This window comes from Reichenbachiella sp. (genome assembly GCF_039944555.1).
GTDB lineage: Bacteria > Bacteroidota > Bacteroidia > Cytophagales > Cyclobacteriaceae > Reichenbachiella.
This window is the reverse complement of the sequence record NZ_JBDUYN010000012.1, coordinates 1-461,373: the sequence shown is the minus strand read 5'-3', so window position 1 is coordinate 461,373 and position 461,373 is coordinate 1. Positions and strand designations below refer to the sequence as shown.

The following is a 461,373-nucleotide window of genomic DNA, read 5'->3' as shown; positions in this document are numbered from 1 at the left end:
CCGAGTATGATATTCAATCAAACGAACGGCGGGAGGTATCTAGATAACCAAGGCCGAGAAGTTGTCTTCAAATATGATTCTCTTTCGGACCGGATATTAAGTTTTAACCTCATCAATCCTTTTGACACACTAGAATCTATAGAGATTTATTATTCTCAATGGGAAAATGTAGAAGGACTTGAATTGCCTATGCAAGTCCAAATCATTCAGGGAGGTAAGGACAACTTCTTTTTTGAATTTTATGAAGTAAAAATTGATGACCCCACCTTTGCCAAAATAGACTTTTAATACGAGTTACCTCATGAGTATTTGCATTCGGTGAGAGTCCAATTTGATAAGAATGAACAAAAGGATGGTAAATGACCAAAGCGATGAGCCACCGTAGCTAAAAAAGGGTAATGGAATGCCAATCACTGGGAAAAAGCCTATGGTCATAGCAATATTCACGGCAAAATGAAAGAAGAAAATACTAAGCACACCGTATCCATAAATTCTTGCGAATTTTGATTTTTGTCTTTCGGCTATTAGCGATATTCTAAACAATAGGGTCACAAACAGAGCAATCAAAATCAGGCTGCCTAGCCAACCTTGTTCTTCTCCAATAGTACAAAAAATAAAATCTGTGCTTTGTTCAGGTACAAAATCGAACTTAGTCTGAGTCCCTTGCAAAAACCCTTTTCCAAAGAATCCTCCAGAACCAATTGCAATCTTAGATTGGGTAACATTCCATCCTGCTCCTAATGGGTCAGCGTCAGGATTGATCAGAGAAACTACCCGACTTCTTTGATGCGGCTTTAACACGTTAGTCATCAAGAAGTCTACACTAATTACGGTAGCAAAAACCAATGCCGTTAATACAAGTGTAGCTATGATTCTCTTGGGGTGTTTAAATGATACTCCTACAACAATGACGCATATTACGGTAGTTGCAATAAAGAGAACCGTTTTACTGACAAGAAGTGTTAGAATAAAAAGCAGAACGAACGCAAATCCTAAAACGAAATAAATAGGCGAAATCCCCTCTCTAAATAGTACGATCAAAAAAGAAGCAAAAACCATGGCTGAACCAGCATCTCCTTGCAATAAAATGAGAACCATAGGTGCACCCAAAATTGCCAATGCTAAAAGTTGGGTTTTTAAATTTTCAAATTTTACATGGACATCGCCCAGATATTTTGCTAATGCCAGGGCTGTAGCAAATTTGGCAAATTCTGCAGGTTGTAATCTGAAACTACCAATTTGAAACCAAGATTTTGACCCAGCGACAACTGTGCCAGTTGTTAAGACCGCAATCAAGAGAATGATAACCACTCCATAGATAATATAAGCTGAATAATCGTAGAATTTAAAATCCAAACTCATTACACCAATTATAATAATCACCGCCGATCCTATCCAAATCAGCTGCTTTCCGGGATTATAAACAAGGGAAAAAAGAGTTTCGGCATTTTCTTCGTCGAAAACAGCTGCATATATACTAGACCACCCAAGCAAAACCATGGCAAAATACAAACCAATGGTTGCCCAATCCACACGATCTAATATACTTTCTCCTCTCATTGTTGACCTTCTTCTTTTTTCTCTTCTTCTGACACTTCTAGAGTCGTTTCTGGTTGTACCTTTTTCTTTTTGTCCTTGAAGTCGCCAGCCAATACATAATTTTCCAACCAAGGTCTGGTATGTGCTCCTTTTAAATAACTCTCGATTAATAAACTGGCCGTAGAGGCGGCTGCTCTCCCTCCCCATCCTGCATTTTCGACAAATACTGAAATGGCAATTTTTGGATCTTCTTTAGGCGCAAAAGCCATAAATACTGAATGATCCTCTCCATGGGGGTTTTCTACAGTACCAGTCTTACCACAAATTTCTATGTCGGGAACGATAGCTCTTGGTGCAGTACCACTTAAGGCGTCGGCCATACCTTGAATTATAATAGGAAAATGTTCGTAGCCAATTCCTGTCTCTATCCGATCTTTGTATTCGGGCAATATATAATTTGATTCTCCGATTGACTTCACAATATGAGGTTTGAAGTAATACCCTTTGTTAGCCATAATTGCAGCAAGATTCGTCATTTGTATCGGGTTCATCAATATCTCCCCTTGGCCTATACTCAGTGAGGTGAGATTTGAAAATTTCCAACGACCGGTACCATACACCCTGTTATAATATTCAGGGCCTGGCATAAATCCAGATTTTTCATTAGGTAAATCAATACCCAAGGCTGTACCCAAACCAAATCTATTAACCTGTTTCTTCCAATTGGCCAATCCAATTGGTGCCTGTTCAAATTGACTCATTTCTGGGTTTTGATTGATTACCAACCTGAACACTTTAACAAAATAGTTATTGGAAGAAAGCATGATACCACGCCTCATATCGTACGCTCCAGGAGGAGCATGATCACCTATCAATGAACCGTCACAAAAAATCTTATCATATGGGCCGATCACCCCTTCTTCCAGTGCGATCAAACCCTGTACAATCTTGAAAATAGAACCAGGAGGATACATAGCCATCAATGGCCTGTTGAACAATGGCTTGAGGCTATCGGTTGTCAACGCTTTGAAATTTTTGCTAAAATTTCTTCCGGTCAATTCTGATGGATGGTAAGTGGGGGCAGATACAAATGCCAGAATTTCTCCGGTAGCGGGCTCAATAGCAACAACACTACCGATCTTGCCTTCCATCAATCTTTCGGCATAGTTTTGTAGTTCTATATCAATACTCAATGTGAGATTTTCACCGGGGACTGCCAACGTATCCAATTCGCCATTCTTAAAAGAACCTTTCTCTACACGACGCACATTCACCATCTTGTATTTTACACCTCTCTTACCTCGCAGGTATTTTTCATATGACGATTCCAGCCCGTTGATCCCCAGATAGTCTCCGCTCTTGTAGTAGTTTGTAGAGTCTTTGTCCAATTGTCGCTTGCTTACCTCTCCTATGTACCCAAAGACATTTGCCAGGCTATTGTATTCATATCCGCGAATTGTCCGGGCTTTCGGGTATATCCCTTCGTAGGCCACAAATTGATCCTGAATCTGCGCAAATACCTGATTCGGAACTTGTTTAACGATAGTTGTCGGCTGTATCGAAGAGTATCTTCTCGCCTTCTGAAGGTTTAAAACTAAATCCTCATTATCGATGCCAAGCATACTACTCAGCATCATGGTATCCCTTATATGGACTTCTTTAGGTACGACCTCCAAGTCAAAAATAGGTTCGTTGTGTACTAAGAGCCGGCCGTTTCTATCAAAAATCAAACCTCTGTAAGGGTACTCTGTGACAGCGTGAATGATGTTACTTTCTGCTGCAGCTTTATAATCGTCATCCAATACTTGGATAGAAAATAGTTTAATCAAGAAGACCAAAGCCACCAAAATGATTGCTATCCTGATTATATATTTCCTACTATCGTGCATTCTATTTCATCTTTTTATAAAATAAATACTGAATGATTAAGATTACTATCAATGTAAAAATAGAGCTGTAGAAAACTTTTGTCAAGGTCTGCCAAAACAAACTGAAACCTGCAGCTTCAATAAAAAACAATAATAAAACATGGGCAAAAATCAAGGGGTAGGAATACGTCAAAAACCATCCAAGCCCCTGAGTTCTAACGTTTATTTTAGGTCCCGAGTCATATCCCCCGCTGGGGGTCATTACCAGGGACCAATATATCCTGAAATACACCAAAAGCACACTGGCAGCTGCATGTATTCCAAGGGTATTGTAAAATGAATCTATAATTATTCCCACGACAAATCCCACCAAGAGTTGCACAATGGCGTTGGTATCCATGGGCAACATGAGAAAAATCAAAATATACCCAAAACAAAATGCACTGTCAAAAAGTACCAGATTTTTAAATAATAGCACCTGAGCCAATATCAAAAGAATCGCCCTGAATAGTCCTCCGAAAACGTTAAATCTATTCATATTGCTGTGTGAGTTCTATATTCAGCGAATCAATTTCTTCCTGACCGGACAATTCTAATAGATACACATGTGTGAGTGTATAAAAATTAGTGGATAGCTTAACTTTTACACTATAAAAGGTGGCATCTTCTTCGAGATAAACATCGCTTACAACTCCAATCATTTGATCTTCTGGATAAGTGGAATTGTACCCAGAGGTGCTTATTGAATCACCAGGAGCAATTGGTATGTGACGAGGCAAAAACTGCAGATCAGCGTACAAGGGATCTTCCCCCTTCCAAACAACTGAGCATAGCGTACGTGTGCGATTATGATGAGCGGAAATCATCGACTTGCTATGAAGAACAGAAATGACCGTTGAGTAATTCTTTGTAGTGTGAAGCACCTGGCCTACAATTCCTTCCGGCCCAACAACTCCCATTCCTGGCCGAACTCCGTGCCCTAATCCTTTGTTGAGTGTTAAATAATTATTTCTAAAAAAAAGTGAATTGTCTATAACCTTGGCCTTGATTCCCATTTGACTGGAGTCTAAGAGAAATTGAGCCATAAAAACCGAATCAGTAAGATTCAAAAGGCGTTGACGAAGTCTTGCGTTTTCTTCTGCCAGAAGTTCGTTTTGACTTGCCAGTCCAAAATAATCCCCCACCTGATCTGAGGCAGACGTTATGGAGGCAACAAGATGATTGGATGATGTAAAATATTTAGCTCCTTGGTAGCTATTGGATCTGACGATTATCCAAAAGCATATTCCTTCCAGCAAGATCAACAGGATGAATGTCCTATACTTATATAGAAACTGAAGGAGTCGTTGCATTTAACTTATTGCATTAAAACAGCACGATAACGATCCAGTTCTTTCAGAGCTTTTCCTGTTCCACGAACTACAGCTTTCAATGGGTCTTCTGCGATGTGAATGGGTAGTTTGGTCTTCATACCAAGTCTCTTATCCAATCCTCTGAGAAGAGCTCCTCCACCAGTCAAATATATACCGTTATCGTAGATATCGGCTGACAATTCGGGTGGAGCAATTTCAAGTGCTTTTAGTACAGCTTCTTCGATTTTAGAAACTGATTTATCAATGGCAAATGCTACCTCTGAATAAGATAATTTAATTACCTTGGGAATGCCTGTCATCAGATCTCTACCTCGGATATCAAAGTCCTCGGGGCCTTCATCTAATTCTGTAAGTGCCGAACCAACTTGAATTTTTACCTTCTCTGCCGTTCTTTCTCCAATCAGAAGGTTATGCTGTCTTCTCATATAATCGAGAATGTCTTTATTAAAGGCATCTCCAGCCACACGAATCGACTGGTCGCATACGATACCTGATAGGGCAATAACAGCTATCTCGGTAGTACCACCACCGATATCAACTATCATACTTCCGTCAGGTCGCTCTATATCAATTCCTATTCCTACCGCAGCAGCAATAGGCTCATGAATCATAAAAACTTCTTTGGCCCCGGCATGCTCTGCAGAATCTCGCACCGCTCTTTTTTCGACTTCGGTAATACCCGAAGGAATACAAATGATCATTCGATGGGAAGCCGGGAAAAGCCTCTTTTTATCTTTGTCGATCATTTTAATCATACCGCGTATCATGGATTCAGCTGCTTGAAAGTCGGCAATCACGCCATCTTTAAGCGGACGAATGGTTTTGATACTTTCATGGGTTTTCTCATGCATTTGCATAGCCTCACTCCCAATGGCCAGCACCTTATTTTTAGCCTTGTCAATGGCGATGATGGAAGGTTCATCTACTACAACTTCGCCTTTGCTAATGATTAAGGTATTTGCCGTACCCAAATCGATCGCAATATCACTCGAGAAAAAATCAAATATTCCCATAACTTAGTTTACTCAAATATTTTTGATGATCAAAAGATCACAAATTACGCACAAAATTTAAGGTAATCAACACTAATATCCACAGATATCCAGTTATTGATACTTAGTGTTTGAAATGACGAGTACCAGTCATGACCATCGCTATATCAGCCTCATCGCAATAATCAATAGACAACTGATCCTTAATAGACCCACCTGGTTGAATCACAGCAGATACTCCCACTTTGTTGGCTATTTCAACACAATCAGGAAAGGGAAAGAAAGCATCTGAAGCCATAACAGATCCTTTCAGGTCCATTCCAAAACTAACGGCCTTTTCAATCGCCTGATTCAAGGCATCTACCCTACTTGTCTGACCCGTTCCGCTGGATAGCATCATATCGTTGTTTGTAAATACAATCGTATTTGATTTAGTATGCTTACATATCTTAGATGCAAAAAGCAAGGCTTCAACCTGTTCGTCTGTAGGGACTTTTTTTGTAACGGTTGTTAAATCTTCCTTTGTATCCGTTTTCAGGTCAGAATCCTGCACAATCACACCATTCAATAAAGATTTAAATTGTATCGGGTTAGGAGACAGGCTCTTTATCTTAAGAATAATTCTATTCTTCTTTGATTTCAATAAAGCAAGTGCTTTTTCATCGTACTCCGGTGCAATAAGCACCTCGCAAAACAATTTGTTTATTTCTTCAGCAGCGGCCAAATCTACCTTATGATTAGTAATTAAGATACCTCCAAATGCCGATACGTTATCAGCTGACAGGGCTTTTAGATAAGCCTCTTTTACTGAGCCCCCTTTTGCTACACCGCAGGCATTGGTGTGCTTGATGATGGCAAAAGCTGTCTCGCCTTCAAATTCTCTGATAAGAGAAACTGCAGCATCAACGTCTACCAGATTATTATATGAAAGTTCCTTACCATTGAGTTGATCAAAAAGCTCTTGAAGATCCCCATAGAAACTTCCATTCTGATGTGGATTTTCTCCATACCTTAAAGACTGAGAATGTCTTGTACTCTGCTTAAATGAAGGTTCATCTTGCTCCTTGTTAAAATAATTGAAAATGGCAGTATCATAGTGAGAAGATATGTCAAAAGCCTTGCAAGCAAAGGACTTTCTTTGACCTAATGAAGTTTCACATTTTTGTGAGTCTAGCATACCTAGTACTTCCTCATATTGCTCCATCGATGACACAATAAGCACATCATCATAATTTTTGGCAGCTCCTCTTATCAATGATATTCCACCGATATCAATTTTTTCGATAATGTCGGCTTCTCCGGCTCCAGAAGCAACTGTGTCTTCAAACGGATATAAATCTACAATAACCAAATCAATATCCGGAATGCCGTGAGTTTCTTTTTCTTCCTGATCACTGGAATTATCTCTACGATTTAGAATGCCTCCAAAAATTTTTGGGTGAAGCGTCTTAACTCTTCCCGAAAATATAGAGGGATATGCTGTCAAATCCTCGACAGGAGTCACTGCTATACCCAAATCTTCAATGAATTTCTGCGTCCCGCCTGTTGAATAGATGGTCACATCATTAGCGGCTAGTACTTTTACGATATTGTCAAGATTGTCTTTATGAAAGACAGAAATAAGTGCTGAATTAATTTTTTTTGATCCCATTGTAACCTTCTGAAAAAATAAGGGGCAAAATTACTTATTTATTTAGCACAAGAGGAGGAATGCATCAAAGTTTTGCCTTAAAACTTCTAAATTTTGGTGAGATATTCTTCTATGGTCTCGGCGAAATACTTATACTCTAGTTTATGAATCTTTTCTGCCACAGTATCCGCTGTATCTGATAGTTGGACCTCACATTTTTCCTGGCGCAAAATTGCTCCGTTGTCATAAATTTCATCTACTAAATGTATGGTAATGCCTGTCTCAATTTCCTTATTTGCCACCACTGCCTGGTGCACATGTTGACCATACATACCTTTACCTCCATATTTGGGCAGTAGTGCCGGATGAATGTTGATGATTTTGTTAGGAAAGGCTGCAATAAGGTTTTTAGGTACCAACCAGAGAAATCCAGCCAGCACTATCAAATCTATATGTCTTTCATTCAATAAATTGATTATTGCATCCGAATCATAAAATGAAGCTCGATTGAACACATAGGATTCAACCCCAAGTTTTTCGGCTCTTTGCAGTACATACGCATTCGGCCTGTTGGTTAGGATTAGGTCAACGCATACTTGAAGGCTTCGATTATGAAAATGGTTGATGATTTGTTCAGCATTTGATCCACTGCCTGATGCAAATATTGCCAGTCTCTTCATTGAATACTTAAAATTTTAGAAACACCATACTCAATATACCTGCAATGATAAGCCATTTGCAGTAGCTGCTGAGATAAGCAAAGTGTTTTTTAGTATCTGCTCTTAATAATCTTATTAGAAAGTAAAAAAAGGGAATTGCCAAGGTTCCGAAATAATAAAGCAGATATTGATTTTGAACTTTCAAAAGGAAAATAACTAGGGAGGATATGATCAATGCAATAATTACAAATAAAATCACTTTAGTACGGCGTACGCCGAAGATTACGGGCAGGGTCTGACCACCATAGCTAGCGTCTCCTTCTACATCTTCAATATCTTTGATAATTTCTCGAATTAGAGTAATGCCAAAAGCAAAAAATGCATAGGTCACTACAAGCAAGTTCATCGAACGGTAAAATGCAAGCAATACCAAAAGTGTAGTCCCTGTAAGCAAAGCCACTACAAAATTCCCCACAAAAGGCCATCTCTTCAATTGATTTGAGTACCACCAGAGAAGAAAAGCGCATACCAGGTGAATAATTCCAATCCAGAGTGAAATCAGCGCTCCTAGCAAAATACCGATGGCATTGAGCGTGGTGTGAGCAATCATGACAGGGCGTCTTTTTATAGTATTACCCACTATCACTCGATCAGGCTTATTAATCAGGTCGATTTTAATGTCATAATAATCGTTGATGTAATAACCAGCGGCAGCTATTACGACAGTACTTACGACAAGAATAAAAAATCGCAAGTCCCCCAATACAAATATCAGTGGCTGGTCGGGATTGAAAAGAAATATTGCTCCTGCGTACTGGGTAAGAAAAATAATAATCAGGTTGTTGAACCTGCTTAGTTTAAGAGCATCAATGAGCAACTGAATGTGCGACCTTCTTTGCATATTGCAAAGCTACATATCCTCCCATTTTTTCCTAAGCATAGCTAAGTTATATGGAGGATCCATAAGAGCTGTAGTGTCCGTGCCAATCTCTACCGAATGAGCCTTCCAGGCATCATGAAATTTGGACAAAGTAATGCTTTGAAGTGTCAGGCCATTATCTATCAATTTGTATGCAATAAGCATCAAATCTTCTCTTTTAACTGAATCTCCATAAAAAATCGCATTTGATTCATAACCGTCGAAATCGCTCTCGGCAGGTCGCTCATGAATATAAAAGCCAAGGTCTCGCAGCTTATAGACTCGATCTTTATCTTTATTCTTTTTGTAATACCTAATCACTACATCTGCCCTTGATTCGAATTCATTTTCTGATACCCTTCGAGCATCATATGATTCTATTAAGTCTGTAAAAAATTCAGAATCACTCGGTATAATTGTATCGGCTATGGTATCCTTCACATTTGATTTTGAAGTGAGGGTATCTGCATTTTTCTTTTCCAATCCCTTATTTGGTGACTCCTTCTTACGCTTTGACTTTTTTTGAAAAGCTTTAGATTTGGTGCTTTCTATGGTTCTAATTTCCTCTTGATGATAATGTGCCGTGATTACTTCACTTATGTGTATCAAAATCAAACTTACCGTTACGGTTAGCAAATAAGCGAATGCTTTGTATGGAGAACCGTTTCCTTGTGTCATTGTTTTTGAATTTATTCTTAAAGTTAGGGCTTGTAATTTTAAAATAAATTATAACTTCCTCATTAGCAGATAATTCCATTTGGCGTGGATATTACCTAAATTTAATACAATGTTTAAGATTTGCAAAATGAGGTCGAATCATAGAAATTTTATATTTTTGGAAGGATGTACCCAATTTTTGTATTATTTTCAGTAATTAATAATGAATCCTCGATTAAACCTTAATAAATCGAACATGAAAAGAATATTTACTCTATTAATCATATTTTCACTTTCTTTCAGCGTTTTTGCCCAGGAAATGGGGTCTTTTACAGATCCCAGGGATGGAAAAACATATAAGACAACCAAATTAAAAATTGAGTTGGAAGGTGGTATTTTCATCGAAAGAGAATGGATGGCAGAAAACTTAAATTACGAAACTGAAGCTTCCGTATGCTACAAAAACTATCCGGCGTATTGCGGCAAGTTCGGAAGGCTATATAATTGGGTAGAAGCAAAATCTTCATGTCCGGATGGTTGGCACCTATCCACTCAACTTGAGTGGCAGGAAATAATGCTTAATTACGGAGGATATAAAACCGCAGCGAAAGAACTAAAAGAGGGAGGCGTAAGCAACCTCAACATACTTATGGCAGGGTTTTCTAACGTAGAGGGACAGTTTAGCGATATTGGCAAAACTGCTCACCTTTGGGATGCAGAGATCGGTGCCAAAAGATCTGCTGGATTAATCTCACTTTATGCCGATTATGATGAAGTAGCTCATGATGTTATCAGCGCCAGGAATATGAATAGTTGTCGCTGCGTAAAGGATTATTAATAGTATTCAGGAGTCAGATAATTAGGATAGATCTTTAAATGGTGATTTTTGACTTTTTCAAAAATCACTCTCCTGAACTCAGCGGTATTTGTTTTCTTCACTGCTGAAATAAATATGTTAGTCTTATTTTTTGAGGTAGTGTCAATGCCTGATACAAAATCAAATTTTTCTGCTTCATCCGGAGTGGTTAGTTGATCAATTTTGTTATAGACAACGATCATTTCTTTATCTGAAGCACCTAGTTCTTGCAATGTGTCGTTCACAACCTCCATTTGCTCTTCAAAAGAAGGGTGGGATATGTCCACCACGTGCAGCAAAATATCGGCTTCTCGTACCTCGTCCAAAGTTGACTTGAAAGATTCAATCAAGTTATGTGGCAGCTTTCTGATAAAGCCAACAGTATCCGAAAGAAGAAATGGAACTGTATTGATCACGACTTTTCTGACGGTAGAATCTACTGTCGCAAATAGTTCATCTTTGGCATAGATATCTCCCTTAGATAGCATATTCATAATGGTCGACTTGCCTACGTTGGTATATCCAACCAGTGAAACGCGTACTACATTCGACCTTGATTTTCTTCTCGTCTCCCCTTGCTTATCAATTTTTTCCAGTTTCTTTTTTAAGACTGAAATTTGATCACGAATCATCCTCCTATCCGTCTCAATTTCTTTTTCTCCTGCTCCACCTCGTGTCCCGGTTCCTCCTCTTTGTCGTTCCAAATGAGTCCACATTCTTGTAAGTCGTGGCATGAGGTATTGATACCGAGCTAATTCAACTTGTGTTTTGGCTTGTGAGGTTTGCGCCCGCTTCAGAAAAATATCAAGTATTAATAAACTTCGGTCGTAAGTTTTAACCTCTAGCTCCTTTTCTAAATTTCGAAGTTGAGAGGGGGACAAATCGTCATCGAATACGACAACATCAATTTGTTGATCTTTGACAAAGGTGATAATCTCTTCTAATTTTCCTTTGCCAACGAACGTTCTGATATCTGGTTTGTCAAGCTTTTGAATAAAAGATTTCATCGTCTCAATGCCCAAAGTTTCAGCCAAAAACTTGAGTTCATCCAAATACTCCTCAGTTTTTTCAGCAGCTTGTCTTTTAGGTGATAGTGCAACAAGTACTGCTTTTTCAATCTCCTTCTTAGTTTCGTAGTAATCTCCCATTCAATCAGATTTATGCAAAATTGTTCAATTATTAGGATTTCTATCAATGAAAATAGAATATTCGTCGATTGAAAGACTTTTGTAATAGTCAGGCTAAATATATTTGGACACAAATACGGTAAAAGACGAGCATGGGTTCATGAAGGTAGCAATTACAATTAACACATCCTGGAACGTATATAATTTTAGAATGGGGCTCATACGTGAGCTAATACTCGGTGGAAACGAAGTAATTGCAATTGCCCCAGAGGACAGATTCTCAGTAAAGTTGGAAGAAGCAGGCTGTACTTTTGTTCCTATTCAAGTAGAAAACACAGGTACTAATCCAATAAAAGATTTCTTACTATTCCTACAATTAAGGAAAATTTACCGCCAGTATCGACCCGACATTATATTCAACTTCACAGTAAAACCAAATATTTACGGCTCACTTGCTGCCCGATCTACCCGAATTCCTGTTATTAATAATGTAAGTGGGCTAGGTACTGTTTTTTTATCAAAAGGAATTTCTTCCACGATAGCCAAATGGCTTTACAGATGGTCCTTTTCGTATGCGCAACTCGTTTTCTTTCAAAATAATGATGATAGGCAAAAATTTCTATCAGAAATAAGCATACCGCAGCTTGAAACAGATCTTTTGCCGGGCTCAGGTATTAATTTGGACTCCTTTCAACCAACGGCTTATAAGCTTAATCAAGGGAAGACCTTTCTTATGATCTCAAGGCTTATTATCGAAAAAGGTGTGTTGGAATTTCTGGAGGCGGCGAAAATGACGCGTAACAAATTTCCAGACGCTAAATTTCAGTTGCTAGGTAAGCTGGACTCTTCGCACTCACGTGGAATATCGAAAGAAACCATAGACTCCGCTACAAATTCGAACATCATTGAATATTTAGGAGAGACAGATGACGTGAAGCCCTATATTGAAAACTCTGCTTGTGTAGTCTTACCGTCTTATGGTGAGGGTACTCCAAGAACTTTGTTGGAAGCTGCGGCTATGGCCAAACCAATAATCACCACCGATGTTCCAGGTTGTAGAGAGGTGGTTATTGATGGTGAAACAGGCCTTCTTTGTCAGGCACAAAACTCTGCTGATCTAGCACATAAAATGATGATAATATGGGAGATGCCAGATAATGAACTAGAGCTATGGGGAAGAAATGGAAGACACATGGTTGAAACTAAATTTGACGAGCAGATAGTGATAGATCGATATTTAAAACATGCATCAAATATTATGAATCAAATATCCTATGAATAAATTTGTTCTGTTTTATATTACCGTTTGAATGGAATTCTGCCGAAACTAGTCATAGTGAAAAGATTTAAATCTCTTATTTTTCCTATTGCAATAATAATCTTGCTAAGTAGCTGCAAAGCCTATAAGCAGGATATTATGTTCAAATTAGATGATAATTTTACTGAACAGGACTTGTCGATTGCGGTAAGCCAAGCTGAGAGAAATTACGTTATTCAAATTGATGACGTGCTATCTCTCGAAGTATTTACTAATGATGGGGAAAGAATAGTTGACCCAAACAGTGAGCTTCAACAGAATAGACAAGGCTTGCAAAACAGGCTTCAGTTTAATTATCTGGTGAAGACAGACGGAACGGCGAAATTTCCAATTATCGGACAGATTAAGCTAGACAGTCTTACCCTCGATCAGGCGGAGCTAATTCTTCAAGAGAAATACAATGAATTCTATAAGCAGTCATTTGTTAAACTGCAGTTTAACAATAAACGAGTAATTGTGCTGGGCGCAACAACAAACGGAGGGCAAATCATACCGCTAATAAATGAAAACGTATCCTTGGTGGAAGTGCTTGCTCTGGCAGGAGGATTGGATATGGGGTCAAAAACACAGAACATTAAAGTAATCAGAGGCAACCTCGCTAATCCCGAGATATACCAAATCAATTTATCTACCATAGCTGGGATGAAGCAATCGATGCTGGCTATTGAACCTGGAGATGTCATCTATATCGAACCCTGGAGAAGACCCTTCTTTGAAGCAACAAAGGACATTGCCCCAATCTTAAGTTTGATCAGTAGTTCTTTGGCTCTGGTGTTAGTGCTACAAAATTTATAGTCGTTGAATCCAAGAAACGTCCACATACCACAAGATTCTCCGCATCATCGCTTTGATGATTCAGATGATATATTAAATGACTTTGACTTCGAAAAATTAAGACAAGTATTTGTCTCAGGTTGGCCTTGGGTACTTGGCATTATACTAGCCACCATCAGCTCTGCATTTTTGTATATCAGGTATACCAAGCCTATATATAGTGCTCATTCCATATTGAAACTTGATATAAAAAATGAGGCAAACTTACTCGGACTTCAGAACCCTTTGGAGCAGGACATTAAGGGACTAGCCGGAGAAATTGAAATTCTCAGATCTCGCCTTTTCTTCAGCAAGGTTGTGGATGCGGTTGGGATGGATATCTCGTATTACCATCCGGGAAGAAGTCATTTGGTTGACGAACGATATGGTAATTCTCCTTTCAAAGTAGAATATGTCCTTAAGAACCCAAATTTGTTGGACAATAGATTCGACGTTGAAATACTCAACGATTCTGAGTTTTACTTATCCTGCCTGGCACTTGGCGGTAAGGTGGGTGATAAGCAGCAATTTGGAAGCACGATAGTAACCAACGATTTCACCTTCACCTTGGAAAAAACAAGTCATTTTGAAGATCAAAAAAGCCTGGTTGACTTTTACTTTATCCTCAACAGTAAAGCCTCACTTATTAACTATTTAGAATCTCATGTTACTGTTGAGCCAGTAAACTTTAATGCTAATACCATCAAGATTTCCCTGTCAGATTTTAACCAAATAAAAGCCAGAAACCTACTTGAAGCCATTGATACCATATATTTAGCTTTCACAAAAAATGCTAAAAATCAGGCTGTTGAGCAAAAAATCGATTTTCTCGAAACTCAAATGGCCAAAACCACCAAAGAATTGGTGGAATATGAAGAATATTTTGAAAAATTTACAATTCAAAATAGAACCACAGACCTTTCCGGAGATCTGACCAAAACCATTGCACTCCTCAATGAATTAGACTCCCAACGCTACAATATGCGAGATCACTTATCCGAGATTGACATGATTGGAGAAAACTTCAATAACGGCAAACCTGTAAGTGTTTTTAAAATACCTACCAGAATTGCAGAGCTTATAAATAATTATAATAAGCTAGTAAGTGATCGGAATCTCAAACTCAACTCTTATAATGAAAATACTCAGGTTATCAAGCAACTCGATCAACAAATCGAAATTGCAAAAAACTCGGCAACCTCAAGGCTAATTGCCTACAAAAATAATCTGATTCAAGACCTTGAAGAACTCAATAAGAAAAGAACAATACTTGAAGACAATTTCGTAGAGCTACCGTCTATGGGCACGTCCTACAACAAAAATAGAAGGCTGTATACACTCCAAGAAGAGTTTTACTTCTCTCTTATTCAAAGCAAAATAGAATTAGAAATCGCACGAGCTGGTACAGTTACAAATTTTGTCATCTTGTCTCCTGCTTCTGTTTCCAACATACCCATTCACCCTCGAAAAATATTGATTTATGGAATTGGGCTAGTAGCTGGACTGATGATCAGTGTCCTTTTTATGGCCATTCAATTTCTATTGCACGATAAAATCACAAGCCAAAAGGAGCTTGAAAAAATTATGCACGCCCCGATACTTGGCCTTATACCTCACTACAAACAGGAAAAGCTTTCCAATTCTAAGCTGATTGTCACAAACAACCCCAAATCATCTATTAGTGAATCGTTGAGGTCAATTCGTACCAACATGGAGTTCATTGCTGCAACGGGCAAAAATCAGCTCATCTCTGTCACTTCCACAGTGAGTGGTGAGGGCAAAACTTTTATTGCAGTTAATCTGGGTGCTGTCTTTGCCTATGCAGGCCAAAAAGTTGTAGTGGTGGATCTCGATATGAGAAAGCCAAAAGTTCATATTGCTTTTGAGTCTGAAAGGGTACAAAAAGGTATGAGCACCATATTGATTGGCAAAGAAAAAATAGAGGATTGCATCCAGGAATCAGAATTAGACAATTTGCACTTTATTTCCGCTGGACCGATGCCTCCTAACCCATCAGAGCTGCTTTTAAGTCCTAAGTTTGATGAATTCCTTGAAGTGTTGAGGAAGAAATATGATGTGGTCTTCCTTGATTCGCCACCGGTAGGATTAGTTACTGATGGAATATTGGTAATGAAAAAAGCTGATCTTCCTGTCTATGTAGTTCGTGCCGACTATTCCAAAAGATCATATCTCAAATCAGTACATAGCCTGATTTCAAACAATAAGTTCGAGCATTTGTCGGTGGTGTTGAATGGTGTGAAGACCGGAAAAGGGTCTTATGGGTATGGCTATGGGTATGGGTATTATGAGGATTGATGAAACTCTAAATATAATTTAACTTGAATCGTGTTTAATTGGCACAGACCGAAGACTAACTTCTTACAAACAGACCTGCATTCACATCTGATACCAGGGATAGATGATGGTGTGAACAGCTGGGAAGAAGCCATTGATATTCTCAGACAATTAAGTGAATTAGGCTATAAAAAAGTAGTTACTACTCCTCATATCATTCAATCCTACTACCCTAATACACCTAACCAAATTCGAGAAGGAGTAGTTAAACTTAATCAACTGATCAAAAATGAAAACCTCCCTATAACTATAGAAGGTGGAGCTGAGTATCTCGTGGATGAGCACTTCAGAAATAAACTTGGTCAAGATGAAGAATTACTGACATTTGGTGATAACTATATTTTGATTGAGACCCCGTTCATGAACAAACCCGCTTTTTTAGACGATGTTATCTTTTCTTTGCAATCCGATGGACTGAAACCTATTCTGGCACATCCCGAACGATATACCTATCTTCAAAATGATTTTGAGGAGGTAAAAAAACTCGTTGACAATGGTACACTGCTGCAAATTAATATCAGTTCGCTTATTGGATACTATTCGAAAGAAGCGAAAAGATTAGCCGGAGAGCTAATTAAATATAATCTAGTGAGCTTTTTGGGATCTGATATTCATAATCAAAAGCATCTCACACAGGTGCAAAAGAGTATTAATTCAAAACTATTTCAAAAGTGCAGGCAACTTGACCTACTCAATTCCTCATTATAAAGCAGATAGTGAAATAGCAAATTGAGATAATTGTACCTCACGGTTTTTAATTTGAAAATTAATCTATCTTTGCCAGTCAAAAAATTTGAATCCTGCTCGACGGAAATATGATGAAGAAAATTATTTTTGCCCTTTTTGCTAGCCTCCTGCTGAACACAGGTCTATTTGCACAAGCTCAACTAACGGAAGAAGTAAAGAAAAAAACACCTGAACTACCTGGTCAGATAATGGTCGATTTTGGATTCAATTCTGTTACTGACAATCCTTCCAATCTGCCTTATCACTGGTGGAGATCTAAATCACTCGGTGTGTATTTTATAAAGTCTTATGAGTTTTCAAAGAAGTTTGAGCTTCGGCCAGGTATCGGAATTAATTTTGAAAAATTTGGCCACTCTGACAACATGAAGGTATTTGCTTATGGTGAAGACGCCAGTGGAGCAGATACTTTAGGATTTGCAACAGTGCTTGGAGGAAGCCTAAAGAAAAACCAGTTGGCCGTGAATTATGTGGAGATTCCAGTAGAGGTTCGGTTTAACTTCAACGGCAATGAGAAAAAAGATGGTATTTTCATTGCAGTCGGCGGGTCGGCTGCCTTTCGATTGGAATCACACACAAAATTGAAATACACGGACGAATTTGGCAAAAAAATGAAAACCAAACAAAAGAATGATTTCGGTTTGAACAGAATAAGACTCGGTGCCCACGGCAAACTTGGTTACAGGAGTTTCAGCCTCTTCTACAAAACTTACTTCACCAATGTGTTTTCGGGAAGCGGTCCGATTGGTACTTCGGACATGCTGTACTCTACAATTGGTGTCTCTCTTACAGGTCTCTAAACAAACCAATACAGAGTAGCGAAGCAAATTCCAAGACCAGTCAGCATACCTACCAAAATTTCTTTTGGTGTATGGGCATTAAGCTGTAGACGTGCACTCATCACAAACCCTGCCGATATCAGCAAAATCAGTAGCGGATAAAGCGTCTGGCTCTCTGGGAATTTGATACCAAAAAAAAGAAAAAATCCAACTACTCCACTAATACTGGCAGCGTGAATACTGATTTTAAACCAAAGGGTAATAATGGTGAGTAAAATCACAAGAATACTTGTGGCTATCAAAAGTAAGGCTATGATGTCGTTTACCTGAATTTTGAATACAAAAAGGTATGTTGTCAAACCATAAAAGATAGAAACGAATGAAAAGGGCATGACCCGTTCTTCTCTATTTTCCAATCTGAAGCTAGAAATAGACCCTGAAAATTTCAACATGGATATGCTCAAGAGAGGTATTAAAAAAGTTGTAATAAACAAAAAAGGCAACGTAACTAAGGTCAAGGGCTTAATCAATTCTGGCAGAAGCCAATAGAGGATCAGAAAAGTCATTGACGGCATCAGCAGTGGATGAAAAACGTAAGAAATAACTGTATTTACCCTCTCTCTCACTACAATTCTTTTCTCAATCTGGCCACTGGTAAATTTAGCTGCTCGCGGTATTTAGCAACAGTTCTACGAGCTATATTGTAACCATCTGCCTTCAATAGTTTTTCCAATTTATCGTCAGATAGGGGCTTGGACTTGTCCTCTTCCTCGATATGTTTTTTTAGCTTTTGTTTTACCTCTCGACTACTTACGTCCTCTCCCGAATCTGTGGCAATTCCTTCTGAGAAAAAATACTTAAGGGGGTATATTCCGAATTCCGTTTGGATTGATTTACTGTTTGCAACTCTTGAAACTGTGGATATATCCATGCTAATCAGTTCTGCTATGTCTTTTAAAATCATCGGGCGAAGTTTACTTTCGTCCCCTTCCAAAAAGAAATCATACTGATACTTGATGATGGCATTCATAGTGTTAAGCAGGGTATTCTGTCGTTGTCGAATGGCATCAATAAACCATTTAGCAGAATCTAATTTTTGCTTTACAAAAGATACGGTCTCTTTGAGCTTCTTATCCTTTTTATCACTTTTATGATAGCTCTGAAACATGTCTGCATAAGACCTGCTTATTTTCAATTCAGGAGCATTTCTTGAGTTCAGAGTCAGCTCCAATTTGCCATCGTTGTTGGTAAGAATAAAATCAGGCATCAAATACTGAGTCTTTACCAATCCATCCGTAATCCCTCCTGGCTTTGGATTGAGTTTGGTGATTAGATGGACCGCACATTTAAGCTGCTCATCTGTGATATTAAGTCTCTTCAGTATTTTATCATAATGTTTCTTCGTGAACTCATCAAAACAGCTGGAAACAATTTTGTGCGCAAGTTCATTTTCCTCTGAGTGGTCTTCACGTTTTTCTAATTGAATGAGCAAACATTCTTTTAGATTTCTTGCTGCAATTCCAGGAGGATCAAAGGTTTGTATTTTATATAAAATCTCTTCAAGTTCGTCTTCCGTAGATTCAATATTCTGAGAAAAGGCCAAATCATTCATGATGGCTTCCAGGTTCCTGCGAATATATCCATCAGCTTCTATGCTACCAATAAGCTGTAATCCTATTACTGTTTGCCGCTCGTCCAACTTCTCAAATCCCAATTGCACAATTAGTTGCTCGTGTAAGGATGACCCTGATGAGATGGGCATTTCTCTCTCTTCTTCCTGCCCATTGCCGTCACCTTGCATTTTATACCCAGCGTAATCATCCTCATTCAGATAATCCTCAATGTCCAATTCGTCATTGGCTTCTTCCGTCGCCTCCTCCGCCTGCTCCTCTGCGGCTTCTTCCTTCCCTTCTTCTAATGCAGGGTTTACTTCCAGCTCCTCTTTGATCCGAGCTTCTAGTTCGGCCGTTGGCACCTGCAGCAGCTTGATAAACTGAATCTGCTGAGGAGAGAGCTTCTGACCTAGGGTCTGGATTAAACTTAGATTTTGCATCGACTATTGATTTGCACTAGATGTTTAAATTCAAATTTATTCTTTTTAGCAAAAAGAAACGCTTTCTTATTATTAATTTGATTAGCGGAATTTTATCAATCCGTTGTTTGTTGAGTTCATAATATAAATTCTATGCTGATGAAATATCTATTCTTTCTTTTTCTTTTGGCCATATCGGCTCTTACTAAAGCTCAACCGTCTCACAAGGATTTTGATCTCTTGCTAAAAAAACACGTGGATGACAAAGGCGGTGTTAATTACAAAGCCTTCAAAAACGATACCGACATACTAAACGACTATTTAGTTGAAATGATGCTCGAACCACCAAGTCGTGACTGGAACGACGATGAAAAACTCGCATATTGGATCAACGTGTATAATGCACTCACTATTCAGCTCGTTTTGAAGTATTATCCGATCAAAAGCATCAAGGACATTGGATCATCCATTCAAATTCCATTTGTGAATACACCATGGGATGTAAAATGCTTTGAAGTAAAAGATGGAGAAGAGCTTTCGCTAAACAACATAGAACATGGAATAATCAGAAAGGATTTTGAAGAGCCGCGAATACATTTTGCTTTGGTGTGTGCGGCAGTTTCGTGTCCTAAACTTCTGAATGAAGCCTACGACCCAGCCAGATTGAATGCACAGCTTACGACTCAAACGAAAGGCTTTTTGGCAAACACCAGTAAAAACAAGATAAGCATTGATCGATTAGAACTCTCCAAACTATTTAGCTGGTATGGTGGTGATTTTAGAAAGAATGGAACTCTCGTGGACTTTCTAAATCCTTACACTTCGGTGAAAATTGACTCTAAAGCCAAAACTTCCTTTTTGGATTATGATTGGAACCTAAATGAGCAATAATTGGTCATTTAATATGAACAGATCAAATACCTAATTCATTGTTGTGGATAAGAATAGATGGAATTCACCGGAAACACTAAAGAATACCTTAACCTCGCAACAGTTGAGAAAGAGAATTGCGAAATACTAACAGAATCGGTAGAAAGTAGCCTGTCCATATTATGGTTTGAATCTAATCATAACGAATTAGTGATCGACGGTCAGAAACGTAGTTTTTCAAGAAATCAGATTGTATTCCTTACCGAATTTCATCAGATTAAAATCAATCAGATTGGGCGCGTAAGATTTCTGAGGTTTAATAGACCTTTTTACTGCGTCCTGGATCATGATGCAGAGGTGGGGTGTAAAGGGATTTTATTTTTTGGCGCTTCGCAATTACCGATAATCGAAATACCTGAAGAAGAGGAAGAAAAACTGGAAATCTTGTGGAAGATGTTTACCATCGAAATGCAATCCAACGACCATCTGCAAATCGATATGCTCCAGATGATGCTCAAAAGATATCTCATTTTATGCACCAGGTTATATAAGCTTCAAGCACCATTCCCACAAATCAACGCAGATTCAGATGTTGTTCGTGAGTTTAATTTTTTGGTGGAAAGTCACTTTAAGACCAAGCATACAGTAACTGAATATGCAGAACTGATGAACAAATCCTCCAAGACAATTTCTAATATTTTCTCAAAGATCGGGTCTAAGACCCCGCTAAGGTTGATTCAGGAAAGAAAGATGCTCGAAGCTCGGCGGCTACTTTGCTACTCAGATAGGCAAATTCAGGAAATAGCTTATGAGATGGGCTATGAGGATATTCAAACATTTAGTAGGTTTTTCAAGAAACAGGAAGGTGTTTCGCCATCAGAGTTCAAAGAAAATTGTTGATCTGGGAAGAATTGTCAACTACTCGGGAATTGTTGTCTAACATAACCCTTGACACATCCCCAATCTTTGCCTTATCAAATTAATTAATACACTATTTAAATCTTAATGAAATGAAAAGGTTAATACTATTAACAACAATTTTAGTATCAGGTTGGTCAAGGGTATTGGCACAACTACCTGATCCGGGATTCACTGTAGACGCTACTACAGCCATCGTGATTACAGATCCACAGAATGACTTTCTAAGCCCAGATGGCGTGACCTGGGGTGTGGTAGGAGAAAGTGTAACGGCTAATAACACAGTGGATAATATTGAAACGCTGTTCAAAATTGCCAAGGAGAAAAACATGACCGTATTTGTTTCTCCTCACTATTATTATAAACATGACCACACCTGGCAATTTGAAGGTGCTTTAGAAGCACTTATGCATAAAATCAACATGTTTGAAAGAACCGGAGCACTAACTACAGAAGGATTCGAAGGTTCGGGTGCAGACTGGCTCGACCAGTACAAAAAGTACTTAGAAGGTGATAATGTCATTGTAAGCAGTCCGCACAAAGTATACGGACCAGAGTCGAACGATTTAGCGTTGCAGCTGAGAAAACATGGTTTTAATAAAGTAATATTAGCTGGCATGTCTGCCAATCTCTGTACAGAATCTCATATGAGGGATCTTGTTGAGAGCGGGTTCGAAGTGGCTGTGGTAAAAGATGCAACTGCAGCCGCCATAGTCCCAGGATACAACGGCTATGAAGCTGCTTTGACGAATTTTAGATTTATTGCGAGCCACGTTTTTACTACAGAAGAAGTAGTAAAAGAGATAAACAAGTAATCAACCCTATTCTAACATGATAAAAAATGCATGCCTCCGGCATGCATTTTTTATATAATCTTTACCTCAGTGCAGTGGATAAGATTTAATAATTACAACAATGTGCCGGTAAATCTAAATGATCTACCAGCAATCAGGCATTCACCACCCATCAAATAATCATTGATCTGAAGCAAAACTTTTTCTAGCTTGAATACATCTCAAACTAGAAAAACTCAACTACCATGGTCAGAAATTATTTTAAACTCGCAATAAGAAATCTATTCAAAAGTAAGTCTACTGCTTTCATCAATATCGGTGGGCTTTCGATCGGCTTCCTTTGTGCCCTTCTCATTTTTACATATATCAAAAAAGAACTGTCATTCGATAGGTTCCACACCAATATTAACAACATCTATCGAGTACTGACTATTGACGAAGCTTTAGGTGTGACGAGCAACTTGGTGGGTATTACGCTCCCTGCTTTAAGTGAGACCATGAAGGACCAGCTGACGTCTGTCGAAAACAGTGTGCGTATTAGCACTAATGGTCGAACTCTAGTGGAATACAATAAAATACCACTTTACGCTGAAAACCTTCTTTATGTAGAACCTAGTTTGTTCAAAGTTTTCGATTACGAATTGGTGGCCGGACACCGGCATACTGCACTTCAAGCGCCCAATACAGCTGTGCTTACTGAAACTATGGCGAAGAAGATTTTTTCAAAAAGCGATCCCATTGGGAAAACTATTCGAATCAACAATTCGGACGACCTCGAAGTGGTTGGAGTCATGAAAGACCCGCCACTATTTACTTCCATGGAATTTGATGTAATGGTGTCGATGGTGCCTGCCGAGAGCGACAGCAATACTGTAAACTACCTCAATAGTTGGAATAGCATTTCTATGGTTTCATATGTCTCGCTCAACCCTAGTGCAGATATAAACGAAGTAAAGTCCAAAATGGAAGATATTATTCGTCAGAACAATGTGGGGGACAATTTCAAAGTCACACTCCAACCGCTCAAGGAAGCACATTTGAGCTCCTCAGGGATTTTGTTTGATGTGTTCAATGCCAATAAAGGAGATGTCAATTACCTATACACATTGGCTATTGTAGGATTATTTGTTGTACTAATAGCAGCTTTCAATTTTATGAACTTGTCTACCGCTCGCTCTGCCAACAGGGCTAAAGAAGTAGGGATGCGTAAAGTAATGGGAGCCAATAAGCAACAACTGGCCGTTCAGTTTTTGTCGGAATCGATCGTGATATGTCTTTTTTCCTTCATTTTATCCCTTCTAGGGCTATTTTTAATGAACTCGTTTTTAAACTTTGGGATTAATCAAAACCTACTCGTGTATCTTACCGCAGACCTTGCAACTATAGTTTGGATGGTAGTGATAGTGCTCGGATTGGGAATTCTCGCTGGACTTTACCCGGCTTTTCTGTTATCTGGTTTTTCAATTCTTAAAGTTCTTAAAGGAAATTTCAAAACCGGAACTTCAGGTGTTTGGCTCAGAAAAGTCTTAGTGGTAATCCAGTTTACGGCGTCCATTGCCATGATTATTGGCACGATCACCGTTTACTATCAGCTGGATTATTTGAAGTCTTCCGACAAAGGATTCGATGATGAACAGATTCTTTCCATCAACTTAGGAGATCAAAGCCTTAGAGAAAGTGGAGAGCGGCTACGAAACCGATTAGGTCAAAATCCCAACATTGAAAAAATGGGTCTTTCGGGATCTATGCCTGGCCGAGGAGTAGGAAGAAGAGGCATGCTACCCGAAGGCGCTGATCAAGATGATGTATGGATAGTGAGTAGCATGGGCATAAATGACGAATACTTTGACCTGATGGGAATGGAAATAGTTAAGGGTAGAAATTATTCACGTGAGGTCAAGTCTGACTCAGCTTCAGCAATAGTAATGAATGAGGCAGCCTCAAAAGCCATAGGTTGGGATGACCCTATTGGTAAGAAAATCAGCCAAGGTCCAAATGAAAAAACAGTCATAGGCATCGTCAAAAATTTTCATTTTGCCAATATGAGACACCATATAGAACCCATGATTTTGCCTTATCAGCCTTCCTCATTAGGTAATGGAGTACTTTCTTTAAAAATTCGTCAGGAAAATCTAAAAGTGACACTTCAGGAAGTTGAGCAGGTATGGAGCGAAATCAACCCTAACCATCCCTTTGAATATTCCTTCTTCAATGAAGAGTTTGGGCGTCAATATGAAAATGATGAGAACTTCGCATCGCTCATTGTAAGTTTTACCTGGTTGGCCGTGTTTATTGCGTGTTTAGGACTGATTGGCTTGTCCATGTTCACTGCTGAGCAACGTATAAAAGAAATCGGTATTAGAAAGGTACTTGGTGCAAATATAAAAACCATCATTATGCTCCTGTCTACTGAGTTCACCAAGCCTGTACTGGCGGCTTGTTTAATCGCAATTCCGGTCGCTTACTACTTCCTGGATGAATGGTTGTCAGGATTTGCCTATCACGTAGAAATGCCCTGGGTTGCTTTTGTTTCAGCCTCTGTTCTAGCTTTGGTCATATCTCAATTGACTGTGAGTTTTCATGCCATTAAAGCTGCCACCTCTAACCCCGTGAATGCCTTGCGGAATGAATAACCTAATATCAGTGATGCTAAAATTTAGGTTGAGATTACTGGCTCTTGACCTGCGCATCAAGAATTCGTATACCTTCCTCAAAGGTATGAGGTTGATAGTTTAATACTTTTTTCGCTTTGTCCAGGATGAAGCCTGTTTTAGCCGGGCGCTTAGCGAGCTGGGAAAAGGTACTAGCATCCACTTTCGTAATTAATGATGCATCAAGATCGAAGTATGAAGCCGTTTTCATAGCCATATCATATGGAGTGAGCATCTCCTCTCCAGAGATGTTGAAAATTCCAGTTGCTCTATTTTTAGCTGCTAAATAACAACCCATAGCCAAATCTTCAGCCAGCGTGGGCGTTCGCCATTGGTCATCAACAATATTTAATGGCTTGCCATTCTCCAGATTTTCTTTTACCCAAAGTATAATATTTGAACGACTCATCCCAGGTGTGATACCATACACCAATACGGTCCGCAAAATTGCCCAGTGGCAGCTGGCAGCTTTCACCAATTGTTCAGCATCCAGTTTACTTTGACCATAAAAACTAATCGGGTTTGCTTTGTCATCCTCACTATACGGTCCTGCCTCACCGTCAAAAATAAAATCTGTGGAGAGATGAATAAGAAATGACTGTTGTACTTCACAAGCCTCTACCAGATTCTTCACGGCAGTTACATTCAGTAATCTGCATTCCTCTTGCTCTTTTTCACACTGATCTACATTGGTCATAGCCGCAGTATGAATCACCACATCAGGCGAATATTTCGCCATAACCTTATTGACCTCATCCTCTTCAGTAATGTCCATCTCACAATATTCGAATGGCATGGACAAATAGTTAATTCGATTTGCACCTCGACTCGTAGCCACAACTTCAACACCTTGGTCGAGCAGTAGTTTGACCAATTTTTGACCTAAAAGGCCATTTGACCCTGTAATTAATATTGTCATTTTGTTAAGTGTTAAAAATTTGTTGCTTTGATGTGAAGATGCAAACATAGAAAAAATAAATATTTTTTATCTTCGCCAGAGTATTCACAGAACGCATCATCATTTTTTGAAAAATTGTCAGATCTAATGGAAACCGAAGAAAACCAGAAATCATCAGCGTTTCAAACGCTCCTTCTCATTCTATCGATCTATGTGGTAATAGAGCTATACGTGGGTACTATTTTGACCTACCCGGACGATCTTAAGGAAATTCTAAGCTGGATAGATTTTGGCATCTGTATGCTCTTCTTATACGATTTTTTCAATGGGTTTTTTCGTGCAGATGACAAATGGAAATATTTCAAGGGAAACTGGATTGACCTGATCTCATCCATCCCGACCATCGAGGCACTACGCATGGGTCGGATAGTACGAGTTATCCGAATACTAAGAGTGCTGCGTTCTGCCAAATACATTTTTAATGCCTTTAGCAGAAAGAATTCTTTTAACACTTTTAGAAACCTAATGCTCATCAGCGGCATGATCATTTTGTTTTTTACGCTCAGTTTTTATCATCTCGAAAAAAACGCCAATCCTCACATAACTTCTATGTCAGATAGTTTATGGTGGACAACTGTAACAACAATTACCGTCGGGTTTCTGCAAGATATACCGCCGGTGACTGTAGAGGGAAAATTCTTAAGTGTTGCGTTGATCTTATTAGGTATGATTATGTTTTCTACTCTGACAGGTACGATTACTGATTATTTCATTGAGGATGAAGATATTCAGGCCAACATAGAAGAATTGAAAGGGAAAGTGGAATCTCTCGAAAGTAAAATTGACTTGATGGCTGAGAAAATCGATCAGCTAAATAAGTCGTAGCACCGTAAATCTGTATTTCGAATATGGCAGAATTTGATCTTTTTACAAATCAACCGAAACTGCCTAATATAGATTTAGATAGATATCTCTTGCGTCTTAAATGTCAAAGAGAACGAGTACCTTCTCTTAGGTACCTGAAATTGTTACACAGGTCACATTTGTTTCAAATTCCATTCGAAAATTTGGATATCCACATGGGAAATGAGATTATTCTGGATGTTCAAAAAATCTACAAAAAAATTGTCCTTCAAAAGAGAGGCGGGTTTTGCTACGAGCTAAACGGCCTGTTCTTCCATTTACTCTCTCAGCTTGGTTTTCATTGCCACTTGATTTCTGCACGAACTCATGAAAATGACCAATTGGGACCCGAATTTGATCACGCAGCCATATTGGTATATCTGGATGATCAGACCTACTTGGTAGACGTTGGATTTGGTGATCTATTTCTTGAACCCAAACTCATTCAGCCCGGCAAAGTTCAAATGGATTACAACAAGTATTTCCGATTGGACAAAAACATGGACGGAAAATATACGGTACTGGCTTCAGGAGACTCATTTGAGTACGTCGTCAAATATGTATTCACAAAAAAGGAGCGACAGTTTATCGAGTTTATAGATATGTGTCGCTATCATCAAGTGGATGAAAGGTCCCCATTTACAAAAAAGAAAATGATCACGAGAGCCACACCTCGTGGCAGAATTACTTTAACAGACACTAAGCTTGCAGCTACCATTTCTGGCAAAAAAGAGGAGATGACCATCTTAAATCATGACGAGTTTCGGGTGAAACTTTATCAGCACTTCGGCATCCGTTATGTACGAAATCACTAGACCAGGGCATCCCAAAGCACCTCTACCGGATGTTTGGCTATCTTTCCTGTCCCATCTTTGATTTGATGCCTACAACTCGTACCCGGAGCTGAAATAATCGTATCTGGCCTTGATTTTCTAACCTCGGGAAACAAAACTAGCTCTCCTACTTTCATGGATACTTCATAATGATTTTTTTCATAACCAAATGAACCGGCCATCCCACAGCAACCAGACTGAATAACTTCGACTTTGAAATTTTCTGGAATAGACAAGGCATCTTTCAGCGTATGCATCGACGACAAAGCCTTTTGATGGCAATGGCCATGCACTTTCACGTCCTGATGCTCGCGAGAGAATTTTTCCTTTTTGATATTTCCTCTTCTAAATTCTCGAGCTAAAAACTCTTCAATCGTCAGGGAGGCATCTACCAAAGACTTTGCCTTCTCTCTCCATTTATCATTTACCAAGTCCGGATACTCATCTCTTATGGTTAAAATAGTGGAGGGTTCCACACCCACGAGTGGTATTTCGTTGGAAACTAATTCAGCCAAAAGTTCGACGTTCTTGTCAGCTATGCTTTTGGCCTTTTTCACCATACCCTTTGAAATCAAAGCGCGCCCAGATTCTTCATGTTCAGGAATTATCACACAGTATCCCAATTTGTCCAGGAGTTTTATAGCGGTAATGCCAATCTCAGCATCCAAATAATTCGTGAATTCGTCACAGAGTATAAATACCTTTCTATCGGAATGTTGACTATACAGCCTTTTCTTCTCTTTTTTGAACCAGTCGTTCATGGTCTGCTTGCCCATCAGCGGCATTGATCGGTCTTGGTGTACACCCATAATCGCCTTGCCAATGGATCCGGTAAGTCTATTGCCAAACACAAAATTGTAAAGTGCCGGAATCTTAGAGGCCAATTTCATGTTGGTTGCATACTCACCCATCATCCTCGTCTGTAGGGGGATACCATTCTCGTCATAGTAGTTTTGCTGAAACTCTGCCTTCAGACGAGCCATGTCTACATTGGAAGGACATTCGGATTTACATCCCTTACACGACAAGCATAGGTCCAGTACTTCCTTTATCTCCTCACTGTCAAACTTGTTGACCTTATCGGAATGTGTCAGAATTTCGCGAAGGATATTCGCGCGAGCACGAGTAGTATCCTTTTCATTTTGTGTTGCCATGTAGCTTGGGCACATCGTACCGCCGCTTTCGGCAGACTTCCGGCAATCTCCAGAACCGTTGCATAGCTCTGCCGAGCGAAGTACACCCCTACTTTTGTCCCAATTGAAATATGTCTTGATCTCATCATCCTTCTGATCGACAGTGTATCTCAAATTGGTATCCATAGGTGGAGTCTCCGTAATTTTTCCAGGATTGAAGATTCCCTTTGGATCCCAGGTCTTTTTTATTTGCTTGAGTAATTCAAAGTTTTTCTCGCCGATTTGTTCTTGGATAAATTCGCCTCTTAACCGACCATCACCATGTTCGCCGCTGAGTGAACCTCTATATTTTTTTACAAGTCTGGATATTTCCTCAGCAACGACTCTGAACATCTTATGACCCTCCTCAGTCTTTAGGTTCAGTATAGGCCTGAGGTGCAATTCACCAGACCCGGCATGCGCATAGTGCACACAACTCATATCGTATTTCTTCAATGTTTCATTGAATTCTCTAATATACTCCGGCAAATCATTTACATCAACTGCAGTATCTTCAATTACGGGCTGAGCTTTGGCATCACCAGGAATATTGGCCAGTAGGCCTAATCCCGCTTTGCGCAAATTCCAGATTTTACCTACATCTCCGTCTTTGAGCACCGGATAGTGATAACCCAGTTTTTCTTTTTTTAGACCTGAGATAAGATCCAAACAAAGGCTGTCAAGATTTTGCTCATTTTCAGCAGCCAATTCAACTACAAGAATGGCCCCCGGATCACCTTCAATGAAGAAACGGTTTTTCTGTTGCTCTATATTTTCTTTCGTACACTCAAGAATATAATGGTCTATTAATTCACAGGCATGAGGCCCATATTTTAGGGCAATCAGATTGGCTAGTAGGGATTCATTCACGTCCTTGCAATGGATACACACTAAGGCCTTGTTTTTAGGAGGAATCGGAATGGTTTCGATTTTGATCTCTGTAATGAACATCAGTGTTCCTTCAGAGCCTGCTATTAGTTTACAAAAATTAAATTTCTCCCCTTCAAGATTAAAAGGCTGGTTGATCGCCAAAAGATCGATGGCATATCCTGTGTTTCTTCTTGGTATTGAGGGTTTCGGAAATTCCTTTTCTATTTCAACCCGATGCTCTTCGGTTGAAAGCATTTGTTGGGCATTTCTATATACCTCTCCCTCAAGTGTCTCCAATTGAAGTTTTTGCTCGAATTCATCTGCTGTAAGACTGGAAAAAGTTACTTCGCTACCATCTGCTAAAAATCCTGTGACTTCTAAAAGGTGGTCTCGTGTACTTCCGTATACAACTGAATTAGAGCCACATGAATTATTACCTACCATTCCCCCTATCATAGCTCGATTAGCAGTAGAGGTTTCAGGTCCAAAATATAGTCCGTAAGGCTTCAAGTGTCTATTGAGATCATCTCGAATCACACCGGGTTGTACATTCACCCAGTTATCTTTTTCATTAACTTCTAAAACATTTTTAAAGTGCTTTGAGACATCCACTACGATTCCGCCGCCCACCACTTGTCCGGCTAGCGAGGTGCCTGCGGTTCTTGGAATCAACGATGTGTTGTTGGTACTTGCAAATGTGATTAAGGCACGTAAGTCATTCTTGGACTTTGGGATCGCGACAGCCAAAGGCATCTCTCGGTAAGCGGACGCATCAGTTGCGTATAGCTTACGCAGCATGTCATCCCAATATAATTCTCCCTCGAGCTCTGTCTTCAATCCTTTTAGTGCACTTTCCATGACGGCAAAATTATGGATTTCATGGTATAATTCTGATGACCTGGCTGTCACATTTTCCAGAGTGCTATCATTTTTGAATTATTATAAATTTAGAACGAATATTTTATCAATATTTCACAGACATACCAAGGCTGACTCTTACCGAACTTATAAAACTGAAATTATTAATTTTAAGGCTCGGAGACAGAAGAGCCGCTTACTATTAATAGATTAAACATGGACAACGATATTTCTCATTTAAAAAAATGGCAACAAAAGATTCATGAGGTCATTTTTGGATATCATACAGTAGCTGGTAGACTATTCGATATCGCCCTATTGATTGCAATAGTTGTAAGTGTATTGGTCGTCATGTTAGAAAGTGTCAACGATGTTGAAGAACATTATGGCGTAGAGCTAAGAATGATTGAGTGGCTGTTCACTTTTCTCTTTTCAGTGGAATATCTGGCTCGTATTCTTTCCTCTCCAAGGCCAACTAAATATGTAACCAGCTTCATGGGGATCATTGATTTACTATCCTTAATCCCGACTTATCTCAGTTTCTTTATTGTTGGCACACATTCACTATCAGTCATTAGGTCATTTAGACTGATCAGGGTTTTTAGAATTTTGAAGCTTACACATTTTATGGGTGGAGCTCAACAGCTTGGCTCGGCCCTTTGGAGCAGCCGACATAAGATTGTGGTTTTCATGGGTACGGTAGTTTGCATAGTCGTAATAGCTGGAACAATGATGTACTTGATCGAAGGAGGGGAAAATGGATTTACCAGTATCCCAAAAAGTATCTACTGGGCGATTGTTACAATTACTACTGTGGGCTATGGGGATATTGCGCCTCAGACCGTTTTTGGACAGGCCACTGCATCAGCATTGATGATACTCGGTTACGCCATCATAGCAGTTCCTACTGGTATTGTAACCAGCCAAATGATGTCTGATGCCAAAAAAAGGGGAATTGTTACCTGCTCAAATTGCGGTGAGGAAGATCTACCTGACCATTCAAGGTTTTGCTTGAATTGTGGTGCTAGTTTGCATCTGCAGTAGCTAGTTCAATGATTCAATGGGTAAAGGAGATAATGATTCAATAAATCTTTGGCTCATTAAATCATTAGATCATTGCCTATCTAACTCCCTGTAGATGAACCTTCTGGCTATACCAAACCCTACGGTGTAGTTATTCTCAGCATCAAACAACAGGCCTCCGTTAATGTCAATTTGGGTTTCGGAATTGATGAGGTAAGTGATTCCTGACTGAATCTGTTTCCAATCCTGATGGTGCCAATATTCTCCTGCTACGGTAAATTTATTACTTATGCTATAAGCCAAAGTGAAATCACCAAAATAACCATCTGGAGCATAGCCGGTATTGACTATGGCCGTCAACCCATCGGTCAAGTATTTTTCTATGGCCATTCGATAGCCTAAGATTTTAAAATTTTCACCCGATTCTTCCTGGCTGCCTCCAGTTCCCATTGTTATTGAAAATCCAATTCCTGGCTTATGGCCATTGGGTTTTATCATCATCCATTTCATTTCGAGTAGTGCCAATCTATCCTCCAATGTAGGTATGAGAATTCTGACCTCAGCAAAATTTGACATGGAAATCCTCAAAAGGGCATCATAGGCCCATTCATCGCCATCAATATCCGAATACTGTGCGCCTTGCTCCCATTGGAAGCTGTGCTCAGGTAATACCATCGAACCAATGGAAAGTGTAGGTCTGGCGGTTGCGATTGATTCCTGAGCTTTCAGACCAAATGAAAAACAGATTATAACCATAATAGATAGGGTGAATCTGATTGTTAGTTTAAAATACGTCACGATGCGATGTTTTGAAGGTTTTATAATGAATTTAAAACTTCTCCGTCTATTATTAAACCCCGATGCAATTATTTCGTCCGCAATAATAAAAAGTTACTTATCTAAATAATTCTTATTTTTGAAGTGGTTTTGTCCATTAAATGGTTGCTCTTGGGCAATAATGAAACAAAGAATTCCTTTTCCGTATAGAATAGTATGAAATTGAAGAGCATGATAAAAAAAATATGGGTAGTTGCACTACTGATTCCAGTGTTGCTTTTAGGGCTTTTTTCATTTTCCAATGATGACAAGCACTTCGAAATGGCTAAAAATCTTGAGATTTTTGCTTCTCTATATTCCGAGGTGAATAAGTTTTATGTCGATGAAGTCAATCCAAATACTTTGCTGCGCACAGGAATAGATGCCATGCTGGAAAAGCTTGATCCATATACAGTCTATATACCTGAAGATGACATCGAAGATTTTCGCACCAATGCAACTGGAGAATACGGAGGACTTGGCATTCAATCAAACAAAATCAACGAAAGACATATAGTTCTCAACATATACGAAAACTCTCCTGCCATGAGTGCAGGTCTCAAAATAGGTGATGTCATAACTGAAGTTGATGGTGTACCCCTGGCCAATCTATCAGACGAACAAGCTGGAAAATTGATGAAAGGACAGTCAGGTTCAGATATTCAGGTGGAAGTACTTCGCAATGGAAAGGAAAAAATTAGAGTTACTACAACACGCGAAAAAATTGTAATCCCAAATATAAGTTACAGCACATTATTGGGTGGGTCTACTGGGTACTTGAGACTAAGTGAGTTCACAAAAGATGCAGCTGATGATGTGAAAAAAACGGTATTGGAACTTAAGGACAAAGGAGCAGAAAAACTCATTATTGATTTGCGCGAAAACCCAGGTGGATTGCTAAATGAGGCGGTAGATATTTGCAATCTTTTTGTACCGAAAGGATCTAAAATAGTTGATACCAAAGGGAAGATACAAGCGCAAAGCCATTCTTATGTAGCCAAATCAGAGCCCTTAGACTTAAATATTCCTATTGCCGTCATTATCAATAACGGTAGCGCTTCTGCCTCAGAAATTGTATCCGGTGTACTACAAGATTATGATCGTGGAGTAGTTATCGGTCAGAAATCGTATGGCAAGGGGTTAGTTCAGGTGTCAAGAAAATTGACTTTCAATTCACAATTGAAGGTGACAACAGCAAAATACTACATTCCAAGTGGACGGTGTATTCAGGCTCTCGATTATGCCCAAAGGACAGCTGATGGCAGTGCTACAAAGATGGCAGATTCACTCAAAACAGAATTTCGAACAACAAATAACCGAGTGGTATATGATGGAGGCGGCATTGATCCAGATATTTATATAGCGGCTAAAACACATTCTTCTTATGCTAAAAACCTCTCTGAAAGTGGACTAATATTTGACTACGCGACTGAATTTTACTACAAACATGATAGCATCTCCCCCCCGCAGGAATTCAGACTATCAGACGAAGATTATGATGCGTTTGTGAAATGGATGAGCACTAAAAGCTTCGACAATCCTTCTCAGGTAGAAAGCACTTTAGAACTTCTCAAAGAAGCAGCAAACCAAGACGATGTATACACTAAGCTCGTAGATGAAATAGATAATATTACGGAATCGGTAGAGCAAATCAAATCTAATGGACTTGTTACTTTTCGATCAGAGATTAAAGATCTGTTGGAAAAACAAATCATTTTAAGATACTATTATACCTCGGGCCAAGTAGAAGCAGCTCTCAATAAAGATGAGGAGATTAAAACTGCTCGTAAGATCCTTTCTGAACCTGAGGAATATGCCGCTAAACTAAACGGCTAGATATTTTCTTTTCTTTCGAATATATTGCAAGATTACTAGCACTCTATGCAAGAAAACCTTGATCATGTTGTTCTTTCTTTCAACAAGGAATCGTTGATGTTGTTAAATGCATGTATAGCCTTCATTATGTTCGGTGTGGCTTTGGATTTGAAAATTGATCACTTCAAATATCTGCTTAAAAGACCCAAAGCAATTTTGATCGGCCTCGCATCCCAGTTAGTCCTTTTACCCATGCTCACCTTTGCACTGGTCCTACTACTAAAGCCATCGCCAAGTATTGCTTTAGGAATGATCTTGGTAGCCTCCTGTCCAGGAGGAAATGTCTCGAATTTCTATACCAGTTTATCGAATGGCAATGTTGCACTTTCGGTGAGCCTAACGGCAATTACTTCATCGTTGGCCTTTCTTGCCACACCACTGAATTTTACCTTCTGGGCCAATCAATATGCTCCTACAGCTACAGTACTGAAGGCTGTCCATCTCAATGTAGTGGACGTCATTGTTACGGTCATTTTTATTCTGGTTATCCCACTCATATTAGGCATGTGGGTAAACAAAAAATACCCTACAACCACCTTTAAAATTGCCAGACCAATTAAACGTTTATCAATTATAATCTTCGCTGGATTTGTAGTTGGCGCACTGTCTTCCAATTTTGATCATTTCATCAACTACATATTCAACTTTCTCTTTGTGGTCTTAATACATAATGCCCTGGCTTTGATCACAGGATTTTCTTTAGCCAAATCCCTGGGTTTAGGGAAGGCGGAAACACGCAGTATTACTATTGAAACAGGTATCCAAAACTCAGGACTGGCACTTGTTATCATTTTTGAATATTTCAACGGGCTTGGTGGAATGGCCATAATTGCAGCTTGGTGGGGAGTTTGGCACCTGATTTCAGGTGCAATTATATCCTGGCAGTGGTCTTCTCGACCAACTCTTGCCACTCCCTAATAGCCCCGTTTTTGCCCTTGAGCCATTTTTAATAGTTCCCCAATTTTTGTACTTTTGGAATAATCAATTTGCTAATTCCACTACTATTAGATGAAAACTGAATTTATTTGGTACAATCCTTCTGAAAGAGAATATCAGTTCGGCGATAAAGAACAGTACATCGATACGATCAAAAATAGTAACCAATCACACAACTTTGTCATTCTAGATAGGTTTCCCAATCTCAGTGCAGACTTTAGAACCAAGCTCATTTCAAAGCTAAAATTCCTCAATTCCTTAAGCAAATCAGGGATAATGGAGTTTATTTAGACTTCACAGAATATTTATCCCTAATATTCAAGCACTTATCGAAGATCAGAATCATCTGGTCGAATCAACGTGTTTTTCACAGCAGTAATCGAGTCAGCCCTATAGTCTGTCGAATATAAATTTTGCGTGTCAAATTGCTTGATATACTTGTATCAAGAAAGCGCAGTTTATGAGAATCCAGGTTCCGAAATAGAATCTGGGTTTTCTTTAAACAAAAGAAATTGCCGCAAGGTCCGAATTAATTAGCTATTGGAAAGATTCGGGATAGGTTAGTATGAACTGGAAATTTGTAACACTTCTTCATTCGAGGAAGTGTTTTTTTATTTCATCAATTGAGCAGCCTCTTTGGCAAAATAGCTGAGGATTACCTTAGCTCCTGCTCTTTTCATGCTCAGCAAAGATTCCATCATAGTCTGATCATTATCCAGCCATCCTTTCTGCGCAGCTGCCTTAATCATCGCATACTCCCCTGAGACGTTATATGCAGCTATGGGCAAGTCAAAATTGTCTCGAAGTAATTTTATTACATCCAAATAGGCCAGAGCCGGCTTTACCATTAAAAAGTCTGCTCCTTCCTCCTCATCTAGCTCGGCTTCAATGATAGCTTCTCGCAAATTAGCTGGATTCATTTGGTAAGTCTTTTTATCCCCAGATTTCGGTGCGGAGTCCAATGCATCCCTGAACGGGCCATAAAAAGCACTGGCGTATTTAGCAGTATACGACATTATTGATGTGTTCTCATAGCCATTGTCATCCAAAATGTCTCGAATATATTCTACCCGCCCATCCATCATGTCGGATGGCCCAATGATGTCTATCCCCGTTTCCGCCTGGGTCAAAGCCATAGCACCCAAGATTTCCAAAGATTCGTCATTCAAAATATTGCCATCTTCATCCACCACCCCGTCGTGGCCATCGGTGCTATATGGATCCATGGCAACATCGGTCATCACACAAGCTTCAGGAAATTCCCTTTTTATCTCCTCCAATGCCTTCAGGTAAAAGAAATTCGGATCATGGCTTCTACTAGCCAGTTTGTCTTTGTCTTTTTCATCAACAACCGGAAAAATATCAAATGCTTTAATTCCCAAATTCAAGCATGATTCGATCTCCTTGAGCATAAAGTCCAATGAAAGCCGATGAATGCCAGGCATCGATTCCACTTCAACAGATTTAGACTTCCCTTCTAGCAAAAACATAGGAAACATAAGATCTTGAGTAACAAGTCTGGTCTCTTCTACCAATCCTCTTATCGCTGCTGTTTTTCTATTTCTTCTGGGTCTTCTCAACATGGTTCAATTTTAGGCAAATGTAGAAAAGATGCAACGAACATGACATTTATAATCTTTAAAATGACTACAAGGACATCTGTCGGGCGTCGTGGGTGGAAGTGATTAGAAGCTCCATTTGACACTCAGGAAGGATAATAATTATTTGAATTATCTAAAAATACGAAAGATGGTTGCCGCTCACGTAAAATGTTGTTTGAAACCGACATCTATCACAATAATCTACCGCTCATATAGCAATTCCGGATTTTTTAGAGTAAATTATTACACCTTGTAAGGGAATCTTTTGTCCCCGATTGTTCAATAAATAGACCCTGAGGCGAGAGAACAATGAAACAACTGAAATCAAATTTGATAATACTAGTCCTACTGCTTTTAGCAAGGCAAGGTATGTCTCAGCAAATTGGTTTCGATTTTCCTCCCAACGTCCACAAAGTCGTCATTCCTTTTGAGCGCTACAATAATCTGATGGTGATTCCGGTTACCATTAATCATTCACTCACGCTCAAGTTTATCTTCGATACTGGTGTTCAATATCCAATTCTTACTGAAAAAATGTTCGGCGATTACCTTGGGCTGAATTATACCAGAAATATCACCATTCAGGGCCCTGGAAAAGCAGATTCTATTAAAGCTAAAGTAGCCCAGCGTGTGACGTTGAGCCTTCCCGGAGGAATTGAGTCCGGAGTCAATCAGGCGCTATTGGTGTTGGAAAAGGATTATCTAAAGCTTAGAAATAACCTGGGTACCGATGTATTCGGTGTGCTCGGCTACGACATTTTTAGCCGATTCATAGTAGAAATCAATTATGATGAAAACCATATTATACTGCACGAACCAAGAAAGTTCAGGGCGAAAAGATCTTATAAGAAAATTCCAATGAAGGTAGTAAATACTAAGCCCTATGTAGAACTCAAAATAATGAAGAATGAAAATGAAGGGCGCAAGATGCATTTAATGGTAGATACTGGTGCCAGCCATGCCGTACTTCTTGACAATCCTGAAGACGATTCTCTGATACCCGAACAGAACATTACTTCGGTAATCGGTCGAGGACTAGGGGGTAACATTCATGGATATTTAGGTAGAATGTCCTCAATAAAAATGGGGAAATTTGAATTTGACGGTCCAATCGCCTCTTTCCCAATAGAAGGTGACTATGGTGCGGCAATTAAAAGAGGAAGCAGAAATGGTACCATTGGAGGTGAGTTGTTATCAAGGTTTAATGTCGCATTCGACTATTTTGGTGGTTACCTGTATTTAAGAAAAAGCAAGTCCTTTCACAATGGTTTTGAACATGATATGAGTGGAATGAATATCGCGGCGGACGGCTCTGATCTTGAAAATCTTAAAGTAAACAATATAAGACAGGATTCTCCAGCTTATAATGCCGGCCTTCGAGAGGGAGACCTAATAGAATCGATCAACGGTTACTCTTTGGAAAGCCTAAACTTTTCAGATTTTACATCACTGCTAAGAAATAGACCTGGGAAAAAAATAATTGTTAAGTATATCAGGAATGGGGAAGTTCAAAAAACTTCATTCAAACTGGAACGATACATTTAAGCTCACCTATTCTTATTTTTAGCGAAAATCCTCAGCTCCAGCTTAGAAACATACGCACGCGGCTGCTAATAAATGCTTAATATGTAGCCATAGCCCAATTTTTATCGAGTAATCATTACTCCATAAAAACAGCGAAAAATAATTTATTCCTTAGCTTTGCGGTCTCTAAATTTCAAAGGTATGACCCAAAACAAAATCAACCCTTATCAGCCACAAAATCACATTCGAATAGTAACGGCTGCATCGCTCTTTGATGGCCATGACGCTGCCATCAACATTATGCGTCGGATCATACAGTCCACGGGTGTGGAAGTCATTCATTTGGGTCATAACCGGTCGGTTAATGAGATCGTAAATTGTGCCATTCAAGAAGATGCACAGGCGATCGCCATTACTTCATATCAAGGTGGACATGTTGAATACTTTAAGTACATGCATGACTTACTCAGAGAAAATGGAAGTGAGCATATTAAAATTTTTGGAGGAGGAGGAGGAACCATTCTTCCAACAGAAATAGACGAACTCCACCAATATGGAATTTCTCGAATTTATTCTCCGGACGATGGACGGGCTATGGGACTACAGGGCATGATCAACGACATGGTGAAATCCAGTGATTTTGCGATTGGTGAAAATTTGAATGGCGAATTGAAAGAGTTGGATAAAAAGGATGCAAAATCTATTGCCAGAATAATTTCAGCAGCCGAAAATTTCCCTGATCAATCGGCTGCTTTACTTAAAAATATTGATAAAAAATCTGAGACCTCAGCAACACCCGTTCTAGGAATTACAGGTACCGGGGGAGCTGGAAAATCTTCTTTGGTCGATGAATTAGTCAGAAGGTTTTTGATTGACTTTGAAGACAAGAGTATCGCTATTATATCTGTAGATCCATCGAAGCGAAAAACAGGTGGAGCCCTGCTTGGAGACCGGATTCGAATGAATGCCATCAACAATTCAAGGGTCTACATGCGCTCACTTGCCACGAGACAATCTAATCTCGCACTATCCAAATACGTCCAGGAGGCGGTAAACGTGGTAAAAACGGCTGGCTACGATTTAGTGATATTGGAAACCAGTGGCATTGGCCAATCAGATACCGAGATTATTGAGCATTCAGATCTCTCATTGTATGTGATGACTCCTGAATATGGTGCGGCGACTCAGCTCGAAAAAATCGACATGCTCGACTTCGCCGATATCATCGCTCTCAATAAGTTTGACAAGAGAGGCGCACTGGATGCGCTACGCGATGTGAAAAAGCAATACCAAAGAAACCATCAACTGTTCGATACCAATGTTGATGAACTTCCCGTCTTTGGTACCATAGCCTCGCAGTTTAATGATCCAGGCATGAACAGGCTCTACCGTGTAATCATGGACACCATTGCCGACAAGACCGGAGCTGACTTGAAATCTTCTTTTCAAGCGTCTGAAGAAATGTCAGAAAAGGTGTTCATCATTCCTCCTAAAAGAACAAGGTACTTATCTGAGATTTCGGACAGCATTCGTGAATACGATCAATGGGTTGAAAAACAGCGAGAAATTGCCCAGAATTTATACGGCATCGATAAGACGATGCGGTTGTCTCAAGATGAAACGTTAAACGAAAAATTAAAGGAGCTTTACAAGGAAACTTCCCTCGATTTTGATCCGAGAAATCAACAAATCCTGGACGAGTGGCAAACAAAGTGTGATAATTACAATTCCGATGAGTTTGTCTATCAGGTAAGAGGCAAGGATATAAAAGTCCAGACCAAATCTGAATCATTATCTCACACCAAAATCCCTAAGGTATCCCTACCCAAATATGAAGCCTGGGGAGATGTCTTGAAATGGAGTCTTCAGGAAAACGTACCTGGCGAATTTCCATATACAGCCGGTGTTTTCCCATTTAAAAGACAAGGAGAAGACCCAACCAGAATGTTTGCCGGAGAAGGAGGGCCAGAAAGAACGAATAGAAGATTTCATTATGTGTCTAAAGGCTTACCGGCAGCACGGCTTTCAACCGCCTTTGACTCGGTGACCCTATATGGAGAAGACCCAGATCATAGACCTGACATCTATGGTAAGATTGGAAATTCTGGTGTAAACATTTGCTGTTTGGATGATGCCAAAAAGTTGTACTCGGGGTTCAACCTATCTAATCCTACCACTTCGGTTTCGATGACCATTAATGGCCCCGCAGCTACCATTTGTGCATTTTTCATGAATGCAGCCATTGACCAGCAATGCGAACTATATATCAAAGAAAATGGCTTGGAAAAAGCTGTAGAAAAGAAAATTGCTAATATCTACAAAGGGCGTGAAAATGAGCGTCCAAGATATAATGGAGATTTACCGGAAGGTAATGACGGACTAGGACTTATGCTCTTGGGGGTAACCGGAGATCAGGTACTAGATGCTGAAATCTACCAAAAAATAAAAGTAGACACACTCTCCAAAGTTCGAGGCACAGTACAGGCAGATATTCTCAAAGAAGACCAGGCACAAAATACATGCATCTTTTCCACAGAATTTTCTCTTCGTGTGATGGGAGATGTGCAGCAGTATTTCATTGACAACAACGTACGGAATTTTTATTCCGTGTCGATATCGGGCTACCATATTGCTGAGGCCGGTGCCAACCCAATCACACAGCTGGCGCTAACGCTTTCGAATGGCTTCACCTTTGTGGAATACTATGTCTCTCGGGGCATGGACATCAACAAATTTGCGCCTAATCTGTCATTTTTCTTTTCTAACGGAATAGACCCGGAATATGCTGTAATTGGGCGTGTAGCCAGAAGAATTTGGGCTAAAGCCATGAAATTGAAGTATGGGGCAGATAGCCGATCTCAAATGTTGAAGTACCACATCCAAACCAGTGGTCGTTCTCTGCACGCACAAGAAATTGACTTCAACGACATCCGAACAACCTTGCAGGCGCTTTATGCCATTTATGACAACTGTAATTCATTGCACACCAATGCTTATGATGAAGCCATTACTACACCTACGGAGGAATCGGTAAGGCGAGCTATGGCAATCCAGCTGATCATCAATAGAGAATTGGGTTTGGCAAAAAATGAAAACCCTATTCAAGGTTCGTTCATTATTGAGGAACTAACCGATTTAGTGGAAGAAGCAGTACTTGAAGAATTCGACAGAATCACGGAAAGAGGTGGTGTATTGGGCGCCATGGAAACCATGTATCAACGAAGTAAGATACAGGAAGAAAGCCTCTATTATGAGACCTTGAAGCACACCGGAGAATTCCCAATTATTGGTGTAAATACTTTCTTGTCATCCAAAGGTTCCCCAACCGTGATTCCTCAAGAAGTCATTAGGGCAACGACCGAAGAGAAGGAATATCAAATAGAGATGTTGAATAATCTCAAAGAGTTTAATACTGATCACTCTCAAGAGGCGCTTAAAAAGTTGCAAGAAACAGCCATCCACAACGAGAATATTTTTGAGGCGCTGATCGAAACAGTGAAACATTGCTCACTGGGTCAAATCACCAATGCCCTCTTCGAAGTTGGCGGTCAGTATAGAAGGAACATGTGACCCAATCGGGTAAGTTTTTGTATTTTTCATGCTTGATAAAATAATTGAGCATGAAAAATCTTCCCTGGACAAATTATCTGATAGAATTTGTAACCGTTGTTCTAGGAATTTTATTGGCATTCGGTTTAAACACGTACTACAATAACCTGAAAGAAGAAGAGCGAGTCAGCCACTTTTTAGAGGGCGTGCATCTTGAGATCGAAGAGAATGCTGCGGAGGTAAATGAAAAACTCACTTACCATAAAGGAATTCTCAAAGAATTATCATCCAATCCTGAGAAAGTAATTCTCCGATTGAAGGCCCCGAGAGTAAAAAAATATGCCTGGCAAATTGCCCAGGACAACTCCATCAGTCAGCATATTCCATATGAACTTTACAAGCAATTGGCTGAAATCTACGCGGTCCAGCGTGTACTTGACCAAAACTCATCGGAAGCCAGTATAATGATGTCTCATCTGAATGTGCTAAGTCCGTTCTACATAGTTGGTGTAGACGTAGGTGAAGAAGAGGCCCATGAATTTGCCAAAAATGTAAAATCCGGATGGAAACCCATCTTTGAGGATTTCATTACCTCGGAAGAAGAGCTAATTGAACTATATAACGAGGTCTTGATTAAATTTTAGGGATAAAAAAGTTTGAACATTGAGTTTTGCCATCCGTTCATCTAATACTTACTTTTCCCTATGTCCCACAAGTCATTTTTCTTCATTCCCGATATCAGCGGGTTTACTTCTTTTGTAAAGCAGGTAGAGATAGAACATAGCCAACACATCATTTCAGAGTTGTTGGAATTAATCATTGATTCGAATGAATTGGATTTATCAGTGGCAGAAGTAGAAGGCGACGCCATCTTTTTTTATCATGCCAATCGGATACATGATAGCATTGAGATACTCAGTCAAGTAGAAAAAACTTACATTGCCTTTCATGAACATCTAAAACAATACGAAACACAGAGAATATGCCCATGTGGTGCATGTTCGTCCGCTGTGAACCTTTCACTAAAATTTATTGCTGACTCAGGTGAGTCACAAATGATAACAGTAAAAGGCAAAGAAAAGCCTTTCGGCGAATCTGTAATCCGGGTACACCGACTTTTGAAGAATAGTATTTCGCAGAAAGAGTATCTCCTCTTCACAGGAGATTTGGTTGGCTCTGAAAAAACTCCAATTGAACCTCGGCAGTGGCCAGGTAGGATTTGCGGAAAAGACGAATATCAAGATCTGGGTGAAATAACCTACAAGAGTATTCCGCTGTCATTCTTGCAAGAAAAAGTGACTTACCCTCCACAGCCCAAGGCTCAGCAATTGACGGCTAAACCACTAACTCATACCATAGAAATACAAGCCAACAAATATGAGGTCTTCGAATGGCTTACTAATATGGATAAGCGAGACTTATGGAATAAGGATGTGACCTATTTCAAATATCAAAAAGGAATAGTCAATCGATCAGGTTATCAACATGTATGCGTAATTGGCAACCAAACCATAGGATTTGAAACAGTAACGCATGATTTCGGTGAAGGCAAACTGGTCTATGGCGAGAAAACGACAGAAATACCTATTTTCAAAGAGGCAAGCTCATATTTTATTCTCGAGGAAGTTGATGAGGTGACAACAATCAAAGTTGAATTTCATTATCAGGAAAAACCAGTTTTGGGTTTCTTGTTCAAGAGAATCCTCTTTAAGAAAATCTTTACCGGGCTCAAAAAAAATTTAAAAAACCTGAAGTATCTTATTGAGATAGGATAAAAAAAACAGCAGCCAACACGTTTGTTGGCTGCCTATCTATACCAAACTAAGATAAACTTAATTAAGTCACGTTAATAGTCTTTTTACCTCCCAAAGGGATGGTAATTGTCTTGTTAGCAATCATGATTCCCAACAAAATCAGGCCTGCCCCGATGATTGCTTCTATGGTCAGGATTTCATCCAGGAATATCGCTCCCAGTGCTACGCCATAAATTGGCATCAAGTAAGTCACCAAAGACAAATAAGATGCGCTGGCACTCGCTAATATTCGGTAGTAGATGACAAAGGCTAAAGCCGTCCCAAAAGAGCCCAAAATAATCAGCGAACCAATGGCTTCCCAGGATAATGAAGTCCAGACCACAGGCCCTTCTACGATCAGCGCAAATGGGATGAGATATACCGCTGAAACCAGGAGCTGCGAACTAGGTGCATATAGAGGTTTCTCCTTCATTAGATGCAATCTCGAATAAACAATGGCTATACCATAAGACAAGGCGGCCACAGCTACAGCTACTATACCCCACACTGAGGCATTCATGCCAGACACAAGGTTCGGTGATACGAGAACAAAAAGACCGATGAATCCAATGATGGTTCCAAATACTTTCTCCGGAGTCATGCGTTCATCAGCAATGGCGTAATTAGCAATGAGTACAGTACATAGTGGGGTTAATCCATTAAGTATTGATGCGATGGAGCTGTCAATGTATTGCTCACCCCAGTTGATTAACGCAAATGGTACGGCGTGAGCAAAGAACCCCGCGATGGTCACGTGCTTCCAAAATTTCCATGATCTGTTGAATTCATATCCTTTGAAAAGAAGAAATACATGAAGCAAAGCAGCAGCCAACCCTATTCTAAGGGCAGCGAGCGTAATAGGAGCAATCTCCACCACCGCTATTTTGATAAAGAGAAAAGATGGGCCCCAAAGAGTTGCCAGTAGCAATAACGAGAGTAGATTTTTTAGTTTCATTGATGTTGGTTTAATAATAAAATGAAGGCCATCGCCAACAGGTCTTCATCCCGTTGGCGATAGCACCAACGAGATCTGTCGTTGGTTACTTAATAAAAGACATTAGTCCGATATGCGGTGTCTTCACCTCCTTGAGATATTCCACAAGGTCAAACTCACTCGATGCGACAGTTCTTCTTTGTAGCTTCTCAGGCTGCTCGATCTGAATGCACCCATGTCCATTCAGCTTGGCAATTTTCAAATGTAGTGCTGATGTTTCCATATCGATAGTTTTTAGTTTTGGCGGAAAAATTCCGCCATCAAAAAATAAATTATGAGGAATGAAACGCCCGGTCATAATTTTCGTTCTATGAATTGGATGAATTGATTTTGTCAATTCCATGAATAACACTAATACCTCAAAACAAACCGATGGAACTACGACACCTTAAATTGGTACGGGAAGTTGCTGACAAAGGCAGCTTGACCAAAGCCATGGAAAACCTCTACCTATCCCAATCGGCACTAAGCCATCAGCTTAAGGAAATAGAAACCCACCTTGGGGCCCAGCTATTCCACAGAGTCAACAAAAAGTTGATTTTAACCGGTGCTGGTCAAATTGTGCTTGATTCAGCCAAAAAAATCTTACGCGAAATCGATAGGACGGAGAGCTCTGTCCAAAAATATGTGAATGGTGATAAAGGGCTGGTTCGGCTCGCTACTCAGTGTTACACCTGTTACCATTGGTTGCCTACACTCATGATCGATTTCAACAAGGAATTTCCCAAGGTGGATATTGAGATTTTTCCTGGTGTGACAGAAAATCCGGATAAACTAATTCTGGATGGAGAACTAGATCTGGCCATCACCAGTGATCACAACGACCATCCGGCCTTGACTTATACCGAATTATTTCGGGATGAAATGATGGTGGTGGTACCCAAAGATCATCCCTGGACAAAAAGATTATATGTAGAAGCCGAAGACTTTCGTGAGCAGAATGTATTCATTCATTCCTATCCGATAGAATCTGTGACTTTGTTCAATCAGGTATTGATGCCTGAGGGGGTGAAACCAAAAAAGGTGATGCCTATTCAGGTCACTGATGCTGTACTCCAGATGATAAAGGCCGGACTTGGCGTACAGGTGATGGCGAGCTGGATGGTACGCCCATACCTGACAGACAATAATCTGGAGTTGGTGCCAGTTACTAAAAAAGGACTCTATCGTACCTGGTATGCCGCTCATCTAAATCAGCCGGAAGCACCTGCTTACATCAATAATTTCATAGAACATTTGAAGTGCAATGTAGGTGGAGTATGTGAATGTGATGATTAGGATTCTCATGAAGCGCAAGTGTATACACTTGCGCTTTTTGATTTTCCATTTAGTATAGAAAAATTCCAACCATCTTAAAATTATTACGTCTTCATACAGTTCACAACATTCTTGTATGATTCAACGATCACTTTTACTAAGCTGCTACTTTTTGATTTTTTTTAGCTCGTGCAGTTCTGACGACGACATAATTTCTGTGCCATCTGATGGAATTCTACGTATTCCAGTTGTAGTTCATGTCGTCAACTATTCACCCGACCCTTTTGAAATTAGCGACAGCAAAATCAAATCACAGTTCTTGGTCTTAAATGAAGATTTTAGAAAGAAAAATGCTGACACAATAAACATTCCCTCAGAGTTTAAACACTTAGCCGCTGATATTCGAATCGAATTTTATCTGGCAACGATAGACCCGAACGGAGAGCCCACCTCCGGTATTATCAGAAATTCAAGCGATGTAACAGGATGGCTTGGCAACGAAGAGCTAACTAAGGAGGATGCCAAGTTGTACTTTACAAGTCAAGGTGGGCAAGATGCCTGGCCCAACGACCAATATCTCAATATTTGGATTGCCGATTTATCGGACAGACATGGGGCTCTTGGTCTGGCTGGATTTGCAAATCTACCTGAAGTCGACCCTTGGAGAGATGGAGTAGTGATAGACCCTAGAGTCTTTGGAACAATGCCTCCGCTAGAAGTTCCTCACACTTTGGGACGAACAGCGACGCATGAAATTGGACACTGGCTTGGTTTGCGTCACATTTTTGGACAACACGATAACTGTGAAATCGGCGACGAAGTTGACGATACACCTGTAGCATATTCACAACATAGTGGTACACCGGCTCATCCGATGCCCTCTTGCGGTAGCAACGATATGTTCATGAATTTTATGGATTATGTTGATGACAAAGTCATGTGTTTATTTACCAATGGACAAAAAGAAAGAATCTATCGGCTATTTGAAAAAAACGGTGCCCGACGCGAATTGTACCTCAATTCAATCGGCCAATAAACTATTCCGACCTAAAGGAATTAAGCGCCTAATGTTCCTTTCTGACTTTCAGATGCAAAATGGATATGTATGAAAAAGAGAGCTGGTTTATCAATAAGTAGCATACATTTAATTCTTTGTACCCCTGTTTCACCATTGGCCCCAGTTTCATCCCACCCAGTAAGTGCATATGCAGATGAAAAACACTTTGCCCTGAGTCTTCATTGGTGTTGATACTGAGCCGATAGCCTGTTTCAACAATACCATTTTCAACAGCTAGTTGTTTGGCAATAAGGTGCATCTTACCAACAACCATTGCATCACTTTCTTCTAAATCATTGATTGCTGGAATTCGCTTTTTGGGTACAATCAGATAATGCACCGGTGCCTGCTTCCTAAGTGGTGCAAAAGCAATGACATCATCATCCTCATAGACAATACTAGCAGGTAATTCACGATTGATAACTTTAGTAAATGGTGAGTCTTTGGCTAATTTCTCAGTCTTTTTTTGTTGGTATTCAGGCGACTGCGCAAAAAGTGGCAGATCAATTATTACCATTAATAATACTAATAAGTACTTCATTTTGAATTGCTTTAAATACAACTAAAACCACTACTCTCGTCCATTCTATTAGGTGCTTTAGCGCATTATTTTATATTTGTGAAAATCAAACAACCCCGCTTATCATGAAATTTTACGCAGTTGCTCTGTTACTTATCCTTTGCTTTTCTGCTCGGGCTCAAAAACAAATCACCATCGAAGATATCTACGAGAAAAAAGTCTTCGAACAAGAAACGGTATCTAGCCTCAACTGGATGAACGATGGCCAGTATTATACAGCACTTGAAGAAAATAAAATCGTTCGCTATGATGTGACCACTGGTGTTATGGATTCTGTAATTATAGACGGCAAGGCTTTAAATCTAAAATTGGATGATTATAAATTCACTTCCGATGAATCTCGCTTGCTGCTACTTACAGACAAGAAGAAGATATTTAGACGGTCATTTACGGCCGAATACTATATCTACACTTTCAAAGGCAAGGAGTTGAAGAAGCTTTCTCCAAACGGCAGGCAATCTTACGCGACCGTTTCGCCGGACAACCAAAACGTGGCCTTTGTTCGTGACAACAACTTATTTTTTGTGAAGCTGGTAAATATGTCTGAGAATCAGGTGACAAAAGATGGGAAAAAGGGTAGCGTCATCAACGGCTCTACCGACTGGGTCTATGAAGAAGAACTTTATCTGACTAAAGCTTTCTTTTGGTCTCCCAACTCTGAAAAATTGGCCTATTATCGGTTTGACGAAAGTCAGGTAAAGGAGTATAACCTACAGTACTGGGACGAAGGTGCTCTCTATCCGAGAAACTATCGATATAAGTATCCAAAAGCTGGAGAGGCCAACTCTATTGTGAACATCAAGGTTTACAATCTAAAAGACAACACAACTCAGATAGTGGATCTCGGTAAGGATACGGATATCTACATCCCCAATATACAATGGACCACAGATTCTGACATTCTTGCCGTCAAAAGGCTAAACAGATTGCAGAATCAGCAAGATATTTTTCACTACAGCACCAAGTTTAAATCAGCAACGAATATCCTAACAGATAAAACGAAAACATACATTCACGCGACTTACACGAAGGAGTGGATTTATTTGGACAATGGCACACACTTTTTAATGTCTTCGGAACGAGAAGGATACAAGCACTTTTACATTCATCGTATGGATGGTCAGCTAGAATACAAAGCTACCTCAGGCGCTTTCAATGCAGAAAAATTGATAGGCCTGGATCAGCGCACAAAAACACCAGTGCTGTATTACACCTCTACCGAAGGTTCGTCTTTGGAGCGCCAAGTATACAAGGTCGACTACAAAGGCAATGGTAAAACCCAGCTCAGTACTAAACCCGGTATCAACAAAGCCGATATGAGCAAAGATTTCAAATATTACATTAATTTCAATCATTCGGCAACCAGCCCAATGGAGGTCTCCCTGATAATGACCAAAGGCAATAAGCTTGTGAAGGTCATTCAAGACAATGCGGCCTTAAAAGAAACAACAGCTGAGTATGGGTTAGTCGAAAAGATACTCTTCCAGATAGACGCTGCTGACAAAAAATTGCTCAATGCCTATATGGTGCAGCCCAGTAATATGGACAGCACAAAAAAACACCCAGTATTGATCTATCAGTACAGCGGGCCTGGATCGCAAGATGTAAAGAATGAATGGCAGGGTCGACACTTCATGTGGCATCAGCTACTGGCTCAAAAAGGGTACATCGTGGTAGCTGTGGACTGTCGTGGTACTGGAGGTAAAAGCGTTGATTTCAAGAAAATGACCTATATGAATATGGGCAAATTAGAAGCTGAAGACCAGGTAGCTGTTGCTAAATACCTGGGGACACTTCCCTTCGTCGATAAAGATCGAATAGGTATTTGGGGCTGGAGCTATGGTGGCTATATTTCGTCGTTGGCTTTGATGACCGGACCAGAAATATTTAAGGCAGGAATTGCCATCTCTCCATTTTTATGGAAATACTATGACACTATTTATTCTGAGAGATACTTGAGAAGACCGCAAGATAATCCTGAAGGATATGCCAAGCACTCAATCATCAATAATGCTGGAAAATTGAAATCAAAGTATCTTCTTGTTCACGGTACGGGGGACGACAATGTTCATTTTCAGAATGCAGTCACCCTTCAAAACGAACTGATCAGTCAAGGTAAGCAGTTCAGGTCATTCTATTACCCAGATGAAATTCACTCATCACCTTCTTGGAAGGAAAAGAACATTACTCATCTATTCACTATGATGACAGATTTCATTTTGGAGAATCTATAAAAACCGATTAAGATGTTGACATAACTAACTTTTCTGTCATTAACAGATAGAATCATTGGTTATTTCTGAACAAATAAACACTTACATTATGATCACAATTGGAATTTTTCTTGCCGTTATTGGCTTAATTATTTATCTGCTTCGCCCTCAGCTGGCCGAAGAAAATGTGTTTGAAGGCGAGCGGAAAGTTCGCTCAAAAGCCCCTCCATTTCTTCTCATGTTTAGTCAAAAAATTGCTGCGGCCATTATGATTATAGGGACATCCATGGCGCTGCTGCCCTATCTGTTTTTTTGGGCAGACGCAACAGAGCAATACTTTCTGGTTTTCCCAACAGGAAACACAAGTGTGGTGACCAATCAGGGAATTAAATTCAGAGGATTTGCAAAAATCACTCCCTGGCAAAAGTATATTGATGTAAAAGTCGTAGATGATAAAGGAAGTACGCATGGCATTGAAGGAGTCATGTCTCCTATCCCCATTCGCTTTATTGATCAGGTAACGGCCACGGTGTATATCTCCTGTAGATTTCAATTACCCCTTGACGAGGAGAGTTTTGAGACCTTGGCCATCAAATTTAGAAGCATGTCCAATTTGGTAAACAACACGTTAATTCCGACCGTGCGTGAGCAAACCAATAATACCGGATACATGTTTGCCGCACAGGATTATATCTCTGGGGAAGCACAGAGCTTTCGCCAAACACTGGACGAACAGCTCAAAGATGGTGCTTATGCTGTTGAAAAATTGGAGAATAGAGACACTGTTTATTCTGACATCCAGCAAGCCAACAATGTACGGAAAATCAAAGAAATACAAACTTCCTATTCGGTAAACAAGATATTGTTGGAAGGTGTACCGAAAAGGATATCTCATGAAATCACAGAAAACAATATCATTGTATCTCAGGTCATTGTAGATGATGTGGTGTTGGAAGGTGCTTTTAAAGAAAGGTTGGAAGCCCAACGTGATGAATCTGCCAAAAGGCAGCTTGAGCAGCAAAAAATAGAAACGGCTAAGTCATCACAACAAAGAATATTGGCTGAAGGTGAGAGAGATAAGGCTGCCGAAAGAGTAGCTCAAGAAACCGATCAGGTCAAGAAGTTGATTGCGATTGAAACCAAACTTAAGCAGGAGAAGACAAACAAAGAACTCGCTGCTATCGCTTTAGAAACTGAGCGACTCAAATCTCAACAGCGTAAGGTAGCTGCGGATGCGCAAGCCTATGAAAATGCTAAACTGGTATCTGCGGGTCTTACCCCTCAGGAAAAGGCAGAATGGCAATACAAAACAGCTGTAGGTGTAGCACAAGAAGTTTCTAAGATTCAATTCCCTCAAACCATGATCACTGGTGGAGGCCAGAAGGGAGGGACCCCATTAGAATCTCTGATTGGAGCGGCTATGGCCAAACAGTTGCTTGATTCAAAAAGTGGATTCACTCAATAAAAAAATAAAGCTCCCTGAACTAATTCAGGGAGCTTTCTATTACCAATCGCTGATTGCTACTAGTTTTTAATTAAAAAAGGTTTGGTCTGAGTCGCTTTATCCTTGTACGCGAATTTATAGAGATAGTACCCTGTAGACAGATTTTTCACATCCAGACGGATCGTATGATGGCCAGCCTCCTTTTGCAATTCGATCTTTCTTTCAGTCCGGCCCCATAAATCAACAATTTGAATGGCAACTAAACCGGCTTCAGGTAGATCAACTTCCAAATTAGAAAAGCCATTGACAACCGGATTAGGGTAGATATTCGACAATTTAAATTCCTGATTGTCCTTCAATTGATCTCCCAATCCCAAATCACGTGTTCTTGCCGATGGTGCTGTATATGCTACATACTCCCCCTGCTTTACGTATACCGCATAACCTCTCGCCGGTGCTTCCACCCATGCACGACCACTTCCATATACTTGTGTTGTCTGTGTATTGTCAAATGCATTTACGAGAACTGTGTTGTCCCAACTAGACCAACCTGACGGTGAAATATCGACCCAAAGCCCCTTTGTTGAAGAGCTATTGTTGATTACAACAATGGCTCCATCTTTAGTTCCATTACCCGCACGCCTCGCCACATACACATCGTGTGCGTCTCCTGATGGGTAAGGGTTACCTACATCGCTAAGCACTTCCAGTGTTCCTCCCAGATAGGTAGAGCGAACAAACATCAGCTTGTTGATATCTGACTGCAGACTTGCCGGAGCAGTAACAGTAAGATTCGAATCATGATTGTCTATCAATGTTACATTGTAGTAGTGAGGGTAGAATACGCATGGACGGCCTTCGTGAGTTAAAATATACGCATAGCCCATTTTCCAGTCTTGGGTCACCCATTTGTCGTGCTCCTTGCCTGTATCATGATTATCGAGCCATGTTACAACAGAAGTGCCGGGAAGGGAATGACCATTGCCGTTTCTCACCATACCAGCATTGTTTAGCCAGCGCATATCGTAACTACTATTACCATTGCACATATCTGTCAAAGAAGACTTGAGTGGGAAATCAAAGCCATCTGCGTCAGCACCGTCTGCTGCCAGATCATTCACCCAATCGTTGATTCTAGAATCAGAGCCCCAATACTCGCCCACTATGAATCTTTGACTACCATTTAGTAAAGGTAGACTGTTGACCCAATCCGCAGCATAGTCGGCTTGAAATCCTCTTACAAAATCCAGACGATAACCATCAAACCCTATTTCATCTGATAACCACTCTCCCCAATCTTGAAAACGGGTTTTGACTGTAGCGCTGTAGGTGTTAAAATCATTGCCAAACCCTTTCGTGTTGGGAATGATCTCATCTCCTCCCCAGTCACCCAGCCAGTCGTTGCCATCCACCGGATGGAAATGTGAGTAATTCCAACTGTGATTAGCTTCTCCTGTGCCCGTATGCGTCACATAATTTATTCCTGTATTGGTGCGGGCTTCAAGAGTGGTTGATGCCAAGTTGTTCCCATTGTACCAGATTTCGCTTGGGTATAGTCCATGGTTTTGGTCCCCCCAATTCCAGCCACTAGTATTGTCTATGGCCTTCAATTTGATTACTATATCATGAGCACTTCCTACAGTCACTTTATATTCATCAATATCAGAGGAAGAGCCGATGAAACCTCTCATGATCTGCCCCGATCCCGGGAATACGTCAAATGAGCCTCCACCTCCATTAGGCTCGCTCTCCCACGTATATGTAGTGAGATCACCAGAGCCCGTCCAATCTATGGTCACTTCATACCCTCTTTTATCATAGCTTCCCCAGTCCATTTCGAAACCTTTGATCTTGATGTAATAATCTCCGGTACCAGCATTAGGTATAGTCCATTTGATTTCATTGGCTGGATAAGGTACATGTTGTGAACCGTTGGTAAATGCCTCCGCAAACATGTATGCTTTAACAGCCGGATTGGCCTCTTCATCATCATCATTTGAGTAAACATGGTTCAAAACAATGTCCGCATACACCTCAATTTTCGGTTTGCCTCCACTGGTATCGTGCATGTCTGCAATCATCGCTTCCAACTCAGCCCGGCTACCAAATCTGGTTTCTGTAGATCCTTTTTGGTTGTAGTTACCAAGGTCATAATGGTCATAAATCCCATACCCCATATCTATTATACCCCAGTTACCTTTAGCAGGAGAGGGAAGCCAAAGTCCGGTAAATCCCGCGTTTTTTAGATAGGAAGATTTATTGGACAGGTTGTCCCACCAGTCTCCGTCCAGATTTGTTTCGTCTACCGGGAGATTCCAATAGAACGCTTGCATCATCACATCATCCTGAGCTTGACTATTCGAAGCATATAGGAGTGTGCACAAAATCATTAAAGTAAGTTTTTTGATCATGTCGATTTTAATTTGAAATGAACAGCATCTTTCAATAGCTGCCTGATTAACCATTAATCAAGTCTTCAAATGTGATCTTTAGGGTAGTTAAAAACGTCCTATTTTCTAAAATCAGTCAAGAAATAAAAGATAGGATGCGTTTTGTGATTTTGATAACACCTTGTGAATAAGTCATTTACATCACAAATGTCTTGAAATACTCTCTCGGGCTTCGATTGGTAATTTTTTTGAAGGCAAGATTGAAAGTAGACTTAGAATTGAATCCCACCTCATGTGCTAACCCTAAATAGGTAAGCTTTTCCAAGCTACCTGCATTTGCCAATTCTATAAATTCTGCCACTCGATAAGCATTCACAAAATCTCTGAAACTCTGTTCATAATGTTCGTTTAACAATTTTGACAATATGTGAGATTTTGTACCAATCCTTTCTGCTAAACGGCTCAAACTTAGCTCTGCTTCGCAATATATTTTATCTTTTTCCATCAATACATTAAGTTTTGAAAGCAATTCATCAGCTGAATCAATATGATAAGATTGAGACTTTTCTTTAAAGAAGTGTGTGTCTCTCCATAATACGTATACCTCAGCCCAAACCAAGATGGAGATGACGGCAAAAATAAATTTGAACTCTACCCACTCCACGCGGGAATTCCCAATGTATTCCACAAAAAGGCTTTGGAGGACGAAAACCGCGGCGGTAAGGTTTACCAAAATAAACAGTGTGGTAAAAAAAGATAAGTCTTGTCTTCTGATCTCCGTTGTTCTTCTTTGCTCTAAGGTCAATTTGAGTACATAGGTCAACACCAAAAACGCACCGGTACCGACCATTAATAATTTATTCAAAGGCAAGCTAGCTCCCACAAATGTGGTAAGAATCATCACTTTCTCTGGAAGTAAAATCATAAGCAGAGTAAGCAAAACAGCAGTTGCTATTGGAACTAAATGGAACCAACTTAATGTCACTTTATCCTTTGACTGTAGGGATTTAAGGAATAAGTACTGCACTGGTCCCCAAATAAAAAACAAAACCTGACCGACAATGATCAGATAGGTTTGCCAAATAGGGTTCACTACATAGTAAGTCACAATCCCTGTAAACAATATGATGATCAAGCCATTAAACGTTATAAACAAACGGCTCTTGCTTATATCCTTTTGGAATATTCTTCTACTAACCAGGACGAGAATCAGCGCCAGGAAAGCAACTGCGAAGTAATAGAAAATGAGATATTCAAAACTTCGTGCTCCTCCCAAGTCTTGCCAATTTTCGACCTTAACTACCACCGTCTGATTTTGATCTGTAGCCGCAATTACACGATTTGGAATATATTCATTCTTCTTGCCTGTTTCAACTTTTAACCAGTCTCCGCGGGTAAATTTATATTCTGCTATAAGCTCAGGTATGGTCAAAGTTATGGCCAGTTGACCGTTAGGTTGTTTCTCTAGCAAATAAGCCGGGTCACTGGTATTCCAACCATTGAAAGTTCCAGTAATAAATATTGAATCCGTAGCCGGGGTGGCCTCTGGTAAAGATTCGATAACAAACCTGACCTGAGCATACAAATGGCTGTATGCTATAAAACAAAAAATCAAAAGCCCGCAATACTTTTTCACCGTTGCTTAATTGAATTTGAAAAATTCTCTTAGTATATCATTTGATCCGTAAGGCACCTGGCTCACTGCAATCCAATGACATTCAAATCGAAATAATACGTGCTTTTTGAAGCTTCAATTTACACAGAAAATAAAGAATTACCATAACCGAAATGTGCTACCAGCTGCGAAAATTAGTTGCGTAGGGATTTTGATTAATTGAAGGAAAGGCTGAATTTAGAACATGGTCAGTTTTCAAAAGGAAATATCGCTAGACCCCCGACCCAGAGGTTTTCATTTGGTCACAGATGAGATATTGAATGCAATACCCGAATTGCAGAAAATTTCAATTGGAATCCTACAGGTTTTCATCAAACGCACGTCTGCCAGTCTTACTATCAACGAAAATGCAGACCCAACTGTACGAGAAGATTTTGAGAGTCACTTCAATACGTTCGTGCCTGAAAGTGCACCATATTATCGACACACCTACGAAGGATCTGATGATATGCCTGCTCACATTAAATCATCCCTATTAGGCTGTTCGGTATCCATTCCCGTAAGCCACGGAAAACTGAATTTAGGTACCTGGCAAGGAATATATCTTTGTGAACATAGAAATTACGGTGGGTCCAGAAAAGTTGTAATCACCATTCTGGGTAGCTAAAGATCAATAAAAAAAACAGCAGGATATCGAAAACCCTGCTGCTTCGTCATTATAAGGATAGTACTCTTTTCTGGCTACCGTGATTACACCATTGCTTTTACCATGTTCTCAGAACTCTTCAACCCTTTCAAGAGATCTGAAGAATTGTCCGACAACAGATGCTTTTCAAAAAATTCCGCCAATGGTTGAATATGGATAGGAAGTTCATCCCATCTATTTTCAAAGTCCTCAATGATATGGTGCTCTGCCACCTGTCTGCCTTTGTATATTTTTCGAATTATCGGATGTAAAAAAGCGCTCTTGTGTGCGTTTTTTATGTCATTTCGATGTACTCTACTAATGTTGAACGGGTTAGGCGACTTCTCAAATATTTCGTTGCCATATTCTAATGTAATGGTATAATATTCGTCCAAATTTGGCATGGCTTGCTTGTGCAGATAATCAACCGGAATAGACTTAAGATACTTGGCTTCGTTTCCATCTATTAGAATGGCATCACAAATGAATCCAAATTGTTGCCACAATGCTGAGGTCCTATTTACATTTTTAATAATCAAATCGGTCATTTCCTTGGACTCTGCCTTCAAGGTCGTAAATGGCCAGTCTTTTCCTTTTATTTTCTTATGTAAAATGTGAAAGAGGCATTCACAATTGTATCTAAATCCATGAACAAACCCAGAAGTGGATTTTTTAAAATCTCTCATTTGCGTAATCACTCCGGCAAAGAACATACCTTTCACGTTTACCGACTCCCATCTTTCGTTTTGATCCGGAAACCTGTCATCTATAGCCAACTGTGGTTTTGCTTGATCATCAAATATGGAGGTGTCGAATCTAAAACCGGTACACGCAATCACCGAATCATAAATCAATTGCTCAACCTCTCCGTCCGCATTACCATACTTTATTGTCACTGCAAATGTTCCGTCTTCTAATTTCTCGATCATATCAATATCTCCATCAATCAAAGCATTCTGAGATTTCAGTTGATAAGTGTCCAAGAAGTTATTATTAACAGCCCTCACATGACCAACAAAGTGAGTCTTCCAAGCCATTTTAACTGTATTTGGACTGCAGACGTGAATCTTTGATGCACTAGCTATTAAATGATCGGCCGTTTCTAATGCTGAGTTCCCTTTTCCCAAAATAAGAACTCTTTTGTTTTCAAAATCTTTTGTGTCAATTGAGCATTCAGTATATGGGACAGCAAACTCAATGCCTTTGATATCTGGTAAATAGGGAAGTGACGTACCAGTAGCGACTACTACATTTGGGGAGACATAAGAATGGCCATTACCTAAATCAACATGGAACTCTTCGTCAACCTTAGATATCTTCTTAACATTCGCATTGAATTCAACCTTCAGTTCATGTTTCGCTCTGAAATTATCCAGGTACTCGACGAATGCGTCTGCATCGGGAAAATATTCTTTAGTCAGATCTTTAAATAGCGGTTCATACTCATCGCTCAAAAGAGAGTTCCAATCAAACCGCATGTTAATTTCCTTATCCTCAAACCCGGTGTGTACCTTGTTGATGGAAATCAATTTACGATGGCGAGGGAATTTTTTGAAGAAAGCTCCTGCCTGCTGAGCCTTTTCAAGGATGACATAGTCTAATCCGTTTTTTTCTAGATAATAACCAAGCTGAAGCCCTGCAGGGCCAGCACCAATTACAACAACTTCTTTGTTTATTGAATTCATGTAGCATTATGTTTAAGTACCTGATTTATTAAAATAATTTTTCTCACATAATACTGCGCTGATTGCCTGCTGGGCGTTCTTACTCATTTACAGCGTAGATACCGACTATTTCAACAGCCAGTCCTCACAATCTTTTACAGTATTAAAATTCTCAATAGTCAGATTTCCCAGCTGCACTCTGCTGTTGATGTCATCCACACTTGACCTAGTATAGATATTCTTTGATACGAGAGCAGATACCTTTCTCAATCCCACTCGCTCAACAGCAGGGAACCATTCCTTTGTCAAATAGTCCTTAAGTTCTTCGGTCACTACTTTCAAATCAAGGTGATCGCTTAGATGAAGCTTCACTCCATTCTCCTTGATGTATTTTGTCATAAATTCACTGCCTTCCTTAGCCTGATCCAATTGGATAAATCCCGACCACTTGGTGTAAAGGATTCCATTTGATTCATCCATTTCAATTTTGCAATGCTTCTTGTCGAATACTAGATTTTTCTCCATTTCTAATAAATAGTTTGATTAATAAAATGTTTGTAACAATTAAACTATTGCGATTGATAACTCGATTCTTTGACTTTCGTCTGCTCCGCAATAGTATTTTTTAATGCATCTATCCGCTGATTATTTGCTTCTTGAATAAAATGCAGGATATCCGTAGAATAGCCACCACTACCTTTATCCTGCCCAGTTTCTTCCTGATGTTTGTATGATTCTTCCGCCAGTTTTTTATGTGGCATTCTGAAGCTTTTTTGCATATTGCAAAGTTTCAAGAGTGCCTGCGCCGATTCTATGACTTGATCATTCGGATTTTCGTTCAATTTGCGAATGGCTACATCAAGTAAGCTCTCGTTACCCGCATAGAAATCATAGATGTCGCGCATGAATGACAAATTGTAGGGCAAATATTTGGTTTTGAATTCAACATATTCTTCATCCAAAATCTGTGAACTCCAGAGTAAATGGTCGTAGACAAACATGGGTAGCTCTACAGCACCCGGGCCGATAAGCTCTTCATTATTGAAAATAATCGGGTCATAGTAAAACCGTAGTTCCCTGGCAAAGAATTCTGGAGATACCGTTCTATGAGCAAAGACTATGGCGTCAATTACGTGTTTAAAATTTGCCCCAGCCTTTTCACAGAGCTCTTTGTAATAGGGGGATTCCATGGGAGTATGATGCAATTTGATCAAGTGGTCAATAGCCCCTTCCATAGCAGGAAAGGATTCAACCACACTCTTCATCAAATCAATTTCATCTTTTACCGCAGTGTACCTTCTCTTGCGGTCGCCATCCGGATTCCATACTGTGTAGTGCAATAGGGTATCTCTTGGTGGGAGGTTTGTCTTTATACTGAGTTCATCCAGAATATATTCTAATTGTGGTATAGCCTCGATAGGTTCGACATCGTGCCTTTTGATTGACCCTAGGAAAATACCAATATCACGCATGCAGGCGAGAGAGGTATAAAAGTCATAGGCATCGAGTTGCTTAGGTGTAGGAAGCTTACTTTGAAGTAGTTTGACCAAACCCGGCACATTTCCTTCGGCGTTGTACTCAGTGATCAAACTCAAATGCGGATCTATTTTCAACGGATCCAATTTCTTTACCTCCTCATCTACCTTCAACATCTGAAAGGCAGATATTTTATTAACCAATTGTTGGTTTTCATCAATTGGTGAACGACTTACCTTGAGCCAATTCAAGCAGTCCTTCTCAAGTCCAAAGGTGAAAATTTCAAGACCTCCTTTTCCGAGGTAGCTATTGTTTACCTTGTCCATTGCTGCCTTTACATATGGGTCGAAAGAGACAAGCACTGCGATTCGTTCGAGTCCAATCTTTTCTACAGAAGGAAACCAATCCGAGACTAAATAATTCTGAACCTCCTTAGAAAGAACTTTGAGGTTCAATTGGTTACTATAGTGATGCTTGACCTGGTTTTCGAGAATAAAGTTGCTCATGAATTCGCAACTTTCTCTCACCTGCTCTACGTTGGGGAAACCCTGCCAGTTGGCACCTATGGCATTCAATTCAGAGTCGTACCATATATGGCACCACTTGCTTTTTATTTGGTTAGTTTGGCTCATGTCTAAAAGAATTAATGTGAATATCTCTAATCCTCCAATGCTGAGATTAATATAATTAGGAGGTATGCCTTTAACAAATACTTAAAGGAATATACCTATAATAACATGTAAAATAGGCTTATGTACCTAATTGCAGTCTAGGTATAAAAGCCTAGTAGACGCAGGCGAATCTATTAGATGGCTACTAATTTATAACCAAAAAAGCTTGATAACGGATCGAATTTTAAGCGGGGCAATTTACTTAAAATGATAGATGTGATATAATAGATCAAATTATGAATAAATCACACCACAACATAACTTCAAGAATTCGTTGCGACTCATGACGTATATGTGGTATGAAATAGGTCTGGCAAAACTTATCTAACCCGAACCCTTGCAATGAGTTTGATACTAATCCCTAAACAATTAATCTTTAATGCGCTTGTAACCAGTTTTCACCAATACCCATGCCTACCTCCATAGGTACATCCAGCGGAATCGCATGCTTCATCAGTTCTTCAACTTTCTTTTGGAGCATCGCCAATTCGTCTTGATGAGCATCAAAAACCAATTCATCATGCACTTGCATAATCATTTTGGATTGAAGGTTTTCCTTCTTCATCCATTCATGGATATTGATCATAGCCACTTTGATGATGTCTGCGGCACTACCCTGAATAGGAGCATTCACGGCATTTCTCTCTGCAAATCCACGCACAGTAGCGTTTCTGGAATTAATGTCACGTAGATATCTACGACGTCCCAAAATGGTCTCCACATATTCATGCTCCTTGGCAAAATTGACCTGATCATCCATGTACCTCTTAATATTAGGGAACTGGGTGAAGTAGGAATCAATGATTTCGGCCGCTTCAGTTCTGGATATTCCGATATTCTGAGACAAGCCAAAGGCCGATATACCATAAATCAATCCAAAGTTGACTTCTTTAGCCTTACGTCGAATGTCAGGAGTCATATCTGCCATGGGTACGTTGAACACTTTTGAAGCCGTAGTAGAGTGAATATCCTGGCCATTTTTGAAGGCCTCAATCATATGCTCATCTTTGGCGAAAGCCGCAATGATTCTCAACTCAATTTGTGAATAATCTGCAGCGAAAATCGTATAATTCTTGTCCCTCGGCACAAAGGCCTTACGAATCTCACGGCCTTTGGCCGTACGAATTGGGATATTTTGGAGATTTGGATTATTCGAACTAAGTCTTCCTGTGGCAGCTACGGCCTGACGATAATCCGTATGAATCAATCCGTCCTTTTTACTGATCAAAAGCGGTAGGGCATCCACATAGGTCGACTTCAGTTTTTGATATTCCCTGAATTCAAGAATTCGCTCCGCTATTTCATGTTCTGGCGCCAGTTTGGACAATATTTCCTCACCTGTTGCATACTGACCTGTTTTGGTTTTCTTTGGTTTGTCTACGAGCTGCATTTTCTCAAATAGAACCTCTCCCATTTGTTTTGGCGAGTTGATGTTGAATTCCTGGCCGGCCAATTCAAATATTTTATCCTGTGCAATTACACTTAGGTCATTCAACTCTTTGGACATCACACCCAGCACATCTGTATCTATTTTCACTCCGGCATACTCCACATCAGCCAAAACAATACTCAGCGGCTCCTCTACTTCATGAAGTAGCTTTCCTAAGTCACGCTCTTCGATTTCTTCAGCCAGTTTGTGTTTGAGCTGTAAAGTGATATCAGCATCTTCAGCAGCATATTCCACTACTTCACTTACAGCAATATCACGCATGTTTTTTTGCCCCTTACCCTTTCCAATCAGATCCTCAATTGGGATTGCTGTATAGTTCAAATAGTTTTCTGCCAGCACGTCCATTTTATGCCTTGATTCAGGATCTATGAGATAATGAGCCAGCATAGTATCAAACATCTTACCTTTCACCTCAACACCATAATTTTTCATCACCTGAATGTCATATTTCAGGTTCTGGCCGACTTTTCGAATATCTTCATTTTCTAATACGGCTCGAAATTCTTCCACGATGGTTTGTGCCTCCTTTTGATCCGAAGGAATCGGCACATAATAGGCCTCTCCTGCCACATAGGCAAAAGCTATTCCCACCAATTCGGCTTCTTCCGGATTTACACTGGTAGTCTCAGTATCAAAGCAATATTCCTCTTGTAGCGATAAGTACTTGACCAATGATTTTCTTAGCGCCGGTGTATCTACACAATGGTATTCGTGCTTGTGGTTCTTCGCATCTTTTTTTTCTTGAGTAATGACACTGGATTGTACTTCCACGGGTGCATCGCCAAATAAACCCAATTGCGAAGGAGCTACAGCCTTCTTTTTGACAGGTGCTTTTGATGTAGCAGCCGGCGCATCATCTACATCAAAAATTCTTTTCAGCATGGTACGGAACTCCAGTTCGCCAAAGATCTCTTTGACCTTGGCTTCATTGGGTTCTACATGAACTAATGCCTCCTCGTCAAACTCGAGCGGAACATCTATTTTGATGGTGGCCAGCTCTTTGGACAAAATTCCCTGCTGACCAAACTCCTCCACCTTTTCCTTCATTTTGCCTTTTAGATCAGCTGTGTTTTCAAGCAATCCTTCAACCGTTCCATAAGCCTGCAAGTATTTGATAGCCGTTTTCTTTCCTACGCCGGGAATTCCCGGGATATTATCCGCTGCATCTCCTTCCAAACCCAGTATGTCTCGCACCTGGTCCACTTTTTCTATTTCGAACTTAGCAAGGACCTCAGGTATGCCTAGCACATCTACGCCATTACCCATATAGGCTGGTTTATACAGATAAATATGCTCTTCCACCAGTTGTGCATAATCCTTGTCTGGCGTCATCATAAAAACTTCAAAGCCCTTTCGTGCCGCCGCTTTGGCGAAGGTACCTATGACATCGTCGGCCTCAAATCCGTCCAACTGGAGTATTGGAATATTGAATGCCTTCAATATGTCTTTGATGATTGGTGTGGCGGTTCGAATATCTTCAGGGGTCTCCTCCCGATGCGCCTTATATTCAGGAAACTGAATATGTCTGAATGTCGGTGCACTAGTATCAAATGCAACACCAATATGTGTTGGTTTTTCTTTTCGAAGGATTTCCAGAAGTGAGTTGACAAATCCAAAGACCGCACTTGTATTCATGCCTTTGGAGTTGATTCTTGGATTTTTGCTAAATGCAAAATGTGCACGATAAATCAATGCAAATGCATCTAGTAGGAATAGTTTCTTCTCAGGTTTACTCATGTGAATCAGCTGTATCTGGGCACGCCCATCAGGTATGAATTGGCTAAAATTTTATTTATTCGACGTAAACGTCAGGGTATTAAATCCCACTTAGTGGGTAAAGGTAAGAAAATGAATAAAAGATTGCCTTTATGGAATCAAATTACTGCCCATTAAGATTGAGGAATGGCAGTAAATGCCCTGCAAATTTCACGGCCCATGTCATGGGGTATCCCCAAAAAATACTGCTGATCCACATATACTTAATAATGTCCTTTCTCCGTCCGCCAAAGGCATTGACCAAAATTGCTCCACCAAGTGGTGACAATAGTACTGGCGTAAGAAACGACATGCCAGGCACTCCATACTTCAACCACAGCCGCACATACCTCCTGTTCTTTTTGGTAAATATCTTTTTATCTTTCGAAGTAAAAACTCGCTGGCTGAAATGTCTGATCCTGGTCCCGAAGAAGGTAAAGACATACACAGTAGTCATCATACCCAGGATAGTCAGTGTACCAGTAAAAAAAACGCTATAGCCAAATGAAGCACCGAATACAGGACCAAAAATAAATTTGACACCGCTGGAGCTGTAGATTAGCAAGTACTTCAAAATTTCCTGAATCATGTATTTGTAGAATTGAACTGTAAAATTAGTTGCACCTATTTGATTTAGACGAAAAACTGTGATTTTTGTGCTTCAATTTTCAAAAGAATATATGCAGCCTACGGATATTGAATTATTAAAAACCCTTTGTGGCATATTCGCGCCATCAGGAAATGAGTCTGCCTTAACTGAATTTCTGATTGACTATGTCAAAACCAATCAAAGCAAATGGAAGGTTAGGCCAGAACTTATCTACGGTGATGAATTCCAGGATTGCCTTATTCTTAAGTTTGGAAAACCAAGAGCCTCCATATTTGCACATATTGACACTATAGGTTTTTCCGTAAGGTATGAAAATCAACTCGTACCTATTGGAGGTCCTGAAGCAGAAACTGGTTATAAACTTGTAGGATATGATGCCATGGGTCCTATCGAATGTAAATTAAAGGAAGAAGAGGGGCATCTGTTTTATGATTTTGGACGGGGAATAGAATCAGGCACTGACCTGGTGTTCAAGTCTGATTTTAGGGAAAGTGATGAATTCGTTCAATCTTGCTACTTAGATAACCGCCTTGGCGTATTTAGCGCACTCAAAGTAGCAGAGACTCTAGAAGATGGACTGATTATCTTTTCTTGCTGGGAAGAGCATGGAGGAGGTACTGTTCCGTATTTATGTAAGTGGATGTATGAACATTACCAAGTCAAACAAGCCTTAGTTTCAGATATTACCTGGATTACAGAAGGAGTATCCCATGGCAATGGCGTGGTCGTGTCCTTGCGTGACTCTAGTGTTCCAAGACGAACTTTCGTAAACAAAATTCTCGCTTTGGCAGAAGAATCTGGCGTACCTTATCAGATAGAGGTGGAGAGAAGTGGCGGAAGCGACGGACGTGAAATCCAACTCTCTCCCTATCCTATTGATTGGTGCTTTGTGGGAGCACCAGAGGATCATGTCCATTCGCCAGATGAAAAAGTACATAAGGACGATATCAAAGCTATGGTGAGTCTCTATCAACACCTGATGAAAAAATTATGATTCAAATAAGAGATAAGCATTTTGAGGAGTTCCTGACAGAAAAAGATATTCAAGCCTATATCAAAACCCTTGCACAAAAAATTGACGAAGATTACAAAGACCAAGAACTATTAATTCTCGGCATTCTGAATGGCTCCTTTTTATTTGTTGCAGATCTGGCCAGATTTCTCACAATCGATCCGGAAATTAGTTTTCTGAAATTTGCTTCTTACGAAGGGACCTCCTCAAGTGGCAAGGTGAATGACCTTATCGGACTGAATGAGGACCTGACCGGAAAACATGTTTTGATAGTAGAAGATATTGTTGATAGCGGCACTACTCTCGCGCACATCATGAGCCTACTGAAAAATAAAGGTGTAGGGTCAGTAAAAGTGGCTACACTTTTTTTTAAGCCCGAAGCTTACAAGCAAAACATACCCCTAGACTATGTAGGAAAAGAAATACCTAAACTGTTTGTCGTGGGATATGGGATGGACTACCAGGGAAAGGGCAGAAATCTTACCGGATTGTATCAATTAAAGGCCTAATTGTACCCCGATTTATTTATTATATTTGCCCCCTTTTTGATTGAATACTAACAAACTCACTAATATATTAAATCATGCTAAACATCGTATTATTCGGTCCTCCCGGTGCTGGTAAGGGTACTCAGAGTGAAAAAATAATAGATCAATACCAACTGGTACACCTTTCGACAGGTGATTTGTTTCGAAAGCATTTGGGTGAAGGAACAGAGCTCGGCAAGATGGCTCAGAAATACATGGATGAAGGCAATCTTGTGCCTGATGAAGTAGTGATAGGAATGGTGAAAGACAAAATTGCCACAACAGTAGACCCTCAGGGTTTTATTTTTGATGGCTTTCCCAGGACCGTAGCACAAGCCATTGCACTAGAAGACATGCTCAATGAATTTGACACTTCTATTAGTGGAATGATTGGACTGGATGTACCCGACGCAGAATTAAAAACCAGATTACTCGAAAGAGGTAAGACATCTGGCCGATCTGACGACCAGGATGAGGCCAAAATAGATAACCGAATTCAGGTTTACAAAAATGAGACTCTACCAGTGGCAGAGTTTTATGATAAGCAAGGCAAATACAACAGGATACATGGCGTGGGCGCTATCGAAGAAATCTATCTCGCGATTCGTCGCGTGATGGACGGATTATAAAATTTAAACTTTTAAATCAATGACAAAATTCAAGAATGCAAGTGCACTTGGGTTTTGTCATTTCTTTTTTGAACTTTAGCTAAGTGGCATCTTCAAACTTTATAGATCACGTAAAATTCTGTTCTCGCTCGGGAAGTGGTGGACCTGGTTCCGTGCATTTCCGTAGGGAAAAACATGTACCAAAAGGCGGGCCTGATGGTGGCAATGGGGGAAGAGGTGGACATATCATTTTGCGTGGCAATCGTCAACTCTGGACACTCCTTCACCTTCGTTATAAAAAGCACGCCATTGCCGAAAATGGTAAACCAGGTGAAGGTGGTAACCGGAGCGGGTCTGAAGGTCAAGATATCATCCTGGAGGTGCCATTAGGTACAATAGCTAAAGATGCCGAAACCGGTGAAAAGAGAGTAGAAATTTTAGAGGAGGGCCAGGAAATTATTCTTACTGCTGGCGGTCGTGGTGGGCTAGGTAATGACAATTTCAAAACTGCCACCAATCAAACACCTCACTATGCACAACCAGGTGAACCTGGCATAGAAGAATGGATTGTTCTTGAACTTAAAGTCCTGGCTGATGTAGGACTAGTAGGATTTCCCAACGCTGGTAAATCCACCCTGCTTTCTGTACTTTCAGAGGCCAAACCTGAAATAGCCAATTACCCTTTTACTACGCTTGTGCCTAACCTTGGCGTAGTAGCCTACCGAGATCATAAGTCATTCGTCATGGCGGACATACCCGGAATCATAGAGGGGGCTGCTGAAGGCAAAGGACTTGGCATTCGATTTTTGAGGCACATTGAGCGCAACTCCATTCTGCTCTTTATGGTTCCAGCGGATTCAGATGATATTAAAAAGGAGTATGAAATACTTCTCAAGGAATTGACCAAATACAATCCCGAATTATTGGACAAGCAAAGAATGTTGGCCATTACCAAATCGGATATGCTTGATGAAGAATTATTAAACGAGATGAAACTGGAAGTACCGAATGAGCTTCCTTCCATATTTATTTCCAGCGTAGCCCAAAAAAATCTGGATCAATTGAAGGATATGATCTGGGAAAATATCAATGCCTAGCCTGACAACACATTAGATTAAACGAAAATATTAGGACAATCTGTCACAAAAAATCCATTGGCAAAGTAATTGTCAATCAAGTGGAGCATTTAATTGTGAATACAAATGGCAAAAAATAGTAAAAAAGCTGACAAGAAGTCGGAGGATACTGTAGTGGAAGAAAAGCAGGTGAAGAGCGAAGAGACAACTTCCGAAAAAGAAGAAAAGCAAGAAGAACCAAAAGTAGAGCTGAGCGCTGAAGAAAAACTTCAGGCTGAGGTAAATGAATCTAAGGATAAGTACCTCAGACTTTATTCTGAATTTGAAAACTTCAGGAGAAGAACCTCTAAAGAAAAGCTTGAACTAATAAATTCTGCAAACGAAAGTTTGATTCAGTCCCTTTTACCAGTATTAGATGATTTTGAAAGAGCAGATCAGTCTATGACAGAAGAAGCAGATATCAAATCTGTTAAAGAAGGGGTTGATCTTATATACAACAAATTCAAAGGCATCCTGGAGCAAAAAGGAGTCAAGAAAATCGAAGCAAACAAAGGTTCTGATTTTGATGTCGAATATCACGAAGCCATCACACAAATTCCTGCCCCAGAAGAGGAGCTCAAGGGAAAGATCGTTGATGTGGTAGAAAAGGGGTATCAGCTTAATGATAAGGTGATCAGATTTGCGAAAGTAGTAACCGGGGCATAGTTATGGCAAAAAGAGATTATTACGAAGTACTGGGAGTATCCAAATCTGCATCCGCAGATGAAATCAAGAAAGCCTATCGAAAGCTGGCTATTAAATATCATCCGGACAAAAATCCTGATGACAAGCAGGCCGAAGAAAACTTTAAAGAAGCTGCAGAGGCCTATGAAGTTTTAAGCGACTCTCAGAAAAAGCAACGTTACGACCAATTCGGTCATGCAGGCATGGGCGGTGCAGCCGGCGGTGGATTCGGTGGCGGCGGGATGTCTATGGACGATATCTTCTCCCAGTTTGGCGACATCTTCGGTGGCGGTGGAGGTAGTCCATTCGACAGTTTCTTTGGTGGCGGTGGTGGTCGTGGCAGAGCCAGAAAAGGCACCAATCTTCGTATTAAACTCAAACTAACGCTTGAAGACATTGCTCATGGCGTAGAAAAGAAAATAAAAGTCAATCGCTTGGTGGTTGCAGAAGGCGTCACGTTCAAAAATTGCCCCTCCTGTAATGGAAGTGGTCAGGTGAAAAAGGTTGTGAATACTATGCTGGGTCAAATGGTTTCCGCATCTACTTGCCCTACTTGTAATGGTGCGGGCCAAAGCATTGATAAAAAACCAAATGGAGTTGACAATTCCGGCTTGACTTATAAAGACGAGGTCATACCGGTGAAAATACCTGCTGGTGTAGTAGATGGCATGCAGCTGTCTATGTCTGGCAAAGGAAATGAAGCTCCAGGCGGAGGCATGCCTGGCGATTTACTTATTGTAATAGAAGAAGAAGAAGGTGATGAGCTCAAAAGAGAAGGCAACAACATTGTCTATGATCTTTATCTGAACTTTGTTGATGCAGTACTTGGAACTTCTGTGGAAGTCCCCACTATTGATGGAAAGGTTAAAATTAAAATTGACCAAGGCACTCAAAGTGGTAAGATATTAAGACTACGTGGTAAAGGAATCAAAGACATCAATGGATATGGAAAAGGAGACCAATTGATCCATGTAAATATCTGGACACCCAAAACTTTATCGAAGGATGAAAAAGAGAAGCTTGAAAGCATGAGAGACTCCGACAATTTCACTCCTAACCCTGGCAAAGGGGAAAAAGGCTTCTTCGAGAAGATTAAAGAATTCTTCTAGAATAAACATTTGAGCCTACAAAAAAGATCTCTTATTGCTGCATTGTAGTAAGAGATCTTTTTTTTCAACCAACATCTTTTGCAAATACATCCATTCTAAAATTTTTGATTTCCACCTATTCATTCTATTTTCGACGATTGAATGGTGGCTATCGTCGAACTAATCCAACCAGAATGATCAAAATTCCGTACGAAGGGACATGCTAAGGGTTTATCTTGTTGTAATAGTGATTTTGGGTTTTGGATTGAAGGGGCACTCCCAACTGAAGAAGTTTTATACTGTAAAGGCGGAAGACTCCTTTGATACGGTAGCTTTTTCTTTAAAAGCTACGTCAGGCACTTGTTTTATCAATCCATCAGACAACGAAAATCCACTCACGATCTACGGAAATCCGTCTTTTTCTGAAGTCAACCCAACCTTTCATTCAGAAATAAATAATAATACCAATTCCGTCAACCTTTTTCTTGAAGATTATAATCAAAAAGGACTCAGTCAGGCTATATCTTATAGCGTGTTCGGAAATGAGAAATCTGAGAAAAACTTCTGGAAGGTATTCTTGACCGAACAAAAAATATATAATCTCGATTTAAAATACGGAATCGGAGATGCGTTCGTAAATCTGTCTGACCTTTATGTGTCCAGATTCAAAATCGAATCTGGAAGTGCCAACGTAAAAGTAGTGTACGACGACAATTCGATTAATAAATGTCCAATGGACACATTTTATGTGAATGTAGATGTTGGAAATCTGATTACAAAAAATGTGAGTAAATCTAAAGCAAAAGTGGTAATCGCTGAAGTGGGATTTGGAACAGCAATTCTGGATTTTAGCGAAGGAGTCACTGAATATTGTCAGGTCAACGTGAGTGTGGGTGCAGGCAAATTAAAAATAATAATTCCTGAAGAAAACTATCCCGCAATTCTTTATTTTAAAAGTTCTCCTCTTTGTAATATTTCTCTCAACCAAGTCTTTGAGGAAGTAGATGATCATGTTTACGTAAATCGGAGCTATTCCGCACATGCTGAAAATCTCTTGGAATTCAACCTCGATGTTGCGCTTGGTAATGTCGTCTTTGAGTACGTCAAGTAATTAATCCACCACAATTGTAATATTTTCTTACCTTTAGCAACTCATGTTGCAATAATAAAATCAATCGACTTGGACATAATTAAAATTGATGGTATCTCTAAATCCTATGGAGATCATCTGGCACTGAACAATATAGGTTTCAGCATCCCTCAGAATAGTGTTTTCGGTCTATTAGGTCCTAATGGTGCAGGAAAGACCACACTTATTAGGATCATTACACAAATCATTATGCCTAATAGCGGCCAGGTTTTGTTTAGAGGTAGTCCCATGACCGCTGAAGACGTCAGAAAAATAGGCTATCTCCCGGAAGAGCGAGGTCTATACAAGAAGATGAAAGTCTCTGAGCAGCTCATTTTTCTGGCCCGTCTGAAGGGCATGAGCAGACCTGATGCCGTGAAGTCTATCAAACACTGGATGGAAAAGCTGGATATCATGACCTGGCACAATAAAAACGTGGAAGACCTTTCCAAAGGCATGCAACAAAAAATCCAATTCATCGCAACAGTGGTGCACAATCCAGCACTGATAATTTTGGATGAGCCCTTTTCTGGTTTTGATCCGGTGAATGCCAATTTGATTAAAGATGAAATTTTGGAATTAAAGGAAAAAGGGGCAACAATAATTTTTTCCACTCACAGAATGGAATCAGTGGAAGAACTTTGCGATCAGATTACGCTAATCCATCATTCAAAAATTCTGTTGCACGGTGCAAAAAAGGAAATTAAAAACCAATACAGAAACAACACTTTTATTGCTGAATACATCGGTCAGATTCCTATTTCCGACAATGGTTTTGAAGTACTGGAAACTGTCGCGCTGGAAGATGAAATAGTCCGTTCTGAAATTCGCATTTCCGACGATTATTCCGTGAATGATTTGGTAAATTTTATCACTTCGAAAACAAGAATTCTATCACTCAATGAAAAAATACCTTCTATCAACGACATTTTTATTTCAACAGTAAAACCTGCCAATCATGAATAAAATAGGCCTCATCATCGCTCGAGAATATGTCGCACGAGTAAAAAAGAAGTCATTCATTATCATGACTATTTTAGGACCCATCTTATTTGCCGGAATGATGGCATTGGTGTTTTGGTCAGCGACAAGAGAGGGAGATCAAAAACTGATACAAGTAATAGATGAGTCAGGTTTGTTCGAGAACAAGATCGAAAACACAGAAACCATTACCTATCAATTTATATTGGCGGATGTAGAACAAACTAAACAGGATCTCATCGAGAGCGACGCCATTTTCGGTTTATTGCACATCCCTAAAATCAATCTGGATAATCCGGAGGGAATTAAATTTTACTCCCTACAAAGCCCTGGTATCGCCATAGAAGGAGGAATTGAAAAAAGAATTCGAGGGATTATTGAGGATGAAAAACTTGTTAATTCTGGATTAGATCAAACTCTAATTGACAATCTAAGAGCCCATGTTGACATTCAAACCATCAATCTTTCAGATTCCGGGGATGAGAGCGAAAGCAACTCAGGTGTTGCCTTTGGTGTAGGTTATGTCTCTTCCTTTTTGCTATACATGTTCATATTCATTTATGGTATGCAGATCATGCGAGGAGTAACACAAGAAAAAACAAGCAGAATAATCGAGGTGATGATTGCGTCAGTCCGTCCTTTCCAACTCATGATGGGTAAAATCATTGGAATTGCCGCTGTGGGGCTAACCCAGTTTGTCCTTTGGGCAGTAATGACTACAGCACTGACCTCAGTGACTTCGTCCCTGATTCTTGATCAACCTAGTACTACGGAGCAATTGGCCATGCAAGCTGGAGGAGAGCTTGATGCAGAACAGATCGAGGAACAAAATAAAGCCTTTGATCTTATGAGCATTACGGACAAAATTGATATCCCAACGATACTCGGAAGCTTCCTGATTTACTTTCTGGGAGGATACCTACTATACGGTGCTTTGCTCGCGGCCATAGGGTCCGCTGTAGATAGTGAAGCTGATTCTCAACAATTTATGCTGCCCATTACACTACCTCTTATTTTTTCCATGATGATGATATCCATTGTGATTCAAGAACCTCATGGTTCTATGGCCTTCTGGTTGTCAATCATACCATTTACATCGCCAGTTATTATGATGATGAGATTGCCATTTGATGTACCGGCCTGGGAGCTGGCTCTTTCGATCGCACTGTTGGTAGCTGGATTTTGCGGAACCACATGGATGGCAGGAAGAATATATCGTATCGGCATATTTATGCACGGCACCAAGGTCAATTACAAAACGCTGGCAAAATGGTTTGTGATGAAAATTTAAGAAGATGCAGGGTTTAAGGGGTCAAAGAATACTGATAGAAGGAATTACTTGACCCCTTCTCGCTTCACCACCTCGTTTACAATCTGGGCCAGGTGTTCAGGGCTTACGATCGGTTTCATTACAAACTTTGCCGCACCGGCTTCAAGCAACTCTTTCTCATGCTCCCAATGCGAAGAAACCATAACAATTATGGGCTTGTGTTCCAGGGCATCAATAGTTGTAAAGCCATTGATTTCCGGCATATCCACATCCAAAAAAAGAATGTCAGGTTTAAGTTTGTCGATGGCCATTACACCTTCTATGGGATTGCTATAGGCGCCTAAAAACTCAAGAAAGTCCACATGTTTGATGTATTGTTCAAGAATTTCGTTGAACATCTTGTCGTCATCAATACAAACGCAACTATATTTCATATTGTACCTTTTCAATAGGCCTATAAAGATAAGCTGTATTGATCGAAAAAATAATACCCACAGTCTTCTTAATAGAAAAATAATAAACATTCTTATTGTCTTATAAATTGGTCAATTTTGTAAAAAAAGAAATCCATGATGAAGGTTTATTTAGACAACTCAGCTACCACACCGGTAGATCCGGAAGTATTTGAGGCTATGGCTCCATATTTTATGGAAAATTTTGGCAACCCTTCATCTATTCATTCTCATGGGCGGCAAGCAAGGTCAACCATTGAAAAATGCAGAAAGAATATAGCTGACATGTTGAACACCTCACCTGCTGAAATATTTTTCACGTCTGGTGGTACTGAGGCCGACAATACAGCCATTTGTAGTTCTATTGAAAGTCTGGGTATTAAAACAGCTATCACCTCCAGGTTAGAGCATCATGCAGTTCTCCATACTTTAGAGTATTTGGCCAAAGAAAGAGGCATTGCATTAAAATATGTTGATATCGATCAATCTGGTCGGATTAACTTGGTCCACCTAACTTCATTATTGGAAGAGTCCCCTTCATTTGTAAGCCTGATGCATGCTAACAATGAGATTGGAAATCTGAATGACATTCGGACCATAAGCGAACTTGTAAAATCAAACAGTGGTTTTTTCCATTCGGATACAGTGCAGGCCGTTGGAAAATACAAGCATAATCTTGCTAACATGAAAGCTGATTTTATCGTTGGAGCTGCCCACAAAATTCACGGACCAAAAGGTGCGGGCTTTCTCTATGTCAATCATGAAACGAAAATACAGCCTTTCATTCATGGAGGAGCGCAAGAACGAAACATGCGTGGAGGCACAGAAAATGTAGCTGGCATTGTTGGATTAGCAAAGGCACTTGAAATTTCCTATCGGGATATGGAGGAAAATCGTCAACACATTTCCGGCTTGAAGAAACAAATGCTGGAAGGACTTATGTCCCAAATATCTGATGTTTCATTCAACGGTCTATCCGGTGACATGGAGGAAAGCCTGTATTCGGTAATAAATGTGAGTCTACCGGCCACGGATGAAAATGATATGCTCCTCTTTAATATGGACATTAAGGGAGTATCTGCATCTGGTGGGAGTGCATGTGCCAGTGGTTCTGATATTGGATCACACGTACTAACTGCATTAGGTGTAGATCCCGCACGCGGGGCTGTTCGTTTCTCCTTTTCGAAATATACCAAACCAGAAGAGGTTGACTATGCAGTAGATGCCTTGACTGAATTGATCAATTAGCTCTTAACTAAATCACAAACACAATCAACCCAGGCCGGATGAACGTTGAGGCTTTCAACCAGGTCCCAGCGTTCGCCTCCTAATTCAATAAATTCTTCTTTATACGTCTCACCAACTTCAAGTGTAGTCTCCAGGCAATCCGCAACAAAGGCTGGAGAGAAAGCTAGCACATTCTTTTTCCCTTCACTAGCCAAGCTTTTGAGCTTATCTTCTGCATAGGGTTGTATCCATGGATCCTTACCCAGGCGTGACTGAAATACGGTGGTCACTTTATCCATAGATAGGCCCATTTCTTTTACCAAAAGCCTGGTAGTCTCAAAGCACTGTGCTCTATAGCAAAAATGATTATTGCTGTCACATACATTGCAGCAGTCGCCTAATTCACAAACTTCTATTTTCGCTTTCCGTATTTGTCTTTCAGGCAAACCATGGTAGCTGAATAAATAATGATCGTAATCGTGTTGAGATATCCACTTTTTTGCGTTATCAGCAATAGCTTCCAACATTTTTGGGTGATTGAAAAAGGGGCCTTCAAAAGACATCTTCGGAATGACCTGCCTGTCTTTAACTACATCCATAACTTTATCGACCACTGAACCGCTGGTAGCTGACGCATATTGTGGGAAGAGAGATATCACCTTGATTTCTTCAACATTGCTATTTAGCAGCTTTTCAATGGCTTGCTGAATCGATGGGTTCTGATAACGCATGCCTAGTTCTACCAAGTATTCATCCCCCAGTTTTTTCTGAACTGCCTTGCTCAAATCCTCTCCATAAAATTTAAGTGGGGATCCTCTGTCCTCCCATAGTTTTTGATATTCCTTGGCAGACTTTGGAGCCCGAAAAGTAGTGATAATTAGATTTACCAAAAGCCAGCGAGACAGAAAAGGAATATCAATCACCCTCTTATCCATAAGAAATTCTCTCAAATACTTTCGGACATCTTTGACTGACGGACTATCTGGGGTACCCAGATTGACGAGTAAAATTCCTTTCTTTGTCATGTTCCTTTTTTGATTGGCACAAAGAAAGATGAGAACTGGCATATCGCCAAATAATAAAAAAGCTCCAGATGGAGAACACCTGGAGCCAGCAGCATTTTGAGAAAAATTAATTATTATGTACTGGCTAAAGTAGCGTCCACTCATTTACAGATATTGCCAATTGTATTAAACATCCTGCCAAAGCATGACATGATTACAAAAAATTATGTTTTAAGCAAATTTTGGATAAATATCAGAGCGGCCTCAAGTCAACAATTCAGTGAAATGAATGAACCAATGCGGGCTGGTTTACATTTCGGAGTTGCGCCCAACCAACCTGACCTCTTTAAAAATGACTAAGACATCATTCAGGGATAGCTTGCAGTCTTCGTATTGAGGATTCAAACTTTGAGCAATTATTAAACCTGAATTTACATCATGGGTTGTTATTCGTTTAATCATCACTCCTTCCTCTCGATGCACAATTATTAAATTGTTGTTTACATTTAATCCAGTGGACCACTGTTGTTTCTGCAATTCCCGAGTAAGAATAATATCTCCTGTTACGCGGCTTTCAAAGGTACCGTTGGACATGCCATCCCCGCTCACTTCAAAGCACAGATAGTTACCCTTTGGCAACTGATCCACAAGCACAGGATATATGGGAAGACTTTTTAAGTATTCTTCGCTATTATAGGCTGACAAATAATCTGAATGCGCAAATTTATGGACAAGTGGTATCTCTCCTACATTTTTAGCTAAGCTGTAAGCAGGAGGCGGCTCACTAGAATGCAACAACTCCAGATTATTAGACTCACTATACAATCTAGCTATTGGAATATCCAGAATATCGGATAATGTCTTCAGGGTATCCGCAGGGATTGAAGTTTTGCCAGAAAGATAGTTGTAGAATGTGGAGCGCGTGATATTAGCCATCTCTGCTAGATCGTCAAGTTTAATGTTTTTACTAATCGCAACTATCTTGACTAACTTCAAGTCCATAATTATATATATTAGTACAATAAATTGTACTTATTTTTTGATCGTGTAATATATTATACTTAGGTTTGTGACCCTGTCGTAAATATAATAACGTGACCGAACAAACCATGAGGTTCCTCGTCCGGCGACTCAAGAATTGCCCGAGCCTTTAAGGCTCTGCAGCAATCAGCACGAGTTAGATTCACTTTGTTTAACGAATTATTATCAACACACAATGAATAAAAACGATAAAGCGAGTATCATTGATAATCTAAACAAACTTATTGCATCCAATAGTTTACTCGCGGAGGCCAATCATAAAGCGCTGAGTATTGTAGAAAGAAGCCTTAAGGAAAAAGATGAATTGGTATCCACATGTCGGGAAATTTACGAAGCTTTGGGTTACAAGCAACAGAGGAGTTTGGCAGAGGAAAGTTTTTTTCAGGGCCTTAATAAAATACTCCGGAAGTAAATTCACATTTTATATTCTTTCAATCTCTAATTCAATCAGTCTCACAAGCTTTGCGGCTTGTTGTTTGATCTGTTCGACCTTTTGTTTGTTGCTTCTAAATCTACCTTTTGCCAAATAGACCAGAAATTCGAATGCTTGGTGAGTACTGGATTCTTTGTCTTCGATCCATTTTATATGAGTGTCATTATTCTTCTTTCTTACAGCCAGCCAATAGTCATTGAGTGTTGGCTGATCCATATGAAATCTGATTCGCTCATGTCCATTTTCTATGTAGCTCTCATTACGATCCAGATTAGTATAGTACTGAGTAATGCTAGAGCTCAGACCAATATTTGATAACGTATAGAGTTTACCGCTATTTTTCATTTCTTCGAAAGCCGCGGTGGATGGATTAAGCGAAAAAAAACGAATAAAGTCATACCTAATTATTGTACTTCTTTGTGGGTCAGAATCTGAGAGTTCAAGCCGAGAAATTATAGAATCGCATCTTGCAGTATTTTTATGATATTCCGCATGCAAAAAAGAAAGCCGTGCCGAATCTTTTTTTAAGTCGCTAAGCAATCCTAACAAAGAAGCTTTTGTTGCCTGCCGGTCACTTCTCTCTTTGTTCCAGTTGTTTATACTTACTGCTATAAGTATACCTATCACTACAAGGAATATCTCACCTAATGCGTAGAGTGCTATTCTTCTAAAATTGCTGTTGACGATGGCACTTTTTCTTATTTTTTTGAAAAAACTGATCATTTCCTGTTTTATATTCTTTGAGCCAATTTTGCAGATTAAATATAAAACCAATTGAACTCATATTTGAATATGGAAGCTTAAATCAGGATGATACCATAGAGCAGAGTAGTATTGAAATATCAATCGAGTACTTCAATTTTCATTCAAATCCAGCTTCTCAGCCCATCTCAAACCATTCGGTAGCTCCGGATAATTGAATTCCAAGTGAATTACCCTTCGGTTCTTATTGTTGGTGGTGCTTTATGACTTGATGCCATTTCCGAGATTTTCGTTGGAAAATACAATCCGATTATTAAGGAAATAATTTCAGGAAGGAAAGTATCTTGCGATCAGTTTAAAGTTACTCAGAAGCTTCTTTGGATTCCATTGCTGGGACTTCTGGCTTGGCAAATTTTTGGAGATATCTTGACGATGCTGTAATTAAATTATACATGTAATAAACAAATAATTTCTCAGAATGGTAGATGCAATTATGGTTCTGGTTTTGCTGGGTGTGTTGTTTTATTTCATCTTGAAAAAGAAAACAAATACGCCCAAAACACTTATCAAAACACCAAAAAAATGGAAGCATATCCTTCTGGAAAAGGTTAATTTCTACAAAAACTTAAATAGCATTCAAAAACTTCAATTTGAAACCGACGTTCAACATTTTTTGAATGAAATCATCGTCACTGGTGTCCAACTCAATGTGACCTTGGAAGACAGACTATTGGTAGCCAGCAGCGCAGTTATTCCCCTGTTTGGATTTCCAGCATGGAGTTATAGCCATTTGGATGAAGTAATTCTTTATCCTGACTCATTCGATCGAGACTTTAACATAGGTAGCCAATCGGAAATCATAACAGGCATGGTGGGTAGCGGAACTATGGAAGGAAAAATGATCCTTTCCCTACCCTCACTTCATCATGGCTTCGACATATCCAATGATAAAAAGAATGTAGGGATTCATGAATTTGTACACTTATTTGACAAGGAGTCTGGAGCAGTAGATGGAATCCCTCCTGGATATTCTGATAAACCATATACACTCCCATGGTTGGATTTTGTAAATCAGAAGACTAATGAGATCATTGCGAATAGGTCAGACATTAATGACTATGGGGCTACAAACAAACAAGAATTTTTTGCGGTAGCTAGTGAATATTTTTTTGAAAGGCCTCATTTATTGAAGAAGAGGCATCCTGAATTATATAAGAGATTATCTGAAGTCTTTAATCAAAATATGACTGAGGTAATCGATCAGTCCTCATTCAAAAAACAAAAAGATATTGGAAGAAATGACCCTTGTCCATGTGGAAGTGGAGAAAAATACAAGAAGTGCTGTATGGTCTAGTGGGTATTTACATTCGGGTGTTGGCACAAAACTTGTCTTTTCGTGGAAAACAAGCTTTCTATGTACAAGTCCTGCTTTAAAACCTTCCCCTTGTTATTTGTTTTACTCTCTTTTAATGAATACTCGCTCTTGGCTCAATCTTGTGACAACGATAGCGGTATCATTGATTTATTATTCAGCATAGTTGATGATATTAATTTAGAAGAAGAGGGTCAAGAGGGTCCTTCAGAGCCAATGATCAGAACTGAAGATACGGAATTTAAATATGGGGTTAGTTTTATGTTTCCGAAACGGGAGATTGATTTTCGATCCATAGGCCTTGATCTAGCCATATATCAGCGAATTTCAGGATCAGAGAATACCTATATAGGTGCCGGTTTCTCAGTACATAACTATGGCACCAATACATATGACACTTTACTCAATGACTATGACCGTATTGAAACAAACCATACGGTTTATGGTGCCAATTTCCTCGCAAAATATAAGGTGGCTGATTTTAAATTCATTCAGGCCTACATCGGGATGCACGCAGGATTGTTATTTTTTGCCACAAAAAGTCATGCGATTGATGATCTGGATCCTTGTGAGGGAGGTGAAGAGTCCAGAAAATTACACGGACACACAACGATCAGTGGAAACGTTGGGGCCACTCTTGGGCTTCAAATCCCACTCAAATCTTACTTTGACAAAATTTCTATTGACATTGGGTATCAGATACCCGGGCTCACTACCTATGTGCGCAACGACGATGTTGATATCAGCCCCCATCGCATTGATTACAATTACTCTATCGACAATCTTAATATGCTGACCTTTCAAATCGGATTGAGTCACTATTTTTAGAGATCATTAATCAGCAGGCCTGTAAATCGGCTCAACTATCTTTTTATAGCCGTCTACTCTTTGCATTAGTACAGGCTCGCTATTATCTGTATCCAGATGAATTTTTTCTCCGTTGTCTAACCGAATGAAAGCCTTGTATACCTTGTTCCTGACATCAAATTTTGCTCCTGTTCTTGTGGTTGCCAGCGCCTTCTCCGTGACCTGATTTATATAGAATTTTTCTATGTAGTTGAATGATTCTGGCTTTCCTATCTTGAACCCCAGTAGTAAAGTATAAACCGTATATGTTTTATACTTTACATTGATTTTTAATCCATAGCGCATGGATATAATAACTATACCAAACCCTAAAAGTGCAAAAAAAGCTATCACTCTGACCAAAGAGAATACTTCAGCTGTACCAAGTGTAAGAAAGGCTCCAAAAATGAGAAGGCCACCAAAAAATTTGAAGTTTTGGGGAAAGTATGATTCCTGTTTGATATCAAGTTCGTGCATAAGGTCAAAGAAGTTTTATGTTTATGAATTAAAATTTTCAGAAGCTCATTCTTTCTGATCGAGACCAATAGACGTTGTCAGCCAGCGTACCAATCAATTTTTTATACTTTAATCCAGATCTTATTTCGACCGAAGATTTTAACTCGTATGTCGAGTATTTGATTTCATAATATCCAAAAATTTTATGCTCAAAGCCAGTCTTAATTGTACTCGCCTCAATTTCGATCTCTTCACCCAGTTTGGCTACTATAGCCAAGAACTCTAAGAATTCAACCTCATCCATTTCAAGATATCTGACAATTGATGAGGGCACTTGACTGGCTACCACATTGTTCATAGCATACACCCAATTTTCCTCATGAATAATTGATGTTTCCCGTTTGAGTATTAGAATGTGCTCATCTATGGTATCATCGTTTGGCTTTCTGAAATTCTGACTACCTCCATCAAATCTAGAAAAATGAATATCCGCAGGATTCATGGCCTCATGCACCAATGGGTGTTTTATTCTTATGTCATAATCTTTTGACCAGGGATAATATCTTATAGAAATCATCTTATTTCTTCGGGCATCAATTGTTTCAAAAAGTTGAGTTAAATGAGACATTTCTGTCTGGTACAATTCGCTGAACCCTTTGGCTTCAAATTGAATTTTTAGATATTTTTCAAAGTGCTCCTGAATAAAAAAAGTCCAAATTAGTGAGATCGCTAATACGCTCAGAACAGTCCGTTTCAGAATTTTATAAAAGCGGGTTTGATAAAAGGGTTTATAGCTGTGCTTTTCGTATGACACTGAACCAAGCGGTCTGGTGGTAGTCGCGGAATTTGGGCCTACCAGCTTTTGCCCATACATTTCCTTAAGTTTAGTAAAGACTTTTTTTGGCTTACGAGTGTAAACCTCCTTTCTCATTCCAAAACCCATGTATCCCATAACTCCCACTTTTTAGTAAATAATAGTTTGAGTAAGGGTCTCAGTTAGGCATGTAAAACTTTCAACTCTACTTGTTAGAAGACCCTTTAGGAGTTAATACCTGAAGTTCATCATCCGTCAACCAATTTGTCCTTTTTATACTTTTCTTTTTTTTCAAGTTTGCCCTCTACGGTATAGTACTTCCAGGTACCTTCTTTGAGATCATTTTTGTATTTGCCCCTGACTTTTAGTTCTCCAGTGGGGTGATACTCAAAGTAATTACCATGTTTGAGCCCATCTTTAATTTCAAGCTCATATTTAGGAGTTCCCTCCTCATAGGTTTCAGATTGCTTTTTGGCTGCCAGATCTTCTATTTCAATTTCTTCTATTATGATTTGCTCTCCGGGATCTAATTGAAAGAGACTGTCATAGTTGATGTTCAGGGAAGGAAAAGGGATGGCATTGTCGAATATATTTGCCGCATCCACTCTCTCGATGGATAAAAGTAATTTGGTCTCAAACATTTTACCGGAAGGGGATATATTGAATCCAAATTGTGGAAAGTGAGAAATCATATTGCTTTTAGACTGCAGAAAGCTGACAGTCTCAGGGTCAATCAATCCATCTTTACTCTTGCCCAATAATTCCAGCTGTATGTATAATAAGGCGCTGTGATCACTACCCAGGATTTCTGTGAAGTTCTGATAAGCCGGGAGGCTCGCCAAGGTGGATTCATTTCGCCATTCGTCAATCATTCTTCTCAATACCTCAGGACTGTCGGAGAAAATGACAAATTCATTAATTATGGTATAATAGGGCCTGTCGAATTTTGTGAAGAGTTTTCCGAGTATGAGGTTGAACAATCCCTTGACGGCCATATAGTTGATTTCGTAATCGCGATAACTTACCGTTTTAAATCTGACTGGCGTTTTTCGTTTGATTTGATGGCTCAAAAATGACATCTTTTCTTTAGCGAGATTAGCACTTTTTGCTTTGATGATCAGTGCTGTTTCTGACTCTTTTTTTGATTCGAATTGGATCAGCGCAATTTCATCATCTACCCATCCGGCTAAATCTTCTTCCAACTCTATTCCTAGAAATTTCTCGGTCTTGGCCACATACGATTTATAGGCTTCTCCTGATTCCGGGTCTTTTGACAATTGATCGACTAGTGAAATATAGAACTGCTTGAACGAATCAAATCCAAAGCTCATGTAGACAGATGTATTAGCTGGAACCACTTGAGCAATATCAGTTCCCCCTTTTCCAGCAGCCGGAAACAGATTTAAGTAGGTGAAAAGACTATCACTGTAATTCGAATAACCTTCTAGCAGAAGGTATTCTTGATCCACATCCAAATAGAAACCACTATACTTGAATGGAAGGCTCTCACTTAGGTCTTTGATTTCTTCAGTACTTATAATAGAGCTGAGGTGGGAATAGAGCGACTTGTAATTTACATAGATACGAACCAAACCTTCACCCAGTACTTTTTTCTTTATATCAATAAAATCGAATGAACGGGTCAGAGTAGCTTGATTCTTAGATAAAATCGATGCCTCGACCAGGGTGTGCGTATATGACGCAATCAAGTAATTATCTTCAAATGAAAAGTATAGGGTTTCTTTTGAATCAACCTCTAATTTTTCGTAGATGATATTTTCACCAAAGGTTCGTTTGGTTACATGATCGAGGCTGGTCATCCATGTTTGGATAACTCCCAGTCCTTCTAAATCAAAAACAAAAAGTAAATCGGACTCTTTGGATCGATAGGGATGTCCAGAGATGTAAATAGTTCTGTTAGTGAGGATATCCAACGCTTGATCAAAATCTGAAAGTGTGTTTTCCAATTCGCTCATCATATGACCATATTCCTCCCATTCTTCATCGTTTTGCAGTAATGCCCAAATGCTGGTTTGGCTTATTTCAGACCAGAGCTTATAGGGTCGATCAGTTTCTACAATGTAGAGCGCATTTTCTGGAACAAGACCTAGAGGATGTATTCTTGGTCCAGCTACATCCGGATTGATAAGCTTATAAACCTGCCAGGCACCTAAGATCAGGAGGACAATGAACAATAACCAAACCAGTCTGGTTTTTGTTTTCTTTCTCGCCGATGGCTGATTTAGTTCGTCTGTAGATCGTTGGTTTTCAGATGAAGCTTGCGAGTGACTTTTTTCTGAACCTTCAGAGAGTTGCTCATTGTCTTGATTCATCTGTTATCGAAGATTAGAATTGAAAAAGTAACTCAATGTCGGATATCATCTCCATACCCAACATTGAGTATTTATGAGGTTGCATTGCCCTCAAATGTTCTATTTATCAAATGGAATCGGTTGCTTGTTCTTCGATTGAAACTTCTTCTTCTACTTCTTCCGCCTCAGTGGGCATTGTAAGTTCAGAAAGGTGAGATTCCAACTCAGCAATGAATCTGGAACCAGCTAAATCACCGTTGTTGATAATTTCGGTTAATGCTGTTGCTCGCTCGGTCTCATCTTCGATGGCTAATGCTTCCAGTGCAAATTTGGCTCCAGCAATATCCACCGCATCAAAGGAAATGTTGCCGGATTTTACCCATCCTTCGTCCATCCATTTTGCTCCGGATCTTCTTCCTTTTATTTTCATCCAGTCTCCCTGTGCTTCAATGCTCGCAATGATATCCATCATTTTGAATATTTTGTCAGATTTGGTCAATAGGTCGGGACGAGAGTACAGACTGATATCAGAAAGTACAACAGCTGGTTTAGCATCATTAACAATAAAACTTTTCAAAGCCCAGCCTTCCTTACCATCATTGAGTAGCACATTTGCGTACGTTTTCTCCTCGATTGTGGAGTCCTTGCTCAAATAGGACAGAGATTCGCCTACACTCAAAGAAGTTACGTATTTTCCTTTGGCACCTGCAGTTTCACGGACCGAGATTTTATCCCAAATACAAACTGCCGGAACCTGAACCGGCTCAGCAACTTCAGCAATTACTTCAGCTTGTGAAGTTTCATCTGTATTTTCTTTATTTGATGAGCACGCGGAAATCAAAATGAAAGTTCCTGCGATCAGGCTAGTTAAAATATTTTTAGTCATGGTTCAAGTAATATGATGGTGTACAAGCCCCAAATATATATAGACTCTCTTATTATGCAATTATTGATGAAAAGGAGTTGAGTGTTTCGGTGTTTGTGGTGAGAATTAGTGAAGCAGTAGCACTTTTCTAACTCGATAGGATTTAGCGCAAAAGACATGTATTAATCAATTAAGAATCACAGAAAATTCCACCTGATCTTTGTTACCCTCATTATCGATTACGGTAAGCTGATGACGACCGCAACGACAAGCTCATGGTCATAATTAGAGCCTGGTCGCATGCATCAATTTATAATAACCCCCTTTTCTTGATTTCCAGATACTTATTGATAGAGTTGACTGTTAAGTCCTGAGGAGAAGTTAGAATGGTGTCTATACCATGTTTGTTCAATTCTTTCACAATCAACTGCTTTTCAAGTTGAAATTTCGTTGCAATCGTTTTGGTATAAATGTCTTCCAAATCTTCTGATTGATGATTCACCAAGCTATCGAGTTCTACATTTTTGAACAATACAACTATCAATCGCTGATACCTTGCCATGGTTTTGAGATGCTCTATTTCTCTTTCCAAACTGACAAGTCCTTCGAAGTTGGTATAAAGAAAAATCAGCGCTCGTTTTTTTATTTTCTTACGTACCCAATAAGTCAGCTTCGAATAATCGGCCTCTGAAAAATCCGTTTCCTGATTATACAATGTTTCAAGCACAGTCGTAATTTGTGTTTTCTTCTTAGACGCGGGCACCATGGCGGCCACCTCTTTGTTAAAAGTGATTAATCCGGGATGGTCATCTTTTGCGAATGCAGTATTGAGCATCACCAGCGATGAGTTGATGGCATAATCCAGCAGGGTCAAACCTTCAAAAGGCATCTGCATGACTCTGCCTTTGTTGATGATTGTATATACATCCTGAGACTTTTCATCTTGATATTGATTGACCATCAATTGAGAACTCCTCGCAGTGGCTTTCCAATTGATGGATCGCACATCGTCGCCGGTAACAAATTCACGGATTTGGTCAAATTCATAATTATGCCCAATCTTTCTTATTTTTTTGATCCCTGCATCTTGTAAATGATCTGAAATAGCTAAGAATGAATACTTTTTTACTTGTATAATAGATGGGTAGACCTTGACCATTTCTCCAGCTTCGGACTGATATCGGCGTTGTATCATATGAGTAAGTGTGGATATATAGATATTAATATTTCCAAAGCTGTACTCACCCCGGTCTACCGGCCTGATAATATACTGAATGGTTTTTTCGGTGCCTGAGCCTAATAGTCCGGAGAAGGTTTTGTCCCGGCTCTGAAACTGAACAGGTAGTTCATCAATAAGCTCAAACCTGCAATCGTACGGCAGATCACTTTTTAATAAAATATAGATGTGATTCTCATCGCCATTAGACAATCGAGCCGGTGCATTCCTTGCAGAAATGATTCCATCATTGACTCTGTACAATTGCACTGATTCTGCGATCACAATTAATACATAAAGTGCCATCAAAACGCGAGCTATTCCAAGCACAAAGGGAGACATACTTCCTAGCACAAAGGCAAGTATCAAAATCCCCAGCGCCCAAAAGAAGTTTTTTGACAGATATATTGACCCTATGATCTTCACGAAAGGCATATGATCAACTCGGAACTGCCACTTTATCAATAATAAACTTTAACGCAGTTTGATTGGTCATTCCCTCCATTTCTTTCTCGGGATTGAGTGCAATTCGATGATTGATGACCGGTATGATCATTTCTTTAACATCATCCGGAATTACAAAATCGCGACCCAGTGTGGCAGCCAATGTCTTGGCGCTTTGAAGCAAGCTAAGGCTTGCTCTCGGTGAAGCGCCTAAATATATGTTTGGATTATTTCTTGTTTCGTGGATAATACTGGAGATATAGCTTAATATCTCAGGCTTAACTTTCACCTTGCTAATGGTATCTTGAATTGACTTCAGCTTTTTATTGTCAATCACTTTTTGAATATCAACAAGATCCAGCCGATGACCAATGTTTTGATGCAATTCAAGGATTTTTTGTTCATTTTCAAGTGTCGGGTATTCAACATTAAGCTTAAACATAAATCGATCTAGCTGTGCTTCAGGAAGCCTGTAAGTGCCTTCATGGTCAACAGGGTTTTGAGTACCTATGACCATAAACGGAGAATCCAATGGATGGGAGATGCCATCTACGGTCACCTGACGCTCTTCCATACATTCAAACAGGGCCGCTTGCGTTTTGGCAGGTGATCGATTAATCTCATCTATGAGGACAACATTCGAAAAAATAGGCCCTGATTTGAAACTAAACTCACTGGATTTTGGATTATAGATCATAGTACCTACCACGTCACTCGGCATTAGATCCGGAGTAAATTGAATCCTACTAAATCCGGCATCTACTGTTTTGGCCAAACATTTGGCTGTAAGGGTTTTAGCTACTCCAGGGAGACCTTCAATCAAAACATGTCCTTCGCATAGCAGGGCTATGCACAATTGCTCTACAATTTTCTCCTGACCTAGTACAACTTTACTAATTTCTACCTGAATAGCTTCAAATGTGCTTTTGACTTCTGAAAGATCTACTCTCGACTCAAACAGTTCCTCATTTTCCATATGCTCTCTCTTTATTGTAAAAGTTTTCTATCAATTTATCTTGTTGGACAATTCGATCCTGTAAAACAACATCTACCGCTTTTATGACATTAAAATTTGTAATGAGCTGATTTATGTCCTCTATGGGTACACCGGACAACGAAGAAAGCTTCTGGACAAAGCCTTCATCTAGTGCAGCTGTATCGATTCTATGCCTCTCTCTGATATCGGCTAAAAAGTAGTTCACTCGCTTCAATCCAATATCCTTGTGATCACTTTCATTGTAATATAGCTGCCCCATAGTTTCCACAAATTCTACCGTAGCATTTGTTCTGGTGGACAGGACCGGTATGATACGTTGTCTCCTTTTGGAAGCGAATATCATATAAACAAAGGTTGCTAAAAGTATCAGGTACAGTGCCTGACGTAATCCATCGGTGGTTAGAACCTGCTGAAACGGACTAGCCTGTTTGACATATTGTTTTCTGGCTTTGTAGTATTCATCCCATATGGTGGTCTGATCAGGCAAGTACGACAAAACACTACTGATATACCTATCATTGTGACCAGTCAGGATAAACGCGTTTGTAAATGCGCTGGGTAAGACGTGAAGGAATAATTGCCCGCTTCCAAACTTCAGACCCACAAAATTTGGCAAACTGTCTGATCTGTAACCTAGTGGTTGTGCTGTCGAGAGGCTATCAAAATAGGCTCGAAATAAAATGTTGTAGGTTGGGCCATTAAACTTCGTGGTATCATTGAGCAAACCATAGCTAACCTCTGATTCTTGGCTAAAATCAAAATTGGTGCTTAGACCTAGCGTATCCAAGAGTAGGTCCGTGATCTGTCGACTGATGATCATGGCTTGATTTCCGTTGTTTACGAAATTCAAGAGCGCATCAACCTCGTTTTGTTCAGCTTCGAAAGAATTGTTGATTATGATCAGATTAGTGTTCGATAGAGTGTCATTGAGTGTAGCCTTCAAAGGCTCAAATGAAGGTTTAGGTGCTTCATTAAACAGATTTCCGAGTTGTTTGTACAAGATGTAATTTCCATATGGAACCTTATCAAATTTAGAATATGATTCCAGCCACAAGGTTTCCTTTGGCTTCATGGCTTCCAATGCTCCAAGGGCTGCCATAGCCAACCCTGACAAGATGAAATACTTGTATTTACTCCACATTGAGACTCGAGTTAAAAGAATTAAATTCGTCTTGCATTTGGTTGAAATGAGACTCATCTATTTGTACATCTCCAAACCATGAATATTGATAATATCTTGCCAGTGCGACGAAGCCCTGATTGTATTGAGCTGAAAGCTCACGTTGGTAATCCCTTATTGACTTCGATTTGTTCCATTCAATTTGATTGACTGAATTAAGTGATTGCAAAAGCTGAAGGAAATGTAGCCTGATCGCTACATTAAATTGCTGATTGGCTACGGCTTTGCCAATCAATTGCTGCCAATCGGTCTCTAACACTTGGTCTTCTAACTCGCTAAATGAAAGATCAAGTGCCTGCCTCTTTCGGCCTATCACTCCAAACACACCGTTTTTATATAAACTATAGGCCAGCAAGCCTATAGCAAGTATCATCAACGTCCACAATGCAATTTTGGTAACTATGTACAAGAGACCCCCTATTGCTACCGAATCCTTGTCCTCAAACCAATCGCTCAGGAAATTAACCAACCACTCATAAATTCCATCCCACCAATGTATGGTCTGACTTTCGTGGATATAAGAGAAATCCGGATTAGACCTGTATGCCTCCAGCTCAATTTGATCAAAGTTTCTATTCGACTCTACATAGATGGAGTCTATGGCTCCAAAAGAAGTCGTCATTGAACATGCAAGAAACAAAATGGTTAATACGGATTTCAACAGTACTAATTCGTTTGTCTAGATCTGGTCTATAAGTTCCTTTTCACCGGTACCGTCTTTTATCTCAACCAAAGAATAATATCTTAAGGAAGATACCACCGCAAACAACAGCATCATGACTAATGCGATCAAGTAATAAAAAGGCATAATGTACGACATGGTGGTTGACATCGTATTCATCATCTGAGCCGGATCATTTTCTTTAGCTGCTGAAAAGAGTTCCATGGCCATTATAGAATAGGTAGGAATATAAACCACAATCATGATTCCAATTGCGATCAAATAGGTGACAATGTACAACCCAAAAGAAGACCACCAATTATCCTTTATGAGGAAAAATGATCTCTTCCATGTAGCGCCAAATCCGCTTTCTTCTATTATTGAAATCACGAAGAAATGTGCAAATACAACGCCCAAATATATGCCTGGTATTAGACAAAGAAACATGCCTACATACATGAGGATCACAAGTGCAATCCAGGAAAAAGTAAGAGAAAGTGCTTTTGACTTTAGTATCGGGGTTAGATCACTCAATGTGATATCTTCCTGTCCCGCCGCGTAGAGCTTGATATATGCGATGAACATGATATAGGCTACGACATAGGCAATCATGATGAGAAAATAGGCAGGAACCATACCGGCCATATTTGAGTACATCTCCAGTGGGTCTGACATAGCCCCGATATCGCTGTACATAGTTTGCATGGCGGTTACCATAAAGAATGTACCTATCAGCATGGGAATAATGGCGACAATCAAAGTCGGCTTCATGATTTTCACGAAATTTTGCTTGATAAAAGTCGAAGCGTCTTGCAACGTCGCTCCCAGGTCACGTTCCTGTTTGAAGTTGATTCTGTTCATTGAGGTGAAGTTTATAAGGGTAGTATATGAAGTAAAAAAATAAAAATGCCAGTGAAAAAATAATAATAAAAATAGCTGGTACCGTAGACACATTGGAGTACCGCGTGACGAAACCCTCTAAGAAACCTGCTATTATGAATAAAGGAACCAACCCTGCGATGATTTTGACACTTTCTTTTGCAGCGGTCTGAAAACTGTACAGTCTGGAGTAAGTTCCAGGAAACATAATGCTATTGCCTAACGCCATGCCGGCTCCGCCGGCTATTACGATTGACGCAATCTCCAAGGTGCCATGCACCCAAATAGTGAGGGCAGAAATGTACAAGAGCTTCTTAGTATAGAAGAAATATTGAAAACAACCGAGCATCACCCCGTTTTTAAACAACAGGAATCCTGTCAGAACCGAAAAGAAAATACCTGCGGCGAATACCAAAAAAGATACTCGAACATTGTTGAAGGTGATATAAAAAAACATAGATACCGGATCCATACTTTCATACACCCCCATAGGATTACCGTTCTCAATGTTTTCTATGGTCATGTCTACATACTGGTCGCCCATTATCAGTCGGGGGAATTTCTCATCTATGTGGGTCGAAAAGGCGCCAATCAAACATGCCAGCATGAATACAGCTAACGAGGCAAACAAAGACTTCCGGTGTTTGTAAATGATCATCGGGAACTCGTTTTTGAAGAACAACAAGATCCTTGATTGAGAGCTTTTTTTATTTTTATAAATTCGTTGATGAACTCTAGTGGCAAGTAAGTTCAGATAAGATTCGGTTTTACTTCCCGGATAATTCGTTTGTACAAATGCCAAATCGTCCGTCACTCTTATGTAAAATTCAGAAAGCTCATCCGCAGAAATGGAAGCAGAAGCAGAAAGATTACGATCAATTTCTCCCCATTTCTTTTCATTTTTGTTGAAGAAGCTGATTTCTCGCATTTATTATCTTACGCTTTACAAATTTTACGAATGGCAATATACATCAACACCAATCAGAATGTCCAGATAAATTTTGAAATTTCAAGTATAGGCGATCGCCTATTGGCCTACCTGATCGACGCACTTGTAATTGGTGGAATCGCCATAGGAGTATTGTTTATTGGAGCGGCAACTGAATTTGCGCTGGGCATGTTCTTAATGTTTATACCTATCTTCTTCTATCACTTGATCTGCGAGCTTTTTATGAATGGCCAAAGTGTGGGCAAACGAAGTCGCGGCATTCGAGTCATGAAAAAGGATGGAAATCCAGCTTCATTCAGTTCATATTTTCTGCGATTTTTGCTTCGCCCGATTGATAGCTTTTATGGCTTGGGTCTTGCTGTAATTTTCTTCACCAATAACAACCAAAGGTTAGGGGACTTAGCTGCAGGAACAGTGGTTGTGAATATCAAATCTGAGGACGATCTAAAACAACAAATCAGGCAGGAAATGAACATCAATCCACATGAAGGAATTAAGTATCCTGAAGTGGCTCAACTCACAGAAAAGGATATTGAAATAATCAGAACAATACTTCACAATCGTGTAGAATCAAAAGAACACCACGTAGTACATGAATTGGCTAAAAAAATAGCTGAGAAAATCAATGTCGAATATGACAAAGATTGGGCTTATTACTTTCTGCAGCGCTTAGTTCAAGATTACTATAAAACTCACATGGAGGAATGATTGGTGTTCAGTCTTTTCTGTTCTTTTTTAAATTCGATCCAGTGTCGGATCATTAGCAAACCAAGCACCGGGAGTACCACAAAAATAAGAGCGTTGGCTTCATAGGCTTGATGAATTTCGAGCTTAACTAAGTGTGTGGCAGCTGTTGTCAGACCACATCCATAACAGCTATGTCCAGTGCAGTATTTTATTAGACAAGGCATGGTGAAATCGGTGCCGGTAATGCTCTTAAGCACAGTAGTACAGGCCAGGTAAGTAAAAAAAGCAACTGTTAACCAATAGGTTCTAAGGTAGCGCAAGATCATTCCAATGGTTATTAACAGTGAAGCGAGTGTATTACTATAACAATATTAATGAATATAGGATAAACCTTAAAGTGATGAAATGGAAATCACCCTGATCAAAATGTGTCACAATTTAATCCCCATTCCGAAACTTAATTGAGAATTAAACTGTGCTCGGATTTCAGGAGTTATGTTATCATGATAGTAATTAAATAGTGTGAACATGGATGTTTTTTTACTTATTTCAACATCTACTTTTAATTGTTCAAGAACGGTGAAGTCATCAAAACAAGTGTAAAGTGGCTGAAAATAAATAGTATTGATTATTTCTAATTTACTATTCGGTGTGGTCACAGATAAAGACAAATATGTACTATTCCTATGGTTCAGAAAGTGTTCATTAAGTGTATTGCTATTTTCAATTTCATACATGTAAGCATTCCCTATATGCATGCTTAAGTATTCTTTTGAGATCACCTTCAATCGCAAACCAGCGCCAAATAAATTTCTTGTTGTTACATCCAATAATTCATTGTACTGATTTTGAATAAAAAGTTCTGTTTGAAGTCTTTTTGAAATTTGATAGTTGTGGCGCAGATGAAAGAACCAGGTATTATTAAAATCTTGTTCTTCCGCTCGGATTATTCCATAGTTACCTATAAAAAAAAAGATTGACTTTTGATCTTTAGACCTGTATTGAGAAACCACATTACTTTTTATATTAATAATGTAGTTTCCATCATTGTTGACATAGCTAGTTGAAAGATCTCCTCTAAACTTAATCCTTGAAGAGTCCGTTTGCATTCGTTTTGACTCAACATTTACAATTTGAGCCAGTAGATTGTTACTCACAAGTAAGGCTATCACGACCAAAATTGAATTTTTCATGCTTATCTATATCAACAACAACTGCAAGATTGATGTACGAATATTAAGAATTTAACCTTTTGATCAAAGTCTATCTCAAGACTTGAAATGTGCTTAGGCGTCTGCATTTTGTATTTTTGGACATAATCACTAATAAGGGAAAATATACATATTATTGTAGAAGAATGTAATATGAATATTATTACCCGCCAGAGTTGAGTAATTATTGGTTCAACCTAATGTAGATACCAGTGGACTCCTCTTTATCAAAATTGGCATAGGTGGTCAAAATTGCGATATTGCGAGATTATAAATGATATGAAATGAAAAAAATTATTGTACAATTCAGCTATATATTCTTCCTCTTAGTCTCAATGAGCTATTTGGATATTAATGCGCAGAATATTAATTATCAAACGGTAAAACCTCTTTCGGAAACGGTCAGTCCAAATCTTAGGTCTATCAAGAGTTCCTCCACAATAAAACTCCCTTTGATAACCTGGGGGGGTGATGTAGCAACGGTATTGGCAGACATGGATGGCACTTTTAAGAACGAGGGGTTAAATGTGAGTTTGTTTCGTGAAGACGATTTTAAGAAGCAAGTTCAAATGTGTGTTTCTGGTGAAACACCCTATTTAAGAGGTACTATGGGCATGATCAATGCCGCTTCTGATGCTTTCAGAAATAGCGGAACTGAATTAGTTGTTATCTATCAACTCACCTGGTCAGTCGGTGGCGATGCAATGGTTGTCAGGTCTGGCAAGAATTTGAAAAATATAAAAACTGTTGGCTTGCAACTTTATGGACCTCACATGGATTATGCAGCCAATCTCTTTGCTAAATCTAACAGGCTGAATGCTGTCACATTTAAGTGGTTGCCACAGTTGACAATAACTGATTTGGAGGGCGGTAAGATTGTTGATCCTGTAACGGCATTTCAGGAAAGTTCATCACTAGATGCCGTTATGTCCATTATTCCCGATGCCCTTTTATTAACCTCTAATGGTACAGTTGGCACCGGTTCAGAAGGATCTGTAAAAGGATCTAAAATCTTGCTTTCTACAAAAACGGCTAGTAGAGTAATTGCGGATGTATATGCAGTAAGAAAGGATTATTTCGATGCCAACAAAAGAGAAGTTCAAAAACTGGTGAAATCATTAATGATATCTGAGGAGAACTTAAAAAATTTGATAAAGAATAAATCAAGTAACCAGTCAAAATACAGGCAGTTGATGAGCAAGTCGGCAGAGGTATTATTAGGGTCTTCTCAATTTACTTCAGATGCAGAAGCCTTATTAGGTGATTGTGAATTTGTCGGTTACAACGGTAATGTCTCTTTTTTTACCGGAGTCGGAACAAACCGTAATTTTAAATCACTGAACAGGGAGATTCAAAGATCTTTTAAAACTATTGGTTTGATGCCAGCGAGTACCACCATTCATTCAGCGAATTGGGATTACCCCGGATTGGCATCTGGATTAAAGTACGCAAAAAGCTCAACCAACGTGGTGAAACCGAAATTTGACCAGAAAAAAACGGCAAAAATCATCGAGAATCAAATTAAGGCTGAATCTACAAACTGGGAAGATGAAGGAACACTATTCGTAGTCGAAATCAATTTCGAACCCAATCAAAGTGATTTTACCGTATCACAATATGCTAAAGATTTTGCCCTGGCATTGGATATCGCAGAGACCAATGGGGGTGCGCTTGTAATTATCGAAGGCCATTCAGATCCTTTAGGAATTTTAAAGGCAGAAAAAGATGTGAGAGATGGTAAACCGGGTAGCAAATCCAAAGCTGAAATTGGACAAATGAAGCAACGGGTTAAGACTTTATCGCTTGAACGCTCGCAAACAGTTAGAAAGAATTTTTTAAAATATTGTAAAAATAAAGGAATAAACATTGATGAATCGCAGTTCTTGGCGGTTGGTATCGGTGTTCAAAACCCCAAATATAACCCACCGAGAACCAAAGCTGAGTGGGCGGCAAACCGCAGAGTGGTTTTTAGAATCAAGCAGGTAGAAGCTGAATTAGAAGAATTTGTTCCTCTTGATTAAATCATTATGAAAATTACGAATAGCACAATCATAGTTATCGCTACTATGTCTCTCTTTCAAGCTTGTGATTCAAACAGAAATAGCCAAGTTCAATATGTGACTTCAGACGTTGAGGAGTCTATGTATGAAGAGGAGGAAATTTTTTTCGATGAAGAAAAAGGAGAAGCCGCCCAAACAAGGAATTTTTATTTTTTATTCGATGGCAGCGGGAGCATGAATGAAGTATGTTCAGGTGAAAAAAAAATAAAGGGAGCCCAAAAAGCAGTATTAAAATTTATTGAAAAGGTCCCCAATGACGTAAATTTAGGTTTAGCCATATTTGGAGTAGAAAATTCGAAAGGTGTTGAAGAAGTGGTTGCCATAGGACCCGACAATCGTGAAGTATTCAATCAAGCCATTCTGGATACTCAACCGGGTGGTGGCACACCCTTAGGTACAGCAACCTCACTCGCTTTTGCTAAATTGTTGGACCAATATAAAAAACAACTTGGTTATGGAGAATTTCGCCTGATTATAGTAACTGACGGGCTTGCATCAAACCCAGATGTCTTTGAAAAAGCACTTGGCTTATCTTTCCGTTATCCTTTTATTTCAATTTATGGAATTGGACTATGCATGGATGGCGGCAATATCTTAAGAAGATATGCGCTGTCATATACCGATGCACATAACTATGAAGAGCTTGAAGGTGCACTTCAGGAGACAATAGCTGAGTTACCAGATTTTGATATCATTGATTTTAATCCCGACGACTATATTATTGAGCAATAAAAATATTGGCAATAAGTATTTAATCTACTGAAGTAATACCTTTTTTATGAGCAAACTGAAAGGACCATTTATTCTTTTTCTTGTCATTACTTTATTAGTGATAGCTGGCTATTATGGTAAAGAAATACTATTTAATCAGCAGATAGCTGATACGTCAGATGCCTCAGGATCCACTACCACATTTCGCTGGGCAGGTGATGGCTATCTGGGCTACTCCTTTCTCGAAACTCTTGAAATGAAAAAGCAGTTGGCCAGAAATGAAATGGCCCTCAAATTCACCGATGACGGAGGAGATTACAAATCGAGACTCGAGAAATTTGCCGACAAAGAATATGATTTTATTGTACTCCCTGTCAACTCCTATTTGGAGCATGGGGGGGAGCACAAGTATCCTGGCGTAATAGTAGCTGCAATTGCTGAATCTAAAGGTGCAGATGCCATCGTGGGTTTTGATGATGTGCTTCCATCTAATAAGATCAACGAACTAAATAATTCTGATTTAAGGATTTATTATACACCGGCATCACCCAGCTCTTTTTTACTGGATTTGACGATTACAGATTTCGCATTGGATGAATTAAGCAATGATCAGGCTTGGAGAAGAGAAGTAAACGGATCTGAAGAGGTCTTTGCAATGGCTGAAAAGGCTGTGAAAGATCGATCCAAAGGAGATGCATTTGTCATGTGGGAGCCAGAAGTAAGTAAAGCGATCAATGAGCTAGGATTGAAAAAGTTATGGGGCTCAGATCAGTTCAGCGGCTATATCATTGATGTTTTTGTATTTAGAAGAGAAGTTGTTTCGAAAAGTCCAGAGAAAATCAAGGCATTTCTGAAAACGTATTTCAGAGTTCTTAATTATTACAATTCCCGTGATGAAGAAATGGTCAAAGAATTTAGCCGAATCACCGGACTGAAAAAGAATGTTGTGAGCGGGATGATCGAAAATATCGATTGGTATAACCTCAATGAGAATTGTACCCAAATGTTTGATATACCGCTCGAACTTGGATTTCCGTCTCGCGATGGTATGATAAATTCAATCTATGCTTGCTCGGATATTATGATACAAACCGGTAGGATGCAAGAAGACATAGAAGACCCATATCAATTGATCAACACTAATTTTCTGGAAGATTTAAATAATTCTAATATAAAGAGCATCGGTGAGAATGGAAATTCAGATGATCAACAATTTGGAAGCCTAACTCCATCACAATGGGAGAATCTTCAGGAAATAGGAACCATGAGAGTAGAACCCATTACATTCCAGAGCGGTACAAGTCATTTAGATTATCAGGGGGAAGAAATTGTAGACAAGGTGGCCAACATGCTCGTAAATAACTACCCGGAGTATAGGATAGCAATTAGGGGTCATACTGGAAGAGGCGATCAAAAGGCCAATATGACATTGTCTCAAAAAAGGGCTGAAGTAGTTAGACAACGCCTAATAGCCGTGCACGGAATTGACGAAAATCGGATGAACCCTCAAGGACTCGGAGCTTCGAGCCCTCCCAAAAAGAAATCAGGAGAAAATTCAAGGGCCTACAGATTAAGATGGGCCAGGGTTGAATTTGCTTTGCTTAGTGACGATAATATATGAATGAAGATGCCGGCTATGCCAAATGAGAAAATCAGTCTTGATACACCACAAGTAAAAACTCCGGTTGCCAGGGATTTCTCAAAACCTGCTATCAGGAGTGCGCTGATGAGGCATGTCAACAACCATTGGACAGTGAGGTATGCCATTCCCATGTTTGCAGGTACGATTGTGGCAGGTGGAATATTTGGATTTAGCTATCCCATATATTTGTCCATGCTTGCAGTATCTGGAATGGGTATAACATCTTGGGTGTATAATTTTTTTGTGGATGGGCATCGTTTTGAAAAAAAGTATGTTGTCAAACTCAGAGAAATCATCGCACAAAAAACAGCACTTAAAAGAAAAGATCTAAGTGAGGACTTAGCCAAATTCGGAAGTACCAGGGGATTACAACAGTTAGAACTATTTCAAAAAAAATTTGATAATCTGATTGAGGTTTTGAATTCCAAGTTTGATGAGACACAGCTGACCTATAGCAGATATTATGGTATCGCACAGGAAGTGTTTCTTTCCGGAATAGATAATTTATCCGATTTGGTGACAGCTCTAAAGACCATTGACACTATGGACATTGACTACTTAAATGCACAATTGATGGAGTTGGAAAAAATTGAGAAATTGAGTCCGGCACGGAACAAGGAATTTGACGCCTTGAAAAGGCGGTTAAACTCATCTAGAGAACAAAAAAACAAAGTTCATGACCTACTAGCTGAAAACGAGGAAGCGCTTGCACAATTTGATGAAACCGCTATAGCCATTTCGGAAATTGAAAGGACCCGAAATAAGGAAGCAACCATCGGTATGGAAAAGGCCATGAGTGATTTACAAGAGTTGATTAGTAGGACAAAGTATTTTTCGCAATAGAATTAAACAGCAAATTATGACAACTGAAAAAGATGCATTGCAACCAAAGGTTGCCGAAATTGTTAAAGACGGAAATCTTGAATTTAATGAAAAGGAACCGAACCTAGAATTAAAAAGGATTCCTACGCAATCAGAATTGGAAAAGGAGTTGGGCCTTACGAAAACTGAGAAATCTGAACTTGATCCAGAAATTGACCAAAAAACAAATGATCTAATTGATGATTTATTAGGGGATAAAATTGATGACTTTACTAAAAAAAGGTACGTCAATGAAATGGGAATGAAATTCCAAAAGACTTTATCGAACCAAAGTAAAATATTGGACCAATCCATAAAGACATTAGGCAAAACCCAGGACGGAGGTGCTGTTGCTACCGGCCTTTTGGATCTGAGAAATCAAGTAGAGGAATTGAATCCCAGAAGATACAATTTGGATAGCACACCAGGTGTAATTGCCAAATTGTTTAGAAACATATTTGGAAGCAAAAATCCAATAAGCAGATACTTCGAGCGCTATGAATCTGCACAGCACGTAATTACTGCGATTATCGATAGCTTAGTTGTAGGCAAAGAGCATCTCATTGATGATAACAAAACACTAGAGTTTGATAAAAAGGCGCTAAGGGATTCATTGGATGGACTAAACAGAGCCATAATGATAGGGCAAGTGCTCTACAGCAAATTGGAAAACAAATTGAAAGAAGAGTCTGGTCTTGATCAGGATCGGGTCAGATTTATTCAAGAAGAGCTATTATTCCCGCTGAATCAAAGAGTAATCGACCTTCAAACGACTCTGGCCGTTAACCAGCAAGGAGTGATTTCCTATGATCTCTTGATTAGAAACAATAACGAGCTAATCACTGGAGTGAACAGGACTATTACAATTACAGCAAGTGCCTTAAGAATTGCCGTAACCACAAGATTGGCTTTGAATAAGCAAAGGCAAGTATTGGATGCGAAGAAGAAAGTAGATGAAACTACTGCCGATCTTATTCAAGGGAATGCTGAAGTACTTCAAACTCAAGGCGTAGAAATTCAAAAACAGGCCGCTGAGTCTACGATTAACGTAGAAAAATTGACGCTCGCGTTCGAATCTCTCAATCAGGCAATTGATGAACTATCTAATTTTAGAAGAGAAGCATTACCCGAAATGAAAGATACTGTCAATAAATTCAAATCCTTAACCGATCAGGCCTCGGAAACTATTTCTCGCATGGAAAAAGGTCAGGCCGCTCAAGAAGGTGTAATACTTGATATTACTTCAATAGATTAAAAAAATACACTTAAATCAACAAAGATGAAAACGATAAAAATTATAGCACTAGGTGCCTTGTTTTTACTAGCACTTAGTATTCCTTCACAAGCCCAGAAGAAAAATGAATTTAAAGTGGGCTGGTCTATTTATGCCGGATGGAACCCATGGGATTACGCAAAGCAATCGGGCATACTTAAAAAATGGGCAAATAAGTATGATATCAAAATCAATTTGGTGAAAATGGATTACATACCGTCTATTGAAGCCTATACCAGTGGTGAGTTAGATGCCTGCGTTATGACCAACATGGATGCACTTACCATCCCTGTAGCTTCGGGTATCGCCAGCACTGCAATTATTTTAGGGGACTTTTCTAATGGAAATGATGCCTTATTAGTCAGAAACAATCTGGATGTAAGTGGGCTAAAGGGCAAGAAAGTGAGCTTAGTAGAATACTCAGTCTCTCATTACTTACTATCAAGGGCACTGGACAAAAATAATCTTAAGGATTCAGATGTAAAGGTTATCAACGTTAGTGATAGTGATATTGCTCCAGCGTATGTTTCTAACTCGGATCAGGAAGCAGTAGTTACCTGGAATCCACTTGTAATGGAAATTATGAAAACACCAGGCGTATCTAACATCTTCGATTCTTCACAGATTCCAGGTGAAATACTGGATATGATGATGATGAATTCCAAAACGCTGGAAAGCAACCCCCAACTGGCCAAAGCCCTCAATGGAGCATGGTTTGAAGTAATGAGTGTAATGTCTACTCGTGGTGCAAAGGCCGATAATGCACTGAAAGCAATGGCCGAAGCCGGAGGTTCAAGTTTAACTGAATATAAAGCACAATTGAAGACTACAGCGATGTTTTACAAGCCAGTTGATGCGGTTGACTATATGTCCGGAGATGAAATTCAAACCAAAATGCGCAGAGTCAGAAATTTTTGTTTTAAATATGGACTGCTAGGTGATAGAGTGCAGAGTGCAGATGACTTAGGAATAGAATTTCCAAGCGGCGTGGTTATTGGAGATCAAAATAATGTCTACTTTAAATTTGATGCTTCTTATATGCAAATGGCTAGTGAAAATAAACTTTAGATATCAAATGAATATTGATCTAATTCAAAATTTACTATGAAATTGTTTGGATTAAGAACGAAGTTTTCCAGACCGGCTGCTCTTGCGCTAAGCACAATTCTTTTTGGCTTAACGCTGTGGATTTATGGCGACTATTCATCAGACAGGCATGCGGAAAACCCCAGGGATAAATTAATGCCAACAGCTGGACAAATGCTGACAAGTATGGGCAAGGCCATTTTCAGGCCTAACGTGATAAAAGAGTATGATGACGATGGTGAATTAATTCCTAGTAATGAACCAGAAACACTTCGTGAAGCCTATGAGCAAGGCAAGCTCTGGAACATGCTTAAAAATGGAGAGTGGCAACTTTGGGAGGATACCATGGCCACAGGATACAGAGTTTTCATCGCCATGATCTTCATTCTGTTCGGAATATTTGTTGGATTATATATGGGCTTGTTTCCTGTTTTTGATCATTTGCTATATAGGTTCGTCCTCTTTTTTGACAAAATACCAGCACTCGCCCTTCTTCCTATTTTGTTTATTGTTTTTGGTCTGGGAGAGACAGCAAAAATTGCTTTAATAGTAATTGGAGTAGCCCCTACAATTATTTTGGATACCTATCTTAGAGTCAAAGAAATTCCAAATGAACATCTAACAAAAGGTATGACATTGAGAGCCAACAGTCAGGAAATTGTTTACAAGATTGTCTTACCTCAAATTATGCCCAAGGTACTGGATACAATAAGGTTAAATTTCAAGGCTGTTATTCTTTTTCTCATAGCAGGTGAGGCTCTTGCGGCCGAAGCGGGGCTTGGTTATAGAATATTTGTTGTTAGAAGATATATGGATATGGCCACAATCATTCCGTATGTACTTTGGATAAGTCTTCTGGCATTTTTGATCGACTATTTCCTTAGAAAATGGATTCAAAAAAAGTATGTATGGCTTCACCAGTGATCAAATGAAAAACGAAGAAAAAAATTATATTTTAAGTCTTGAACGTGCATTCCAAAACTATGGTGAAAAAAACATACTCAATGGGATCAATTTGAAGATAAGACCAGGAGAGTTTGTGACCGTAGTAGGTCCTACAGGGTGTGGTAAATCTACAACACTCAGGCTCTTTCTAGGATCTGAATTTCCTACCTCAGGAAAGGCACTTTATGAAAATAGAGACATTACTAACTGTGATCGAAACAGAGGTGTAGTATTTCAAAAATATTCAATCTTTCCTCATAAGACAGTCCGTGAAAATGTAATGTTCGGATTGGAACTGGAGACTTTCGGACTTTTTGAGCCCATTTTGAATCCTTTTAATTTCAGAAGAAAAAGAAAGGAATTCGTAGAAGAGGCCGATCAATATTTGGAACGAGTCAGATTATTGGAACATGCTGATAAATATCCTAATCAGTTATCCGGCGGGCAAAGGCAACGGACGGCCATTGCCCAGGCGATGATAATGAAACCGAAGATATTACTCATGGATGAGCCCTTTGGAGCCCTTGATGAGGGAACAAGGGAAGAAATGCAGGTATTTACACTTGAGCAATGGGAAGAACACAGACAGACTGTAATATTTATTACGCACAGCCTTGAGGAAGCAATTTTTATGGGAAGCCGTTTAATTGTGGTCTCACAATTTTACAAAAAAGAAAATGGTGAGGAGGGTTCTAAAATTGTGAAAGATGTAAGCATTCCATGGATGCATCCTCGTTCAACCGAAATTAAAGGCACCAAAGAATTTGTGCAACTCACAGAAGAAATTAAATATGAAGGTCTTGATCCAAATTATCTTCAGGAAATTGGAGATTTTGACTTATCTCATAAAGATTCTGTGAAAAAGTTGAGCAAAATGTAAAATTCAAATGTTCCCTTTCAGATATTATTGTCGCTTAATAAAATGTTAGAAAATATACTTACTCTACTGATGCTAATCCTCTTACAGGCTGTACTGGGATTTGACAATTTACTGTACATCTCTATTGAATCAAAAAGAGCTCCGCTTGACAAGCAAAAAATGGTAAGAACAACAGGAATTGGTATTGCCATAGTGCTTAGAATAGTCCTACTTTTCGTTTTGGTCAATCTTATCAAATACTTTCAAGATCCAATCATGCATATTGATTTATGGTCTTGGATAAGCGGAACTTTCAATATTCATAGTCTTATTGTATTATTTGGAGGAGCATTCATTATGTATACCGCTGTGAAAGAGATTTGGCATTTGGTTTATTTAGAAGAGCATGGGATGGACGAAAAGGAAGTTGCTTCGACTTCAAAAGTCATCACGATGATTGTATTTATGAACTTGATTTTTTCTTTCGATTCCATCTTAAGTGCCATGGCCTTAAGTGATGTTTTTTGGGTAATGGCTACTGCCATAATCATCAGCGGTGTATTGATGATCTGGCTTTCTGATAAAGTTTCCGTTTTCCTGGCCAAGAATAGACTGTATGAGGTTTTAGGACTTTTTATTCTATTTCTGGTAGGAGTCATGTTATTGTCCGAAGGAGGCCACCTGGCCCACTTGGAATTATTTGGGAGCGAAATCACTCCTATGAGCAAAGCCACTTTCTATTTCATCATATTTATTTTGGTCATCATTGATATTGTCCAAGGTAAGTATCAAAAACAATTGATTAAGGCCAGAGAGCAAGCAAACAACAAATAGTGAAAACAAGACTAAAACCCGTTGAAGGTCTAAAACTATTTCTTCATGATCTGTTTGATCTACATGAAGATAAACAGCGCGAAAGCAAAACAATTGATGATATAAGTAAAGGTGTAGAGTTTAAAGGGACCAATCTGTGGATATTAATTTTCGCCATAATTATAGCATCAATAGGCCTTAATGTTAATTCTACAGCCATAATAATTGGTGCCATGTTGATTTCTCCACTAATGGGGCCCATCATGGGTATTGGTTTAGGTGCAGGAATAAATGATTTTGATCTCATTAAAAAAGCATTTTGGAACATAGGTGTTGCGGTGGTGATTAGCGTTTTGACCTCAGCCTTGTATTTTTGGATTACCCCACTTCATGAGGCACAGTCCGAATTGCTTGCGCGCACCAACCCAACCCTTTGGGATGTAATGATAGGATTCTTTGGAGGGCTGGCAGGTATTGTAGCCGGTTCAAGAAAAGAAAAATCAAACGCAATTCCCGGAGTGGCCATTGCTACTGCACTGATGCCACCGCTCTGCACTGCTGGATATGCGCTGGCAAATCTGAATTGGTACTTTTTTGTAGGAGCGTTTTATCTCTTTTTCATTAATAGCGTATTTATCTCGGTTGCTACTTTTTTGATCGTAAGATTTTTGCGATACCCTAAGAGAAAATTCGAAGATCCAAGTACTGAAACCCGTGTTAAAAGATCGATCGCCCTGTTCGTGATCATCACAATTATTCCTAGCATTTATTTGGCTTATCACTTGGTGCAACGCACCTTATTTGAGCAGAACGCCAAGCTCTTTGTTTCTTCAGAATTTGATTTTGAAGAAACAGAAGTAATCAATAAAGACTTTTATTATACGGCTGACAGTAGTAGTATTGAAGTTACCCTTTATGGCAAGCCATTGGACACTATTCAAGTAGAAAGTATCAGGAGACAACTCCCAATTTTTAAGCTCGATGAAACACATTTGATCCTGCATCAAGGGTACCGCGAAGATCCAAACTTTGATCAGGAGTTTGAGCTGATGAGCACAAAACTTAAAGTCGATATCATAGAGGATCTATATATAAAAAATGAAGCGTTGATTGAGACTAAGGAAGAACAAATTACTTTGCTCGAAACTGAGTTGCTCAAACAAAAACAGCATCAATATCCAGTAGAAGATATATCGGCAGAACTTCAAATTCACTACTCCCATTTACTTGAATTTGCCTTGAGTGATGTGGTAAAACAGAATATATCAAATCAGCAAATGGACACTACTTGCTTCGCTCTGGTTAAATTTTCAAGAACTCCCAAAAATTCCGAACTAAAGAAAATTAAACTTTGGTTGGAACAGCGATTAAAATTGGAAAAAGTGGAAGTTGTTTTGTTGTAGCAAGGACCTAAAAAACCAGAACCTCCGGCAATTATGATTTTTCTCTTACGCATTTTCAGAAACTGCTTTTATATGAGTCAATACTCTATTGTGAATAGAATGGATGATGTATTCTGACCAAATTTTCCAGTAGACTACCGGCTTTATTTTGTGATAATACCAAGTGGTCCCTTCTAGGAGCACTTCGTTTTTCCCTAATTCAGTAAGTCTGAATTGCCCCTTATTGGAGACGAAGTATTTGTACATATTTCCTGGCACATTTGTCTTTTCATGGATCATTCGCCTCAAAGGGATCGGCTGTTCTCTGACAGAAAATTGTAAAAGATTGGGCTCGTCCCAAATTTCAATAGGTTCGACAAAGCTTCCGGTGGTGAATTCACAATATCGGACTGCACCTTTACCCGATCCTATGATCTCCGAAGAAGTAGGGTAGGCAATACCAGTCTTAAATATCCACTCTGTGGGCGCTGGGATATCGGGAAACTTAACGACATTGTCCCATACGGTTTCTTTAGATGCATTGATTACAATCGAAGTTTTTACTTCTATTTCACCACCTTCACGTTCAAAGCATTCACTTTCGGCGACCATTAATATTGGGATGACTAACAGGTTAAAAGAAAAGAATTTAATGACCTGACCTTTATCTCGTTTCTGGACTTTGTAGCCAATCCATGTGCCCATAAACACAAATACAGCAGCGAAAGGAGCAGCCATAAGTACGCATACGATGCCTTCGATATTGAACAATATCAAAATACCACAGGCCAGCAGCAAAGTGTAAAAACTAATTCGAGCTGATTCCTTCAGACTGCGTGGCCTGAAGTACCCATAGATAGAAGTGCTCAGTACCCCAAGCGCTAACGGGACCAAAGTAAATAGCACTGCTCCATACTCCTGGAGTACATTCACCGAAAAGGCTATTAACGATACGATCGCGATGGAAGTGGTACCAATAGCCACCCCTATGGCTATCCATTTTTGGTTTGATTCTGATACTTGCATGGCCTAATTGTTAGTTATTGGTTTTTCACCGCTGACGAGATAGTACCCAAAGTCACGCTGAGCCAGGCCGACCACCATGGTGAGTAAGGGAGATTTTAAATTGTTCCATCGTTCTTCAGACATTTTCTTTTTGCCAAATAATAGTTCTTTGATCAGAAATGAAATGACGGTAAACGGAACATGAGCTACTGATGGGGCTACACGATACGAAATGTTTTGAACATCGATATGCTTAAAACCTATGGTTTTCAGGCTTGAGGAGACTTCTCCAATATCTCCAAGCTCATCCAGTGCCCAGGAGTGACACAATTGCCGATACGCTGAGGTAACCAATTTATTCAACGGTCGCTGATGTTTTCTAAATCCGTCTGCAATTACAAATTTTCCACCAGGTCTAAGCACTCGATAAATTTCCCTGAGCAGATTAGACTTGTTGGCACCATCCGCATAGCAGCTACTCTCGATGGCCCAGATTCCATCTACAGAATTATCCTCATATGGCGTTTGACTGTAATCGCCTTCGATGATATGAATGTTCTTTGAAACGCCTTCATTCCTATTGAGAAGCTCGGCTTGTTGGACCTGCCACGGTACCAGCGTAATTCCGGAATAGTTTAATTGTGGATATTGCTGATGTGCATAGCGTAATGTCGCACCAAGACCGCAACCAAAATCGGCTATTGTTCCATTTTGAAGTCGACCAAGATCAAGTTTGTCTAACATTTTCTGATTCATATTATTGAGCATGGATTCGCGGTTGAACGGATTGAGTGTCCAATTGTAGTATCCAAAATGCATATTGAAGCCAGGACTCCAGGCGGCATAATCAGGCCCGGCCTCTTCATAATATGCTCTCAATCTTTCATTTTTACTTCGCTCTTCTTGATCTTGCGCCAGAGACCGAATGGCTAGTGCATCGTATTGTATTTTCAATTCTTTCATATCTTTCAATTATTACTGAAACTTAAACCCATAAAAAAAATACTACAACTTGAGTAGCAATTTGTAAAACCAGTTCTGATCAGATTTGGTGAACTTATCGAGTACTCCATCTACCTTTAGGGAAAAGTCTTTAAGCTCACCAGTGACCTTCTTAAATTCTTTTATTTGATCATCTTCGCCACTGACCGATTGCACCTGATCAAGCACTTTGATGATCGGCTCAATTTCTCTTCTTCTTCGTTCTTTTGATACTTGCCTGGCCAATTCCCAGATATCCTTACCAGCCACAAAGAATTCCTTCCTCTCACCAATCTTGTATTCCTTTTGTACAATTCCCCAATCTATAAGGGCACGAAGATTCATATTGACATTACCTCTGGACATCTTAAGTTCTTCCATAATATCTTCTGTGGATAAGGCCTCTGTAGATATTAGAAGCAAAGCATGAATTTGGGCCATGGCTTTATTAATACCCCAACTCGAGCCCAACGTTCCCCAAGCCTGTATGTACTTATGTTTTGCTTCTGCGTAATCCATAGGAAACACAAACGTAAATAAACTTATCGAAGTTTCAAATATTATTGAAAATTAAATAAAATGAGGAGTCCTGCAATGAGAGCAGCCGCACTTATGAGCAGTACAGCGCCAGCGGCTATATCCTTGATTGCACCGATCTCTTTGTCGTATCCGGGTTCAATTTTGTCGGCTAATTTTTCCAATGCCGTATTGAAAGCTTCTGCCATCAATACCACACCGATCAAAACGATAAAAACAGTCCAGGCCAAGATGGGAATTTGATAGATTATTCCGATAGCTATAACCAGAAAAGCACAAATCAGTTGAATCCTGAAATTGTTTTCGAATCGGATCAGGTACCTTATGCCCTTTATGGCGAAACGGTAGCTTTGCAAATTTTTTTTAAATCTCATGTTATTTTCTTTCATGGTTCAGAGAGGAATGGATGACTAGATACACCAAAATTAGCATTGATGAATAAGCAAAGGTCATTTGTATAGCCATGGGGTTAGTTGACTGACTAATTGCGTCTCTAATCAACGACATAGGCTTAGTTATGATATCCCAGCTATTCCAACGCTGTACTCTTCCCAGATAGATTCCATAACCTGATATGAACATGGCCAGTGTCAGACAAAACCAGGTCAGAAAATGGGTGAAGTAAGAAGCCAGTTGTTGATGAACAACTCTAAGCGAGTAAAGCCCAAGGATCAGACCAGTAAAAGCATAAGTGAAAAGGATTAGCGGATCAATCCAACTTGTCACAAGTCTTTTGTTAAGATGAATCAGGTCGGTGATGATATAAGGGGCATTCGGAAAAAACAACAACCAGGCGAAAAAGAATAGGATTGAATACGATTTTAGAGGGTTAGTTGTAACCGAATATCTCACCCAAACTTTGACAATCATCAATGGTATCCAGGCAAGAAATAGATTCCAATTTAGAAATAGATAGACCATGTTGTCATGCTGAATAGAGCGAATGGCTGTAGCAAGTAGACAAAATGCAGAAAGCAATACCAATCGTCCAAGCGGATGCCTTATTATTTTTGAAATGTTGTTCATCGGTGAATAAATTAGGTTATGGACAGATTTAATTTTTCGGTTGACTTTTCATTGGATTGTTTTGTTTTAACTCTGGAAAGTATAGATTCCAGCAAGGGAAGCATTTGATTCAGTTGCCTGGATTTGATAATGAAGTTCCAAAGTGGCTCGAATTTTTTCCAGCCTCCTGCATACAAAAGGTGTTTAGCCACATGCTTGATCGATTCATGCTGAAAAGAGGCTTTTGCTATGTTTGCCCATGAGTAAAATTCCTTGTATGCCCAATGATATCCTTCTTCCAATTCACTAGCGGTAAGTTTTTTGGTTTTAAAAACAACATGCCTTGTGTCATATAGGTCCCAATTATGAGAGACAAGCCGGTTCTCCTGTTTCATGTTTTCATAAAGTTTTGTTCCGGGATATGGAGTTAGAATGTGGTAAGTGGAAGTGGTGATTCCATTTTTCACTCCCCAATCCACTGTTCTTTTAAAAACATCTGGGCCATCGTCATCCAGACCAAAGACAAAACTACCATTGATCATTATTCCCAAGCTGTGCAAACGACTCACCGCCTCTTCATAATTTTTTAGAAGATTTTGCTTCTTGTTGCTCTGCCGTAGGTTTTCAGGAGAGAAGGTTTCAAATCCCACAAAAATACTTCTGAGACCCGCTTTTGCTGCTTTTTCGATCAGGTTTCCTCGTAAAATTGAATCCACAGTTGCGGCTCCTTGAAATACACGATCCATACCTTCAAGGCCTGCAAATAATTCTGTGGCAAATTTGGCATTACCGAGTAAATGATCATCTAGAAAATATAAATGACTTCCCGGCAATCGGTCGATTTCCGCTAAGGCATCATCAACCAACTGCGTATAGAAGGACTTCCCTCCTTGGAAAAAGGCATCCTTGTAGCAGAAATCGCAGTGATGAGGGCAACCTCTAGTTACTACTATTGAATTGGGGACTAAATAGCGATTACGTTTTATGAGATCTCTCCGCACCGGAGGTATCTTTTCTAATGACCTTTTTGAAGAAAAATAAGTTCTTCTAGGGGTACCACCCCTAAAATCCTTAAGAAACTCTGGAAATGTTTCTTCTCCGGGGCCGAGAAAGATACTGTCTCCATGTGGTCTCGCCTCTTCAGGTAGGGAGGTCACATGCAATCCTCCCAAGACAACGTAAACGCCTTTTGATTTGTAATGATCTGCAATCTGATAGGCACGGTAAGCATTGGTGATGTAAACCTGTAGAACTACCAAATCAGGCTCATCACCTAATTGCAACTTCTCTACATGCTGATCTACAATTTCAACCTGATCCTCAGTATCTGTGTACGCTGCTAATGTAGCCAAACCCAATGGTGGAAAAAGAGAATACTTAATAGGTCTCCAGAAAGGGCTTTCAGCTTCTGTTAAAGCCGGAAGGATCATTTTTATTTTAAGATTACTTTTCATATAAAAGTACTTTGAATTACAAAGTTAACGAAGAATATGATTCCGGGTTACATTAACTATTTTGAAATTCAAGTGAACGGCAGGACACAAATGTCCTGCCTATTAATCAACTTGGTATACAGCCCTTTTTCTTATCCCCTACTTTCAATTCATTTTCTAGAAAATCAATATATGGTGAGTCATAACTTTCAGAAATGGCCTCATTTGAACATTTCAAGCTTGCCTATATTCTTTCATCAATTCATAAATCAACGCCTTTAATCTAAGTAGTTCAAAAGAGCTCAAACCTAGGTTTTCCACTATGGTTCAATTATCCTTTGTCCATTCTCACCATTTTAGGAGCAAATTTTCCAATGATGTCCACCAAATCTTTTTGACTCGCCATCACCTCGTTCAGGTCCTTATAGGCAATAGGTGCTTCATCTACCCCGCCTCCTATTAGAGTGACGCCTTGACTATTTAGTACTTTTTTCAAAGCACTGTTCGTATAATTATTTCTAGCCTGAGACCGAGACATTTTACGACCAGCACCATGCGCAGCACTGAATAAACCAGAGGATTCTCCTTTGCCTCTCACGATGTATCCATCTGTGGCCATTGATCCAGGGATAATTCCCAATTCACCTTTGGCCGCAGGTGTAGCCCCCTTTCTATGCACAATCAATTCTTCGCCAGCCAAACCCGTTTCTTTCCAAGCGAAATTGTGATGGTTCTCAATCTTGACCACAGACTCAATACCCAGATGCCTGCATAAGTTTGCATGAATTTGATCATGACATGCTTTTGCATAATCGCCAGCCAGATTCATTGAAAGCCAATATTCCTGACCCTCTTCAGAATTCATATCCAACCAGGCAAAATGTTGCGCCTGGCGTGGTAGCAAACATTGATTTTTGGCCACGTCCGTATAATGCCGAGCAATAGCTGCACCAAAACCTCTGGATCCTGAATGTGACAAAAGACCGAGATAATTGCCTTCCGGCATTCCCAGGTCATTTCCGCTATGCAACTCAACTTCACCGAATTCAACAAAATGATTGCCCGATCCAGAAGTACCCAACTGATGCACGGCCTTGCTATGCAATTGCCTGAGCAGAGAAGTTGCTTCAAACTCTTTGCGATCCAACACCTCGTGTTCCTGATTGATATTCAGCTTACCGCCCGATCCAAAATTGGTCTTCTCCTGAAGTGCCAATTTGAATTGATAGCCATTGCGCTTCAGATATTCCGGCTGAGTATCAAAAACACTTAAGCTCATTCTACAGCCAATATCAACACCGACTCCATAGGGAATAACCGCATTTTTGGTAGCTAATACACCTCCAATAGGAAGACCATAACCCATGTGCGCATCAGGCATCAAAGCGCCTCGTTCTACAATGGGTAGGCTCATGGCCAATTCCATTTGCTGATAAGCATTGCTGGAAATGTGTTTTCTGCCGAAGACCTTAAAGTCACCCAATTCTCTTAAAAGTTGAACCTCCTCTCTGACTTTCAACTGTTGTTTCTCAGAAAATTCGTCTGCCAGCACACCTAAAATTGGATCGTCCAGATACTCATCAGGGTTTTCCTTGACTGCCTTTAATATATTCAGTCTTTCCTTTTTAGAAATATGTTTATAGTGCATCGACATGATATCGATGGCTAGGCTTTTAGCCCTATTCGTTTTGTAATTAATGATTTTGAGGTCTTTGCCTCGTAACTTATGATTGCCCATTTTGCAATTGTTTTGTCCATATAGATGCCTAGGCAAATACATGATGGCGATAAACCCATTGTCCATTGCACATTAGGTTTATCTGTTTAGAAATATTGATTGAAGATTGGGATGTTGTTTATGCTCAAAAAATCTGGACATAAAAAAACCCGACCCTTTTTTAAATTTGGGACCGGGCAGAATATAAAGTCAGCTTCTGACTACTTGCGCCCGGGACTTGGTTCGATATGTATATTCTGCACCATCATAGTTTTCCTGTTCTTAGGATTCAATGTAGGCCAAAGGTATAGCAATTGTTTTAGCGTATGCAAATCGCAGTTGGAATTGGGGCTTATTTAGAATTATTCTTGAATGAATTTGCCGAGATCACCGTTGCGTAAATGAAAATAAAAAAGGCCGTTTCCTATCGAAAACGGCCTTTTAAATGCTCCTCTTGTTGGACTCGAACCAACGACCCTCTGATTAACAGTCAGATGCTCTAACCAACTGAGCTAAAGAGGAATTTTGTGAATTAGTTACTCACTTTCGAATAACTCCCTGATTTTGGGACTGCAATATTAGCGGCTTCTTTTTAATTCTACAATACACAGTTCAAAAAAAGTTTTTTATCAAATTATTGCTCAAGAGGAATTCAAAAACCTCATAACCAAATTGTATTCGGTTCTAAAAGAAATTAAGACATTATGTCATTATAATATTACAGTTTTCATACATTTCAGCCATTCTGTCATAGTTTTTTTGATTTATTCCCACTGGCACAGCATTCGCAATAGGCCTTTCAGATTATTTAATGTAGAACAAAAACTAAAATAAAATGTCATTGATTAAGTATAACCCCAGAAACCTTAGAACATTCACCACAAATAACTTGTTTGATGATTTGTTCAATGATCGCTTTTTTAACAGCGATGTGACTGTTGGTAAATCATTTACCCCACAGGTAGATATTTCTGAGACAGAAAAAGCATTCGAATTGAGCTTTGCTATTCCAGGTATCAAAAAAGAGGAGATCAAGATTGACTTGAATGAGGGTCACCTTGCTGTAAGCGGAGAACGAAAGTTTGAAGAAAAGAAAGAAGAGAAAAACTTCCACTCTGTAGAAACCAGATACGGCTCATTTAGCAGATCTTTCCAGTTGCCAGACAATATCAATACTGACAAGGTCGAAGCAAAATATGAAGACGGTCTTTTAAATATCGTTATTCCTAAGGATGAAAAAAAGATCCAGAAGAAGACTATAGCTATCAAATAACAAGTAGTAAGTTGAGGTTGGTTTTACCCTGACAAGCGACCTCCGGTTGTTTTGTCAGGGTTTTTTGTTAAATGTTGTTAACAACAATACCCATTAAATTTATATAACGTTAATTGGTTCGATGAAAGTTATAAAGACTTAAAGTATGGATAAGAAACAATTTTTTTTAGGGATGATATTCGCCTCGTTAATTGGTGGTGTAGTGGCCCTAGGTGGATATCAATTGATCAAAGAGGAACAACCTGCAAGCATTATTCAATCGTCAAATCAGCCGGTAAGATTTTCCAACTATGCCTTTGACTCTTCGGCCATGGTTGTCCCGGAAGGGTTGAATTTCGTATATGCAGCCAAAGCTGTAACCCCCGGTGTAGTTCATATTAGAAGTACATTCAGTGGCACAGCATCCAACTCTGGGGGATCAAGCCCTTTTGACCAGTATTTCAGAGAGTTTTTTGGGGACCCGAATCGAGGAGGACAGGGCCAACAGCGTCCGTCCATGGGATCTGGCAGTGGGGTGATTATTTCCGAGGATGGCTACATCGCAACAAACAATCACGTAATAGAAAACGCCACTGAAATCGAAGTACTCCTAAACGATAACAGAGCATATAAGGCCGAGATAGTAGGCACAGATCCCACAACTGATTTAGCCCTGCTAAAAGTGGATGCTAGCGGACTTCCTTTTATAAAGGTGGGTAATTCTGATCAAATACAAGTAGGAGAATGGGTACTTGCGGTAGGCAATCCATTTGAATTTAGATCAACCGTAACGGCAGGTATCATAAGTGCCAAAGGTAGAAATATTAACATCCTTCGAAATCGAAATAACCTGCAGATAGAATCCTTTCTACAAACGGACGCGGCAGTTAACCCGGGTAATTCCGGAGGTGCTTTGGTAAACCTCAGAGGAGAATTGGTGGGCATCAATACAGCCATTGCTACTCCAACTGGCACCTATGCTGGCTACTCTTTTGCCGTTCCGTCAAACCTTGCAGACAAGGTTTTGGCTGACCTCAAGGAGTTTGGCGTGGTACAAAGGGCACTACTAGGAATCAACATCAGAGATGTTAATTCCCAATTAGCCGAGGAAGAAAACCTCGGAGTCCTTGAAGGCGTCTACGTGATTAACGTAAATCCAAACAGCGGAGCAGATAAAGCCGGCATCCAAAATGGCGATGTAATTGTTGCTATCGGTGGAGAAAAAGTCACTAAAACTTCTGAATTGCAAGAAAAGGTAGCATTAAACAGGCCAGGTGATAAAGTGGAGGTGACGCTAATTAGAGATGGTAAGAAAAAAACGGTAACCGCAACTCTACAAAACACACTCGGGACTACGGCAACAGTAGCCTCCGCCAACAACATGACTATTCAGGGAGGTACCTTTACTGATCTCACAGATGAGGAGAAAGAAAAATTAAATTTAGAAGGCGGAGCCAAACTTTTAAAAGTGGAAGAAGGTAAATGGAGAGAAGCTGGAATCAAGGAAGGGTTCATCGTGACCCGAGTAGATAAGGGACAGATTCTTTCAGTAGAAGACCTGTCCAGAGCTTTGACCAGAACCAACGACGGATCCGGTCTTCTGATAGAAGGTATGTATGAGGATGGAGAAAAAGCTTATTATGGTATTGGCTGGTAATCTCAGGTCATTCTGATACGATTTTAACATAATCCCCGCTAGTTCGGGGATTTTTTATGTATCAATCCTATTAATCAGAAGGATAACTTATTTTTGCGCAAAAGTTAAATTAACACCAAAATGGCAGACAAATTCGGTATCGAACAAGCACTTAAGAACCTCGGCATCGAGGAACTAAACATGGGATCCAGCACAGGATCTAATTGGATCAAATCCAATGGTGCAGTAATTGAATCCTATTCTCCAGCTGATGGAAAGCTGATAGGAAAAGTGACTTCTGGCACAGAAGAAACTTATGAAGAAATCATTCAAACAGCCACAGAGGCATTCAAATCCTGGAGATTGGTCCCCGGACCAAAAAGAGGAGAAATTGTAAGGCAAGTAGGTGAAGCCCTGCGTGAAAAGAAAGAAGATCTGGGCAAGCTGGTCTCTTATGAGATGGGTAAGTCATATCAGGAAGGACTCGGCGAAGTACAAGAAATGATCGACATCTGTGATTTTGCAGTAGGGCTATCTCGTCAGATGTACGGTTTGACCATGCATTCTGAAAGACCAAGTCACAGAATGTACGAACAATATCACCCATTAGGTATTGTAGGGATTATTTCAGCCTTTAATTTCCCAGTAGCCGTATGGGCATGGAATAGTGCTTTAGCTTGGGTATGTGGTGACGTTTGTCTATGGAAACCAAGTGAAAAAACACCAATTACGGCTATTGCCTGCCAGCACATTACAGATACTGTCTTTAGAGCTAATGGAATCGCTGAAGGTGTAAACAACCTGATCATTGGTGATGCCAAAATTGGCCAGTTGATGTCGAATGACAAACGCGTGCCTCTAGTGTCTGCAACAGGCTCTACTCGCATGGGTAAGGCTGTAGGTGAGGCTGTCGGATCTCGTTTGGGAAGAGCTTTGCTGGAACTCGGAGGAAACAACGCCATCATCATTTCGAAGCACGCTGATTTGGATATGTCATTGATTGGTGCGGTGTTTGGCGCAGTGGGAACTGCCGGGCAAAGATGTACTTCAACAAGAAGGTTGATCATCCAGGAAGATATTTATGAAGATGTAAAAGCCAAATTGAAAAGCGCTTACAGCCAATTGAAAATTGGTAACCCACTCGACGAATCCAACCATGTCGGACCATTAATCGACAAGATGGCGGTGGACATGTATAGCCAAGCCATTGAGAAAGGGAAGGCAGAAGGATCGAAAACTGTTGTAGAAGGCGAGGTGCTTTCCGGAGAAGGATACGAGTCTGGGTGTTATGTGAAGCCAGCCATTTACGAAGTAGAGAATAGCTTCGAAATCGTGCAGCACGAAACTTTCGCTCCTATCTTGTACTTGATTAAGTATAAGAATATTGAAGACGCAATTGCCATTCAGAATGACGTACCACAAGGTTTGTCATCAGCAATCATGACGCAAGACATGAGAGAATCAGAAATGTTTTTGTCCCAAATGGGCTCTGATTGTGGAATCGCCAATGTGAATATAGGTACTTCGGGTGCCGAGATTGGTGGAGCCTTTGGTGGTGAAAAAGAAACCGGTGGTGGACGTGAATCTGGCTCAGATGCTTGGAAAGTATACATGAGACGACAGACTAATACCATCAATTATGGCAGAGATCTTCCATTAGCACAAGGAATTAAATTTGAATTCTAGTTATATACCATTCGGACTTTAAACTATTAAATAGGTCAGGGTTTAAGTCCTGACCTATTTTTTTTCGGACTGCAGAAAGGTAATTGTTCAGTATATTTAGTTTATGAAAAGACTGTCTATTCTCCTATCGTTTGCTGTTTTGATGGCTTGTGAGCCAATCAATCAAAAGCAAAAAACTGAAGTTATACCTGAGTTCACCCTGCCCACCACTCACAAACACAACAAGTGGAGCCGAACGATTGCTCCTGTTCTATCTGTACCTAGTGGAGCAATTGTGGAAGTTTTCACCGAGGAAGCCACAGATGCACAACTAACCATTGATTCAAATCTTGAAGATTTGGTCAATGTCTCCTTCGAGCCTATTCATCCACTCACTGGCCCCATCTATGTAGAAGAAGCTCAGCCCGGAGATGTATTGGCAGTCACCATGCACAAAATTGATGTTGGCAACTGGGGATGGTCTGCCATTTTCCCTGGTTTTGGCTTTCTGGCTGACACTTTTACTGAACCCTATCTAAGGACTTTTAAGATTGATAGTGTTGATAAGACTATTCACTTTTCGGATAAGATTAAAATACCAGCACGTCCGTTTGCCGGGGTAATGGGTGTAGCTCCTGATACCGACTCATTGTTATCAACCATTCCGCCCAGGGCCAATGGCGGCAACATGGACGACCCCAACATAATAGAAGGAACCACTGTGTATTTTCCGGTTTTTGTGGAAGGCGCATTATTCTCTATTGGAGATGCTCACTCTGTTCAAGGATTGGGAGAAGTATGTGGCACTGCTGTCGAATCCCCCATGCGATTTGTCTTCGAGCTTAAACTATTGAAGGGGCAAAAGTCATTCATCAAAGAGCCACAATACGAAACCGACGATTACTATGCGGTAACAGCTTTTGGTACAAGCATCGATCAGGCCACACGTAAAGCCATCGAATTCATGATAGAATACCTTGTGAGTGAACACGGGCTAACCAGAGAGGATGCTTACATGCTGTGCTCTCTAGCCGGAGATCTAAAAATTGCGGAAGTCGTAGACGTTCCGCATATGCTAGTGACCATGCATATGTCTAAAGAAGTGCTGGGAGTGAGGTAGCAAATTCCTTGAGACGTATAATTAGTTACCCGTTAATCGCCTCTACTTCTTGAACTTCTGGTACCATTCTCTTCAAAAGGTTTTCAATACCTGCTTTTAAGGTAAGTGTAGAAGAAGGGCAACCACTGCATGCACCTTGCAATACCACCTTTACTTTGCCATCTTCGAAAGAGTGGAAGTCAATGGCTCCACCATCCTGCTCTACAGCTGGACGAATATATTCATCGAGGATACCTTTTATGTTTTCATCCAGATCGGAAACGGGTGCTTTGGCCACTTCTGCTTTTTTCTCCTCTGCATAGGGCTGCGAAAGATTTACGGCCAACTTACCAGACTCTAAGTAAGCCTTGATGTGTTCTTTGATACCATCTCTTACTTCTTCCCAATCGGTAGCCTCGTCTTTCGATACGGTGATGAAGTTGCTCATCACGAAAACTCCTTTCACAAATGGAAAGGTGAATAGTTCCTGAGCCAGCTCTGAGTTAGTCGCTCTTTCAGGTGCGGGGTAGTCAAAATTGGTGCCTTCGGGTACCAACATGAAATTAACCACAAACTTGAGTGTATTGGGATTCGGGTTAGACTCGAAATATATATTTACCGGGGTGTTTGTTACTGCTTCAGCCATCTTCTTTTCTTCTTGTATCAAGTTACAAAGATACGAAACACTGGCATTCTTTGTTTAGTTCGAAATGAGAATAAAAGAGACGGGCAGAAAGCTCCCGTCTCTTCGAGGTCTGTTATTCTTTTATAATCCTTTCTGAGAATACCTTTTGATCAGCACGGTATCCAATCAAAAGATAAACCCCTTGCTGTAAATCATCCAGCTCTAGGGTCGTTTCCGTTTGATGACTAGGAATATTTGCAATCTCCGAAATTACCCTCCCGGACAAGTCGTGGATACTTATTTTGTCAACCGCGTAATTGTTCCCATGAGTAATAGATAAAGTTTTGCCAAAGGGGTTGGGATATATCATCAAGTTTCTTTCCTCCGGCAAATCATCCGCGTTAGAACTTTCTTTTGCTACCTCCCTTTGCCTGGTATATGTCGCGATATCCCAAACAGTCCCTTCAAAGTTTTGAACTATAGGCAAAGCATTAAAATAATGATTAGCACTTTCTGCACGAAAAGAAAACCCATTTTGCATCTTGACATATACGTCCTCGACGGTATAGGTAACTTCCGAGGTCAAGTCGGTATTCAAAATAGTGGTTGACCCTATAAACGGTGGGAACGAATACTTAGCTGAGGTTGACACATCATATTCAGCAGAGTTGCCTGACTTTGATCTTATGTCAAGACGGTAGGTCCAATTCGGAGATAACCCCGATGCGGTATGGCTATTTTGCTCTTTTGTGACAAAATCGTTGCCTAGCTTATGTTTTATAATAAACTTATCATTTGCCGATATGCCATCCCATGTGATCAAGACTTGGCCTACTCCTGTAGTAAATACCCGGATGTTTCTCGGCTTGTATGCATCAAGACCACCTGTTTGACCTCCCGAACTGGTCACATCAGTAATTAAAACCTCGCTTACTATCAATTCAGGAACGATAGCAGAGCCAAAAGAAATCGGGGTCGAATATATCCATAGAGATTGATAATTTTTGGTAGGCTCAAAGATTTTTGTGATGCGCTCAGGCTGTCCTATGTTTTCTGTGAATACAATGGACGGAGGCAAAATTTCGGCCTTGTCACTTACCGTAACGATAGCTCCTTCGCTACAGTCATTGACATTTGTTTTGGGCGACATTCCGTTGGCTGCATAGCTCCCAAGCTCGATACTTCCTACAAATGCAGACTGTTCCACCCTGGCATAGAAGACAATTTCATATTTGTGATTCGCTTCAAAGTTAAAGCCAATATAAAGTCCTTCACCTTTAGGGGTGGTTTCATATTTTGCTTTCAATACGACACCTTCCCGGTTTATTCCATAAATACCCGGCGATCCATGAGACACCTGCCAATTGGTTCTGATAGCGCCGGAATTTTGGCAAAAATTACTTCCCGAAGCAAATGGACTACACTTGCTTATATCATAGCTTGTACAATCGAATTTTAAGGAAACCGGAACCTGGGAATAGGAATTGCAAGTACAAAATCCTGTTATAAGTAGGAAAAGAAATATTTTTTTCATCGTTTGTTGGTTTCGAGGTTTTCGATTCTGTTTTTCATGTTTTTATTCTCTTCCTTCATCTCAATCAAATGCAGTGTCAACTCCTCAATTTTCTTGAGTAGCAGCATGTTAATTTCGCCAAGGTTTACTCCGTTGGCTTCAATTTCTGCTGCCGAAGGAATTTCCGGGAGGTGCTGATTTTCTTTGATAAATGAAGCAGTTTCTTCAAGAGTAGAAAGCTTATAATCATTTGCAAAAACATAGTCAGGCCAGGGAGAGGCTTCAACTTTGATCTCTTTAGAACGGATAGTTCCATTGACCTCAAGTTCGTGTGCCGGTGAAGTGGTACCTATACCCACATTACCATTTGACTGGATTCTCATTAATTCGTTGCCATTGGATACAAAAGCCAGTCCCATACCCGTTGCCCATCCGTTGGTTATAATGCCTCTAATTTCAGAGCTATAGTCCAGGGAGGTATTTCCGGCGTTGAAATTATTGAACTTAATTCTTCCTATTACTTGATTATTGTGCTGACCGCTACCTCCATAATAGCTTTCTGAGGACAGCCGGATAGTTGCGTCATTTTTCTTCAAATGCAAGAGTTCTTCAGGATCGTTTGTACCGATACCAACATTGCCATTATGCATAATCCTCATTCTTTCCACTTGACTTCCTCCGGAATTAGTGGTAAAACTTAGACCAACATATTCTGCCCAGCTTCCTGTCAGTATACCTCTTATTTCAGCCCTAAAATTATGATTGTCATCCCTATTACTGAATTTGATAGTCCCTAGAACTGAATTCCATGCATTACCCGAGCCTCCAAAATATGAATTGCTGGACAGCCTTATTGTTGCATTATCATTTCTAATATGAATGTCATCTTGTGGAGTCGTGCCTATTCCCAAGTTACCCGTATGGTCAATGATCACCTGGCTATCTCCATCTGCACAAAACAGATGCTTACCCGTTCCATTGATATTGTACCTGATGTTTCGATTAGATGAGGTATGGCCTATAAACCCTGATAGTGCATCATTGTTATATGGATTTACTCCCATGATAATCCCTGCTCCGGAACTTTCCGCAAATCGTGCTGAATATCCGCTGGCCCCAGAGAGTCTAACATCCAAATTATTAGCCGGAGCAGAGACTCCAATGCCAACGTTCCCTCCATTGTAATATATGCTACCAGAGCCCGACCATTGTCCATAGGAATAAGTAGTAATAAGGCTAAGAAATAAAATTGCAACTTTATTTTTCATGATTTGACAGACTTATTTATTTTCAAGTTTTTCTATTCTCTCTACTAGAGTTGTATTAATTTTTTGCTGCTGTTTGAATTGCTCATCCTTCTCAATCAGGTGTAAAGTCAACTCCTCAATTTTCTTGAGAAGCAGCATATTCATCTCACCCAGATTCACTCCATTGGCTTCAATTTCCGAGGCAGAGGGGATTTCAGGTAAATGGTGATTTTCTTTGATGTATGAAGCTGTTTCTTCTAAGGTTGCAAGGTTGTAGTCATCGGCGAAGACGTAATCAGGTGCTCCTGCTCCTATCTCCACTTTAACTTCGCGAGCATCCATAGTTCCCGCTACTGATAGTAATGATGTTGGAGTCTCTGTGCCAATACCGACCTGGCCAGCGGCCGAAATAACCAAACGGTCAATATCTGCATGCTTGTCCTTAATAAAAAATGCGGCCGATGTGCTAATACCCATCGTAAATCTCCTGGCTGTTACCTGGGAAGCCTGGAAAGTTAACGCGTCTCCAGCTGCTCCCGTATTCAGGTGAAGTTTAGTGCTCGGTGCCGTCGTGCCTATACCAAGATATCCGGTATTGCTAAGTGCCATATACTCGGTACCAGTAGAACTTCCTGCTTGAGCATTGGCTCGAAATGACAACCTATCAGCAGCTTTCAGAATAGAAAAACTGTTACTTAGTTCACCGAGATTTTGAAAAAACAAGCGGCCGCTGTGCCTGTTAGCTCCGTCACTTCCCTGACTGATCACAACTCCCGTAGCTGAGTTTCCTTCTGAAGTATGAATATCCAAATAGGAGGCGGGAAAATACGTCCCAATTCCTACCCGTCCATTATTTACAATAAAATCGCCACCAGATTTAAAATTATAATTGACAACGTTGTCCTGTCGAATCTTTAACCCATCACTTTCTAGTTGAAATTGGTACTCTTGATTTGGGCTATAGTGCGTATCTTTAAGAGTTATCAAAGAGCTCCTCCAAGTGTTGGTTTCAATGAGCAAATTGCCCGATTTTATTTCCGCATTTCCATTGACCGGAAAAGAATTCTGCCCCAATAACCGAGTGGAGGCTAAAATAATAACAATGCTCAAACTGAATTTTCTCATAGTCTTTTATTTATTTTCAATTTTATTTAGTCTCTGAACCACGTCATTCAGCTGCTTATCTTTCTCAATTAAATGCAAAGTCAACTCCTCGATCTTCTTGAGCAAGAGCATGTTCATCTCTCCCAGATTTACGCCATCAGCTTCAATTTGCGAAGCAGAAGGAATTTCTGGTAAATGATGATTTTCTTTGATGAATGTAGCCGTTTCTTCAAGAGTAGAAAGGTGGTAGTCGTCGGCGAAGACATAGTCTGGTGCACCTGCACCTATCTCTACTTTTACTTCTCGAGCGTCTATAGTTCCCGCCACCGATAGTAATGAAGTTGGCGTCGTGGTTCCAATACCTACCTTCTTTGCATGCTCATCAACATGAATAGTTGATTGAGGAAGAATTAATCCGTCTGGTGCACCAATTTCTTCAAGTTCAATCAGAGTGTCCTCATTCTCTAGTTCCTTGATCGTAAAACCTTGAACGCTGGTAGTAGAAAGGGGCACCGTTTTAATTGCCAAATATCTGGATGCACCCGAACCCACGTAGCCCCAAATGACATCCATTGTCATATGATCATAGTTGTATTCAGCTACTGTAGTGACCTCTGCTGTATTCCAAATCCCGGAAATTAAAAAGACCACAGATCTATGCTCAGCATATGAGCCTTTTGTAGTAATTGTACACAAGTGTTGTTTCCTTGTCTTGATTTTATACCATGTGTTACCCTTAGGGGCTGTGTTATAAATTTGCGCTTTCAAACAAATCGACATGGAGATCAACACTGTTAGCAAAAGAAATTTCTTCATCATTATTGGTTTTCAAGTTGGTCAATTCGTTTAGTCAAAACTTCTAATTGTTTACTTTGGTAAGCATTCAATTGTATTTCTTTGGACAACTGCTTCTCCTTATGGATCAGATACAAAGTCAGTTCCTCAATCTTCTTTAAGAGCAACATATTCATTTCGCCTAGATTCACTCCATTGACTTCTATTTCTTTGGCCGAGGGCATTTCAGGAAGATGTTGGTTTTCTTTGATGTAAGAGTCTGTTTCTTCAAGGGTTGGGAGTTCATAACCCTCAGCGAATACGTAATCTGGCCAGGGAGAAGCTTCTACTTTGATTTCTTTGGAGCGGATAGTGCCATTGACTTCGAGTTTGTGGGCAGGACTGGCTGTGCCTATACCAACATTACCTAACGAGTTAATTCTCATTTTTTCAGTTACTCCGGACAAATCCGTCCGTGTATGAAAAACCAAATCTCCTTTCCAGCTTCCGCCATTCATTTGAACATATCCTATTTTGGCCATAGCCTGGTGTCCATTTCCGTTTTCATTTCGGCCAAATTCTAGGGCTATTCCTGAATCATTATTGGAACTGAGGTTGTAATGAGAAAATATTGCAACTGATTGTAATGAATTATTTCCAGGATTTGAATCGTAAATATGGAGTTTAGCAAAAGGATTTGCTGTTCCCAGTCCCAAATTGCCAATCCTATCCAACCACATTTTGTCCAATAGCTCCTTGTCATATCTCTCCTTGGTTGCAAAAGCCATTGTGCCGTAGCTAGACTCATTATTAGCATCATAGACACTAATAGCTCCCAATGAAGAGCTGGTTCCTCCGGCGACATTTCCGTATTTATTTAGAGAGAAATTAATTCTTGCCCCGAAACCAGTTTGCCTTTGTCCACTTGTATTTGCCTGGATTCTTAGTACATCATGTACCTGACCATTGGCCAGACTTCTTTTGAAGATATGAAGAGCGTCTTGTGGTGTACTGACTCCGATTCCTACATTTCCAGTTACAGGATCTTCAGTTACCTGGCCATTGACAATACCCGTCAAACAGAGTAGGTTCAAAAATATTATTACCTTTTTCATACCTATTTAAATTTTAGATCGTCGATTTCTTCTTGTTGTTGTTCTAGCAACCGCATTACCTTTTTCATCTGGGAGTCCTTTTCAATCAAATGCAATGTCAACTCTTCGATTTTCTTTAGGAGCAGCATATTCATTTCTCCTAAATTCACCCCATCAGTTTCCATTTCTTTGGCAGAAGGGATTTCAGGAAGATGATGATATTCTTGGATATAAGAAGCTGTTTCTTCCAGAGTAGACAGTTTGTAGTTATCGGCGAAGACATAGTCTGGAACATCCATTACTTCTACTTTCACCTCTTCACATTCCACTCTTCCATCAACTATGGCATGACCCTGTGGTACCGTTATGTTTCCATTGTTTTCAACACGAAACAAATCCCGTTTACCACTGCTTGAGCCTCTAGCAAAAACATAGGACCCTCCCCAGTTTCGCACATACCAGTCTACAATTGGAGAACCTTCATTAGTATCAATGGTCAAGTCAACATCAGCGCCATTATTGTTGGTTGATTTATCAAATTTGATGTTTAAACCGGCATTATCCGCATCCGCGTTGTTGATGTATAAATTGCCGTCGCGAAACCTAAAGTAATCCTCTGTAATAGAAAACCTCGAGGCACCGTCAGAATTAAAAGTAATTTCATTATTGTTTGTACCTATGCTTATGGATTCTCCGTTTTTCCCTGCTACATTCCCTCCTGCCACATAAACATTTCCGGAATTATTAATTTCAAACAATTTGGTTTTTCCATTGCTTGATCCACGATTAAAGGTATAAGAACCACCCCAGTTGCGAACATACCAGTCAACTATTGGAGAACCCGAATTGGTGTTGATGATTAAGTCTACGTCCGCTCCATTGTTGTTGGTCGATTTGTCAAACAGTATTCTAAACCCAGCATTATCTACATCTGTGGCATTAAAATAAGCACTCCCATCGCCCACCTGCAAAAGTGCACTGGGATTCGTCACTCCTATGCCCACATTGGCACCACTGAGTACTATGGCTCCGCCTCCTTCTTTGGTAATTCGAAAATCGTCACCATTCGACAAGCCCATCCATGTTTTCCTTACTCCGCTTCTCTTGAATTGAAAATATTGCCAGGAATCGTCTGAATTGTTAAAAGATAGTACAGCATCACTGTTGGAGTCAACCGTGATTGGTTCTGTGAAATTTTGTGCTTGTATTAAGGAACAAGACAAGAATAGTGTGAGTAATAGGCCGTTAGTTTTCATTTGCTGATTGGTTTAAGTTAGTTGGAGGCTTGAGCAGGAATTATACCTTTGCTATATTTCTTTGCGTCTGTTTTCTGAATTTTCTATTTCCAGTAGTTTCATTCTGTTGTTCATTTCAATGATGTGTAGAGTCAATTCCTCAATTTTTTTAAGCAGCAGCATATTCATCTCTCCTAGGTTCACCCCATTAGCTTCAATTTCCTCGGCTGAGGGGATTTCCGAAAGGTGATGATTTTCTTTAATGTAGGAGGCAGTCTCTTCAAGGGTAGAGAGCTGATATTCATCCGTAAATACGTAGTCGGGCCATGGTGAAGCTTCGACTTTTATTTCCTGAGCTCGAATGGTGCCGTTAACTTCAAGCTTATTTGTGGGAGTAGTGGTACCAATACCGATGTTGCCATCACGATCTATTCTAAGTCTTTCAATCGATGGTCCCCAGCTATTGCCTGTAGCAACTGGAGATGTCCAGAATGAAATCCTTGAGCCTCCATTCCAAGAGTCAGACCATTCGTTGGCTCCAAGGTTCAGACTTCTTACATTATCTGAACCACTCAATTGATAGGCAATAAATCCACCTTGAAAAGCTGTAGAAATATCGGTGCTTCCATCTATTCTGCCAGCAATTGTTAGTGGGCCGCCGCTACTGACTTCAGTACCCAACTGAAGTTTGACATCTTTTTTGCTATAGGATTCAATATGTAAATTTGCACTAGGCGTAGAAGTTCCCACTCCCATAAGCCCAGGAGAAATTACCAAATTAGGAATTCCCAATGCTCCTCCTCCTTTTGTGCCGAATTCTAAAGTAGATGTTGGCGTATTGTAGTAAGATTGAGTTGTTTTAACTCGGATATAGGCTATTTGTCTGTGTGCATCAGACTGACCGTTGGGCTTGGTGAATGCTATACCTCCAAGAATACCATTTGAAATGTTGGAACCAGCGGAAATCCAACCCATATTACTTCCTCCCTGCACATCCAAAACCCGATCGTTAGAGTTGTAAATCTGATAAGAGGCATTTGAATTGTAACTACCCGCGTTGGACGTGCCTATACCTACATTCCCTCCGTTATAGTGAATTGCACCTGTTTCATTGCCACTTGGGTCTTGCCATTGAGCATAGGAAACTGTTGATATTATAGTAAGAAATAAGGTCGCAATATATCTCTTCATGATTGTGTATATGGTTTATTCATTCCTGCATATAGATTAATGTCTATTTATTGAAATAGTCAACACCAATTGATACCGAATATCAAAATGTGTTAAAAATTATACCTGAAATGACGTGATTGGTAGAGGGTCAGTTGGTTCATTATTGTATATCAAAATTACTAATCAAATGCTTTGAATGAGAACATAAAAAAATCCTCATTACTCATCTAGTAATTCTTCTCAAAATGCTGGAGCAAGTATAAACCAAAAGTTTGGAGTATTAAATAATGGACTCAATACTTGCTCAATTCACCTTCACTCTTTGCAATCAACGTAGAAACGGTAGCATCACCGGTGACATTCACCACCGTGCGACACATGTCAAGAATACGATCTACCGGGAAAATAATGGCCACCCAGGCTGGGTTGAGACCGACAGATTGCAAAACAATAATCATCATGACCAATCCAGCACTAGGCGTTGCTGCCGCTCCTATAGATGCTAAAGTGGCTGTAAGTACAATCACCAATTGCTGAGTGAAGGTAAGATCTACCATATGTAACTGAGCCAGGAAGACTACGGCTACGGCTTGGTACAGGCTAGTGCCATCCATGTTGACTGTAGCTCCTACCGGTAGCACAAAACTTGATATGTTTTTGGAAACACCCATGTTGTCTTCCACGCACTCCATCGTTACAGGTAGTGTCGCTGCACTGGAGCTCGTTGAGAATGCCAGAAACTGAGCAGGACTCATATTCTTAAAAAATTCCTTGTAGGTCAGTTTTGGTACGAAAATCTTTAATACCAAAGGATAGAATGCAAATACCAAAAAGAATAATCCCGCAACCAGCGTTAATGAATAGGACCCCAGCCCGAGGAAAATTTCAAACACTTCTGCTGGTGTATCGGCCATCTTGGCGATGACTCCAGCCAGTAAAGCAAACACAAAAAAAGGTGCTGCATTCATCACCATGTTTACCATCTTTAAGAAGACTTCGTTGATGCTTTGGATAAAATCTACCACAGGCTTCTTCTTTTCCTCAGGTACCATGACAAGGGTAATACCAAAAAAGATGGAAAAGAAAATGACTTGAAGCATCAGTCCGTTATTCGAGATAGAAAGCACTACATTCTCAGGCACCATGTCCACTATGAACTGGAGGGGGCTCACTTCTTTTTGCTTTTGGGCACTGGCCATTCGTTTGGCTACTTCTGCCTTGTCTTTTTCAGATAATTGATTGGCCTTTTGCGCATCTGTGATCAGATGTTGATATTGTGGGTCGCTCAGATAGGACTGGCCATCCTGTGGTAATCCCATGCCTTCGCCCTCCAACCAAAGTTCGAAGGATATTCTATTTTTTACACGCTGGTCTTTTTCTACAAAATCTCCAGGCTTCACCAGGTTTACTAGTAACAAGCCAAGACCCACAGCAGTCACTGTGGTGATAAGATAGGCTCCAAGAGTTTTGCCTCCCAATCTCCCCAGTTTGGATACATCACTCAACCCCGACACCCCACTGATGATTGAAAACAAAACCAGCGGTACGGCAATAAACTTCAGCAGTCTAATGAAAATTACTCCAAACGGATCAATCCATGTAATAGTAAATGTGTTCCAGCCTAGTGCACTGGATATAAAGGCCCAAACAATACCTAGAACAAGACCAATTACTATTTTGACATGTAGGGGTAAATTTTTCATTCTGCGACTAATTATTGTTTCATTAATCCGGCCAAGATACTAGGTTTTTTTCAGACCACCTTGTCATGGCAAAGTGGTCTGAAAAAAAGTCCGCTGGCACGAGTTCATAGTCCTAAAGTGAGGCTTGCACCAATTTACCTAGTTAAAAAGATGTTTTCTTTAAATTAACTTTTAAGTGTTGTGGATTGATTCAAAAGATAAAAATCAAGAATTGTCAAAGCGGCCATGGCTTCTACTATAGGCACGGCCCTTGGTACCACACATGGGTCGTGTCTACCTTTACCGGACACGGTAATTACGTTTCCGTCCTGATCTACGGATTCCTGATCGCGCATAATCGTAGCCACAGGTTTAAAAGCTACGTTGTAATAAATATCCTCTCCGTTTGATATGCCGCCCTGAATACCTCCTGATAAATTAGTACGTGTTTTTATGTCATCTCCCTTTTTCTCGAAGATGTCATTGTGCTCAGAACCTTTCATTTTGGCGCCATCAAACCCGCTTCCATATTCGAAACCTTTCACGGCATTGATGCCAAGCATAGCACCACCCAATCGGGCGTGTAGCTTGTCAAACACCGGTTCACCAAGTCCAACCGGAACACCTGTAATCACACCGGTGACAATTCCGCCAACCGTGTCCCCGTTTTTTCGAATGCCATCAATAAAAGCAATCATCTCTTCGGCTACAGCTTCATCCGGACAACGGACGATATTGTTTTCAGTTTTGGATAAATCCAATTGTCGATGATTCTTCTCTGTCTTCAAATCACCAACCTGTGAAACGTAAGCATAAACTTCAATGCCTAATTGGCGTAAAGCCAGCTTGGCCAAAGCACCGGCTGCTACTCTTGCAGCTGTCTCCCGTGCAGAACTTCTTCCCCCTCCACGATAGTCTCTTATTCCATATTTTTCTTGATAGGTAAAATCGGCATGCGAAGGTCGAAAGGACTTTGCTATATGAGCATAATCCTTGCTTTTCTGGTCTGTATTATGAATGACCATGGCCAATGGCGTGCCAGTAGTTTTACCTTCGAATACCCCTGAAAGAATTTCGAAACTGTCCGGCTCTTTTCGTTGCGTCGTAATCTTTGATTGGCCAGGCTTTCTCTTTTCCAACTCTGATTGGATAAATACTTCATCAACATCGATCCCTGCAGGGCAGCCATCTATAGTGACTCCGATGGCTTTGCCGTGTGATTCTCCAAAAGTAGTGATCTTGAACAAAGACCCGAATGAGTTACTCATCAAAAATGTGTTTGAATTTCAATACCGTAGAACGAGATCAAAATTAATTGAAAATACTTTGGGGAGTGTTGTTTTCTTGGCAGGAAGTCCTATTTTTTGAACATTACCAAGGTTACCATGCCAATCATTACAAATATTACAATGTTGGCAAGGCTTCTCATCCTGTCCTTGGCTGCTAAAGAAACCAATTGATTATCCTGGATATCAATCGCATCGTAGAAGGATCCCATATCGCTGGATAGAATATATTCATTTTTCTTGCTTTCTCCAGTTACATTCAAAATAATTTCAGACTTCAGCGTATCATATGTCTCCGTCTTCACATTGAAATATATGAACTGCAAGTAGTCTCCCATAGCATAAGCGCCAGGTTCGTTGGGGATACCATAATAGCCGAATGATTTAGTCCCACGCACCTTACCATGCCCCCGGCTTATGTCTTGACGAATATTAGGTGAATAGATATCGAAATTGTCATCTTTGTTGAGTCGTGGTTCTCCAATTGCAGAAATATTTCCCTCACCTGTAATATCAAAAGAATAATTGAAGCTTTCGCCGGTGCGGAGTGACTCGCTTGAGATTTTTTCTTTGAGCCTGTAATTACCAACAGTTACGCTCTCTTTGAGTGGGTGTGGAGGCAGATTTCTAATAGTTACTTTTTTAGGTTTTGTATGAAAAGTCACTATCTCTTCCTGCTTATTTCTTCCGAAAAAAGTCGGATTTTTGGCTACTTTGTACTTAATAAGGTCTAATCCCACTTTTGGAAAATTAATCGTCTCATCGTTGAGTGGATAATAGGCTGCCTGATAGATTTTGAATTGCGTATAGCTTTTCCCATTGATCTCTACAGGTTCTCCTGAAATATTTTCGATATTGAAATTCTCCTCCCAGCAGTTAGCAGGTTTGATCTTTTTGACGATATCTGGTATTTGCTTGCTTAGTTCATAGAATCTCATATCTGCCCGATTGTTACCTGCCACATAAAAAGCCAAAGTAAGCGTAAAACCTTCGCCCGGATAAACTGAAGATTTATCTGTAGTTAATGCCAAAAATGCATCAGCTTTTACATCTACAAATTCCTGAGGGGTATTTTGTCTCCCGAAGAAATCCTGAAACGGGTCGCTGCCAAATGGGTCATTTCTTTGTCTTCTTTGCGCTGGTGGGCCTACTTTAATTTTCTTGCCCTGCACACTATAGGTCTGACCGTTTACTTCCATTGTAAATGACTTTAGCAGGTATTCTCCTTCAGCGGTTGCAACATAATTCTGAATGATACTTTGAGATGAGCTGCGTCGACCATTGATAAAGTTGGTTGAAGAGGAGGAAGATGTCCCTCTTTTTACGAAACCGGGTATTTCAGGAAAGGGAGAGTAGTTTCCCAGCCTAGCATTATGAATGGTGAGGGTAATGGTAAATGCCTGGTTGCTGGCAATTTGATCTGGCCCCAGCTCGATATTAACCTGCTGTCCCAGTACATCCAGTCCAGCTAACATAAAAATACTGACAAATAAAAAACCTACTTTTCGCATGCTCGTAAGAGTAAATAAAATTGCAAATCTAACTGATATTTATTATTTTATGGTGCAATTTATATGGACGACAGAACGTGTCGTCAGGTTTAATGTTTAATATTTTTTAACAAACCACTTGTACATGCTGGAATATTCAAAGACAATTCTTTCAAAAGTAAGTTTTGACAAAAATTTGTTTGATAAAGAACTAGCAAAAGCAATCAGGCTAGTAGGAAAAGAGCTAGACGCTCTAAAAAAATGGTGTTACGACAAATTCGGCCATTTGTACCGCAGTATTCTAAATAAACATTTTAATTTGAGTTAATCAGAAAATATAAGCTCCGAAACCGGAGCTTTTTTGTTTACCCTTCTCACTAATTAATGATTTCACAAAATAATATAGCAGGCATGACATTCATGGCCTGCATGCTCCATTCTTTCTTATTGCAGGCACAGAATAATGCAGAACTCAAAAGAATCTTTTACACCAGTACGGCCGATCAATCTGAGAGAGAATTTTTGCTCTTTTTGCCAAAAGGCTATGGAGATGACCCAAAAAAGGAATGGCCAGTCTTACTCTTTCTTCACGGAAACGGCGAACGAGGTAATGGTACCACGGAGCTTGATTTTGTAATGGTGCATGGTCCTCTCTATGAAGCCTGGATTCAAAAGAGGAATTTACCATTTATTATTATTGGCCCTCAACTACATATGTTTGGCATGGACGCCCATGCTAAGTATATAGCCGATCGAACGCTGGATCAATTGCCTAAACAATTGAATGAAGGCACGCCCGAGAGGGAGGCTAAATGGAAATCAGACGTGCAAGTAAACGGAAGTATTTCAGACATCAATTATCCTTATAAGGCTTGGGGGCCACCAATGGGCTGGGAAAAAGTGGAAAGAGATCTTATCAACATCCTAGACAGCGTAAATGAAAACTATCAGGCAGATCCCTCAAGAACCTACCTGACCGGATTGAGTTATGGTGGATTTGGCACATGGTATATGGCCAGTAAGTATCCCGAAAAATTTGCTGCCATAAGTCCAGTTGTAGGCTGGGGGCATGTCGAATTGATGAAGCCGCTGGCCGAGAGCAAAATGCCAATTTGGTGCTTTGCCGGAGGTAGAGATCAGGTCATTGAGGTGAAATATTTCTATCCTGGACTAAATGAACTGGAACGACTCGGTCATGAGGTCCGGTTTACCATTCAATCTGATATGGGCCATGACACCTGGAAGCGTGTATATGCCGGAGAGGATATTTATAATTGGTTTTTGAGTTATAGCCGATAAATTTGCCACTCGAAAAAACGAAAACCATGCGATCCATAATCTTTTATGTATTGATTTTATCCTCCTTCAGCCTTCTTGGTCAATCGCAGGATACGCTATCAATTCGGTTGGAAACACCTTATCTGGCATTAAAAACATTTATTGTCAACACTTCAGCCGACAACTATAACCCCGAAAAGGCTTGTATCCTTTTTAATGGCCCGGGAATGTCCGTTGAGCAAAAAGTAGGATATGTAAAGCGCCTTGAGCGTGTATTTGAAGGAGCTGGTATTTTTATCTTCTTTGACAAGGTTCCTACAAATCCCAATTATTTCGACTCGTTGAGCAATGAACATCGCTACGTGATTAACAATCGGTATCCGGAAATTTATCTTCAAAAAATTCGCAAACGCTGGCAGTTTCAGCCTGAAGTGCTGACATCAATAGATCAGGTGCACAAAGAGCTATACAAATTCGACCCCAAAAGTTGGATTGGACTGGAGCTTGAGAAAACCGGACTCAATGCTAATTTTATTGGGCTCAAGCTTTGGCAATGGCTAGGCATTGTGATATTTCTAGGTGCTTGTTTTTTCATCCGATATATTTTTACATTGATATTTGGACGTCTACTCATTCAGTTATTAGATAACATAGATGACCGAAAAATAGGAAGTAGATATATACTGCCGGTAGCCCGTCCTGTGGGTATGTTGATGGTTTTCTTTTTCGTTGGCGCACTGTATCCAAGCTTAGAATTACCCCAACTGGTAGGGTTTTATGTGGTTTTGGCGCTGAAGGCTTTGATACCCTTGTTTGGGATGATTGCCCTGTATCAACTGACTAATATTGTTGACGTCTATCTCAATCGGTTTGTAGGAAGAACCGAAAGTACACTCGATGATCAGCTGGTCCCTCTTGTAAGAAAAGTTTTAAGAGTTGGCATAGTTGTGATTGGTGGCCTGGTCATTTTGGACAGTCTTGATGTGCCCATACTACCCTTGCTGACAGGTCTTTCAATTGGCGGTCTGGCGTTTGCCCTAGCTGCGCAGGACACAATCAAAAACTTCTTTGGCTCGCTGATGATTTTCATTGACAAACCTTTTCAGATTGGCGACTGGATCGTATCTGGTGAGATAGACGGCACTGTGGAAGAAGTAGGTTTTCGATCAACGCGTATTCGAACTTTTAGAAATTCTGTGGTCTATGTACCTAACGGTCAACTGGCAGATAGCACAATTGACAATAATGGCCTTCGTCAAATGAGGCGATTCAGAACAATTATACAAATCAAGTACGATACACCTCCTAATTTAATTGAAGCTTATGTGGAGGGTCTCAAAAAAGTGATGTTGCGGCACCCAAAAACCAATAAAGAAAAATACGAGATTCATTTCACAGAGCTGGGGGCTCATTCCCTTGATATCTTATTCTACATTTTTTTCGAAGCCCCAACTTGGTCTGATGAACTGAAATTCAGACAAGAAATATTGTTAGAAATATTACGACTGGCGGAATATTTCGGTGTTGAGTTTGCTTATCCTACACAGACACTTCATGTCGAAAATTTGCCCGGCCATGAGGCTCACGGCCCCAATTATGCAAGTAACAAAAAGGATTTGGAAAGCAAATTGGATCAATATTTTAGCGCCTAACGCTAAGTGTTTTATACAGGGCAAGGATGCCAATTGCACTCAACACAACAAACCATGGTAAGTAATCCTGGGTCTGCAACGCCCGGATAAGCTGAGAAGTTTGTGAACCTAGCCATATGAAAAATAAAGTGCGCGGTAGCATACCTACTAATCCTCCCAAAAAGAAAGGGAGCAACCTGACTCCGGAAACGGCTAGAACAACATTCATTAGGCCAAAGGGTAATGCTGGTGAGATTCTGGCCAAAAAGGTTGTTACCCATTGTTTTCTCTCTACATTGTGAAATATAGGGGCTGATTTTGGAAATTTTTGCCGAATCCAATCTAATGTATGATCGTCCATTTTTTGAGCCAGTGTGTATCCGATCAGCGATGCGAATTGATAGCATAATATAACCGGCAAAATGGCATGCCACCCCAAAAAATACCCACATATAAGAGAGATAAAAGTAGTCGGGGTAATTGCCAATCCCATACTGAGAATACTTGCCAGAAAAAAGAAAAGCCAGGAGTACGCTGAGAAGTCTTTGACCCAAAGCTCATTCTCTATAGCCAGATAAGTCACTACAGCTGTAGATACCCAGGGGACTACGGTCATCCAGCCCATTAAGAAGAATACCCCTTTGTGGTTATTGAAAAATGAAGAATATCTATTGTTATTCAAGTATTAAAATAGTCTAGAGGAAAAAACATGGCGAATATGCGATATTGATTACATTTGTCGCTCAAAATCACAGGAGAATTATTTAAATTAAACGGGCGCCCATCGAAAACTCATTTTTTTGACTAAACAGGTGTCTTCGTAAATAAAAATAAGAAAATATGAAATTTGGTACTAAGGCCATTCATGCGGGAGTAGAACCGGACCCAACCACAGGGGCTATCATGACCCCAATCTATCAAACCTCCACTTATGTCCAACCTTCACCTGGTCAACACAAAGGATATGAATACTCCAGAACTCAAAACCCGACAAGAGATGCATTGCAAGCCAATTTGGCTGCTCTTGAAAGTGCTAAGCACGGGTTGTGTTTTGCTTCCGGACTTGCGGCTACAGATGCTATATTGAAGTTACTTAAGCCTGGAGACGAGGTATTGGCTTCAAATGATCTGTATGGGGGGACGTACAGGATATTTACCAAGATATATCAGGACTTTGGAATCAAATTCAAGTTCATCGATATGCGTGATCTGAACAGGATTTCTGAGCATTTTTCAAATAAAATAAAGATGGTTTGGGCGGAGACTCCTTCCAATCCAATGATGAACATTATTGATATCAAAGGACTTTCCGGAGTGTGTAAGAAATTTGGTGCTATGTTTTGCGTCGACAACACATTTGCTACGCCGTACCTTCAAAACCCACTAGGCCTGGGAGCCGATGTAGTCATTCACTCTGTAACTAAATATTTGGCTGGACATTCTGATGTAGTCATGGGTTGTCTGATGACCAACAATGATGTATTGAAAGAAAAACTTGCTTTTATACAAAATTCGAGCGGTGCGGTGACCGGTCCTATGGATTGTTTTCTTGCCCTAAGAGGAATTAAAACTCTGCATATTAGAATGCAACGTCATTGTGAGAATGGCCGGAGGATCGCTCACTTTCTTAAGTCACATCCAAAGGTCGGAGAAGTTTATTGGCCTGGATTTGACGAACACAAAAATCACGACATCGCTAAGAAGCAAATGAAAGATTTCGGTGGTATGATTTCATTCGTACTAAAAAACGATAAAATTGATGACGCGATCAAAGTAATGGAAAAACTGAAACTTTTTGCTTTGGCGGAATCGTTGGGAGGGGTTGAATCTCTTTGCGGGCACCCTGCGAGTATGACTCATGCTGCTATACCGAGAGAAGAACGGCTTAATGCCGGATTGAAAGATTCCTTGATCCGACTTAGCGTAGGCATTGAGGACGTAGAAGACTTGATTGCAGATTTAGAAAAGGCCTTAGTGTAAAACGAATCCTAGAAAACAACAAAAGCCTGACGGAAGATATCCATCAGGCTTTTTCTATTTTGTGAACATACTTTTTTTATGTAAGTATCCATATTTCATTGCGGCGGGTGACTTTGACAAAGATCTTTGAAATGCCATTCGGTAATATTTGGAAGCCTTTTTCTTCTGGCCCAGGTACTCACATATCTCACCAAGAGTTCCGGGGATATCAGCAGAATTAGGGTATAGATCAACTCCATACTTAAGAAGTTCTATGGCTTCATCAGACTTTTCTTCCTGTATTAGTATTCCTGCCGATTCCATGAGAGCACCTTCTGGAATACGAGTATGAAAATTGTATCGTCCATTTATTGACTTATAATAGTTGATAATTGAGTCCGCTCCCTCTAGTACAATTGTGTCCGAAATGTAGAATTCTGCAAACACGAACCGAAGTCCTCTGTAAATACCATCCGCAATTACATTAACATGTGAGGAGGAGTCCATCAACTCAAATTTCCACACAAGGCCTTCGGGGCTAAGATCGTTTATCAAGTTTTGATATTTTTTTAGCCCAACTGGTCTGAGTCCAGTGCCTTCCGTATTGGCATATAAATACGCATTCTTATAACTGTTATTAACTAGATGCTTCGAAAGAAAATTAGCCGTTTTAGTGCCTATACCTGTGCCGGATTGAATGTGTGCATCAAAAAGATTCGGATTTTTGGCTAAAAATTGCATATTGATGTTGGAGGCAGAGGACCAACCATAGAGCATATCAAAGTTGTTGGTACAGTACATTTGGTTAACGAATTCCATTAATTCGGTCTCTATGAACTTCAAAAAATTTGTATAAGAGTCATTTGGATTGTGTGTAACATTCATATCCCTACCTCGATCAATGTTTGGCACACCTACAATTATTAATGGTGGCACATATCCAAAAGCATTAGACAAAAAATCTACCGCACCCTCTGCAAACCCAAAGGTGTATTCCGCATCTAGTACATATAATACTCCGTAATTGTTATTACCTAATTCATAGTCTTCAGGAAGACTTATGATGATTTGCCTATCTTCAGAAAGGGCATTAGAATATATTAGATGACTTTGCCTCGTTCGGCTTTGACTGTTCGCAAACAGTGAACTGAGCAGAAATAGAAAAATAAAAGGAAATCGATTCATTAGCCAGTTTGTCAGAAGACAAATATTCACATCGAAACTAATATTTGCTACTGAACCTAACAATGACCTCAGACCAGACTCCCTCTTCTTATGACTGGAAATCACACAGCTAGCCCTAAAGACTCAACTTGCATAGAGCTTGGTTACTAAAGTCTGGTCTGTAGATCCAGATTCATCGACTGTTAGAAAATATTGAAGCTGCCAATGTTGAGTCGCGCAAGCTTGCTTGCTTTTAGGCTCATCCCAGGATGGATACACCCGAATGCCTCGTTTGCCTTCTTTGGCTGTTGTTGAGAAAATACCTTTTTGACAAAGGACCGATTTAGGGAACACAAATTGGCCTAATTCATCACCCTTTTGCACATTGATTATGATTAAATCAATTGGGTCAGCATAATCAAAAGGAGCTATGGGGCCATCTTCCGTTCTTTTCCAAATAGTCACGAATTGCCCTATTTTGGTTGGAGTGATTTTAGCATTCCTGGAAACGACAATTAAACCGTTTATTTCAAATCTACAGGCGCCGTATTCCTGACTTTCCTCTTCAATAAGATAATTGGTTAGCTCAAACCCGTAGGGCTCATAAATCGCGGAATTGATTTTGGTATGTAGTTCGTTCATTTTACTTCTTCGGAAGCAAGAAACTTTTTGGAGATTCTGATAAACTCATCTTTGTTCTCTCCAGTATGGGCGTAATGTCCGGTGTCAGGAATAATCCACAAGGCCGAATGAGCAAGTTTTTCATGCAGATCCATAACAGATTGTATCGTAATTTGCTCTCGATCTCCAAGTATCAGCAAGGTCCTGGCTGTAATTTTCCGAAGCTCATCATCTGACATTTTGAAGTTGTAGTTCGCCAGCTGTTCAATAATTAATTTAATTTGCTCTTCTCCTCCGGAGTGGAAGTCCCTGATCCAGGCAAATTCTTCAATGTTATTATAGGTAAAAGTTTCGAGCATATCCGGATAATCCTGTGCATTCCAATTCGCATTTGAGCCTATAACCGCCATCGTTTCCACAGTTTCCGGACTGAGGCTGCTTAATTGCAGTAAGACATCTCCTCCAAAACTAAAGCCGATGCCCTTGATTTTTTCAAGTTTCAGTTCGGTAATCAATGCCAAAATATCCTTGGCGGCTGCCCGCACTGAGAATGGTTCATTGAATGGACTGGATTGACCATGTCCCCGTAAATCTATTAAGTAGACAGTGTAATCTTTAGAGTAGGCATCAACAAAATCTTTCCAGGCCAATGAAGACTGCGTATAGCCATGCAGTAAGAGCAGCGGTTCTCCCTTACCATAGGTTTCATAATGGAGGTCTACTCCATTGACATTTATCATTTCAGATTTTACTGGGGTTTGAGAAAAGGTGATTCGTGTGAGTCCAAAAAGGACAATGAAAGAGAAAATTGGTTTCATCAATAGCTAAAATACTTTGGGTTAATATGGTCCTGCGAATTAAATGAAATTATATGACTATTTCTCTAGAGAATCTAATCGTGGCTTAAAGGCTGAAAATTGGCTAATACAATTATTTCAATTGCTTAAATAGAATAGAGTTTTTGTCTGGGTCATAAATGCCAATACTCCAGGTATACTCATCTTCATTTTTTTCACCCATCGGACTGCCTCCATACTTCGAAGTTATTTTTATAACCTCTTCTAAATCCGTTACGACCACATCAAACTGGTGTCTGTTTTGGGTAGCGGTATTCCCGGCTAATTCAGCTGGGCAAAACAAAAGGTTCATACCACCCCATACCCCGGAGTATAGTCTAAAGTCTTCCATCTTTCGCTCTTTGAATCGAATGCCAAATGTATTCGAATAGAAATCCAGCATCTGCTCCATATTGGTAACGGCCATGGTCATCCCTTCTATTTGATAGTCGGGTTTTTCCATTTTTTGGCTAAATAGATTCGACATTGTAAATCCAAACAATAAGATCAACACGAATTGTTTCATTTCTCTTCGCCCTAGTTAGTCAAATAAAGTTAGTAAATACCGTTGACTAGTTCTATTTCGAGTTCGAAACAAAAATGGAACTAAATGTCCCTTTTTTCGAAATGAAAGACTTCAGTAGAAATCTTTCCGCCGCGATTTAGCTTGAGTCTTATTTCCATTTTATCCTTTTCGACCAATTCATAGCTAAGCCCTTTAAATTCTATTTTAGTCGAAGTAGCACTTACAAATGGGAATTTCACCATGTCATCTTTTTCTTCCCATCCGGTCAGGTCAGCATTAAAGTGCTTCAGTGTGAGGTTGAATTTCCCATCGCTTTTAGATATATGCAATATTTCATAGAATGTTACCTTATCCTCTTTGTAATGCTTATAAGTTCCGATCATACTCCCGGCGCTTGGCTCAGTCCAGGCTTCTTGTGAAACACCACCAAAACCATCTCCTACCCAGTTGCCAGCCAGCCAGCCAAAGTCCGAGATTTCAGGATTTTCAATTACCTGTCCAAATCCTGTATGACAGGATAGGAATAACAATATAAGTGCGGCATACTGACAAGTTGACTTTTTCATGAGATTCAATTTTATAAAGTTCGTTTGAATATAATTAATTTCTATCTGAAAGCTTTATCAACTCAACCCTCCCACCATACTTGATGTGAGGGGAGGACATGGCTATTTTTTCTGCCTCCTGCCTGTCTTCAACATCAATGATGAAGTACCCGGAGATTTTGTCTTTGCCGATATCAACAACCGCTTCACTTTCTGGGCTCAGCCAGGTCGTAGACTCCGGGGACAACTCTTTCCCGGTAATGCTCACTCCGTTCATCATCATTTTACCCATCCAGCTGGCATACTCTGTGAAAATCTCCATATCACTACCTTCTGGCGAAAACCTCTCGTCTTCATGCAACAACAAGATATAGCCTGACGATATTTCTGATGATCCGTCCGATCCTGTATTTCCCACGAAATAGCCCCCAATAAAAAACAAGATTGAGGCAGCTACTCCGGTCATCCAAAGTTTTGTTTTGTTCGTTTTCATAACGTTTTCATTTATCAATTTTTTCTTTTTCAATTCAGCAATAATTCTATCCTCTAAACTTGATGGAGGAAGTGTTTCTCTTGACAATGAGTCAAAGAGTGCCTGCTCTTCTTTCGTTAGTTTATCTTCCATCACTCATTGGGTTTTATAATTGTCAAACAATTGTTTTCTTAAAATACTCCTGGCCTGGAACAGCTGACTTTTACTTGTTCCCGATGATATATCCAGGAGTTCGCCAATTTCCTTATGCGTGTAGCCTTCTATGTCATGCAAGACCAAGATTTGTCTATAACCGGGTGATAGGGACTTAATGGCTTCTTCTAAATCCATCGTAACCAAACTGGTCGAAGTTTCTGACACCAGGTCTACGGCGGTCTCTTCTGCGGTTTTTTTTTGCTTTATTTCCTTTCTAACCTGCTCCTTAAGCAAATTGATCAGGATTCCTGTCAGCCAGGTTTTAAGTGTAGATCTTCTTCGGAAATGCTGAATCTTTTCGATGGCTACCACCCAGGTACGTTGTACAAGCTCCTCAGCATCTAATTGGTCTGAGGTCAGTCGAAGTGCCATCTGATATAAGGCCGGTGTCTTATTCCGATAAAGCTGCCGAAAGGCGCTTTCGCTTCTTTCCGACAAAAAGGTATCTATAAGAAAGTTGTCGTCTTGCATGTGTCCAATTTACTACTTAGTGTCATGAGGTAGCAAAAAGGTTGTATGGACAAAAATATTTTTGAAAATGCGGAGTGCGATTCAGCCAAGGTTAATCTTTTCGCTTTTTTGTTTTCTTCAGTGCCTTTTCAATAGCACTTTCTACCAATGGTTCCATAATAGCATATCCTAATGCGTTGGGATGCACACCATCATCTCCAAGTTCTTTTTTCAATCCCGGACGGCTATCTGCCATGGGAGTAAAATAATCCACATACACATGACCTTCGTTTTCAGCATAGGCTTTCAACCAGGCATTTAGAGCCACCACTTTTTCTGAAGGCTCAAGCCCTGGGCGCCATGGAAAGTCAAATGCAGGAAGCACAGAACAAAGCACTACTTTTATTTTGTTGGCCTTGGCCAGTTGGGCCATGGAGGCCATGTTATCTTGAATCATTTCGATACTCGAAGGGCCCGTGTTGCCAGCTATGTCATTGATTCCGGCTAAAATGACCACGACCGTAGCATTCAGATCCATGACGTCCTGCCTAAAGCGTAAAAGCATCTGAGGTGTCGTTTGTCCACCAATACCACGATTTATATACGGTTTATCAGAAAAAAATTCAGGTCGCATACCAATCCAACCTTCAGTAATAGAATTACCCATAAAAACAATTCTCGGTTGTTTAGCGTCGGACTCGACAAGCATAGCATTTTCCTTTTGATATCTTTTTAGATTGGCCCAATCTTGCGCGTTGGAAAAGTCTAACATGGTTAGTACTAATAAGGTGGTTAAAACAAATCGTAAGTTTTTCATGACTGTAATGTAATCTACAAGAACGATATTTTAAACAGTGCACAATGCTCTACCGCGCACGAACTAACTAAAAAAACCTCGATACCTAACCAACCGGTACCGAGGTTTTAATCCAACAAATGACTTCCAAATCCAGTTTGAAGTCCGTTCCAACTTCTATATGAGAAAACTACTTAGCATACTCTTTAGATTTATCATTTTTATACGGTTAGAAATTTGTTGATTGAATAAGCTGCTTTGCGACCTTCGCTGATGGCCCAAACCACCAGGGATTGCCCTCTTCGACAATCACCAGCTGCAAATACATTTTCTTTATTGGTGCGGTACATGTCGTCTTTGATGTTGCCGCGCTGATCTGTTTCGATTCCCAATTGCTCTAGCAACCCTTCTTTCTGCGGATGCATAAAGCCAATCGCCAAATAAGCTCTTTCGCAAGGCAACACTCTTTCCGTGCCTTCGATTTCTTCAAATTTGAAAGAAGCCTTATCAGTCCACTCTACGTCTACAACTCTCAATCCAGTTACCTCTCCCTTGTCATTGCCGATAAACTCCTTGGTCAAGACTGACCAATTTCGTTCACAACCTTCTTTTTGTGAAGTAGAGGTTCTAAGTACCATCGGCCATTCGGGCCAGGGGTTATCTTCGGTTCTTGATTCTGAGGGCTGATCCAGCAATTCGATCTGCGTAACGCTTTTTGCTCCCTGGCGGATAGAAGTACCCACGCAGTCAGAGCCAGTATCACCACCACCGATCACAATGACGTGCTTGTCTTTGGCATTCATTTCAGCTACGACTTCGGTGTCTTCACCAGAAACTACCTTATTTGAGTTTTTCAGAAACTTCATCGCAAGATGTATACCTTCTAATTCTCTACCGGGTATGGGAAGATCACGGGCAATAGTGCTGCCAGTACAAATAGCAATGGCATCAAACTTATCTTCTATTTCCTTAGTCGTAATGTCTTTGCCAATCTCCACACCGCACTCGAACGTTATCCCAGATTCCTTCATCAAGTTCACACGTCTTTCGACAACTGATTTTTCTAGTTTAAAATCAGGAATCCCAAATCTCAGTAGACCACCAGGTTGTGTGTCTCTTTCGAATACAGTTACCTCATGGCCTTGTTTGCAAAGTTGATCGGCCGCAGCCAAGCCTGCAGGACCTGATCCAATCACAGCGGCTGACTTACCTGATTTGATTTGCGCCGTGTGTGAAGTTTCCCATCCCTGCGCGAATGCTTCTTCTGCAATGGTCTTCTCAATGTGCTCTATGCTCACCGGATCATTGTTCAAGCCCAGGACACATGAGCCCTCACAGGGTGCCGGGCAAATTCTTCCGGTAAACTCAGGGAAGTTGTTAGTACTTTTAAGAATGCTCCAAGCCTCTTTGAATTCATTGCGGTAAACTGCATCGTTGAAATCTGGAATTTTATTACCCAACGGACAGCCACTATGACAAAAAGGAATGCCGCAATCCATACATCGAGCCGCTTGCTCATTTGTTTCTTCTGCTGAAACAGGCTTTGCAAACTCCTTGTAATGTTTCGTTCGCTCTTTCACTTCCTCGTATTTGAGGCTGTGTCTTTTATAAGTCAAAAATCCATCTACCTGTCCCATATTAAGCGATCTTTTCTTTTTCTAATTTTTGCTTTTCCAATATTTGCTTGTATTCGGTTGGTATCACCTTTACAAATTTATTTTTAGCACTCTCCCATTGGTCCAGGATATCGAATGCCTTATTGCTCTTGGTGTATCTAGAGTGCCTGTTGATCTGGTCAAGTAGGTAATCGAAATCTTCGCTACTTGGCGATTCAAGTTCTACCAGTTCCATGTTACACTTGGAGGCGAAATCAAAATTGTCTACGTAGATATAGGCAATACCTCCACTCATACCTGCAGCGAAGTTCTTACCCGTTTCGCCAAGTACAATGACACGGCCCCCTGTCATGTATTCGCAACCATGATCTCCCAGTCCTTCGGTCACTGCCTGCGCTCCTGAGTTCCTTACCGCAAATCTTTCACCGGCCTTCCCGTTCACATATAACTCGCCTGAGGTGGCACCATACAAGCAAACATTACCTACCAGTATATTTTCTTCCGGTACAATGTCTGAAGCTCTGTGTGGGTGACAAACAACTTTTCCTCCTGACAAGCCTTTTCCAACGTAATCATTGGCTTCGCCTTCTAAATTAAATGTGATACCATGAGCCAGAAAAGCGGCAAAACTTTGCCCGGCTGATCCGGTAAATTTCACTTTAACTGTATTTCTACTCAACCCCTCAGGCCCGTGCAACGCTGCCAATTCTCCTGAAAGCATAGCTCCGGTAGTTCTGTTCTGGCTATTTATGGATAAGTCTAGTCTTACCTTTTCCTTCTTTGTCAGTGCCGGTTGAGACTCTTCGATCAATGTTTGATCTAGCACCTTCTCCAATTCGTGGTCCTGATCTTCCAGCTTGCAGGACAAGTGGTCTTTTGGCTTAAAAGGATTTTGAAGTAAGGCCTCCAAATCGATATTTCCCGCATGCTCTTTTGCTTTCTTTCTATCGAATGTCAACAGGTCTGTTCGGCCAACCAACTCAGCTACAGTCCTTACACCTAACTCGGCCATAATCTCTCGAAGCTCTTCACCCAGGAAGTTGAAGAAATTCACGATGTGCTCCACCTTGCCAGAGAAAAGTTTTCTCAATTCCGGATTTTGTGTGGCCACTCCGACTGGACAAGTGTTCAAATGGCATTTCCTCATCATGATACAACCTTCTACTACCAGTACCGCAGTAGACACACCCCATTCTTCTGCACCCAATATAGCCGCTATGGCTAAATCTCTTCCTGTCCGCATCTGGCCATCAGCTTGAAGCTTTACCTTCTTACGCAAGTCATTTTTTTCCAGCGTTTGATGCGTTTCGGCCAATCCGATCTCCCAAGGAATACCGGCGTGGTGCACTGAGCTAATCGGCGATGCTCCTGTTCCCCCGTCGTGTCCGGCAATCAGAATGTTATCTGCCTTGGCTTTCGCAACACCCGCTGCGATAGTACCTACACCAGCTTCAGCCACCAACTTCACATTGATGTCTGCTTTCTGATTTGTATTTTTCAAATCATAGATCAACTGTGCCAAATCCTCGATAGAATAAATATCGTGGTGAGGAGGAGGTGAGATCAAAGACACGCCAGGTGTGGAGTGCCTGATTCTTCCGATGGTTTCATCCACCTTTTTTCCAGGCAATTGGCCTCCCTCTCCCGGCTTCGCTCCTTGCGCTATTTTTATTTGAATTTCATCTGCATTAACTAAGTAGTGTGCCGTTACTCCGAACCTTCCGGAAGCCACTTGTTTAATAGCTGACCTGGACAAAGTGCCATCCGGATTTGGCTTATATCTTATGGCATCTTCTCCGCCTTCTCCGCTGTTCGATTTTCCACCGATCAAATTCATTGCCTTGGCAATGGTCGTGTGGGCCTCTTCTGAAATAGACCCGAAGGACATCGCACCCGTTGCAAATCTCTTGACGATCTCCGACACTGGCTCTACTTCCTCCAAGGGAATTGATCCTTTGGAATTGAATTCGAACATGCTTCTAAGTGTAATGTTCTTTTCCGCCTGGTCATTGATAGCCTGGCTATAAGTTTTGAACAATTGATAGTTGCCACTTCTGGTTGATTTTTGCAAGGCATGAATCACCTCTGGGGTGAACAAATGTCTTACTCCATCTCTTTTCCATTGGTAAAGACCTCCCGTTTCTAGGCCAGCTTTTTCGTTAGCCGGTATGAAAGCAGCATGATGATTTTCTAAAATCTCTTTTTCAATTTGCTTGAAGTCTTTTCCGGAAATTCGGGAAGGTGTGCCTCTAAAGCAGAGGTCTGTTACTTCCAAATCCAGTCCGATGATTTCAAATATCTGAGCTGACTCATAGGACTGAATGGTAGAAATTCCCATTTTGGAAAGAATCTTTCGCAGTCCGTAGCCTATCGATTTTCTGTATTGTTCGAAAAGCTCATTGCCAGATTGGCTAAGGGAAGCACCCTGATGCAAAATAGTCTCAACGGTCAAATATGGATAAACAGCAGTTGCTCCAAATCCAACCAAAGTGGCAATGTGATGCGTCTCTACAATGTCTCCACCTTCAATGACCAAGCTTGTTTGAGCTCGGAGTTTTTTCTTTAATAAGTACTGATGTACGGCACCAGTTGCTAGCAAACTTGGAATTCTAGCCCTATCTGCAGTGATATCTTTATTCGAAAGAATCAAAATATTTGCCCCTGCCTCTACTGCGTCTGCTGCCTTTCTTGAAAGCTGCTTCAAAGACTCCTGAAGGCTCGTATTTTTGGAATCGTAGGTAGCATCAATCACCTCGGAAGTGAATCCGTTGAATTTCACATTTCTAATGAATTCAAATTCGTGATAAGATAGAAGTGGGTTCTCTATCCTTATTTTCTGAGCATGCTCGGCCTTGTGCATCAGGATGTTCTCGCTATTGCCAAGGTAATTAATCAAAGACATCACCGATCGCTCTCTGATTGGATCAATCGGAGGGTTGCTCACTTGTGCGAAAATCTGTTTCACATATTGAGAAAGGTGCGTTGGATTTTCTCTGAAAACTGCAAGTGCGGTATCGTTGCCCATCGAACCTAGTGGCTCAGTGCCATTTTTGATCATTGGCTCCAGAATAAACTTGATGTCCTCTTGGGTGAAACCATTTGCAATTTGTTTCTGCAGCAAATCATCAGCCTGCAACGATTGATCTAATGGTTTGTCTTTGATGAAATCCGAAAGGTGAATTAGATTTTTTTTGACCCATTCCTGATAGGGTTGATCATTTGCTAAGTTTTCTTTGATCTCCTGATTGAAGGAGATGTTGCCAGTTGTCAAATCTACCATGATCATTTGGCCAGGGCCCAATCTTTCATTTTTCTTGATCAGTTCAGGCGCAATATGTACAGCACCTACTTCAGAGCTCAATACCAAGCGATCGTCTTTGGTTGCGATGATCCTGGAAGGTCTCAATCCGTTTCGGTCTAAACTTGCACCGATTGTGTAGCCGTCAGTATAAACCAAAGAAGCAGGACCATCCCATGGCTCGAAAATGGTAGAGTGGAATTCGTAGAAAGCTCTTTTTTCGGGGCTAATTTCAGTCTCCTCTTGCCAAGCCTCCGGAACCAGCATGGCCATGGTGTGTTGCAAGCTTCTGCCTCCCATGATGAGCAGCTCCAGGATTCCGTCAAGGTTGGCAGAATCCGAGAATTGCGAATTGCAAATTGGTGTCAACACGTTAATTTCATCTTCTGTAAAATCCGTTGAAGTAAGCAAGGCCTCTCTGGATACCATCTTGTTGATATTACCTTTGATGGTGTTGATCTCTCCATTGTGTGCCAGAAAGCGGAAAGGTTGAGCCAGCCTCCATTCCGGAAAGGTGTTAGTAGAAAAACGAGAGTGTACCATAGCTGTTGCCGAAGTATATCGCTCATCGTTCAAATCCAGGTAGTACTGGTTTACTTGCCAGGTTCTTAGCTCACCTTTGTAAGTGATGGTCGAGCAAGAGAAAGAAGCAATATAAAAGTCGGAGACAGGATAGGTTTCTCTTACTTTATGTTCGATGTATTTTCTGAGCACATATAATTTTCTATTCAACTCCTTGCCTTCATATTCTCCCTTCTTCACAAACAGGTGATAAATTGAAGGTTCGGACTGCTTGGCTATTTTTCCAATTTTTTTGGAATCAACTGGCACTCTTCTTAGCCAAATGTTGTCAAATTGAAGTGTCTCTAATGCAGCCTCTACTATTTCTAAAATTCCCTTTTTATCGTGCCCTTTGGGTACAAAAAGTACTCCGACACCGTATTTACTTTTGGCTGGCAGGTTTATTTTACTTTCTTTGGCAACTGCCTTAAAGAAATCGTGAGGTAGTTGTGTGAGTACGCCGGCACCATCTCCCGTTTCACCATCTGCTGCCACACCTCCTCTATGCTCCATTTTCTGCAACATAGTGAGGCCATCCTGCACAATTTGATGAGAAGGCACATTTTTTATTTGGGCGATGAACCCTATTCCACACGAGTCCCTTTCGAAGTCCGGAGAGTATAATCCCGTGGTTTTCTGATAATTTTCCATATAGATCAAATGCTTACATGGATCACCTCTCTCATTTTGGGAATGTCGTTGCTTGGGTTGCTAACAAGAGGTTTTCCAATTTTGAAGGAGTAAAACTATATTTTTTATATATTGCAAAACCTAAGTATCCCGAAACGATATGAAGTCCAACATTAGCCCAATGATGTTTAATGAATTGATTATCAAACTTTTATGTACTTAGAATATACAATGGCCAAAACTTCAAACGCACAGCCACTTTTTCAGTTGATTCATGCTTTGACCAAGTCTGAAAAGCGAAGTTTCAAATTATACGCAGGAAAAGTAAGCGATCCTACAGAAGCCAAATTCGTCCAACTCTTCGATGTTTTAGAAGGAATGGAGCTCTATAATGAGGATCAAATCTTCAAAAAAATGCCGGATCTGAAAAGGTCACAGTTGGCGAATTTAAAGTCACATTTGTTCAAACAAGTCCTGATGGTACTGCGTCAGAGTCATATGAAGACTGACGTAGATATCATGTTGCGCGAAAACCTGGATTATGTGCGTTTGTTATTCAAAAAAGGGCTCTATGAGCAAAGCATGAAGATGCTGACTAAAACCAAGGTCACTGCCAATAGCTATAAAAAGAACATATTCAAGCTGGCCTTGCTCAACTACGAAAAGAATATTGAGAACCAGCAAATGCTTTCCTTAGACCAAACAACGTGTTTGAAATTGGATAAGGATACCAAAAGCCTGTTGCGTAAAATCAACGTAGCGCAGGCTTTTTTCTCCTTAGCGTTGAGAATGAAAGCTCACTTCCTGAGAAGTGGTATGGCCCGAAACGAGGACGAACTGGAAAAGATCAACAAGATATTTTATGCCAATCTGCCTGAACACGACAAGACTCATCTGTCTTTCAGCGAGCAGTACAACATGTGTCGAGCTTATTATTGGTTCTCTTACATCACTCAGGATTTCCAGTCATGTGTGAAGTACACAGAAATGTGGGTAAGTATTTTCAAAGAAAGCAATCTGACACATTTGCGTCATTCCGAATTTTTAAGAGGGCTCAATAGACTGTTGCAGTCTCTTTTTAGAATCAATGATGTGGACCGATTCAGTATTTACTATGAGGAGCTACTTGAGTTTGAAAAGCTATATGCCAAAGCCATAGACAGCAACAGTAAGCAGCTGATGGTTCGTTGTCTTACCGTGCAGACTTTGAACAAGTGCTTTCTGGAGGGTGACTTCAAAAATTATGGAGCGAAGCTTGAACGCTATCTGGCTAAGTTAGAAGAGTCGATCGAATACATAGACAACAACAACCAACTGGTGGTGTTCTACAAATCGGCTATTCTTTATTTCGGCTTGGGCAAGTATGAAAAAAGCCTGTTCTATCTGGACCGGGTGATCAACAACAAGAACGATCAGCTTCGTGAGGACCTCAAAAGTTTTGCTTACATCCTTTATCTCATTGTGCTCTACGATATGCGTGATCTGGATCAGCTCAAAACTATGCGAAACCGTGCTTTTGTTTACCTACGTCAGCGAAATATTTTGGGACAGTTTCACCATATTATCCTTCAGTTTTTGAAAAAGACTGAGGACATCATGCCGCTGGATTTGAAGGGTGAAATGATCACTTTAAGAACCAGCTTGCAGGGGCTGCTGGAAAACAAATTCGAGGCCAAGCCACTGCTCTATTTCGATATCATGAGCTGGCTGGAAAGTAAGATTACCAGCCGACCTTTCCATGAGGTAGTGAAGGAATTGGCGGAGAGTAAGCATTAAGGGATGATAAGAAAGTTGCGTTTATCCCATGAGAAATGGGATAGATGCTCTTTTTTATTTTAAATTGGAGAATACATCAGGTGTGCTGAATCATTCCTGTCTTTTGATCAATCCATCCACAAACTTTTCGTCATGAAAAAAATCCGATTGTCACAATTTGTCTCTTTTACGTTTATTGTTCTCATTTCAATCGGCTGTCAATCCAAGTCCAGGCTAACCCCCGGTGAAGGTTTTTTAGAAGTGACCGGCGGAAAGGTCTGGTACAGGATCGTTGGTGAAGGTGAAGGCACCCCACTTCTGCTGTTGCACGGTGGACCAGGTTTTACCAGTCATTATCTCAATCCCATGAGTGCACTGGGTAAAGACAGACCGGTCATATTTGTGGACCAGTTGGGTGCTGGAAGATCTGACCACGCGATCGATCAGTCTATGATGACCATCGCCAGTTTTGTGGACCAAATCAATGAGGTGAAGGTCGCACTCGGTTTGGATCAATACTATATTTACGGTCATTCTTGGGGCACTATGCTAGGGATGGATTACTATTCAGAACATCCTGAAGGCATCAAAGGTTTGATCTTGGCAAGTCCGCTACTTAGTACAAAAATGTGGTCCGATGATGCTGAAAAACTCATCAGTCTTTTACCTGATTCGATTCAGCGTGCCATCGATATCAACACAAAAAATGAAACTTTTGAATCTCCAGAATTTTTACAAGCCATGGATGTTTATTACCAAGCCTATGTAGCCAGAAAACTTCCATGGGATGCCAATATGGACAGTACATTTTCCCAGATGAATCCCGAGGTCTATAATCACATGTGGGGGCCCAGTGAATTCAGAGCCATGGGTAACCTTAAGAATTTTGACCGATTGGATACAGCTAAAAAAATCGCTGTTCCTACCTTGTTCCTATGCGGTGAATATGACGAAGCCCAACCCGCTACAGTTAAGTACTATCAGAGTCTAGTGCCAAATTCGAGGTTTACTATAATCGAAAATTCGGCACACGCCCTAACACATGATAATCCAGAAAAGCATAATGCGGTCGTTGGCCAATTCCTATTAGGATTGGATGAGAGACGGTAGTTAAAAGCATACTGATGTTGCCGACAGAAGGGTTGTAGAAGTATGGGCAAGTATTTTCCAGGGTTTAGGACTCCTTGATTAGCCAAAGGACGTTGCCGTCTTCAAATGCAATAACACCACGACCGATAGAAAAGTAATATTTCTTACCCAGATCATTTTTAGATTCATAAACCTTTGAAAAGGTTCTGTCTTCGAAACTTAATTCATCGTAATAATTTTGATAAACTTCATCATGCTCTTGAGCAGCCTCCGAATCTGGGATAAGAGCTAGTCTTCGGCTCCCACGTTCGTCCTCAACTCTATATAATGTCAAATTTTCATAGGGTTTGTGCCAATAATACCCATTTTCCCCAATATATTTTAAATCTACATTGAACTGATCACTAGTTGAAGTAAATGTGATTCTCATGATCTCGCTGTCATAATATTTTATGCTGGAATGATTTCCTGCCTTAGTACATATTAGCTGATTTCTCAAGACTAAGTTGCCTGAGTCAATATCAACACTAAACACCTGTTCAATACCATCAGCATTCATGTAAACTTTATCTTGCTCAATGTCCTCAGGAAGATAGCTCAAGAGTGTTGGGCTTAATTCCAATGACGCTATGAGTTGGTTAGGGCCACAGCCACCATTTTCTTCTAAAAGACCACAACTTAGGCATGTCAACATCAAATAATAAGAGAATGCACTTACCATATGATTTTTAAAAGCTATAATTTTCATCTTTAGGTTAATTTTAGATAAAGACAAAAAGACAACCTGTCTCCCCCAAAATCTCATATGAATTGGATTCTTGGCTCTAATAAAATGCGCTGTCAGAGGCAGTCAACAAAAAGTTTAAAAACTCTGCTCCCTCCCCGCCACATTCAATCGAATAGCGATCGAGCTAAAATTGGTAGTTGAAGTCAAAGCAGGATCAGCACTATCACGCTTGCGATAAACGTGTCGAAGATCAATGAACAAGTTGTGCTTTAGCATGTAGCTCGCAGTGAGATCGGCAAATAGCTGATCATTGGATATGCCTTGTCCCAGCGTATTGCCATACTCTTGTGTTCGGGTAGTATAATCCTTCAAGACATCTGCCCCAAGATTTTGGCCGATCGGGTCGGTACCGTATTGACTAGCAATGAATTTTCCAGTCAGGTATAATTTAGGTACGGGCTGATATCGGGCAATGAATACCGCCTCTTTGAAGTTGGCACCAAGCGGATGAGCCAACGGCTGACGATAGTGCGAGTAATTGGTAAATATGGACTCGTGTGAGTAGGTGAATGGCCTAGACAAATTGTATTCCACTTGCACGTCGAGGTTGCTAATGCCGAAGGCGTTATAGTACTTTCCTCCCAACTGTATAGAAAATTTGTTTCCCCACCAGCCATTACCCGCTTTGAGTTCGCTAATCACCATTTCGTCTAGCAATCCCTGACCATAGAATTGAACACCTTTTGTGAGGTTCCATTTCCAGTCAAAACCAAATAAGGCATTGTCTGGACTGCCGGTATATTGCTCAATCGAGCGGTAGAAGATAATCGGATTTAAATAATTCCACTCGAAAGCTGTGCCAGTACTATCTCCACGATTAAAAATAATAGCCTCGAAAATGCCTACATTAAAATTGTTCGTGACATTTACGCTCAGGTGATGTGCGGTCAAAAATTTCTTTGGAAACTCCGCTGTACCGTTCGAACCAAAAGAGGAAAATGGAGCATCAGCCACTAACTCCGTATAAAGGTTAGTGTATTGAATTCGCCAGACTTTGGTTTGAATCTTCAAGAACGTACTTGGCGCGCTGAAATCGGAAAGCAGCAGTGAGCGATAGCCATTGCCTACAAAGTTTTTGTCATAACCAAATTGTAGCGCAATATGCTTGCTGGCATTGAAAGTAAAATAACCTCGCGCGGTAAAGAAGTCCACACCATGATCTCCAAACTTTTTCCAAAAGGCCTCATTGGGTACTACACCTCCTTCAGTCGTATAGTCCTGAACATACTTAGGAAAAACTGCCTGTGACTCCTCGATAGAAGAATAGAAACCAATTTTTTCATCGATCGACCCCCGAATCTGTGCTCCTCTCGTGTTGATAAAAGGTGAAGAACCACTATTGCTATCTCGGCCGGCACTCAAATAAAGTATTGGGTTCACTCTGAGTTTAAATTCCTTGGTCTTGACATGCAAAAAGTCTGCTCTCGTCCTGTATAATTTTTTCAAAAATGGTTTTTTGCTAAAAACAGCATCTTCGCCAAAGTATTCCCAATGATCTGTTTTGATATAAGATTTGTTGAATTGATCTTGAGTAGAGTTTAGAAAACCTGCAGAATCTATCGTTGCTACTACATCTACCGCGCGGTACGGTTTATAGCTTGTATGTATGCTTTCGCTAAAATTCTTATTTAGCACGTCTGCGCGATCAATCAGATGATAATAGTCAGCATTGAGGGGAGCATAAATACTTTGGGCAGAGGCCCACGAGGCTATTAGGCTTAGCCCTAAGAGGAATATAATTTTGTTCATTGACACGCTTGCTTTCAATCCAAATTTGTGGAACATAAAATAAGAAGTGGCGCAATGGCTAAATTATTGTTTATCAAAGGGAAAAACATCTCTAAGCATTTTTTATTTACATCCTTCCCACGAGATAATACTATGGGTCATACTCAAATTCATGTATTTAATGAGCATATGCTAAGATTATAGCCTTTTCCCCAGGCAGACTTTATACAATAGTTTTGTGATTGTTCACAGTTTACGTACTTTTGCAGTCCTTTTCGTTAATAGGCGAAAGATTTAACAGAAAAGCACTATGGCAAAAACCATGGCGCACAAAAGATAAAAACATGAAAAAAGACATTCATCCAGAGTACAAGGAAGTAGTATTCTTCGATACGTCAAGTGATTTCAAATTCTTGACAAAGTCTACTATGGGTTCTGACGAGACAATCAAGTGGGAAGATGGAAATGAGTACCCTTTGATTAAAATTGAAGTGAGCTCTGCCTCACATCCTTTCTACACAGGTAAGAAACTTTTTGTGGATACTGCTGGTAGAGTTGAGAAATTCAACAAAAGGTACAAGAAAAAATAATCCTTCTTTTAGGATAAAAAGATTGAAGTCTTCAGGATATTTGTTCCTGAAGACTTTTTTATTTCTAACCCATGAAACCTAGGGGGTTTATTTAATTGAAAGGCCTAAGCTTTTCAATGATCTAAATTCTCAGAGGTGACATCTGGCTATTACACGAAATACATACAGATGAGAATTGCTCTTGCGGACCTATCTCAGCATAGGACTAAGTTATTTCCTTTTACGCTTACCAGACCTATCGGCGACTTACGTGTCGGTATACTTACCATCAAAGAAAAGTGGGAGAAATACCTGGATCAACCAGTTGAGTTTCTGACCGTGGCTGAGCTAACACCCAAATTTGCACCTCAGAATCAGACAATCGACCTCGTCATCAATGGTACCCTTTGTCCAAATAAAGATTTGGTTCTCGCGATCAATGAGCTTGATGAAAACCAAACGTTATATTATGGTGATGAGTTCTTAGCCGCACGAGGCGCTATCCATTCTTTAGATGCGGCCCATGAGGCCGCAACATTTGCAAGAGTCTCATTTGAAGGCCCTTGTACCAGCATCCAAAGGAGTTGGGATTTATTCACGCACAACAAAGAGCAACTACGTTCAGATTTTGAATTACTCACGGAAAACAGAATCTCTCAAAAAATTGAAGACCCACACACCATTGTTTATGGTGAAGAAAATGTGTTTATCGAAGAAGGTGTTGATATCAAAGCGGCCATTTTGAATGCGGAGGACGGGCCTATTTATCTGGCAAAGAACAGCGTGATTCAAGAAGGAGCTACGATACGCGGGCCATTTGCCCTGGGTGAAAACTCAAGAATCAACATGAATGCCAAGATTAGAGAAGGAGTCACCATCGGACCCAACTGTAAAATAGGAGGCGAGGTATCGAACTCCATTGTGTATGGCAATTCCAACAAAGCCCACGATGGATATCTTGGCATGTCTGTAGTAGGAGAATGGTGCAACCTGGGGGCGGACACCAATAACTCGAACCTTAAGAATAACTATGATACGGTAAAGGTTTGGGATTTTGAAACCGGTGATTTTATCAATACCGGGCTTCAGTTTTGTGGCCTATTTATGGGAGACCATTCTAAGACCGCAATCAACACCATGCTGAATACAGGTACCACAATTGGCGTCTGTTCCAGCGTTTTTGGCAGCGGCTTTCCCCCTACCTATATCCCCTCATTTTCCTGGGGAGGTGTAGGGCAGATGACCACACACAGAATTGATAAAGCGATAGAGACCGCACAGAAAGTATGGGCAAGAAAGAATATCAAGCAGACTGAGGTTGACGAAAAGATATTAAAAACTATCTTTGAGTGCTCGACCAAAAATCAGTCATGAGATTCTCCGAAATTCCCGGACTTAGTGAAACCAAAAGGCAATTGATCCATGCGATCAAAGGTAATCACGTAGCCCATGCCCAGCTTTTTTACGGTCAGGAAGGTTCGGCTAATCTCGCTTTGGCACTGGCCTATGCCACTTATATCAACTGCCAAAATCCGACCGATTCAGACTCTTGTGGCACTTGTGAATCATGTACGAAAATGGATCGGCTGATTCACCCGGATTTGCAATTTGTATTTCCAGTCAGCTCCACTAAAAGCATTGCCGGCAAGAATGTAGTCAGCTCTAGCTACCTTAATGAATGGCGCACCTTTTTGAACGGCAACAAATATGGAAGCTTAGAAGACTGGAGTGCACACTATGGTGCTGAAAACAAGCAAGCCAACATCTCGAAAGAAGAAAGTCGGAATATTATAAAATCATTGACTTTGAAATCTTTCGAGGCTGAATACAAAGTATTAATTATTTGGTTACCCGAATATATGAATGCCTTTGCAGCTAATGGCATCTTGAAAATACTTGAAGAGCCATCCGAGAAGACATTATTTTTGCTGGTAACCTGCAATTACGAAAGATTACTGACTACGATCCTTTCTCGTTGCCAGCTATTTAAAGTCCCCTCTTTTTCAGATGCTGAATTGGAGCAATACCTGATTGCCGACAAAGAATTAGCTCAGGAAAAGGCTCAAAAAATTGCTGTGCTTGCGGAAGGAAGTCTGAAGGCTGCAGTAGAGCATATTGATAGTACTGAAGATGATGCACACGTGATGTTCAGAGATTGGATGCGCCAATGTTGGGTCAAAGATTTTACCTCACTCAATAGCACGAATGAGCTTTTCAACAAGCTGAGTAAAACAGGACAAAAGCTCTTTCTTCAGTATGCTTTAAACATGATGCGTCAGGCATTGATCAGTGAATATCTATTGACCGAGAAAGAAAAACTCAATGAGCAAGAAAAGGATTTTGCAGTTAAGTTTGGTAAAGCCTTATCAACACAAAAGCTTGAAAAAATAAGCGAAGAGTTCAGCCGGGCACATTATCACCTTGAGCGCAATGCGAATGTTAGAATCTTATTTATGGACTTGTCAATTTCTGTTGGCAGAATAATGACGGCTGCATGACAATAAAAATTGGGACACGGGGCAGTCAATTGGCTCTTTGGCAAGCCTACCATGTGCAGGATTTGCTAAAGCAAAATGGGGCAGAAGCAGAAATTGTCACTATTGAAACCAAGGGTGACAAAATCCTTGATGTCACGATAGCAAAAATTGGGAGTAAAGGCGTATTCACAGAAGAGATAGAAGAACAACTCAAAGATGGGAGAATTGATATTGCAGTACATAGTGCCAAAGACATGCAATCCACATTACCTGAAGGCTTTGAGCTAATTGCTTTTGGCGAAAGAGAAAAATCTCATGACGTATTAGTCAGTCATAAAACCATAGGGCTCGACCAAAGGGATTTGGTGCTAGGAACCTCCTCTACCCGTCGTCTAGCCTTCCTTCAAAAGCACTATCCCCACGTTAAGACAGTTCCGGTTCGAGGTAATTTGCAAACTCGAATTAAGAAAATGAAAGATGGCGCTTGCGATGCGCTGTGGTTAGCTTATGCAGGTGCTCACCGAATGGCATTCGATGACATGATCGTCCACGAATTTGATCCAACACAATTTGTCCCCGCAGTAGGACAAGGAAGTATCGCTATTGAAGTCTATGAATCACTTGATCAGACCAAACGAAATTTGGTTCGGAAAGCGGTCAACCATGTCCAGACTGAAAAATGTCTAATTGCTGAGCGTTCCTTTCTTAAAAAAATGAATGGGGGATGCAGTATTCCAGTGTTTGGTCTAGCCACCATTGAAAACGACGTGCTCACACTCTCTGGAGGTATTATTAGCCTAGACGGCAAAACCACAATCGAAAAGTCCTGCTGTTCTACCACAAATGCCGCCCAAAAGGTGGGAGAAACCTTGGGTGAATATATATTGGAAAATGGCGGTCGCGAAATATTAGAAGAAATCAGAATACATCAATCAAATTGAAAATAGTCACTATGAAAAAACACTTTCTCTTAATTCTATCTACTTTGTTCGTACTCTCTTCATGCGCCAAAGACAAGAAAGACGTCGTAATCACTGTGAAAACTTCTTTTGGAGATATGAAAGTAATCCTATTCGAGGAGACACCGCTTCACAAAGCTAATTTCATCAAACTGGCAGAAGAGGGTCAATATGATAGTACAGTCTTTCATCGTATCATCAAGGAATTTATGGTTCAGGGCGGAAATGTGGATGAGAAGAATGGAACCAACTCGAACAATACCATTGCAGCGGAAATCGTAGATGGATTTTATCATCATAAAGGCGCCTTGGCTGCCGCCCGACAAGGTGATCGAGTGAATCCGGAAAAGGCATCCAGCTGGTGTCAATTTTACATTGTACACGGCAAAACGTTTACCGAGGCTGAGCTGACAGTAGACCAACGAAAGTTAAATCAAGCCATCAGCCAACTGATGCAATATGAGAGTCACGCAGAAATTCGCAATCAATTTATGGAATTACAAAACAAGCAAGACTACGAGGCAATGAATCAACTCGCACTGCAGTATGTGGATTTGGCAGAAAAAGAGCTTAATGTTACTCTCAAGAAGGAAATCGCTCCGGAAAGACTGAAACTATATACTGAAATAGGAGGGTCACCACATCTGGACGGAGCCTATACCGTCTTTGGCAAGGTGGTTGAAGGTCTGGACATAGTTGACAAAATAGCAGCAGTAGAAACTGGAAGAGCCGATAGACCAACTGAACCTATCCATTTGACCGTGACGGTTGAGCGACTATCTAAGAAGAAAATTACAAAACTATACGGATACGAGTATCCTGAGTAGGAGTTGATCAGCAAATACCAACTCCTTCGTTCTTTCAGCTATTAGGTGCAATTAACAGTCTTAAGAAGTAATATCTGATTCATTTGCCCTAAAATTAACTACTTTTAAGGGTTAAACCCATTAAAATGATTTGTTGTGCCCATCATTGGAGAACAGAAATTAGTTAAAAAACTAAGGAAAGGCTGTCATCAGTCATTCACTACATTATTTCATTTATACGGACAAAAGCTGTATAACTTCTCTTATAAATATACTGATTCTCATGCCGAAGCAGAGGAGATTGTGCAAGAGGTCTTTCTAAAAGTGTGGAAAAAAAGAGAGAGCATAAATTCAAAATTATCCTTCAATGCCTTTCTGATAACCATCGCAAAAAATCACATTTTTAATAGAATAAAAAAAGAAGCTAGTCGGAAGAAGTATAGAGGGCAAATTACAACTTCAGACCTTGTAACCAATGAGACAGAAAATAAGGTTATCTTTGCAGATTTGGCAGAAATTGCCAGAACTAAAGTAGATAATCTTCCACCTAAGCGTAAACAGATATTTTTGTTGCGAAGAGATTCAGGACTATCCGTAAAGGAAATTGCCAGCAAACTGGGAATTGCCGAAAGCACAGTTGAGAATCAGATGAACAAAGCTATCAAGACATTAAAATCTAACCTTTCGAATTTTTCATAATAATAAGAAGACTAGAGTAGGTGCTAATGACACCTTATCTGTATTAATACTGTAAACTATTAAGCGATTGGATTTTTATAATAGATATAAAGCTTTCAAAGCGGGCCAGCTATCTCAGGAGGAGATTGAGGAGTTTGTCTCATGGATGAGCTCTAAAGAGGGAGAGGAAGTCATACTGGAGGAGATTGAGGATGATTGGAATTTGTTGGAAGCTAAGCAAGCAACCGATGAAACGAGATTGGAATCTATATTCACTCAAATTGAAGCCCAGACGAGGGAAGACAATCCTATCAGTGCTCATGGAAATTATTTTTCTAAAATAGCCGCAGCAGTAGCTCTACTCGTTGTTTTCGCAGCACTTTCCTACTTGATTTTTCCAGAACTTCAGTCTCTGAACCAGCCTCAGCATATTGTGAAATCAAATCCCAGTGGTCAGAAGTCTACTCACTTCTTGCCTGATGGAAGCAAGGTTTATCTAAATGCCGAAAGTTCTGTGAGTTACATTGAGGATTTTGAGGGAGATCTGAGAGAGATTGAGTTGAATGGAGAAGCCTACTTTGAGGTGGCAAAAAACCCAGAGAAACCATTTGTTGTACGATCTCGCAATTTGTCTACAACTGCCTTGGGTACTGCCTTTAATGTACGCGCCTTCTCAAAAGAAAATGAATTAGAAATTGCCTTAACCTCGGGTAAAGTGCAGGTAGAATCACGAGACTTAATTGATAAAATCTACTTGGAACCAGGAGAAAGAGTAACCTACTCATCCAAGGACCGCACAGCGTCCAAATCTGCATTCGATTTAGATAAAGTAATTGGATGGAAAGACGGCTTGATCAAATTCCAAGACGCGAACTATGAAGAGGTCAAAAATCGCTTGGAAAGATGGTATGGTGTACGAATCAAGAGCAACAAAAACCCTTCGCACGACTGGACTTATTCTGGTTCTTTTGAAAATCAATCGCTTGAAATGATATTAGAGGGAATGAAGTTGACTAAAAATTTTGAATACAAATTGGAAAGAAAATCGGTGGAAATCATGTTCAAATAAGCGTTAGCCTATGCTAAATCCCTCTACCAGATTAACCTTGATTTTAATATTAATTGCTCATCAGGTACTCTCAAATAGCCTGATAAAAAAGAGTTATGACAATATAAAAAACACTAAGGTAAGCTTGCGTCTGGAGGAGGTATCTATTGAAGACACATTCAAAGAAATTGAAAAAAATACAAAATTCAGATTTGCATATGACAGGCGTGATATTGACGCAGAAGTTAGAATAAATCATTCTGGCGAGGTCGTCTTTCTCTCTGAGTTGCTATTACAAATTTCAAAAAAAACCAACCTGAAGTTCAAGCAAATCAATCACACGATTAACGTTTATAGAAGCGTGATCGCTAATAATCAGGCTAAAGAACCAAAAAGGCACTTCAAGATAGCTGGTCGAATCGTTAATGAAGAAGATGAATTGCCTTTGATAGGCGTATCGGTACGTGTAGGAAACTCAAATATTGGAATAATTTCAGACAACGATGGAAGATTCGAACTTACGATTCCCGGACAATCAGCCAGATTAATTATTTCTTATGTGGGCTTTGAAACTATCAAGGTTGATGTGGAGTCTTCGTTGAAAACCTTGAAAATAGGAATGAAGCAGGACCTCCGAAATCTGAATGATGTAGTGGTAGTGGGTAGCAGATTCAATCCACGTTCTGTACTAGATTCACCTGTGCCTATAGATAATATATCCAGCCAGGAACTGGAGGCGACGGGTCAGCTCACGCTAGATCAAATGATTAATTTCAAAATGCAGTCCTTCAACGCCTCTCAGCAAACAGTTTCAGACGCAACGGCTCATTTTAACCCCGCAGACCTCCGTGGATTAGGCCCAAGCAGAACACTGGTACTTATCAACGGGAAAAGAAAAAACCCAAGTGCTCTGGTATACATCAATGATACTCCGGGGAAAGGTGAGGTAGGAGTTGATATGCAAAGCATTCCAATAGGAGCTGTGGAACGAGTTGAAGTGCTAAGAGATGGGGCATCGGCTCAGTATGGATCCGATGCGATCGCCGGAGTAATAAATATAATCTTAAAAGAGGAAGCCGAAACCACAACCGTTAATTCATTCTCCGGGATTACAACAAAGGGAGATGGTTTCAATTATGGCTTCGGCGCAAATACAGGGTTTGAGCTTTTTGATACCGGTTTTTTAAACGTGACTACCTCATATAAGGAACAAGAATACACCAATCGTGCAGGGAATCCGGGCACTGATGAATTTTTGAATGCAGAGGGTTCAGAAGAATGGATCGCGGCTAATCCTGATTTAGGAATGATTGTTGGCCAGCCGGACATGACCACTTTTGATGTTTTCTATAATGCAGAAATACCCCTAAACAACCAATCGGAGTTCTACTCATTTGGTGGGATCACTCTCAGACAGGGTACGAGTTTTGCACTGTACAGAACGCCTTACTGGGTGCCAGATCCAAATAACGTCTTTCATAAAGATAATGAGATATATAACGGCTTTCACCCTACGTTCGAAACAGATATTAACGACCGAACACTTGGTCTCGGAATTAAGAGTCAGATCAGAGACTGGGCTGTTGACATCAGTGCTGTCTCTGGAACTAACACCGTAGCCTATCATATAGGTGAAACAATGAACCCCGATCTCGGAAGACAGAGTCCCACACGTTTCGACGCAGGAGGATACCGTTTTCAAAACTTCGTAAACAATATCGATATCTTCAAGAAAGTCGACAATTTTAGCATCGGTTTTGGATCAGAATTTAGGACAGAAAGATTTCAGGCATTTGCTGGTGAAGAAGCCTCATACCAAGGAAATGGCTCAATATCATTTCCGGGAATCAGACCAAACGATGAGGTGGATGAAAATCGAAATAATGTAGGCCTCTATACGGACATAGAATTCGACAATGATATCATATTAGTCGGAGGTGCAGCCCGGTTTGAAAATTACGATGATTTCGGAAAAAATTTCACCTGGAAGTTTAACACACGCTACAAACCGTTTGGCGAAATACTAGCATTTCGGGCCTCGGCAAGTACCGGTTTTAGAGCCCCATCACTTCACCAAATATATCTGAGTAACGTTCAGACGTTAGTGTCAGATGGCAGTATTTCCAACCAAGGCACTTTCAACAACCATAGCCCGGTCATAAGAGAACTTGAAGTTCCGGAATTAGCACAGGAAAATGCCATCAACTTCTCGGCGGGAATTACATTACAACTCTTCAGAAAATTAGAATTGACATTCGATTATTACAATATAAAAGTGAATGATAGAATTCTTTTTACAAATGAAATCGGCTCAGACGGAGATCCCAACACTGTAACGGCACTAGAGGATACGCTGAGAGCTTATAACGTAACGAGTCTGAAATTTTTTACTAATGCAGCGGATACCCGAACGAAAGGAGCTGATTTGGTGGCCACCTACAAGCAAATTTCGCTTGGAAGCGGTTTTCTTGATATAAGTTTTGCAGCCAATATGACATCCACAGCCATAGAAAGTGCTATTCGCACGCCCGCACCGATAGCCACAGCTGGCAATGAAATATTCAATCGGAAAGAACAAGCCCGGATCATTTCTGCCAGACCAGAAGATAAATATTTGATAGCATTCAACTATGGTTTGAACAAATTCACGGGTGGATTGAGTTTCACCAGATTTGGTGAAGTGACCTGGAAACACGCAACAGATCCGATTAAAGACCAAACCTTTTCAGCAAAAATTATCACCGATATAAACCTGGGCTACAAAATTAGTCCTACCGCCACCTTTGGGCTCACTGTTCAAAACCTGTTGGATATTTATCCCGACGAAGTAAATGCCAAGGGAGATCCCATTACAAATTTAGGTGGGCGGTTCAAATATGCTTGGGAGGTAAACCAATTTGGATATCTCGGCACAGTGATTTCAGCAAGAATCAGTCTTAAATTCTCCTAGAATTAGAACTTTATTTGGTTTTTTCTTTTAATGACCAGAGAAAATATCAAGTCCAATCACCCTTATTTTTATACTTTATTTTTTCCTTTTTTTTATACAAAAGGTAAGGTATCGACAATTCATATAGTTGATAATCATATAGTTAATGGCATGGTTTAGACTAATTGTTTCTAAATACTAACAGGCGTTAGTCTGTTAACAAACAATTTTTTACACTCTAAAACCAAACTTTATGAAAAAAGTTTACTCAGCATTGACCGTTATGCTAATGTTAACGGTCTCTGTAGCCTATGCCCAAAGGACTATATCGGGCATGGTCACAGATGGTTCATCCGGCGAAGCACTCGTCGGAGTGAATGTGATTGAAAAAGGGAGCGCCAATGGTGCTCTTACGGATCTTGATGGCAATTTCAAAATTGAAGTAGCCGATGGAGCCGTTCTACTATTTTCCTATATCGGATATAGCTCTTCTGAAGTAACCGTTGGTTCACAATCTCAGATTGACATATCCCTTAATGAAGATGTAACAAATCTTGAAGAAGTCGTCGTTACCGGGTTAGCTACATCAGTGAAGCGCTCCAATCTGGCGAATGCTGTTGCTTCAGTATCTGGAGAAGACCTTGCTGGTAAAACCAACATACAGACGCTGGATGGTGGTTTGCAAGGTAAAGTGGCCGGAGCCAATATTCTAAATAATTCTGGAGCTCCCGGAGGAGGAATATCCATGAAGTTAAGGGGTATTACTACCATCACAGGCTCTTCCGAACCACTTTATATCGTAGACGGTGTTTACATAGACAATTCGGCCATTTCTAATGGATCAAATACTGTGACAGCAGCTTCCACGAATGGAGCCATGACTACCAATCAGGATAATGCCGCAAACAGGATTGCTGATTTGGATCCTTCTGATATCGAAAGTATTGAAATATTGAAAGGAGCATCCGCCTCTGCCATCTATGGCTCTAGGGCCAATGCTGGAGTGGTCATCATTACTACCAAAAGAGGCAGTGAGGGTAAAACACAAATTACGTTTAAACAAGATGTAGGAATCACAAAAATTTTGAATCCATTGGGGACTCGTCCTTTTACTTCAGCATCTGTTTTAGCTGACTTCGGTTCAGCAGCCCAGGCACAATATGATGCAGCTGCAGCGTCCGGACAGCTTTACAATTATGAAGACGAGCTATATGGCGAGACAGGACTATTGACCAATTCGAAAATTACCTTTGCCGGTGGCAATGAAAAGACCAAATTCTATCTTTCTGCTGGCAGAAAAGACGAAGAAGGGATTATCAAAAACACTGGATTTGAGAGGAACTCGATTAGGGCCAATGTGGACCATAAAATCTCGAAATTCGTGGATGTCAATTTATCTACAAACTATATTCTTTCTAAAACGCAAAGAGGTTTAACAAACAACGACAATGCGGGTGTTTCTTACGGTGTGGCCCTTTCGGGTACTTTACCGTGGCATGACTTGTTTCCAAATGAAAATGGAATCTATCCTAATCACCCGGCAAACCCGTCTAATCCACTTGCTACAAGGGATAAGTCAACTGTCGCTGATGAGACTAACCGATTTGTTATCGGCTCAGGGATCAACTTCAACTTGTTGAGAAGAGAAAATTCATTCTTGCAGTTGAAATTGCAGGGTGGAATGGATTATTATAATAACGAGTCAACGTTGCATTTTCCTGAAGATCTACAGTTTACTATTGGTAATCAAAACGGAGTATATTCAAGAGGTAACAATGTGACGTTCAATACCAACTTGTCTGCCTTTTTGATTTACAACACTACCGTTGGTGACATTGATTTGACATCGTCTGCTGGAGTTAACAGACTGGATCAGTCTAAGGAACTGCTTACCGTTCAAGCACAACAGCTAACGGCAGGTCAGCAAAATTTACAGCAAGGAGGATCTTTGACTGCCTTTCACAGACAATTGGAATCGCAAGATTTAGGTTATGCTGTACAGCAGGAAGCCAATTGGGATGACAAGCTCATCGCTACCGCCAGTGTGAGACTTGATAAATCCACCCTGAATGGAGATGCAAATAAACTTTACGCTTATCCAAAAGTTTCCCTCGCGGCAAACCTGACAAATTTCGATTTTTGGAATGTTGGTCTTATTAGTCAATTGAAACTAAGAGGTGCTTACGGTGAAGCGGGAGGCGTTCCCAATCCAAATGCGGTGACATTCGTTCAGCCAAAGTTTACCGCTCTGGGACCATTGAATACAGGTGGTAATACAGGTGCAGTGGTAGGAACAGCATTTGGAGACCCAAATGTAGAGCCAGAAAGATCAAAAGAATTAGAACTGGGTATTGACCTTGGTCTTCTTGACGGCAGAATTGGATATTCCTTTACTTGGTACAACAAGAAAGTGGAAGATCTTATTTTGGTAGCTGCTATGCCACCATCTTCAGGCTTTCTAAATCAACAAACAAATTTGGGAGCACTTGAGAACAAGGGGATAGAAATGTCTTTGAATGCCTTGGTTGTTAATAACTCTGCAATCAAATGGAATACAACCGTTAATTGGTGGACCAACGAATCAGAGATGACAAGGTTGGATGTACCTGCATTTAATCCACCTGGAGGCGGATTCGGCGCAGGTCTAGGGACGATTAGACTTGAAGAAGGAAAATCTCTAACGCAAATTGTGGGAACTGCCGGATCGAGTGATGTGGTACAGTTAGGAGATGCTGCCCCAGATTTCCAATTGGGATGGAGCAACGATATCACCTTTCTGAAAAACTTCACTTTCTCCATGCTGTGGCATTGGAAAAAAGGAGGGCAAAATGTAAACCTAACCGGTTTGCTAACTGACTTTGGCGGTACTTCTTACAACTATGACGATGTACTCGATGATGGACAGAGATTAGGTGATGCAAGAGTTGCTGCATTTTTTAGCGGTGAAAACTCAACTCTTTTTGTGGAAGACGCTGATTACATCAAACTTAGAGAAGTGTCACTATACTATTCGATTCCCAAGTCAGTTTTGGGCAATGCCTTTAACGGTGTGGTGGATAGAGTCAGAGTCGGTATCTCAGGAAACAACCTGTTTATGGACACTCCATATTCCAGTTACGATCCAGAAGTATCAAACTTTGGAAGCGGTGGCGTATTGCAGGGTATAGAGGTAACTCCTTTCCCTTCTTCCAAAAGAATGTTTTTTCACCTAGAAGTTGGATTCTAAAAATCAATTGAATTATGAAAAAAGTAAATCAATATATAATTGCTTTAGTAGCAGTGTTCACATTTTCATGTGAATTGGATGAACCGGTTGATCTTAATAACCCCAGTTTCGGTGGTGTATTAACTGATGCGAACATCGGTCAGTTAAATGAACTAGTGACCGGAATTCTCGCAAGGGCGAGTACAGGCATGGGAGTTTACCATGATGTCGCTGGTGTAATAGGACGGGATATCTATCGCATCGATGTATCTGACCCAAGATGGGTAGGTGATGTTATGGGTACCGGTAGCCTTGATAATAGTGCATTCTACACAGGTACCAACTTCAACACCAGGTACAATGGTGTTAAGACAGCAAATACGTTGATAGGTGCTGCTGAAAATACCACTGTGTTAACCACAGAAGAGGCTCAAGGGTATTTAGCATTTGCGAAAACATTTAAAGCTCACGCTTTGTTGTTTGCTTTAAATCATCAATACAACAATGGAATCAGAATTGATGTAGAAGACCCAAATGCACTTGGCCCATATACCAGCAATGCCGCAGAGGGTTATGATGCCATAGCTGCTCTATTAGTAGAAGCAGCTACTCATGCAACAGCTGCAGGAAGTAGTTTTGCTTTTGGACTTACCACAGGGTTCACGGACTTTGATACACCGGCAACCTTTGGTACATTCATTAAAGCCTTGCAGGCCAGGGTGGCTCTTTATCAGGCAAATTATGCTAACGCGGCTACATTTGTAGATCAATCATTTCTTGATGAAACTGGCAATTTTGGAGTGGGTGTTTATAGGGTATTTGCTAATGCGTCTGGAGACAGAGTAAACCCACTTTTCTTTCCAAACAATACTAATGGAACGACCAGGTTGGCTCATAATGATTGGGTACCAGACGCTGAAGTGGGCGATTTGCGATTAGCGAAAGCCTCACTTCGAACCACTCCTCAGGATGTGATTTCAGGACAATTGGTTGCGACTTATGATGCTTGGGCGGTAACCAGTCAAACTCAGCCCATGGCGTTTATCAGAAATGAAGAATTAATTCTGATCAAAGCTGAGGCCTTAATTCAAGAGGGCTCTGCAGCATCTTTGGCTGCAGCCGTCACCTTAATTGACGTCATTCGAGTTCAATCAGGAGGTCTGCCAGCTTATTCAGGAGCTGTCACTCAAACTGCTTTGATCAACGAAATGCTACATCAAAGAAGATATTCCTTGTTTGATGAAGGGCACAGATGGATTGATATGAGGAGATATAATAAGCTGGATGAGCTTACGCTAGATCTTACCGGTCATTCTGTAATTATTCAAATACCAAGGCCATTCAATGAAGTTGGCGTGCAGGGTGGTTGATCACCTAGATAATTAGTAAAATAAAAAAATGCCATTCAGAATCTGAATGGCATTTTTTTATTGCGTCTGATGAGTCATTCTTCATCTAGCATATCAATATCCTGAATAAGAACCCTTTTCGAAATCGCCTGCCCTGTTTTGGTAGCTGCCAATCCACCCATCGCTGTTTCCTTATATCGAGTTTCCATACTTTGTCCTACTTCGCCCATAGCTTCAGCACACTCATCTACAGGAATTACGCTGTCAACATCTGATAGTGCAATTTGAGCGGAAGAGTTGGCAATGGCCGCTGCACTGGCATTTCTCACTACGCAGGGTACTTCAACCAGTCCGGCCACCGGATCGCACACCAAACCCAACATGCATTGCAAAGTAATTGCTGCTGCATTGAAGACCTGATCAATCGTACCTCCCAGGCAATAAACGATGCTCCCAGAGGCCATAGCCGCAGCACTACCGGTTTCGGCCTGACATCCGCCTACGGCACCCGCCAAGGAGGCCTTTTGCTCTAATATCAATGCAATACCAGCACTAACCAACAGTGCCTCATGAACTTTTCTATCATCAATCTTATGAATGGCCTGCATTGTAGTCAAAACTCCTGGTAAAATGCCAGAAGCACCGGCTGTAGGTGCAGCCACTACCCTTCCCATACATGAATTTACTTCTTTGGCGGATAGCGCACTGGACACAAGTATTTGGAATTCCTTAGATAAAACCACCGTTTTGTTCTGTGCTACTTTTTTGGCACCATTCTTTATCATGCCAGAGTGAGAAGACATGTCTTCGGTCAAACCAGTTTGAACGGCTTCTTTCATGACTTGGTAAGCTTTGGCCAAACCGGCCCAAATCGCCTGCTCAGTGGCTCCTTTTTGCTCAATTTCGTATTGTAGCACAGGCTCAAAAAGCTGGGTGCTTTCTTCTTCACAAAGGGCTTTCCAACCTTTGAAATCGTTAAATAGAAATGACATGATGTTTTGGATTAATTGTCTTTCAAAATTACTCAGATTCTTGGCCAATGCTGTATTGCATTAGGCAATAAGAGGTCATCCCTCTTAAAACTCCGCGTTACCTGGAGTCCTTGGAAAAGGAATTACATCTCTGATATTGGTCATTCCCGTTACAAAAAGGATCATTCGTTCAAACCCGAGACCATAGCCGCTATGCGGAGCCGAACCAAATTTTCGTGTATCCAAATACCACCATAACTCGTCTTTGGGTACGCCCATTTCATCCATACGCTGCTCTAGTTTATCCAGCCGCTCTTCGCGCTGGGAGCCTCCTATAATCTCCCCTATGCCAGGAAATAAAATATCCATGGCGGCTACCGTTTTTCCGTCATCATTCTGACGCATATAAAACGCCTTAATGTCCTTTGGGTAATCAGAAAGTATCACCGGCTTTTTGAAATGCTTCTCTACCAGATATCTTTCATGCTCGGACTGCAAGTCTGCTCCCCATTCCTCAATCAAATAATTAAACTTCTTCTTCTTGTTTGGTTTGGAGTTTCTTAAGATGTCTATGGCCTCTGTATAAGTCACTCTTTCAAATTTGTTGTCCACTACAAATTTGAGGCGATCCATCAGATACATATCAGGACGCTCGATTTCTTTCTTGTTTTTGTTTTCTTCCACCTCACGTTCGTGAAGAAATCTTAAGTCGTCTGCACAGTTTTCGAGTGCATACTGCACCAAATACTGCAGCATCTCCTCTGCAAGATCCGCATTGTCATCAGCATCGAAGAAGGCCATCTCAGGCTCTATCATCCAAAACTCTGCCAGATGGCGGGTGGTGTTTGAGTTTTCAGCCCTGAACGTGGGCCCGAAGGTATATATCTGACCAAGTGCCATCGCAGCCAACTCCCCCTCGAGCTGGCCTGAAACGGTAAGGTTTGTTTCTTTACCAAAGAAGTCTTGCTTGTAATCTATCTCTCCTTCTTCCGTTTTGGGAGGATTCTCCATGTCGAGAGCCGTTACCCTAAATGTTTCTCCAGCTCCTTCAGCATCTGATGCTGTTACAATTGGAGTATGAATATTTAAGAACCCCTTGTCATTGAAAAATTTGTGAACAGCATAGATCATGGCATGGCGAATTCTGTAGACCGCACCGAATGTATTAGTACGAGGCCTCAGATATGCAATCTCTCGAAGAAACTCCAATGAGTGCCTTTTGGGTTGCAATGGATACTTTTCGGGATCTGCCTCTCCAAGCACTTCCATTTCTTTCACGTGCATCTCAACAGACTGACCAGAGCCCTGAGATTCAACGATCTCACCTTTGGCCGCAATACACGCTCCAGTTGTTATTTTCTTGAGCAAATCTTCGGAAATCAAAGTAGGGTCTGCCACCAATTGTAGATTGTTAATCGTGGAGCCATCATTTAAGGCAATAAAGGCGACATTTTTGTTCTGTCGCTTTGTTCTAACCCAACCCTTTACGAGCAAGACGCTACCTACTTTTGCCGATTGTAAGACCTCTAATACTTTGATTCTTCGTTCCGTACTCACTTCTCTCTGATTTTAATTCAATAATTGCCTGATAATGAAGGCAGAGCGCAAAAAAAAAGTATTTTAAGTTCCTGTGCAATTAATTGAAATTTCATTCTCTTTGCGCCTAGCAAAAACCGATCTTTAATCAGGTCACTTAAAAATAAATAATCATGCCGGCTTGACCGGTGCTCATTAAGAATGCACAATTAGATTAGAATTTTGTGCAAAATCACCTTTCAGGATAAAAAATAAACAAATGGAAAAATACGATGTATATGGTATTGGCAACGCCTTGGTAGATTTGGTCTTTGAAGTAGACGAAAAGTTTCTTTCGGATCATCAGGTAGAAAAAGGATTGATGACTCTTGTGGAAGAAGATCGTCAAAATCAACTGATTAGTGCCATCGACATTCACGAGAACATGATGAAGGGTGGTGGTTCAGCGGCTAATACTGTGGTTGCCACAAATCAGTTCGGGGGTAAATGCTACTATTCTTGTAAGGTGTCCAATGATCAGTTTGGTCAATTTTACCTCAAAGATCTCGCTGAAAATGGTGTTGATACAAAATTGACAAATGCAAGCGCACCTGATGGAATAACTGGAAAATGCCTGGTGATGGTGACACCAGATGCTGAACGAACAATGAACACCTTTTTAGGGATCACTTCGGATTTTTCAGTGAAAGAAATAGATGAAGAGGCCATCAAAAATTCAACCTACATTTATTCAGAAGGGTATTTGGTGCCTTCTCCTTCCGGAAGAGAGGCAATGAAAAAAGGTATGGAAGTAGCCAGAGCCAATGAGGTGAAAGTTGCCATGTCGTTTTCAGACCCAAGCATGGTAAAGTTTTTCAAAAAAGAAATGGTGGAGGTTGTTGGAGAGGGTGTAGATCTCTTATTCTGTAACGAAGAGGAAGCCATGCTTTATACAGAAAAGGACAATCTTCTGGAGGCACGCGAAGCACTCAAGTATGTGGCAAAGCGTTTTGCTATTACTTTAGGAAAAAATGGAGCTACCATTTTTGATGGTGACACTTTCATAGATATTGAATCTTATAAGGTAGATGCCATAGATACCAACGGTGCCGGAGACATGTTCGCTGGCGCATTTATGTTTGGTATCACCAATGGCCATACCTACGCCGAGGCAGGCAAAATAGCTAGTTTGGCTTCATCTAAGGTAGTTTCTCAGTTTGGACCACGTTTGGATAAGAAGCAAGCACAGGAAATTCTCAATCACCTGCTTGAAAGCAACTGATCCTAATCATAAATCTGAACTTAATAGCCTTAGCAAGGGTTTCGTATTGACTATTGACGATACCTTTGTTTTGGTTAAAATTAATGAAGTACTTTGAGCATGACATCCACACTTATTTACAAAGCAGACAACGAATTCGAAGCTACGAATCAGGTCGGCAATGCTGTCGCTATCGACATGTATCCACAGGCTGATAAAAAAGACCAGTCTCCGATGGACTTGCTGCTTTCTGCAGTAGCTGCATGCGCGGCTGTAGATATCGTTTCGATGATCAAAAAGAAGCGGCGAACATTTGTGGATTTGAAGGCCGAAACCACTGGTGAAAGAGCCGAATCTCATCCTAAAAAGTTTACTAAAATCCACATCAAGTACATTATCACCTCACCGGATTTGACTGACAAGGAGGCGGAAAAAGTAATAGATTTGGCAGTAAACAATTATTGTAGCGTGGCGTCTTCTTTAGACCCTGATATTGAGCTCACCCATAGTGTCGAGATCATTCGATAGTAGAAGGCTCATTCGGTGATAACTACTTTGGACATTGAGTATCCTGCAAAAATACCCAAGCCATTTTCAACATTGCTATGAACAAATACTGGTTCAGAAAAAGTATCCCCGAAGATCAGTGCCTGTTCGTCCAATGTGACTTCATACAGGTATTGCGCTCTCGTAATGTGCTGTAGGACAACAAATAAGGTGTAATCATGATAACCCTTGCGATTTTCTTCATCAAAAATTGTAAGACCCGGCCTTAGGCTCTCCTCATGAAACTGCATATAGAAATCTAAAGTATGCAGCTCTCCATTAAAGAATTCATCGCTAAAAATAATTTTATCTTGAAATGTATAAGGATTCTCTTCAGTGACATTTTCGCCTCTCGATATTTTAGCTCTTATTCCTGTCGTAGATAAATTTGATCCCACATAACGCATACTATCCCCGTTATAGAAGTAGGATGTATAATCAAAATCTATCTTGCTAAGGCACTGTATTTTGTAATAATTCTCTGTATCAGGTGAGTCCTGAAAGGTAATTGAAAATGGAGCACCATTAAACGTGTGACTTCCACCCCATGGATCAAAATCAATATCGACTACTTCAGTCTTCCAACTGTATTGCACATCATGAATTGGAACACTTTTGGGGATTAAAGTACTCGCAACGGTCTCCTGATAACCCTCTGCGTTAATAACAATTTTGTATTCTATTCCTTCTTGAGCGCTGAAATTAGTCGTGCTTCGGTACCTGCTGTGGCCTGGTGAAAACCAGAATACATTCTCCAATTCTTCAGGTGTTGGAACTACAAACTCTAGTCGGTCTACCAACTCATCTTCTGCATAGACAATCACTTCTGCATTTTCTACGGCTATATCAACATTGACGCGATTGCTATCCAGAGGTAGGTTTCGAGTCAGGGTTACCTGCATGACACTATCGGCAAAGAAGATTCCCCCTACCACCAGCTTAGATCCACTGCTCGATACTTTTATTTCTTTGTCTTCGCACGAAAAGAACGTAATCGCGAAGAGCATAAATAAATAGGTCAATAGATTTATTAATAAACGCTTCATTTCTTAAAATTTAAATCTGTAGCTGATAGAAGGAATTATGGGGAACAGTTTTTTCTCCACAAGTTTCGTATGTTCGTCCACGGTGTGGTAAATCCCATCGCGATTCTCTAATTCTATGTGATGTTTTTCCTCAACGAAATATGGGTTTCTTCGACTATAGACATTGTATATGCCAATCACCCATTGTCTCTCACCCCATTTTTTTTCCTTGGTAAAACTCACACTCAAATCCAGCCGATGGTAAGGTCGCATGCGATAACCATTCCGGCTGGTATATTCGAATACCTGACCGGCGAAATAAGAGTCGTTTGTGTAATAGATAGACTCAGGCAATGTAATTGTAGTGCCAGATCCAAAAACCCAATTAGCGTTCAAAGTAATGTTGTCGCTGATTTTATGATTGAGTACTGCACTGATGTCATGGCGTCGGTCATACTTGAAGGGAAAGGTCTTTCCTTCATTGAGATTGGGAAAAAATCTATCCGAACGAGAAAGGGTGTACCCGATCCACCCATCTGTACGACCAAATGATTTTTTTACATAAAGCTCAATGCCATAACTGGAGCCTTCTCCAATTTCAACCTTGTTTTCCCAATGTTCGCTGAGATCAAGGAATCCTGCACCCTCTTTGTAAGCGATCATACCGTCCATTTGTTTGTAGTAGGCCTCGGCGCTAAATTCCAGATTTGTTGATGCATTGGAATGAAACCATCCCAATGAAAACTGATCAGCTCGTTGGGGTGGGATCTGTTCTGTGGCCGGCACCCAAAAATCAGTGGGCAGCCCTACACCCGCATTAGTCAGCATATGCAGGTACTGAGCCATATGTGTATAAGAAGCCTTGACGGAGTTGTTAGTGTTTAATAAATACCTGAGTGAAATCCTTGGTTGAATAGAATGATAAAATTTATCATTGACCTCATAGCCAGATACATGAACGCCTATGTTGCTTCTGATTTTTTCTGACCATTTGATATCATCTTCCAAATAAGCAAAATATTCTTTTGTCTCAATATTGTTCGTGTTGATGGTGACGTCCTTTTTTTTATCCTCATTGAGAGCCACCGTATTGGGTGAAAAAGTATGTTTTATGCCTGAAATACCAAACTTCATGTTGTGATTGGGATTGGGGAAGAAATCAAAATCAATCCTTGCCGTCCAGTCTTCTATACCTGAGGTGGTAGTAAAATTCTCATAAGTGGTGCGCCGATCGTCGCCAAAATTTAGCTCCAGAAAATTTTCATCTTCTGAAAAAAAGTCATACCTGCTATATGAAATACTGGTGTTAGCAAAAAGTTTGGGTGCAAACACGTGATTCCATCGAAACAGGCTAATCGTGCTGCCCCAATGCAATCCCTTAGCGTCGTCATTGAACCTATAATAGTCGGTTTGACTATTTTCTTCGGTGATCTTTTCTCCGCTCGACCCTTTATCCTTGCCATGATAAATACTGAAGAAAACTCTATCTCGATCAGAAAATTTGTGATTGATTTTGCCAGTGACGTCATAGAAATAATAGCCTACACTTGACCCGGTGGTAGTGGTATTTCCGGTTTGAGGATCTGTTGAGGATTTGTCCTTAAAAAATGGTTTCGCAAATACATCGAGATAGGTTCTACGCCCAGAAATGGCATAGGAGGTCTTTCCTTTTATGATTGGGCCTTCTAGCAAGAGTTTGGCGGCAATCAGTCCTACAGAACCCTCTCCATGAAACTCTTGATTGTTTCCTTCCTTCATGGAAATATCAACTACCGATGAAAGCCGTCCGCCATATCGAGCAGGGTATGCCCCTTTGATGAGATCGACTTTATTTATTGCATCGGCATTGAACACCGACATGAAGCCGAAGAGATGGTTTACATTATATATCGGAACACCATCCAACAATATGAGATTTTGATCTGGGCCTCCTCCACGAATATAAAGTCCTGATGACCCCTCGCTGCCTGATTGTACACCTGGCAATAGATGTAATGCCTTTACCACATCTACCTCGCCACCAATGGCTGGACGGCTTTTTATCTCTTTACTAGTGACCGTGAAAGTTCCCATAGCTGTAGTTTCCTGAATCGGAACTTCTTTATCCGCATTGATAATGATCTCATTGAGTGTAGCAATGGACAAATCAACACTGATAGTCGTATCCTTTTGGACATTAAGTTGTTTGACTTGCGCTTCGTAGCCAACGTAAGAATACTTCAAAGTAATTGGACCAGCTGGAAGGGTAAGACTGTAAAATCCGTAGTAATTAGAGATGGTTCCAGCCAGCGTCTCTAGATTCATGGCTGTTGACCCGATAAGAGCTTCACCAGAGTCCGCATCCCTTAGGTAACCCTTAATGGTTACCTTCTTTCCTTTTATCCCTTTGCCCGAACTTCCCTTTTTCACTTTAATAATGATGGCATTTTTTTGCTCCATAAACTGGACGGCTTGCTCCTTAAAGAGGAGGTTGAGCAGGTTTCTCACTGTCATTTTTCTTTCGGAAATTTTTACCTTCTGACTTACATCAACCTTTGAGTTGTCGTAATAAAACTCTGCATTTGCCTGTTTTTTAATGGTTTCAAGAAAATGAGAAATCGATCCGGAAGATTCATTCAACTGGATCACAATATCCATTTTGGATGATTGCGCCCAAGTCGTTTGAGCATAAAGAATTATGATAGCGAGTATTGTGAGTTTGAATCGCATGACCTTAGACTATTGAGTGATGTTGATTTTTTCTTCTGTAATTACCTCAATCAAGCTGAGGATATATTCAAGCGATTGATTGTCAAAGCTGGCTGTCAGGTGCGCCTCTGACTGCTTGTTTTCAATAGTAAGCGAGTTTTCAAAGTGCTTTTCTAAGTCTGCTATAACCTCTTGAATGGGAGTGTTTTCAAAGGAAAGTATCCCTGTTTTCCACGAAAAGGCATTGCGTATTCCCCCTACTTTCTCGTCCAGTCTTCTGGTATTAAAATCATAACTGACAGCCATTCCCTGTGTTAATAAAATGGACTGCTTGTCTTCGTAAACCTTAACTTTTCCTGACTCTACCGAAACTATGACCTTTTCTTTGGCCTGATCAATATTAAAAGCTGTTCCAACAACTTGTGTTTTTAGACTTCCCGTACTTATAATAAAGGGAGTATTGGCATCATGAGCCACCTCAAAAAAGGCCTCCCCTTCCAACTCAACCAATCGACGACCATCGTCTTGTTTGTAATTGATTTTGGTGTTTTTATTTAACCATACGACAGATCCATCCTGAAGCGTATAGGAGGTGACCTGATTTGCACTAGACTCATAAGTAGTCCCCTGCGACATCACGAACACAAAGCGAATGAGGACACCCATAAGGAGAAAGGAAGCTGCCAGACCCATCCATTTTATATAGTAACTTTTGGGTGATGCCTGTTGATATTGAAGGAACTGATTCCAATCCATGATTGGTTCTATCTCTACTTCGGGTCTCAGGTTGGCCGAGTTAAACCAAATGTGATGGTATTGGGCGTGTAGTTTTGCATTAAACTTATCCTTAGATTTCCAGCTTTCAATTGCCGCTAAGTCTTCACTAGAAGCTTCATTCCTTAGTTCCCTACCTATCAGTTCGTGAATATCCATTGGCATTTCTCATTAATCATCTACAAGACTGATAGCAGACAATAAATACCCAAGAGGAATTGTGATAAATTTGTAACGTTCTGATTTACAGAGACAAAAGTTTGACAAAATTAGCTGGAAAGCAAGAAAGCGAAATGTAGTCACTCAAATCTTCTCGTAATTTCTTTAGGGCTATTCCAATCTGATTGTCTACCGTCTTTTTACTCACCTGGAGATATTCTGCAATCTCTTTTCCAGACATTCCCTGAAACCTGCTCAGTGAAAAAATAAGTCGACATTGCTTTGGTAGACGCTCCAGCGCCAACTCCAATTTTATTTGCAATTCAGTGAGCCTCACCTGATTTTCAGTGTCGAGCGAATTTTGATCGTTTTGAGTAAAAGATTTGGACAACCTCATTTTTTTACTGGAAAGATGATCATAGCATGCATTTATGACCGATCTGGTCAGATATGACTTTAATTCTTTATCGATTTTTAGTTTGTCCTTTTTATTCCAGATTTTGATAAAGACGTCCTGAACACAGTCCTCAGCCTGAGAAATATCTCCTAAAACCTTGTAGGCCATATTGGTTAAAAACAAGTAGTATTCCTTGAAGGCTTTTTCAAGATGATTATGTTTCTGTTTTTCTTCCAAATGCTAGTTAATTATTTGACTGACGATTTCAATATTCTTATTGAGGATTATATGAACTAATGACTAAAAGCTCATATCCGTTGTGTCATCGAAATTGATGCCATCAAGAATTTTGCTCAGATGGTTTCTTCTTAGTGTTTTAAAGGCTCATTTAAGAGAATAGCAGATCACCAGTCAAATGAATTCATACATTTTTGGGCCAAAGTATTTCCCAATCAATACTGTAACGTGCCGTTTCCTTGTCATCGATTGGCTTCATATCTACAGTATAAGGACCTCCAGGTTGGTCTGGCACAATATAGGCTGTACCTAGCAAATCGTTAGGAGACAGCACATCGTGATCCCAAACTTCAATGGCTACTTGTTCGTTGGGCGTGAGGTCAGGGATTTCCACACTAAGGTCATGTTTGGTATTCACCCCAACATCTTCATGCTTTTTATCCTTAGGCCAAATTCTTTTCCCATTGAATTTTAGAAATATATCGTCAAATTTTTCTTCGTCATTTTGAAAACAATGCAGCGTTTTTAGATTGACGGTTAGTTTTTCGCTCATGCTAGAAGTAATTTAGTAGGTGATTGAATACTTTCTTGGTTGCTATACTAAAATAACAAATTCCAGACGGAAACAAATTGTCATTGAGACTATTATATATTCATCAGTATTTCAAAATTCCTTCCGAGGGAGGTAGTCTGAGGTCCTATTATCTGGCCAAAGAATTAGTTAAAATTGGTCATGAGGTGATAATGATCACAGCGCATAATCATACCCATCGCATCAGCAAAACCCTCGATGGCATTGAAGTAATATATCTTCCTGTTAGCTATTCTAATTATATGAGCCTCCCACGTCGAGGGTTGGCTTTTTTGAAGTTCATGATATTAGCGATGTTCGAGTCCATGCGCTATCGAAATATTGATTGCTGCTATGTCATGACGACACCGCTGTCTACGGGTGTAGTCGCCTTATTCAACAAGTACTTTTTGCGGAGGCCATATATTTTTGAGGTGGGAGATCTTTGGCCTAAGGTGCCAATTGACATGGGTCTAATAAGTTCAAGCTGGAAACAGAAATTGCTAGAATGGGCAGAGCGGGCTTTCTATAAAAAAGCTGGTGGATTAGTTGGGCTTTCCGAACCTATCACCCAACATCTAACCAAAGTGGCTCCAAATGTACCGGCCGAAACGATCTTTAATATTTCAGATTGTGAGCAATTCAAACCATCAAAAAAGAACGATTTGTGGGTTGAAAAATTCAAGGTCATAGATAAATTTGTAGTAAGCTATACTGGCACATTCGGCAGGGCTAACGATTTGGGTCGTGTGATTGCATGGGCCAACAGCGCAAAAGATCTGCCAATCCACTTCCTATTAGTAGGTGATGGCGTTGAAAAGAAAAAAGTTAACACTCAAATTGAAAATTGCGGATTGACAAACATCACTACCTATGGTTCAATGAGCAAAACCGAAATTAAACAAATCATCAATATATCAGATGCCATGCTAGTGTCCTTTGCTAATGTTGAATCATTGCATACTGGAAGCCCAAACAAGTTTTTCGATGCGTTGGCAGCTGGAAAATTGGTAATCACAAATTTCGGAGGATGGGCAGGAGATTTAATTAAAACAGAAAATTGCGGATTTGTAGCCGAAACTCCGCTTCATTTTAGGGAAAGAATAGCAGGGTTTCTCAATGACGAAACCTTGCTTAAAACCTATCAGGAAAATGCCAGAAAATTAGCAGAATATCGATTTGAGTTAATTGCTCAATCCAAAAAACAAGAAGATTTTATTTTAAAAACCCTCAGTTAGACTCGTTTCTCGGCTTGTAATTGGACCGTTGAAAAATTTTATGCGCATCCGTTTCGGCCATCAAATCTGTAAATGAAACTTCCGGGTTTTCATCCATGTATTTTCTCACTATTTGCCAGCCTATCCAGGCGCCAACTCTACCCGGACAGTTCTCGCTGATCTCGGCTACGTTAGGACGTTCACCGATAAATTTATTTTTAAGAAAATGACTGGTTTCATACAGCATCTCATTTTCAATAATATTGGCCCAAATGATTTCCTGATTCTCTATCACTGCCTTCACTTCTTCGGATGTGTATCCAATGATCAAAGAGTCAGCTTTACAGGGTAGTGCCTGCTCTACAAAATAATAGGACTTACCCAGGTTTATCATATCAGCCAACAAAGTACCATGAGACTGATCCGGTAGATTGAAATCATTGGAAACAAAGCTTAACACAATCGGAGCAAGGCTTTCCTTCATATATCTTTTTACTATATACCTGGGAATATCATTGGGATAGTATCTCCCATTTTCACCGGCAAAATAATCGAGTCCCAAGACTATGAGTGAGTCCGAAATGTACATGTCATTGTAAAATCCTGTAATTATGGTTTGAAATTTCGGTGGATCCACCTCAGGGTAATGGAGAAGAATAAATTGATAAGCTGAAGTCAATTCATTGATGTTCTGATCAAGGTTATTAAAATAGGCCTTTGTATCCCATACCAACGTGTCTATTGAAGGTTGTTGCAGAAGACGAAACAATCGCTTGGCAAGGATGGTATCATTCGGGTATTGATTAGCATCAAGAAAATAGTCGGCCATCGTGCGATGCTTAGCAAACAACTCCAACACCTGCTCTACAGTTTCGAGATTGGCAAGTTTATCTTCGAGCCTTTCTACTTTAAGGTTCACAGATATTTCGTCGTATCTCTTCTGTTCGCTGCAATTATTAGGTTCGCACGACGATAGTCCCAGAATTCCGATTAAGACCACACATTTTATAATAATTAATTGATAAATTGTTAGTTGCTTCAACAGTATGGACTTTAGATTTGTAACGGCTAGTACCTCCACTCGGAGGTCGTATTTAATGAATGACAAAACTATTTATTTATTTTAATTTCTCATGAAGAAAATTGTCCTTGCCTCCTTTCTTATTTTGGTTTCATTTTTTATCCACGCTCAGCCTCAGCTAGGTTTGGTGGTAGGGCCGAGTATATCGATGAACCGTGTAAAGTACAAAGCAGACCCAGCTGTGGATTTAACAAATGATGGATCAAAACTCAAGTTCAAATTTGGCCTGGAAGCAGATTTTATGTTGTCTGAGACTTACGCTTTTAGTACCGGACTAATCTTTGCCCCTAAAAGAGCCGGTTATACCATTCAGCCTACGGATGGGTCTGCCGAATCTACTGAGGACTACAAGGTGCATTATCTTCAAATACCTCTCACCCTGAAATTATTCACAACAGAAATTCAGCCGGATATAAAGGCCTTTTTTCAATTGGGCTTCAAAGGGGAAGTCAAATTATTCGATGAGCCCTTTGAGGAAGACTACGGGCTTATCGAAGAATTTCATGTATTAGACTGTTCTTTTACCGGTGGAGTAGGTGTAGAATACGGTGCCGGGGTAAACACTGTTTTTTATGGGGGGATTTTTTACGACCGAGGATTGGTGGATATCGTGAAATCCTCATCGGCTGATAATACCCTGACCACCAAAATGGACATGCTGGATTTAAAAATCGGACTTAAATTTTAAGCAAAAAAAAGATCGAACTTAAAGTTCGATCTCTTCTCCTAATCCGTTAAGGAAATTATATTGTGTAACTGGTATTGAGGAGTCCTCTACCAAATTGATCCATCTTCGATACTTGAAATACCATTTCCATTGTTTGGAAATAAAGCCTTTAGTGAAAAAAGCAAACAGGTACGGATGTACAGCAATAGTCAGCTTCTTCTCATTTTGCTTCAACAACAAGTGATCAATATCCTTTTCAACCTGATCTGCCACCAGTATTGAAGCGGTGATTTTACCCGTACCATTACAGGCCGGACAAACTTCCCTTGTTTTTATATCTACTTCAGGTCTGACTCGCTGCCTAGTGATTTGCATCAACCCAAACTTCGATAAAGGCAAAACGGTAAACTTCGAACGGTCATTCTTCATCTCGTCCTTCATTCTCTGAAAAAGCAGCTTCTTGTTCTCTGCTTTTCTCATGTCTATGAAGTCGATCACGATGATGCCTCCCATATCACGAAGTCTCAACTGTCGGGCTATTTCCTTCGCAGCATCAAGGTTTACCTTAAGCGCTGTGTTTTCCTGATTATCTTCAGCATTCGATTTGTTGCCACTATTCACATCAATGACATGTAGTGCCTCTGTGTGTTCGATGATCAAATAGCCTCCGCCATCTATACTTACAGATTGTCCAAACAGACCTTTTAGCTGTTTTTCAATACCGTAAGACTCAAACATTTTGACCCTACCGGTATATAGCTTTACAATTTTTTCCTTGTCGGGAGCGATGTCATGAATAAAGCTTTTTACATCCTTGTATAATGCTTTGTCATCTACAACAATACTGTCGAACGACTCATTCAATACATCTCGAAGAATAGAATTGGCGCGATTCATTTCGCCAATGACTTTTTCGTTTGGTTTAGCTTTCTTCAGTTTTTGCATGCCTGAAGACCACTTTTCCACCAATCCACTTAAGTCTCTGTCCAGCTCAGCTACGTCCTTACCAGAGGCAACCGTTCTGATTATTACGCCGAAATTCTCCGGCTTGATAGAGGTGATTAGTCGAAGCAACCGCTTCCTTTCATTACTGTCTCCAATTTTTTTGGAAACACTGACAGCATCGGAAAATGGTACGAGTACCAAGTATCTTCCGGCTATCGACAACTCACTGGATAATCTGGGCCCTTTTGTTGATATAGGTTCTTTTACTACCTGTACAAGAACACGTTGGTTTTTTGTTAAAACCTGGTTCATTTTCCCCAACTTATTGATATCGGGCAATCTCTTAAATCCATTCAGATTCTTTCCGGAAATCTTACCGGAAATCACCTGTTTGGTGCATTTCATCAATGATTGCAATTGGGGGCCGAGATCTAAATAATGTAGGAAGGCATCTTTTTCATATCCAATGTCTACAAAAGCGGCATTAAGCCCGGGAACAACCTTTTTCACTGATCCCAAGTATATGTCGCCTACATTAAATTGATGTCCATCATTGTCTTGATGAAACTCGGCTAATTTTTTATCTTTTAATAGGGCTATTCGACATCCGTTCTGAGTTGAATTTATGATTAATTCGTTACTCAAAATTGATACGTTTTATAGGTTCAAATATTAATTCAAACAACCCAAGAAAGCACAATTATTTTTTCTTGTGTCTGTTCTTTCTTAGCCTCTTTTTTCTTTTGTGGGTAGATATCTTATGTCTTTTTCTTTTCTTACCGCAAGGCATAATCTAAATTCTTTAAATGTTCTAAATTCCTTTAATTTTTTGTGCGTCAAGATCAAATTTTATTTGATCATCTCTGCCTATTTATATTTTCTAATCACCTTCTTTCAGTCGCCCTCATTAAGATGATCTTTCAATCGTTCCAATTCGCAATTCGGCTTTTGATAAAATATCAAATCTCGTTAATAGAGAATACCTCTTCAAATAGTCCGCAAAGATAGTACTTTTTTTAATCTTAAAAAGAATTAGTCCTATTTCGATAGAACCGCAAAGATCAAATCCCTATATATAAAGGTCTATGGCGTGTGAGCATCTGGATTTGGAAAGCAAAGACTATCCAATCTTCTTGCTACTTTTTATTTTTTCAATGAAAACCTTAGAGGGTTTAAAACTTGGAATATAGTGCTCATCAATAATGATAGCAGTATTTTTTGAAATGTTTCTAGCAATCTTTTTTGCTCTTTTCTTATTGATAAAACTTCCGAAGCCACGAACGTAGATGTTTTCGCCGTCAGCCATTGAATTTTTTACTACAGAAAAAAAAGCTTCTACTGATGCCTGAACGTCCAATCGGTCAATTCCTGTCTTTTCTGCTATCTCGTTGATCACATCTGCTTTTGTCACCTCTAATTTTTTAGATATAAATAATAGGATAAATAAATTACAAACTAATTTAGTTGCCTGAAATTCAACGATTTCAGAGGGCAAATAAACACAAAAAATCAATTATTGAGAAATATTAACACGGCTTTCAAAGCAGGTTTAGATGATACCAAGCTAGAATGGTTTTCAACACAACTTTTGGAATGGTATCAAATCAATAAACGGCACCTTCCATGGAGAGAAACCCGGGACCCCTTCAAGGTATGGTTATCGGAAGTCATTTTACAACAGACTCGAGTAAATCAAGGCTTGCCCTATTACCTAAAGTTTACTGAATCATTTAATACAGTCAATGACTTTGCGTCAGCCGATCTGGATGAGATCCTTAAGCTTTGGCAAGGGTTAGGCTATTATTCAAGAGCGAGAAACATGCATCAATGCGCTAAAACCATTGTAGAGCAGTATGCAGGAGAGTTCCCAAATAATTATGTGGAGCTGCAAAAACTCAAGGGAGTGGGTAAATACACTGCGGCGGCTTTAGCGTCGATTTGCTATAATGAGGCTGTACCTACTATTGATGGCAATGTATTCCGAGTGCTTTCCAGATTATTTGGCATATCGGATGATATTGCAAAAGCTAGCAGCTTTCAAATTTTTTTCGCAAAAGCATCTGAGCTAATTCCGGCTAAGAATCCTGGTGATTTTAATCAAGCTATGATGGAATTCGGGGCTACAGAATGTACACCTAAATCTCCAAATTGTGAAGGTTGCATGTTTTCTACTCATTGCTTTGCAAAGCAAAAAGACATGATTGGCATATTGCCCATTAAGTCGAAAAATATAAAAATAAAGCACCGATATTTCAACTATCAGATTTTCACTTTCAACCATCAGGTCCTAGTACAACAGAGAGAAGATGGAGACATATGGGCCGGTCTTTTCGAATTCGATTTACAAGAGACTAAAAAGAGCTTAAAAAGCAGTAACTTTGAAAACACAAAATTACAATATTCATCAGAAGAAATAGTTCATCAATTGACACATCAAAAACTACACATTAAATTTCATGTGTATGAAACGGTTGATAAACGAACATATGATAATATAGGTAAGGACAAAGAAATGCGATCTGTATCAATTAATCAGCTAAGCAATCATGCAGTACCTAAACCCATTGAATCGTTTTTGAATAACGTGTTTTGTCAGTAAATTAAACTTACGAATCAACCTTTTAAAAGTAAAAAATGGCAGGAGTAAATAAGGTAATTTTATTAGGGAATTTGGGTAAAGACCCAGAGGTAAGACATCTTGAAAATGGCCGCGCGGTAGCCAATTTTTCAATAGCCACCAGTGAAACTTACAAAAATAAGCAGGGTGAAAAAGTAACTAATACTGAATGGCACAATGTGGTTCTATGGACGCCGCTTGCCGAGATTGCCGAAAAATATTTAAATAAAGGGAATCAAGTCTATATAGAAGGTAAACTAACGTCGCGTTCCTACGAGGACAAAGATGGAGTCACCAAGTATATTACTGAAGTTGTAGGACGTGAAATGACATTATTGGGCGGGCCATCAAGACCCGAAGGAGCTGGAGCGCCAGCTACGAGTACGCAGTCTACCAGTAGCCCAGCGGCAGAAACTGCGCCTATAGAAGAATCGAACGAAATTGATGATCTGCCGTTTTAATCTGAAACTGTAACACACACCAATGGACGACCCACTCCCGGGAAATTTAATATTGACTGCACTTCTTACCAGTGGCCAAGTTTATCTACTGATTTTCAGTATTATTGGCGTTAGTCTCTTATTTCTGGGGTCTGCGCTAGTGTCAGGATCAGAAGTGGCCTATTTTTCTTTAACTCATGATCAACTGCTAGAAGCGGAGCAAACCAAAGGTAACGCAAGAAAGAAAATAGCAGCTTTATTGAAGCATCCGAAGCAACTTCTGGCTACTATATTGATATTAAACAATTTTATCAATATTTCAATAGTCATGCTTTCGACTTATGTCACAGCAGCCATCCTGGGAGATGTTTTGTCCGGAGGAGCGATCATTGTGGCCCTAACGATTGTCATCACTTTTCTCATGGTCTTCCTCGGAGAAATTGTACCTAAAGTTTACGCCAATCAAAACAACATGGCATTTGCCAAAAGGACAGCTACTCTATTATCCATTTCCTTTAAAGTGTTTCAACCTTTGGCCTGGTTACTCATAAAGGTCAGCAATGTTATCGAGCGAAGAATTGAAAGAAGGGGTTATGTAGTTTCAGTAGATGATCTCAACCAAGCGCTGGATCTGGCCGCCGAAGATGAAACTACCGAAGAGGAAAAAGGAATCTTAAAAGGAATCGTAAATTTTGGCACATTGTCAGTGAAACAGGTAATGAAGTCCAGAATGGATATTACTGCCATCGACCTGGAAACAGATTTTCATGAATTGATGAATCAAATAAATAAGACCGGCTACTCCAGAATCCCCGTTTACAAAGAAACTATAGATAAAATTGAAGGTATTTTATATATCAAAGATTTACTTCCGCATGTCAACGAAGAAGATAGCTTTAAATGGCAAGAGCTTCTAAGGCCAGGCTTTTTTGTACCAGAAACAAAAAAAATTGACACGCTCTTCAAAGACTTTCAGGAAAAGAGAATTCACATAGCCATAGTAGTAGATGAATATGGAGGTACATCAGGACTTATAACCATGGAAGACGTGATCGAAGAAATTGTTGGTGAAATCAACGATGAATTCGATGAAGATTCGGATGTGGCATATAGTAAGCTGGACAATAACACCTTCATTTTCGAAGGCAAAACCTCATTAATGGATTTTTGTAAGCTCGCTGGAGTGGATCACAAGACCTTTGATGCAGTAAAAGGAGAAAGCGAATCTTTAGGAGGGCTGTTACTTGAAATACATGCCATGTTGCCAAACGCAGGTGAAAAAATTGCCTTTGACAATTTCCTTTTCACGGCTGTGGCCGTCAATGACAAGAGAATTAAGAAAGTAAGAGTACATATTACAAGATGATGAGGAAGTGGTTTTGCATATTGGCGGTAGTAATAATGAGTTGTGGAGAAAAAAACTTCAACCCAAAACCAAAAGGCTTCAACAGAATAGACCTAACCCCAGCCAAATACCAAATGTTAGCCGACTCATTCCCGTTTCGTCTCGAGTATTCAACTCAAGCAACCATTCTCAAAGACAGCTCATGGATTGCTGAACGTTATTGGTTCGATCTCTACTATGAACAGCTAGGAGCAAACATACAAGTAACCTACAAGCCTGTCAACAACCGTCAGACACTTGAAGAATATCTTAGTGATTCTTATCGATTGACTTCCGAACATCGAGTGAAGGCATATGCCATTGATGAGAGCGTAATTTCATTGAACAATGGTATCAAGGCCACAGTTATGGAGCTTTCAGGTGAGGTGCCTACTCAGTTTCAATTTCATGTCACCGATTCTACCAAACACTTTCTTCGTTGCGCACTCTATTTTAAAACAGCCACACAAAATGACTCACTTCGCCCTGTGATCAACTACGTCAAAATGGATATGCTTCACATGCTCAACACTTTAAGTTGGGATCAATAAGCTTAGGGCATGTCGAGCTTCATGGATACAAAAATTGAGTTTCTGAAAGGTGTAGGTCCGGCCAAGGCCAAACTACTCAACGAAGAGCTCGGCATTCAAACTTATCTCGATCTCATTTATCATTTTCCCTTTCGATACGAGGATCGGTCACATTTTCAGACCATCAGCCAAATTATTCCTGAAATTGACAATGTCCAGATAAAAGGAGTAATTCGCAAAGTAGAAGTAGTAGGTGCAGCGAGAAAACAAAGGCTTACCGCATCATTTCAGGACAAAACAGGACAAATAGAACTGGTTTGGTTTAAAGGTGTCAATTGGATGAAAGGTAAACTGAAGCCTGGCGTTCCCTATATTGTTTATGGCAAACCCTCCTTATTCCAAACCAAGTATTCAATCAGTCATCCTGAAATCGAAGTCCTTACCCCTGCCAATGAAGCCGGTAAAAAAAGTTTGCTCCCCATATATGCCACAACAGAAAAGCTTAAAAAAAGATACTTAGATAGCAAGGCGATTGTTAAAATAATGCAAGAGCTTTTTAAGTCTCAAGGCTTTGCACTTACCGAAACAGTAGACCATGATGTGTTGAGCAAAATGCATTTAGTCGATCTAAAAACAGCACTCAAGCACACTCACTTTCCACCGGATGCGGAGGCAAAAAACCGAGCCCTAGAGCGATTGAAGTTTGATGAACTGTTTTTTATCCAGTTGAAAATATTCAGGGAAAAATCTGACAAGAAAGAAGTGCACAAAGGGATCGTTTTCCAAAAGAGCCATTTGGTTCACGACTTCTACACCAATCATAAACCCTTTGAGCTGACTGACTCTCAGAAGCAGGTGATCAAGGAAATCTATACAGACCTGCAGTCTGGTTATCAGATGAATCGATTGCTGCAGGGAGATGTGGGAAGCGGCAAGACCATTACAGCATTCGTCTGTATGTTGATTGCCATTGGGAGTGGTTTTCAAACGGCCATCATGGCGCCTACTGAAATTCTGGCCATTCAGCATTATCAAGGTCTAGCCGAATATTGCGAAAAGCTTGGACTTAAGATTCGTTTAATTACCGGCTCTACCAAAAAAAGTGCTCGTAAAAAGTACCTGGAAGAATTGGCTTCCGGTGAGATGAATATTCTGGTAGGCACTCATGCATTGATTGAAAACGATGTCCAATTCAATCGACTGGGTCTGGTTGTGATCGACGAGCAACATCGATTTGGAGTTGCGCAACGTGCGAAGCTCTGGCAAAAAAACAAGCACGTATATCCTCATGTACTTGTAATGACTGCAACTCCTATTCCGAGGACGCTGGCCATGACCCTCTATGGTGATTTGGAGATATCAACCATTCGAGAACTACCAAAGGGAAGAAAACCAATTAAAACTTCTCATTTGTATGACTCGTCGAGGTTGAAATTATTTGGTTTTATCAGGCGTGAGATAGACTTAGGTAGGCAAGTGTATATTGTCTACCCGCTGATAGAAGAGTCCAGCACACTTGACTACAAAGATTTGATGGATGGGTATGAAAGTATTTCACGAGCTTTTCCCAATACTCCATTGAGCATCCTGCACGGCAAGATGAAATCTAAGGACAAGGACTTCGAGATGGATCGTTTTGTTAGGGGCGAAACCAAGATCATGGTCGCTACCACAGTAATAGAAGTAGGGGTAAATGTGCCCAATGCTTCAGTAATGGTGATAGAAAATTCTGAGCGATTTGGTTTGTCGCAGTTGCACCAGTTGAGAGGTCGAGTAGGACGCGGGGCTGACCAGTCTTACTGTATCTTGATGACGGGCAGCAAAATCTCCAGGGAAGCACGTGAACGCATCGGCTGCATGGTGGCCACTACGGATGGTTTTGAGATCGCTGAAAAAGATCTGGAATTACGTGGCCCCGGTGACTTGATGGGTACGCAACAAAGTGGATTGCTGGACCTAAAAGTCGCTGATCTGACTACGGATGGAGAGTTGTTGAAAAAGGCCAGGTTATTGGCTGAGCAAATCATTGACGACGATCCGGAATTGACCTCACCATCTCATACTCGGATAGCCAAACATCTGAGTAAGGATCAAATCGCTTCGTTGAAGTGGAGTGCTATTTCTTAGAAAGAAAAAAACCACTCAGTTGAGTGGTTTTTGATTTCTTTACAACAAGGGTTTGTTAACCTGCCTCTGTTGGAGCCTTCAATTTAGCGATGGTAAAGGATTTTTTCTCTTTGTGACCACAGTAGCCACACGTAAAATATTTCACCAGCTCTCCATCCGCCTCTGCCGTGGCAGATTGAACAATTTCTTCTTTATTTACTTTTAGCGTCTGATAGTTGCATTCATTGCACTTCAATGCATGAAGTCTACCATTGTACTTTTCTATCTTAGTAAACCCTGATTCCTCGTCTATCCACACATCATAGTCAACTGAAAAAGCATCTTCTTCGGCCTGCATTCCTTCGTCCAAATAAACATCTTCTTCCTCCTCACTCAAAAGTTTCATGGGCCGTCCTTCGGGAGACATTCTAGGAGCGAATCGCAATAACTTCAGTCTCTTTTCAATGTAAAATGGATAGTAAAATTTGAGTATGTTCTGAACAATTACTCCTGCTATTATGGCAAACATCGTGCTCACAAATAGTCGGACGAAAAACCACATCATCCCTGACTCTGATACCAGAGTATTTGCATATACAGCCAAGGCAATGATAACCAACAAAGCACTATACCAGAGCAAGTTAATCTCATACATGTTGATGTAATCATATTTTGCCTTGTAGTCCTTAGTGATCATTAACTTGAATAGATGACCGAGAAGGATCAACACACCGACAGTCGCAATTATGTATGAAACATAGTTTCCATACAAATTCCAAGTATCCAGTAGGCTTTGATCAATTTTGTTCATAGCGTTAAGCTTAAGTAAAGTGGATTCTAATAATGTTTTGCTCCAAATCTCAACAAATGTTTCTATTCATGAGCTGGTGCAGCTTATTTCCAAATATAGATAAAATGAACTAGTGTATCTGATAAGCCGAATTAAATTTATAAAAAAAAATAGTCACTTCAAATCAAACCTGACGGGTTCTGATATGTTAGAATATTCTAACTTAGACTGTATAAAATGCAAAAAACCATTCCGACAATTTGGAATGGCTTTCTTATTAATATTATCTAACGGTTTTATCCGTTCATTGACACCAAAAATTCCTGGTTGTTTCTTGTGCCTTTCATCTTGCCAAGTAAGAATTCCATGGCCTCGTTTGAGTTCATGTCGTCCATGAATTTTCTCAATATCCAGATTCTTGCCAATTCTTCCTTATCGATCAACAAATCCTCTCTTCTCGTACCAGAAGCTGGAATATCGATAGCAGGGTAAACTCGTTTGTTGGATAGTTTTCTGTCCAACTGAAGTTCCATGTTACCTGTACCTTTGAATTCTTCAAAGATTACCTCATCCATCTTAGAGCCAGTCTCAATCAGTGCAGTTGCCAAGATTGTTAATGAACCTCCATTCTCTACATTTCTAGCTGCCCCAAAGAACCTTTTCGGTTTGTGCAATGCATTTGCATCTACACCACCAGAAAGAATCTTGCCGCTGGAGGGTACTACCGTGTTGTGCGCTCTAGCCAATCGTGTGATAGAATCCAAGAGTATCACGACATCGTGTCCACATTCTACCATTCTTTTTGCTTTTTCAAGCACGATGTTAGCCACTTTCACGTGTCTCTCTGCTTGCTCATCAAAGGTAGAAGCAATTACTTCTGCCTTTACACTTCTGGCCATATCGGTAACTTCCTCAGGCCTTTCATCAATCAACAAGATCATTAAGTATACCTCAGGATGGTTTTCTGCTATGGCATTAGCTACATTCTTAAGCAAGACCGTTTTACCCGTCTTAGGTTGTGCAACGATCATACCCCTTTGTCCTTTTCCAATTGGAGAGAACATATCCATTACTCTCGTTGAGTAATCACTTGGCTTATAGCTTAGGTTTAATTTTTCTTCCGGGAATAGTGGAGTAAGGTATTCGAACGGTACTCGGTCTCTTATTTCTTCAGTGGTCTTTCCGTTTACAGAACTTACTCTCAACAACGCAAAGTACTTCTCTCCGTCTTTTGGAGGACGAATCTGTCCTAAAACTGAATCTCCTGTTTTCAGACCAAATAACTTGATTTGAGACGGTGACACGTAAATATCATCCGGGCTGGCCAGATAGTTGTAGTCTCCTGATCTTAGGAAACCATAGCCATCCTGCATGATCTCCAGTACACCTCCGTTTTCAATAACCCCATCAAACTCCTTTATTTTTTCGTTGTATTCAGCCTTTTTGGATTTTTGATCTGGTCTTCTTTCTTTTTTCTCTCCACGATCATTACGGTCTCCACGATCTTTTCTTTCTTCCTTCTCGCGAGGAGTTCTGTCTCCTGATTCTGATTTTACCTCGTCCTTATTTTGTTCTTTGGTTTCTGCTGCCGGTTTTTCAGATTTTTCCTTAGAATCTCCATTCCTTGGCTTTGATTCTGCTTCTAAATTGAATGATCCTAATAAGTCATCTGCAGATTTTGATTTCTTATTGTCAGACTTTGCTTCTTTTTTGTTTTCAGTTTTTTCGCTTGTCTTCTCCTTCTTTTGCTCCTCCGCCTTTTTTTCAGCTGCAGGCTGTGGATTGATAGCTTGCTCGTCCAGAATTTTGTAGATCAAATCCTTTTTCGCTGCCTTTTTGTAGTTTTTGATGCCCAGACTATCCGCAATTTCCTTTAGCTCAGAAAGCAGTCTGTCATTCAATTCTTCAATTTTATACATGATAATTAATTAGTAGAAATTGTGCTTAATGATATAAGCGTCTTGAAATGAAATATTTTTGAAATATTATAGTAATGAAGATTGGCCTATTTTGATTGCCGGATAGCTATCTAAGCCCAAATGCATATAAGTGCCACAATTATATGACAACTAATATTATAACACAAATTTACTCAAAAATATTTGTAACGCCTCTATTCTGCTGAAATCTGATTATTTCTTACTTGATTCTTTGATCTTATATAGCGTACGTGTCGGATGATCATATAAATTTGCCTTTCAAAAATTAGAACCCTATGTTAATTGTTTCAGACATTAGAGAAAACAAAGCCGAATTCATTGCTGGATTAGAAAAAAGGGGTATTGCAAATGCCTCAGAAATACTTCAAGAAGTGTTGGTTTTGGACGAAAAGAGAAAAAGCACACAGACACGATTGGATGAAATACTTGCTGAATCCAACAAAATCTCGAAGTCAATCGGTTTACTAATGAAAGAAGGTAAGCAAGATGAAGCGAATGAAGCAAAAAACAAAACGTCAGAGCTAAAGGCACAAAGTAAGGAATTGGGTCAGGTGTTAGATGAAACCAAAACATCACTTGATGAAAAGCTTTATCAAATTCCAAACATTCCAAATGATGAAGTGCCTGCCGGAAATAGTGAAGATGACAATGAAGTAATGTTCACAGTAGATCAATTACCAGAAGTGGGTGATGATGCTCTTCCGCACTGGGAACTGATAAAGAAATATGACATTATAGATTTTGATCTCGGTATTAAAATCACAGGCGCAGGTTTCCCGGTTTACAAGGGTAAAGGGGCTAAACTCCAGCGTGCATTGGTCAATTTTTTTCTGGATGAGGCGGAGAAAGCTGGCTACAATGAAGTGCAACCACCAGTGGTGGTCAATGAGGCCTCCGGACGTGGAACTGGACAATTGCCAGATAAGGAAGGCCAGATGTATCATATTTCAGATTCTGACTTATATCTGATACCTACAGCCGAAGTCCCGATTACTAATTTATATCGTGATGTGATACTCGATGAAAAGGATTTGCCAATTAAAAATGTTGGGTTTACTCCTTGCTTTAGAAGAGAGGCCGGCTCTTGGGGAGCGCACGTAAGAGGGCTCAACAGATTACATCAATTTGACAAAGTGGAGATTGTACAGATTCAGCATCCGGACAAGTCTTTTGATACTCTAAAGGACATGGTATCTCATGTTGAAAGTCTTCTAAAGAAGTTAGAGTTACCTTACCGAATTCTGAAACTATGTGCCGGAGACCTCGGATTTACATCAAACATCACCTATGACTTCGAAGTATATTCTGCTGCACAGAATAGATGGTTGGAAGTAAGTTCTGTGAGTAATTTCAAGGCTTATCAGACGAACCGATTGAAGTTGCGATATAGAGATGAAAACAACGGCAAACATTTATTACACTCGCTGAACGGAAGTGCTCTGGCATTGCCAAGAATAATTGCCGCCATTCTAGAAAATGGCCAAACCTCTTCGGGCATCAATTTACCCGCTGTCTTGCATCCTTACACCAGATTCGAAACCATATCGTAGAAAATACGATCAATAGGCATGAATCTAAGAAAAGGAACTGAAGAAGACCTACCACGATTGCTTGAACTCATTAGAGAATTAGCAATTTATGAGAATGGGGAGCACAACGTATCAAACACTGTAGAACGAATGAAAATAGAGGGTTTCGGGCCTTCTGCTGTGTTTGGTTTTTTTGTAGTCGAACTGGATGGTGAGATAGTTGGAGCTGCGGTGTACTACTGGCGATATTCTACCTGGAAAGGAAAACGATTGTATCTGGAAGACTTGATCGTAACAGAAGCCCTTCGTGGAAAAGGCGCAGGAAAAATTCTATTCGATGAAATGATCCGATTTGGTAAAGAGAAGGGAGCCAGCGGTATGATGTGGCAGGTGCTCGACTGGAACGAGCCTGCTATCAACTTTTACAAAAAATACGAGACATCATTTGACGAAGAATGGCTCAATTGCCATATTGATTTTGAGTAGGTCTTAATAATAAAGGCCGTTTTTTTTTATTTGATTGATAGCCTTTATCTCGTGCTTCTTTAGTGAATCTAATTCGGACTGGGACAATTTACTGGTGGTTCCTACGTACATGAGATTGGGATGAATTAGAATCTCATCGAAAATTAATCGCGCCCTATCTAAATGATAATCAGATGTTATAACTGTAATGCTATCAAATTTAAGCTTTGATATGATTTCCTTTGTTTTGACAGCGTCTTGTACCGTATTCTGAGATAGCGCAAATTCCAAAATATCACTTCTTAGTACTCCCTTTGGAGACAAATATCTTTTGGCATATTCAGCATGAGGTTCTTTGGCTAGGTTAAAATGTTCACCCCAACCTCCCGTGCACAAAATGCTACACCTTTGTTCATGATACATTTTAGCACAACAATCCAGCCTCTCCATGGCAGTAGTGCTCAACTCGCCGATCGAAGAGTTTGGCGAACCCAATACAACGAGAAGCTTTTCATGATACATGGTTTAGAAAGTAAAAACTATTTCGACTAATCTATATGTTCTAACATGGTTCGAAAAGCTACAAATTTGTCCTTGAACTTCTCTGTATGTTCCGACTGCAAAGCCTCGGCATGCTTTTCCTGATATTGGTTGATATGATTGATACTATCAGCAAAATATTGAATGGCATAGGTGATCGCGCCTTCTTGCTCATGTGATAGCAACTTGAAAATTTTTCTTTCGACAAAAAAACCCGTGTCCATTACTCTAGGAATGTGGTCCGTTTTCATCCAAAGAAGCCAATCTGCTTCTATACTTTCATCGACGCTTACCGTAACATTATATAATATCATGAGGGCAAAATTAAAACAAACCTTCAATCGTACCATCGTCTGTGATGTCAATCTTTTCTGAAGCGGGGTGCTCAGGCAATCCAGGCATACGCATAATGGATCCTGTTATTGGAACTAAAAATCCTGCTCCTGCGGCAATCTCAATTTCGCGAACCGTTACGACGAAATCTTTTGGGCGACCAAGCAATGCCGGATTATCCGATAAAGATTTTTGCGTTTTTGCAATGCAAACCGGTAAGCCGGATAAGCCCAATCGATCTATTTTCTTAAGGTTTGCCTTAGCCTTAGCAGTGTAATCAATAGCTTTTGCACCGTAAATTTTCTTCGCCAGGATGTCAATCTTTTCTTCTACAGATTGAGACCAGTCGTACATAGGGGTGAATTTAACATTATTGGCCTCTACCGTGGCTACCACATCCTTGGCCAGTTCGATAGCTCCATTGCCTCCCTGACCCCAAACATCAGCTATCTCTACCTTCACACCAAGTTCCAGGCATCTGGTTCGGATAAGATCAATCTCTGCATCGGTATCGGAGGTAAACTTATTGATGGCAACTACCGGATGGATATTGAAAAGATCAATATTTTCTACATGTTTTTCCAGATTGGCCAGCCCTTTGTCCAATGCTTCCAAATTTTCTTTTTGTAAATCAGCAACAGCAACTCCGCCGTGGTACTTCAATGCCCGAACAGTTGCCACCAAGACGACAGCCTTCGGGGACAGACCAGCAGACACACACTTAATATCAAAGAACTTTTCAGCTCCAAGGTCGAAACCAAAGCCTGCCTCGGTAACTACGTATTCTGATAACGAAAGCCCTGTCTTGGTTGCAATTATTGAATTTGTTCCTTGCGCGATATTCGCAAATGGGCCTCCATGAATAATGGCAGGGTTGCCTTCCATGGTTTGCACCAAATTGGGCATGATTGCATCCTTGAGAAGAGCAGCCATGGCTCCATGTGCCTTCAAGTCACGAGCATAAATAGGCTCTTTGGTGTATGTGAAACCAATAAAGATATTTCCCAGTCTTTTCTTGAGATCAGAGAAGTTTTCGGCCATACATAAAATAGCCATAATTTCTGAGGCGGCGGTGATGTCAAAACCTGTTTCTCGCGGAACTCCGGAGGTCGTTCCTCCCAAACCGACGATAAGGTTCCGAAGTGACCGATCATTCATGTCCATAACTCTCTTCCAGGTAACCGTCCTCGGGTCGATGCCTAGTGAGTTTTTCTTGTTCTGTATGTTGTTATCGATCAGTGCAGCGAGTAGATTATTCGACTTTTCGATCGCAGAAAAATCTCCTGTAAAGTGTAGGTTGATATCCTCCATAGGCAATACCTGCGAATATCCGCCTCCTGTGGCTCCTCCTTTAATCCCAAAAACCGGGCCCAACGATGGTTCTCTGAGCACTACTGTCGTTTTCTTCCCAATTTTATTTAATGCCTCAGTCAGCCCTATCGACATGGTAGTTTTTCCCTCACCGGCAGGTGTAGGTGAAATCGCGGATACCAAAATCAGATTATTCTCGCTGTATTTTTCTTTGTCAATATACGAAAGGGGGATTTTGGCCTTGGTCTTTCCGTATGGAATCAAATCATCTTCAAGTATATCAAGCTTCTTACCTATTTCAGTTATGGGTAATAGCTTGGCTTCTTTAGAAATTTCTAAATCAGAATTCATGGGTTGATGTGTTTAATTGGGGGCAAAATAAGTCTAATTCGGAAGAAACAAAAAAGGCTTTGTCTTACCAATAATCCAAGTTATCATATTTTTCGGGAGGTTCATCGAACTTTTTTACAAATGGGTTTGGTGGTTCATACTTTTACTGAAGTAAATCTTAAATCCACCGCATTATGGCCGCACACAAAATCGAACGTATTGCTGAGGTCTGGAAAACTATTTCAGGTTTTGCCAACTACGAAGTATCCAACTTGGGAAAGATTAGAAGAAAAACGCGTAAAACATTTCACACCGGTTCCAATAAAGACATAACTCTGAAAGAGAAAGTGATGAAGCAGCGCTGGAACAAAACGTGCAAGTGCTTTTTTATGGACCTGCTTAACGATGAAGGTAAAAGAAAGACGGTTTACCCGCATAGAGAAGTTGCACATGCTTTTTGTATTAATGTGTTGCCTGACGAATACACCATGATCGTACACTTGGACAACAACTCAAAAAACAACAATAGCACCAATCTGGAGTGGGTGTCTCCATCAGAGCATATGGCATTCCAATTCGAAGTGGGCAACAAAAACAACTTCAAAGTTTGGCGCACGCGTAAGCAGAAATACAAAAATGGTTTCAAGGAAGGGACTATCTTCAAAGGCAGACCCAGGAAGTTAGCATAATCTCCTTATTTCCCAATTAGTACAAATGGTGACCAATAGTATGGATGCGCAAATTTGCCTCCTTTTTCAATCATGCTGACTTTTGCTTTTTTCAAAGCATAAGCGTAGCTAAGGCTTTCGTGCAAATCTGCTGGAACTTCATGTGGCAGAAAATTATCGTAGTAGTCAATCATTAACTGCTTGGTAGATTCATCTGAGACTTTCCAGAGTGAAACAGTAATATTCTTTGCTCCCGCATAGATCAGGGCACGAGTCAGTCCAATAATGCCTTCTCCATTGGAAATTTTACCGAGTCCTGTTTCACAAGCAGACAGTGAGACCAACTCCGCGTTGAGGTTGATATTATAGACCTCTCCGGAAAAAAGAATACCATCCTCAGCTTTGGTAAGTGTATCCCTGGTCATAAAAATTCCCGAAAACTCCGGTTCTTCCTGATTTACAAAACCGTGAGAGGCTATATGGATATACCTATATTGATCCATCGTACCAGACTTTGCTATTTCTTCCTGTGCATTGTAATACATGTATTTGTCCGCCACCTTTTGATTTTTTGAAAACAGGGTATCAATTTGTTGCACTTCCACTTCCGTTCCGGGTAAAGACTTCAGCTCTTCAGCCGAAATTGAAATTCCTTTTCGCAGATTCTTTGCTCTATCTGCCTTTTCATAAGAAAGTTTTTTGGCCTCTTTTAGAGCTTCTAGCGAATGGTCAAAATCAACGGGTGCAATGACCATTCCTTCTTTAGGGGCTTTTGGCCTGGCAATTTTGTCATTCATAAAAGTTTTATAAATCAGGTTGGCTGAGAATGTGTAGGAGATGTTGTAATCCTTAACCAAATAGGGCAGTGTCTCATAATCGACATTCCTGTAGTCAACATCCTCAGTCAATAGCACCTCAAAAGGTATAGTAGACATAATGCCATCCTGTACAACTATGATATTCTTAATTCGATCTGGTATTTCCATTGGAAATAATTGCTCGTGCAACATTCTGGCATAGCTGGTATAGATTTTATCACTCTTGTAGAGTACACCTTTTCTTACCGCCTTTACGGCTTTTTCATAATCCCTTTTCTTGTAGACTTTATCAATCTTCATTCCTGAATTATCAATCTGAGTCACATAGATACTATCGGAAGTCAGAAAATAGGACAACATCATGGTGGAGTCATTTAAGAATTCCTGAATGTCATCCAGTTTGGTGATATGTACATCATACTTGAGGTCATAGTACTTTGGATAGTCTGACTCAAACTTCTCAATCAATTGCTCATATTCTCTATTGGCTTTAAATAATTCTCGCTGGTAAAATTCCACCATTTCCGGATCAGGATTAGCGGCAAGCTCCTGTGTGTAGCTATTGATAATGGTCTTCAGCTCTTTTTCTCGACTCAACAATGTATCTGGTATGCCACCAAACGAAATAGCATTGGATTCTGCCAAAGAGGAGAAAAGTATAGCACCTTTATTTTTTTCAGTGAAAAAGAAAAAACGATCTTCGTATTCTCTTTTCTTACCTTCGTATGTAGCCTCTGCGCCAAGATATTTTACATTTTCTTCGTTGATCAGATTGATGAGTGAGTAGGCCGCATTGACAGAGGACTCGTAGATTCTGCCAGACATTTCACTCAATTCAATTTGATCTCTTCTATCTGTATATGACTGCCTGATTTGCTCCACCAAGCTATCACTCAAAACAAAACTGTGAAGTGAAATATCCAATCCTTTTACATTCTCACTCCTACGGAAACCTTCTTCGAGTAATTGGCCCTTGAATTGCAAATACCACAGCAAGTCTTTATTATCAAAGAAATTGACAAGAACCGGATTCATGAAAACGTTTTTGTCATCGAAGTCGATAATACTTGCATTGATCGCTTCCTGACAGTATTCAAGGGCTGTTCGTATTTCACCTTTTTCACCATATACTCTCGAAAGGTTATAGTAACCATTGGCCACATTTGGATGTTCGTGTCCATGAATGTTTTTATCGATGGCCAGCGCCTTCTTAAAATATCGTACCGCTAATTCAAAGTCTCCAAAGAAATAGTAAATACTACCCAGGTTGTTGTTTGCTGCTGATGAATTCACATGATTTTCACCAACCAGGTTGAAGTTGATATCCATCACTTTGTTGTAATAGTCAAGTGCATCTCTAAATTTCTCCTGGTACATATAGGTATTGCCCACGCCAAGGAAACTACGGACACTGTTTTGATGCTCCAATCCGATTGTCTGTTCAAAGAGGTCCAAAGCTTTTTGATAATACTCAAGCGCCTTGTCATAATTACCCTGGTTCTTATAGACATCAGCAAAGCCTAAATAGATTGCGCCAAATTTCGGATTCTTCTCATGAAGGAACTCCTGATAGATCACCAGAGCCTGGCGGTAATATTGCATGGCCAAATCATAGGCACTTTTGTTTTTGTAGATGTCTCCTATACCCACATAGGTGGTAGCAACATCAGGATGGTTTTCCCCAAAGACGGTGATATTGATTTGCAGCGCCTTGTCGTAATACTCGGTTGCCAGATTGTATGAGCCTTTGTTTCTATATAGGTTGCCTAAACTCAAATATGAATTAGCCACATAGGGGTGATTTTCACCCAGGATTTTGCGATTGGCTTCAAGCGCAGTCTTGAAATGCTTAAATGCCTCTTCATATTGATGCTTACCAAAATACACATTGCCAATGCCCAGACTTGTAGGCGCTGAAAACAAAACCTCTTCATGCACTTCATGATTGGCCAACTCCAAAGCCCTTTCATATTCTTCGAGTGCTAGCTCATGCTGGCCAGTGAGATAATGAATATTGCCAATGTTGTTCATGGCAGTGGCCTTCTCGATGTCCCACTCACCTAGTTTTTCATGCGCCATGTCATAGGCCTCTTTTGCAATTACCATGGCCCTCTTGAGTTCGAACGTACCACAAAGGTTTTCGGCAATCTTATTGTCACTGGCCACTACACCTCTCCAGTATTGGTCATTAAGGTATAATTCCTTGGCTTTCTCGAAGTGCATGATCGAACTATCATGCCGATTGAATAGCAAAAACGTATCTCCCTGATGGTAGTGAAGATCTCCAAGCTCTTTTTGAGCAATTGAAGGTTGAACTAGCAAATTCAGCAGGCAGGTTAGAACTATTACAATATTGAATTTCATTATTTGTATATTTCGATGAAATGGAGGTCTAATCTGCTATTTTAATAGAATTTATTTGATATTGCACGCGCAAAGTATTTAATTGACTTAGTTATTTAATAAAAATATTTTAATACCTGTTGCTATGAGAAAGGCGCTTTTCCTGCTAATTCTATGTCCACTTGCGGCCTATTCCCAACAAAAGCCAAATGTCCAACAAAAGTATTACATCAGTGAGGATGGAAAGCTTTATTGGCACGGTAAAAACCCGGTTTACTTATTCATATCAGAATCTCCTGATGGCAAGGATCTCCATCAGCTAAAAAGTGAGGTGCATAAAGATTATACAAATCCTATGTATTTGGATACTGAAGGGGTCAATTACATCAGATCGAATTGGGCGGCTGACTCTGCGTTGAAACAAATTCAACCTAAGTTTGAGCTTTTGTTTGAAGTATATCGAGATAGTGAGGCCCCTAAAACGACCGTTGCATTTGATGAGTCGCCAGAATATAAAAATGCCGATGGCAAGCAATATTATGGCAAGGGTCTAAAGTTTAAAAGTACGGCATCGGACAATCAGTCCGGCGTACAGAAAACATTCTATTCTATAGACAACAATAACTTCCTTGCCTTCTCTAAGGATCAGGATCTGAATCAAGATAAGGAGTACGATGTGAAAATATACTCCGCTGATAACACGGGTAATGTAGAGCCTATTCAGATGTATCAGTTCAGAGTTGACCTGACCAGTCCGGTTTCGGAGTATACAGTTCATAACGATCGTAGCGGAATGATCTTCGCGCCGCGAACCTATATCAAATTGCAATCCGTAGACGCAACATCAGGATTGAATCGAATTGGCTATCAAATAGATGATGGACCGGAAAAGATATTTACCGATCAGATCAACCTATCCGATTTGGAAGACGGGCCTCATACGATCAAATACTACGGGTATGACAATGTGAAGAATAAGGAAGATGATAAAATTATTGAGTTTTATCTGGACAGTACGGTACCTGTTGTCGAAGCGACTATAGTAGGTGATCAGTATCAAAATCGAGGCCGCGTGTTTGTTTCAACGCGTACCAAAGTAAAATTGACAGCAGAGGATAATAAAGCTGGCGTGAAAACCATCAAATATTCTATTGACGGTGCTGATCCAGAGACCTATTACGAACCTTTTATCATGGACAAAACCGGCGGAAATCATGTCATTACTTACTTTGCTACGGACAAAGTGAATAACCGATTTGACGGAAAGTTGGAAGAGGCCAATCTGAGCCGATCTTCTCTTGATATCGATATGGAAGCTCCTGAAATCAAATATGAGTTTACAGGCAATCAGTACCATTCCAGAGATACAGCCTTCGTTACCAGCAATTCTGAAATTGCCCTGGCGGCCATTGACGCAGAAAGTGGTGTGAAAGATTTAGGCTATAAGATTAATGGCGGGACTGGTCAGACTTACGATGGAGCCATCAAGCTCGAAGAAGAAGGTTTCTACACGATTGACTTCTATGGTACTGACCAAGTTAACAACAGAAATACCAAATCATTCTTCTTTGTGGTGGACAACACAGGACCCAAAGTGGAGCACATCCTGAGTATGGAGCCAGTGGGTAAGATCATATTGGATGAAAAAGATGGCCAACCCATTAATGTCTATTCTAAAGGCGTGAAACTCTTCCTTGCCGCTACAGACAAAACCGTTGACACTGATAAGGTCTATTACACCCTCAACGGTGAAGCAGAATTGGAGTACGCTAAACCGGTAAAAATAAATACCCGAGGTCTGGTGACCTATCAAGTGAGAGCCGTAGACAAGTTGGGTAACATAACCACTTCAGAAGAGATTGAAATCTTCGTTAAGTAGACCTAGTTACAACTGGAAGAAATTGAAACCGAAGGGCCATGCTCTTCGGTTTTTTTATACTTTAACTTCAACCCAGGAAGCCAGCTATGTCTAATGCAGTATAAATAAGTGCTAGTGAGAGCAACACATTGATGCCAAATTTGATCTTTTGGTTCCTCATATACTTTTGAATAAGAGCGCCAAAAAGTGCCCAGGTAGAAGTACACGCAAAACAAACCAAAGCCAGAAAAATCACCCACGATATCAAGACCAGATAATCACCATTGGTGCCTGCCAAAAAGGTAGTGAATATGGTCAGGCCATAGACCAATCCCTTTGGATTAACCACCTGTAGGGTGAGGCCACGTGTGTATGAAGCCAACTGCTGACCTGCGGCATCCGCGGCATAGCTGGCCGATAGTGTCTTCCAAGCCAACCAGATGATATAGCTGGCACCCACATATTTCAGATATTGTTGCGCTGAAGGTGCATAATGCAATAGAGAAGTCGATAACAATGAGCAGACCAACATCAACAGAAAGAAACCCGTGGAAATACCCAAAAGATAATTCAGCGTCTTTCGATAACCCAGCAACATTCCCATGGAAGCGCTGGATATATTGTTTGGCCCTGGGGTAATGGAGGTAATCATGATAAAGGACAGAAAAGAAATGCTTGCAAACTCCATAAGATCTACTTGAGCTAATGGTAGTAATTTACATAACCAAGCCATCAGCAGCCTTTGACAATTGCTGAATAGTTTTGATCAATTGGATGAATGGTATTCATGGGTGGATTTGTTCGCCATAGGGTCTCAGCTTTGTTCATGAATAATCTGCAGTCTATCTCCTAACTCTTTGAGGATGAAAACAGCTCTTTCCATTTCCTTTCTCGTGACGCTTCCCGAATCAACATAATGGAGCAGGCAAATAATCAAGTGCAAGTCGCTTTTCATGTCCAGCGCATTACCTGAATAAACGAGATTGATCAATTCTGCTATGGGTTTGAGGTCGTCTGAGCGTATTTCCATGAGATGGTCAATTATATCAGAAGCTGAAAGATAATACAGAATTACCAAATAGTGACACATTGGCTGTTGACTTATAAGTCACATAGCTGCTTATTTACTTCTGTGGATGATGTACTAAAACGTTTCGGGCAGCAGGTAAAAAAATTTAGAGATCAAAAGGGGTGGAGTCAGGAGGAGTTGGCTTTTAGGTCCGGATTTCACCGAACCTATATTGGCCGTGTTGAACGAGGCGAAAGAAATCTGTCCTTAAAAAATGTAGATCAAATAGCCAGTACATTGGATGTCAGTCTTTCTGATATTTTCAATGAAATATGAGTTCGGTAATCACTAATGTAACACCGCGCTTTGGGCGAATTCCCTTTTCATTAATTACTAGTTATCTTTAGTCAAAGTATTTACTATTTGACAGATACCAGAAAAACCGATCTTCTTCAAAAGTATACCATTCTCAATCTGGGTATTGGATTTCTTGTCCCTCCTGTTGTCCTCTTGATTAGTCAGTTCTATCCGAAGCTGTTTTACAACCAATTGGTGATATGGGTTTCGTTTGTCCTGGCAGTATTTGTGATCATCTGGATGCTGCTCAATATGGCAAAGGCTTCAAATAGCAAGTTCATCAGACTTCCCGGTCTGATTCTCTGGGGAATCGCCAGTCCACTCTGTAGTATTTTTCTGTTTGCCGCCGTATATTTTGGTTCTACCAGCCACCACAATTTGTCATTCATTCATGCACTAGAGTTCAGCTTCTCGGCCTTTATCAGGAAAACGAGCAACTACTCTGACATATGCGACTGCAAATTGTTTGAGATCACTCAAAACTACCTGGGCTATTTGTTATTTGCCTACGTAATTGCCGTCACGATTCAGGGTATTAATATCAGGTTGAAGGCAAACGAGGAGTAAATTATTTTCAACTCAACTAAGAGAATGGTAGTATTTTGACTCAATCGAGAATCATTCTTCAACTCTCACTTCTTGTACTCCTTCTATAATTTTCTCCGGAAAACAAAAAAGCCATTGCTGTTTGCAATGGCTTTCGTAGTTGTGGGCGCTGAGGGATTCGAACCCCCGACCCCCTCGGTGTAAACGAGGTGCTCTGAACCAGCTGAGCTAAGCGCCCTTGATTTGGGTGTGCAAAAATAGATTATGAATGTATATTTCCAAATCTTTTGACACAAATTTTTAACTAATTGCTTCTTTTAAATATTTGTTGAATTCATGCGCCTTTTTGTAGGTTGAAATCAGTGTTTCAAAAAAGCCATCAGCGGTCAGTTCTTTCTCACTGAATTCTTTGATCACATAGAAACTTTTAAGTCTCAACAGGTCGATATTGGGATGATCTTTGGGGTATCCTTTTGGTGCTGTTTTGAGTTTGTCACCTTTGATATCAACAAATGTCTCTTTAAAGTCTTTCGATTGAATCAATTTATTCAGGGTGCCAGGATTGTAATCAATCTCCTGCCGGATAGCTGCTAAAGTATCGGCCGGCGGCATATATATACCTCCTCCCGCAAAATTTTGTCCCTGAGCAAAATGAACGTAAAATCCTGTTCCCTCGGTTTTCTTTCCATTGGCTCCCATCAAGGCACCAAAATTGGTCTTATAGGGTGTCTTGTCCTTACTAAATCGAATGTCTCTATTGATTCGGAATACACATTTCTTTGGGTCTACATCAGTCAAATCAGGGTCGAACTTGGCGATTTCTCCAATAACAGAGGAGACTAAGGTCAAGAACTCCTTTCTGCAAGATTCATAAGTCTTTCTGTTCGTATCGAACCATTCTTTATTGTTATTAGCAGACAGTTCTTTAAGAAATTTTACGGTAGGTTTTAAGTCCATAAGTCTGAGCGTTCTGTGAGCTGTTCCATTCGCATGCTTCTCGAGCCTTTGATCAATACTGTAGCGGCTGAGAGCGGATGCTCCTGGAGTTGCATAATTAGTTCATTAATTCCTTTGAAAGCTGTTGAATTTGAATGGTCATGTGCTTTCACAAAATCATTCCCTACCAAATACACTTGATCAAGTCCTAAGGTTTCAGCATAGTCAATTATTTTTTTGTGCTCGTCGTAAGAATAGATGCCCAACTCTTTCATATCACCAAGAATTGCCACTTTCTGGTTACTCCTTATCACTGATAGGTTGTCCAGAGCCACACGGATTGAGTCTGGGTTTGCATTGTAAGCATCGAGGATTATGGTATTGGAACCGAGTTCGGTCATTTGCGATCGATTGTTGTCTGGCATATAGCCGTCAATTGCCTTGTAGGGCTCTTCTACACCAAAATGTTTGCCTATGGTCACGGCTGCGGAGATATTCAGAAAGTTATAGGCTCCAATCATCTCAGTTGTGTGAGACTCGGCGCGTTCGTCTTTATAGTGCACAAAAGGAGCAGCTGATTCCAGCATACAAAGTTCGTTGGGATAGGTGACTGCGTTAGAAAATCTTTTGGACATATTTTGCAATACGCGATCATCAACATTGATAAACGGAATCCCATTGTTTTTTCTTAAGTAGTCGAAAAGCTCACTTTTTGCTCTTATTATAGCGTCTTGTCCGCCAAACTCTCCAATATGTGCGGTACCGATATTAGTAATAAGCCCATGTGTGGGTTTAGCAATTTCGCATAGCTGGGCAATTTCGCCTATATGATTGGCACCCATTTCGATAATTGCAAATTCAGTATCCTTTGAAATATTCAGCAAAGTCAACGGTACTCCAATATGATTGTTCAGATTGCCTTTTGTGAATTGGACTTTTCGGTCGGATCTCATCACTCTCGCTGTAAGTTCCTTGGTCGAGGTCTTTCCATTTGATCCGGTGATCCCGAAAAATGGAATATCAAACTGGTCTCGGTGATGGCTTGCCAGCTCCTGAAGGCAGGTCAACACATCATTGACCAATAAGCATTTATCATTTATCTGGAATTCATTCTCGTCAACTACCACCATCAGTGCCCCTGCAGACAAGGCTTGAGACGTATAAGTATTCCCATTAAAGCTTTCGCCTTTGAGGGCAAAGAAGATTTGATTTTTTTGTAAGGATCGAGTGTCTGTACAAACGCCGTCGCTTGCTAAGAATTTTTCGTAAAGGAATGAAATGGTTTGGTCCAAGTTTGTTGTTATTTGTATGGCAACTCACAAATATATTTATCAGCACTCAATATTTTTGATTATTATAAGTTTGATTGTCCATGAGCCAGAAGGATCGTAATTAATGATGATTAGAATTACCCATGTTTTATTGTTCTTACTTTGTAGGACAGGCTCTCTTTTTGGGCAAGTGGAGTTGGAATTTATTCAACCTACAATTACCACCAATGAAACTGAGCTTATTCTTGCTTTTGCCGGAGGTATAAACAGTGCACAATTTCAAACTATTGATGTGGATGGTGATAATGACCTCGATTTGATTTTGTTCGATCGCTCATCGGATAAGATAAATTGCTTCGAGAATACAGGTGAGACTTATACTTACAAGCCTGAGTTTGAATATTTATTTCCTTATGGCATTCAGCACTGGCTTGTTCTTGCCGACTATGATTGCGATGGAAAAAAAGATCTCTTTACATATACCGGGCAAGGCATTAGAGTATTTAGAAATACTTCATCCGGAGCGGGTCTAACCTGGGATTTAGTGGTTGACCCTTTAAAGACTCAGGGTTCCAGTTCTCAAATTAATCTCTTGTTCAATCCAACAGATATTCCATCCATTTCCGACCTGGACAGCGATGGTGATCTGGACATTTTGGTTTTTGATTTTGCCTCAAGTAATCAGATTGAATTTCATCAAAATCACACCATTGAAAATACCGGTACTTGTGGTTTAGAATTCGTACGAGAGACCAGAACTTACGGCGAAATCAGGGATTGTGATTGTGATGATTTTACCGTTGACGAGCCCTGTAGTGCTTCGGGCCGAATACTTCACGCCGGAGGCAAGGCCATACTTTCTTTAGATTACAATATGGATGGATTGTTAGATATCGTGCTTAGCCAGGAGGCTTGCAACAATCTTAGTTTTGCGGAAAATAATGGCGCAACAGCCAATGCTTCATTTGATTCCTTTGACAATAATTTCCCTAACTTCAGTACTCCTATAAATTTCAGTTCATTTCCGGCTGCATTCTATGAGGATGTGACCTTTGATGGCAAGAAAGATCTGCTGATATCTAGTAATGAGCGATCAAATGACGATCAAAACATAGACTTCAAATCCTCAAGCCTCCTCTATGAGAACGTGGGCCAATTAAACACCAATTTGTTTAGCTCAGCTACACCTTTTCTGCAGGACAAAATGATTGATGTGGGTGAATTTGCCTACCCTGCCATAGCAGACGTTGACGGTGATGGCAACAATGATTTAATCATTGGCAATGCAGGAAATCCAACTGGTTCCGAATATGTGAGTTCTATGTCCTACTTCAAATCGACTACAACGGGAATGGTATGGCAGACTGACGATTTATTTGGATTATCCACTTTAGGCCTTACTTTTATTAAGCCTCAATTCATTGACCTGAATAATGACCAACTGGTTGATCTTGTTTTTTCAGCTCGTGATGCCGTCAATTCGACAGGTATACATTACCTAATTAATCAGGGAAATGCTCAGATGTTATTCGACCTGGCTCAATTAAAGACTATGAATGTAAACTTAACATCCTTAGACGATTTTCATTTGACTGCTATCAATGAAGATGGTCTACCCGATTTACTGTTGGGACTATCAAGTGGTAGACTAGAGTATCATACAAATACTGGTATTATCGGTGACCCTACCTTTACTCTTGAGAGTTCAGAGTTTCTGGGGATTATGGATTCAGGAGATAGGAGCAACATATCCATAACAACCGGCGATATTAATGGTGACGATGTTCCCGATTTGATCACCACCGACCGATCTGGTCAATTAGTCATTTATTCCAATTTTCGGTCGGCTAGTGTAGCTAAGCAAGAATCTTTCATCAGAACAGATGAGGGTTCAGCTCTCGTCCCCACTCGTTTTGGTAGAGTTTCAAAGCCAGCTGCGGGACAATTGTTCGGCCAGAGTACTTTGGCTATAGGAAGCATTCAAGGTGGTGTCAGGCTATTGGCCAATTCCGGAGAATCGGTAGAAAACGGTCTTACACTCCAAGCCTTCCCTGTCCCTTCATCCGAAGATCACATAGTTAACTTTTTGACCAACCAATCCAATACACGATTAGAAATTTACACCTTAACAGGTAGGAAAATCCTAGAGACCTTTCTTTCGGCCTATAACATATCAAGCCTAAATTTGAGCCATCTTGAAAGTGGTCTCTATTTGGCAAAAGCAACAAACGGGGGGCAAAGTTGTACTTCAAAAATTGTACTTAGTGAATGATGCTAAACTTCTATTGCAGAGAAGGAAGTGTAGAAATAATCTTCTCTACTCAAAGCCAAATAGCTTATTGAGAACAGGTCGTTCACAATTGATTATTGACAAATTTCTACTGTGAAATTACCATTCACAGACGATGTATTATCATGCCCATCCCGAACATCGATTCGTCCTTTCACTTCATTATCTGTAATACTCAATATTTCTATTGCTCCTTCCACAGCAATAATGTTTAGACCAAACTCCCCATCGTCAGGATCATAAAAAGTTGCTGTTTTTCCATCAAAGTTCTCCAGGTCGAAGAAAAGCTCAGTCAGCGCTACTTTGTTGTCCACGGTGAAAAATATTTTTAATCCTGCAAAACTGAATGCCTCACAAGGAACGGCGTCACTGTCGGCGGCTAAGTCAATACTTAGCTGTTCCTCAGATATAGATGCTCTGCCTGATACAAATGTCCAGCTTTGGCCATTTATGCTGCCTTGAGCCACTTGATCTTTAAAATCATATGATGGGCCGTCTGTGTCGTCATCTCCGCAACCAAAACTCAAAATGGCAATACACAGAAAAAGTGCTTTAGATGTCAATTTCATTGTTAGTTTGTTTGATTGAAAAAATTAGATATTAATAGTGAAGTCATCACTATCAGCTACAAAAGGATACTTAGTTCTAAACTCTTCTTGCGGTGACTTTTGAAGTTTTTGGATGATAATCTCTTCGTGATTATCTGCAAAACTGAGCTGCTCACCCAAGTAATCATAAGCAGCACTGTGGCCCACGTACTCATATCCATTGCCATCCTTTCCTACTCGATTGCAACCCAATGTATAAGCTTGATTTTCAATGGCACGTGCCTTTAGCAAGGTATCCCAGGCGCTTATCCTTGGCTTTGGCCAACTGGCCACATACATGAGCAGATCGTATTCGAACCTACCCGTTTTTTTATCCATTCGATTTTTCGTCCATGCCGGAAAGCGTAAGTCATAGCAAACTTGCGGACAGATTTTCCAGTCTTTATATTCTATGATAAGACGCTCTTTCCCACCATTGAAAAACTGTTCTTCTTTGGCCAAAGTAAAAAGATGGCGTTTGTCATAAGTTTGGAATGAGCCATCAGGAAAAGCCGCAAAGAATCGATTGAAGTAATTGGAGCCTTCTTTTAAGATGTAGCTTCCTCCCACCAAGGCGTCCCTCTGATTGGCCATCTGAAGCAACCATTTGTGAGTTTTAAGGCCAGAAACTTCTGCCAGGCGACCTGCTGCCATCGAAAAACCTGTGTTAAACATTTCCGGAAGAATGATAACATCAACGGGTTCTGTAATACTCCAAATCTTTTCTTCGAATGAGGCCAGATTGGCATCAATATTTTCCCAATGAAGGTCCGACTGTATAATTGCTACTGTTAAATCTGACATAATTTTTTTGCGGCTTGTCTCAGGGTTTCTTCTCCTTTGGCAAAACAAAGACGAATCTGTTTATTGTCCGAACCATCTGTATAAAATGGAGACAAAGGTATAGACGCCACACCATGAGTTTTGGTTATCCACTCTGCCATTTCTCGATCAGGCAGGTCACTGATTCCAGCATACGAATAAGTCTGAAAATAAGTGCCATGACACTTGATAGGCTCGAACCTGGATGGCTCCATAAAAGCTAGAAGCATATCTCTCTTCTTCTGAAAAAAATCCGGCAAATAGTTGTAATTATTTGGCTCCTTCAAGTAATCTGCCAACGCACATTGAGTTGCCGTATTGACACTGAAAACCATGAACTGGTGGATTTTTCGTATCTCATCGGTCAGAAATCCCGGTGCTACTGTATAGCCCATTTTCCAACCTGTCGCATGAAAGGTCTTACCAAAGGAATATATGGCTACACTCTTCTTCCTAAGCTCCTCATTTTTCAGCACAGAGCAGTGCTCAGCTCCATCATAAATGAGATGTTCGTAAACTTCATCGCTAATGACATAAATTTCCTTATCTCTCGTGAGTCGCGCCAATTCCTGGATATCATCAGCCGATAAAATGGCACCACTTGGATTATGCGGTGTATTGATAATGATTAGCTTAGTCCTATTGGTAATCTTTTGTTCTACCTCTTTCCAGGGAATGAAAAAGTCTTTCTTGTCCAAGTTAATATTAATAGGTATCCCCCCACAAAGTTGAATAGTAGGAAGATAGCTATCATACGCCGGATCAAAGAAAATAACCTCATCACCTGCATGCACAATAGCCGTAATTGCTGCAAATAACGCCTGAGTCGCTCCGGAGGTTATGGTTACTTCATCCGGCGATACATCTACATGGTATGTGCTGTCTATTTTCTTGGCAATTACTTCCCTCAAGGCAGGTACACCTGGCATGGGGGCATATTGATTCCACCCTTGCTGCATGTAATGATGAATACGATCAATCAGATCTGGAGCGACGTCGAAATCGGGAAATCCCTGTGCCAAATTAATCGCATTATTCTCATTTGCCATCTTCGACATTACAGCGAAGATGGAGGTTTGGGCATTGGGTAGTTTAGAGGTCATTCTATTTTTTTGATGGGACTTTAATTTTATAGTCGGCATCGCACTTCCCCTTGCTGATATTGTTCAACTTACCTTTTAATACACGTTTTTTGAAGGGTGTCAGGTAGTCTGTAAATAAGATGCCATCAATATGATCGTATTCATGTTGAATTATTCTGGCCTTCATTCCATCAAATTCTTCTTCGTGCTCCTCAAAATTTTCATCAAGGTAGTTGACGCGGATTTGAGCATGCCTTGATATCTCTTCACGAATGCCTGGGATACTTAAACAGCCTTCTTCAAAATTCCATTTGTCCCCTTTTTCCCAAACGATTTCCGGGTTGATAAAGACCTTTTTAAAATTTTCCATTCCTTCTTCGTCCAATGGACTTCCGTCAACTATGAACATACGAATGGACTTGCCTATTTGAGGTGCAGCAAGACCGATTCCACTGGCTTCGTACATCGTCTCAAACATGTCGTCTCTGAGCTTAATCACATCGATACTGCCTTCCTCTATCTCATCAGCCTCCCTTTTCAAAACAGGGTCGCCATATACTACAATGGGGTAAATCATAACCTTGATTCTAAATATGATTGTAAAATGATCGCCGCGCTCACCTTGTCCACATTTTCCTTTTTCTGTCGATCTTTCTTTTTCATTCCTCCTCTTATCATCGCATCCATAGCCAATTTGCTGGTGAATCTTTCGTCAATCGGATGGATGTCGTGATCCGGAAAGTTTTTCTTTAGCAAATTTATAAAAGACCTAACAGAAGCAGTACTGTCCGTGTCTTTATTCATCAAATCCTTCGGCATGCCTATGACAAATTCCTCAATGCCCTCTGTCTGATGATAGTTTTTTAGAAAATCTATGGCTTGAAAAGTTCGTACAGTTTCCAAAGGAGAGGCAATAATTTTGAGTGGATCAGTGACGGCCAGACCAGTTCTTTTTGTTCCAAAGTCAATGGCTAGAATTCTGCCCATTTAGTTTAGGCTGTAGGTATTACTTAGTTTTTCTTTTGCCTGTTTTTCCAAGTTTAAGGCTTTAGGAAATAATATGTAATTTTCGATATGCGCATGCTTGTTCAACTCATCATCAAAAGCTTGCAGCTCTTTAAAAATTACCTTCAACTGAATATCCTCAATATTCCGTGTATTATAGTGATTGGTAATACCTCGAATTCCTCTCATTTCATCGTCCGAATCCCCATGATGAAGAGCAAATTCCTGTATGGAAAAAGAGTCTATATTGGCAAGCATTTTGGAAGAGGCGCTCTTTCCTATTACAAAGCGCTCCAAGTCGCTGATATACGTAAAAAGTCTGTCTTCTTCTTCATAAATGTGATGAATGAAGTCATCCACAAACATGGGCAAGACCATTTTAAGATCACCTATAAGCTCCTGATCCAAGCTTGTATTCAATGCATTAATTTGTCTTAGAATGAATGGCAATCGATCCTTAATGAACAACTCATGTGTGTGTTTTAGATATCCAATAATTAGGCGAGCGGGATATCTTTTAAACTCCTGAGAATTGACACCTTTACGTTGCTGCGCACCTTCGAATACTTCAAGCAAATGATTGGGGTCAATCTTATGACTTTTACAAACCTCTTGGAGTGTCTGGTTTCTAGACTTGTAATATTCTACGCCGAAATAATCTAAAACCTTCGCATATACAAAGTTCTCATTAACTAATATTTCAATTGACTTCTCTTTCATCACTATAGGTACACAACCACAAATATAAAAAAATTGGCGGACAGGCGAGGTTCACGCAATGTCTTCAGGTTGAAATTATTTACAATAATTCAGCAATAATATGACTTAAGGATACGCCTTCAGCTTCAGCCTTGAAGTTTCGCACTATTCTGTGTCTGAGAATTGGCTCTGCTACGGCCTGTACGTCTTCTATATCGGGAGAATACTTGCCATTCAGGAGGGCATTGCATTTTGCTCCTTTAATAAGAAACTGTGAGGCCCTTGGCCCAGCCCCCCATTCTAGGTAAGACTTTGCATTCTCTGAGGCCCGATCTGAATTCGGTCTCGTTTTATGCACAAGATTCACTGCGTATTCTACAACATTGTCTGCTACTGGCACTTTGTCTACCAGAGCCTGAAATTCCAAAATCTGTTTGCCATCTAATACCCCTTTGATATCCTTGATTGCTGCTGCCGACTCATTTTTAACTATATCAATTTCTGATTCGTAGGATGGGTAGTCCAGATTGATCATAAACATGAATCTGTCTAGCTGAGCTTCAGGAAGAGGATAGGTCCCCTCTTGTTCGATCGGATTTTGCGTAGCTAATACAAAAAATGGCTCATCAAGTTTCATATGCTTTCCCGCCACCGTTACTGAATATTCTTGCATAGACTCCAATAGGGCAGCTTGAGTTTTCGGGGGGGTTCTATTGATTTCATCGGCCAGGATGATATTGGAAAAAATAGGTCCCTTAATGAACTGAAAATTTCTGTCCTTGTCCAAGGTCTCTGCTCCCAAAATATCTGAAGGCATCAGATCTGGAGTGAACTGTATTCTATTAAAATCTAAGTGCAATGCGGAAGAAATTGTGCGAATCAACAGTGTTTTTGCCAAGCCTGGAACTCCCACCAATAGCGCATGGCCTTGACAAAAAATAGACGTAATCAATAGTTTGACTACCTCATCCTGGCCCACAATTACTTTAGATATTTCTTTTTTTAATTTTGAATAAGCCTGATGCAAGGCATCTGCGGCTTCTACTTCGGTTGCATATTTGCTCATAGACGTTAATTTACCAAAATTCGGCAACTTTCAAATTCAGGGTCAATGTTGATGTAAACCTCTCCCTGCGCTTCCTTAAACCATTTTGACATAATTTGGTTGCGCTTACTCGCGACAGTTGCTGCTCTTATCTTTTGGTAATCCTGAAGTAAATTGGCCTGGTGTGGCGCTGTTTTTTCTTTGTACATGATGATGCGAACTGCATCTGTGCCATCTGCCATTCTAAATTCCATAGGTCTGGTAATACTGCCTACAGCCATTGTATCTATAGTAAAGAATAAAGTGGGGTCAATTTCTTCCACTGATACTTTCATCGCACCAGTAGCATCACTAAAGAACCCGCCATTACCGCTGGTTTGCTGATCATCCGAATGTTCCTTCGCGAGCACTTCGAAACGTAAGCTATCATCTATAACAGCACTTCTCAGACTATCCAGAAAGTCTTTTGCGTCCTGAACATCACCTTCTGTAGATTTAGGAATTGTCAGTATGTGCCTTGAGTTATAAGTATTTCCTCGTCGCTCTATGAGTTGTATCAGGTGAAAACCAAATTGAGACTCAACTGGTTTAGATATTTCGCCAGGCTTCATGCTTAATGCGGCGGCCTCATATTCGGGAGCTAGTTCTCCTCGCTTAAAAAAGCCAAGCTCACCCCCAGCCGATGCTGATCCCGGATCCATTGAGTACTTCCTTGCCAATTGGCCAAAATCCTCTCCATCTTCTATTCTCTTTTTATATTCGTACATCTGCTTCTTTATTTCAGCTTTACGATTTTCATTGACATCCGGAATCTTTACAATTTGTCCAATTGTAACTTCAGTAGAAAAGTATGGCAAACTATCTGCCGGAATTTTACCAAAGAATTTTTTAACTTCTGCTGGAGTGACTTCTACATCTTCACCAATCGTTCCTTGCATTTTTTGAACGATCATCTGTTCTTTGATCTGATCAAACAAGTCTTCTTTGAACTCTTCGATAGACTTATTATAGATTTCTTCCATCCGTTCTTCGGACCCAATTTGTTGAATGAAGTAGGACATTCTTCTATTTAAGTTGCTTTCAACTTCTACATCCAACACGTAAATGGAATCGATCTCTGCCTTTGCAACCATCATTTTATTAATGACCAGATTTTCCAATATCTGACATTTGGCATTTCCCTGGGACAACTCACCCCGCGATAAAAACTCCAAATAAGCTCGATCCAACTCTGATTTGAGTACAATATAGTCGTCTACTTTTGCAATGATTTTGTCTATCACTACTCCCTTGCCATCTGCGGATTGGGCCTGGGCATCACTGATAATCCCAATCAGAAGGGCAACTATTCCTAACTTAATAAATTTCAAATTCATTGTTTTCCTTGGCTACTTTATAAACCTCTTCTTCTAATTCTTTTCTTAACTCCACTTTTTTCTTATTAATCAAAATGCTTTCAATATCATCCTTGATATAAGCCAATGGTGCGATTTGATTCGATATTTTATAATCTAACACTCTTATGAAATAGTAATATTTTTCATCTGATGTCTCCACAAAACTGTTGTTCTTTAAAAAACCAGCCTTTTCCTGAACATTGACCAATGGTGTATTGCTGATGACCTCATCAAAGTTGATCCAAAGTTCGGTTTCCAAAGAGGACTTGGAGGCAAAACGATAGCAATAAGACTGAATCTCTTCAAGATTTGAGTCAGGATAGGTTCTAATAAGTTTCCTGAAGTTTTCTATTTGTGGGGCTTCGACGGGTACTTGGGCAAATAGACATCGCAATATATTTTGGCGAAGTACAAAGTTTTCAAACTTCTCATTGTAATATTTTTCTACCTCCTCATCAGATATTTCCTTGTCCAGATGTTGATTAATGTAGTGCATCTCAAATTCATGAACCATCAGCGCATATCTGTAATCTAAAATCTTACGTTCGATCTTCGCCTCATCAAAATCAAGCTCTGTTGATGCTCTTTCAATTGTAAGCTGTTTTTTGACCCATGAGTCGACATACTTAGACACGATCATGCCGCTGTCTGCTGATTGATTTCCCCTTGGCACTAAACTGCTAATATCTTCATCATATAGATAAATATCATTCACTCGAGCTATTTTGACTCTTTCATCAACCTCCTCTGCCGTATCTACATAATAGAGTTGCTCACAAGCAACTGCCGAGAGCATAATTAATATTGCTATATATGCTTTACTTCTCAAATTTTTCAATGTATGCTTTAAGCGCTGGTTTGTTTAGTTTCAGTGGATACTTTTTTCTCATCGCTTTCAACCATTGTTTTTCCAGTTCGTTTTGATAATCAGAGATTACCATTCCTTTAATCTCCTTTAAAGCTTTATACCCATCAGGTCGTATTTCTCGAATATTCCAAAGTACAAAATAGTTTTCTCCTTTTTGAATTGAAGTCCCAACCTCCCAACGGTCATCTAGCCATGGCTTCTTTCCTTGTTCGATTTTTTCATCAAAAGTCTGCAAAGTTAATGGTTCTTCCTTATTGAATAGACTATCCAATTCGGAATTTGATTTATCCAACTGAGATCCAACCTTTTGGAGTATCAGAGAGTCTTTTGAAACAAACCTTCGAACAACGGCGTGTTCGGCGAGTTTGTAATTTTTTTTCTTGTTTTTTTCATAAAATACCTGAAGCCCAACGCTATCTACAATGGCCTTATTCCAAACTTCTTCTTCCATTTGATTAAATAGAAGAATCCCACTTCGATATTCGTCCAGCACCATTTGGTAGTCATAATTATTGACTTCTATTAATTTTAGTTCTTCATCGAAAATGCTCTTTTCTTCGAATTGGTTGTATAGTTGATCTATATATAATTCAAGTGATGTCAATTTCCTCTCCTTTTGTTTTTCATGAGCAAATTTTAGGAAATCTTCAAGTGAATAATTGGTACCGCTAGTAGTAAACAATGTATTCGACAATTCTGGATTGGAAGGATCATAATTCCATTTGGCTTCTAGCAAGGTAGAATCAAATGAGTCAATTAAATTCTGCCAAACCTCATCATTCATTCTAAATTGCTGTGATGATTTGAGCTTTCTAAGGGTAGTCGATTTTTTATCCTTGGCTCTGCTGTCTCTAGATATTTTACTTTCCAGGTCGGCCTTCATTTCCTCAAAAGAAGCCATGCCTCTTTTATCAAGTAACTTTATTATGTGCCAACCAAAACGTGTTTGTACCGGTTCGGATATATCCCCGATTTTTTGCAGACTAAATGCAGCATTTTCAAATTCGGGAACCAGATTTCCTGTTCCAAACCATTGAAGTTCGCCACTATTTGACTTTGTTCTAATATCATCAGAATAAAGTTTGCATTGTTCTTTCCAATCGGCTCCATTTTTTATGTTACCATAAATAGACTGTGCCTTATTTTTCGAATTAGAAATTGAGATGGTGTCTGGCTTTGATCTTATCATAATATGTGCTGCCAAAACCTGACCTCTGGCTTGGCGCTTGTTGTTGATCTTAATGATATGATAACCAAATCGAGTTTTAACAGGCCCAACGATCTCACCAACTTCGTTCTTATAGACTGCATTCTCAAAAGGGTATACCATTTGAAGTGCAGAAAAGTATCCGAGATTTCCGCCGTTCTGTTTGGCACTAGGATCGTCTGACTCCTGAGCGGCTACTGCTTCAAAGTCCTCGCCTGAAGCGACTTTCTTTTTTATTTCGACAGCTTTCTGGTAAGCTCTCAAAGTATCTTCCGGATTAGTATCATTATCTGACTTTACTAAAATATGTGACGCCGATACTTCGAAGGTCATTCGATTATAGGCTTCTTGTACCATTTCTTCATTCACTTTGGTTTGCATCAAGTAAGGCTCAGCCAACTGCTTTTTGTATCCTTCAAATTCTTCCTTGAAATCCGGCAATTGATCTTTGCCTTGAGTCACGGCTTCTTTCACTTTAAGTCGAAAGTTTACGTACAGGTCGAGATATTCGTTAATTTTAATTTTCGCACTGTCCGCGGATGGCTCTTCCGAATTCTTAAGAAAGTAGTAGTTGAACTCTTTTAGTGAGTATGGCTCATCTCCGAGTTGGAACAATATGTCTTTATCATTGCTTAACTGAGCAATAGATAAAAGAGGAAATACAAAAAGTATGAAAAAGGGTAATAATCGGCTGGTTTGGATCATTTGGTTCTGGTAAACTTTTTAATCATTCTGCAAATATTCTTATTTTCTTCATTTTTGAACTCTACGGTGTCCATTATATTTTTTACCAACATGATTCCAAGGCCACCTTTTTTTCTTTTGCGAATAATCTCTTCCAGATTGGGTTCTTTGTAGTTGTTGTAATTGAATCCAATACCATAATCGATGATTTCAAAAAGCACGCCCTCAGCACCGTGATCCTCAATAAATAGTTCCAGGCATTCAGAAGGGTTACACTTATTGGAGTGAATGATTAGGTTAGCGCAGACCTCATCCACGGCCAGGATGACCTTATGAGCGTCAATTTCAGACAAACCAATATCCGCGAGTACTTCCGCCACAAAGTGTCGAATTTCCTTGAGTCTCTCTCGTTTACAATTGGTCTTGAACTGATGCATTTTATTTTATGGCCTCAAGTGCCTCTTCTTTGCCTTTTTTTATGGTAATCAATTGATTCAATCCTAATATTTCAAACACCTCGTAGACTTTGGGGGACATACCGTAGATAACAAATTTTATTGCCTGATTGTCCAATTCTTGAATAATCGACATAAAAACGCCCAGACCGGCTGATGATATATATTCCAGTTCAGTCAAATCCACAATGATTTTTTTACTTGCAGTCATAGCTTCTTTCAAACCTTCTTCAAGGTGAATAGACGATGAGGCATCTATCTCTCCGCCAACTGAAAGCTGATAGTATTCCGGGTCATCATTAATATGATTATCTATTTTTATCATTCTAATTAAATTTCACAATTAATAGGGTATAGTCATCATTCAATGACTCCTTCCCACAAAACTCATATAGATCGTCGATTATGCCTTGTTGAATAGTATCAGGTGATTGGTCGGCATGCTTGGTCAGAGCACTCTGTAGTCTCTCGAAGCCAAACTGCTCTTTTTTATTATTACAGGCTTCGGTAATTCCGTCGGTATACAATACCAGCACGTCCTTGGCCTGGTATTCAAACTCGTTGACTTGTACGTATTTATGGAAATTGAAGTTTCTCAATATTCCGAGACCAAGGCCTCTGTTCTTAAAATATTGGGTTTCTCTAGTCTTTGCGCTATAGTAAAGCGAAGGGCAATGTCCAGCGCGAGCAAAGTTCACTTTCCTCGATTTACTATCTATTACAAAAAATGATACGGTAATGAATGATGTGCTTTCAAGACATCTGCTCAAGGCATTATTTGCATGTACTAAAAATTCTTTGGGGTCCAAATCCAGCTGAACCAAACTCTGGAACACGCCTTTCATCTGCGCCATATGGAAGGCCGCTGAAGTTCCCTTACCGGAAACATCACCGATGATCAAAGCCGTTCGTTCTTCATCTAGATGATAGACATCGTAGTAGTCGCCACCGACTTCGTCCGCCGCCTTGGTAAATGCATGAATATCATAGGCCCCGCAGGGTTCTAATTTATCGGGAAGCAACTTATTCTGTACCCGATTGGCAATTTTCAGCTCTTCCTTATACCGCTCATTGGTTATGGCTTCATTGAGCAATCTGAAGTTCTCTACCGAAATGCTTGCCTGATTCACGAAAGTGTCGATGATATCTATCATTTCCCTATTGAACCCATCGTTTACCTCTTTGAGCAGTGCCAGAACACCTATTTTTTCTCCTTTTACCGTTACCGGAAACTGAAGGATGGAACGGAAGTTGACCTCCTTAAGATTAGCAGATATTTTAAGCGATTTAGGGTTTCTCTCAAAGTCAGAATTCAAAATCTTTTTGAAGCGACTATTGTTGACTGCCTTGGTGATTTTTGGAATCAGTTCCTTATCCAGGTTGTGGGTCAGGGTAACCTCCACTTTCTTATTGGGATCTGAAATCTGCAACCATGCAGCCTCAGAATAGACCGCGCTGACCGAGCTGTCAAGCAGGATTTCATATACCTTTTCTTCACTTTCTCCGGCAGGAATGGATTGGCTGAGCCGCTGAAAATTGACAGCCTCTTCCAGTTTTTTTTCAAATACCGATGTGGTAGGAAGGTTGAACAGAATCACAAGCAAAGCAATCGCACAGTAGATGACAATAAAAGTGATCAGAGCAAGGATAAAGACACTATCTAGTAAGTCCCGAACGAGGTGGACCTTTTCAGAGAAGTACATCAATGTTTTGAAGAAGTACCAGATGTAAATAATCACCAGCAGCACAAATAATATACTTCTCCACTTTTGCTTAAAATTTAGATAAGCAATCCATTTTAGATTGAACGATAGTGCCAGCCCAATAATGACCAATATGGAATAGACGGCAAGAAATGCCGGATCCTGATAATCGTGAGAGAACAAATCGAATATCAGTGTACCAAATAGTGCGTATTCGTAAAGCTGCCAGGCCGCTAAAAGTGATTTGGATTTTTGATATAAAATCAGTCTTTTCCAAACGATGAAGGTAGAGACCAGAAAGGCAATCACTAACCCTATATTGATGTGATATAAAAAATTGATGATCAGTGTGTTGCTGCCTACTTTGCTGGTAGCGAAGATGGTAAAGAAAAATTCTATACTTAGTGTCACCACTGTGGCTATCAAACCTGAAACAAAGACGCGCCACAGTAGGTCTACGAAATTGACGCTCTCTGCCTGCTCAATGTTGAATCGATAGAAGAGAATAAGAGCTATGATGAAAAAAGTCAATAAGGCATTTGAGATGAAAGCTGGGAAACCAAAAGCAATGTTGTTGAGCTCGCTAAATAGCGCCATCAGATCGACTATAGTAAATAGCGACCAGAAGATAATCCCAAGGATTACACTTAATCTAATTATGCCTTTTTGTGAGAGCATTCAGTTGATTCAATTAATCGTGGCAATTTAGCAAAAGTTGCGGAATGGGAGACATAAGATGTTTAGCCGTTGATACGGCAGACCCAAAGCATAGGCACTCAGTCTCCAAACTATAAAAACGAAAAAGCCATTGCGATTTGCAATGGCCTTTGAATACTCTTTTGCCAGCAAGCAAACACAGCTACCTACTATAGTTCGGTGCCTCCCTGGTAATCTGAATATCGTGCGGGTGAGACTCGGCCATTCCAGCTCCGGTAATTTTCACGAATTTTCCCTTTTTCAAATCTTCTACAGTGGCTGCGCCGCAGTATCCCATTCCGGCTTTCAACCCACCACTGAGTTGATACAGTACCTCTGATACTTTGCCTTTGTAAGGTACTCGGCCTACTATGCCCTCGGGTACCAATTTTTTTACATCATCTTCGGCATCCTGAAAATACCGGTCTTTAGAACCGTCTTCCATTGCTTCTACGGAACCCATGCCTCTGTAAGTCTTAAATTTTCTGCCCTCGTAGATAATAACCTCGCCAGGAGCTTCTTCTGTTCCTCCAAGTAACGAACCAATCATGATGCAGTTGGCCCCGGCCACAAGCGCTTTCACAAAATCACCGGAGAACCTGATTCCACCATCAGCGATAATCGGAATATTCCTTCCTTCTACAGCCTTTGCTGCTTCGTAGACGGCGGATAGCTGCGGAACACCAACACCTGCTATAATTCTCGTTGTACAAATACTTCCAGGCCCTACGCCAACTTTAATGGCATCTGCACCTGCATCTGCAAGTGCTACAGCCGCTTCAGCTGTGGCTATGTTTCCTACTATTACATCTAGATCCGGATATGCTTTTTTAATGGTTTTGCAAGTATCTATTACACCCTTGGAATGTCCATGAGCCGTGTCGATAGAGACAACATCCACTCCAGCTTCGATCAATTTTTGAATTCTGTCTTTAATATCAGGAGTGACGCCCACTGCAGCACCTACTCGCAATCTGCCAAATTCATCCTTACAAGCATTTGGTTTGTCCTTATTTTTTAGAATATCCTTATAAGTAATAAGTCCGGTCATTTTCCCAGCATCATTAACAATCGGGAGTTTTTCAATTTTATACTCTTGTAGGATTTCTTCGGCACCCTCAAGTCCAATTCCATCTTTGGCGGTGATCAGATTATCTTTTGTCATGATTTCGCTAATCAAAAGTTTCTTATTCTTTTGAAATCTAAGATCACGGTTGGTAATGATACCTACTAAGGTCTTATCCTTTTCTACCACAGGAATACCACCAATTTTAAATTCTTTCATCGCTGCCAAGGCATCTCCAACTGTAGCATTTCCAGGCAAAGTAACAGGATCAATAATCATCCCACTCTGAGATCTTTTGACCTTGCGAACCTGCGCAGCCTGCTGCTCAATAGTCATATTTTTATGAATAAAACCTATACCCCCTTCAAGCGCCATAGAAATCGCCAACTCGTATTCGGTCACGGTATCCATAGCGGCGGAAACCAGCGGAATATTTAGTTTAATGTTTTTTGTGAGATAAGTACTCGTATCCGTATCTCTTGGTAATACTTCTGAATAACCTGGGAGTAGAAGCACGTCATCGTAGGTGAGTGCCTCAAAAACCAATTTAGAACTGTCGAAATGCATGTGCAAATAAGTGTTTTTATTTGCCGCACAAAGCTAGGGTCAAAAAAGTTAGGAATAAGCATGAACGATTAGAATAATTTTCTAGCTTATTAAATTATTTATAATAATTCTAAATAAGGCAGCGTATGATCCATGTCATGTAAACTTTTCGTTTTTAAGTTAATTTTGCTCTTTTGGAAATAATAAGCCATGCATAATCAATTCAAAGCAGTAAGTTTATCCTATAAAAGTGCCCCGGTAGAGGTAAGGGAGATGGTGGCTTTCGATGAGACGCTGTGTAAGCGCTTACTCGAAATGATAGAGGACTACTCAGATATCTCCGAGGCGTTGATTATTTCTACCTGTAATCGCACTGAGGTCTACTATTCTTCTTCAGCTGACCACTATGACACTATTGTTAAGCTGATAGGAGTTGTAAAGGGACTGGATCACATTTCCAAATACAGAAAATATTTCTCAAACCTAAACGAGCACGGTCGGGCAGTAGAACACTTATTCAACGTTTCGATCGGGCTGGAAGCACAAGTGGTTGGAGATTTGCAGATCATCAATCAGGTAAAAACCTCCTATCAATGGGCAGCTGACCAAAATGTAGTTGGCCCCTTTTTACATAGACTGTTGCATACGATATTCTTCACTAACAAACGAGTGGTTCAGGAGACTGCCTTCAGAGATGGTGCAGCCTCAGTATCTTATGCTACTGTAGAATTGATTGACGAATTGACAATGGCCCATGAAAGGCCAAATATTCTGGTGTTGGGTTTAGGAGAAATAGGTGAGGATGTAGCTCGCAATCTGGAGCACATAGCAGATAAAGAAGTGTTTATTTGCAACCGAAGCATTGAAAAGGCTCAGGCACTTTCCGAAGAACTGGGTTATGCCGTGGTTCCGTTCGAAGATTATGAGCGTGCCATATTAGATGCGGATGTAGTAATTTCTTCCTTGCGGGTGGATAACCCACTGATTACCAAAGGAACCTTCTCCAACGATAAAATTTTAAGTCATAAATACTTGTTCGACCTTTCCATTCCAAGAAGTATTGCTCAGGATATAGAAGAAATCAATGGGCTTTTACTGTATAATGTCGATAGTATTCAGGCAAAAGCTACACAGGCTCTGGAGAACAGGCTGGCAGCCATTCCGGATGTAAAAGCTATTATCACAGAAGCCATTGAGGAATTTGGCAATTGGTCTAAGGAAATGGAAGTTTCACCGGTAATTAACAAGCTGAAAAATGCGCTTGAAGAGATTCGCCAAAACGAAATCGCCCGTTATTTAAAAAAGGCAAATGATAGTGAAACTGAGCTGCTTGACAAGGTGACTAAAAATATGATGCAAAAGATTATCAAGTTGCCCGTGTTACAACTCAAAGCTGCTTGTCAGCGAGGAGAAGCAGATTCATTGATAGAAGTGCTCAATGATCTATTCAATCTCGAGGAGCAATCTGAAAAAATCAAATCCAAGGAGTGAGAATTTTCGCTTACTCTTTCCATTTAAATACCTTCCTCCTCTTAGTTCTACTGCAATTTCAAACAGAAATTGGGCTAAGTCAGTCCTCAATTCAATTTTATAAGGAGAACGCAAAAGTTGGCCTAAAAGACCAAACAGGTGAAGTTATTGTTCCCGCGATTTATGATCAACTGGGTTGGAGCAAAGGGTTCAATTTACCTGTGGATGACGTAATAGGTTACTATGCTAAGGAATGGGGTCTTCTTTCCATAAAAAACAAAGTCATCACCAGTCCCAAGTATTACTCCCTCGAGGCGCATCATAAGAATCTTATTATTGCTTCAAAAAAAGGGAGATTTTCTAATGAGTTGTTTTATGGTGTTATCAACTCTAAAGGTAATCTGGTTGTTGATTTTAAATACCACTCATTAAAACCTGTCCATGATTTGATCATGGTATCAGAAAGAAGGGAGGGTAAATCATATTTTGGCCTGCTCAGTCAGAACGGCCAATCCTTATTGGCCACTCAGTTTTCAAATATATCCTATTTCAAGAATGATCTCTTTATTTTCACTACGGCTGACAGTAAAAAAGGAATTATACATAAAAATGGAAACGTTAAAATCAAAGCCACACTAGACAGTATTGCTCCGGCATCTGAAAGTCATTCATTGATATTCAAATCAGGCAAGGTTGGTGCCATCGATTCTTCCGGACTAATTATACACAATCCTGAGTTTAAACATATCAATTCTGCGAAAGCATCAGAGTACTTCATGCAATATCAAATATTCAATGCTTCACATAAGCGCATAAAAAGTTTTTATTGTGATTCTCTATTTGAGCTATCGACAGACTTGTTGGTTGTGGTTCGAAATGGATTTTATGAAGTTTTGACCAACAGTTTTGAATCAATATTCCGAGGCCAATCGCTCAGAGGATTATCTGCCTATCGAAAAAATTTAATCTTTAAAAAAGGTAATAAATTTCATATTATAAAATTCAATGGAGAGCCCGTCAATCAAACCGGGTTTGATTCACTACAATTTGATCAAAATTACATTTATGGCCTAAACAGCAATCAGTGGCAGGTGTTCAATAAATTTGGTACAAACATCTCAAAGCGAGCCTTTGATAGCCTAATTATAGGAAGTAATAATCTTATACCGGTAAAAAGAAACGGCTACTGGGGATATATCGATCACTCCGGAGGAATTGCCATTCCGATAAAATTTGATCAGGCCGGTGCGTTCATAGGTAATATGGCGGAGGTAAACTATTTAGGCTCTCGCCGTATAATTAATCAATTTGGCGAGTTTATTGGTCAGTCCGAATACGATCGGGTGACCATAGAAAAAGTTAATTCTGCCCTGGTGACCAAACATGGAAGAACTGACCTTATCAACTATAGAGGTAAAATTCTCTTCCAAACATTCAATACGCTCAAACCAAATTTCTTTGGATACATGGAATCTACAGTTGAAGGGAAATGTGGATTGGTATCGCATTTGGGAGAAGTAATTCTTCATCCGATATACGATAGCATTTCTTCACCAATAAATCGACGCTATGTGATCGTAAGGCAGGGTAATCAAACCGGTTTGGTCAATTTTAAGGGATTCTGGATCCTGCCTCTCTCTGAAGAAACGCAGGATATTTGCCATGTAAGTGATGGGTTAATCAGCATAAAGAAAAATGGTCAATACGGCTATGTCGACTTTGGAAGAAAGCTTCTCATAGCCAATAGGTACGAAAAAACAAAGCCATTTATTTCTGAATCCGCTGCGGTAAAACTCAACGACAAGTGGGGCTTTATAGACAAAAAAGAAAAGCTGATCATTCAACCCACTTATGATGATGTCACCCCTTTTCGAAATGGTATCTCACTGGTGTGGCGGAATGGTAAGGTTGGAGCTATAAGCCCTGATGGATCAGAAAAAATTAAGATAGAATATGACTTCATTTCTACCATAACGCACGATTTCTTATTGGCCAAAAAAAAGAACAAGTTCGGTCTATTTAATCAATTTGGAGATCCACTTCTTCAGCCGTTATACTCAGATATTCGGCCTACTATGGACAATCACTTTATTGTAGAAAGAAGGAGTCTCTATGGCCTAATAGACTCATCAGGAAGATATAGTATTCCTCTTAAGTATTCCGATATTAGAGAGATTTCAAATGGACGATATATTTGTCTCGATAGGGGATTGAGAGAATTAGAGTAGTATTCAAGCACATTCTTACACTTAAGAAAAATGTCAATTGAAAACTGAATATCTGAGTCAAAACGCGTGAACGAAGCTCAAAAAAATCCTCAAAACGAATCTACCAGCATGAATACCTTGATATCAGTGATTTAAACCAACGATTGTCTTGTAAGCCTCATCTAATTTAAAATACTTTTCAATTGCATACTTAACATCGTTTTCCTTAGTTGTCCTTAAGGCGCTAAAATATCTATCATAATAAGAGATGTCCAGCCCTGCCTCATGCGCCTTTTTAAACTTACCCATTAGCTGAAAAGGAGTATTTATAGAAGCCAAAAAAGACCCTGCCATGTAATTAGTTAGTACATCGATCTCTTCTACATCGATAGGGTCGTTCAATAACTTTTCGATTTCTTTCTCGATTTCTGAAAATGTATCCAAAGTATGCGATGCCACAACATCTGCTGCGATTAAGCCAAATGAACTGTGTTTAAGATGAACAGGATAGGCATGTATGCCATAAGTGTACCCCTTCTCTTCACGGATATTTTTCATCAGTCGTGATCCAAAATATCCTCCAAGCAAGCTATTAGCGATCTGATAGTCAAAATAATCTTTATGACTCTTATCTGGAATTAGCCATGCCATTCGAATTGAAGATTGGAGGCTATTTTCTCTTTCGACGTAAATACTTTTATCTACAGACTTGAATTCTATTTTTTTTCCAACTGAATCAACTGCTGATGGTAAGGACAAATGATCTTCAATTGAGCGAATCAGTGAATTGTCCAAATTCCCACACAAATAAATCTGAGGTTTGAAAAAAAGACGATCTTGATAATACTCCTTTACGTCATTCAGGCATACTGCTTCAATATCTTCAGGTGTCAGAGCCTGGCCGTAAGGGAAAACCGGGCCATATATCGCTTCTCTCAGTTTTTTGGAAGCGTATAGATTACTTTTGTTGTCATTGAGGTTGATTTGATCCTTTCGATTTGATTTAAGAATCTCAAATTCCTGCTCTGGAAAGGTAGATTCATTTACCATCTCATTTAACAAGCCTATTACTTGGTCGAAATTTCTTTTCAGACCATAGATTGAAACGGATACATCATCAAAGCCCGGGCTTATCTCAAGGAAAGCACCCAACTTCTCGAAACCCTCAGTAATTTGCTTGGCGGATTTACTTTTGGTGCCTTCAACCAGCATTTTTGCTGTCAGCCAGGAAATTGCTTTTTTTTGCTCATACCAGATGCCAGATTGAAAGACAATCTCAACTTTGACTACAGGTTGATCACCGGCGTTTAGCCAAAAAAGCGATGCACCTTGTTCAAGAATTTTCTCATTCACCTGGGGAAGACCTTCAAATGCAATTTCTCCTGCTGGTGGCGCTAAAGTTCTATCGAGCATTAATTAAGCGTGGTATCTTGTACTTCTGCCTTATCGAAGTTAAACAACAATGAAAATCTGATTGTTTCTGCCAATGGGTGATTGTTGTCTCCAGGCACCAAATATGAGAAGTCAACCCCAAATTTTTGATACCTAAACCCTAATCCTAGGGTGAGATATTGTCTTCCTCCTTTATCCTTGTTTTCATAGAAATAGCCCAGTCGAGCGGCAAACAGCTCCTTATACCAATATTCCACTCCTGTGGCGATCATGATTTCTTGCATCTCTTCAGAAAACCCGTTTGGCGCGTCCGAGAATGAACCGAACATACCTCCGATTAAGTTTCTGTTGGGATCTTTGCCTTTGAAAATAATCTGATCTCCATTATTGTCAACCGCAGGTTCTCCAGTATCCGGATCTTCTGCATAGATCGGTGGAGTAGGCACCATGAGCTTGTTCAAGTCCAATGCAAAAGTCAATGAGTTGTATGCATCCAGTCCTACTTTTAAGGCCGTTCCTACGCGAAGATTGATAGGAATAAAATCTGCCTCGCTTTCGCTACTATAGGTTACTTTCTGCCCAATATTAGTAATCGCTGCTCCAAAAGAAATCTCAGAGTCTTTACCGCTAATTACAATAGGATTGGTATAGTAGAAGCCTAAGTCTACCGCGAAACTTTTGCCGGGTTTGGCTGCACCTGTGACACTACCGATCAAGTTAGACCAGATATATCGTGCCGTTACGCCGATGCCAATCTTTTCCGTCAATTTTCTTGAATAGGTTCCGTCGAAGGCCATCTCGCGAGGATTCTCAATTCCTAAAGGATTGCCTCCATCATCTGTTAATTGAATTTCGCCCAAATCAAAATAGCGCATGGATAGTCCTACAGTCTGAATGCGATCTATTTTATAATATCCTGATAAATAAGACAGAGACATGTCGTCTACTATCTTTCCCAGCCATGGGGAATAAGAGAGTGAGGCTCCAAAATTATGATCTATGAAGGCGAGCTTACCATTGTTCCAATGAACACTGTTCGCATCCGGCGAGGTAGCCACTCCTACGTCTCCCATTCCAGATGCTCTGGAATCAGGGGCAAAACTTATAAATGGTACGGCGGTTGTGATCACACGAGACCCCTCTTGTCCTGCTAAATCGTCCAAGCTAATTTGTCCAAACACAACGAAGCCGGGTAGTGAAAGGATGATCACTAAAGTGATCCTTCTAATTGTTGTTGTTGTCATAGATTAAAAAATTAAGGCACAAAGATAGCTAATTCAGTATTACTACTCTTCTAAATGCATCCCCCGCAGAATTGTCTACCTTGCTTTGCACTTTGAGCCTATAAATATATATCCCTTTTCTTATTCTACCTGCACCAGAACTGGCCAAGTTCCATACTATTTGTAGCGTATTTTCAGAGACATTATCAAAACGGTAGGTTTCAGTTAATATTTTATTCCCTTGCATGTCTGTGATTGTAAGAAAGGCCTGCAAGTCCTCGCCCAATCTATCATGTTTAAATGAAATTGTAGTTTCATTAATACCTGGCATAATGGGGTTCGGATAGGACATGACTTCCGTCAGCTTAATGCTGTTTTCCTCGGTAATAAAAAATTCGACGGTTTGCTGAACGGAGTTGTTGAAAATGTCTGAGGCATCGATTGTCGCCTGGTAACGACCAGGTTCAAGATTATCCAAAGGATATGAGACCCAACCTTCCTGATAGGTGTCAAGTGAAGCTGAATAATAATTATTCAAAACTATTGGCTCGGTGTCATTTAGAGTAAGTATGAGTTCATTTCCAAATCCGGCATTTGATGTATTGATGCCACTCTCATCAGTAAGTCTAACAAGTAATATAGGAGATGGTCCAACAACCTGACCTGATATGAAAGTGGTATCATTAAGAAATATGTCTATATCAGGAGCTGATCGATCGGGATTAACCACTTTCTCCGACCCTCCAACAATAATTTCTGAAAATTCGCCATGTGCATCAACTGTCGTAGTATTATTTACAGCATAGAAATTGAGCTTCCCTTCTCCGAATGAATAGTCTATATTTTTGGGTACTACAAATTCAATATCAAACTTGCCCTCCGTAACTGTCGCCTGACCTTGGAACAACAGTACATCTCTTTGTTCATAGACTTCTTTGACACTTTCATCTCCTAAGGTTTGAAACTTTGACGGTTTGTCAAAAACGGTCATTGAAACAACGCCACTAAACTTCGAATCTAAATTATTCTCCGCTTGCACCTCTCCACTGACTTTATATTTACCAAATGTTTTTAGTGTATCCAATTGATCAAGAGGTTTTCCATTAATGGCTGTCAAAACTACTTCTTGTCTTGGAAAGGCAATTCTCAACATTGGATCCCCAAGTAGTGCGTAATTCCTGTTGCCGGCACCAGCCAGGCTGTTGTTTTTAGTCTCACGCATAATATCTCCAAGTCTCTTGTATTCGCCATTCTCTTTTTGCATTGCGGAAAAATAGAATGCTTCATTGAGCTGATAGTTGGTATTAGAGAAAACCGGTCGGGTTGCAGTAATTAGTGCAACTGCTCCCCCGTAGGGTAATAAAACCATCTGTTCACCTCCTGAAACTTGATTTGGATTGTCATAATTTCCGAATTGACAGGTTGCCGTGATAAATAGTGGCATTAGAATGTTGTTGTTCAAATCAGAGATCATGAGCTCATTAAAAATATCTTCATGTGTCAATTGACCTTCATTCCCGTGGCCTGTGAAGTTTACGATCAGGTTGCCTCTTGAGATGGCATCAAGAAAAGCACTTGATGCTTGTGGTGATTTGTTTTGATCCTGCTCATAAGCGTCTAAAAAAAGTTTATTCACGTTCAACTCTTTGCGAGTGGTGTCCACATAGGTCGCCATCATATTTGCATCCTGCTGATGAATATTGTTATCGCCATCATCGGCTATGAAAGTGATCTTATTTCTCCAGTTACCATACCCTAACCTATTTGTTTGATAGCGTATAATTTTATTGACGACTGCCTCTCCGTCTTCTTCGGTCTGAATAGGAATACGACCAATCCCAATTTCCATTGTATGATCTCCCGCTTGTGTTTCCGTCCAATCACCCTCTTCGGCGTCCATAAATCCAAAATAGTCATCGGACGAATAACTCCATAGTGGATGCAGTGAGTTTCTTGACTCATACACTGGAACGAAATTCGTTGATCGTAAGCTTCGGTCTTTATAGTCAAAGGAGCAATCGCCAAAAAACAACACATATTGGAGTTGACTGTATTTTTCATACTGCAGTTTGATAAAATCTCGAATGGCGGTCACGTCCTGAGCGCCACTTGAAAACTCATTGAAAATTTGATCCACTGTTACCACCTCAACCAGTAACCCATCATGAGCTGCTCGAAAGTCTGCCAAACGCTGAGCAGGGGCAAGGAAATTACCATGGGTAATAATTATTCCATCGGCGGCAGCTAATCCATGCAAATTTTGGTTGGCAATCTTTTTCACAAAAATGGGAATTGACTCTTGTCCTTCATTTAGGGCTACGTATTTGGTCGATTCCAATGTGGATCCAAAAAGCAGATCATTTCCCAAAGTTTCGGGCTGTATGCTTATTACAGACAAGGGATCAGATATATTCCAAATCCACGTTGTTTCAGCGCCCCCAGAAATTTTATAGGATTCTTCGCCGTCTCTCTTATACCAGATTAATTCACCATTGACTAAATCCAAGCTTTTCTCCGTAACTAGGTGTGCATAGTCCACATAACCATCGCTAAAACCGGATTCATTAAACTGAAAACTAAGCCTAAGCCCATTAGCCAAGTCAACCGTAGAACTATTCAAGTTGAAGGTATCCTTTTTTACATCTGCTTGTGTCACATAAGTACCGGATGAAATGGGATTCATGTTGATAGAACCCAAAGACAATCCATTGGCACTAATATCGAATGAAGAAGTGCCAGTTGACCTTGAGAGAACATTTAAATAAACTCTGATGTCTGAATTTTTTACTACTCCGGCTGTAGTATAAGTAATTTGGTGACTACGGTTGGTCGTAGTAAATCTTTCGCCATACCAGTGTCTTCCAGATCTGATAATGGCGTTATCTTCAAGTTCGTGTGCATCAAATGACTTATAGGTAGTGGTGAGTGTGGCGCTGGCAGGTTGAGCGACTGAGGTCATTCTTTTACCCCCGGTATCTTTTAAGGTTAAAAAATAGAATGCTGTGTCACTATAGACATTCCTTTCAAAAAGAAAATTATCTATTGCCGGATCATAGCTTAAGTGATCCAAAGATTTTCCATAGAATAAGAGATAATCGCCAACGTCAAAATTACCGTCCGATTCACCTGAGACGAATATCGCATTTTCTGCAAGATCGTCTGGTCTTTCAGCATCATTACGCTGGGTCAACATACCATTGTGAGCATTGCCATAAATAGCCAATTGGGTAGGGTTCAAACCGTCTATATCTAAACCTACTTCGGATAGAAAGGCATAGTCAATTTTGTGGACACCATCATTTAGTACAGCAATTTTATACCAATCTCCTTCGGACAATACAGATGTTGAGATTTGAGAATATCCATCCAAAACCAAAAGCCATATCAGACTAAAACCCCAAACGATATGTAATTTTCTACTCACTCTATTTTAAACCTGATTTACTAACGTGGCAATTCGGCTAATATTCGGGTTCCACTATAATTTGAGTGAAAACACGTAAGCCAAGACAGAACCTGTTATGTACAAGACGATTATCAATGGAACGGCCACAAGTTGAAGTGTTAACGCCATTATTATCGTTATAATCAAAAATATGTACTTCAGCTCATTTCCCTTCCAACCATATTGTTTGAATTTGAACGCCATCATAGGAATATCTATTACTAACAATATTGACGTGATCAAAGTAATACCAACAAGCACTTGCCAGTTATTAACCACCTCCCACAAGATACCATCAGTGGCCAAATGGGCCAATGAAATAATAAGAAAGGCATTAGCAGGCGTAGGCAAACCAAAAAAACGATCTGATTGACGCTCATCGTTATTGAATTTTGCCAGCCTCAATCCTGACATTACTACTATCAAAACCGCCAGATAAGGCCAATAAGTTCCTGGCGCACTAATTTGTAATAATTGATACATTACCAATGCAGGCACCACACCAAATGATACCATGTCTGCTAGAGAGTCCAAATCTTTACCAATGTTCGATGCAGACTTTAGCAATCGTGCTAAGAAACCGTCAAAAAAATCTACTATACCAGATAATACAGTGTAGTAGATAACATTTTCTAATCTTCCCTCAAAGATTTCTATTATAGCCAGACAACCGAAAACCAAATTGAAACTGGTAAAAGCATTTGGTATGACATTTCGTATGCTCATTTTGATAATGCGCAAAATGGGTTTGACACTTTTTCTTTACCCACAGTGGTGGTCCCGCCATGTCCCGGGTATACTACTACTTCATCACCAAGTGTAAATATTTTTTCATGAATGCTTTTAATCAAAGTATCAAAATCACCCCCAGGTAAGTCCGTCCTGCCAATACTTCCATCGAATAATACATCTCCACCTATGCAAATATTCTGTTCCTCATTTACAAGTACCACATGACCAGGTGCGTGACCAGGAGTAAAAAGAATATCCAAAACTGAGTTTCCAAATTTGACTTGATCGCCCTCTTCGTAAAATTCGTCCGCTTCTGTTTTCTCAAAACTCTGAAATCCATAAGCCGGCGCATAGACTTCCACTGAACGCAACGTAGCCTCGTCTTCTCTATGAATGACCAGGGAAACTCCATATTTCTTTTTAATGAATGAATTACCAAATACATGGTCGATATGACAATGTGTGTTTATTAGTCGAACTACCTTTAGCCCATTGCTTTCAATAAAGTCTGTCAACTCATCTTTTTCTGCCTGTTCATAACATCCTGGATCAAGTATTATGGCCTCCTTGCTTTCATCATAAAGCACATATGTGTTCTCCATGAAAGGATTGAAAACAAAATTCTGAATTTGGATCATAATTATTTATTGTAAGTCTGCAATTTTGTTGGATTATTGCTCATTCGCAAATATAAGCACAAGCATGTACGACTACTTAATTATAGGCCATGGATTAGCCGGAGCCATTATCTCACAACGGTTGCTTGAAAGAGGTCAGAAAATAATGGTTCTTGATCAGCCTGATTCCAACCATTCTTCAGTGGTCGCTGCAGGTCTTTTCAACCCAATCACTGGAAGAAAAATGTTTAAAACATGGAATGCGGACAGTCTGTTTCCTGAAGTAATCAAATTTTACCCTCGACTAGAGCAAATTTTGGGTGCAAAATTCTTCCATCCCATCGGCATCTATCGTCCCTATGCGGCCATAGAAGATCAAAATGATTGGGAAGCCAAAAGGTCTGACCCAAAATTCAATCCTTATATTGATAGAACTTCAACATCTCGTATTACTTCTCATAAACTCAACGACCCCTCTGGTGGCCTTTTTTTGAAACAGGCAGGTTATGTAAATATTGTGAAACTTTTGAATGCTAATAAAAAGCTACTTATTGATAAGGGTAGTTACCAGGAAATAATGTTTTATGAAAAGGATTTGATGTTCCATAAAGAACACCTTTCTTTCGGTGATCTGAAGTTCAAGAAAATTATATTTTGTAACGGTATTATGGCTCAAAAATCTCAATGGTTTAGTTGGCTTCCATTTCATCCCGTAAAGGGCGAGATTATGGACATCGAATTAGACAGACGCCCCGAGACTATTTACAATCGTGGCGTTTTCATATTGCCATTTGATGACCAGAGTGTAAGAGTAGGATCTACCTATCAAAAGAATTTCGAAAACTTGGAACCAACCGAAGCCGGTGAAAATGAATTAAAAGAAAAGCTAAGCGGATTATTGAACGAAGCGTATACGATAAAAGGAAGTAGGGCCGGAATACGACCAGCCACAAAAGATCGTCGTCCTTTCATTGGAAAACATCCAGATAATGAACATATTTATGTTTTTAATGGTTTTGGATCCAAAGGGGTATCGCTAATTCCTCAATGTTCGAAACTGTTGACTGCACATCTGTTGGACGGCGCGGCACTGGATACAGAAATTAGCATCAGTCGTTATTACTCAAATTATCCAACGGAGTTAAAAAAATGATCGCATGCATTTGAGAGTACAACTTATTAGTCTGCTTCTTTTCTCTGCTTTGACTTCTTTTGGCCAAGAGCATAGAAAGGTATTTGGACAAAATAGGGTTCAGTACAAAAGTTACGATTGGTACTACTACAGTACTGACGACTATGATGTTCATTATTACAATTTGGGAGAAGAATATGCAAAGCTTACACTTGATTATCTCGACGAGGAATACGATAAGTTAACAGACCTTTTGGGCTATGCCCCTTTCTCTAAAACCAAAATTTTTCTATACAACTCACCAGTAGATCTGAAACAAAGCAATATCGGCGTGGACGGAGCGACGTTCACCATTGCCGGACAGACGAAATTCGTTAAACTTCAGGTCGAGATTGCCTATCCCGGTAGTATTATAGAGTTCAAAAAGGAGCTTAAATTTAGATTAACCAAAATGCTACTGGACGATATGATGTTTGGAGGTAGTTTGGCTGAAATGTTTCAAAGTGCATATCTCCTTCATTTGCCCGAATGGTTTATCGGTGGAGCTGCTAATTATGCTGCGTATGGATGGAGTGTAGAAATGGACGACTACATGCGTGACTTCCTTATAAAGAAAAAAACCAAGAAGCTTTCGAGACTTGAAGATGTAAGAGCTCAGATGGTAGGGCAATCAGTTTGGAACTACATTGCAATCAAGTATGGTAAGAGCAATCTTTCTAACATACTTAACCTTACTCGTATAATCAGAAATCCTGAGCACAGTATCGCTAGTTCGTTGGGAATCTCATTCAAGCAATTCAAATATGAATGGGCCGAATATTATAGAAATGCCAATGCATCTTTGGATGCGGCATATGATTCTCCAGAAAAAGATAATAAACTTATCGGTAAAACCGGGAAAGTCGCCAAGCTTACCAAAGTTCGTGTAAGTCCTGATGGAAAACACCTTGCCTATGTAAATAACTACAGAGGAAAATACACTGTGAATGTACGGAATTTAGAAACTGGTAATGAAAAAACGGCGCTTCGAGGCGGCTATCATGTTATCAATCAGGAAGTGACTTTAGAGCTTCCAATCATCGAGTGGGTTTCTGAGTCCCAATTGGGTATTGTGCAAAACTGGTACGGAACTAATTACCTGGTGACTTATGATCTACCCACCAGATCGAAGCAACGCAAATCGTTACTTCGTTTCAATCAAATTCAAGGTATAGGCTTCAATGACAATGGAAAACTCGCCGTATTAAGTGCAGATATCCAAGGACAGAACGACCTCTATCTGATTAGTATGAGAAGAAACGCTGTAAAACGGCTGACCAAAGATAAATATGATGATCTCAATCCCAAGTTCATTCCAGGTACAGATGCAATAGTATTTAGCTCCAACCGACCCAGTGATACACTCAACTTAGCACTTGACAACATTAATGATGCCCCCAATGCCTTAAACCTTTTCGCATACGATTTAGATACAACAACTAATGTAGTCTTTCGAATGACCAATACACTAAGCAACGACTACTATCCTGTGCCTGTCGATCGCGAAAATGTATTCTATTTAAGCGATCAAAAAGGTATATACAATCTATACAAATACGATTTTTCTAACGGTATATATAATCAGGTCTCTAATTTCAGAACCAGTCTTCAGGAATACGACATAAATAAACAGACGCATGACTTGGCTTTTTTGATGCTAAACAAAGGAAAATCAAGAATTTACCTTCAGGAAAACTATAATCTGAATCAATCCACGTTTACGCCACCAACACTCAGAAACCAATTGGAACAAGTGGAATTTATTAGAAAAAGAAGGGTTGAAAACGCTGCCAGCGACCTTCCACAAGAAGAGTTTGAATTGGGCGAAGGATTATTCGACATTGAACAAGAAGGTGAAGGTCAAGAAATTGAGCAAGAAGAAGACAGAGATGATGTTTTTATAGATACAGATGACTACAAGTTTGAAGATGATGTAGAAGAAGAAGATTCTGAAGAAGAAGCGTTTTCTTTTCTTACTACCTATCAAAAAATGCAACGAGAGCCAAGCGTGACTGGTCCGCATGAATATGAGACTGCCTTTTCCTCAAATAACGTAATTACCACCTTCAAAATAGATCCTATAAGAGGGTTTGGAATATTGATGGAGTATGAAATGAATGACGTGTTGGAAAACCACAAGTTCTATGGTGGATTTCTCGCCATTACTGATTTAAAATCAGGTGACTTTTTTGCTGAATATAGATTTCTAAAATATACAATTGACCTAATGGCTCGATTTGATAGAAATGTATACTTGGAGGAGCGATTTGATTTCACCGGCGCAACCGATGAAATTATTCAGAAGTACAAGAAAAATACCTTTACACTAGGTGCTTCATTACCCTTAACCGTTGCGACCCGATTCGACATTCAACCCTTCATGACATTCACTCATTTTTACAATCTCAATCCTGATATTCTTGCCGGCAACTATTCATTGCAAAGTGATCCTGCAGTCGAGTCAAAAAACACTTTTGGAGGAATTAAAGCACACTGGGTTTATGATAATACACTAGCCAATGGTCTTAATCTATACGAGGGAAGCAGAGCTAAAATTTCGTTCGAACATTATCAAGGTTTAAATAACAGCGCACTAAGCTTTAGCAACTTCTCAGTAGATCTGAGGCGATACCAAAAAATTTCGAGAGAACTTATCATTGCTGTACGTGGGTATTTTGGCAGATCATTTGGCAAGCACCCAAAAACTTATATGTTGGGGGGGATGGATAACTGGGTCGCCAATCAAAGTGAAAATACTGATCAGGTTGATTCTCCTTTACACTTTAGCAATACCAAGGACAATACAGACATACTCTTCACTGAATTCGTAAACCTACGAGGATTTGATTACAATGAATTCAGCGGATCAAATGTTCTTACCTTCAACGCAGAGCTTCGCTTCCCTATTATCAAATATTTCTCTAGAGGATCTATCAAGTCAAATTTCCTTAGGAATTTGCAATTGATTAGTTTCTATGATGTTGGGTCGGCCTGGACTGGGAAATCGCCCTTCAATGATGATCATGAGGTAAACTCAAGACTCGTTAGAAGAGATGGCTCTCCGTTTGAGGCTGTCATTCGATCATCCAACAACCCTTGGTTAGCCAGTTATGGATTCGGCGTTCGTACGGTCATGCTTGGTTATTACGCTCGGTTTGATTTTGCCAAACCAATGGCGGATTATGAGATTGGTGACCTAAAATTCTACCTGAGCCTTGGGTATGACTTTTAAGTCGTAAACACTACAATTCTTTTTATACTTAGCATAATTGACGATTATTGCAAATGCTTAAATCTATGACCGGGTATGGTTATGCGGCATTCGAAAATGATCAATTGAGTATTGATGTGGAGATTAAATCCTTGAACTCTAAATTTTTGGATATCTCAACCAAATTACCCAAAGAAGTTTCCTTGTACGAAAATGAAATAAAAAAAATCCTTACTGAAAAAATTGTAAGGGGCAAGGTTAATTTTAGTATCGAGATTTCTTTGAAAAATGGAATTGGTAGCGCTGGCAAACTTAATCAAGCTCTTTTTGATCATTATAAAAAGGAATTGCGCACTGCCATAAAACAAGATGAAATGTCTGATGCTGAGATAGCAAAAGAAGTACTACGTTTACCTGATGTTTTTGAGTATTCTGAAACCTCAAATGATCAGATAACACGAGAACTGTTATTCGAGTTGATAGCCCGAGCGCTTGCAGAATGTGAAAAATTTCGAGCTCAAGAAGGAAATGCAGCAGAATCCGCACTTGGCACTTTCGCCAAGAACATCGACGAGAAACTTGCACTAATTAAGCAAAAAGACCCTGATCGAATTGAAGCTATCAAAGTGCGCATAAATGAAAGCCTCTTAGAACTGTCTTCGTCTGACAAAACAGACCCTAATCGCTTTGAACAAGAGCTCATATACTACATAGAGAAATTGGATATTGCTGAAGAAATCATTCGTTTGCAAAATCACATATCCTACTTTCATGAGACACTTGCCGAAAAAGAGTCACAGGGTAAAAAACTTGGATTTATTAGTCAGGAAATGGGCAGAGAGATCAACACAATTGGCTCTAAGGCCAATAATTCTGATATTCAAAAGCTCGTGGTCGATATGAAAGATGAATTGGAGAAGATTAAGGAGCAAGTACTAAATGTTGTATAGTTGCTTCCTGCTTAGAAGATTCGACCTATAAAAAAGAAATATTGAGAGCATAAAAAAAACCGATCAGATATCTGATCGGTTTTTTTATTTCTTTTCTTTCGATATTGCTTAACTCAACTTAAATGTGATAGGCAAAATCATTCTTACTTTCACAGGTCGTCCTCGCTGCTTACCAGGGGTCCACTTTGGAGCATTCTTCAATACTCTTACCGCTTCTTCATCGCATCCAGCTCCGATTCCTTTAATTGCTCTTACTTCAGTAAGATTTCCGGTTTTATCAACTACGAACTGAACGAACACTCTTCCCTCGATACCCATTCTTCTTGCTTGATTTGGGTATTTCATGGTTTTCCCCACATACTTATAGAATGCTGCCATTCCTCCCGGAGGTCCTGGCTGATCTTCTACGATATCAAAAATCTCATCAGCTACTTCCTCTTCAGGAGCCTCATCGAATACGATATCTTCAATTACTGTTTCTTCTGTGATCTCAACATCCAAGTCAACTTCTATCTCTTCTTCTATCTCCTCCTCATCTGGGATTTCGATAATTTTTGGAAGCTCGATCTTTGGTGGAGGTGGAGGTGGTTGCTCGGTTGGAGGAATCTCCATGATATCCTCAAAGTCATCATCCACTTGACCTAAATCAACTAATCCTCCATCATCATAAAATCTCCACTCAAAGGCAGTGATGACTAGTAATAAACTGATAGCAAGGCCGATGTTAAAAAACATCCCTGTTTTTCTCTCAAGAGATATTTTCGGGTCTTTTTTTAGCTCCATGCTTATTTAATTAAAATTTCTTTTCTAATAGCAACTTCAAATATACAAAAGTCCGCTTTATATCTACAGTTATTCATTTTTTTTAATGAAATAAATGCTCAACAGTCCGATAGCCGTCCCTGCGACATCTGCGAGTAAATCCAACCAGTCTGATTGCCGTCCAGGGACATAGGATTGAAGCATTTCGGTTGATCCGGCTAACGCCAACCCAAGCATCAATGGTATCAGAATCCAGCGTTTTGATGCAACAGAAGCAGATACTAAAAAAGAATGTACACAGAAAAGTCCAAAGTGCACTATTTTATCAAAGTGCGGAATTGGAATTTCAAACTGAGAAATCTCGTCTGAAGGGGATAGGGTAGCAAAAAGGATGGCTCCTGTCCACCCTATTGCTAATTTTTTGAATATGGATTTGGAAAGTACTATTTTCCGATCAATTCCTTATATGCGTCTGCCGACAATAAACCATCCTTTTCACTTTCGTCTGACATTTTTATCTTGATCATCCAACCGTCACCATAAGCATCGGAATTCACAATCTCAGGTTCAGACTCTAACTCTTCATTGAATTCTGCAACTTCTCCAGACATGGGCATGAACAAATCAGATACTGTCTTCACAGCTTCGATGGTTCCGAAGAGCTCACCTTTTGCAATGGTTTCACCTTCGGTTTCAATTTCTACATATACAATATCACCCAATTCGCCTTGAGCAAAATCAGTAATACCAACAGTGGCAATATCTCCTTCGATTTTCACCCACTCGTGGTCTTCTGTGTATAGTAAGTTTTCAGGAATATTCATCTTGAATCTCTTTTGTTTAATTTAAGTGAGCCAAAAATACGTCGATTTTCTTAATTCAATTCAGATTCTTATAAGATTATTATATCCGGATATATGCAAAATTTATTGTGCTAGACTGAAGCGCATCTGAATACCAAATGCCGAAGAAGAACGATTGAATTGGCTGGAGACTTTTGGCTGATTAATGTTCTTCTCAAAGTACATAGTGATGTTGAGTTTTTGATTGGCAACATAGCTCAATGTAGGGCGAATTTGGTAATTGATGTTGCCATTCGTCACAGTTTGTACATCGTCAATTTTTCGTTGAACGGTTTTAGTATCCCTTACCGTAAAGGTAAATCTGAATTGAATGTCGTTGTCTATTGTGACCGTCCGTCCTTTTATCTTAAATGGGATTTTCATTTTGCTCTTAGTAAGTCCAAAATCGAAGGCAACATCATTGCTTTTGATCTCGGTTATCTGAGAATTCGACAAATTTAATGAGAGACTTCGTTCCTTTTTGTATTCAATTTTCGACGTTAGCTTGCTTTTTGTTCTAATATTGATGCCGATCAAGGGAGAAAATCGTTCGGTTACATCCACTTGGTTGATTACATAGACGGGTGTCAATGAGCCATTTTCGCCTTCCTGCGAAGCCATTGGATAATCGAGTATGCTGTTGGTCAGTTCAAGCGCCGATTGGTCCGAATAAAGTAAGGAGTTGGTATAATTGGTAATACTGAAGGTGGAAACATAAGCATGAGTCAGGTTAATCGAGGAAAAGACCTCTTTGAGCGCAGGTATCTTGCCGAGTCCGGCGTAGTCGACTCTCCAGTTAGGTAATGGTGTTTTAGGAAAAGGCGTGAGTTTCACTGTCCCAGCATTCTGTCCTGTATAGGCAGCTATAAATGCCGGAATCAATACGTCTTGCGAATTGATGCCATATTCCCCATTTGAATTGATTAAATTCAAGCGACTTCGGATGATGTCTCGATTTGCGACAAATTTTTCGAAGGTCGATGAAATATTCTCTCCATTGTCTTTTGCAAATGCCGTTTTGATTGGCAAAAAAGTAACAGTGTAACTTCCTGATCTAGAGGGAGTAAGTGATCTAAATTCGTTGGCAATTGTATCATACCTGTATATTTCCTGATACGCACTCATTTCTGATCGTTTCGCATCCAACTGTATTTTGAGATCTTTGAAAGGTTCGACACTGGCCCGGACACTAAAATCATTAGAAAGGCTCTGAACGAATGGTGTCGTTAACCTTCCGTTTTCCACGAGCCATCCACTCTCCGCAGCCTTGAATCGAATGTTGGGATCCTGACTACCAAATAAAAAGGCCGCTCCTGGGGCATCAAAATCACTATCCATTCCAAAAAGATAGGGCACCGGAACAAATCCAGGTAGCTTCGTTGCCTCTCGCTGACCGAGTGTGATGTTAATGGACCGAAGTGACATTAACAAGCGCATAAAACCCTTGACCCCTTTCCCTCCACCAGATGACCGAGTTGTGTCCACCTTGGCAGGAGTTCTCGATCGAGTCGAGCTACTTCTGGAGCGCGAAGGTGTATTGATTGATTTTAAATATTTCGATTTGTTATACAATTTTACCAGGTCAAATTTCCCATTTAAATCTCTGGTTCGATTATTTTCAACCAAATTACCAAATTCCTCAACCTGACCAATATTACCTCCTGTCCAGCTGTAATTAACATTATAGCGATAATCTGCACTTACCCAGTCCGTAATAGGAATTTTATCAAGTGGTAGTCGATAATTAGCGCCAAGGCTCTGATCGAACCGTTTCATTCTACCCAGTTTTTTGATGTTGGTCCATATAGAATCTCTTTTAGCTTGGGTATCAATATCTCCTTCAGGTTCATCAATGATCGCATTAGCCGTAGCATTATAATTCAGACTCAAACTTTTAAATATGCTCCACCGCAGATTATACGTGCGGTTGAATGTAAAGTATTTTTCGTAGTTAGGATCAATTCCATCAGTAGTCAAATCAGCATTCCTTAATTGTCTTTTTCTAAAGACTCGATTCATAGAAGCGCGAACTGAAAAATTGTTCGGCAAAGGAGACAAGTTTATATCTTTAATCAGCTTCAGGTAAGGGCTGGACATTGACTCAACATTTTTGAACGGTTCAATCGATGGTGGCTGTGGGCTATAATTATACGAGACATTCCCATCGTATTCCTTTCTAAAATCCTTTTCAGTATTAACGTTACTTGACTTTTGTTCGGAATAGGCGTAGCTGAAAGAGAAGTTTTCTATGTCATAAATATGACTTTTAGCATCGGGTTTTACCTTCTCTTTATGTACGTCGATGAAATTGATGCTTTTATTGACCGTTTGTGAGATAACTTTCTCTTTGTATTCCTCGCGTTCACTCTGATCGTCAAATTTCAAAATAGAAGCTTCAAGCGGGATATCAGGATCAAGCGGGTCATACTTCGGTGTTTGTCTGGATTTAGAGTAGCTAACAAACATCGGAATTTTGATTCCAGTATTCCACGGTATCAACTTATCAATGTTCATGTTCATTGACAAGTCATAATCGATGGACTGCTCCCTGGTTCGTTGGGAGATATTATCCTGAATGCCACCGAATCCAACGCTAGTGTACCGTGTTGCTGCATTTATGGTGGCAAAATCGGCCAGTTTTAAGCTCACTCGTGCATTCGCAGCCCAACCCTTCTCATCATCATAATCTGTCACACGCATTTCATTGGCCCAAATACATAAAGAGTGTGGCTCCGCACTATCTTCTGATTTTGGATTCCTAATACCAATCATCATCGTAGTGATATTATTCAGTTTTGGATTTCCAACTATCGTCAACCCATACTTGCCATCTGATGACTGCCTTTTGAATTCATCCTCTACGTTGACATCACTGCCATTTCTTGCAGCCTTTACCCCATACAGTTCATTGAGTGCGATGTTTATTTCATTTGCCTCAGGCCAAATATCGGTATCTGAATAGGGTGCGGCATCGTTATAGGTTACCTCAAGTGGTACCTCTATTTCATAGTAGTTGGATGTTTGATCCAATCCCAATCTGATAAAACCGGTCATCTCACCGTGATCGACAAAATCGTCTCCATTCAGTTCAGCATGAAAAAACATTTTAATTCTACCATAATTGACCAGGTCTTGCGATACCTCTTTATATACTGCTCTTGCATCTCCATCTTCCAAATTTTCAACACAGATTTTGAGTGATTGTTCGTTCACTTGGCGGGAAATAGTTGTCGTATTGTCCCGATCCCGTGAGATACCGGGTGGCAGGACATACGGCGGTTTACCATCTGATGGCAAACTATTTTCTTCAATATTGACTACTGACACTTCGAAATCAGAAGTTCCAGTTTCAGGTAGTACATCAAACCCCTTGTCCTTGAGGTTTTCGACAGACTTTCTCCATTGACTAGCCACCAGTTGAAATTTGGCCATTCGAAGTACAACAGGCTGACGCCAGCCAGTCATATACATTCTGATAAAGCGATTTGATTCTTCTGAATAATCACCAACGGTTCTAGTGGGCTGATTGATTGGAATCCTAAAGAGGTACCAAGTCGCCTCTCCTGTGGCATCCACTACCTTGTCCACAATATTATGTTTTCCAACCTCCAAGTCATTGAAATTCAAATCAACTTCGAATTCTCGGTAAGCGTCGAGTGTGTTGATATAATTATCGTCGTTCAGATCTTCGTTTTCAGGAGTGTTAGTAGCCGATGCTGTAAAGTTTCCCGACCCCGCGCCAATTGGAGAATTCCCTTCTATTCCATTGAATTTCTTGTATCGCTCCAGAACTTTAGCATTGGCTTGGTCATAGTTATCGCTCAGGAAATACTCAAAATCGTCAGCAGCCACGTCGTCCCTGGTTCTTTGTTGTCCAGCTGCGTTCATACCGTCCAAGCCTATCATCGAACCAAATAGTTGTAGTTCTTCTTCGGATTTTATTCCGTCGAGCCCCACGTCCTGATTGGGTCTTGCAGAAGCCGAATTGTCAAAGAATTCGGTTAGATATTGATTGGTTGTCACTCGGCCGTAATTCGTCGGTTCTGTGTTTTCCAGACTGCCATCAGGTGGCAAGCCATTTTCAAACTCGTGCTTTCCTTCTTGTAAAAGGTTTTCAGATACATCGCCAAGGTTAAATATCAATTTACCTCCGGTAGTATTGTTGGTATTCTTAATTCCATCTTGCACCACACCTCTCTCCCCTTGAATAAATGGATCCATCATCCAGAATTCGATATACTCCATATTGTTTTGACGAAAATTGACCTCTCCACTAATCGGGCGAGTAATAGCGCCAAAATTATTTTGAGCCTGATCATTTGTAAACAAGCCGTCTTGCCCAATCGTTGGATTGTAGTTATAGGGCCCTCTTTCATTTGGGTAATAGGCTATATCAAATACTGGCAAATTGGTATTGACCACTTGTCGGTCTTGCTGTTTGTATATTTCCTGAGGTAAGACAGCACGCACATAGTGATTTTCCATGTCGTCATCGGTGATGTTATCAGGCTTATTACCTCCGCTTAGATAAAATGCGGAACGATCAACGATGTACCAGGCCATTCTGGCTCTTCTATAATTATCTCCAAGTAGACTGGAACCATCCAAAAAACTTGATGGTGTAGAACCCAATTTCCATGGCAGGTGACCACCTCCTATGTTGTATGGAGTTACCGCACTCTCAAAGTCGTCTATATATGAGGCACTTTCTCCATTTACTTTGTTAGACGTACCTGGAAGCAATTGAGCAAATTCTCCATTGAAAGTTACAGTTGATTTTTCTTTGGTACTAAGTAGTGGCAAGGCATCAACCATCTTAGTGAGAATGCGTGATTCATCCTGGAAGTTTACATCAAAACCATATTTAGTATTTTTTATTGGCTCGTTCCCTGCGGTATATCTACTCACTCCACCAGGTCTCTCGCTTAAATGAAATACGGTTGCTCCTACATTTATATTATCGGTGAAACGATAGTCAAATCGTGCTCCCGTCAGCCACCTGGACCGAAAGCTAAACAGGTCGTCTACTTCATAAGAAATATTGATTTGTTTGCCAGAGGCTATAATTCCTTGGTTGAGGATGGTTACCGTCCCACCGGTATTATAATTGACTTGATAATCTACTCCTTCTGCAAGCAACTGACTCCCGGCTGTTACTTTTACGGACCCCTTTGCAATATTGAAGGCATTCAAAGGATATACCCCTGCTGCGCTTGAAGAGTAGGTGCCATTGATAAAGAATTTGTTCTTAGCAATGTTCTGTTGTGCATCAATTTTGGAGACGTCATAGAGCTCCTGAAAAACATATTGATCCTTGAGGCGCTGCTCATTACTTTCAAACTTGGATTCGAGTGTAGTACCGAATGGCTCCAGTACAGGAAAAATAACGTACCCATTGTCGGTGTCGAAGGTAACCTCTGGGATAAAGTCGAACTTTCCATCTTTTTGGTTGTCCCCGTTCACATTCAATTGATCTAAGGCTAATAACTCAATCAAGGGGACATTGTTGGTATTTGCTCCTTCATTCAAGTTCGGTGAGTCATAGTTTTTAGTATCATCCCGATAGTTGATTCTTAGCTCAAAACCTTCTTCGTTAATCCTTGGTGAATTAAGAGAATAGACATTTTTCATCATCAAATCCCAAGTATTAATGTCAGTGTTGATGCGGCCTGGACGAAGCATTTTCAGCAAAATGAGGTCATCGTCGGGGCGACCTGAATAGGACTCTGATAATTCTCCAACCACAAAAGGTCCTTGGCCATTATAGGTATATTCATAAGCCACAGCGAGAACTTCATCGTTTTGCAACTTACGTTGCAAGCTGATATACCCTAGTTTTGGGTGCCATTTGAATTCTCTTGCATCGAGTTTTCTAGCCGTAGGACGCACTTCGAATTCTGCACCAATCTCGAGACCATATCCGGCCAGAACACTTTCAACCGTAGCTGTATTTCTTACAGCGTCATCGTTACTTATCGTATTCCACAAAAGGTTTGCATCATTGTCTGCTTCGTTACCTGCAATTTGATTGTCCCATGTAGAATTTTGAAGTACATCATTTTCTCCTAAATCAGTAAAAGCGACAAAGTTTCTGACGTTGGCAGTCTCATTATTGGTATTCACTACGTACACTTCAACACGGGTTATGTTAACACCTGAAGTAACCTGTGGTATATCTCTTAACCAGGTTTGGTAATTGTCTCTGAAAAAATGTCCAAGAAAAAAGTGCCTTCGTTCGTCATAGTCTGCCGCTCTCAGACTAAAGGGTTGTCCTTCTGCACCAAACTGGAACGATTTGCTCTGCGACTTGCCTTGTTGCCTCGAGGCCAGGGCTGTTACATAGAGTTTTCCGAATTGCAATTGAGTTTTAATCCCGAACAAACTTTGTCCTCCTGTCATCAATGAGTTGGACACATCCATACTGACGTTGCCAATTTCAATCTTCTTGATGATATCTTCTTCATATCCGGTGTATTCAACTTTCATGTTGTTTTGAAAGTCGAAGGAATTGTTGTTGTCAAAGTTCGCGGTGATGGCCAACTTTTCCCCAACCTTTCCCACCACATTCATAGAAATTTGCTGATTGTAGTTAAAGCCTCCATTACGCTGCTGATTGATTGGAATGGCTGGGTTTTCTATGCGTTGCCAGCGACCTCCAAAGTCTAGATTGACAAAACCATTGGGTTCAATGTCTACATAGCTTCCACCAAAAATCCGATCGAATACCGGGCTGATGTACAGCTTCGGAATCAATCGTCTCCCACTTACGGCACTTTCTCCATCCAATCCTGAAGATCTGCTCTGCCAGTATTCTTTTTTCATCTCAGCATCTTGGTACCGATTGAACTCTTCGAAAGTCATGGTTGATCGTGGACGATAATTGAGTGCACCAACTCTTTCATAAATGGTATAATTCATACCTGTGTCAATCTCCAAATCCAATTGCATAGAAGCAGGGTCTTCGAGTAAGAGGGGAGACGGGCTTTGGGTATTTGAAAATGGATCACCGAATCGATCCTGCTGTCTAAAAGTAGGGCGATAGGAAGGTTCATATTTTGGGATGATCACAGAATCAGCAGCTACGGTATCAACCGGCGTTTGAGCTTGTTGCAAGCGAAAGGACGCAAAAGCCTGCGGCATTCCCGTGAGGAGAATGAGAAGTAGGATAGGTGTTATGTGGAATTTGATCGCTGTCAAACTCTGTTGCTGCTGATTCAGGCCCTTTTGAGCGCTAATTTAATTAATTCCTCCAGACTCATTTGCTCCGCGGTTTCGTTCATAATTTTATCTATTGTTTTTTCTGCTGCTACTTTATTTATTCCCAATGTTGTTAGTGCGGATAACGCCTCTGACTTAAGTGTATTGCCTGAAGACAATGATATCACCGGCAGTTGTCCTTCGAGCTCTTCCTTACTCATTTTATCTTTGAGCTCAAGAATAATCCGCTGAGCCGTTTTCTGACCGATTCCCTTTACTCCGCTGATTGTTTTCACATCTCCATTGATGATAGCTGAATGAATTTCCTCTGGTGACAATGAGGATAAAATCATCAGGCCAGTTGAGGGGCCAACACCCGAGATCGATATCAGCTGCAAAAATCTTTTTCGCTCAGACTCCTCAAAAAAACCGTACAAGGTATGTGCATCTTCCTTCACATGAAGATGCGTATGAATTTTACATTCATTCAGATTTTTTATCTGAGAAAAAGTATTGAGGGTAATTTTTACATGGTAGCCAATTCCCCCCACGTCAACCAAGACATAAGTGGGGTCCTTTTCCGCTAGTTTTCCATCAAGGTATGCAATCATTTATTTCTTCTTATTGGCTGTGGCCTGTGCATCTACCACAGCAATAGCAGCCATATTGTAAATTTCTCTAACAGAACTCCCAGTTTGCAATACGTGCACAGGTTTTTTCATGCCCATTAGAATTGGACCAATTGCTTCGCTTGCTCCGATCTCCATTAATAACTTGTAGGCAATATTTCCGGACGACAAATTAGGGAAAATTAATGTGTTAACCTGATGACCTGCCAAATCACTGAACGGATAGTTTTTTTTCAACAACTTTTTGTTCATCGCGAAATTCGCTTGAATGTCACCGTCGATAATCATCTCTGGCCATTTTTCCTTTGCTATCTGAACGGCCTTGGCTGTTTTTGTGGGTACATCTCCTTTGGCAGAACCAAAGTTAGAATAGGAAAGCATAGCCATTTTTGGTTCGAACCCAAAAAACTTTACCGCCCTGTGGGTCAATTCAATAATGTTGACAAGTCCTTCAACATCAGGATTTACGTTTACGGTGGTATCGGCTAGGAAGAAGGTCCCTTTTTTGTTTCTGACTATGTACATACCGGCTACACGGTTCAACCCTTCTTCTACCCCTATGATTTGTAATGCTGGCCTAATCGTATTTGGGTAGTCACTGTTCAGACCGGAAATAAGAGCGTCCGCTTCACCGGTCTCTACCATCATTGCTCCATAGTAATTTCGATCGAGCATCTGATGACGGCCCTCTTGTACCGTGGCGCCTTTTCTTTTTCTCTTTTCAAAATGGATTTTGGCAAAAGACTCCACTTTTTCTGTTTGATAGAATGGGTCGATAATCTGGCAATCCAGGTCGAGTTCCAATTCTTCAATCAAACGATTGATTTTTTTCTCATTGCCCAATAGAATTGGGATTCCAACTCCTTCATCAGCAATAAGTTGAGCTGCCTTCAAAATCTTTTCCTCATCCGCTTCTGAGAAAACAATTCGTTTGGGGTTCTTTTTGGCTGCAGAAATGATTCTGGAAATGATACGCTTTTCGGCCCCTACTCTTTCTTCAAGCTCAATTTTGTACTCTTCCCAATTGTCTATACTAGCCTTGGCAACGCCGGAATCCATTGCGGCTTTTGCCACTGCAGATGAAACGTTCGCGATTAATCTTGGGTCTAACGGTTTTGGAATCAAATAATCCTTACCAAACTTAATTAACTTTTCACCATAAGCCTTGGATACAATCTCAGGAACAGGCTGCTTTGTCAGTTCTGCGAGAGCCTTAACAGCCGCCAATTTCATTTCTTCGTTGATAGATGTAGCCCTCACATCTAGTGCACCTCTGAAAATGTAAGGGAATCCCAGTACGTTATTCACTTGATTAGGATGATCAGAGCGACCTGTGGCCATTACAATATCGTCACGTGTGTCCATCGCCAGATCATAAGCAATCTCGGGGTCAGGATTGGCAAGCGCGAAAACAATCGGTTGATCAGCCATAGATAACAAATCTTTCGGCGTTAAGACATTTCCGGTAGAAAGGCCCAAAAACATATCTGCATCAGACACGGCTTCGGGCAAAGTTGAAATATCACGATCAGTAGCATACTGGGCCTTCATTGCATCAAGGTTTTCACGATCCTTTCGAATCACACCTTTGCTATCAAGCATTACAATATTTGCTCTTGTGGCACCCATTTTCACATAAAGATCCGTGCATGCAATAGCAGCTCCCCCAGCACCGTTGACTACGATTTTGAGTTCTTTTATTTTTTTCCCTACTACCTCGAGAGCATTGAGCAATGCTGCACTCGAAATAATAGCCGTACCATGCTGATCATCATGCATAACCGGAATGTTCATTTGCTCACGAAGTGCTCCCTCAACCTTGAAGCTTTCCGGAGCTTTAATGTCTTCCAGATTGATGCCACCGAAAGTGGGCTCCAGGGATTTGACAATTTTTATAAATTCATCAGGGTCTTCTTCTTCGATCTCAATGTCAAATACATCGATGCCGGCAAATTTTTTAAAGAGCACACCTTTACCCTCCATTACAGGTTTTGACGCTTCAGGTCCAATATTTCCCAAACCTAAAACAGCAGTGCCGTTTGAGATTACACCTACAAGGTTTCCTTTGGCAGTATATTTATAGACTTTCTCTTTGTCTTCAGCAATTTCAAGACAGGGTTCGGCAACTCCTGGAGAATAGGCGAGGGCTAAATCATGTTGAGTGGCCAATGGCTTGGTCGGAGTAACCTCAATTTTGCCGGGGGTTGGCTCTGAATGGAAATCTAGTGCGTCTTTTTTTCTTATTTTAAAACTCATATAGAATTTGTGGATTATTATGTTACTGGTTTTTGGGCATAGGGGGTATGCCGAAACGGCAAAAACCAAGTTTCAAAATTGGGCAAATTCTATGAGAAATTGGGTAGGAATAGGCAATACTTTGAATCCAATCTAAGCGGTTCAAGGTTTAGCCAAAGTAACTATTTAGCATTTAGCAAATCCTCCCCTGATCTGAAGGTATTTACGATGACCTCCATCTCCTGCATAAATTCTCGTTTGTCTTTTGAAGGAGCATATACATAACCCTCCAGGTAGTAGAGTCTCTTTTGAGATTCATCGACAAATACATAACTCACGAAAGGCCCACCACCAGAGATATCACTAAGTTTCCACAATCCCCTGGTCTCTTTGGCGTACCTACCTTTAAAGTTGACCTCCCTGATATTCCTATTTTCGTTTTGTAGCGTCATATAAATCTCAGGTTTTTGAATATCACGCATATAAGACGAAGTGACTTCTTCTCGGAATGCCATCACATCATCAAACGGCTCTCTTGAATTGAAAGGTCTGTAGTGTACGAAAATATTTTTTTCATATTCTGGGTCCAACAATCTAATCCAAATAAAGTCTCGCTGATTTTTTGCTAAATCATATCCATAGGGTACCTGAATATCGAAACCATGGGTTTCTCTTAAAGTTTTTTCTATCTGCTTTTCTCTAACCTTAAAGATCGCCTTGTTGATTCGCTGGTTTTCTATATTCAAAAAATAATTTCGCAATAAATCCTTGTCTCTTTTTAGGTGTGCGATGAGTTGCCTCTCTGTTTGGCCAAATAAATGTACAATTTCCTGACCCCGTGCAAATTGATTCTTCTGAGTCAATCTGTAAAGTGAAGTGTCTTTCTGTATTTTCTCTAATGAAGAGGTGGTGAAGTAATTCTGCATCGCTCTACTTTGTGCACCGTTGTTATCTATGGTACTTACAAAAATCATAGATTTTGCCGTTTTAAGTATGTTGTTCATCTTGAGGGGATTGATATTTCTAAGTTTGAAATACGGCTCATCTTGAGGCAATCCGGGAACATAATCTGAAAAAATATCTCGCAATGCTTCTCCTAGCGGACCATTCCATTGCGTTGTATCCATTACCGCCAGCACAGCATTAGCTTCACCTCGAGCAACTGGCAAATGTGACTTACTGCTATCGCCATTTTGTTCTGACCCGCAGCTTACTGCAATAGTTAAGGTCAATGCAAAGAGCAAACCCTTAAGGTTTTGTAATGTCCGTTTCATTTTAATTTTTTTATAAGAATCCAGGTTCTTGCTAAAGTCACATATTAATTAACAACTTTTGACCTGGTTTGATATTTGAAGATGTGAGGTTGTTTAGTTTTTTGATCTTTTCGATACTCAAGTCTTCGTAAAGTTTAGAGATACTCCAAAGTGACTCTCCAGATTTCACAAGATGATAGGTTCCTCCGGTAACTACTGGAACCGGCCTAGGTACGTTTTTTACCACATACCTTTCTTTAGTTTTTGATGAGTAATGTGGTAAAGTCCAAATATTGAGTCGCTGACCTACCCGAATCATATGGCTTCTTAAATTATTCCATCTTTTTAGATCGGATACTCGCACATGATATCTCTGTGCAATTGTCCCTAACACATCGCCGCTCCTTACCCGATAAACTTGTCTAGTGCGGCCATAGGTACTACCAGGCGAGTTTCTTGCTAGATATTCGAGCTCCTTTCGGCCTACCTTGCTAGCTGAATCCAAAATAGTACTTCGGTTTGATCTGACTTCCTCTGCAAGATCGGCTGGAATTCGTAGCGCAAAATTTGAAGTTCCATCGGGAGTTGCACCTCTTATCAAATGTGGGTTAAGTAAGATCAGATCGTCTACGCAAAGATTGACCTGAGAGGCAAATGTTTCCATATGCATGTAACCATTCACGTGAACCGTATCATGTTCAATCTGGTAATTCTGTTCAATCTCATCGAGGTTAAAATTGTGTTCGTCCAAATAATTGAGCGTATAGATCATGGCAACAAACTGCGGAACATAGGAGCGGGTTTCTCTTGGCAAGTACCTGTAAATTTCCCAGAAGGTCTTTTTGTAGCCAGATCGTCTGATTGCTTTTCGAACGTTTCCCGGACCGGTATTGTATGCTGCCAGGGCCAGCTCCCAATCTCCGAACATGTTGTATAGTGATTTCAAATAACGACAAGCCGCATCGGTGGCTTCCCAGGGATCCATTCGCTCATCTATATACCAAGATTGACTAAGGCCAAAAGACCGACCCGTCGCTGGCATAAATTGCCACAACCCAGCGGCTCCTACTCTGGACATCGCATTCGGCCGTAAACCCGACTCCACAATTGAGAGGTATTTTAACTCATCAGGCATCCCCCTTTTTGCTAAAGCTTTTTCGAAAATAGGAAAGAAGAGTTGCTGATTTGCAAGGACAGATTTAGTGTACTCGCGGTCTCGAATGGTAAAATAATCTATGAATGACTTGATTCTGGCATTAAACTCTAATGGTATATTTCCCTCAACACACTTGAGCCTATCCTCCATCAGCTCATAATGAACTTCCGGGAACTGATCCAAGGTATAATCCTTTTGCGCAATGGCCTGAAAAGTGGCAAGAAGCCCTAATAAGATGAAAAATCGCTTAACCATAAATTATTTAGCAAGTACCTGGTCGACCAAATACTTCGAAAAAGATAACAGTTTTTCTTCTTCAAAAGTATTAGCAATTACTTGAATTCCAATAGGCATACCATTTTTGTCCGTCCCGTTAGGTAAAGATATCGCCGGAAGTCCTGCTAGTGAGGCCTGTACGGTGAATATATCCTCAAGATACATTTCCAAAGGATCGCGGTTGTGGCTATTCAATTCAAACGCTGTAGTAGGTGCAGTCGGAAGAATAATAAAGTCATGATTCTCAAATATGCTATGAGTCTCTTCCTTTATGAGTCTTCTTACTTTTTGCGCTTTAGTGAAATAGGCATCGTAGAATCCTTCGCTTAAAACGTAAGTCCCAAGCAATATTCTCTTCTTGACCTCTATTCCAAAGCCTTCAGAGCGCGTTTTTTTATACATAGACTCAAGATCATGGGCGTTCTCGCTTCTATATCCGAAGCGCACACCATCATATCTCGATAGGTTGGTACTAGCTTCTGCGGTGGTTAAGATATAATAGGTGGGTAGTACGTAATCCAAGTATTCAAATCCAAGGTGGTCTAAGCTGTGACCTTGTTCTTGAAGGCTCTTATAGGTTTGTTCGGTAGCTGATCTTACTTCTTCATGTAGCCCTTCATGCTTCAAAATATTGTCGAAACAAACTACTTTCGCTTTGCCTTCCCAGCTTACATGATTTGAGTACACCGGTACTTTAGTCTGTGAAACAGTGGTATCATATTCGTCAGGGCCAGCCATAATTTCTAAGGTAATGGCTGTATCTTCTACGGACCGCGCTAAAATGCCAACGCTGTCAAACGAGCTTGCGTAGGCAGACAAACCATGCCTGGAAATTCTGCCATAATTTGGCTTCAGGCCAATTATACCACAATAAGCCGCAGGTTGGCGTACGGACCCGCCTGTATCGGAACCAATAGAAACCAGGCACATATTGGATTGAACAGCGACTGCAGATCCTCCAGAGGATCCTCCGGGTACTTTGTTTTCGCCAGCTGCATTGATCGCCGGGCCAAAAATCGAATTCTCATTGGATGAACCCATAGCAAACTCGTCGCAGTTATTTCTACCAATAAGGATAGCATCTTCGTCCAACAATCGCTGAACACAGGTGGCTGTAAACTGAGACTCGAATCCCTCCAGAATTTTACTTCCACACTGAAGTGCATGTCCTGTATGACAGTAGACATCTTTTATGGTAAAAACCATGCCTGCTAATCTGCCTGCTGTTCCATTATCTATTTTGGCTTGTACCTTTTTTGCCTTAGCCAAGGCGTCTCTCTCATAGACAGCGGTGAGCGCATTGAGATGCTTGTACTTGTGGATATTGGAAAGGTAGTAATTCACTAACCCAACACAATCTATAGCTCCCGAATCAATGTCTGATTGGATTCGAGACAGTGAATCGTATGTGCTCAAAATTATTCTTTGTCGTCCTTGATTCCTTCTTGGATCTCGTCTTTGATTTCCTTAGAAGCATCTTTGAATTCTCTTATTCCCTTACCCAATCCTTTTGCCAGCTCAGGTATTTTTTTTGCACCGAAAAGGAGTATGATAACCAAAACTATAATTACAAGTTCCCATCCGCCAGGCATCCCAAATGCTAATACTGTATTCGTCATTTTGTTTTGATCTAGTGTGTACTGTTATTAGTCGGCAAAGATAAGCCAATTTGAATCAACTATACGATCGTCATATTCAAATAGTTGTCGGTGAGTTCTTTATTAGGTAATTCTGAAAATGACCCCGCTCATTTTAAAAATATCAAAAAATTATTCAAAAACTTAAACCAAAATATGGAAGCTCCGTTATATTTGTAATTACAAATTTTGTATAGACATATAATTTACTAAACTATTATCAAACATGTTAAACGTATTATTATTAACTATTGGACTAACATTGGGTCCTGTTGAATCAAATTCAACTTATAAGGCCAATGTTGAGGAAAGTAGCGTAGTCTGGACTGCGACTAAAGTTGTGAGTGGAGGCCATAGCGGGACAGTCAATATTTCCGAAGGTACTTTGGAAATCGATGGTTCTAAATTAACCGGAGGGTCTTTCGTGATTGACATGACTTCTATCAACAACACAGATCAAGAAGGCGAGTGGAAAGGAAAATTGGAAGGCCATCTCAAATCTGACGATTTCTTTGCTGTGGAAACCTACAAAACTGCGACACTTACCATTACTGAGGTAAAAAGTACAGCCAAAGACAAGTACAGTGTAACAGGTGATTTAACTATCAAGGGCAAAACGGAGTCTATTACATTTCCTGCGGATGTCAACGTGAAAGGTGGTAAGGCAACCGCAACGGCCAAAATAACTGTGGACAGATCTAAGTTTGACGTTAGATACGGTTCAAATAGCTTTTTTGACAATTTGGGTGATAAAGCCATTTCAGATGAATTCACTCTTGATGTAAGCTTAGTAGCTTCTAAGTAAGAATTGATAATATCTTTTCTAAGATATTAAATTTTGGGAATGATGCTAAATAGCGAAGGCCATTGGTCTTCGCTATTTTTTTTATCTTGTCGGAAAAAAGTCATGAATAGTCGAGATAAACGTTCTGTACTTGGTGGTCTGTTCATATTGATAGGTATTCTTTTTTTACTCGACAATTTACGCATTCTTCCAGTTGAAATTCCTTACTACTTTTTTACCTGGCAAATGGTGCTTGTGCTAATCGGTATTTATCAATTGCTGTCAGGCGAGACTAATGGTGGGCTCTTCTTTATCGTCTTAGGATTAATTTTTTGGCTTCCTGAATACTTCAATATAAGGTTCAGGGACTACTGGCCTGTGGTTCTTATTGCAGTTGGCATCGGTTTTCTTCTCGATAAAAGACGGAACTAGAGTCTGTTGATAATTATCTTAATCGGTATCTTCAAACTCCACATTTCGGCATTCTGACGTCTTAAACTGTCCATACAATGTATATAGAATTTAGATCCTCTTCCAATTGGGTATGTATACAAAACGGTCTTGTTGTCCAATTTTTGAATTGAATGGGTAAGTACTAAATCGTTCTCAAGATTATACTGATACGCCTCTAGTAATTGAGACTCAAGCTCTTCCGAATTCTTATTTGTTTTTCCCATCAGGCGTATTTCAGTATTGTAAGTTGTTGCCAGCGAATCCATTTTAAGCGACTTACCGGTTTTACATGTTGTACTATCAGTTTCAATTATTTTTTCTATTAGTAATCTGATTTCATCCCCTAGAATTGTTCCTCCCTGCAATATTTCTGCCTCAGTTACTTTTTTGATTTCCCGCGATTTCACTAACTCGGCAGGAGAAATCTTGTTCTTGTTTTGTTCATGACAGGCCAAAAATGGCAGCATTAAGATTAACCAGAAGTATCGCATTAGGGTGTTTTATAGTGCTCTTCCAAAATTATTCAATTCATTTCACTTTTTATGAAATTCCTGATGGATGTAAATTATTCTTCTTTCAAATCTTATTGGATAATCTCCTTCCATTTCTCTAACTATCCTACATACCGAGTGTTTAGATTTAAAAACAGTTTTAATAGCAATTGACCACTACAAAATAAATTGAAGTAGTTTTTTTGTACTCGCAATTAGGAACTTACTCTGCTTATCATTAATTTTTGATTTCTATGTTGCAAAAGGTCGAAGAAGAAGAAATTAACCCCCATATACTCACAAGAGAACTTCCTGTACTCGTGACAGGTGGTGCTGGCTATATGGCTTCTTGGCTCGTTAAATTTTTGCTTGAAGATGGATATAAGGTACGTATCACTGTTCGAGATTTAAATAAGGAAGATAAATACAAACACCTTCAAAAAATAGCAGAGAATGCACGTGGCTCATTAGACATTCTGGAAGCTGATCTGATGGACCCAGATGGGTTTAAGGCTGCCATGTATGGGTGTAATATCGTTTTTCATACTGCTTCTCCCTATTTACTAAGTGGAATCAGCAATCCTCAAAAGCAATTGATTGACCCATCATTTGAAGGCACGAGAAATGTGCTGGAAATGGTAAACAAGTCGCACTCGGTCAAAAAAGTTATTTTCACAAGTGCGATATCAGCTATTTATGGCGATATATCTGACATCTCAATAACCAAAAACAAGGCTTTTACAGAAGAATATTGGAACAAGACAAGCAATCTCAAGCACCAACCACTTGCATTTTCAAAAACTGTGGCCGAACGAGAAGCTTGGAGAATTCATGACGAACAAGAGCGTTGGAAAATGGTGGCGCTAAATCCGGCTATTATATTAGGCCCTTCCCTAACTACAAATAGTCGCTCGGGGAGTTTCGACTTTATTAAAAAAATAGCCAACGGCACGTTTAAAGCAGGTGTACCCAACGTCCAGTACGGTTTTGTTGATGTAAGGGATGTAGCACAAGCTCATATTTTTGCAGCACAAGATCAATATGCAGAAGGAAGGTTTATGCTTGTGAGTGAGTCCAAGTCTATGTTGGAGATTGCCAATATTCTACACAAAAAATTCGGTGAATCTTTTCCTTTTCCGAGAAAGGTATTTCCAAGAAAGATGCTTTACTTCTTCGGGTTTACGAAGGGCTTTTCAAGGAAATTCGTTGTGGAAAATGTTGATCAAACACTCAAATTTGATAATACCAAAAGTCGTCATGAAATTGGCGTTTATTACAAGCCAATTGATGAGGCTGCTACCGAATTACTTCAGTTTATTTTAGATAATAATTTGCTGGACTAAACTAATGACTTACTGATGCAGCGTACTTACTCGCTCTCCTCGCAATGTCATATATTCTTTCATCAAATTGGCCGTGAGGCAAGAGTGAACTGGTAGTATTCCAAATAGATCCCCTACTTTTATCTTTTCTATCTGGCCCTTCGGGACCGTAATCTTTCCATGCTCCTGAGAAAGAGATACCACTACAAAGTCATCCAGGGGCTCGCTCCATGTTTTACCATTGAGGGATACCACTTTACCGAAATATGCCTGACTCTTATCATCTTTCAGATAGTCCTTGCTCAAATGAACAGCTCCTCCATGAACTATGATTTCTGATCGCTCAGGATAGACGGCCACAACAGGTACAGCCAGGCAGACAGCAATATCGCCATAGTGACAAGATTCAATTTCGGCCTGCATTACATCATAAAATATCAAATTTCCAGGTCGGATTTCATCTACGTCTTCAAAGGACTCTACTAAACTACAAGACGGTGTATCTCCAATGGAGATCATCATGTCAGTACCTAATTGATCTCTGAGCTGATTCAATGCACTTACCTCGGTCTTGTATATTGAAAGAATCTTGTTTATCTCTGTTTGCTGATAGGTATGTCCAAAGTGAGCCAACAATCCCATGAACTGATGATGTTTCGCAATTGTAGTGATCAATTCTTTAATTTCAACTGCATTCTCATGCCAAATCCCAGCTCTGTGGTAGCCAGTATCAATTTTAATATAAACATCCACAGGATCTGAAATGCCTTGATTGATGTGGCCCATAGCATCGGAAGATTCCACAACCAAGCCCAGTTTTACTTGTCTTGCCAAATGTTGTAAGACATCTATTTGCAATATATTGACCGGAAAGGCAATAGTAATATCGTTCCAGCCATGGCCAGCAAAATACACAGCCATGTCAATAGAAGAAACCGTTATACTTTTTACCCCTTCTTCACGATACCATTCTCCAATCTCTTTTGAGAAATGAGTTTTGAAGTGTGGACGATAATTAACTCCGGAATCCCTTGCCTTCTCTACCATTCGTTTGATGTTTTGAATGGCCTTTTTTTTATCTAATAATAAGGTGGGCTTGGTGACTTTATACATATCTGGTGACGTTAAGACGCCAACAGACGTCTATGATAGTTGATCTGACCCAGGTGGTACATGAGATGGCCTGATAAATGAATCAGAAAATAGGAAAAAGTCATGGGTTTGCCAAATACTTCTAAAGGATATCTTTCTTCCAGCTTGTCATCGGTTAGTTTATCTAACGCCTTTTCAATAGCTGCTTTTGTAGTTCTGATTTCAGTTAGTATTTCTGAAACTGTAACATTTTTTTTCGCGAATTCTTCCTCTCTTTTCCTGATATACCCATCCTGCCCAACAATTGCTCCAATAAAGTGCTGTAGGTTGCCACATATATGCAAAGCTAAATTTCCTGCTGAATTTTTAATCTCTCCCCGGACTAGCCAAATTTCTTCTTCATTTGCGTACCCTGCTATTTCCTTTTCAAGATTAGAAAGATCTCGCAACAATATTTCTTTTATCGAAGAGGTATTGGTCTTGTTCATATGCTCGCGGGTGTGTTGATATAATTAAGAAATTCTTTCTTGGTGTCCTCATTCGTGAATTTGCCACTGAAATGAGCTGTTCCTGTTTTGCTATTCGTGTCGCCAACTCCTCTAGAAGAAACACACATGTGATTGGCATCAATAACAACTCCAACATCTTCGGTTTTGAGCACTCTTTTTAATTCGTTAGCTATCTGAACTGTCATGCGCTCTTGCACTTGTGGCCGCTTCGCATAATACTGCACAATGCGATTGATCTTGGATAAGCCAATCACCTTACCACTGGAAATATAAGCTACATGGGCTTTCCCGTAAATAGGAACAAAATGATGCTCACAATGAGAGTAGAATGTGATCTCCTTCTCTACCAACATCTGGTCATAGCCAAACTTATTTTCGAAGAGACGTGCATGGGGTTTGTTCTTTGGATTGAGTCCACTAAAAACTTCTTGAACGTACATTTTAGCCACACGATTGGGTGTGCCCTGTAGGCTGTCGTCGGTCAGGTCCAATCCAAGCACCTGCATGATCTCCTTGAAATGCTTTGCAATCAATTCAATTTTGAGCTCATCATCCATTTCAAACGCATCTGCACGAAGTGGTGTGTCAAAAGAGGTAGCCACATGATCCAGCTCATCGATTACATCATTCGATTGGGAATTCGACATAGTTTCTTTCTGTTTCATATAGCTTTATTTTCAAATCGTATTTTTCGTCAATTTCGCTTCTTAGCAAGTTGTGAATTACTACAACTATATTTTCGGCAGTAGGGTTCAGGTCTTTAAATTCCTCAACATCCAAATTCAAATTTTTGTGATCAAAGCGATTCAAAATTTTCTCTTCAATCAGGTCACTTAGCAACTTCAAATCATAAACATATCCGGTTTTAGGATCAACCTCGCCCAATACACCAACTTCCAAATTATAATTGTGCCCGTGGTAATTGGGGTTGTTGCACTTTCCAAATACTGTTTGGTTCATCTCTTCGCTCCATTCAGGATTGTGCAAGCGATGTGCCGCATTGAAATGCTCTACTCTATAGACGGCTGCTCTCATAATGCAATGTTACGCCATTCTGTCTAAATGGTTATTTTATAAATATTTAAACTTCGGCCTATAAAAAATGTAAAGGTCGCAACCTTGATTCGTTGAAAGGTGTTAAGTATAAGCTTTAGAGTTCTGTTTATGGAATTCGATTATCTTCGCGTGTTCAATCTAAAATATCTATTTCGATGGATTTTGATGAAATAAAAAGTCACATTATTAAATATCAAGAGGACGGTAAAAAACTTTTTACCACTTCTTCGTTTCAAACCCACAGTATCGTACTGCTTCATTTACTTAGCCGTATTGATCAATCGATTCCTGTGTATTGTTTGAATACAGGCTTTTTGTTTCCCGAAACAATGGCATATAAGGACCAACTGGCAGATGAGTTTGGACTTAATATGATAGAGATTAAGCCTGATGTACCTAAGAGCCTTCAAAAAGATAGCGAAGGCAAATTGTTGTTTGCTTCGGATCCGGATAGATGTTGTTATTACAACAAAGTCCAGCCAATGGATCGATTGCTGTCAGATTACGACATCTGGATCAATGGTATTCGTCGAGACCAAAATGCCAATCGGGCGAAAATGAGAGTGGAAGAAAAATCAAAATTCGATACTGTTCGGTTTCACCCGATGCTGGAATGGACGAACAAGATGATCTTCGATTATATCAAAGAATATGAGTTGCCTAAGCATCCGCTAGATGCTGATGGGTATACTAGTATTGGTTGTGAACCATGTACTCGTAAACCAAGCCTTGAAATGATGGAACGTGAGGCTCGCTGGTATGGAATGAACAAAACTGAGTGTGGACTACACACCGAATTAGTAAGTAAATAACCACCTGTTTTTTTGTATAAGCAATGAAAGTATTAATTACCGGCGGGGCCGGATATATTGGCACCAGATTAGTAAAACACCTGAGCAGCAATAAGGCTGTAGAAAAAATTGTGATTTACGACAATTTGATGCGAGGCAATTACAACTTGTTTTTAGGTGACAAGTTTATCAATCCTTTTGCCCTAGAATTTATAAAAGGTGATTTACTTGATTCCAGAAGTTTGAAGAAAGCGATGGAAGGTATCGATGTGGTGGTTCACTTGGCTGCCAAGGTCACTTCTCCGTTTGCCAATGTCAATCTCCACTTCTATGAGCAGATAAACAATTGGGGTACGGCAGAGTTGACTTACGCTATCGAAGAAAGTGAGGTTAAAAAAGTGATCTATCTCAGCAGCATGGGCGTATATGGTTTCGATGATGAGCCCATCTCCGATGATCATGAAGTTAACCCGTCCTCATTCTATGCCATTTCCAAACAAAGAGGAGAGGAACATATTCAACGACTGGGAAAAGAAAGAAATCCAATTGTATTGCGATGTGGAAATGTGTACGGCTACAGCAGAAGTATGAGGTTTGATGCCGTTATCAACAAGTTTGTTTTCGAGTGCAATTTCAATGGCCGACTACAAATCAATGGCAATGGAAACCAAAAAAGGGCTTTCATACATGTGAATTCATTAGCCAATATCATACAAGACGTCATTCAGGAAAATGTGCCTGCCGGTGCTTACAACACATCAGAAAGAAACCTCTCGGTACTTGATATTGTAGATGTGTTGAAAGAGCTCAAACCGGAGTTAGAGTTTTTGTTTGTAAATCAAAATACAGAACTGCAACAACAAATGGCTGCTACGGATCAAAAACTCATGCAGTATGTCAGCTACGGCAAGGACCTGCCTGAATTCAAAGATGAGATGATAGAGTTCTTGAATAGTTTTAGTTACTAGCCTTACTTACTACAAATTTTCCTCCTCCATAGCAAAGCAGAAAGAAGGAGATTGTCAAAAGGTGTATGGCCGGAGCCGTATTGATGTAACTGTCACCGATATGCACCATCAATATAGCAATTACAAAATTCGCTACCATGACCAAAGCAGACTCACGAACCCAAACTCCAAGAACCCAACAAATCCCCGCGGCGAATTGTAAATAGACAGATGCAAATGCTGACGTGATAGGAAATGGAAAACCATTCGCTCCCAGAAAGTCAGCGAATTCCATCATGCGATCATAACTAATGATATTGTCGAGGGTACCCCAAATGAGACGAATACCAAAACCGATTCTCAAAAACAATAAGGACAGATCGGCGTATTTGGAGAAGATTTTTTGCAGGTTCATGCTTTCAATTTAATCGAAAACAATCATTCACTCAAATTCCTGTATAGAATACAATTTGATCATCTGACGATTGGTCATAGCAGGCGGTACCATTCGCATGAGAAAATTGCGAATTGATCTCCCATATTCGATGTGTGCCAATCTTCCAACGTTTCTTGAACCACTGACAATTTGGTTTACCTTCTTTTTTCTTGTTTTCTCAAAAATTTGAAAGGACCTAACTGGGTCTGATTCTCTCTTTATTATTTGGCCCAAATAATAAGCATCTTCAACTCCTTGTGCGCCTCCCTGACCCATGTTCGGTGTAGTAGCATGTCCAGCATCACCGATTAGCACCACTCGACGGTCACTCCAGGCATCAAGTGGTTTCAGATCTGATATATCGCTTCTTATGATCTTTTCTGAAGGTGTCGCTTCAAGTATTGATTGCACAGGCTCAGCAAAATCTTTGAACATTTGCTTCAGTTTACTCTTTAGATTCTTCTGATTGTCTTTACCCCCAGAGGCAGCCTCGGCGACGGCAAACCAATAAACTTCATTTTCTCCAATTACAGAAATGCCAAACCTCACCCGATTTCCCCAGGTTTCTACACACGACCGTGAAAGCTTTTCTGGGAGTTCAAGCTTAGCGATGCCTCGCCAACAAGTCTGCCCTGAATAGCGCAACACTGAATGGGGAAACAATTGATTTCTGACCACAGAATGGATTCCATCTGCCGCAATTAGAGCATTGGAAATAACAGTCGATCCATCCTTAAAGTTGGCTGTTACCTTTTCATCCTCCTGATCAATCGATTCCAGAGCCATCCCCAAATGAATCTTTTCAGCAGGCAGTTGATTAAAAAGAATTTTCTGAAGCCTTGCCCGATGGATAGATACGATTGAATAGCCCAGTGCATCCACGATTATCTGCTGGTCCGTAGTATTTATGGTCCTAAAGCTTTGATCAGCTACCTCTACATGTTCAAGACTCATACCTTGGCCTTGTACTTCATCTGCAATTCCGAGCCATCCAAAAACCTGCATAGCATTAGACGCCATCCAAATACCGGCACCTAATTCATTAAGAGCTGGGGCAGCTTCGTACAGTTCATATTCCACTCCCAGTTTTTCAAAAGCAAGCGCCGTGGTAAGACCAGAAATACCTCCTCCAACGATCGTAAATTTCATATCAACAAGATAATTTTGACTCAATTATTTTCATTAAGGACTCTAGATATTTTTGGTCCTCTCCGTTGAAATCAGACAATCGGTCGCTATCTACATCTAAAATTAATTTTACCTCGCCATCTATAAGAGCAGGCACAACAATCTCAGATTTGGAGGCACTGCTACAGGCAATATGCCCAGGAAATTGATCAACGTCTTCAACAATCACTGTTCGTTTTTCCTCCCAGGCCTTACCACAAACTCCTTTGCCCTTTTGAATGCGTGTACATGCAATCGGGCCTTGAAATGGGCCCAAGACCAATTCGCCCTCTTTGACCAAGTAAAAACCAACCCAAAAGAAATCTAACCCTGCTTTTAATGCTGCAGTAATGTTAGCCAAATTTGCCATCAGGTCAGATTCAGAGGAGATTAAAGCTTCTATCTGCGGCAGTAAAGCTTCATACTTTTCTGTTCTACTATCAGTCTCCGGAAGGAATAGGTTTTCTGCCATTGTAATGATGTTTAAAATGCAATTTTACGATCTATGGCCTTAATAGTTCATCATTTCTAAGGATATTTATCACATGTACGATGTCATAGTAGTCGGTGGTGGTATAGCCGGTTTAGTCAACTCTATTTTGCTGAGTCGCTCTGGACTTAAGGTAGCACTTTTTGAAAAAAAATCGTACCCTTTTCATCGTGTATGCGGAGAGTACATTTCTAATGAGGTAAAACCCTTTTTGGTGCGTAATGAGTTATTTCCGGAAGAGCTCAATCCAACTGAGATTGCTAATTTCAGACTTACTTCCATTAATGGCAAACAAGCTCAACTATCCCTGAAAATGGGCGGCTTTGGTATTAGTCGTTTTTCATTTGATCATTATCTCTTCCAACAAGCCGAAAGTGCCGGGGTCGAGGTTTACCAAAATTCGGTAGTCATTGATGTCCGCATGACAGATGATTTCTTTTATGTGGCAACAAAAAGTCAGGTTTATGAAACAAGACTTGTGATTGGAGCTCATGGCAAGCGGTCTGTCCTCGATAAAACCCGTAAATTCATGCAAAAGAAGTCTCCTTATCTTGGAGTAAAATATCACATAAAAACAACTTTCCCTGACGATGAGATTGCGCTCCACAATTTCCAGGATGGATATTGTGGCATCAGTCAGGTGGAGGGAGGAATTTCCAATTTGTGCTATTTGTCCCACCGAGACAACCTCCGAAAGCATAAAACCATCACTGAAATGGAGCAAGCTGTTCTTCATCAAAATCCATTTCTAAAAAGGATTTGGAATGACTCAGAATTTTTGTTCGATGAACCCTTGGTAATAAATGAAATATCGTTTGAAAAAAAAGAACTTGTTCACAATCATATTTTAATGTGTGGAGACACGGCTGGCATGATTACTCCATTATGCGGAAATGGCATGGCCATGGCTATTCGTTCGGCTAACTTGCTTTCCGAATTGATACTGGAATCATGGAAGAATGGCAGATTTGATCGCCAAAAGCTGGAAACCGCCTACATTAAAAAATGGAGCCAGACATTTGCTTTCAGATTATGGTCGGGAAGAGAAATTCAAAAATTATTTGGATCCAAATCGTCCTCTAATTTAGGGGTTAGTTTGGCTAACGTCAGACCTCTGGGTCAAGCCATAGTAGGACTAACACATGGGAAAGTTTTTTGACTTCAAAAATGCTTGTCCATTTTTCGGTTGAATCATATTTCATCTTCCTCTAATTTAGCAAACTAATACCTAATTTTATGACTATGCAACTTTCGATTTTGCCAGATATCGACATCATGTATGATGCCCTAGTTCGTAAGGACAGTTCTTTTGAAGGGGTCTTCTTTGCAGCGGTCAAAACCACAGGAATATTTTGTCGTCCTACTTGTCATGCACGTAAACCTAAGGCAGAAAATGTTGAGTACTTTGGCAACTCAAAAGAAGCTCTGGATCACGGCTATCGCCCGTGTAAAGTTTGTCATCCTATGGAAATGAAGGGCGTTAGTCCTATTTGGCTCAAGTCACTCTTGGACAACATTGAAACAACACCGAATATTAGAATAAATGATCAGAACCTAAGAGACAGAGGACTTGACCCGACTCGCGTACGACGCTGGTTCAAAAAAAATCACGGCATGACTTTCCAGGCTTATCTCCGATCGCTTCGCATAAACAACGCCTTCGGACAAATTAGGCAAGGAGATCGTGTTATTCAGTCTGCATATAGCAATGGCTTCGAATCGCTGAGTGGGTTTCTTGACAGTTTTAAAAACTCAACAGGGTTTAGTCCAAAAGAAAGCAAATACAAAAATGTAATTTCAGTGACTAGAGTCCCTACACCTTTGGGTCCAATGATAGCTGGTGCTACAGATAAAGGCATTTGCCTATTGGAATTTACAGATCGTCGAATGATCGAGACGCAAGTGGAACGCTTAAGAAAATACTTAAAGGCAGAACTCATTCCTGGACAAAACCCCTACTTTGAATTACTCACAAACGAACTCAATCAATATTTTGAAGGCTCATTAAAAAAATTCACCGTACCGTTGGAGATTCCTGGTACTGCCTTTCAGCAAAAAGTCTGGAAGGAACTGCAGGGAATACCTTATGGGAAAACCCGAAGCTATAAGGATCAGGCAGTAGCTATCAATAATCTGGGAGCCATCCGAGCCGTAGCCAAAACCAATGGTGACAACCGCATTGCCATCATTATTCCTTGTCATCGCGTCATAGGTTCTGACGGTTCGATGACGGGATATGGAGGAGGAGTATGGAGGAAACAATGGATGCTAGATTTGGAGGTTAAAAATAGTCTCACTAGCTAGTATCCTAATTATTGAATTATCTTCGCTCAAAAATGATCTGAAGTGAAACCTCCAAAGGCCTTTCCTGAAAACAGCAAATTCAAGAATCTCAAAAAATTTCAGGCCTCTCCCATTATTTACATGAAGGAGGCCACACAGAAATACGGTTCACCAGTTGACCTAAACTTACCAATTGGTAAATTTGCACTCATTTCAGATCCCAATCACGCACAGCATGTACTTGCCAATAACCATGAAAACTATACCAAAAGTAATGGTTACAAGCAGGTTGCCTTAGTTCTTGGTAATGGACTATTGACCGCTGAAGGAGACGACTGGCACAAGAATAGAAAAATTCTTCAGCCGTCTTTCCACAAAGCGGAGCTAAGAAAATTACTACCTGCAGTTTGGCAAACAGGAGCACAATATTTGGAGAATCTTCATGATAAAGAAAGTGTTAGAATCGATACCGAAATGAATGGGCTCACGCTTACCATTCTGTTGAATTCTCTTATTTATTCCTCCGATGAGGCAATTCTTGCTAAAATGTCTGAACACATTACCTTCGGGCAAGAATTTATTGTTAGCCGCATCCGCAATCCTATCAAATGGCCGCTTTGGATTCCTTCTAAAAAGAATCGACGTTATCACACGATGATGGAGGATTCGCACAACCTCATTCAGCGTACCATTGACGAACGAAGTAGTCCGAACGTAAATGAGGTTAAAGACCTACTGTCTGTTTTGCTTAAAAATTTTGACTCAAATAAGGAATTTGCACAAATCCGAGATGAGATACTCACTTTCCTCGTAGCGGGACACGAGACATCATCTTTAGGAATGACCTGGACATTACATCTCTTGGCTCATCATCCCGAAATCCAAGACAGGCTGCATCAAGAGGTTCAAAACTTGGATAAGTTGGAGAAACTTGACGTCATGAATTTTACTAATCTTAAATTTACAAGTCAGGTCGTCAAAGAGTCCATGCGCATGTATCCACCAGTTTGGAATATTGTGCGTAAATCAAGAGCCGAGGACAAAATCGGTAACTTTGAAATTGAAAAGGGCTATCAGCTGATGACTAGCATTTATGAGCTACACCATCATCCTTCGTACTGGGATCATCCAAATGTCTTCAACCCTGATAGGTTCGAAGGTTATAACCTAAAGCATAAGTTTCAGTACCTACCATTTGGTGGAGGGCCCAGATTTTGTATAGGCAATAATTTTGCTATGTTCGAAATGATTCTTTTACTCGTACAATTTGTAAAGAAGTTTGAGATTAAGCCACTATCACCAAGAACAATCGAATTCAACCCGTTGTTGACTCTTCGGCCAAATCAACCAATGAACGTTCGGCTCCTAAAGAGATAGTTCTTCTTTCGTTTATTCGAATTCTAAAATCGTATTATTTTCAACTCTAAATAATTTCATAGTATCAAACTTATCCTGCAACAAATTTCTCGTACGTTCCTCCCTTGCGTCAGTCACAAACACCTGTCCAAAGTTTTCTGAGCCTATGATGGTCATTAGTTCTCGGATTCTAGAGTCATCCAGTTTATCGAAGATGTCATCGAGTAGCAAAATAGGTGTAATCCCAAGGTGCGACTTTACAAACTCAAACTGTGCCAACTTCAAGCTAATAAGCAGCGACTTCTGTTGACCCTGGGAGCCAAATTTTTTAATTGGCATCCCATCAATTTCGAAAAGATATTCGTCTCTGTGTATTCCCAAATTTGTACGTTGAGTGATAATATCTTTTTGAATCCCTTTGTGATAATTTTCAGTAAAATTGGTATCCAGCACCTTAGTATTATAACCAATAAACACCATTTCTCTCTTCTCAGCTATTTTGTCATAATTCGATTGGAAATGAGGAAGAAACTCCTCAATAAAAACTTTTCTTTTTTTTGCAACCTTCTGACTTGCTTGTATAAGAGGTTTATTGTAAGTCTCTAGCATGACCTGGTCGACCTTTCCGGACTCCGCCATGGATTTGAGCAATGCATTGCGTTGTTTGAGGTATTGATTGTACCTTATTAAAGACTGTAAATAACCGGAGTCATACTGAGAAATAATACTATCAAAGAATTTTCTACGTGTTTCATTGCTTTCACGAATCAGCTCATCGTCATTTGGAGCTATTAAGACCAGCGGAAATTTGCCAATATGCTCACTAAGTTTTTCATATTCTAAATCATCTACCCTGAAGGTTTTTCTGCTGTTTTTCTTCAAACTGCAATGAACCCTACTTTCCTTATCAACTGATGAGAACTTTCCATTTATCACAAAATATTGACTACCATGAGTGATACTTTGAGAATCCAAAGCATGAAAGGCACTTTTGGTGGTCGATAAATAGTGGATGGCATCTAGAATATTAGTTTTTCCACTCCCGTTCATTCCAACCAGGCAATTGAAGTGCTCGCAAAATGAAACCTCAGCCTTTTCATAATTTTTAAAATATTGCAAGGAGAGTGATTGAAGGAACATAATGCTTTGCTGTGACTACTAATTTAACTAATTTCGCAGTTCGTAAAAACGAGCGAAACGACAATCCCAAAGTACTTAATTCAGTCAAACCGCTTAAATAACTTTTGAAATGGCAAGTGTAAAAGAAAAAAAGAAATCAAAAGCAACATCTAAAAACGAATTCTCAAAATCGACATACATTACATGGTATGAGACCATGTTGATGATGAGAAAATTTGAGGAGAAAGCGGGTCAACTTTATGGTCAACAAAAAATCAAGGGATTCTGTCACCTTTACATTGGTCAGGAAGCCTGTGTAGCTGGAGCAGTAAGTGCGCTTGAAGAAGGAGATAAGTACATTACCGCCTATAGAGATCACGCACATCCAATCGCTTTAGGTACTGATCCTAAACGAATTATGGCTGAACTTTTCGCAAAAGAAACTGGAATTTCAAAAGGGAAAGGCGGCTCTATGCACATTTTCGATAAAGAACATAACTTCTTTGGTGGGCATGGGATTGTCGGTGGCCAGGTACCTCTAGGAGCAGGAATCGCTTTCGCCGAAAAATATAATAACACTGGCAAACTTTGTATTTGCTACATGGGAGATGGTGCTGTAAGACAAGGTGCTTTTCACGAGGCATTAAATATCGCCATGACGATGAAAATACCTGTAATTTTTGTCATTGAGAACAATGGTTATGCCATGGGAACCTCAGTTCAAAGAACATCTAATGTAACAGGACTGGATCAATTGGGAGCTGCCTATGAAATGCCTTCGGAGTCAGTAGATGGTATGTCCGTTATCGACGTTCACCATGCTGTGGCTCGAGCGGCTGAAAGAGCAAGAAAAGGTGATGGCCCTACCTTGCTTGAATTCAGGACTTACAGATACAAAGGTCACTCCATGTCCGATCCTGCTAAATATAGGACGAAAGAAGAAGTTGAGACCTACAAAGCCAAAGACCCTGTAGAAATGGTGAGAAAAGAAATTCTCAGCAAGAAATTAGCAACAGAAAACGAATTAACAACAATAGACCAGAAAGTAAAGGAAGAAGTAAGCCTTTGCGTGAAATTCGCTGAGGAATCGGCATATCCAGCACCGGAAAATGCCTACACAGATGTGTATGCTGATCCAGCCTATCCATTCTTGGAAGACTAAAAACGGATATAAATGATGGCAATCACAGATGATTTTAAAATATTGCTACATTTGCGGTCAGAATTTTTGAAATAGAATGACAAAGAAGAAAAAAAGTACGGAAAGTCACGATCACGATTTGTTTGAGAATCCGGAAGCAATAGCAGAACAATTTTCAAGAACTGAGCAGTTTATTGAAAAAAATAAAACAGCCGTTTCAGTGGTGGCAGGAATCATACTTGTTGCAATACTAGGCTACATGTTCAGCAATTATTACATCAAGGGTCAGAATGACAATGCACAAAGAGACATGTTTCAGGCAGTCTATTACTTTGAAGCAGATAGTCTGGGCAAGGCTTTGAATGGGGATGGCAACAATTATGGTTTCTTAGAAATCATAAGTGAGTATGGTATGACTGATGCTGCCAACATGGCCAATTACTACTCAGGTGCAATTTATCTGAAGTTGGGGGATTTCGAAAATGCTGTCAGATATCTTAGTGCTTTTAGTGCGAACGACTATGTAATTCAGGCACGTGCTTATGCACTGATTGGAGATGCCAAAATGGAGCTGGGAGATTTTGCCGAAGCTGCCGGTCTATATGAAAAAGCAGCAGATTACAATTCGAACAAACAGTTCAGCCCTACATATCTTGTAAAGGCAGCCATTGCCAATGAGCAAGCAGGTAATTTAAATGCAGCTAAAGATAACTATCAAACAATCGTTGATGATTTCTATGGTGTCTTAGAATATCAAGAATCTGTGAAACATTTAGCTCGATTAGAAGGACTGGCTAACTAAGCTCATGCATAAAACATTTAAAAAGGGATGAGTTTTTTACTCCTCCCTTTTTTATTTTAACTCCAAGAATAGGACTTATGGCTAGCAATCTTAAAAATCTCAGTGAATACAGCGTCAAGAACGTATTAGACATTTCTAATAAAACCTTCGCCATTGTAGTTTCAGAGTGGAATGAAGAGGTTACAGAATCACTCTTCAACGGCGCCTTGGAAACACTTAAGCAGCATGGTGCTTTACCAAATAACATAGTAAGGGTTGATGTGCCTGGAAGTTTTGAATTAAGCCTCGGTGCTCAAAAACTTGCACAGCGAGATGATGTGGATGCCGTTATCTGCCTTGGGTGTGTTATTCAAGGGGAAACTCGCCACTTCGATTTCATATGCGATGCAGTTGCCCACGGTATAACCAATGTTTCTCTGAAATATGACAAACCGGTAATTTTTGGTGTCCTCACTCCTGAGACTCAGAAACAAGCAACAGATCGTGCAGGAGGCAAACATGGAAATAAAGGAGACGAGGCGGCTATTACGGCCATTAAAATGCTCTCGATCTAATCAACTTCTTCTTTACAAGATTCCCCAGTAGAAGAATATCAGCCATACAAGTACGAATAGAGGCAGCAGAATTGGGATGGAAAATCTAATGATGTAGCCAAAAAACGAAGGCATTTTTATACCCACTTGCTCAGCTATCGATTTAACCATAAAATTTGGCCCGTTTCCAATATATGTCATAGAACCGAAGAAGACGGCTGCTATTGATATAGCCTTCAGAGACAAAATAGAATTGACAAATTCTCCATCAGAGAACGCGACAACATCTGTTATTGAGTTGATTGAGCCTCCTTGCGAAGCAAGTGCAGCCGTAAGGAAATTTATATAAGTTGGTGCATTATCCAAAAAGCCAGATAGCACTCCAGTTCCCCAATACAATGTATTATGAGTGATCATTGCTGCACCAGCATCTGATTGGGCAAAATTGCCAACCAATTCCAGTGCAGGCATCATTGTTCCAAAAATCCCAATGAAAATAAAAGCTACTTCTCGAATCGGTTCGAAATTAAACTCGTTCCATTGGAGTGCTTCCTTATTGGCAAACTTATAAGAGAGAAATCCAGCTGTAAGCATGATTATTTCTCTTAAATAAGAAAATTTCTGGCCATCATAATGAATAGCTGGTACCCAATCCAAAACATTTGGGTCTAAAAATACCGCACCAACTATAACAGCCAACCATAGAAAATTCTTTGTGCCAACAAAAGTAACCGTGTTTGATGGAGTATGGGTGCTTTCTCCAAAACTGTAATCTGCTTTGTTCTTTTTATCGGTGAAATAGAATACCACAGCTAAAGCAAGACAAGCAAAAATCCAGGGAATGATATTGTATTTGAGCGTCCAAAAGAAAGGTACTCCTTTGAGAAAGCCCAAAAATAGAGGTGGGTCTCCAATTGGAGTAAGTGAGCCACCAATATTACTTACCATGAAAATGAAGAATATGATATGGTAAGGTTTTATTCTGTTTTTATTCAGTCTGATAAAGGGTCTGATCAAAAGCATGGAAGCTCCTGTAGTACCAATAACGTTTGAAATCAATGCACCAATCAAAAGAATGATCACGTTTGTAACTGGTTTGGCCTCCTTATCCACCTCAATCATAATACCTCCTGAGGCTATAAATAATCCACTTAACAAAGCGATAAATTGTACGTATTCTGCCAGTGCATGAACAGGTGCATGAACGTTGTGCAAGCCAAATAAATAGTACAAAACGACCATCGATGCTAATGCACAGGCTACTATTGGATAATTTTTGTGCCAAAAGTGCTCATAGAATAGAGGTCCGGTGGCAATCATTATCAGTAAGAGAGCAAATGGAATAACCGACCAACCTGGTGCATGATGGTGTTCATCTTCGTCAGGCTCCTCAGCAACACTGGTTTCAACAACCGTTTGCTTTGCAAACACCTCTTCATTGGCCTTTATATTGCCGGCATACCCTTTCAGGCCGATACTCAACAAAATAAAAAGAACCAAATATTTATACATACTGCTTAAGAATAAATGAGGGCAATTATATGAAATCTGAACCGATCATTTTAGTTTCCAGTTGGAATTTTTTTAATCTTCTCATAGCAGGTCTTGATTGATGTAATAAAGATATTATCTGTAGGGATAAAACCAAACGTGAGGTATTAATATTTTACAATTTTTGTGTGTATTAAGTTCTCCCATTAATTTCACAGTATAGAAAAAGTACAATAAACTCATCTCTAATCAGTGTCAAATATATCAATAAATATTGCTATCGACATGGGCAACTCCTCCTCTAAAATTGGCCTCTTCATTAACTCTGAGTTAAAAAGAGATTGGGTTTGCCAGTCTTTAGATGAAATTGTTTCCATTGTCAATCAAAGTCAGGCTAAACGAATAATCATTTGCTCGGTTGCCATAGATGGTCAAGACCTTGCCAAACATTTGAAGAAATTCAACATAAATATTTTAACTGCCAGCACACCTATTCCTTTTAAAAATCATTATAAAACAAAAAACACCTTGGGATTAGACAGAATTGCTGCTTTAGCTGGAGCTGAAAAAATCAATAGAGGGAAGAACAATTTGGTTATAGACATTGGATCGTGTATTACCTATGATTTTTTAGACAAGGACAACGTCTACCATGGGGGAAGTATTTCTCCAGGCATGGACATACGTTTTAAAGCCATGCATGACTATACAAAGAGGCTACCATTAATCACCGAATTTAAGAAAGCAAACCTTATCGGAGAATCAACAAAAGACGCAATGGTAAGTGGTGTAATCAATGGTATTGCAGCCGAGCTGGATGGCATAATTAGTCGCTATCAGCTGAAATGGCCTGATTTAGAAGTGATTATGTGTGGCAGAGGACTAAATAGTTTTGAATCTAAATTAAAAGCACACATCTTTGCATCCCCTAAATTGGTGTTGATCGGATTGAACAGGATATTGGAATACAATGAGTAGAGTTAAATGGATAATGATTCTTGCAGCTTTTTTGAGCTGCAAATTTGTTTTAGCGCAGCACACCTATTCACCTTATACGGTTATTGGTATTGGGGACTTGAATGGAATGGGTCTGGCAAATAATGCGGCTATGGGTAATGTAGGAATTGCTACGCCATCAGTTTGGAACATCAACAACATAAACCCTGCCCTCCTCACGTACAACACACTTACTGTATTTGAAATTGGCGTAGAGGGAGAGAATCGAAAAGTGTCCAACAATTTTAATTCTGTAAAAGTGGGCACCGGTGGCTTCAAGTATCTCACTTTCGCATTTCCAATAATCTCCAGCAAATGGACCTCCAATATCGGACTAATGCCTTATAGTACAGTGAACTATAATTTCTCTGCAACACAGGCTATATCAGGGACTAATGTAGATGCTGTCATAGACTTTGAGGGAAGCGGCGGTCTAAATCAAGTTTATTTTTCCAATGGTGTTCAAGTAGCTCGAGGCATTTCATTGGGACTAAGAGTCTCTTATATATTTGGCCTGATTGAAGAAATCACTTCCACCCGCCTTGAAGGAGGAGGTCTTACTCAACAATTTCCTACGGGATATTATGGAAAAACTAACTATTCTGGTTTTAACGCCGGCCTGGGGGCCTCACTAAGAAAGTCACTTAACGAAAGAGATGTTCTAAACTTTGGAATGACATTTGATCTAGGCAACAACATAAAGGGTACAAGGCTAGAACGTATTCAGTTTGAGACCGGAACAGGAAATACTGTACCTGGAGATACTTTAGTCAATGATCTGAAAAGCGGATACCAGCTTCCTGCAGACATTGGAATAGGATTTTCGTGGCAAAAGCTGAACAAGCTGACTCTTGGCTTAGATATTAAGCGATCGTTTTGGGATGAGCAAGCCGGTTTTGCCAATGATACTGAAGAATACCGAAGTGTCTGGATGATTGCTCTTGGGTTTGAGATTGTACCTAAGTACAATGATGTAAATAGCTACATAAAAAGGATTAGATACCGACTTGGGTTAGACTACAAACAGGCTCCATTTGTTATCAACGGAGAAACACTCAGTGATTTTGGCATCAATTTTGGCTGGTCACTTCCAGTAAAAGGCGTTTCTGCACTCAATATGTCCTTTAAATATGGACAGCGAGGCAAAGTATCTGGCACTCAGGTAAAAGAACAGTACTTCAAATTTGCGCTAGGTGCCACTATCAATGACCGCTGGTTTGTTAGAAGAAAATATAATTAATTATTATGTTGCGCTTTCTTTTGCAAAACATACGCTGTTTTGCCTCAGAAAATAAGAAAGCAAGAGACTATTAAAATATGAAAATATGAAAAAGCTAGTACTATTCGGATTATTTATTGCGATAAATACAATCTCAATTGCACAGCAGGGATGGAAGTGGCCTGAAGATGTCGAAATGGCCAAAGAAAAAAATGCCCTTTATGTGGATGCCGTGAAAAGCAAACAATTTGCAACAGCAGTTGAACCACATCAATGGTTACTAGATAACGCTCCCGACCTCAACGAGTCACTTTACATTAATGGAGCTAAAATATATGAAGGCCTGGTTGATGCTGAGTCTGATGCAGCTAAAAAAGTTACGCTTCAGGAGAAGGCACTAAAAATGTACGATGATAGAATCAAATACTTTGGTAAAGAGGGCAAAGTTTTGAACAGAAAAGCTTTTACAGCTTACAAATACTATAAAGGTAATAAGTCAAAATATCAGGAGTTGATGACACTCTTCGACAAAACTTTCGAATTAAACCAAGCAAAAACACTTGATAATAATCTTATGGCATATATGGATGTTGTCAGAAGATACAAGCTCAGCGGAGGTGAAATCACTGATGAAGAGGTTATCGACAGATATGGTATGATCTCCGATGTTATCGATGGAAAAATTGCGAGCAAAAGAAATGTACCTAGACTTGAGAAGATTCAGGCTAACGTGGATAAACTCTTGACAAGTACGGTTACTGTGGATTGTCCATTCGTTGAAGACAAGCTTGCTCCAAAGATGAGGGAAAGCCAAGATCCGAAGATGGCAAAGAAGGTCTTCCAGTTGATGTTGACTGCAAAATGTTCGGAAAGCCCAACTTTTGTAGAAGCAGCTGAAATCGTATATAAAAGTGAACCCGCTTTCGGTCTGGCAAAAGTAATCGCACTCAAGCATGCTTCTACTGGAGATTTGGGGAAAGCCAATGAGTATTATACAGAGTCACTAGAATTGACTGATGACAACCTTAAAAAATCAGAAATCTATTTAAGCATGGCTCAAATGTACGCATCTAGTGGAAACAAGTCTGCCGCAAGAACTAATGCAAGAAAGGCCTTGGCAAATGACCCTTCAGCAAAAAAAGCGTATTCTTTGATTGGAAATCTATATATGCAGAGCTACAATGACTGTAGAGCCGGGGAAAGTAAAGTAGATGATCGATTGGTTTTCATTGCTGCTTACAATCAATACAAGAGGGCGGGAGATCAAAGTGCTATGAGCAAGGCCAAGGAACAGTTCCCTTCCATAGAAGAAATTTTCGAATTGGGACTCACTGAAGGTCAGTCTATGACAGTTGGATGTTGGATTAATGAGACGGTTGTTTTGGAAAGAAGACCATAAGGTTTTCAAAAGAAAAGTATAACGGCACTCCGGGTAGTAACTCTCCCGGAGTGCTTTTTTATTTTTATATAAATGTTCACTTTTGATTAGATGAATAGAATCAGCATTCTTGTTTTTATGGTGACTTTTCTCTTTGCGTGCAAGGAGCAAAAAAATGTCGATCATGAACTTTATGATGGCCCAGAGGTTACGATGCGCAATATTGACATGCTTGTCTCTGATTCTACAATTGTTAAACTACGCCTGGTGGCGCGAACGCAACTAATATTATCCAACCAGGACCGAGATTTTCCAGATGGTATTTATCTACGGTTTTACAATCCATTTGGCCTAGTTACTTCTACATTGGTCGCAGATAAAGGCTATTACTTTTCTGAAGAAGATTATTACAAAGCTGAAGGTAATGTAATTATGCGAAGTCTTTTTACAGGTGACGAGCTCTCAACCGAACTACTAAACTGGAATCCAAAAGACGAACAGATTTATACTGACAATTTCGTAACTATAAAGACTGAAGATGAAGTGCTGACAGGAGAAGGACTTGAGGCTAGTCAAGATTTTGAAGAATATACTATACTTAAACCCAGTGGGACAATGTCCATCATGCCAGCAAATGAAGGCCAATAACCAGATATGAATAATTTAATACAAATAATAATTCTTACATTTTCTGCAGCACTTTTCCTAATTGGCTTACATCAAACCATGACCATGGGCTTTATGCATTCTTACTGGATTTTTATGTTAAGTATATCTCTTATACTTTTATACAAGCTAAAAAAGGACAAGCAATCGTAATATGGATCCAACCCTAATTGGTGTAATTATTATTTGTGTGATTTTTTCCGCCCTGTTTTCGGGTTTGGAAATTGCGTTTATTACCACCAATAAATTGCATATAGAACTTCAGGGCAAACAAGGAAGTAGACCCGCCAAAGTCCTCTCTAAATTTGCTCGTAAACCTTCCAGTTTTATTGCCACTACACTAATAGGTAATAACCTGACACTAGTAATTTATGGCATATTCATGGCCATGCTACTTGATCCTTGGCTTGTAGAAATATTGCCAGTACGATTCAACAATGATTTGATCATCCTACTCTTGCAAACAGTAATTTCAACTGTTATTGTTCTTTTTACAGCAGAATACATCCCTAAAAGTATTTTTTTGGTCAACCCATACAGACTCCTTTCTTTATTGGCCGTACCATTCTTAGCGATTTATTATATCCTAAGGCCAGCAGTTTTCCTCATTGTTTTTGCCAGCAAGTTCTTCATCATTAGGATTCTTGGTCTCAACTACTCGGATGAAATTCCGGTTTTTGGACTTACCGACCTCAACAATTACATTAAGAAAATTGCTGATGATGGGATTGATCAGAAAGATCAAGATGTTGATACTAAGTACTTCAACAACGCACTTGATTTTAAAATGATTAAAGTTCGAGAATGTATGATTCCAAGGACAGAGATTGTGGCAGTTGATGTTAACGCCACTATCGATGAACTCAACAATCAATTTATTGAAAGTGGTCATTCAAAAATCATCATATATGATGAGTCCATTGACGATGTCATTGGATATTGTCATTCGTTGGAACTATTCAAAAAACCTGTTGACATAAAAAGCATTCTTTCCAAGATTATTATTGTTCCCGAAACTATGGCAGCGAATGAACTATTGCTGCAGATGATTACCGATCATAAAACCCTTGCATTAGTGGTTGATGAATATGGTGGTACTTCGGGTATCGTGAGTATTGAAGATATTATTGAGGAGATTTTTGGAGAGATTCACGATGAACATGATGAGTCTGATCTACTTGAAGAAAAGCTTAACGACCAAGAATATATCCTTAGTGCCAGACAAGAAATTGACTATCTCAATGAAAATTACCAATGGACACTACCCAAAGGAGATTTTGACACTCTAGGAGGTCTCATTTTATCCGTAAATGAAAATCTTCCAAAAAAAGGCCAAATCATCGAAATTGAGGGTTTTTCCATTGAAATCTTACACATGGAGGAAGCAAGAATTGAAAAGGTTCGTCTCAAAATAAACTCTTCAAACTTAAGTCCGTGACAATCAATTTCCTAAGCATAGGAAAATTTTGATATTAACAACAGTCTTGCTTATTTTGCGCTTCGTTTTAAACAATTTTATACAATGGCAGCAATAAATACGCTAAGAGAAAAGGGGGGTAAGATTATTGTTTTCCTGATCGGTTTTTCAATTGTGGCTTTCGTAGGTGCAGACCTATTAGGCCCTAATTCTACTTTGCTTGGAAGTGGAAAAACTAATGTAGGAGAAATCGCAGGCTCTAAAATTTCCTATCAGGATTTTTTGGCCAAACAAGACGAAATAGAATACAATTGGTCTCAGTCTAATAGACGTACTCCAACATCAAATGACCTGGTAGGCATAAGAAATTTAACTTGGGACGCCCTTGTTGCCGAATATGCATTTAAAAATGAATTCAATGCGATAGGACTAGATGTCTCAGATGAAGAAATTGTAGACATGGTGCAGGGGGACAACATAAGTCCTGAAATAAGACAAGCCTTTACTGATCCCGAAACAGGTGAATTCAGTAAAGATAACGTGGTAGCCTTTCTTAAAAACTTAGGCGAGCAGACTCCCGATCAACGTGCCAACTGGTATAACTTTGAGAAAAATCTTGGACCAGGTCGTTTGAGATTAAAATTTGATAATCTAATTATCAAAACCAATTATGCTACTGAAGCAGAAGCTGAGTATAAGTACAAAAGCGAATCAAACACTTCAGACATAAACTATATCTACATTCCGTTTTTATCAATGGCAGACAGTGCTGTTGAAGTTACAGATAGTGAGCTAAGAGCTTATTTAGAAGATAACGAGAAGGAATATCAAAAAGAAGAGGCCAAAACCATCAAATATATATCCTTTGATGTCGTTCCATCGGCAGAAGACACGGCACTTGTGGTTGAAGAAATCGAAAGACTAAAAGCCGAACTTATTGAGTCAGACAACGATTCTACATTTGCAGTTGTAAATTCAGATGCTTCTGATGCTTTTAGAAATTATACACCTGGTCAACTTCCTACTGTTTTCCTAGGAGAAGACGTAGTCATGGGAGAAGGTGCTTTTGTAGGGCCGGTGGTAGAAAACGGCAACTATGCAATTTACAAAGTTACAAGTATGTCCCCTAGTGACACCTATTCGGCACGTGCCAGTCACATTCTTTTCAAATGGGCCAGTGACAGTGATACCGACAAGGCAAAAGCAAAGAAAGAGGCTAGAAATATTTTAAGACAAATCCGTAATGGCGCTGATTTCGCTGAAATGGCAAGATTGCATGGAACTGACGGTACAGCTTCTAAAGGTGGAGACCTTGGTTGGTTTTCAGATGGTGCTATGGTAGCACCCTTTCAGGAGGCAGTTTACGCTGCATCAAGAAAAGGTGTCCTTAAGGATGTGGTAGAGACGCAATTTGGTTATCACATCATTGATGTGACGGAGACAAAAACTAACGTTGTTTATAAGGTTGCTAAAGTATCTCTCGAAATCTTTGTTAGCGATGAGACAAGAAACAAATATTTCAGAGATGCAGAAGGCTTTGCTTTGAATGCCTCAAATATTGAGGAATTCGAAAATGCTGCTAAAGAAAATGGACTTGCTGTCAAAACAGCGGCCCGAGTTCGCAAAAATGACCGTAGAATTACTGGAATCTCTGAAGGAAGAAGCGTTGCTTACTGGGCGTACAACAATGCAAGCCTTGGTGATGTATCCGAAGTTTTCGAAATCGATAACCAATATGTTGTAGCCGTGATCACTGAGGAGCAAGAAGAGGGTGTTGCAGAACTTGAGTCAGTAAGGTTTGAGGTAACTAAGAAAGTAAGGGATCAAAAGAAGGCCAATATCATTATAGAAAAGCTTACAGGCTTAGCAGGCAGCTTAGATGAAATCGCTTCAGGTTATGGTGAGGGTGCCAAAGTTTATAACATGCCTGCCCTAAAGTTAAGCAGCAATTCTTTAACAAGTGTCGGGCTTGCACCCGAAGCTGTTGGAGTAGCTTTCTCAATGGAAAACGGAGAGACAACTTTACCTTTTGCTGTTGACAATGGTGTACTAATTATAGAAATGGTAAACAAGCTGGAAGCGCCGGAGATTTCTGATTACGAATCTTATCGTACCCAGGTACTTCAGCAACGACAAGGCAGAATCGCGTACAACGTTGACCAAACCGTCAAAGAATTAGCAGACATCAAAGACGAGAGATACAAGTTCTTTTAGTCAATAAAATCTTAAATTAGAGTCACGCCTTAAAGGTGTGACTTTTTTGTTTCTATGGATCCATCTACAGACTCATTCAAAGAAAAGCTTGACAATACACATAGTTTTCCAACATTGTATGTCTTTAAATTTATTGTTAAACCCGAACAGGTCGAGGAAATAGAAAAACTATTTCCAAAGCACGAGGTGCTATTAAAACCTTCTAGTGGGGGTAAGTATGTTAGCACAACCATTAAGATCATGGCCTCTTCGAGTCAGGAAATTATTGAACACTACAAGGAGGCCTCAAAAATCGAAGGTATAATTTCCCTCTAGCCAACTACCTTGTTTGCGTATCAGTTTATATCTTGTCGAATTAAACGATATATTCAAAGAATGAAATCCGTTTGTTTTCTGATACTTGCTTATTTGCTAATTAGCGTTGGTGCGTCTGATGCCTTGGCACAAAATCCATTAGAGGAAGACTTACCTACGCGAAAGGTTGATAAGAAAGTTAAGGAGAATAAACCAGGCAATTTTCCCAAACAAAAGAGGGTTCGATACATTTATGTAAAAGATGGCAAAAAGGTTCTATATGGAAATCCCTGCGCGCTCCAGGTCACACATAGAATGGGTTTCGAGTACGGGATAGAGCACAGGCCTGAACCAGGCTTCGTACCTTGGTGGAGACGCATTAAAACCAACACCACTACTAAAATTATTCTATTCTTTACGAAAGGCCCGTGGTGGAGATCTACTGTCAATAAAAAACTCAAAAGGTGCATCCAATCCAGTGGAGACCGCCGAGGCTAACTTAACGGATTGATACCTGTATAGTTAAACGGTGTAATGGCTTTTAATTGAGATTTCAGATCTTCAGAGATATCGAGTGTATCTACAAAATCCTTAATCGCTTGATGTGTAATTTCCTGATTCCCCCGAGTCAAAGCCTTTAATGCTTCATATGGCTCAGGATAAGCTTCTCTTCTTAAAATGGTCTGAATGGCTTCTGAAACAACTGCCCAGTTTTGATCAAGATCATATTCAATAGCATGTTGATTCAACTCTAGTTTACCAATCCCCTTTTCCAGCGATTTCAATGCAATGAAACTATGGCAAATCGGCACACCAACATTTCTTAGTACAGTTGAATCTGTCAGATCTCTTTGCAATCTCGAAATTGGCAACTTTCCGGCAAGAAAGTCATAATTAGCGTTGGCTATGCCCAAATTTCCTTCAGCATTCTCAAAATCAATTGGATTCACTTTATGAGGCATGGCCGAAGAGCCAACTTCACCTTTCACAATTTTTTGCTTGAAATAGCCCATTGAGATATACTGCCAAATGTCTCTGCCAAAATCAATCAGAATCGTGTTGATTCTTTTCAAATTATCGAATAGAGCAGCCATGTCATCATAGTGCTCAATTTGTGTTGTAGGATAGCTTCTGCGAAGGCCTAGTGTATTATCAACAAAGTTGTTGGCAAACTTAATCCAGTCGATTTCCGGATAGGCTATGTGATGAGCATTCATATTACCAGTAGCACCACCGAATTTTGCGCCATATCTAACACCATCAAGCATATTGATCTGCTGGGTCAGGCGCTCATGAAATACTAAAATTTCTTTGCCTAGCAAAGTAGGAGACGCTGGCTGTCCGTGAGTTTTTGCGAGCATTGGTATATCCTTCCATGTCTCCGCCAACTCCATTAAAGTACCAGTAATTTGATTTACAAGCGGGAGAAATTCATTTTCAACTGCATGCTTCAGTTGCAATGGAATCGCCGTGTTGTTAATATCTTGTGAAGTCAAACCAAAATGAATGAACTCTTTGAAATCAGCAATCCCTAAATCATCAAACTTGCCTTTGATAAAATACTCGACGGCCTTCACATCATGATTAGTTGTTTTCTCAATGTCTTTTATGGCTTGAGCATCAGCTTCAGAAAATTCTACCACCAGCTGTCTTAACTTTCCAAAAACTGAAGTTTCTACGTCTTTCAATTGCGGTAATGGGTGCTGACAAAGAGCAATGAAATACTCCACTTCGACGTGTACTCTGTATTTAATCAGGCCAAATTCCGAAAAATATTCTGCTAATTGAGCTGTGTGTCTTCTATATCTTCCATCTACTGGCGAGATCGCCGTTAGTGCATTCAATTCCATCTTTTGCTTACTTTTATGAAAGGCTTTGTGCCCGATCAATTGGATGGCAAAATTAGTCAAATCGCACAAGAAGAAGAACTGAATTAGTCCGTGATCAACTTTATAGTTTAGTTATATATTACAGTACTAAAGTTAACCGATGAAAAAATCCCTTAAAGACCCAGGCATTGGTCAAAAATTCGAACAAGCAACTAATCGTGCCATTAACAAGGACGGGTCGTTCAATATCAAAAGGATCAATTTTGGATATCACTTTAAGAACACGTATCAATGGCTCATTCGTACCAGTTGGCCCATATTTTTGATTATTGTTGTTCTTTTCATTGTTGACACTAATCTGATATTCGCAAGTATTTATTTTTTTATAGAGCCCAATGAGTTAGCAGGTCTGATTCAGGGTGATCAATACTCCCGGTTCCTTCAGTGTCTTTATTTTAGTTTTCAATCCTTTACCACTGTAGGATATGGAGCCATATCTCCGGTAGGACATACCACCGGTATTATCTCTTCTTTTGAATCTGTCTTTGGCCTCATCTCATTTGCCTTTATCACAGGCTTACTTTATGGTCGATTCTCTAGGCCAAATGCCCTATTTCAATACAGTAAAAATGCCCTGATTGCTCCTTTTCAGGATGGATGGAGTTTGCAGTTCAGGTTTGTAAATGGGCGAAGTAGTACAATTATTGAATTAGAGGCTAACGTCATGATCAGCTACACTAAAGTAGTGGAGGGTAATTTTGAACGTATGTTCTATAATTTGAAATTGGAAAGAAAAAATTTGCTGTTTCTCCCGCTGAATTGGACGCTCGTTCATAAAATAGACAAAAGCTCCCCACTCTTCGAAATGGGTCAAGACGATTTCAAAAACGGAACTGCCGAAATCATGATTCTCATTAAAGGCTTTGATGATACGTTTAGCCAAATTGTACATTCCAGATATTCATACACCTGGGACGAAATTGTTTGGGGAGCTCGATTCATCAAACCCTATTTTACAGATGAAAATGGTGATACTTATCTTGATGCAGAGCAGATAGATAAGTACGAACCTCTTCATTTTGAGGCATTTAATTCCTTCGACTCCAATAGCTGACGTTATTTTACGATCACTCTCTCAGATCTTGTTGCTGTTTTTATGAGATAAGTCCCAGGTTTTAGACTGCCTAGATAAATTTCTAAACTTCCGCTTGTTCGACTAGACTGAGGTGCCTCGATTTCATTTCCATTCAGGTCAAAAATATTGAACTGTTGGAGTTCATCTTCATTTAGTAATATTGTTACGAAATCATCTGTTGGATTTGGGTAAACATCTAATCCCGGATTGGAAGGAACGTTCGAATACAATCGCACAGGGTCAAACGTTTCGGACTCACCATCAAAGTCCGTCTGACTAAGACGATAGTACGAAATACCCATAATGGGTTCTTTATCAAAAGCTACATATTTCAATTTTTCATCGCTTGTTCCGGCACCTGCTATCGTCTGTATGGTATAGAAGTCTATTCCGTCTTCCGATCTTTCAAGTGAGAAATAGTCATTGTTGGATTCCCATGCGGTGACCCATTCAATATTGACACTTTTGTCGACTGAATAGGCTAAAAAGCTCAATAGCTTAACCGGCAAAGCACCATCCGTGGTAGTTTCGTCCATTGTCCCCTCAACGGTGATATCTCCGTCACTGCCATCCCAAGTTTCATTGGTGCCAATTGTAATTGTAATCTCGGGTCCCGTTGAGGTCCCAACAGTATTGGCTTCAATTTGCGCCCCTGATTCAACAACTATAGTGGAGTTGAGGCTTAAAGTCAATGAAGAGGTGTTCCCATTATTGGAGCCGAACCTAAGCGTTCCGCCGGATTCTATCGTAATCGTAAGATCGCAGGCTGACAAATCGATATCTGTATTCCTAATAATCATTGTGACGCCATTTGGAATAACGATATCAGTATGCGATCCACAAGCCGGCTGGCCATTGTCCCAATTCGTTCCGTCAGTCCAGAGATCAGCACCTGTGTCATTCTCCCCTATTGTCGTCTGAGCCATCACGTTGAAAGGAAACCCTAGCCCTATTAAAAACAGAATTTGCATTAAAGATAATTTCAACTTTATTCCTTGTTTGCTTTTTGTTTCATCTTTCATTAAAAGGTTTACTTGGTCTTCTTTATAAAACGAGCAAGTCTCAGTACACCCCACCTCTAAAGCATATTTATCCAAAAGGCAAATCTGATTTGGTGTGAGATCAGCCCATGACAAAAGTGACATATGACTTGTACCCACCTCTTACATTCCTACTATCTTGAATATTTCATTCATTCAAAATATGAGAACACTTTTACTGATTGTATTATTGGCTTCTACTTCATGTGATAGCCCGAAAAGCACCTGGGTCAATCTACTGGATAATGAACTTTCACAATGGGACACCTACTTGAGCTACAAGCATCAGGTGGGTTACAAAGGAGAAGAACCAAAAGACAAAGACGGAAACATAATTGAGCCCATTGGACTAAATCCTGACGGATATGATGTCTTTACAGTTATCGAAGACAATGGTGAGCCCGTTCTAAAAGTAAGCGGAGAAATCTACGGTTGTGTCTTTACCAAAAAAGATTACGCCAATTATCACCTTAGATTGAAAATGAAATGGGGTGAAAAGAAATGGTCGCCAAGAGAAGACCTCTTGAAAGATTCAGGCATTTTATATCATTCAATTGGCCCGCTGGGTGCCGAGCATTGGAGAACCTGGATGCTTTCACAGGAGTTTCAGATCATGGAAGGGCACATGGGAGACTACTGGAATCAAGCCGCGTCTGCTATTGATATTCGCGCCTTTATTCCCGAATACATTATGAACCCTGTGGCGGATCAGAGTCAGCCATTTTTGCCTTTAGGTATGGGAGAGGAAATACAAGGTTTTTGCCTGCGGAACGGTAATCACGAAGACCCTTCAGGAGAATGGAACACACTAGAATTGATCTGTTTTGAGGGTAAAAGTCTGCACATCGTCAATGGAGAAGTGGTGATGATTCTCAAAAACTCGAGGTATGTCATTGATGGTAAATCCATTCCATTGACCAAAGGAAAAATCCAATTGCAAAGCGAAGCGGCCGAAGTCTATTTCAAAGACATTGAGATACGCACATTGGACACTATGCCAAATGTTTATGATCAGTATTTTTAGAGGCTCTCTCGCTTGCGTCCTAATTATTGCCTAATATTATCCTATGGAGCAGTGGATGTCCTGGCCTTGGGTAGAAATGTTAGTCGCCTGTACTTTTTTGACTGGTATTGGTCTTTCATTTTTTTTGTTGCTCAACAAGTATCCGACTAGCAGATTTCTCGGGCAGTTGGTTTTAGCCTATTTGATATTTGTCTCGCTGTTGGCAATAGAAGTGACAAGATCATGGTCCGTCCTGGCTCTTGCATTTGTTGGGCTCTCGCTGAATTGGTATTCCTCCTCGTTTTTCACTCAAAATTCCAGAATTAAGAACAAACATATTTGGTTCGTCTTGCTCCTGCTGTTAGTTGTCATATCGGGATATTTCGTGCAACAATTATGGTTGATCAAAAGTATTTCGATTGGAGGTACTTTGGGACTTCTGGTTGAGTCCATTCAAGGAATCAAAAAGGAGACTAAAAGTCGTGGTGTCTTTTGGTTTCAAAACCCAGGCCCCAGGCTAATCTGGTTCAGAAATTATTTCACGCTGAATGTACTCATCATTCTTACGTTTGTCATTTTCGGCTCCTTCTTAAATCTATGGCATGTCGTGTTGATTGTACTGCTCAACGTCTCATTTGTCTATTATCAAATATTTCAGGAATCCGGATTTCTTTCCCCGATACCTGTAGCAAACAAATACAAGAAATCGACGCTGTCTGCAGCGCAAAAGTCTGCTATTCTTGAAAAACTAGATCAACTGATCATAGAATCCAAATTCTATTTGAGAGATGATGCATCTCTAAGTAATCTTGCCGAACAACTTCACACCACTACTCATCATCTCTCTCAAGTACTCAATGAATCGAAGGGCATCAGCTTTCAAGAGCTGATAAGCCAAAACAGAATAAGGGAGGCTCGCCATTTACTCAAGGATCCAAGCTTGAAACAAACCAAGGTAGAGAATATTGCTGCCATGGTGGGGTATAACTCTAAGTCGGCCTTCAACACTGCTTTTAAACGTCATACCGCTGTGACACCCTCCGAATATCGAGAGGCGAAAGACGTTCGATCTTATCGGGAAGAACGGCTACCCGATCGGAAAAGACCCTATTCAGGATCCGAGTCCTTTAGTTTGAGTCATCTTTTTACCAATAAACTCAAACGCACTATGGTAGCCAATTTTTTTAAAACATTCATCCGGGCACTTAATCGAAATAAGGTTTTTACACTGATAAACCTTTTCGGTTTGACAGTGGGTTTCGCGTGCAGCATATTGATTTATATGTTCATTCAAGACGAGTTGTCCTACGACCGTACACTTCCTGACTATAAAAATATCTATCGAATCAGCTGGCTTGGCGACCCTCCACAAACCCGAACGCCGCATCCCATGGCGCAAGCCATGAGGAGAGATTTTCCGGAAGTAACAGCCGCAGTAAGTCTATCGCCCTGGTATGGTACGGGTCTGACCAAACAAGAGATTACGGTAAAGAACATAGAAACCAATATCACGTTCGAAGAACCCGATTTCTTTTTCGCAGACTCTACTTTTTTCGATGTCTTTAAGTTGGAAATCTTAGCCGGCGATAAAAATGCGCTTAAAGTTCCTAACACACTGGTGATTACAGATGTGCTTGCTAAAAAATATTTTGGTGATGAAAACCCCATCGGAAAATCGCTGAACGTTAGTGATATGCCTATTGAGGTCTCCGCAGTCGTCCGTGGCATGCCCAAAAATTCACATTTTCATTTTAACGCCATCATCTCTTATGTAACCGTCAAAGAAATAGACCCGGAAAGTCACTGGATGACCTGGGAAGACTTTGGCCATTTTAATTATATCGTTCTAAACGATAAGACTTCGGCTAAAAATGTAGAGGCTAAAATTGCGGACTGGGCCCTTGGCTATCTGAATTGGGGAGAGGACGCAAAGGTGGCTTTCGACAATGGTAGTATGGCTTTTGAGCTACAGGCCATAGCCGACATACATCTACATTCTCACCTGAGATGGGAACTGGAGAACAATGGGAACATACTTTATGTTTATATTCTGATAGGCACCATGATTTTCATTTTGATCATTGCAGCCATCAACTACGTCAATCTCACCACAGCTAAATCTGTCGAAAGAGCGAAGGAAATAGGTGTAAGAAAAACCTTGGGAGCGGTCTCTGCCAACCTAACTTTCCAATTTTATCTGGAATCGATCTTCTTCTGTTTTTTTGCCATGATATTGGCCATAGGTCTTACGGCACTTTCGTTGGCTCCATTTAACGATTTAAGCTCAAAATCATTCGAAGTGGCAGATCTGATCAGTTTAGCCTTTATCGGAAGGGCCATGTTGCTTTGTCTCATTATAGGTTTGGTTGCTGGATTTTATCCAGCCTTGTTCTTGTCTTCATTTGCCCCTTCGGACGTTTTAAAAGGTAAATTAACAGCAAGTGGGGGTAGTAATAGATTAAGGAGTTTACTTGTTGTCTGTCAGTTTATTGTATCGGCCATTTTGATTGCGTCAAGTTTGATCATATTGAAACAAATTGACTACATGCGATCGAAGGAATTGGGCTTCGATCAGGAAGCAGTCATCTCCGTCCCCATTCCGTCGAGTGTTGAGCACGGTGGGATAAATTTATCTGAAGCTCGGGCCATTCAAAATGAATTGAGAGCCATTCCGGGCATCAAACAAGTTTCTGCGGCCTCCAATTTACCTGGGTCACAATTCAACAACCATCCGATAGCTACAAAGGATAACCCCTCACATAGAGTCGGTTCTTCTGAAATGTTTGTCGATTTCGAATTGGTTGAATTGTTAGGTTTTGAGGTGTCAGATGGTCGAACCTTTGATAAAAGTTATGCCGCTGATTCGGTAGGGACAAACGTATTAATTAATCTGGAGACTGTTAAATCATTAAATCTTGTCGAACCTATCGGTAAAAAACTAATTTGGGCCCTGGACGGATATAATCTTGAAGTCACCATAATAGGTGTGGTGAAGGATTTTCATTACAAGTCACTTCACCAGTCTATCAATCCGTTGGTTATTCAATTCCGACCACTTGACTTTAATCATACCATTATTAAACTTGAAGGAAATAGTTTTCACGAGTCAATCGCGGCAGTTGAGAGTGTTTATGCGGAATTTAATCCTGAACAAGCTTTTGAGTATCACTTTCTGGATGAGCAACTGGCTGACTTATATCAAAGTGAAATACGAACCCTCAGCATTTTTTCCATCTTCGCAGCCATCGCACTTTTTCTTGCCTGTCTTGGCCTGCTTGGAATAGCTCTGGCCATGTTGAGTCAAAAAGTAAAAGAGGTGGGAATTCGTAAAATTCTCGGTGCTCGACCGCTTCAAATTGTGCAAATGATCTTCTTGCAGTTCGCCAGGTTGATTGGCATTGCCCTCCTATTAGGATTACCGCTAGCCTATGTCATCATGCAAGAATGGTTGAATGAATTTCCGTATCAGGCCACATTGGGTTTTATGCCATTTGTGTGGTCGGCCATTCTGTTACTTTTAGTTGCCATCGGTAGTGTAAGCCTGGTAGTCACTAAAATTGCCTCTACGAATCCGGTAAGGGCTTTGAGGTACGAATAAGTTCAATGTTCTTTAGGGGAAAGTGGTTTAGGGCATGTCATAGCAGTAGCAGCCTAAACCCATTTCCCATGAAAAGTATCGCTTTAGTGCTTTGGTCTCTCATCGCTTGCCACTCAATATCTTCATGTACAAAAAAAACACCTTGTCCCGATTTTGAATCCTTCTTTTTGGATTATTACCCAAATGGAGAAGAAGAAGTAATTTTCAAAAACATAGCCAATTCGAATAAAATAAAGGTGATTATCGGCAAGATGCGAATCGACCATGTTTCGGCTATTAAACAAAATGTAATTAACGGCAAGAGTACTTGCTATTGTTGGAGCAAGGTCAGCATTGGCTTTAATCTTATAGATTCAAATCTGGAATATCATATAACCATGCCTAAGAGTGACGGAAGAACAGTTGACTATATGCAGATAGAGATCGAAGATTCTAATGGATTTACTCATGTCGATTATTCTTTAGCTGACCGTGCTGAAATTGAATCGGTCATTGAAACAGAGTCTTTGCCATTCGACAATTATCTTATTTTCTCCAATGAGGATGCTGGCCTTGTCTATGAAAAAGAAGTAGGTTTAGTATTGATCAAATTTGATAACGGGGACATTTGGACAAAAGACGAACTGCCTGACAAAAGGGCCTTTACATGGGGCAATGTCCATTTTGAAGACTTTGTAAACGGCTGTTGATGGCATATAGTTTAATTAGCCAAAATAAAAAAACCCGGACCTTCTGCCCGGGTTTTCTCAATCGAACTAAACTGCAATTTCTTATTCCTCTTTGGGCACTTGACTGATATCAAGCCTGTTGCCATTTCCTTCAACGGAGGACATGCAAAAGAAACCTACCACCAACTCATCTGAAGTTGTGTTTTCAATGTTCGTCGGAATGTTGCTCAATGGCGTATCGAACAGTGCGGCAAAACCACCAGGCCTATCTGTTTGAATCCGTAATTCGCTTAGGAAACTATGGGCGGCAGGCGTTATAGAATGTACCTCCACATATAGCGAGTCACCGTCGGCAAACGGGGAATAGAATTCTCCTTCCGTATCTTCCTTTTCATCGAATGGATTCACTGCATCACGAATAGGAGGAATAAATATCAACCCATCTATGGCACCTCCCTCAGAGAACCCTGCGTCCCAGGCAATGTTTATTTCAGAGGGTTTGCCCAGATACTCTTCATTCTTGAAGGACTTGATCCAGTAGGTATCTCCAAAGCCTTCCAAATCTCTAGACCAAAACTCACCCAGGTAGTATTCATCTTCCTGGCCAAAATCAATCTTGTTTTCAAACTTGAAAGTCACGCTGTCTACAGTAGGGACTCTGTTTTTAACCGATGTGGCCGTAAATGTTTCTCCACCCGTGTTCACTGTCAGCCTATATGAGTTGCCAGTGGTGCCGAATACTTCAGTTGTGTATGACCAGACGTAATCCCCACTTCCTGAATCTACAAAGTCAAATCTTGTACCTTCATTGTCAGTCAGGTATACCTCAGCTCCACTTACTCCATTGCTTTCCGAATTGTCAAAATAGGGCTGTGTACGAGTCAACCTTATCACCTGATCCTCAGGTTTGTCATTGACCCAAGCATCCACGACTAGGATTTCGGGCGCGTCATTCAATTCCGGATAGATTTGATCATCGCAAGATGATACTAGTATGATCGCGGTAAGAATATTTATATATTTTAAAACTTGCATGGTCATTAGAATTTGAAATTATAGGAAACGGCGGGTATCATATTACCAATGATGGAAACTTGTCTGGCCTGTGTATTGACCAAATCGCCTGGTGCTGGTCTGGTGTCTTCCTGAGTAAAGTAGATAGAAAATGGATTCTTTCTTCCATAGAGATTATATACAGAAAACACCCAATAGCTCTCGTTTTTTCTTCGCTCCCCATTCCGCTTGAACCGTTTGCCCTGCAACGTGGCCGAAAAGTCAAGTCTATGATAGACCGGTATTCTAAAGTTGTTTCTTCCATCTCCATAATTGTAAGGAACCACATAATCGCCTACCTGATACCTCGAGGTAGGGAAAGTGGTCGGTGTACCAGTCAAGAAAGTGAAATTCGTAGAAAAGCTCCATCTGTCATTCACATCATAGAAGGCTGCTAACTTTACATTGTGACGTTGATCATATCTGGTTGGATACCAGTTGCCATTATTAATGCCATCAGTTTTCAACTCAGTTTTTGCCAACGTATAGCTGACCCATCCTGTGAACCTTCCAGTATTTTTCTTGGCGTAAAGCTCCAATCCATAGGCTCGTCCTTCTCCAATCAAAAGATCTCCTTCAATTAATTCATTGATTAATAAATCCGCCCCATCGATATAGTCGATCTGATTCTCTGTTTTTCTATAATAGACTTCGGCCGAAAATTCGACATTGTTGTCTGGTCCAAAATTCCTGAACCAACCCAAGGCAACCTGATGTCCAATCTGCGGCTTGATATTGTTGCTACTCGGCGTCCAAACGTCCAGTGGGTTAGAGGCGGTAGTATTAGAGATCAAATGAAGGTATTGACTCGTTTTATTATAGCTGGCTTTGAATGAGTTGTACTTATTCAACTGATACTTCACAGAAATCCGAGGTTCAAAATTGTCGTAGCTTTTGATGGTCTCTCTGCTGTCATATTCTACTTGTCCTATTACAGGCTTTCTTATTCCTGGAATCGTATCGCCATACATGTAGGCCGTACCAGAACCTAGTAGACTAAAGTGAGAATACCTGATGCCATACTGTAGCTGAATGTCATTGCCAATCTTCTGATCGTTCGAAACATAAATGGCTGACTCTAGTGCATTTTTTGATGGCAAACTAATATCACGTGCTTCACCGTTGCTTACCCCTATGGCGTTCGCTGGTTCGAACTCGAGGAAAAGTAATTCACCTCCAAAGGAGAACTCGTTGTTGGGGTTAATGAAATAGGTGAACTCCGGTTTGAAATCATAATTTCTAATTCTGGAGTTCCAATCGAACTGATCCATTTCGTCTTCCCCAAAGGCAAGCACGTAATCATAGTCACTAAAAAAGGCCGTGAAATTGGCAAAAATTCTATCTGTGAAAATATGATTCCACCTCAAAGTGGCGGTCTTGTTTCCCCAATTGAATCCCTGATTGGCATCAAACTTGAAATTGTCTCTACCAAAATACCCTGATAAGAAAACTCTGTTTTTCTTGTTGATATTCCAGTTGGTCTTCATGGTGAGATCGTAGAAATTAAGCGCTGCTCCATCACTAAGTGCATCGGTAAATAGTTTGGCAAAAACATCAATGTATGATCTCCTTGCTGCAATAATGAAAGAGGCTTTGTCTTTTACAATCGGGGCTTCTACGGCCACTCGGCTAAAGATGGTACCAACACCTCCTTGAGCCGCAAATTCCTTGCTGTTGCCTTCCTTCATCCGGATGTCCAATACGGATGAGATTCTCCCTCCATATCTCGCAGGAATACCCCCTTTGATCAAATTGACATCTTTTACCGCATCTGGATTAAAAACCGAAAAGAATCCCAGCATATGAGAAGAATTATAAACTGGTGCCTCATCTAATAGGACCATGTTCTGACCTACACTTCCGCCTCGCACATTAAACCCCGAGGCTCCTTCACCTACCGTCGCAACACCGGGTACCATTTGGATACTTCGGAGCACATCGGCTTCTCCAAGAAAGGATGGTATCTTTGTGATGGTCTCAATATCCAACTTGTTGGTGGACATTTGAATACCCGATACATTTACATCCTCTGGCTCAGCTGAAATCACAATTTCTTCAAGCTGCTGGCTTTCCGAAGGTAGTTCCACATCGATCCTTTTGTTTTCTGTCAATTCAACCTTATGAACTACACTGAGAAAACCGATGTATCTGTATTCGATTTCATAAGTTTCCTCTGGTAGTGTGATTGAATAAAATCCATAAGCGTTTGTAATTACGCCCTGAGAAGTTCCTTTGATAAGTACAGTTGCACCGATCAGAGTCTCTCCGTTGCTTGCATCTTTTACGTAGCCACTAATCGTATTTTGTGCCTGAGAATAAAATGTCAGACAAACCAATAGTTTGGCCAATAGTAATTTGTTCATTGAGTTTAGAGTAATTTTTATTTATTAGCTGTTCTTAACTTTTGTGAAGACGAACCTCATTCTACAATCACTTAGAATATTCTTAAGTTTAGATTCAAAGTTTCCTCTTCACGTTTTGAGTTAGCGTATGTCAATATGCTGACTTACAGAAAGACAGCTTTTAGACGCAAATGGTTACCAACTCACTGGAAAAATTCAATTTCTAGAGTCAAGAAAACCAAACTTTAATCTACCCCTACAAAAATTTGAAAAAAGTCTAAACGGGATTATCTTATTTCTTTTTATGCCCTTTGGTGATTAGCACAAAAGTTTCCATGTCAATGGCTCCGATCGCCTTACCGATTACATCTAATGGAAGGTTTTCCAATTTCCGGAATCGGACGCAACTTTTTCCCATATCCATTTTCTTTCCACTGGCTCGATATTCATTTTCAAAATTCATTCTTAAAGTTTCATCACAATAAATCCCGCTTAGATATACCGCCATATGGTTTTTTTGTGACGCCAGTGCAGCAAACATCAGTGGCTTCTTATTGTAGGTATCCGGATAAACTTCGAGCGGCACTTCGTAGCTGATCATCCCGTAGTTCATAGTTTCTTCGATGCCCTTTGGGAGATTTTTGAGAATAACATCGCGAACTGAACTAATGGCCCGAGCGCGATCTTCCGGAAGTGTTTCAATATATTCTTGTACTGAAGTAGCTGAGCTTTGCATGGCTTTTTATTTGATAGCAGCTAAAATTAGCACATTCATAAGAGAACCACCAGAGATAAAATATGCTTTTAATGTATAAGGGTATGCTTTAAATGGCCTAAATCGAGGATTTAGACACAAAATAGTTCCCCTATCATCACCGTCTTCAAACCTCTTATCACGGAATTTGCCGTCTATCACAAAATCTCCTCCCCCATAAAGGATACACGTTTATCTACTTGTTAAAAATTCAAATACCATAACCATTTATATTATGAAGACAAAAACTAACATGCAAGCACTTTTTACAGCAGCGCTTGTCGCTTTGCTGTGTTGGGAGGTAAGTGCCCAAAACGTAACCACACCAAGGGCCGTTGTCCCTGCGAGTGAAATGACACAAACGATTGGCATCTCGACGGTGAAGGTCAATTATAGCAGACCTCGAGTCACGCTTAGAGGAACTGATCGTACAGGGCAGATTTGGGGTACATTGGTGCCTTATGGATTCGACGCTACAACGTTTGTAGACGGAAGCAATATTCCATGGAGAGCCGGTGCGAATGAAAATACCACTGTTACTTTCTCGGATGATGTAAAAATTGAAGGCAAAGATTTGAAAGCCGGAACTTATGGCTTGCATATGGCCATTTATGAGGATGGAAAAGCAACCGTAATTTTCTCAAACAATAGCTCTTCCTGGGGAAGTTTCTATTACAAAGAAGCAGAAGACGCACTTAGAGTAGACGTACAAACTATGGATATCGCTCATACGGAGGTTCTGACTTACGATGTAGTTGCTATGGATAATACGAGTGCAACAGTGGCATTAAAATGGGAGAAAAAAGCAATCCCATTCAAAGTTGAGTATGATGTACACGAAATCGTGCTAGCTAATTTTAGAGATGAGTTGAGATCTATTCCTGGATTCGGATGGCAAGGACCTAATCAAGCGGCACAATATTGTGCACAAAACAACATCAATCACGAAGAGGCCATTCAGTGGGTGGACCGATCCATTGCTAATACTAAAAATTTCAACAACCTAGCCACTAAGGCACAATTGCTAACTCAGCAAAATAAAACAGCAGAGGCTCAGAAGCTCAGAGACGAATCTGTAGCCTTAGCTAATGTAGGTCAACTGAACTTCTTAGGATATCAAATGCTGGGGCAGCAGAATTACGATAAGGCTATTGAGTATTTCACACTAAACGCGAAAAGAAACCCTAAAAATGCTAACTGCTGGGATAGTTTAGGTGAAGCCTATAAAACAAAAGGAGATAACAAGAATGCCATCAAGCATTTGAAGAAGTCTCTATCCCTCAACCCCGCAGCCAACGTAAAAGCTAACTCCATCAAACTTTTGAAAGAGATGGGCGTAGACACGAGCGCATACGGATCTTAAGATTTTTCCAATTTGGATAATGTTTGGGGCCAGCAAATTGCTGGCCCTTTTTTATTACTCAGATCTTAGAATCTCAGCCGGATTTACTTTGGTGACGTTTAGAATTTGACCTGTCACGGTCAGTCCAACTGTAATTGCCATTAGAGCGATGGACAGTATAAATGGAATCGCGGTGATCTGCAAAGGGTCTTGATACATCAGATTTAACAATTTGTCCATTAACAGGTATCCCAATGGAGCTCCAAGAAAGAAGGACACAACCATAACCCACAAGTATTCTTTGTTGGCTAGCTTAATTAAAGTTCCTCTCTCAGCGCCAAGTACTTTTCTAACTCCAAATTCCTTCATTCTTCGCTGAAGATTGAATGACAACAATCCAAATAGGCCCATACATCCAAGTATGATGGCAAAAAAGGAAACTACACCCATGAGCGCGATATTGGCGTCGTTGGATTGATAGAATCCATCAAAAGCAAACATCTGAAATTTTCTATTGAATGGGTCATTGGGAGCTATATCAAACCATGCTTCACGTACCTGGTCGTCGATATCAAACATTTGATCTTCGGGAACCTTGAATGTAAAGTATAAGAAATCTTTTGGGTCAGTGAGTGTGAAGAAGGCCGGTGTCTTTTCGGAATGAAAACCGTATAGATAAAAACTCTCTACCACCCCAATAACTGTAAAGGTACTGCTGTCATGGGTGAACGTTTGATTTAATGGCTCCAACCAGCCCATCTTTTTAACAAATACATCGTCAATTATTGCCAAGTTGGATGCTTCTGCGTTCTGTCTTTCATCAAAGTATTTACCTTCCATCAGCCTTAAGTTCATAGTCTGAGGATAGTTTGGTGCACATCGATAATGATTAGATTTGATTTCCACTCCGAGGTTTTCTACAGTAGTAAGTGGGTCATAAGAATTGATATGTGCATTAGAAGCAGTGAACATCTCAACTGCCGGAATCTGTTGAGCCAATTTTGACAGTTCATTATATTGATGCTCGTTTTGAATGACAACAGTAAAGAGACCGTTTGGATTATATCCCCAATCTTTAGCATTAAAATGCCTGCCATTTTCTGAGAAAACAAAACAGGCAACCACTGTCATAAATGCCAGTATTAATTGCATGGACAAAAGGACCTTGCTAAATAAATTCTTTCCACCTAGTTTTTGGTTTCCTTTAAAAATGCTCACCGGCTGAAATTTGGAAATATAAAAGGCAGGATATGAGCCTGAAGCCAGGCCAATAACCACCAATAGGCCTCCAAAAAAAAGTACACCTAACCTAAAGGAAGAAAATGTAAATGGCATGGCAAATGGAAGCATCATATTAAATCCAGGTACAAAAAGGTAGTAACTCAGGAGAGTTCCGAGGGCCATGGAAAATGCGCATAGTATGACGTTTTCGGTCATGAATTGATGCACTATATGCGTTCTGTTGCCTCCCATCACTTTGCGCAGTGCTATTTCTTTCAAACGTTTGGCTGCAGAAGCCACTGCAATATTCATATAATTGAAACAGGCTAATGCCAGCAATATGAATGAAATTATTCCTATGGTTAATCTTCCGGCTGGATGTCCTCCCATGGCAATGCTTCTACGGATTTCATAAGAACGTAACGCAAACTGGTCTAATGGAACAAATTCGAATTTCTCAATCTTCCAATCGGATGTAGCCTCATTGTGCAAAGTGATGTATTTGTCCATTTGAGCGTCTAATTCGGATGGAGAATGTCCTTCATTCAATTGGACAAAAGTGGCTGAAGTCAGCCAATCCCAAGAAACATTTTCATCTCTTAACTCTCTTATGTTGGACACAGGAACAAGAACGTCAAATCTAAAACTGGTATTGGCAGAATACTTTTCCAGTACGCCGGCGATGGCATAAGACTGGGTGCGATTTCCATTAAATTTGATGGAAATAACCTGCCCAATTGGGTCCTCCTCACCAAAGTATTTTTCAGCTATCAATGAGCTGATGACCATGTTCTGTTTTTCGCTAAGAGCATTTCTTGCTCCAGATGCTAGCTGGAAGTCAAACATATTAAATATGGAAGAGTCCACATAAGTAATTGTTTCCCTAAACACCTTGTTTTCATAGCGCATATTTCCATAATCGAACTTTGCTCGTACCACGTTCTCTACTATGGTGTGATTGTCCTTGAGGTCCGGCCCTAATAGGAAGGGATTTGTTGCCCAAAATTCCGTTCCGTTTTCGTCTGTCACATGATTGATTAGTGCATATATGCGATCTTTTTTCGAATGAAAGGAGTCCATATTGTGTTGCAAATCCACAAATATGAATACTGTGATTGCCGAGCCTACGGCCAGGGCAAGTCCGAAGATATTAATAATGGAAATCACCCAATTCTTGGAGAGATTTCGAAATCCGATTTTTAAATAACTGTTAAACATAATGAGTGAGTTTATTTTGAGTTTGTTTGACTTTTTCAGATTAGACCACCTAAAGAATCTGATTACATCCCAGATATATTTGCGTTTGGCCTTCTTTTCTCCTTCTTCTGCAGCCCGACGATAAAATAGTTCCTCCGTATCTCCTTGAATTTCTTCCAGAAGATCAGGGTGACAATACCATCGTAAAAACCGATCAGCCCATTTGGGAGGAATAAGGTTCACTATTGAGAAAAATTAAAAGTGAGTTTTGGTATGGCATTGTAGAGTTCATTGCGCAAGCCAATAGATTGATCCAAAGCAGTTTTTCCTTCGAATGTGAGTGTGAAATATCGCTTGCGTCTACCTCCTCTCTCGTTGGTGGCACCGCCCATTCTGGATTGTACGAATCCTTTCTTTTCCAATCTCTTGAGTACCTCATGAACGGCACTAATGTTCACACTTCTTCCGGTCCTAGAAGCAATCTCATCCATGACTGCCACTCCATAGGCCTCATCAAAAAGGGCTCCAACAGTGAGCAACGTCAATTCTTCAAATTCTCCTAAATGATTTCCTTTCGTATTTCCCATTCGATAATGATTTGTTATACAAACGTGAATTTAATGTATTAGTTTCAGTTTTGTATAATTTCAGTTGCCTAATTTTCAATACACCGATGATCCTATAAGATTGAAGAATTATTTAACTTGACGGAAACTTCCGAGCTATGAAATCTACCTTACCCCTCATCATGACCGCTCTCCTTTTGGCTTCCGCCCAATGCGAAGAGCCCAGTTCTTCACAACCATGTATCGATGAATCCAAAATCGACCCCGATGGTATCTGTACAATGGAATATAGTCCAGTTTGTGGCTGTGACAATAAGACCTATAGCAACGCATGTAATGCCTTAAATTCTGGTGTGACGCTTTGGGAAAGTGGCGAATGTGAATAGCAGGTTTATACAAGCATTACTATCTAAACCCATCCACCTTTGTAAGAAAAAATGAAGTTCAATCTAAAAATGCCCGTTGACCTAAAACCCTATTATGAAAAAGAAGTCGTGGACTATCGTAAAGCACTGACCAGAGACCATCAAGATCAAGTTTGGTATCACTTGGAGCGTGCTCATATTATCGCGCAGGCCTATCCCTGGCCACATACCAAAGTGCATTGGAAAATGCTTCGCCAGGGGGTTCGTGAAAAAAGTTTTCGAGAAATTTTTGGACAGGTGATTCGACTATCGTTGGGTGGCCCGTTTTCATTTATCAACCAAATACCCAAGGGGAACATCGGTAGCACAAAGGTTTCAATGACCAAACCTCAGCAAATACCTGCAGACATAATGAAGATGTTTTCAGAACTGGAAAATAATTGAAGTTCCTACATCCCCATGAAAGAAAACTTCGTTTCATTCATCAAACAGAATTGCACCTATGAATCTACAAACAGACTGGAGCAAAATCCGGAAGCATTTCAATCAAAGTTTTAAATCTAATCTTCACGTTTCGATAGCCTCAGTTGGTTCAGACGATAGGCCAACAGTCACACCTATTGGCTCTCTCTTTTTGAATGATAACCAGGCTGGTTTTTATTTTGAAATGTTTCCATCCAAACTCCCTGCACACGCAAGTATCAACAAGAACGTATGCGTGCTTGGTGTGAACAGTAGTCGATTATTTTGGATCAAGTCCTTGTTCAAAGGAAGGTTTGAACACTATCCGGCAGTAAAGCTTTATGGCCAACTCGGTGAGAAGAGAAAAGCGACGGACCGGGAAATCGCCAGACTCAAAAGACGAATGAGATCTACAAAAGGTCTGAAGGGTCATAAATACCTCTGGGGACAAATGGAGTCCGTACGTGAAATTTATTTTCAGCAGGCAGAAACTATTAATCTGGCCAAGATGACACAGGAACTTTAAAAGGGTAAATAGATATTCACCCTTTTACGTTTTCATTTCCTACTCACCCAGATGAAATAATAGGCTCACATTAATCACATTGTTGATGAGTTGTTTGTACGGTTCATCCAGTGGCAAATTTAGTGTAAGTCCAGGCTCGAAATTTCTGGTTAGATAGCTCAATCCCAGAGCAAACAAAAAAGAAGAACTGTCATCTTCTGCATATTTAGAATCATCACCAATGCCCGTTCTACCGCTGATACCGGCCAATATGCCTATTCCATTTTCTGTTCTTACCCCTATTTGTCCCGAATAGTCCAGGTATAATGCTGAAAGTTCAGCATCCGAATCACGGAGATAAACCAGGCCACCTCTAAACCTATAGTATGCTCCCGCATCATTTATGTTCTTTTCCGCTATCGCTCTGGCGGAAAGTCCCCAAACATTAATAAAGAATTTTTCTTCTCTGTTGGGTACAGAAAACGCACCAATGGAACTCGCAAACAATTTGTCGTCGGCAGTGGTCGGCAGATAAACTCCAAACTCTCCCCTAATTCTTTTAGACCGATCTCCTGTCCGAAGGCCTAGATACAGGTTTCCCACCGTTGTCTCGGATACAGATCCAAAGAAATCATCTGTTGCCTTAAAGTGTGCTATGGGCAAATCGACAATTAATTCACTTTTCTCCCCGATGGAAAAACCGCCGGACAAATCATAAGTACCTGTCAAAAATCCCAGGTCACTATCTCCTTTTAAACTGACTTTTGAAAATTCAAAAGCCACAAATCCTGGTTTATTATTATTGAGCCAAGGACTTTGCGCCAAGGAGTTGAACGAAAAAAGGAATATACCAATGAGGGTCGTGAGTTTAGTTTTTTGTAGTATCATGATTTTGTTGACATTATTTATTAAAAGTAATGTCTAAATAATGCAAAACGTCAACACTTCTCCGTGAATTTATCCGATGGCAACGGATTACTACCCTACCATTCCTTTTAACAAGGCTCTTACAGCCTCAAATCCATTGACGCTAAACTTAGCTGCCGAATTCGAGCTTCCTACTTTGATGGTGTAGGCGTCTTTCGGCATGGCTTTGAAGGTATCTTCGTCAGTCCAGTCATCGCCAACTGCCATAATGAAATCAGCTCCTTCGTAGCGCTTCATCCAATTTCGTGCGGCGCGGCCTTTATTGATCTCTGTACTTTTTATTTCCACTACCATATCACCTTCAAGTACCTGAAGATTCTGATTCGATGCCAGGTACTTTAGATGACTGGTCAGTTCTCGGGTTCTGAGCTCACCAAGCCCGGTTTCTACCTTTCGATAGTGCCAAACCAAAGAATAGTCCTTTTCCTCCACGAAGGAACCCGGTGTTCGTGCTACATAGCCTTCTAGTACTTCCCTGGTGCTTGCCTTCCACACATCGGTAAGGTTGGTAATCGTGTGCCATTCTTCTTTATGAGCCCTAAGCCAAACGCCGTGCTCTCCAATGAGGTCTACTTTCGATGACTTAAACCATTCTCCCAAGGTTTCCTTGTCTCTGCCACTTATGATCACCACATGGGCTCTTTTGGTTAGTCCGTTTACTATATCATACAACTCTGGATCTGGTCTGGCTGCCTGTGGGTCGCCGTAAAACCCTTTGAGGGTTCCATCATAATCAAGAAATATCAACGGCTTCTTAGACTTTTTATAAGTCGTGTTCAAGGCCTGGCTAGACTGGTCATCAAGCAATTTTGTGGTGAGAGAACGTTGGGCTTTTTTCACGATTTCAAGCCGATTCATAAAAAGATCAACCCAACTGTAGATGTTGTATCTTTTGATTGTGTTCTGCATGACCGTCATTCGCTGGACTTGTTCACTTTCTTCCATTTCAAGCGCTTCTCGAATGGCTTCAACCATTTGCTCACTATTATTGGGGTTGACCAATAAGGCATCTGACAATTCCTTAGAGGCACCTGCCATTTCACTTAGAACCAGCACGCCTTTTTTGTCGAGTTTACTGGCAATAAATTCTTTACAAACGAGGTTCATTCCATCTCGCATAGGACTGACTAGGCAGACATGCGCCATTCGGTAAAAAGCAGACAGGGCATGTAGCGGATATGATCGGTAGAAGTAATGAATAGGTGTCCAACTCAAACGAGAATACTGACCGTTGATCCGACCAACCAGTAGGTCAATCTCTTCCTTCAGCTCTTTGTATTTACCCACCTGATCACGCGAGGGGACAACCACCATTAGCATGGACACCTTTTCCAGGTACTCAGGATGACGGTCCAGCAACTTTTGAAAGGCCCTGAGCCGTTGAGGTATCCCTTTCGAATAATCCAATCTATCAATGGACAGAATTAGTTTCTCTGTCCCAATACTGGTTCGATAACGGACTTCTCTTTCTAGCGTCTCTGGTGCAGCGGCCGTTTCAGCATACTTGTCATAGTCGATCCCCATAGGCAAGGCATCGGCCATAATCTGGCGGTTGTTGTAGTTGATATTACCATGTTCATTACCAACCCCAGCCAATCGACTCACTGAAGAAAGGAAATGTCTGGTATCGTCATAGGTATGAAAGCCTAAGAAATCGGCTCCAAGCATTCCAACTAGCAATTCACGTCGCCAGGGTAACAATCGAAATGATTCATAAGAGGGAAAAGGGATGTGAAGAAAGAATCCAATTGAAATATCCGGCCGTTCTGCTCTGATCATCGCAGGCAACAATAGCAATTGATAATCATGTATCCAGATGATATCATTCGGATTGGCGTTTTTCAATATTTGGTCAGCAAATTTTTGATTTACTTTTTTATACGACTCCCAATATTCTTCCTTGAATTCTGAGAATTGGTTGAAGTAATGAAAATTGGGCCATAATGTTTCATTGGAAAACCCTTCGTAATAAAGCTCTATATCTTCATCTGTCAGAAAAACAGGCGCCATGTTCTGCTCCTTGAGTTCATTCTCCGTCTTGGTCTCTTCCTTTTTGTTTGACAGAACAGCGCCAGGCCAACCCAGCCAAATATTATCGCCTTGTTTGTATATAGAACCCAGACCAGTAGCCAGGCCTCCTTCACTGGGCATAAAGGTGAGTTTGTCTTCTTCTTTTACAATTCTTACCGGTAGTCGATTAGATACAATGATTGTTTTGGATTTTTGCAATGTAGCCATGATTTAATTTTGAAATTAAGATTACTTATCAAAATCGTAAAACGGGATCATTTCACGACATTGGTACAACGTTGTACTTAAAGAGTCAAGTACACCAATCAGTTCTGGGTCAACTGTAGTTTAAATGTAAGTATAAATATTGAGCTAAGATTGAGTAATAACACAATCTGCATGATTCTCTAATAATTTTTGATGCCTGATGTGTGATCATAGTATCATTTTAGATCAACATAGTATCTGATAAAATCCTGATTGGATTTGCTTCTCAAAAGACTGCACCTATTCTTTGCACAGATTGAATTAGTCGAAGATAATCAACTATCAGCATCCCATGACCAAAAGAAAAACGTTACTTTTTCACCTTATAATAACTACATTCTCCTTCATGACTCTTGCAATGCTAGCAAGTTGCAGTGAAGATGAAGAGAACTCGATAACTCTTCCTGAGCTTTTCGCGGAAGGCAATACACAAATTGAGGTAGATGTCAACGATACAATCTACCTGGAATTTTCAAATGTTTTCAGAGGGTTTGATTCGACTTACTATGTCACGTCAAACCAATCTTACTATCAGGCAAGGTTGATCTCTATTTCTTTAGGTGATCTGGCCTTCGACTCCTCAATTGTTGCTACAGACCGAATGGAGATCTGGAGTAAAGAATTGTTGCCATCAAGCTCAATGGTTGATTTAGTTATTGAGATTCAATGGCTGGATGAAAGTGGGGTATTGATAGAAACAACTACAAAACAATATGAAATCAGTACAACTTCGGTGTCTTTTCCAACCGAAGTAATCATAGGTACTTACCCTGTGAATAGACAATATTACTTTCTAAAGAGTGAATATGACAAGGCCTTTTTCTTTTTGGAAAGACTTCCAACAGATATTTCGAAGCTCTCGGTCTCCTGGCTGAATACAAGTGGCGAGGTTTTTCACGCTTCTGGCGTAACTAAAAACCAGGAAAAGAACAGACTAGACTTTGATCTGCCCACGCTAGAAAACGAAACCATTTATGCAGTTGAGCTATATGATAACAGCACTCTCCTCAAAAGGATTGATTTTCGAACCAGTAAATATGACAAGTTTGAGCAAAAAATAGAAAACCTTGCGCATGAGCAAAAAGCTAACATTTCATATAAATTCAGGACTGTGTATGGCCTCAATCAGACAGCTTCAATTATTGATGAGGGGTTCGATCTGGCAGAAGCGGGTTCTGGCCTGGCAAGTTTTATCGGGCAAGACTCTTATGTTCACCCTTATTGCACTGGTTTGGTTCAACTGGCATTTAACCCTGAAGGGAATGATTGGTTCAATCTGTATATTAAATCGCTAATTTATGCTCCCTTTTCTAATTTTGAATACGAATTTACCGGTCCCAAAGAACTTGGTGACTCGCTATTTTTAAATATGAATTTTGAATTTGAAGACGAGTTATCTGGTTTGACTGATACAGAGATACAAACTGGATTGGCAAACCCTATATCAACAACAACGTTCAAAATAGGCAACTACATTTCATTTTCAACTTGGTACGAATTTGGCAACCTTAGGTACGAAGTAATAAATAGCGATCTTCCTCCAACTCCCCGCATGGAGCTAATATCAGATCATCTTTTAAAACCTGTAAGCCCAGATGCCTATAAGTATGACATGAATTACCGCTTACCTGATGGAACTATAACATCAAGCCGCACCTATGAGATGCTGTATGAATAGGCTCTCATAAAAAAGAGCTTTGGACTAATACAGCAAAATTTCATCGCGCCAGTGTAGATAATCCGACATTCCAAGGTTTTCGAGTTTTTTTAGCTCCTCAATAGAGCCGTTCCTTTCCACCCATTTTCGAACTTGATCTGTACCATTCAAAATGTCGATGGGAAGTAGTTTTTCTTCATACTCATAAGGCGGCTGCTTCCACTGAAAATCATGATCTAGATGGTGATAAAATTCACGGCATAAAACCTGACCAACTGCCCATGGAGTAAACGCTTCAAAGTCTGTCACATGAACCTGATAACCATGGCACACTTTTCCGGCATGTTTTTGAAAGGTCGGTATATACGAAACCGGACGAAGGACAAATCCCTTCAAATCAGAGGCCGCAAATATGTTGTTTAGGTGTTCGAGCAATTTGTAATTTGCCATTGCCGGATGGCCAACCGTCTCAAGGCTTTTGGTGGTACCTCGTCCTTCCGAAATATTAGTTCCTTCAAACAATACTGTACCTACAAAAGAAAAGGCTGTTTCAGGATTAGGGAGGTTAGGGGATGGAAGTACCCAGGGCAATTGGGTGTCTCCGAAGAACATCTCGCGATTCCAGCCCTGCATTTCAATAACGGTAAGTTCACAGTCAATCCCCCAATGCTTTTTGGCCATTAAAGCGACCTCACCAATAGTCATTCCATGGCGCATGGGTAACTCGTGCCGTCCTACAAATGACTGGTAAGACAAATCCAGCATATTTCCTTCAACCTTTATTCCTCCAATCGGATTGGGGCGATCCAAAATAATCACCTCCACACCATTTTCGGCACAAGCCTCCATCATATAGGTCACCGTGTAGATATAGGTATAGACTCTGGTACCTACATCTTGTAGGTCTATAAGTACATGGTCGAGCCCCTGAAGCATTTCTGCTGTTGGTTTCCTTGTTTCTGAATAGAGGCTATAAACGGGTAAGTCGTAATGTTCATGGTGGAAATGACCGGACTCTACCATATTATCCTGTACATCTGCAAAAAGACCATGTTGAGGAGAAAAGAGTTTTTTAAGTCTAGAACCAAATACTGACTTAACCACATCAATGCCATGGACGTAGTTTGTATCTACAGAGGCCGCATGGCAGAGGTAGCCAATGTTGCCTTTTAGGTCTAATCCATTCTTTTTTAACGTTTCTAATCCTGTAATGACCATTAGTTGATTTTCTCCCGAAGATACTTTGCCGTGTGGTTATTTTCCAACTTGACCATCTCGTCCGGTGTACCGGCAAAACATAAACTCCCTCCGCCATCACCACCATCCGGGCCAAGATCAATGATCCAATCGGCTGATTTTATGATCTCCATATTATGCTCTATGATCACTACAGAGTTACCTTGATCAACTAAAGCATTGATACTGTCAAGAAGCTTTTCTATGTCTTTAAAATGAAGGCCAGTGGTTGGCTCATCAAATATGAAAAGGATTTTTTCTTTGTTCTGACCTTGTCCTTTACCAAGGAATGAAGCCAGCTTCACACGCTGTGCCTCTCCTCCGCTGAGCGAGTTTGAAGATTGGCCGAGCTTGACATATCCTAATCCCACATCGTCCAATGGCTGGAGCTTAGAGACAATTGATCTTTGATCTCTAAAGAAGTCCAGGCTTTCCTCAATGCTCATATCCAAAATATCAGCGATGTGCTTATCCTTATAGGTCACTTCCAGAATGTCGTCTTTGAAGCGCTTGCCTTTGCATTCATCACATGTAAGGTGCAAATCGGCCATAAACTGCATTTCTATTTTCACCTCTCCTTCTCCCTGGCAAGTTTCGCATCGTCCGCCATCCACATTAAAGGAAAAATGTGCTGGCTTCAAATTTCTTTGTTTTGCGGTGGGCTGATCTGAATAAAGTTGTCGGATGGCATCGTAGGCCTTCACATAGGTAACAGGATTTGATCTGGAGCTGCGCCCTAATGGATTCTGATCAATCATCTCCATGCGTTGGATCATTTTGTAGTCACCATCCAAGCCGCCAAACTTACCTGTTTCCTCACCGGTCACCCCCACAATTTTGCCCAAGGCCGGATAGAGTATTTTTCTGATTAAAGTCGACTTGCCCGATCCACTCACACCCGTCACCACAGTAAGCACGCCCAGGGGAATGGACACATCTATTCTTTTCAGGTTATTTTCTCTCGCCTCCAGAATATCAATGCTATGCTTCCAAGGTCTCCTTCTGGTCGGTGTTGGAATGAATTCAATCCCATTTAAAAAGCGAGCGGTAACGGACTCTTTTTCCTCGAGTATGGCATCCCAATCTCCCTGGAATACCAATTCTCCGCCATGAATTCCCGCAGCCGGACCGATATCAATAATTTGGTCGGCGCGCTTCATTACTTCTTCTTCGTGCTCAACTACGATCACTGTATTTCCCAAATTTCTTAGTGTGTTGAGTACGTTGCCCAAGCGAGCAGTGTCTCTGGGATGCAAACCGATACTTGGTTCATCCAGGATATACATGGAGCCGACCAGGGCGCTACCTAATGAAGTTGCTAATTTAATTCTCTGATATTCTCCTCCCGATAGGCTAGAGGTCAAACGATTGAGAGTGAGGTAACCAAGCCCCACTTCCTTCATATAACTCAGTCGATTTTGAATTTCCTTCAAAATTCTCTTTGCCACCTGCCTGTCAAAATCGCTTAGTTCTAAGCTTTCAAAAAAGTTTAGTGCCTGATCGATAGGCATCAGTACCAATTCAGAAATGGGCTTTCCACCTACTTTTACATAAAAGGAATCCTTGCGGAGTCGTGTGCCTTTACAATCCGGGCACGTAGTCTTGCCTCGGTATCGTGAGAGCATCACGCGATACTGAATCTTGTGTAATTGGGACTCAATAAAGGCGTAAAAGGCATGAAGTCCTTCAAAATTACCTTGACCTTCCCAGAGCAGGTTATACTCTTGCTCTGTCAAGTCCTTGACCGGTCGGTGCAAAGGAAAATCTATTTCATGTGCCATTTGCAGCAAGGGCTGCAACCATTTTTTCATGGTTTCGCTTCTCCAGGGAACTATGGCTCCTTCATATACCGAAAGGTTCTTGTCCGCTATTACCAAGTCCGGATCTATGCCCAGCACTTTACCAAACCCCTCACACTTACGGCAGGCACCGTAAGGGTTATTGAAACTAAACAGGTTTACAGAAGGTTCTTCAAACAGCATCCCATCCAGCTCGAATCTATCAGAGAACCTTCTAACCTCTCCATTTGTAAATTGAATATGACAATCGCCATGGCCTTCGAAAAAAGCCGTTTGGATAGAATCAGAAAGACGAAAGTTTGCATCCTCATCCTCGCGATTTACACTCAATCGATCAATCAAGATTTCAACGCTATTAGGATCCACTTGCTCGACATCCAAATCCTCAATTTGCTCCACTCCTCCATCAATCAGCACTCGAGTGAAACCTTTGCTCAGCAGAATATTAAACTCTATTTCTAAGGTTCGGCCTTCTGTCAGGGTCAGGGGAGCACTCACCATAAATTTGGATCCATTGTCAAATGTGTTGATGGTATTGACTACAGAAGATACGGTATCTCTTTTAACTGGCTGACCACTGATAGGCGAAATGGTTTGACCTATTCTTGCATAAAGCAATTTGATATAGTCATAAATCTCTGTGGTGGTACCCACTGTAGATCGAGGGTTTCTGGTGTTTACTTTTTGCTCAATAGCCACTGCAGGAGAAACACCTTTGATATAATCCACCTCTGGTTTTTCCATCCTTCCGAGAAACTGGCGGGCATAAGAGCTCAGGCTCTCTACATACTTTCTTTGTCCTTCGGCAAACAAGGTGTCAAAAGCCAGCGAAGACTTACCTGACCCTGATAACCCGGTCACCACCACTAACTTGTTCCTGGGAATGGCCACACTCAGATTTTTAAGGTTATTCACCCTGGCACCTTTGATGATGATATAGTCCCTGGGGTCTAATTGGTCAATGTTTTTAGCTACCTTATTTTCTAATGTTTCTGCCATCGAGAGAGAGAATTTAACAATCCGCAAAGATAGAGATACGAGAGTCAAAAAGCATAAGATCGAAAAATATTGATTTTTTTAGCGAACTTTGTCACAAATAAGGATTCATACTGTCCTTGTATATGCAAACAAACAATTGAAATGGAAATATTAATCTTTATGTTGGTGATGTGGTACGGAGGTTTGTTCTTTCAAACTTTCTTCTTGCATCGATATTCTGCTCATCAGAGTTTTACAATGTCCAGATTCGGGGAGAAGCTTTGTTACTTCCTTACCTGGGTTTTTCAAGGCTCAAACTACCTGAGTGCTTACGGCTATGGAATCATGCATCGTATGCATCATGCCTATGCGGATACAGAAAAAGATCCTCACTCACCGAAATACGATGATAACTTGTTTGCGATGATGTGGCGAACCAAGACCACGTACTCTGCGATTACAAGCAAAAAAATGGAAGTTGATAAGAGATTTACGGACAACGTACCCGAATGGACTGCATTCGACAAGTTTGCCAGATCTTGGGTCTCAAGGATTGCCTGGGGAGCAGCTTATAGCTTTTTCTTTTTAGCTTTTGCTACGGCCTGGTGGCAATGGTTGTTTTTACCTGCTGCCTTTCTAATGGCCCCAATTCATGGCGCAATTATCAACTGGTTTGCACATGTCTATGGTTATGTAAATTTCAAAGTAGGGGATACTTCTAAGAACTTGCTACCATTTGATTTTCTAATGATGGGCGAAAGCTATCACAACAATCACCACAAACATGGCAACAGAGCCAATTTTGGCGGTGTGCGTTGGCACGAAATTGACCCTACTTACTTAATTATGTGGGTGATGGATAAAATTGGAATCATTCATATCAATAAGCTGGAGGTTTCAGTAAAAAGAGAGAGCTTCAAAAAGGCAGCCTAAGGTAATTTGATTGCATCTCAAAAGATTTAAACCCTGATCGCTTGGTCAGGGTTTTTTTATGCCGTCACTTCGACCAGCGGCGGTTCGCCGACGCGAAGAAGTCCCCAACAGTACTGCAAGGGTAGGAGTTTCCGACTTCAGTTGTACAACGGGAGACTTCTTACCTCACTCCGTTTCGTATCGAAGTGACGTACTTACCGAAACTACTCCTTCTGCCTCAGGGTATTTTTCATCTCTTCTTTCTCCTTTCGGAAAAGGTCGAGCAGATAGATCATCTCATTTTGGCTTTTGATATGAGACAGGGCCAACTCCGGCGAGCGATAGCTGTAGATGCGATAAAGTTTTAAGGTGAGCAGGACTGCCAGAAAAATAAAAGCGACTGCACAACTCATGGTCCAGGCCAACCTCAGTCTATCCTCTTGTCTTTTGACTTTGTTGAAGTAGTTGGAAGTAATAAGCTGAACTTTATATTTTTCACCCGCCGCAATTAGGTCATGTTGACGCTTAAGAAAAGATTCATTTTCAGAAACATATTGATCTCTATATTTAAATGCTTCTTCCGGTTGAGAAGCTTGAAGACATTTTGACAAGATGTGATACAAATCATAATGTTCTGGAGTTCGCGGTACTTCGTCAAGAAGTGATTTTGCCTTTTCGGAATATATTTTACAAAGATCAATACTGTTCTCTAGAAGCGCCAATTCAGCCAAATCGCGGTATGCAAGAAAAAAATCTCGTGAATTGCCCAGACCTTCATAAGCCTCAATTGATCTTTCATAGTAAGCCCTGGCTTTGTTGTAATTCTTTTGTTCTTTGTAGGAAGATGCGATATTATGAAAGGCTCGTCCCCTATACAGAGAAGGTACATCAGAATCCAATTGAATCATTTTATCGAACCACCTTCTTGCCTGATCATATTCTTGAAGGTCATTATAAATTAACCCGAGTTGATTATAGGTCTTGTGTTTTGCCTCTATGTTAGACTCGGGAATAATATCAATCAACTCTACTAACAGCTTAGTTGATTCCGCCATTTTTCCAATTCTACGCAATGACATTGCTTTGTTTTGAATGAGCTTCACAATTGCTTCATTGTCATCTGCTCTTTGAGCTAAAGCAATCCCTTTATCATAAAACTCAATTGCAGCATCATGACTATGATGATACCAATAAATCTGACCCAGTGTGATACAAATATTGGCTTGATCTATAAGAGATTCTCGAGTATTAATTGGCAAATAAAGGTCAAGGGCATCTAAAAAGTGAGGTATGGATTTACCGAGGTAGCCTTGCTTATATGTAATATAAGCTATGGCGAATTCTCCCTTAGCTTGTCCCAGACTATAATTTGCTTCCTTCGACTTATTAAGTATCATTTGCGCAAGGAGTGCTGCGCTATCAAGATCAGTACTATAGTACGCTTTCATCTGCTCCTTAATTGCGATGATTTCTTGTACGGCCTTGTTCTTTGGACTGAAAAAAGAAGATACGACCACAGATATGACGACTAAAAGTTTCATAATTAAATTAGGTTTGGCGCTTTAAAGGTAACATATGGATGTTAGAAAGTATTGATAATTATTATAAATGGTGCGTTTTAGCTTTATTCAATTTGAGTAATAAAGGCAGACATCTTGCAATGCCTGCCTTCAGAAGCTAGGTTCCAAATAAAAAATTAACCCGGACCGTTTCCACTGTTGGGCTCATCATTATTGGGACGACTGGTATCTTCAATCTCATCAATCTGAATTTCGTCCACTTGATCTTCACAAGCAGAGAATCCGAACATTGAAACAAAAACTAGCGAGAAAATTACAATTACTCTTTTCATAATAATAAATTTTAGATGTTTGAAAAATTTTGAAAAAGAGTAAATATCGGAGATAAATTTGATGCATTCGGGAAGGGCATTTTACTAGGTCCCTTTAAGGTCGCTTCTACCGCTCACAGCCATTGTCCTCCGCTCGTTCATTTGTACCTTGGTGAATTGCTTTGGCATTGATTAGGTTGCATACAAATCCACTAAATCCAAAAAATGAGAAAAATACTAGGGTTATTATTGATTGCTCTGCCTTTGTTTACACAAGGCCAAACGGATGCTCGACCTGATGACTTGTTGAAAAGTGATTTCCATAAGCAAAAGCGTGCCGAGCTTCGTGCCAAAATGCCTGACAATTCTGTCGCCATCTTCTTTGCCAATGCCATTCGCAATCGGGCAAACGATGTTGATTTCCTTTATCACCAGGATCCCAATTTCTACTACCTAACAGGCCACAAAGAGCCTCACGCCGTTTTGTTGGTTTTTAAAGACAAGCAGGAAGTAAACAATGAGCGTTTCGATGAAGTCATATTTGTAAGAGGACACGATGCCCTCAGAGAGTTGTATGATGGTCCTAGATTGGGAAAAGACGGAGCTGAAAAGACACTAGACATCGAAGTCAATTTTGAAAACCCAAGTTTTAAAGGCTTCAATCTCGACTTTTCTAAATTCGATCAGGTGCTATTTTATGATTTTCAGAATGATGTGCGCAACACAGAAGAAGAGGGTGATTTGTTTGACCTCATTGAGCAATTCAAGCAAAAGGCCGGATACAAACAAGGTGATCTGGCGATCGAACCACAAAAAAATAACCTGGACGTGGTGAGCCTCGATACGCTGATGCGTGAATTGAGAGGAATAAAAACAAAAGAAGAGTTGGACTTGGTCAGGAAGGCGGTAGATATTTCTACCATTGGTCAGCGAGAAGTCATGAAAGCCATGCGACCAGGCATGTCGGAAGCTGAAATCCAGGGCATTCACGAATTTGTGTTCAAGAAATATGGAGCCGAATTTGAAGGCTATCCGAGCATAGTAGGAGCGGGGAATCACGGTTGTATTTTACACTATATTGACAACTACAAGCCCGCAATTGAAGATGGAGAACTAATCTTGATGGACCTCGGGGCAGAATATCATGGCTATACAGCGGACGTAACTCGAACTGTGCCCGTCAATGGAAAGTTCACCAAAGAACAAAAGTTGATTTACGATTTGGTATATGAAGCCCAGCAAGCTGCCGCTGATACTTGCAAGGCAGGCCTGCCCTTCCCTGTATTATATGAGACCACGGCAAAAATTGTAAATGAAGGACTTGTAGAATTAGGCCTTTATGAAAGTTTGAAAGACGAAGACATTATTAATCCCGAAACCGGAAGAAACCGATACTACCCACATGGGTGTTGTCATCACATCGGTTTGGATGTGCATGACAAAGGTCTGTACGGTACACTTGAGGAGAACATGACCATTACTATTGAACCTGGTATTTATATTTCAAATGGAAGCCCGGCTGATAAAAAGTGGTGGGACATTCCGGTCAGAATTGAAGACGACTATTTGATTACTAAGGATGGCTGTATTTTGTTGTCTGACAAGGCTCCACGTAAGTCGGACGAGATCGAAAAATTAATGAAAGAACCCAGCATTTTTAGCGATTACCGTTTACCAGAATTGAAGGCTGGAGAATAATTACAAGCAAATAAATAGCTGACCGCTTTCCCAATCGGTGCGAAATGTTCTTAACATTTTGCACCGATTTTCACATTCCTCTCCGGTCCCCAGATTAAACCGGTAGCTGTGCCACGGGCAAATAACTTCACCCGATGAATTAATCGTCCCTCTACTTAAATCTTCACCCAAATGAGGACACTTGTTTTCAAATGCGATGAAGCCTTGACCTGTGTTGGCAAGACATAATACCATTTGGTTTAACCTAATCTTTTTGATTTGGTTTAGTGGAATAACCTTCTCAGCCTGTTCTTTAGATTCAAAAACAAGATATTTATCCATCCAATTCGGCTTTATTCTCTAATATTAAACTTTCGACACAACAATACCTTATGAATTGTCAAAGAAAGAAATTCAATCTCAATAAAAAATTTGCCTACCTCAATTGTGCTTACATGGCGCCCTTATTGAAGAAAGTAGAGAAAGCGGGCGTGAGTGGAATCAAAGCCAAACGCCAACCCAACAAAGTTACTGCCGGGGATTTCTTCAAAGACGCAGACACCCTACGCCATTTGTATTCAGACCTGATCAACAATCCTGAACCCAATCGGATTGTAATGATCCCATCCGTTTCCTATGGGATTGGCAATGTGGTCAATAATATCTCCATAAAAAAGGGTGAAAACATTGTGTTGACAGAAGGTCAGTTTCCAAGTAATGTGTACCCATGGAAAAATCTTTGTGATAAATATGGCGCAGAAGTGATTTTAGTGGCAGCCCCTGATACGGAAGAACGAAGAGGTCAAAAATGGAATGAGGAAATTTTAGCGGCGATAACCGAAAAGACAAAAGCAGTAAGCTTAGGCCATGTGCATTGGGCAGATGGAACCGTATTCCAACTCAAAGAGATTCGCAAAAAATGTGACCAGGTAGGAGCAGCCTTAATCATTGATGGCACGCAGTCGATAGGAGCTTACTCTTTTGATATTCAGGAGATTAAACCCGATGCACTTATTGTTGCCGGATATAAATGGCTTCTTGGGCCATATACCAGTGGACTTGCTTACTATGGTCCGCGATTCGATCAAGGTGAGCCCATTGAACACAACTGGATTAATCGGCTGCACAGCGAAGACTTCGCTAACCTGGTCAACTACCAGGACGAATATGAAGAAGGCTCCATGCGGTTTGGGATGGGCCAGCAAAGTAATTTTATTGCCAATCCGATGCTGATCACCGCTATTAAACAAATTAGCTCCTGGGGAACCGAAAACATTCAAAATTACTGCTCATCACTGATTGAACCAATATTGAACGAAGTCAGGGATATGGGATTATATGTAGAAGATATTGATACCAGAGGGTCACACTTGTTTGGCATTAAGTTTCCCCAGGAAAAAATGGAGACACTAAACACGACACTCAAGGTCAATCGCGTCAGTGTTTCTACTCGTGGAGAATTTATCCGTGTCTCTCCTCATGTGTACAACGACGAACGTGATATGAAAAAATTAATGCGGGCGTTAAAAGAAGCTATATAAATGATATTGAAAAAAAACTTATTACTGCTAGTTGTTTGTCTTAGCGCCCTGTTTAGTGCCAGATCACAAGATCTTCTCAATTTGCCATCATCTATCAAGTGGCAACAAATCAAAAGTGAACATTTTAAGATCATTTATCCGAAAGGCTTAGATGAGGAGGCGCAGCGTACGACCAATATTTTAGAAAACATCTACGAGCCCGCGAGTAATTCCCTGGATACTCGCCCCAGAAAATTTCCGGTCATTTTACAAAATCAACATGCCGTTTCCAATGGTTTTGTTACTGTAGCTCCCTATCGATCCGAATTCTACATGTTCGAACCTCAAAATTACCGTCATCAAGGCAACGACAGGTGGCTCGAAAGGCTGGCTGTTCATGAGTACCGACACATAGTACAATTCGAAAAGGCCATTACTCCCTTTAATAAAGCCATGTACTTTTTGATGGGAGAATTCGGCCCATTCTTATCTGCTGCCATGGCAGCTCCACAGTGGTTTTACGAAGGAGATGCCGTAGGTATTGAAACGTCATTCGGAAGATCGGGTCGAGGAAGAATACCTTCATTTCTGATGGCGTTCAAGGCCAACCTAATTGACAAGGATGGATTCAATTACTATAAGCAGCATTTGAAATCTTTTAGGGACTTTGTTCCGAATCACTATGTGACCGGATATTTAATGACTACCCATCTCAAAAACAAAAGTGGTGTAGATGTATGGGGCAAAATCGTAGGGAGATCATTCCGTATCCCCTTTGTTCCTTTCACCTTCTCAAATTCCATGAAAAAGGAAACGGGAAAATATTTATTACCAACGTACGATGAGATGCTGGAGCAACAAAAAGAGCTCTATACTGAGCAGTTGAATCAAATCAAGCCAACCCAGTTCACCGCCATTGAACATGAACGAAATAAGAACTTCACGAATTATTATTTTCCAAGACGTGTTCTTGACGATCAGATTTTAGTTGTTAAAACAGGCTTTTCTCTAATACCGGCACTGGTACTCATCGATCCATCAGGAAATGAAAAGAAAATTCATGAGTTAGGTGCCTGGCAAAACCCTGACGGACTGAGTTCGAATAATTCTTCTGTGGTTTGGGCCGAGCTCGAACTAGACCCAAGGTGGCAAAGACGAACTTATTCCGTGATTAAAAAGCTTGATCTAAGAACTAAAGAATTAACCCGATTAGGTAAAAAAACAAAATACATGGCTCCTACCATCTCCAACAATGGAAAATGGGTAGCGGCCATTCATCAATCGGAAGATCACCGTTTTGAAATCCACTTGCTCGATGCGAATACGGGAGAACTGGTTCGAGCCTTTGAGAATAAAGAGAACTTCCAATACTCGGTTCCTCAATTTGATCAACAAGACGAAAACCTAATCCTATTGAAAAACAAAGATGACGGCAAGGAGATTATTCGAAAAAATGTAGCTACCGGACAAGAGGAAAGTCTCTATTGGTCCGATACTGAAAACCTTGGAAACCCGATTGTTAGGAATGGTTGGTTGTACTATGCTTCTGACAGAAACGGGATTGATAATATTTTCGCCATGAATATGGAAAGTCGGGTCAACTATCAAGTGACAAGTTCGAGATTTGGTGCTTTCAGCCCGCGAGTATCTTCAAAAGGAGAATTGCTTTACAACGACTATACGGCGGATGGGTTTGAAATAGCCTCCGCTACAGGTGATTCAAAAACGTGGGTTCCTTCAGAAAAAGCAAAATATGTTGGATTCAATTTTCAAAAACAGATGGTGGAAGAAGAAGGGTTTGAAGATGTTCTTTATAATTACCCAGACTCATCATACCAAACTTCCAGATACCCAAAAGTTGGACGAATACTGCGTCCGCACAGCTGGGGGTTAGATGCTATTCCCAATAAAAACAATTATTCTTTTGGCGTTTTCTCTAAAGACTTATTGCAAACGACTACACTATCCGCCAGTGGTATATACAATAACAATGAACGAAAATGGAGATTTGTCACACGAGGAAGTTATCAGGGTTTCTACCCAATCGTTGATGCAAGTTTTGGCTTTGGTGTCCGTACAGTCGATGTCATAGGCCCGCAGAGGACACAAACTTATGGTTGGGATGAAAATAACCTTAAGATTGGACTTCGTGTACCTCTTTATTTGACCAATTCGAAATACACAAGAAAAGCAGAAGCCAGGGTTAGTACGCAGTACATTGCCGTAGAAAAATATGATGTCCCAGTGGTCGAACTAACACATGTCCGAAACGGAGAATTGATTGCCATGGAGTATGAGGCCTCTTTTCAGCGGCTGCTTAAGAAAAGCTTTCTGGATTTAAACAGTCGATGGGGACAAACGCTGGAAGTGAACTATAAGCATACGCCTTTTGTAGGTGATTATAATGGGGAACAGTTTTCGGTTGAATCCAGCTTGTATTTCCCCGGAGTTTTCAAACACCATTCCGTTAGACTGAAAGGAGCCTATCAGTTCAATGAGAACTCAGAGTATGAATTTTCAAGCCCTATCACATTTACGCGAGGTTTCAGCTATATTTCATTTGATCAATTCACAAATCTTTCATTCAACTATAAACTACCGGTTCTATATACCGATTTGCATCTAGGTCCCATTTTCAATTTGCAGCGCATTTATGTCAATGGGTTCTATGACTATGGAATAGGAAAGAATGATAATGAGACCAGTGTGGACATCAAGTCCTTCGGCGCAGAGGTTTCTTTCAACTTTAACGTATTCAGGCTTTTACCACTTTTTGATATGGGAGTAAGATATAGTTATCGCCCGGACTTCGAAGATGAAGTAATCGAAGTCATATTCGGTGGAGTTACCTTCTGATAGCTGGTCAACCGGCAACAACTAACAACATCAAAAGTGTATACGATATCAGGCTAATTGCAATCCGGACATATTTTTTACCTGTCATATTTAAGCGGATTGCATGATATCAGAGATTGTTTCGTAGACTTCAAGCCAGGCAGCTTCTACCTCCTCGTTCCAATTCTCCTTAAGTTCTTCTTTGAGCGAGTATAAGAGGGCAGCGGCGGCCATGTGATAATGTTCTGATTTTACGCCATAGCTTATATGTCTCCTTCCCATGTTTCTGACCAATGGTGCGAGGACATCGAGTGTATTCAGTCCTCTCACCACCGTGGCCAGCATTTCGATCATTTTTCTCCCCTGATCTTTCATGTCACCTTTGAACAAAGGCCTTAGTTCCGGGCTTATTTCAAACAATTTGTTATAAAAACTTCTGGCTGCCTCATCAGCTTTGGGCTCTACCATCCAGAATGTAGCACGGACCAGTCGTTTGTGATAAGGGGTAATGGAAAGCGTATTAGTCATCGTTATAAAATTTTAGTGATGAAAATTCAGGGTATCGGCATCTCCGATACCCCGATGTAAGCATTTTCTCATATTAAAATTGTATGACAAATCTATTGGCCTCTTGATTCGATTACTATGACTGATGGCAACGGGACGTGTTTTTTATAGCAGAAACAAACCTGTCAATTGACAGATTTCAAGAAAGGAATCGGGTGCTCAAGTAAAGTTTAGACATAAAAAAAACCGGCTTTTGCCAGTTCAGCTGAGGCTTCTTGTTGATAAAACCCCTTTCGCGACGATCTACTTTTACTTGGTCATCCCCGCTGTGTCTTTGGTAGCTGCACGATTGCAACTATTTTCTAATACAAAGAACGCAACTTTTGTTATCAAGGTTATGATGAGAATGTTAAGTCTGAGTTAAATATTTAACCTCCTGATCATGAATCACGTAATATGGACTCTGCCAAACCAATACTCATGATTCCAATCAACATATTTACCACCGTGCTAATGGCCGGGTTCTTACACGGCATCATTCTTGTCATCGCCTTACAAAGGGTAAAGAAAGCCAATAAAAGAGCTAATAAATTTCTTAGTTTGATGATCGGGCTCATCTCCCTGGCACTCATATGTAGATTATCCTACGAACCCCAAATCTTACAAATTAGTATGAAACTCGGCATGCTGCCTGACTTCATTCTCTTTTTGTTTGGCCCACTACTGCTGCTATACATCAAAAACCTGCTAGCTAAGTCAGGTGAGCTTACAAAAATAAATTGGTGGCATTTTACCCCAGCTGCCATCCACTTTCTTTATATGCTTGGGATTCTATTGATGGACAGAGAGCGGCATCTGGAAATGATACTTTCCGGACAATTCTATCTACCCATTCATATTGTACTGATCCTGTCTCTGACCCATAATGTTATTTATTGGTTTGCCTGTCTGAAAGTACTGAACGCTTATCAAAAAGAAAGTAAAAATGATGTCTCCTATGAGCCACAGCTGAAGTATCTCTATACACTGTTGTCTCTAACCGGTCTTTGCCTGGTCGTTTGGTTGATAAGTGAATCGCTGACTATTGGTGGATTTGGGCGACCAGATTTCAAGACTTATGGATACGTCTGGATTTCTCTCACGTTTATCATTTATGCCCTAGGGTTCTTCGCCATGAATCAGCCCGAGCTTTTCAAAGTTTCCCTAAGTACGGAAAAATATCAAAATTCCAGATTGTCAGAATCAAAAATAAAAGATGAGGCAAATCGGCTCAATGATATCATGCTTGCCGAACAGCTATACAAAAATCCAAAACTCTCGCGCCAGGATCTTGAACAGGAAACTAATATGAATGCTGCTGATTTATCCCGGGTTATCAATCAGGGATTTGGCAAAAACTTCTTTGATTTTGTCAACAGCTACCGCATTGAGGAATTTACTCGTCTTGTGCACTCTGGAGAATATCAAAATTATACGCTTTTGGCTATAGCCAACGAGGCCGGCTTCAATTCAAAAACAACTTTCAATACGGCATTCAAAAAACTGACTGGAAAAACGCCAAAAAGTTTTCTCGAGGAAACTACCACAAAAGCGGTTGCCAACTAGGTTTTATCAGCAACTGCGTTCGGCTTCATAAAGTCGAACCTTATATCACCAACTTTTGTCATCCTTTCATTTCTCAGCGCGTTGAGGTGGTTTCTTAATTTATAACAAAACTTTAAATCATGAAACAGTTTAAAAACCTTGTACTCGCCGGAACCCTACTACTAGTCAGTATTTCCTGCTCAGCCAAAAACGGCGAAGATGACGGTTCAAAAGTCAGTGACTTTTCTACCAAGACAGCCGAAATCTGGAGAGCCCAAAAGGGCTACGCCCTGAGCCTTATTGATCAAATGCCAGAGAGTAAGCTAGGCTTTTCTCCTGCTGATTCCACACGTAGCTTTGCTCAGTTGTTTAAACACATCGGAACTTCATCGCTCATTTTGAAAACAGTATTCTCTCAGGAGCCATTACCGCCCATCTTTCCAAAACTTGGAGAAGCAGAAGCCATCCCGATGGATAAATCAGAACTGAAAGCATATGTAAGTTCAAAGTACGATGAGGCCATTGCTACTTTTGAAAATCTGACCGATAAGCAATTGGACCAAACTTATACTTTTGACTTCTTTCCTGGTCAACCACCGGTGAAAGACTTTAGAGAAGTAATCACCGCATTAGGTGCTCATATTGTCCACCATCGTGGCCAGGCAACCATCTATTTAAGAATGAATGGTATCAAACCTGTACAATACACACATTACTGGTAGAGTAGTGATTGTTAGTTTACAAAGGCATCCCTGTGGATGCCTTTTTTGTTTTTGTAAAATTCCCTATGGCATTGATCCAACTTTCCCAAACATTAGCTAAGAAAATCGGAAGGTATCAATAGAATTTATTTTTAGGTCGAGTGGGTGCTACCTGTCAGATAGCTGTATACCTAGATAAGCGCAGTCAAACTACGCCTATATCTATATCAACTAAAATAAATTTAACATGAAAAAATCATTACAGATTTTAATGTTGCTGGTCATGCCATTTTTGGTTCATGCACAGCAAATCAGTGGAACCATTTCTGACAAGAATGGTCCGGTCATTGGAGCTACCGTAAGTATCTCCAGTAGCAATGGTACCATTACCAACGTGAATGGTAACTATGAGCTAAAAGTACCTGCCGGTACGCACGAAGTATCCGTCAGTTTCGTGGGTTATGTTACCAAAAAGGTTTCTACAACAGTGGCAGCAGGTGAAAAAAAATCACTCAATGTGACTATTGAAGAAAATGTGGAGCTTCTTAATGAATTAGTAGTAGTAGGAACAAGAAGTAGACCAAGATCCTCCATTGACACAGCGGTGCCAGTCGATATTCTGGACGCTAAAGACTTGACAAGTACAGGTCAAAATAGCTTTGACAAGGCATTGACCTATCGGGTACCTTCGTTCAACTCTGTTCAGACTCCGGTAAACGATGCGACAGCTCTTCTCGATCCATACGAAATCAGAAACATGGGACCTAGCCGTACCTTGATTTTGGTCAACGGTAAAAGAAAAAACCTGAGTGCCTTATTGTATACTCAAACTTCTCCGGGTAGAGGGGAAAGTGGAGCGGATATTTCAGCTATTCCTCAAGATGCAATCGAACGTGTAGAAATCTTAAGAGATGGTGCATCCGCTCAGTATGGGTCTGATGCGATCGCTGGTGTAATGAACATCATCCTAAAAGATGACGCAGACTATGGTTCTGTAACTATGAGAGCCGGTATCACAGGTGAAGGAGACGGTGAGTCAGTTGGGATTAGTCTAAACAATGGCAGTAGCCTTGGAGATGGTGGTTTCATCAACTATACAGTTGACTTCTCCAAAACAGAATTGGCCAATCGTCCTGGTACGGTGAGTGCCGTCGGCGAAGCGGGTGATTTCGGTGCTCCAATAGCTGAAGTAGAAGAATTCTTGTCCAGACATCCGGATGCCGGAAATATTAACGGATCGCCAGCAACTACCGCAGCCAAGTTCTTGGTGAATGGCGGGTTTAAAATCAATGGAAATACGGAAGGGTATTTCAATGGTGCCTATGTTTATAAAAACGTAAACAGTTATGCTAACTACAGAACGCCATACTGGAGAACAGTAGCAAGCATGCCTTACCTCGCTGATTTCTTCCCAGGCAACCACCCAACAAATGCAGGTGGCTATGATGGATATGTACCTACATTCGATGGGTTGCTCAACGACTACAATGGTACGCTTGGGTTTAAATCTGAAAAGAACGGCTGGTTATATGATGGAAGTTTTACAGTAGGAGGAAACACTCAGACCTATACGGTAAGAAATTCTCATAACAGAAACTTCGTTTACTCTCCATCTACCTGGCTTGATGCCAACACCAATGGAGCGGTAGATGCTGGAGAGCTTACAGAAGGTTCTTTATTATACAGAGAAAATAGCCCAATTAGTTTTGACCCGGGAGGAACAAGATTTTCTCACATCGTTGGTAACATAGACGTGTCGAAAGAAATTTCTTCCAATTTGGGAATGGCCTTTGGTGCGGAATTCAGAAATGAAACTTTTACTGTAATAGAAGGAGAGCTTGCTTCTTATGATGGTGGTGGAGCGGATTCATTCGCTGGAAACACACCTGAGAACTCAGGGAAATTCAACCGATACAATATTGGTGGATACTTTGATTTGGCTTGGGATGTAACTGATGATTTCTTAATCAACGGTACTGCTCGTTTAGAAAACTATAGTGACTTTGGCCAGGCATTTGTTTGGAAATTGAGTTCAAGGTATAAATTGATGGATGATAAAATGACGGTCAGAGCCTCAGCATCTACAGGATTCAGAGCACCTACCTTGCATCAAATTTATACCCAAAAAGCACAGTACAGCTTTATTCCAGGATCCGGAATCCAGGTGGGTGGACTAGTTAGTAATGTATCTCCTCAAGCGAAGTTTTTAGGAATTCCTCAATTAGACGCTGAAGAGTCATTCAACTTTACCATTGGCTTAGGTATGAGACCAAGTGAGAACTTTAATATCACGGTTGACTACTATGACATTGCTGTGAAAGACAGAATCATTTTGAGTAATGAAATTGGCGGTACTACTTCTGGAACTACTGCTTTGGATCAAGTACTTAGCGCTAATAACCTAAGTGATGTGAGTTTCTTCGTGAACGCATTGGATACCAAAACTGCAGGTATTGACTTTGTGGCCAACTACAAAGATTTAGGTGTAGGTAATGGTACTTTAGGCTTCTCTCTTTCTGGTAACTATACCATCAAAAATGAAAGAGATGGCAATGTGAAGAACCCGGCGTTAGTTGCTGGAGCTGGTCAGTCCGTTGTAGACGATACACAGGAATCATTGTTCTTTACTTCAAGACCTAAAACAAAGTGGATTTTGGGTGTAAACTATGAGATAGGCAAATTCAGATTGTCTCTGAACAATACTTACTTCGGAAAAACAGAGTTTACTCAGCAGGGCCTAGCCACACATACGGTTACAACACCGGATTTTTCTACGGCAGATCCTTATACCGTGCATGATATAGGTACCGAGTTCAAAGCTAAAATTGTAACTGATTTGGGAATCAATTTTGCCGCTTCTGACAAAGTGAATCTTTCATTCAATGTCAACAACCTATTCAACGTATTACCAGAGTGGGGTTTTGTGGCCTTGACTCCTGAGGGTGCAGCTATTCTAAGCGACCCTACTCAAGTTGAGTCTCAGTCAAACCTGATTACTTTCAACCAAAGATATTCTCAAATGACCTACGATGGCTATCACTTTAGTCAGCTGGGGTCATTGTATAATATGACTATAAACGTCAGATTTTAAGAACCGAGTAAAGTTGAGTAATTAGTTAGTAGAGCGAGGCCATGTATGTGGCCTCGCTTTTTTCCTAATCACATTCAACTTTTCTAAAGTTTAAGGCTTTAGAAAAGTTATTGATAAAACATTATCTCAATTTCCTTTCCCAGAAATTGGCCTCTCGATTGGCATCGATTCTGGATTTGTTCTTTTTGATTAGGTCACTGATCTCTCCTTGTGAAGTGAAATGGTATTGGCCACAATCTCTACACTCATATACATTGATCGGTCCGCTATTGTCATTATGATAGTGCCGAGTCCGGTGTTCAATCAAGGCCTCCTCTGCCAGCTCTTTGGTATCATAGCAGATTTTGTTTGTGACGCACTTCATCCGTTTATTTGACTTATAAAGTCTCCTCTAGCCAACGAAAAAACTCACGCTGCCATACAATTCCGTTTTGAGCAGACAATACCCAGTGGTTTTCATTGGGCAAGAAAACCAACCGGCTCTTAATGCCTTGCAGCTGTGCGGCCTGGTAAGCTTCTAGCCCCTGCCCGATCGGTACTCGATAATCTTTACCTCCCTGCACAATCATGATGGGAGTATCCCAGTTTTGTACGTAGTCTATTGGATTGAACTGCGAGTACGATTTTTGTGCCGCGACGTTTTCCTTATCCCAATAAGCTCCACCAATATCCCAATTGACGAAAAACATTTCTTCAGTAGTACCATACATACTTCGCCAATTGAAAATACCATCATGAGAGATAAAAGTCTTAAATCGTTTGTTGTGCATTCCTGCCAAATAGAAAACAGAATATCCGCCATAGCTGGCCCCAACAGCTCCAAGTCTAGTCTCATCTGCGAAGGGCTCTTTTGCCAATGCATCAATAGCAGATAAATAATCCTGCATGTTTTGCCCGCCATAATCCTTACTGATCTGAGCATTCCATTCTACACCATGGCCGGGCATGCCCCTACGATTTGGGGCCACCACGATATAACCCTGAGCAGCCATCACCTGAAAATTCCACCTATACGAATAAAATTGTGACAACGCCCCTTGTGGACCTCCCTGACAATAAAGTAGGGTTGGATATTTTTTGGTTGCGTCAAAGTTTGGAGGATAAATGACCCAGGTCACCATCTGCTTATTGTCGGTGGTGGTTATCATTCTTTTTTCAATTTTACTTAGATCTATCGACTGATAGATACTGTCATTCACATGTGTCAATTGAGACATGCTGCCATCCGACAGGTCAACCGTAAATAATTCAGCTGCATGATTCATGTCTGTCCTTGATACCACTAATGTTTTACCATTTTGACCTACGATACCGGTCACATCAAACGGGCCTTTGGTAACTTGTTTTACTATGGGCTCTTTCTTCGACTTACCCGGATAGTTCACAGCAAACAGGTGTTTCTCTCCTCCAGATGCTGCAATAAAGTAGATCTGCTTGCCATCTTCTGACCATTTAAATTCATCTACGGTTCCGTCCCAGTTTTCGGTCAGATTCTTTTTGCCGTAGCGATCCATGATAATTAAATCCTTCTTGTCCGCCTCGTATCCATCGGTCGACATACTGAGCCAGGCTAGAATTCCGTACCTTGAGTAGGCCGGGCTATTGTCATAGCCCATGATCCCCTTAGTCAAATTTGTAGTGGTCAGTGTATTGAGGTCGTAGGAGAAGATGTCGGTATTCGTGCTGGTAGCATATGCCGCGCCAGCCTTTGCTTTGGTTACATATAAAATCCTTTTTCCCTTTGGACTCCAGGTGTAATCTGTCTCATCACCGAATGGTTTGGTAGGACTGTGAAAGGTCTTGTTTTTCATAATGTCAATCTCCCCTGAGCCATCTACTTTGGTCATGAAAACATGGTTGAAGCTACCGTCTGACCAGGTGTCCCAATGCCTATACATCAGATCATTGTATATCTGGACTTCTGACTTGTCCATATCCGGATAATAGTCTTTTCCATAAGTACTATGAATCTTTACAGGCTTATGCGAAAGTTTGTACTCCCCATTCGGTGAAAGGCTCGGGTCCGCCACAATTTTATAGGGATCATCAATTTTCGTTGCCTTGCCTCCTTCCAGGGGAATAGAAAAGTATGAGGTGCTACTTTCATTAGATGCTGCATCATATTTGGTGACACCGTATACGACTGACTTGCCATCCATAGATACACCGACTCCAGCTACTCTTCCCAAACTCCAGAGTAATTCCGGGGTCATTACGTTTTGACTAAAAGCTGATTTTACAAAAAAGAAAAGGCAGATTACTGCTACAGTTTTTTTCATGATATTCCTTGGGTTTTGCCGGCAATTTACAAAATAGAATATCAATTGGGGGTGGGAGCTTTAAAATTTGTCATAAGATAGAATGTCGCTTCGCGGTATGTTTATTTGATGTTCGAAACGAATTAGTATGATGAAGTCCACTTTCTGGTTAGTAGCAATTTCCGTATCCTTTTCTCTGAGCTTTACCGACCCAAGCAAAATGGCCGTGGACCAGAAAGTAAAGCAAGTTTTCGAAGTTGCAAGAAACATTGAATCACTCAAGTATGAGTTGATCCGCTCAGAGCGTATCGATGGGGCATACGTGGAAAACCACTTTTCTATTAAAATGCACCGTCGACCTTACAAAATCTATCTCAAAGAGCTTTCTCCTAATACTGGAGTAGAAGTCTTATACCCACATCCAATGGATGAGAAAAAGGCCCTGGTAAATCCAAATGGTTTTCCCTGGGTCAATTTAAAACTCGATCCTAATGGAGAATTGATGCGAAAAGACCAGCATCACACAATTTTGGAAGGTGGTTATGATTATGTAGTCTCTGTAATGGAATACCTGTTTTACAAACATAAAGATGGAATTTCTGATCTTTTGCAGGATCATGGAAGAGGAAAACTAAACGGTGTATCGTGCGAGATTATATCTATGATCAATCCCGGTTTTGGCTATTCAAATCACATAGTAAAGAAAGGAGAGAGCATCTCCAGTATAGCACTAAAAAACAGGCTTAGTGAATACATGATCTATGAAAAAAATAGTGACCTTGGGATATTTGGTCAGATTAAAGAAGGAGATGTAATCAAACTTCCTTCAGACTACGCAGCCAAAATGGTACTGTATATAGATCAGGACAGACAAATTCCGTTAAAGCTCGAAATCTATGACGAGCTCGGTCTGTTCGAAAAATATGAGTTTAGAAATGTAGAGATTAATCCGGCGCTAGGCGAAGAAGAGTTTTCGCACGGATTTACAGCTTACGGTTTCTAGTTGAACTTAATGGGCTATCTCCCTAAAACTAAAAAACTTTCCAGTCTGCTATTTGCTGAATAAAGCTTCCAAGTACGCGAGGCTCCATTATCACACTAAATACCAAACCAAAAACCGCACCTATCAAATGAGCGTCGTGGTTGACATTGTCCGAAAGTTGTTTGCCCTTGGTATAAGAGTAGATCAAGTAAAGAGCTCCGAGAATAAAACCGGGAATCGGAATGGCTGCAAATAAATAAATATATTCGGTTGGGAAAAACAGGATGCTACAAAACACCACTGCTGCTACGCCCCCAGAGGCTCCCAACGAATTGTAATGCGGATGATCCTTATGTTTGATCAGCGAGGGTAAATCTGAAATGACAATGCCGAGGAGATAAAATGCTACAAAATAAATTCCTCCCAGGTCCCCTTTGAGTGCACCGAATATTTGCTCGACTAGTCGTCCGAAAAAATAAAAGGTAAACATATTGAATGCCAGATGCGACCAGTTGGAGTGAATAAAGCCTGAAGTAAGTACGCGATACCACTGTCGGCCTTGAAGAATTGCCACCGGATTCATGGTGAGTTTGTATTGCAGGCTGGGATTTTGAAAGCCCATATAACTCACAATTACATTGGCAATAATGATAACTACTGTCCAGGACATGTTTTACTTCGTTTCTGTTGCTAAGGTTTTTTTTGCAATATCTGCTAAATACTTTTATGATTTGAATTTAGGCCGATTTTCTGCCGGATAACCTCACTATTTGACAATATTTTATGAGGGATAGTGCACGTATTCTTGTCTTCTAGGAAACACAATACGATGACTAAATCTATAAAACTCTTAATGTTGGCAACCACATATTTACTATGTGGTAATGCCAAAGGACAAGACGAAACTCCTGCAAAAAGTGCCGTGGAGTTTGGTCTCCAGCACAGCATCAATTTTACCCATATGCTGGGTGATGGAGGGCCAATTGTTTACAGCAATCGGGTAGAAAATTATGAACTTTTAAGAAGTCGGCTAACCTTTGATTTGGGCATGTTCGCTATCATTCATATTTCGGACCACTTTGCTATTCAGCCGGAAGCCGTGTACACCTATATGGGTGGGCATTTCCAGAAAAGGACCACTTATCTGCACGACTTGGGTGCTTTTGAAGGCACGGAAAACGAATCTTTTGCTTCTGATTATTTGAAATTTGCCTTATCTACAAATATCAAGTTCAACGAAAGAATCTTTTTTCAATTCGGGGGCTACGGCTCTTCCCTGCTCTCTGCTGAGAAATTTTACCCTTGGTGGGAAGCAGATATAGACAGTGACAACACAAGAACCAGCCTGTCGGGAATCAGAAAATTTGATGCCGGCGTTTTGGGTGGGTTTGGTATGAGCACAAAAGTTGTAAACATTACTTTCAGATATAACTACGGATTGCTAGACGTATTTGAAAAAGGGGAACTGGGAGATCTGAATCTAAGCCATGGTGTATTCCAGTTTGTCCTGCAATGGAAATTATACTCAGACCTTAAATAAGACCTAATTATGAAAAACGCACTATATATATTCTTGGCCCTTTTTCTATTCTCTTGCGATGCTGGCGATTTTTTCAACATCCCAACAGAGGTAGGAAATGGCAGTTATGATTACGATTCGTCTTCCGTTTATTATGACGATCGGGGAGATCAATCTGAACGTGGTACCAACAGCGGCACATTCGATATACTTGATTTGGGTAGTGAATCGACCTTAACCATTTATCCCAGGCTAGGCTGGTCTTATCAACTTACCATAGACAACAAACAAGACCACACGCTTACCGATGGATCCATGGTAACTTCCTTTCGCATTCAGAGAAGTTCTCAATATATCTCGAATTCCTTTAGCTCTGGCGATGACGAATTCAGAGTTGATGGTACGACTAACATTTCGTTGGTGGACTCCGATGGCTCTGCTATTGGCACATTTGACGGGCTTATTCGGGACAATGGCGAAATAAATTTAGAATTCGAATCGGTCAATATTCGAAGTGGCGAATACGTAATCACCACATTGGATGGTTATCCGGAAAACTAATACTTAATGATCTCGGGCGATTAAGGCCTCTGTAAATTGTTTCAGCGGTTTCAAATTGTATGACCCTTCCTCAAGGGCTTTGAGTTGCTCAAAGCCTTTTTCGAAGTGGTCATTCATGGCCTTTTCGGCAATGGTTTCAATATTAAGATCCTTGTAAATCTCCTTCATTTTTCTGACTTTGACGTCCGGGTCAATAGCTTTATCAGCCATCAGATTGTGCAAATCCAGTTTCTGCTTGCCTTCGGCAAGCTCTATTGCTTTGATCAAGAGCAAGGTCTTTTTATTGGCGATAATGTCACCACCTACCTGCTTACCAAATTTCTGAGCATCTCCATACACATCCAGGAGATCATCTTTCAGCTGAAACCCGATGCCAATATTGACACCAAAATCCCGTACGTGTGCAGCCTCTTCTTTGCTCATTCCACCCAACAACCCTCCAAGTTCAAGGCTAAAGCCTAAGAGCACAGCTGTTTTCAACCGAATCATCTCCAGATAGTCCCCCTCACTTACTGAATATTTCTCTTCAAAATTCATGTCGAGTTGCTGGCCTTCACATACTTCTATGGCGCACCGATTGAAAAGTCTGAGTAAGTATTTGAAATCATCGTACTCGGCTTTCATCAGCAGGTCATACGCCATCACCATGAGTACATCGCCGGAAAGAATAGCGATATCCTTATTCCATTTCTTATAGACGGTGGGTTGGCCTCTTCTCAAGGGAGCCTCATCCATAATGTCATCATGGATGAGCGTAAAATTGTGAAACAGTTCGATGGCCAAAGCCGGTTCAATAATCTTTTCCCAATCCTTCGCGCAACACTGATAGGCCATAATAGCCAAAATAGGTCGCATCCTTTTGCCTCCAAGGCTGAGCGTGTAGTGAATGGGCTGGTATAGCTCCTTCGGCTCCTTTTCTAAATCTAATTCTAATAGTCTTTCTGTCAGTTTATCCTGAAAGACTTTAATTTCATCAGTCATTGTCTACGAATTCCAAATCTATCGTTCTGCGATCGATGTCTGTGTCCACCACCATCACCGTCACTTGATCACCCAAAGTAAACATCCTTTTGTTTCGTTTGCCAATCATGCAAAAGTTCTTTTCATCAAACTCATAAAAGTCATCCGTCATAGTCGAAGTTCGGATCATGCCTTCGCACTTGGTTTCTGTGATTTCTACGAAGATGCCCCATTCCGTCACGCCGGAAATAATACCCTCGAACGGCCGCTTTTCAGCCATCTGCATAAACTCAACTTGCTTGAATTTGATGGACGCTCTTTCGGCATCAGCAGCTCTTTTTTCACGCTCCGAAGAATGGCGACAAAGTTCATTGTAAGGATCTGCATCAGGTGACTTGGCGCCATCCAGATAATGCTGCAGTAATCGATGCACCATCACATCTGGATATCTTCTAATCGGAGAGGTGAAATGCGTATAATGTGGAAAAGCCAATCCAAAGTGACCTTTGGGTTCGGTGGTATACACGGCCTTCGACATAGTACGGATGGCTAATGATTCGAGCACGTTCTGCTCCGGCTTACCATGAATGTCATCCATGAGCGTATTGAGGGTATTAGAAATATTTTCTTGCCCTACTTTTAACCTATGACCGAATTTGGCCGCGAACTTGGCAAAAGTGTTCAGCTTCTCAGGATCAGGGTCATCGTGCGTCCTGTACACAAATGTGTCTGCCCCTTTGTGCTTGTTGAAAATGAATTCAGCGACTTTTTTATTGGCCAGTAGCATGAATTCCTCCACCAGCTTGTGTGCATCTTTTCTTTCTTTTGGAAAGAGCCCTATGGGTTTGCCGTCTTCATCCAGTTTAAACTTGACCTCCACGGTTTCAAAGCCAATCGCTCCTTTTTGGAAACGTACGGCTTTCAATTTTTGCGCCAAGTCATTCAGCAAATTGATTTCTTCCTGGAAATCGCCTGTTCCGTTTTCTATTCTTTCCTGCGCCTCCTCGTAGGTAAAACGTCTATCTGAAAAGGTAACTGTTCGGCCAAACCATTGGCTTTTGATTTCCGCCTTTGGCGTAATTTCGAACATCGCTGAGAATGTTAGTTTCTCTTCTTTTGGTCGCAGAGAACAAACCCCATTCGATAATTTCTCCGGCAGCATAGGGATGGTCCGGTCTACGAGGTAAACCGACGTTGCTCGACTGATGGCTTCATCATCCAGAATACTGTCTGATTGCACGTAGTGCGAAACATCGGCGATATGCACACCGATTTCATAGTTACCATTTTTCAGATATTCCACTGAGATGGCATCATCAAAATCTTTGGCGTCTTCCGGGTCAATCGTAAATGTGGTGACGTTTCTTAAATCCTTTCTTTTCTTGATCTCTTCTTTAGAAATCTCTGTTGGGATTTTTTGAGCCACTGATTCTACATTCTTTGGAAATCGAAATGGTAGGCCAAATTCTGCCATGATCGAATGAATCTCTGCTTCGTTTTCACCAGCTTGTCCCAGCACTTCGGTCACCTGTCCTATAGGACTTTTTGCTTTCCCTCCGTGCCATTCCTTTATTTTAACTAATACCTTATCATTGGTTTTGGCCTTGCCGATTTTTTCAGGGTAGACAAAAATGTCTACATACATTTTACGATTATCGGGCACAATGAATGCATACTTTGGGCCTATGTCAATTTTACCAACAAACTCTGTGCGGCCTCTGGAGATGATTTGAGTGACCATTCCTTCGGGACGGCTACCGTGTCTGCCTCCTTTTTTGATGCGGACAGCTACTCTGTCGCCATCAACCGCATTTTTTAAATCATCTGTTTTTACCCAGATGTCTTCTTCCTGCCCTTCGCAGACCACATACGCAAATCTACGATTGACATGATCAACCACGCCTTCAAGGCCTGAAGAGGTGGCTACTTTTCTTGATCTGAAGGAGCCATTTCGCATTTGCTCTATGCTGCCTTCTTGTTCTAAGTCAAGTACAAAATTGAGACCTTCTTTTTTGGCCAGTTTGTCTCTAAGACCAGCTTTGCTAAAAATTTGCTTGACGGTGAATGCTTCACCGGGACTTTCATCGAATAGGTCTGCTACTTGTCTGCGTACTGAATCTATATTAATTACTTTTTTGGTGCGGTTGATTTTCCGCCTGTTGTCTTTTTTCTTTTTCGCCATGTATGGGAATATAATAAGATGTGATTGGAGTCTGATGCAATCCTGACAAAGATACTTGAGAAGGGTGAAATTCTACTTGATCAGAAATTATCTTCTGATTACTTATTTCGTGAATGCTTTGATCGCGTTGCTTATAGACCAGGATTGGACTGACTCGATTTGAATAATAATTTTTACAAAGGTAGGCATTTAATTTTTAGTGCTACCAATTGCTGTAACGGGGTAAGGTAGTTTTGGGTTTTTTTGAAGGGGGTATAAGGTTCAGACTTAAGTCTTTGTCCAAACTGATTTAATATTTTTTGAATTATCGGTTCCAGTTCATCTGAGATTACTACGCAATGGCAATGCCATTCATCGCCCAGATATGCCACGTGCCTCCGGGCTTTATTAATGACTACAATCTAGCTGATTTGTACTGTACTTTCAAGCGACTATCTGGAGGCATGTACCATATCATTGATTGACGATAGTATTTTCCTTTTCTAAACCTGCTCTATTCTTTCTCTTATTTCCTTCAATCTCAGTGCATTCTGATAAAACAAAGGCAGGTTAATCACATTTTCCATATACTGGAATACATACATGATCAGCGAAAAAAGCACGCCATACTGTACTATTCCATCACTTCCGGAGATTATAATGGAAGCAATCAGAAATGAAACCAATACGATCCATGAGATGGAAAAATTTACAGCTTCCAGATCAGATAATTTGATGTTCCATTGCATCATCTTCTTCAGGTGAAGTGACAGCTCTTCGTTATTGTTTTTGGATATGACATCGACCTGTTTCTCAAATTCGTCATTTGATGATTTGTTTAATCGAATCGTTTTTTTACTGCTTATCCAATAAATCTGAAAAATGATTAGTACAACAAATAAGCTACTATAGAACACATTCAAATTGAGCATAGCTATGATAATGATTACACCAAACAGCCCGATGATGTTGCTTATTAATTCGGGCAAAGAATTCTCAAGGAATTCGACCAGTTCCCTGGTCATGCTTAGGCGAGCAGATTTTACTGAGGGACGATTATTTTCTATCATAGAAATAGCCGTCGAACCCATACTTTGAAAAAGTTTGGCATAGAATCTGGAATCAAAAACCCGCCTTCCAACCCCTATGATGAGAGCGGCCAGACCAAGAAGCCCTAATTGAATAGCACCATTATAACTTCCTTTGATGGCGCCATCAATGGCATAACCAATGAAAAGCGGAAATAAGAGGGCAAGAAATGCTTCTGTTATGATTAGAAACAGGGTGAAACCAAATTTCAGTTTGTGTTTTTTTATAAGAGTTTTGAACCCCATCCCTTATTCTAATTTTTTGGTGTCCAGCCTGGGTGCTTCACTAAATAATTCCAGGCTTCTTTCAAGTTTTTGGACTTGCGTAAATCCTTGAAAATATTCATATATTCAATCAAATGCACTTTGATTGGATTTATGGTTCGGATGGGCTTTGTCAATCCATAGGTTGGGGTATGCTTTTCTTCCTGAAAGGTGCCAAACATACGATCCCAAACAGAGAATAAAGCCCCAAAGTTTTTGTCGAGATACATCTTGTCCGATCCGTGATGTACACGATGTTGTGATGGCGTCATGAAAACCAATTCGAACCAACCCAGCTTGCCTATGATTTCTGTGTGGAGCCAGAACTGGTACATCAGCACCAAAAAGAAACAAAGCAACACGATATATGGATGAAAGCCAATGAGAATCAAAGGCAGATAGAACACCCATGTGATGAGGCTGTCTATAAATGAGACCCGCATGGCTGTGGTGTAATTGTAGATAGGTGAGCTGTGGTGAATGCTGTGATACGACCACAAGATCCTGGCCTTGTGCTCAATGACGTGCTCCCAATAGTAGATGAAATCTACAAGGACAAGGCAAAGCACGGTGGTCCAGGCGTTTAATGGGATTTGCCATGGAATGAACTCACCGACCAAGAGGAATGCACCTGCAAATATCAGAGTGCTGGTTTTCTCCATGAGTTGGGCAACGATAAAAACAGAAAAACTGGCCCACATCTCGCCTAACCTCCATTTGTTGATTTTCTTTTTGTACAATTCGTAAAAGAACTCCACAATGGCCAATACAACTGAGAATCCTATGATTATATAGATCATCAGTCCTATGTTTTCTTCTATGCTTATTACTACTTCACTCATGTTTGTTGCTTTATTTTAAGAAATAGATTAGACACCAATATTTTGAGGTCTGTAGCAAAACTAGAAGAGGGAGAAGTAGCTTATGTGTCCGTTTTGGACAATTTACTTTACCGGGATGTAGACTTCAGTGAGCAGCTCACTTTCAGGGAGTTTTTCATCAAAGTTGGGATAGAATTCCAGTAAGGACAAGTCTACAAGTTCTAAGCCAACATCCAGCATCCAAAACGCATAAATTTCTTGATAAAAATCTATGCAACTCTCATGGGAGCACTGGTGAGTAAACTTGGCATATTTCTGCCTTTTGTGTGAATTGATCCGAAACAAGCCTTCTGGTTCAATGCCCAATGGTTCCTCTAAAATGAGGGCCTGGTTGTAACGAGAATTAATGTGGTCACTGATTTCAGCATCATCGATAATCTCAGTCATGAAAATGGACTGGTTCGATAGCAGTTGCTGCTCTGTTGCATAGTTCACCAATTGTCCCCATGTATGGTCGATGGAAGCAAAATCTTTGTAATCTCCACGGTACTCAAGAAATATGAATTCGAAATCTGGCAGATATTCTATTTCAAATTGAAGCCTTTGTCTTTCTGTACCTTCCGCTGGAAGTAAAGATTGTTGAATCATTTCTCGCATGGCTTCACCGCTCTTGCGAAAAGAAGAGGGAGAACAGCCATACTTATTTTTGAATGCCTTGTTGAAGGCGGCTCTTTCCTCAAAACCAATCTCATAGGCGATTTCTGCAACCCCCATGTCGGAATACTTGAGATACTGTGCGGCTTTTTCTAAGCGGAGGCGTTTGATGTACTTGCCAATGGTTTGATGGTGAATCGCCTCAAATATTCTATTGATATTTCGGTAAGAATAATGACATACTTCTTCTACTTTCTGAATGTTGATGTCTTCTTTAAGATGGTTATCAATAAAGGAAAGCAACTTTTTATATCGTGCTATTTGAGGATTCTGCCGGGTCATTTTATTCTCACCGTATCACACTTGTTTTAGTTTAATTACTGTCAATGTTTAGTACATGGCATATCTGAACTATTTTAACATCTATTATCTAGCGGATCGGTTTTAAGTAATTACTTTAAGGCATACGCCAAATCGTTTGTTGCCAGTTTTATTTGATAAAGTTGACTTGTTTGATTTTCCCATTTGAAACTTCGTAAACTGCTACGGCATCTACAAAAGATTCATTGAAACGAACCTTTTCTTTATCAATCACTTTATTGTTAATCACAATGCGGTTTTCTATTTCGCAATAAAGATTTGTAACAGATTCAAACATGCCGGCATACTGTTTTCGCATCTGATCGAGCCCTTCCATAATCAGCTCTCCAGTCTCATTGTAAATCTTAATATCATCAGAATAGGCGTCAATAAAAGCATCTATGTTTCTGGCGTTGTATGCATTCACCTGTCGCTGAACTACTTGTTCCGGGGTTTCAATAAGGATAGATTCAGGTTTAAGTGGTTTCCCCGATTTTATGATTAGGGAAATAGCGTTGAGGTTTTCTATGTCCTCAATTGGGTTTTTGTCAAGTAAAATCACATCTGCACGCTTTCCAGTCTTTATGGATCCTATTTTATCGCTAATTCCAAAGCCCTTAGCGGGGTTCAGAGTGCTATATAAAAGGAGTTCCCAGTTGGATAACCCTGCTTTCTTCATAGCAAGTAGTTCTTTAAAATAGGATGAAGCATGCATGGTTCCAATGTTGCCAGCGTCTGTTCCGGTGGCAATGGTTACCTCCACTTCAGACAAGTTCGCGAGGTTCACAAGCATGATAGAGTCCATCTGATTAAAAATAGCTGGTCTATCTTTGCCATACATGCTTTTAAGTTGTGGAGGCCATAATGTTTTAGCAATCTTATTAGGATCCAAAAGTGTATTATACGCTAATGGGTTAGCCCAAGTCAGATCTTCTTTGGTATGTTGAATTTCCCCTGTAAAAGCCTTAATGTAGCCATCCATGACGGTCAGCGTGGGTATATATGTAATCTCCTCGTCTTTGAGTTCTTTGATGAATGATTCAGGAATGATCTCATCATCTATACTATGTACCAAAATATCTGCTCCTGCCTTAACCGCAAGCTGCGCTGTTTGCAGTTCGGTGGCATGAACAGCCAATTTTAAATTATTCTCCTTACACAGTTTTGCGAGATATTCAACGAGCGGAAACGTTTTTTCGGCAGGGTTCTCTTGAGTTACTACGTACCAAACTTTGATAAAATCAGGACGGTAAGGTAGTTGTTTATTGAATAAGTTGAGTACTTCTTGTTTTGTGCTGACTTCAATAATTGGAGGATCACCAATATCTAATTTTGGACGATCTACCATAGAAAAAAGTGGGCCAGTCACTAAAACATTCGGACCTGTGATACTTTGAGCAATTGAGTCTCTTACTTGGAAATTCCACATGGGACCACCAACATCAATCACCGTAGTAATCCCATTTCTTAAATATCTTTTTAAATAGTCCCTTACGTTTGTATTGGCAAATTCAACCTCCTCTTCATAGGAAACTATCTCTCTTAAGTCTAATGCATCTGGTCTGGTATACAAGCCACCAGATTGGAAAAAATGGATGTGAGCATCGATTAGGCCTGGAATCATGAAGCGTCCTTTTCCGTCAATTACGTTATCTTTTTCCGAAATTTTTATCTTTTTAAATTTTTCAATCTTGTCAATTACTCCATCTGAGATAACAATAGAAGTGTTCTTGATAATCCTTCTACGTTCTACATCCAGCACATTCACATCTTTGATGATAGTTGTTTGTCCCAAAAGTTGAAGTGGCAGGAGTAATAGCAGAAGTAAATACGTCTTCATTTTGTATAGATTATTGCAGGTAACTAGAATATAACGAGTATTAATGACCGTTATCTAGCCTTTAATTTACAAAAAGGAGCGTTTATCCAACCAATGGCAGTAAGATAAACGCTCCATTTGATAGCAGGCAAACAGGGAGCTTCAGCACCCAATTCCCAGATATTTTAAAAAAATCCGAAATTCCAGGTGATACTTACGTACAAAAAAGAACATCCTAATAAACGACAGAGCTTATGCTAGTACTTGAGGAATCAAAAACCCAGACCCGTGAGGCCACGATCGTAAAGTGGTATGCTGAGGTTTTTCCACAGGCCGCTGCACATATACAGCGAAGAGGCGGTGATCTGGAAGCGGCTAAAGAGGTTTTCCAGGAGGCCATTATCCTTTATTATGAAAAACTTATAAGCGAGAAGTTTCAGCCTGTCATAAGTGACAGGGCCTACTTGATGGGTATCGTGAAAAATAGATGGCTGAAGCATTGTGAGCAATTCGCTCGCAACGAAAGCCTGGAACATATTGAGATCATAGAAGAAAAAGAACAAAAGCCGCTGACACAAAAGTTGCTTAATTATTTGAAACAATCTGGCGAGCGGTGCATGGATTTGTTGCAGTCTTTTTACTACGAAAAACTGACGATGAAACAAGTGGCAAATCGGTATGGCTATGGCGGTGAGCGATCTGCTACGGTGCAGAAATATAAATGCCTGGAAAAAGTCCGGGAAGAAGTCAAACAAAAATCATTGAGCTATGAGGACTTCCTTGACTGAGGTTGCGCAAATAGAAAACTGGTTGTTGCGACGGGGAGATCTCTCCGATCGTCTGGTTACAGAAGCCCGGGTGCTGTCAAGTCCCGAGATGCAAGACAAGGCACAATGGCAATCAGTAACTTATGATCTGGCCCAACTCTATGGTCGGGAAAAGCTCAGAGAAGAAATCAAAGTGGTCGAACATCGGCTTTTTCATACCTCAAAATACAGGTCATTTCAAGACAGGATACGATCCATATTTAAACGATAAAAATGAATATCCAATCCAATTTGATCCCAATGGTCATCGACCAAAGTAGCCGGGGAGAGCGGTCCTATGACATTTTTAGTCTGCTTCTCAAGGAACGCATCATCTTCCTGGGGTCGGTCATAGATGATCAGGTCGCCAATCTAATCGTGGCACAGCTCCTTTATTTGAATAGTCAGAATCAGAAGCAACAGATCGACATGTATATTCAATCTCCTGGAGGGTCGGTGTATGCAGGCATGGCTATTTATGATACGATGCAGATGATCTCAGCTCCCGTTTCCACCGTGGCGGTGGGCTTTTCGGGTAGCATGGGTACAGCCTTGCTTTCTTCCGGGACAAAGGGCAAACGCTATGCCCTGGCACAGGCGACCATCCATCAGCATCCTACTGGCGGTGGAAGCAAAGGCTACACAGAAGATGTGCAAATTGCCACGCGTGAACAAGAACGACTACAAACTCAGCTGTTTCATATCATGGGTCAAAACAGTGGGCATACCTGGCAGGAGATTGAGGAGTTTTTTCGAAGGGATCGGTTTCTAAATGCACTGGAAGCAAAGGAATATGGATTTGTAGACGAAGTACTCGGTGATACGTCCAACCTGATCAAAATGGTGAACAAGGATGCCAACGTAAGTTTCTACAAGGACAAAAAGAAGAAATAAGGTTTTTTTGAAACGTAGTGAATGGGGATTATCCCAAAGGGATTCCTATCGGAAAAAGTATTACTTTTTCGTAACCGATAAACCACATTCAAGTAGCTTGTTGTGTGGCGCTTCAATTCTATATTGTTCGGGTTCTCATCTTAAGAACTTGACTTTTGGGAAATACCTCACTGACTTTTCATTATGAATTAATAGGGTATTGTACAGAATCATAAAAATATTTAGTGCGTACATCAACGCATAAAATATAAGGTTAGAAGTTATCAGGGTACGCCATGTGGTATTTTGTGACGTAAAACCGACTATGGTTACTATCAAGCCAAAAAACAGGATCAGATTCCAGGTAATTTGAAAATTGATAACATCCCTTCCTACCTCGTCGATGCCCTTTATCTTATTACCCTTCGACCCCCAAATCATATAGGGCACCAGGATACCAAGCAGTGGAAAAAATAAAAAGGTTAGCGTAGATAAGTTCAATACTTTTAAAAACGAACTATCCTCCTTGATCGTCCAATCGATCAGTTCATCCGGATTTGCATTCAATGCATCGGCAATTTTTTTAAGCGAATCTCCCAGTGGTTCGGTTTCTCCATTTTCTATTCGTTGTACAGTACGTAAACTCAATCCAGATTTTTCGGACAACTCCTCTTGGGAGAATCCTTTCCTTCGCCTTAGTGCTTTGATTCTTGTAGCCAATTCTTTGTTCTTCATATTATTTTAAGTTTAATCAGAACAAAAGTATAAATTCATTCCATGGTCTGCCACGACATGTTTATGACATCTTTACGTCAGGGGTGTCAAAGGGCTATTTTTCATCTATGCAACACAACGACCAGATATGGTATGTGTACATAGTTTGTTTTCCTCTTTTCAGATGATAAGCTCCATTGGATACTGAAGGATTGCTTTCATTAATTAGTTATTGTAACTTGGGCAAACAATTGATTATCGGTTGATATAAATCATACGCTTCGCTCTTTCGTAGTGAATAAAAGGTCTCTTTTCGTTTGCCTTTCTGATTATTGATACACTAGCCGTCAACTTAATGCCTGATGGCCAGCAAGTAACCTATTATTAAGAACCTTATTACAGAGCCTCACTCATTTCATTAGTGATGTTTGGCTTCAATCAAAAAGAGTATCCTATGGTATTATCGACAATGGGGGTTATCGGAACTTCCAAAAAAGAGGATGAAAGACGTGTCCCTATTCATCCTGAGCATTTAAAAAGACTTCCGGAAAACATTCGCAGAAAGCTCATTTTCGAAAAAGGATATGGCAAACCGTTCAATATTGGAGATGAAGAAATCGCCAACCAAACAGGGGGCATGGCAACACGGTCAGAAATATTGTCTGACATTGGATCGGTTATCATAGCCAAACCCGTATTATCAGATTTAGATGAATTGAAAGAAGGAGGCATCCTTTGGGGTTATCCCCACTGCGCCCAGCAAATGCAGATCACACAAACAGCTATTGACAGAAAGCTGACCCTGATTGCTTTTGAGGATATGTTTGTTTGGCATCCAAGTGGGCAGATTGGAAGACATACGTTCTATAAAAACAATGAAATGGCTGGCTATTGTGCGGTCATCCATGCCTTGCAGCTGAAGGGAATAGATGGACACTATGGCAACCAGCGAAAGGTCGTCATATTTAGTTTTGGTGCTGTCAGCAGAGGGGCCATTTATGCCTTAAAGGCACATGGGTTTAGAGATATCACCATTTGCATTCAACGACCGGATCATGAAGTCAGAGAAGAAGTATTAGATGTAAACTATGTGCGAATTAAAAATGGGGAGCACGATGAACCTCGTTTAAAAATCGTGGAACATGACGGAACGGAGCGACCGCTATTGGATTTAGTCAGTGAGTCGGAAATAATCATTAATGGCACCTATCAGGACGCCAATAATCCTCTGAATTTTGTCATTGAAGAGGAAAAAAACAGCCTAAAACCAGGGACTTTGATCATAGATGTGAGTTGCGACGAAGGCATGGGTTTTTATTTTGCCAAGCCTACCACTTTTAAAGAGCCAATACTTTCGGTAGATCATGTTGACTACTATGCAGTAGATCACACGCCCAGTTATTTTTGGGAAAGTGCTTCAAGATCCATTTCTGCGGCATTGATCGTGCACCTGCAATCTGTGATCGCCGGCCGGTCGAGTTGGAAGCAAAATGCGACCATCCAAAATGCCATAAATATAGATGAGGGAGTAGTGGTGAAAGAAGCTATTCTTAGATTTCAGAACCGCGAAGCTGACTATCCCCATTTAGTGAGTTAGAGCATGGAATAGGACTGTGTTTTGGCGGTAACTATTGGCTAAAAAACACTTATGTTTGCTATTTATCTGCAGCCGAGAGCCGGTTTCAATTTACGAAAAAAAGGTGCGTCTATCCAGTCTATGATGGTACTTAAGTAAACGCACCTACGTTAACCTATCAATTTGAAACACTCAACCGATCCAAGTACAGCGAGCCCTCCACATACTTTCTATGTCCTTGGTCTGTCAGCTCTTGCAATAGATCAAGGGAGGCGGTGTAGGTGACCAAACTTCCATTGGAAGAAAAGTAGTTGCCGTCTTTGGCTACGGACACTTTGGTATCATCCTGCACTTTCAATTGTGGAAATTCTTTTTGAAGCAAATCACCTCCGGTAATATAAGTCACCACTTTCTTATCGTCAATTAGCCCGGTTGCTCCCAGCGTGAATGCTCCCGCACAGTGACTGGCCACATAATCCAGGCCGTCATATTGCGATTGGATAAATGATATCAACTTTTTGTCGGTATACTGTTTTTCCGGTTCATAGGAACTGGCTACGATTAACACATTCAATTTTGGTGTTTCCTCAAAGGTGAAATCAGGCAGAATACGCAGGCCCTCCTCGGTTTTGTATGTTTTCTGTTCTCCCGAAAGAAATACCACGTTAAAAAGTTTTTCGCCCTCAGCCGTATGTTTTGAAAACACGTCAAGAGGTGCAAGAATTTCATTGGTGATTACACCCTCAAAAATGATAATTCCGATGGTGGGCAATTCAGGATTTAGATAAACCTGAGCTTCTTGAGGTTCCTCGAGTTGTACTTTTTGGTTTTCGCAGCTTATTAATGCGCATATGATCAAAAGGCCAAACATGTATTTTTTCATTGTATAAAGTTTTGTTTGCCCTTTTGAACGCAAGACGTAACCTGATTTTCTTAATCCAGATTAAGAAATATCTAATACATCGTATTTGGATTGGCCGAGGTCGCCGGTATTTGCTGAATCGAATCCCAATGTTCTACAATCTTGCCATTGTCGTCAAAGCGGAAAAAATCCATGGTGACATACTGATCATTCCCCGGCCAGGTCTGGTGCGTGTGAAGCGCAACTAAATCTCCCTCGGCCACCGCCTGAACAAATTCGATGTTTTTCTCCGGGTATTCGTTTTGCATTCTTTCGAAGTAATCCACAAAACCTTGGGTCCCATTAGCCACGTCCGGATTGTGCTGGATATAATCATCGCCCACATAAAGGTCAATTGCCTTAGTAGGGTTTCCTTCATATGCTATTTTGTAAAAGGCAATCGCGCTTGCTTTGTTCTGTTCTAAGTTCATTTATTGTCATACGTCATTGCGAGGATCCTGTTTTGCCAAAAAGCAAAATAGGAAACGTGGCAATCCCAATATGCCTTCTACTTCATAGATATGCACAGGGAAAAAATGCTTGAGATTGCCACGATGTGCATGCGACTATCGTCGAATTGCACACCTCGCAAAGACGGTTCAAATATTGTCTGTAAATCAATTCATCTAGACTGCTTTAAAAATCGAAATGGCGTTGTGTCCACCAAAACCAAAGGTATTGCTCATCGCAACTTTCAACTCTTTCTGTCTGGCTTCTTTGATGACTATTTCCAGGTCCCCTTCTATTTCCGGATCAACGGTTTCGGTATTGATCGTTGGAGGTACAATATTGTTATTGATCGCTTGGATGGACAAAATAGCCTCAGCCACACCAGCCGCTCCGAGCATGTGACCTGTCATTGACTTGGTTCCGCTGATGACAGATTTGTTTTCATGGCCTTTCATCAGTTTATTAATGGCTGCGGGTTCACTCAAATCTCCTACTGGTGTTGAAGTAGAATGCGTATTGATATAATCTAAATCCGAGGGTGTCAAATTAGCTTCTTTTAGTGCCCACTCCATGGCTCGCAAAGCACCCAATCCTTCAGGATGTGTCGCGGTCATGTGGTAAGCATCATTGGTCATGGCCGAACCTACAATTTCAGCATAGATCTTAGCTCCCCTGGCTTTGGCGTGATCATAGTCTTCCAGGATCAAGGCTCCTCCGCCTTCTCCCATCACGAAGCCATCACGATCCACATCGTACGGGCGAGAAGCGGTTTCCGGAGAATCGTTTCTTGTCGACAATGCTTTCATCGAACCGAACCCACCAATACTGGCCTCGGTGATTGGCGCTTCCGAACCACCTGTCACAAATATTTTTGCCTTGCCCAATTTGATATAATTGAACGCATCCATGATGGCCGTGTTGGTCGTGGCGCAGGCTGAGATGGTAGTAAATCCAATGCCCATAAATCCATACTTCAGGGCGATCATTCCTCCACACATGTTTGTGAGCATTTTTGGCACAAGGAAAGGATTGAATTTTGGCTCTTTCTCTTTCTCCATGAAATACTGCACTTCCTTTTCGAGGGTTTCCAATCCGCCCTGACCGGTTCCCCAAATCACACCGACATCAAATGGATCCATTTGGCTTACATCAAAACCAGAGTCTTCAATGGCTTGCGCAGCTGCATATAATCCATATTGGCTGTAAAGGTCCGTTCGTTTGATTTCATTTCGATCGAGATAAAGCTTAGGGTCAAAGTCTTTGACCTCGCAAGCGAATTGTGTTTTGAACTTCTCGGCATTAAAGTGGGTAATTGGTCCTGCACCGCTCACGCCTTTCACGGCATTTTCCCAAAATGTTTGTACATCATTGCCAAGTGGGGTGACCGCACCCATTCCTGTTACGACTACTCTTCTTTCAGTCATTTTATTAAATTATTTATGAGATTCTACAGATTGAACTATGGTTTTAACAATCGAGTTAAATATGTCTTCCTTCATTACTTTGTCAAGCAAAACCGATGAGAGCAGCGAAGATATAATCAGTTGTGCTTTTGCCCTGGGCTCTTCCGAAAAATTAAACTCGCCGTTTTGAAGGCCTTGTTTTAACGTAAGGGTCAATCGATCCAAAATATATTCCGCCATATCGCGGAGTTTTTCTTGCATGAGAGCAGGTAGCGCATCTGTGGATGAACTAAGTGCTCCCATTAAACAGGACCATCCTTTGTCTTTACTTTTTTGATAGATATCTATAAAATCAAGCAACTGTTCTTTCTTCGTTAGTTGATCCCATTGCTCTTCCTTGTTCTCAAAAAGATGAATACTCTCCTGAATAATAGCCACGCCTAAATCTTCCTTTGTCGGAAAATGATAATGTACGGCTGCATTTTTTATGTCTAGCTTTTGACTAATGTCTTTGTAGCTAAACGCGTGAAAGCCGCGAGTGCGAATGAACTCTTCACCTAATGCCAATATTTGGTTTCTTGTACCTGACATGAGGCAAATATACTTACTAGTAAGTAAGTTGCAAGGACGAATCGTTTCTTTCCGGTAAAATATTTGCGCCAAGTGGTACTGGTTTATCGCTTTTCCGCAAAACACATTTTAAGCCAACAGGAGGCTTTATATTTACTAATCCGCCTTTAATGATTTTAAGCAGCATTAAAGAAAAAGGTTATGTTATTCTGTCCCCAAGTCAATCGATTCTTCGATACGTCAACCCGTTGTCCTCTTTTAAGGTTACTTCGATTCGCATTTATCGTTTCTTTATTACTCGTGAGTTTTTCAGCCGAAAGCACCACATACACAAGCTCTGGCGTAGCAACCTGGGATGCCAATGGAGCTCCTCCTAACCCATTGCCTAGTGGTGACATCGTGAATGTCAATCACGCAGGAATGCTCTTTGACTGGCCAAATGCTGTTACCTGGCAATCTGGCTCAACAGTCAATATTAACACAGGCGGTAATATTTCAATTCAAAGTTTGACCATAGATGCAGGAGCCAACGTAAACGTAAATGCAGGCGGAACACTGACTACTCCCGGGCATATCATTAACAACAGCAACAATCTCGTCATTGATGGGGCGATCACCGACAGTGGTAACTTCACAAATAATGGAACTATAACGGGTTCTGGCGATTTGAATTTGGGAGCTGGAAGCGCATTGAACGGAACTGGCAGTATCAATGGTACTGACATGGGAGACATTACCTATTCTCCAGGTGATGACCTTGATTTGAGTCAGCCGTTACCCATTACACTTTTGTACTTTGACGCTTCAGTAATAAAAAATTGCATTTTGTTAGAATGGTCAACAAGTGCTGAAATCAACAATGACTTTTTTACCATAGAGCGTTCGCGGAATCAGCGGGATTGGGTTGTGGTCGGCGAAACAGCAGGATCCGGGAATTCGATTGTGACAATAACCTATACCTACAAGGATAAAGTGACCGCTCCGGGAAGGTGGTATTATAGATTGAAGCAAACTGACTACGACGGTCAGTTTGAGTATTTCGAAGCGGTCGAAATATCTCTGGACTCGCGTTTTGTCGAGAGTGTAGTCTATTACAAGGAGTCCATAGTTCACCTTCGTAATTGGTCCAACTCCTTTTGGAAAATTTACGATCTCAAGGGACAAGTCATGAATGAAGGAGTTACAGATTCTTTCGACACTCACCAAATATGGGTAGACAATTTGAACGCCGGAATGTATCTTTTTCAGATCAATCAAAGTGCCTATCGTATATGGATTAGATAGGGTAAATCCTTCTCTGACAAAACACATCTACCTTTGAAAGTTTAGTACAGATCCGGTTAATTCGTAGTGACTTCACTTGCCTTCTGACTGAGGTTTTCCAACCAGACCTGGTGTTGTTTGTACATTCGGTTGGGCCAAATCTTGTGACTTAATTTACAGGCCCATCCATATTGGGTTTCCTCTGTGGTGATTTTGCAACCATTGGGTGTCTTTTCAATCAACCAGGCATGATAGACATCAACCCCCAGCCCTTTGGCAGACCAGGCAATTCGCTCATTGGGAATAAATTCTGCTACCACTGATTTCAATCGGACACCAAAGGTGGTCCAATGAAATATGGAATCGGCATTCAAATCAGCATCTCCAGTCATTACCCTCTTTGCATTAGGGTACCACCTGGGCCAATGACGAGCTTTTATTAAGCTGACCCAAACTTGATCAGGGGTGGCGCTGGTATGTAATTCATTTTTGATATGAATCGGGGCAACATCGGGATGGAATCGCCGTGGCCAGTGAATTAGGTGTTGCATGGTTGAGTTTTTGATCCTTATTAAAGTTAAGGAATTCCAATTAATCTTTCCGATCGTTTTTTCGTGTGCCATCGGACGGCTGGCTTCGACGCTTCAACCGAGTCTTAAGTAAGTGCCTTCCGAAGACTACCTATTCATTACTTGATCTGCTATCTTTTCACATTTCTTTATTTCCGATATCGGCAGTCTTTTGGATGCAAAGGTCTTGTAGGCACCTGAGCTTTGCTTTTCAAACAAAACCCTATACATGATCAATGCCGTCAAATAACTTCCTATTTCAGATGGGTGGCTACCATCATATGCATACAATTCCAGATTGGGATATTCTTTCATTGCCAAATGCCAGGCATCAGCAACTGGTGCTATTTTAGCTCTGGTGGTAGCTACAAATTTCGAAAACGTATCGTCCAATTGAACTTGAGAATCCGGATTGTTTTTTCTTGACCAGGTTTGAAAAACCAAAACTTGACCACCAGCTTCTTCCGCCAGACCAGCTAGTTTTTTACCAAAGGTCAAAGTCTTGTTGGGCTGGCGGATCGGAGTCATACTTTGATCTTGTAAAATGACTACATCGAAAGCGCCTTCCTCAATCATTCTTTTGGATTTAAGATTAGAATTCTGTTCCCAATGGTCTTTCAAAGACACTCCTCCATTTACAGAGGTCGTGATTTCACAATCCTGCCCATTAGCTTCTGCCAGGCGTTTGACCATATCGGGCATTTCGTTGTAGTAGGTATAGCTATTGCCAACAAACAAAATTGAAGTTTGTGCATAGATGGCAGCATATAAGAAAAGTCCTAATAATAATACTAACGCTTGGGCTGCTTTAATACATTTCATTTTTCTTCAGGAAAAGCCTTCTCCAGATGTTCAAGGGTAAAACCAATTTGTTTTGATAAATATTTCTCCTGAGAATATAATTCCTGTATGCTACCGTAAAGGAGGATAAATGTTCGATCAAAGTCTTCAAGAATCATTACATCTGGATCAGAAATTGAATTGAGCAAAACCTTTTGCGTGCTTTTGAGGCCTTCTTCGATGTTGACATACACAGACGATATTTTATTTATCGTTTCATAATCCATAGAGGATATGGCATGCTTTCTTTTAGCCGCCTCATAAGAAATATCCGATAATTGCGGTAAGACCAGATTTCTTTTCTTTGGGGAGAAGGTCTGTAACAGGTGCATGAAACTCTTATATTCCTTCGGGTTCTCGCCTTCTTGTTGCCGCCTTATTGTATCCATCCGATAAAGCATATCTCGATGATAATAGGCGCAGGTATCTGCTTGCATTTTGTTGGATACCATTTCAAAACGGATATTCTTAATAGCGTCAGCCAGGTTTTGTTTTTCTTTTCTATAATCTCTGTACTCGTTGACCTGGTAGGCCAGAAATACGGCAAGGAAAACCGGAACCATATCCAGCAGTAGTTTTTTAAACGTCGAAAGTGTACTCATGCGATCTGTATTGGATTACAATTCATGTTAGTTCAAATATGACACTTTTATTATTTAAAATATAAACTGTGTGCTAACCAAATAGTACAGTACCTTTGCAGCCCATTTTAGAAAATTCATAATTTTTATGTTCGAGCTGATCAAGAATAAATCCAAAAACGCCAAAAATGATATTCTTTCAGGAATTACTGTAGCATTGGCCTTAGTGCCAGAAGCTGTAGCCTTTGCCTTTGTTGCAGGGATAGACCCTATCATTGGTCTTTATGGTGCTTTTATGGTTGGTTTGATCACAGCAGTGATTGGCGGAAGGCCTGGGATGATTTCCGGTGCAACTGGCGCACTCGCCGTGGTCATGGTCGCCTTGGTAAAAGAAGGTAATGCCTTGCTACCAAATGTAGAGGGTGCGGGAGTTCAGTATCTCTTTGCCACATTGGTAGTGATGGGCCTATTGCAAATGGCCGCTGGAGTATTCAAGTTGGGTAAGTTTGTTCGACTGATTCCTCATCCGGTTATGCTCGGATTCGTGAATGGCCTGGCGATCGTTATTTTCTTGTCTCAACTTGGCATGTTCAAAGTGGAAGGACAATGGCTGGCGGGAAATGATCTATGGGTGATGTTCGGGTTGGTATTGCTTACTATGGGTATCATGTTTGGGTTACCCAAAATCACTTCTAAGATTCCAGCGGGATTGGTGGCAATTGTAACTGTTTCACTAGTCGTTGTCTTCGGAGGAATAGATACGCAAACAGTGCTGTCCTTTGTGCAATCTAATGGCGGTTCTGGAATTGAGGGCGGACTCCCATCATTTATGATTCCACAAATTCCATTGACGCTGGACACACTTGTTTTTATTTTCCCCTATGCACTTATTCTTGCTGCCATTGGTTTAATCGAATCTTTGATGACCCTGACTTTGATCGATGAAATCACTGACACCAGAGGTAGTGGTAATAGAGAATGTGTAGCACAGGGAACCGCCAATATTGTCAATGGCTTCTTTGGTGGCATGGGCGGGTGCGCCATGATTGGCCAGTCCATGATCAATGTCAACTCAGGGGGAAGAGGTCGATTGTCGGGAATTGTTGCTGCCCTTATGTTACTTTCCTTTATCCTATTCTTTTCTCCCTATATTGAGCAAGTACCAATTGCAGCACTTGTTGGAGTGATGTTCATGGTGGTAATCGGAACGTTCGCCTGGTCTAGCTTTAGAATTATTCATAAAATACCAAAGGCCGATGCTTTTGTGCTCATTCTTGTTTCGGCGGTAACCGTATTTTTCGATTTGGCCATTGCGGTTGTTTGTGGAGTCATCGTCTCTTCACTTGTATTTGCCTGGGAAAACGCCACAAAAATTAGAGCCAGAAAAACTATGAGAGAAGACGGAACAAAAGTCTATGAAATCTGGGGTCCATTATTCTTCGGTTCTATTCAAGCATTTAATAGTAAGTTCACTCCAGTGGAAGATCCGGAGCAAATAGAAATTGATTTTATTGATTCAAAAGTTTCAGATCACTCAGGAGTAGAAGCGATTAGAATTATTGTTAATAAGTATGAGGCGCTTGGAAAAAAAGTTATGCTCAAGCATCTTAGCCCGGACTGTAAAAGAGTCCTCAACAAAGCCAATGTGAAGTTTGACGAGATCATTATCTCAGACATAGATGACCCAAGGTATTATGTAATGACCGAAGCAGTTGGAATAATAGAAAAATGAAACTAAGGAATCTCCTTTTTTTCAATTAGGATATTCTGCTCATCTGTGGTGAGTTTTAAGTTTTCAATGATTGTATTTAATGTAGGTCGTTTTATCGATAACAAAATGATTGACACGATATAACCTACTATAAAAAAAGCGTTAGCCGAAATATATAAGCCACACACACAAATCATACTGGCCAGAAAAAACGCGATGAATTTTTTAACTGATTCCCTTTTATAGCTATCGAGTTTTTCTCTCAGTCTCAACATCTCTTTATTAGCATTCAAAAAGGAATTAAACGACCTGTTTGCCTGAAAGATGATAGCCGCAGAGGCCAATAGCAAACTGATAACAACTAGACTATACATCGGACCAGAAATCTGATTGATGAGTTGTCCCGATTGGCGTTGCAATAGCAGATAACCAAAGGGTATCAGTGAAATAGCAATAAATAAATTGAATAGGAGATAAATTCTATTATAAAATTCCTCTCCATTTTTGTATTTGTTAACCAAGCCTAATCTACGTCTCCAGCTTCTCGTCTTCTATCCAGTTGCTCTAGCTCTTCACGGATTTGTACCACCCTGTCAGGGTAATCTGTAATAATTCCATCAACTCCCATGTTGAGCATTTTTAGCATATCAGACCTTTCATTAACTACATAAGTATAAACCTTATATCCACGAGCGTGAAATCTGAATATTCTTCTTTGAGACAAAGTGGTGAAGTGTGGGTTGAGCGTGCCGTAGAATTCATGCATGTTTCTGTGGTCTGTAAAGTTTTTGGCATTGATATAAAAGGCCAATAAATGTGTCTCATCTTCTCCCATCATGATTTTCTTCATTTCGATAGTAGAGTCAGCTTCATATGCATCTTCAAGATATTGTTCTTCATAAGCTTGAATAATGCACCAATCCATGGCACCCTTTTCGTCAATAATCTCTACAATTCTCTTTGAAAACCCGTCATAGTATTGATGACCTTTAGATTTAATATCTATGATCAGCTCCATCTTGCCATGAATTAGGTCTATGGTCTCGCCGAGTGTCGGCACTTTTTCTCCCTCAAATTTAGGTGAGAACCAGTATCCTGCGTCTAGTTCTTTGACCTCCGCTAAGGTTAGTTCATGAATTTTGCCAGTTCCGTTTGTAGTTCTGGATACTTCCTCATCATGAAATACCACTACCTCACCATCCTTTGTATAATGGACATCCACCTCAATCATATCTGCTCCCATATCCATGGCAATTTGAAACGACGAAAGTGTGTTCTCAGGCGCATAGCCGGCAGCTCCTTTGTGGCCAACTATCTTAAAGTCTCTTTTTTTAATCTTTTCCAATTTCTCACTGGCAATATATCTTTGATAGAACCAGGGTTCGTAGAGCCACATGAGTCCCAAAAAGATCATCATGGGAAGTGCATACCAGATAAAATTGCGACTGTTCATCGACATAGGAAGTATAAATCTGTTTGTGGCATTAAAAATACAACAAGTCGCTTAACATTAAAAACTTACGGAACGCATGTGATATCATTGTGGTTGAATATAGGTAAGAGATTGGCGCGTTTTAATTAATTTCCACGTTCAACTTAATATCATGCCGATGAAATTTTTAATATATGGAGCTTATGGTTATACCGGTCAGCTCATTTCAAAATTGGCAAAAGCCAAAGGCTATTCTCCTATTCTGGCAGGACGTGATGAAATCAAAACTCAATCGCTGGCCAACGAACTGGAATTAGAGTACACGTCTTTTGATTTGTCAGATTCAATCAAGCTAGAAGCGACATTGAATAAAGTGGATATTGTGCTTCATTGCGCCGGCCCTTTTTCGGCAACGGCTAAAGTGATGATGGAAGCGTGTATCCGAACAAAAACACACTATCTGGATATTACAGGTGAGATTGAAGTGTTTGAGCTCGGTGCATCGATGGATCAAGTGGCTAAAGATGCCGGGATTTTGATTATGCCGGGCGTTGGGTTTGATGTGGTCCCTAGTGATTGCCTTGCCGCTTATTTAAAATTAAAATTGCCGGATGCGAACCATTTAGAGCTAGCCTTCATGAGTGAATCTTCAACATCGCGCGGAACAGCATTGACGATGACGCAGGGAATTGGAAAAGGCGGTGCCATCAGAAAGGATGGAAAAATTATCCCCGTTCCACATGCGTATAGATCTCGTTCGTTAAATCTTGATGGAAAAGAAAAAAGTTTTGTGTCCATTCCATGGGGAGACGTATCGACAGCCTATTACAGCACAGGAATTCCAAACATCATGGTTTATACTGCCATGCACCCGGGGCAGATCAAAAAGATAAAAATGGTAGAGAAGTGGAGGTGGTTCTTCAATCTTAGCTTTGTTCAAAACTACTTACAAAACAAGGTTCGAAAAACGGTGACTGGACCTACTGAGCAAATGAGAGAAAATAGTCGTTGTTATCTCTGGGGGGAAGTAAAAAATGATAAAGGAGAAATTAAAAGTGCTAAGTTAACCACACTTGAGGGTTACAAATTGACGGCCATAACTTCATTAATGGTAATAGAAGAAATGATTAAAGAATTGCCCAACCCTGGCTATCAGACTCCGTCAAAAGCCTTTGGAGCTGATTTCATTATTAAAGTTGAAAACACAAATCGCGAAGATATTTGATGAGAAGACTCATATTTATTCTAATTCTTTTTTGGATTACGGCTTGTCATGAAAAAAAAGTGAAGAAGGAAGTTCCGCTGTTACCGACTTCGCCATCGTCCATTGGCACTAAGGAAAAACCAAATGCGCGGTTTGAATATGAAAAAACGCTTTTGGTAGATCCAAAAACAAATAATATTCCAAGAGATATTCATAAAAAGGAATTGGCCTTTTCAAAAACCATTCAAAGCAATCAATATTCAAAACTACGAACCAGATCTCTTGACTGGTCTTTAGCAGGACCAGCTAATGTTGGTGGACGGACCCGCGCACTCGCAATTGATGTGAGAGACGAACAAATTATTTTGGCAGGCGGAGTATCAGGTGGCATGTGGCGTTCTACAAACGGTGGCCTCAGTTGGTCCAGAACCACCCAAGCTTCAATCATCAATAATGTAAGTAGTCTGGTACAAGATACCCGAATAGGAAAAAGGGATATCTGGTATTTCGGAACAGGTGAGTTAAATGGAAATTCAGCCCGCGCACCTGGTGCACGCTATCGTGGAGACGGTATTTTTAAATCTACGGATGGCGGTGAATCATGGGACGTTTTGCCATCCACAAGCACGGGTCAACCCGCCTCATTCGATAGTCCATTTAACTATACATGGAATTTGGCCATTGACCCAACAACTGATTTTGCGACCGACGAAGTGTATGCCGCAACTTATGGAAACATTGTAAAGTCAACAGACGGGGGTAAAACATGGGAAAAAGTTCTGGGCGAACCCAACTTATTGGTAGATGGCTCCGGAGATCTTAACAATTCGAATGCCTCTTTTTACACCGATATCCTAATCACACCTAAGGGCAAGATGTTCGCTTATTTAAGTACATCAACCGGCGAAGGATTTAACGGAAACAATAAAGGGATCTTCATTTCTGAGGATGGTGAAAACTGGGACAACATAACGCCATCAGGTTTTACCAGTTTTTCTGAGCGCCTGGTTATGTCTTATGCTCCCTCGGATGAAAACATTCTGTATTTTTTGGTGGAGGGTTCAACAATTCAACTTTGGAAATATGCAAATGGCATCTGGTTTAATAGATCGACTCAAATACCTGATGAAAACTCAAGTTTTGAGGCATTTGATAGTCAAGATTCATACAACATGACGATAAAAGTACACCCTGACGATCCGGACATTGTTTTTATTGGTGGAACTAATCTTTATCGATCAACAGACGGATATGCCACTGAAGTCAATGTTTCCCAAATTGGCGGATATGCCGTTGAAAACGAAAATGAGTTATATGCGAATCATCATCCGGATCAGCATGAGCTCGTTTTTTTGGATAATTCCAATGAAATGTTATCAGCGAATGATGGTGGTGTTTTCAAGACATTTGACAACCAGTCATCTTCAGTGTCATGGGTTTCGCTCAATAACGGTTATGTGACTTCTCAGTTCTATACTATCGCGTTATCAAAGGACACGGGCGGTCATGAGATTGTAGGAGGACTGCAAGACAATGGAACGTACCTTAAATCACAAGTCGAGGGAAGTTCCAATTGGAATTCCGTATTAGGCGGAGACGGGGGATATTGTGCCACTACACCTAAGGGTCTCTATTGGTACATGTCATTTCAAGAGGCGGGTATTTTCAAAATATCTTACGATTCAGAAGGAAATATCGACTCTTGGGCAAAAGTCGACCCTACCGGGGTAGATCGGGACAATCACTTATTCATTGCACCATTCGTTCTTGATCCCAATAACTATAATCGGATGTACTTAGCCGGAGACAGTGCCATCTGGAGAAATGATAATCTAACACAAATTAGATTCTTTAAACAGACCACAACCTCTACAAATTGGCAAGTAATAGAGCCGATCAGTCAGCCTCAGGATATTACAGCACTTGACGTTTCAACTACTTCGGCTCATATTCTTTATTATGGGACGAGTTCGGGAAATATTTACAGGATTACAAATGCCAATCAACCCGTGCCTTTGACCGAACAAGTATTTGCTCATGAGGGTTATGTTTCTAGTATTTGTATTGATCCGAATAATGCTGAGAATGTACTTGTCAGTTATTCCAACTACAACATAGTCAGTCTATATTACTCCAATGACGGAGGTCAGAGTTTTATTGATGTTGGTGGAAACTTAGAAGAGAACATCGATGGATCAGGAAATGGGCCAAGTATCCGTTGGGCTGAAATCATTGCTCTGAATGATGGAGGCTACAAGTACTTTGTTGGTACCAGTATTGGGCTATACAGTGCTGACGAATTGATAGAGCAAAGCACCACTTGGCAGCAGGAGGGCATTGATGATATTGGTAATTCGGTTGTGACAATGATTGACTATCGATCATCGGATGGAAAAATTGTGATAGCCACTCATGGAAATGGTGTTTTCGAATCTTCATTAGGTAACACCAAAGAAATAATACCAAATAAACAGATTGGAAATAACTTAATCGTTAATTCAGGATTTCCCAATCCTTTTGTAAATGAGTTCCACATTCGTTTTACAATACCCCAGCTTAACCCCCTGGCAATTCATGTTACTGACGTTTCGGGCAAAATCATCAGAACCATTTTGAGCACTCAACAATTCGACGGAGATGTTACAGTATCATGGGATGGTAAAAACGATAGCGGAGGGCTTGTCCAAAATGGCCTTTATCACTATATGATCATATACCAAGGAAAAACTTATGGTGGAAAAATGCTTCTTAATCGATAAATACTAAAGCAGAGGTTTTAATGCCAGGTTCACTGATTTCTCCTCCCCATTCTGCGATATCAGTAATTTGACAGACTTACCGGATTGAACCAGCATTTTTTGAATATCAGGGAAATTGACATCAGTAAGGGCTTTTTTGCCGTCAATGCTTATTAGCTCTGAGTTTACCTTGATGCCTACACCTTCAGCAACGCTACCCTCAAATACCTGATGGATAAGAACTTTCTTCTTATCTTCAGACAGCTGAATATCAATGCCACTGCAATTGACCGTGAAGTGATCATCGAAATTTTTGTTCTTCTCCAGATAGAGTAGTTTGGCGGGCAGATCAAAAATTACATTATATCTACTGAGTACTTTGTTTCCTAAAATTCCCGAGACTTTTTCATGTGCCTGGGTTCCCGTCTTTGCCTGACTAATACCAATGGGCAGGTTCTCAAATTTTTGATTTCCGAATGTGAATGACTTGACAACACCCTCATAATGTTTGGTCTCTTCTTTGGAAATGCTTTTAACGAAGTACGAATAGTGTTCACCAGTTTTGTGAATCACATCATACTGTTCAGCGTATGGCGAATTGAAATCGAGGGTTGTCCCAGCTCCAGTCATAACAAAAAAGGTCCCCGGGTGCGGTTCGCCATTGTTTAACACAACATTTCCTTCTATTGTTGGTATAGCAGTATGTAGTTTGAATGAAATTGCCTCTCCTTTTTTAGGGTGTTGACCGTGTTCATAAATTTCAAACTTTTGATTGTCGTAGTCAATACGAACCGCATGATGGTACAGAAGATCATATCCAATAATACCGTCAAAGTCTCTACCCAGGCTGATTTCCAAATGGTCCAAGTCGGTAGAATATACTTTGATATTTTTCTCTAACAGATAATCTCCTATTTCTAATTTATTATGTTTGATCAACGATCCGGTCACCGTTCCTTCGTTCAAAATCACCTTATGCTTGACCAAATGAAGGCTTTCAGCAACATCTTCGTCTATTACGGTAATACCATCACCTGAATCAAAGATAAAATCCAATGGCTCCGAACCGTCAACATTCAATTGGATTATAATGTGGTCTCCGAATAGTTCAAAAGGAATACTTTTTACAGGGGTCTGTGCCAGGGCAATGGATGAGCTTAAAAAAACAAAACTAAAAACAAGGTTCTTCATGGTAGATGGTAATTGATTTTTAGTCATAATTTAAGGAGTCTTTGTTAGGAAAGAAAGTAATTGGTCAGATATAAACATACCGTGAACAAACTATTGGAATGAGAAGGGCTATTAACTATCTACTTTTATGTCCTCTTTAAGGCTTTTAATCAAGCCTTCAAATTCTCCTAAAGTAGCCTTTTTGAAGTTGCCAATAAGAGAGGAGAGCTTTTGAGGCTCTAAATTAAAGCGCTCCTTTTCTTGATTAAGTTTTTGCTGTGCACGGCTAAGTAGCTGCCGACAATTATCAGAAGTCTTTCCAACGATCCCAGGCAAATCGGCATATTCAAAATTGAAGACCTCTTTCAAGACAAATACAGCCCTTTCTGCGGGAGCCAGTTTTTTCAGCAATATTGCCAATGAACTGGCTATCTCATGCTTGATGTCTAAGTAAGAAATATCTGTATTAATACTAAAAGAAGGTAAATTAGGAGCAAGGTTCTCAAACAGCTCGTCTTTCTTTTTCTTTAAATGATTGAGGCTTAAGTTTCGAACAGACGAAATCAAATAGGCTTTTGCGTCTTTTACTTCTTGTCGCTCATTTTTGAACCAGTTCAAAAAAGTGTCTTGTACTAAATCTTCGGCAATTACAGAGCATCCGACTATCTTATAAGCGATAGTATGAAGTAAGGGGCGATATATTGCTGCTTCTGCCTGAGACATTATATGCAAATTTAATTAAAAAAATTGTGCCATCAGGCCGAATGAGGTCTGTTAATCGTAGTTAGCATTTTCTTAATTGAGTAAAAGGTGTGCAGATGAACAATAAATTAAATATTTTTGAATTCTATATGTAGATAAAAAGTGTTAACCTCCTACTAGAACTAGACGACAATGAAGGATGTGAGGGAATAAATTGTGATTATTTTCCCTATCGTCATTTTTCTCAGTTTGTTTTAAGAAAAATTGTCTTTATTTTAGGAGCTTGAATAAAATTTGAGTTTGTTATGAAAAAATTTGTTCCTTACTTAAACGCATCAGCAATTCTTGTTGGTCTCACAGTTGGTTTATCCTCTTGTGGTTCGCTGGGCGGCGGTGGTCATGCCACTAGTAGTGATCCAGGGGGGTATAGTACCGCCACTGGTCTAGCTTACAACGAAGAAGAAGGGGATTTTCAGGTTAATGACTTTAGAGGTCAACCTGAAGGACCGAACCTAAGGTTTATCGAAGGAGGTAGAACCATTCTTGGAAGTTTCGAAGAAGATGTAGCAAACACAAGTGACAATACGGAAAGAACCGTGACTGTTGCTTCTTTCTATATGGATGAAACAGAAGTTGCCAATATTCATTGGCTGGAGTACTTGCACTATGTAAGACTAGACTCTTCTAGAGAATTTTATGAGTCAGCTCTGCCAGACACAACTGTTTGGGCGAGAAACCTTGCATACAATGATCCTTACGTAGATCATTACTTAAGATATCCTGGATTTAGATTTTTCCCTGTAGTAGGTGTTACCTGGAAGCAAGCACAGGATTATTGCTTGTGGAGATCAATTGTTGTCAATCAGAAGCTGGCTGAAGAGGCTGGTTACTACGATGAGGCAATCGAAGCAGAAAGTGATCTACCTTCTGCTGGACGTATTCCTTTGGAATCCGGGTTTGTACTACCCAACTATCGCCTACCAACAGAAGCCGAATGGGAATATGCTGCTCAGGCTTTAATTGGTACACAATGGTTAGATGAAAATCAAACGCATAGAAGACTTTATCCTTGGGATGGCCATGCTTTGAGAAACCCGTATGGTAAGCAACTCGGTACATTCCTCGCCAACTTTAAAAGAGGTAGAGGTGACTATGCGGGTATTGCCGGTAAGTTGAATGATGGTGCCATGATTACCACATACATCTATGATTACCCTCCGAATGATTTCGGGTTATACAATATGGCTGGAAATGTAAATGAGTGGGTGCAAGATGTCTATCGTCCATTGTCTTTTCAGGACTTTGATGACCTGAACCCTGTAAGGCGCGATGGTTTCCTCGATGAAGAGGATGGATATGATTTCGCAAACTACAACTCGCTTATCAATGACAGAGTTAGGGTTTATAAAGGTGGTTCTTGGGCAGATGTAGCTTACTGGATGTCTCCGGGAACGAGAAGATATTTGGAAGAGGACTCGGCAACGTCTACTATTGGGTTCAGATGTGCCATGATTAGAGCAGGTACCAACTATTAAGAAATCAATAGATAAAAATATTAGGCCGGTTTTTTAACCGGCTTTTTTTGCTTTTATTTTCCTGATGCGATACAGCCAAAATAAACCTTATTGACTCCAGATTCCGCAAGTACTTCTAAAGCTGCACATATAGTGGCCCCAGTTGTAATTACATCATCCACCAGGAATACATTTTTCCCTTCAAGGCTATTATCATCTAATAATTTGTACATAGACTGCACACTTTGCCAACGATCAACTTTTCCTTTTTTTGTTTGAGTTGATGCCTTTCTGGTTCTTGTTAGTACTTCACTAATTGATATACCCAATGCATCATTCATTCCTTGAGCTATGATTTTACTCTGATTGAATCCTCTGATACGTTCTTTATGCTTATGCAGAGGTAAGGGAATAATATAATCGATCCCGGCATCATAAAGCTCGTTCTTAATGTGTCTGCCAAACCATTGGCCTAAGGAGAAGCCGATGGATGTATTCCCTTTGTACTTTAACTCGTGCAACAGTTTCTGCGCAACTCCCTGCTTATTGAATTTCATATAACAAAACGCTCCTGAAACCTTCGGGATTCCTGAAGTTATTAGCAAAAGCGGATTATGCTCTGACAAATGATGCAAGGTCAATGGGAAGTCCCTATAACATCGAAGACAAATTTTCTCTTCGCCGTCTACGAGTGGAACGTCACAATTGTAACAGGTATTTGGATAGATCAACGAAATGAAGTCATTCCAGTACTTTTTCAACATATTAGAAAAATTAAACCACCAGCAATTCAATTTCAAACTGAAGGTAGAATATCTTTGATAATTACACCTATTATAGGTCATCAAAATAAAACTAGGCGAACTGATGCTTAAAAAAGATTTGGATCTGGATAGAAAGTGGGTAAAGCTCAGGGAAAGGCTGCATAAGGTACTGGGCAAAAAACCGGCAGACCTTAATGGTGTGTTGTTTCTGATTGGTGTGCAAGAGTTGGGTAGAGGGCATGATAACTTTTCAAAAGAAGAAAAACAAGACCTTATTCATCTTGGGATCTGTAAATGTCTGAGTCTGGCTGGATTTTATGAATTGGATGGAGTTGATGCTGATGGGTGGCCCCACTGGAACCTAAAAAAGAAGCTTCCACACTTTGATTCGCTAGAACAAGAGAAACTTCTTAAGATGCAGGTAATAGAGTACTTTTCTAAGGAAGTAGGTATTATCAAACAATGAAACAGAAAAGACCACATTTTACTTTTTCTTGCCTTGTCCTTTTGGTTCAACTAAATTTTTCATGCGAAACAAAAGCCCCATATTTAGTTGAACCCTCTGTCAATAATGATGTGACACTCAACATAAATTTTCACGATAATGTTCTCACTACAAATCCATTACAGGCCAATAGCAGGTCTGAAAAATTTATTGCAGATTTAGTTTTTGATAAGTTTTATAATGACGACGGAACAAGTGAGTTGATCAGCTCATATTCATTTGATTCTTTGCTCAAAGAACATGTTTTTACTATTATTCCCGGTAAAACATTTCATGACGGGTCACCTGTTGACTCAAAAGCAATCAAAATGATATTCCAACATCTTATTGAACACCATTTCGATAGATATGCCGTGAATTCGTTATTTACTTCGATGTCTGGGTTTGGATCAATCAATTGGTATAGAATAAACCGAAATGTTATGGATTCAATACCATCGGGCTTCAAAATATCAAGTGAAGTCAAATTTAGCATTAAACTTCAAAAAGGGCATGATCAATTACTAACATGGCTGAATGCACCTGAGTTCATCCTATTCAGCCAGAAGGACGATTTGTTCATTGGAAGTGGGCCCTTCGAATTAGTCGCTCTCAATCAAGATATTTCTGCCAAATTAGTTAAAGTAAGAAATATTACAGGCGATGTTAAAATGATCAACATGGGCTTTATTAAAAATGATCAACTGGTTTTTTCTGAATTTGTAAATGGGTCTTTAGATCTCATAATGTACAACCCATACCTGTCTCCGGATTCATCAATCACTGAACTAATCTCGAAAATAATAAATAATAAATATTCGGCCTACGAGGCTCAACTGAGTGATCAATCCGTTGTTCGCTACGCACATATTCTTAACCTAAGCGACTCTGTGACACTCAAGAATATTTTAAACTCTTTAAATGTATCAAGAACTCAAGTTTATTTCCTCACCTCCAGTAATTCTGTTTCTGACACTTTTGTGCTCGATAGTCTAAGACTGACAGACGTGAAAGATTCTTCTATGTACCAAATACCTTTGGTCCATGATATTGAACAGAATGACAAAGTCTATTTTACCGACTCAAAATCCGTAAGCTTTATTCCGACTAATTCAGAAAATATAAATCCAACTTCTCCGCATATCGTTATAAAGGAAATAGCTACCTCTATTCCGAAAATGAATGATGAAAAATTATCAATTTTGAAACTTGCAGAGAAGCAAAAAAATGAAACGAACTCGACCATACTGGTTTTGGACCGATTCCCCGAGTATGTTATTTATAACAACAGATTAAAAGGAATTGAAGCGGGTAAAAGTTTAAGTTCAATGGTAAAAGATATCTCGAATTTAGTGCCGAAAACATACTAACTCCAATTTGAAAAACTCATCAGACATATTGAAAAAGAAGATAAATGCTTTCAAAAGAAAGTATTATGTAAATATTTTAATTCGGAACGTCATTTTCTTTCTAGCGCTTATGCTAAGCGTATATCTGGTAATTACGGGTTTAGAAAACTCATTCCTACTAAGTTCTTTTGGCCGAACAATTCTATTTTTTACTACAATTATATTGTTATTATTTGTTCTTTTTAAGCTCGTAATAGTGCCATATTTGAATCTATTTCGGACAAAGCATCAAATATCTGACGAAGAAGCCGCTCATATAATTGGTCAGTTTTTTCCTGAAATCAGAGATAAATTACTGAATACCATACAGTTAGGGTCTATAGCTTCTTCCGACAGCAGTTTAATACTTGCAAGTATTGAAAAGAGAACGTTAGAAATTTCGCCATTCGAATTTAGTTCAAGTATAGACTTAAAATCGAATAAAAAATACATCCGATATGTTGCTTACCCTGGAATAATTCTGCTTTTTCTACTATTGTTATTTCCACAATACCTTACTGAAAGCACGAGCCGTATTATAAATTATGATAAGGAGTTTGAACCCGCTCGATTGTTTATAGTTACACCATTAAATAATGAGTTTTCGGCCTTCAAAAATGAAGATTTCATTCTGGATGTTAAAGTCAGCGGTTCTGCGATTCCCGATCAAATATATGTGAACTCCAAAGGCAGAAGAGCGAAGATGAAACTGCAATCAAATGGTCGTTTTCAGTACATTTTTTCAAAAGTTCAAGACAATTTCAATTTCAGGATAGAAGCTGCAGACTATCGGTCAGTATCCTATGAAGTCAATATCCTACAACGCCCAGACATCAAAGCCTTCAATGTAGCTCTTAACTACCCAAATTATACAGGTAAAAAAAATGAGATTCTCGAGAACGTAGGCAATCTCTCAATTCCAGAGGGCACTGAGGTTACATGGACCATTCAGACTATAGAGACTGAGTCTCTAAAAATTGCGTTCGTAGAGGAAAAAGAAATTATAGACCTTAAGCCTACAGGAAATCAACTGTATGAATCTAAGAAAAGGATACGAAAAAGTGACTCATATAAGCTTCACCTCGTAAATCGACACAGCAAAAACAAAGATTCAATTGCTTACCAAATTGATGTAATAAAAGATGAATACCCAAAAATTTCTTTGAATTCATATCAGGACACGACATTGTTTGCGTTTATTGTATTCAACGGATTAATTGCAGATGATTATGGCCTTTCCAAATTAGAATTTGTATATGAAAAAGACCATGAGCAAGTATCTATTCCTGTTCCGTTCAACAAAAACCTTCAATCACAAAACTATTTCTATCAGTGGAATCTGGACTCTCTTGATATTGGTCAGGGAGAAGCTGTAACATATTTTGTTCGTGTATGGGATAATGACGCTGTAAATGGAAGAAAGTTTTCTCAAACATCAACTTATAACTTTAAAGTACCAGATAAAAAAGAAATTAAAGAAAAGCTCAACAAGCAATCTGAAGGAGCTAAAAAAGAATTGGACCAATCGCTTCAAGAAGCTGAAGATCTAAACGAGCAAATTAGAGAAATTCAGAATGATCTGAAAAGCAAGGAAAACCTTGACTGGCAGGAAAATAAAAAGATCAATGATCTTATTAAGCAAAAGGAGAAGCTTGAAGATGCACTAAAAAAAATAGCCCAACAAAATAAAGATTTAGCAAAAAAACAAGAACGCTTTAATCAACCCAACGAAAAACTCCAGCAGAAAGTAGATCAGTTGCAAAAGCTGATGGACGATATACTTGATGAGGAAACCAAAAAACTCTATGATGAGCTAAAAAAGCTCCTCGAAGAACAACAAGGATCCGAAGATATTGAAGAAATCATGGATCAGCTTGAGAACAAAGAAGAGAATCTTCAGAAGGAAATAGAGAGAGCAATAGAAATGTTTAAGCGTCTCCAATTTGATTACAAGATGGACGAGATAATCAATGACCTTGATGAACTGGCACAAGAGCAAGTAGAACATTCCGAAGAAACGCTAGACAAACAAAATAACACAGAGTCTCTAAAAAAGGAGCAAGAAGACCTGAATGAGTCCTTCAATCAAATAGAGGAGCAAATAGACAAGCTTGATGAGCTCAATGAACAAATGAAACAGCCAGAGGAACTAGGTAATTTTGACCAGGAAGAATCTGAAATCAAAGAAGAACAACAGCAAAGCAAAGAAGAACTTGATCAGAACAAAAGAAAGAAATCTTCGCAGTCCCAGAAAAAAGCCTCCGACAAGATGAAGGAAATGAAGCAAAAGATGGAGGAAATGCAAGCCGGAATGGAAATGACTATGATGCAAGAAAATCTGGATCATCTTAGAGACATCGTAGACAACCTGGTCAAAGTATCTTTTGACCAAGAGAAGATAATGACTGACTTCAAAGGCGTAAATCAGAGTGATTCACGTTACGTAAGTCTTTCACAAGAACAATTAAAGCTAAAAGATGATGCTAAAATTATTGAAGACAGTCTGCTATCACTGGCCAACCGTGTCTTTCAGATTCAAAGTTTTGTGACGCGTGAGGTCGATGCAATGAATGACGAAATACAAGCGAGCTTACAAGGCCTAAAGGACAGACGTAAGGCAGAAGCAACAGCACATCAGCAATATGCAATGACTTCAATAAACAACTTGGCGTTACTTTTAGATGATGTACTCCAACAAATGCAACAGCAAATGGCAGATGCTATGGGCAAACCTCAGAAAGGGGAGAAAGGGCAGAAGCAAAACCTTCCAGGGTTATCTGAATTGCAGCAACAACTCAATAAAAAGATTGACGACTTGAAGAAAAGCGGGAAATCAGGCCGCCCTTTGTCAAAGGAACTAGCAGAATTGGCAGCCGAACAAGAAATGCTTCGCAATGAGCTTCAGAGATTACAAGATCAACTTGGTGAAAATCAAGATGGAGTTGGTAATAACCTCCAGCAAGCCATTGAAAAAATGGAAAAGACCGAACTTGATTTAGTAAACAAAAGAATTTCTCAGGAAACAATAAATAGACAGAAGGACATTCTTACACGTATGTTAAAAGCTGAAAATGCGCTTCGAGAAAGAGAGTTAGATGATGAAAGAGATGCCGAGCAAGCAGATAATATTGACAGACTTTTACCTCCCGAATTTGAAGAGTACCTTAAAGCAAAAAAACAAGAGTTAGAACTTCTAAATACCGTTCCTCCAAAAATGAATCCTTATTATAAAGAAGAAGTAAATAAATACTTTAGAAGGTTGAACGAACAATAATATATTTGTGACAAAATTGATTAACAGAAATAATGGACGCCATTAAAATTCAGATTCCGTCGCTTTCAGAGAATATCCGTATTATAGAAAGCTTCATAGACAATGCTAAAGAGCAGTATAATTTTACAGACGACATCTATGGCAACATTATGATAGCAGTGACAGAATCGGTTAACAATGCCATAGTGCATGGAAATCAATCTGACAAGTCAAAAAATGTTCATCTTTCTTTAAGTCTGGACGACAATCAGGTCAAGTTCGTAATCGAAGACGAGGGCCTAGGTTTTGACTATGATAACCTTCCTGATCCAACAGCACCTGAAAATATCGAAAAGCCGGGTGGAAGAGGTATTTTTCTTATGAAAAACTTATGCGATGAAGTATCATTTACAGATAACGGGAAAAAAGTAGAGCTCCGTTTTTACCTACCCTAATGGATCAGATTAACTTTTTTTATGAAGACACTTCCTTTGAGCTCACTCAAAAAGAATCTATCTCTTCATGGATAATGCAGACGATTGCCACCGAAGGACATAAGTTTCAAGAACTGAACTACATCTTTTGTTCCGATGAATATCTTCATCAAATAAATGTTGAATATCTCCAGCATGACTATTACACAGACATCATCACCTTTGACAATTCGGAACAGGCAAAGACAATAGAAGGTGATATTTTCGTAAGCGTAGAAAGGGTACAGGACAATGCTCAGGATCAAGGCATTCCATTTGAACTTGAGCTTAGAAGAGTCATCATTCACGGCCTTCTTCACCTTGTCGGATACAATGATAAGACAGACGAACAGCAACGCGAGATGAGAGAAAAAGAGAATGCTTATTTATCTTTGTGAAAATTTAAATTTTAAGAGACTTTAAAAGTTCCACGTGGAACACCTAGTGATAATACATCACTGTTTCACGTGGAACATTAAGATATATTTCATGTTTCCACAGTATGATGTAATAGTAGTCGGAGCAGGCCACGCCGGATGTGAAGCAGCAGCTGCAGCAGCCAATATGGGCTCGCAGGTGATGCTTGTGACAATGAATATGAATACCATTGCCCAAATGTCTTGCAATCCTGCCATGGGTGGAGTGGCCAAGGGACAAATAGTTAGAGAAATAGATGCCTTGGGAGGATACTCAGGCATCATTTCAGACAAGTCCATGATTCAGTTTCGCATGCTCAACAAGTCTAAGGGTCCAGCCATGTGGAGCCCTAGAACACAGAATGATCGTATGAGGTTTGCTGAAGAATGGAGACTTGCACTAGAGCAAACACCCAATGTAGACTTTTGGCAAGAAATGGTTTCCGGACTTGTTGTCAAAGGAAATAGAGTAGTAGGAGTAAGGACCAGTATGGGTTTAGAAATCTTAGGAAAAGCTGTCATCCTGACTAATGGAACCTTCCTTAATGGCTTGATTCATATAGGCGAAAAAAGATTTGGTGGTGGCCGTACAGGAGAAAAAGCTGCTACAGGAATAACAGAACAATTAGTACAACTCGGGTTTGAGTCCGGTAGAATGAAGACAGGAACACCCCCTCGAGTAGATGGTAGGTCTCTCAATTGGAAGGTGATGGAAGAGCAACCAGGAGATGAAATACCCGGTAAGTTTTCTTTCTCAAACACGAAACCTCTCCAACATCAAAGATCCTGTCACATCACATATACAAATGCCGAAGTTCATAATATACTAAAAACAGGCTTTGAAAAATCTCCGATGTTTACAGGACGAATAAAAGGACTCGGTCCCCGTTATTGTCCTTCCATAGAAGATAAGATCAACCGTTTCGCAGAACGTGAAAGGCATCAAATATTCGTTGAACCAGAAGGATGGAACACCGTAGAAATATATGTGAACGGATTCTCAACGAGCCTGCCAGAAGATGTTCAATATAAAGCCATAACGAAAATCCCCGGTTTTGAAAACGTAAAAATGTTTAGACCTGGCTATGCCATAGAATATGATTACTTCCCACCAACACAGCTAAAGCCTACACTCGAAACAAAATTGCTAGACAATTTATACTTCGCGGGTCAAATTAATGGTACTACAGGATATGAAGAAGCGGCGAGTCAGGGGCTTATGGCAGGTATTAATGCACATAACAAAATACGTGAAAAAGAGCCTTTTGTATTGGGACGATCAGAAGCATACATCGGTGTATTGATCGATGACCTGATTAATAAGGGTACAGATGAGCCCTATCGTATGTTCACGTCAAGGGCAGAATTCAGAATTCTATTGAGACAAGACAATGCTGACATACGCCTTACCGGAATAGGGCATCGGCTAGGACTGGCCTCAGAGGAAAGGCTTGAACGAGTAAACCAAAAGATCTCGGATACTGATGAACTTGTAGAACAACTTAACAAAATCAAAGTCAAGCCTGAAGAAATCAATGGCAAATTAGATAAAATAAATTCGGCGAAGATCAAGGAAAAAACCCCACTGATCAATTTCTTAAGAAGACCTGAGCTCGGTATTCAAGAAGTAATATCGTTTCATCCAGATGCCATTAAGATCACAGAAAATGTTCATATAGATATTCTCGAACAGGCCTCCATATTGGTAAAATATGAAACCTACATAGAGAAAGAAAAGAACCTGGCAGATCAAATGGGTAATCTTGATAATAAAAAGATTCCCCAAGATTTTAACTATAGAAATATTCCTGCATTATCCTCTGAAGCAAAAGAAAAACTTTCTAATATTAAGCCAACAAACCTTGGACAAGCATCTAGAATTAGCGGTGTGAATCCAGCAGATATTTCAGTATTGATGGTCTACATGGCTAGATAATTTATGTACGAAAAAGTAGAATCCTGCCCTTCTTGTAATTCTAAAGATTTCACTAACCACATCATTTGTGATGACCATTCTGTTACAAAGGAAAGCTTCGCAATAATGAAGTGCACAAATTGTGGGTTGCTGGTTACTTCACCAAGACCTGACAAGAATTCTATCGGATCCTATTATAAATCTGAAGACTACATTTCGCATACCAATCAAGCAAATAGTTTTATAAACCAGATTTATAAAATAGCTCGCAATTATACACTTCGAGAAAAGTTCAAGTTGATCAATAACCTTGCCTCGAAACAATCAATCCTAGATTATGGTTGCGGTACTGGGCATCTACTCAACTATATTCAGAATAAAAAAAGGTGGAAGACAATAGGAGTGGAACCAGATGAAATGGCTAGAACTATCGCCATCAGCGACTACGATCTTAATGTCGTAGGATCACTTGAAGATCTTCCTGATAAGAAGTTTGGCATCATTACTCTTTGGCATGTTCTAGAACATATTCATGATATCAACGAAACTATCCAATCACTTATTAAACATTTATCTAAAAATGGTAGATTAATCGTAGCAGTTCCAAACTTTGAGTCTCTGGACCAACAAATTTATAAACAATATTGGGCTGCATACGACGTCCCCAGGCATCTATATCACTTCAATCAATTGACTATCAAAGAGTTGATGAAGTACAACAAGCTTACACTAGAAAAAGTAATTCCTATGAAATTAGATGCCTATTACGTATGTATGCTCAGCGAAAAGCACAAATTTGGAAAGATTAATTATTTCAAATCAATACTAAATGGCTGGAAATCAAATACTTGGGCCCGTAAAAACAACAAGAACTATTCAAGCCTGATCTATATATTCAATAAAGCATGAAATTTACATTTCCACTTTTTCTTCTTTTGATTTCAATTTATGTCTATTCCTGTGCTAATCAAGGAACTCCTACAGGTGGGCCCCGCGATACTATTCCACCAATGCTTGTGCAAAGTATACCTACAAACAAAAGTATCAACTATACTGGCAAAGAATTCAAATTTACATTTGATGAAAGAATCAATGCTGACAAGCTCAAAAATCAATTACTTATTACACCTCATACTGAAAACAAGTTCAATATTAAAGTCAGAAAAAATGAAGTGACCATTGCTTTTGATGACAACTTTAATGACAGTTCTACCTATACACTAAACTTCTCTGATGGACTCGTAGATGTTACTGAAAAAAATCCAGCGGTGAATTTAAGCTTTGCGTTTTCCACAGGTCCCTATATTGACTCCATTTATGTCAACGGAAAAATCACTGATCTATATACCAATGAACCCAAAGAAGAATTTATTGTAGGGTTATATCAAATTAGTGATTCACTTAATCTACTAGAAGATAAACCTCGATATTTTGCAAAGACCAACGAACAGGGACAATTCTTGATCGAAAACATCAAAAATTCTTACTACAAAATACTTTGCTTCAAAGATGAAAATAGAAACCTGATACTAAATCCCGAATCAGAGCCTCATGGCTTCTTAGCTGATTCAATTGACCTCATCACTTCTCAGGATTCCATAAGAATCGCGGCCCAACTGATCAACGCATCAAGGTTCAAATTTATTCGATCCAAAACAACCGGCCGATACTTCGATCTTCAATACAACAAACCATTTATCTCATATGAAATAACCAAGCTAGACTCTTCACAGGTATATCCTATTCCGCCAAATAATCGTGTGAAAAGTAATAAGGTTATGAGATTCTATCCAACCGAAACATTCACATATGACGCGGATAGTCTCGGCATTCTCGTATCAGCCACGGACAGTATGTTCAATATTTCAAAAGATACTGCATATGTCAAGTTCACTGAGTCATCCAGAAAACCAGAAGACTTCAGCTACAACCTTGAACCAAAAAATGGTGCGGCAATAGATCCTATTCTCACACACATGTATAAATTCAATAAACCTATTCGAACTTTCTACCAAGACAGCATCCAGATATCTTATGATACATTAAGGACTGAAAAGATAGCAGATAGTTCATTCGTATGGAATACTAACATGACGATCCTAACATTCAAAACATTCTTTGACAAAAACTATCTAAAAAAAGAAATTGACACGTTACTGATAATATACGGAGATACAACGTTGACCGACTCTCTATCTTTATCAAAACTGCAATACTATTCCCAAGTCAAAACAAACCAAGTCTCCCTTTCATTCCCAAAAGGCACTTTTATCAGTGTTGACAATGATAGCACTGAAGAGACAAAGTATAATTACAAATTCAAGTCTTTAGAAGAGATGGGCTCTGTTAGTGGAGTTATCAACACGTCATTTACATCCTACACATTACAATTAGTAAATACCAAATATTCCGTAATAGACGAAGTGAAAAACTCTACTACTTTCAGCTTTCCATTCGTCAAACCAGGAAAATACACCATACGAGTAATGATTGACAACGATGGAAACGGTCAATGGTCTTATGGAAACATACTCCAGAATAAAGCGCCTGAAACAGTATATTTCTATCCTGAAATATTCGATGTAAGAGCTAACTGGCAACTTGAAAACATTGAGATTTCCTTTTAATAAGCGTGTGGATAAAGTGTAAGTCCAGCCTGAATAACCAGTTAACTATTGAAGAAAACCTCATACTTATCTACTAAAGAACAATACCCAAAGGATAACTTTCCCGTTCTATATATATATCAACAATTTTTACCAACTAGCAAGATTGTAAATAAGTAATTCACATATCGAAAACATCTTGTTGATAAGTCAATACTTCACTAAAAATCAATAACTTAAGATGTTAATAAAATGTAGCCAGGTCAGAGTAATGCACCAATCAATAACATAACACTGAAGAAGAAAAACTTATACACATATCTACAGTCCTAATAAAGAATAGTAATTTCTTTAATCTATATTTTTATTTTAAGGATTGAACAGAAATGTGGACAACTGAAGAATGAAGAAATTTTTTTATCTACTTATAATAATAACTCCCACACTTGCGGCGGCACAAAGTTCTAATCAGGTTCAACTTGCCAACGAATACTATATCAATGGGGAATTAGACAAGGCTCGGGATATTTATGAAAAACTGTCGGGGAATCCTCAATACATTCAGCAAATCCATAATAACTACCTGAGTATTTTGCTGACAATCGCAGATTACAAAGCGGCAGAAAAGCATTTAAAAAAGGCGAGAAAATACTATCCCGCAAACGTATATTATCAAATAGACGAAGGACTCTTGTATCAAACAATTGGTGAAGAGGAGAAGGCCGAAAATGTTTATAACGAGACCATTGATAGAGCAAAAGAAAACAAATATCTCATTCGTACAGCTGCACAATACTTTGTCAGCAAACAACTCACCCCCTATGCGCTAAAATCATATTTAGTAGGTCGAAAAAGTGACAAGGACAAAACAAGTTATGCACTAGAACTGGCTAACACTTATCGCATACTTGATCAAAAAACACAAATGATTGAAGAGTATCTTTTGTTCGCCTCTATTCGCCCTAACAATCTTCGATATGTGAAAAACATATTGCAGAACATTCTCCAAAAGGAAGAGGACATTCAGAACTTTAGAGATATACTAATTGAAAAAATTCAAAAGCAGCCGAATGAAAAAATATATCCCGAACTTTTAATTTGGGTGAGCCTACAACAAAATGACTTTCATGGTGCTTATATTCAAGCAAGAGCTGTCGACAAAAAATATAAAACGAATGGAAACAGAGTGATGGACATTGGAAATATTGCACTTGAAAATAAGGCTTACAATGATGCTATTGAAATATTCACTTATGTGACCGACAACTATCCAAATACCGGAAATTACATAAGCGCACGAAGACAAATCATAAAATCACGTGAAGAAAAAGTAAAAAATGACTTTCCAATTGAAAAGCAAGCAATCCGGGAACTCACTTACGACTACAAGCAGTTGATTTTAGATATTGGCGTAAATACTCAAACTATTGAAGCACTAAGAAGTAAAGCCTTGTTACATGCCTTTTATCTTGATGAATTGGATTCCGCTATCAATATTTTGAATGAAATCATTCGCGCGCCCAGAATAAATCTCGCACTCAAGGCTAAAAGCAAATTAGATTTAGGGGACATTTATTTGCTAACTAACGATCCTTGGGAATCAACCTTACTTTACTCTCAAGTAGAGAAGAGTAATAAAGACAGTCCAATAGGATATTCAGCCAAATTAAAAAATGCAAAACTCAACTATTATCAAGGAAATTTCGAATTAGCCAAAAGCCACTTAGATATTTTAAAACTTGCAACTACAAGAGAAATTGCTAACGATGCCATGTCCTTAAGTCTTTTAATTCAAGACAACACGGTGTTAGATTCTTCTGACTTTGTAATGAAGGAATTTGCGTCCGTCGAACTCTTACTGTTTCAAAATAAAAAGGACAGTGCTCTGATAAAGTTCGAAAGCATGCTGAAAAAATATCCTGGACATTCGCTTACTGATGAGATATATTGGAAGATGGCAAAAATCAATCTAGAACTTGGAAATTTCGAGAATTCGCTTTTAGAGTTGCAAGCCATATTATCTAGCTATCCTTCTGATATATTAGGCGATGATGCAATGTTTCTTCTGGCCGAAATCTATGAAGAATATCTTTACGATGAAGAAAGGGCGATGGAATTGTATAAGGACTTTTTGATTACTTATCCTGGAAGCGTGTATGTTGCTGAGTCTAGAAAAAGATTTAGGAAGCTAAGAGGAGACAACATCAATTGATTATAATAAATTGCAACATGCAGAATAAACTTTTATTTCTCTTTTTACTTTCATTTGCAAATGCCTCATTTGCTCAGGAAGTATTTTCAGGAACTGTCACAAGTGTTTATAATGGAGATAGCTTTAGTATGAAATCTGAAGACGGGATTCTCATGAAAATAGTGGCTATGGGCATAGATGCGCCGGAACTTCCACAGGAATATGGACTAAGATCAAAGGAGTTTGCAAGTGGACTGCTTTTGAACAAGAAAGTGAAAGCCTATTTGATGCCAGGAGAGTTTTATGGTAGAAGAGAAGCTGTGGTAGTTACAGCCGATAATATTCATTTCAATTATGAAATGGTACTAACCGGAAATGCCTGGTGGGACTACAGATATTCTAAAGACAAATATTTAGAGATCGCCCATAAGACGGCAAGATCAAGAGAGATTGGACTCTGGAAAGATGGCGGTGCTCAGCCCCCGTGGGACTGGAGTAGAAGCAAAAAAAAGAGATAGATTATTTTTTGAAAAAGAAGAGATTGCCGTTGGATTTAAATCTTTCGAACTCTTCCTTACTGTTCGCCACCTAATTGGTCAGGAATAGCACAATTCCTATAATTAGTATGCATGCATAACAAATTTTATATATCTTTGACGACAGTCGAAAGGTAATCATTAAATTTCAAAGTGTATGCGCAAAGAAGAAACAGTCGATTATCACATTAAGGTAGTGTGGCATGCTATATCCAGAATGTATAATCAAGGAGGTTCGATAAAAGGAATTACGGCCTCTTCCGGTTTCGTACTTCTAAATATTGATCAAGAAGAGGGCACTCCGGCTACAAAAATTGCACCATTGCTTGGAATGGAATCTCGCAGCCTCACACGTATGCTCAAAAATATGGAGGAAACGGGATTGATCTATAGAGAAAGAGATACCGAAGACAAGAGATCTGTTCGAATTTATTTGACAGAAGCTGGAAAGAAAAAACGTGATTTTTCGAGAAAGGCAGTCATCTTTTTTAACGAAAAAGTGAGAGATGCCGTTCCGTCCAAAAAACTTGAAGCATTCTTTGAAGTAATGACTGCAATCGACAACGTTATCGAAGAAAATAAAAATCTTGACCAAAAAATTGAGTTAATCGAAAATGAATAGAGCCATCAGAAAAGTAGCAATCCTTGGGTCCGGTATTATGGGATCAAGAATTGCCTGTCATTTTGCAAACATTGGAGTTGAAGTACTTCTCCTGGATATTGTTCCGAACGAATTGGATGATGCAGAAAAGGCGAAAGGCCTGACCTTGGAAGACAAAATTGTTCGAAACAGAATTGTAAACCTTGCATTTCAAAATACATTGAAAGCTAAGCCAGCCGCACTTTATGACAAAAAAGACGCATCGCTAATTTCACTTGGAAATTTCGAAGACGACATGTCGAAAATTTCTGACTACGACTGGATCATGGAAGTGGTAGTTGAAAAATTAGAAATTAAAAAAATTGTTTTTGATCAAGTTGAAAAATATAGAACACCGGGTACGCTTGTAACTTCTAATACCTCTGGAATTCCGATCCACTTCATGGCGGAAGGCAGAAGTGACGATTTCAAAAAACATTTCTGCGGAACACACTTTTTCAATCCGCCCAGATATTTGAGACTGTTGGAAATAATTCCTACCAAGGAGACAGATTCGGAGATCATCAAATTTCTAATGAATTATGGAGATTTGTTTCTTGGAAAAGAAACCGTTTTGTGTAAAGACACTCCGGCCTTTATTGCCAATAGAATTGGCATCTATGCGATAATGTCCGGCATGCACGCTGTTGAAAAAATTGGCTTGACTGTTGGTGAAGTTGACAAACTCACTGGGCCTATAATTGGACGTGCAAAATCGGCAACCTTCCGAACTATGGATGTGGTAGGTCTCGACACGACTGTTAATGTTGCGAATGGATTATATCATGGTTTACCAAATGATGAATCACGTGAAGCCTTCAAACTCCCTAAAATTGTACAGGAATTGTATGATAAAAAATGGTGGGGGGATAAAACCAAGCAAGGCTATTTCAAAAAGACAGTAAATGAAACTGGCAAAAAAGAAATCCTTGAGCTAAACCTCAAAACTTTCGAATACGGTCCAAGAACCAAAGGTCATTTTGATGCTATTGGCCAGGTCAAAGACATTGAAAATGTAAAAGAGCGTATTCCTATTCTGGTAAATTCTGACGGAAAAGCTGGCGAATTTTATAGAACTACATTTTACGATATGTTCAAATATTGCTCCTTGCGAATTCCCGAAATTGCAGATGAGCTATATCGCATAGATCAAGCCGTAGCTGCAGGCTTTGCCTGGGAGATCGGGCCATTTGCCACTTGGGATGTTTTGGGTGTAAAAGAAACTGCTGCCAAAATGGAAGAAGCTGGTATGAAACCAGCTGATTGGGTGACAGAAATGATATCAGCTGGTCATGAGAGTTTTTACAAATTCGAAAATGGAAAGAAACTATATTATGACATTCCATCGAAGGCTTATAAAGTAATCCCGGGAACAGAAGGTCTAATCATCCTGGATGCTTTCAAAGAAAACAACATTGTCTATCAGAATCCCGGATGTACCCTTTACGATGTCGGTGATGGCATACTCAATCTGGAATATCATACCAAAATGAATGCCATGGGTGCCGAAATTATCGAAGGCATTAATGCTTCAATCTCGAAAGCTGAAGAGAGCTATCGTGGACTGGTTATTGGCAACGAAGGACAAAACTTTTCTGCAGGTGCAAACCTGGCAATGCTATTTATGTATGCAGGAGATCAGGACTTCGATGAGATCAACATGATGATTGGCCATTTTCAAAATACCATGATGAGAGCAAGATATTCTTCAATCCCTGTGGTGGTGGCTACCTCTGGTATGGCACTCGGTGGTGGTTGTGAATTATCCTTACATTCGGATCACATTCAGGCTCACACAGAGACCTATATGGGATTAGTGGAAGTTGGTGTTGGCCTCATTCCCGGTGGTGGCGGTACTAAAGAAATGACTTTAAGAACTTCAGATGCCTATAGGGCCGGAGACCCCGAACTTAATGTGCTTCAGGAAAACTTTATGACAATTGCCACAGCTAAGGTTGCGACTTCAGCTTATGAAGCTAGAGATTTAGGCTTCATTAGAAAGTCGGATGATTTTACTTTGAACCGGGCACGACTCTTAGCTGACGCAAAGCAAAAAGCAATAGAATTGGCAGAAGCAGGATATACGCAACCGGCGCAAAGAACAGATATTAAAGTTCAGGGAAAGTCGGGACTAGCCATGTTTGAAGCGGGTGTGGCAGGTATGCGTTATGGTAATTACATTTCCGACCATGACATGAAAATCGCCAAGAAAATTTCCTGGGTGATGAATGGTGGAGATTTGTCATCACCTACTTTGGTTTCAGAGCAATATCTTTTGGATCTGGAGCGAGAGGCCTTTTTAAGTTTGACCGGTGAACCAAAAACCCTAGAACGAATTCATAGTATTTTGTTCAAAGGCAAACCCTTGAGGAACTAATTGGGTCAATCTTGAATTTTAACTTTAGACACTACAAAAATGGAAGCATATATAGTAAACGGATTTAGAACAGCAGTTGGAAAATCGAAAAAAGGCGGATTCAGATTTACTCGTCCTGATGATTTGGCTGCCGATGTAATCAAACATTTGGTCGCAAGTGTTCCAGCGCTTGATCCAAAAAGAATTGATGATTTAATTGTAGGCAATGCCATACCAGAGGCCGAGCAGGGTATGCAAATGGGAAGAATGATATCTCTTCTTTCCTTACCGATAGAAGTTCCCGGAGTAACGGTAAACAGATATTGTGGTTCTGGTTTAGAAACAATTGCAACTGCTGCTGCGCGAATTAAAGCTGGAATGGCAGATTGTATTATTGCCGGTGGTACAGAGTCAATGTCATTGGTACCCATGCTTGGTTACAAAACAGCGCTTAACTGGAAAATTGCAGAAAACCACCCAGAGTATTATTTGGGCATGGGACTAACAGCTGAAGAAATAGCGGTTGACTATGATATCAGCAGAGAGCAGGCGGATGAGTTTTCCGTAAAATCTCATGACAAAGCTTTGGCCGCCTTGAAAGATAATAAGTTCAAAAATGAAATTGTCCCCATTACCGTCAAAGAAACTTATGTGAATGATGAAGGCAAAAAGGCCGAGCGTGAATTTGTCGTTGATACAGACGAGGGGCCAAGACTGGGAACTTCTATGGAAGGCTTGGCCAGGTTGAAACCTGCCTTTAAAATGGGAGGAGTCGTGACTGCCGGAAATTCATCCCAAACTTCTGACGGTGCCGCTTTCGTAATGGTCATGTCAGAAGCTATGGTGAAAGAACTAAATCTCGAGCCAGTCGCAAGAATGGTAACTTATACTGCTGCAGGAGTCAATCCAAGAATTATGGGAATCGGCCCGGTTGCTGCTATACCGAAGGCATTGAAACAAGCAGGTTTGAAACTCAATGATATTGATCAGTTCGAATTGAATGAGGCCTTTGCCACTCAGTCTCTGGCAGTGATTAAAGAAGCTGGACTGGATCCTGAAAAAATTAATCCTAACGGTGGAGCTATCGCTTTGGGTCACCCACTTGGTTGTTCGGGGGCTAAGCTGTCCGTTCAACTGATCAACGAAATGCGAAGGAGGAAACAGAAATACGGAATGGTTACTGCTTGTGTAGGAGGAGGCCAAGGTGTAGCCGGTATCTATGAGTTTCTGAAATAGACTTTTACTTTTTATGAGAAAAATGCTGATGCATTTTAAGCTCCACTTTGTGGGGCTTTTTTTATGTTTTGTCTACAAAGACAACCTTGGCCTTATCCCCTTTGACAATGGCACGATAAAAATTTCGAAAATCATTATATGATTCTTTTGGATACCGTCCTTTGTCCCAACCTATTTTTCGTACATAGGTCAATTTATGATCTTCATAAGTATAGGCCACACTAAAATTACCAAACTCATTTGATATGGAAATATTTTCTGGCAAATGCTCAATGCTAAATTTATCGGGAATAATATAAACCAGTGAATCACTATCAAAAAATGAGTTAGAGAGAACCACATCAGTTTGCCGATTCGAGACTTTGCGTGGCACTTTTTTCCACCTGTTCATAAGATTTGGTCTCAAAAATAAGCGCTTTTCATTGACAGAGGCTATTGTCCGAACTGTCAATTCTAAATGTTCATTGATGGATGGAATCTTATTATTGTTCAAATTGAATTCAAATTCATCAATTTGAAACTCGGGAATATCAGTGTTTTCATAAATCCACTTTTTTAGTTTCTCATCACCATCATCAACTAACCAGTTCAAGTCATTGTTTTCATATTGAGTACCGGTGTACAATATGTCAACCAATGCTTTGGCATTTCCCTCTTCGGATAGTTGAATTTCGCCTTTTGTAATTTGCCGATTTTCATTTTTGGTATAAATTGGTGTATGGACCACTATTCCTCCATCTTCCGTCACGATCAGTACATCTCTGTCACTTGTGAAATCACCTAAATACCCAAATGGATTCGTTTGGCTTGTGCATTCTAACCAAATGGTGTCCTGTTGGTTCGGAACACATAAAATTATATGGTTGGAGGAAATATAGGGAAAGTCCGGATACAAGTCTGGTGGATTGTCACCCGCGTAAACTTTTGTGTAATGAGAATTAATTCCTATAGCTTTTAGCAATGAATAGGTATAATTAGATAAAGCTTTACAATCACCATATCCTAATTCATCTACTTGTGATGCTTCGAATGGCTGCCAACCTCCAATGCCAAGTTGAATACTTACATATCGAGTTTTGTTCTGCACATATTCATATACGGACCGGATCTTGTCTTCTCTGGATTCAAACTGATCGGTAATTATTCTAATTTCACGAATGGTTTCATTATTTAGGCTATCCCGGTTTTTGTTCAATTGTAATTGCCAACGTCCATAGTTTTTCCAGCTATCCATATTTCCATAAAACCCATCATAGCCCATTATAGAAGGAGCCACTATCAGTCTTGGAATAGATTCGAAAAATGCTGGCCCGAATGGCTCTCTTCTCCTTGCCTTTTGATTTTCGACAAATAATGAGACATAGTCTACTCCTTTTTCATGCTTTTCTACCAGTTGGTGGTCAGAATTAAGCATTTTGAATCTTGGCTTAAGCTCAGGAGGGCATTCTAGTTTGTAGATCGAATGAATGACAGATACGTTTTGATCAGGCAATGCATACCAATTAGGAATATAAAAAAGAGATTCATACACTACTTCACTTTTAAATTCAATAGTATATGGATAGGTAGATTGTGACAAATCCAAATATTTAATTCTGCTGTCATCATAAATACTTCCCCCTGACACATTACTCTGGTCTTTAAAATCAAAACTGTCATAAGTTTCAAGAACTTGACCATTGACATCTATGAGTCTTGCACTTATTCTTTTGATTCTCGATTTCTTATCATATCCTTCGTAAAGCGTCGCGTATTTTTTTCCTCTGTCATTCAATATGGTGATGACTTGGTGTGTTTTCTCAATAGATTTATTTTTAGAAATTATTACGAATTCGGTTTTATTCAATTGGAAAACCGCATTAGCATTTTGCTTCAAAGAGTCCGGAATGAAATGAACGGCATACCCACCCTGACTCATTGCATTAAAGCCAAAAACAACAAATAATGAGACACCAAGTATTAACCTAGTTAAGTGCATACTATCAAGTTCTTTTTAATACAATTTGTTCATTTTGTTTTTTGATAATCTGAGCAAAGAACTCTTTGAGATAAGCATATTCTTGTGGCGAAAATTGAATTTTTTTAATTGACAATTTACTATATACCATTAATTTATTGCCTTGCTGTGTAACTTGAAATTTATAGTTACCACTTTTTGCAGGAAGGCTCAGCGCCAATGGCACAGGAGATTGATCAATCATATAACCTTCTGGGATGTCAATAGTAACATAGTACGTTTCTTCTATTGGAGCTCCAAAATCTACAGGATATTTGCGTTCTTCTAATTTGAATGGATTAGACCCCTGTTTTCCATCAAGCATAGGCGACAAGTAAATTATGGAAGCAGTGCTTACATCGTCTGATTCTATTTCAAAATCATAGTTTTCAACAAAACTTTGAGATAAGTTCTTTGCGTTTTCAAGTTGCAATGAATTGATTTCCCAAGGCGAGTTATCAATTTTGTCATCGATGTAGTTCTGTTCACCACTATTCAAGAATGTTTTTCTCAACGACCGTGCTTTATATCCTTCATACGCATACTTCAGATTTCCGGTAATAGTTCCGTCGTCACTTAAATTAAGAGAGCCAGAAATTTTTGTAGATTTTTTTTCTTTCGATGTTACGTTTACCCAACCTGGCTGGTCCTTTGAAACTACCCAGCCCTGGCCATTCAGGCACCTTTCCGGCAGCGTATTGATGGGAAGATAAGCATCAGTAGCGTCTAGCAATAAGTATTGGTCTCCAACATTCACTTTGCAAATCACATAGTTGAACTGATCCATCATTGGGAACTCTTGTTTTACTATGCCATGGTTACGAGTACTAATCAATACCGGATCAGCCTTCAGGCCCGCTTTCCTCATCAACGTAGTTAAGATTAGGTTGACCTCTGCTGAATTGCCTTTTCCTTCATTCAATGGATTTTTCAATGAGTAGTCAGCTGTTTTTTTAAGTGTACACCTGTTATTACCATTCCAAGAGATCTTGTTTTTCACAAAATTATAGACAACCGTTACTTTCTCTTCTTCAGATTTCCCTTCTAATGCTAATCCTTTGATTGGGTTGGTTATTTTCCACGCCCTGTTTAGATGCGCCCCAAAATACTCTGCTTCCAAAAACCTGCGATTGAATTTGTCCCAGGTACCCATATAATCTATTTGAGGAGAATTTGGCATTTTTTTGAAAGCTAATTCATAACTCACTTTTGAAATGTAATTGTTCGAAGAGGTCATGAAATCTTCAGATTCAAACTTTGGTGCATCCTTGACAATCCAAATTCTGTTTTCTTCCATATATTTAACTGTATTCACAGATGACTCACTTCTTTGACCAGGTGCTGTGGATCTACCCGCTACAGCAATTGTTTCTGTTTGTGGAAGCATTTCGTTGGTTGCAACGTCGAACGGAAGGTATCCCTGAGGGACAACTTGATAGATGTAGTATTCAGGAATTTTAGTACGAAACTCACTCCAGACTACTGGAATAGTGGACTGGAACTTCCAATCGTCAAAGTTGAAGAGAAAATCAGATACTATAGTATAAGAGTATTCAATGATTGAACCTTCTTTCACTTCCGGCATGGTGAATTTTTTGACGTCTTGGTTGGCATTGTATTTTTCTTCAAAAATGGAAGATTTTTCTAATTTGCTCTTTACAACTTTTTTGCCGTCAAGGTTGTATGTAAAGCCTTTAAGAAAATTCAGTTTTTCCTTGTCACCAAATTGATGCCATAAATAAACCTCTCCATCAGCCCATTTATAACCATCTTTATTAAATATTTTGATTCGTCGATGGACTTCGGTGATCAATTTCCACCCTTCTCCATGTGCCCATTTAATTTTTGAAACGCCATAATCGCAAAGAATGATTGCACTGGCACTAGAATCTTTTTCATAGTATTTCATCTCTAAGTTGGCGGGATCTATCTTGCCAAATTTCATTGGTGGAGCTTGGCCGTAGATACTAGCGGAAAGAAAGAAAAAGGTTATAAAAGAAAGAGCATATAGTAATTTCATGGCATTATATTTTTCAGAAAAAATTTTCGAAATCTAACTAATATTATTTTATCATAAGTGAATCTGACCAAATTAAATGGCGGTCGCAGTTATACTATAAGCTACTTGTTTTGAATGTTCCATAATAAATTTTATAATTTAGCCAAGAACAAAATATATCAAACAAATTCATAGAATATTTAGTATAAAATTCTGAACAGTCAAAAAAACAAACCTTGTATTTCTAACTTCTTTGGTTTATCACTATTTTTAATGTCCTAGTGGACTTTTTTATTAGACTACTTAGCATACTAATCCAACAAATGACTGGCAGATGATCACCAACGATCATCTGCTTTTTTGATAAATAGCTTAAACCATAGAATTGTCAACAACTAATTAGTATATATTTTTGGCGAACAATGAAAAGATGCAATTGAAAGTTGGAGATACCTACGAATCAGAATTTACCATATCCCAGGAACAGGTCAATGCCTTCGCTGAATTGTCCGGTGATAAAAACCCGCTGCATATAGATGCCGTGTACGCCGCTACTACCAACTTCAAATCACCCATCGTCCATGGTATTTTTACTTCTGCTGTAATATCCAAAATATTAGGTATGGAGTTTCCAGGGCCGGGGACGTTTTACCTTGGCCAGAAATTGGAATTTAAAAGAGCTATCTATCCTGGTAAAAAGTATGTTGTGAAGTTTGAAATCAAAGACATTAGAGTGGGTAAGCACATTGCGGTAATTAGTACTCAATACTTTGAAACAGAATCTGGAAGAAATAGAATTGTTCTTGACGGAGAAGCTGAGGTTAAAAACATCGAACGTATTCCCTAGTCATACTATTATATATTCTGATAATCATCAGTATTTCAATTCATATGAAAACAGCATCTTTTAGAATCAATTGTTCGTAATCTGATTTGTCGGTGCCAACGACCATTGAGCAAGTCTATCTCCTGATAGAAACAGTTCATAAAAATCACCGACAAAACTCAATCGTATATGGCAACTTGCGAGAGTTGCCATTTCACTCATTACCAAACCAACAAGATGATTAAAAGACAACTCGACGCGTACATACAATCCTATCAAGGCCTTTCAAGAGAAATATGGCTGCTTGCACTCATCACATTTATCAACAGAGCGGGCACCATGGTGGTGCCTTTTTTGTCTCTATACCTTACTGCCAGTTTAGGTTATTCCCTGTCCGAAGTCGGCTGGGTAATGACTTCTTTTGGAGCAGGCTCAATTGTTGGTGCATGGATTGGTGGCAAACTGACCGATAAGATCGGATACTATAAGGTGATGCTACTCAGCTTGATTGGCGCAGGTATCATTTTTATCGTCGTGCAGTACCTCAATGATTTTTGGTATTTAGCGTCGGGCATCTTTGTTCTTATGTTGGTGGCTGATATGTTTCGACCAGCGATGTACGTATCCATTCGTGCCTATAGTAAACCTGAAAATAACACAAGGTCAGTTACATTGATCCGTTTGGCGATTAACCTTGGTTTTTCTTTTGGCCCGGCTATAGGTGGAGCCATTATTGCGACTTTGTCTTATGGCACCTTGTTTTGGATTGATGGCATTACCTGTATGTCGGCAGCCATTTTACTTTACCTCTTGATAAGTGAAAAAGACGGAGCACCTGTTCAGGAAAAAAGTGGAGTTGCTACTAAGCAGCAATCGGCCTATACCGATATTTCCTATTTGGTATTTTTAGCAGTGGTTTTTATCACGGGTGTGGTTTTTCTTCAGATGTTCGCCACGGTTCCTCTGTATTACAAGACGGTCCATCATTTGACAGAAGCCCAGATCGGATGGTTAATCTCTCTCAATGGAATGATCATATTTTTATTGGAAATGCCATTGATCAATTGGCTGGAGAAAAGCAGGATATCGAAAGCATCAATTATTTGGATTGGAACACTCTTTCTTGGCTTGGGTTTTTGGGTTTTCAACTTTTCAACCTGGGGTGGTATTTTAATTATAAGTATGGTTTTCATTACGTTGGGAGAGATGCTGGTTTTTCCTTTCGGGAATTCGTTTGCCATGGAACGCTCACAAAAAGGAAAGGCCGGAGAATACATGGCTCTCTTTCCTATTGCTTTTTCAGCCGCACATATCATTGGGCCCAATGTGGGCATGCAACTGATTGAAAAATTTGGTTATACCTTTACCTGGAGCATGGTGTTTGTCGCCACAGCAGTAGGGCTTTTGTTGTGCTACTATTTGAGATATCGCTTGAAAGCTGAAGAAGCAGGATATGGAAATACAGATCAAAAAATTTCGTCAGCTCTCCCTTGATGAGTTGTATGAGATTCTCAAGTTACGGGTTGATGTGTTTGTGGTAGAGCAGAAATGTGCTTACCCGGAACTGGATAATAAAGATCAACATGCCAACCACCTGATTGTTTCAAATGGAAATCAGGTGGTTGGCTATCTAAGAATCTACTATCCGGATCCGACACGAGCGGCTATAGGCAGGGTGCTGACTTTGGAATCCTTTCGTGGTCAGGGTCTAAGTAGAAAAATGATGGAAGAAGCGCTGAGTTTTCTTCAGGACAAGAGCAAGATTGAAACCATCTATCTGCAAGCACAAGAACATCTTTCGAATTTCTATGCATCTTTTGGTTTTGAAAAAACGTCTGATGTTTACCTCGACGATGGCATTCCTCATGTCGATATGGAAAAGATTGTCAAAACTGAAGAATGAATAATTAGGTGGAGGACATATTAAATCATTATAAACTAACTCATTGACAGATGGCCTACAACGAAGAACTTGCAGCAAGACTCCGTCAACATTTGGCCCCTTATGGTGATCATATCACGAAAAAAAAAATGTTCGGTGGGTTGTGCTATTTGTACAAAGGCAAAATGAGCGTTGGAATCGTCAAAGACGATTTATGTGTTCGCGCCATTTCTCCAAAGGATCAAGAAGAGCTGAAAAAGGAACATGTACGTCCCATGGACTTTACTGGGAAACCCATGAAAGAATTTTTTTATGTTTCTCCCGATGGTTTTCAATCAGAAACAGACCTGGCATACTGGGTGAATCTGGGCATTGAACATGCGGAGTCTAAATTGTAATTGATCAGAATAAGCCGCCATCAGATTTGCCATATTGTTCCTTTGCCTCTCATTAGGAAGTGCCGCACTAAAAAGGCCTCCTTAAGAGCGGCTAGCTAAAAACGCTGGACATATATGATTAACTTGATTAACTTCGTGGTATACCGTAAAAATCTAAAAGTAGCTTTATGAAAGGCATATCACTCTCCCTTTTACTCATTTTTAGTGTTTCATTTATTGTCGCCCAACCTAATTATTCATTAAAAACATATAAGGTACAAAAAGGCAAAAAAACCAGGTTTTATGCAAGAGAAGCCAAAGGCCTAATGAAAAGGGGTGAGTACAACAATGCTGTTCTCAACGCAGCTATGGCGCTTAAAACCGCAGAGAAAAAGAGTCATTTTTCAAATGCGCAAGAAAGACTAAATGAGACTTACCAACCGAGCCTTGAGGGTAGCTTAACTCGTATAGAAAGGCTAAACCAATCCACAGCTACTTTTGCTGGCGATCAGACCGTAACCAACGTTGCAGAATTAATCAGGATTTATACTACCATTGGTGATATTCAGCAAATTCTTGCCAGTATACCTAGAAAATCTTTTAACCCTGCCAAAAAAAGAGATGCGGGCTTTAGCTATGAACCGGTAGATTATTCAAAAGAACTCGAGGCCACGCGAACTAAGTTTGAAGAGTCGAAAAAAGAAGCAGCTGTCATGCACTATGCCAAGGGCAGAGAACTTGAGAATAGTGAAGAGAAAGTTGAGCTAAAACAGGCAGCGAAACATTTTAGATGGGCCAACCAGTACGTGCCCGACTACCGCGATGCCATGGAAAGGTATAACGGAATCAAAATTGTAGCCACGACAAGAATGGGAGTGAACAAATTTGATATGTCGGTCTCTACTAGGTATGGTGATGTTGCAGCAAGACTGACCGACGAGCTTTTAAGTAGTCTAAGTACAAAGGCAAAAACATTGGAATTCTTTGAAGTAATAGACAGGGATCAGTTGGATAAAGTGATCAAGGAACAAAAACTCTCTCTGTCCGGGCTTATGGATGAATCTACTACAGCTGAAATTGGAGAACTGAAAGGAGTAGATGTGATTTTAGTAGGAAATGTGACGGAAAATATTGTCGACCGACAAGAGTCCGGACCGTCAGAAAAAAGTTATACCAAAAACGTGGTTCTTAGAAAGGAGAAATATACCGATGAGGATGGCAAAGAAAAAACACGTGAAATCAAAGGCGATGTAAAGGCTACCGCCAAAATATTTACTAAAAGTGCTGAAGCTACAGTGGGTTGTACCTTCAAAGTAATCGATGTACAAACGGGCCAGGTACTGGAGTCGGGGTCTACCACAGGAACAGACACTTGGACATTCAGATGGATTGGCAGCTTTACCGGGGACAAAAGAGCGCTACCCGTTATACCACGTGAAGAAAGAAAATATCCTGGTTTTAGTAAAATGACAAATAGCGCTTCAAAAGAAGCTTCTGCTAAGGTGTTTAAGAGTCTTACCTCCTACATATCCACAGTGGGCAATTAGTCTCCAAATTCAAGTTTGTAAGACAGGTCATTGGCAATCATCTTCTTAGCTTTTTCGTAGGCTTTAGCATCAGCAGTGTTGTAGTCGGCTCCTCCCCCCTTCACATTGGAAACGGAGTATTTATAAATTTCTTTTCCCGTTTTCAGATCTTGCATTGAAACGGTAGCATCCAAATAGCTAAATGACGCGATGTCGTTCCTTTGACCTTCTCTTGTGGCAGCTTCTATTTCAACCACATAATCAGCACCGGCTTTAGTATCAATGAACTGATAATCTAACTCGGCCAGTTCCTTCTTTACCGAAGGAGCTAAAATAGGAATTCTCCTTTCATTACCTAAACTAAACTCTGAAGACTTTACATAGACCGTTGGTGCTATCACCTGGATTTTATTTTCTATGCTGTAAGGAGGATGATCCAATACTACCTTTTGGTAAAAACCTGAAGAAGTAGGAATATCCAGTAACGAAGCAACATCGATCATAGTAGTTAACACAAAATCACCGCTAAGTGGAAGTTGATCAGTATTTAACATTAATGATGCCTTACCGCTCTTGTCAGAAGACAGGGTAGTTTCAAATTCGACCCGCTCTTCTCGTTTAATAGTAAACGCAAGTGGAATGTCTGCTAACAGTTCTTCACCTTTAACTACGTCTACCTCAATCGGGTAATCAAAAAGGTCTACTTTCTTAATTACATAGTCTGACTTTGTATGGCTCGGTTTTATTGAGGATAGAACATCTATGTACTTAAAGTTTTTTGGCAAAAAATTCGTCGTTCCGAGATCTAATACATCCATAGGAACTTTTGTACTGATACCCATTTTGGCTGTACCGGTGGCATCTACCAGATTGACAGTTACAGTTGCTAGTTCATTGGATTCATCAAATGCGCCTTCGTAGGTCAATTGGCACTCTGATTCAGATAATTGTGCGATGCCAAGTTCTCCTAGCGTATTCAACGATTTGTTTCTTAATTCAATGGAGAAATCGCTCTCTTTACCTGAGTCTTGGAAGGTGATGGTGGCCTGACAAACATTTATGGGCTCTTCTCCCAATTGTAGCTGCAATTGATAGCTGAGATGATTTGCCAATTCACCGATCTTGAGCTTGCCGGTTGTCAAAGCTTTATCTGTTAGATCAGCCACAGAAGATCTCATTTCGCGGATCTTTGGAAAATCAATTCTATTCTCCTGAGATAATGCAAGTAAAACAATGGCGGCCTCATTAATCTGATTCAGTTTGACCTGCGACTCATACAGAAGTTCAATGACTCTGCCTTTTCTTCCTGAGGTCAGGGCCTCTTGAGACTTAACAATATTTTCATCAATTTCCGAAGTGCTGACCCGAATAATGTCCAGATTGTAATTAATCAATTCCTCAATACTCACATATGAAAATGAGAAGGCAAGTTTCTTCTTCTTGTTATAGTAATTTTCAAATTTCAAGCCTACAAGTTCTGCTTCAGAGGTAGACACTGATATTTGATCCAGTCTCTGTGTGGATTCAGTATTCACAATGGAAATATTCATTTCCGTTTCCGCCTTAACATCTACGCGGACAGATTCAATGATTTGATTTCTGGAGAGTTGATTGAGCTGACCATAGATATCTGCGAGACTTTGGTTTTTACCAACCAACTCAGAGCTTAGGCCCGTGAGGTAACTGTCAGCAGGATATTGATCCTGTCGTTGGTATGGGTCCAGCCAGCTCGGAGCGTCCTTCTGAGCATGTAGCTGCCCAATCATTAGAAATGTTAAAACAAGAGAGTAAAAGTACTTCATGTGTTTATTGATTTAAACTCGAATGATGATGAAGTTGTCTCAAAAGTAAATGTCAGCGTTATATTGAATGCAGAGAGATGTCTCCATCTGCATTGCAGCCCGGTGGGGGTTTCGGGTGTCACTTCACCGGGCAACGTTATTCCTTCGAATTGAAGGAATTCCTATTGAGACAGCCTCATCAAATAATAAATAATCCCCCTGGCAAGCGGACGGGGGAATTGGCTTATATCTTCGACCCAGAGGGGTTGAGGAATTTAATCCCATGGGCTATCGCCCAGCGATTAAAATTTCAATAGTTTCTCAAGTTTCTCATGCGCCAGACTGGTTTCTGACTCAAGTTTCTGACTCAAAGTTTTCCGAGCAACTTCCATTGCTTTTTTGGTATTGTAAGCCATTCTCACGGTTACCTCTACATTTTTATTTTTCAACGTTCTGTAAATTTCGAAAAGTGGCAAAGAACGACCCAACTCCTGAGCTATGATATTTTTTGATGCTGCTACGGTCTTAGTAACAGACGCCGCTTCTTCCGCATTTAATTGTTGGTTGGAAATGCTATTTTCAATTAGTGCAGCCACCTGTGTAGATATAGATCCGGCGAGTTCAAGTTTTGCCAGCTCGGTAGCTTGAAGCTTAGCGGCGGATTGCGTGTTGGCTACGGAATTTCCGGAAGCGACAATGTATAAAGGAAACCCTTCTTCATCCACTTCATACTGACGCATCCATGCTGTTTCTATTTGTTTCGCCATGGGTAACGCACCAGGAGCTGTAGTATATCCTTGTTTTGAGTATTTTTTAGCTTCTTTTCGAGCTTCTTTTACCGCTTTTTTCTTGATCTCCTTTTTTAGCGGTTTTTTGTTGACTTGAGCCTCTGCCGGCGTGTAAGCCATCATCGAGCAAACCAGTGCCAGCATTACAATTCTAATAGTTTTCATAATCGTCAGTTTAAATTTTTTGGATTGAGCCAAATTCGTATTATGGCTTAGTATACAAATATCAGGTGCGGAAATTACAATGATTGTGCCATAATTTAGCAAAGCGATAAGAGAAAGACAAAAGTGCGTGGCTTTAGTCAGTCCAACATTTTTAAAATCAGATCCCTTCTAGTGATTACTCTTAATCAAACCATTGAGGTTTCAAGACTATCGATACGTATCCTAATCCCTAATACATCCTTGTTAAGAACCGAGCTTGCAGAGTGGAAGTTGTCAAAACTTCCTACTTGTTGACCTTTTCAAAACTGTCATAATCAATATTATTACCCAGGGTTCCCATGAACCGTTTCCACCAGGACTCTCGATCTGTGATGGACACAAAATTTTGAACGTGTAGATCAGCGGTATCAATCTGAGGGTCTGGTAGTGTCATCTGCTCATGAATTAAATCAAAGTCGATGGGAATCAGTTTGACCTTTTTCTTGAGCTTCTTTCGAATGAATTTTTTCATCAGCTTAGACTGAAAAGGATCAGTGGCCAGCGCGATATTTTCAAACCCCAACTTTTTTGCCAGATGATAGGAGTAAAAAACATTTTCTGTGCTGTGCTCAGCGTTAGGTTCTAAGATGATTTTTTCTTCCGGAATGCCAAGTTCAACGGCATACCTTTTCATCACTTCTGCTTCTACATAGGGCGAATAAACGGAACTACCGGAATAAATAATATTTTTGGTGAGTCCGAGTTCAAAAAGGTGTACGGACCAATACACCCGCATTTTCATGACCTGATGCCAGGTCTCCCCTTCAAATGGAATTCCCGGAACGATAATCACGTCCAATGGATCACCGTTTAACACTTCCTGGTATTGGCTTTTAATATTTTTTTTAGTAATTGAGCAGGTAGTTACAATAAACCCAATCAACAGGACGGATAAACCTATCAGTATCTTTTTCCAACTAAAATAGGTTTTCACAGACATTGATTTATAGAATTTCTTTGTAGTAATATTTCTCGCTCATATCAGACCATGCACCAATTTGCTTTTTAAACGAAGAGTAATGCTCAAAGATTATTTTACTTTGTGCATCTGTTTCTACCAATTCTAATATGACCTCTTCAGCAATTTTTTTCAAGGGGTCCAAGACGTCTTTTGAAAAAGGTCGGATATCCACCTGTTCATCTTTCATTTTTTGCAAATAGATCGAATTCTTTTGCTCAAATTCGAGGAGCATCCATTGATTGAGTCTATAGATGGCAGAGTGAAGAATTTCCCGCAAGTCTTTGGGCAACTCGTTGAACTTAGATTTATTCATGATCATCTCCAGCACCGTACCTGGCTCATGCCACCCGGGATAGTAATAGTGCTTAGCCACCCTATGAAACCCCATGAGGTAATCATGATAGGGACCAATCCATTCGGTTGCGTCGATGACACCTCGCTCGAGGTTGGTAAATAATTCACCGCCAGCCACCAGCACCGCGGTACCACCGGCCCGGTTGATGATTTTACTACCCAGACCCGGCATGCGCATTTTCAATCCCTGATAATCTTCGATCGTATTGATTTCTTTGTTGTACCACCCACCGGCTTGCACACCTGTGTTTCCGCCGGGCAATGGGATGAGATTGAAAGGTTCATAAATTTCATCCCACAATTTGTTGGCCCCACCGTTGATGATCCAGGCATTCATCTGCTGAGCATTCATGCCAAATGGAACTGATGAGAAAAACTGAGCGGCCGGGATTTTCCCTGCCCAGTAGTAGCCCGAACCGCTGGCCATTTCTACTGCACCATGACTGACTGCATCGAAGCATTCCAAAGAAGGTATTAACTCTCCCCCACCGTAAACTTCTATTTTTAAACGTCCACCACTCATTTCGTCAACCCATTTGGCCAGCAACTTGCAGCCTTCACCGAGTACTGGAAAATTAGGTGGCCAGGTCGTCACCATCTTCCATTGAAAGTTTTTATTGAAGTTGATATTTGGAGTATCAATGGCAACAGTCTCTGGAGAAGAGCAAGAAGCGATGATTCCAGTAGCTCCGGCAGCAGCTACTGCACCAGCAGACTTAATGAATTTTCGACGGCCGTTTTCAGACATATTTGGTGGTTAAATAAAGTAATCCGAAAATAGAACAATAAAATCAAAACACCTAAGTGCCGTCCGGAGTTGGCACAGAACAGGATTTAATTTCGGACATAATGACTTGATAATGAGCGCTTAACACAAAAAATAGGACATAATGACCGAATTATGAGGGATTATTGAATTGGTTGGAATTTTGATCAGACCCTACCCGATGTCATTTCGACAAAAGAGGAATCTCCGGATATTTGGGCACGCCTTGTATTTGAGAACTGTTTTCTTTGGAATGATTTCAGGGCAAAAAATTTAAAATTATGAATTTCAATACATATACAGTTAAATCACAAGAGGTCATTAACAAAGCCGGGGAGTTGGTTTTGGCCAATGGCCAACAGGCCATAGAGCCAGCGCACATATTCCAGGCGATCCTGGAATCAGATGAAAACGTTATTGGTTTTGTTACTAAAAAACTGGGGATTAATAAAGAGCAATTAGCTGAGAAAATTGAAACTCAGGTGGAGACCTATGCTAAGGTGTCAGGTCAGCAGCCTTATTTGTCTAATGACTCAGCTGCTGCATTGACCAAAGCGGAATCCATTGCCAAAAAACAGGGCGATGAATTTGTGGCTATCGAACACATTATTTTGGGAATCCTTGTAGGAAAAGACAAGACGGCTAGTATTTTGAAAGAAGCAGGGTTCAATCGAAAAGATTTAGAATCTGCTATTAATGAATTAAGAGGAGGAAATAAAGTGAATAGTCAAAACGCAGAATCAAATTATCAGTCTTTGGAACGTTACTCCAAAAATTTGAATCAATTGGCCAAAGATGGTAAGATTGATCCGGTGATTGGGCGCGACGAAGAAATCAGACGAGTTTTACAAATTTTGTCCCGACGGACAAAAAACAACCCGATGCTGATCGGCGAACCCGGTGTGGGTAAGACAGCCATTATTGAAGGTATGGCCCAAAGAATCGTAGATGGTGACGTACCGGAAAACTTAAAAAGCAAAGTGCTCTACTCTTTGGATATGGGTATGCTGGTGGCGGGAGCTAAATACAAAGGGGAATTTGAAGAGCGCTTGAAGGCGGTCATCAAAGAGGTGACTGATTCTGCAGGAGAGATCATCCTATTTATTGATGAGATTCATACGCTGATAGGTGCTGGTGGCGGAGAAGGAGCAATGGATGCGGCTAACCTGCTAAAGCCTGCTTTGGCACGTGGTGAACTCCATGCGATCGGAGCGACTACGTTAAAAGAATACCAAAAATATATTGAGAAGGACAAGGCACTTGAAAGGCGATTCCAAACTGTATTAGTAGATGAACCTAGTGAAGTAGATGCAATTTCGATACTTCGAGGGATTAAAGAAAAGTACGAAGTGCACCATGGTGTTCGGGTAAAGGACGACGCAGTAATTGCTGCGGTAGAACTGTCGAGTAGATATATTTCTGATCGTCAATTGCCGGATAAGGCAATCGATTTGATGGACGAGGCTGCTGCTAAATTGAGAATTGAAATCGATTCTCTTCCAGAAGAGCTAGACGAGTTGCAGCGAAGGATCATGCAATTGGAAATCGAGCGGGAAGCTATCCGAAGAGAGAAAAACAAAAACCGTGAAAAGGTATTGTCGAAGGAAATATCCGAATTGTCAGAAAGACGTGACGAACTAAAAGCGAAATGGGAAAATGAAAAAGCCGTAATTACTGGCATTCAGACCGAAAAGGAGAATATTGAAAATTACAAGACCGAAGCCGAAAAGGCAGAGCGAGAAGGAGATTTTGGTAAAGTGGCTGAATTCAGATACGGCAAAATTCAGGAAAGTGAAAAGAAGCTTGAAGAGTTTAAAATTCAATTGACAGAGATGCAAGGTGAGAGCTCCTTACTAAAAGAAGAGGTGGACTCCGAGGATATTGCCGAGGTGGTAGCTAAATGGACTGGTATACCCGTTCAGAAAATGCTGCAGAGCGATCGAGAGAAATTGCTTCACCTGGAAGATGAGTTGGGCAAGCGGGTGGCAGGACAAGAAGAAGCGATTGAAAGTATTTCTGATGCGGTAAGAAGAAGTCGGGCTGGTTTGCAAGACCCTCATCGACCCATTGGCTCATTTATTTTTCTGGGAACAACAGGCGTTGGTAAGACCGAGTTGGCCAAGGCATTGGCAGATTATCTCTTTAATGACGAGAATGCCATGGTACGAATAGACATGTCTGAATACCAGGAAAGCCATGCCGTAAGCAGATTGATCGGCGCACCTCCAGGATATGTAGGATATGACGAAGGTGGTCAGCTCACTGAGGCCGTGAGACGAAAGCCTTATTCTGTTGTACTACTTGATGAAATAGAAAAAGCACATCCAGATGCTTTCAACGTATTGTTGCAAGTGCTTGATGATGGACGATTGACTGATAACAAAGGTCGTGTGGCCAATTTCAAGAACACGATTATCATCATGACTACTAACATTGGTTCACATTTGATTCAAGAAAATTTTGAAAGACTGGATCTACACAATAGTGAAGAGATTATTGAAAAGACCAAACGTGAGGTTTTTGAATTGATGAAACAATCTGTAAGACCCGAGTTTTTGAACCGGGTGGATGAGACAATCATGTTCAGACCTTTAACCAAGGAAAACATTCGCAAGATTGTCGGCATACAATTCAAGCACATTCAGAAGCGTTTAGCCGAAAATGGGATGAAGCTGGAAGGATCGAATCAGGTACTGGACCGGTTAGGTGAATTGGGATTTGATCCTCAGTTTGGCGCAAGACCGCTGAAGAGAGTGATGCAAAAAGTTATTCTCAATGAGTTATCTAAACAGATTTTATCGGGAGCCATCACCAACGATGCAGTAATCGGAATGACACTCAATGATCAAAATGAAATTGAGTTTATCAATCTGGATGATGTGAAAATCGAGGATTAATTAAAATGGATAGAAATAAATGGTTCCTGTTGGCATTTTAACATTTTTTAATACCGGTTGGTATTTTTTGGCACGGGAATTGAATATAAACATTTGAGTTTAGATTGATTAACAACTGATGGGCTGTCGGCCCACTCGGTTCTCAATCACAGATTGAGATTAGTTGATTGGTTATGTTTTGAGTTTTGTCCCGGGGGTGGTTCCCCGGGATTTTTTTTTGCCTTGAAAGGGTAAACCAATGGCCCAATCAATGATTGATGTACAGGAGAATCCTCCGAGAACCCAAAGGCACCAAAACTTTTTGGAATTTTCTTATCTGGTTGGTAATACGTTCCGCCTAGTAAATCTAAAAAAGGGAAAAGGTCTGCGAAATTTTTGTCCTTACCTTCGATCTGTGCTGAATGATGCCATTTGTGATAGTTTGGCGAGGACAGTATATATCTGAGTGGGAAGCCATAGTCAAAATTTACATTTGTATGAACCCACATGTTGTTAATAGTGCTAGAAATGAGAACCCATCTTAAAGCCTCCGAATCGAAACCGATTAGAAAAAGTAATAGAATAGAGAATACTCTGGCTACTATAAAGTCTACCGGGTGCACTCTAAAGTGCGTACTCGATCTGAGCTCAATCGCCGAATGATGAAATAAATGAAATGGCCAGAATATTTTTAAATGCATCATTCTGTGTCCAATGTATTGGACAAGGTCGAATAGAATTAAACCGAAAATCACCTGAATATAAATAGGCCAATTCAGATTTACCGTCAAATTAGGAAATAGACTACCTAGCCCTAAGAAGATTTGGAGTTTCAAAAGAGAAGCCAAGGGCCACAAAACGATTGCAACCATCAGGCCGCTTAAAAGTTCATGATATTGATGTTTTGAAAAAAGAGGTTGTTTTTTATTCGGATATGCGAATTCCATAAGGGTGAATAACACCCATGCTGCAAAATATGATTGAAAGAACAAGTAGAGCTGTTCCCAGACCCTGCTAATCAAATTTTGAAAATCCACTCAATCGGATTTTATGATTTCTTTGTATCGATTAATTTCTTAACTCCGAAAGCAGCTGCCAAGGCCAGCAAAACTGAGACCCCACCATCGATTGGTGTCGCTGGACCTATTTGAGCATAAATTGGAAAGGCCAACACAAAGAAGAAAACCGAAAACACAATTTTGTTTTTCATACTTGAAATCCTTTTGAAAAAGGAAAATACTATTCGCTCTGATTTTTTTTCGAATCGATGATTTTTTTTATACCAAAGGCAGCGCCAATCGCCAGCAAGATAGAAAGCCCACCATCAATAGGAGTAGTAGGAGAAGAGGCATAAGCCATAGGTGATAGAGTAATAAGACACCCGATAAGAATCAATTTATTTTTCATGGTCAATAAACATATGTTATTCTCAATTTAGTTAAATTCAAACCAAACTCCAATTTAAGCTAAAATCATTAAAGGTATGTCATTGATTGCTAACAAGTTAGCCATATCATTCATCATGAAAGCAGTAGTGATTTTCTTTATCTGGATGATATTGTATTATGGCTATATCCTACCTAATGGTTACTTCAATCCAATATTGACAAAGGCGCTTCTTGGAAGTACCGTGGGCGTGCTTAAGGCAATTGGCTATGACTCCTATAATGTCCAAAATGTGATCTATGTAGATGGAAAATCATCGGTCTTGGTCGCAGATGTTTGTAACGGTCTTGAATTGATGGTTCTATATGTAGCCTTCTTTATTTGTTTTCCTGGTCCGATAAAGCATAAGCTTATATTTATTCCTGTTGGCTTGATTGTTTTGTTTTTGATAAACGTCGTTCGTGAAGTTCTACTGGTATTGAATTACAACTACTTTCAAAAGACGTTCGAATTCAATCACAAATACACCTATGTGTTTTTTGTTTACGCTGCAGTATTTCTTATCTGGAGATATTGGTTAAACAACTATTCCATAATTGGTAAACAAATTAGTTCAAAAGGATGAAAATTTCTCAAAGAACGCTCTCTATGGCTGTTTTGGTTGCTATTCTGTGCTATGGGGTTTTGAGAATTTGGGTGCTACAATTTTATGCTGATTTCTTATCTAATTTATTGGAGGCCTTTAGTGTAGATATCAATGATTTTCGACATTTGTTTCAATCAGATGTGAACGCGTGGAAACCATATCAGTATGGTTGGGTCATATACTATCCAACATATTTCCTGTTGCATGTGCTTTTCATATTTTTTTTATTCAAAAAACAGAAAAAGGTTAGAAATTCCTTAATCATTGGTTTGACTCTACTTATTTTTATTCTGTTGGCATCAATCCTTCTGGGAAGGTTTTTAGATTTATTCTGGTTGTCCAATATGTCGTGGGTTTTGTTTAGAAAACTATTTGGCCTCCCATTCATATTGTTAGCTATTGAAGGAGGAAGAATTTTATACTCTGATTTGACAAAACGTCTGGCCGAAAAATAATTTTAACCATTTCTTATGCCCCAAATAGAACTCATAGATCTCCATTTTCAGAAGCTTGAACATGCCATAGCCTCTTATTTGCTTCCAACCTCCGACGGACCTATTTTGATTGAGACCGGCCCTCACTCCACTTTTCCACAGCTCAAAGCCGGAGTTGAGAATTTGGGCTATAAACTGGAAGACATCAAGCATGTGTTTTTAACTCACATACATTTGGATCATGCTGGAGCTGCCTGGGCTTTGGCAGAAGCAGGAGCGCATATTTACTTGCATCCTTTTGGGGCAAAAAACATGGAAGACCCGTCGCGTCTGATGGAATCCGCTAAGCGCATCTATCAGGATCGAATGGAAGAACTTTGGGGTGAAATGAAACCGATCCCAGCCAATCAATTGATACAAGTGGAAGATCAGCAGGTATTCAAAATTGGAGAACTTGCAATCAAAAGTTTGCATACGCCGGGACATGCCAAGCATCACATCGCCTGGCAGATAGAGGATATTATTTTCACAGGCGATGTAGCAGGAGTTAAAATAGATCAGGGACCTGTGGTACCTCCTTGTCCACCACCGGATATCAACCTTGAACAATGGAAAGATTCGATTGCGATTTTGCGCAAAGCGAAACCCTCGGCTCTGTATCTTACCCATTACAATAAAATTGAGTCTATTGACGATCACTTGAATGACTTGGACGACATATTAGAGGCCTGGGCAAACTGGATAAAAGAACATATGGCTAAGGGACTTACTAATAAGGAAATGGTTCCATTATTTATGAAGTATACAGCGGAACAGTTGCGCAAGGCCGGTCTAGATGAGCCCGCTATACAATTGTATGAAGCGGCTAATCCGTCCTGGATGAGCGTAGCCGGGCTGGTTCGCTATTGGACAAAAAAAGAAGCACAGTGATTTAAAAAAACTTTCTAGCAATGACTAATCTAAAAAACTTGGTTTTTCTTGATATCGAAACCGTATCAGGTCAACCCAATTTCGAATCGCTTGAACCTGGCATGCAAGCATTATGGGAAAAGAAAAGTAATTTTTTAAGGAGAGACGAAGAAATACCTCTGGACAAGTTATACTTTGATCGAGCAGCCATTTACTCAGAGTTCGGAAAGATCATTTGTATATCTGTGGGGATATTGCATTATGATAAAGAAGAACAGCTTAATATTAGAATTAAGTCAATCAAATCTGACAATGAGAGTGAATTGCTTAATGAGTTCGTAACACTACTTCACGAAAAAATGGATGAAAACAGCATTCAACTCTGTGGGCACAATGCCAAGGAGTTTGATTTTCCGTACATATGCCGACGAATGATTATCAACGGAATAGCACTGCCCCCCTACCTCCAAATAGCAGGAAAAAAACCCTGGGAAATTAAACATCTTGATACCATGGAAATGTGGAAGTTTGGTGATTACAAGAGCTATACCTCTTTGGCTCTACTCACTGAAGTATTTGAGATTCCCTCGCCTAAAGATGATATAGACGGCAGCGATGTCAACCGTGTATACTATCATGAAGAGGGTTTGGAGCGAATAGCCGAGTATTGCAATAGAGACGTATTGGCCACAGCACAGGTTTATTTAAAAATTCAAGGGCTGGAATTGATAACAGAAGATCATGTCATTTTTGTCAATTAGAAATGATTTCGTCTCTGCGGAATTTATTTTTGGCATATTGTGGATTCTGGTGAGGTTACGTTGGTAAACATGCTGTCTTCAGGTGGTAGTGCTTTCAGGTGTGGAGGCGATGCACCGCTCGATCGAGTACTCTCATGCGCACAAAATTGATGACCCAGACCGTTAGGCCTGGGTTTTTTTGTTCATTTGAATTTAGTTATTTCAGAACAACGGCCTAACTATTAAAATGTCTCGACAAATTCCGTTATTTTAAAGGTTGTGAAAAAGTAAACCAGCGTTTCTGTTATAGTTTAAGACATTCTTTACTTGGCACTCGCATTGATCTAAGCTTAATGGAAATAAAACCGAAACAAGGATTTGAAGGGCTAAAGGAGAATTGGCAGAGTGATTTGATTGCTGCTATCAGTGTCGCCTTAGTCGCCTTGCCGCTGGCTTTAGGCATAGCCCTGGCCTCCGGTGTGCCACCCGTGGCTGGATTGCTCTCCGCTATCATTGGAGGCGTGGTTACTACTTTTTTTAGAGGAAGCCATGTGGGGATCAATGGCCCTGCCGCTGCTTTGATTGTGGTGATGCTTGGCTCCATAAAGTTGTTGGACGATGGCAGCGGACAAGCCCTTAACTATGTATTTGCTGCTGTTGTGATTTCCGGTGCAATACAGACCGTCATGGGTGTGCTCAAGCTAGGGCGCTTCGCGGATATTTTCCACCCCTCCGTGATTCGAGGAATATTGGCCGCTATTGGGATCATCATAATCGCCAAACAGATCCACGTAGCCTTAGGTACCCAACTCACATCCGATGGCATTATCCAATCTTTGATAGATGCCTTCAAGCATCTGGAGCAAGCTAACCCCTTTGTTGCAGTCATAGCGGTATTAGGAATATTACTTTTAATGTACCATTCCAGGATCAGTTACAAATTTTTTCACCTACTACCAACACCTATGTGGGTACTGGTTTGTTCCATTCCTTTTGTGTATGCCTTCAACTTTTTTGAAGATCACTCGATTACATTTTTTGGTAATGAATATGCGCTTGGGCCTCATTTGTTGATCAGTGTTCCCGACAATTTGCTGGAAGCGATTGCCTTCCCCAATTTTAGTAAGATGGGCACCTTACCTTTCTGGACATCGGTGACCTCCATCACGCTGGTGGCAAGTATAGCCTCGTTGGCAAGCAGTAAGGCCGTGGATAAGTTGGACCCATACAAAAGAAAAACAAATTTGAATAAAGACCTTGTAGGCATAGGCGTAAGCACGATGGCCTGTGGATTGTTGGGCGGACTACCGATCACCACGGTCATTATTCGGAGTACCGTCAATGTACACAACAATGCCAAGACGAAATGGTCCAACTTATATCATGGCATTATTCTATTGGCTATTGTGCTCATTTTTGGTCCATTGATTCAATTGATACCTTTGAGCGCTTTAGCCACTATCTTGGTCTTTACCGGGTTTAAACTCGCATCGCCAAAAGTATTCAGCCAAGTGTATGAAAATGGAATTGAGCAGCTGATATATTTTACCGGAACCCTGCTAATCACCTTATTCACGGATATTTTAGTTGGGTTATTCGGAGGCTTATTGTTGGCTTGGGGCACGCACTTCTTATTGGTGAAAATGCCATTGACCTCATTCATAAAGATGAATTTTGATTCAAAATCTAACCTGGTTACAAAAAGTGATGGCTCGTATGTCTTGAAAGTTCGAGGAATTGCCAACTTTTTTACGATGGTTTCTATAGATAAACTCATAGCCAAAATCAAACCAGCTACGTCGGTGAAAATAGATTTTTCCAATACCAAGCTGGTAGACTATGCCATTCTGGAGAATGTTTATGATTTTCAGCGTACCCATACCTACACCGGAGGAGAAGTAACCATATCTGGATTGGATCGACACATTTCCTCGTCTACTAACAAATCGGCTCTAAAAATATTTACCAAGGCACCGAACCCACTCACCGGGCGACAAGTAAAACTGATGGAACTGGCGAAGTCGAATCAGCTTATCTTCGAGGGTAGTCACAACGATGACATTGGCTATTTTGAAACCTTCTATTATTTCAAAACACGTCCGGTCGAATACAAGTTTAATAGGATGTATACGCCAAAGGAAAATGTCTATTGGGAAATCGCTGATGTTACCTTTGAAGAGGGTGCCTATATGTCTTCTGAGGAGTTTGAAACAACATTAGGTTTGATCAAATTTCCTTTCAAAATCCCCAAATTTACCATTGAAAAGGTAAGCGTTTTTGGAAAGTACCTGGATATTTACGGGCATCGTGACATTGACTATCAATTGTACCATGAATTTTCTAATAAGTTTTTAGTGAAAGTGGAGGACGAGATTGAAATGGATCGATTCCTAAATATTGGTCTTAAAAAACTGATTGAAAATGGTAATATTAACCATATTGAAAGCAACGGAGAGGCGATTCTAATTTTTAGCGACCATCTTCGTTTGGCTCCAATGAGCGAATATTATAAAATGATTGACTTCATCGGAGAACTAAAGGCAACCGTTAAATAATTTGCGATATGGTATTTTTAGTATAGTTAGGTTCATGAAACCGCATTTTCCATGATTTAGCAGCTTCAGTGCTGATCGGCGAGGCGGATTGATTTCAACCGGGAACCCCTGATCACTAAAGAACAAATGATAAGCAGATGAAAAAACCACTTGACAGGTTTTCTATCCAGGCCGAAACCTACAAAAACCATCGACCTCATTATCCTCCCGATCTGTATGATGAAATCTTGCAGCACGTGAACCACAGACAAAAATGCTGGGACTGTGGTACAGGCAATGGACAAGTAGCCGCCGAGCTATCCAAACACTTCGAGCAGGTAGAAGCGACAGATATTAGCGAGAACCAAATGAAACAGGCTCCTCAAGGTGACAATATTAATTATTCACTACAAAGAGCTGAAAACACAAGTTTTGGTGAAAACCAGTTTGATTTGATCACAGTTGCGCAGGCCGTTCATTGGTTTGATTTTGACGCGTTCAACCAAGAAGTCAGAAGAGTCGGAAAAAACGGTGGAATTATAAGTATTTGGGGCTATGCGTTGCTCAAAGTAAATGATCAAATTGACGAATTGATCAATGAATTTGACTCAGACATTGTTGGCCCCTATTGGGATGTCGAGCGAAGACATATAGATTCCTGCTACGGCACAATCCCATTTAGTTTTGAACCTATTGTTAGCAAAAAATCATTTACCATAGAATCACACTGGAATATCGAACATCTAAGAGGTTATTTCAATTCATGGTCATGTGTTCAAAATTACATTGAGCAAAATGAAGGTGAGAGTCCGGTACCAGCTCTAATGGAAAGACTGAAAAGTGTGTGGCCTGACCATGAAACAAAAATAATCACCTTTCCAATATTTATGAAAATGGGGAGAATTGAGAAATAGTTGTGCTTTATAGGCACACATATTTAGTATTACTTTGTAGGAGTTAAGAATTGATTGATCAAAAGCGTGTCCGTTTTGACTCGGTTTAATTTCAATTCGCTCTGACGAAAAGAGTTCTTTTGTTGTTTTAATTTTTTTATGCTTCTTATTAGTCCTTTGGATGGGTTAGAAGAAAAGAGAGTTATGCCCTGAGGCTCTTTCATGTAATTTTTGAAATTGTCTAAACTGTTCATTTCAGGTACATAACCTTTCTTATATAATACGGTTGAAAAGGCTATATTATTTATCGCATTCACTTCTTCAACAGAATATTTCACCTCACGTTCGACAATTTCTCGCTTCAAGTCCTCCTCTGCTAAATAGTCGCGAATAATAATTTCTTGCATAAGGTTTTCCTTTGGTGATAAAAGGATAATCAGAGCCTGTTTACCTGAATCTGTGATCCGAACAGCATATCGGTCGAAATTTATATGTGAAAAAGTGATTGTATCACCCACTTGAAACGTAATGGAAAACAAACCGGACTGGTCCGAGACGACTTGCTCGCTTGACCCTATGACGTGGACAAAGCCAATTGGCGAATGACTTTGTTTGTCCTGTATTTGACCATATAATTTAAAGCCTGAATCTTGGGCAGTGGAATGAGTCCACTGAACAACGGCAGCGAATATGAGCAATAGTTTTTTGAGCATTTAGATGATCGGTTTTAATCATAAATGCCAAAATCACTACATCAGATGTATTTATGGAATAATGGAGGGTTTCAGTGAGTGCATCTCCAGGCCTTATCTACAGCTTTGAGCAACGTTGGGTAGACAATAAAATGTCTAAACGGTTTAATGATCAGCATATAAAGTTGCCCAAAATAGCCGTTAGGTTTGACATAAATAGTCATTTGCGCACTATAGTTATTTTCACTTTTCACCTTTCCGAAATGAACAGCCGCCTGTACAGTTTTGTTCTCTATTTCTAATAGCGATTCGGTGGGGAGCTGATAGACCAGATTAAAATGATCAAAACCACCTTTTGGTAAATTTTCTGGCGCAATTTTTTCCAGCTTCGCATAGCGGTTTTTGATTAAGCCAGGCTTCACCGTTTCTCTTGGAAGCGCTTCTTCTTCCCAATGAAAAACCCTACCCAACCAATTTCTTAGTTTGAAAAGCTGACCTGCTAAGCCTGTTTTCCCGATTTGTCCAATGGCTAACACAAAAGTGCTTAGTACATCATCGATGCTATCACTTTCTTTTATACTGATAGGCAGCTGCCAAGCATCCTCTATTCTAAAATCGTTGAGTAATTGATGTACTTTCCAGGGTTGGGTTGAGTGGGAGGATATAGAAATTCTCATGGTCGATTGTTTACTTATGTATCAACGACCATGAGATATCTAAGATTCGAAACAAACGCCTTATTTTTTAGAACTCGACCATATGTTGTCGAGTTGCTCCACGGCTTTGTCAATGGTTTCAATGTCAGCCATTACGAGCATAAGCTTGTCTTTTATCTCCTTTAGCTGATAGGTTTTAGGGTGTTGTTGTACGTAGCTAATGATATGGCCAAAAGCTTCAGATTGGTAGTACGCGTCATTGTCCTTAGGCGGAAAATAACACCGCATCCGACCATTTTTCAGCATTAGCTTTTCAAATCCAAGGTCGATGGATAGCCAGCGAAGTTTTACAGTTTTGAATAGATCAATGACCGACTCTGGTATTTTCCCAAAGCGGTCCAGCACAGATTGTTCAAAGATGTTGAGTTCAGCCTCTGACTTAATGTTGTCTATTTGGGTGTAAATGCTTAGTCTCTCAGTAATATTCTTCACATAATCTTCCGGTATCAGAATCTCCAAGTCTGTTTCGATGATGCAATCCGAAACCAAAGCTTTCGTATCAACGGCCTGATCTTCGAACAGATCTTTGAACTCATTTTCTTTTAGATCGTTGACTGCTTCGTCCAGAATTTTATGGTACATGTCAAATCCAATATCTGAAATAAAGCCACTTTGCTCTCCACCCAGGAGATTGCCTGCACCACGAATATCCAGATCCCTCATCGCCACTTTGAACCCATCGCCCAAATCAGAAAACTCTTCTAGGGCACTCAACCTTTTTCTGGAATCGGAAGACAAATGAGAAGTGGGCGGGGTAATTAAATAGCAGAAAGCTTTTTTGTTGGATCGGCCCACCCTACCACGCATCTGGTGCAGGTCAGATAAGCCAAAATTTTGGGCGTTGTTTATGATTATGGTATTGGCATTAGGAATGTCCAATCCACTTTCAATGATATTGGTTGAAACCAAAACGTCGTATTCGCCCTCGATGAATTTTAGCATGGTTTTTTCCAACTTGGGACCATCCATTTGGCCGTGTGCCACCCCTACACGCGCATCGGGAACCAGCTTGTGGATGATATTGGCAATGCTTTCGATATCACTGACTCTATTGTGTACGAAGAACACTTGTCCCCCCCTTCGTATTTCGTAGCTGATGGCGTCTCGGGTCATTGTTTCACTAAAAGCATGAATTTCTGTGGTGACCGGCTGACGATTGGGAGGAGGCGTGGAAATCACACTAAGGTCTCGTGCTCCCATAAGCGAAAAATGCAAAGTTCTTGGAATAGGAGTGGCCGTTAGTGTGAGCGCGTCCACGTTGACCTTCAATTCTTTAAGCTTGTCTTTGATTTTTACCCCAAACTTTTGCTCTTCGTCTATTATCAATAATCCCAGGTCTTTGAAGTCAACATCTTTGTTGACTATACGGTGTGTGCCAATCAGAATATCCACTTTGCCTTCTTTAACTCTACCCAAAATATCTTTGATTTCCTTTGTCGAGCGAAAACGATTGATATATTCTACGGTAACCGGAAAATTGGCCAAACGTTCCTTGAAGGTGTGGTAGTGCTGCATGGCCAATATGGTAGTAGGAACCAACACGGCAGCTTGTTTGCCATGTACTGCTGCTTTGAACGCAGCACGAATGGCCACTTCAGTTTTCCCGAAACCAACGTCACCACAAACGAGTCTATCCATGGGGTGAGGCTTTTGCATATCAATTTTCACATCCTCTGAAGCCTTACCCTGATCTGGTGTGTCTTCATAGATGAAGGAAGTTTCCAATTCCGCTTGCAGGTAGCTGTCTTCGCCAAAACGGAATCCTGGTGCAGCTTTCCTCTTTGCATACAATGCGATAAGCTCCTTTGCAATGTCCTTGACCTTGCGACTGACTTTTTTCTTCTTGTTTTCCCACTCGGGTGAACCCAACTTACTCACCTGTGGAGGGCCAGCTTCCTTGCCGCTATATTTTGAGATTTTGTGGAGTGAATGTATGCTAATGTATAGCAAATCATCATCGCGATACACTAATCGAACGGCCTCTTGTTTGTTGCCATTTACATCTACCATATCCAAGCCCGCGAATCTACCTATACCGTGGTCGATGTGAACTACATAGTCGCCCGGATTGAGCGTGCGTAATTCTTTTAAGGTGAGTGCTTTAGATTTTGAATGCTTTTTGCGCACCTTGTATCTGTGAAATCTTTCGAACAGCTGATGATCAGTAAAACAAGATAATTGCGTCTGGTTATCTATAAAACCTTCCCTAAGCCCCAAGATCAATGGGTCAAATTTTATAAATGGATTAATTTCTTCAAAAATAGAAGTCAACTGACCAATCGGCTTCTCTGATTCGGAGGATATCAATGTCGCATATTGCTTTTCCTGAAAAGATTCCAGGCTTTCAGCAATTAAATCAAAGTTCTTATTGAACGATGGCTGTGGATTTGTGTCGAAGGTATAAGCTTCGGTCTTATCGAGATAAAACCGATTTCCGAATTCGATCTTTACATAGTCATGAATGGCTTCCTGAAAAGAATCGCTGGTTTCGAACAACTCTTCGGGGTTCATGGCCAGACTGGCACCACCGCTAGCCTCCAAAATCGTGTCAAAGCTCTCCTTTGCTTTAGCAAATGACTTTTCCAACACGTCCATCGTGTTTTGATAGTCTTTTACCCAAATTTTCGAATTATTCGGGACGTAATCCAAAAAGGACTGCCGCGTTTCTTCAAGCAGTTTGGTTTGGATATTGGGTATAATATTGATGGTTTTCAGATTGTCTTTTGACAACTGACTTTCCGGATCAAATGTACGAATGCTATCAATTTCATCTCCGAAGAGTTCTATCCTGTAGGGCAATTCACCGGCATAGGAATAGATATCTACAATACCCCCTCTCACGGCGAACTGGCCGGGCTCATAAACAAAATCGTCCTGAACAAACCCATATGCCAAAAGGATGTCTCTCAAAAAATCACTGTCTACCTGCTCGCCTACTTTGGCGGTGAAGGTATTCTGAACCAGTGACTTTTTATTGATGACTTTTTCAGTCAGTGCTTCGGGATAGGTGACTATAAGCTCGCCTGACGATGACTTATTATTGATTCGGTTGAGAATCTCTGCGCGCATGAGAATGTTTGCATTTTCGGTTTCCTCAAATTCATAAGCGCGTTTGTAAGACGATGGAAAGAGCAGAACTTCTTTGTCGCCCAATAAATTTTGCAGGTCATTGTAGAAGTAGGCTGCCTCTTCTTTTTCGTGCAGGATGAAAATATGATTCTGATGATTGAGCTGATAGGCAGCAGCGGCCACGATGGCATCGAGACTCCCAACCAGACCCTTCAGTTGAATTACGCTATGCTGGTTGGGTTTGGTAGATTCAGCAAGCGCCTGAATATTCGCCTGGGATTTGTATAAGGATAGTAGCTCTCTTTGATTCACACTTTGAAAATAAGGCACAAAAGTAAATCAAAACCACGGGCAGGAAGAATAAAAAGAGCGTGCAAAAGAAATAAATATACCCTTTGTGAACTTTTTTATACCCAAATACATTTACATAAGCAGAGTATAAATCTATTCATGATCGCGCACTCGCGATTCATTGTTTAAGGTTAGGTTGGTGATTATGGCACGTCTCTCTTCGGGGCGTGCTATTTTTTTGTGTTTTTTTGAATTTTTTAAGACTTTAAAAGAGATCAATGGTGTGCTTGTTCTACTACCGTTGGTTGGATAAGAGCACCTTTTTTGTAAATTGAAAGCTAAATAACGAGTATCGTCGAGGCAATTCTCGTTATTCACTAGTTGGCTTTAATGGAGCAGAATTATGAAAAAATCAGAATCAGGTTCACCAATTCATAGATATAAATAAGGAGATGCAAATTCATTTGAAGGAGCGTCAGGAGATCACATTCTATTAATATCGATCAAAACACAATGAGTAAAATGACGTCCTTCCGTATTTACTACGACCCTCTTGAAGCTGAAGAGTTAATAGAAATTTTACAAAAACATCATATTCCTTTCGAGCGTAGCTTCGAAAAATCGGAGAATCTTGATAACTACATTGGTAGTCATCCGTTTGACACAAAAATTATGATCAAGATAAATGAAGGTGATTTTAACAAAGCTGAAGACATACTAAAGGAAGAATCCGATTAAATTCACCAACTAAGTTGAAAACATAGCTCAAATGAAAAAAGCACTCGCACTACTCTGTTTAACCATATTTACATATGGTACCGCCCTTTCCTGGGGAAAGACGGGTCATCGTGTCATTGGCCAAATCGCCTATAATCACCTGACAGCCAAAGCCAAGAAAAACATCCAGGCCGTTCTGGGCACTGAACATTTAGGTATGATTGGCAACTACATGGATTTTATCCGGGCCGATAGTACAAATGACTACATGACGCCATGGCATTATTGTACCATTCCTGATGGTATGACCTACGAGGAGGCGGGAATACCAGAAGAGAGCGACGCTGTTCAATCCATTAATCGAATAATGGAGGAATTGAAATCCAAAAGATTCACTTATGACGCTGAAATCGAAAACCTGAAATATTTGATCCATTTGGTTGCTGATATTCATCAGCCCTTGCACGTAGGAAACGGGGAAGATATGGGAGGAAATGATGTCAAAGTGAATTTCATGTGGCAGAACTCAAATTTGCACCGAGTTTGGGACAGTGGAATGATTGATCATCAACAACTGAGCTATACCGAATATGTAGCTTGGATAGACCACGCATCTGACGCTGACATAAAACAGTGGCAAAGTGAAGGCCTGATGGTTTGGATAGATGAAGCGCTAAGCTATAGAAAGTCAGTGTACAATATTCCTGAAAATGGAAAACTAAGATATGATTACAACTATGCTCACCTCGCTACATTAAACGAACGCCTGCTTAAAGCAGGAATCCGTTTGGCGGGTATTCTCAATGAGATTTATGGTTAGTTATTCGAAAGGCAAATTGTTCAACTGAACATTGCCTCCGGTCAGAATAACCCCTGTTTTTTTGCCGGCGAACTGCTCCTTATTGTTAAGCAACGCTGCAACTGCAACTGCGCTAGATGGCTCTATTATGATTTTCATACGTTCCCATATCAGGCGCATGGCATCAACAATTTCTTGCTCTTCTACCCGATAGACATCTTGTACGTGTTGCTTTATGATTTCAAAATTGAGCGCACCCACAGAGACCAACAGACCATCTGCGATAGATTCCGGATTCGTGACACCGGTTAGTTTTCCTGACTTAAAAGATCGATAAGTATCATCTACAGCTGACGGTTCGGCAAGTATCATTTTGGTAGCGGGGCTGATGTAGCTTAATGCCAAGGCCGATCCGGCTGCAAGACCTCCTCCTCCCACAGGTGAAATCATATAATCAAGGTCAGGATGCTCTTCAATAAATTCCTTGGCCGCAGTGGCCTGCCCTGCTATGATCCTGGGATCATGAAAAGGATGAACCTGTATGGCGTTTGTTTTGTCCATAATTTTGGCACAAGCTGCTACTCTTGCCTCTTCAGTGGGTTCGCAGAAGGTGATTTCGGCACCATACTCTTTAACCGCGTCTTTTTTAACCTGCGGTGCATTTTCAGGCATCACAATATAGGCCTTGGCGCCGGCAACCTTTGACGCTAATGCCACGGCCTGAGCATGGTTTCCAGATGAATGAGTTACAAATCCGTTGACCCTTTCTTCAGGTCGATAGGACATGATGATATTTGAAGCACCCCTCATTTTGAATGCACCGACTTTTTGAAAGTTTTCGCACTTAAAAAAAACCTCTCCTCCTATTCTATCATTGATAGTCTGAGAGGTCATGATTGGTGTTCGTACGATATATTTTGTGATTCGGGTATGTGCCCGCTTGATGTCGCTAAGACTTGGTATTTCCATAGTTATTTATATAAAATCGGTTTAGCAAATAGACTAAAACCTTGGACTTTGCTTCTTGAACAAATGAGGATGTTGAAAATCTCATAAATTCTATATAAACACGCCCAAAAAATTATGCAAGCTTCAAAGTTAATTCGAAATTAATTCTAATACGCGATTGGGATAGTCTGAAATAATCCCATCCACTCCCCATTCCAGCATTTTTTTAATGTCTTGCTTCTCATTGACTGTCCAGGGTATGACTTTCATACCTTGGTCTTGGAGCCAGGTGACTTTTTCCTTATCAAGGAGGAGGTAGTCACAGCTGTATACTTCCGGAGTGAACCCTAGTGTATCAAGGTTTTCTTGAATGGATTTGGTGTTTTCTACCAAAGCTGCCAATTTGATCTCGGGATACTTGTTGTTGAAATATTGCAGTATTCTAAAATCAAAGGATTGCACATTGAGTTTGGTAGTATCCATCTTGGTGGTAATGAAATCATAAACTAGTTGACAATACTCAGCAGGAGTCGGATGATAAATTGAATCTCCCTCCGGCGCACTCTTAACTTCAATATTGTAGTAAACCGGAGACAATTGATTTTCATCTAGATATTTGTTTACGGAATCAACGACTTCACTGAGTAGGGGCTTATGGATTTTGATTTTCCTTTGTTCAGGAAATCGCTCATTAAACTTGGTGCCAACATCATAGGTTTTGATTTGCTCATATGTCATTCGGTAAATATTGTGCTTCAGCTCGTCTGCCTCTGATATTTCTCTTCCGCTTGAATCGGTAGTCAAATGAGCTCCCATGTAGGGTTCGTGACTGACGAGGAGCTCGTCGTCTTTGGTCACGGCAAGATCAAGCTCTAACGTCGTGACGCCAAGTTCAATTGCTTTGATAAATGCCGGAACGGTATTTTCCGGAAGGAGCCCTCTCGCTCCCCTATGGCCCTGAACGTCAAGTCTGGATACATTCATAGAATCAGGTTTTGATTGACAAAAAGTAAGGGCCCATACCAGGCCGATGAGCCAACAGCTAGTTTTAATTCTCATTTTATTCAGGATTTGTATTTTGTTCCTTTACAGCAAGGACAATCAAAATAGCTACAAGCCCTAAACAAGGATAAATTGCTGGTATTATGTTTTGATTAAATATGGCTTCGTAGCCTAATGTTCCCAATACTCCGCCTAAAAACGGGCCAGCTACCGGAATCCAGCTATAGCTCCATCCGGATTTTCCTTTGCCAAAAATGGGCAGTATAAAATGAGCGATTCTCGGCCCCATATCTCTTGCTGGATTTATAGCAAAGCCGGTGGTGCCTCCCATGGCCAAGCCAATCATGCAAATAAGCAGACCAACGACCAGCGGATTGAGTCCTTCGGTAAAATCATTTAAACCAAGAAAAGATAGAGCAAATAGAAGCACAAAGGTACCAGAAACCTCGCTAAACAAATTTGCATATCTGGATGGTATGGCTGGGCTATTACAAAATACTCCGAGTTTGGTAGCTTGATCCTCAGTAGCCTTCCAATGTGGGAGATAATGCAACCAAACAAGAGTGGCTCCCATCATGGCACCTAGAAATTGTGCAAGAATATAACCAGGAACCAGTGACCATTCAAAAGATCCAACCATAGCAAACCCAAGCGTAACGGCCGGGTTAATATGGGCTCCTGAAATATCTCCTACTGCATAAATGGCCAGTGCCACAGCTAGTCCCCAACCCACACAAATAGCTAACCAACCTCCTTCATGGAAGTAATTCTTTTTGAGACTAACTCCAGCGTTTACGCCACCCCCTAGTAGTATGAGTATGGCCGTACCCACGAATTCTGCAAAGTATACGTTCATGTGTTTAACTAATTTATCTTGCAATGATTTTGTTTATCCACCTCGGTAGGCCGATCTACTTATACTCTCTTAATTTGCTCCGGCCATGCCGGTTTTCTCTTGACTGATTTTAATTTTGCTTGAAATCAACTGTTTGACCTCATTTGAGTGCTCAAGTTCTAATTTTTTTAGTGAAAGCGTCAACCAATTTTCCGGAGACTTTTTCGGGTATAGGAATACCAACTTATTCTCTATTCTATAAAACCCAAAGTCAGTCCAGCCAAGGGTTTTGCATTGTTCTGGAATCCTATGTTTAACCTCTACACCTTTCGAACTAATGATTAATTCAGGATTAGTCTCTCTCTTTTGCTTCCAAAGGTTTTTGACCTTCATTTTAAACATAAAGTTTCTCCCAACAAAAAGATACACAATGGTCAAAACCCCTGCGTAGGTCATTTTCTCGTCCATTGGTGTTGTCTTCATTCCTGTATAAAGCAACAAGCCTGCAACTATGGTCAAAACCATAGATATGGCTCGTTTTTTTGGATGGTCAGCTATTTTCTGACCTTCGTAAAAGGCGTCGTAGTCACTGTTGGCCGGAATATTAATTGTACTCATATTTTAGAGTGTCAGGCTAATTGGGCAATGATCAGATTCTTTATAGTCAGGATGAATGGCAGCGGACTTAATATTTGACTTGAGTGATTCGCTCGTCAGAAAATAATCAATACGCCAGCCTATGTTTTTCTCCCTTGCACCTGCTCGATAGCTCCACCAGCTGTAGGCTACTTCTTCCGGATACAAATGCCTAAATGTGTCTACAAAACCAGCGGCTAAGAAATTGGTCATACCGTCAATTTCTACTTGGGTATAACCGGCCGTTTTGTTGTAGTTAGCCTTCGGTCTGGCGATGTCGATGGGTTGGTGAGCCACATTGAAGTCTCCGCAGGCAACCACCGGCTTTTTGCTCTCCAGGCTCTTTAGGTATTCACGAAAGCAAACATCCCAACCCTCTCTGTAGTCTAATCTTCTGAGTTCGCGACTAGAATTGGGCACATATACGTTCACCAAATAGAAGTCTTCGAATTCGCTAGTCAGTACTCTGCCCTCCTGGTCGTGCTCTTCGATACCAATACCTTTGGTTACCGAAAGGGGTTCTGTTCTACTAATCGTGCAGGTACCACTATAGCCTTTTTTTACTGCACTATTGGTGGATACATGATGTGGAAAGTCAGCACCCAGTGCTTCGAGCACTTGATCATCTTGTGCTTTAGTTTCTTGTAAGCAGATGATGTCTGCTTGCATATCTTTGAACGAATCTAGAAGCCCTTTTTTGATGGCGGCTCTGACTCCATTTACATTGTAGGAGATTAATTTCATGTTTCGATTTAGCTAGAGATTTTTGACAAAAGTTTTCTTTTTCTTACACTGAACGTAATCATGATCACAGGATAAAGCCAATAGGTAAATCCACCAAGAGTAAAAAGCACATTTGGTTGCAATGGAAGGATGAGGCAAAATAGGCATGAAAGCATGGGAATACTCCCCATCAACAGGTTAGCATGCATGCTCGACCTGGTCATAAATTTTTCCACCTCTGTCATTTCCAACACGATCGTTCTGCGATAAGCAATGTAGTACATCAAAGCAAGCGTAAAAAAAATACACGCCGCTCCAAAGCCGTAGATAATCATTAATTCCGGCGTGTCCTCCATGTGAATCACGTCAGTAAAAAGATGATTCAAAACAGCTTGATTGTTTGTAAATATCCCACCAAACATATCATACAATAGTTGCATTAGAAATTTGAGTGGGTAGATGTAAAACAATATCAGAAATAGCAGTAAGGTATTCACCGCAACAATTTTTGCATCTTTAAATCCGTAACGAATGAAAAACACATAGTGCTGATACCAGATGAGCATAAGCAATGCCATGCACATAGCGAACGGTACCAGGTCTTTGAGAAAATGAAGTAATTCGGCATAGGTTTCCGGAATGGAAGAAGATATGACCAGAAGTGCGGTGGCGATGGCAAACACACCGTCAGACAAGGCCTCCACCCTGGTGTTATCTACACCACGAAACCGAAACTGAGGTTTCGAGTCACTGAGCATTTTTTCTTTGAGGGCATTTCGAACCAAAACGAAAAGGATATTTTATTTGAAAATTAGGCCATAATCAGGTGAATGCAAAAACTAATTGAGAAACGCCGCCCCAAATACACCGGCCGAATCTCCCAGTTTGGGTTTGACAATTTTTGTTGCGCATTCCGGATTAAATACAAACTTTTTGGCTTCTTCAATTCCTTTGGTATAAAGTAAGTCAATGTTGCCCACGCCGCCACCGAGTACGATGATGTCTGGGTCTATGGTGTTGATAATGGTCGAAACACCCAGACCGAAATAATGGATGAGTCTCGCAACTGTTTCTTTGGCGTAAGGATCGGCTTTAACATCTTTTACTATGTCTTTGAGCAACTTCAAATGGCCGGATATCTGCAAGTAATATTTTTCCAAAGCAGGCCCGGAAATTACAGTCTCGACGCATCCCATCTTTCCGCAATAGCAAGAACCACCTGAATCATCCAGGAAATTATGCCCCCATTCTCCGCCAATGCCGTTGGCTCCGTTGATAATTTGACCATTGACAACCAAGCCTCCACCGACTCCCGTTCCCATGATTACACCAAATACAACTTTTGCGTCAGGAAGTATATCCGGTACAATTCCCATTTGGGTCTCAGCCAGCGCAAAGCAGTTGGCATCATTGGCCATTGCGACAGGTACTTGAAGCAAATTTTGAAGATCGACAAGCAGAGGCTTGTCGTTGAGGTGCTGACTGTTGCAGTTTTTTAGGTGCCCTGTTGGAGGAAAGATAGAGCCTGGTGTACCTATTCCGATCTTCTGTGGCAGAAGGCCGCTTTCCTTGCTGAGTGCTGCAATGAGTTTTTTAATTTGGAGAAGTACATGATGATAACCACGGTCTCCTTCGGTAGGAATTCTTCTTCGCGCGATAACGGTATTGTTTTCTGCTGAATCAATAATGATCCCTTCAATTTTTGTCCCACCAAGATCAATTCCCCACTTCATCATCACATACTTGCATTAGGTTTTTTTATTTTTTGAAAACGAATCGTGTAATATAGATTCCTTTCCCATCAGATTTTCCAGAGTCACTTTCTACACCTCCAGTCACAAACATAAGTTCCCAGCCTTCTGCAGCTAGTTGATTGAGTTTGGATGAAATCAGCGCGTCATTCGAAGCTATGTTCTGGAAGTTAATACCAGTTACACTGTAGAAGTTCAATAATTTGGATTCTGAGAATTCGTCTACTTTGGCGTCGCCTCTTTTTATTTCTTTCTGATCACTTTTTTTGCCGTCGGTACGGGTAGTAGTAAAATCGTCGATGTTCAGATCTGTTTCATTTTCTATCATTCTTGAACGACCGAGACCAGCTGGAACAATTGATTCTACGACGGTAATGACTTTGTAGGTTGGTACAGTTTGCCCATTTGCTCCCAAGCTCAGAGTTACAATTATTGCAAGCGTCAGCATTAGATTTTTCATAAAGATTGTGTTTAAGTGATTGGAAATTATTAATTACTTGAAGGTTGTGGCCTTCTTTATTTCTTCTTTCATTTTAGATATCTCAACTTCCATTTGCTCAGTATCCCAATCGAGCCAATGTTTCATATCCGTCGCTACCAGGGTTAGATGATCTTTCACACTTTGTATATCAAAAAATAACCTGCCAGTTCTGTGAATGAAGAAATCTGTGAGGTGCATGACCATTTCTCTTTCTATGCAAAACCGAAGCTCTGCCTTGAGCAATTTGGTCTCCTGGTTTTTACCGGGCAATTGATCTGCGAAACTCAAAATAATCGCGGCCTGATCCCCATAGGTATCAACTAAATAACGCATCTGTTGTTTGGTAAAGGTGGGGTTATCCTTGAGAAGCTTCGCTTTGTAATTAGAGATGGCCTTTGCGTTTTTAAAACTGTTGCCGTTGAATTTTATTTTTTTTGTTTTTGACTTAGTTTTTTTGGTAATTCCCGAACGCGAGCTTTTCATTTCCAGGACTAAATCTACTGTGCGTTTGGCCATTTTCCGGTAGCCGGTCAATTTGCCCCCTGCAATAGAAATCAGGCCACGATCCGAAATAAATATTTCATCTTTTCTGGATATTTCGGACGCACTTTTTCCTTCGTCTTGTATTAGTGGTCTTACTCCGGCCCACGACGATAGAATATCGCCAATTTGTAATTCGATTGATGGAAAGGCATCATTGACTGCTTTGATGAGATAATCTACATCTTTTTTGTCTGTGGCTGCATCACTCGGATTGCCTTTGTAGTTGGTGTCGGTGGTACCCACATAGGTGATTTCATTTTTTGGAATGGCAAAAATCATTCGACCATCAGCCACATCAAAATACACGGATTGCTTCACAGGTAATTTATCAAAAGGCACAACAATATGAATTCCTTTGGTGAGGTGTAACTTGGTTTCTTTTACTTTCTTGTTGAGTTTTCTGACCTGGTCCACCCAAGGACCTGTGGCGTTGACTACATAATCACCGTAAATTTTGAAATCCTCTCCTGATTCTTCATCATGGCAAGCCACTCCGCAGACTTTGCCTCCTTTGGCCAACAAATCTGTGCACATGACATAGTTGAGCACTTGAGCACCGTAGTCTGCCGATGTTTTGATGAGCTCTGTAACCAGGCGAAAATCATCGGTTTGATATTCAGCATAGAGTCCTCCTCCTTCGATGATTCTCTTATCGAGCAAGGGTTCGGATTTCATGGTTTCCCCTACCGTGAGCATCTTCCTCTGATCCTCTTCCTCAACACCGGCCAGCACGTCGTAGACCATGAGTCCAACAGATGTAATGATTTTGCCGTAATTGCCATCTTTGATGAGTGGAAGAAGCATTTTTTCCGGACGAACGAGATGGGTAGCCAGTTCATGCAGAATCGATCTTTCCTTTCCAACCTCGCGCACTAAGCTAAATTCAAATTGCTTGAGGTATCTCAAACCACCATGAATCAGTTTGGTGGATTTGCTGCTTGTTCCTGACGCAAAGTCCTTTTTTTCCAATAGGGCTACCTTGAGGCCTCGGGTAGCAGCATCCAACGCAATCCCAGCTCCTGTAATACCTCCACCAATGATAATGACATCGTAATATTCATTCTTTAGGGTTTGAATAATAGCGGGTCTGGTTTGGTATGAGAAGGACGGTTGTGACATAAATTTTTTTGTGCAAAAGAAGACGAATTGTACTTTATTGCAATTCTTGTGTTGTTACCAAATGTTTATTCTTTTATCGAGCCCAGTTCATACACCGTTTGATGGCATTGTGCCAGCCTGTGTATAAATGATCTCTTGTGAAATCGTCCATTTTAGGTTTAAATGTCTTATCCACGGACTTTTTCTTTTTGATATCTGCCATACTCCATAGTCCGCTGGTAATTCCGGCGATGAAAGCCGTGCCCTGCGCAGTGGATTCCACATTTTTGGGTCGTTCTACTGGCACATTCAAAATATCCGACTGAAATTGCATGAGATAGTTGTTGGCAGAGGCACCTCCATCCACCTGAAGAGAATTCAGTTTTACCCCAGAGTCATTCGACATCGCAAATAATATATCTCGAGTCTGGTAGGCCAAAGACTCCAAAGTTGCCTTTATGATTTCTTCATTGGTGGTGTCTTGTGTGAGTCCGAATATACCACCTCTGGCATACATATCCCAATAGGGGGCGCCTAGTCCTGAGAATGCTGGAACCATGTACACACCATTGTTATTTTTGTTTCTTTCAGCTATTCTTTCTGTCTCATCGGCCGAATTGATGAGTTTCAAACCATCTCGGAGCCACTGGATCGCAGCTCCAGCCATAAAGATGCTGCCCTCGAGAGCATATTCTATTTTGCCATTGAGCCCCCATGCGATGGTTGTTAACAACCCATTCTTGGAGTACTGTATCTTTTCACCAGTGTTCATCAACAAGAAACAGCCGGTACCGTAGGTGTTTTTGGCTTGACCAGGTTCAAAACATCCTTGACCAAAAAGTGCAGCCTGTTGATCTCCGGCAACACCCATGATCGGAATGTCTCCGCCTTGAATCTGGGCCATCCCAAAGTGAAACCCAGAATGGGTAACGTCAGGAAGCATTTGTCTTGGAATTTCGAATCGCTCGAGAAGTTCATCATCCCATGTAAGTTCTGAAATATTGAATAACAGCGTGCGAGATGCATTTGAGAAGTCTGTCATATGCGATTCTCCGTTGGTAAGATTCCAGATCAACCAGGTATCGACTGTACCGAATATTAAATCTCCTGCTTCAGCCTTCTTTTTTGCTCCTTTTACATTATTGAGTATCCAATGAATCTTTGTAGCTGAGAAATAAGAGTCGATGACAAGGCCAGTAGTTTTTCTCACATAATCTTCGAAATCGTCGTCGTGCTTGAGTTGTTGACAAAAATCTGAAGTTCGGGTGTCTTGCCATACGATGGCATTGTAAACCGGGTTCCCCGTCTTTTTGTCCCATACGATGGCGGTCTCCCGTTGGTTGGTGATGCCAATACCCAATATCTGGGAGTTATTCACTTTACTTTTCTTGATGACCTCGTACATCACATCGAGCTGGGATTTGAGTAGGTCATAGGGATCGTGTTCCACCCATCCGTGCTTAGGAAAAATCTGCTTGAACTCTTTTTGGGCCATGGCGACCACCTTTCCTTTATGATCAAACAGAAGTGCTCTCGAACTTGTTGTTCCCTGGTCAAGCGCCAGAATGTATTGTTTCATCTGTTTATTATTTGTCTTTTATCCGTCAGCGATTCTTTGCTGGGATCGATACGCCAAAGCGGGGATCGCCTTAGCATAATAATCATTCCTTCGAAAGTGTGATCCATATACATGTTGGTTTCATGCGGGCAAATTTCCATTAATTTAACTACATTATTCAAATAAATAAACTCCAATCTTATTCAATATCAATAATTGTTCTTTGCCATACTATTATTATTGGAAAGGGCATTAAAAAAGCGGGCTAAACCCGCTTCTAATAACCTGAACTCTAGTCTTAAATTAATTATCGCGAATAGCGGAGGAAGGGTTTGCAACTGCCGACCTCAGCGAATGATATAGAACCGTGGCGAATGCGATGACCAAAGTAAATAGTGCTGAAAGTGCAAAGCTGGTCCATTTGAGTTCCATCGCATATGCAAAGTCCTGTAGCCATTGATCCATAAAATAGTAGGCTATCGGGAATGCGACGATCATAGATAAAATAATGAGTTTCAGAAAGTCCTTCGACATCATAATAATGATCGTCATCACATTCGCACCAACTACCTTTCTTATACCAATCTCCTTTCTTCGGGCCTCGGCCGTATAAGATGCCAATCCAAATAATCCCAGACAGGCAATTGCGATGGTCAACACAGAGAAAATGGCAAATACCTCTCCTCTCTTCTGGTCAGCCTCATAGTGCTGTTGGAAGCCTTGATCAAGAAAGGCATATTCAAAAGGTCGGTTGGTTACCACTGACTTAAATATGCCTTCGACTTCTGACATCGTATTAGATATACCATCGGACTTAAGTCTCACTATCATCTGGCCGTTGTTAATTCCATTATATACTACCAGTGGGCTTATGGGTTCTTGCAACGAAATCAAATGATAATCTCTTACCACTCCAACCACGGTAAAGGCTTTTGTCTCGAGGTCGTCATTGATAAATCGTTCAAATCTCTTTCCTATTGGATTTTCCCACCCCATTTCTCTTACCATCTCCTGGTTGACAATTACTGAAGATGCTGTGTCATTGCCGACTTGTGGCAAAAAGTTGCGGCCTTGTACTATTGGTATTTCCAGCGTTGGGAAATACTGATTGTCCACGGTAATATTCTGAAAGATTTTTTCTATCAAATGCCCGTCGGCGGATTCCACCTTGATCCCGCTCATGCTCATCGAATTTGTTCCGGGTACACCGAAGCCTGAGCCTACTGACTCAACACCCGGACTCTGTAATAGCTCTGCCGCCAGTACGTCCAATTTCGCTCTAACTTGCTCTCCTTCAAGAGCCACGGTCACTACTTGTTCATGATTGAAACCGAGTTCTTTATTTCGTAGAAAATCTAATTGATCAAATACAATCCAGGTGCTTACCACCATACCCAAGGATATAGCAAACTGAGCAACTACCAGAACCTTTCGAAGCGATTCGTTTCCTTTACTTTTTTTAGATCTACCTTTCAGTACCTCTGCCGCCTTAAAACGAGAAAGGTAGAAGGCTGGATAGCTGCCGCCTACGAGTCCAACAAATAATATCACTCCAACAAGAACGAGCACCATTTTTGGGTCGTTCATAAAATTTTGACTGATCTCAAGGTTGGCCAATTCGTTGAATGTAGGGATTACAAAAAAGGTCAGGATCAGACTAATTACCAATGCGATAAAAGCGATCACAATGGATTCAGTAACAAACTGACCCATCAGTTGTGTCTTATATGAGCCCATGGCCTTTCGAATTCCGACTTCTTTGGACCTTGCAACGGAGCGAGCGGTGGCCAGATTCATATAATTGATGCAAGCAATTAGAAGCATAAAGAATCCTATAGCGCTAAAAATATAGAGGTAGTTGATATTTCCAACAGTTCCCATCTCGAAGTCAAAATTGGAAAATAAGTGTATGTCTGTAAGCGGCTGCAATGAAAACTCTGCAGAAGCACCAAATTTCTCATAAATTGGAGCCATGTACTTGTCGTACATTTGAGACAGGACAGGGAGTACTTCCGATACGGTTGACCCTTGTTTCAAAACGATGAAAATCTGATCATTCATATTTCCCCAGGCGTTTTGCCCTTGGGTATTCGTTCCATATGAAAGGAGACCGTGAGCAGGAACACTGGTATTGATAACCGGATTCGCCATGATGCCTGTAATAATTTTCGTGTCCTCTCCATCGGTTTTTACCGTTTTGCCCATGGCTGATCCATTTGGAAACCATTTTTCTGCCAGACTTTTTGAAATGACCATAGTATTGGACTCTGTCAAGCAAGTTTTGCGGTCGCCCTCCAGAAGCTCAAAGTCGAAAATGTTAAAAAAGGATGAATCAGTCTGGTAAATCTCCGTTTCATAGAAGTATTCCTGGTCAACCGAAATGAGCATTTCAGATCCGCCGGAAAGCCTAACAAAATTGTCGATGGCATCATACTCGTTCATCAAAGTAGCGCCTGTTAATGATGGGGCAAGTGGAACGTTGAGTTCTGTATCCTGAACGGTAGCCTGAGTGGTCACCCGATAAATGTTGTCCTTGTTTATGTGAAACTTATCGTAGCTTCGTTCAAAATCCACATAAAGGAAAAGGAGGATACTACTTACAATTCCGATGGTAAGCCCCAGCACGTTGATCGTAGAATAGACAGGGCTATTCTGGATATTGCGTATGGCAACGGTTACGTAATTTCTAAGCATAGTCGTATAGTTCTGGAAATACTTGGACAAATGATGTGCCGAATTGTATAATAGATAGATTATCAGTGAGTTACACTATGATTAGCAAAATAATCTAATACGATAATGTCCAGTACTGGACAAAAAGTGTTCAGGGTAACTATATAAATCGCGCCAATCGATAGCTGCATTCAATTTTTTCATCACCTCGCCGGATCAAAAGGATCACTTTTTTACCTTCTCGGGTCAGAAAAAGATTAAGATATTGTCCATAATTATTGATGGTGAGCTTCTCCCCGTTGATGGACTCGATAATATCTCCCACTTGCAACCCGGATTTCTGTGCCGGAGAATCTTTGCGGATAGACTTTACGGTAAAAGAATATTCCTTTGCTTGCTTCACGGAAATGTTCATTCCGCTCATGTCATATTCAAAGGAGTCGCTGAAAGTACTATTCTTCTTGAGATAAACTTTGGAATGGTGAAAGTCGTAGATCACACTGAACCGCTGTAATACACCTTGGCCAATGGAACCATCTCCATATTTTTTTGTGCTTTCGTTTTGATCAACGTGTTCAGGCTTGGCAAAAGTAGCCAAGGGGCTTTCCAACGAATAATTACCAATATTTAAACTTCTCAGCCGACCAATGTGTCCAAGAACTTCTCCACCAAACGCCTGACCGATGGGTACTTCCAGATTTCGATAGGGTAAAAAATATTCAACGGAATCGTCTTCGAAGAAGACCGCATGACTCGCTCCTGTCTTTATCATGAAATTCATCTTTCGCTTTTCCCAGCTTTCAAATACAATCTCTGTGGTGATAAAAGGTTTTCTTTCTACAACCTGCATAGGAAATTCCTGATACCCTTTTGTCGGCTGGAATGATTCAGGTTTGTGTAATCGAATTACACTTTTCCCTTGGTCCACTTCGACTACAAAACTCTTAAAGATGTCATATCCGATGAGCCCGTGAACCTTTGATCCGGCCACTCCCGCCAAATTGAGATAATCAGTTTCTAACACCAAAATGGAAGACATTTCAGCTGTCTTTACACTGTCAGAAAGGGACATTTGGGCGTCTATGGCCACATGTCCATAAAAGATTTGGTCATCGCTTTGCCCAAGTTTTACCTTACGCGCGTACCTGAAATTGAGGAAGTCTCCTACCGCTTTTTCAGTGAGAATGGTATGTTCAATACTCGTATCGAGAATTAGATTTACGGTCACCTTATTTTTGAGCGTGACTTCCAGTACAATCAGGTTATTAAAATTTTGATAAGGAATCTCGACACTCTCTTCTCCTTGTGGAAGGGAAAAGCCGAATTGTGCCTGAAGTGAATTTGTCCCAAGGATGAGACAAAATAATAGTGCAAACAGTCTGTTGCCTCTTTGTGTGTTTTTCATTTTTCTCCTAGCTGAAACAGAACAAGAAGATAACAATTCTCTTTCGAATTCCCTTAATGAAAATTCAATATTGGATGAACGGCAAGAGAGTTTATTTCAATTTTAATCAGATTTTTTGTAGACCAGGTTTACAAATCCGGTCTTGAAAGATTCTGTATCTACCAGTTCAAATTTTGTTTCTCTAGGCGCATTTGGAAATAGTGATATCCCCTCACCCAAAATCACAGGTGTGATTGTAATCAACATCTCATCTATCAGATTCAGGTCTAGCATGGAAGAAATCAACACGCCTCCTCCTACAACCCAAATGTCTTTTCCTTTTTCCTGTCTTAACTCTCCTACCTTTTTCTCAAAAGGCCCGTCCATGAGGTAGGTATTTTCAGTTTTTATGTCGACAGCACGCTGGCTTACCACATAGGTTTTGCAATCAGGATAAGGCCAGTCTACACCAAAACTCAATACCTCTTCATAGGTCTTTCTTCCCATGAGAATGGTATCGATCGAATCGTAGAATTTATAGTAGCCATAGTCCAAATTATCCGGGTTTGGAATGGCATCGAGCCAATCGAGAGATCCATCTTTGCGGGCTATATAACCGTCGATGCTTGTGGCGATAAAGAGTCTGTTTTTTTTCATCTGTTTATAATTTATTTTTCAAAAGTCAGCGGTTTCCCGCTGGGATGGAACCGCCATGAGAAAAATCTTCTTCAGCCGACCGATGCCGTTGTGAGTATGACTGTTGCACATGTTGGTTTCATAGCATGATTGTTTAAAAGTTGTTCAATGGCTCAATGTAAACGAAGTGGTCAGGCCAACGGGAAAGTTCTTGGGCAGTCTTTCTACACCGAAAATGGCACGAGTATGTGTGCCTTTTTCACCCAGCACTTTCATAAACAGATCAGAAGCACCATTGACCACTTTAGGCCCCTCGTCCCAGATGTCGATGGCTTGATAGTAGGCATCAATATGGTTGAGTCCCTCCACCTTTTCAAAACCTATCTTGTGGTGAATTTGAGATAAGACATTCAACGCACATAGTTCCATGGCCTGATAGCCTTGCGCAGTAGTGATGGTGTCACCCAGTCGGCCCTGAAGCAGAAATTTCCCATTTAATATTGGAAATTGGATGGCAACATAGGCAACATGGCCTCTTACATTGACTGATACATAAGATCCACCGGGAGTAGATACTTCTGGTAGCGATAAATTGAGTGATGAAAGCGTTGATAGTAAGTTCATTCTTGTTTACGGTTTTGATTCAGGCCTTACGTCGATAGGACCGGGTCGGTTTTAATTTTGCGCAAAAGATTATCTAAATTTTCTTCTCCGGAGTGAGTAAATATGACTTCTCGAGAGCCTTGCCTTCTCCTTATCCAATCTTTTTCAAACATCGCACGCAGCAGTGCGGCTCCCAATGCACCAGCCAAATGGTGCCTACGTTCACTCCAATCGAGGCATTGAAGCGCAAAAGCACGTTTTGTTTTGGCAAGCTCGTTGGTGTCTATTCCTATTGAGGAAAACCAGGCTACTCCTTTTGAGGTGACCTCATATCTTTTGTCCTTGGTCAACAAAATTTCGGCGGATAATAGGGCTTCTGTGATTAAAACCCCCATCTTTCCAGCCAGGTGGTCATAGCAGGTTCTTGCATATTTTATCCCCCGTTTATCGGTTGCAATCTCTCGTTCTACCGACCTGTTTTTTTCAGGGATAAGGTTCGCCATGGATTCTATGGCATAAGCTATTTCCGGACGAGCAAGTTTGTAATATCTGTGTCGTCCTTGCTTCTCTATGGCCAACAAGTCCTTTTCAATCAGTTTATTTAAGTGATTGCTGGCAGACTGGGGAGATAAGTTGGCTACTATTGCCAATTCACCTGCGGTATAAGCCCTTCCATCTAGCAGACGCCACAATATCATGGCTCGATTCGGTTCCGCGATCAACGCAGTCACTTCGGCAAACTCTTCTGCATCATTCATGCTTTGTGGTGTTGATAAGACTTTAAAGATACGAAAGCCATATTTTTCATACTTCATTATAAAATGAAATGTCAATCGCAGTGATTGGTTTGCTTTGAAAAATCAAAGTCCAATCCACATGGAAAAAATGATTGCATTCTATCTTTTTGTACTACAGGGAATCTGTATTGCCCAACAGATAAAACCCAAACGAGAAGAGCATGGATTTCGGCGCATAAGTATTGAAAGTAGGATTTCCGGACTCAACCTCTCCCTCTTGCATTTACCGGCAGGCGACGAAAAAATGAATAAACTCCCTGTCTTGTTTGTACATGGAGCGTCATTCCCTTCAGCGTTGGCTTTTGGGTTTCGAATGGAGAATTATTCATGGATGGATCATCTATCCAATCAAGGCTACGAAGTATTTGCACTGGACCACCTGGGCTATGGCGAGTCCGATCGATACACCGAAATGTCAAACGCCGTTTATTCAGGAAAGCCTTTGGGCACTGGAAAAGAGGTGGCACTTGATATCGAAAGGGCGGTTGAATTCGTGTTGAAAACCACTGAAATGAAAAAACTGTATTTGGTTGGTCACTCGTGGGGAGCTACGGTTTCAGGCTACTATGCTGCACTGCACCCTGACCAAATTGAGAAATTAGTACTCTTTGCTCCCTTGGTAGCGCGTGAAGAGACAGTGAGTTGGAACAAGCCGGATTATGCCTACATAGAACTGACCCCAGAGAAAAGAGTGGAGCAATTCTCTGCACAATTGCCCAAGGGTCACGACATAGTGTTAGAGGACGAAGTGATTGAGCAGTGGGGCCAAAAGTGGTTAGCAAGTGACAAGGCCTCCAAAGTCGAAAATCGGAATTATGTGCGATATCCTGCGGGGTGGAAAAATGATCTTTACGATTGCTGGAATGGGAATTGCTTTTTTGAACCAGCAAGAGTCGAAGTCTCTACTTTGGTCATCCGGGGAGAATGGGACACTTCATTCAGTTGGGATGACGCACGATGGCTGTTTGAAAATCTTAGCGCAGCGGCATCTAAAAAATATGTCGTTATTGAAAAATCAACTCATGTCGTTCATTTAGAAAAATCGAGAAAACAACTGTACGATGAAGTGCAATTATTCTTATCCGAAAAATAATATGATAGCAGTAATATTCGAAGTAAACCCTAAAGCAGCACACAAACAGGAATACCTGGATATTGCGGCTGAGTTGAAATCAGAATTGGTCAAAATGGATGGATTTATATCTATTGAAAGGTTCACGAGTCTTCAGGATTCGACTAAAATTTTGTCTTTGTCCTTTTGGAAAGATGAGGAATCGGTGAGTCAATGGCGAAATTTAGAAAATCATAGGCAAGCACAACGCAAAGGACGCGCTATGATTTTTGAAGACTATAGACTGCGAGTGACGGGAGTAATCCGAGATTACGGAATGAATAGCAGAGTCGAGGCCCCCAATGACAGCCGACAAACTCATGATTAAGGTGTAACAAACAAGTGTACCTCAAACCTGGAAGTATACTTGGCTATTTGTACCGATAGACTTCGTGTGGACCAAAGTCCAATAATTCAATGGTTTTGTCAAGTTTGGCACCAAGACGAAGGGCAAGTTTTTTGGAAGGTTCGTTGGTTTCGTCTATGTAACTGACCAATGTTTTCAGCTTTAATGACTTCAAAGCAAACTCCTTCACGGCAATTCCAGCTTCTACACCAAAACCCTTGCCGTGTGCATGAGGCAGAAGCCAGTAACCTAGCTCAGGTTCTGGCCATGGCTCAGAATTCCACAGCCCTACGGTACCGATCAAGTTTCCCGTTTCTTTTTCATCAATAGCCAGATAGGAATAGCCATTGAGTTCGTAGTGGCCAATGTACGTAGCCATCAATCGCCAGGATTCTTCCGGGTTTTTGATTCCACCGACGAAACGTGCGTATTCTTCATGGCTATAAAAATCAGCGAATGATTGATAATCCGAATGTTGCCATTGTCTGAAGATTAATCTTTCAGTTTCCAGTCCTATCATGTACAGATTTTTATTCAAAACAAGATGTAAATGTCTATCAAAACTTAGAAACCAGCAAGGCAGCACTTGTTAACTTAGAACGGTGTGCCAATCATTTGCTTCTTTTCGCGAGCGGATTAAAATCAATAGCTTGTCTCACCCAAAAGGCTAGTTCGTCTTCACTATCCAGACCTGTGTCTTCGATAAAGATGAAATCTTTCATTGGACGCCCTGCTGGACTAAAAACATGACAATAAGGCTTCTGCAAGGCTTCTTGTACTTTCTCTTCTCCTATCCGGGCGATTATTCCTGGTTGGCCGGTCTTTTTGTTTTGGCTTATGCCGACACACATTTTGTCGTTCAAAACAAAACACAATCCACCCATTAGCCTTTTAGCCTCTGCGTTGACCCCGTTTGCACTCAAGGTCTGACGGACGCGATCTGCTAAGTATTCGTCGTACGCCATATCAAGGGTGAATGATCTGAGTTAAGAACCTGTTGATTGGACGCATTGCATGCCAATAGTCCATCATTTCAGTGAGTAGGTTCTCACTGGTTATCAGGGCGGTTTCGCGCTTCGCCACAAAATAAAATTGCTTTCTTGAGAGCAGAGGAATTTGCTTGACCTGCTCTTGAAATTCAATTGGCATGCGTTTGCTTTCGTCTCCTTTCAGCTCACCAAATTTCGATGCAAAAGGTTCAGTGCTCGCTAGCTTTTCAAGCTTTTTGGGATCTTGGGCGATGTGTGTACGCAAGGCCTGCAATTGATCTTTGTCCAGCACATAGGCTCCACCCATGATACCTACCTCCTCCGGTGTAAACCGGAGAAAGATACCGGGTACACTCTTGTCTTTTCTTCCGGCATTTGAAACTACAGCCGAGTAGTGCAGGTTGTAGGGTGTTTTGTCTTTTGAAAATCTGAGATCTCGGTTGATTCGAAGTACACAATCTTTGGGTTGAATTTCAAGACTGCTCTCTTCTTTTTGAATTTCATGAATCAAGTCTGTTAGAAAATGCTCGAAGGGTTTTTTCACACTGGATTCATACCTTTTCTTATTGGCATGAAACCATTCCTTCTGATTGTTTTGGGCAAGGTCTGTGAAGAACTGAATAAAATCTTGTGTAAAGTATGTCATACGAATCGTGCTTTGTGTTAACCATTTTTTGTTTAGACAAACGAGTGGATCGAAACGGACGGGATTTCAGCTAATTTATGGTTTTTCTTTTGAAAGAGCCATTTCTACCCATTTGGGGCTGTTTTCAAGAAAGTAGGTATGAAGATGCGCGCTAGGTGTATCCAGTGGATTGATGCTTTGAACTAACTCTACTCTCAGATCTAGCAGGCGTTCTTTTTCCGCTGATGCACCTTCTTTTACCATCTTGATTCGATTGGCCTCAGTCTGTGCGTCTTGCTTGGGATTCAAAATTCCCTTGAGCGAGGAGCACTGATGACAGGTGCCATTTTTACTCACAAAGGCACATTTGTCATCAAAGATTCTGATCAGATGTTTGCGACCATCCGCCAGGGCATGTTTTACTTTTCCTTCAGTCAACCCTGTGATCGTCATGATCTCATGTACTTTGAAATCATATACATTTTTTAGCCAAAGGCACATTTGCTGCTGAATTTCCAGTGTCTTCGACATGCAGTTGAAGCAGTAGGTGATATGTTCCTTGATTTCGAAATTTGCATCAGGTTTGCTATCGTAAACTGCCCGCATGTCGTTAAACATTTCCTCCGAATTGATATGCAATCGAGCATTGATCTGTTGGGCATCTTCCCTCCAGCGTTTTTGTTTAGCCAACTGATTTTTAGCAAGATTATGAGCTATGGCAAACACCCAGGTTTTGAATGTGGACTCTTGCCTGAAGGTGTCTAATTTATCAAAAGCTTTGATGTAGGTATCATGAATCAGATCTTCGGCTTGCGCCCGATTGGACACCAAACGGAAAACAAATGAGAGTAGCTCATCTTTGAAAGCTAGAAAGTCTGATTCGTAGGCCACTTTGTTCATAATTTAATGTTCCGAATTTGTCAATCGTGTTACTATTTTCGACGATTCAGTAATTTATTAAATGGCGTTAAGATTAGATGTACAATTAGAATGGCGAGCGTAGCTATCCACGTCTCGACGTAAAAACCAGCGCCAGCCAAACAACCAATTGCAGAGCTACACCAGACAGTGGCTGCTGTGGTAAGACCATACACATTTGCTCCTTCTTTGAATATAATGCCGGCGCCAAGAAAGCCAATTCCGGTAACTACCTGACCAATGATCCTGGTCACGTCGCCAATTTCTTCTGTTAATTGGATCGACAATAGGACATAAAGTGCAGCTCCCATGGCCACAAGCGTATTAGTTCTTAAACCTGCAGATTTATTTTGCCATTGCCTTTCAAAGCCAATTACCATTCCAGCCGCTGCTGCAACAGCCAGACTTATAATAAAATCAATGTATGCCATATGTCATTTGTCATTATCCTACCACTCCACCCTGAAGTTAGGACTAAATTTATTTATTTAAGCAGTATAAATGATAGCTTCAGATTTTATTTCATGGCTATATCCGGGATACTTCGTCAAGATGCTGCTGATGTCTTTTCAATACAACTCTTACAAATTGGGTCAAGAATAAACCGATGCTTTCAGGCTGACAACTTTCTCATTGCCCATTCCAAAGGCCCTATTTTGTAATATCGAGTCCAGGCCATCGCAAACGCGATACAGGATATGCTGAAAATTAGCGCATAGGTAAAAGAAAAATTTAGGGAGTAAGTCCCCAATTCTTCAACACCGAATATTTCAACTAGTCCAACGCCGATTACGACATGGGCGACATAAAAGGTCAGGGCTAGTTGCCCTGTTTTCATCAATGCATCTATGATTGGGTTGTCGCCAAATCTTCTCGAAATTAAGATGCATGTGGAGATAGCCGCTATAGCGATACTACTACCTGCTAACATATAGATAGGCAATGGAGGCATAGGACTTGTGCCTAAAACCTGGCTCAGTTCAACAGCCACTTCTTCATTACCTTCGGATAAGATTTGTATCAGTAATACCGAGATCAATTTGGTTGCCAGAAATAAAGTCAAGCTTATCACAATCGATTTTTTCACGAATCGGTCATCATTCAAATCTTGCCTACCAAACCAAAGACCAATCAGCATAAATGCTGACCAAGGTACTACAGGATGAAAACCGTTGTAAAACAGGTTTCTTATGAAGCCGTTCATTGACCAAAAGCCTTGGTACTCGAAAGTAGTAAAGTCCCAGCCCAAGTCGTAGTCGATGAGCATCATCAAAAGGGGATACAAAAAAATGATAGCCAAGGCGGACCATAGCATGTAGCGAGACCGAACTTTGATAAAGATCAGCGTCACCAGCATGTAGATACCATAGAAGTGAAGGATGTCTGCCGGCCAAATAACAATGTATGAAAGTCCGATGAAGAAAAGTAGAATTGCTCTCTTTAGAATTTTGGACCGTACCTTTTTCCAAATATCCTGATCATTACCAGAAACTGCAGAATTAGTCATAAAGGCCAATCCAACACCGGCCAATACGACGAATGTAGCGGCCGCTTTGCCATCAAAAATGCTGGAAAAGTCCCCGATCCAGCTCTCACCAGACTGACCAAAGATCATTTTGAAATTCACGATGATCATCCCAATCACTGCCAATGCCCTGGCTACATCAATACCTATAATTCGCTGATTCATGTGATTTCACTCAAATAAAAAGATAAGCCCAATAAATCAGAACCCCTTGAATGGGTAATCTAATCAGCGTGGCAATGACATGCTTTCCTTTTTTTCGGGCCTGTTGATAATGGTAAATATTGGCTGGAAAAACAGCCACCAGCAGCGCAATAATTCCCCATGCCGCATAAGCCCGAATATCTGCGAACAATAAGCCAATACCCAGCACGATTTCAATGCCCCCAACCAAAAAATTTACCTTCTTAGGAGAAGGCACCCACTTTGGTATAATCTTTAAAAAGAAATCCGGCTTGCGAAAATGGCTGATGCCAGCAAAGAGGTAAAAAGCTGACATGATGTATAGAGAAATGAGGAGGGTGGTGTTCATGACAGTGGTTTAATAGCTCTTGTAGCTATGAATGTAGGAAAAAAGTCATCCATTTTATTTTCATCATCCCAGTCGTCTTCAAATATATCCGTTATCATGAAGCCTGCATCAAGCTGTCCACCTATCTGATCAGTCAAACTGTGCCCAAACACTAATGGTTCTTTGCTCCTTTTTAATTCTTCTAATTTATCAGGTGGCAATGAAAGCACATCAGAAAACGGCTGTTTATAAATGAGTTTCAAGCTTTCTTGATCAAGTTGAAAAGCAATCGGATTCATCAAGCCGGTCATTAAGATTCCATTTGGCTTTAGTACCCTAAAACATTCCTTCCAAACCGGTAAAATGTTGTCAACGAAAACTATGGAGCAAGGATTAAAGATCAAGTCGAACGAATTATCGACAAAGACAGAAAGATCCTTCATATCCCCTTGCACGGTTTTTATACCAAGATCGAATTGGTCACTTAATTTTTTATCTTGGTTTAGCTGTTTTTCGGAGTTATCAAAAATGGTAACCTCAGCACCTAAGGTGGCTAGAATTGGCCCTTGTTGCCCACCTCCGCACGCGAGCCCCAATACATGCGACCCTTTTAAAGGAGGAAACCAATTTAAAGGAACGGCTTTGTTAGGGGTCAATACAACACTCCAATTCCCTGTTTTTGCTTCATCCAGTACTTTTTCTGAAACCGGAATCGTCCAACGGTCTTTTTTGTCAACATAATTGTCCCAGGCTGATTTATTGTGTTTTATGATGTCCATTGAATGCAATTTGAGCTGTATTTACCATCGGAGCTAAATGGAATTAGCCCAAGTTAGTAATAAACACCTTTTCTTACTTGAAAGACATTACAAAGATTACATGCAAGCAACAGCTTTGGGTCGAGAGATTTAAATATCCTATCTCCAGTAATTGTTGGCTCGTGCAATAGTGGCGAATTCGGCTGCTACGGCCGCTCCAATGGAGATAAGCATCGCAGCATCTTCTACATAGATGGGGCGAAGCTTTTCTCTAACCTCTGCGTCTGGCTGTGTGATCTTGATAGTTAGCCTGGCTATTTTAATGGCTAGTTGTCTTCCTTCTTCAGGACTAGCTGTGATCAATGTATTTCCCGGAATGAGTATTGTTTGTTCTGACATAACACAATTGTTTTATTGAATGTTTTATCAGACAAATTTGTATATCGATTAGATTAAAAACAGTGACAAATGTCACTCTACAAAATCTTTATTTTTCTACCCAACTGGATGGCCTCTTCGTTTGAGTTCAATTTTTTCATCAAGCGCGTAATTACCTCGCGAGAGGTTCCCAAATCAAGAGCGATGTCCAAATGAGAAATTTGAAGTAGGTCGGACTTTTCTATTTGGGCCTTTTGCCGGAGGTAGCCCAACAACCGTTCCTCAAGATTGTAACACACTATTTGTTTTGTAGTATGCAGTAGATCATTGTAATGTTTCTGATACGCTTTCAAAAGCAGGTCATTGAACCTTGGGTATTCGGCATACCACTTCTGAACTTTTGTTATTGGCAGAAGCAATAGCTCGCTATCTACCTCGGTGATGGCAGAAAAATTGACCGGTTCTTGGTCGAATATGTGCGCGAAGCTGAAAATACATGTCTCACCTGAGGAAATATAGTAGAGCAAAAAATTCATGGTGCCTTCATTACTGAAAACCTTGATGCTTCCTTCAATCACAATAGGTAAGAAACGTACGGTTTGTCCTTGCTTAACCACATAGTCTTGCGCAGAAAATTGTTTGACCTGAGAATACTTCTCAATTTCTTCAAGAAGCGGTTTTCCTAAATTCGCAAGGCATTCTTGTAAGATCATTGCTGTGTTTTTTGCTCTAAGATATTTGGCTGGTATTTAATATTAATAACAAAATCCTTTCCTGACTGCGAAGAGCTCAATAAATAAGCTTATTTCTTAATCTTTCTCAACTCCACCCACGTCATACCATCCAGTATCTGCTCAGGAATCTTGATGCCCTTGTATCTGGCAGAGTCGATTTTGATGGATTCGTGCAGCTCGGTGAAAAACACCTTTTCTACTGAGGCACCTACTACTTCGAGCCCGTAAGGAGCAAAGAGGCTATTCATATCCAGACCCAATTTGGAGCGCGATAGGAAGTTGGCGATGTCGCTATAGTCTGAAGTGGCCGTAGAGCCATAGCCGCCGAATTCATCCAGGTATTCGTTCGTAATGTCGATGGCGAGATCACCGGTCTGTACAAGCCGACCTACATAAACTCCACCAAGCGAGTCGAAGTTGTACTCTTTAGCAGCGGAAGGCAGTAGAGCGCGGAGTTGCTCCAATTGTTCCTGATAGGTAAGCAGAGGATAAAGACCTAACATCAGGCTTACCCTGCCTTCTTTCGATTCGGCAAAGGCAGGTACGTACAAAGAACTGTCGTCATCAACCATCAGAAAGTAGCCAGTAGCTCTTTTGCGATAAGCAGATCCTGCAAGCTCTTCGTTCAAGTCGATTTTCACAATCACTGTGTCAGGCTCCAGAATTTGTGGATCACTGCTCACTTTTTCTTTGGTCTGGCAGGCCAATAGGATCAGGAAGATGATGTAGACGGCTTTCACTTACAAAAAACTATTTGGAGATGGCTATCGAAGTTTTGGCCCATTCTATAAGCGTATCCTGATTTTTCATTACTTCTTCGGGGATGGACAGATAAGGCATTTTGCCATGAGGCTGTGCACCTGCCTGTTCGAATTCAGGTCTGTTTAAGTCGTCTACTTTCAGAAAGGCCTGTCCTTTGGAGTCTACAATCCCAAACATTTTTTCTTCATGGAAAATCCCATATCCTCCAAACATCTTTTTAGTAGTAATATCCTGAATAGACATGAGTTTTTCACGGAGATGTTCTGCGGTCAGAGCCGAGTCATTCGTGTGTTTATCACCTTTGGTACCCATAGGTTTGTAAATTGGTTTAGGTTCAAGTTAATAAAAAGGGCTTGCTTTAAAAGAGATAATCTAACAGAAAAGCAATGTAAAGAAGGCTTATTTTATATCAAATTCTTTTACTAGTGAACTAATTGGGACAGCCTTCACCTCGTCGCCTTTCAATAAGAATAGAATGTTTGCCGTCTTTCCAATTAATACACCTGAAATAATTTCATTATCGACTAATCGAATATTAATGGGTGCAGTTTTTCTAATTTTCTCACTACTGTCTACTGTATAAACATTGGCGGCAATGAAGAGATAGTAAACAAAAAGCCCAGAAAAAGCTGCAAATCTAAATTTTTCATACCAGTCTTTTTTATGCCAACCAAGGCTCATCACGGTATATGATTTTTCATGCTTTTCCCTCCAAAACAGATCCGCTTTAAACAAAAGGTAAGATACCAATAGTGACACCAACGTAAATAGTAAGATTTTTGGATCGGCAAACGGTACAATCAGAAAGTCAAATACATCGACATAGTCAAATATATTAATGCCAAACTCGGAGAACTTATGAAAATTAAATATCATCCCTACTGCCACTCCAAATACATAAGCAATTGTAATAACGGATTGAGTTTGCTGTGCGATGATTTCGAATGAATTTTTTGAATCCTCCTCTTTCATTTAATTCTTATTTGGAACCAATTTAACAAAAATCAATTGACAAGGCATAAAAAACGGGTCGCTGATACCTACGACCCGTCCAACTTATCCAATTCAAAAACATCAATTGTAAGTCTTGCTCAGCTTTTCCCAGTTAGAATCCGCTTTTTTCTTTAAGTCACTGTGATTGTTTTCATCCTCCCAAAGTTGCTTGGCATCTACTTCCAGATTGTTTAGATATAGAAAGTACTTCCCGTCTTTTACTATAAAATTGTTGGGGTCCACACGAAACTTGGCACCAGCATATACCCCGAAAGCGCAGTAGCCACCATATTGAGGCAAGTATTTCTTAGGGTTTTTCTTGAAGGTTGCCTTTTGATCTGCAGAGGTAAAATAATAGGTCACCCCTTCGTGGGTTGCTTTGTAGTCCTTTTTCCCTAGTTGTGCCTTGCCCAGGTCCAAGTAAGAAACAGGACTGTAGCCTTGCAGGCCCACACCACTGTTGTCTATGTTGTAAGCTTGTTTGTCTTGTGCCTGAATGCAGCTGGTTGCCCATACAGTCAGCACCATGAGTGATAATATTTTTATTGTCTTCATGATTTTATTAAGAATTAATGGTTAGAAATTAATTGGCGTTGAAGTATTCTTCAGCCACGACTAGTCCTTGATCATTCCAGATTCTTCTGATGATTTCGTGCCAGAGGATATGACTCCCGTCTTTCATTTGAAAATCAAAAGTGAATTCTGATGCACTGACCTGACCATCCACGAGGGTATGATGATGTTTGATGCCATTTACTTCGGCAATGGCTCCGGTAAATCCCTCCATCTTCTCGATCATTTGAGCCTTGTTTTGGGTTTTCACCTCGCTGTAGTCTGAGCTCGAAGCGGTCTCGGCAAAATAAGTTTTCACGGCATCTACGATGGCTCCTTGAGCCACGAGTGCGTCCATTTCTTGTACTTTGTTTTGAATGTCCATTTTTTTTGTTTTTAAAATTAGAAGCCAAAGATCGCCGGCTCTAATCAGGACATGGCTACAAAAAAAGGACTACTGCTTGTACTTTTGATTTTGAAATTCGGTGGGCGTCAGGCCCGTATAATGTTTAAAGAAAGCAGAGAAATGATTCGGTTCTTCAAAGCTCAGTTGCCTGGCGATTTGTTTAGGTGAGACCTGTAGGTCAAGTAAATTCTTTGCGGTATGGATCAACTCATTTCTTATCAATTGACCTAACGAGGTGTTCATCTTGGTCTTCACTTTTCGTGACAAGGCTTTCACGGACAGGTGCATTTTGTCGGCATAAAATTCCAGCGACCGGTTTTGGCTGTGATGGTTTCGAAGCAAATCATGAAGATCCTGGGCAAAGAGATCTCGGCCTTCGAAATCAAAGTCTACCCGAAAGTCCATGGGGTTTTTCCCGGTGGCCTTATTAAAAACACGATTGAAGTAGGCTGGATCCTTAAAGCCCAAATCATAGGCAATTTCTTTGATGCTTTTGTCTGAAAAGGACACCTGTTTTTGAGATTCGAGCAATCGTTTTTGCGACAGCAGGCCTCGTACGGTGAGCCCTATCTTGTCTTTGACTAAGCTCATGGCCTCATGCCCATTTTCTTGTAAAAGCGAGGTTAAATCCTCACTGGTGAGATGATTGGAGTACTCTCTGTCGATGACATCTTTTACGTCGAATATCAGATGATACTCATCTTTTTTAGCATTGAATGGGTTTTGCCAATACCACTGCTCAGAGGATACATCTATCAGTGAGCCGACATCTGGGGTAAAAACCGCTTGGTTTAGATATTTCTGGCAGTCCTCACACTCCGCAAAATTGATATATCCTAGAGACACAAGATGCTTAAACAAGACCCGAAACTCCGTGCTCTTAAAAACATCTTCGTCTGCGAAAGTGATTTTACGAATGCTAAAGTTGTCGGACGAGAATTTGATGTACTGGCCCTTGTTGAGGTAAATAATTTTGTCTTGCCAGTCGAAATAATTTTTGAAATCCACCTCTATGCTGCCACTACCTGAAAGCACATGATACAAGCTATATTCATTAATGAAATAGACTTTATTTATTTCCGGTGAAAACTTGGTAACCAATTAGCTTGTTTTACTGAACGATCTGTTTTTATGATAATCAAACGTTAGGGTGAATCCCAAAGGTTCCCTGCATGTAGTGAATCAGTCGCTTTTCCAATCTGAGCTTGCTAAGACCACTGATGTTTCTACTTGTCGGTCAGGTATTGACCAATAGGTTTTCAGTAACCTATTTTTCTCATCATTTGGTAATTGCCTGAATCCAAATTTTTTGTAAAAGCGAATTGCCCAAGAGGCATCAACCCAGGTTCCAATGAGAATCGGCGTTTCAGCCATTTCCGTTAGATGCCTCAGCAGTTTTTTCCCAATGCCTTTTTGTCTCTCAGTGGTACGGACGTACGCATGGCGTATGAGAGTTACATCTTCCTTAAATTGAATACCCATCACACCCAAAATTTCCTGACCGTCAAGGTAATTCCAAAATTCAACTCCTTCATTTATCTGCAGTTTCAACTCTTCTTTAGTCATGTACGGTTCTTTCCACCTGTCAGAAGGAATGATTCCTTTATAAGCTATTGAAGCATCGTTGATTATTTCATATACTGTATTGAAATCCTTTTTCGCATGACTTTTTGTTATCATCTCTTTTCTATTTTTTTTAGATTCATTTTTTGTGTTGAATTCAGATTATTTGAAACCCAATCTTGGGCGATGAAATATCTAAACGATAAAAAAATTACCACGGCCATTAAATTCTATTGAAAAGAGCTATTTATACTGTGGGTTCGTTCAGGTAAGGCCTTATTCGCTCTTTTGAAACCAATTCTTCATTTTTATGTGAATCTATTGTGATACTTTTATGTTGTCTTTGCACAAAAGGTTTGAAATTATGAATGCACTAAAAATTGTCATGCTGTCGTTGAGCTTGGTTTTTGTATCCGCCTGTACTACGCAAAGTCAGGATCGGGTAAGTTCACCAGTCAAACAGAAGGTCATCAAGACAGATACCGAGTGGAAGGAAATCCTAAGCCCGCTTCAATACCATGTCATTCGTGAAAAGGGAACCGAAAGACCCTGGACAGGAGAGTACAACAAATTCAAGGGCAAAGGGACTTTTCTTTGCGCGGCTTGCCAAAACCCTCTGTTTGAGTCCAAAACAAAATTTGATTCGGGTACCGGTTGGCCTAGTTTTTATACCTATGCAACTGATACCAGCTTACTTGATTTGGCTGACTACAAATATGGCATGGTCCGTACCGAAGTAGTATGTGCGAAGTGTGAGGGACATTTGGGTCACGTGTTTGAAGATGGCCCACAGCCTACCGGACTGCGCTATTGTATCAATTCGGCAAGTTTGGTTTTCAAAGAAGACTAGTGCTTAAACCGATACCTCGTCAACTTCATCAATTTCTCCGAAGTTACTTTTTTATAAGGTGCTTCCTCATTTGAAAAGGTTGGAGGTGCTATTCCAAGATTCTTTGCTGCCCTTTCATAAAAAGTCTGTCTGCTTTCGTCAGTAGGGGAACAAGCATTGAATACTTCCCCCCAGATGTTTTGTTCGATGATGGTTTGAATCACTCCCATACAATCATCCAAGTGAATTATGTTGACCGGACTATTGGCCCCAGCCAAATTTTTCTTCCCAGTCAAAAACCGACCAGGATGTCGATCAGGCCCGTACAGACCACCAAACCGGATCACGGTAGTTTTAAAAGAGCGGTCTTCAACAAACAAGTTCTCCATTTCCAGCAACGGAATTCCTCCCCGCGTAAGGCAGGCTGATGAAGCCTGCAATTCGTTCACCTCATTGTTTTCTGCCGGGTAAACGGCCGTGGAGCTAATAAATATGATATGGCCTATTTTATCTTTTGCCTCTTTGCTGATCGCTTTCAGTTGGTCCTTATGAAAGTTAGCGATTCCGTCTCTGTTTCTCGGTGGTAGATTGATCAGCAGTATCTCAGCATCAAAAAAGTCTTTAGGATCACTCGTGAGTTCCGGAGTTAATTGTAAATGAAAAGGAGAGATGCCGGCCTCATGGAGCATGTCGAGCTTTGATAGATGGGTTGTACTTCCTTTGACTGTATAGCCAGCTGCTGCCAAATGTCTTCCTAATGGAAGCCCCAACCATCCACAGCCTAATATACTTATCGTATTCATTCGGCGAAGTTAGGCAGTTATGTCAAGTTTAATGTCGCGAACATGAGGCCTTCGTCCGTTCATCAAAGTTTTCTTTGGTCCAGGCCTGGACTAATATACCTTGCACAGTAAAAGTCAAAAACTCATTAACAATGAAAAAATTATTTACAACATCTTGGTTGATCGTGGGAGTGGTTTTACTCTCTTGTGGTCAAGAAGCAACGCTCAACTACAGTATCAATTTGAATGATCGCAGCGATGACGAATTCAAAGTAACGCTCGATGTAGAAGGGCTAAGCAATGAAAACGACATATACCAGTTTGCCGCAACGGCACCAGGCACTTACCAAACCATGAACGTAGGCCGGTTTGTAAGAACTTTCAAAGCTTACGACAAAAAGGGAAAGGAAATTGCAACGGAAAAAATGAGCGAAAATCAATGGAAACTCTCCGAGCCAAAAAAAATCAAGAAACTCGAATATACAATCGCGGAAACCTGGGATACACCCGAAAATGGCATGAAGTTTTATAAAATGTGCGGAACTTCTATGGAAGACGACCATGTGCTTTTTAATGCCCACTGCGTGATTGGCTACCCCAAAGGATTGCAGTCCGAACCGCTAACTCTGGCATTGGATTACCCTGAAAACTGGAATATTGGTACGGCACTTTCCAAAAATGATAAAGGTGCGTACTATGCTCAAAGTTTCGATCATGCCGTAGACTCCCCAATACTCATGGGCCGTCTTACCGAAGCTAGCGCAGATTTTAATGGAACGAAAGTGGAATTGTATACTTACAGCAAGACCGATAAAATTAAATCTGCCGATTTGCTCGAGAGCATGAGTGCCATGTTGGAGGCCGCCAACAAATTTGTTGTTGAATTTCCGGTAGACAGGTACACTTTCTTGTTTCACTTCGAAGATCACAATGCCGGTGCTTGGGAGCATTCCTATAGTTCGGAATATGTATACATAGAAGATGACTATGCCGTAGATGGGGGTGCGAAAATCACAAGTACTGCTGCGCATGAATTCTTCCATATCATTACACCACTCAATATTCACAGTGAAATCATCGAGCAGTTCAACTTTGTGACACCGACTCCATCTAATCATTTGTGGCTTTATGAGGCCACCACGGAGTGGGCCTCTGATATGATGCAAGTGAGAGGTGGTATCATGACCGTTGATGATCTTTTGGGTCAATTGAGGTATAAGCTGAGAGTAGATGCAGGATATTTCGATTCAAACTATAGTTTGGTGAAGCTGGCGGAAACCTCTTTTAGTCCCGAAGGCCAAAAACAATACTCCAATATTTACTACAAGGGTGCGGTTATTATCAACATGCTTGACATTCTGTTGCTGGAAAAATCTGATGGAAAACGTGGACTTCGGGAAGTCGTCAACGAATTGTCAAAAAAATATGGCCCGGAAAGAGCATTTCCTGAAGCGGACTTTTTTGACATTTTTGTGGAAATGACCTATCCGGAGGTAGCAGACTTTTTTGATAATTATATCAAACAGGCTAAGCCTTTACCATTAGAGGAATACTATGCCAAGGTAGGGGTCAAATACAGCGCAGAGAAAACCGTCGGAGACGGCGATGAGGCAGAAAAAAAACCGTTTGTTTTCGAAATAGATCCTGATGCCACAGAAAAGCAGCTTGCCTTGAGGAAGGCATGGACCACAAATTTTTAATTGAATTAAGGAAAAGCGTAAAATGGAAAATGGCGGTCAGGTTGAGGATTCGAAACCAGGCAGCCATTTTTTTTTGCCGCAGCAAAAAGGATTATTGATTTATCTTAGACCAAATTTAGACTACAACAATTAACCATGTACAAGCTATTAACGATTCTCATAAGCATTTGCTCATTGCTTTCGGCTCAAGCGCAAGAAAAGAAAAAAGAGGAATGGAAGGTTTCAGAACCTACCTTGCCCTTTCAGGAAACCAAGATCTCAACCGATGAAGGCACCTGGATGAGCGTGGATGTAAGTCCCGACGGTTCTCTGATCGTTTTTGACCTCCTTGGAGATATCTACACTTTGCCAATCGGTGGAGGAAAGGCAACAGCAATAAGGGAAGGCCATGCTTTTGAAGTACAGCCAAGGTTTAGTCCAGACGGGTCACAAATCAGTTTTACCAGCGATGCAGGTGGAGGAGACAACATCTGGGTGATGAACACGGATGGTTCGGACGTCAAACAAGTGACCAAAGAAGATTTTCGATTACTAAATAATGCCGTTTGGTCTGCAGATGGCAACTATCTCTATGCCAGGAAGCATTTCACATCCCAACGATCTGCAGGTGCCGGAGAAATTTGGATGTATCACAAATCAGGAGGAAAAGGCATTCAACTGGTTGAGAAGAAAAACGAGCAACAGGACATTGGCGAACCCTGGGCTTCGGTCGATGGCAAGTATGTCTACTATAGCGAAGATGTGTATCCCGGTGGTTTTTTTCAATACAACAAGGACCCCAATAGTCAGATCTACGCAATTAATAGATATAACCTGGAAAAAGGAAAAACAGAGCGAGTGACCGGAGGAGCTGGGGGGGCTATACGCCCGGTGGTATCGCATAAGGGAGACCAAATGGCCTTTGTCAGACGCGTCCGCGAAAAAACAGTCCTTTATTTGCACGACCTGAAGTCAGGCAAAGAATGGCCAATCTACGATGACCTGACCAAAGACCAACAAGAAGCCTGGGCTATCTTCGGACCCTTCACTGGGTTCAACTGGACACCGGATGACCGACACCTAGTGATTTGGGCGAAGGGTAAAATCAGAAAAATTGATGTTTCTTCACTTGAGGCAAGTACAATTCCCTTTCAGGCGGAAGCGACTCACAAGATTGTAAATGCGCTGAAATTCAAAAATGATGCAGCACCAGATGAATTCAATGCAAAAGCCATTCGCCAGACTGTCACTTCACCTGACGGAAGTACGCTGGTATTTAATGCTGCAGGTTACCTGTGGAAAAAGAGCCTGCCAGATGGTACCCCAACCAGGCTGACCAATGGAACCGACTTGGAGTTTGAACCGAGCTATTCCAGAGATGGAAGGTATCTGACCTATGTAACCTGGAATGACGACAACATGGGAGCCATCTTTAGATTGGATATGAGCTCATCAAAGAATAAGCCAGTGAAGCTGACAAGCGAAAAAGCCATTTACCGGGAACCCTCCTTTCACCCAGCGGATAGAAACACCCTCGTCTACAGAAAAGAAGGAGGCAATGGGCATCAAGGATATGTACATACCAAAGAGCCTGGACTGTATCTTCTAAAAGTCAGCTATTCCAAAAAATCAGGTTATCAGTCTAAGGCAGAGAAAGTGATTGACGAAGGAGCTTACCCTACTTTCAATCAAACAGGAGATCGGATTTATTATCAAACTGGCGGTTATCTTTTTGGTGCTTTAGAAAAGATGCTAAAATCAGTCAAGCTGGATGGCACAGACAAAAAAGAATTGGTGAAGTCCAAATATGCACAGCGGATCATACCCAGTCCGGATGAACAATGGGTCGCTTTTTCCAACCTGTACAAAGTGTACATCGCAGCCATGCCTTTGGCCGGCAAAATCCTGGAGCTGGATGGAAAATCGACAAACGTACCTGTGGCCCAGGTGGCCAAAGATGCCGGAATCAATTTGCACTGGTCGACTGATTCTAAGAAACTCAACTGGACTTTGGGGGAAGAATATTTTACTAACGCCATCAACGACAGATTTCTATTTCTGGAAGGAGCCCCGGACAGCATTCCTAAAATGGATTCAGTAGGGATAAAGATCAATTTGAAACTGGCTTCGGACAAACCCAAAGGAAAAATCGCTTTTACCAATGCCAGAATCATCACCATGAAAGGAGATGAGGTCATTGAAAAAGGAACCGTTGTGATAGAAGAAAATAAGATCATAGCTGTAGGCGCAAATGTATCTGTGCCAGCGGACGCCAAAGTAATTGATGCTGCAGGCCAAACGATTATGCCTGGATTGGTAGATGTGCATGCGCACCTGCGGGCCTTCAGATACGGACTGAGTCCTCAGCAGCACTGGCAATACCACGCGAACCTGGCTTATGGTGTCACCACCACGCATGATCCATCCTCTAATACAGAAATGGTTTTCTCACAATCAGAAATGGTGAAATCCGGTGCCATGGTCGGACCCAGAATTTTTTCTACCGGTGTGATTTTGTATGGCGCAGATGGAGATTTCAAAGCGGTAGTCAACAATCTGGAAGATGCCCGATCGGCGATTACCCGAACAAAAGCATTCGGTGCCTTTTCGGTGAAAAGCTACAACCAGCCCAGACGAGATCAGCGCCAGCAAGTCATTCAGGCTGCGCATGAGCAGCAAGTAGAGGTAGTACCGGAAGGAGGCTCCAACTTCTTTCATAATCTATCCATGATCCTGGATGGGCATACCGGAGTGGAGCACAATTTGCCTGTGGCGCCACTATACAATGATGTGGTTCAGCTTTGGTCTGCGAGCAAAACGGGCTATACGCCTACTTTGCTGGTTAGCTATGGTGCTGTCAGCGGGGAATACTACTGGTACCAAACCACCAATGTCTGGGAGGACAAAAAGTTATTGAATTTCACCCCAAGAGGAACGATTGATTCCCGCTCCAGACATCGTACCATGATCCCCATGAATGAATATGACAATGGACATATCCTGGCTTCGCAAAGTTGTAAAAAACTAACAGACGCCGGAGTAAAAGTTAACTTAGGCGCGCATGGTCAGCTTCAAGGATTAGGTGCCCACTGGGAACTTTGGGAATTGGCACAAGGAGGTATGACCAATTTGGAGGCTTTGCGGTCTGCCACCCTGAACGGGGCCAATTACATCGGAATGGATGACCAAATAGGTTCTATCGAAGTGGGAAAATTGGCGGATTTGATCGTGTTGGATAAGAATCCTTTGGATGACATTCAAAATTCCAATTCTTTGGTATACACGATGATCAATGGGCGTCTGTATGATTCAGAGACCATGAACGAAGTGGGCAACTACAATCAACCCAGAGGCAAGTTCTATTGGGAGCAGCACGGCTACGCACCTGCTTTCGACTGGCATGGAGCCAATGAAGTGGGTTGCTCTTGTAGGATTGGGCATTGATCATTTAACTTTTTGATAGGAGTGACTACTGCTTTGCAGATAGTCACTACTCTTTATGCACATGCACATCCATTTGTGGAAATGGAATGTTGAGGCCTTCTTTGGCAAAGGTCTTATAGATGTTTTCGTTCATATCAAAGTGCACGCCCCAGTAATCTTCTGCATTTACCCATGCCTTTACAGCAAAGTTTACCGAGCTATCCGCCAAAGCTGATACCGCAATAAAAACCTCAGGGTCTTTATGAATTCTTTCATCAGCATCTGCCAGACCTTTGATCACACTTTTGGCCTTGTCTACATCATCTCCATAGCCAATCCCAAAGGTCCAATCCACCCTTCTTTTAGGTTCAGTAGAGTAGTTGGTCATACTACTGGTAGAGAGCCCGCCGTTGGGGATGATGATGGTTTTGTTGTCTGGGGTTTTCAAAAAAGTATTGAATATCTGGATGGCATTTACAGTGCCACTATACCCTTGCGCATCAATATAGTCACCAACTTTGAAAGGTCGGAATATCAAGATCATTACTCCTCCTGCAAAATTTTGAAGCGTTCCAGACAGGGCCATACCCACGGCCAAGCCGGCGGCTCCAAGCACAGCTATCAACGACGTCATTTCGATGCCCATGGTGGTCAAAACAGAAATAACCAAAATAACCTTGAGAAGCATGGACACCAGACTGACCATAAAGGGCTTCAACGACGCATCTAAGTCTCGTGCATCCAGTAGTCTTTTAAAGCCTCCTGAAAGGGCTTTTACTATCCAGAATCCAACGATCAGTACCAAAATGGCACCGACTAATTTTGGTCCATAAGAAAAGATAAGTTCAAGAATTTGCGGCATTAATTCATCAAGAGTCATAAAACTGAGGTTTGTTCGGATGAAAGATAAGTCATTCTAATAATAGCAACAATGGCTTAAAGAGTTTTAGGGTAGCATGGAGTTCGTGGGTATTTTCCGAATCACCCAATTGTAAGGCAGTCCATAGGCCGATTTCTCACCACTAGCATAATAGAGGTACGCTCCATCTGCTGTTACATATGGGTTTCCTAAATTGTTCGTGTTAATCTTATCAGCTAGTCTTATGCATTCACCCCAGGCCCTATTTTCTCGATAGCTTATAAAAAGCTCTTCTTTATTCTCCACGATTTTAGCAAAAATCAGATAGGACTCATCAGGTGAAATAAAGGGGGTAAGGCAATTGTAATTGAAATCAGAAGGCAAATTTAGTCTTTGAGCCTCCAAAAATTGCTCGCCACTTTTGTCTGCAAAATAAATGGTGAGGTTGCTATAGTCAGTGTTGGCAACATGGAAATAGAGTCTTCCAGATTGGGTCGAAGATGGATGAGAAACCAGTTTCTGACTCAGGTGGGGAATATTTACAAACTCAGGCGTGCTCCAGCTGGCATCTATTCTTTCACAATGCCAAATATGCCAGGTATCGGGAATGGTGTCCGACCCGACAGGACGGGTAGAGCTAAAATAGAGTTCGCGCCCATCTGGCGTGAAATGAACACCATGCTCGTTGTACTCGGTGTTGAAAAAGGCAGTATCTGGTTTTGTCCATTGCTCATCTTTTTTGCTGGTGCTCATTATTGTGAATGTACCATATTCAATGTCTGAGAGCGTATAGTAATAGTCATTTTGATCGAATGAGAATACACCGGCATGTGCGATTTGGTTCTCAGGAATAAACTCAGATAAAAAGACTTCCGGTTCTACCGCATCTGATTGCGTTTGATGAGACTTATTCTGGCATGCAATTATGCCTAGGAGTAAAAAAAGGTAATATTGTTTTATCATTTCTTGTCAAAGGGGTGTGTAAATGTCACATAGCCGAAGGAAACAGCAAATATCCCACATATAGCAGTCATTGCCCATGTGATTCCATCTTCTTTAGATTTGAGATAAGCCATAGTAGTCACTAAAAAGTAGACAAAATTGGCCGTCATCAAAGGTTTGCCGTATATCCCTCCCAAAATATTGGACCGGGTCATCCAGTTCAATATTCCAAAAGCCAGTAGAGAAGCACCTAAAGTCTGCGATATCAAAACGCTCTTAGATACCGAATCTATTCGAAGAACCTCATTGATTTCGTGAGGCAAGAAGGTAAACAGCAAGCCAAGTACGAAAAAGTATAGCGCACTTGAGATCATTAGTATTTTAGTTTTCATGACACCAAATCAAATGATTAATCAAGTTTTCTCTGCTTTATTTTCACTCATGTGGATAGGACAGCTTGAAAAAGTCATGCCCTATTTATATAGCAATATTACGGTAATAGATATTTCACACCAATTTTAGTTAAGCGGATAGCTTGTAAGTCAACCCATTCTTTTTGTAAGCTCTAGTGCAAACAGGGTCAAAAAAATTTCAAATTCAGGGTATGATCTAAAAAACAGCCTTATGAAAAAACTACTAAACTTATTACTTTTTTACCTGATCATGAGCAGTACTCATGCCCAGCTCACCAGTATTCCCAGCTTCGGTTCTAATCCCGGGAATTTGTCCATGTACATTCATATACCAGGCAATATGCCTAGTAATGCCCCTCTTGTCTTAGTGATGCACGGATGTTTGCAATCAGCCAGTTCTTATTCCAATGAAAGCGATTGGAATACGCTGGCAGACACATACAAATTCTATGTGATTCATGCCCAGCAAAAAAATGCCAACAATTCATCAGAATGCTTCAATTGGTTTGAGACCGGGGACATTAGTCGGGGTTTTGGAGAAGCCGCCTCCTTAAAGAACATGACCGACTACATGAAAAACAGCTATTCTGTTGATAACAGCAAGGTTTTCGTCACCGGGTTTTCTGGCGGTGGAGCGATGGCTACTGTGATGTTGGCCACTTATCCAGATATATTCAGTGGAGGCGCGATCATGTCAGGCTTACCGTACAAAGTGGCGACCTCAAGCACTAGTGCATTCATGGCCATGTTCGGAAACGTAAATCAGTCTCCCGCTCAATTAGGTAACAGTGTACGTGGCGCATCAAACCATACAGGTCCATGGCCTAAAGTTGTCACCTTTCATGGTTCTTCAGACTACACGGTTTACTTCATGAACCAAAACGAGATCATGGAACAATGGACTAACTTTCATGGCATTGATCAGACCGCTGATGCAACGGATAATTCCTTTATGGGCAATTCTTCAGTTACCAAAAGTGAATTTCATGACGGGAACGGCGTGGCGCAAGTCGTGAATTATTCCGTTAATGGCATGGGGCATACCATTGCCATCGATCCCGGAACTGGCCCTACTCAGGGCGGAAATGACGGTTCTTACACCAATGACGTCGACTTCTTCTCTTCCTACTGGGCAGCAGACTTCTTCGGTATTACAGGGTCCAGCACACCGAGTCTCAATGCACCCACCAACTTGACGGCCACGACTTCTTCCTCTTCGCAAATAGACCTTACCTGGACAGACAATGAATCCACAGAAAATGCCTACTACGTGGAGCGATCATTGTCATCAGGGGGGGCTTTCACAACAGTGGCAACTTTAGCGGTTAATTCAACGAGTTACAGCGATGTGTCTTTAGCTGCGTCGACTACTTACTACTATCGAATAACAGTTGGAGACGCAAACTCAAATACCGCTACTAGCCAGGAAGTGAGTGCAACCACCCAATCTGGTGGTTCGGGGACCCCGCCTGCCCCGCCTACAGGTTTGAATGCCACATCTACGGGTTCATCCTCTGTACAAATCAATTGGCTAGACAACTCGAACAATGAAGATTCATTTATACTGGAACGTTCCCTGGATAATGAAACCAACTATGTAGTCATTGCCAATTTATCAGCAAATACCATAAATTATTCTGATACAGGACTGAACCATTCTTCTACTTATTATTACAGAGTTAAAGCCTCAAACAACGAAGGGCCGTCTGCTTATAGCAACTCTACCGGTGTGACCACCGATGGTGAGGCTACGATCGTGACCCTGGGCAGTACTTCTGGAAATGGCATACTCAGTTACTCGAACAGTAACGCTATGGGGCAATCTTTCACCGCTACTTCTGATGGTCAAGTATTAGCAATAGATGTCAAACTGGTCTTTGCAATATCAGGCTCTGTGCTTAAAGTATTTCAGGGAAATTCATCCTCGGGAACGCCTGTGTATGAGCAGACCGGCATTAGTACGGGAAGTGGATGGCAGACCATTACGCTCGACACACCTTTCGATGTCATTGATGGCCAGGTCTACACATTTATTATTACCAATTCATCGATTCGGTATGCGTATACCAATACCTACAATGGAGGAAATTATTGGTACAATACAATCCCTTATGGCGTTTTTGATGCCGCATTTACAATATCAATTAGCACCTCCTCCTCCTCTTCCAGACATATGGATTTCATTACTGATAACTTCTCACCTTCCAAAGAAATGAGTGTTTATCCAAATCCAAGCTCAGGGAGTTTTACGCTTCAACTAGCATCTGAGGTTAACTCCGGAAGGTTAGAATTGATATCGGCTACAGGACAAATTCTATTGAGGCAGGTAGTGAAAGGGCCACAAGCTATCATCAGCACTGAAAGGATAAAGGCCGGACTATATATTATGAGATTTAGAGCAAAGGATGTTTTGGTACAGAAACAAATAGTCATTCGGTAAGAAGCCTTCTTCACTTTTTAATCCACCCAAACAAAAAGGACCAATTATTTAATTGGTCCTTTTTTTATCAATCTTAACTATTCTTGGGCTTACTCCAGTTCCTCGTAATTCACATAGTCCCCACCTTTGAAAGTGCCACCGTCTTTCGACTGGCTCTTTTCTTTTGGATTGTAATCAATAATCACGTTACCATCTTTTGGCTGACGTTGTTGCGTCTGCTGGCCTTGTGAGTGATATGTCTGCTGACGTGTCTGGCTGGAAAAGCCAGAAAACAAAGTGCGCAGAATAAAACCACCGAGCTTGGAGATGATATAAATGAACAAAAATAGAAGGAGTAAAAACTTAAACATAGTTTCTTTTACTTATCGACTGAGATATAGGTTTCGTTCGGCATACAATTCCATGAAATAATCGTCCATTAGATCATCAATGAAATAGATAGATTCACCGGTAGATTTCATCTCTGGCCCTAGCTCCTTGTTCACATTTGGAAACTTATGAAAAGAGAATACCGGCTCTTTTATTGCGTAGCCATTTTTCTTAGGATTGAATTTGAAGTCTGTCACCTTCTTTTCTCCCAGCATCACCTTTGTGGCATAGTTGACGTAAGGTTCGTCGTATGCTTTACAAATGAAAGGTACGGTACGCGACGCTCTTGGATTAGCCTCAATGATGTAGACTTCGTCATTTTTCACAGCAAACTGAATGTTGATTAAACCTACGGTCTCAAGTGCTAAAGCAATCTTTTTAGTGTAGTCTTCAATTTTTCTAATCACCAAATCACCTAAATTGAAAGGAGGTAAAACTGCAAATGAATCGCCGGAGTGAATACCTGCCGGTTCGATATGCTGCATGATACCAATAATGTAAATATTTTCACCATCACAAATTGCATCAGCTTCGGCCTCCATAGCACCATCCAGGAAGTGGTCCAGCATTACACGGTTGCCCGGAATCTGTCTAAACAGTTCTACCACATGAGACTCCAATTCTTCTTCGTTGATCACGATTTTCATGCCCTGACCACCAAGCACATAGGATGGTCTTACCAGGAGAGGGAAACCTAAATCTTTTGAAAGCTCCAAGGCTTCATCGGCAGTTTCGATTACGCCAAATTTTGGATAAGGGATGTTTTGTTCTTTCAGGAGTGTTGAGAATGACCCTCTGTCCTCCGCTAGATCCAAAGCTTTGTAACTCGTACCAATAATTTTAATACCATAGCGCTCAAGCTTTTCAGCCAATTTCAACGCAGTTTGTCCACCTAATTGTACTATCACACCTTCCGGTTTTTCCAAAAGGATAATTTCATAAATGTGTTCCCAGAATACCGGCTCGAAGTACAGCTTGTCGGCAATGTCAAAGTCGGTAGACACCGTTTCAGGATTACAATTGATCATGATGGTCTCGTAGCCACATTCCTTGGCCGCGAGTACTCCATGAACACAAGAATAATCAAACTCGATGCCCTGACCGATTCGGTTTGGACCAGACCCTAATACTACTATTTTCTTGTTATTAGAAGGAGTTGATTCATTCTCATCTTCAAACGTCGAGTAGTAGTATGGTGTCTTGGCATCGAACTCTGCCGCACAGGTGTCGACTAGCTTGTAGGTTCGTTTGATATCAAATTCCTGTCTTTTCGCAAAAACTTCACTTTCCAGGCAATCAATCAAATGTGCGATTTGCCTATCCGCATAGCCTTTCTTTTTAGCTTCCAAAAGCAAGTTTTTCGGAAGGGTATCTAGCTTATAGACTTCTATTTTGTTCTCGAGTGCGATCAGCTCTTCGATCTGATTCAGAAACCAGGGGTCGATCCTAGTCAGGTTGTGAATGGTCTTGAAAGGAATTCCCAATTTGAATGAATCATACACATGGAAGAGTCTGTTCCAGCTTGGATTTTTCAAGCTATCAAGCAGTTCGTCATGACTCTTGAGCTCTCTCCCGTCGGCACCCAGACCGTTTCGTTTGATCTCAAGAGACTGACATGCTTTTTGCAAAGCCTCCTGAAAGTTTCTTCCGATACCCATGGCTTCGCCTACAGATTTCATTTGCAATCCCAGGTGACGGTCAGCGCCTTTGAATTTGTCAAAATTCCAACGAGGTACTTTTACGATTACGTAATCGATGGTAGGCTCGAAGAATGCAGAAGTCGTTTTTGTGATTTGATTGTTGAGCTCATCCAGGTTGTACCCAATGGCCAATTTCGCAGCAATTTTCGCAATAGGATAACCAGTGGCTTTCGAGGCCAAGGCCGAGGATCTCGATACTCTAGGGTTGATTTCAATACCAATGATTTCATCAGTTTCCGGATGTACTGAAAATTGGACATTGCACCCACCGGCAAACTCACCGATACCAGCAATCATTTTGATAGCCAGGTTTCGCATGTTTTGATAAACCGTATCTGGCAATGTCATGGCAGGAGCTACCGTGATAGAGTCTCCGGTATGTACACCCATTGGATCGAAGTTCTCTATCGAACAAATAACGATGAAGTTGCCGATGCTGTCACGCATGATTTCGAGCTCATACTCCTTCCAGCCCATGATGCTTTGCTCTATAAGCACTTCATGAATGGGGGAAGCATGCAAACCGTCATTTAAGGCCTTCTCAAAATCTTCTGGGGTTTCTACAAATCCACCGCCAGCACCGCCCAGTGTATATGACGATCTGATAATGAGCGGAAACCCAATTTCTTGTGCAATTTCTTTTCCCTCAAGGAAAGAAGTCGCCGTTCGCCCTTTACAAACACCAACGCCCAATTCCTCCATCAGGAGTCTGAATTTCTCGCGATCTTCGGTCGTCTCGATGGCGTCGAAATTAGAACCGATCACACGAATGTTGTGTTTTTCCCATATGCCTGCTTTGTCACAGTCCATGGCCAGGTTCAATGCGGTCTGACCACCCATAGTAGGTAGCACCGCATCAATGTCGTGCTTTTCGAGAATTTCCCGGATTGATTTTTTTGTAAGGGGTTTGAGGTAAATGTTGTCCGCTGTTACTTCATCAGTCATAATGGTAGCCGGATTCGAGTTGATCAATGTCACCTCTATTCCTTCTTCCCTAAGTGATCTTGCTGCTTGTGATCCGGCGTAATCGAATTCACAGGCCTGACCGATTACGATAGGGCCGCTTCCGATGATAAGTACTGATTTAATGCTATTATCCTTTGGCATTGCGGAGTGTTTTTTTAGTTAATAAGGGTACTCTAAAATTGCGCAAAGTTAGAAGCAATTGTGCGTAATAAAAAGGTTTAAACTCATTGTCTTAGATTTTTATTACACACTCAATGTTCATCTTCTTGCTGATTAAGAAAATATCGTACTATTTTTAGCCCAGAATTGAAAAAAGCTATGAAAAAGATACAACTAACCTTGTTGGTAAGCATACTTATTATGACAATGAATTCCTGCGATTCTGCGAAAGACAGAACCAGCGAAATGTCAAAAACTCTTGTTGGAGACTGGAACGTCCAGTGGGTAACCTATCCTGATAAAAATACACCGATTCAAGACAGTATCAATTACACCATGAATGGTGTGATGAATATAAAGGAAGGTGGTAAAATCACAATCAACGCGTATGGCTATAAGGGATGCATCTTCGGAACCGATACCTTGATTCACACGCTCAACTGGGAAGTAAAGTCAGATACGGTACTCAATCTCACCAATGATGGTGACAAATATGGAATTCCTTATACCATTAAAGAACTGACCGAGAGTAAAGTGAAGTTACAATTGGTGGAGGACGTGTTTTTGTTTTTGACCAAATAGTCAATATACGTTTAGTCAAAGCACCGTTAGTGGATTATTGGGGACCACGACGAGCTCGAGAAATCCAATTGATGGATCAAATAAACTAAAGTCACTTAAGCATACTTTTTAGTATATTTGAATTATGGAGAAGGTCGTAAAAATAGTTGACCGAAATGAATCAGGGGTTGATCATGAACATTGGGCAAAACAATCTTCTTATCAAAGAATCAGTGCTTTAGAAGAATTAAGAAACCAGTACCTGATCAAACATGGAATTAGACAAAGACTTCAGAGAGTTTGTAGAGTTATTGAACGCGAATGAAGTTGAATACCTCATTGTAGGAGGATACTCTGTTGCACATCACGGCTTTCCAAGATATACAGGCGATTTTGATGTATGGATAAATCCAACTGAAGCCAATAGTCAAAAGATGATGAAGGTATTAGAGCAATTTGGTTTTGGTTCTTTAGGTATTTCAAAGAAAGACTTTTTGCATCCAGATAAGATCGTGCAGTTCGGTGTCGAGCCTCTAAGAATTGACGTTATAACCGCCATTGACGGAATAGGTAAATTTTCCGATGCTTATCCAAACAGGGATAGGGCCAGGTACGATCAGCTAAAAATAAATTTCATCGGATATCAGGATTTGATACAAAATAAAAAAGCATCTGCCAGGCTGCAAGATCAACGAGATGTACAAGAACTTGAAAAAGTAAGGAAAGAACGAAATAAATAATCAGAGCTCTCCCGATTAAGTTCCAATAAACATAACAAATAGGAATATAAATTATTCATATCGAGACGAAGTAGTAGAATTTAAACTGCGATACTTCTTTTTCACTATGGCGAACATTCCAAAGCCAATTCCCTCATCACCTCAAACAAATAATCGATATCCTTATTGGTTCTTCTGTGATTGGTCAGACTGATTCTTAGGGAAACTTTGCCATTAATTTTTGTGCCGGCAAAGAAAATGCGACCGTCTGCCTCAATGGCATCCAGCAGTTTAGTATTCAGTTTGTCAAGTTGGTCTTCGGTATGTGTACCGTTTCCGATATGTCGAAAGCAGACAATAGATAACGGAACAGGAGCGAGTAATTCAAAGTCCTTACTTTCCTCAATCAGTTGGGCTGCGTACCTGGCATTTTCAATGTCATTTGTGATGGCGGCTTTGAGCTTATCGGCCCCAAAGGTTTTAATTGTCATCCACACCTTCAGTGCTTTGAAGTCTTTGGTCAGTTGCAAATTGAGGTCCATTAGGTCTTCCTTATCGGCAGATCCTGCAGTCAGGTAATCAGGTACCAATGAAAAAGTATTGCGTAGATGCTCCTTATTTTTGACGATGACACAAGCCACTTCGAAAGGAACATAAAACCACTTGTGCGGATTGATCAATATCGAATCAGCACGCTCTATTCCTTTGAATAAATCGCCTGCCAGGTCCGTCGAGGCTGCCGGTCCTCCATAGGCAGAATCCACTACATACCACAAATCATACTTCTCGGCCAAATCTGCTAAGGCACTCAGGTCGTCCACGGCGCCCGAATTCGTAGTACCTGCAATCCCTACTATACCAATGGGCAAGAAACCCTTATCAAGGTCTTCCTGAATCTGAGACTCCATGTTTGAAATGCTCACTTGAAAACTCTCATTTACGCCAATTTTCCTCAAGTGTTTTTTCCCCATGCCCAACATATCCATGCCTTTGTCAATACTGCTGTGTCCATGCTCGGAAGCATAGACTGTCATGATTGGCGCCTCTCGCATGCCTTCATTGGCAACATCAATCGGACATTTGACTTTCCTCATCACCGCCAGGTTGAGGAAGTTCGCAACAGACCCCCCACTAACTAACACACCACCGGCATCTTCAGGATATCCTATAAACTGACAAATCCATTTGATCACGATCTTCTCAATTTCAGAATTGGCGGGTGCATTATGCCACTTCAGGTTGTTTTGGTTGAGTGCGTTCTTTAGCACCTCCGCCAAAATGGCCGCTTGATTTCCACCACCTGTAATGTAGCCGTAATAGTTAGGGCTGGTATTCAGATTAGAATTTTGTACGACTTCCTGATCTATTTGATGTAGCAAGCCTGACACCTTCGATGAAGCCTTTGGTAGAGGTTCGTCGAATAATTGGCGTATTGATTCAGGTGTTGGGTTGTTATAAACCTTTCGAGTAGTCAAATGATCTTGCCAACTCATTACAATTTTAGTGGTTTGATTTAACAAGGACTCAAATTCCTCAGGTGTAAAGTCTAGGTTCATGTCATGCAATTTTGAAACACTTAACGAAAATATGATCACTTAGATAGATTACAGCTCAATAAATCTATAACTTAGATTGTACTTTATCAGAATCAATATTTTTCGCATTACAAGATACTTTTAAGATTTCCCCAATGAAAAAGCTAGCCAAAATATTCGGAATTATACTTGTTATTTTTCTTGCCATCATCATCGTTCTGCCCATAATCTTCAAAGATGACATCAAACAGGTCATTGATGAGGCCATTGCCGAAAATGTTAATGCTAAGGTATATTATGATCCGGATGGTTTCAGTCTCTCCTTAATACCCAACTTCCCAAACTTCACCTTTAGCATGAATGATTTTGGCATAGCCGGTATCAATGAATTTGAGGGAGACACGTTGCTGAATGTAGGATCTTTCGAATTTATAATAGATGTCATGTCTGTAATTAATGGTGAACAGATTGCTATCAATGCCATCATTCTAGACGAGCCGAATATCAATGTGATCGTGCTAAAAGATGGCAAGGCTAATTATGACATAGCCGTTCCTAGCGACGAGACAGAAGAACCTGTAGAAGAAGTAGAGGAATCAAATCAGGAATCTGAGCCTACGGCATTTAGCGTTAGCATCAAAAAATGGGAAATTGTGAATGGAAATCTGGTGTATGATGACAAATCAATGAATGTATATGCCAAAATCGGTGGCCTCTATCATACGGGTACGGGCGATTTTACTCAGGATATTTTTGACTTGAATACCAAAACGAAAGTAAGTGGGCTGACAACGAGCTTTGAGGGGGTAAGTTACCTCAGTAATAAAACCCTGGATATGAATATCACATTGAACATGGATTTGCCCAACGATAAGTACACGTTTAAGGAAAACTATATTAAGCTCAACAATTTTGGAATTGGTATAGATGGCTATGTAGCGATGCCCGGTGAAGATATTGACATGGATATTTCCTATGCCGGTAAAGACATTTCCATAGCCAGCATTTTATCGCTAATCCCTGGCATTTATCAGGAAGGCCTGGAGGGTCTGGATGTTGAAGGTGATATTAGTTTTAGTGGAAACGCAAAAGGCGTTTACAATGAAAATTCATTACCCACTGTAACGGCCAAACTGGATATAGCCAGCGGAAGCATTAAATATGACGAATACCCAATCCCGATCGAAGAAATCAACATGAACTCGTCTTTGAATGTCCCTGGAGATGATATGGATGCCATGACTTTTGACATGCCACTCTTTTCCCTTTTGCTGGATGGAGAACAAATGTCTGCCAATCTTCATTTTGAGAATTTGAATAATTACACCTGGGACTTTGGATTCGATGGCAACCTAGATATAGAAAAGCTTCTCAAAATAGTGCCTGTGGAAGGTATGGATTTAAGGGGAAAAGTCAACGCCAAACTTAAGACCTCGGGGAACATGCTACTGGTGGATGAAGAAAGGTATGAAGATATTCCTGCTGAAGGCAGTTTGAGCATGACTGACTTCTACTTTGAAAGCGCTGATTTGCCACAGGGTTTTGGGATTAAGGAAACACAACTCACATTTACGCCAAAGGAAGTGGCATTAAAAAGTTTTGATGCCACTTTGGGTAAAAGCGATATGCAAATGAACGGCTCATTATCCAACTTCATTGGTTTTGCGCTGAGCGAAGACCAGGTGCTCAAAGGCAATCTGGATTTCAATTCCAATCAATTTGATCTGAACGAATGGATGACAGAAGAAGATAGCGTAGCAGTCTCTGCTTCGGAGGAAACAACGGCAGATACTACTACACTCGAAGTAGTTCGTCTCCCAACCAATATTGACTTTATGCTTCGTTCTAAAATCCACAAAATTTTGTACGATAGTATGGAAATTGATGACCTGGATGGTTTGATTACAATTAAGAGTGGAACGGCGAGACTCAACAACGTTGATTTTCACATGCTGGATGGAGACTTTGTGATGAATGGAGGGTATAATTCGGTACCTGACCATCCGCTATATGATTTTGGATTTTCTATCGCGCATTTATCCATATCCAAATCAGCTGAAACCTTCAATACGATGGAAAAGATGGTGCCAATGGCAAAAAGTATGAGTGGAAAATTCTCCGCTGATTTTACATTGGCGGGCTCATTGGACGCTGGCATGATGCCCAATTATGATGACATGAATGGTAAGGGATTGGCAAAGTTGGAGGAGGCGTCTATTCAGGGAGAAAAAATCATGAAAGCAATAGCGCTGCTTACCAAATCAAAAAAGGATACCATTGACATAAGCAATACTGAAGTCACTTTCGAAATAAAAAACGGAAGGATTTATGTTGATCCATTTCCTGTGGACTATCAGGGTCAGGAAGCTATCATCGCGGGCTCTAATGGTTTCGATGGAAGCATCGACTACAACATCAGCACCCAGGTTCCTACAGGAGCTGCCGGTGATGCTGTGAACAGTGTGCTGGCTCAGTACACAGGTGGTAAATCAATTGTTGGCGATGCGATACCCGTAACGATCAATGTTGGTGGCACTTACGACGATCCTAAAGTTGGTCTTGGCAAGTCATCCGGTGCAGGCGAAGGAGGCCAGACAGCTAAAGATGCAGCAGCTGCAGCGGCCAGAGCCGAACTTGAAAAACAGAAAAAGATGGCCGAAGAAAAAGCAAGAGCTGAATTAGCAAAACAAAAACAACGAGCGCAAGAAGAATTGGATAATCAGAAAAGAATAGCTGAAGAGAAGGCGAAGGCTGAACTGGAGAAGCAGAAACAAGAATTGGCCAAGAAAAAAGCAGAGGCTGAAGCCAAGGCCAAAGCGGAGCTGGAGAAGCAGAAAAAGATAGCAGAGGAGAAAGCAAAAAAGGAGGCTGAAGAAAAGGCGAAGAAGGCAGTGAACAGCCTATTCAAAAAATAGTTAAATTACTATACTATCAATTAGTTTCTGAATATGGTAAAGGAACAACTCAAGGCGTTGGCTCAACTGGCAAATAGTGACGGAGATATAGACGAGCGTGAGCTAAAGTTGATTCTTAGAATCGGCGAAGCACATGGCATGAGCCAAGACGAAGTTCAGCAGATTGTGGATAATCCAGGTCAGTTAGGCGATTTGAAATCTCTGGATGAGGACGACAAATTTGAATTTCTTTATACCATTATCCAATTGATGAAAATTGATGATGAGATTTACAACGAAGAAGTCCTTTTCTGTCAGTCCATAGCCCAAAAACTAGGATATGGTTTGGGAGCAGTGATGGAAATGTATCCATTGGTTCATAAAAATGTAGTGATCAGGTCTGAAAAACTTCAACTCAAACGCAAAGTTCAGCAGTTTCTGAAATAGCATATCTCGTAACTTCAGGGCAATTCGACATTTATCATTTTTTGGTATAAATTGGGAAGAAGCAAACTCCAATGCTCAATGAATCCATCTGAAAAACCCCCGTTTCATAGTACCTATACGCCCAACATTCCAGAAATCTTGTGGAAGAATCAACTGACCCTGGTGATAACCACATACCAGGCAGGAAAGGTAATATTTATTAGTGCGAGTAGTGAAAACGGCTTGATTCAACTTCCACGCGACTTTCAGAAGGCCATGGGGATGGCCTATCATCAGGGCAAAATGGCGGTGGCGACCAGAGAGGAAGTCGTAGTCTTAAAAAGCACTTCAGCGCTAGCCAAGGGCTATCCAAAAATGCCCAATACGTACGACGGTTTATTCATGCCAAGATCTCTCTATTTTACCGGAGAGGTAGACATACATGATATGGCATGGGGCAATGAAGGTCTTTGGGCGGTCAACACCAGATTCTCTTGCCTATCACTTATTAATGATAATTATAGCTTCGAACCCAAATGGAAACCTAAGTTTGTCTCTGATTTGGTACCTGAAGATCGTTGTCACCTGAATGGTATGGCCATGAAAGAAGGTCGCCCGGAATATGTAACAGCACTGGGTACGACCAACAAAGAATTTGGCTGGAGAGAAAACAAAACCAAGGGAGGCGTGCTAGTTCATGTGCCAAGTGGAGAGATTCTCACCAGTGGACTCGCCATGCCTCATTCCCCTAGGCTAGAAGGCAACAAGTTATTCGTTTTGTTATCAGCCACGGGCGAACTCATTTCTGTAGATCAGCAATCCGGGCAGTATGAAGTGATGACGAAAATTCCAGGATTTGTCCGAGGCATGTCGCGTTATGGCAATTTGCTGTTCATTGGACTTTCCAAAATGAGAAAATCAAGTGCCACCTTTAAAGATCTACCCATAGCGCAAGAGTCGGTTTTCCCCGGGGTAGTAGTAGTTGACGCAAATACGGGAAATATTGTAGGACATATCAAGTATGAGACGAGCCTCGAAGAAATTTATGACATTAAGATTATCGCTGGGATGCAAAGACCTGGAATACTTGGAGTAAATACTGACGATCATCGAGCGGGGCTCTCATTACCCAACCAAGGTTTTTGGGCTTTTCCACGAGAGAAGGACGAAACCGGTATGGCCGGAGCAAATTAGAACCAGTTAAGCGGATTGCTCCACAAAACAGATTGGGCATTTTCGCAAAAAATAGTTATTGTAAAACAGACAAATACAACGGAATTGTGATTTCAGCTAAGGCGTATTATGATCAATTGTTTCAAGACGCCACCACTGCGCATCAGTCTGGCGAGCTTACAAAGGCCATTGCCCTCTACAAACAACTGGTCAGAGATATTAGCGGGCAACCTGAACCTTACCATAGGCTGGCACTTATTTATGCTCAGAAAGGACAATATGAAGAAGCCGTTTCATGGTTCGAAAAAGCAATCAATTTAAGTGCTGACAATCCTGTATATAATAACAATTTCGCCGAGACACTTCAGAGACTTAACGAAAACGAAAGAGCCGTCGACTTGCTCCGAAAAGTCATGATCGTTGAGCCCGGCTTTTATGAAGCCAAACAAAAACTGGCGGTAATATTGAAGAAGACAGGACAATACGAAGAGTCAAGCCAATTGTTCAATGAATTGATAGTAGAGCAACCAAGATATTATCCCGCATTCTTTCAGCTGGGGACTTTAATGCTGGAAACAGGGAACTTTAAGTCTGCAAAAAAATACCTAAAGACAGCTGTAGAACTAAACCCCAAGGCAACCAAGGCACTCAACAATTTGGCAATTGCTCATCAGGAATGGGAAGAATATGATGAGGCCATTGAGTATTACAAACTATCATTGGAAATAGATGCTAACTACTTAGATGGGATAAGAAATCTCGCGTTGATCTGCGAGAAGGTTGGCCAAACAGAACAGTCCAAAATGTATTGGGAAAGATTAGCCCGTCTCAATGAAAATGATCCACTCATCCAATGGAAAGCAAATCTATTAGAGCCCATAGTATACCATTCAAAAAGTGAGATAGATGATTTTCGCGAGACGGTGAAAAGAGAGCTTAGGACGATTAAAACAAAAAAAATTAATATTGATACGGATCAACTCACCAAACTCGACATCTATCCGCCAGCAGGACTGATTTATCATGGTCAAAATGATTTGGAGATCAAAAAAAAATATGGTCAACTCTTCAACGGTATACCGAAAGTCAAACTTCAGCCAAAAACAAGTGCTAAACCTCGCATCGGATTCGTAGTAACCGGCGGGCATGAGGGTGTATTTGTAAAATGCATGCGAGGCATATTGAATAATCTATCTACAGACAAATTCGATATTACTGTAGTCTGCAGTTTTCCTAATGGAGAAAAAATAGTTAGGCGAGGAATGGAGAATCCAGTAATTAAATTCGTGAACTTACCCAAGTCTCTTGGCCAGAGCGTACAGCTTTTGCTTTCGCTAAACTTTGACCTATTACATTATTGGGAAGTAGGTACAGACGCTTATAACTATTTCATCCCCTATTTTAAACCAGCTCGAATTCAATGTACCAGCTGGGGCTGGCCGATTACTTCGGGAATTCCTACCATGGATTATTTTATTTCTAGTGTGGGTCTGGATCAGCAATCGAGTCAAAACGACTATACTGAGAAATTGGTGTTATTTGATAAGCTTCCCGCCTATTATTATCCTCCGGAAATTCCAACGCTGGACAGGACTAGAACAGATTTTGGAATAGAAGAAAGTAGTCACTTGTATTTATGCGTCCAGAACGTTAAAAAAGTACATCCGGATATGGATGGAATGATCAGGGCAATTTTGGAAAAAGACCCAAAAGCAGTCGTGGTGTTTTTAGGAGATAAGCATGCAGTAGTGACTACCTCCCTCGAAAAGCGTATCAAATCTAACTGCCGCAATCACGCCGATCGAGTGATGATTTTGGATCGACAGGAAAAGGAAGGGTATTTCAATATTTTGAATTTGGCAGACCTGGTTATTGACACCCTCTACTACAATGGCGGGGCCAATACCAACGGAGACTCATTCGCTCTGAATAAACCAGTGGTGACCATGCCGGTTGACTTCCATCGTGGGCGTTACACAGCCGCGGCCTATAGGCAAATGGGAGTCGAAGATTTGATTGCCGTATCAAAAGAAGAATATGTTGATTTAGCAGTTCGTTTAGCATTGGATAGAGAGTTCAATGCAGAGGTATGCAAAAAAATTGCTGAGCAAAAGCACAATTTTTTTGAAGATAAGGAAGCGGTAATTGAGCTGGAAAATTTTCTAAGCACCGTAATAAATGGGCTTAAATCAGACCTTTTGGAAACACAAGAGTCTGTACTGGCGAGTGTTCGACAGCACAATGAAAGCGACAGGTTCAACGAGTCCCTGGCGATCGTAGATTCATTTCTTAAGCAACAACCTGATTCAGCTTTGGTGTGGTTAGAAAAAGGACTCATTCACAGAGAGCTTCATCAACTCAAACCTGCCTTTGATGCACTCAATCGAGCCCGACAATTAGACACTACCAGTCCGGTAATACTAAAACGATTTGCAGAGCTCTTGTCAGACATTGGTAAAAATGAAGATGCCTTTATCGCATACAAAAAGGCACTTGAATTATCTCCCGACGACGCCGAAATACTCAATAATTTTGGGGGATTGCTTTTAGAGAATCGTCAGTTTGAGGAAGCCATTCCTCTTCTAAAAAGATCCGGAGAAATAGACCCCAAGCAACAATCGGCATTTGTCAATTTGGGTATGGCCTACGAAAATCGCGGAGAAGCAACAAAGGCGATGAAAGTATATAGGGAAATCATTTCTCGCTTGCCCGAAAATGATTTGTTCAAACTGCATATTGAAACGCTCTGTCCCAATGTGGCACATAGCAACGAACAAATTGATAATTATAGAACTGTCGTGAAAGAAGCTTTACTTCGATTCGATCAGCTCGTCCCTTTGCATTTATCGGTTGAGAAGTTAGATCACTCATATGCATTTCCCTCCTTTAGTTTTACCTATCAGGGAAAAAATGTAAAGGAAATCAAAGCACTTTGGGGAGAGTTTTATGCCAAACGAATTGAGCCTGTTGTATTAGGACCTAAGAACACCAAACCTAAATTTGGTTTTTTGGTGACCCAGTCTCATGAAGGTGTTTTTATGAAAGATGCCGGAGGGTTTCTTAAAAATTTGTCCGCCGAAAAGCTCGATATATTAGTGTTGGCCAATGGTCCCGAATCAATTCAAAACTTAAAGACCTTTGTTGATAGAGACGATGTGTCGTTTGTCTCCTTTTCAAGAAACTTGCAGTCAGCCATACATGAGATATCAATCCTGAATTTGGATTTTTTATACTATTGGGAAATAGGCTCCGACGGGCTCAACTACTTCTTGCCCTATTTTCAATTAGCCAGAATTCAGATTTCCAGCTGGGGTAGTGCTTTTACCTCAGGAAATCCACGAGTGCAATACTACTGGTCTAGCAAGTGGTTAGAAAATGAGAACCATCTGGATCACTACACTGAAGAGGTGGTTCTTTTTGAAAACCTTCCTACTTATTACTACCGCACTGGTGAATCCGGTCAACCCAAATCGAGGTCGGACTTTGATTTGCCAGAGCAATCAAGAGTCTATTTGTGTGTGCAAAGCATGAATAAAATTCACCCCGATTTTGACGTCCTGATCAAGGGGATTTTGGAAGCAGATTCGAAGGCTTTAATTTGTTTCACCACACCCAAAAAAGAGGCGCTTGTAAACCAGCTACTTGAGCGATTTCAACGAACCCTGGGTCAGCAAATGGACAGAATCAAAGTCATAAGAAAGTTAGAGCATCAAGACTATTTGCGGCTAATCAAAGTAGCAGATGTTTGTTTAGATCCTCCTCACTATAGTGGTGCAAATACTACTTATGAAACCTTACAAATGGGAGTTCCTGTCATAACCCTTCCCGGCCAATTCCAAAGAGGGAAATATTCTGAGGCCATTTATCGCATTCTGGGATTAGAAGATTACATTCCGAATAGTGAGGCCCAGTATGTTGAACTCGCGCTTAAATTGGCTAAATCCTCCGAAGCTAAAGATGAGTTTTTCAAACACTATGCACAACATAGTCACATGTTGTTTGAGCAAGTAGGAATTATCGAAGAAATCGAAGCATTTCTTTTGTCTCAATTTGACCAATTGTATTAAAATTAGATATAGTTGGATTATGCATACTAAAATTTGTATATTTATTGGTCGGCTTCGGTCGTCATTGCTATAGGGAAAGAGGAAAGAATATTGAGAAACGCAGTTTTACTCAACCTTGAAGCATATGGACTACCAAAACTACCTCTATCTGGAGTACCGGAGAGCTATTCGGAAATTCAGGAAACTTCAAACTCGCTTTGAAAAAAGGATAGCAAAGAACACCTTTCAAGAGTTAACTGCTCGAAGAAGACACAAACTCATCTCTCAGCTTAACAAACTCAAGCAGAAGATAGAACAACTTGCGGGCAGATTAAAACTTGCAGCAGCCGGTGGATCTCTTGCCTTCACTATGGCCATTGCACTAGATGGCAACGAAGCTCAGGCGCAGGGTGTCCCAGGGGTTCCAAAAATACTCAGTATCGACAGGACGCAAGCCAACGATCTTACTACCGGTTTTCAGCAAGACCCCGCTATAGCCTTTAATAACGAGGGTAAATTTGCAATCGTGTGGGAAGGAGATGACGGAGATCTAAGAGGTAAGGGGTATGGCGGTGACGTAGATGAGAGTCTCAACTTTAATATTCCCGCCGGAACTGGCAATAATTCGGACCCGGCTATTGCTATCAACAACGAAGATGAATTTGTTGTGGCCTGGCAAGAAAGTGCCTTTGCCATCAAGTACATGAGATATGAGGTTGAGGACGGAGTACTTACTTCAGATGGTCCGTATACAGCAACACCAGGTGCAGAAACTGTTCATGACCCTGACGTAGCTCTAGATGACAACGGAAATTTCGTTATAAGCTGGGATCAAAATAATGGCGAAGATTCAGGGATTAAAGCCCGCTACTACACTGCCGAAAATGTGTCCAGTGGTGTTCTGGACGTGACCGACAATACCAACTATGATCAGGACACACCTTCAGTGGATATGGACAATGAGGGCAATTTCATAGTCGTTTGGAAAGATCAGGAAGAGCCTGACCCCATCGTAGATTTAATACGCGCCCAAAAATATAACAAGGATACTCCAGTCGGCGGTATCGTAGAAATTGTCCAGGAAAATGAAAATCAGCTTTACACTCCAGACGTCGATCTCAACGGCGACGGAAGCTTTGTAGTGGCCTGGGAAAACGCCGCTAATCCCGGTACGACCGAATATGTTAGGGCCAGGATGTTTGATTCGGCAGGCACTTCAAGCACCTCTGAAATAAGTGTAGGAAATCGCGCTTACGTAAGTAATCCGGTTGTTGCGGCAGACAAAGATGGAGGCTTCGTGGTAGCTTACTCCAGCTATTTCGACTCGTATGACAACAGCATATTAGGTTCTAGGTACAATAGATTCGGTGATGTCATAGAAAGTTTCCAATTTCATGATCATAATGAGATGTATACTTCATCTTATTCAGAAGAGCCTGCGATTGCAATGAACGATCGCGGTGATTTTATGGTGGCCTGGACTGATGATGCCGCCGCGATGGGGCTTGAAAGTGGTGATGACGAAGACACAGGAGTCTACTTCCAACAATACAAAGGAAAAGAAAACGAGCCCTATTGCCTAAAGGAAGAAAATCAGGTAAACAGTTATAGCACGAGCAACCAGTTTAGCCCATCAATTGATGTGGATGCCAGCGGCAACTATGTAGTGGTTTGGGAAGGAGACTGGTTTACGTCTTATGAAAGCGCGAGGGGAATAATCGCTCAACGCTATAACTCAGATGGAACAAAGAATGGATCGGAGTTTCAGGTCAATACTACCACTGATGGCAATCAACAACAGCCCGATGTGGCCATGGATAGCGATGGTGACTTTATTGTGGTTTGGAGAAGTTACGATTCAGGTGGCCAAATGGGATTTGATCTTCTTGCACAGATGTTTGATGCCGATGGAAACAAAAACGGAGTAGAATTCGAAATTGACCAGACAGAACCCGTGTATGGAGGGCCGTCAGAACCTTCTGTCGATATCAATGATGATGGCGATGCAGTCGTAGTCTGGCAGAGCTATGGTCCACAAAATATATATGCAAGAGTGATCACCGGTCCTGATGAATTCTTGTCGAATGAATTTCGGGTAGACGCTAGTACAGTGGCTGGCGATCGTCGTTATCCTGACGTTGCGATGAATGACGATCGTAGTTTTGTCGTAACCTGGGGAGCGCCAGTATCCGGGGGAGAAGAGCAGACATTTATTCGACGTTATGATAGCAATGCATCGGCGTTAGACGCAAACGATGTAAGAATCTCCTCAAATTACAATACACAAGTACGTAAGCAGTCTATTGCCATGGACCGGACGAATGGCGATTTTACAGTAGCTTTTTCCGAGTACTTCAACTCTAGCAATAGGATCTTGGCCAGTAAGTACAATGGCGGTGGGACCTCGGTTTTTGAAGAAAAAGTAATCACAGAAAGTGCTTACACACTCCACAATCCTCATATAGCATCTAATTCCAACGGAGATTTTGCCATTTCTTGGGACAGCTACGATGGAAGTAAAGGTGTGGCATTTACAGTTTTTGATTCCGACGATGAAGAAATCTATGGCTGGGATCAAATCCAAAATAATGCGACCAGCGATCAACATAGTGGTCCGACAATTGCGCTAGATGATGATTCAAATGCAATTGTACTTTATGGCAATAATTCCGGCGGGTACAACATTTTCTCTAAAACCATCGCCAAACCACTCAAGGGAAATATTGATTCAGGTATAGAGTTCATCGTAAATAGCAAAACCACTAAAGACCAAACCAATCCGGATATAGCACAGAATGCTGACGGGGATTTTGTTGTGGTTTGGTTGGATTCTTATGCAGCCTCCTTTGCTGAATATGAAATAAAAGCACAGCGGTACAACAACAAAGGTATCCGCCAAGGAGCCGAAATGATCATTAATAATGAAACAGGCCAAACAGCAGAGAATCCATCTGTAGCATTGACAGATGACGGTGATTTTATGGTAGTGTGGAGTGCATATGGCTCTACTGGTGGAGAAAGCTATGATATCTTAGGAAGTGTCTTTGATTGGGCAGGTAATGAAATCAAAGATGATTTTATCCTTAATGACGTGACCACTTCTAGTCAACGGTATCCCGATGTTGCAGTCAATCCTGATGGCGATTTTCAAGTGATATGGTCAGACCGCAGTACGTACACCGAAAATTCAATCTTAGGTCAATTGGTTTCAGCAGATGGAATTCCAGATGCAGGAGGCAATCAGGTATTGGCCGGAATCACAGAATCTTATGAATCCATGCAGCCTTCCATCGCTATCAACAACGACGGAGATATGGCCATACCCTACATCTATGATTACGATGGAGTAACCAATGGTTTCTTTGTGCTGAATAGTTCGTTACAAACATTGGCTGATAACCTTGCATTTGGCGAGAGCTCTTATGTCGACAGTCATCGGCCTTCAGTTACGAGCAATGAAGATGGAGACTTTGTTTTAGCATGGTCAGAATTTGATTTGGGCACTAGCATTTACGAATTGAAGGTTAGAAAATATGTTTCGGGAGGAGAATTCGATGCAGGCCCTGTTACAATAGATGTTTTGAACGGTGAGACAGACCCATCAATTGCAGCGGTCGATGACGGAGATTTCATTATTAGCTATACCGACAATCCCGATGAGGCAGAATTTAATGTTTATCTAAGCCGAATCAATAGTGATTTTGAAGCTTATGATCCTCCAATTCAGATCAACGAGATAAATGCTAGTAATTCAGTAAATAATTCAATCGCATCCAGTCCAAGTGGGCATTACACAGTGGTTTGGCAAAGTAGCTATGCAGATGGTAGTGATGAGGCCATTGTGGCAAGGCAGTTTGTATCCCATAAGCCACTGATAGACAATCAGGGACTAACCGCAGACGAAGGAAGCGAGTCTAATATTACCTCGGCGGAATTATCTTTTAGCAATCCTTCGGACAACAACAATTCAGCGATCCTTACTGTCAACCAGCTACCATCACAAGGCACGCTCAAATTGGATGGGAACAATGTGGCCCTGTTTCAAGAACTGGATGAAGACGACATGTTCTTTCTCAGTTATGAGCACGATGGCAGTGAAACAACTTCGGATCTCTTTACTTTCTCAGTGGCTAACGCAGATTTTGAAACAAACAATTACACCTTTTCCATAACAGTAAATCCTGTCAATGACGAGCCAGACCTCACGGCCAAC

General features: G+C 40.4%; 395 protein-coding genes and 2 tRNA genes (1 of these 397 only partly in view). 176 read left to right on the top strand and 221 right to left on the bottom strand.

Going from position 1 to position 461,373, the window contains the following annotated elements; all coding sequences use genetic code 11:
* Positions 1 to 288, top strand: the end of a protein-coding gene (locus tag ABJD64_RS19560; protein WP_348180561.1) for a hypothetical protein. 324 nt of this gene lie to the left of the window's left edge; the window shows 288 of its 612 coding nt (coding positions 325-612); its start codon lies beyond the left edge, outside the window; the stop codon is at positions 286 to 288.
* Between the two features lie 6 nt (positions 289 to 294).
* On the opposite strand, the gene rodA is transcribed toward ABJD64_RS19560, so the two are convergent.
* The 9 genes from rodA to ABJD64_RS19515 form a co-directional block, all read right to left on the bottom strand.
* Positions 295 to 1,560 (bottom strand): rod shape-determining protein RodA, encoded by a 1,266-nt coding sequence (gene rodA / locus ABJD64_RS19555; RefSeq protein WP_348180562.1) that lies wholly within the window; start codon positions 1,558 to 1,560, stop codon positions 295 to 297.
* Positions 1,557 to 3,428 carry a penicillin-binding transpeptidase domain-containing protein gene (locus tag ABJD64_RS19550; protein WP_348180563.1) on the bottom strand — a complete coding sequence of 624 codons (1,872 nt, stop codon included), beginning with the start codon at positions 3,426 to 3,428 and terminating at the stop codon, positions 1,557 to 1,559. Before ABJD64_RS19550 ends, rodA begins: the two co-directional genes overlap by 4 nt.
* Before the next feature lies 1 nt (position 3,429).
* Positions 3,430 to 3,945, bottom strand: a complete 516-nt coding sequence (locus ABJD64_RS19545) for a Rod shape-determining protein MreD (protein WP_348180564.1) — start codon at positions 3,943 to 3,945, stop codon at positions 3,430 to 3,432.
* Positions 3,938 to 4,759 carry a rod shape-determining protein MreC gene (gene mreC / locus ABJD64_RS19540; RefSeq protein ID WP_348180565.1) on the bottom strand — a complete coding sequence of 274 codons (822 nt, stop codon included), beginning with the start codon at positions 4,757 to 4,759 and terminating at the stop codon, positions 3,938 to 3,940. The genes ABJD64_RS19545 and mreC overlap by 8 nt, the downstream gene beginning before the upstream one ends.
* Positions 4,760 to 4,764: 5 nt before the next feature.
* Positions 4,765 to 5,793 (bottom strand): rod shape-determining protein, encoded by a 1,029-nt coding sequence (locus ABJD64_RS19535; protein ID WP_348180566.1) that lies wholly within the window; start codon positions 5,791 to 5,793, stop codon positions 4,765 to 4,767.
* A 103-nt stretch (positions 5,794 to 5,896) separates the two neighbouring features.
* Entirely contained in the window at positions 5,897 to 7,423 is a 1,527-nt protein-coding gene (purH, locus tag ABJD64_RS19530; RefSeq protein WP_348180567.1) for a bifunctional phosphoribosylaminoimidazolecarboxamide formyltransferase/IMP cyclohydrolase, read from the bottom strand.
* An 86-nt stretch (positions 7,424 to 7,509) separates the two neighbouring features.
* Positions 7,510 to 8,082: a phosphoribosylglycinamide formyltransferase gene (purN, locus tag ABJD64_RS19525; RefSeq protein WP_348180568.1), complete on the bottom strand. Its 573-nt coding sequence runs from the start codon at positions 8,080 to 8,082 to the stop codon at positions 7,510 to 7,512.
* Positions 8,083 to 8,089: 7 nt separating this feature from the next.
* Positions 8,090 to 8,962 carry a geranylgeranylglycerol-phosphate geranylgeranyltransferase gene (locus tag ABJD64_RS19520; protein ID WP_348180569.1) on the bottom strand — a complete coding sequence of 291 codons (873 nt, stop codon included), beginning with the start codon at positions 8,960 to 8,962 and terminating at the stop codon, positions 8,090 to 8,092.
* 9 nt (positions 8,963 to 8,971) lie between these two features.
* On the bottom strand, positions 8,972 to 9,658 hold the full coding sequence (locus ABJD64_RS19515) for a hypothetical protein (RefSeq protein WP_348180570.1): 687 nt from the start codon (positions 9,656 to 9,658) through the stop codon (positions 8,972 to 8,974).
* Positions 9,659 to 9,893: 235 nt separating this feature from the next.
* Here ABJD64_RS19515 and ABJD64_RS19510 point away from each other — a divergent pair, with 235 nt between their 5' ends.
* Positions 9,894 to 10,475, top strand: coding sequence for an FISUMP domain-containing protein (locus ABJD64_RS19510; protein ID WP_348180571.1), 582 nt, complete (start codon positions 9,894 to 9,896; stop codon positions 10,473 to 10,475).
* On the opposite strand, the gene hflX is transcribed toward ABJD64_RS19510, so the two are convergent.
* Complete coding sequence (gene hflX, locus ABJD64_RS19505; protein WP_348180572.1) at positions 10,472 to 11,641, bottom strand: GTPase HflX; 1,170 nt, start codon at positions 11,639 to 11,641, stop codon at positions 10,472 to 10,474. The genes ABJD64_RS19510 and hflX overlap by 4 nt on opposite strands.
* 139 nt (positions 11,642 to 11,780) lie before the next feature.
* Between hflX and ABJD64_RS19500 the strand changes: the two genes are divergently transcribed.
* The 5 genes from ABJD64_RS19500 (at position 11,781) to ABJD64_RS19480 (ending at position 17,650) form a co-directional block, all read left to right on the top strand.
* Positions 11,781 to 12,902, top strand: a complete 1,122-nt coding sequence (locus ABJD64_RS19500; protein ID WP_348180573.1) for a glycosyltransferase family 4 protein — start codon at positions 11,781 to 11,783, stop codon at positions 12,900 to 12,902.
* 135 nt (positions 12,903 to 13,037) lie between these two features.
* A complete protein-coding gene (locus ABJD64_RS19495) occupies positions 13,038 to 13,733 on the top strand; it encodes a polysaccharide biosynthesis/export family protein (protein ID WP_348180574.1) in 696 nt (231 codons plus the stop codon).
* 3 nt (positions 13,734 to 13,736) lie between these two features.
* On the top strand, positions 13,737 to 16,067 hold the full coding sequence (locus tag ABJD64_RS19490; RefSeq protein ID WP_348180575.1) for a polysaccharide biosynthesis tyrosine autokinase: 2,331 nt from the start codon (positions 13,737 to 13,739) through the stop codon (positions 16,065 to 16,067).
* A 30-nt stretch (positions 16,068 to 16,097) separates the two neighbouring features.
* Positions 16,098 to 16,814 (top strand): CpsB/CapC family capsule biosynthesis tyrosine phosphatase, encoded by a 717-nt coding sequence (locus tag ABJD64_RS19485; RefSeq protein WP_348180576.1) that lies wholly within the window; start codon positions 16,098 to 16,100, stop codon positions 16,812 to 16,814.
* Positions 16,815 to 16,921: 107 nt separating this feature from the next.
* On the top strand, positions 16,922 to 17,650 hold the full coding sequence (locus tag ABJD64_RS19480) for an outer membrane beta-barrel protein (protein ID WP_348180577.1): 729 nt from the start codon (positions 16,922 to 16,924) through the stop codon (positions 17,648 to 17,650).
* Here ABJD64_RS19480 and ABJD64_RS19475 read toward each other — a convergent pair.
* Positions 17,647 to 18,081: a phosphatase PAP2 family protein gene (locus ABJD64_RS19475; protein ID WP_348180578.1), complete on the bottom strand. Its 435-nt coding sequence runs from the start codon at positions 18,079 to 18,081 to the stop codon at positions 17,647 to 17,649. The genes ABJD64_RS19480 and ABJD64_RS19475 overlap by 4 nt on opposite strands.
* Positions 18,082 to 18,254: 173 nt before the next feature.
* Positions 18,255 to 19,682, bottom strand: coding sequence for an RNA polymerase factor sigma-54 (gene rpoN / locus ABJD64_RS19470; RefSeq protein WP_348180579.1), 1,428 nt, complete (start codon positions 19,680 to 19,682; stop codon positions 18,255 to 18,257).
* A gap of 138 nt (positions 19,683 to 19,820) precedes the next feature.
* Here rpoN and ABJD64_RS19465 point away from each other — a divergent pair, with 138 nt between their 5' ends.
* The 4 genes from ABJD64_RS19465 (at position 19,821) to ABJD64_RS19450 (ending at position 24,876) form a co-directional block, all read left to right on the top strand.
* On the top strand, positions 19,821 to 20,552 hold the full coding sequence (locus ABJD64_RS19465; protein ID WP_348180580.1) for a DUF547 domain-containing protein: 732 nt from the start codon (positions 19,821 to 19,823) through the stop codon (positions 20,550 to 20,552).
* Positions 20,553 to 20,609: 57 nt separating this feature from the next.
* A complete protein-coding gene (locus ABJD64_RS19460) occupies positions 20,610 to 21,431 on the top strand; it encodes a helix-turn-helix transcriptional regulator (protein ID WP_348180581.1) in 822 nt (273 codons plus the stop codon).
* A 110-nt stretch (positions 21,432 to 21,541) separates the two neighbouring features.
* On the top strand, positions 21,542 to 22,264 hold the full coding sequence (locus tag ABJD64_RS19455) for a cysteine hydrolase (RefSeq protein WP_348180582.1): 723 nt from the start codon (positions 21,542 to 21,544) through the stop codon (positions 22,262 to 22,264).
* Positions 22,265 to 22,488: 224 nt separating this feature from the next.
* Entirely contained in the window at positions 22,489 to 24,876 is a 2,388-nt protein-coding gene (locus tag ABJD64_RS19450) for an ABC transporter permease (RefSeq protein WP_348180583.1), read from the top strand.
* Between the two features lie 34 nt (positions 24,877 to 24,910).
* Here the strand turns inward: ABJD64_RS19450 and ABJD64_RS19445 are convergent, their stop codons facing one another.
* Entirely contained in the window at positions 24,911 to 25,813 is a 903-nt protein-coding gene (locus tag ABJD64_RS19445; protein ID WP_348180584.1) for an SDR family oxidoreductase, read from the bottom strand.
* A gap of 126 nt (positions 25,814 to 25,939) precedes the next feature.
* Between ABJD64_RS19445 and ABJD64_RS19440 the strand changes: the two genes are divergently transcribed.
* Both ABJD64_RS19440 and ABJD64_RS19435 read left to right on the top strand, forming a co-directional pair.
* Positions 25,940 to 26,677 (top strand): ion transporter, encoded by a 738-nt coding sequence (locus ABJD64_RS19440; RefSeq protein WP_348180585.1) that lies wholly within the window; start codon positions 25,940 to 25,942, stop codon positions 26,675 to 26,677.
* 23 nt (positions 26,678 to 26,700) lie between these two features.
* Entirely contained in the window at positions 26,701 to 27,510 is an 810-nt protein-coding gene (locus ABJD64_RS19435) for an arylamine N-acetyltransferase (protein ID WP_348180586.1), read from the top strand.
* Here ABJD64_RS19435 and ABJD64_RS19430 read toward each other — a convergent pair.
* A complete protein-coding gene (locus ABJD64_RS19430) occupies positions 27,507 to 30,428 on the bottom strand; it encodes an FAD-linked oxidase C-terminal domain-containing protein (RefSeq protein ID WP_348180587.1) in 2,922 nt (973 codons plus the stop codon). The two genes, ABJD64_RS19435 and ABJD64_RS19430, sit on opposite strands and share 4 nt — an antisense overlap.
* 216 nt (positions 30,429 to 30,644) lie before the next feature.
* On the opposite strand from ABJD64_RS19430, the gene ABJD64_RS19425 reads away from it, so the two are divergent.
* Positions 30,645 to 31,472: an ion transporter gene (locus ABJD64_RS19425; RefSeq protein WP_348180588.1), complete on the top strand. Its 828-nt coding sequence runs from the start codon at positions 30,645 to 30,647 to the stop codon at positions 31,470 to 31,472.
* Between the two features lie 69 nt (positions 31,473 to 31,541).
* Here ABJD64_RS19425 and ABJD64_RS19420 read toward each other — a convergent pair whose 3' ends face one another.
* On the bottom strand, positions 31,542 to 32,249 hold the full coding sequence (locus tag ABJD64_RS19420; RefSeq protein WP_348180590.1) for a hypothetical protein: 708 nt from the start codon (positions 32,247 to 32,249) through the stop codon (positions 31,542 to 31,544).
* Between the two features lie 210 nt (positions 32,250 to 32,459).
* Between ABJD64_RS19420 and ABJD64_RS19415 the strand changes: the two genes are divergently transcribed.
* Together ABJD64_RS19415 and ABJD64_RS19410 are read left to right on the top strand one after the other, a co-directional pair.
* The gene (locus ABJD64_RS19415) at positions 32,460 to 34,103 is read left to right on the top strand and encodes a S41 family peptidase (protein ID WP_348180591.1); all 1,644 of its coding nucleotides are present in this window, start codon (positions 32,460 to 32,462) and stop codon (positions 34,101 to 34,103) included.
* Positions 34,104 to 34,148: 45 nt separating this feature from the next.
* Entirely contained in the window at positions 34,149 to 35,060 is a 912-nt protein-coding gene (locus ABJD64_RS19410) for a bile acid:sodium symporter family protein (RefSeq protein WP_348180592.1), read from the top strand.
* Between the two features lie 629 nt (positions 35,061 to 35,689).
* Here ABJD64_RS19410 and hemB read toward each other — a convergent pair.
* On the bottom strand, positions 35,690 to 36,661 hold the full coding sequence (hemB, locus tag ABJD64_RS19405) for a porphobilinogen synthase (protein ID WP_348180593.1): 972 nt from the start codon (positions 36,659 to 36,661) through the stop codon (positions 35,690 to 35,692).
* A gap of 387 nt (positions 36,662 to 37,048) precedes the next feature.
* Here hemB and ABJD64_RS19400 point away from each other — a divergent pair, with 387 nt between their 5' ends.
* The 4 genes from ABJD64_RS19400 to ABJD64_RS19385 all read left to right on the top strand — a co-directional run bounded on the left by ABJD64_RS19400 (position 37,049) and on the right by ABJD64_RS19385 (position 43,527).
* Complete coding sequence (locus tag ABJD64_RS19400; RefSeq protein WP_348203467.1) at positions 37,049 to 38,224, top strand: aspartyl protease family protein; 1,176 nt, start codon at positions 37,049 to 37,051, stop codon at positions 38,222 to 38,224.
* A 180-nt stretch (positions 38,225 to 38,404) separates the two neighbouring features.
* On the top strand, positions 38,405 to 41,773 hold the full coding sequence (locus ABJD64_RS19395; protein ID WP_348180595.1) for a methylmalonyl-CoA mutase family protein: 3,369 nt from the start codon (positions 38,405 to 38,407) through the stop codon (positions 41,771 to 41,773).
* A gap of 50 nt (positions 41,774 to 41,823) precedes the next feature.
* Positions 41,824 to 42,396 (top strand): hypothetical protein, encoded by a 573-nt coding sequence (locus ABJD64_RS19390; protein WP_348180596.1) that lies wholly within the window; start codon positions 41,824 to 41,826, stop codon positions 42,394 to 42,396.
* Between the two features lie 60 nt (positions 42,397 to 42,456).
* A complete protein-coding gene (locus ABJD64_RS19385) occupies positions 42,457 to 43,527 on the top strand; it encodes a DUF2652 domain-containing protein (RefSeq protein WP_348180597.1) in 1,071 nt (356 codons plus the stop codon).
* A 61-nt stretch (positions 43,528 to 43,588) separates the two neighbouring features.
* Here ABJD64_RS19385 and ABJD64_RS19380 read toward each other — a convergent pair whose 3' ends face one another.
* On the bottom strand, positions 43,589 to 44,500 hold the full coding sequence (locus ABJD64_RS19380; RefSeq protein ID WP_348180598.1) for a DMT family transporter: 912 nt from the start codon (positions 44,498 to 44,500) through the stop codon (positions 43,589 to 43,591).
* A gap of 85 nt (positions 44,501 to 44,585) precedes the next feature.
* A complete protein-coding gene (locus ABJD64_RS19375) occupies positions 44,586 to 44,762 on the bottom strand; it encodes a hypothetical protein (protein ID WP_348180599.1) in 177 nt (58 codons plus the stop codon).
* A gap of 149 nt (positions 44,763 to 44,911) precedes the next feature.
* Here ABJD64_RS19375 and ABJD64_RS19370 point away from each other — a divergent pair, with 149 nt between their 5' ends.
* Together ABJD64_RS19370 and ABJD64_RS19365 are read left to right on the top strand one after the other, a co-directional pair.
* Entirely contained in the window at positions 44,912 to 45,817 is a 906-nt protein-coding gene (locus ABJD64_RS19370; protein WP_348180600.1) for a LysR family transcriptional regulator, read from the top strand.
* A 151-nt stretch (positions 45,818 to 45,968) separates the two neighbouring features.
* Positions 45,969 to 46,832: a M43 family zinc metalloprotease gene (locus ABJD64_RS19365; RefSeq protein ID WP_348180601.1), complete on the top strand. Its 864-nt coding sequence runs from the start codon at positions 45,969 to 45,971 to the stop codon at positions 46,830 to 46,832.
* A 28-nt stretch (positions 46,833 to 46,860) separates the two neighbouring features.
* Here the strand turns inward: ABJD64_RS19365 and ABJD64_RS19360 are convergent, their stop codons facing one another.
* On the bottom strand, positions 46,861 to 47,394 hold the full coding sequence (locus ABJD64_RS19360; protein WP_348180602.1) for a histidine triad nucleotide-binding protein: 534 nt from the start codon (positions 47,392 to 47,394) through the stop codon (positions 46,861 to 46,863).
* 104 nt (positions 47,395 to 47,498) lie between these two features.
* Here ABJD64_RS19360 and ABJD64_RS19355 point away from each other — a divergent pair, with 104 nt between their 5' ends.
* Together ABJD64_RS19355 and ABJD64_RS19350 are read left to right on the top strand one after the other, a co-directional pair.
* Entirely contained in the window at positions 47,499 to 49,667 is a 2,169-nt protein-coding gene (locus ABJD64_RS19355; RefSeq protein ID WP_348180603.1) for a S9 family peptidase, read from the top strand.
* 88 nt (positions 49,668 to 49,755) lie between these two features.
* Positions 49,756 to 51,111 (top strand): hypothetical protein, encoded by a 1,356-nt coding sequence (locus ABJD64_RS19350; RefSeq protein WP_348180604.1) that lies wholly within the window; start codon positions 49,756 to 49,758, stop codon positions 51,109 to 51,111.
* A 59-nt stretch (positions 51,112 to 51,170) separates the two neighbouring features.
* Here the strand turns inward: ABJD64_RS19350 and ABJD64_RS19345 are convergent, their stop codons facing one another.
* Both ABJD64_RS19345 and ABJD64_RS19340 read right to left on the bottom strand, forming a co-directional pair.
* Complete coding sequence (locus tag ABJD64_RS19345) at positions 51,171 to 53,501, bottom strand: T9SS type A sorting domain-containing protein (protein ID WP_348180605.1); 2,331 nt, start codon at positions 53,499 to 53,501, stop codon at positions 51,171 to 51,173.
* Positions 53,502 to 53,676: 175 nt separating this feature from the next.
* The gene (locus ABJD64_RS19340) at positions 53,677 to 55,116 is read right to left on the bottom strand and encodes a helix-turn-helix domain-containing protein (protein ID WP_348180606.1); all 1,440 of its coding nucleotides are present in this window, start codon (positions 55,114 to 55,116) and stop codon (positions 53,677 to 53,679) included.
* Positions 55,117 to 55,339: 223 nt separating this feature from the next.
* On the opposite strand from ABJD64_RS19340, the gene ABJD64_RS19335 reads away from it, so the two are divergent.
* Positions 55,340 to 55,762 (top strand): secondary thiamine-phosphate synthase enzyme YjbQ, encoded by a 423-nt coding sequence (locus ABJD64_RS19335; RefSeq protein ID WP_348180607.1) that lies wholly within the window; start codon positions 55,340 to 55,342, stop codon positions 55,760 to 55,762.
* A gap of 83 nt (positions 55,763 to 55,845) precedes the next feature.
* Here the strand turns inward: ABJD64_RS19335 and ABJD64_RS19330 are convergent, their stop codons facing one another.
* The 5 genes from ABJD64_RS19330 to ABJD64_RS19310 all read right to left on the bottom strand — a co-directional run bounded on the left by ABJD64_RS19330 (position 55,846) and on the right by ABJD64_RS19310 (position 63,385).
* A complete protein-coding gene (locus ABJD64_RS19330; protein WP_348180608.1) occupies positions 55,846 to 57,465 on the bottom strand; it encodes an NAD(P)-binding domain-containing protein in 1,620 nt (539 codons plus the stop codon).
* A 105-nt stretch (positions 57,466 to 57,570) separates the two neighbouring features.
* Entirely contained in the window at positions 57,571 to 57,969 is a 399-nt protein-coding gene (locus tag ABJD64_RS19325; protein ID WP_348180609.1) for a hypothetical protein, read from the bottom strand.
* A 44-nt stretch (positions 57,970 to 58,013) separates the two neighbouring features.
* Positions 58,014 to 59,552, bottom strand: a complete 1,539-nt coding sequence (locus ABJD64_RS19320; protein WP_348180610.1) for a monodechloroaminopyrrolnitrin synthase PrnB family protein — start codon at positions 59,550 to 59,552, stop codon at positions 58,014 to 58,016.
* Positions 59,553 to 59,967: 415 nt separating this feature from the next.
* Complete coding sequence (gene polA / locus ABJD64_RS19315; protein WP_348180611.1) at positions 59,968 to 62,778, bottom strand: DNA polymerase I; 2,811 nt, start codon at positions 62,776 to 62,778, stop codon at positions 59,968 to 59,970.
* A 142-nt stretch (positions 62,779 to 62,920) separates the two neighbouring features.
* A complete protein-coding gene (locus tag ABJD64_RS19310; RefSeq protein WP_348180612.1) occupies positions 62,921 to 63,385 on the bottom strand; it encodes a hypothetical protein in 465 nt (154 codons plus the stop codon).
* 91 nt (positions 63,386 to 63,476) lie between these two features.
* On the opposite strand from ABJD64_RS19310, the gene ABJD64_RS19305 reads away from it, so the two are divergent.
* The 9 genes from ABJD64_RS19305 (at position 63,477) to ABJD64_RS19265 (ending at position 71,841) form a co-directional block, all read left to right on the top strand.
* Complete coding sequence (locus ABJD64_RS19305) at positions 63,477 to 64,400, top strand: M20/M25/M40 family metallo-hydrolase (protein ID WP_348180956.1); 924 nt, start codon at positions 63,477 to 63,479, stop codon at positions 64,398 to 64,400.
* On the top strand, positions 64,397 to 64,927 hold the full coding sequence (hpt, locus tag ABJD64_RS19300; protein ID WP_348180613.1) for a hypoxanthine phosphoribosyltransferase: 531 nt from the start codon (positions 64,397 to 64,399) through the stop codon (positions 64,925 to 64,927). Before ABJD64_RS19305 ends, hpt begins: the two co-directional genes overlap by 4 nt.
* A 74-nt stretch (positions 64,928 to 65,001) precedes the next feature.
* Complete coding sequence (locus ABJD64_RS19295) at positions 65,002 to 65,574, top strand: adenylate kinase (protein ID WP_348180614.1); 573 nt, start codon at positions 65,002 to 65,004, stop codon at positions 65,572 to 65,574.
* 83 nt (positions 65,575 to 65,657) lie between these two features.
* Positions 65,658 to 66,650, top strand: a complete 993-nt coding sequence (gene obgE / locus ABJD64_RS19290; protein ID WP_348180615.1) for a GTPase ObgE — start codon at positions 65,658 to 65,660, stop codon at positions 66,648 to 66,650.
* 105 nt (positions 66,651 to 66,755) lie between these two features.
* Positions 66,756 to 67,334, top strand: a complete 579-nt coding sequence (locus tag ABJD64_RS19285) for a nucleotide exchange factor GrpE (protein WP_348180616.1) — start codon at positions 66,756 to 66,758, stop codon at positions 67,332 to 67,334.
* A gap of 2 nt (positions 67,335 to 67,336) precedes the next feature.
* Positions 67,337 to 68,461: a molecular chaperone DnaJ gene (gene dnaJ / locus ABJD64_RS19280; protein WP_348180617.1), complete on the top strand. Its 1,125-nt coding sequence runs from the start codon at positions 67,337 to 67,339 to the stop codon at positions 68,459 to 68,461.
* A gap of 199 nt (positions 68,462 to 68,660) precedes the next feature.
* Positions 68,661 to 69,551, top strand: coding sequence for a hypothetical protein (locus tag ABJD64_RS19275; protein ID WP_348180618.1), 891 nt, complete (start codon positions 68,661 to 68,663; stop codon positions 69,549 to 69,551).
* A 69-nt stretch (positions 69,552 to 69,620) separates the two neighbouring features.
* Positions 69,621 to 70,535, top strand: coding sequence for an ABC transporter ATP-binding protein (locus ABJD64_RS19270; RefSeq protein ID WP_348180619.1), 915 nt, complete (start codon positions 69,621 to 69,623; stop codon positions 70,533 to 70,535).
* Complete coding sequence (locus tag ABJD64_RS19265; RefSeq protein ID WP_348180620.1) at positions 70,528 to 71,841, top strand: ABC transporter permease; 1,314 nt, start codon at positions 70,528 to 70,530, stop codon at positions 71,839 to 71,841. Before ABJD64_RS19270 ends, ABJD64_RS19265 begins: the two co-directional genes overlap by 8 nt.
* Before the next feature lie 44 nt (positions 71,842 to 71,885).
* Here the strand turns inward: ABJD64_RS19265 and ABJD64_RS19260 are convergent, their stop codons facing one another.
* Positions 71,886 to 72,254 (bottom strand): response regulator, encoded by a 369-nt coding sequence (locus ABJD64_RS19260; RefSeq protein ID WP_348180621.1) that lies wholly within the window; start codon positions 72,252 to 72,254, stop codon positions 71,886 to 71,888.
* A 138-nt stretch (positions 72,255 to 72,392) separates the two neighbouring features.
* Here ABJD64_RS19260 and ABJD64_RS19255 point away from each other — a divergent pair, with 138 nt between their 5' ends.
* Positions 72,393 to 73,520: a cysteine desulfurase family protein gene (locus tag ABJD64_RS19255; RefSeq protein WP_348180957.1), complete on the top strand. Its 1,128-nt coding sequence runs from the start codon at positions 72,393 to 72,395 to the stop codon at positions 73,518 to 73,520.
* Here the strand turns inward: ABJD64_RS19255 and hemH are convergent.
* On the bottom strand, positions 73,517 to 74,524 hold the full coding sequence (hemH, locus tag ABJD64_RS19250) for a ferrochelatase (RefSeq protein WP_348180622.1): 1,008 nt from the start codon (positions 74,522 to 74,524) through the stop codon (positions 73,517 to 73,519). The genes ABJD64_RS19255 and hemH overlap by 4 nt on opposite strands.
* A 288-nt stretch (positions 74,525 to 74,812) precedes the next feature.
* Positions 74,813 to 75,505: a helix-turn-helix domain-containing protein gene (locus ABJD64_RS19245; RefSeq protein WP_348180623.1), complete on the bottom strand. Its 693-nt coding sequence runs from the start codon at positions 75,503 to 75,505 to the stop codon at positions 74,813 to 74,815.
* Between the two features lie 214 nt (positions 75,506 to 75,719).
* On the opposite strand from ABJD64_RS19245, the gene ABJD64_RS19240 reads away from it, so the two are divergent.
* Entirely contained in the window at positions 75,720 to 75,956 is a 237-nt protein-coding gene (locus ABJD64_RS19240; RefSeq protein WP_348180624.1) for a hypothetical protein, read from the top strand.
* Between the two features lie 9 nt (positions 75,957 to 75,965).
* Here ABJD64_RS19240 and ABJD64_RS19235 read toward each other — a convergent pair whose 3' ends face one another.
* The gene (locus ABJD64_RS19235; protein ID WP_348180625.1) at positions 75,966 to 76,700 is read right to left on the bottom strand and encodes a DUF6090 family protein; all 735 of its coding nucleotides are present in this window, start codon (positions 76,698 to 76,700) and stop codon (positions 75,966 to 75,968) included.
* Between the two features lie 457 nt (positions 76,701 to 77,157).
* Here ABJD64_RS19235 and ABJD64_RS19230 point away from each other — a divergent pair, with 457 nt between their 5' ends.
* The gene (locus ABJD64_RS19230) at positions 77,158 to 78,033 is read left to right on the top strand and encodes a zinc-dependent peptidase (RefSeq protein WP_348180626.1); all 876 of its coding nucleotides are present in this window, start codon (positions 77,158 to 77,160) and stop codon (positions 78,031 to 78,033) included.
* A 60-nt stretch (positions 78,034 to 78,093) separates the two neighbouring features.
* Positions 78,094 to 78,879, top strand: a complete 786-nt coding sequence (locus tag ABJD64_RS19225) for a hypothetical protein (RefSeq protein ID WP_348180627.1) — start codon at positions 78,094 to 78,096, stop codon at positions 78,877 to 78,879.
* A 6-nt stretch (positions 78,880 to 78,885) separates the two neighbouring features.
* Here ABJD64_RS19225 and ABJD64_RS19220 read toward each other — a convergent pair whose 3' ends face one another.
* The 10 genes from ABJD64_RS19220 to ABJD64_RS19175 form a co-directional block, all read right to left on the bottom strand.
* Complete coding sequence (locus tag ABJD64_RS19220) at positions 78,886 to 79,374, bottom strand: hypothetical protein (protein ID WP_348180628.1); 489 nt, start codon at positions 79,372 to 79,374, stop codon at positions 78,886 to 78,888.
* A 37-nt stretch (positions 79,375 to 79,411) separates the two neighbouring features.
* Positions 79,412 to 80,305 carry a hypothetical protein gene (locus tag ABJD64_RS19215; protein ID WP_348180629.1) on the bottom strand — a complete coding sequence of 298 codons (894 nt, stop codon included), beginning with the start codon at positions 80,303 to 80,305 and terminating at the stop codon, positions 79,412 to 79,414.
* A 110-nt stretch (positions 80,306 to 80,415) separates the two neighbouring features.
* Positions 80,416 to 82,500, bottom strand: a complete 2,085-nt coding sequence (locus ABJD64_RS19210; protein ID WP_348180630.1) for a DUF3352 domain-containing protein — start codon at positions 82,498 to 82,500, stop codon at positions 80,416 to 80,418.
* Between the two features lie 106 nt (positions 82,501 to 82,606).
* Entirely contained in the window at positions 82,607 to 83,365 is a 759-nt protein-coding gene (locus ABJD64_RS19205; RefSeq protein WP_348180631.1) for an SH3 domain-containing protein, read from the bottom strand.
* 289 nt (positions 83,366 to 83,654) lie between these two features.
* A complete protein-coding gene (locus ABJD64_RS19200) occupies positions 83,655 to 84,986 on the bottom strand; it encodes a DUF58 domain-containing protein (protein ID WP_348195906.1) in 1,332 nt (443 codons plus the stop codon).
* 13 nt (positions 84,987 to 84,999) lie between these two features.
* Entirely contained in the window at positions 85,000 to 85,980 is a 981-nt protein-coding gene (locus ABJD64_RS19195) for a MoxR family ATPase (RefSeq protein ID WP_348180633.1), read from the bottom strand.
* The gene (locus ABJD64_RS19190; protein WP_348180634.1) at positions 85,970 to 87,142 is read right to left on the bottom strand and encodes a DUF4350 domain-containing protein; all 1,173 of its coding nucleotides are present in this window, start codon (positions 87,140 to 87,142) and stop codon (positions 85,970 to 85,972) included. The genes ABJD64_RS19195 and ABJD64_RS19190 overlap by 11 nt, the downstream gene beginning before the upstream one ends.
* Positions 87,132 to 87,842, bottom strand: coding sequence for a hypothetical protein (locus ABJD64_RS19185; RefSeq protein WP_348180635.1), 711 nt, complete (start codon positions 87,840 to 87,842; stop codon positions 87,132 to 87,134). The genes ABJD64_RS19190 and ABJD64_RS19185 overlap by 11 nt, the downstream gene beginning before the upstream one ends.
* Before the next feature lie 18 nt (positions 87,843 to 87,860).
* Positions 87,861 to 88,703: a hypothetical protein gene (locus ABJD64_RS19180; protein WP_348180636.1), complete on the bottom strand. Its 843-nt coding sequence runs from the start codon at positions 88,701 to 88,703 to the stop codon at positions 87,861 to 87,863.
* The gene (locus ABJD64_RS19175) at positions 88,672 to 89,649 is read right to left on the bottom strand and encodes a stage II sporulation protein M (protein WP_348180637.1); all 978 of its coding nucleotides are present in this window, start codon (positions 89,647 to 89,649) and stop codon (positions 88,672 to 88,674) included. The genes ABJD64_RS19180 and ABJD64_RS19175 overlap by 32 nt, the downstream gene beginning before the upstream one ends.
* 30 nt (positions 89,650 to 89,679) lie before the next feature.
* Here ABJD64_RS19175 and ABJD64_RS19170 point away from each other — a divergent pair, with 30 nt between their 5' ends.
* Entirely contained in the window at positions 89,680 to 90,378 is a 699-nt protein-coding gene (locus ABJD64_RS19170) for an RDD family protein (RefSeq protein ID WP_348180638.1), read from the top strand.
* On the opposite strand, the gene ABJD64_RS19165 is transcribed toward ABJD64_RS19170, so the two are convergent.
* Positions 90,363 to 90,683 carry a DUF2752 domain-containing protein gene (locus ABJD64_RS19165; protein WP_348180639.1) on the bottom strand — a complete coding sequence of 107 codons (321 nt, stop codon included), beginning with the start codon at positions 90,681 to 90,683 and terminating at the stop codon, positions 90,363 to 90,365. The two genes, ABJD64_RS19170 and ABJD64_RS19165, sit on opposite strands and share 16 nt — an antisense overlap.
* Positions 90,684 to 90,788: 105 nt before the next feature.
* Positions 90,789 to 91,550, bottom strand: a complete 762-nt coding sequence (locus ABJD64_RS19160) for a DUF481 domain-containing protein (protein ID WP_348180640.1) — start codon at positions 91,548 to 91,550, stop codon at positions 90,789 to 90,791.
* 302 nt (positions 91,551 to 91,852) lie between these two features.
* On the opposite strand from ABJD64_RS19160, the gene ABJD64_RS19155 reads away from it, so the two are divergent.
* The 10 genes from ABJD64_RS19155 (at position 91,853) to ABJD64_RS19110 (ending at position 103,221) form a co-directional block, all read left to right on the top strand.
* Positions 91,853 to 93,589 carry a hypothetical protein gene (locus tag ABJD64_RS19155; RefSeq protein ID WP_348180641.1) on the top strand — a complete coding sequence of 579 codons (1,737 nt, stop codon included), beginning with the start codon at positions 91,853 to 91,855 and terminating at the stop codon, positions 93,587 to 93,589.
* Positions 93,590 to 93,595: 6 nt separating this feature from the next.
* Entirely contained in the window at positions 93,596 to 94,360 is a 765-nt protein-coding gene (locus ABJD64_RS19150; RefSeq protein WP_348180642.1) for a vWA domain-containing protein, read from the top strand.
* A 46-nt stretch (positions 94,361 to 94,406) separates the two neighbouring features.
* Entirely contained in the window at positions 94,407 to 95,960 is a 1,554-nt protein-coding gene (locus ABJD64_RS19145; protein ID WP_348180643.1) for a phosphate ABC transporter substrate-binding/OmpA family protein, read from the top strand.
* Between the two features lie 15 nt (positions 95,961 to 95,975).
* Entirely contained in the window at positions 95,976 to 96,824 is an 849-nt protein-coding gene (locus tag ABJD64_RS19140; RefSeq protein WP_348180644.1) for a hypothetical protein, read from the top strand.
* A 16-nt stretch (positions 96,825 to 96,840) separates the two neighbouring features.
* Positions 96,841 to 98,097 carry a toxic anion resistance protein gene (locus tag ABJD64_RS19135; RefSeq protein ID WP_348180645.1) on the top strand — a complete coding sequence of 419 codons (1,257 nt, stop codon included), beginning with the start codon at positions 96,841 to 96,843 and terminating at the stop codon, positions 98,095 to 98,097.
* A gap of 24 nt (positions 98,098 to 98,121) precedes the next feature.
* On the top strand, positions 98,122 to 99,183 hold the full coding sequence (locus ABJD64_RS19130) for a putative urea ABC transporter substrate-binding protein (protein ID WP_348180646.1): 1,062 nt from the start codon (positions 98,122 to 98,124) through the stop codon (positions 99,181 to 99,183).
* Between the two features lie 36 nt (positions 99,184 to 99,219).
* Positions 99,220 to 100,125: an ABC transporter permease subunit gene (locus ABJD64_RS19125; RefSeq protein ID WP_348180647.1), complete on the top strand. Its 906-nt coding sequence runs from the start codon at positions 99,220 to 99,222 to the stop codon at positions 100,123 to 100,125.
* Between the two features lie 4 nt (positions 100,126 to 100,129).
* The gene (locus ABJD64_RS19120; RefSeq protein ID WP_348180648.1) at positions 100,130 to 101,026 is read left to right on the top strand and encodes an ABC transporter ATP-binding protein; all 897 of its coding nucleotides are present in this window, start codon (positions 100,130 to 100,132) and stop codon (positions 101,024 to 101,026) included.
* A gap of 69 nt (positions 101,027 to 101,095) precedes the next feature.
* Complete coding sequence (locus tag ABJD64_RS19115) at positions 101,096 to 101,839, top strand: TerC family protein (protein WP_348180649.1); 744 nt, start codon at positions 101,096 to 101,098, stop codon at positions 101,837 to 101,839.
* Positions 101,839 to 103,221, top strand: coding sequence for a DUF389 domain-containing protein (locus ABJD64_RS19110; protein ID WP_348180650.1), 1,383 nt, complete (start codon positions 101,839 to 101,841; stop codon positions 103,219 to 103,221). Before ABJD64_RS19115 ends, ABJD64_RS19110 begins: the two co-directional genes overlap by 1 nt.
* 45 nt (positions 103,222 to 103,266) lie before the next feature.
* Here the strand turns inward: ABJD64_RS19110 and ABJD64_RS19105 are convergent, their stop codons facing one another.
* From ABJD64_RS19105 to ABJD64_RS19070, 8 genes are all read right to left on the bottom strand, one after another.
* Positions 103,267 to 104,226: a hypothetical protein gene (locus tag ABJD64_RS19105; RefSeq protein ID WP_348180651.1), complete on the bottom strand. Its 960-nt coding sequence runs from the start codon at positions 104,224 to 104,226 to the stop codon at positions 103,267 to 103,269.
* Between the two features lie 3 nt (positions 104,227 to 104,229).
* On the bottom strand, positions 104,230 to 105,168 hold the full coding sequence (locus ABJD64_RS19100) for a methyltransferase domain-containing protein (protein WP_348180652.1): 939 nt from the start codon (positions 105,166 to 105,168) through the stop codon (positions 104,230 to 104,232).
* 42 nt (positions 105,169 to 105,210) lie between these two features.
* Positions 105,211 to 105,705, bottom strand: coding sequence for an ArsR family transcriptional regulator (locus tag ABJD64_RS19095; RefSeq protein ID WP_348180653.1), 495 nt, complete (start codon positions 105,703 to 105,705; stop codon positions 105,211 to 105,213).
* Between the two features lie 41 nt (positions 105,706 to 105,746).
* Entirely contained in the window at positions 105,747 to 106,097 is a 351-nt protein-coding gene (locus ABJD64_RS19090) for a diacylglycerol kinase family protein (protein ID WP_348180654.1), read from the bottom strand.
* 1 nt (position 106,098) lies between these two features.
* Positions 106,099 to 106,749, bottom strand: a complete 651-nt coding sequence (locus ABJD64_RS19085; protein WP_348180655.1) for a DUF1361 domain-containing protein — start codon at positions 106,747 to 106,749, stop codon at positions 106,099 to 106,101.
* A gap of 11 nt (positions 106,750 to 106,760) precedes the next feature.
* The gene (locus ABJD64_RS19080) at positions 106,761 to 108,182 is read right to left on the bottom strand and encodes a radical SAM protein (protein ID WP_348180656.1); all 1,422 of its coding nucleotides are present in this window, start codon (positions 108,180 to 108,182) and stop codon (positions 106,761 to 106,763) included.
* 310 nt (positions 108,183 to 108,492) lie between these two features.
* The gene (locus ABJD64_RS19075; protein ID WP_348180657.1) at positions 108,493 to 109,899 is read right to left on the bottom strand and encodes an RtcB family protein; all 1,407 of its coding nucleotides are present in this window, start codon (positions 109,897 to 109,899) and stop codon (positions 108,493 to 108,495) included.
* Between the two features lie 427 nt (positions 109,900 to 110,326).
* Positions 110,327 to 110,400: transfer RNA gene (locus tag ABJD64_RS19070), tRNA-Asn, on the bottom strand.
* 313 nt (positions 110,401 to 110,713) lie between these two features.
* On the opposite strand from ABJD64_RS19070, the gene ABJD64_RS19065 reads away from it, so the two are divergent.
* From ABJD64_RS19065 to ABJD64_RS19050, 4 genes are all read left to right on the top strand, one after another.
* On the top strand, positions 110,714 to 111,151 hold the full coding sequence (locus ABJD64_RS19065) for an Hsp20/alpha crystallin family protein (RefSeq protein ID WP_348180658.1): 438 nt from the start codon (positions 110,714 to 110,716) through the stop codon (positions 111,149 to 111,151).
* Positions 111,152 to 111,296: 145 nt separating this feature from the next.
* Entirely contained in the window at positions 111,297 to 112,787 is a 1,491-nt protein-coding gene (locus ABJD64_RS19060) for a Do family serine endopeptidase (RefSeq protein ID WP_348180659.1), read from the top strand.
* Between the two features lie 120 nt (positions 112,788 to 112,907).
* Entirely contained in the window at positions 112,908 to 114,452 is a 1,545-nt protein-coding gene (locus tag ABJD64_RS19055) for an aldehyde dehydrogenase family protein (RefSeq protein ID WP_348180660.1), read from the top strand.
* 103 nt (positions 114,453 to 114,555) lie between these two features.
* Positions 114,556 to 115,551: an acetamidase/formamidase family protein gene (locus ABJD64_RS19050; RefSeq protein WP_348180661.1), complete on the top strand. Its 996-nt coding sequence runs from the start codon at positions 114,556 to 114,558 to the stop codon at positions 115,549 to 115,551.
* A gap of 25 nt (positions 115,552 to 115,576) precedes the next feature.
* Here ABJD64_RS19050 and ABJD64_RS19045 read toward each other — a convergent pair whose 3' ends face one another.
* The 11 genes from ABJD64_RS19045 to ABJD64_RS18995 all read right to left on the bottom strand — a co-directional run bounded on the left by ABJD64_RS19045 (position 115,577) and on the right by ABJD64_RS18995 (position 128,774).
* Positions 115,577 to 116,176 carry a NifU family protein gene (locus ABJD64_RS19045; protein ID WP_348180662.1) on the bottom strand — a complete coding sequence of 200 codons (600 nt, stop codon included), beginning with the start codon at positions 116,174 to 116,176 and terminating at the stop codon, positions 115,577 to 115,579.
* Positions 116,177 to 116,288: 112 nt separating this feature from the next.
* Positions 116,289 to 117,689: a T9SS type A sorting domain-containing protein gene (locus tag ABJD64_RS19040; RefSeq protein ID WP_348180663.1), complete on the bottom strand. Its 1,401-nt coding sequence runs from the start codon at positions 117,687 to 117,689 to the stop codon at positions 116,289 to 116,291.
* Positions 117,686 to 118,936, bottom strand: a complete 1,251-nt coding sequence (locus tag ABJD64_RS19035) for a hypothetical protein (RefSeq protein ID WP_348180664.1) — start codon at positions 118,934 to 118,936, stop codon at positions 117,686 to 117,688. The genes ABJD64_RS19040 and ABJD64_RS19035 overlap by 4 nt, the downstream gene beginning before the upstream one ends.
* Before the next feature lie 12 nt (positions 118,937 to 118,948).
* Positions 118,949 to 120,040: a hypothetical protein gene (locus ABJD64_RS19030; RefSeq protein WP_348180665.1), complete on the bottom strand. Its 1,092-nt coding sequence runs from the start codon at positions 120,038 to 120,040 to the stop codon at positions 118,949 to 118,951.
* A 6-nt stretch (positions 120,041 to 120,046) separates the two neighbouring features.
* Entirely contained in the window at positions 120,047 to 120,838 is a 792-nt protein-coding gene (locus ABJD64_RS19025; protein ID WP_348180666.1) for a hypothetical protein, read from the bottom strand.
* A complete protein-coding gene (locus tag ABJD64_RS19020) occupies positions 120,838 to 121,908 on the bottom strand; it encodes a hypothetical protein (protein ID WP_348180667.1) in 1,071 nt (356 codons plus the stop codon). The genes ABJD64_RS19025 and ABJD64_RS19020 overlap by 1 nt, the downstream gene beginning before the upstream one ends.
* A 2-nt stretch (positions 121,909 to 121,910) precedes the next feature.
* The gene (locus tag ABJD64_RS19015; protein ID WP_348180668.1) at positions 121,911 to 123,143 is read right to left on the bottom strand and encodes a hypothetical protein; all 1,233 of its coding nucleotides are present in this window, start codon (positions 123,141 to 123,143) and stop codon (positions 121,911 to 121,913) included.
* Between the two features lie 51 nt (positions 123,144 to 123,194).
* The gene (locus ABJD64_RS19010; RefSeq protein WP_348180669.1) at positions 123,195 to 124,313 is read right to left on the bottom strand and encodes a hypothetical protein; all 1,119 of its coding nucleotides are present in this window, start codon (positions 124,311 to 124,313) and stop codon (positions 123,195 to 123,197) included.
* A 275-nt stretch (positions 124,314 to 124,588) separates the two neighbouring features.
* Positions 124,589 to 125,998: a dicarboxylate/amino acid:cation symporter gene (locus ABJD64_RS19005; protein WP_348180670.1), complete on the bottom strand. Its 1,410-nt coding sequence runs from the start codon at positions 125,996 to 125,998 to the stop codon at positions 124,589 to 124,591.
* A 164-nt stretch (positions 125,999 to 126,162) separates the two neighbouring features.
* On the bottom strand, positions 126,163 to 127,245 hold the full coding sequence (gene aroC, locus ABJD64_RS19000) for a chorismate synthase (RefSeq protein ID WP_348180671.1): 1,083 nt from the start codon (positions 127,243 to 127,245) through the stop codon (positions 126,163 to 126,165).
* Between the two features lie 89 nt (positions 127,246 to 127,334).
* Positions 127,335 to 128,774 carry a BatD family protein gene (locus tag ABJD64_RS18995; RefSeq protein ID WP_348180672.1) on the bottom strand — a complete coding sequence of 480 codons (1,440 nt, stop codon included), beginning with the start codon at positions 128,772 to 128,774 and terminating at the stop codon, positions 127,335 to 127,337.
* A gap of 363 nt (positions 128,775 to 129,137) precedes the next feature.
* Between ABJD64_RS18995 and ABJD64_RS18990 the strand changes: the two genes are divergently transcribed.
* Positions 129,138 to 130,052, top strand: coding sequence for an alpha/beta hydrolase-fold protein (locus tag ABJD64_RS18990; RefSeq protein ID WP_348180673.1), 915 nt, complete (start codon positions 129,138 to 129,140; stop codon positions 130,050 to 130,052).
* A gap of 26 nt (positions 130,053 to 130,078) precedes the next feature.
* Entirely contained in the window at positions 130,079 to 131,683 is a 1,605-nt protein-coding gene (locus ABJD64_RS18985) for a mechanosensitive ion channel family protein (RefSeq protein WP_348180674.1), read from the top strand.
* Here ABJD64_RS18985 and ABJD64_RS18980 read toward each other — a convergent pair.
* On the bottom strand, positions 131,673 to 132,344 hold the full coding sequence (locus tag ABJD64_RS18980) for a VTT domain-containing protein (RefSeq protein ID WP_348180675.1): 672 nt from the start codon (positions 132,342 to 132,344) through the stop codon (positions 131,673 to 131,675). The genes ABJD64_RS18985 and ABJD64_RS18980 overlap by 11 nt on opposite strands.
* A 158-nt stretch (positions 132,345 to 132,502) precedes the next feature.
* Between ABJD64_RS18980 and ABJD64_RS18975 the strand changes: the two genes are divergently transcribed.
* Positions 132,503 to 133,642 carry a PLP-dependent aspartate aminotransferase family protein gene (locus ABJD64_RS18975; RefSeq protein WP_348180676.1) on the top strand — a complete coding sequence of 380 codons (1,140 nt, stop codon included), beginning with the start codon at positions 132,503 to 132,505 and terminating at the stop codon, positions 133,640 to 133,642.
* A gap of 54 nt (positions 133,643 to 133,696) precedes the next feature.
* Here ABJD64_RS18975 and ABJD64_RS18970 read toward each other — a convergent pair whose 3' ends face one another.
* From ABJD64_RS18970 to gltB, 10 genes are all read right to left on the bottom strand, one after another.
* Entirely contained in the window at positions 133,697 to 134,806 is a 1,110-nt protein-coding gene (locus ABJD64_RS18970) for an alpha/beta hydrolase-fold protein (protein ID WP_348180677.1), read from the bottom strand.
* Positions 134,807 to 134,929: 123 nt separating this feature from the next.
* Positions 134,930 to 135,427, bottom strand: a complete 498-nt coding sequence (locus ABJD64_RS18965) for a MepB family protein (protein ID WP_348180678.1) — start codon at positions 135,425 to 135,427, stop codon at positions 134,930 to 134,932.
* Positions 135,424 to 136,224 carry an alpha/beta hydrolase gene (locus ABJD64_RS18960; RefSeq protein ID WP_348180679.1) on the bottom strand — a complete coding sequence of 267 codons (801 nt, stop codon included), beginning with the start codon at positions 136,222 to 136,224 and terminating at the stop codon, positions 135,424 to 135,426. Before ABJD64_RS18960 ends, ABJD64_RS18965 begins: the two co-directional genes overlap by 4 nt.
* 112 nt (positions 136,225 to 136,336) lie before the next feature.
* On the bottom strand, positions 136,337 to 136,705 hold the full coding sequence (locus ABJD64_RS18955) for a VOC family protein (protein ID WP_348180680.1): 369 nt from the start codon (positions 136,703 to 136,705) through the stop codon (positions 136,337 to 136,339).
* A 143-nt stretch (positions 136,706 to 136,848) separates the two neighbouring features.
* Complete coding sequence (locus ABJD64_RS18950; RefSeq protein ID WP_348180681.1) at positions 136,849 to 137,334, bottom strand: DUF6265 family protein; 486 nt, start codon at positions 137,332 to 137,334, stop codon at positions 136,849 to 136,851.
* A 34-nt stretch (positions 137,335 to 137,368) separates the two neighbouring features.
* On the bottom strand, positions 137,369 to 137,938 hold the full coding sequence (locus tag ABJD64_RS18945; RefSeq protein WP_348180682.1) for a hypothetical protein: 570 nt from the start codon (positions 137,936 to 137,938) through the stop codon (positions 137,369 to 137,371).
* 3 nt (positions 137,939 to 137,941) lie between these two features.
* Positions 137,942 to 138,472, bottom strand: a complete 531-nt coding sequence (locus ABJD64_RS18940) for an RNA polymerase sigma factor (protein ID WP_348180683.1) — start codon at positions 138,470 to 138,472, stop codon at positions 137,942 to 137,944.
* 91 nt (positions 138,473 to 138,563) lie between these two features.
* Positions 138,564 to 139,268: an SGNH/GDSL hydrolase family protein gene (locus ABJD64_RS18935; protein WP_348180684.1), complete on the bottom strand. Its 705-nt coding sequence runs from the start codon at positions 139,266 to 139,268 to the stop codon at positions 138,564 to 138,566.
* A gap of 200 nt (positions 139,269 to 139,468) precedes the next feature.
* Positions 139,469 to 140,884 carry a glutamate synthase subunit beta gene (locus tag ABJD64_RS18930; RefSeq protein WP_348180685.1) on the bottom strand — a complete coding sequence of 472 codons (1,416 nt, stop codon included), beginning with the start codon at positions 140,882 to 140,884 and terminating at the stop codon, positions 139,469 to 139,471.
* 1 nt (position 140,885) lies between these two features.
* A complete protein-coding gene (gene gltB, locus ABJD64_RS18925; RefSeq protein WP_348180686.1) occupies positions 140,886 to 145,373 on the bottom strand; it encodes a glutamate synthase large subunit in 4,488 nt (1,495 codons plus the stop codon).
* 192 nt (positions 145,374 to 145,565) lie between these two features.
* On the opposite strand from gltB, the gene ABJD64_RS18920 reads away from it, so the two are divergent.
* Together ABJD64_RS18920 and ABJD64_RS18915 are read left to right on the top strand one after the other, a co-directional pair.
* A complete protein-coding gene (locus tag ABJD64_RS18920) occupies positions 145,566 to 147,128 on the top strand; it encodes a hypothetical protein (protein ID WP_348180687.1) in 1,563 nt (520 codons plus the stop codon).
* 132 nt (positions 147,129 to 147,260) lie between these two features.
* Positions 147,261 to 148,217 carry a proline iminopeptidase-family hydrolase gene (locus ABJD64_RS18915; RefSeq protein WP_348180688.1) on the top strand — a complete coding sequence of 319 codons (957 nt, stop codon included), beginning with the start codon at positions 147,261 to 147,263 and terminating at the stop codon, positions 148,215 to 148,217.
* 64 nt (positions 148,218 to 148,281) lie between these two features.
* On the opposite strand, the gene ABJD64_RS18910 is transcribed toward ABJD64_RS18915, so the two are convergent.
* Positions 148,282 to 148,944, bottom strand: coding sequence for a hypothetical protein (locus ABJD64_RS18910; RefSeq protein ID WP_348180689.1), 663 nt, complete (start codon positions 148,942 to 148,944; stop codon positions 148,282 to 148,284).
* A 114-nt stretch (positions 148,945 to 149,058) separates the two neighbouring features.
* Positions 149,059 to 150,732: a hypothetical protein gene (locus ABJD64_RS18905; protein WP_348180690.1), complete on the bottom strand. Its 1,674-nt coding sequence runs from the start codon at positions 150,730 to 150,732 to the stop codon at positions 149,059 to 149,061.
* A gap of 323 nt (positions 150,733 to 151,055) precedes the next feature.
* On the opposite strand from ABJD64_RS18905, the gene ABJD64_RS18900 reads away from it, so the two are divergent.
* From ABJD64_RS18900 to ABJD64_RS18855, 10 genes are all read left to right on the top strand, one after another.
* Positions 151,056 to 151,301 (top strand): type B 50S ribosomal protein L31, encoded by a 246-nt coding sequence (locus ABJD64_RS18900; protein ID WP_348180691.1) that lies wholly within the window; start codon positions 151,056 to 151,058, stop codon positions 151,299 to 151,301.
* Between the two features lie 168 nt (positions 151,302 to 151,469).
* The gene (locus tag ABJD64_RS18895) at positions 151,470 to 152,654 is read left to right on the top strand and encodes a GlmU family protein (protein ID WP_348180692.1); all 1,185 of its coding nucleotides are present in this window, start codon (positions 151,470 to 151,472) and stop codon (positions 152,652 to 152,654) included.
* Complete coding sequence (locus tag ABJD64_RS18890; RefSeq protein ID WP_348180693.1) at positions 152,651 to 153,778, top strand: DNA polymerase III subunit delta; 1,128 nt, start codon at positions 152,651 to 152,653, stop codon at positions 153,776 to 153,778. Before ABJD64_RS18895 ends, ABJD64_RS18890 begins: the two co-directional genes overlap by 4 nt.
* The gene (gene hemC / locus ABJD64_RS18885; protein ID WP_348180694.1) at positions 153,775 to 154,698 is read left to right on the top strand and encodes a hydroxymethylbilane synthase; all 924 of its coding nucleotides are present in this window, start codon (positions 153,775 to 153,777) and stop codon (positions 154,696 to 154,698) included. Before ABJD64_RS18890 ends, hemC begins: the two co-directional genes overlap by 4 nt.
* Before the next feature lie 11 nt (positions 154,699 to 154,709).
* Positions 154,710 to 155,543: a peptidylprolyl isomerase gene (locus tag ABJD64_RS18880; protein ID WP_348180695.1), complete on the top strand. Its 834-nt coding sequence runs from the start codon at positions 154,710 to 154,712 to the stop codon at positions 155,541 to 155,543.
* 135 nt (positions 155,544 to 155,678) lie between these two features.
* On the top strand, positions 155,679 to 156,221 hold the full coding sequence (locus tag ABJD64_RS18875; RefSeq protein ID WP_348180696.1) for an RNA polymerase sigma-70 factor: 543 nt from the start codon (positions 155,679 to 155,681) through the stop codon (positions 156,219 to 156,221).
* Between the two features lie 67 nt (positions 156,222 to 156,288).
* Positions 156,289 to 157,269: a FecR domain-containing protein gene (locus ABJD64_RS18870; protein ID WP_348180697.1), complete on the top strand. Its 981-nt coding sequence runs from the start codon at positions 156,289 to 156,291 to the stop codon at positions 157,267 to 157,269.
* Positions 157,270 to 157,279: 10 nt separating this feature from the next.
* Positions 157,280 to 160,198: a TonB-dependent receptor gene (locus ABJD64_RS18865; protein WP_348195347.1), complete on the top strand. Its 2,919-nt coding sequence runs from the start codon at positions 157,280 to 157,282 to the stop codon at positions 160,196 to 160,198.
* Positions 160,199 to 160,430: 232 nt separating this feature from the next.
* A complete protein-coding gene (locus ABJD64_RS18860) occupies positions 160,431 to 163,403 on the top strand; it encodes a SusC/RagA family TonB-linked outer membrane protein (protein WP_348180699.1) in 2,973 nt (990 codons plus the stop codon).
* Between the two features lie 14 nt (positions 163,404 to 163,417).
* On the top strand, positions 163,418 to 164,752 hold the full coding sequence (locus tag ABJD64_RS18855) for a RagB/SusD family nutrient uptake outer membrane protein (protein WP_348180700.1): 1,335 nt from the start codon (positions 163,418 to 163,420) through the stop codon (positions 164,750 to 164,752).
* A 74-nt stretch (positions 164,753 to 164,826) separates the two neighbouring features.
* On the opposite strand, the gene sdaAA is transcribed toward ABJD64_RS18855, so the two are convergent.
* Complete coding sequence (gene sdaAA, locus ABJD64_RS18850; RefSeq protein WP_348180701.1) at positions 164,827 to 165,723, bottom strand: L-serine ammonia-lyase, iron-sulfur-dependent, subunit alpha; 897 nt, start codon at positions 165,721 to 165,723, stop codon at positions 164,827 to 164,829.
* An 84-nt stretch (positions 165,724 to 165,807) separates the two neighbouring features.
* Positions 165,808 to 167,259, bottom strand: a complete 1,452-nt coding sequence (gene asnS, locus ABJD64_RS18845) for an asparagine--tRNA ligase (protein WP_348180702.1) — start codon at positions 167,257 to 167,259, stop codon at positions 165,808 to 165,810.
* A gap of 238 nt (positions 167,260 to 167,497) precedes the next feature.
* On the opposite strand from asnS, the gene ABJD64_RS18840 reads away from it, so the two are divergent.
* Complete coding sequence (locus ABJD64_RS18840) at positions 167,498 to 168,499, top strand: adenosine kinase (RefSeq protein ID WP_348180703.1); 1,002 nt, start codon at positions 167,498 to 167,500, stop codon at positions 168,497 to 168,499.
* 99 nt (positions 168,500 to 168,598) lie between these two features.
* A complete protein-coding gene (locus ABJD64_RS18835) occupies positions 168,599 to 169,006 on the top strand; it encodes an OsmC family protein (RefSeq protein WP_348180704.1) in 408 nt (135 codons plus the stop codon).
* Between the two features lie 8 nt (positions 169,007 to 169,014).
* Here ABJD64_RS18835 and ABJD64_RS18830 read toward each other — a convergent pair whose 3' ends face one another.
* From ABJD64_RS18830 to ABJD64_RS18810, 5 genes are all read right to left on the bottom strand, one after another.
* On the bottom strand, positions 169,015 to 170,070 hold the full coding sequence (locus ABJD64_RS18830; protein WP_348180705.1) for a DUF4249 domain-containing protein: 1,056 nt from the start codon (positions 170,068 to 170,070) through the stop codon (positions 169,015 to 169,017).
* 3 nt (positions 170,071 to 170,073) lie between these two features.
* Positions 170,074 to 172,758 carry a TonB-dependent receptor gene (locus ABJD64_RS18825; protein ID WP_348180706.1) on the bottom strand — a complete coding sequence of 895 codons (2,685 nt, stop codon included), beginning with the start codon at positions 172,756 to 172,758 and terminating at the stop codon, positions 170,074 to 170,076.
* A 9-nt stretch (positions 172,759 to 172,767) separates the two neighbouring features.
* On the bottom strand, positions 172,768 to 173,670 hold the full coding sequence (locus tag ABJD64_RS18820) for a FecR domain-containing protein (protein ID WP_348180707.1): 903 nt from the start codon (positions 173,668 to 173,670) through the stop codon (positions 172,768 to 172,770).
* An 85-nt stretch (positions 173,671 to 173,755) separates the two neighbouring features.
* Positions 173,756 to 174,304, bottom strand: a complete 549-nt coding sequence (locus ABJD64_RS18815) for an RNA polymerase sigma-70 factor (protein ID WP_348180708.1) — start codon at positions 174,302 to 174,304, stop codon at positions 173,756 to 173,758.
* Positions 174,305 to 174,488: 184 nt separating this feature from the next.
* Positions 174,489 to 174,857 carry a hypothetical protein gene (locus ABJD64_RS18810; protein WP_348180709.1) on the bottom strand — a complete coding sequence of 123 codons (369 nt, stop codon included), beginning with the start codon at positions 174,855 to 174,857 and terminating at the stop codon, positions 174,489 to 174,491.
* A gap of 83 nt (positions 174,858 to 174,940) precedes the next feature.
* Here ABJD64_RS18810 and ABJD64_RS18805 point away from each other — a divergent pair, with 83 nt between their 5' ends.
* Entirely contained in the window at positions 174,941 to 176,113 is a 1,173-nt protein-coding gene (locus ABJD64_RS18805; RefSeq protein WP_348180710.1) for a glycosyltransferase family 4 protein, read from the top strand.
* On the opposite strand, the gene ABJD64_RS18800 is transcribed toward ABJD64_RS18805, so the two are convergent.
* Entirely contained in the window at positions 176,106 to 177,200 is a 1,095-nt protein-coding gene (locus ABJD64_RS18800; protein WP_348180711.1) for a gliding motility lipoprotein GldB, read from the bottom strand. The two genes, ABJD64_RS18805 and ABJD64_RS18800, sit on opposite strands and share 8 nt — an antisense overlap.
* Positions 177,201 to 177,225: 25 nt before the next feature.
* On the opposite strand from ABJD64_RS18800, the gene ABJD64_RS18795 reads away from it, so the two are divergent.
* On the top strand, positions 177,226 to 177,861 hold the full coding sequence (locus ABJD64_RS18795) for a porin family protein (RefSeq protein WP_348180712.1): 636 nt from the start codon (positions 177,226 to 177,228) through the stop codon (positions 177,859 to 177,861).
* Between the two features lie 18 nt (positions 177,862 to 177,879).
* Here the strand turns inward: ABJD64_RS18795 and ABJD64_RS18790 are convergent, their stop codons facing one another.
* Together ABJD64_RS18790 and ABJD64_RS18785 are read right to left on the bottom strand one after the other, a co-directional pair.
* Positions 177,880 to 179,430 carry an Rne/Rng family ribonuclease gene (locus ABJD64_RS18790; protein WP_348180713.1) on the bottom strand — a complete coding sequence of 517 codons (1,551 nt, stop codon included), beginning with the start codon at positions 179,428 to 179,430 and terminating at the stop codon, positions 177,880 to 177,882.
* 475 nt (positions 179,431 to 179,905) lie between these two features.
* Positions 179,906 to 180,196 (bottom strand): HU family DNA-binding protein, encoded by a 291-nt coding sequence (locus ABJD64_RS18785; RefSeq protein ID WP_348180714.1) that lies wholly within the window; start codon positions 180,194 to 180,196, stop codon positions 179,906 to 179,908.
* A gap of 105 nt (positions 180,197 to 180,301) precedes the next feature.
* On the opposite strand from ABJD64_RS18785, the gene mutY reads away from it, so the two are divergent.
* The 5 genes from mutY to recG are packed head-to-tail and all read left to right on the top strand — an operon-like array spanning position 180,302 to position 185,883.
* Positions 180,302 to 181,384: an A/G-specific adenine glycosylase gene (gene mutY, locus ABJD64_RS18780; RefSeq protein ID WP_348180715.1), complete on the top strand. Its 1,083-nt coding sequence runs from the start codon at positions 180,302 to 180,304 to the stop codon at positions 181,382 to 181,384.
* 35 nt (positions 181,385 to 181,419) lie between these two features.
* A complete protein-coding gene (locus tag ABJD64_RS18775; RefSeq protein WP_348180716.1) occupies positions 181,420 to 181,863 on the top strand; it encodes a single-stranded DNA-binding protein in 444 nt (147 codons plus the stop codon).
* Between the two features lie 22 nt (positions 181,864 to 181,885).
* On the top strand, positions 181,886 to 183,208 hold the full coding sequence (gene gldE, locus ABJD64_RS18770) for a gliding motility-associated protein GldE (RefSeq protein WP_348180717.1): 1,323 nt from the start codon (positions 181,886 to 181,888) through the stop codon (positions 183,206 to 183,208).
* Positions 183,205 to 183,777, top strand: a complete 573-nt coding sequence (gene gldD / locus ABJD64_RS18765) for a gliding motility lipoprotein GldD (protein ID WP_348180718.1) — start codon at positions 183,205 to 183,207, stop codon at positions 183,775 to 183,777. Before gldE ends, gldD begins: the two co-directional genes overlap by 4 nt.
* A gap of 9 nt (positions 183,778 to 183,786) precedes the next feature.
* Complete coding sequence (gene recG, locus ABJD64_RS18760; RefSeq protein ID WP_348180719.1) at positions 183,787 to 185,883, top strand: ATP-dependent DNA helicase RecG; 2,097 nt, start codon at positions 183,787 to 183,789, stop codon at positions 185,881 to 185,883.
* Between the two features lie 55 nt (positions 185,884 to 185,938).
* Here the strand turns inward: recG and ABJD64_RS18755 are convergent, their stop codons facing one another.
* Together ABJD64_RS18755 and rho are read right to left on the bottom strand one after the other, a co-directional pair.
* The gene (locus tag ABJD64_RS18755; protein WP_348180720.1) at positions 185,939 to 186,673 is read right to left on the bottom strand and encodes a hypothetical protein; all 735 of its coding nucleotides are present in this window, start codon (positions 186,671 to 186,673) and stop codon (positions 185,939 to 185,941) included.
* Positions 186,674 to 186,948: 275 nt separating this feature from the next.
* Positions 186,949 to 188,571 carry a transcription termination factor Rho gene (rho, locus tag ABJD64_RS18750; protein ID WP_348180721.1) on the bottom strand — a complete coding sequence of 541 codons (1,623 nt, stop codon included), beginning with the start codon at positions 188,569 to 188,571 and terminating at the stop codon, positions 186,949 to 186,951.
* A 296-nt stretch (positions 188,572 to 188,867) separates the two neighbouring features.
* Between rho and serS the strand changes: the two genes are divergently transcribed.
* On the top strand, positions 188,868 to 190,142 hold the full coding sequence (gene serS, locus ABJD64_RS18745; protein WP_348180722.1) for a serine--tRNA ligase: 1,275 nt from the start codon (positions 188,868 to 188,870) through the stop codon (positions 190,140 to 190,142).
* An 18-nt stretch (positions 190,143 to 190,160) separates the two neighbouring features.
* Positions 190,161 to 190,607, top strand: coding sequence for a GNAT family N-acetyltransferase (locus tag ABJD64_RS18740; protein ID WP_348180723.1), 447 nt, complete (start codon positions 190,161 to 190,163; stop codon positions 190,605 to 190,607).
* A gap of 3 nt (positions 190,608 to 190,610) precedes the next feature.
* Here the strand turns inward: ABJD64_RS18740 and ABJD64_RS18735 are convergent, their stop codons facing one another.
* Genes ABJD64_RS18735 through ABJD64_RS18725 form a run of 3 tightly spaced genes read right to left on the bottom strand, consistent with a single transcriptional unit; the run spans position 190,611 to position 193,121 of the window.
* Entirely contained in the window at positions 190,611 to 191,108 is a 498-nt protein-coding gene (locus tag ABJD64_RS18735; RefSeq protein WP_348180724.1) for a YdcF family protein, read from the bottom strand.
* Positions 191,109 to 191,134: 26 nt separating this feature from the next.
* On the bottom strand, positions 191,135 to 191,440 hold the full coding sequence (locus tag ABJD64_RS18730; RefSeq protein WP_348180725.1) for a DUF4286 family protein: 306 nt from the start codon (positions 191,438 to 191,440) through the stop codon (positions 191,135 to 191,137).
* Between the two features lie 10 nt (positions 191,441 to 191,450).
* The gene (locus tag ABJD64_RS18725; protein ID WP_348180726.1) at positions 191,451 to 193,121 is read right to left on the bottom strand and encodes a formate--tetrahydrofolate ligase; all 1,671 of its coding nucleotides are present in this window, start codon (positions 193,119 to 193,121) and stop codon (positions 191,451 to 191,453) included.
* A 173-nt stretch (positions 193,122 to 193,294) separates the two neighbouring features.
* Here ABJD64_RS18725 and ABJD64_RS18720 point away from each other — a divergent pair, with 173 nt between their 5' ends.
* Positions 193,295 to 193,789, top strand: coding sequence for an NUMOD4 domain-containing protein (locus tag ABJD64_RS18720; protein WP_348180727.1), 495 nt, complete (start codon positions 193,295 to 193,297; stop codon positions 193,787 to 193,789).
* A gap of 5 nt (positions 193,790 to 193,794) precedes the next feature.
* Here the strand turns inward: ABJD64_RS18720 and ABJD64_RS18715 are convergent, their stop codons facing one another.
* Positions 193,795 to 196,950: a DUF2225 domain-containing protein gene (locus ABJD64_RS18715; protein ID WP_348180728.1), complete on the bottom strand. Its 3,156-nt coding sequence runs from the start codon at positions 196,948 to 196,950 to the stop codon at positions 193,795 to 193,797.
* Between the two features lie 124 nt (positions 196,951 to 197,074).
* Between ABJD64_RS18715 and ABJD64_RS18710 the strand changes: the two genes are divergently transcribed.
* A complete protein-coding gene (locus ABJD64_RS18710; RefSeq protein ID WP_348180729.1) occupies positions 197,075 to 198,808 on the top strand; it encodes a chitobiase/beta-hexosaminidase C-terminal domain-containing protein in 1,734 nt (577 codons plus the stop codon).
* A gap of 67 nt (positions 198,809 to 198,875) precedes the next feature.
* Here ABJD64_RS18710 and ABJD64_RS18705 read toward each other — a convergent pair whose 3' ends face one another.
* On the bottom strand, positions 198,876 to 199,520 hold the full coding sequence (locus ABJD64_RS18705; RefSeq protein ID WP_348195348.1) for a LysE family transporter: 645 nt from the start codon (positions 199,518 to 199,520) through the stop codon (positions 198,876 to 198,878).
* Between the two features lie 81 nt (positions 199,521 to 199,601).
* A complete protein-coding gene (locus ABJD64_RS18700) occupies positions 199,602 to 199,817 on the bottom strand; it encodes a hypothetical protein (protein WP_348180731.1) in 216 nt (71 codons plus the stop codon).
* Between the two features lie 51 nt (positions 199,818 to 199,868).
* Between ABJD64_RS18700 and ABJD64_RS18695 the strand changes: the two genes are divergently transcribed.
* Positions 199,869 to 200,132, top strand: a complete 264-nt coding sequence (locus ABJD64_RS18695; protein ID WP_348180732.1) for a helix-turn-helix transcriptional regulator — start codon at positions 199,869 to 199,871, stop codon at positions 200,130 to 200,132.
* A gap of 87 nt (positions 200,133 to 200,219) precedes the next feature.
* A complete protein-coding gene (locus tag ABJD64_RS18690; RefSeq protein WP_348180733.1) occupies positions 200,220 to 200,720 on the top strand; it encodes a hypothetical protein in 501 nt (166 codons plus the stop codon).
* A gap of 142 nt (positions 200,721 to 200,862) precedes the next feature.
* Here the strand turns inward: ABJD64_RS18690 and ABJD64_RS18685 are convergent.
* The 3 genes from ABJD64_RS18685 to murF form a co-directional block, all read right to left on the bottom strand.
* Positions 200,863 to 200,937 (bottom strand) — tRNA-Val (locus ABJD64_RS18685).
* A 62-nt stretch (positions 200,938 to 200,999) separates the two neighbouring features.
* Complete coding sequence (locus ABJD64_RS18680; protein WP_348180734.1) at positions 201,000 to 201,656, bottom strand: DUF2461 domain-containing protein; 657 nt, start codon at positions 201,654 to 201,656, stop codon at positions 201,000 to 201,002.
* Positions 201,647 to 202,927, bottom strand: a complete 1,281-nt coding sequence (gene murF, locus ABJD64_RS18675; RefSeq protein WP_348180735.1) for a UDP-N-acetylmuramoyl-tripeptide--D-alanyl-D-alanine ligase — start codon at positions 202,925 to 202,927, stop codon at positions 201,647 to 201,649. The genes ABJD64_RS18680 and murF overlap by 10 nt, the downstream gene beginning before the upstream one ends.
* Before the next feature lie 103 nt (positions 202,928 to 203,030).
* Between murF and ABJD64_RS18670 the strand changes: the two genes are divergently transcribed.
* The gene (locus tag ABJD64_RS18670) at positions 203,031 to 205,178 is read left to right on the top strand and encodes a T9SS type A sorting domain-containing protein (RefSeq protein WP_348180736.1); all 2,148 of its coding nucleotides are present in this window, start codon (positions 203,031 to 203,033) and stop codon (positions 205,176 to 205,178) included.
* A 92-nt stretch (positions 205,179 to 205,270) separates the two neighbouring features.
* On the opposite strand, the gene ABJD64_RS18665 is transcribed toward ABJD64_RS18670, so the two are convergent.
* The 14 genes from ABJD64_RS18665 to guaB form a co-directional block, all read right to left on the bottom strand.
* Positions 205,271 to 205,765, bottom strand: coding sequence for a hypothetical protein (locus tag ABJD64_RS18665; RefSeq protein ID WP_348180737.1), 495 nt, complete (start codon positions 205,763 to 205,765; stop codon positions 205,271 to 205,273).
* 24 nt (positions 205,766 to 205,789) lie between these two features.
* Positions 205,790 to 206,587 carry an amidohydrolase gene (locus ABJD64_RS18660; RefSeq protein WP_348180738.1) on the bottom strand — a complete coding sequence of 266 codons (798 nt, stop codon included), beginning with the start codon at positions 206,585 to 206,587 and terminating at the stop codon, positions 205,790 to 205,792.
* Complete coding sequence (locus tag ABJD64_RS18655) at positions 206,575 to 207,708, bottom strand: methionine aminotransferase (RefSeq protein ID WP_348180739.1); 1,134 nt, start codon at positions 207,706 to 207,708, stop codon at positions 206,575 to 206,577. The genes ABJD64_RS18660 and ABJD64_RS18655 overlap by 13 nt, the downstream gene beginning before the upstream one ends.
* A gap of 1 nt (position 207,709) precedes the next feature.
* Positions 207,710 to 208,264, bottom strand: coding sequence for a peptide deformylase (gene def / locus ABJD64_RS18650; protein ID WP_348180740.1), 555 nt, complete (start codon positions 208,262 to 208,264; stop codon positions 207,710 to 207,712).
* Positions 208,261 to 208,674 (bottom strand): Holliday junction resolvase RuvX, encoded by a 414-nt coding sequence (gene ruvX, locus ABJD64_RS18645; protein ID WP_348180741.1) that lies wholly within the window; start codon positions 208,672 to 208,674, stop codon positions 208,261 to 208,263. The genes def and ruvX overlap by 4 nt, the downstream gene beginning before the upstream one ends.
* Positions 208,675 to 209,412: an iron-sulfur cluster repair di-iron protein gene (locus tag ABJD64_RS18640; RefSeq protein WP_348180742.1), complete on the bottom strand. Its 738-nt coding sequence runs from the start codon at positions 209,410 to 209,412 to the stop codon at positions 208,675 to 208,677.
* A 79-nt stretch (positions 209,413 to 209,491) separates the two neighbouring features.
* Positions 209,492 to 210,457, bottom strand: coding sequence for a MoxR family ATPase (locus ABJD64_RS18635; RefSeq protein ID WP_348180743.1), 966 nt, complete (start codon positions 210,455 to 210,457; stop codon positions 209,492 to 209,494).
* 5 nt (positions 210,458 to 210,462) lie between these two features.
* Entirely contained in the window at positions 210,463 to 211,812 is a 1,350-nt protein-coding gene (locus ABJD64_RS18630) for a peptidylprolyl isomerase (RefSeq protein ID WP_348180744.1), read from the bottom strand.
* Positions 211,793 to 212,662 carry a peptidyl-prolyl cis-trans isomerase gene (locus ABJD64_RS18625; RefSeq protein WP_348180745.1) on the bottom strand — a complete coding sequence of 290 codons (870 nt, stop codon included), beginning with the start codon at positions 212,660 to 212,662 and terminating at the stop codon, positions 211,793 to 211,795. The genes ABJD64_RS18630 and ABJD64_RS18625 overlap by 20 nt, the downstream gene beginning before the upstream one ends.
* Entirely contained in the window at positions 212,652 to 214,613 is a 1,962-nt protein-coding gene (locus ABJD64_RS18620) for a peptidylprolyl isomerase (protein WP_348180746.1), read from the bottom strand. The genes ABJD64_RS18625 and ABJD64_RS18620 overlap by 11 nt, the downstream gene beginning before the upstream one ends.
* Entirely contained in the window at positions 214,610 to 215,029 is a 420-nt protein-coding gene (locus tag ABJD64_RS18615) for an ATP-binding protein (RefSeq protein WP_348180747.1), read from the bottom strand. The genes ABJD64_RS18620 and ABJD64_RS18615 overlap by 4 nt, the downstream gene beginning before the upstream one ends.
* A gap of 1 nt (position 215,030) precedes the next feature.
* The gene (locus ABJD64_RS18610) at positions 215,031 to 215,372 is read right to left on the bottom strand and encodes an STAS domain-containing protein (protein WP_348180748.1); all 342 of its coding nucleotides are present in this window, start codon (positions 215,370 to 215,372) and stop codon (positions 215,031 to 215,033) included.
* A gap of 1 nt (position 215,373) precedes the next feature.
* Positions 215,374 to 217,428 carry a SpoIIE family protein phosphatase gene (locus ABJD64_RS18605; protein ID WP_348180749.1) on the bottom strand — a complete coding sequence of 685 codons (2,055 nt, stop codon included), beginning with the start codon at positions 217,426 to 217,428 and terminating at the stop codon, positions 215,374 to 215,376.
* Between the two features lie 181 nt (positions 217,429 to 217,609).
* Positions 217,610 to 219,079 carry an IMP dehydrogenase gene (guaB, locus tag ABJD64_RS18600; RefSeq protein WP_348180750.1) on the bottom strand — a complete coding sequence of 490 codons (1,470 nt, stop codon included), beginning with the start codon at positions 219,077 to 219,079 and terminating at the stop codon, positions 217,610 to 217,612.
* 189 nt (positions 219,080 to 219,268) lie between these two features.
* Between guaB and hemA the strand changes: the two genes are divergently transcribed.
* Together hemA and ABJD64_RS18590 are read left to right on the top strand one after the other, a co-directional pair.
* The gene (gene hemA, locus ABJD64_RS18595; protein ID WP_348180751.1) at positions 219,269 to 220,549 is read left to right on the top strand and encodes a glutamyl-tRNA reductase; all 1,281 of its coding nucleotides are present in this window, start codon (positions 219,269 to 219,271) and stop codon (positions 220,547 to 220,549) included.
* The gene (locus tag ABJD64_RS18590; RefSeq protein ID WP_348180752.1) at positions 220,546 to 222,756 is read left to right on the top strand and encodes a WG repeat-containing protein; all 2,211 of its coding nucleotides are present in this window, start codon (positions 220,546 to 220,548) and stop codon (positions 222,754 to 222,756) included. The genes hemA and ABJD64_RS18590 overlap by 4 nt, the downstream gene beginning before the upstream one ends.
* 123 nt (positions 222,757 to 222,879) lie before the next feature.
* Here the strand turns inward: ABJD64_RS18590 and ABJD64_RS18585 are convergent, their stop codons facing one another.
* The 5 genes from ABJD64_RS18585 to ABJD64_RS18565 are packed head-to-tail and all read right to left on the bottom strand — an operon-like array spanning position 222,880 to position 230,129.
* Positions 222,880 to 224,148, bottom strand: a complete 1,269-nt coding sequence (locus ABJD64_RS18585) for a pitrilysin family protein (RefSeq protein WP_348180753.1) — start codon at positions 224,146 to 224,148, stop codon at positions 222,880 to 222,882.
* Positions 224,148 to 225,371, bottom strand: coding sequence for a type IX secretion system outer membrane channel protein PorV (gene porV, locus ABJD64_RS18580; RefSeq protein ID WP_348180754.1), 1,224 nt, complete (start codon positions 225,369 to 225,371; stop codon positions 224,148 to 224,150). Before porV ends, ABJD64_RS18585 begins: the two co-directional genes overlap by 1 nt.
* A 28-nt stretch (positions 225,372 to 225,399) precedes the next feature.
* Positions 225,400 to 228,774 (bottom strand): type IX secretion system sortase PorU, encoded by a 3,375-nt coding sequence (gene porU / locus ABJD64_RS18575; RefSeq protein WP_348180755.1) that lies wholly within the window; start codon positions 228,772 to 228,774, stop codon positions 225,400 to 225,402.
* A 54-nt stretch (positions 228,775 to 228,828) separates the two neighbouring features.
* Positions 228,829 to 229,521 (bottom strand): CDP-alcohol phosphatidyltransferase family protein, encoded by a 693-nt coding sequence (locus ABJD64_RS18570; RefSeq protein ID WP_348180756.1) that lies wholly within the window; start codon positions 229,519 to 229,521, stop codon positions 228,829 to 228,831.
* Positions 229,518 to 230,129, bottom strand: coding sequence for an MBL fold metallo-hydrolase (locus ABJD64_RS18565; RefSeq protein ID WP_348180757.1), 612 nt, complete (start codon positions 230,127 to 230,129; stop codon positions 229,518 to 229,520). The genes ABJD64_RS18570 and ABJD64_RS18565 overlap by 4 nt, the downstream gene beginning before the upstream one ends.
* Before the next feature lie 100 nt (positions 230,130 to 230,229).
* On the opposite strand from ABJD64_RS18565, the gene ABJD64_RS18560 reads away from it, so the two are divergent.
* The 3 genes from ABJD64_RS18560 (at position 230,230) to ABJD64_RS18550 (ending at position 235,476) form a co-directional block, all read left to right on the top strand.
* Positions 230,230 to 231,297: an FAD-dependent oxidoreductase gene (locus ABJD64_RS18560; protein WP_348180758.1), complete on the top strand. Its 1,068-nt coding sequence runs from the start codon at positions 230,230 to 230,232 to the stop codon at positions 231,295 to 231,297.
* A gap of 4 nt (positions 231,298 to 231,301) precedes the next feature.
* Entirely contained in the window at positions 231,302 to 234,547 is a 3,246-nt protein-coding gene (locus ABJD64_RS18555) for a translocation protein TolB (protein WP_348180759.1), read from the top strand.
* A gap of 65 nt (positions 234,548 to 234,612) precedes the next feature.
* A complete protein-coding gene (locus ABJD64_RS18550) occupies positions 234,613 to 235,476 on the top strand; it encodes a YicC/YloC family endoribonuclease (protein ID WP_348180760.1) in 864 nt (287 codons plus the stop codon).
* 108 nt (positions 235,477 to 235,584) lie between these two features.
* Here the strand turns inward: ABJD64_RS18550 and ABJD64_RS18545 are convergent, their stop codons facing one another.
* From ABJD64_RS18545 to tatA, 10 genes are all read right to left on the bottom strand, one after another.
* Entirely contained in the window at positions 235,585 to 236,259 is a 675-nt protein-coding gene (locus ABJD64_RS18545; protein ID WP_348180761.1) for an energy transducer TonB, read from the bottom strand.
* A gap of 69 nt (positions 236,260 to 236,328) precedes the next feature.
* A complete protein-coding gene (locus ABJD64_RS18540) occupies positions 236,329 to 236,631 on the bottom strand; it encodes a VanZ family protein (protein ID WP_348195919.1) in 303 nt (100 codons plus the stop codon).
* A gap of 50 nt (positions 236,632 to 236,681) precedes the next feature.
* On the bottom strand, positions 236,682 to 237,062 hold the full coding sequence (gene gcvH, locus ABJD64_RS18535) for a glycine cleavage system protein GcvH (RefSeq protein ID WP_348180762.1): 381 nt from the start codon (positions 237,060 to 237,062) through the stop codon (positions 236,682 to 236,684).
* Positions 237,063 to 237,164: 102 nt separating this feature from the next.
* A complete protein-coding gene (gene sprA, locus ABJD64_RS18530; protein ID WP_348180763.1) occupies positions 237,165 to 244,277 on the bottom strand; it encodes a cell surface protein SprA in 7,113 nt (2,370 codons plus the stop codon).
* Positions 244,278 to 244,294: 17 nt separating this feature from the next.
* Positions 244,295 to 244,888: a Holliday junction branch migration protein RuvA gene (ruvA, locus tag ABJD64_RS18525; protein WP_348180764.1), complete on the bottom strand. Its 594-nt coding sequence runs from the start codon at positions 244,886 to 244,888 to the stop codon at positions 244,295 to 244,297.
* On the bottom strand, positions 244,889 to 247,162 hold the full coding sequence (locus ABJD64_RS18520; RefSeq protein ID WP_348180765.1) for an NADP-dependent malic enzyme: 2,274 nt from the start codon (positions 247,160 to 247,162) through the stop codon (positions 244,889 to 244,891).
* A gap of 161 nt (positions 247,163 to 247,323) precedes the next feature.
* Positions 247,324 to 248,415: a DUF4837 family protein gene (locus ABJD64_RS18515; protein ID WP_348180766.1), complete on the bottom strand. Its 1,092-nt coding sequence runs from the start codon at positions 248,413 to 248,415 to the stop codon at positions 247,324 to 247,326.
* Positions 248,416 to 248,452: 37 nt separating this feature from the next.
* Entirely contained in the window at positions 248,453 to 249,805 is a 1,353-nt protein-coding gene (locus ABJD64_RS18510) for a LysM peptidoglycan-binding domain-containing protein (RefSeq protein WP_348180767.1), read from the bottom strand.
* A gap of 3 nt (positions 249,806 to 249,808) precedes the next feature.
* The gene (gene gatA / locus ABJD64_RS18505; protein WP_348180768.1) at positions 249,809 to 251,242 is read right to left on the bottom strand and encodes an Asp-tRNA(Asn)/Glu-tRNA(Gln) amidotransferase subunit GatA; all 1,434 of its coding nucleotides are present in this window, start codon (positions 251,240 to 251,242) and stop codon (positions 249,809 to 249,811) included.
* A gap of 2 nt (positions 251,243 to 251,244) precedes the next feature.
* Positions 251,245 to 251,445, bottom strand: a complete 201-nt coding sequence (gene tatA, locus ABJD64_RS18500; protein WP_176214756.1) for a twin-arginine translocase TatA/TatE family subunit — start codon at positions 251,443 to 251,445, stop codon at positions 251,245 to 251,247.
* Positions 251,446 to 251,689: 244 nt separating this feature from the next.
* Between tatA and ABJD64_RS18495 the strand changes: the two genes are divergently transcribed.
* Both ABJD64_RS18495 and ABJD64_RS18490 read left to right on the top strand, forming a co-directional pair.
* Positions 251,690 to 252,268, top strand: coding sequence for a YceI family protein (locus tag ABJD64_RS18495; protein ID WP_348180769.1), 579 nt, complete (start codon positions 251,690 to 251,692; stop codon positions 252,266 to 252,268).
* Positions 252,269 to 252,370: 102 nt separating this feature from the next.
* Positions 252,371 to 252,679: a DUF5668 domain-containing protein gene (locus ABJD64_RS18490; RefSeq protein ID WP_348180770.1), complete on the top strand. Its 309-nt coding sequence runs from the start codon at positions 252,371 to 252,373 to the stop codon at positions 252,677 to 252,679.
* Here the strand turns inward: ABJD64_RS18490 and ABJD64_RS18485 are convergent.
* Entirely contained in the window at positions 252,676 to 253,191 is a 516-nt protein-coding gene (locus ABJD64_RS18485; RefSeq protein WP_348180771.1) for a hypothetical protein, read from the bottom strand. The two genes, ABJD64_RS18490 and ABJD64_RS18485, sit on opposite strands and share 4 nt — an antisense overlap.
* Positions 253,192 to 253,445: 254 nt before the next feature.
* Between ABJD64_RS18485 and ABJD64_RS18480 the strand changes: the two genes are divergently transcribed.
* Positions 253,446 to 254,534, top strand: coding sequence for an NAD-dependent epimerase/dehydratase family protein (locus ABJD64_RS18480; RefSeq protein WP_348180772.1), 1,089 nt, complete (start codon positions 253,446 to 253,448; stop codon positions 254,532 to 254,534).
* A 9-nt stretch (positions 254,535 to 254,543) separates the two neighbouring features.
* Here the strand turns inward: ABJD64_RS18480 and ABJD64_RS18475 are convergent, their stop codons facing one another.
* From ABJD64_RS18475 to ABJD64_RS18460, 4 genes are read right to left on the bottom strand one after another with little or no spacing between them, the layout of a single operon-like run.
* Positions 254,544 to 255,626, bottom strand: a complete 1,083-nt coding sequence (locus ABJD64_RS18475; protein WP_348180773.1) for an alanine racemase — start codon at positions 255,624 to 255,626, stop codon at positions 254,544 to 254,546.
* Between the two features lie 11 nt (positions 255,627 to 255,637).
* Positions 255,638 to 256,093, bottom strand: coding sequence for a DinB family protein (locus tag ABJD64_RS18470; RefSeq protein ID WP_348180774.1), 456 nt, complete (start codon positions 256,091 to 256,093; stop codon positions 255,638 to 255,640).
* On the bottom strand, positions 256,090 to 256,779 hold the full coding sequence (gene folE / locus ABJD64_RS18465) for a GTP cyclohydrolase I FolE (RefSeq protein WP_348180775.1): 690 nt from the start codon (positions 256,777 to 256,779) through the stop codon (positions 256,090 to 256,092). The genes ABJD64_RS18470 and folE overlap by 4 nt, the downstream gene beginning before the upstream one ends.
* Positions 256,739 to 257,149 (bottom strand): 6-carboxytetrahydropterin synthase, encoded by a 411-nt coding sequence (locus ABJD64_RS18460; protein ID WP_348180776.1) that lies wholly within the window; start codon positions 257,147 to 257,149, stop codon positions 256,739 to 256,741. Before ABJD64_RS18460 ends, folE begins: the two co-directional genes overlap by 41 nt.
* A gap of 176 nt (positions 257,150 to 257,325) precedes the next feature.
* Between ABJD64_RS18460 and ABJD64_RS18455 the strand changes: the two genes are divergently transcribed.
* Positions 257,326 to 257,982 carry a phosphoadenylyl-sulfate reductase gene (locus ABJD64_RS18455; RefSeq protein WP_348180777.1) on the top strand — a complete coding sequence of 219 codons (657 nt, stop codon included), beginning with the start codon at positions 257,326 to 257,328 and terminating at the stop codon, positions 257,980 to 257,982.
* A gap of 23 nt (positions 257,983 to 258,005) precedes the next feature.
* Positions 258,006 to 258,929 (top strand): SDR family oxidoreductase, encoded by a 924-nt coding sequence (locus tag ABJD64_RS18450; RefSeq protein WP_348180778.1) that lies wholly within the window; start codon positions 258,006 to 258,008, stop codon positions 258,927 to 258,929.
* Here the strand turns inward: ABJD64_RS18450 and ABJD64_RS18445 are convergent.
* The 3 genes from ABJD64_RS18445 to ABJD64_RS18435 are packed head-to-tail and all read right to left on the bottom strand — an operon-like array spanning position 258,919 to position 260,983.
* Positions 258,919 to 259,323: a DoxX family protein gene (locus ABJD64_RS18445; protein WP_348180779.1), complete on the bottom strand. Its 405-nt coding sequence runs from the start codon at positions 259,321 to 259,323 to the stop codon at positions 258,919 to 258,921. The two genes, ABJD64_RS18450 and ABJD64_RS18445, sit on opposite strands and share 11 nt — an antisense overlap.
* A gap of 27 nt (positions 259,324 to 259,350) precedes the next feature.
* Complete coding sequence (locus ABJD64_RS18440) at positions 259,351 to 260,493, bottom strand: FAD-dependent monooxygenase (protein WP_348180780.1); 1,143 nt, start codon at positions 260,491 to 260,493, stop codon at positions 259,351 to 259,353.
* Position 260,494: 1 nt separating this feature from the next.
* Complete coding sequence (locus tag ABJD64_RS18435; RefSeq protein ID WP_348180781.1) at positions 260,495 to 260,983, bottom strand: GAF domain-containing protein; 489 nt, start codon at positions 260,981 to 260,983, stop codon at positions 260,495 to 260,497.
* Between the two features lie 73 nt (positions 260,984 to 261,056).
* On the opposite strand from ABJD64_RS18435, the gene ABJD64_RS18430 reads away from it, so the two are divergent.
* The 3 genes from ABJD64_RS18430 to ABJD64_RS18420 all read left to right on the top strand — a co-directional run bounded on the left by ABJD64_RS18430 (position 261,057) and on the right by ABJD64_RS18420 (position 264,661).
* Complete coding sequence (locus ABJD64_RS18430) at positions 261,057 to 262,160, top strand: NAD(P)/FAD-dependent oxidoreductase (protein ID WP_348180782.1); 1,104 nt, start codon at positions 261,057 to 261,059, stop codon at positions 262,158 to 262,160.
* Positions 262,161 to 262,243: 83 nt separating this feature from the next.
* Positions 262,244 to 263,305: a methylated-DNA--[protein]-cysteine S-methyltransferase gene (locus tag ABJD64_RS18425; RefSeq protein WP_348180783.1), complete on the top strand. Its 1,062-nt coding sequence runs from the start codon at positions 262,244 to 262,246 to the stop codon at positions 263,303 to 263,305.
* 42 nt (positions 263,306 to 263,347) lie between these two features.
* A complete protein-coding gene (locus ABJD64_RS18420) occupies positions 263,348 to 264,661 on the top strand; it encodes a cytochrome P450 (RefSeq protein ID WP_348180784.1) in 1,314 nt (437 codons plus the stop codon).
* Between the two features lie 12 nt (positions 264,662 to 264,673).
* Here ABJD64_RS18420 and ABJD64_RS18415 read toward each other — a convergent pair whose 3' ends face one another.
* Positions 264,674 to 265,780 carry a DNA replication/repair protein RecF gene (locus tag ABJD64_RS18415; RefSeq protein WP_348180785.1) on the bottom strand — a complete coding sequence of 369 codons (1,107 nt, stop codon included), beginning with the start codon at positions 265,778 to 265,780 and terminating at the stop codon, positions 264,674 to 264,676.
* Positions 265,781 to 265,889: 109 nt separating this feature from the next.
* On the opposite strand from ABJD64_RS18415, the gene pdhA reads away from it, so the two are divergent.
* The 3 genes from pdhA (at position 265,890) to ribH (ending at position 268,256) form a co-directional block, all read left to right on the top strand.
* Positions 265,890 to 266,921 carry a pyruvate dehydrogenase (acetyl-transferring) E1 component subunit alpha gene (pdhA, locus tag ABJD64_RS18410; RefSeq protein ID WP_348180786.1) on the top strand — a complete coding sequence of 344 codons (1,032 nt, stop codon included), beginning with the start codon at positions 265,890 to 265,892 and terminating at the stop codon, positions 266,919 to 266,921.
* A 76-nt stretch (positions 266,922 to 266,997) separates the two neighbouring features.
* On the top strand, positions 266,998 to 267,702 hold the full coding sequence (locus tag ABJD64_RS18405) for a tetratricopeptide repeat protein (protein WP_348180787.1): 705 nt from the start codon (positions 266,998 to 267,000) through the stop codon (positions 267,700 to 267,702).
* Positions 267,703 to 267,779: 77 nt separating this feature from the next.
* The gene (gene ribH, locus ABJD64_RS18400) at positions 267,780 to 268,256 is read left to right on the top strand and encodes a 6,7-dimethyl-8-ribityllumazine synthase (RefSeq protein ID WP_348180788.1); all 477 of its coding nucleotides are present in this window, start codon (positions 267,780 to 267,782) and stop codon (positions 268,254 to 268,256) included.
* Between the two features lie 12 nt (positions 268,257 to 268,268).
* On the opposite strand, the gene ABJD64_RS18395 is transcribed toward ribH, so the two are convergent.
* Positions 268,269 to 269,747, bottom strand: a complete 1,479-nt coding sequence (locus ABJD64_RS18395; RefSeq protein WP_348180789.1) for a sodium:proton antiporter — start codon at positions 269,745 to 269,747, stop codon at positions 268,269 to 268,271.
* A gap of 231 nt (positions 269,748 to 269,978) precedes the next feature.
* Here ABJD64_RS18395 and ABJD64_RS18390 point away from each other — a divergent pair, with 231 nt between their 5' ends.
* From ABJD64_RS18390 to ABJD64_RS18355, 8 genes are all read left to right on the top strand, one after another.
* Complete coding sequence (locus ABJD64_RS18390) at positions 269,979 to 270,704, top strand: type III pantothenate kinase (protein ID WP_348180790.1); 726 nt, start codon at positions 269,979 to 269,981, stop codon at positions 270,702 to 270,704.
* The gene (locus tag ABJD64_RS18385; RefSeq protein ID WP_348180791.1) at positions 270,697 to 271,962 is read left to right on the top strand and encodes a hypothetical protein; all 1,266 of its coding nucleotides are present in this window, start codon (positions 270,697 to 270,699) and stop codon (positions 271,960 to 271,962) included. The genes ABJD64_RS18390 and ABJD64_RS18385 overlap by 8 nt, the downstream gene beginning before the upstream one ends.
* Before the next feature lie 85 nt (positions 271,963 to 272,047).
* A complete protein-coding gene (locus tag ABJD64_RS18380; RefSeq protein ID WP_348180792.1) occupies positions 272,048 to 273,340 on the top strand; it encodes a hypothetical protein in 1,293 nt (430 codons plus the stop codon).
* Positions 273,341 to 273,430: 90 nt separating this feature from the next.
* The gene (gene lptC / locus ABJD64_RS18375; RefSeq protein WP_348180793.1) at positions 273,431 to 273,967 is read left to right on the top strand and encodes an LPS export ABC transporter periplasmic protein LptC; all 537 of its coding nucleotides are present in this window, start codon (positions 273,431 to 273,433) and stop codon (positions 273,965 to 273,967) included.
* A 172-nt stretch (positions 273,968 to 274,139) separates the two neighbouring features.
* Positions 274,140 to 275,423, top strand: a complete 1,284-nt coding sequence (locus ABJD64_RS18370; protein ID WP_348180794.1) for a hemolysin family protein — start codon at positions 274,140 to 274,142, stop codon at positions 275,421 to 275,423.
* Positions 275,424 to 275,507: 84 nt separating this feature from the next.
* Positions 275,508 to 277,616, top strand: a complete 2,109-nt coding sequence (locus tag ABJD64_RS18365; RefSeq protein ID WP_348180795.1) for a SurA N-terminal domain-containing protein — start codon at positions 275,508 to 275,510, stop codon at positions 277,614 to 277,616.
* A gap of 54 nt (positions 277,617 to 277,670) precedes the next feature.
* A complete protein-coding gene (locus ABJD64_RS18360; RefSeq protein ID WP_348180796.1) occupies positions 277,671 to 277,931 on the top strand; it encodes a DUF493 family protein in 261 nt (86 codons plus the stop codon).
* 60 nt (positions 277,932 to 277,991) lie between these two features.
* Positions 277,992 to 278,408, top strand: coding sequence for a hypothetical protein (locus ABJD64_RS18355; protein ID WP_348180797.1), 417 nt, complete (start codon positions 277,992 to 277,994; stop codon positions 278,406 to 278,408).
* Here ABJD64_RS18355 and purB read toward each other — a convergent pair.
* Complete coding sequence (gene purB / locus ABJD64_RS18350) at positions 278,405 to 279,760, bottom strand: adenylosuccinate lyase (protein WP_348180798.1); 1,356 nt, start codon at positions 279,758 to 279,760, stop codon at positions 278,405 to 278,407. The two genes, ABJD64_RS18355 and purB, sit on opposite strands and share 4 nt — an antisense overlap.
* Positions 279,761 to 279,899: 139 nt before the next feature.
* On the opposite strand from purB, the gene ABJD64_RS18345 reads away from it, so the two are divergent.
* A complete protein-coding gene (locus tag ABJD64_RS18345) occupies positions 279,900 to 280,853 on the top strand; it encodes an ion channel (protein ID WP_348180799.1) in 954 nt (317 codons plus the stop codon).
* Between the two features lie 2 nt (positions 280,854 to 280,855).
* Here ABJD64_RS18345 and ABJD64_RS18340 read toward each other — a convergent pair whose 3' ends face one another.
* Positions 280,856 to 281,845 (bottom strand): T9SS type A sorting domain-containing protein, encoded by a 990-nt coding sequence (locus ABJD64_RS18340; RefSeq protein WP_348180800.1) that lies wholly within the window; start codon positions 281,843 to 281,845, stop codon positions 280,856 to 280,858.
* Positions 281,846 to 282,077: 232 nt separating this feature from the next.
* On the opposite strand from ABJD64_RS18340, the gene ABJD64_RS18335 reads away from it, so the two are divergent.
* From ABJD64_RS18335 to ABJD64_RS18325, 3 genes are all read left to right on the top strand, one after another.
* On the top strand, positions 282,078 to 282,938 hold the full coding sequence (locus ABJD64_RS18335) for a DUF1080 domain-containing protein (protein ID WP_348180801.1): 861 nt from the start codon (positions 282,078 to 282,080) through the stop codon (positions 282,936 to 282,938).
* A 43-nt stretch (positions 282,939 to 282,981) separates the two neighbouring features.
* The gene (locus ABJD64_RS18330; protein WP_348180802.1) at positions 282,982 to 286,515 is read left to right on the top strand and encodes an ABC transporter permease; all 3,534 of its coding nucleotides are present in this window, start codon (positions 282,982 to 282,984) and stop codon (positions 286,513 to 286,515) included.
* Between the two features lie 68 nt (positions 286,516 to 286,583).
* Positions 286,584 to 287,204, top strand: a complete 621-nt coding sequence (locus ABJD64_RS18325; protein WP_348180803.1) for a hypothetical protein — start codon at positions 286,584 to 286,586, stop codon at positions 287,202 to 287,204.
* 81 nt (positions 287,205 to 287,285) lie between these two features.
* Here the strand turns inward: ABJD64_RS18325 and ABJD64_RS18320 are convergent, their stop codons facing one another.
* The 3 genes from ABJD64_RS18320 to ABJD64_RS18310 all read right to left on the bottom strand — a co-directional run bounded on the left by ABJD64_RS18320 (position 287,286) and on the right by ABJD64_RS18310 (position 291,314).
* Positions 287,286 to 288,218 (bottom strand): DUF4249 domain-containing protein, encoded by a 933-nt coding sequence (locus ABJD64_RS18320; RefSeq protein WP_348180804.1) that lies wholly within the window; start codon positions 288,216 to 288,218, stop codon positions 287,286 to 287,288.
* Between the two features lie 5 nt (positions 288,219 to 288,223).
* Complete coding sequence (locus ABJD64_RS18315; protein ID WP_348180805.1) at positions 288,224 to 290,599, bottom strand: TonB-dependent receptor; 2,376 nt, start codon at positions 290,597 to 290,599, stop codon at positions 288,224 to 288,226.
* A gap of 271 nt (positions 290,600 to 290,870) precedes the next feature.
* The gene (locus tag ABJD64_RS18310) at positions 290,871 to 291,314 is read right to left on the bottom strand and encodes a DUF1801 domain-containing protein (protein WP_348180806.1); all 444 of its coding nucleotides are present in this window, start codon (positions 291,312 to 291,314) and stop codon (positions 290,871 to 290,873) included.
* Between the two features lie 253 nt (positions 291,315 to 291,567).
* Between ABJD64_RS18310 and ABJD64_RS18305 the strand changes: the two genes are divergently transcribed.
* Entirely contained in the window at positions 291,568 to 292,695 is a 1,128-nt protein-coding gene (locus ABJD64_RS18305) for a DUF2911 domain-containing protein (protein WP_348180807.1), read from the top strand.
* 54 nt (positions 292,696 to 292,749) lie between these two features.
* Here the strand turns inward: ABJD64_RS18305 and ABJD64_RS18300 are convergent, their stop codons facing one another.
* Positions 292,750 to 295,335, bottom strand: a complete 2,586-nt coding sequence (locus ABJD64_RS18300) for an ABC transporter permease (protein ID WP_348180808.1) — start codon at positions 295,333 to 295,335, stop codon at positions 292,750 to 292,752.
* On the bottom strand, positions 295,335 to 295,679 hold the full coding sequence (locus tag ABJD64_RS18295; RefSeq protein ID WP_348180809.1) for a helix-turn-helix transcriptional regulator: 345 nt from the start codon (positions 295,677 to 295,679) through the stop codon (positions 295,335 to 295,337). The genes ABJD64_RS18300 and ABJD64_RS18295 overlap by 1 nt, the downstream gene beginning before the upstream one ends.
* Positions 295,680 to 295,816: 137 nt before the next feature.
* Here ABJD64_RS18295 and ABJD64_RS18290 point away from each other — a divergent pair, with 137 nt between their 5' ends.
* From ABJD64_RS18290 to ABJD64_RS18280, 3 genes are read left to right on the top strand one after another with little or no spacing between them, the layout of a single operon-like run.
* Positions 295,817 to 296,044: a Kazal-type serine protease inhibitor domain-containing protein gene (locus ABJD64_RS18290; protein WP_348180810.1), complete on the top strand. Its 228-nt coding sequence runs from the start codon at positions 295,817 to 295,819 to the stop codon at positions 296,042 to 296,044.
* A gap of 51 nt (positions 296,045 to 296,095) precedes the next feature.
* Positions 296,096 to 296,467: a DUF3703 domain-containing protein gene (locus ABJD64_RS18285; protein ID WP_348180811.1), complete on the top strand. Its 372-nt coding sequence runs from the start codon at positions 296,096 to 296,098 to the stop codon at positions 296,465 to 296,467.
* Between the two features lie 58 nt (positions 296,468 to 296,525).
* Positions 296,526 to 297,011 (top strand): hypothetical protein, encoded by a 486-nt coding sequence (locus ABJD64_RS18280; RefSeq protein ID WP_348180812.1) that lies wholly within the window; start codon positions 296,526 to 296,528, stop codon positions 297,009 to 297,011.
* A gap of 39 nt (positions 297,012 to 297,050) precedes the next feature.
* Here ABJD64_RS18280 and ABJD64_RS18275 read toward each other — a convergent pair whose 3' ends face one another.
* Both ABJD64_RS18275 and ABJD64_RS18270 read right to left on the bottom strand, forming a co-directional pair.
* Positions 297,051 to 297,878: a hypothetical protein gene (locus ABJD64_RS18275; protein ID WP_348180813.1), complete on the bottom strand. Its 828-nt coding sequence runs from the start codon at positions 297,876 to 297,878 to the stop codon at positions 297,051 to 297,053.
* Positions 297,879 to 297,968: 90 nt separating this feature from the next.
* A complete protein-coding gene (locus tag ABJD64_RS18270; protein WP_348180814.1) occupies positions 297,969 to 300,155 on the bottom strand; it encodes a bifunctional alpha,alpha-trehalose-phosphate synthase (UDP-forming)/trehalose-phosphatase in 2,187 nt (728 codons plus the stop codon).
* Positions 300,156 to 300,486: 331 nt separating this feature from the next.
* Here ABJD64_RS18270 and ABJD64_RS18265 point away from each other — a divergent pair, with 331 nt between their 5' ends.
* Positions 300,487 to 301,872 (top strand): hypothetical protein, encoded by a 1,386-nt coding sequence (locus ABJD64_RS18265; protein WP_348208205.1) that lies wholly within the window; start codon positions 300,487 to 300,489, stop codon positions 301,870 to 301,872.
* A 24-nt stretch (positions 301,873 to 301,896) separates the two neighbouring features.
* Here ABJD64_RS18265 and ABJD64_RS18260 read toward each other — a convergent pair whose 3' ends face one another.
* Entirely contained in the window at positions 301,897 to 303,069 is a 1,173-nt protein-coding gene (locus tag ABJD64_RS18260; protein WP_348180816.1) for a DUF1343 domain-containing protein, read from the bottom strand.
* Positions 303,069 to 305,885: an excinuclease ABC subunit UvrA gene (gene uvrA, locus ABJD64_RS18255; protein WP_348180817.1), complete on the bottom strand. Its 2,817-nt coding sequence runs from the start codon at positions 305,883 to 305,885 to the stop codon at positions 303,069 to 303,071. Before uvrA ends, ABJD64_RS18260 begins: the two co-directional genes overlap by 1 nt.
* Before the next feature lie 141 nt (positions 305,886 to 306,026).
* On the opposite strand from uvrA, the gene ABJD64_RS18250 reads away from it, so the two are divergent.
* The gene (locus tag ABJD64_RS18250; protein ID WP_348180818.1) at positions 306,027 to 306,797 is read left to right on the top strand and encodes an acyl-CoA desaturase; all 771 of its coding nucleotides are present in this window, start codon (positions 306,027 to 306,029) and stop codon (positions 306,795 to 306,797) included.
* 203 nt (positions 306,798 to 307,000) lie between these two features.
* Here the strand turns inward: ABJD64_RS18250 and ABJD64_RS18245 are convergent, their stop codons facing one another.
* Both ABJD64_RS18245 and ABJD64_RS18240 read right to left on the bottom strand, forming a co-directional pair.
* Entirely contained in the window at positions 307,001 to 308,317 is a 1,317-nt protein-coding gene (locus ABJD64_RS18245) for a tetratricopeptide repeat protein (RefSeq protein WP_348180819.1), read from the bottom strand.
* 155 nt (positions 308,318 to 308,472) lie between these two features.
* Complete coding sequence (locus ABJD64_RS18240; RefSeq protein WP_348180820.1) at positions 308,473 to 308,628, bottom strand: hypothetical protein; 156 nt, start codon at positions 308,626 to 308,628, stop codon at positions 308,473 to 308,475.
* 204 nt (positions 308,629 to 308,832) lie between these two features.
* On the opposite strand from ABJD64_RS18240, the gene ABJD64_RS18235 reads away from it, so the two are divergent.
* Positions 308,833 to 310,305, top strand: coding sequence for an aminopeptidase P family protein (locus tag ABJD64_RS18235; protein WP_348180821.1), 1,473 nt, complete (start codon positions 308,833 to 308,835; stop codon positions 310,303 to 310,305).
* Here ABJD64_RS18235 and ABJD64_RS18230 read toward each other — a convergent pair whose 3' ends face one another.
* Positions 310,306 to 310,626, bottom strand: coding sequence for a Rieske 2Fe-2S domain-containing protein (locus ABJD64_RS18230; protein WP_348180822.1), 321 nt, complete (start codon positions 310,624 to 310,626; stop codon positions 310,306 to 310,308). It lies immediately after the preceding gene.
* Positions 310,627 to 310,739: 113 nt separating this feature from the next.
* On the opposite strand from ABJD64_RS18230, the gene ABJD64_RS18225 reads away from it, so the two are divergent.
* Positions 310,740 to 311,825 carry an aminotransferase class V-fold PLP-dependent enzyme gene (locus ABJD64_RS18225; protein WP_348180823.1) on the top strand — a complete coding sequence of 362 codons (1,086 nt, stop codon included), beginning with the start codon at positions 310,740 to 310,742 and terminating at the stop codon, positions 311,823 to 311,825.
* Positions 311,826 to 314,660, top strand: coding sequence for a hypothetical protein (locus tag ABJD64_RS18220; protein ID WP_348180824.1), 2,835 nt, complete (start codon positions 311,826 to 311,828; stop codon positions 314,658 to 314,660).
* Between the two features lie 90 nt (positions 314,661 to 314,750).
* Here ABJD64_RS18220 and ABJD64_RS18215 read toward each other — a convergent pair whose 3' ends face one another.
* A complete protein-coding gene (locus tag ABJD64_RS18215) occupies positions 314,751 to 315,167 on the bottom strand; it encodes a globin family protein (RefSeq protein WP_348180825.1) in 417 nt (138 codons plus the stop codon).
* 459 nt (positions 315,168 to 315,626) lie between these two features.
* Between ABJD64_RS18215 and ABJD64_RS18210 the strand changes: the two genes are divergently transcribed.
* The 3 genes from ABJD64_RS18210 (at position 315,627) to ABJD64_RS18200 (ending at position 320,522) form a co-directional block, all read left to right on the top strand.
* Positions 315,627 to 316,751, top strand: coding sequence for a helix-turn-helix domain-containing protein (locus ABJD64_RS18210; RefSeq protein WP_348180826.1), 1,125 nt, complete (start codon positions 315,627 to 315,629; stop codon positions 316,749 to 316,751).
* A gap of 119 nt (positions 316,752 to 316,870) precedes the next feature.
* Positions 316,871 to 317,452 (top strand): DinB family protein, encoded by a 582-nt coding sequence (locus ABJD64_RS18205; RefSeq protein ID WP_348180827.1) that lies wholly within the window; start codon positions 316,871 to 316,873, stop codon positions 317,450 to 317,452.
* A 226-nt stretch (positions 317,453 to 317,678) separates the two neighbouring features.
* Complete coding sequence (locus ABJD64_RS18200; RefSeq protein WP_348180828.1) at positions 317,679 to 320,522, top strand: TonB-dependent receptor; 2,844 nt, start codon at positions 317,679 to 317,681, stop codon at positions 320,520 to 320,522.
* Positions 320,523 to 320,643: 121 nt separating this feature from the next.
* Here the strand turns inward: ABJD64_RS18200 and ABJD64_RS18195 are convergent, their stop codons facing one another.
* The gene (locus ABJD64_RS18195) at positions 320,644 to 320,886 is read right to left on the bottom strand and encodes a hypothetical protein (RefSeq protein ID WP_348180829.1); all 243 of its coding nucleotides are present in this window, start codon (positions 320,884 to 320,886) and stop codon (positions 320,644 to 320,646) included.
* A gap of 13 nt (positions 320,887 to 320,899) precedes the next feature.
* Positions 320,900 to 322,801, bottom strand: coding sequence for an alpha/beta fold hydrolase (locus ABJD64_RS18190; RefSeq protein WP_348180830.1), 1,902 nt, complete (start codon positions 322,799 to 322,801; stop codon positions 320,900 to 320,902).
* Between the two features lie 127 nt (positions 322,802 to 322,928).
* On the opposite strand from ABJD64_RS18190, the gene ABJD64_RS18185 reads away from it, so the two are divergent.
* Complete coding sequence (locus ABJD64_RS18185; protein WP_348180831.1) at positions 322,929 to 323,783, top strand: DUF1571 domain-containing protein; 855 nt, start codon at positions 322,929 to 322,931, stop codon at positions 323,781 to 323,783.
* 28 nt (positions 323,784 to 323,811) lie between these two features.
* On the opposite strand, the gene ABJD64_RS18180 is transcribed toward ABJD64_RS18185, so the two are convergent.
* Complete coding sequence (locus ABJD64_RS18180) at positions 323,812 to 324,432, bottom strand: rhomboid family intramembrane serine protease (RefSeq protein WP_348180832.1); 621 nt, start codon at positions 324,430 to 324,432, stop codon at positions 323,812 to 323,814.
* Between the two features lie 183 nt (positions 324,433 to 324,615).
* Between ABJD64_RS18180 and ABJD64_RS18175 the strand changes: the two genes are divergently transcribed.
* Both ABJD64_RS18175 and ABJD64_RS18170 read left to right on the top strand, forming a co-directional pair.
* Positions 324,616 to 325,302, top strand: coding sequence for a porin family protein (locus ABJD64_RS18175; protein WP_348180833.1), 687 nt, complete (start codon positions 324,616 to 324,618; stop codon positions 325,300 to 325,302).
* Between the two features lie 9 nt (positions 325,303 to 325,311).
* Entirely contained in the window at positions 325,312 to 325,842 is a 531-nt protein-coding gene (locus ABJD64_RS18170; RefSeq protein WP_348180834.1) for a hypothetical protein, read from the top strand.
* A gap of 3 nt (positions 325,843 to 325,845) precedes the next feature.
* Here the strand turns inward: ABJD64_RS18170 and ABJD64_RS18165 are convergent, their stop codons facing one another.
* From ABJD64_RS18165 to ABJD64_RS18140, 6 genes are all read right to left on the bottom strand, one after another.
* Complete coding sequence (locus ABJD64_RS18165) at positions 325,846 to 326,823, bottom strand: polyprenyl synthetase family protein (RefSeq protein ID WP_348180835.1); 978 nt, start codon at positions 326,821 to 326,823, stop codon at positions 325,846 to 325,848.
* Positions 326,816 to 328,984 carry a ribonuclease R gene (gene rnr / locus ABJD64_RS18160; protein WP_348180836.1) on the bottom strand — a complete coding sequence of 723 codons (2,169 nt, stop codon included), beginning with the start codon at positions 328,982 to 328,984 and terminating at the stop codon, positions 326,816 to 326,818. Before rnr ends, ABJD64_RS18165 begins: the two co-directional genes overlap by 8 nt.
* A gap of 482 nt (positions 328,985 to 329,466) precedes the next feature.
* Positions 329,467 to 330,297 carry an ABC transporter six-transmembrane domain-containing protein gene (locus tag ABJD64_RS18155; RefSeq protein ID WP_348180837.1) on the bottom strand — a complete coding sequence of 277 codons (831 nt, stop codon included), beginning with the start codon at positions 330,295 to 330,297 and terminating at the stop codon, positions 329,467 to 329,469.
* An 8-nt stretch (positions 330,298 to 330,305) separates the two neighbouring features.
* Entirely contained in the window at positions 330,306 to 331,157 is an 852-nt protein-coding gene (locus tag ABJD64_RS18150; RefSeq protein ID WP_348180838.1) for a sterol desaturase family protein, read from the bottom strand.
* A gap of 102 nt (positions 331,158 to 331,259) precedes the next feature.
* Positions 331,260 to 332,132 carry an AraC family transcriptional regulator gene (locus ABJD64_RS18145; protein ID WP_348180839.1) on the bottom strand — a complete coding sequence of 291 codons (873 nt, stop codon included), beginning with the start codon at positions 332,130 to 332,132 and terminating at the stop codon, positions 331,260 to 331,262.
* A gap of 148 nt (positions 332,133 to 332,280) precedes the next feature.
* Positions 332,281 to 333,990: an amidohydrolase family protein gene (locus tag ABJD64_RS18140; RefSeq protein WP_348180840.1), complete on the bottom strand. Its 1,710-nt coding sequence runs from the start codon at positions 333,988 to 333,990 to the stop codon at positions 332,281 to 332,283.
* A 233-nt stretch (positions 333,991 to 334,223) separates the two neighbouring features.
* On the opposite strand from ABJD64_RS18140, the gene ABJD64_RS18135 reads away from it, so the two are divergent.
* Genes ABJD64_RS18135 through ABJD64_RS18125 form a run of 3 tightly spaced genes read left to right on the top strand, consistent with a single transcriptional unit; the run spans position 334,224 to position 335,669 of the window.
* The gene (locus tag ABJD64_RS18135; protein WP_348180841.1) at positions 334,224 to 334,757 is read left to right on the top strand and encodes a hypothetical protein; all 534 of its coding nucleotides are present in this window, start codon (positions 334,224 to 334,226) and stop codon (positions 334,755 to 334,757) included.
* Positions 334,738 to 335,007: a hypothetical protein gene (locus tag ABJD64_RS18130; protein WP_348180842.1), complete on the top strand. Its 270-nt coding sequence runs from the start codon at positions 334,738 to 334,740 to the stop codon at positions 335,005 to 335,007. The genes ABJD64_RS18135 and ABJD64_RS18130 overlap by 20 nt, the downstream gene beginning before the upstream one ends.
* A 2-nt stretch (positions 335,008 to 335,009) precedes the next feature.
* Complete coding sequence (locus tag ABJD64_RS18125; RefSeq protein WP_348180843.1) at positions 335,010 to 335,669, top strand: ATP-dependent Clp protease proteolytic subunit; 660 nt, start codon at positions 335,010 to 335,012, stop codon at positions 335,667 to 335,669.
* 135 nt (positions 335,670 to 335,804) lie between these two features.
* Here ABJD64_RS18125 and ABJD64_RS18120 read toward each other — a convergent pair whose 3' ends face one another.
* Positions 335,805 to 336,383, bottom strand: coding sequence for a helix-turn-helix domain-containing protein (locus ABJD64_RS18120; RefSeq protein WP_348180844.1), 579 nt, complete (start codon positions 336,381 to 336,383; stop codon positions 335,805 to 335,807).
* Positions 336,384 to 336,816: 433 nt separating this feature from the next.
* On the opposite strand from ABJD64_RS18120, the gene ABJD64_RS18115 reads away from it, so the two are divergent.
* Positions 336,817 to 337,959 (top strand): N(5)-(carboxyethyl)ornithine synthase, encoded by a 1,143-nt coding sequence (locus tag ABJD64_RS18115; protein WP_348180845.1) that lies wholly within the window; start codon positions 336,817 to 336,819, stop codon positions 337,957 to 337,959.
* A gap of 157 nt (positions 337,960 to 338,116) precedes the next feature.
* Here the strand turns inward: ABJD64_RS18115 and ABJD64_RS18110 are convergent, their stop codons facing one another.
* The 4 genes from ABJD64_RS18110 to ABJD64_RS18095 form a co-directional block, all read right to left on the bottom strand.
* Complete coding sequence (locus ABJD64_RS18110) at positions 338,117 to 338,821, bottom strand: DJ-1/PfpI family protein (protein WP_348180846.1); 705 nt, start codon at positions 338,819 to 338,821, stop codon at positions 338,117 to 338,119.
* A 71-nt stretch (positions 338,822 to 338,892) separates the two neighbouring features.
* The gene (locus tag ABJD64_RS18105; protein ID WP_348180847.1) at positions 338,893 to 339,270 is read right to left on the bottom strand and encodes a nuclear transport factor 2 family protein; all 378 of its coding nucleotides are present in this window, start codon (positions 339,268 to 339,270) and stop codon (positions 338,893 to 338,895) included.
* 195 nt (positions 339,271 to 339,465) lie between these two features.
* On the bottom strand, positions 339,466 to 340,713 hold the full coding sequence (gene fabF, locus ABJD64_RS18100; RefSeq protein WP_348180848.1) for a beta-ketoacyl-ACP synthase II: 1,248 nt from the start codon (positions 340,711 to 340,713) through the stop codon (positions 339,466 to 339,468).
* Positions 340,714 to 340,722: 9 nt separating this feature from the next.
* A complete protein-coding gene (locus tag ABJD64_RS18095) occupies positions 340,723 to 341,283 on the bottom strand; it encodes a TetR/AcrR family transcriptional regulator (protein WP_348180849.1) in 561 nt (186 codons plus the stop codon).
* Between the two features lie 279 nt (positions 341,284 to 341,562).
* Between ABJD64_RS18095 and ABJD64_RS18090 the strand changes: the two genes are divergently transcribed.
* Positions 341,563 to 342,546: a hypothetical protein gene (locus ABJD64_RS18090; RefSeq protein ID WP_348180850.1), complete on the top strand. Its 984-nt coding sequence runs from the start codon at positions 341,563 to 341,565 to the stop codon at positions 342,544 to 342,546.
* 56 nt (positions 342,547 to 342,602) lie between these two features.
* Here ABJD64_RS18090 and ABJD64_RS18085 read toward each other — a convergent pair whose 3' ends face one another.
* The 3 genes from ABJD64_RS18085 to ABJD64_RS18075 all read right to left on the bottom strand — a co-directional run bounded on the left by ABJD64_RS18085 (position 342,603) and on the right by ABJD64_RS18075 (position 344,536).
* On the bottom strand, positions 342,603 to 343,076 hold the full coding sequence (locus tag ABJD64_RS18085) for an SRPBCC family protein (RefSeq protein WP_348180851.1): 474 nt from the start codon (positions 343,074 to 343,076) through the stop codon (positions 342,603 to 342,605).
* Positions 343,077 to 343,202: 126 nt separating this feature from the next.
* Positions 343,203 to 343,916, bottom strand: coding sequence for a hypothetical protein (locus tag ABJD64_RS18080; RefSeq protein ID WP_348180852.1), 714 nt, complete (start codon positions 343,914 to 343,916; stop codon positions 343,203 to 343,205).
* Entirely contained in the window at positions 343,913 to 344,536 is a 624-nt protein-coding gene (locus ABJD64_RS18075) for a hypothetical protein (protein WP_348180853.1), read from the bottom strand. The genes ABJD64_RS18080 and ABJD64_RS18075 overlap by 4 nt, the downstream gene beginning before the upstream one ends.
* A 127-nt stretch (positions 344,537 to 344,663) precedes the next feature.
* Here ABJD64_RS18075 and ABJD64_RS18070 point away from each other — a divergent pair, with 127 nt between their 5' ends.
* Positions 344,664 to 346,247, top strand: coding sequence for a SulP family inorganic anion transporter (locus tag ABJD64_RS18070; protein ID WP_348180854.1), 1,584 nt, complete (start codon positions 344,664 to 344,666; stop codon positions 346,245 to 346,247).
* Between the two features lie 502 nt (positions 346,248 to 346,749).
* On the opposite strand, the gene ABJD64_RS18065 is transcribed toward ABJD64_RS18070, so the two are convergent.
* Complete coding sequence (locus tag ABJD64_RS18065) at positions 346,750 to 347,679, bottom strand: glycerophosphodiester phosphodiesterase family protein (protein WP_348180855.1); 930 nt, start codon at positions 347,677 to 347,679, stop codon at positions 346,750 to 346,752.
* Positions 347,680 to 347,836: 157 nt separating this feature from the next.
* Between ABJD64_RS18065 and ABJD64_RS18060 the strand changes: the two genes are divergently transcribed.
* Positions 347,837 to 348,883 (top strand): saccharopine dehydrogenase NADP-binding domain-containing protein, encoded by a 1,047-nt coding sequence (locus ABJD64_RS18060; RefSeq protein ID WP_348180856.1) that lies wholly within the window; start codon positions 347,837 to 347,839, stop codon positions 348,881 to 348,883.
* Complete coding sequence (locus ABJD64_RS18055; RefSeq protein ID WP_348180857.1) at positions 348,883 to 351,621, top strand: FlgD immunoglobulin-like domain containing protein; 2,739 nt, start codon at positions 348,883 to 348,885, stop codon at positions 351,619 to 351,621. The genes ABJD64_RS18060 and ABJD64_RS18055 overlap by 1 nt, the downstream gene beginning before the upstream one ends.
* A gap of 3 nt (positions 351,622 to 351,624) precedes the next feature.
* Here the strand turns inward: ABJD64_RS18055 and ABJD64_RS18050 are convergent, their stop codons facing one another.
* A complete protein-coding gene (locus tag ABJD64_RS18050) occupies positions 351,625 to 352,818 on the bottom strand; it encodes an aspartyl protease family protein (RefSeq protein ID WP_348180858.1) in 1,194 nt (397 codons plus the stop codon).
* Between the two features lie 84 nt (positions 352,819 to 352,902).
* Entirely contained in the window at positions 352,903 to 353,493 is a 591-nt protein-coding gene (locus tag ABJD64_RS18045; protein WP_348180859.1) for a sigma-70 family RNA polymerase sigma factor, read from the bottom strand.
* Between the two features lie 284 nt (positions 353,494 to 353,777).
* Between ABJD64_RS18045 and gldJ the strand changes: the two genes are divergently transcribed.
* Positions 353,778 to 355,007 carry a gliding motility lipoprotein GldJ gene (gldJ, locus tag ABJD64_RS18040; RefSeq protein WP_348180860.1) on the top strand — a complete coding sequence of 410 codons (1,230 nt, stop codon included), beginning with the start codon at positions 353,778 to 353,780 and terminating at the stop codon, positions 355,005 to 355,007.
* A gap of 53 nt (positions 355,008 to 355,060) precedes the next feature.
* Here the strand turns inward: gldJ and ABJD64_RS18035 are convergent, their stop codons facing one another.
* Positions 355,061 to 355,750, bottom strand: coding sequence for a phosphoribosyltransferase family protein (locus ABJD64_RS18035; protein WP_348180861.1), 690 nt, complete (start codon positions 355,748 to 355,750; stop codon positions 355,061 to 355,063).
* A 103-nt stretch (positions 355,751 to 355,853) separates the two neighbouring features.
* Here ABJD64_RS18035 and ABJD64_RS18030 point away from each other — a divergent pair, with 103 nt between their 5' ends.
* From ABJD64_RS18030 to ABJD64_RS17970, 13 genes are all read left to right on the top strand, one after another.
* Positions 355,854 to 356,216: a hypothetical protein gene (locus ABJD64_RS18030; protein WP_348180862.1), complete on the top strand. Its 363-nt coding sequence runs from the start codon at positions 355,854 to 355,856 to the stop codon at positions 356,214 to 356,216.
* Positions 356,213 to 357,604 carry an ABC transporter substrate-binding protein gene (locus tag ABJD64_RS18025; RefSeq protein WP_348180863.1) on the top strand — a complete coding sequence of 464 codons (1,392 nt, stop codon included), beginning with the start codon at positions 356,213 to 356,215 and terminating at the stop codon, positions 357,602 to 357,604. The genes ABJD64_RS18030 and ABJD64_RS18025 overlap by 4 nt, the downstream gene beginning before the upstream one ends.
* 244 nt (positions 357,605 to 357,848) lie before the next feature.
* On the top strand, positions 357,849 to 360,896 hold the full coding sequence (locus ABJD64_RS18020) for a DUF4175 family protein (protein ID WP_348195350.1): 3,048 nt from the start codon (positions 357,849 to 357,851) through the stop codon (positions 360,894 to 360,896).
* A 32-nt stretch (positions 360,897 to 360,928) separates the two neighbouring features.
* Positions 360,929 to 361,330, top strand: a complete 402-nt coding sequence (locus ABJD64_RS18015; RefSeq protein ID WP_348180865.1) for an ATP-binding protein — start codon at positions 360,929 to 360,931, stop codon at positions 361,328 to 361,330.
* Positions 361,330 to 361,746 carry an rRNA maturation RNase YbeY gene (gene ybeY / locus ABJD64_RS18010; RefSeq protein WP_348180866.1) on the top strand — a complete coding sequence of 139 codons (417 nt, stop codon included), beginning with the start codon at positions 361,330 to 361,332 and terminating at the stop codon, positions 361,744 to 361,746. The genes ABJD64_RS18015 and ybeY overlap by 1 nt, the downstream gene beginning before the upstream one ends.
* A gap of 91 nt (positions 361,747 to 361,837) precedes the next feature.
* A complete protein-coding gene (gene mnmG, locus ABJD64_RS18005) occupies positions 361,838 to 363,700 on the top strand; it encodes a tRNA uridine-5-carboxymethylaminomethyl(34) synthesis enzyme MnmG (protein ID WP_348180867.1) in 1,863 nt (620 codons plus the stop codon).
* A gap of 105 nt (positions 363,701 to 363,805) precedes the next feature.
* Positions 363,806 to 364,588: a class I SAM-dependent methyltransferase gene (locus tag ABJD64_RS18000; protein WP_348180868.1), complete on the top strand. Its 783-nt coding sequence runs from the start codon at positions 363,806 to 363,808 to the stop codon at positions 364,586 to 364,588.
* Positions 364,585 to 366,306 (top strand): Ig-like domain-containing protein, encoded by a 1,722-nt coding sequence (locus tag ABJD64_RS17995; RefSeq protein WP_348180869.1) that lies wholly within the window; start codon positions 364,585 to 364,587, stop codon positions 366,304 to 366,306. The genes ABJD64_RS18000 and ABJD64_RS17995 overlap by 4 nt, the downstream gene beginning before the upstream one ends.
* Positions 366,307 to 366,688: 382 nt before the next feature.
* On the top strand, positions 366,689 to 368,497 hold the full coding sequence (locus ABJD64_RS17990; protein WP_348180870.1) for a tetratricopeptide repeat protein: 1,809 nt from the start codon (positions 366,689 to 366,691) through the stop codon (positions 368,495 to 368,497).
* 17 nt (positions 368,498 to 368,514) lie between these two features.
* Complete coding sequence (locus ABJD64_RS17985) at positions 368,515 to 368,994, top strand: thermonuclease family protein (protein WP_348180871.1); 480 nt, start codon at positions 368,515 to 368,517, stop codon at positions 368,992 to 368,994.
* A gap of 175 nt (positions 368,995 to 369,169) precedes the next feature.
* Positions 369,170 to 369,634 (top strand): MarR family transcriptional regulator, encoded by a 465-nt coding sequence (locus ABJD64_RS17980; RefSeq protein ID WP_348180872.1) that lies wholly within the window; start codon positions 369,170 to 369,172, stop codon positions 369,632 to 369,634.
* Complete coding sequence (locus tag ABJD64_RS17975) at positions 369,627 to 372,029, top strand: 3-hydroxyacyl-CoA dehydrogenase/enoyl-CoA hydratase family protein (RefSeq protein WP_348180873.1); 2,403 nt, start codon at positions 369,627 to 369,629, stop codon at positions 372,027 to 372,029. Before ABJD64_RS17980 ends, ABJD64_RS17975 begins: the two co-directional genes overlap by 8 nt.
* 39 nt (positions 372,030 to 372,068) lie before the next feature.
* A complete protein-coding gene (locus tag ABJD64_RS17970; RefSeq protein WP_348180874.1) occupies positions 372,069 to 373,244 on the top strand; it encodes an acetyl-CoA C-acyltransferase in 1,176 nt (391 codons plus the stop codon).
* Positions 373,245 to 373,305: 61 nt separating this feature from the next.
* Here ABJD64_RS17970 and ABJD64_RS17965 read toward each other — a convergent pair whose 3' ends face one another.
* Positions 373,306 to 375,222, bottom strand: coding sequence for a DUF3857 domain-containing transglutaminase family protein (locus ABJD64_RS17965; protein WP_348180875.1), 1,917 nt, complete (start codon positions 375,220 to 375,222; stop codon positions 373,306 to 373,308).
* 4 nt (positions 375,223 to 375,226) lie between these two features.
* Positions 375,227 to 377,260 (bottom strand): DUF3857 domain-containing protein, encoded by a 2,034-nt coding sequence (locus ABJD64_RS17960; protein WP_348180876.1) that lies wholly within the window; start codon positions 377,258 to 377,260, stop codon positions 375,227 to 375,229.
* Between the two features lie 409 nt (positions 377,261 to 377,669).
* Here ABJD64_RS17960 and ABJD64_RS17955 point away from each other — a divergent pair, with 409 nt between their 5' ends.
* The 5 genes from ABJD64_RS17955 (at position 377,670) to ABJD64_RS17935 (ending at position 381,871) form a co-directional block, all read left to right on the top strand.
* Positions 377,670 to 378,086 carry a MaoC family dehydratase gene (locus tag ABJD64_RS17955; RefSeq protein ID WP_348180877.1) on the top strand — a complete coding sequence of 139 codons (417 nt, stop codon included), beginning with the start codon at positions 377,670 to 377,672 and terminating at the stop codon, positions 378,084 to 378,086.
* 216 nt (positions 378,087 to 378,302) lie between these two features.
* Positions 378,303 to 379,559, top strand: a complete 1,257-nt coding sequence (locus tag ABJD64_RS17950; protein WP_348180878.1) for an MFS transporter — start codon at positions 378,303 to 378,305, stop codon at positions 379,557 to 379,559.
* Positions 379,519 to 379,968, top strand: a complete 450-nt coding sequence (locus ABJD64_RS17945) for a GNAT family N-acetyltransferase (RefSeq protein WP_348180879.1) — start codon at positions 379,519 to 379,521, stop codon at positions 379,966 to 379,968. Before ABJD64_RS17950 ends, ABJD64_RS17945 begins: the two co-directional genes overlap by 41 nt.
* A gap of 50 nt (positions 379,969 to 380,018) precedes the next feature.
* The gene (locus tag ABJD64_RS17940; RefSeq protein ID WP_348180880.1) at positions 380,019 to 380,345 is read left to right on the top strand and encodes a TfoX/Sxy family protein; all 327 of its coding nucleotides are present in this window, start codon (positions 380,019 to 380,021) and stop codon (positions 380,343 to 380,345) included.
* Between the two features lie 167 nt (positions 380,346 to 380,512).
* Positions 380,513 to 381,871 carry a CsgG/HfaB family protein gene (locus ABJD64_RS17935; protein ID WP_348180881.1) on the top strand — a complete coding sequence of 453 codons (1,359 nt, stop codon included), beginning with the start codon at positions 380,513 to 380,515 and terminating at the stop codon, positions 381,869 to 381,871.
* On the opposite strand, the gene ABJD64_RS17930 is transcribed toward ABJD64_RS17935, so the two are convergent.
* The 4 genes from ABJD64_RS17930 to ABJD64_RS17915 form a co-directional block, all read right to left on the bottom strand.
* A complete protein-coding gene (locus ABJD64_RS17930; protein WP_348180882.1) occupies positions 381,868 to 383,652 on the bottom strand; it encodes a hypothetical protein in 1,785 nt (594 codons plus the stop codon). The two genes, ABJD64_RS17935 and ABJD64_RS17930, sit on opposite strands and share 4 nt — an antisense overlap.
* A 281-nt stretch (positions 383,653 to 383,933) precedes the next feature.
* Entirely contained in the window at positions 383,934 to 384,584 is a 651-nt protein-coding gene (locus ABJD64_RS17925; RefSeq protein ID WP_348180883.1) for a hypothetical protein, read from the bottom strand.
* A gap of 283 nt (positions 384,585 to 384,867) precedes the next feature.
* Entirely contained in the window at positions 384,868 to 385,557 is a 690-nt protein-coding gene (locus ABJD64_RS17920) for a YdcF family protein (RefSeq protein WP_348180884.1), read from the bottom strand.
* A gap of 10 nt (positions 385,558 to 385,567) precedes the next feature.
* Positions 385,568 to 386,686 (bottom strand): TRAP transporter substrate-binding protein, encoded by a 1,119-nt coding sequence (locus tag ABJD64_RS17915; RefSeq protein WP_348180885.1) that lies wholly within the window; start codon positions 386,684 to 386,686, stop codon positions 385,568 to 385,570.
* Positions 386,687 to 386,985: 299 nt separating this feature from the next.
* On the opposite strand from ABJD64_RS17915, the gene clpB reads away from it, so the two are divergent.
* Complete coding sequence (gene clpB / locus ABJD64_RS17910) at positions 386,986 to 389,601, top strand: ATP-dependent chaperone ClpB (RefSeq protein WP_348180886.1); 2,616 nt, start codon at positions 386,986 to 386,988, stop codon at positions 389,599 to 389,601.
* Positions 389,602 to 389,747: 146 nt separating this feature from the next.
* Here clpB and ABJD64_RS17905 read toward each other — a convergent pair whose 3' ends face one another.
* From ABJD64_RS17905 to ABJD64_RS17895, 3 genes are all read right to left on the bottom strand, one after another.
* On the bottom strand, positions 389,748 to 390,452 hold the full coding sequence (locus ABJD64_RS17905) for a sterol desaturase family protein (RefSeq protein WP_348208204.1): 705 nt from the start codon (positions 390,450 to 390,452) through the stop codon (positions 389,748 to 389,750).
* Positions 390,453 to 390,628: 176 nt separating this feature from the next.
* Positions 390,629 to 390,790 (bottom strand): hypothetical protein, encoded by a 162-nt coding sequence (locus tag ABJD64_RS17900; RefSeq protein ID WP_348180888.1) that lies wholly within the window; start codon positions 390,788 to 390,790, stop codon positions 390,629 to 390,631.
* 29 nt (positions 390,791 to 390,819) lie between these two features.
* A complete protein-coding gene (locus ABJD64_RS17895) occupies positions 390,820 to 390,987 on the bottom strand; it encodes a hypothetical protein (RefSeq protein WP_348180889.1) in 168 nt (55 codons plus the stop codon).
* 76 nt (positions 390,988 to 391,063) lie between these two features.
* Here ABJD64_RS17895 and ABJD64_RS17890 point away from each other — a divergent pair, with 76 nt between their 5' ends.
* The 6 genes from ABJD64_RS17890 (at position 391,064) to ABJD64_RS17865 (ending at position 397,143) form a co-directional block, all read left to right on the top strand.
* A complete protein-coding gene (locus tag ABJD64_RS17890) occupies positions 391,064 to 391,591 on the top strand; it encodes an archaeosortase/exosortase family protein (RefSeq protein WP_348180890.1) in 528 nt (175 codons plus the stop codon).
* Positions 391,588 to 392,067 carry a hypothetical protein gene (locus tag ABJD64_RS17885; RefSeq protein WP_348180891.1) on the top strand — a complete coding sequence of 160 codons (480 nt, stop codon included), beginning with the start codon at positions 391,588 to 391,590 and terminating at the stop codon, positions 392,065 to 392,067. The genes ABJD64_RS17890 and ABJD64_RS17885 overlap by 4 nt, the downstream gene beginning before the upstream one ends.
* 15 nt (positions 392,068 to 392,082) lie before the next feature.
* Entirely contained in the window at positions 392,083 to 392,976 is an 894-nt protein-coding gene (locus tag ABJD64_RS17880; protein ID WP_348180892.1) for an MBL fold metallo-hydrolase, read from the top strand.
* A gap of 20 nt (positions 392,977 to 392,996) precedes the next feature.
* Positions 392,997 to 393,716 carry a 3'-5' exonuclease gene (locus ABJD64_RS17875; protein ID WP_348180893.1) on the top strand — a complete coding sequence of 240 codons (720 nt, stop codon included), beginning with the start codon at positions 392,997 to 392,999 and terminating at the stop codon, positions 393,714 to 393,716.
* 332 nt (positions 393,717 to 394,048) lie between these two features.
* Positions 394,049 to 396,250 carry a SulP family inorganic anion transporter gene (locus tag ABJD64_RS17870; RefSeq protein ID WP_348180894.1) on the top strand — a complete coding sequence of 734 codons (2,202 nt, stop codon included), beginning with the start codon at positions 394,049 to 394,051 and terminating at the stop codon, positions 396,248 to 396,250.
* A 137-nt stretch (positions 396,251 to 396,387) separates the two neighbouring features.
* Complete coding sequence (locus tag ABJD64_RS17865; protein ID WP_348180895.1) at positions 396,388 to 397,143, top strand: class I SAM-dependent methyltransferase; 756 nt, start codon at positions 396,388 to 396,390, stop codon at positions 397,141 to 397,143.
* A 29-nt stretch (positions 397,144 to 397,172) separates the two neighbouring features.
* On the opposite strand, the gene ABJD64_RS17860 is transcribed toward ABJD64_RS17865, so the two are convergent.
* The 3 genes from ABJD64_RS17860 to mfd form a co-directional block, all read right to left on the bottom strand.
* Positions 397,173 to 397,835 carry a hypothetical protein gene (locus ABJD64_RS17860; protein ID WP_348180896.1) on the bottom strand — a complete coding sequence of 221 codons (663 nt, stop codon included), beginning with the start codon at positions 397,833 to 397,835 and terminating at the stop codon, positions 397,173 to 397,175.
* Positions 397,836 to 397,906: 71 nt separating this feature from the next.
* On the bottom strand, positions 397,907 to 398,491 hold the full coding sequence (locus tag ABJD64_RS17855) for a DUF2867 domain-containing protein (protein WP_348180897.1): 585 nt from the start codon (positions 398,489 to 398,491) through the stop codon (positions 397,907 to 397,909).
* 60 nt (positions 398,492 to 398,551) lie between these two features.
* Positions 398,552 to 401,911 (bottom strand): transcription-repair coupling factor, encoded by a 3,360-nt coding sequence (gene mfd / locus ABJD64_RS17850; RefSeq protein ID WP_348180898.1) that lies wholly within the window; start codon positions 401,909 to 401,911, stop codon positions 398,552 to 398,554.
* Positions 401,912 to 402,403: 492 nt separating this feature from the next.
* Between mfd and ABJD64_RS17845 the strand changes: the two genes are divergently transcribed.
* Positions 402,404 to 402,628 (top strand): hypothetical protein, encoded by a 225-nt coding sequence (locus tag ABJD64_RS17845; RefSeq protein WP_348180899.1) that lies wholly within the window; start codon positions 402,404 to 402,406, stop codon positions 402,626 to 402,628.
* A gap of 31 nt (positions 402,629 to 402,659) precedes the next feature.
* Positions 402,660 to 403,427: a S1/P1 nuclease gene (locus ABJD64_RS17840; RefSeq protein WP_348180900.1), complete on the top strand. Its 768-nt coding sequence runs from the start codon at positions 402,660 to 402,662 to the stop codon at positions 403,425 to 403,427.
* Here the strand turns inward: ABJD64_RS17840 and ABJD64_RS17835 are convergent, their stop codons facing one another.
* The 15 genes from ABJD64_RS17835 to ABJD64_RS17765 form a co-directional block, all read right to left on the bottom strand.
* Complete coding sequence (locus ABJD64_RS17835; protein ID WP_348180901.1) at positions 403,428 to 404,375, bottom strand: pyridoxal-phosphate dependent enzyme; 948 nt, start codon at positions 404,373 to 404,375, stop codon at positions 403,428 to 403,430.
* Between the two features lie 129 nt (positions 404,376 to 404,504).
* Entirely contained in the window at positions 404,505 to 405,338 is an 834-nt protein-coding gene (locus tag ABJD64_RS17830; RefSeq protein WP_348180902.1) for a glycerophosphodiester phosphodiesterase family protein, read from the bottom strand.
* A 76-nt stretch (positions 405,339 to 405,414) separates the two neighbouring features.
* Complete coding sequence (locus tag ABJD64_RS17825; protein WP_348180903.1) at positions 405,415 to 406,212, bottom strand: MIP/aquaporin family protein; 798 nt, start codon at positions 406,210 to 406,212, stop codon at positions 405,415 to 405,417.
* A 69-nt stretch (positions 406,213 to 406,281) separates the two neighbouring features.
* Positions 406,282 to 406,809 (bottom strand): hypothetical protein, encoded by a 528-nt coding sequence (locus tag ABJD64_RS17820; protein ID WP_348180904.1) that lies wholly within the window; start codon positions 406,807 to 406,809, stop codon positions 406,282 to 406,284.
* Positions 406,810 to 406,812: 3 nt separating this feature from the next.
* Positions 406,813 to 407,571 (bottom strand): exodeoxyribonuclease III, encoded by a 759-nt coding sequence (locus ABJD64_RS17815; RefSeq protein WP_348180905.1) that lies wholly within the window; start codon positions 407,569 to 407,571, stop codon positions 406,813 to 406,815.
* A gap of 8 nt (positions 407,572 to 407,579) precedes the next feature.
* Positions 407,580 to 408,308: a TMEM175 family protein gene (locus tag ABJD64_RS17810; protein ID WP_348180906.1), complete on the bottom strand. Its 729-nt coding sequence runs from the start codon at positions 408,306 to 408,308 to the stop codon at positions 407,580 to 407,582.
* An 81-nt stretch (positions 408,309 to 408,389) separates the two neighbouring features.
* Positions 408,390 to 409,283: an ROK family protein gene (locus tag ABJD64_RS17805; protein ID WP_348180958.1), complete on the bottom strand. Its 894-nt coding sequence runs from the start codon at positions 409,281 to 409,283 to the stop codon at positions 408,390 to 408,392.
* A 25-nt stretch (positions 409,284 to 409,308) separates the two neighbouring features.
* Positions 409,309 to 409,761, bottom strand: coding sequence for a hypothetical protein (locus ABJD64_RS17800; protein ID WP_348180907.1), 453 nt, complete (start codon positions 409,759 to 409,761; stop codon positions 409,309 to 409,311).
* Between the two features lie 33 nt (positions 409,762 to 409,794).
* Positions 409,795 to 411,444: a glycerol-3-phosphate dehydrogenase/oxidase gene (locus ABJD64_RS17795; protein ID WP_348180908.1), complete on the bottom strand. Its 1,650-nt coding sequence runs from the start codon at positions 411,442 to 411,444 to the stop codon at positions 409,795 to 409,797.
* Between the two features lie 73 nt (positions 411,445 to 411,517).
* Positions 411,518 to 413,002, bottom strand: coding sequence for a glycerol kinase GlpK (glpK, locus tag ABJD64_RS17790; protein ID WP_348180909.1), 1,485 nt, complete (start codon positions 413,000 to 413,002; stop codon positions 411,518 to 411,520).
* A gap of 282 nt (positions 413,003 to 413,284) precedes the next feature.
* The gene (locus tag ABJD64_RS17785; RefSeq protein ID WP_348180910.1) at positions 413,285 to 415,675 is read right to left on the bottom strand and encodes an ABC transporter permease; all 2,391 of its coding nucleotides are present in this window, start codon (positions 415,673 to 415,675) and stop codon (positions 413,285 to 413,287) included.
* A 139-nt stretch (positions 415,676 to 415,814) separates the two neighbouring features.
* Positions 415,815 to 417,059: a PDZ domain-containing protein gene (locus ABJD64_RS17780; protein ID WP_348180911.1), complete on the bottom strand. Its 1,245-nt coding sequence runs from the start codon at positions 417,057 to 417,059 to the stop codon at positions 415,815 to 415,817.
* Positions 417,060 to 417,161: 102 nt separating this feature from the next.
* Positions 417,162 to 417,695 (bottom strand): dihydrofolate reductase family protein, encoded by a 534-nt coding sequence (locus ABJD64_RS17775; RefSeq protein WP_348180912.1) that lies wholly within the window; start codon positions 417,693 to 417,695, stop codon positions 417,162 to 417,164.
* 144 nt (positions 417,696 to 417,839) lie between these two features.
* A complete protein-coding gene (locus ABJD64_RS17770; RefSeq protein ID WP_348180913.1) occupies positions 417,840 to 418,298 on the bottom strand; it encodes a RidA family protein in 459 nt (152 codons plus the stop codon).
* Positions 418,299 to 418,324: 26 nt separating this feature from the next.
* On the bottom strand, positions 418,325 to 419,035 hold the full coding sequence (locus tag ABJD64_RS17765; protein ID WP_348180914.1) for a metalloregulator ArsR/SmtB family transcription factor: 711 nt from the start codon (positions 419,033 to 419,035) through the stop codon (positions 418,325 to 418,327).
* A gap of 118 nt (positions 419,036 to 419,153) precedes the next feature.
* Between ABJD64_RS17765 and ABJD64_RS17760 the strand changes: the two genes are divergently transcribed.
* Both ABJD64_RS17760 and ABJD64_RS17755 read left to right on the top strand, forming a co-directional pair.
* Positions 419,154 to 420,167, top strand: a complete 1,014-nt coding sequence (locus ABJD64_RS17760) for an alpha/beta fold hydrolase (protein ID WP_348180915.1) — start codon at positions 419,154 to 419,156, stop codon at positions 420,165 to 420,167.
* A gap of 1 nt (position 420,168) precedes the next feature.
* On the top strand, positions 420,169 to 420,513 hold the full coding sequence (locus ABJD64_RS17755) for an antibiotic biosynthesis monooxygenase (protein WP_348180916.1): 345 nt from the start codon (positions 420,169 to 420,171) through the stop codon (positions 420,511 to 420,513).
* A 43-nt stretch (positions 420,514 to 420,556) separates the two neighbouring features.
* Here the strand turns inward: ABJD64_RS17755 and ABJD64_RS17750 are convergent, their stop codons facing one another.
* The 17 genes from ABJD64_RS17750 to ABJD64_RS17670 all read right to left on the bottom strand — a co-directional run bounded on the left by ABJD64_RS17750 (position 420,557) and on the right by ABJD64_RS17670 (position 431,362).
* Complete coding sequence (locus ABJD64_RS17750; protein ID WP_348180917.1) at positions 420,557 to 421,051, bottom strand: GNAT family N-acetyltransferase; 495 nt, start codon at positions 421,049 to 421,051, stop codon at positions 420,557 to 420,559.
* A gap of 91 nt (positions 421,052 to 421,142) precedes the next feature.
* Entirely contained in the window at positions 421,143 to 421,496 is a 354-nt protein-coding gene (locus ABJD64_RS17745; RefSeq protein WP_348180918.1) for a TfoX/Sxy family protein, read from the bottom strand.
* 1 nt (position 421,497) lies between these two features.
* Positions 421,498 to 422,166 (bottom strand): DUF2461 domain-containing protein, encoded by a 669-nt coding sequence (locus tag ABJD64_RS17740; RefSeq protein WP_348180919.1) that lies wholly within the window; start codon positions 422,164 to 422,166, stop codon positions 421,498 to 421,500.
* Between the two features lie 75 nt (positions 422,167 to 422,241).
* A complete protein-coding gene (locus tag ABJD64_RS17735) occupies positions 422,242 to 423,045 on the bottom strand; it encodes an RNA polymerase sigma factor (RefSeq protein ID WP_348180920.1) in 804 nt (267 codons plus the stop codon).
* A gap of 32 nt (positions 423,046 to 423,077) precedes the next feature.
* Entirely contained in the window at positions 423,078 to 423,494 is a 417-nt protein-coding gene (locus ABJD64_RS17730; protein ID WP_348180921.1) for an MgtC/SapB family protein, read from the bottom strand.
* 182 nt (positions 423,495 to 423,676) lie between these two features.
* The gene (locus tag ABJD64_RS17725) at positions 423,677 to 424,753 is read right to left on the bottom strand and encodes a DUF418 domain-containing protein (RefSeq protein ID WP_348180922.1); all 1,077 of its coding nucleotides are present in this window, start codon (positions 424,751 to 424,753) and stop codon (positions 423,677 to 423,679) included.
* A 10-nt stretch (positions 424,754 to 424,763) separates the two neighbouring features.
* A complete protein-coding gene (locus ABJD64_RS17720; protein ID WP_348180923.1) occupies positions 424,764 to 425,087 on the bottom strand; it encodes a DoxX family protein in 324 nt (107 codons plus the stop codon).
* A 29-nt stretch (positions 425,088 to 425,116) separates the two neighbouring features.
* The gene (locus ABJD64_RS17715) at positions 425,117 to 425,878 is read right to left on the bottom strand and encodes a methyltransferase domain-containing protein (protein ID WP_348180924.1); all 762 of its coding nucleotides are present in this window, start codon (positions 425,876 to 425,878) and stop codon (positions 425,117 to 425,119) included.
* Between the two features lie 138 nt (positions 425,879 to 426,016).
* Positions 426,017 to 426,256, bottom strand: coding sequence for a hexameric tyrosine-coordinated heme protein (locus ABJD64_RS17710; protein WP_348180925.1), 240 nt, complete (start codon positions 426,254 to 426,256; stop codon positions 426,017 to 426,019).
* Between the two features lie 77 nt (positions 426,257 to 426,333).
* Complete coding sequence (locus ABJD64_RS17705) at positions 426,334 to 426,948, bottom strand: Crp/Fnr family transcriptional regulator (RefSeq protein WP_348180926.1); 615 nt, start codon at positions 426,946 to 426,948, stop codon at positions 426,334 to 426,336.
* An 89-nt stretch (positions 426,949 to 427,037) separates the two neighbouring features.
* Positions 427,038 to 427,709: a hypothetical protein gene (locus ABJD64_RS17700; protein WP_348180927.1), complete on the bottom strand. Its 672-nt coding sequence runs from the start codon at positions 427,707 to 427,709 to the stop codon at positions 427,038 to 427,040.
* A 10-nt stretch (positions 427,710 to 427,719) separates the two neighbouring features.
* A complete protein-coding gene (locus ABJD64_RS17695) occupies positions 427,720 to 428,043 on the bottom strand; it encodes a TfoX/Sxy family protein (RefSeq protein WP_348180928.1) in 324 nt (107 codons plus the stop codon).
* Between the two features lie 87 nt (positions 428,044 to 428,130).
* Entirely contained in the window at positions 428,131 to 428,703 is a 573-nt protein-coding gene (locus ABJD64_RS17690; protein WP_348180929.1) for a hypothetical protein, read from the bottom strand.
* 102 nt (positions 428,704 to 428,805) lie between these two features.
* Positions 428,806 to 429,279: a YHS domain-containing (seleno)protein gene (locus tag ABJD64_RS17685; protein WP_348180930.1), complete on the bottom strand. Its 474-nt coding sequence runs from the start codon at positions 429,277 to 429,279 to the stop codon at positions 428,806 to 428,808.
* A 28-nt stretch (positions 429,280 to 429,307) separates the two neighbouring features.
* Entirely contained in the window at positions 429,308 to 429,661 is a 354-nt protein-coding gene (locus tag ABJD64_RS17680) for a hypothetical protein (RefSeq protein WP_348180931.1), read from the bottom strand.
* A gap of 69 nt (positions 429,662 to 429,730) precedes the next feature.
* Entirely contained in the window at positions 429,731 to 430,783 is a 1,053-nt protein-coding gene (locus ABJD64_RS17675; protein WP_348180932.1) for an AraC family transcriptional regulator, read from the bottom strand.
* 81 nt (positions 430,784 to 430,864) lie between these two features.
* A complete protein-coding gene (locus ABJD64_RS17670) occupies positions 430,865 to 431,362 on the bottom strand; it encodes a GNAT family N-acetyltransferase (protein ID WP_348180933.1) in 498 nt (165 codons plus the stop codon).
* A gap of 247 nt (positions 431,363 to 431,609) precedes the next feature.
* On the opposite strand from ABJD64_RS17670, the gene msrB reads away from it, so the two are divergent.
* The gene (msrB, locus tag ABJD64_RS17665; protein ID WP_348180934.1) at positions 431,610 to 432,095 is read left to right on the top strand and encodes a peptide-methionine (R)-S-oxide reductase MsrB; all 486 of its coding nucleotides are present in this window, start codon (positions 431,610 to 431,612) and stop codon (positions 432,093 to 432,095) included.
* Here the strand turns inward: msrB and ABJD64_RS17660 are convergent.
* Positions 432,092 to 432,877: an SDR family oxidoreductase gene (locus ABJD64_RS17660; protein WP_348180935.1), complete on the bottom strand. Its 786-nt coding sequence runs from the start codon at positions 432,875 to 432,877 to the stop codon at positions 432,092 to 432,094. The two genes, msrB and ABJD64_RS17660, sit on opposite strands and share 4 nt — an antisense overlap.
* A gap of 131 nt (positions 432,878 to 433,008) precedes the next feature.
* Between ABJD64_RS17660 and ABJD64_RS17655 the strand changes: the two genes are divergently transcribed.
* Together ABJD64_RS17655 and ABJD64_RS17650 are read left to right on the top strand one after the other, a co-directional pair.
* The gene (locus ABJD64_RS17655; RefSeq protein ID WP_348180936.1) at positions 433,009 to 434,556 is read left to right on the top strand and encodes a peptidase; all 1,548 of its coding nucleotides are present in this window, start codon (positions 433,009 to 433,011) and stop codon (positions 434,554 to 434,556) included.
* A gap of 135 nt (positions 434,557 to 434,691) precedes the next feature.
* The gene (locus tag ABJD64_RS17650) at positions 434,692 to 437,979 is read left to right on the top strand and encodes an amidohydrolase family protein (RefSeq protein ID WP_348180937.1); all 3,288 of its coding nucleotides are present in this window, start codon (positions 434,692 to 434,694) and stop codon (positions 437,977 to 437,979) included.
* Between the two features lie 46 nt (positions 437,980 to 438,025).
* Here the strand turns inward: ABJD64_RS17650 and ABJD64_RS17645 are convergent, their stop codons facing one another.
* From ABJD64_RS17645 to ABJD64_RS17635, 3 genes are all read right to left on the bottom strand, one after another.
* On the bottom strand, positions 438,026 to 438,838 hold the full coding sequence (locus ABJD64_RS17645) for a mechanosensitive ion channel domain-containing protein (RefSeq protein ID WP_348180938.1): 813 nt from the start codon (positions 438,836 to 438,838) through the stop codon (positions 438,026 to 438,028).
* Positions 438,839 to 438,904: 66 nt separating this feature from the next.
* Complete coding sequence (locus ABJD64_RS17640; RefSeq protein WP_348180939.1) at positions 438,905 to 439,780, bottom strand: hypothetical protein; 876 nt, start codon at positions 439,778 to 439,780, stop codon at positions 438,905 to 438,907.
* Positions 439,777 to 440,151 (bottom strand): hypothetical protein, encoded by a 375-nt coding sequence (locus ABJD64_RS17635; RefSeq protein WP_348180940.1) that lies wholly within the window; start codon positions 440,149 to 440,151, stop codon positions 439,777 to 439,779. Before ABJD64_RS17635 ends, ABJD64_RS17640 begins: the two co-directional genes overlap by 4 nt.
* 232 nt (positions 440,152 to 440,383) lie before the next feature.
* Here ABJD64_RS17635 and ABJD64_RS17630 point away from each other — a divergent pair, with 232 nt between their 5' ends.
* Entirely contained in the window at positions 440,384 to 442,612 is a 2,229-nt protein-coding gene (locus ABJD64_RS17630; RefSeq protein ID WP_348180941.1) for a PHB depolymerase family esterase, read from the top strand.
* An 89-nt stretch (positions 442,613 to 442,701) separates the two neighbouring features.
* On the opposite strand, the gene ABJD64_RS17625 is transcribed toward ABJD64_RS17630, so the two are convergent.
* Positions 442,702 to 442,962 carry a DUF4834 family protein gene (locus ABJD64_RS17625; protein ID WP_348180942.1) on the bottom strand — a complete coding sequence of 87 codons (261 nt, stop codon included), beginning with the start codon at positions 442,960 to 442,962 and terminating at the stop codon, positions 442,702 to 442,704.
* Between the two features lie 12 nt (positions 442,963 to 442,974).
* On the bottom strand, positions 442,975 to 445,788 hold the full coding sequence (gene carB, locus ABJD64_RS17620; RefSeq protein WP_348180943.1) for a carbamoyl-phosphate synthase large subunit: 2,814 nt from the start codon (positions 445,786 to 445,788) through the stop codon (positions 442,975 to 442,977).
* A 177-nt stretch (positions 445,789 to 445,965) separates the two neighbouring features.
* Between carB and ABJD64_RS17615 the strand changes: the two genes are divergently transcribed.
* Both ABJD64_RS17615 and ABJD64_RS17610 read left to right on the top strand, forming a co-directional pair.
* Positions 445,966 to 446,388, top strand: a complete 423-nt coding sequence (locus ABJD64_RS17615; RefSeq protein ID WP_348180944.1) for a hypothetical protein — start codon at positions 445,966 to 445,968, stop codon at positions 446,386 to 446,388.
* Between the two features lie 251 nt (positions 446,389 to 446,639).
* The gene (locus ABJD64_RS17610; protein WP_348180945.1) at positions 446,640 to 447,107 is read left to right on the top strand and encodes a hypothetical protein; all 468 of its coding nucleotides are present in this window, start codon (positions 446,640 to 446,642) and stop codon (positions 447,105 to 447,107) included.
* A 104-nt stretch (positions 447,108 to 447,211) separates the two neighbouring features.
* Here the strand turns inward: ABJD64_RS17610 and ABJD64_RS17605 are convergent, their stop codons facing one another.
* On the bottom strand, positions 447,212 to 448,642 hold the full coding sequence (locus tag ABJD64_RS17605; RefSeq protein WP_348180946.1) for a pyridoxal-dependent decarboxylase: 1,431 nt from the start codon (positions 448,640 to 448,642) through the stop codon (positions 447,212 to 447,214).
* Positions 448,643 to 448,776: 134 nt separating this feature from the next.
* Here ABJD64_RS17605 and ABJD64_RS17600 point away from each other — a divergent pair, with 134 nt between their 5' ends.
* The 5 genes from ABJD64_RS17600 to ABJD64_RS17580 form a co-directional block, all read left to right on the top strand.
* Positions 448,777 to 451,536, top strand: coding sequence for an AsmA-like C-terminal region-containing protein (locus ABJD64_RS17600; protein ID WP_348180947.1), 2,760 nt, complete (start codon positions 448,777 to 448,779; stop codon positions 451,534 to 451,536).
* Between the two features lie 33 nt (positions 451,537 to 451,569).
* A complete protein-coding gene (locus ABJD64_RS17595) occupies positions 451,570 to 451,962 on the top strand; it encodes a TerB family tellurite resistance protein (RefSeq protein WP_348180948.1) in 393 nt (130 codons plus the stop codon).
* Between the two features lie 78 nt (positions 451,963 to 452,040).
* On the top strand, positions 452,041 to 453,135 hold the full coding sequence (locus ABJD64_RS17590) for a TIGR03032 family protein (protein ID WP_348180949.1): 1,095 nt from the start codon (positions 452,041 to 452,043) through the stop codon (positions 453,133 to 453,135).
* The gene (locus ABJD64_RS17585) at positions 453,084 to 457,181 is read left to right on the top strand and encodes a tetratricopeptide repeat protein (protein ID WP_348180950.1); all 4,098 of its coding nucleotides are present in this window, start codon (positions 453,084 to 453,086) and stop codon (positions 457,179 to 457,181) included. The genes ABJD64_RS17590 and ABJD64_RS17585 overlap by 52 nt, the downstream gene beginning before the upstream one ends.
* 124 nt (positions 457,182 to 457,305) lie before the next feature.
* Positions 457,306 to 461,373: cadherin-like domain-containing protein (locus ABJD64_RS17580; RefSeq protein ID WP_348180951.1), on the top strand; the 4,068-nt coding region annotated here is incomplete at its 3' end.

What these genes read in the sequence shown, in the direction of transcription:
- ABJD64_RS18225 (WP_348180823.1), top strand. Translation starts at nt 310,740, where the DNA reads ATGGCGCCCTTATTGAAGAAAGTAGAGAAAGCGGGCGTGAGTGGAATC.
- ABJD64_RS18855 (WP_348180700.1), top strand. Translation starts at nt 163,418, where the DNA reads ATGAAAAAAGTAAATCAATATATAATTGCTTTAGTAGCAGTGTTCACA.
- ABJD64_RS17590 (WP_348180949.1), top strand. Translation starts at nt 452,041, where the DNA reads ATGAATCCATCTGAAAAACCCCCGTTTCATAGTACCTATACGCCCAAC.
- ABJD64_RS18330 (WP_348180802.1), top strand. Translation starts at nt 282,982, where the DNA reads ATGGAGCAGTGGATGTCCTGGCCTTGGGTAGAAATGTTAGTCGCCTGT.
- ABJD64_RS18130 (WP_348180842.1), top strand. Translation starts at nt 334,738, where the DNA reads ATGAGGACTTCCTTGACTGAGGTTGCGCAAATAGAAAACTGGTTGTTG.
- ruvA (WP_348180764.1), bottom strand. Translation starts at nt 244,888, where the DNA reads ATGATTGCATACCTTGATGGAAAACTAGCGGAAAAGGACCCCACTTAT.
- ABJD64_RS17935 (WP_348180881.1), top strand. Translation starts at nt 380,513, where the DNA reads ATGAAAGGCATATCACTCTCCCTTTTACTCATTTTTAGTGTTTCATTT.
- ABJD64_RS17905 (WP_348208204.1), bottom strand. Translation starts at nt 390,452, where the DNA reads ATGGTTGCAATCGTTTTGTGGCCCTTGGCTTCTCTTTTGAAACTCCAA.
- ABJD64_RS17735 (WP_348180920.1), bottom strand. Translation starts at nt 423,045, where the DNA reads ATGAACAAAGTGGCCTACGAATCAGACTTTCTAGCTTTCAAAGATGAG.
- gltB (WP_348180686.1), bottom strand. Translation starts at nt 145,373, where the DNA reads ATGGAAAATTATCAGAAAACCACGGGATTATACTCTCCGGACTTCGAA.
- ABJD64_RS17740 (WP_348180919.1), bottom strand. Translation starts at nt 422,166, where the DNA reads ATGACATACTTTACACAAGATTTTATTCAGTTCTTCACAGACCTTGCC.
- ABJD64_RS17820 (WP_348180904.1), bottom strand. Translation starts at nt 406,809, where the DNA reads ATGAGTACAATTAATATTCCGGCCAACAGTGACTACGACGCCTTTTAC.
- hemA (WP_348180751.1), top strand. Translation starts at nt 219,269, where the DNA reads ATGCATAATCAATTCAAAGCAGTAAGTTTATCCTATAAAAGTGCCCCG.
- ABJD64_RS17945 (WP_348180879.1), top strand. Translation starts at nt 379,519, where the DNA reads ATGGAAATACAGATCAAAAAATTTCGTCAGCTCTCCCTTGATGAGTTG.
- ABJD64_RS18935 (WP_348180684.1), bottom strand. Translation starts at nt 139,268, where the DNA reads ATGAAAAACTTACGATTTGTTTTAACCACCTTATTAGTACTAACCATG.
- ABJD64_RS18820 (WP_348180707.1), bottom strand. Translation starts at nt 173,670, where the DNA reads ATGGATATTCACGAACTGATAGGTAGGGAACTAAGGAATGAAGCTTCT.
- ABJD64_RS17795 (WP_348180908.1), bottom strand. Translation starts at nt 411,444, where the DNA reads ATGTCACAACCGTCCTTCTCATACCAAACCAGACCCGCTATTATTCAA.
- hpt (WP_348180613.1), top strand. Translation starts at nt 64,397, where the DNA reads ATGATTCAAATAAGAGATAAGCATTTTGAGGAGTTCCTGACAGAAAAA.
- ABJD64_RS19455 (WP_348180582.1), top strand. Translation starts at nt 21,542, where the DNA reads ATGAAAAGGTTAATACTATTAACAACAATTTTAGTATCAGGTTGGTCA.
- ABJD64_RS18775 (WP_348180716.1), top strand. Translation starts at nt 181,420, where the DNA reads ATGGCAGGAGTAAATAAGGTAATTTTATTAGGGAATTTGGGTAAAGAC.
- ABJD64_RS19035 (WP_348180664.1), bottom strand. Translation starts at nt 118,936, where the DNA reads ATGAAAAATAAAGTTGCAATTTTATTTCTTAGCCTTATTACTACTTAT.
- ABJD64_RS18030 (WP_348180862.1), top strand. Translation starts at nt 355,854, where the DNA reads ATGCTTAAAAAAGATTTGGATCTGGATAGAAAGTGGGTAAAGCTCAGG.
- mreC (WP_348180565.1), bottom strand. Translation starts at nt 4,759, where the DNA reads ATGCAACGACTCCTTCAGTTTCTATATAAGTATAGGACATTCATCCTG.
- ABJD64_RS18485 (WP_348180771.1), bottom strand. Translation starts at nt 253,191, where the DNA reads ATGCGATACTTCTGGTTAATCTTAATGCTGCCATTTTTGGCCTGTCAT.
- ABJD64_RS17595 (WP_348180948.1), top strand. Translation starts at nt 451,570, where the DNA reads ATGGTAAAGGAACAACTCAAGGCGTTGGCTCAACTGGCAAATAGTGAC.
- ABJD64_RS17835 (WP_348180901.1), bottom strand. Translation starts at nt 404,375, where the DNA reads ATGGAAATACCAAGTCTTAGCGACATCAAGCGGGCACATACCCGAATC.
- ABJD64_RS18125 (WP_348180843.1), top strand. Translation starts at nt 335,010, where the DNA reads ATGAATATCCAATCCAATTTGATCCCAATGGTCATCGACCAAAGTAGC.
- ABJD64_RS17890 (WP_348180890.1), top strand. Translation starts at nt 391,064, where the DNA reads ATGTCATTGATTGCTAACAAGTTAGCCATATCATTCATCATGAAAGCA.
- ABJD64_RS19265 (WP_348180620.1), top strand. Translation starts at nt 70,528, where the DNA reads ATGAATAAAATAGGCCTCATCATCGCTCGAGAATATGTCGCACGAGTA.
- ABJD64_RS19190 (WP_348180634.1), bottom strand. Translation starts at nt 87,142, where the DNA reads ATGTGGAGTAAATACAAGTATTTCATCTTGTCAGGGTTGGCTATGGCA.
- ABJD64_RS19135 (WP_348180645.1), top strand. Translation starts at nt 96,841, where the DNA reads ATGACAACTGAAAAAGATGCATTGCAACCAAAGGTTGCCGAAATTGTT.
- ABJD64_RS18680 (WP_348180734.1), bottom strand. Translation starts at nt 201,656, where the DNA reads ATGGACTTAAAACCTACCGTAAAATTTCTTAAAGAACTGTCTGCTAAT.
- uvrA (WP_348180817.1), bottom strand. Translation starts at nt 305,885, where the DNA reads ATGGCAGAAACATTAGAAAATAAGGTAGCTAAAAACATTGACCAATTA.
- ABJD64_RS18835 (WP_348180704.1), top strand. Translation starts at nt 168,599, where the DNA reads ATGACATCCACACTTATTTACAAAGCAGACAACGAATTCGAAGCTACG.
- ABJD64_RS18435 (WP_348180781.1), bottom strand. Translation starts at nt 260,983, where the DNA reads ATGGCAGAAAACCTATTCCTTCCGGAGACTGATAGTAGAACAGAAAAG.
- ABJD64_RS18565 (WP_348180757.1), bottom strand. Translation starts at nt 230,129, where the DNA reads ATGGAGAACACATATGTGCTTTATGATGAAAGCAAGGAGGCCATAATA.
- ABJD64_RS19440 (WP_348180585.1), top strand. Translation starts at nt 25,940, where the DNA reads ATGGAAACCGAAGAAAACCAGAAATCATCAGCGTTTCAAACGCTCCTT.
- ABJD64_RS19025 (WP_348180666.1), bottom strand. Translation starts at nt 120,838, where the DNA reads ATGATGAAGAAATTTCTTTTGCTAACAGTGTTGATCTCCATGTCGATT.
- ABJD64_RS18280 (WP_348180812.1), top strand. Translation starts at nt 296,526, where the DNA reads ATGAATCTACAAACAGACTGGAGCAAAATCCGGAAGCATTTCAATCAA.
- ABJD64_RS19515 (WP_348180570.1), bottom strand. Translation starts at nt 9,658, where the DNA reads ATGACACAAGGAAACGGTTCTCCATACAAAGCATTCGCTTATTTGCTA.
- ABJD64_RS18520 (WP_348180765.1), bottom strand. Translation starts at nt 247,162, where the DNA reads ATGAGTTTTAAAATAAGAAAAAAAGACGCACTAGATTTCCATTCAGAG.
- ABJD64_RS18755 (WP_348180720.1), bottom strand. Translation starts at nt 186,673, where the DNA reads ATGAACAAAATTGATCAAAGCCTACTGGATACTTGGAATTTGTATGGA.
- ABJD64_RS18445 (WP_348180779.1), bottom strand. Translation starts at nt 259,323, where the DNA reads ATGAACCTGCAAAAAATCTTCTCCAAATACGCCGATCTGTCCTTATTG.
- ABJD64_RS18000 (WP_348180868.1), top strand. Translation starts at nt 363,806, where the DNA reads ATGAAGTGCACAAATTGTGGGTTGCTGGTTACTTCACCAAGACCTGAC.
- ABJD64_RS19155 (WP_348180641.1), top strand. Translation starts at nt 91,853, where the DNA reads ATGAAAAAAATTATTGTACAATTCAGCTATATATTCTTCCTCTTAGTC.
- ABJD64_RS19240 (WP_348180624.1), top strand. Translation starts at nt 75,720, where the DNA reads ATGAATAAAAACGATAAAGCGAGTATCATTGATAATCTAAACAAACTT.
- ABJD64_RS18610 (WP_348180748.1), bottom strand. Translation starts at nt 215,372, where the DNA reads ATGATAAAAATAGATAATCATATTAATGATGACCCGGAATACTATCAG.
- ABJD64_RS17955 (WP_348180877.1), top strand. Translation starts at nt 377,670, where the DNA reads ATGCAATTGAAAGTTGGAGATACCTACGAATCAGAATTTACCATATCC.
- ABJD64_RS17815 (WP_348180905.1), bottom strand. Translation starts at nt 407,571, where the DNA reads ATGAAATTAATCTCCTACAATGTAAATGGAGTCAGAGCCGCCATCAAA.
- def (WP_348180740.1), bottom strand. Translation starts at nt 208,264, where the DNA reads ATGATTTACCCCATTGTAGTATATGGCGACCCTGTTTTGAAAAGGGAG.
- ABJD64_RS18085 (WP_348180851.1), bottom strand. Translation starts at nt 343,076, where the DNA reads ATGCAACACCTAATTCACTGGCCACGGCGATTCCATCCCGATGTTGCC.
- ABJD64_RS19075 (WP_348180657.1), bottom strand. Translation starts at nt 109,899, where the DNA reads ATGGGCAATCATAAGTTACGAGGCAAAGACCTCAAAATCATTAATTAC.
- ABJD64_RS19080 (WP_348180656.1), bottom strand. Translation starts at nt 108,182, where the DNA reads ATGAAAAGTAATCTTAAAATAAAAATGATCCTTCCGGCTTTAACAGAA.
- ABJD64_RS19545 (WP_348180564.1), bottom strand. Translation starts at nt 3,945, where the DNA reads ATGAATAGATTTAACGTTTTCGGAGGACTATTCAGGGCGATTCTTTTG.
- ABJD64_RS19015 (WP_348180668.1), bottom strand. Translation starts at nt 123,143, where the DNA reads ATGAAAACTAACGGCCTATTACTCACACTATTCTTGTCTTGTTCCTTA.
- purB (WP_348180798.1), bottom strand. Translation starts at nt 279,760, where the DNA reads ATGGAATTGAATGCACTAACGGCGATCTCGCCAGTAGATGGAAGATAT.
- ABJD64_RS17870 (WP_348180894.1), top strand. Translation starts at nt 394,049, where the DNA reads ATGGAAATAAAACCGAAACAAGGATTTGAAGGGCTAAAGGAGAATTGG.
- ABJD64_RS19060 (WP_348180659.1), top strand. Translation starts at nt 111,297, where the DNA reads ATGGATAAGAAACAATTTTTTTTAGGGATGATATTCGCCTCGTTAATT.
- ABJD64_RS18200 (WP_348180828.1), top strand. Translation starts at nt 317,679, where the DNA reads ATGAAAAAATCATTACAGATTTTAATGTTGCTGGTCATGCCATTTTTG.
- ABJD64_RS19170 (WP_348180638.1), top strand. Translation starts at nt 89,680, where the DNA reads ATGGCAATATACATCAACACCAATCAGAATGTCCAGATAAATTTTGAA.
- ABJD64_RS18965 (WP_348180678.1), bottom strand. Translation starts at nt 135,427, where the DNA reads ATGAACGAACTACATACCAAAATCAATTCCGCGATTTATGAGCCCTAC.
- ABJD64_RS18075 (WP_348180853.1), bottom strand. Translation starts at nt 344,536, where the DNA reads ATGAGTACACTTTCGACGTTTAAAAAACTACTGCTGGATATGGTTCCG.
- ABJD64_RS18325 (WP_348180803.1), top strand. Translation starts at nt 286,584, where the DNA reads ATGAAAAGTATCGCTTTAGTGCTTTGGTCTCTCATCGCTTGCCACTCA.
- ABJD64_RS19475 (WP_348180578.1), bottom strand. Translation starts at nt 18,081, where the DNA reads ATGTTGAAATTTTCAGGGTCTATTTCTAGCTTCAGATTGGAAAATAGA.
- hflX (WP_348180572.1), bottom strand. Translation starts at nt 11,641, where the DNA reads ATGGGAGATTACTACGAAACTAAGAAGGAGATTGAAAAAGCAGTACTT.
- ABJD64_RS17875 (WP_348180893.1), top strand. Translation starts at nt 392,997, where the DNA reads ATGACTAATCTAAAAAACTTGGTTTTTCTTGATATCGAAACCGTATCA.
- ABJD64_RS19160 (WP_348180640.1), bottom strand. Translation starts at nt 91,550, where the DNA reads ATGAAAAATTCAATTTTGGTCGTGATAGCCTTACTTGTGAGTAACAAT.
- ABJD64_RS19140 (WP_348180644.1), top strand. Translation starts at nt 95,976, where the DNA reads ATGCCAAATGAGAAAATCAGTCTTGATACACCACAAGTAAAAACTCCG.
- ABJD64_RS17860 (WP_348180896.1), bottom strand. Translation starts at nt 397,835, where the DNA reads ATGCTCAAAAAACTATTGCTCATATTCGCTGCCGTTGTTCAGTGGACT.
- ABJD64_RS18900 (WP_348180691.1), top strand. Translation starts at nt 151,056, where the DNA reads ATGAAAAAAGACATTCATCCAGAGTACAAGGAAGTAGTATTCTTCGAT.
- ABJD64_RS19335 (WP_348180607.1), top strand. Translation starts at nt 55,340, where the DNA reads ATGGTCAGTTTTCAAAAGGAAATATCGCTAGACCCCCGACCCAGAGGT.
- ABJD64_RS17810 (WP_348180906.1), bottom strand. Translation starts at nt 408,308, where the DNA reads ATGCTCAGTGACTCGAAACCTCAGTTTCGGTTTCGTGGTGTAGATAAC.
- ABJD64_RS18340 (WP_348180800.1), bottom strand. Translation starts at nt 281,845, where the DNA reads ATGCAAATTCTGTTTTTAATAGGGCTAGGGTTTCCTTTCAACGTGATG.
- ABJD64_RS19210 (WP_348180630.1), bottom strand. Translation starts at nt 82,500, where the DNA reads ATGAATCAAGACAATGAGCAACTCTCTGAAGGTTCAGAAAAAAGTCAC.
- carB (WP_348180943.1), bottom strand. Translation starts at nt 445,788, where the DNA reads ATGCCAAAGGATAATAGCATTAAATCAGTACTTATCATCGGAAGCGGC.
- ABJD64_RS17715 (WP_348180924.1), bottom strand. Translation starts at nt 425,878, where the DNA reads ATGGACATCATAAAACACAATAAATCAGCCTGGGACAATTATGTTGAC.
- ABJD64_RS18480 (WP_348180772.1), top strand. Translation starts at nt 253,446, where the DNA reads ATGTTGCAAAAGGTCGAAGAAGAAGAAATTAACCCCCATATACTCACA.
- ABJD64_RS19495 (WP_348180574.1), top strand. Translation starts at nt 13,038, where the DNA reads ATGTTCAAATTAGATGATAATTTTACTGAACAGGACTTGTCGATTGCG.
- ABJD64_RS18270 (WP_348180814.1), bottom strand. Translation starts at nt 300,155, where the DNA reads ATGGCTACATTGCAAAAATCCAAAACAATCATTGTATCTAATCGACTA.
- ABJD64_RS18320 (WP_348180804.1), bottom strand. Translation starts at nt 288,218, where the DNA reads ATGCAAGTTTTAAAATATATAAATATTCTTACCGCGATCATACTAGTA.
- ABJD64_RS18605 (WP_348180749.1), bottom strand. Translation starts at nt 217,428, where the DNA reads ATGCTCTCACAAAAAGGCATAATTAGATTAAGTGTAATCCTTGGGATT.
- ABJD64_RS18905 (WP_348180690.1), bottom strand. Translation starts at nt 150,732, where the DNA reads ATGAACAAAATTATATTCCTCTTAGGGCTAAGCCTAATAGCCTCGTGG.
- ABJD64_RS18385 (WP_348180791.1), top strand. Translation starts at nt 270,697, where the DNA reads ATGAGTAGAGTTAAATGGATAATGATTCTTGCAGCTTTTTTGAGCTGC.
- ABJD64_RS19130 (WP_348180646.1), top strand. Translation starts at nt 98,122, where the DNA reads ATGAAAACGATAAAAATTATAGCACTAGGTGCCTTGTTTTTACTAGCA.
- fabF (WP_348180848.1), bottom strand. Translation starts at nt 340,713, where the DNA reads ATGACTGAAAGAAGAGTAGTCGTAACAGGAATGGGTGCGGTCACCCCA.
- gldD (WP_348180718.1), top strand. Translation starts at nt 183,205, where the DNA reads ATGATGAGGAAGTGGTTTTGCATATTGGCGGTAGTAATAATGAGTTGT.
- ABJD64_RS19380 (WP_348180598.1), bottom strand. Translation starts at nt 44,500, where the DNA reads ATGAAACTAAAAAATCTACTCTCGTTATTGCTACTGGCAACTCTTTGG.
- ABJD64_RS19330 (WP_348180608.1), bottom strand. Translation starts at nt 57,465, where the DNA reads ATGAATTCAATAAACAAAGAAGTTGTTGTAATTGGTGCTGGCCCTGCA.
- hemH (WP_348180622.1), bottom strand. Translation starts at nt 74,524, where the DNA reads ATGACAAAGAAAGGAATTTTACTCGTCAATCTGGGTACCCCAGATAGT.
- glpK (WP_348180909.1), bottom strand. Translation starts at nt 413,002, where the DNA reads ATGAAACAATACATTCTGGCGCTTGACCAGGGAACAACAAGTTCGAGA.
- ABJD64_RS18640 (WP_348180742.1), bottom strand. Translation starts at nt 209,412, where the DNA reads ATGAAAGAGAAGTCAATTGAAATATTAGTTAATGAGAACTTTGTATAT.
- ABJD64_RS18660 (WP_348180738.1), bottom strand. Translation starts at nt 206,587, where the DNA reads ATGTCAGATTTAACAGTAGCAATTATACAGTCGGACCTTCATTGGGAA.
- ABJD64_RS18720 (WP_348180727.1), top strand. Translation starts at nt 193,295, where the DNA reads ATGGCCGCACACAAAATCGAACGTATTGCTGAGGTCTGGAAAACTATT.
- msrB (WP_348180934.1), top strand. Translation starts at nt 431,610, where the DNA reads ATGAATGCACTAAAAATTGTCATGCTGTCGTTGAGCTTGGTTTTTGTA.
- ABJD64_RS17705 (WP_348180926.1), bottom strand. Translation starts at nt 426,948, where the DNA reads ATGATCTTACAAGAATGCCTTGCGAATTTAGGAAAACCGCTTCTTGAA.
- ABJD64_RS19450 (WP_348180583.1), top strand. Translation starts at nt 22,489, where the DNA reads ATGGTCAGAAATTATTTTAAACTCGCAATAAGAAATCTATTCAAAAGT.
- ABJD64_RS18240 (WP_348180820.1), bottom strand. Translation starts at nt 308,628, where the DNA reads ATGAAAAGAGTAATTGTAATTTTCTCGCTAGTTTTTGTTTCAATGTTC.
- ABJD64_RS17745 (WP_348180918.1), bottom strand. Translation starts at nt 421,496, where the DNA reads ATGGCGTACGACGAATACTTAGCAGATCGCGTCCGTCAGACCTTGAGT.
- ABJD64_RS17640 (WP_348180939.1), bottom strand. Translation starts at nt 439,780, where the DNA reads ATGATAAAACAATATTACCTTTTTTTACTCCTAGGCATAATTGCATGC.
- ABJD64_RS18475 (WP_348180773.1), bottom strand. Translation starts at nt 255,626, where the DNA reads ATGTATAAAGTCACCAAGCCCACCTTATTATTAGATAAAAAAAAGGCC.
- ABJD64_RS18380 (WP_348180792.1), top strand. Translation starts at nt 272,048, where the DNA reads ATGAAAAAGCTAGTACTATTCGGATTATTTATTGCGATAAATACAATC.
- ABJD64_RS19120 (WP_348180648.1), top strand. Translation starts at nt 100,130, where the DNA reads ATGAAAAACGAAGAAAAAAATTATATTTTAAGTCTTGAACGTGCATTC.
- ABJD64_RS19115 (WP_348180649.1), top strand. Translation starts at nt 101,096, where the DNA reads ATGCTAATCCTCTTACAGGCTGTACTGGGATTTGACAATTTACTGTAC.
- ABJD64_RS18865 (WP_348195347.1), top strand. Translation starts at nt 157,280, where the DNA reads ATGCTAAATCCCTCTACCAGATTAACCTTGATTTTAATATTAATTGCT.
- rpoN (WP_348180579.1), bottom strand. Translation starts at nt 19,682, where the DNA reads ATGCAAAATCTAAGTTTAATCCAGACCCTAGGTCAGAAGCTCTCTCCT.
- ribH (WP_348180788.1), top strand. Translation starts at nt 267,780, where the DNA reads ATGGCTAGCAATCTTAAAAATCTCAGTGAATACAGCGTCAAGAACGTA.
- ABJD64_RS19195 (WP_348180633.1), bottom strand. Translation starts at nt 85,980, where the DNA reads ATGGAAAATGAGGAACTGTTTGAGTCGAGAGTAGATCTTTCAGAAGTC.
- ABJD64_RS17775 (WP_348180912.1), bottom strand. Translation starts at nt 417,695, where the DNA reads ATGAAAAAAAACAGACTCTTTATCGCCACAAGCATCGACGGTTATATA.
- ABJD64_RS18195 (WP_348180829.1), bottom strand. Translation starts at nt 320,886, where the DNA reads ATGAAGTGCGTCACAAACAAAATCTGCTATGATACCAAAGAGCTGGCA.
- rodA (WP_348180562.1), bottom strand. Translation starts at nt 1,560, where the DNA reads ATGAGAGGAGAAAGTATATTAGATCGTGTGGATTGGGCAACCATTGGT.
- ABJD64_RS17770 (WP_348180913.1), bottom strand. Translation starts at nt 418,298, where the DNA reads ATGAACTTACTATCAACGCTTTCATCACTCAATTTATCGCTACCAGAA.
- ABJD64_RS18140 (WP_348180840.1), bottom strand. Translation starts at nt 333,990, where the DNA reads ATGAAGACGTATTTACTTCTGCTATTACTCCTGCCACTTCAACTTTTG.
- gldJ (WP_348180860.1), top strand. Translation starts at nt 353,778, where the DNA reads ATGAAAAAATTTGTTCCTTACTTAAACGCATCAGCAATTCTTGTTGGT.
- ABJD64_RS18115 (WP_348180845.1), top strand. Translation starts at nt 336,817, where the DNA reads ATGGTATTATCGACAATGGGGGTTATCGGAACTTCCAAAAAAGAGGAT.
- ABJD64_RS18950 (WP_348180681.1), bottom strand. Translation starts at nt 137,334, where the DNA reads ATGAAAAAGTCAACTTGTCAGTATGCCGCACTTATATTGTTATTCCTA.
- ABJD64_RS18215 (WP_348180825.1), bottom strand. Translation starts at nt 315,167, where the DNA reads ATGACTAATACGCTTTCCATTACCCCTTATCACAAACGACTGGTCCGT.
- ABJD64_RS19225 (WP_348180627.1), top strand. Translation starts at nt 78,094, where the DNA reads ATGTACAAGTCCTGCTTTAAAACCTTCCCCTTGTTATTTGTTTTACTC.
- ABJD64_RS19480 (WP_348180577.1), top strand. Translation starts at nt 16,922, where the DNA reads ATGATGAAGAAAATTATTTTTGCCCTTTTTGCTAGCCTCCTGCTGAAC.
- ABJD64_RS18365 (WP_348180795.1), top strand. Translation starts at nt 275,508, where the DNA reads ATGGCAGCAATAAATACGCTAAGAGAAAAGGGGGGTAAGATTATTGTT.
- ABJD64_RS18655 (WP_348180739.1), bottom strand. Translation starts at nt 207,708, where the DNA reads ATGACCTCTAAACTACCCAATGCCCAAACCTCCATCTTCGCTGTAATG.
- ABJD64_RS19520 (WP_348180569.1), bottom strand. Translation starts at nt 8,962, where the DNA reads ATGCAAAGAAGGTCGCACATTCAGTTGCTCATTGATGCTCTTAAACTA.
- ABJD64_RS18150 (WP_348180838.1), bottom strand. Translation starts at nt 331,157, where the DNA reads ATGAGTGAAGTAGTAATAAGCATAGAAGAAAACATAGGACTGATGATC.
- mnmG (WP_348180867.1), top strand. Translation starts at nt 361,838, where the DNA reads ATGTTTCCACAGTATGATGTAATAGTAGTCGGAGCAGGCCACGCCGGA.
- ABJD64_RS17635 (WP_348180940.1), bottom strand. Translation starts at nt 440,151, where the DNA reads ATGAAAACTAAAATACTAATGATCTCAAGTGCGCTATACTTTTTCGTA.
- ABJD64_RS18725 (WP_348180726.1), bottom strand. Translation starts at nt 193,121, where the DNA reads ATGAATTCTGATTTAGAAATTTCTAAAGAAGCCAAGCTATTACCCATA.
- ABJD64_RS17925 (WP_348180883.1), bottom strand. Translation starts at nt 384,584, where the DNA reads ATGAAAACTATTAGAATTGTAATGCTGGCACTGGTTTGCTCGATGATG.
- ABJD64_RS19020 (WP_348180667.1), bottom strand. Translation starts at nt 121,908, where the DNA reads ATGAAAAAGGTAATAATATTTTTGAACCTACTCTGTTTGACGGGTATT.
- purN (WP_348180568.1), bottom strand. Translation starts at nt 8,082, where the DNA reads ATGAAGAGACTGGCAATATTTGCATCAGGCAGTGGATCAAATGCTGAA.
- ABJD64_RS17915 (WP_348180885.1), bottom strand. Translation starts at nt 386,686, where the DNA reads ATGTCTGAAAACGGCCGTCGAAAATTCATTAAGTCTGCTGGTGCAGTA.
- ABJD64_RS18550 (WP_348180760.1), top strand. Translation starts at nt 234,613, where the DNA reads ATGACCGGGTATGGTTATGCGGCATTCGAAAATGATCAATTGAGTATT.
- ABJD64_RS17660 (WP_348180935.1), bottom strand. Translation starts at nt 432,877, where the DNA reads ATGAATACGATAAGTATATTAGGCTGTGGATGGTTGGGGCTTCCATTA.
- ABJD64_RS17645 (WP_348180938.1), bottom strand. Translation starts at nt 438,838, where the DNA reads ATGACTCTTGATGAATTAATGCCGCAAATTCTTGAACTTATCTTTTCT.
- ABJD64_RS17750 (WP_348180917.1), bottom strand. Translation starts at nt 421,051, where the DNA reads ATGATAGGACTGGAAACTGAAAGATTAATCTTCAGACAATGGCAACAT.
- ABJD64_RS18265 (WP_348208205.1), top strand. Translation starts at nt 300,487, where the DNA reads ATGACCAAAAGAAAAACGTTACTTTTTCACCTTATAATAACTACATTC.
- ABJD64_RS18560 (WP_348180758.1), top strand. Translation starts at nt 230,230, where the DNA reads ATGTACGACTACTTAATTATAGGCCATGGATTAGCCGGAGCCATTATC.
- ABJD64_RS18170 (WP_348180834.1), top strand. Translation starts at nt 325,312, where the DNA reads ATGAAAAACGCACTATATATATTCTTGGCCCTTTTTCTATTCTCTTGC.
- ABJD64_RS18290 (WP_348180810.1), top strand. Translation starts at nt 295,817, where the DNA reads ATGAAATCTACCTTACCCCTCATCATGACCGCTCTCCTTTTGGCTTCC.
- ABJD64_RS18425 (WP_348180783.1), top strand. Translation starts at nt 262,244, where the DNA reads ATGCAACTTTCGATTTTGCCAGATATCGACATCATGTATGATGCCCTA.
- ABJD64_RS19395 (WP_348180595.1), top strand. Translation starts at nt 38,405, where the DNA reads ATGACCCAAAACAAAATCAACCCTTATCAGCCACAAAATCACATTCGA.
- ABJD64_RS19295 (WP_348180614.1), top strand. Translation starts at nt 65,002, where the DNA reads ATGCTAAACATCGTATTATTCGGTCCTCCCGGTGCTGGTAAGGGTACT.
- ABJD64_RS18945 (WP_348180682.1), bottom strand. Translation starts at nt 137,938, where the DNA reads ATGGAAGATAAACTAACGAAAGAAGAGCAGGCACTCTTTGACTCATTG.
- ABJD64_RS19175 (WP_348180637.1), bottom strand. Translation starts at nt 89,649, where the DNA reads ATGCGAGAAATCAGCTTCTTCAACAAAAATGAAAAGAAATGGGGAGAA.
- ABJD64_RS19065 (WP_348180658.1), top strand. Translation starts at nt 110,714, where the DNA reads ATGTCATTGATTAAGTATAACCCCAGAAACCTTAGAACATTCACCACA.
- serS (WP_348180722.1), top strand. Translation starts at nt 188,868, where the DNA reads ATGTTAATTGTTTCAGACATTAGAGAAAACAAAGCCGAATTCATTGCT.
- ABJD64_RS18495 (WP_348180769.1), top strand. Translation starts at nt 251,690, where the DNA reads ATGTTAAACGTATTATTATTAACTATTGGACTAACATTGGGTCCTGTT.
- ABJD64_RS18615 (WP_348180747.1), bottom strand. Translation starts at nt 215,029, where the DNA reads ATGCATCAGTTCAAGACCAATTGTAAACGAGAGAGACTCAAGGAAATT.
- ABJD64_RS18570 (WP_348180756.1), bottom strand. Translation starts at nt 229,521, where the DNA reads ATGAGCATACGAAATGTCATACCAAATGCTTTTACCAGTTTCAATTTG.
- ABJD64_RS19425 (WP_348180588.1), top strand. Translation starts at nt 30,645, where the DNA reads ATGGACAACGATATTTCTCATTTAAAAAAATGGCAACAAAAGATTCAT.
- ABJD64_RS17730 (WP_348180921.1), bottom strand. Translation starts at nt 423,494, where the DNA reads ATGGCATACATTGATTTTATTATAAGTCTGGCTGTTGCAGCAGCGGCT.
- ABJD64_RS18220 (WP_348180824.1), top strand. Translation starts at nt 311,826, where the DNA reads ATGATATTGAAAAAAAACTTATTACTGCTAGTTGTTTGTCTTAGCGCC.
- ABJD64_RS19215 (WP_348180629.1), bottom strand. Translation starts at nt 80,305, where the DNA reads ATGGGATACATGGGTTTTGGAATGAGAAAGGAGGTTTACACTCGTAAG.
- ABJD64_RS17765 (WP_348180914.1), bottom strand. Translation starts at nt 419,035, where the DNA reads ATGAATGATGCAGAAGAGTTTGCCGAAGTGACTGCGTTGATCGCGGAA.
- ABJD64_RS18740 (WP_348180723.1), top strand. Translation starts at nt 190,161, where the DNA reads ATGAATCTAAGAAAAGGAACTGAAGAAGACCTACCACGATTGCTTGAA.
- ABJD64_RS18395 (WP_348180789.1), bottom strand. Translation starts at nt 269,747, where the DNA reads ATGTATAAATATTTGGTTCTTTTTATTTTGTTGAGTATCGGCCTGAAA.
- ABJD64_RS17825 (WP_348180903.1), bottom strand. Translation starts at nt 406,212, where the DNA reads ATGAACGTATACTTTGCAGAATTCGTGGGTACGGCCATACTCATACTA.
- ABJD64_RS17710 (WP_348180925.1), bottom strand. Translation starts at nt 426,256, where the DNA reads ATGTCAGAACAAACAATACTCATTCCGGGAAATACATTGATCACAGCT.
- ABJD64_RS19510 (WP_348180571.1), top strand. Translation starts at nt 9,894, where the DNA reads ATGAAAAGAATATTTACTCTATTAATCATATTTTCACTTTCTTTCAGC.
- ABJD64_RS19050 (WP_348180661.1), top strand. Translation starts at nt 114,556, where the DNA reads ATGAAAAGACTGTCTATTCTCCTATCGTTTGCTGTTTTGATGGCTTGT.
- ABJD64_RS17980 (WP_348180872.1), top strand. Translation starts at nt 369,170, where the DNA reads ATGCGCAAAGAAGAAACAGTCGATTATCACATTAAGGTAGTGTGGCAT.
- ABJD64_RS17940 (WP_348180880.1), top strand. Translation starts at nt 380,019, where the DNA reads ATGGCCTACAACGAAGAACTTGCAGCAAGACTCCGTCAACATTTGGCC.
- ABJD64_RS18060 (WP_348180856.1), top strand. Translation starts at nt 347,837, where the DNA reads ATGAAATTTTTAATATATGGAGCTTATGGTTATACCGGTCAGCTCATT.
- ABJD64_RS18585 (WP_348180753.1), bottom strand. Translation starts at nt 224,148, where the DNA reads ATGCTCGATAGAACTTTAGCGCCACCAGCAGGAGAAATTGCATTTGAA.
- ABJD64_RS18190 (WP_348180830.1), bottom strand. Translation starts at nt 322,801, where the DNA reads ATGAAAAAAACTGTAGCAGTAATCTGCCTTTTCTTTTTTGTAAAATCA.
- ABJD64_RS18705 (WP_348195348.1), bottom strand. Translation starts at nt 199,520, where the DNA reads ATGGCTTGGTTATGTAAATTACTACCATTAGCTCAAGTAGATCTTATG.
- ABJD64_RS18960 (WP_348180679.1), bottom strand. Translation starts at nt 136,224, where the DNA reads ATGAAACCAATTTTCTCTTTCATTGTCCTTTTTGGACTCACACGAATC.
- ABJD64_RS19145 (WP_348180643.1), top strand. Translation starts at nt 94,407, where the DNA reads ATGAGCAAACTGAAAGGACCATTTATTCTTTTTCTTGTCATTACTTTA.
- ABJD64_RS18890 (WP_348180693.1), top strand. Translation starts at nt 152,651, where the DNA reads ATGAGATTCTCCGAAATTCCCGGACTTAGTGAAACCAAAAGGCAATTG.
- ABJD64_RS18510 (WP_348180767.1), bottom strand. Translation starts at nt 249,805, where the DNA reads ATGGTTAAGCGATTTTTCATCTTATTAGGGCTTCTTGCCACTTTTCAG.
- ABJD64_RS17625 (WP_348180942.1), bottom strand. Translation starts at nt 442,962, where the DNA reads ATGTTTAAGTTTTTACTCCTTCTATTTTTGTTCATTTATATCATCTCC.
- polA (WP_348180611.1), bottom strand. Translation starts at nt 62,778, where the DNA reads ATGAGTAAACCTGAGAAGAAACTATTCCTACTAGATGCATTTGCATTG.
- ABJD64_RS19030 (WP_348180665.1), bottom strand. Translation starts at nt 120,040, where the DNA reads ATGAGAAAATTCAGTTTGAGCATTGTTATTATTTTAGCCTCCACTCGG.
- ABJD64_RS18830 (WP_348180705.1), bottom strand. Translation starts at nt 170,070, where the DNA reads ATGAAGCGTTTATTAATAAATCTATTGACCTATTTATTTATGCTCTTC.
- ABJD64_RS18110 (WP_348180846.1), bottom strand. Translation starts at nt 338,821, where the DNA reads ATGAAAAAATACATGTTTGGCCTTTTGATCATATGCGCATTAATAAGC.
- ABJD64_RS19430 (WP_348180587.1), bottom strand. Translation starts at nt 30,428, where the DNA reads ATGGAAAGTGCACTAAAAGGATTGAAGACAGAGCTCGAGGGAGAATTA.
- ABJD64_RS18460 (WP_348180776.1), bottom strand. Translation starts at nt 257,149, where the DNA reads ATGAGAGCAGCCGTCTATAGAGTAGAGCATTTCAATGCGGCACATCGC.
- ABJD64_RS19150 (WP_348180642.1), top strand. Translation starts at nt 93,596, where the DNA reads ATGAAAATTACGAATAGCACAATCATAGTTATCGCTACTATGTCTCTC.
- ABJD64_RS17855 (WP_348180897.1), bottom strand. Translation starts at nt 398,491, where the DNA reads ATGAGAATTTCTATATCCTCCCACTCAACCCAACCCTGGAAAGTACAT.
- dnaJ (WP_348180617.1), top strand. Translation starts at nt 67,337, where the DNA reads ATGGCAAAAAGAGATTATTACGAAGTACTGGGAGTATCCAAATCTGCA.
- ABJD64_RS18095 (WP_348180849.1), bottom strand. Translation starts at nt 341,283, where the DNA reads ATGTCAGGTACAAGAAACCAAATATTGGCATTAGGTGAAGAGTTCATT.
- ABJD64_RS19400 (WP_348203467.1), top strand. Translation starts at nt 37,049, where the DNA reads ATGTCTCAGCAAATTGGTTTCGATTTTCCTCCCAACGTCCACAAAGTC.
- ABJD64_RS18055 (WP_348180857.1), top strand. Translation starts at nt 348,883, where the DNA reads ATGAGAAGACTCATATTTATTCTAATTCTTTTTTGGATTACGGCTTGT.
- ABJD64_RS18245 (WP_348180819.1), bottom strand. Translation starts at nt 308,317, where the DNA reads ATGAAACTTTTAGTCGTCATATCTGTGGTCGTATCTTCTTTTTTCAGT.
- ABJD64_RS18015 (WP_348180865.1), top strand. Translation starts at nt 360,929, where the DNA reads ATGGACGCCATTAAAATTCAGATTCCGTCGCTTTCAGAGAATATCCGT.
- ABJD64_RS18825 (WP_348180706.1), bottom strand. Translation starts at nt 172,758, where the DNA reads ATGCGATTCAAACTCACAATACTCGCTATCATAATTCTTTATGCTCAA.
- ABJD64_RS18080 (WP_348180852.1), bottom strand. Translation starts at nt 343,916, where the DNA reads ATGAAATGTATTAAAGCAGCCCAAGCGTTAGTATTATTATTAGGACTT.
- ABJD64_RS18035 (WP_348180861.1), bottom strand. Translation starts at nt 355,750, where the DNA reads ATGTTGAAAAAGTACTGGAATGACTTCATTTCGTTGATCTATCCAAAT.
- ABJD64_RS18635 (WP_348180743.1), bottom strand. Translation starts at nt 210,457, where the DNA reads ATGAGCAAATATGCAACCGAAGTAGAAGCCGCAGATGCCTTGCATCAG.
- ABJD64_RS18415 (WP_348180785.1), bottom strand. Translation starts at nt 265,780, where the DNA reads ATGTTCCTTCAATCACTCTCCTTGCAATATTTTAAAAATTATGAAAAG.
- ABJD64_RS18105 (WP_348180847.1), bottom strand. Translation starts at nt 339,270, where the DNA reads ATGAACTTAGAACAGAACAAAGCAAGCGCGATTGCCTTTTACAAAATA.
- ABJD64_RS19375 (WP_348180599.1), bottom strand. Translation starts at nt 44,762, where the DNA reads ATGGAAACATCAGCACTACATTTGAAAATTGCCAAGCTGAATGGACAT.
- ABJD64_RS18165 (WP_348180835.1), bottom strand. Translation starts at nt 326,823, where the DNA reads ATGACTGATGAAATTAAAGTCTTTCAGGATAAACTGACAGAAAGACTA.
- ABJD64_RS19055 (WP_348180660.1), top strand. Translation starts at nt 112,908, where the DNA reads ATGGCAGACAAATTCGGTATCGAACAAGCACTTAAGAACCTCGGCATC.
- ABJD64_RS18880 (WP_348180695.1), top strand. Translation starts at nt 154,710, where the DNA reads ATGAAAAAACACTTTCTCTTAATTCTATCTACTTTGTTCGTACTCTCT.
- ABJD64_RS17655 (WP_348180936.1), top strand. Translation starts at nt 433,009, where the DNA reads ATGAAAAAATTATTTACAACATCTTGGTTGATCGTGGGAGTGGTTTTA.
- ABJD64_RS17725 (WP_348180922.1), bottom strand. Translation starts at nt 424,753, where the DNA reads ATGAATCAGCGAATTATAGGTATTGATGTAGCCAGGGCATTGGCAGTG.
- rho (WP_348180721.1), bottom strand. Translation starts at nt 188,571, where the DNA reads ATGTATAAAATTGAAGAATTGAATGACAGACTGCTTTCTGAGCTAAAG.
- ABJD64_RS18715 (WP_348180728.1), bottom strand. Translation starts at nt 196,950, where the DNA reads ATGAAATTCAATATTGTAATAGTTCTAACCTGCCTGCTGAATTTGCTA.
- ABJD64_RS19550 (WP_348180563.1), bottom strand. Translation starts at nt 3,428, where the DNA reads ATGCACGATAGTAGGAAATATATAATCAGGATAGCAATCATTTTGGTG.
- ABJD64_RS19415 (WP_348180591.1), top strand. Translation starts at nt 32,460, where the DNA reads ATGATAAAAAAAATATGGGTAGTTGCACTACTGATTCCAGTGTTGCTT.
- porV (WP_348180754.1), bottom strand. Translation starts at nt 225,371, where the DNA reads ATGACAACAACAACAATTAGAAGGATCACTTTAGTGATCATCCTTTCA.
- ABJD64_RS17990 (WP_348180870.1), top strand. Translation starts at nt 366,689, where the DNA reads ATGAAGAAATTTTTTTATCTACTTATAATAATAACTCCCACACTTGCG.
- ABJD64_RS18260 (WP_348180816.1), bottom strand. Translation starts at nt 303,069, where the DNA reads ATGGTCATTACAGGATTAGAAACGTTAAAAAAGAATGGATTAGACCTA.
- lptC (WP_348180793.1), top strand. Translation starts at nt 273,431, where the DNA reads ATGAATAGAATCAGCATTCTTGTTTTTATGGTGACTTTTCTCTTTGCG.
- ABJD64_RS18915 (WP_348180688.1), top strand. Translation starts at nt 147,261, where the DNA reads ATGAAAAAAATCCGATTGTCACAATTTGTCTCTTTTACGTTTATTGTT.
- ruvX (WP_348180741.1), bottom strand. Translation starts at nt 208,674, where the DNA reads ATGGGCAGAATTCTAGCCATTGACTTTGGAACAAAAAGAACTGGTCTG.
- clpB (WP_348180886.1), top strand. Translation starts at nt 386,986, where the DNA reads ATGAATTTCAATACATATACAGTTAAATCACAAGAGGTCATTAACAAA.
- ABJD64_RS18205 (WP_348180827.1), top strand. Translation starts at nt 316,871, where the DNA reads ATGAAACAGTTTAAAAACCTTGTACTCGCCGGAACCCTACTACTAGTC.
- ABJD64_RS18450 (WP_348180778.1), top strand. Translation starts at nt 258,006, where the DNA reads ATGAAAGTATTAATTACCGGCGGGGCCGGATATATTGGCACCAGATTA.
- ABJD64_RS17685 (WP_348180930.1), bottom strand. Translation starts at nt 429,279, where the DNA reads ATGAAGACAATAAAAATATTATCACTCATGGTGCTGACTGTATGGGCA.
- ABJD64_RS17900 (WP_348180888.1), bottom strand. Translation starts at nt 390,790, where the DNA reads ATGAAAAACAAAATTGTGTTTTCGGTTTTCTTCTTTGTGTTGGCCTTT.
- ABJD64_RS17845 (WP_348180899.1), top strand. Translation starts at nt 402,404, where the DNA reads ATGAGTAAAATGACGTCCTTCCGTATTTACTACGACCCTCTTGAAGCT.
- ABJD64_RS18860 (WP_348180699.1), top strand. Translation starts at nt 160,431, where the DNA reads ATGAAAAAAGTTTACTCAGCATTGACCGTTATGCTAATGTTAACGGTC.
- ABJD64_RS19230 (WP_348180626.1), top strand. Translation starts at nt 77,158, where the DNA reads ATGGTAGATGCAATTATGGTTCTGGTTTTGCTGGGTGTGTTGTTTTAT.
- ABJD64_RS19285 (WP_348180616.1), top strand. Translation starts at nt 66,756, where the DNA reads ATGGCAAAAAATAGTAAAAAAGCTGACAAGAAGTCGGAGGATACTGTA.
- ABJD64_RS17610 (WP_348180945.1), top strand. Translation starts at nt 446,640, where the DNA reads ATGGAATTAGACAAAGACTTCAGAGAGTTTGTAGAGTTATTGAACGCG.
- ABJD64_RS18235 (WP_348180821.1), top strand. Translation starts at nt 308,833, where the DNA reads ATGAGAAAAATACTAGGGTTATTATTGATTGCTCTGCCTTTGTTTACA.
- ABJD64_RS18180 (WP_348180832.1), bottom strand. Translation starts at nt 324,432, where the DNA reads ATGTCCTGGACAGTAGTTATCATTATTGCCAATGTAATTGTGAGTTAT.
- ABJD64_RS18310 (WP_348180806.1), bottom strand. Translation starts at nt 291,314, where the DNA reads ATGCAAAGCTCAGCTACTTCAGTACAAGAATATATTGAAACACTTCCG.
- ABJD64_RS19355 (WP_348180603.1), top strand. Translation starts at nt 47,499, where the DNA reads ATGAAATTTTACGCAGTTGCTCTGTTACTTATCCTTTGCTTTTCTGCT.
- ABJD64_RS18370 (WP_348180794.1), top strand. Translation starts at nt 274,140, where the DNA reads ATGGATCCAACCCTAATTGGTGTAATTATTATTTGTGTGATTTTTTCC.
- ABJD64_RS18990 (WP_348180673.1), top strand. Translation starts at nt 129,138, where the DNA reads ATGATTTCACAAAATAATATAGCAGGCATGACATTCATGGCCTGCATG.
- ABJD64_RS19320 (WP_348180610.1), bottom strand. Translation starts at nt 59,552, where the DNA reads ATGAGCCAAACTAACCAAATAAAAAGCAAGTGGTGCCATATATGGTAC.
- ABJD64_RS18795 (WP_348180712.1), top strand. Translation starts at nt 177,226, where the DNA reads ATGAAGAAAATTGTCCTTGCCTCCTTTCTTATTTTGGTTTCATTTTTT.
- ABJD64_RS19345 (WP_348180605.1), bottom strand. Translation starts at nt 53,501, where the DNA reads ATGATCAAAAAACTTACTTTAATGATTTTGTGCACACTCCTATATGCT.
- ABJD64_RS18405 (WP_348180787.1), top strand. Translation starts at nt 266,998, where the DNA reads ATGACAAAGAAGAAAAAAAGTACGGAAAGTCACGATCACGATTTGTTT.
- ABJD64_RS19205 (WP_348180631.1), bottom strand. Translation starts at nt 83,365, where the DNA reads ATGACTAAAAATATTTTAACTAGCCTGATCGCAGGAACTTTCATTTTG.
- ABJD64_RS18210 (WP_348180826.1), top strand. Translation starts at nt 315,627, where the DNA reads ATGATTCCAATCAACATATTTACCACCGTGCTAATGGCCGGGTTCTTA.
- ABJD64_RS19360 (WP_348180602.1), bottom strand. Translation starts at nt 47,394, where the DNA reads ATGAAGTACTTATTAGTATTATTAATGGTAATAATTGATCTGCCACTT.
- ABJD64_RS17600 (WP_348180947.1), top strand. Translation starts at nt 448,777, where the DNA reads ATGAAAAAGCTAGCCAAAATATTCGGAATTATACTTGTTATTTTTCTT.
- ABJD64_RS18155 (WP_348180837.1), bottom strand. Translation starts at nt 330,297, where the DNA reads ATGGGGTTCAAAACTCTTATAAAAAAACACAAACTGAAATTTGGTTTC.
- ABJD64_RS18515 (WP_348180766.1), bottom strand. Translation starts at nt 248,415, where the DNA reads ATGAAACGGACATTACAAAACCTTAAGGGTTTGCTCTTTGCATTGACC.
- ABJD64_RS18335 (WP_348180801.1), top strand. Translation starts at nt 282,078, where the DNA reads ATGAGAACACTTTTACTGATTGTATTATTGGCTTCTACTTCATGTGAT.
- ABJD64_RS18050 (WP_348180858.1), bottom strand. Translation starts at nt 352,818, where the DNA reads ATGACTAAAAATCAATTACCATCTACCATGAAGAACCTTGTTTTTAGT.
- folE (WP_348180775.1), bottom strand. Translation starts at nt 256,779, where the DNA reads ATGAAACAGAAAGAAACTATGTCGAATTCCCAATCGAATGATGTAATC.
- hemB (WP_348180593.1), bottom strand. Translation starts at nt 36,661, where the DNA reads ATGTTGAGAAGACCCAGAAGAAATAGAAAAACAGCAGCGATAAGAGGA.
- ABJD64_RS19165 (WP_348180639.1), bottom strand. Translation starts at nt 90,683, where the DNA reads ATGATCTTGCGCTACCTTAGAACCTATTGGTTAACAGTTGCTTTTTTT.
- ABJD64_RS17895 (WP_348180889.1), bottom strand. Translation starts at nt 390,987, where the DNA reads ATGAAAAATAAATTGATTCTTATCGGGTGTCTTATTACTCTATCACCT.
- ABJD64_RS18345 (WP_348180799.1), top strand. Translation starts at nt 279,900, where the DNA reads ATGAAAAAATCCCTTAAAGACCCAGGCATTGGTCAAAAATTCGAACAA.
- ABJD64_RS18955 (WP_348180680.1), bottom strand. Translation starts at nt 136,705, where the DNA reads ATGGAAAAACCCGACTATCAAATAGAAGGGATGACCATGGCCGTTACC.
- ABJD64_RS18470 (WP_348180774.1), bottom strand. Translation starts at nt 256,093, where the DNA reads ATGAACAAGACCAATACCTCTTCGATAAAAGAAATATTGTTGCGAGAT.
- ABJD64_RS19445 (WP_348180584.1), bottom strand. Translation starts at nt 25,813, where the DNA reads ATGACAATATTAATTACAGGGTCAAATGGCCTTTTAGGTCAAAAATTG.
- ABJD64_RS18670 (WP_348180736.1), top strand. Translation starts at nt 203,031, where the DNA reads ATGATGATTAGAATTACCCATGTTTTATTGTTCTTACTTTGTAGGACA.
- ABJD64_RS19255 (WP_348180957.1), top strand. Translation starts at nt 72,393, where the DNA reads ATGAAGGTTTATTTAGACAACTCAGCTACCACACCGGTAGATCCGGAA.
- ABJD64_RS18710 (WP_348180729.1), top strand. Translation starts at nt 197,075, where the DNA reads ATGAGAAAGGCGCTTTTCCTGCTAATTCTATGTCCACTTGCGGCCTAT.
- ABJD64_RS19500 (WP_348180573.1), top strand. Translation starts at nt 11,781, where the DNA reads ATGAAGGTAGCAATTACAATTAACACATCCTGGAACGTATATAATTTT.
- ABJD64_RS17960 (WP_348180876.1), bottom strand. Translation starts at nt 377,260, where the DNA reads ATGAAATTACTATATGCTCTTTCTTTTATAACCTTTTTCTTTCTTTCC.
- ABJD64_RS17865 (WP_348180895.1), top strand. Translation starts at nt 396,388, where the DNA reads ATGAAAAAACCACTTGACAGGTTTTCTATCCAGGCCGAAACCTACAAA.
- ABJD64_RS18065 (WP_348180855.1), bottom strand. Translation starts at nt 347,679, where the DNA reads ATGAACAGTCGCAATTTTATCTGGTATGCACTTCCCATGATGATCTTT.
- ABJD64_RS19260 (WP_348180621.1), bottom strand. Translation starts at nt 72,254, where the DNA reads ATGAAATATAGTTGCGTTTGTATTGATGACGACAAGATGTTCAACGAA.
- ABJD64_RS18355 (WP_348180797.1), top strand. Translation starts at nt 277,992, where the DNA reads ATGAAATCCGTTTGTTTTCTGATACTTGCTTATTTGCTAATTAGCGTT.
- ABJD64_RS17780 (WP_348180911.1), bottom strand. Translation starts at nt 417,059, where the DNA reads ATGAAAAACACACAAAGAGGCAACAGACTGTTTGCACTATTATTTTGT.
- ABJD64_RS19435 (WP_348180586.1), top strand. Translation starts at nt 26,701, where the DNA reads ATGGCAGAATTTGATCTTTTTACAAATCAACCGAAACTGCCTAATATA.
- ABJD64_RS18810 (WP_348180709.1), bottom strand. Translation starts at nt 174,857, where the DNA reads ATGAGCGAAAAACTAACCGTCAATCTAAAAACGCTGCATTGTTTTCAA.
- ABJD64_RS18985 (WP_348180674.1), top strand. Translation starts at nt 130,079, where the DNA reads ATGCGATCCATAATCTTTTATGTATTGATTTTATCCTCCTTCAGCCTT.
- ABJD64_RS18185 (WP_348180831.1), top strand. Translation starts at nt 322,929, where the DNA reads ATGATGAAGTCCACTTTCTGGTTAGTAGCAATTTCCGTATCCTTTTCT.
- ABJD64_RS18120 (WP_348180844.1), bottom strand. Translation starts at nt 336,383, where the DNA reads ATGAAGAACAAAGAATTGGCTACAAGAATCAAAGCACTAAGGCGAAGG.
- ABJD64_RS19370 (WP_348180600.1), top strand. Translation starts at nt 44,912, where the DNA reads ATGGAACTACGACACCTTAAATTGGTACGGGAAGTTGCTGACAAAGGC.
- ABJD64_RS17760 (WP_348180915.1), top strand. Translation starts at nt 419,154, where the DNA reads ATGGAAAAAATGATTGCATTCTATCTTTTTGTACTACAGGGAATCTGT.
- rnr (WP_348180836.1), bottom strand. Translation starts at nt 328,984, where the DNA reads ATGGCGAAAAAGAAAAAAGACAACAGGCGGAAAATCAACCGCACCAAA.
- ABJD64_RS19465 (WP_348180580.1), top strand. Translation starts at nt 19,821, where the DNA reads ATGAAATATCTATTCTTTCTTTTTCTTTTGGCCATATCGGCTCTTACT.
- ABJD64_RS18545 (WP_348180761.1), bottom strand. Translation starts at nt 236,259, where the DNA reads ATGGAGCTAAAAAAAGACCCGAAAATATCTCTTGAGAGAAAAACAGGG.
- ABJD64_RS18275 (WP_348180813.1), bottom strand. Translation starts at nt 297,878, where the DNA reads ATGATACTACAAAAAACTAAACTCACGACCCTCATTGGTATATTCCTT.
- ABJD64_RS18455 (WP_348180777.1), top strand. Translation starts at nt 257,326, where the DNA reads ATGGATTTTGATGAAATAAAAAGTCACATTATTAAATATCAAGAGGAC.
- ABJD64_RS18070 (WP_348180854.1), top strand. Translation starts at nt 344,664, where the DNA reads ATGTTCGAGCTGATCAAGAATAAATCCAAAAACGCCAAAAATGATATT.
- ABJD64_RS17720 (WP_348180923.1), bottom strand. Translation starts at nt 425,087, where the DNA reads ATGTCAGCTTTTTACCTCTTTGCTGGCATCAGCCATTTTCGCAAGCCG.
- ABJD64_RS18920 (WP_348180687.1), top strand. Translation starts at nt 145,566, where the DNA reads ATGTACTTAGAATATACAATGGCCAAAACTTCAAACGCACAGCCACTT.
- ABJD64_RS17830 (WP_348180902.1), bottom strand. Translation starts at nt 405,338, where the DNA reads ATGAATGTATCCAGACTTGACGTTCAGGGCCATAGGGGAGCGAGAGGG.
- ABJD64_RS18665 (WP_348180737.1), bottom strand. Translation starts at nt 205,765, where the DNA reads ATGAAATTGACATCTAAAGCACTTTTTCTGTGTATTGCCATTTTGAGT.
- ABJD64_RS17695 (WP_348180928.1), bottom strand. Translation starts at nt 428,043, where the DNA reads ATGGGTACCAAAGGTGATAAACACACGAATGACTCGGCTCTGACCGCA.
- sdaAA (WP_348180701.1), bottom strand. Translation starts at nt 165,723, where the DNA reads ATGTCATTTCTATTTAACGATTTCAAAGGTTGGAAAGCCCTTTGTGAA.
- ABJD64_RS19390 (WP_348180596.1), top strand. Translation starts at nt 41,824, where the DNA reads ATGAAAAATCTTCCCTGGACAAATTATCTGATAGAATTTGTAACCGTT.
- ABJD64_RS18440 (WP_348180780.1), bottom strand. Translation starts at nt 260,493, where the DNA reads ATGAAATTTACGATCGTTGGAGGAGGTATTTCTGGTCTTACCACGGCG.
- ABJD64_RS17650 (WP_348180937.1), top strand. Translation starts at nt 434,692, where the DNA reads ATGTACAAGCTATTAACGATTCTCATAAGCATTTGCTCATTGCTTTCG.
- ABJD64_RS19010 (WP_348180669.1), bottom strand. Translation starts at nt 124,313, where the DNA reads ATGAAGAGATATATTGCGACCTTATTTCTTACTATAATATCAACAGTT.
- ABJD64_RS19410 (WP_348180592.1), top strand. Translation starts at nt 34,149, where the DNA reads ATGCAAGAAAACCTTGATCATGTTGTTCTTTCTTTCAACAAGGAATCG.
- guaB (WP_348180750.1), bottom strand. Translation starts at nt 219,079, where the DNA reads ATGCATTTCGACAGTTCTAAATTGGTTTTTGAGGCACTCACCTACGAT.
- ABJD64_RS19045 (WP_348180662.1), bottom strand. Translation starts at nt 116,176, where the DNA reads ATGGCTGAAGCAGTAACAAACACCCCGGTAAATATATATTTCGAGTCT.
- ABJD64_RS17965 (WP_348180875.1), bottom strand. Translation starts at nt 375,222, where the DNA reads ATGCACTTAACTAGGTTAATACTTGGTGTCTCATTATTTGTTGTTTTT.
- ABJD64_RS19100 (WP_348180652.1), bottom strand. Translation starts at nt 105,168, where the DNA reads ATGAAAGAATTGAAAATACAATACGATGCACTAGCCATTCGGTCTCTG.
- ABJD64_RS18555 (WP_348180759.1), top strand. Translation starts at nt 231,302, where the DNA reads ATGCATTTGAGAGTACAACTTATTAGTCTGCTTCTTTTCTCTGCTTTG.
- ABJD64_RS19275 (WP_348180618.1), top strand. Translation starts at nt 68,661, where the DNA reads ATGCTAAGGGTTTATCTTGTTGTAATAGTGATTTTGGGTTTTGGATTG.
- ABJD64_RS19005 (WP_348180670.1), bottom strand. Translation starts at nt 125,998, where the DNA reads ATGAAAAATTTACCCCTACATGTCAAAATAGTAATTGGTCTTGTTCTA.
- ABJD64_RS17950 (WP_348180878.1), top strand. Translation starts at nt 378,303, where the DNA reads ATGATTAAAAGACAACTCGACGCGTACATACAATCCTATCAAGGCCTT.
- ABJD64_RS18175 (WP_348180833.1), top strand. Translation starts at nt 324,616, where the DNA reads ATGTTGGCAACCACATATTTACTATGTGGTAATGCCAAAGGACAAGAC.
- ABJD64_RS17805 (WP_348180958.1), bottom strand. Translation starts at nt 409,283, where the DNA reads ATGAAGTGGGGAATTGATCTTGGTGGGACAAAAATTGAAGGGATCATT.
- gcvH (WP_348180762.1), bottom strand. Translation starts at nt 237,062, where the DNA reads ATGAATATTCCTGAAAACTTACTATACACAGAAGACCACGAGTGGGTG.
- ABJD64_RS17840 (WP_348180900.1), top strand. Translation starts at nt 402,660, where the DNA reads ATGAAAAAAGCACTCGCACTACTCTGTTTAACCATATTTACATATGGT.
- ABJD64_RS18295 (WP_348180809.1), bottom strand. Translation starts at nt 295,679, where the DNA reads ATGGGAAATACGAAAGGAAATCATTTAGGAGAATTTGAAGAATTGACG.
- hemC (WP_348180694.1), top strand. Translation starts at nt 153,775, where the DNA reads ATGACAATAAAAATTGGGACACGGGGCAGTCAATTGGCTCTTTGGCAA.
- ABJD64_RS19040 (WP_348180663.1), bottom strand. Translation starts at nt 117,689, where the DNA reads ATGAAAAAAATATTTCTTTTCCTACTTATAACAGGATTTTGTACTTGC.
- ABJD64_RS19105 (WP_348180651.1), bottom strand. Translation starts at nt 104,226, where the DNA reads ATGCAAGTATCAGAATCAAACCAAAAATGGATAGCCATAGGGGTGGCT.
- ABJD64_RS19305 (WP_348180956.1), top strand. Translation starts at nt 63,477, where the DNA reads ATGCAGCCTACGGATATTGAATTATTAAAAACCCTTTGTGGCATATTC.
- ABJD64_RS18490 (WP_348180770.1), top strand. Translation starts at nt 252,371, where the DNA reads ATGAATAGTCGAGATAAACGTTCTGTACTTGGTGGTCTGTTCATATTG.
- ABJD64_RS18145 (WP_348180839.1), bottom strand. Translation starts at nt 332,132, where the DNA reads ATGACCCGGCAGAATCCTCAAATAGCACGATATAAAAAGTTGCTTTCC.
- ABJD64_RS19125 (WP_348180647.1), top strand. Translation starts at nt 99,220, where the DNA reads ATGAAATTGTTTGGATTAAGAACGAAGTTTTCCAGACCGGCTGCTCTT.
- ABJD64_RS19090 (WP_348180654.1), bottom strand. Translation starts at nt 106,097, where the DNA reads ATGAGATTTAAAAAAAATTTGCAAAGCTACCGTTTCGCCATAAAGGGC.
- gldE (WP_348180717.1), top strand. Translation starts at nt 181,886, where the DNA reads ATGGACGACCCACTCCCGGGAAATTTAATATTGACTGCACTTCTTACC.
- ybeY (WP_348180866.1), top strand. Translation starts at nt 361,330, where the DNA reads ATGGATCAGATTAACTTTTTTTATGAAGACACTTCCTTTGAGCTCACT.
- ABJD64_RS17630 (WP_348180941.1), top strand. Translation starts at nt 440,384, where the DNA reads ATGAAAAAACTACTAAACTTATTACTTTTTTACCTGATCATGAGCAGT.
- ABJD64_RS18250 (WP_348180818.1), top strand. Translation starts at nt 306,027, where the DNA reads ATGGAAATATTAATCTTTATGTTGGTGATGTGGTACGGAGGTTTGTTC.
- ABJD64_RS19325 (WP_348180609.1), bottom strand. Translation starts at nt 57,969, where the DNA reads ATGGAGAAAAATCTAGTATTCGACAAGAAGCATTGCAAAATTGAAATG.
- ABJD64_RS19310 (WP_348180612.1), bottom strand. Translation starts at nt 63,385, where the DNA reads ATGATTCAGGAAATTTTGAAGTACTTGCTAATCTACAGCTCCAGCGGT.
- ABJD64_RS18995 (WP_348180672.1), bottom strand. Translation starts at nt 128,774, where the DNA reads ATGCGAAAAGTAGGTTTTTTATTTGTCAGTATTTTTATGTTAGCTGGA.
- ABJD64_RS18910 (WP_348180689.1), bottom strand. Translation starts at nt 148,944, where the DNA reads ATGAAAATTATAGCTTTTAAAAATCATATGGTAAGTGCATTCTCTTAT.
- ABJD64_RS17975 (WP_348180873.1), top strand. Translation starts at nt 369,627, where the DNA reads ATGAATAGAGCCATCAGAAAAGTAGCAATCCTTGGGTCCGGTATTATG.
- ABJD64_RS18025 (WP_348180863.1), top strand. Translation starts at nt 356,213, where the DNA reads ATGAAACAGAAAAGACCACATTTTACTTTTTCTTGCCTTGTCCTTTTG.
- ABJD64_RS18230 (WP_348180822.1), bottom strand. Translation starts at nt 310,626, where the DNA reads ATGGATAAATATCTTGTTTTTGAATCTAAAGAACAGGCTGAGAAGGTT.
- ABJD64_RS18840 (WP_348180703.1), top strand. Translation starts at nt 167,498, where the DNA reads ATGGAAAAATACGATGTATATGGTATTGGCAACGCCTTGGTAGATTTG.
- ABJD64_RS19350 (WP_348180604.1), top strand. Translation starts at nt 49,756, where the DNA reads ATGATCACAATTGGAATTTTTCTTGCCGTTATTGGCTTAATTATTTAT.
- ABJD64_RS19085 (WP_348180655.1), bottom strand. Translation starts at nt 106,749, where the DNA reads ATGAACAACATTTCAAAAATAATAAGGCATCCGCTTGGACGATTGGTA.
- purH (WP_348180567.1), bottom strand. Translation starts at nt 7,423, where the DNA reads ATGGGATCAAAAAAAATTAATTCAGCACTTATTTCTGTCTTTCATAAA.
- ABJD64_RS19220 (WP_348180628.1), bottom strand. Translation starts at nt 79,374, where the DNA reads ATGCACGAACTTGATATCAAACAGGAATCATACTTTCCCCAAAACTTC.
- ABJD64_RS18135 (WP_348180841.1), top strand. Translation starts at nt 334,224, where the DNA reads ATGCTAGTACTTGAGGAATCAAAAACCCAGACCCGTGAGGCCACGATC.
- tatA (WP_176214756.1), bottom strand. Translation starts at nt 251,445, where the DNA reads ATGACGAATACAGTATTAGCATTTGGGATGCCTGGCGGATGGGAACTT.
- ABJD64_RS18620 (WP_348180746.1), bottom strand. Translation starts at nt 214,613, where the DNA reads ATGATCCAAACCAGCCGATTATTACCCTTTTTCATACTTTTTGTATTT.
- pdhA (WP_348180786.1), top strand. Translation starts at nt 265,890, where the DNA reads ATGGCAAGTGTAAAAGAAAAAAAGAAATCAAAAGCAACATCTAAAAAC.
- aroC (WP_348180671.1), bottom strand. Translation starts at nt 127,245, where the DNA reads ATGAGTAACTCATTCGGGTCTTTGTTCAAGATCACTACTTTTGGAGAA.
- ABJD64_RS17985 (WP_348180871.1), top strand. Translation starts at nt 368,515, where the DNA reads ATGCAGAATAAACTTTTATTTCTCTTTTTACTTTCATTTGCAAATGCC.
- ABJD64_RS18630 (WP_348180744.1), bottom strand. Translation starts at nt 211,812, where the DNA reads ATGAATTTGAAATTTATTAAGTTAGGAATAGTTGCCCTTCTGATTGGG.
- ABJD64_RS19460 (WP_348180581.1), top strand. Translation starts at nt 20,610, where the DNA reads ATGGAATTCACCGGAAACACTAAAGAATACCTTAACCTCGCAACAGTT.
- ABJD64_RS17670 (WP_348180933.1), bottom strand. Translation starts at nt 431,362, where the DNA reads ATGATAACAAAAAGTCATGCGAAAAAGGATTTCAATACAGTATATGAA.
- ABJD64_RS18730 (WP_348180725.1), bottom strand. Translation starts at nt 191,440, where the DNA reads ATGATATTATATAATGTTACGGTAAGCGTCGATGAAAGTATAGAAGCA.
- recG (WP_348180719.1), top strand. Translation starts at nt 183,787, where the DNA reads ATGTCGAGCTTCATGGATACAAAAATTGAGTTTCTGAAAGGTGTAGGT.
- ABJD64_RS18315 (WP_348180805.1), bottom strand. Translation starts at nt 290,599, where the DNA reads ATGAACAAATTACTATTGGCCAAACTATTGGTTTGTCTGACATTTTAT.
- ABJD64_RS17755 (WP_348180916.1), top strand. Translation starts at nt 420,169, where the DNA reads ATGATAGCAGTAATATTCGAAGTAAACCCTAAAGCAGCACACAAACAG.
- ABJD64_RS18305 (WP_348180807.1), top strand. Translation starts at nt 291,568, where the DNA reads ATGAAGACAAAAACTAACATGCAAGCACTTTTTACAGCAGCGCTTGTC.
- ABJD64_RS18700 (WP_348180731.1), bottom strand. Translation starts at nt 199,817, where the DNA reads ATGGAAATACGCTCAGACGACCTCAAACCCATAGCAGAATTGATCAAT.
- ABJD64_RS17970 (WP_348180874.1), top strand. Translation starts at nt 372,069, where the DNA reads ATGGAAGCATATATAGTAAACGGATTTAGAACAGCAGTTGGAAAATCG.
- ABJD64_RS17680 (WP_348180931.1), bottom strand. Translation starts at nt 429,661, where the DNA reads ATGGACATTCAAAACAAAGTACAAGAAATGGACGCACTCGTGGCTCAA.
- ABJD64_RS19385 (WP_348180597.1), top strand. Translation starts at nt 42,457, where the DNA reads ATGTCCCACAAGTCATTTTTCTTCATTCCCGATATCAGCGGGTTTACT.
- ABJD64_RS18895 (WP_348180692.1), top strand. Translation starts at nt 151,470, where the DNA reads ATGAGAATTGCTCTTGCGGACCTATCTCAGCATAGGACTAAGTTATTT.
- ABJD64_RS18045 (WP_348180859.1), bottom strand. Translation starts at nt 353,493, where the DNA reads ATGTCTCAGGCAGAAGCAGCAATATATCGCCCCTTACTTCATACTATC.
- ABJD64_RS18735 (WP_348180724.1), bottom strand. Translation starts at nt 191,108, where the DNA reads ATGTATCATGAAAAGCTTCTCGTTGTATTGGGTTCGCCAAACTCTTCG.
- ABJD64_RS17885 (WP_348180891.1), top strand. Translation starts at nt 391,588, where the DNA reads ATGAAAATTTCTCAAAGAACGCTCTCTATGGCTGTTTTGGTTGCTATT.
- ABJD64_RS17995 (WP_348180869.1), top strand. Translation starts at nt 364,585, where the DNA reads ATGAAATTTACATTTCCACTTTTTCTTCTTTTGATTTCAATTTATGTC.
- ABJD64_RS19095 (WP_348180653.1), bottom strand. Translation starts at nt 105,705, where the DNA reads ATGGATTACGCAGAAGCAAAACATAAGTACATACAGGCTTGGGGAACG.
- ABJD64_RS18285 (WP_348180811.1), top strand. Translation starts at nt 296,096, where the DNA reads ATGAAGTTCAATCTAAAAATGCCCGTTGACCTAAAACCCTATTATGAA.
- ABJD64_RS18970 (WP_348180677.1), bottom strand. Translation starts at nt 134,806, where the DNA reads ATGAATCGATTTCCTTTTATTTTTCTATTTCTGCTCAGTTCACTGTTT.
- ABJD64_RS17930 (WP_348180882.1), bottom strand. Translation starts at nt 383,652, where the DNA reads ATGAAGTACTTTTACTCTCTTGTTTTAACATTTCTAATGATTGGGCAG.
- ABJD64_RS18430 (WP_348180782.1), top strand. Translation starts at nt 261,057, where the DNA reads ATGTACGATGTCATAGTAGTCGGTGGTGGTATAGCCGGTTTAGTCAAC.
- ABJD64_RS18360 (WP_348180796.1), top strand. Translation starts at nt 277,671, where the DNA reads ATGGATCCATCTACAGACTCATTCAAAGAAAAGCTTGACAATACACAT.
- ABJD64_RS17800 (WP_348180907.1), bottom strand. Translation starts at nt 409,761, where the DNA reads ATGAAAAATCTAATGCTGACGCTTGCAATAATTGTAACTCTGAGCTTG.
- ABJD64_RS17880 (WP_348180892.1), top strand. Translation starts at nt 392,083, where the DNA reads ATGCCCCAAATAGAACTCATAGATCTCCATTTTCAGAAGCTTGAACAT.
- ABJD64_RS19235 (WP_348180625.1), bottom strand. Translation starts at nt 76,700, where the DNA reads ATGATCAGTTTTTTCAAAAAAATAAGAAAAAGTGCCATCGTCAACAGC.
- ABJD64_RS18940 (WP_348180683.1), bottom strand. Translation starts at nt 138,472, where the DNA reads ATGCAAGACGACAACTTTCTTATAGATACCTTTTTGTCGGAAAGAAGC.
- ABJD64_RS18930 (WP_348180685.1), bottom strand. Translation starts at nt 140,884, where the DNA reads ATGGGACAGGTAGATGGATTTTTGACTTATAAAAGACACAGCCTCAAA.
- ABJD64_RS19180 (WP_348180636.1), bottom strand. Translation starts at nt 88,703, where the DNA reads ATGAACAGAATCAACTTCAAACAGGAACGTGACCTGGGAGCGACGTTG.
- ABJD64_RS17785 (WP_348180910.1), bottom strand. Translation starts at nt 415,675, where the DNA reads ATGCTTAGAAATTACGTAACCGTTGCCATACGCAATATCCAGAATAGC.
- ABJD64_RS17690 (WP_348180929.1), bottom strand. Translation starts at nt 428,703, where the DNA reads ATGAAAGAGGAGGATTCAAAAAATTCATTCGAAATCATCGCACAGCAA.
- ABJD64_RS18975 (WP_348180676.1), top strand. Translation starts at nt 132,503, where the DNA reads ATGAAATTTGGTACTAAGGCCATTCATGCGGGAGTAGAACCGGACCCA.
- ABJD64_RS17615 (WP_348180944.1), top strand. Translation starts at nt 445,966, where the DNA reads ATGAAAAAGATACAACTAACCTTGTTGGTAAGCATACTTATTATGACA.
- ABJD64_RS19245 (WP_348180623.1), bottom strand. Translation starts at nt 75,505, where the DNA reads ATGGACTTGAAGTTAGTCAAGATAGTTGCGATTAGTAAAAACATTAAA.
- ABJD64_RS17605 (WP_348180946.1), bottom strand. Translation starts at nt 448,642, where the DNA reads ATGAACCTAGACTTTACACCTGAGGAATTTGAGTCCTTGTTAAATCAA.
- ABJD64_RS19535 (WP_348180566.1), bottom strand. Translation starts at nt 5,793, where the DNA reads ATGGGAATATTTGATTTTTTCTCGAGTGATATTGCGATCGATTTGGGT.